The organism is Nonomuraea angiospora (genome assembly GCF_014873145.1).
Classification (GTDB): Bacteria; Actinomycetota; Actinomycetes; order Streptosporangiales; family Streptosporangiaceae; genus Nonomuraea; species Nonomuraea angiospora.
Window position 1 is genome coordinate 10,936,011 of the sequence record NZ_JADBEK010000001.1, and the last position, 461,373, is coordinate 11,397,383.

Sequence of the window (461,373 nt, forward strand, 5' to 3'; positions counted from 1 at the left end):
CGCAGTGCCTGGATGTCGACCGCGATCTGCGCCGCGGCGCTCGCCCACGGGCTGGCAGGCACCGGCGAGTTCGACCTCTGGCGCTCGCGCGCGCTGGAGATGGCCATGACGCGGGACGCGGCCTCCTCACCGGTCCTGGCCCCGTTCGCCGCCTTCGCCGACGCCAGGGTCGCCGTCCACACCGGCGCGTACTATGAGGCCGCCACCCTGGTCGAGCGCGCCTTCGCCCCCTTCAGGGTGCGCTGGTACGAGGCGTACGCGCGCGCCGCCGGAGCCGAGCTGGCGGTCGTCGCAGGCTTGCCCGAGGCGGCCGAACGGGTCGCCGCCGCCATGCCGTACGCCGAGCAGAACGACTGGGCGGCCGCCTGCCTGGCCCGTACCCGCGGGGTCCTGCACGGCGATCGCGACGCGCTGGCGGAGGCGGCCGAGCGATGGACGTCGATCGACGCGCGTTTCGAGCACGCCTGCACGCTGCGCCTGCTGTCCGGCTGAGAGCAGGAGACGATCCTCCGGCAGCCCTCACATCAGCTCGGGACCGGGCTGCCCGCGCACCCTCTGCCGATCCGGCCCGTCTCGAAGTAGCGCACCACGTCGGCGGCGCACTCGGGCACCCGGGTGGTGGACACGTGTACGTCGTCGGCGACCGTGTAGACGGTGCCGCCGATGGCGCGCCGCGTCTGCAGCGTCCAGTCGTAGACGGACATGAACTCGTGCAGGTGCCCCGCCAGCACCAGCGACCCGCCGCCCCGCTTCAACGTGGCCTGCTGCACCGGCAGCGGCCAGCCGGGACACATGACAGGCAGTCCCCAGGCCCGGCCGGTGGCCGGATGGCGCTTCACGAGCTGCTGGTAGGCGCGCCAGGCGGTGTCGAAACCGGCCCGGCTGCCGTCCTCGTTGCACGCGACGGCCAGGTTCATGGTCAGGTTCAGTGCCTCGGGCGCGCCGGGAACGGACGGTCCCATCATCGGCGCGCCGAGCACCTCCTTGACGGTGGGCGGGGCGGTGGTGCCCGTCGCCGTCCGCAGCTCGGCCAGCGCCTTGCCCGCGCGTACCCACTCGGTCGAGTTGCGCCGGGCGAGGTCGGCGACGGCCGAGCCGTCGATGGGCCGCTGCAGGTCGGTGTAGGTCTTGGGGCTCTTGTCGTACGCGCGGACCAGCTTCGCCACCTCCTCGCGCACCTCCCGGGCGGTGGCGCCGAGGCCGTAGGTCGGATCACGGCGGGCCAGCCAGGCGGCCATGCGCCCGAAGTCGCGCTCGGCCGCCGCCGCGCTGTCCTTGGCGTGCTCGTCAATACGGGTCCACGGCGGCGCCACGCTGTCCAGGAAGGCCCGTCCGGTGTGCCCCGGGAACAGGCTGCGGTACACCATGCCCAGATAGGTGCCCCAGGAGAAGCCGAGCAGGTTGAGGCTGCGCTCGCCCAGCGCGGTGCGTACCAGGTCCAGGTCCTTGGCCACGTTCTCGGTGGTGAGCTGTCCGAGGAAGGCGGGGTCGGAGCGTCCGCACCGCTGGTTGGCGGCGACCTGGGCGTCGTAGATCTTCCTGGCCGCCTCCTCGGTCAGCGCGCCGGGCTCCTGCGGGCCGTTCGGCGACAGGGGGCAGGCGACCTTGGTGCTGTAGCCGACGCCGCGCGGGTCGAAGCCGATGATGTCGTACCGCTCGTTGAGCCCGGCCATCTCCTCGTTCCTGAGCGCGGCCCGCAGGACCGGGTCCAGGTATCCGCTGTTGCCCGGCCCGCCCGGCAGGACGGCGACGGCGCCGAGCCGGTGGGACTCGTCCGTGGCGGCCAGCCGGGTCACCGCGAGGTCGATCTTCCGCCCGCCGGGGTCACGGTGGTTCAGGGGGACGCTGACCGTCCCGCACTCCAGGCGCTTCATCAGGGAGCGGAAGGCCGCGACCTTGTCCTGTGCCACGCCCAGGCTGCGGATCACCTCGTCGGAGTAGCCCGGGCAGGATTTCCACTGTACGGAGGTCGCGGTGGCGCCCGCCGCGGACGGATGGGCCACCAGTCCCGACAGCGTCAGGGCAAGTGCCAGTGCTGTCAGTGAAGTTCGGTACGTCATGTGGGCCAGTAGTAGATCAGCGGCTGTTTCCTCGGCGTTTCCGTGAGGATGGCCGCCGGGCTGCGCGCTCATCTGCTGGCCACGACTCACTCATGACGTTAGTAGCCCCTGATCCGGGGCACACCACTGCGGGCGGCGACGATGACCGGCGACGCGAGGCTGATGAGGTGGCTGTCGCGCTGGTCCGGATTCGCAGCAGACTCTAACAATTCCAGATTAGGGGTCCGTGTTGGCCATATGGCGCCTGACTTCGAGGCGCGTTTGCGAGCGGTTTCGTTCCGCGTGACCTGGCCGCCCAGTGATCCGGCAGTTCGGAAGGAAGCAGATGAGCGACACCCAGGACAACGCCCCCGCCAGCGCGCAGGGCGTGGACAAGAAGGCGGCGGCGGGCTGCCCGGTCGCGCATGACTCCGTGACCGCGCATGGCAGCGAGAGCGAGAACCCGGCGATCGGCTCGCCGACTCGCAAGCCCGGCGGTCGTCCGCGCACGAACCGGGACTGGTGGCCCAACCAGCTCGACCTCTCGGTGTTGCGCGCGCACTCGTCCAAGGGCAATCCCCTGGAAGACGGCTTCAGCTACGCCAAGGAGTTCGAGAAGCTCGACGTCGAGGCCCTCAAACAGGACATCACCGAGGTGCTCACCACCTCGCAGGACTGGTGGCCGGCCGACTTCGGCCATTACGGCGGCCTCATGATCCGGATGAGCTGGCACGCCGCGGGCACCTACCGCATCCACGACGGTCGCGGCGGGGCCGGCGACGGCGCTCAGCGGTTCGCCCCGCTCAACAGCTGGCCCGACAACGCCAACCTCGACAAGGCCCGCCGGCTGCTGTGGCCGGTCAAGCAGAAGTACGGCCAGAAGATCTCGTGGGCCGACCTGCTCGTGCTCGCCGGGAACGTCGCCCTGGAGTCGATGGGTTTCAAGACCTTCGGCTTCGGCTTCGGCCGCGAGGACGTCTGGGAGCCGGAGGAGATCTTCTGGGGTCCGGAGGACGCCTGGCTCGGCGACGAGCGCTACGTGACCGACACCGAGATGGTGCCGAACTTCGGCGCGACCGAGATGGGTCTCATCTACGTCAACCCGGAGGGTCCCCGCGGCAACGCCGACCCGGCCGCGGCGGCGCACTTCATCCGCGAGACGTTCGGACGGATGGCGATGAACGACGAGGAGACCGTCGCTCTCATCGCCGGCGGCCACACCTTCGGCAAGACCCACGGCGCCGGCACGGCGGACGACCACGTGGGGCCGGAGCCCGAGGCCGCGCCGCTGGAGGCGCAGGGCCTGGGCTGGCTGAGCAGCTACGGCACCGGCAAGGGCGGTGACACGATCACCAGCGGCCTGGAGGTGACGTGGACCGACCGGCCGACGCAGTGGAGCAACCGCTTCCTCGAGATCCTCTTCGGCAACGAGTGGGAGCTCACCACGAGCCCCGGCGGCGCGAAGCAGTGGGTCGCCAAGGACGCCGAGGCGATCATCCCGGACGCCCACGACCCGTCGAAGAAGCACAAGCCGACGATGCTCACGACCGACCTGGCGCTGCGCGTCGACCCGACGTACCAGAAGATCTCTCGCCGCTTCCTGGAGCACCCCGACGAGTTCGCGCTGGCCTTCGCCAAGGCCTGGTACAAGCTGCTGCACCGCGACATGGGGCCGGTCAGCCGCTTCCTCGGGCCCTGGGTCGCCGAGCCCCAGCTGTGGCAGGACCCGGTGCCGGCCGTCGACCACGAACTCGTGGGTGACGCCGACGTCGCCTCCCTCAAGGAGAAGGTCCTGGAGTCCGGCCTGACGACCGCCCAGCTGATCTCCACCGCCTGGGCCTCCGCCGCGAGCTTCCGGTCCACCGACAAGCGCGGCGGCGCCAACGGCGCCCGGCTCCGTCTGGAGCCGCAGCGCAGCTGGGAGGTCAACCAGCCCGAGCAGCTCGCGACGGTCCTGGACACCCTCGAGGGCATCCAGCGCGAGTTCAACGAGGCCGGCGGCGCGAAGATCTCGCTGGCCGACCTGATCGTGCTGGCCGGCTCGGCCGCCGTCGAGAAGGCGGCACACGAGGCCGGCGTGGCGGTGACGGTGCCGTTCCGCCCGGGCCGCACCGACGCCACTCAGGAGCAGACCGACGTCGAGTCCTTCCGGGTCCTCGAGCCGCGGGCCGACGGGTTCCGCAACTACGTGCATTCCGGCGGGAAGATCCAGCCGGAGGTGCTGCTCGTCGATCGGGCCTACATGCTCAACCTGACCCCGCCGGAAATGACCGTCCTCATCGGCGGCCTGCGTTCCCTCGGGGCCAACTTCGGCGGTACCCGGCACGGCGTCCTCACCGACCGGCCCGGCGTGCTCACCAACGACTTCTTCACCAACCTGCTCTCCCCGGGGACTCGGTGGAAGGCGTCGGAGTCCGAGGAGGGTGTGTACGAGATCCGCGACGTGGCCACCGACGAGGTGAAGTGGACCGCCACCGCGGTCGACCTCATCTTCGGCTCCAACTCCCAGCTACGGGCCCTCGCGGAGGTCTACGCCAGCCGGGACGCCCGCGACAAGTTCGTGGCCGATTTCGTCGCGGCCTGGACCAAGGTCATGGAGCTCGACCGGTTCGACCTCGCCTGACCCGTCTCGACCCGAAGAGCCCGGTCGAGCCATCGTGATCGACCGGGCTCGTCCGCCGGCGGCGGTTCAGTCGCCTCTCCCGCTCGCCGCTGATCCCACCGCCGCCCGGTCCGGCTCGGGCGGCTGCCAGTCGGCCGTCCACAGCCGTGCGCCGGAGCGGCGGTCGAGGCGGCGCAGGAACGACAGGACGCCCGCGGTGCCGGTGCTCCAGGTGTAGGCCGCCTTGTCGAGGTCGTTGCCGGGGAAGACCGGCTGCGCCGGCTCGCCGCCGGCCCGTACCAGCATCCGCTCGGCGATGTCCTCGGCGTGGCGCCAGTAGCCGTCGTCGCCCGTGACCATCGCCAGGTCGATCAGCGCTTCGCCGATGCCCGCCAGGCCGCAGCACTGAGAGACCACCCAGGCCTGCGGGGCGACGACCAGGCACGCCCGCGCGCCCCGCTCGGCCAGCTCCAGGTAGCGGTCCTCGCCGTACGCGCGGGCCGCGCGGGCCAGTGTGCCGGTGATGCCCGACATGCCCTGGCACCAGGAGGCCCCCATGGCCCGGGCGTCAGGGCCGTGCAACTCGCCGATCAGCGACTCGGCCTGGACGGCCAGCGCCGCCAGCCGCTCCCGGGCCGCCTCGCCCGCCGCCCGGTCGCCGGTGGCCTCGTGGTAGGAGAGCAGGAAGTCCGCGCAGCCCGCGTCGCCGTGGGCGTAGGCCGTGTCGACCGACACGCCGGAGCCGGGCTGGGCGGGTGCCACGGCGTCCTGCGACCGCGTGACCTCACCGGCGATCAGCAGCCGGGCGCACTCGGCGGCGATCCGCAGGTGCCGGGCGTCCGCGGGGTCGAGGGCGGCCAGGGCCAGATGGCCCGAGCCGATGCCTGCCACGCCGTGTGCCTGGTCGGCCCGCTGCGGGCCGTCGATGGTGACGGGGGCCGGGGCCGCCAGGTCCGGCGCGGCGCTCAGCCGGGCCGCGGCCAGGAACAGCGCGGTGCCGGTACGGCCGAAGTACAGCGAGGGCGGGAGCTTGGCGGGCGGCATCACGCGGGCCGTCCACCGGGCCAGGTCGGCGGCCACGGCCTTGGCCTCCGGGTGGTGCAGCAGCTCCATGCCGACCCCGGCACTGCCGCCGTAGACGTTGGTCACCGGCGGGCTCTCCCGGCGGGCGTCCTCGGGCGCGGCCATCAGCTGCTCGGCGAAGGCCGCGCACTCGCGCACGGTGTGGTCGAGCGCCTTGGACAGCAGTTCGCCGGTGAGCCTGGGCGGGGAGGGCAGCTTCCACCGTCTCGCCTGCGGCTGCTCGGTGGCGGGCCGCCCGTCGCCGAGGCCGGCGGGAACCGGTCCGGAAGCGGATCTGAGCTCGGCGGCGGCGGCAGTGCGGTCGGCGGGGTCGAGGCTCAGCAGCCCCGGCAGCAGGCCGAGGATGCCCGTCGTGACGCCCGGGAACATCCCCGCCAGGCACATGAGCGTGCGCTCGACGTTGCGCACCGGGTCCGCGCCGATCATGATCGGGTTCATCCCGGTGGCCGCGAAGAACAGGGTGGCGCCCAGCGAGAAGTAGTCGTCCGCGGGCACGGACTCACGGTCGGTGTGCTGGTCGGGAACGCTGTAGCCGCGGCTCCAGCCGGGCAGCTGCAGCCCGTCGTACCTGCTGTTGCCGAAGTCGATCAGGGTGCAGCGGCCGTCCTCGCCGAGCACGACGTTCTTGGGCGACAGGTCGCGGATGACGACGCCGCGCGCGTGGACCGCGTCGATCACCTCCAGCAGCCGGACGGCGAGCGTGCCGAGGTCGCGCTCGCCGGTGGCGGGCTCCCCGGTGAACAGGCCGTTCTCCGCGACGAATCGGTTGAGGTCGCGGCTGCCCGCGTCGGTCATGACGAGGAACTCGTCCTCGCCGTGCCGGAAGTGGTCGATCGGCTCCGGTACGCCTGCCACGCCCTTGAGCGCCTGCAGGACGCGCAGCTCGTTGCGGAGGTACATCCGCAGGTCCCAGCCCTCGACGTTCTCCCCGACGTACGCGCGGGCCTCCTTGACCACGACCCGCCGCCCGGTGGCGTCGGTGGCGCGGTAGACGTTTCCGCGCGGGCCACGCACGACGCCGGACGTCACGCGGTACCGGCCGCCGATGAGCCGCCCGCTGCCGCCGTCGGCGGCCTGCCCGGTTGTCTGCGCGGGCGGCAGCGTTCCCAGGGACGGCCGTTCATCAGGCTCCGACGGGCCGGTCCCGGCGGGCTCCGTGGGGCGGAACGGGTCGGTGGCCCAGGGCGGGCAGGTGAACTCGGGGCCGGCCGCGCCCGGCAGTTGCTCGCCGTCCGGCCCGATCACGATCAGCTCGAAGTCGCCGTTCTCGTCCACGCGGTACTGCGGGGCGAACGGGGCATACCTGTAGTACACCGGAGCGTCGGGGCGGACCCGCCGATCGCTGACGACGCGCGGGGCCGACAGCCCGGACAGGGCGTCGGCGAGGGCGTGGCCCAGCTCGACCACCGCGTCCTGCTCCGGGTAGACCGTCATGGCCTTGCCCACGGCTCCCGGGTCGACGTCGCCGGAGTTGAGCTCCATGAGCCTGTGGGTGGAGCGGGCGACCTTGAAGGCGCAGCCGGTGCCGGCCAGGATCGGCAACGCGCGCTCAAGAGTGTCGCCGAGGGTGCCGGGACGTGCGGAAATATGGATTTTCCAGCCCTGCAAAGGAATGTCGTGGTGAGGATCGTGAACGCTGATCCACGTGTCGTCCTCGTATATTTCCCTACCATTCGAATCTGCAAATTGGGTAAGGCGGTCGAGCACATTAAAGTCCACGGTCATCCCTCGATAACGGAGCGCATCTGCCTGATATGAGAAAAAGGCCATCAGAGCATCGCTGACGGCCTTTCCCCAGCGCATCTCGTCACCACGCTTCACCGCGTGGGATCAGGCGCTTCACACAATGGACGGGCAGCAGGGGAAGCTGCTGCAGACCGTGCGCTTGCAGGTGTTGACGCAGGCCTGGGGGCCGTGGAGCAGCTTGTTGAGCTCGCCTTCGAAGTCGACGGCGAGGTCTTCGTACTCCAGGACTCCGGCGTCGCGGGGCTCCAGTGCGAGGACCGACATAAGGGCTCCTTCCTTGGCCGCCTATGGGCGGCCGATGTAGGGATCCGAGCCTCGGGATGGCGCCGGTAGGCACCTTTCCCGTGCCCTGCCCGTGACCGGGAACCAGCTGGATGTTCCCCCGTCGCGAGCAAACGGAGGCATTATGTGCATATATCCGGAAGCATGTCCAGAGGTAGCCGTAACAGCCAAAAATGTGTTTACATGCGCCTTTACACCGGGAGTTCGATCTTCTAGATTGACGTGCGTGACAGGGGGATCTCCGGCGTGCCGGTCTCGGAACGGCGCCCTCGCGTGAGGCTCTGGCGGCGCCGACGCAGGACGAGCGTCCCGGACGACCGATCGGGGCTCGTGGCCCAGTACTGGGAGAGTCACGACGAACACCTGCTGACCGCCACCCTCGGCACGATCGCCCGCAGGCTGCCGTCCCTGGTGGCCGCCGCGCTGCGGATGGCGTGGCAGGCCAGTCCTCGCGACACGGCCGTGGCCCTGGCGGGCAACCTCGCGGCCGGCGTCTTCACGGTCTTCGGCCTGGTGGCCACCTCCGACGTGCTGGCCTCGCTGCTGGCCGCCGGTCCCACGCTCGACCGGGTATGGACCGCGCTGCCCTCGCTGCTGCTCGTGGCCGCCGCCACCGGGTTGCGCGGAGCGCTGCTGGCCGGCGCCGGATGGGCGCAGGCCCGGCTCAAACCGCTGGTCGAACGGCTGGCCGAGACCCGACTGTTCGAGCTGACCACCCGGGTGGAGCTGGCCGCGTTCGACGACCACGACTTCCACAACGCGATGCGGCGGGCCCGCGACAGCGGCGTGCCCGACACCGCCACCGTGGTGGAGACGACGATCGCCGTGGTCACCGGCGCGGTGGGCGTGCTGGCCTCGGCCGTGGCGCTCGGCCTGCTGCACCCGATCCTCATGCCGTTGCTGCTGGTCGCCGCCGTGCCGGCGGGATGGGCCGCGGTACGCATGGCGCGGCTGGGCTACCAGGCGTTCTACCGGCTGTCCGCCGCGCGGCGGCGCAAGTTCATGCTGTCGGACCTGATGGCCGAGCGGCAGCCCGCCGCCGAAGTGCGGGCGTTCACGCTCCGGGACTTCCTGCTCGGCCAGTACGCCAAGGTCGCCGACCTGGAGCAGGACGTTCAGCTCGACGTGGCACGGCGGCGGGCCGCGACCAAGGCGGGCGGCGACCTGCTGACCGGCGTGGCCACGGCGGGCGTGTACGTGGTGCTCGGCGTGCTGCTGGCCGGCGGCGTCATCCCGCTGTCGGTGGCCGGCGCGGCCGTGCTGGCGATCAGGACCGGGCAGATGTCGCTCACCGCCCTGATCCAGACCATGAACCGGCTCTACGAGGCGGGCCTCTACTTCGGCGACTACCTGGCCTTCTGCGAGTCCGCCCGGGAGCGCGTCCCCCCGCCGCCGGCGACCCCCGCCGAGCCGGCGCCGTTCCGCCTGCTGACGGCCGAGAACATCACGTTCACCTACCCCGGAGCCGACCGGCCCGCACTGTCGGGCGTCAGCGTGACGGTCGGCCGGGGCGAGGTCATCGCCCTGGTCGGCGAGAACGGCTCGGGCAAGACGACCCTGGCCAAGCTGCTGGCCGGGCTGTACCGGCCGCAGGAGGGCACGATCCGCTGGGACGGCGTGGACCTCGGCGCGTTCGACGGTGACGCGTTGCGGCGGCGGATCTCCGTGATCGCCCAGGATCACACGCGCTGGCCGCTCACCGTCCGCGAGAACATCGTCATGGGGCACCCCCTGGAGGAGGACCGGCTGGCCGCCGCCTCCGCCGCGGCGGGCGCCGACGAGGTGGTGGCGCGGCTGCCCGACGGCTACGACGCGCTGCTCGACCGCCGCTTCCGAGGCGGCCACGACCTGTCGGGCGGCCAGTGGCAGCGCATCGCCGTGGCACGCGGTTTCTACCGCGACGATGCCGCGCTGGTCATCTTCGACGAGCCGACCTCGGCCCTGGACGCCCGTGCCGAGCACGCCCTGTTCGAGCGGATCCGCGGCCACGCCGCCGACCGCACCATCGTGCTCATCACCCACCGGCTGGCCAGCGTCCGCTACGCCGACCGCATCTACGTGCTGGACGGCGGCGCGATCGCCGAGCAGGGCACGCACGCCGAACTGATGGAACGCGACGGCCTGTACGCCGGCCTGTACGAGCTGCAGGCCTCCGCCTACCACCAGCCGGTGCCATGATCGTCGCCGAGTCGGCGTACCTCGCCGTGACCGCGGCGCTGCTGGCCGCGGCGCTGGTCAAGCTGCGGGACGTGCCCGGCTTCGCCCGCTCGGTGGCGGGCTACCAGGTGCTGCCGGACAGCCTGGCCGGGCCGGCCGCGGTGGGCGTGCTCGTGGCCGAGCTGGCCGCCGGCGGGCTGCTGCTCGCTCCGGGCGGCCGGCGGTGGGGCGCCGTGGTGGCGGCGGTCCTGTTCGCCGCGTTCCTGGCGGCCATGGCCTCCGTGATGCGGCGCCGGATGTCCGTGGACTGCGGGTGCTTCGGCGGCCGTGACCTCGTCGGGGCCGGCACGCTGCTGCGTACCGGCCTGCTGCTGGTCCTCGCGGTGACGGCGGCTGTGACCGGGCCGGTCGCGTTCGCGCCCGTCCAGCTTCCGGTGGCGGCGGTCCTGCTCGGGCTGGCCTTCCTGCCCGCGCGGCTGCTGCGCGCGGAGAGAGCCACGTACGGACCGCGTCCCGGCACGCGCTTCGCTCTCAACGGCGGGCCGGAGCCGGCCGGCGACCGGACGATGTACGCGCTGGTCTCGCCGGAGTGCGGGCTGTGCAAGGCGATGCTGCCGGAGTTCGCCGCGGCGGCCGGCCGCCTGGAGGTCGCGCTGGTCAGCGCGGTGGAGGGATACGACGGCGCCGGGCTGCCCGTGGTCGTGGACCCGGAGGTCTTCGACCGCAACGACATCCCCTGGCCGCCGTACGTGGTGGTGACCGACCGCACCGGCACGGTCCTGTCGGCGGGCGGCGCGGCCGATCCGGCACAGCTGGAGCAGGTCCTTTCGCTCGCAGAAGCGGTCGCTCCCCGAGACGGCCGCTGACACCGCGGGGACGCCGGGTATCCAGTGGGCGATCTGCTTCCAACCGGCCCTGCGGATGCCAGCCCTTCGCGGGCTGCCCGTTACCAAGAAGGATCTTTACATAAGATCGTGACGCATGTGATGATCACTCCGTTTTGACACGTCTGTTCGAAAGGACTGAGTGAACACATCACGTACAGCGTCCGGCTTATCCGGCCGGACGCGCCGCCGCGCTGCCCTGATCGCGGCTCTGATCATGCCGCTCTCGCTGATGAGCGCCCCCGCGATCGCCCAGGGCCCCACGCCATCCCCCACGACGACGCCGAGCGCTCCCGCCACACCGACCGCCAAGGCGCTGGCGCAAGCCAAGAAGGACAAGCGGCGCGTCGAGATCGAGTCGATGCGCTCGGAGAGCGCCACCTTCTACGCCAACCCGGACGGCAAGACGGTCCGGATGGAGCTCAGCACCCAGCCGATCCGGGTCAAGAACGCAGACGGCAAGAACTTCACGCCGATCGACACCACCCTCGTCGAGGTGGACGGCACCATCAAGCCCAAGGCCGCGCAAGGCGACCTGGTCCTGTCCGCCGGCCGGGACAAGGCCCTGCTCAAGAGCCGGGCGGCCGACGCCACGGCGAAGATCGGCACGCCGTCCACGCTGCCCGAGCCCCGGCTGAAGGGCAACACCGCCACCTACCTCGACGCCTATGGCAAGGGCCGGGACCTGGTGGTGACCGCTAGCGCGACCGGCTTCCGCCAGCAGATCACCATCGCCGAACGGCCGACCGGGCCGATCTCCTTCCGGGTGCCGGTGGACCTGCCCCAGAGCCTGTCGTTCAAGACGAACGCCGCCGACCGGCCCATCATCGTGCGCAAGGACGGCAAGACGGTCACCGAAGTGCGGCCGACTCTGCTGCAGGACGCCAAGGCCGCCGACGCGGGCGCCCCACTGGATGCGGGCAAGTCCGGCAAGGCCGCCGTCAAGCTCGCCGAAGACGGCAAGACCCTGGTGTTCACGCCGGACGCCGCGTTCCTGGCCGACCCGGCGACGACGTACCCCGTGACGGTGAACGCCGTGGCGTCGGACTGGTACGAAGGCCACACCGGCGAGGTCTACAAGGGTGGCATGGACACCTGGATCAACGACTATGACTACCAGGACAGCTGGGACACCTTCCATCAGACCCAGATCGTGGTCGGTAAGTCCTACGCCAGTAGCATCGCCAAGCGCTGGCGCGGCTATCTGAAGTTCCCCGACATCCCCGCCGAGTTCGCGGGCAGAAAGGTGGAGAACGCCGACCTGCATCTGTGGAACTACCAGTCCAATGAGTGCGGGACCTCGGTAGGCTCCGGCATCACGGCGCGGCGGATCACCTCCTACTGGGAAGAGATGACGCTGCTCTGGGGCAGCCAGCCGTCCGTCACCAGCGTGGGCGCGGACACCGAGTACGGCGCCTACAGCGAAGACTGCACCGGCTCCATGAACTACGCCTGGAACCTGACCCACACCCTCAACGGGATCGTCCAGGAGTGGGTCAACGGCGCCACCAACTACGGCATCCAACTCACCGCCGGCAACGAGTCGGAGCTGCGGAACTGGCGGCGCTACACCTCCGAGGACGCCGGTGGCTGCATGACCACGCCACTGGAGGACTGCAAGTTCCAGCTCCACCCGCCCATCCTGACCGTGGACTTCGAGGAGAGGCCTGAACCGGTGCAGGAGGAGATCCTGATGCTCTCCCCGACACCTTTGACAGGCGCCCCTGCGCTTTACGAAGACGCGGTCGACCACTCGATCTATCAACCGACGCAACCCGAATCAGTGCAAATCACCGACGCGCTGGCCCAAGCCGTCGCCACCCAGCGTGATGGAGATGGTTACCTGGTGGACACGGGCAAACTCGACCTGGATGACGGGGGAGACGGGAGCGGTGAGGAGGACGTCACAGCACCGTCCGTGATTACTGTCGAGCCCAGCCACGGCGCTGTCGATGTGCCGCTTGATACCGCGGTCAAGGCGACATTCTCTGAGAAGGTCACAGATGCCAAGGTCGTTCTCAAGTCGGCCGGAGGGGCTCAGGTCGCGGGATCCTCGGCCCTGACCGATGAAGAGGTGCTGACTTTCACTCCGGCCGAACCCTTGGATCCAGGCGTCACTTACACAGCCACGATTTCCGGAGCGGTGGACGCATGGGAAAACACCATGCAGCCCTTCTCCTGGTCCTTCCGCACCGTCGACCTGGCAGCCGGGCGTTGGACGTTCGATGAAGGGGACGGCCGTACGGCTGCCGACTCCTCCGGGAATGATCACGACGCGAGCCTGAACGACACCGCGGCGTGGACCGCCGGAAAGAGCGGGAACGCGATCTCCAACGTGCCGTCGCAGGCGCGGATCACCGCGGCCCAGACGGCGGCCAAGCAGGGCAAGGCCGTCGAGGTCGCCGACGAGACGACCGCCACCGGCATCACCTACGCCCAGCCGGACGGGAAAACGTTCAAGACCGAGGTCACGGCCGGTCCGGTACGGACCAGGCAGGGCAGTGGATGGGTGCCGATCGACACCACCCTGGCCGAGCAGAGCGGCAGGCTGCGGCCCAAGGCCCTCGCCGAGGGCGCGGTCGTGGAGATCTCCGCGGGCGGTACGGATCCGTTCGTGAAGATGTCCGCCGACGGCAAGTCGTACGCGCTGCGCTGGCCGACACCGCTGCCCAAGCCGACGGTCAAGGGCAGTGTCGCCACCTACACCGACGCCGCGGGCGTGGGTGCCGACCTGGTGGTGACGGCGTTGCCGACCGGGTTCCGGCATGAGGTGGTGCTGCGCCAGCGGCCGTCGAAGCCGCTGGAGCTGCGTATCGGCGTAGATGACGAGGGCCTGACCCTGACCGAGAGCAAGGGCGGCCGGCTGCTCCTGAAAGGCAAGGACAAGAAGCTGGTCGCTTCGGCGGCGCGGCCGGTTGCGTGGGACGGCAGCGCCAAGGGACGGCTTCCGCTGGCCAAGGACGGCGAGGTCAGCACGGAGGTGGTCACCAAGGGTGGTCGTACGGAGTTGGTGCTCAAGCCGGAGCAGGCGTTCCTGACGGACGCCGGCACCGCCTACCCGGTGCGCGTGGCCTCGGCGGTGACGCTGCCGCTCGGCTCCGACCTTGATGTCACCACCAACGACACGGTCGATTCGCCCGCGTACCCGGACAACGGATACATCATGGCCGGCACCATGACGAGCGGGTTGAAGTCCCGAGTGCACCTGAGGTTCGACACCACGAGCCTGCGGGGCAGCACGGTGACCGACGCCAAGCTGTCGATGAACACCATCGACGCCCAAGCGTGCGGCCCCACCGCCGGCAACGGCGTCCAGGTCGCCCGCCTGACCGGCGCCTGGGACCAGGACAACCTGTACTGGGCCAACAAGCCCGCCCTCACCACCGAGGACGCCTCCTCCAACACCAAGGGCGTCAACCAGGACTGCGCCACCTGGCCCGACACCATGGACTGGAACGTCACCGGTATCGCCCAGGACTGGGCCGCCGGCGCCGCCGACCACGGCCTGGTGCTCAAGTCGCCCGGCGAGGCCAACGTCAACAACTACCGGCTGTTCACCGCGGCGGAGAACACCAACCCCGACGAGTACGGCAGCGGCCCGCCGAAGCTGACCGTCACCACCAGCGGACCGGCATCGCAACCGACCATCTCCGCACCGGCCATCACCCCGGCGCAGACCGTGGACGGCACCACCGTGACGACCTCGCTCACCCCGCAACTGGCCGCGACGGTCGCCGACCCCGCGCCGGGCAACCTCACTGGCGAGTTCGAGGTCGAGCACGACCCGGCCGCGACCGGGCAGGGCAGCGGCCAGATCTGGACCGGAGCTTCGCAGCCGGTCGCCTCCGGCGGCCAGGCCACGGTGAGCGTCCCCGCGGGCAAACTGGCCGACGGCTGGAAGATCCGCTGGCGGGCTCGCGCCGCCAACGCCGCTGCCTCCACCACCTCGGGGTGGTCGAACTGGCAGAGCGCCACGGTCGACGTACCGAACCCGACCGTCGGCGCCTTCCAGGTCACCCCCTCCCAGGTGGTCGGCGGCGGCATCGTGGCCACGAGCCTGACCCCGGCTCTGCGTGCCACGGTCACCGACCCGGCCGCACAGCCTGTACGGGCCGAGTTCGAACTCGGGCACGACCCGGCCGCGACCGGGCAGGGCACCGGCCAGATTTGGATCGGCGCTGTGGACAACGTCGCCTCCGGCACCCAGGCGTCCGCGACCGTGCCCGGCGGAAAGCTGACCGACGGGTGGAAGGTCCGCTGGCGAGTGCGGGCCGTCAACACCGCCACCACGGTCGGCTCACCATGGTCGGACTGGCAGGCTCTGACCGTCGACGTGCCGGATCCGGTCTCCGAACCGGCCGTCGGCGCGCTGCAAGTCACACCGTCCGAGCAGGTGGACGGCACCACCATCACACCTACGCGCACCCCGTCGCTGCTCGCCCAGGTGATCGACCCCGCCGGTAAGCCGCTGCGGGCCGAGACCGAGATCGAGCACGACCCGGCTGCGACAGGGCAGGGCAGCGGCCAGATCTGGACCGGCAGCGCCGACAACGTGCCGGCCGGCACTCAGGCGAGCATCGCCGTCCCGGCGGACACACTGTCGGACGGATGGAAGGTGCGCTGGCGGGCCCGCGCGGTCTCGGCCACCGCTGCCTCGGCCTGGTCGGACTGGCAGTCCTTCACCGTCAGCCTGCCCAAGCCCACCGCCACCGGCCTGACCATCACCCCGTCGAAGGTGGTGGACGGCGTGACGGTGACCGACACGCTAACCCCCGCGCTGAAGGCCACCCTCACCAACCCGACCGGCCAGGAATTGCGCGCCGAAGCCGAGATCGAGCACGACCCGGCCGCACCCAACGGCCAGGGCAGCGGCCAGATCTGGACCGGCAGCGTGGACAACGTCGCCTCCGGCACCCAGGCGAGCATTACCGTCCCAGCCGGCAAGCTGTCGGACGGGTGGAAGGTGCGCTGGCGGGCCCGCGCGGTCTCGGCCACCGCTGCCTCGGCCTGGTCGGACTGGCAGCAGGTGACGGTGGACGTCATCCAGGCCGGCGAGGAGCCCCTTGCCCAGACCGCCGGATCGGTGATCCACACCGACCAGAGCTTCACCGCCGCCGCCTGGTTGCGCTGGAGCGACAAGGACGGCGACTACACCGTCCTTCAGCAGAAGGGCACCCACCAGGCACCCTTCCGGCTCGGCAACACCCCGGACCACGGACTGGTGTTCACCTTCACCAGCGCCGACACCGCCGACGCGACGGTCGAGGGCGCGTTGTCAGACATCGAACCACCGGCCGACGAGTGGTTCCACCTGGCCGGTGTCTACGACGCCACGGCCAGGACCGCCTCGCTGTACCTCAACGGCAACCTGGTCAAGACCTCGCCAGTGAGCTTCCCGGCATGGAATGCGGACACCGCCATGACCCTGGGCACCAAGATGCTCGGCGGTCTTGACGACGTCCAGCTTTACCAGAGGCCCCTGTCCTCCGAAGAACTCACTGCCCTTGTCACCGGAGCATCAGCGAGGGCACCGATCGCCCAGCCGACGACGGAGTCCGCACCCAAGGCTGCGAGCTCTGCCACAGCCGCCTCCTCCTTCACCCCCGACCACCTGACGCTGGAGGACTGTTACAACACCCCGATCCAACCGAAGCACGCAGCGTTACTGGCACGCATTCAGGAACGCGTCTACGCCTCCTGCTGGTCGTCCTACGTGTCCTACACCGTCTACGAGTCGGATGAAGACGACGACGACCCGGACAGAACAAGGCGTAGAGCAGGTAACAGGTCCAAGAAGCTCGGCAGTGTCCTGGGCATGGCCATCGAGGAGATGCAGCAGGAGCTCTCTCCTGACGTCATCTTCCAGATGCGCGTCACTTGGGTTGTACACACCTACCTAGGTGATGCCTCGGGGAATGGGGTGGTCAATGGAGCAGGCACCGGCGTCACCCCCCAGACCATCAAGGTGTTCGCGCGCCTGGGCGAATTCGGACTCTATTCGGATGGACGACGGCTCACCGCCTACGATGACAAGCTGGAACAGGCCAAGATCGGGTTCAACGTCGAACTCGAGTCACAATCGGGAAGGCCGTGCCGAATTCAGTCAGGCAGCGAACAGATCAGGACGATAAAAGCCTGGCAGTCGAACAGTGACGCCGCCTTCGTGATCGACGCGGACACTGATGCGCAGCTCCAGAGTTCGGTCTGCACGATCAAACCCATGTGGAGCAACGTGTTCGGGTACCCCGTCACGGAAGGCCGGCTCTGGTCGCAGGAATATCTCGACGAGAAGGGGAAGCGCATCGGCGTGATCCGCAGGGGAGATGGCGCCGCCACCGGCAACCTGTACGCTCCCCACGTACGGTGCGACTGGAGGACATCCGGCAGGGAGGACGACCCCGCCAACGAAGTGGACGATCACACGGGCGGATGTGTGAACACTCGAGGGCACAGGGTCTTCGTCATGTCCAAATCCCAGAATGCCAACTTCCGGCAGGTCATCGACCACATCGAGACGGCGCTCAACACGGCCACGAACCCGAGGACGCATCCAGCGGTGCGTCCCAACGAGAAGCAGGATCCCCCGCTGCGAACCTTCGACGGAACCGAGCAGATCAAGAAGGTCCCGGGCAACTGGGCCGCCGATCTCGGCACTGTTCCAGGTGGCCCGCTCACCAGGAATTCGACCGCCGGCGCAAGGCTGAACCGCGATGTGTTCTCCGGTCGCAACTTCTCCTTCACGGCGGAAGGTAAATACTATCGGAGCAATTACTGCAGGTATTATTACGAGGACTTGTATGCCGACCCGGCGTACATCGCCAGAGTAGACCCGCGATGGAATGAGCTGCAGTGCGACGAGTACCCCTTCGCCTCGTCCCAGCAGGGCGCCGCGAGCGCCGCCTTCGACTATTCCCTTCGCGCCGTCGGAAGAGAACACAACCGGCTGCACGGTGTAGCCTTGAACAAGTTCTACAGCAAGTACCGAGTCGTGGACGTGGGCGACCCCTACTGGGTTCTGATCGTGTCCTGATCCCCACTGCCGACTGAACGGGACCAGATTCGCCGCCGCCCGACCGGGCGGCGGCGAATCGCATAACAAGAAGGTTTCCATGACAAATAACGTGAGCCCGTCCCCGATCGAGGATCAATGGGGGTTCCTGTCGTCGCACGGATTCTCGGCACGATTCGCCGGCACCTGGGTGGAAGGCGGTGATCCTGAGTCGGCCGCCCATATTCTCCGCGCCGACCCGGCCAGCAGACTTGATTGCGACTTCCAAACGGCCATGCAGTCGTACGACCCATACTCGTCCGAGGAGATGGTTTGGATAGGCGTACACGCTCCCGGATGGCTGCACATCATCAGCCTCAGTGGCGTCGGCATCGCCCCTGGCCCGCTCAGCGTGGACGGGCGACGACTCTTCTATCTGGAATACGATGACGGAGAAGGCGTCCACGGTCTCAGCTACTGGCGCGACGGCAAAGGGCGAGGGCAATACGGGCGAGATTCAAACACGCTGGGGGAGCTTGAATCACTGTTCGACACGCACCGTGTCGACACCACCGCGGCCCAGGACGACGAAAGCGAACTCAATTCCTACCTGCACTTTCTGGGGCTCGTCACCGGGAGATTCATCGATCAGGACTGGCTCATGTCCCCTCGAACGCTCTACCGTATTCCAGATGACGCGTGGAGTTGGTAAGGCTCCCGAAACGCCTCGAACGGTACTCGCCGCTCCAAGTGTGACTGAGCGCTTCAGCCGGCGGGAATCGCCCGCTGAACGCTCAGTCACCGCAGTTGATCGTTACGAGGCGCCGTCAGCCGGCTTCTAGAACGAAGAACAAGAAGCACAGGAACCTCGTGCGGGTGGGCTCGATCTCATGGAACTCCTCGGGGAACAGTTCGCGGGCTTCCGGCACGAACGGCGGTTCGCTGATGACGCTGATGCGAAAGCCCGCCGCGGTGAAGGCTTCGGTCATCGCGTGCAGCGGCCGGTCCCAGAACTTCATCTGGGCGGTCTGCCCACCCATGGTCCATTCGTCGGTTCGGCTGCGGGTCTCGAAGTACTTGGGCTTTTCCCCGGCCATGTGCTGAAAGAGAGCGATGGAGAAAGGATGGTCGACCGAGACGAGGAATCTGCCGCCAGGCCTCAGCACGCGTCGAAGCTCGGCCAGCGTCGGTCCCCAGTCTTCCAGGTAGTGCAGCACCAGCGACGCGATGACGTCGTCGAAGGCCTCGTCGGAGAAGGGCAGTGGGCCGGCCAGGTCGGCGACCCGCAGGGCGGCGTCGGTGCCCAGCCGCTGCCGGGCCTGCTCCAGCATCCCGGCGCTCGCGTCGATGCCGGTGACGATGGCGCCTCGATCGCGCAGCTCGGCGAACAGGGGGCCTGAGCCGCAGCCGGCGTCGAGGATGAGCCGGCCGGTCACGTCCCCGGCGAGTTCCAGCATCGCGGGACGCTCGTAGTACGCGTTCAGGAGGCTGGTCTCGTTCTCGGCCGTGTACCCCTCGGCGATCATCCACACCGGACATCCGTTGCGTACCGCCCAGGCCCGGCCGGGGACGTGCTTGACGTATCAAATGAACAATCTTTAAATTCACTCATGGGTCGCATCGCGGGCGTCACGGCCGCCGAGACGCGTGAGCGGTTGCTGAAGGCGGCCGCTGAGGTGTTCGCCGCCCGCGGGTACGACGGCACGCGCGTCGCCGACATCGCCGCCGCCGCAGGGGTGAGCAACGGCGCGCTCTACGCGCACTTCGGCTCCAAGGCCGAGCTGCTCGTCGCCGCCCTGCGCGCCCACGGGCGGCGGATCCTGGCCGGCCTGTTCGCCGCCGACCCCGACCGGTCGGCCGCGGAGCTGCTCCTGGTTCTCGGACGGCGGCTGCCGCGCCCCCGCGAGGCGCCCGGTTACCTCGTCGTCGAGGCGCTGGTCGCGGCCAGGCGGGACGAGGACGTCGCCCGGCCGATGCGTGACTACGTGGGGGAGCGGGCCGACTGGATCGCCGAGCTGGTACGCACGGGCCAGCGCGACGGGGAGCTGGACGCCGGGTTGTCACCGGAGGCGCTGGCCCACTTCTGCCTGCTGCTGGCGATGGGCAGCGCGCTCATCACGCCGGACCTGCACGCCGTCGACGACGCCGAGTGGTCGGCCCTGCTGACCCGCGTCGTGGCCGCCATCGCCCCACCGGACAGAGCGGAGAACCCGCAGTGAAAGTACAGATCGATCCCGGGCGCTGCCAGGGACACGGCCGCTGCTACGACCTGGCCCCTGGCCTGTTCGGCGAGGACGACGAGGGCTACGGGCAGGTCGTCGCCGACGGCGTCGTGCCGCCGGGGGAGGAGCCGGCGGCGCGCCTGGCGGTGGCCAACTGCCCGGAGCGGGCGATCGACCTCGTGGAGGAGGCGTGAGATGACCGTTGACGACCGTTTCAGCCAGGGCTTCTTGGACCCGGGAGACGACCCGCCCCTCGGCACGCGCAGCGAGATCGTCACCGGCCCGGTGTCCGACTGGGCGACCGACTTCTCCCACCTGGAGCCCGAGTGGGCCGCGGACCCGTACCCCATCCAGGACGAGCTGCGGCGGCGCTGCCCGATCGCGCACACCGACCGCTTCGGCGGCGGCTGGCTGCCGACGCGGCACGAGGACGTGGCGGCCATCGCGTACGACACCGAGCGCTTCTCCTCGCGCTCGATCATCATGAGCAACTTCCGGCCGCCCCGCGAGGTCGCGCCGATCGGCGGCTCGCCGCCGATCTCCTCCGACCCGCCGTTCCACCACGACGCGCGCAGGCTGCTGCTGCCGGCGTTCACCAAGACCGCCGTCGCCAGGCGGGAGGCGTCCACGCGGGCGCTCTGCCATGAGCTCATCGACGGGTTGGCCGGCCAGGACGTCGTGGACGCGGCCCGCGACTACGCCCAGCACATCCCGATGCGGGTCATCGCCGACATGCTCGGCTTCCCGCCCGAGGACGGGCCGCGCTTCCGCGAGTTCATCGAGAACGCGCTCGAAGGCGTGAACCGGCCGCCGGAGCAGCGCATGGAGGGGATGGAGCGGCTGTTCGACTACCTGCTCGTCCAGATCCGCGACCACGTGGACCGCCCGCGCGACGACCTGACGACCTACCTCGTCGACGCCGAGCTGTACGGGCGGAAGCTGGAGCCCTCGCACGTGGCGGGGACGATGGCGCTGCTGCTGATCGCCGGGATCGACACCACGTGGAGCGCGATCGGGGCGTCGCTGTGGCACCTGGCCAAGACGCCGCGCGACCGCGAGCGGCTGGTGGCCGAGCCCGGGCTGCTGCCGACCGCGATGGAGGAGCTCCTGCGGGCCTACGCGCCGGTCACCATGGCGCGGCTGGTCAAGGAGGACATGCGCTGGAACGGCGTCGACATGAAGGCCGACGACTGGGTCCTGCTGTCGTTCCCGGCGGCCAACCGCGACCCGGAGCAGTTCGACCGGGCCGGCGAGGTCGTCATCGACCGCGAGGTCAACCGGCACGCCGCCTTCGGCCTGGGCATCCACCGCTGCGTGGGCTCGCACCTGGCCCGCATGGAGCTGCGGATCGCCTTGGAGGTGTGGCTGGAGCGCATCCCCGTCTTCGGCCTCGACGATCCGGCGGCGGTCACCTGGGCCACGGGCCAGGTCCGCGGCCCGCGTACGCTCCCGCTCCGCATCGGCTGAGCGCCGATGGAGCCGCACGGGCCGGTGGCGGTGGACCCGCCACCAGCCCGGCAGCGGGAGATCACATCGTCGTGGTGAACGTGTGGGTCCCGGCGCCCACCTCCTGCGGGATGGCCCCCGGCAGGTCCACCTCGGCGACCGTCCCCGGCGGCACGGTCGCCGTGACCGTGAGCGTCTCGCCGTCCCGCTCCCACGAGACGGACGCCAGGCCGTACGGGGTGTCGAGCCGGGCCGAGGCGTGGGTGAGGTCGCCACCCGGCCGGGGCGCCACGCGCAGGCGGCGGTAGCCGGGGGCGGCCGGGGCGAGCCCGGCCACGGTGCGGTGCATCCAGTCGGCCACCGCGCCGAGCGCGTAGTGGTTGAAGGAGGTCATCTCACCGGGGTTGACCGAGCCATCGGGCAGCAGGCTGTCCCAGCGCTCCCAGATCGTCGTGGCGCCCATCGTCACCGGGTACAGCCAGGACGGGCAGTTGCGCTGGAGCAGCAGCCGGTACGCCGTGTCGTACGCCCCCACCGAGCAGAGCGCGTCGCAGATGAGCGGCGTGCCGACGAACCCGGTGCCGATGCGGTGGTCGTCCTGGTCCACCAGCTCGACCAGGCGCCGCCCGGCCCGCTCCCGCTGCTCGTCCCCGTCCAGCAGGTCGTAGGTCAGGGCCAGGGCGTAGGCGGTCTGGGTGTCGCACGCCAGCCGCCCCGACGGGGTGACGAACTCCCGGCGGAACGCCTCGCGCACCTCCCGCGCCAGGGCCGCGTAGTGCCCGGCGTCGGAGTCGTGCCCCAGCAGGGCCGCCGTCTCGGCCAGGACCGCGGCGGAGTGGGCGTGGTAGGCGGTGGCGACGAGCGCGTGGTCGGTACGGGCCTTGCCGGGGTTGTCCGGCGGCGCGGCCGGGTCCAGCCAGTCGCCGAACTGGAAACCCTCGTCCCAGAGGTGGTTCTCCCCGGCCAGCCCGGCCACCTGGTCCACCCACGCCTTCATGCTCGGGTACTGCCGGCGCAGCAGCCCGAGGTCGCCGAACCGCTGGTAGAGCGTCCACGGCACGAGCACCGCGGCATCGCCCCACGCGGCGGTCGGCGAGTTGCCGAACAGCAGCGGCACCCACGGCACGTAATGCGGCACGGTGCCCTCCTGGACCTGCTCGACGGCCAGGTCGGCGAGCCAGGACGCCAGCGGGCCCGCGCAGTCGAACAGGAAGGAGGCGGCCGGCGCGAAGACCTGGATGTCGCCGGTCCAGCCGAGCCGCTCGTCGCGCTGGGGGCAGTCGGTGGGCAGGTCGACGTAGTTGCCGCGCATGCTCCACACGACGTTGTCGTGCAGCCGGGACAGCAGCGGGTCCGAGCAGGTGAAGTCGCCGGTCCTGCGCATGTCGGTGTGGCAGACCACGGCCACGACGTCGGAGGCCGGGTCCAGCTCGCCGGGCCAGCCGTCGACCTGCGCGTAGCGGAAACCGTGGGTGGTGAAGCGCGGCTCCCACTCCTCCGGCTCGGCGTCGCCGCGCAGCGTGTACTGGTCGAGCGCGGCGGCGTCGCGCAGCGGGCGGATGGCCAGCGCGCCGTTCTCCAGGACCTCGGCGTGCCGGAGGGTGACGGTGTGCCCGGCCGGGCCCTGGACGCGGATGCGCAGGCGGCCGGCGATGTTCTGGCCGAAGTCGAGAATCGTCTCCCCGTCGGGCCCGGTCAGCACCTCCACCGGCGTCAGCGCCTCGACGCGCCGGACCGGCGGGCCGATCGGCGCGATGAGCAGGGCCGGGTCGTGCGGCAGGGAGTCGGCGGGCAGCCAGGCCGCGTCGTCGAAGCCGGGGGCCGACCAGCCGGACGGCAGCAGGCGGGCGTCGTACTTCTCGCCGTCGTACAGGCTGGCGGCGGTGACGGGCCCGCTCGCGCAGCGCCAGCTCCCGTCGGTGGCCAGCACGTCGGTGGTGCCGTCGGCGTAGGCGATCTCGAGCTGGGCGATGAGCGCGGTACGGTCGCCGTACAGGTCGCTCTTGCCGCCCCGGAAGCCGATCCGGCCCCGGTACCAGCCGTCGGCGAGGGTGGCGCCAATGGCGTTGGCGCCCTCGGTCAGCAGCTCGGTGACGTCGTGCGTGCGGTAGCGCAGGCGGTGGCCGTAGCTGGTCCAGCCGGGCGCGAGCACGTCGTCGCCCACGACCCGGCCGTTGATCTCGGTCTCGTGGACGCCGTGGGCGGTGACGTACAGGCGGGCCCGCTCGATCGGGCCGCGGACGGTGAAGTCGCGGCGCAGCAGCAGCGCGGGGCCGTCGGGGAGGCCCAGCAGCTCCAGCGGCGGCGCCGCCGCGCCGGCCGTCCAGTCGGCCGGCTCCAGCAGCCCGGCCTCCGCCCACGACCAGGGGCTCCAGTCGCTGACCGAGCCGTCGCGGCCGTGGACGCGCACCCGGGCGCCGCGCCGTTCGCGCGAGCCGAGTTCGCCGCCCGGCCAGGGCACGAGCACCGACTCCGCCGACTCGACCCGGCCGGTGGCCGTGCCGTCGCTGAGCTCGATCTCGTACGCCTGCTGCCGCCAGCCGGGAAGTTCGGTGGCGACGGTCCACGACAGACGCGGAGCGCTTTCGCCGATGCCGATGGGGTCGTGGTGGTGTTCGAAGACGGGCGCTTCGACATGCACGAGGGTCACGGGTCTCCTAGCCCTTGATGGCGCCGGCGGTCATGCCGGCGACGATCTTGCGGTTGAAGAAGATGAAGAGCAGCAGCGGTGGGATCGTGATGAGCACGATGTCCATGAAGAGCAGGTTCCACTGGGTGTTGTACTGGCTCTGGAAGTTGTAGAGGGTCACCTGCACGGTGGCGTTGTCGTCGCCGGGGGTGAAGTAGAGCGGGTTGACGAAGTCGTTGAAGATGGCCACCGAGGTGGTCAGGACCACGGTGATGGTGACGGGCCGCAGCAGCGGGAAGATCACCCGGAAGAACAGGCCGATCCCGGTGCAGCCGTCGATCTGGGCGGCCTCGTCCAGCTCGCGCGGGATGGCCGCGATGAACGCCCGGAACAGCAGCACCGAGTACGCCATGTGGAAGGCCACCTCGATGAGGATCAGCCCCGGCAGGGTCTTGAACAGGCCGAGCGCCTGCAGCAGCCAGATGGTGGGCACGATCGCGGGCGGGATGATCAGCCCGGTCAGCACCAGGAAGTTGGCCACCGACCCGAGCCGGCCCGTGCGGCGCTGCAGCACGAACGCCGCCATGGAGGCGAACACGACGATCAGCACGACCGACGCGACGGTCAGGACGGTGCTGTTGACGTAGGCGCGCAGCAGCACGTAGTCGCGGGCCTGGATCACGTCCATGAAGTTCTGCACGATCGGCCAGTTGGCCGGCCAGGCGAAGTCCAGGTCGGTGGCCTGCGTCTCGTCCTTGACGGCGGTCAGCAGCATGAGCGCGAACGGGATGAGGAAGATCACCCCGGCCAGCACCAGCGCGATCGCCTCGGCGCTGAGCCTTTTCAGTGCGGTCATGCGGCCACCTGCCTCTTGCCGAGGAAGTAGTTGAGCGGGACGACGATGGCGGTGACGACGACGAACAGCAGCACGTTGCCGGCGGTGGACAGGCCGAAGAAGCCGGCCTGGTACTGCTTGTAGATGATCGAGGCGATGGTGTCGCTGGTGAAGCCGGGTCCGCCGCGGGTCATCGTCCAGATGAGGTCGAAGGAGCGCAGGCCGCCGATGAACGACAGGATGATCACGGAGTACGTGGCGGGCCAGGACAGCGGGAGGGTGACGTGGCGGAAGCGGTGCCAGGCCCCGCCGCCGTCCACGGCCACGGCCTGGTAGTAGTCGCGGGGGATGGACAGGATGCCGGCGATGTAGATGACGGTGGCGATGCCGACGCCCTTCCACACGTCGACCAGGGCGACCGACAGCAGCGCCGTGCCGGCGTCGCCGAGCCAGTCGGGGCCGTCGATGCCGACCACGGCCAGGGCCTTGTTGACCAGGCCGGTGTCGGGCCTGAGCAGGGCGCTGAAGGTGATGCCGACCGCGACCGTGGAGACCAGGACGGGGAAGAACACCACCGAGCGCAGGAAGCCGCGCAGCCGCAGCTTGCTGGTGAGCAGCACGCCGAGGAGCAGGCCGAGGACCACCTTGAGACCGCTGGTGACGACGGCGTAGAACAGCGTGTTGGTGAAGCCGATGCGCAGGTTCTGCTCGGACAGGAAGTCGCGGAAGTTGTCCAGGCCGACGAAGGTGCTGTCGAACAGGGTCCAGCGGGTCAGCGCGAAGTAGAAGGCCATCACCGTCGGCACCAGGAAGATCACCAGGTAGACGACGGCGGCCGGCAGGTACAGCGCGTACGGGTAGGCCGACTTGCGCTTGGCCTGGCCGGCGGGCGGCCGCGTGAGTGCCGGGCCGGGCCCCGTGCGGGGCCCGGCGTCCTGCCTGGTCACCACCCCGCGAGCCCCAACTGCTTGGCCTGCTTCTCCACGTCCTTGTCGTACTGGGCGGCCCCCTCGGCGGCCGGCGTCAGCCCGGAGCCGACGGCGACGGTGATCTGCTCCAGCGACGGGCCCTTGACGGGGGAGAGGAACTCCAGCGCCGGCGAGGTGGCGCTCCTGTCGATGTACGCCTGCAGGTCCTTGGCCACCTGAACGGCGTCGTCCGGCAGCTTGGCGCCCGTGATGCGGTACGGCCCCGAGGGCTGCACGACCTTGCTGACCGCTTCGGTCGCGGCCGGCGAGGCGACGAAGGCCAGGAACTTCTTGGCCGCGTCCACGTTCTTGGTGGTCTTGGGGATGTAGACGCCGCCCGGCTCCCACAGGGTGGCGCCGTTCTTGGCCGGGTCGGTGCCGGGGACACCGAAGAAGCCGACGTCGGTGGCCGCCTGCGGCATCGTGTCCACCAGCGGCGGCACCTGGGCGCTGAGCATCGGGTAGTGCGCGCCCTTGCCCTCGACCAGCATCTTCATGCCCTGGTCGGCGGTCGCCGAGCCGAAGCCCTCGTTGAGGTAGCCCTTGGCCTTGACGTCGGCCAGGTGCTGGAATCCGGCCAGCGCCGCCGGCGTGGTGGCGAACTTGGCCTTGCCCGCGGTGTAGTCGGCGGCGAAGTTGGGGACCGCGGCCTGCACGTTGTAGTAGTCGCCGAGCACGAACAGCTGCGAGGTCCAGGTGTCCTTGAACGTCGAGATCACCGGCGCGATCCCGGCCGCCTTGATCTTCTCGTTGTTGGCCATGAACTCGTCCCAGGTCTTCGGGACCTGCAGGCCGAGCTTCTCGTAGACCTTGCGGTTGTAGAGGATGCCGCCGCCCAAGGCGGTGCCGGAGGGCACGCCGAACACGTGGTCGCCCTGGCTCACCACCGGCAGGAAGTCCTTCTGGACGTTCTGGATCGCCGGGTCGCCGGCCAGGTCCACCAGGGTCTGCGACGGGTTGAGCGCTTGCAGCAGCGACCCGGAGTTGTACGCGAACACATCCGTCATGTCGCCCGTCGAGAGCCTGGTCTTGACAATGTTGTCGCCCTCGCTGCCGGCCGGTCGCGTCTCCATCTCGATCTTGATCTTGGGATTGGCCTTCATGAAGGCTTCCGTCATGGCCTTGGCCGTGTCGACCGCGCCCTGGCCGTTGTCCACGAGGTATTTCAGGGTGACCGTGCCGTCGGCTGCCGGCTCGGCGCCCGAGCCCGAGCCCGAGCCGCAAGAGGTCAGGGCCGTCATCGTGAGAACGGCCAGAGCCGCTCCCAGCGTGCGGTGAGAGGTCTTCACAACGCCCCTCCGGGTCCGTTGAATCGTTTTAACGCCCCCCGATGCGAGTTAACGTAAGCGTTACAGGGCATGGCGTCAAGGCTCGATTTGAGGAACGGTCCCCAATCGTGATCGACGTCGAGTGGGTTGACCCGGGGATCTCCGATCTCTTGAATGGGTAACGTTATTCATCGCGGCACGGGCCTGGAGCTCGTACAATCGGGTCGCGTCGAGTCGAACGGGGTGCGTCACATGGTCACGCGCGACGGGCGGCGACGGGTGACGATCACCGATGTGGCGAGCCACGCCCGGGTCTCCACCACCGCCGTGTCGAAGGTGCTGCGCAACGCCTACGGGGTCAGCGAGGCGATGCGCGCCAAGGTGCAGGCCGCCATCGACGAGCTCGGCTACCGGCCGCAGGCCGCGGCCCGGGCGATGCGGGGGCGCACGTTCACGTTCGGCGTGGTGCTGCCGCACATCAGAAACCCGTTCTTCGCCGACATCCTCGACGGCTTCGACGAGCAGATCGCGGGCGCCGGCTACCAGGCCATCATCGTCCAGGGCAGCGGCAGGGACGCCGAGGCCGAGGTCAGCGCCATTGACGCCCTGGTGGACCGGCAGGTGGACGGCATCCTCGTCGTCGCCGCCGTCGTCGCCAGGGCCCGCCTGGAGGAGATGGCCAGGAACACGCCCACCGTCGTGCTCGGCCGCCACGACCGTTCGGCGGTCTACGACTCCGTGCTCGACGACGACGAGGCGGGGGCCGAGCTGGCCGTCGAGCATCTCATCTCGCTCGGCCACCGCCGCATCGCGCACATCACGCAGAAGGACGTCGGGGCCGTCCGCTCCGTGACGCTGCTGCACACCATCAGGGCCAGGACGTACGAGCGGGTGATGGCCGAGCACGGCCTGGCCGAGCACATCGCCCTGGCCGCCACCGCCTACACCGAGGAGGGCGGCCACCAGGGGACGTGCGAGCTGCTGGCCCGCACGCCCCGGCCCACCGCCATCTTCGCCGGCGCCGACCAGGCCGCGTTCGGCGCGCTCGCGGCCATCCACGAGGCCGGGCTGGCCGTCCCCGGCGACGTCTCCGTGGTCGGCTACGACAACGCGCGCGCGGCGGCCCTCTCCCACATCTCGCTGACGAGCGTGGACCAGGACGGGATCATCATGGGCAAGACGGCGGGGCGGCTGCTGCTGGAGCGGATCGAGGGCCGCACGACCGCGGTGCGCTTCTCCGTCACCCCCACCCTGGTGACCCGCCGCTCCAGCGCCCCGCCCGCCTGACGCGCGGGTGTCAGAAGGAGTACGGCCCGAAGCGACCCCAGGCCACGACGGCGGCCAGCGCGAGGAGCACCGCGTTGATGGCGATCCCCTGGTATTCCTTGCGGCGGGCGTGTACGACCGCGGCCCCGATCATGACGATGACCAGGCCGGCGGCGGCCAGCGGCGTCAGCACCGGGACGATGCCCAGCGCCGCGGGCAGGACGAGCCCGATGCCGGCCAGCACCTCCAGGGCGCCGATCCCCTTGACGGCGCCGGCGGAGAAGTCCTCCGTCCAGGCCAGGCCGGACGCGGCCAGCTTCTCCTTCGGCTGCGACAGCTTCATCAGGCCGGCCCCGGCGAAGGCCAGGGCGAGAAGGCCGGCGATGATCCACAAAACGACGTTCATCGGGAGTCCGATCGATGGCGGGATGACTTAAAGCTTCAACCGGAATCTACGCAGGGCGCACTTGAAGCGTCAAGCGTGAGGAGGCGCGTGATCACTTGATTCATCAAGTTAGAGTGGAGAGCATGGAGCACCCCCAGGAGCCGCGCTGGCTGACCGCCGAGGAGATGGAGAGCTGGCTGGCGCTGGTCAGCGTGCTGATCAAGTTGCCGGCCGCGCTGGACGCGCAGCTGCTGCGCGACGCCGGGATCAGCCACTTCGAGTATCAGGTGCTGGCGGGCCTGTCGATGACCCCCGAACGCACCATGCGCATGAGCGACCTGGCGGTAATCTCGGAGGGGTCGCTGTCCCGCCTGTCCCACGTCGTCAACCGGCTGGAGAAGCGCGGCTGGGTGCGCCGCGCGCCGGACCCGGAGGACGGCCGCTACACCCTGGCCATCCTCACCGGGGAGGGCTGGGACAAGGTCGTCGAGACCGCCCCCGGGCATGTCGAGGCCGTACGCGGCTTCGTCTTCGACGCCCTCACCAAGGCGCAGATCCGGCAGTTGCGCGAGATCGGCCGCCGCATCACCCACGCCATCGACCCCGGCGACGGCTGCCTCGACCGGCACCCGGCCACCGCGCGCCCCGAGCCCGACCCCGACCGGCACCCGGCCACTACACGCCCGGAGCCCGACCCCATCCCCGACCGGGAGCCTTCATGACGTCCATCCTCAACCCGGACATCCCCGCCGGGGCCTACGACGCGTTCCTGCCCGGGGCGCTGCCCCGGGCGCGGGCCCAGCGCCCCTGGACGCCCGCCGACGGCCCGCTCCCCGCTCTCTACCTCAGCCACGGGGCGCCCCCGCTCTTCGACGACGGGCCCTGGATCGGCGAGCTGTTCGCCTGGGCGCAGTCGCTACCCAAGCCCAGGAGCATCCTCATCGTCTCCGCCCACTGGGAGGCCGCGCCGCTGGCGCTGTCCGCGCCCGCCGCCGGCACCCCGCTGGTATACGACTTCGGCGGCTTCCACCCGCGCTACTACGCCATGACGTACGACACCCCCGACGCCGGCGCGCTCGCCCGGCGGGTGACCGCGATGATGCCCGACGGCGAGCCGGTCCACCAGCACCCCAGCCGGGGCCTCGACCACGGGGCGTGGGTGCCGCTGATGGCCATGTACCCGCTGGGCGACATCCCGGTGCTGCAGCTCAGCATGCCGACCCACGACCCGGGCCGGCTGCTGGAGCTCGGGGCGCGGCTGGCCCCGCTGCGGGAGGAGGGCGTGCTGGTGATCGGCTCGGGGTTCATGACGCACGGGCTCCCGTTCGTCACCCCGGAGATGCTCCACCGGGGCGTCGTCCCCGACTGGTCCGCCGACTTCGACGCCTGGGCGGCCGACGCCCTGGCCAGGGGTGACGTGGGGGAGCTGGCGGCGTTCCGGACCCGGGCGCCCGGCATGCCGTACGCCCATCCGACCGTCGACCACTACATCCCGCTGTTCGTCACGCTGGGGGCGAGCGGCCACGCGGAGCGGCCGGTGACGACGGTCATCGACGGCTACATGATCGGGTTCTCCAAGCGGTCCTTCCAGACGGTGGCGTAGCGCCGATACGTACGGCAAGAATCCAGAAAGTTTCGGTCAGCGTGACGGCGGCGCCGTGCTGGCCCGGACGATCAGTTCGGTGCCCAGCTCGACCCGGGTCTGCGCCAGTGGCTCGCCCTGCGCGAGCTTCATGAGCATGGTGGTGGCCGAGGCGGCCATCTCGGTGAGCGGCTGGCGGACCGTGGTCAGCGGCGGGACCGACCACTGCGCCGAGGGCAGATCGTCGAAGCCGACGACGCTCAGGTCACCGGGGACGCGCAGGCCCAGCTCGTAGGCGGCGCGATAGACGCCGACGGCCTGCCCGTCGTTGCAGGCGAAGATCGCGGTCGGCGGGTCGGGCAGGCGCAGCAGCCGGTGGGCCTGGGCCAGCCCGCCCTCGATGATGAAGTCGCCCGAGCCGATCAGCTCGGGGTCGACGGCCACCCCGGCCAGGTCGAGCGCGGTGCGGTAGCCGTCGAGGCGGGCCCGGCTGGACAGGGCCCAGTCGGGGCCGGTGATGACGGCGATGCGGCGATGGCCGAGGTCGAGCAGGTGGCGGGTGGCCGACAGCCCGCCGCTCCAGTTGCCCGCGCCGACCGAGGGGACGCCGGGCCCGGGGTCGCCCGACGGGTCCAGCAGGACGATGGGGATGTCGCGGGTGACGAGCTGGTCGCGCTGCTCCTCGGTCAGCCCGGAGAACACCGCGATCACGCCCGCCGGGCGGCGGCTCAGCACGCCCTCGATCCAGCCGTGCCCGGGGCCGGAGCGCTGCTGCATGTCGGAGATCACCACGGCCAGGTGATGCTCGCGGGCGACCTGGTCGACCCCCTTGATCATCTCGATCGGGTAGTCGCCGTCCAGAGCGTGGAACACCACCTCCACCAGGGCTGACGCGGTGACCCGCCGGCGCTGCCGGCGGTAGCCGTGACGGCGGATGAGGCCCTCGACGAGGGCGCGCGTGTCGGGGGCGACCTCGGAGCGGCCGTTGACCACCTTGGAGACGGTCGCGGTGGACACGCCGGCCAGCTCGGCGAGCTGCGTGATGGTCAGCGGCTGGGGCGTGGCGGACGGCTCCTCGGTGGCGGTCATGGCCGCAGTCTAACGAAAGGTTTTCGGAGTCTGAAACTGATTGTTTCGGCGATCTTACGAGGAGGTTCTTGACGGGTTTCGGGAATCAGACCTAGAGTCCCGGCTTAACGATCGGACCTTGGACCGAAACTTTCCGACGCGCTGGCGAACCCCCCATTCAAAGGAGCGTGGCATGCATCGACCTGTCTCCCAACGCGGCGCGACGGCAGCGCCCGCCTACTACGTCCTCGCCACAGCGCTCCGCCCCTGAGCGCCGGACCCCACCGAAAGAGACCGACGTGAAGCTCCGCAACGTAACCCCGGTCGTGCTCGCCGCGGCCCTCGCCCTGTCCACGGCCGCCTGCGGTGGCGGCGGAGGCGGCACCCCGTCCCAGCCGTCGGGCGGCGACAGCAAGTCGTTCGAGTTCTGGTCGTTCTCCGGGATCGACCAGAAAGCCGACGTCGACAGGTACCAGAAGCAGAACCCGGGCGTGCAGATCAAGCTCACCGAGGTGGGCAGCTCGGTCGAGACGGCACAGGCGCTCACCACGGCACTGGCCGGCGGCAAGGTGCCCGACCTCGTCCTCATCCAGGGCGACGACCTGCCCAAGTTCGTCCAGCAGCCCCAGAACTTCTACGACCTGCGCCAGCTCGGCGCCGACAAGATCAAGGGCGACTACCTCGACTGGGTGATGAGCGCGAGCACCGCCAAGGGCGGTGAGATCATCGGCATCCCGACGGACGTGGGCGGCATGGCCGTCGCCTACCGGGCCGACCTGTTCAAGGAGGCCGGGCTGCCGACCGACCGCGAGGAGGTGGGCAAGCTCTGGCCCACCTGGGACGCCTTCATCGAGACCGGCAAGAAGTACACCGCCAAGACCGGCAAGGCGTTCATGGACAACGCGGCCACCAGCGTCTTCTACCAGGCGGTCAACCAGGGGCCGCAGAAGTACTACGACCCCTCGGGAAACGTCGTCTACAGCACCAGCCCGCAGGTCAAGACGGCCTTCGACCTGTCGCTCAAGGCCGTGCAGGCCGGGATCACGGCCAAGCAGGGCACGTTCACCGAGGGCTGGACCGCGGGCATGGGCAAGGGCCAGTTCGCGGTGATCTCCGCGCCGTCGTGGATGCTGGGTTCGATCCGCAGGAACGCCCCCGACACCAAGGGCAAGTGGGACGTCGCCACCATCCCCGGCGGGGCGGGCAACTGGGGCGGCAGCTACCTGGCGATCCCCAAGGGCGCCAAGAACGCCAAGGCGGCCTGGGAGTACATCACCAAGACCCAGTCGCCGCAGGGCCAGCTGGCGCACTTCCTGGACGCCGGCTCGCTGCCCACGACCCCGTCGGTCTACAAGGACGCCCAGCTCATCGGGATGAAGGACGAGTTCTTCTCCGGCGCGCCGATCGGCGCGATCTACACGAACTCGCTGCTCGGGCTCAAGCCGTTCTACATCGGCCCGGACAGCTCCGCCATCGGCCAGGAACTGCAGAACGCGATCACCAACGTCGAGCAGGGCAAGGGCGACCCCGCCAAGGCGTGGGACACGGCGCTGGCCAACGTCAAGACGGCCATCGGCAAGTAGGATCAGCGTGACGACGAGCCTCAGCACGTCGCGGGCGGTGCAGACGCCGCCCGCGCTCACGACCCGGGTGCGGCAGAGCATCGGCGAGCGCATCGCCCCTTACTTCTACATCGCCCCGTTCTTCCTGATCTTCGCGGTCTTCGGCCTGGTTCCGCTGCTGTTCACGTTCTACGTGGCGCTGTTCGACTGGAACCCCATCGGCGAGCACGTCTTCATCGGCTTCGACAACTTCAGCCGCCTGCTCGCCGACGCCCGGTTCTGGAACGCGCTCAAGAACACGATCAGCATCTGGGTGCTGTCCACCGTCCCGCAACTGGTCCTGGCGCTGCTCCTGGCCCACCTGCTCAACCACGCGCGGCTGCGGCTGGCGGTGTTCTTCCGGATGTCGATGCTGGTGCCGTACATCACCTCGGTGGCGGCCACCACGATCGTCTTCGCCCAGATGTTCGACCGCGACTACGGCCTGCTCAACTGGCTGCTCGGGTTCGCCGGCGTGGAGCCCATCGACTTCAAGCAGTCGGTGTGGGGGAGCCACCTGCTGATCGCCGTGATGGTGACCTGGCGCTGGTTCGGCTACACGACCCTGCTCTACCTGGCCTCGCTGCAGGCGATCCCGCGCGCGATCTACGAGGCGGCGGCGGTGGACGGCGCGGGCGGCTGGAAGCAGTTCCGCCACATCTCGATCCCGTCGCTGCGTCCCGTTATCGTCTTCACGGTCGTGACCTCGACGATCGGCGGGCTGCAGATCTTCACCGAGCCGCTGCTGATCTCCCGGTCGCAGACCTGCGGGGCGATCCGGCAGTGCCAGACGCTCACGTTGTTCCTGTACGAGCAGGGCTTCGGCCAGTTCCAGTTCGGTTACGGCGCGGCCATCGGCGTGGCCCTGTTCGTCCTCGTCATCGTCGCCGCGACGGTCAACTACCTCCTGTCCACCCGCATCCGCCCGGAGCGATGATGAGCGCCAAGAGCAATCGGGTTCCTTGGTGGACCTACCTCCTGCTGGGGCTGGCCGCGTTCGCCTGCATCTTCCCGCTGTACTGGATGTTCGTGGTGGCCACGACCGACTCGGCGACCGCCACCCAGCTGCCGCCGAAGATCACGCCGGGCGGCAACTTCTTCCACCTGGCCGAGCTGGTGTTCACGACCGTGCCGTTCGTGCGCTCGATCGTCAACAGCCTGATCGTGGCCGGGACGATCGCCGTCGGGCACGCGGTGCTCTGCTCCCTGGCCGGGTTCGCCTTCGCCAAGCTGCGCTTCCCCGGCCGCAACGTGCTCTTCCTGATCGTCGTGCTCACCATGACCGTGCCCACGCAGCTCGCGGTCATCCCGCAGTACATGATCATCTCTTCCCTGGACTGGGTGGACACGTTGCAGGCCCTCATCGTGCCCGGCCTGGCCAGCGCGTTCGGCATCTTCTGGATGCGCCAGCACCTGTCCTCGACGATCAGCGACGAGATCCTCCAGGCGGCCCGGATCGACGGGGCGAACACCTGGCAGATCTTCTGGCGCATCGCGTTCCCGCTGGTGCGGCCGGCCGCGTTCGTGCTCGGGCTGCTCGGCTTCGTCACCTCGTGGAACGACTTCCTGTGGCCGTTCATCGTGCTGAAGTCGCCCGAGATGTACACCGCGCAGATCGCCATCAAGGCGCTGCAGAACAGCCTCGACGTCGACCTGGGCCTGGCCATGTCAGGCTCCTTCCTGGCCACCCTGCCGCTGCTGGTGCTGTTCGTGTTCGTCGGCAGGCGGATGGTGGCGGGGATCATGGACGGCGCCTTCAAGGGCTGAGAACTCACATTAAGGAAGTCATGACATTCGTGAATGAGCCGTGGCGTGACCGCGGCCGCCCGTCCGCCGAACGCGTCGAGGCCCTGCTGGCCGAGATGACGCTGGAGGAGAAGGTCGCGCAGCTCGGCTCCGTGTGGCTCCAGACCGACGACCCCGGCAACGTCGCGCCCCTGCAGGACCGCTTCGCCGCGGTGGAGGGCCTGGAGGAGCGGCTGCGCGACGGGGTCGGGCACCTCACCCGCGTGTACGGCACCGCGCCGCTGTCCGCGGCCGAGGGCGCGGCCCGGCTGCGGGAGCTGCAGGAGCGCGTGGTGACCTCGAACCGGCTCGGCGTGCCCGCGATCGCCCATGAGGAGTGTTTGACCGGGTTCGCGACGTTCGGGGCGACCGCGTACCCGACGCCGCTCGCCTGGGCGGCGACCTTCGACCCCGGTCTCGTCGAGCGCATGGCGGCGGCGATCGGCGCCGACCTGCGGGCCGCGGGCGTGCACCAGGGCCTGTCTCCGGTGCTGGACGTCGTACGCGACTATCGCTGGGGGCGGGTCGAGGAGACCCTGGGGGAGGACCCGCATCTGGTCGGCAAGATCGGCGCGGCCTACGTGCGCGGGCTGGAGGGCGCCGGGATCATCGCCACCCTGAAGCACTTCGCCGGCTACGCGGCCTCGCGCGCGGCCCGCAACCACGCGCCCGTCAGCATCGGCCCGCGCGAGCTGGCCGACGTGATCCTCCCGCCGTTCGAGGTCGCGCTGCGCGAGGGCGGCGCGCGTTCGGTGATGAACTCCTACACCGACCTGGACGGCGTCCCGGCCGCCGCCAGCGCGGACCTGCTGCGGCGGGTGCTGCGCGACGAGTGGGGGTTCGAGGGGACGGTGGTGTCGGACTACTGGTCCGTCCCGTTCCTCGCCTCCATGCACCGGGTGGCCGAGGACGTCGCGGCGGCGGGCGCGATCGCGCTGACGGCCGGGATCGACGTGGAGCTCCCCGACACCCGGGGGTACGGCCGCAACCTGGTCGAGCAGGTGAAGGCGGGCCACGTCGACGAGGCGCTCGTGGACGAGTCGGTACGCCGCGTGCTCCGGCAGAAGATCGACCTCGGCCTGCTGGACGGCGGCCCGCTCGTCCCGGACGGCGCCGAGGACGTGGACCTGGACAGCGCGCGCAACCGGGAGCTGGCCGCCGAGGTGGCGGAACGTTCCATCGTGCTGCTGTCCAACACCGGCCGGGCCCTGCCCGTCGACCCGCTCACGACCGGCAGGCTGGCGGTCATCGGGCCGTGCGCCGGCGACCCGCGTACCCTCATGGGCTGCTACTCCTTCCCCAACCACGTGCTCGACCGCTTCCCCGAGCGCGGCATGGGCCTGCCGGTCGCCTCGATCCTGGAGGGCCTGACGGCCGAGTTCCCCCACGCCGACGTGCGCCACTGCGTCGGAGCCGAGGTGTCGGGCGACGACGCGTCGGGGATCCCCGCGGCCGCCGAGGTCGCCGCTCAGGCCGACCTCGTGCTGCTGTTCGTGGGGGACCGGGCCGGGATGTTCGGCGGCGGCACGTCGGGCGAGGGCTGCGACGCGGCCGACCTGCGGCTGCCCGGCCGCCAGGCCGACCTGGTCGAGGCGGTCCTGGCCACCGGCACGCCGACCGTGCTGGTGGTGGTGTCGGGGCGGCCGTACGCGCTCGGCGCCTACCAGGACCGGGTGGCCGCCGCGGTCCAGGCGTTCTTCCCCGGGGTCGAGGGCGCGGCCGCGGTCGCCGGCGTGCTCAGCGGCCGGGTGAACCCGTCCGGGCGGCTGCCCGTGCAGATCCCGTACTCTCCGTCCGTGAACCCGTCCACCTACCTCCAGCCTCCTCTGGGGAGGAAGGCGGAGGGCATCACGGTGCTCGACCCGACCCCGGCCTTCCCCTTCGGGCACGGGCTGTCGTACGCGGCGATCACGTACGAGGCCATGCGGACCTCGCAGGCGGAGTACGGCACGGACGGCGCGGTCGACGTGCGGGTGAGCGTGCGCAACGACGGTGACCGGCGCGCCGAGGAGGTCGTGCAGCTCTACGCCACCGACCCGGTGGCCCAGGTCGCCCGGCCCGAGCAGTGGCTGGTCGGCTTCGCCCGCGTGCCCCTGGACGCGGGGGAGAGCCGCGAGGTGGTCTTCGAGGTGCCCGCCGAGGCGTTCTCGTTCACCGGGCTCGGCGGGCGGCGGCTCGTCGAACCGGGGGAGATCGTCCTGTCCTCCGGGCCGTCGGCCGCCGACCTGCCGCTGAGCGCGTCCATCCGGCTGGTCGTAAATGCCCGGAAGGAGGGCTGAACGTGCGTACGTACGACAACCCCGTCATCGCCGGGTTCCACCCGGACCCCAGCGTGTGCCGAGTCGGCGAGGACTACTACCTGGTGTGCTCCAGCTTCGAGTACTTCCCGGGCGTCCCGATCTTCCACAGCCGCGACCTCGTGCACTGGCGCCAGATCGGCAACGTCCTCGACCGGCCCTCGCAGCTGAACCTGCCGCCCGACGTCCCCGCCTCCGGCGGCATCTACGCGCCCGCCATCCGCCACCACGACGGGCGCTTCTACGTGATCACCACCAACGTGAGAGCCGGCGGCAACTTCATCGTCACCGCCGAACGCCCCGAAGGCCCCTGGTCCGACCCGGTCTGGATCGACCTGCCCGGCATCGACCCCGACCTGACCTGGGACGAGGACGGCGCCTGCTGGTGCGCCTTCTCCGGCACGCAGGTGGCGCGGATCGATCCGGCCGAGGGCAAGGTGCTGGAGGGGCCGTACCAGGTCTGGTCCGGCACCGGCGGGAAATATCCGGAAGCGCCGCACCTCTACCAGGTGGACGGCTGGTGGTACCTGCTCATGTCCGAGGGCGGCACCGAGCGCGGCCACGCCGTCTCGATCGCCCGCGCCCGCTCGCCGCGCGGCCCGTTCGAGCCCGGCCCGGTCAACCCCATCCTGACGCACCGCGGCACCGACCGGCCCATCCAGAGCACCGGCCACGCCGACCTCGTGCAGGCCGCCGACGGGACCTGGTGGATGGTCCTGCTCGGCACCCGGCCGCGCGGCTACACCCCCGAGTACCAGGTCCTCGGGCGCGAGACGTTCCTCACGCCCGTACGGTGGGAGGACGGCTGGCCGGTCGTGGGCCCCGTCGAGGAACGTCACCCGGCGCCCGCCGCCTGGCACCCCCTCCCGCCCGAGCCCTCCCGCGACGACTTCGACGAGCCCTCGCTACGGCCCTGCTGGATCTCACCGCGCGGCCGCCCGGACGGCTCCTGGTCGCTGACCGAGCGGCCCGGCCGGCTGACCCTGCACGCCACCGGCCCGACCCTCGACCGCCCCGGCCACACCTTCATCGGCCGCCGCCAGCAGCACCACGACTGCCGCGTCACCGCCCGCCTGGAGCCGGGCGCGGGCACGGCCGGGGTGTCGATCCGGATGGACGAGGCCCACCACTACGACCTGGAGGTCCAAGGGGGGATGGTGCGGGTCGTCGCCCGCATCGGCCCGCTCCGGCAGTGCCTGGCCGAGCGCCCGGTGCCGCCCGGACCGCTCACGCTCGCCCTCGACCTCCGCACCCGCGACCTCCTGCCGCCGTCCGTCATCTCGCCGACGGACGAGGCGGTGGGGGTGGACGGCCACGGGCCGGACACCATCGCCTTCTCGGCGGACGGGACGCTCCTGGCCGAGTTGGACGGGCGTTACCTGTCGACCGAGGTGGCCACGGGGTTCACGGGGCGGGTGATCGGGATGTATGCGACGGAGGGGAGCGCGAGCTTCGACTGGTTCGACTACCAGCCCACCACTCCCTGACCCCCGGCCGCCCGACCTCCGGGAGCAGCGGCTTCAGGGTGCGCTGGGTTGCGGAGGCGGGCGGCCACTTCTCCTCCCGGAGGCGGGCCGCCGCCTCCCCTCCAGGAGAAGCGCGAGGCGGGCGTGGGGCCTGGCCGCCCCCGCTCCCCGGAGGACCGCGACGTCGTATGGCGGGCTGACGGCTCCGCTCCCCGGAAGACGGCAACGCCGCACGGGCCTCTCCTCCCGAGGGCCGCAATCCCGTGCGGTGGTCTCTCCTCTCCTCCGGAGGGGCGGCAATCCGTGTGGTGGCCCTTCGCTCCCCCGAGGGACGGCAACCTGTGCGGCGGGCTCCTTCCTCTCTCCCCCGAGGGACGGCAACCTGTGCGGCGGGCTCCTTCCTCTCTCCCCCGAGGGACGGCAACCTGTGCGGCGGGCTCCTTCCTCTCTCCCCGAAGGACCGCAACCCCGTGCGGTGGGGCGGGCGTTTAAGGTGCTTCCCTTATTAAGGCAGTCGCCTTAGGGTTGAGGGCGACTCGTCAACGACAATGGGGGCGTCATGACCGAAACCATGCCCGATTACCCCTTCCCGCGCACGACGGCACTGGAGCCGCCGAAGGAGTGGGCCGAGCTGCAGGACCGCTGCCCCGTGGCCCACGTACGGCTGCCCAGCGGCGACGCCGCCACGCTGCTGACCCGCTACGACGACGTCCGCGCGCTGCTCACCGACACCAGCTTCCAGCGCGGAGGCGAGGGCGCGGCGCGGGTGTCCACGACGGAGGACGGCGGGATCTTCAGCCGCAGCAGCACCACGCGCATGCGGGAGGGCGAGGACCACCTGCGCTGGCGGCGGCTGCTCAGCAAGTCCTTCACCATCCGCAAGATGGAGTCCTGGCGCCCCCGGGTGCAGCAGATGACCGACGAGCTCATCGACGACCTGCTCAAGTCCGGCTCGCCCGCCAACCTGTCGCTCCAGCTGGGCCTGCCGCTGCCGGTGCGGGTCATCTGCGCCCTCGTCGGCGCCCCCAGCGAGGACCAGGACAAGTTCGCGCACTGGTCGCAGGTCATGCTGACGCTGACGCGCTACTCGCAGGAGGAGGTGGCGAAGACGTACGAGGAGTTCGGCGCGTACGTCTCCGCCCTGGTCGAGGAGAAGCGGACGGATCCCGGCGACGACCTGCTCAGCGAGCTGACCCAGATCACCGACAGCGAGGACGGCCGGCTCAGCCACGAAGAGCTGATCACCACCGTGATGGCGCTGCTGCTGGCCGGGCACGAGACCACGTCCAACATGATCGCCATCATGGCCGCGATGCTGCTGGCGGAGCCGGAGCGCTACCAGGCGGTCATCGACGACCCCGCGCTGATCCCCGGCACCGTCGAGGAGGTGCTGCGGCTGGACAGCACGCTGAGCGTGGTCGGCTTCCCCAGGGTCGCCACCCAGGACTCCGAGTTCGCCGGCACGGCGGTGCCCGCGGGCAGCACCGTGATCCCGTGCCGGCCCGCGGCCAACCGGGACCCGCGCAAGTTCGCCGAGCCGGACGCGTTCGACCCGCGCAGGGACAACGCCAACCAGCACCTGACGTTCGGCGCGGGCCCGCACTACTGCCTGGGCCAGCCGCTGGCCAGGCTGGAGCTGCAGGTCGTGCTCGGCACCCTCGCCCGCAGGCTGCCCACCCTGCGCCTGCGCGACAGCGCCGACGAGCTGCGGTTGCGCACCGGGCTGCTGTCGGGCGGGCTCCAGGACGTGTGGGTCACATGGTGAGCTCGCGATGACCGTCCAGGCGTCCGCGCGCGCGGTGACCGCCAGGAGCGCGATCATGCGCGCGGCGGAACGCCTGTACGCCACGGAGGGCTTCGCCGGGGTGTCGATCCGGCAGATCGGCGAAGCCGCCGGGCAGCGCAACAAGTCCGCGGTGCAGTATCACTTCACCTCCCGCGACGAACTCGTCAAGGCCATCCTGGCCGAGCACGCCGAGGCCATGGAGGTGCACCGGCTGGCGATGATGAGCCGGCTCGGCGAGCCCGGCGCGATGTCGCCGCGCGACCGGATCCGCTGCGTCGTCCTGCCCCACATCGAGCATCACATCGACCTGGGCGTTCCCTCCTGGTACGGCCGTTTCCTCGCCCAGGTCGTCGTCGAGCCCGCGCTGCGCGAGTACGCCGTCAGCGTCCACCTGGAGCGGCCGTCCCTGCGCCGCCTGTACGACGCCACTCGGGAGCCGGGCGAGCCCGACCCCGGCCGGACCGCACGGCGGGAGGCCATGACCCGCGTGCTCATCGTGCACATGTGCGCCGAACTGGAGCGCGATCTGGCCGCAGGCGACACCACCGCAGTGGGACGCGATCTGGCCGCAGGCGACGCCACTGCCGCGTCCGCCGCGACGGCGTGGCGGCGGCTGGGGGACGATCTGGTCACGGCCGTCTGCGGCCTTCTCGGCGCTCTGCGATCCGACCCGCGCTGACCACCGGGCGAGGATCGACCACGGGGCGAGGGCCGACCGCCGTCCAGAGCTGACCGCCGTCCAGGGGCCACCGGCCAAGGCCGGGCGGGGCGCTTGTCCGTGACTTGGACGCGGCTTGGCGCGCGGTCCAAGAAGTCGCGAAGTCCGCGACAAGCGCGCCTGCCTAACGTTGCTCCGTGGACGCCCGGCAGGGCATCCGGCCCCCCGCCGGGCGGCGGGGTGCTCATCCGTCTTCTCCCAGGAGGGGCCGCAGATGCCAGGCGAGACCTTCATCCTCACCGCGGACGGGAACGCGCGCCCCGAGCGGGTGACCGTGCTGCTCGAATCCCGCTGGGCCGAGATCGCCGACGGCCGGACGCCGCCGCGCGGCAACCCGTACCTCAGGGGCCTGATGTCCGCGCTGCTGTGGGCGGCGCTGGCCGTGCTCGGGTCGGTCATGTACGTGTACGGCTGGATGCTGTTCGGCGGCGGCGGCGCCTGAGAAGGCGCGCTGAGTTCGGCTCGTAATCAGCTAGTGTGCTAGGGAATCAATAGCACGCCCGGTTCCGGGTGGTACCGGGAGGGTAGGCTGGTGGCCATGGCCGAACACGTCTCCGAGACCGTCGCGACGGACGGGAGCCCGCATGGCATCTCGTGCGACGTGCAGTTCGTGGACGTGTTCAAGGTGCTCGGCAAGCGCTGGAACGGCATGATCCTCGTCGCGCTGATGGAGCGGCCCGCGCGGTTCGGTGAGCTGGCCAAGTCGATCTCGGGGATCACCGACGGCATCCTGTCCGATCGCCTGCGGGAGCTGATGGCGGCCAGGCTCGTCGAGCGCCAGCTGGCCGACGGCCCCGCCACGGCGGTCCTCTACCGGCTCACCCCCATCGGCGAGGACCTGCGCGGCGCCTTCCTCGAGCTGCACGCCTGGGCCGCCCGCAACAACATCCACGAGCAGTGCGCCTCCTGAGCGGCCGGCCTCACCTGCGGGCGAGGTCGATGAGCTCGGCGTAGAGGGCGAGCGTCTCGTCGATCCCCGGCTCGCTCTCGGGGGTGCGTCCCGAGGTGGCGAACAGGACGTGGTCCACACCGGTGCCCTCGAGCCCGGCCAGGTCGTCGGCGATCTGGCGCGGCGAGCCGCCCAGGAACGGCCGGTCGTCACCCATCGGCTCGGCGGTGATCGGCACGTTGGCCCTGGCGACCACGGTGACCGACTCCGGGTCGCGGCCGAACTCCTCGACCGCCGCGCGGAAGGCCTTGCCGAGGCCGAGCAGCGCGTCACGTGAGACGGCCACCGGATTGAGCCCGTCGGCGATGCGGGCGGCCCGCCGCACGCCGCCCGGCGTCATCGCGCCCAGCAGGATCGGCACCCGGGCCTGCACCGGCTTGGGGTTGATCTCAGACTCGGCGATCCGGGTGAACTTCCCGTCGTACGAGACGGGGTCCGGCCCCCAGCAGGCCCGCATGGCGGCGACGACCTCGTCCATGCCGGGCCCGATCCGGCTCATCGGCACCCCGGCCGCCTCGAACTCCTGCGGCATCCACCCCTGACCCAGCCCGGCGACGACCCGCCCGCCGCTGAACCGGTCGAGGGTGGCGAAGCGCTTGGCCAGGACGGCGGCCGGGTGCAGCAGGGCGTCGATGATGCTGGTGCCGAGCTTGACGCGTTCGGTGAGCGCGGCCACGTAGCTCAGCGTCTCCAGCGGCTCGTAGGCCAGCCGGTAGACCTCGGGCACGGGCTGCGGCTCCCCGCCGCCCATCGAGACGGGCGCGACGGGCCGCAGCAGCCGCTCGTAGGTCCACACGGAGTCGTACCCGAGCCGCTCCGCCTCGCGCGCGACGCGGGCGATGTTCTCCGGGCCGGCCAGCGGGCCCGACGTGGGCAGGGCGATACCTAGTTCCATGCCCGCAGCCTACTATGTTTTTCGTAGTTTGCTAGGTAGTGGTGAGTGAGCTGCGGGAGCTGTAGCGCTTTCATGTGTCGAGGGTGGCGTGTCATACTTTCCCTCCGAAATGTTCGAATCTTGACCGAAACTTTCTGGAGGCCGGATCTATGCCCGATGGGCACTGGGTCACCACGTGGACGGCGATGCCGCAGCTCACCGAGCCGGACAACCTCCCGCCCGCGCCGTACACGCAGGAGGACCTGGTCCTGGCCGACAGCACCTTAAGGCAGACCCTGCGGGTCTCGGCCGGCGGGCAGCGGTTCCGGCTGCGCCTGTCCAACGCGTTCGGCGGCGCGCCGCTGCCTGTCACCCGCGTCACCGTGGCGCTCCCGAGCGGCGGGCAGGCCGGGGTGAGCGCGGTCCGGCCGGAGACCGTCCGCCCGGTGACGTTCTCCGGCCGGCCCTCGGCGGTCGTGCCGGTCGGGGCGCAGGTCGTGTCCGATCCGTTCGACCTCACGCCGGCCGCGGGCACCGTACTGACCGTGACCCTCTACCTGGCCGACGGCCAGGCCTCCACCGCCGTCACCTCGCACCCCGGCTCCCGGACCACCTCCTACCTCGCGAGGGGCAACCAGGCCGGCGCGGCGGACCTCACCGGCGCCACCCCCGTCGACCACTGGTACTTCCTCAGCGGCCTCGAGGTCTGGGCCGAGCCCGGCACGGCGACGCTGGCCCTGGTCGGCGACTCGCTGACCGACGGCAGGGGCTCCACCACCAACCAGAACGACCGCTGGCCCGACCAGCTCTTCGACCGCCTGCGGGCCGGCCGCCACGCCACGCCCGTCGCCTTCGCCAACCAGGCGGCGGGCGGCAACCGGGTGCTCGACGACGGGCTCGGCCCCAGCGTCCTGGCCCGCCTCGACCGCGACGTGCTCGCGCAGAGCGGCGTGAAGTGGCTGATCCTCTTCGAGGGCGTCAACGACCTCGGCACCGCGGACGCCACCCAGGAGGCCCAGAAGAGGGTCGCCGACGAGCTGATCGCCGCCTACGACCAGATCATCGTGCGCGCTCACGCGCGGGACATCCGGGTGTACGGAGCCACGATCACGCCCTTCGGCGGCAGCTTCTACGACGACGCCCAGGGCTACCGCGAGGCGGCCCGGCAGACGGTCAACGACTGGATCCGCACGAGCGGCGCGTTCGACGCGGTGATCGACTTCGACCGGGCGCTGCGGGACCCGGCCGATCCGCGGCGGATGCTCCCGGCCTTCGACGTGGGCGACCACCTGCACCTGAACCCGACGGGCTACAAGGCGCTCGCGGACGCGGTGCCCGCGCGGCTGCTGCGCTGAGGGGCCGTCAGTCCCAGGGTTGCCGGTAGGACGGCCGGTAGGCGTGCAGGCGCAGGCGCAAAGTGAGGGTGACGGTGGTGCCGGCGGGCAGTTCCACCGTCAGGTGCGGGCCGTTCACCGGGGTCTCGGCGACCGAGCGCACCGGCTCGTGGTGGACGTACTCGGTGTCGTGGCCGGTCCAGCCCGGCTCGGCCGCCGTGGCCGTGACGCCGGCGATCTCGTGCTCCCCGAACGCCCCCGCCTGCACGACCAGCACCCGGTCGGCGGTGGCGGAGAGGTTGACGAGCGTGACCACCGTGGCCTCAGGCTCGATCGAGCTGACCAGCGCCGCCACCTGCTCGGGCACGCCGGGACGGCGGCGCTCGGCGTCGAAGTAGCGGACCCTGGCCTGCTGCAGGCCCCCGTTGTAGATGACCTGCGGCCCGCCCCACATGAGCTGCGTGAGGGCCTCGGTCACCACGGGGTTGACGTTCTGCCAGAGGTGGATGTCCGATTCGGGCAGGTCGCGGTCGGCGTTGGCGAGCAGCAGGGCGATGCGGCGGCGGGCCTGGGCGTGCGCGGCGGCGAGGATCCGCTCGGGGTAGCCGGGGTTGTCGCCGCACAGGTACGCGTACCAGGGCTCCTCGTGCCCGGCCTCCTCCTTGTCGCGGAACGGCCGCACCGTGGCCCAGTCGTAGCCGGTCGCGGCGCGCAGCGCGTCCAGGCGGGCGCGGTCCTCGGGGGCGCCGGTGTGGTGCCAGAGCGCGAGCGGCACCGAGGTCTGGACGGGGTTGTAGTCGAACCAGCCCTTGTCGCTGTGCCGGTAGGGGACCAGCAGGGTCGGCACGTCCACGTCGGAGCCGAGGTGGGCACGCCAGCGGCCCTGGTTGGCCGAGTCGCTCTGGCTGAACGGCAGCTTCACGCCCCTGGCGATGACCGCGTCCAGCAGCGACCTGACGAGGTCCAGGTAGCCGTCGTCGCGGGTGGCCAGGGCGGCGCTGAGGGCGCCGACGGCCGTCGCCTGGCCGATGCTGTACATGCCGTGCGGCCAGGTCCAGCCGTAGTGGCCGCCGTACCAGCGCCCGTCGAGCAGGCTGCCGACGACGCCGTCGAGGCCGACGTTGTCGGGGACGACGCCGCCGTTCTCCTCGGCCCGGCGCCGCCAGGCTCCGACGTACTCGCGCAGCCAGGCGGCGTACCGCTCGTCTCCCGAGACGAGGTAGGCGTTGCAGACCAGGCCGGCCACGCTGAGGTTGCCGACCGCGTCGCCCCGGCCGAGGCGGCGCTGCATCTCGGCGCCCAGGCGGGGGTCCTCGGCGAGCGGCGGCACGGGCGCGCCGTCGGGGACGAGCCAGTCCAGCGGGTAGCCGTACTGCGCGGCTTCCGCCGGAGTCCATGGATATGAGGGCGATTCGGACACCCCGTCCCGCGCGCCCCGGCTGCCGTTGTGCGGGGCCTTGATGATGCGGTGCGCCGGGTCGTAGTTGCCCTTGGCCGGGTCGAGGTAGAGGTCGGCGAACCTGGTCGCCCGCCCGGCCCAGGCCGCCGGGTCGGCGGCGGTCAGGAAGTACGTGAACAGCAGGCTCTCGCCCTGGTGGAACCAGTCGTAGCCGATCTCGAACTCGTCGGCGAACATGCCCAGCTCGGTCATCTGCCCGACGACGCCGTGCCAGTGCCGGGCGCTGGTGCCGAGCAGGTCGTCCGCGCCGCCCAGCAGGTAGAGCTGCGGCCAGTTGAAGAACGGCTCGAAGAAGTCGTCCGCCCCGTCGCGGGAGGACAGCCGGCCGGAGTACCGCAGCGAGCCGTCCGGCCTGGTGTAGCGGTCGGAGAACAGCCGCCATCCGCTGTCCAGCAGGTCGAGCAGGGCACGCTGGGCCAGCGCCCACGCCGGGGGGTCGAGGACGGGGACGCTGGCTTTCACGACGGTCATGGAACTCCTAGGAGAGGCGGTCATCCCTTGGTCGCGCCGGCGGTCAGCCCGGCGACCAGGAAGCGCTGGGAGAAGAGGAACACCAGCAGCACGGGAGCGATGGACAGCAGGGTCGCCAGGACGAGCTCGGGCGGCTGCACCTCGGCGTTGGCGCCGACGACGGGGTTGAACGTGGGGGTCGCGGCCAGCATCTGCGTGAGCCCGACCTGCATGGGGTAGTTGTCGCTGTCCGGCAGCATCACGTACGGCAGGAAGAAGTTGTTCCAGTTCGTCACGAAGCTGAAGAACGCGACCAGCGCGACCACCGGCTTGGCCAGCGGCAGCGCCACCCGCAGGAACGTCGCGCCCTCCCCGCACCCGTCCAGCCGCGCCGCGTCGAGCAGCTCGCCGGGGACGCTGGTGGAGAAGTAGATGTACGTCAGGTAGACGCCGAACGGGAAGAACGACATCGGCAGCACGACCGACGCCGCCTGGTTGACCAGGCCGACGTAGCTGAGCTCCAGGAAGATCGGCAGCACCAGCGCGGTCCCCGGCATGAGCATCACGACCAGCGTGACGATCAGCAGCAGCCGCCGGCCGGTGAAGCTCATGAGCGCCATCGCGTAGCCGGCGGGGATGCTGACCAGCAGGGTCAGCGCCACGGAGAACGCGGAGTACGCGACGGAATTGCCCATCCAGGTCAGCACGGCGCCGTCCTGGAAGGACATGAGGTGCTGCCAGTTGGTGACGAGCGAGCCGAGCGAGCCGGGCGACAGCGGGTTCCCGTGGATCAGGTCGGCCGGGCTCTTGGTCGAGGCGAGCAGCAGCCACAGCATGGGCAGGACGAAGAAGACCGCGAAGACCAGCAGGAACGCGCTTATGAGCACTTTCGCGACAGCCCGCGCGGGGTCAGTCCGTGTCAAAGAGACCTCCCCGAGCGACGAACAGCCCGGCGCAGCACAGCGCCACGATGAGTAGGTCGACGGCGATCGCCGCGGAGCCGTTGAAGTCGTTCTGGTTGAAGGCGTACAGGTACGCGAGCTGGTTGATCGAGTAGTCGTTGCCCACCACGCCGAAGCTGGCCTGGGAGACGAGCTGCGGCTCGACGAAGAGCTGCGTGCCCGCCGCCAGGGACAGGATCAGCATGTAGACGATCCACTTGCGCAGCATCGGCAGCTGCACCCGCAGCGCGATCTTCACCGGCCCGGCGCCGTCCACCCGGGCGGCCTCCATGATCTGGTGGGGGATCGTGTTCAGCGCGCCGTACATGACCACGATCCAGCCGCCCGCGCCGGTCCAGAACGCGATCAGGGTGAAGATCCACGGCAGGTGACCCGGCGAGATCACCTGCACGAAGGTCTCGCCCCAGAGCGCGCGGACGAGGTCGTCCACCGGGCTCACGGACGGGTCCAGCATGAACAGCCAGAGCAGCACGCTCGACGCGCCCGCCAGCGCGCCGGGGACGTAGTAGACGAACCGCAGCGCGGCCCGCGACCAGCCCGCGGTGAGCCGGTGGACCAGCAGCGCGAGCAGCAGGACCAGCACGGTCAGGGTGACCAGCCAGAGCACGAGGTAGGTGGCCACGTGCTCGACGGCGGCCAGGAACCGGAAGTCCTGCGCGGTCCTGACGAAGTTGTCGAAACCGGTGAAGACCCCGCGGGCGTCGGTGAAGGCGAGGTTGAGCGCGTACACCGTGGGCACGATGCCGAACGCGACCAGCAGTACCACGTACCCGGAGACGAAGACGTGCCCGGCGGAGAGCCGCAGTCTCGATCCGGTCACTTGGTGACCTGGTAGCCGAAGACCTGGGCCTGCTGCTCGATGGCCGTCTGCCACTCAGGCAGCAGCGACTCGACCGTCTTGCCGGCGGTCTGCCCGGGGATGACGGTCTTGGCCCAGACCGCCTCCTGGCTGAACTCGGGCGAGCCCCAGCCGGACCACACCTGCCCGGCCGCGGCCGAGATCGGGCCGGCCAGATCGCCGGCGTAGTAGCCGCTGTCCTGCTGCTTCTTGATCCACTTGGTCGCGGCGGGCGCGTACGCGGGATAGCCGGGGGAGAGCTCGACCTGGTACGCGTCGGCCGTGGCGACCCAGCCGATGAAGTCCTTGGCGGCGTCGAGGCGCGCGCTGTGCCGCGACAGCCACCAGGTGCCGCCGCCGACGTTGCCGGTCACCGGCGTGCTCTGGTCCGACCAGCGCAGGGCGTCGCCCACGGCCAGCTCGCCCTTCGGCGTCTTGAGCGTGCCCTGGAAGACCGCGCCGCCGTACCACGCCGGGCCGGGCAGCATGAGCACCTTGTCGCCCTGGCTCTTGGCGAACTCGGGGCCGAACAGGGACAGCATCGACATGGTCTTGTTCGCGACGAGCTTGTCCATCATCTTGGCGGCGCGCACGCACTTGGGGTCGGTGGCCTTGACGGTGATGGCCTTGGGTCCGGTGACCTGGTTGGCCGGGCACTCGCCGCCCCACATGTAGATCTCCGGCGCCCACGCGTCACCGGCCGTGCCGATGATGTAGCCGGGGTGCTCGGCGGCCACCTTCTCGCCCAGCGCCTGGTACTCCTCCCAGGTGGTGGGCAGCGTGTAGCCGAACTTGTCGAACAGCTTCTTGTTGTACCAGAGCACGACCTGGGCCAGGTCGTTGCGCAGGCAGTAGACCGTGCCGTCCACGGTGCACACGTCGAGCGCGCCCTTGGCGAAGCCGCTCAGCGTGGCGTCGTCGAGCAGGCCCTTGTTGAGCGGGGCGACGAACGCGTTGTCGCCCTGCGAGGCCCAGGACGCGGTGTTGTTGTCCGTGGTGAACACGACGTCCGGCCAGCCCTCGCCGGCCCGGTCGAACAGCTGCACCTTGGTCTTGAGCGTGTTGGAGCCGTTGGCGTTGCCGTCGTAGGTGACGATGTCCAGCTGCACGTCGGGGTGTGCCTTCTGGTACGCCTTCGCGGCGTCGAGCCGGGTGGAGTCCACCCACACCAGCAGCTTGCCGGCCTTCTGCTCGGCGGGGGCGAAGCCGTACTGCGACCCGGCGGAGCCGGTCGGCTTCGCCTGGGTCGGGGCGTTCGGGGGAGCGCAGGCCGCGACGGCGAGCAGGGCCGCTGCCGCGGTGACCGCCAGGTGGGTGCGTCGTCTCATGGGGCTTCCTTCGGACAAGGCGGCTTGAGGTACGTAAACGCCGTGTTTCCGGATATGACATCATACGTGTGACGTATTCACAATGCCCTACACTGAAGGGCGTTCAGGCGGACGGGAGGATGCGTTGACTCAGCACGCGACTACAGGGCCGTGGGATTCGCAGCCGCCCGAGCGGGCCGGCAAGCGGCCACCGCGCCGGGTCCGCGGGGCCAAACTGGGCACCACCGTGGTCGAGCAGCTGGTCGACGACATCGTGCGCGGGGCGCTGCCGCCCGGCACGGCGCTCCCGCCCGAGGCCGACCTCTGCGAGGAGTTCGGGGTCAGCCGGACCGTCATCCGCGAGTCGGTCAAGGTGATCCAGGAGAAGGGCCTGGTCAGGATCGAGCACGGCCGCGGCACCCAGGTCACCGACCCCCGGCAGTGGAACCTGCTCGACGACGTCGTGCTCACCGCCGTCATCGCGCACGACGAGAACGTGACGTTCCTGGACGAGCTGGTGTCCGTGCGCACCGCGCTGGAGGCCGAGATGGCCGCGGCCGCCGCCCTGGCGCGCACCCCCGGCGACGAGGAGCGCATCGGCGCCGAGCTGGCGGTCATGCGGGCCAACCTCGCCTCCACGCCCGACTTCGCCGCCGCCGACGTGCGCTTCCACGACATGATCATGGCCGCGTCGGGCAACCGGCTGGGGCGGGCCATCGTCAACAGCATCCACGACAAGGCCCGTACGAGCATGCTCTACCACGGCGAGTACAACGAGGCCGTGATGCGCCAGACGCTGGCCGAGCACCAGGCCATCAAGGACGCGATCGCGGCCGGCGACCCGGAGGGGGCGGCGGCCGCGATGCGCAGGCACATCACCGACTCCTGGAACCGCCGCCGCCCGTAACAAGTCCTGACGCCATAGATCCGCGGGTCCGGCTCCATCTGGACGGGTGAGACCAGAGGAGAGCCTTTGCACCCCGACCAGCAGCGAGATTTCACCGAGTTCGTCGCCCGGCTGCCGGAGAACACCCCCGAGCAGCTGCGGGTCGTCCGCGAGTGCATGCCCAACGGCGGTCCCGTCCACAACATGGACGGCAACCGGCGCCTGCCCGAGCAGGGCTCGGTCGAGGACTTCCGGGTGCTGGCCGAATACCGGGACAAGAAGGGCATGACCGCCCTGGTCGGCAGCCTCGCCGGCTTCGTCCTGTGCACCCCGACCACGCAGAAGGACATGGCGGAGCGGGCGATCTTCACCTACTGGGGGTTCAAGCCGCCCGGGGACCTGACCGGCTTCCAGGGGGATCTCCAGGCGGACGCGTACACCTCGCACACGCATTCGTACGCGACGGGGCCGCAGCGGATCCAGCACGACGACGCCTACCGGGTCGTCGTCGGCCGGGTCACCTCGGGCGTGCGCAGGACCAGGTGCTGGGGCGGCAGGAGGACGTGGCGTTCGGCCCCCTGGGGCGGGGGAGCGGCTACTGAGGTGGTCGGCAAAAAGTTCGTGCGGACGTCCGCGACACGCCGTAGCGAACCGCTCTTTGCTGCCATTAGTGGGCACTTTTCGACGTAACTCGACATAAGAGGTCCGTGTCGGGTTCAGGGAGGGTTGGAAGGGCCGGGCCGGAGGAGCGCTCATGTACCGTCTGCTGGGTGCCGTCGTCATCACCGCACTGGCCGTCATGGCGAGGCCCGCCCATGCCGCGCCGTGGGAGGTCGACAACATCGCGCATCGGGGCGGATCCGGGTACGCGCCCGAGAACACCATCGTGGCCTGCGAGGTGGCCAGGGCGCAGCGGGCCACCATGTGCGAGTACGACGTCCAGCAGACGAAGGACCGCCGGCTCATCCTGATGCACGACCAGACGCTGGCCCGCACCACCGACGTCGAGCAGGTCTTCCCCGGCCGGTCCCCCTGGAAGGTCTCCGACTTCACGCTCGCGGACATCCAGCGCCTGGACGCCGGCTCGTGGTTCTCCTCCCAGTTCCAGGGCGAGAAGGTGCCCACCCTGGAGCAGGGACTGCGGGAGATGAGCAGGAGCGGGGTCGGGATGCTGCTGGAGATCAAGCACGATCCGGCCAGCCCGGACATCGACGAACGGGTGGCCGCCGAGCTGAGGAAGTACCGATCCCTGTGGAAGGGCAAGCGGCTGGCCCTGCAGGCGTACAACTGGGAGTCGATGCGGAACCTGCACGAGATGATGCCCGACCTCCCCGTCGCCTTGATGGGCAAGCCGGACGCCTCCCGGCTGGAGGACCTGGCCGGGTTCGCCGCCGCGGTCACGGTGCCGCACAGCGGCCTCACCGCGGCCTACGTCAGGCAGGTCCACGAGCACGGCATGCGGGTCTACACGTGGACGACCGACCGGCGGGCCGTCATCCGCCGCCTCATGTCGTACGGCGTGGACGGCATCATGACCGGGCGGCCCGACCAGATCGACGCCGTCAAGCGCCGGGCGATGCGCGTGGTCATGAGGGCCGGCCGAGGCCGGCTATGAGGTCGTCGCCGGACGCCGCGAGCCGGTGCTCGATGACGGTCGCGCGTTGCCCGGCGCGGAGCGGCACGCCTCCGGTCCGCTGACGCCGCCCGCGCGGTGCCGCCTGCACGGCACCGTTCGCGATGCCGTCCGCATGGCGGCACCCGTCTGAAGCCGCTTGCACGGCTCTCCCGCACGACGCACGCGCCGGTCGAAGGCGGCGGACGCGGCCGGGGCGGGGGTCAGTGTTCGATGCTGGCGTTGAAGTGGGCCAGGCCCCGGGCGAACGCGGCCAGCTCCTCAGGGGTCCAGTCCTTCAGGACCGTGGCCAGGCCGTGCAGCCGGTACTCCCGCTCCCCGCCCACCCGCCGCACCCCCTCCTCGGTGATGCGGAGCTTGCGGGCCATCCCGCCCTCGGGGTCGGGGATGCGCTCGGCGAGCCCGTCGCGGAGCAGGACGGCGGTCTGCCGGTTGACGGTGGAGGTGTCGAGGCTGAACGCCTGCGCGAGCTGGCCGATCGACATCGGCCCCTCGGCCTCCAGCCGGCTGAGCAGGATGTAGCTGCTGCCGCGCTCCAGCCGGCGTTCCGAGGCGGGCGCGGCCGACGACGCCAGCTCCTTGTATCGGCCTATGAGCATGAGCTCGCGCTCGATGTCAACGATCTCCTCGCGCATGAATACCTCCCCACGGCGGTCAGAATATCCCTCTATATGGTGATGTGTAGGATACATACCATATGCATCGTGCATATAATTCTGCGAGATACGGGAGAACTCATGAGTTCAACGCGTGCCGCACCGTCCAGTGGAGCGATCATCAGCGTGCTGGCGGCGGCGGGCATCACGGTCTCGCTGATGCAGACCCTGATGGTGCCGCTGATCGCGACCCTGCCGATCCTCCTGCACACCACGGCCGCCAACGCCTTCTGGGCCATCACCGCGACCCTCCTGGCCGGCGCGGTCGCCATGCCCGTCTCGGGGCGCCTGGGAGACCTGTACGGCAAGCGCCGCGTCATGATCGTCAGCGCGGTCCTGCTGGCCGTCGGCTCCCTGGTGTGCGCCCCCGCCAACTCGCTGGCCCCCATGGTGATCGGCCGCGCGCTGCAGGGGTTCGGGATGGGCGTCATCCCGCTGGGCATCGCCATCATGCGCGACGTGCTGCCGCCGCAGCGGCTCGGCTCGGCCATCGGCCTGATGAGCTCCTCGCTCGGCGTGGGCGGAGCGCTCGGCCTGCCCGCCGCCGCGTTCGTCGCCCAGTACGTGAGCTGGCACGCGCTGTTCTGGGGAGCCGCCGCGCTCGGCGTGGTGATGAGCGTGCTGATCTTCATCATCGTGCCCGAGTCGCCGGTCAAGTCGCCGGGGCGCTTCGACTTCGTGGGAGCGGCGGGGCTGGCGGCCGGCCTGGTCCTGTTCCTGCTACCGGTCTCCAAGGGCAGCGACTGGGGCTGGACGAGCGCCATCACGCTCGGCATGTTCGCCGCCTCGGCGGTGATCCTGCTGCTGTGGGGCTGGTGGGAGCTGCGCGTGTCCGCTCCCCTGATCGACCTGCGCACCAGCGCGCGCCGCCAGGTGCTGCTGACGAACCTGGCCTCCATCGTCATCGGCTTCGGCATGTACGCGATGTCGCTGATCACGCCGCAGCTCCTGCAACTGCCCGAGGCCACCGGCTACGGCCTGGGCCGCTCGATGGTCGAGGCCGGGCTGTGGATGGCCCCGGCCGGGCTGGTCATGATGGCGATCTCGCCGGTGGCCGCCCGCCTGTCGGGGGCTCGCGGGCCCAAGACGTCCCTGCTGCTCGGGACGCTCGTCATCGCCTCCGGCTACCTCCTGGCCCTGGTCCTGATGGGGCACGCGTGGGGCGTCCTGATCTTCTCGGCCGTGGTCAGCGCCGGGATCGGCTTCGCGTACGCGGCCATGCCGTCCATCATCATGAGCGCCGTGCCGCGTACCGAGACGGCCGCCGCCAACGGGCTCAACAGCCTGATGCGCTCGATCGGCACGTCCTGTGCCAGTGCCGTGCTCGGGGCGGTCCTGGCCAACCTGACGATCACGTTCGGGTCCGTGACGCTGCCGTCCGAGGCGGGGTTCCGCGCCGGCTTCCTCATCGGCGGCGGGGTCGCCCTGGTGGCGGCGCTCATCGTCCTGACCATCCCCGGCCGCCGGGCCGCGCAGCCGCAGCCGGCCGGCCTGCCCGCCGACGCCGACCAGCAAGTCCGCACCAGTTGAGCCGCTGCTCCACCAGGGTGCCGGCACCCTGGTGGAGCAGTCCTACGCCGTGCCGCCCAGCCGGCCGCGGAGCAGGCGGGCGGCCTTGGCCATGTTCCAGCCCAGCACCGCCGTGACCACGCCGTCGAGCCGGTAGAGGGCGACGAAGCGGTTCTGCTCGGGGTCGCCCTCGACCACGCTCACCTCCGCCTCGGGCGACGGCAGCCCGTGGACCTGGAGCTTGACGTCGTACTGGTCGGTCCAGAAGTACGGGACGGGCGCGTAGGCCAGGTCCTCGCCCAGGATGTTGGCGGCCACGACCTGGGCCTGCTCGACGGCGTTGGTCCGGTTCTCCAGCCGCAGCCGCCGGCCGAGCCCCTCGTGCTGCCAGGAGGCCACGTCGCCCACCGCGTAGACGCCGCCGGCGGCGCGGCAGCGCGAGTCGCACTCCACGCCGTCGCGCAGGGTCAGCCCGCTGTCGCCGAGCCACCCGGTCGCGGGGCGGGAGCCGATCGCCACCACCACCGCGTCGGCGGGCAGCAGCTCGCCGGAGGCCAGGCGTACCCCCGTGACCCGGCCGCTCTCGGAGGCCAGGCCCTCGACCGCGACGCCGAGCCGCAGCCGGACGCCGTGCTCGGCGTGCTTCCTGGTGAGCAGCGCGGCGGCCGGGTCGCCGAGCTGGTCGGCCAGGACCGCGCGGCCCAGGCCGACGAGGGTGACGTCCAGGCCGAGCCCGCGCGCGGTGGCGGCCACCTCCGCCCCCAGCACGCCCTCGCCCACGACGACGAGACGCGGCCCTTCGAGCAGGCGGGCGCGGAGCGCGAGCGCGTCGTCCAGGGTGCGCAGCACGTGGACGCCCGCCAGCCCGTCCTGGCCGGGCAGCCGGGACGGGGTCAGCCCGGTGGCCAGCACGACGGCCTGCGCGCGCAGGGTCCGCCCGGAGGCGGCGGACACCTCCCGCGCCTCGGGGTCCAGCCGGACCGCGGGGTCGCCGAGAAGGAACGTCGCGCCCAGCTTGTCCAGCTCGGTCTCGGCCCGCAGGTGCGCCCGCTCGCTCTCCCACGTGCCGGCCAGCACCTGCTTGGACAGCGGCGGGCGATCGTAGGGCGGGTGCGGCTCGGCGCCCAGGACGGTCAGGCCACCCTGGTGGCCCTTGCGGCGCAGCGCCTCCGCGACGGCCAGGCCGCCGGCGGAGGCGCCCACGATCAGGACGTCCGTCAAGACCGCTCCAGGGCGATCGCGGAGGCCGGGGTCCGTGTCGACGGTGACGTTCATCAGAGGTCAGGCCGCCGACCAGCCGCCGTCGACCGGGACGATCGCCCCGTTGACGAACGAGGCGGCGTCCGAGGCGAGGAAGAGCGCGGCGTCGGCCATCTGCTCCGGCTGGGCCAGCCGCTCGCCGAGGGCGAGCACGGGGCCGAGCCGGGCGGCGCCGGTGGGGTCGAAGGACGCGTTCGTGGCGATGTTGGTCATGGTGGGGCCGGGCAGGATGGCGTTGCAGCGGATGCCGTCCTTGGCGTGCGCCCAGGCCACGCTGCGGGTCAGGCCGACCACGCCGTGCTTGGACGCGGTGTAGGCGGCGCCGGCCGCCCCGCCGCGGATGCCGGCCTCCGAGGCGGTGTTGACGATCGCGCCGGAGCCCTGGCGCAGCATGTGCGGCAGCACCGCGTGGGTGACCAGGAACGTGCCGGTCAGGTTCACCCGCAGGACCCGCTCCCACAGCTCGACCGGGATGTCGGCGGGCAGCGCCATCGTGTCCATGATCCCGGCGTTGTTGCACAGCACGTCGACGCGGCCGAACGCGCCGATCGCCGCCTCGGTCAGCGCGGCCACCGACGCCTCGTCGGAGATGTCGGCGGCGACCGCGACGGCCGCCTCGCCGATCTCCTCGGCGGTCCGCCCGGCCGACTCCTTGTCGATGTCGCAGGCCACGACGCGGGCGCCCGCCTTGGCGAACGCCACGGCCATCGCCCGCCCGATTCCGGACCCCGCACCTGTGATCAGGGCGACGCGATCGTCGAATGTGCTCAAGAGCCCGTCCTTTCGCCAGCCGTCATCCGGCCCCGTCAACAACCGGACAATGTCGTCCGGTTGTTACGATACCCGCTGTGCCGGAGTCACGTCGACCGAACAGAGGACCGAGCGCCGCGGCCGAGAACCGGGCGGCGTTGGTCGCGGCCGCCCGTGAGGTGTTCGCCAGCGCCGGATACAACGCGCCGCTGAGCTCGGTCGCCCGCGCCGCCGGGGTCGGGCAGGGCAGCCTCTACCGGCACTTCCCCGACCGGATCAGCCTGGCGATGGCCGTGTTCGAGGACGGCGTCACGGAGCTGGAGGCGCTGGCGGCCCGGCCCGGCACCACGCTCGACGACCTGCTGGCGCTGCTGACCGAGCAGGCCATCACCTCGACCGCGTTCATCGAGATGGTCAGCGCGCGGCCGAGCGAGCCCGATCCCCGCATCATCGACGTACGCGATCGCGTGTCGAGGGTCCTGGCGGGCGTGCTCGGCGACGCCCGGCGCGCGGGGCACGTCCGTGACGGCGTCTCGGCCGACGACCTGGTGCTGGTCGTCGGCATGCTCGCCGGGGTCCTGGCCAGGACCCCGGCGCCCGACCGGCGCGCCACCGCCGGCCGGGTGTGGGCGCTGCTGCGCGAGGGCATCGTGCCCTGAGGCGGTCCAGCGGTCACTGGCTGACCGCCCGCTTGTACAGGCGCGTGGCCAGCGGCACGAACACCACCAGGATCAGCACCGACCAGAACAGCGACACCCCCACCGCGTGCTGGAGCGGCCAGGCCCGCGGCTGCGTCGCGCCCGCGTTGCCGAACAGCTCGCGGGCGGCCTGGACGACGGTCGAGACGGGGTTCCACTCGGCGACGGCCCTGAGCGGCCCGGGCAGGCGGCCGGCGTCCACGAAGGCGTTGGACAGGAAGACCAGCGGCATCGACACGAGGGTGGCGATGTTGTTGAACACCTCGGGCGTGCGCAGGGCCAGCGCCACCGCCGCCGTCACCCACGAGAAGGCGTACGCGAAGAACAGCAGCAGCAGGAAGCCCAGCACGGCCTCCAGGGGCGAGGTGTGGATGCGCCAGCCGACGGCCAGTCCGACCAGCGCCATCACGACGATGCTGGTCACGTTCATGAGCGCGTCGCAGACGGTCTGGCCGACCAGCACCGCCGAGGGCGCCATCGGCAGCGTGCGGAACCGGTCGAAGATGCCCTTCTGCAGGTCCTGGGTGAGGGTGTAGCCGGTGATCTGCGCGCTGGTGACGATGGTCTGGACGAAGATGCCCGGGATCAGGTACTCGCGGTACGACAGGCCCGGCAGCTCGATCATGCTGCCGAAGACGTACGCGAACAGCAGCACGAACACGATCGGCAGGATGACCGCGCCGCCGAGCAGGTCCGGGGCTCGTCTGATCTTGAGCGCGTTGCGCTTGGTGATCGTCACGCCGTCGGCGAGCACGATCTGCAGGGCGTTCATCGGGCGGGCTCCTTCTCGGCGGTGACCTCGTGGCCGGTGAGGGTGAGGAAGACGTCGTCCAGGGTCGGGCGGCGCAGCCCGGCGTCGCGGATGGTGACGCGTTCGGCGGCCAGCAGGCCGAGCGCGGTGGTGAGCGCGGCGGTGCCGCCGGTGACCGGGACCGTCACGTGCAGCGCCGCGGGGTCGACGCGTACCTCGCCGAAGGAGGCCAGGGCGTGCCGCGCGGCGGCCAGGTCGCCGGCGCCGGCCACGGTCAGCTCGATCCGGTCGCCGCCGACCTGGTCCTTCAGCTCGTCGGCGGTGCCGAGCGCGATCACGTGGCCGTGGTCGACCACCGCGATCCGGTCGGCGAGGCGGTCGGCCTCCTCCAGGTACTGGGTGGTGAGCAGCACGGTGGTGCCGCCCGCCACGAGCTCGGAGATGACCTCCCACAGGCCCGCGCGGGCCCGGGGGTCCAGGCCGGTGGTGGGCTCGTCGAGGAAGAGCACGGGCGGGTCGGCCACCAGCGCGCCGGCCAGGTCGAGGCGGCGCCGCATGCCGCCGGAGTAGCCGCGCACCGGGCGGTCGGCCGCGCCGGTCAGGTCGAAGCGCTCCAGCAGCTCCCGGGCGCGCTGCTTGCTGCGCTTGGCGCCCAGGTGGTAGAGGCGGCTGACCATCTCCAGGTTCTCGGCGCCGGTCATGTGGTCGTCGACGGCCGCGTACTGGCCGGACGCGCCGATGCGCGAGCGCAGCAGGTCGGCCTGCGTGACGACGTCCAGGCCGGCGACGGTGGCGTGTCCGGCGTCCGGTCTCACCAGGGTGGTCAGGATCCGTACCGTGGTGGTCTTTCCCGCGCCGTTGGGGCCGAGCAGGCCGAACACCGTGCCCTCGGGGACGGACAGGTCCATCCCGTCGAGGGCGACGACGTCGCCGTACTTCTTGACCAGGCCCTCGGCGTGAATGGCGGGGGGCATCGCAGGATTTCTCCTTTTGTTGGGAGGTTAACCATGATTTATGGGCATGACGGGATGGCGGACGGTCGCCCGCCCGCTTCGATCAGCGGGGTTCAGATGTCGAGGTCCTCGACGGCGGGCCGCTCGGCCAGGTCGGCGATCAGGTCGTAGAACTCGTCAGGGATCTTGCCGCGCAGCTCCTCGACCGTGTCGAAGACGTCCAGCGTGGCCGCGCCCTGTACGAAGCCCCATCTCGTCTCGCCCAGCCCGAGGTAGCCGCGCCAGGTGCTCACCCAGTCGTCGGACTCCGAGCCGCTCACCCAGTCGGGCGAGCGGTCGACGTGCAGGACGAACTTGCCCTTGCGTGAGCGGTACACGCGGAACATCTCCACCCGCCCGCTGCGGCTGGTGCGGCCCCACTCGCCGAGCAGCACGCCGGAGAAGCGCTGCTTGCGCCCGGCGCCCTGGCCGACCTGCACGATGATCTCTTCGTAGCCCTCCTGGCGGCCCTCCTCCATCTCGACGTAGCGCCGCAGCGCCACGCTGATGGCGGTCGACAGCTTGCCGCCGGCGAGCTCCTGCGCCCGCTGGAAGATCGGCAGATCCTCGTCCGACACGTAGATCGTTTTGTTCGGCATCGTCTCACCCTCATCCCGTATACGTATGAGTCTACGTATACGGACGGCGGATGGCAACGCGCTTTCAGTCGCGGCCGTCGGCGGTCCCGTAGGAGGAGGCCCTGAAGAGGAAGGAGGCCCAGGAGCGGTAGGGCCGCCACGCCTCCGCCAGCTTCCGGTACGCGCTCGGCGGCGCGTCCTCCGCCAGGCCGTACGCCTCGCGCAGGATCGCGAACAGGCGCGGCTCGTCACCGGGGAACGCGTCCGGCGCGCCCGCGCCGCGGATCAGGATCAGCCCCGCGGAGAACGGCCCCACGCCGGGCAGCGCGCGCAGCTCGGCCAAAGCGTCCTGCGGGTCGAGCGCGCGCAGGTGCTCGGTGGTGAGCACGCCGTCGAGCGCCGCCCGCGCCAGTCCGCGCAGCCACTCCTCCTTCTGCGCCGGCAGCCCGAGACCCCCGGCCTCCAGCAGCGACACGGGCGGGGGGAACGCCGGGTACGCCTGCCCGCCGACGGTGACCTTCGCGCCGTACCGGTCGGCGATGCGCTGCTTGATCCGCGAGGCGATGAGCATCGACGAACGCTGCACGATCACCGCCCAGCACGCGGCCTCCCACGGGCTCCAGAAGCACACCGGCCGCAGGCCGGGGCTGCGCCGCTGCAGGTCGCCGAGCACCGGGTCGGCCTCGCCCAGCTTGGCGAAGCCGGCGCCGTCGACGTCGAGGGACAGGATCCGCGCCACCTCGCCCCGGATCCCCGGCCCGGCGGGCCGCGTCGTGGCCACGGCGACCCCGCCCGGCGCGCCCGTCACGGTGACGCCGATCGGCAGCCAGTCGGATTCGGCGCAGTAGGCGAAGCGCATCGCCCGCCCGTCGGAGGGCAGCGCGCTGGTGGCCGGCCAGTCCTCGAGGAAGCGCAGGGAGGCGTCGAAGTCGAACGGGCCCTCGGCGCTGATCGTGAATCCGTGCGTGGTCATGCGCGTATGGTAGGCGCCGGCTAGGACAACCCCCCGTCGATCACCTGGTCCGGCGCCTGGCCGATCGGGCGCGCGCGGCGAGGGCGCCGCCGCGTGACGGCGCCTGAGCGCGACCTGGATCTAGACCCGGAGCAGGCGGGCGCAGGCGGCCGCCGCCGCGTCGGCGTCACCGATCACGACGGCCCGGGCGAGAGCGGTCAGGCGCTCGGCCGAGACCCGGGCGTCGTCCAGCGGCGCGGCCTCCGAGAGCAGGTCGTCGAGGTCGGCCAGCAGGCTCGCCCCCGCCAGCCTGCGCACGCAGGGCCAGGTGTCGGAGAAGCGCACCGGGCGGCCGTCGGCGTCGAGCAGGGCGAGCCGGAGGCTGCGGTCGGGATGCGCCGCCGCGCTGCGCGCCAGCCCCGCCATGATCGCCTCGCGGGCCCGCGCGAGCTCCATCGGGTCGCGCCCGGCCAGCGATAACGCCGGATCAGGCGGCGACTCCCGCTGGGTCTCCTGGAGCGCAGGCGCGAGCACCACGGCGCCGTTGCCGTGCTGGACCTCGACCATGCCCTGGACCTCGAGCGCCACCAGGGCGCGGCTCAGGGTCGCCCGGCTGACGCCGAGCTCGGCGGCCAGGCGGCGCTCGGGGGGCAGGCGATCGCCGGGGGAGAGCCCCTGAGCCTCGATGAAGCGCGCGATGTGGTCGGCCAGCTGCACATAGAGGCGGGGACGCTCCATCCGCTCGGGGACCGCGGAGGTCTGCGGGCGCTTCTTGGTCACGGGGGACAGTCTATTGACATCCGGCGCAGTGGCGCAGAGGCTAGGCCAATCCGGAAATGCGCACGTAACCGGAGAGTCACCTGACCCGAGGAGTCGCCGATGTCGGCGGAAGTCGTTGCGTTGGTTGTATTGGTGTTGGTGTTCCTGATAGCCACGGTCCGGTCCATCAACATGGGGGCGCTGGCGCTCGTGGCGGCGTTCGTCGTGGGCACCGCCGTGTTCGGCGTGAAGGTGTCGGACGTCCTCGGCGGCTTCCCGGCCAACCTGTTCGTCATCCTGGTCGGGGTCACGTACCTGTTCGCGCTGGCCAGGAACAACGGCACCGTGGACTGGATCGTGCACCGGGCCGTGGTCGCGGTGCGCGGGCGGGTCGCCCTGATGCCGTGGGTGATGTTCGTGGTGTGCGCCGCGATCACGGCGATCGGCGCCGCCAGCCCCGCCGCGGTGGCCATCGTGGCCCCGGTGGCGATGGGCTTCGCCGCCCGTTACCGGATCAACCCGGTCATGATGGGCCTGATGGTGGTGCAGGGCGCCACCGGCGGCAGCTTCTCGCCGATCGGCATCTTCGGCGCGATCACCAACGGCGTCGTGGACAAGAGCCACCTTCCGGGCAGCCCGGCCGTGCTGTTCTTCAGCGCGTTGGGCGCCTGCGCGCTGATCAGCCTGATCGGCTTCCTCACTCTGGGCGGCACCAAGCTGCTGCAGCGCGACCGCGAGACGCCGAAGGAGCAGGTCGCCACCCTCGCGCGAACGGGCGCCGCCACCGGATCCGCGGGCGAGTCCACCGAAGACCCCGAGCCCGCCGACGACGCCCTGCCCCGCCTCGACGCGCAGCGAGCCCTCACCCTGGTCGGCCTGCTCGTGCTCGCCGTGGGCGCGCTCGTCTTCGACCTCGACATCGGCTTCCTCGCCCTGGCGGTGGCGGTCGCGCTCACCCTCATCTTCCCCTCCGCGGCCCGCGGCACCGTCGACAAGATCAGCTGGGGTACGGTGCTCCTCGTCGGCGGCATCGTCACCTACGTCTCCCTGCTGGAGGACCAGGGCACGGTGAAGTGGCTCGGCGACGGGGTCGCCCACGTCGGCGCCCCGCTCGTGGCCGCGTTCCTGATCTGCCTCATCGGCGCCGTGGTCTCCGCCTTCGCCTCGACGACCGGCATCCTCGGGGCGCTCATCCCGCTCGCCGTGCCGTTCCTGCAGACCGGTCAGGTCGGCGCCGTCGGCCTGGTCACGGCGCTGGCGATCTCCTCCTCGGTGGTCGACTGCAGCCCGTTCTCGACCAACGGCGCCCTGGTCGTCGCGAACGCGGACGTCTCCGAACGCGACAACGTCTTCAAGCGCCTGATGACCTGGGGCATGACCATCATGGTGGTCGCGCCGGTGCTGTGCTGGGTGATCCTCGTCGTGCCGGGGAGCCTGTCATGAGCGGCCCGCTCGCCGGTTACGTCGTCGTCGACCTGACCAGGGCGCTGGCCGGGCCGCACGCCGCGATGATGCTCGGCGACCTGGGCGCGCGGGTGATCAAGGTGGAGCAGCCCGGGAGCGGCGACGACACCCGGGGCTGGGGGCCGCCGTTCGCCGGCTCGGAGTCCACGTACTTCCTGTCGTGCAACCGCAACAAGCAGTCGATCGCCCTGGACCTGAAGGACGAGGACGGCCGGGTCACCCTCGAGGCCCTGATCCGCAAGGCGGACGTGCTGCTGGAGAACTTCCGCGCCGGCGTGCTCGACCGGCTCGGCTTCACCACCGCGCGCCTGCTGGAGCTCAACCCGCGGCTGGTCGTGCTGTCCATCACCGGGTTCGGCCACGACGGGCCGGAGGCCGGGCGGGCCGGCTACGACCAGATCGCGCAGGGCGAGGCCGGGCTGATGTCGCTCACCGGGTCCGGGCCCGACGACCCGCAGCGGGTCGGCGTGCCGATCGGCGACCTGCTGGCCGGCATGTACGGCGCGTACGGCGTGGTGTCCGCGCTGCTCGAACGCGAGCGGACCGGGCGCGGCCAGGTCGTGCGCACCTCGCTGCTGGCCGGGATCGTCGGGGTGCACGCCTTCCAGGGCACCCGCTGGACCGTGGCCGGCGAGGTCGGGCGCGCCCAGGGCAACCACCACCCGTCCATCGCCCCGTACGGGCTGTTCCGGTGCGGGGACGGGCACGTGCAGATCGCGGTGGGCAGCGAGGGGCTGTGGCAGCGCTTCTGCGCCGAGTTCGGCCTGGACCCGCGCGAGCCCGGCCTGGCGACGAACGCGGAGCGGGTGGCCGCGGGCCGGCGGCTGGTCGAGCTGATCGAAGCCGCCTTCGCCCCCTTCGGCGCGGACGACCTGCTGCGCCGGCTGGCCGCCGCGGGCGTGCCCGCCGGCCGGGTGCGCAGCCTGGACGAGGTGTACGACTGGCCGCAGACCAGGTCGCAGGGCCTGCTCATCGACGTCGAGCACGCGGCCATCGGCCAGGTCACGCTGCCCGGCCCGCCGCTGCGGTTCTTCGACCCGGCCGGGCCGGACGGCGAGGTCGAGACCACCCGGACCGACCACGCCGCGCCTCCCGTGCTCAACGCCGACGAGGAGGAGATCCGCTCGTGGCTGGCCGGATGACCGCGCTCGAACTCGTCGAGCTCGCGCTCGACGACGGCTCCTTCCGCAGCTGGGACCGGCCGCTCGGGCCGGTGGCCGACGCCGACGTGGCCGCCGCCAGAGACCGTACGGGCCTGGACGAGGCGGTGATCACGGGGGAGGGGCTGCTGCGCGGCCGCCGGGTGGCCGTCGTCGCCTGCGAGTTCGGCTTCCTCGCCGGATCGATCGGCGTCGCCGCCGCCGAACGCCTGGTGTCGGCCGTGGAGCGGGCGACCGCCGAGCGGCTGCCGCTGCTCGCCGCGCCCGCCTCGGGCGGCACGAGGATGCAGGAGGGCACGGTGGCGTTCCTGCAGATGGTGAAGATCTCGGCGGCGGTCACCCAGCACAAGGCCGCGGGGCTGCCGTACCTGGTCTACCTGCGCGACCCCACCCTCGGCGGCGTGCTCGCCTCGTGGGGCTCGCTCGGCCACGTCACGGCCGCCGAACCCGGCGCGATGATCGGCTTTCTCGGCCCGCGCGTCTACCGGTCCCTGTACGGCGAGCCGTTCCCGGAGGGCGTCCAGGTCGCCGAGAACCTGTACCGGCACGGCCTGGTCGACGCCGTGCTGCCGCCGCAGGAGCTGGCCGGGATCGCCGACCGCGCGCTGCGCATCCTGCTCGCGCCCCCGCCCGAGCCGTCCCCAGGCGGGACACCGACACCGGCGGAGCCGTCGCTGGGCGGGACGCCGGTGGCGCCGCACCGGGGCGGGACGTTCCCACCGGAGCCGCCGCCGGAGCCGCTGCCGGACGTGCCCGCGTGGGAGTCGATCACCCGCTCCAGGCGCGCCGACCGGCCCGGCGTCCGGCAGCTGCTCCGCTATGCCGCCTCCGACGTCCTGCCGCTGAACGGGACCGGCGAGGGGGAGCAGGACCCGGGGCTGTACCTGGCGCTGGCCCGCTTCGGCGGCGTCTCGTGCGTGCTGCTCGGCCAGGACCGGCGCACCCAGGCCGACGTGGGGCCGATGGGCCCGGCGGCCCTGCGCGCGGCCCGGCGCGGCTTCCGCCTGGCGCACGAGCTGAACCTGCCGCTCGTCACCGTCATCGACACCCCCGGCGCGGCGCTCAGCCCGGAGGCGGAGGAGGGCGGGCTGGCCGGCGAGATCGCCCGATGCCTGTCCGAGCTCGTGACCCTTGAGGCGCCAACGCTGTCGATCCTGCTGGGCCAGGGCTGCGGCGGGGGCGCGCTCGCGCTGATCCCGTGCGACCGGGTGCTCGTCGCCCAGCACGGCTGGCTGTCACCGTTGCCGCCCGAGGGGGCCAGCGCCATCGTGCACCGCGACGTCGAGCACGCCCCGGAGCTGGCGGCCGCGCAGGGCGTGCGCTCGGCCGACCTGGTCGCCGACGGCATCGCCGACCGGGTCGTCCCCGAGCACCCGGACGCGGCCGACGAGCCGGAGGCGTTCTGCCGCCGCGTCGGGCGCGAGCTGGAGCGGGAGCTCGCCGCGATGCTGCCGCGCCGCCGCCCCGACCTGCTCACCGAACGGCTCCGGCGCTACCGCGCCCTCGGCACCACCCGCGACCGCGCCCGGGCCGCCGGCTAGAAGCCCCGGCAGCTCATCGCGGCGTCGCCAGTGCAGCGCCCGTTCAGGCGTCCCTGCGCAGCGTGTCCCCGTGCGGTACTTGTTCAGGCGTCCCTGCGTAGTGCCCATTCGACGCCCGGACAGCGGTCCATGACGACGTCGAGACCGGCGCTGAGGGCGCGTTCGGCGGCCGCCTCGTCGATCACGCCGAGCGGCAACCAGATGGCCTTGGCCCCCGCCGCGATCGCCTCGTCCACCGACTCGCCCGCCAGCTCGGCGCGCCGGTACACCGCGACGACGTCCAGCGGGTCCGGCACCTCGGCCAGCGACGCGTAGCCGGGCTCGCCCAGCACGGTCTCGGCGGCCGGATGGACGGGAATGACCCGCTTGCCGCGGGCCTGGAGCAGCCGGGCCTGGTCGTAGGCCGTGCGCTCCGGGTTGTCGCTCAGGCCCACGAAGGCCCAGTGCCGCGCCCCGTGAAGCAGTCGCTTGATGACGTCGCCGTCGGCGAAGCGGTTTCCCATGCTCGGCACCAACACGGCGCGCCCGCCGGAACTTCCCGCGTTCATCTTCCGCTCAGCGGTTACGCCCGCCTCGGCGGCCGTGGACGGCAACGCCGCCACCCGCTGGTCGAGCGCCTTCGGCGACCCGCAGTGGCTGCGGGTCGACCTCGGCGGCACCGCCGCCATCAGCCAGGTGGTGCTCAGCTGGGAGGCCGCGTACGCCAGGGCGTTCCAGATCCAGACCTCCGCCGACGGCCTGACCTGGACCACCGTCTACGCGACCGGCACCGGCACCGGCGGGACGCAGACCCTGGCCGTGACCGGGAGCGGACGGTACGTACGGATGTACGGCACCGCCCGCGCCACGGCCTACGGCTACTCGCTGTTCGAGTTCCAGGTCTACGGCACGATGGGCGGCACCACGCCACCTCCCGGGGGCACGTGCTCAGCCGGGCTACCAGGGCACCCAGCAGAACCTGAGCTGGCTCGGCCCGCGCCTGGCGTCCTGGGGTTTCGTCGTCCTCAACGTCGACACCGACACGCTGTCCGACAGCCCCAACCAGCGGGGCACCCAGATCAGGGCGGCCGGCACCCAGCCGCTCAACCTCGGCAACGCCACCGGCAACCCGATCTCGGGCAAGCTGAACGGCGTGCTCGGCGCGGCGGGCCACTCGATGGGCGGCGGCGGCACGATGGTGGCGCTGCGCGACGACACCCGCTTCACCCCGTTCCTGTGCGGCAGCCCGCGTGACGCCGACCGGAACAACACCTCGCTGGTGACCCAGTGGACGGACACCTGCCCGTTCCGAACGCCGCGGCCGGGCACGGCTCCAGAGGGCCGTGCCCGGCGCGGGCTAATTGAGCGCCGAGTGGCGCCGGCCGTAGGCGAAGTAGATGATCAGCCCGATCACGAACCAGACGGCGAAGCGCAGCCAGGTCACCGGATTCAGGAACGTGATCAGCCAGATCGAGAAGAGCGCCCCGACGGCCGGCACCACCGGCATCCCGGGCATGCGGAACTGGCGCGGCAGGTCGGGCTGCCGGTAGCGCAGCACGATCACCGCCACGCACACGACCACGAACGCCAGCAGGATCCCGATGTTCGTCAGCTCGGCCGCCTCCCGGATGGGAAGGAACCCGGCGATCAACGCCGACGCGCCGCCCACGATCCAGGTGACCCGCGTGGGCACCCGGCGTACGGGGTGGAGCTTGGCGAACCACTGCGGCATCAGCCCGTCCCGGCTCATCGAGAACCAGACCCGGGTGACGCCGAGCATGAACGTGAACATGACCGTCAGGATGCCCACCACGGCCCCCGCCGCGATCAGGGACGCGAGCCCGGGCAGCCCGACGGAGGCGAACGCCGAGGAGAAGCCGCTCTCGGGATCGATCTCCCGGTAGTTCTGCATGCCGGTGAGCACGAGCGTGGCCAGCACGTACAGGACCATGGAGATGGCCAGCGAGTAGATGATCGCCTTCGGCATGTGCCGCTGCGCGTCCCGTGACTCCTCGGCCGCGGTGCTCATCGCGTCGTAGCCGAACACCGCGAAGAACACGGTGGCGGCGCCGGTGATCGCCCCGCTGACCCCGAACGGGAAGAACGGGATGTAGTTGTACGGGTTGATGTAGAAGAAGCCGACCACGATCACCAGCAGCACGACGGCGACCTTGATGCCCACCACGGACGTCTCGAACCTGGCCGCGGCGCGGATCCCGAGGTTCAGCAGGAAGGCGATGAACAGGCACAGGATCGCCGCGAACAGGTCCACCACGTGCCCCGCGCCGGTGCCGGGCGCGCCGAGCATCCAGGCGGGCAGCGTGAAGCCGAGCTGCTCCACGAGGAAGCCGAAGTAGCCGGAGATGCCGATGGCCACGACCGCGACGATGGCGGTGTACTCCAGCAGCAGGTCCCAGCCGATGCACCAGCCGACGATCTCCCCGAGGACCGCGTACCCGTAGGTGTAGGCGGACCCGGCCTTCGGGATGAGGCCCGCGAACTCGGCGTACGAGAACGCGGCGGCGGCGCTGGCGATCCCCGCGATGAGGAACGAGACGAGCACGGCCGGCCCCGCGGTCTGGTTGGCGACCGCGCCGGCCAGGGCGAAGATGCCCGCGCCGATGATGCCGCCCACGCCGATGGCGGTGAGCTGCCACAACCCGAGCGTCCTGGCCAGCTCGCCCTCGTGCTCGGTGGCGATGAGCTCCACCGGTTTGCGTCTGAAGACGCCTCCTGAACCGACCATGACGCCCCCGATGCGACTGTGTGCGTCCGTCCTGCCCACCACGGCCGTCCCTATGCGGGGGAGCCCTGACCTGCGGGATCACGGGTGCCGCGTCGGCGGTCGCGGCTCCTGCGCGGGCGCCGCGTGCCGCCCGTTCGCCAGGTGCTGCTGCAGCTCGATGTGCCGGAACTGGTAGTACGGCCCCTCCGTGCGCAGCAGGCCCAGCCGGTGGGCGTCGTCCAGGAAGTCCATCGCCCGCAGCGGCAGGCTCCCCCGGGTGGCCAGGCGGGGGATCGTCAGCTTGTAGGCCAGCCACGCATGGTGGCGGCCCAGGACGAGCCCGAACAGCAGCCCCAGCACCACGCCGACCAGGACCGACATGTCCGCGGGGATCCCCGAGTACAGCAGGACGCCCGCGGTGGCGAGCCCGACCACGAGCCCGCCGATGATCCGGATGGCGGTCAGGTTCCTGTCGGCCTGCCAGGTCGAGCGCGGGGATCTCGCCGTCAGGTCGGCGGTGGGGCTCTCGACCCAGCGGATCAGGCTGAGCAGGGCGACGAACCCGACGAAGGACAGCAGCCCGATCTGCGCCGAGGATCTCAGGGCGATGACCGGCTTCCCGCTCGCGTAGGCCATGAGCCAGCCGACGATGCCCCCCAGGGCCCCGACGATCAGCCCGTCCCTGAGGGCGGGAAGGAGCTCGGCGAGCCTGCCGCGCACGTGGAAGTCGGCGTGGCCCGGCGACTCGGTGAACCAGGAGCCGATCAGGGTCTCGGCGACGAGCGCGGAGAACAGGCCGGCCATCGCGCTGAAGAAGGGCGACTTCGTCAGCAGCCCGAAGGCCAGCCCGACGACCAGCCCGATCACGGCGGCGGCCCCGAACCGGACCGCGCGGCTGGAGGTGTAGCGGGCCAGGTGCCACCACGCCACGTCGCGCGGGTCCTCCTCGTTGCGCGCGAGCTGGCAGGACAGGTACGTCAGCCAGCGGTCCACCTGCTCCGGCGTCCAGGCGTGCTGCGGCCGGAAGGGCTGCGGCGGGCCGTCGGCGGGCGTACGCGTGCTCACCAGGGCGGGGATGAGCTGGTCGCACAGATGGTCGTGCAGCGTCGCCGCGCTGCCGTGACCGAGCGTCAGCAGCGGCGTCGGGTCCACCCGCGGCGCGATGTAGGTGGCGCGGACCAGCCAGAGCCCCAGAGACGTCGAGGTGACCTCGGACAGGGCGGGGGCGGTGCCCTTGCGCAGCTCGTCCAGGACGTGGGGCCAGACGGGGTGGGGCACCGGCGGCAGGCACGCCTCCAGATAGTCGGCCGACGCGGCGGGGGACATGGGCTGTGGCTCGATGACCGCCGCCGCCGTGAGGGCGTCGCCGATCTCCTGGACGGACTCGGCGAACTGCTCCGTACGGCAGGTGAGAATGAGCTGGTCGGTCTCGTACATCGACCGGTTCAGCGCGGTCAGCATGTCGGCGCGGGCGGTGTCGGGCAGCTCGTCCAGGCCGTCGATGACGGGCAGCACCTCGCCCCGGGCCACGAGCGTCTCCGGCATGTCCATGCCGAGGTCCTCCGCGCGCAGCGCCGGATAGTCCAGCGCCAGGCTCGCGGCCAGCCAGTCCTGCAGCCGCCCGTAAACGCGGTCGTCCCAGCGGGCGGCCGACAGCAGCACCGGCACGGGCTCCTCCGGCTCCCGCGTGCGCAGCAGTTCGAGGACGAGCTGCACGGCCAGGGTGGTCTTCCCGGTGCCCGGACCGCCCAGGATGACCAGCCGGCGGCAGCGCAGGGCGCGGAAGTTGCGTGCCATGTCCGCGATGTGCACGTCCAGGCCGGGGAAGGCCACGGTGCCCTTGGCGATGATCTCGGGACGGTCGGCGAGCTCGCGGCGCTCGGTCGAGTGCCAGGGCAGCGGCATGGGCTCGGGATCGCACAGCGAGCGCAGGACCGTCTCGTCACGCCACTGCTGGGTCACCAGCCCGGACAGGACGTCCTTGGCGGTGGCGACGTCGGCCGAGGTGGGGGCGGCGGTGGCCGCGCCCCGCTTGCGCCACCAGGTCAGGAACTGCACCAGGCCGTTGCCCAGCCCTATCGCGCCCGTCACCGCCGCGATGAGCTGAGCGGATCCGGCCGTTATCCCCCAGTCCTTCGGCAATCGGGTGGCGATGGTCAGGATCAGGGTGGCCAGGGCCAGGAGCAGAACGCCGAGCACCACCGACAGCTTGGCCTGGCGATTCTGCCAATATCGTGCGCCCATAAATCCAGTATGTGGGGATAAAGAGGCTGGTAATTCTCCACGTAAGGTCGATAAACCGGAAAAACCATTCACCTCATTGATGGAGGCCGCCAATCCTGTGGCATCGATTCGGAAACCCTCCCGGCCGCGGCGGCCAGCCCCCTGCGGCCGGGCAGGACGAGGTTGCCGTCGGTGACCAGCATGAACCGCTCCAGGTCCGGCACGATCACGTGGACCGCGGTGATCCCGCAGGGCAGGACGCGCACCATGCGGTGGTAGGCCGGGTGGCCCCGGGCGGCCAGCTTCGCGGTCACCTTCCGCAGCTGGGCGCCGGGAGCCCCGGCCGCCGCGCCGGCCTCGGGGAAGGGGACCACCCGCGCCTCGCGCAGGGCGCCGGTGAGGTCGAACCGCCCGCACGCGTGCAGCGCGGGGTGCGCCGCCAGCCCGGCGAGATCGCCGCGTGCGGCTCCGGAGCGCGCCGCCCGCCCGGTCAGACCGGAGTGCGGCAGGCCCTCGCCGAGCGTGCTCTGGACGAGCTCAGTGAGCGCCCGCCAGGCGGCGTACTCGGGGTCCAGCGAGGTGCCGCCGCCGCGCCGGTGCGGCCGGCGGGCGGTCGGAGCCGTGTACGCCAGCATCGTCGGCACGCCGAGGTCGCTGGTGATGTCCAGCAGGTGTACCGGTGACCCGGTCAGCTCCTCCGCCGTCGCGTACGCCCGCGCGAGGCCGTGCGGAAGCGTCCCCGGGTCGATCAGCCTGAGCCGGAAGCCGTCCCCGCCCAGGAAGGCCCGCACCAGCAGCAGCGACAGGGCGTCCCGCTCCACGGCCTCGTTGAGGGCGTGCAGCAGCGCCTCGGCGGCGGTGATGCCGACGGCCGAGCCGCTGTTGCAGCTGTAGCGCATCAGGTCGGCGTAGTCGCAGTCGTCCCCGGCCAGCTCACGCAGCGGGGCGGCGCCGGCCTCGGCGTACCAGGGGGCCGACAGGAACAGCGGCACCAGCGCGTCGGCCCGACGGCGGGGGAGGGGCGGCCCGTCGAGGGGGCGATAGCGCAGGCAGGCCATCCGCCGGCCGGGCGTTCCGGCCAGCAGCAGCGCGCAGGCGTCCCCGCGCAGCGGGCCCGTGGCGAGCGCGGCGGGCGAGACGGACCGCACGGCGGCGGGGTCGAACCCGGCCGGGCCGGTGAGATAGTGCTCGACGGCCTCGAACAGAGCGCCCACGCGGGCCTCGTCCGGGCGTCCTTTGCCCATCCCGCACGCGACCGGCGCGGGGTCCCCCGCGCCGCCGAGCAGGCGGCACCACCAGGCGGTCGGGTCGCGGCCGTCGCCCGCGTCCGCGAGCTCCGCCCGCAGGCCGAGCGCGGTCAGCGCCGCGGACGCCCGCCTCCCGGCCTCGTCCAGCGGCACCGCCCGTTCCGTCTCACAGAACGGCCGCCCCGCCCGTCGCGGGGATTTCGGAAATCGACGCGGCCTACCTTCTGCCATTGCCGGTCGTGGCGGACAGCAGCTCGCCCAGCCGGTCGAGTTCGGCCTGGGTCAGGTGCTGGGTCTCGCGATCCAGCGACTCGGTCACGATATAGTCCACGACATTTCCCATGAGCCTCCCCCTTTCATTCCGCCTTAATTGTAGCGCTTCCTCGGCAAAAGCCTAGAAAGGCTATTTGCGGACTTATTTACACTTTCTGGGGAATGGCGAGGGCCGGGGTGGGAAGCCTGGGAGTCTCAAGATCGTCACTCTGCGTGAGATGGCGGTCGTTACGGTCACGAACCGTGTGCTGACAAAGAGTCAACCCGCCATTCGTGATGTTTCTTCGCATCTGTACCTTGAAGTACATGTGCCCCATCGGCATAGTGGACGCACCACAGGCGTGCCAGTCGTGGCGGACATTCTCGGGGTAGTGCCGGTTCGCGACTGCCCGGCGGCGCATCATCCGGTGCGCGGAATTGGACATGATGGATGAGTTCGCCCCCGCCGATCCGTACCAAGCTGCTCAGGATTCTCCTGCTTCCGCTGGTCTCCATGGTCGCCCTGTGGGGGTTCATCGCCTATTCCAGCGTTGAGGAGATCGTCACCGTCTCCCAGGCGCAGGACCGCTGGGAGGGCATCGGTTCGCCGGTGCTGCAGCTGATCGTCGAGTTACAGCGGGAGCGCCAGCTCTCGGCGGAGGCGGTCCGCGGCACCGGCTCGTACGAGCCGCTGGCCGAGCAGCGGCGCGTCACCGACGGCAAGGCCAAGCGCCTGCGCGAGGTGATCAGCGCCCTCGACGTCGGGGCGGCGGAGGGGGACACCCCGGCCCAGGTGCAGGCGCTGCTGCAGGCGCTCGACGGGCTGCAGTCGCTGCGCGACTCCGCCGACGGCGGCGTTCTGGCCCCGCCGCTGACCATCATCGAGGCGTACAACAACCTGATCAGCGTCGCCAACGGGCAGTTCAGCGACCGCGACGCGCTCAGCGACGTCTCGTCCTACCAGGCGGTGCGCGGCATGGCGGCCTACAGCGCCGCGGCCGAGTATCTGGGCCGCGAGCACGCCGTGCTCACCACCACGATCGTGCACCACAAGATGACCCCCAGGGACCGGGCCTCGTTCGTCTCCGCGATGACCAGCCGCCGGCTCGTCTTCGCCAACGCCGAGCGCGACGTGGGCCCCGAACTGCGGGCCAACTACGACCGGCTGGTCGCCAGCGCGTCGTACAAGCGGCTGGTGGACGCGGAGGACCTGCTGTTCGGCTGGGACACCAGCGGCGGCGCGCCGCCCGTGGACCCCACCGTGTGGAAGCGGGACGCCGACGCCATCTTCGGCGCGATCAGCCGCGACACGCAGACGGAGCTGGCCCGCACCGCGCAGGAGGCGCAGTCCCAGAAGTCCGGCGCGTACTGGCGCATCGGCCTGGTCCTGCTGCTGGGCCTGGCCGCGGTGGTGGCGTCGGTGGCGCTGTCGTACCGGTTCGGCCGCTCGCTGATCACCGAGCTCAGCCGGCTGCAGGAGTCGGCCGTGGAGCTGGCCGAGCGGCGGCTGCCCCGGCTGGTCGAGCGGCTGCGCCGCGGCGACGACGTGGACCCGGCCACCGAGGCGCCCGGCCTCGACCGCGCCGACACCGCCGAGGTCGACCGGGTGGTGCACGCCTTCTCCGCCGTACGCCGCACGGCGGTCGAGGCGGCGGTGGGCCAGGCGACCCTGCGCAAGGGCGTCGGCCTGGTCTTCCTCAACCTGGCCCGGCGCAACCAGGCGCTGCTCCACCGCCAGCTCACGCTGCTCGACACCATGGAACGCCGCGTCGAGGAGCCGGAGGTCCTGGAGGACCTGTTCAAGCTCGACCACCTGACCACCCGCATGCGGCGGCACGCCGAGAACCTGATCATCCTGTCCGACTCCGCGCCCGCGCGGCGCTGGCGCGACCCGGTGCCGCTGTTCGACGTCGTACGCGCGGCGGGGCTGGAGGTCGAGGACTACACCCGCGTCACCGTCGTGCCGATGCCGAACGCCCCGTTGCTGGTCGGCCCCGCCGTCACCGACGTGATCCACCTGGTCGCCGAGCTGGTGGAGAACGCCACCGTCTTCTCCCCGCCCGACACGACCGTGCACATCCGCAGCATGACGGCGGCCAACGGCTTCGCGCTGGAGGTGGAGGACCGGGGCCTGGGGCTGAACCACGCCACCCTCGACGAGCTCAACTCCAAGCTGGCCGACCCGCCGGAGTTCGACCTGGCCGACAGCGACCGGCTCGGCCTGTTCGTGGTGTCCAGGCTCGCGGCCCGGCACGGGATCAAGGTCTCGCTGCGCCGCTCGCCGTACGACGGGACCACCGCGATCGTGCTGCTGCCGGCCTCCCTGCTCGTCAACCTCCAGCCCCCGGCCGTCGCGCCCGCCACCGACCGCGTCGCCGCGCACATCGCCAGGCCCATGCGCGCGCTCGGCACCGGGCCCGCCGAGCCCCGTCCCCGCGGGGTCGCCGTCGCCCCCGAGCCCCTGCCGCCCCTCGGGCCGGACGCGCCCGCGCGCGCCCCGGAACGCGGGACCTGGTTCGAGGCCGGGCCGCCCTCGACCCCGATCATCCAGGCCGGCCCCGTGACCGGGCCCGTGAACGGCTCCGCGAACGGGCTCACGGGTTCGCCTCTCGACGGGTCCCCGAACGGGCTCGCGGGCGGACCCGGGGACGGGCTCGCGGCCGGACTCGGGAACGGGCTTGCGGCCGGACTCGGGAACGGGCTTGCGAACGGAGCGGCGAACGGGCCTTCCGGCGGGCTCGTGGACGAGTTCCTGGAGGGGCTCGTGGACGGGCTCGCGGACGGGCCGGACAGCGGGCCCGCCACTGGACCGATCCGGATTCCGACGCCGGTCCCCGGCCCCGCCACCCCGCCCGGCCCGCCCGCCGGCTGGAGCGTCACGGTGCCGGCCGAGGAGGCCGACGATGACCTCGACGGGCTGCCCATGCGGGTGCCGCAGGCCAGCCTGGCTCCCCAGCTCCGCTCCGCCAGACGCGCGGACCGGCGCAGCACCTCGGCGCGCTCGCCGGAGGAGCTCGCACAACTCATGTCGTCCATGCAACGCGGCTGGCAGCAAGGCCGTCGCCAGGCGGAGCAGGGACAAGACGTGTGGAACCGAAAGGACGACCATCCCGATGCCCGACCCGAGAAGTGAACTGAGCTGGCTGCTGGACGACCTCACCCAGCGCGTCCCCGGCATCCGGCACGCCATCGTGCTGTCCGCCGACGGGCTGGCCATGGGCGGCTCCCGGAACCTGACCCGCGAGGACGCCGAGCACCTGTCCGCCATCTCCGCCGGCAGCCACAGCCTCGCCATGGGCGCCGGGCGGCACTTCGGCATGGGCGGCGTACGGCAGACGATCATCGAGATGGAGGACGGCTTCCTGTTCGTCACCGCGGCCGGCCAGGGCGCCCGGCTGGCCGTGCTCGCCACGGGCGACGCCGAGCTGGGCATGGTCACGTACGAGATGGCGCTCATGGTCAAGCGGGTCGGCGAGCACCTCTCCGCGCAGCCGAGGGGAGCGGCACCGGCACCCGCCTGGAACGGCGCAAGACAGTGACCGGGGAGGATCCCGGGCCGCTGCTCCGGCTCTTCGGGCTGACCGGGGGCCGGGCGCGGCCGCAGGGCGAGTCGTTCGACCTGGTGGCCATCGTCACGTCGGTCGCCGGCTCCTACGAGCCCGCGGAGCTGCTCCCGGAGCATCGCGCCGTGCTGTCGCTGTGCCAGAAGCCCACGCCGGTGGCCGATGTCGCGGCGCACCTCCGGCTGCCGCTCAACATCACCCGGGTCATGCTGAGCGATCTGCGGCGAGAGGGCCTTGTCACCATCGAGCGCCCGCGCCCCGCGGCGCAGACGATCGACGAACGCATCTACAGGGAAGTGCTGCATGGACTACGCAGCCTCTGAGCCGGGGACGACCGCGGTCGCCTCGGCCTTGGCCATCAAGATCCTCATCGCGGGCGGGTTCGGCGTCGGCAAGACCACCTTGGTCGGCACGATCAGCGAGATCCGGCCGCTGCACACCGAGGAGCTGCTGAGCGAGCGGGGCATCGGGGTGGACGACACCTCGGGCGTGGAGTCCAAGACCACCACCACGGTCGCGCTCGACTTCGGCCGCATCACCATCCGCGACGGGCTGTGGCTGTACCTGTTCGGCACCCCCGGGCAGGACCGCTTCTGGTTCATGTGGGACGAACTGGCCCTCGGCGCGCTCGGCGCCGTCGTGCTCGCCGACACGCGCCGCCTGGGCGACTGCTTCCCCGCGGTCGACTACTTCGAGCAGCGCGGCGTCCCGTTCGTGGTCGCCGTGAACTGCTTCGACGGGGCCCGCCGCCACGACCCGGCCAAGGTGCGGCGGGCGCTCGCGCTGAACGAGCGCATCCCGATCGTGCTGTGCGACGTCCGCGACCGCGCGTCGGTCAAGGAGGTGCTCACCACATTGGTGAAGTACGCGGTGGAAGGCGGATGAGCCAGGTTCAGGGGGCCGGCGTGAGGGGCGGGACGGCGTTGCGCGCCCGTTCCAGGGCCTGGTCGGGCCACCACTGGCCGGAGGCCGGGGTGACGACGCCGTACACCGGGTCGGCCGGCCCCGAGGTGCCCCGGGCGCACTGACCGTTGGAGAACCCCGGGCTGTTGAGCCAGAGGAACGCGTCGGCCAGCGGCTTCCCGGTGCCGGCGGACGGGCGGGCGCCCGCGCCTCTGCCGGGAGGATTGCACCACTCGTCCGGAACCGGGAAGCGCCCGGCGGGCGGTTGCCACTCGCCGGTCCCGTTCCGGCTCGTGTCGACGACGAAGTGCGGCAGGCCGGGCGCGTCGTCCGGCACGGCGGCCAGGGTCGCGTCGGCGCACGAGGCGCTCCGCGACGCCGCCCTCAGGTAGACGCACCTGGACAGCTTCGCGGCGTACGCGAGCGATCGGGCGGTCGGCCGGTAGCCGACGGCGTTGACGTAGAAGCCGTCGGCGCGCACCGCGCCCGCGTTGACCAGCCGGTCGGCGATCTGCGTGAACGCGGGCCAGCCCGCCAGCCCGCCGTCGAGGTAGACGGCGGTGCGGGCCAGGCCGGTCAGGGTCTCCACGGCGTAGGAAAGATCGGCGTACCGCTGGACGGCGGCGGACTCCCCGCCCTTCGGGCACTCGGGGCTGCCGGGCATGCGCGCCAGGCCGCTGGGCTCCAGGGCGACGACCGCGGGCCGGTTCCCGATGCCCTCGGCCACCGCGTCGATCCATGCCCGGTAGCCCGCGGTGTCGGGGGCGCCGCCGTTCCAGCAGTCGCGTCCCGGGATGTTGTTGGTGACGAACACGGGGACGGTTCGCCCGCGTTCGGCCTGGGCGACCGCCTCGCGAGCGGTGCGGGAGACGTCGGCGGGGGAGCCGCCGGCGAGCCAGATCGCCTGTGGGACCTGCGACAGCGCTCGCATGAGGGCGGCGTCGGCCGTCCTGCCCTGCGCCGACCACGTCCGCGCCTGCCGCGCCGCGTCGGTGTCCGGCTGCACGTAGAACCGCACGCCGTCCGCGCGCAGCGGGTTCTCGCCGGGGAGCTTGCGCCACAGCGTGCCCGCCTCCTTCGCGACGGCGGGGTTCACGGCCGGGTTCAGGGCCGGGGTCACAGCGGGGGGCGTCGTGGGCAGGCCAGGGAGCAGGTACGCGCCCGCCGCCGCCACGGCGAGCGCGGCCACCGCGCCGCCGGCCCACGCCCAGCGCCGGGACGCGCCCCGTCGCCGGCCCCTGTGCGCCGGGGCGCCGCGGCTCCGGTCCGGGGTGGTGCGGCTCCGGTCCGAGGCGGTGCGGCCCTTCTCCGTGGTGGGGCGGACCAGCTCCGTGGCGCGGTGGACCAGCTCCGGGGCGGCGTGGGCCTGCTCGGGGACGGCGTGGGTCCGGGCCGAGGCGGTGGTGGCCGGGCGCGGGCCTTTCGACTCGTACGGGAACCGGCCGCCCGCCCGGCGTCGTGGGAGGGGCCCGACCGGGGCGAAGTCGGGCGAGAGGCGGAGCGTGGCGCCCCCGCCGAGCGCGTCCACGAGCTCGGCGGCCGTCGGACGCGCCGCCGGGTCCTTGCTCAGCGCCCGCTCCACCAGCTGGCCGAGCACGCCGCCCAGCTCCGGGAGCACGGGCTCCTCGTGGACCACGCGGTAGAGCACGTCGTGCCCCGCCCCCGAGCCGAACGGCGGCCGCCCGCTCGCGGCGAAGGCCATGACACCGCCCCAGGCGAAGACGTCGGAGGCCGCCGAGGCCAGCCCGCGCACCTGCTCGGGCGACATGTACGCCGGCGTGCCCATCCTGGTGACGGAGAGGGTCGTGGAGTCGGCGACGAAGGCGAGGCCGAAGTCGATGACCTTCGGGCCGACGGGGGACAGCAGCACGTTCGACGGCTTGAGGTCGCGGTGGACGACGCCGGCCGCGTGGATGGCCCACAGCGCCACCGCCGTGCTCATGGCCAGCCCTTCGAGCTCCGAGCCCGACATCGGGCCCCGCTCCACGACCGCGCGGAACAGCGTCGGCCCCGGCACGTACTCGGTGACGACGTACGCCGTCTCGCCGTCCACGTCGGCCGTGAGCACGGGAGCCGTCGAGAACGGGGCGACCCGCTGCATGGTCGCGACCTCGCGGCGGAAGCGCCGCCGGAACTCCGGGTCGCCGGCCAGGTGCCGGTGGATCACCTTGATCGCCACGAGCCGCCGCGAACGGCTCTTCGCGAGGTAGACGATGCCCATCCCGCCGGAGCCGAGCCGGCGCACGATGCGGTGGCCGCCGATCCGCCGCGGGTCGTCGCCGGTCCGCCCGTCCACCGCCTCGCCGTGTTTGGTGCCGTACGCCATCGCCCGCCCATCCCGACCCAGACAGTCGACAGGAGGTACGGCCGGGGCGGCACCGGGGTTCAGGTGAACGCGAGCAGGACCTTGCTGGAGCGCCGGGCGTCGGCCGCCTCCTCGAAGGCCGCCACCGCCGCGCCGAGCCCGAAGACGGACGTGACAATGGGCGCGAACCGCCCGGCGTCCCGGCTCATGATCGACAACGCGGCCGGCATCTCGTGGTAGAAGCGGCTCGACCCTATCAGGGTCAGCTCGCGGGTGACCGCGAGGTGCAGCGGCGCGGTGACGCCGCCCGGGGGCAGGTGCCCCACGTTGACGAGGGTTCCGCCGGGGCGCAGCGCTTCTATGGCGGAGACGAGCCCGGCCTCGGAGCCGGAGGACTCGATCGCGACGTCGGCGGCGGGGATCGGCTCGCCGAGGTCCGCGCGTACGACGTGGGTCGCGCCCACCTGGAGCGCCAGCCGGAGGGGTTCGCCGAACACGTCGGTCGCCGTGACCGTGGCCGCCCCCGCGCAGGCGGCCAGCGCGGCGGAGAGCAGGCCGATGGGCCCCGCGCCGATCACCAGGACGTCGCGGCCCGCCACGCCGGAGCCCGGCCGGCGCAGGCCGTGCAGCGCCACCGAGGCGGGCTCGGCCAGCGCCGCCGTCCGCAGGTCGAGCCCGTCGGGGATCGGCACGAGGCGGTTCGCGGGCACGACGAGGCGCTCGGCGAACCCGCCGTCCGTGTGCGGCATCCGGGCGGCGCTGCCCAGATAGCGCAGCTCCGCGCAGAGGTTCTGCTCGTCGCGCAGGCAGGGGCCGCAGCGGCCGCACACCTGGGCGGGGTGTACGGCGACGCGCGCGCCCGCAGGCGGCCCCGAGCCGTCGGCGGCCGGCTCGGCGACGACCCCGACCACCTCGTGCCCCAGGACCATGGGGGCGCGCAGGACGGACTCGCCCACCCGTCCGCTCCTGTAGTAGTGCAGGTCGGAGCCGCAGATGCCGCCGTAGACGACCGTGACGACGGCTTCGTGCGGTCGCGGCGCCGGGGTGGTCCGGGTCTCGACCGCCAGGTGCCCGGGGCCGGTGACGACGAGGGCATTGGCCTCCATCAGGACCTCCCGAGAGGAACCGTCGCCTTTAGGCGACGGGGGAATCGGGAACGGGAGGGCTGCCAAGGCCCGAGCGTGCTCTGACTTGTCTGGTCTGTGCATCAGAGGTCTCCGTTCATCGCGTATGAGATGTGCGGCACTGTGATAATGATCGTGTGACTTGCCAGGTGCGCACCTTGCCCGGTACCGCGTACGACTTCGGCTACCCCGTGGTGTGGTGCCCGACGTACCGCCGCCTGGTTCTTGCGGGCGGGTGAAGATGCGCCTGGAGGATCTGGAGCGCGCCAAGGGCGATGGCTGTGCGTAGGTCGTTCAAGTTCCTGCTGCGCCCCACCAGCAAGCAGGCCGCCGCGCTCGCACAGTGCCTGGAAGACCACCGGGAGCTGTACAACGCGGCTCTCGAACACCGCCGTACGGCCTACCGCAAAGCTGGGGTGACGGTGCGCTACGGCGAGCAGGCCGCACACCAGGGTTCCCGCGGTTCAAGGGGCGGGGCTGGTTCGACACGGTTGAATGGCCCAAGGACGGCGACGGCTGCCGGTGGGACTCCCAGCCCCACCACCCGAGCGCGTCCTACGTGCGGTTGCAGGGCGTTGGGCATGTCCGGGTCCACCAGCACCGCCGTGTGTTAGGCACCGTCAAGACGATCAGCATCAAGCGGGAAGGCGCCCGCTGGTTCGTCGTGCTGTCGTGCGATGACGTGCCCGTACAAACCCTTCCCGCCGCGGGCGCGGTCGCGGCTATTGACATGGGCGTCGCCTCGCTGGCCACGACCAGCGACGGCGACCACATCGAAAACCAGCGCCACCTTGCCGCGTCCGCTGACCGTCTGGCGGCGGCCCAGCGGGACCTGGCCGGTAAGAAACGGGGATCCAAGCGGCGCCGTAAGGCCGTCGCACAGGTGGCGGCCCTGCACGCCAAGGTGCGGCGGCAACGCCTCGACTCGGCGCACAAGGCCGCGCTTGCGCTGGTGCGCGGCTACGACGTGATCGTGCACGAAGCGCTGAACGTCGCGGGCATGACCCGGCGTGCCGCGCCGAAACCGGACGGCGAAGGCGGCTACCTGCCCAACGGGGCGGCGGCCAAGTCCGGGCTCAACCGCAGCATCCTGGATGCGGGTTGGGGGGTGTTCCTGACGATCCTCGCGCACAAGGCTGAAAGCGCCGGTCGAGAACTGATCGCGGTGAGCCCCGCCAACACCTCCCGTACGTGCTCGCGCTGCGGGCACTGCGCGAGGGAGAACCGCCTCACCCAAGCCGTCTTCCGATGTACGGCGTGCGGGTTTTCCGCGCACGCCGATGTGAACGCGGCGATCAACATCTTGAGGGCAGGGCTTGCCCTTCGCGACGCTGCGCAAGCGGCTTAGCGAGAAGCCGCTCCCTTCAGGGAGCGGAGGAGTCACTCAGATCACCGCCGTCATGCCGCCGTCGACGTAGATGACCTGGCCGTTGACGAAGTCGGATGCCGGTGAGGCGAGCCAGATCGCGGGGCCGACGACGTCCTCGACGCGGCCCCAGCGCGCGGCGGGCGTGCGCCGCGTGATCCAGCGGCTGAAGTCGGGGTCGGCGACCAGGGACGCGTTCAGGTCGGTGTCGATGTAGCCGGGTGCCAGGCCGTTGACCTGGATACCGGCGGACGCCCATTCGGCGCACATCGCCCGGGTGAGCCCGCCGAGCCCGCTCTTCGCGGCCGCGTAGGGGGCGGTGGTGGCGCGTACCAGGTGGTTCTGGACCGAGCAGACGTTGATGATCTTCCCGCTGCCCCGGGGGAGCATGTGGCGCGCGAAGGCGCGGCCGACGAGGAAGCCGCTGGTGAGGTTGACGTCGACCACGCGTTTCCAGTCGTCGACCGGGAGCTCGGTGAGGGGGCCGCGGATCTGCACGCCGGCGTTGTTGACGAGGATGTCCGGGCAGCCGTACGCGGCGACGACGGCCTCGCAGGCCCGCTCGACCTGCGCCGGGTCGCTGACATCGAACGCTTGGACCTGGACGTCGCCGGGCGGGCGGCCGGGGGCGAGCTCCTCGCGCAGGGCCGCGGCCGCCGCCTCGAGGCGTGCCGTGTCGCGGCCGTTCAGCACGACGCGCGCCCCCGACAGCGCGTAGCCGCGCGCGATGGCCTGCCCGATGCCGCGACCCGAGCCGGTGACCAGGGCGAGCCTGCCTGTCAGGTCGAACGCCGGAACGCCTGGAGCGGTCTGGAGGGGCACGTCATCTCTCCCAAGCTGGTGCGGATCCGAGAACCTCCACGCGGGACGCGCGGACGAGCGCCGCGGCCCGCGCCGCCGCCGGGTCCATGGCCGCGATGGCCTCGACGACCTGCTCGTGCCCCGTGGCCATCATTACGAGAAATACTCATAAATATCAGAACTATGTGTATGAGTATGGGTTTTCTCTGCCTTGGCCGCATAAAAGCGTAACCGCAGGTCTATGGGGCACTTCTGCGTGATTCATAACCCTCCTACGCTGTCCCCCGTTCCACTTACGGCGAGGGGGATCACGTGCTCGGAATCGACACCTGCCTGGCGGAGGTCATGTCCATACCGGGGGCACTGGACGCCATGCTGCTCGACCACACCAGCGGCATGGCGGTGGCCTTCAGCAGCGCCTCGGGCGTGGACGCCGACCGGTCGGCCGCCGCGCTGACCGAGGCGCTGCGGGCCACGACCGACGGCCTCGCCCGCGCCTGCCCGGGTGAGGTCGTCCGCATCGACGACATGCTCGTCACGACGGACAAGGGCCACCATCTGCTCAGGCCGCTGGAGGCGGTCTTCGAGGGGCCGCTGGTCATCTACGTACGCCTTGACCTGGAACGATCCAACCTGGCCCTGGCCCGGCACCGCCTGCGGTCGGTCTCCAGCCAGCTGACGACGTGAGTCATGACCAGGTTCGACGCACTCCTGGGCGGGCTGGCGCGCGAGCGTTCGACGGGCGCGCTCCGGCTCGGGAGGAACGGCACGATCTTCCTCCACGACGGGCGCGTGACGTACATGGAGTGCGCCCAGACCCCGGGCGTCGAGCGCCTGCTCACGGCCAGGGGCCGGATGACGGAGGCGGCGCTGCGCGGGCTCCAGGCGGACGGCGGCTGCGCGCGGCTCCTCGAGGAGGGGGCGCTCACGCCCGGCGAGCTGCAGTTCGCGGTGCTGGGCGCGGTCCTGGACGCGGCCTTCTTCCTGCTGCCGATCAGCGGGACGCGGCCCAAGTTCCGGCCGGGGGAGCGGCACTGGCTGGGCGGGCAGTGGTTCTTCGACGTGGCGGGGCTGGTGCGGGAGTGCGCGCGGCGGCGGGCGCACCTCGCCGACATCTGGCCGTCCGCGGAGGTGGACACGCTGCCGGTACGACCGGTGCCGTGGCTGCCGGGGCACGGGGTCACGCTGACCCGGGTCCAGTGGGAGGTGATCGTCGGCGCCGACCAGAAGGCCACGCCGCTGGAGCTGTCCAAGCAGCTCGGGCGATCGGGCTACGCGGTGCTGCTCGCGGTCAGAAGGCTGGCGGCCGCAGGCCTGCTCACCCCACCCGACCCGTCCCACACCGCCTTACCCACTCCGGGCCGCACCGCTCCACCCGACGCGGGCCGCACCGCTTTGCCTGCTTCGGGCCGAGCCGCTCCGCCCGACGCGGGCCGCACCGCTTTGCCTGCTTCGGGCCGAACCATCCCGCCTGGTCCGGGCCGGGGCGCTGCCGCCGACAAGCGGCCCAGGCATGCCGACCCCGCCGACAAGCGGCCCAGGCATGCCGAGCCCGCAGATGCCGCAGAGGCCGCCGACGGGGGTGAAGCGCCTGGAGCCGGGCTGCCGAAGCGGGCTCGGCACCCCTACGAGCGGCCGCCCCACGATCCCGGGGCGGTGGCCCAGCCGCTCGGCCCGCCCGTGACGGGAGACCCGACCGATCTGGCGCTGCTGATGCGGCTCAAGAAGGCGCTCGAGGAGCTGGCGTGAGGTTCCCCGTACTCAGGAGGAGGCCACCGGTGGAGCTGCGGAAAGAGGTTCTGGAGGAAATGACGCTCCTGCGCGAACGCACGCCGGACGTGAGCGGCAGCGTCGCCTGCACCGTGGACGGCATGCAGATCGCCTGCGACCTCGAAGGAGACCGTGGCGAGCAGACCGCGGCGCTGTCGGCGGCGCTGCTCGCGATGAGCAGGCGGATGCTGACCATGACCGGCCACGGCGCTCTGGAAGAAACGCTCATCTCGGGCACCGCCGGCTTCGTGGCCTTCTACGCCGCCGGCCCCACCATCGTCCTCACAGTCCTGGCCAAGCCCGGCGCGAACGTCGGGCTGCTGCGGCTGGAGGGCAGGAAGACGGCCGCCGGAGTGGCCGCCGTCGCAGCACGTAGGCACTGAACGGTCCCCTGGCAGAAAGGGAGAAGACAATGGCCAGCATGGACGTCTCGCTCAAGGAGATGATGACGATCGACGGCGCCATCGGAGCGGCGATCGTCGATCACGGCAGCGGCATGGCGCTGGGCACCCTCGGCGGCTCCAAGGACCTCGACCTGCAGATCGCCGCCGCCGGCAACACGGAGGTGGTCAAGGCCAAGCTCCGCACGATGGACTCGCTCGGCCTCAAGGACAGCATCGAGGACATCCTCATCACGCTGGGTGGCCAGTACCACATCATCCGGCCGATCACGGGGCGCGGGGGGAAGGGGCTGTTCCTCTACCTGGCGCTCGACCGTGGACGCGCCAACCTGGCCATGTCCCGGCACCAGCTCCGGGGCATCGAGGAGAAACTGGAGGTCTGACCCCGACCCTCGAGGGGTGGCCCGCCCCGCTCAACAGCGGGCCACCCACCCTTCCCACCACACACCACCGCGCCGCACCGCACCGCGCCGCACCGCGCCGCACCGCTACGCCGGGCTGTGCCGCTACGCCGGGCCGCACCGGTACGCCGCACCGTGCCGCTATGCCGGGCCGTGCCATCGCGCGCTCTCCCATTGCGCGGCGTCCCATTGCGTCGTGGCCGGCAGTGGCGGTCAGCCGGTGAGGGGGATGGCGGTCGTGCGGACCACGAGGAGGGCGTGGCGACGGCCGCGAGCCGCAGCCAGGCACCGTATTGAAACGGGTTACAGTTCGTCCTTAGGCTGAGCGCATGATCCTGGACCGCTTCCAGATCGGCGGCGCCGCGGCCGTGGTCACCGGCGCGGGCCGGGGCATCGGCGCGGCCACCGCCGTCGCCCTCGCCCAGGCCGGCGCCGACGTCGCGATCTGCGCCCGTACCGAAGACCAGCTCCGCGCCATCGCCGAGCAGGTAGAACAGGCCGGGAGGCGGGTCCTCGTCGTCCCCGCCGACCTGACGCTCCCGGGCGCCGCCGAGGACCTGGCGGAGCGGGCCGCGGCCGCGTTCGGCCGCCTGGACGTGGTCGTCAACAACGTGGGCGGCGCGATGCCCCGCGCCTTCCTCGACACGAAACGGAAGCATCTCGAGAACGCGTTCCAGTTCAACGTCGGCGTGGCGCACGAGCTGACCAGGGCCGCCGTCCCGCACCTGCTGAAGGCGGGCGGCGGCGCGGTCGTGAACGTCTCCTCCGCAGTGGGCCGCGTGGCGGGCCGCGGCTACCTGGCCTACGGCACCGCCAAGGCGGCCCTGGCGCACTACACCCGGCTGGCCGCGCTCGACCTGGCCCCCGCCGTTCGGGTCAACGCGGTCGCCGTCGGCGCGGTCGCTACCTCCGCGCTCGACATCGTCATGAACGACGAGGGCCTGCGCGCCCAGATGGAGCAGGCCACGCCGCTGCGGCGGATCGGCGAGCCGGAGGACGTGGCGGCCGCCGTGCTCTACCTGGTCTCCCCGGCCGCCCGGTACGTGACGGGCAAGGTGCTCGAAGTGGACGGCGGGATCGACCGGCCCAACCTCGACCTCGGGCTGCCCGACCTGTCATGACTTGGTGAGGAGGGTGTGTGCGCGGCCGGGCGACGATCGCGACGGTCACGTGGGTGCCCTCCGCCGGCGGGCCCTGCGGATCCGGTCCCGCGACGGTTACATGGGTGCCCTCCGCCGGCGGGTCCTGCGGATCGGCCTCGCCACGGTCATGTTCGTGCCCTCCGCCGACGGGCATGCGGTGGGCTCTCGCAGACGGGCGTGCGGTGGACTTCCGGCGTCGAGGGCGGCCTGGTCCTCGCGGCCCGGAGCCGGGGTGGTGGCTTGCGGCTGGGGACTGCCACGCGCCCGTCGCGCTGGCGGGGGTCGGTGGCTGCCCTCCGCCCGTTGTACCGGCGGGGTCGGGGGTTGCCTTCCGTCCGTCGTGCCGGTCGTGCTGGCGGGGTCGGTGGCTGCCTTCCACCCGTTGTACCGGCGGGGTCGGGGGTTGCCTTCCGTCCGTCGTGCCGGTCGTGCCGGTGGGGTCGGTGGCTGCCTCCTGTCCGTCGCGCCGGCGAGGCGGGGGCTGCCCTCCGCCCGTCGTGCGGGCGGGGCCGGGGGATGGTTGTGTGGGTGGAGGTGTGGCGTTGAAGTTGACGAGGGCTAGGCGGCTGTGTCATCCTGAGGCGGGAGCGAGGTTGACAACAACATTAAATGTTGCCCTCCATGTCCCTTCTGGTTTATGCTGCCCTTCCGCGCTGCCTTTCGACGCCTCATGTCCCGGTGACTGCCGGGCGTCTCGGCATGCGCGCATTCAGTCCGCCGTCAGCTCCCGGAAGGACATCTGTTGGCAGCCTCGCGCAACGCCTCCGCCGTACCCGCTGGTCCCCGTCGCGTGTCATTCGCGCGCATCCAGGAGCCCCTCGAAGTTCCCGACCTTCTCGCTCTGCAGACCGAGTCGTTCGACTGGTTGCTCGGAAACGAGAGGTGGAAGGCCCGGGTAGAGGCGGCTCGCCAGGCCGGGCGCAGGGACGTCCCGACTCAGTCGGGCCTCGAAGAGATCTTCGAAGAGATCAGTCCGATCGAGGACTTCTCGGGGACCATGTCCTTGTCGTTCCGCGACCACCGATTCGAGCCGCCGAAGTACTCAGTAGATGAGTGCAAAGACAAGGACATGACCTTCTCCGCCCCGATGTTCGTGACGGCGGAGTTCATGAACAACGCCACCGGTGAGATCAAGAGCCAGACGGTGTTCATGGGCGATTTCCCGCTCATGACGCCGAAGGGCACGTTCATCATCAACGGCACCGAGCGGGTCGTGGTCTCGCAGCTGGTCCGTTCGCCCGGTGTCTACTTCGAACGCAATGTCGATAAGACGTCCGACAAGGATCTGTTCGGCTGCAGGGTCATCCCGTCGCGGGGTGCCTGGCTGGAGTTCGAGATCGACAAGCGCGACAGCGTCGGTGTGCGCATCGACCGCAAGCGCAAGCAGGCCGTCACGGTGCTGCTCAAGGCGCTGGGCTGGACCAGCGAGCGCATTCTCGAGAGGTTCGGCCAGTACGAGTCGATGCGGGCCACCCTGGAGAAGGACCACACGGCCGGCCAGGATGACGCGCTGCTGGACATCTACCGCAAGCTGCGGCCGGGCGAGCCGCCGACCAAGGAGTCGGCGCAGACCCTGCTGCAGAACCTCTATTTCAACCCCAAGCGGTACGACCTGGCCAAGGTCGGTCGTTACAAGGTCAACAAGAAGCTCGGCTCGGACACCGACATCAACGTCACCGTCCTGACCGAGGACGACATCGTGGCGATGGTCGAATACCTCGTGCGGCTGCACGCCGGTGAGGAGCAGGCGGACCGGCCGCTGGAGACCGACGACATCGACCACTTCGGCAACCGGCGGATCCGCAACGTCGGCGAGCTCATCCAGAACCAGGTCCGCCTGGGCCTGGCCCGCATGGAGCGCGTCGTGCGCGAGCGCATGACCACGCAGGACGTCGAGGCGATCACGCCGCAGACCCTGATCAACATCCGCCCGGTCGTGGCGTCCATGAAGGAGTTCTTCGGCACCTCGCAGCTGTCGCAGTTCATGGACCAGACCAACCCCCTGTCCGGCCTGACGCACAAGCGGCGGCTGAACGCCCTCGGCCCCGGCGGTCTGTCCCGCGAGCGGGCCGGCTTCGAGGTCCGTGACGTGCACCCGTCCCACTACGGCCGGATGTGCCCGATCGAGACCCCTGAAGGCCCCAACATCGGCCTCATCGGCTACCTCGCCTGTTTCGGCCGGCTCAACGCCTTCGGCTTCATCGAGACGCCTTACCGCAAGGTCGTCGACGGCAAGGTGACCGAGCAGATCGACTACCTCACCGCCGACGAGGAGGACCGCTACGTCAAGGCGCAGGCCAACACGGTGCTCAACGCGGACGGGTCGTTCGCCGAGTCGCGCGTCCTGGTCCGCACCAAGGGCGGCGAGACCGAGCTCATGCGGGCCGAGGAGGTCGACTACATCGACGTGTCGCCGCGCCAGATGGTGTCGGTGGCCACGGCCATGATCCCCTTCCTCGAGCACGACGACGCCAACCGCGCGCTCATGGGCGCGAACATGATGCGCCAGTCGGTGCCGCTGCTCAGGAGCGAGGCGCCGCTGGTCGGCACCGGCATGGAATACCGTGCCGCGACCGACGCCGCCGACGTCGTCAGCGCCGGGAAGGCGGGCGTGGTCGAGGAGGTCTCCGCCGACCACATCACGATCTCCAACGACGACGGCACGAGCACGACACATCGGCTGGCCACCTTCGACCGCTCCAACCAGGGCACGAGCTTCAACCAGAAGCCCATCGTCGCCGAGGGCGACCGGGTCGAGGTCAACCAGGTCATCGCCGACGGCCCCTGCACCGACAAGGGCGAGATGGCGCTGGGCAAGAACCTCCTGGTGGCGTTCATGCCGTGGGAGGGCCACAACTACGAAGACGCGATCATCATCTCGCAACGGCTGGTGCAGGACGACGTGCTGTCCTCGATCCACATCGAGGAGCACGAGGTCGACGCCCGCGACACCAAGCTGGGCCCCGAGGAGATCACCCGGGACATCCCGAACGTCTCCGAGGAGGTCCTGGCCGACCTCGACGAGCGCGGCATCATCCGCATCGGCGCCGACGTGACGAATGGCGACATCCTCGTCGGCAAGGTCACGCCCAAGGGCGAGACCGAGCTGACGCCGGAGGAGCGGCTGCTGCGCGCGATCTTCGGTGAGAAGGCCCGCGAAGTGCGTGACACCTCGCTGAAGGTGCCGCACGGCGAGCAGGGCAAGGTCATCGGCGTACGCGTGTTCTCCCGCGAGGAGGGCGACGAGCTGCCGCCGGGCGTCAACGAGCTGGTCCGCGTCTACGTGGCCCAGAAGCGTAAGATCACCGACGGCGACAAGCTGGCCGGCCGGCACGGCAACAAGGGCGTCATCTCCAAGATCCTGCCCGTGGAGGACATGCCGTTCCTGGAGGATGGCACGCCGGTCGACATCATCCTCAACCCGCTGGGCGTGCCCGGCCGGATGAACGTCGGCCAGGTGCTGGAGACCCATCTGGGGTGGATCGCCGCCCGCGGCTGGGACATCTCCGGCATCGAGGAGGCCTGGGCCGAGCGGCTGCGCGACAAGGGCTTCGAGAAGGTGGCCCCGCGCACCAACATGGCCACGCCGGTCTTCGACGGCGCCCACGAGGAGGAGATCGTCGGCCTGCTCGACAGCACGGTCCCCAACCGCGACGGCGATCGGCTGGTCCAGCGCAGCGGCAAGGCGCAGTTGTTCGACGGCCGCAGTGGCGAGCCGTTCCCCTACCCCATCGCGGTCGGCTACATCTACATCCTCAAGCTGCTGCACCTGGTCGACGACAAGATCCACGCGCGTTCGACGGGCCCGTACTCGATGATCACCCAGCAGCCGCTGGGTGGTAAGGCGCAGTTCGGCGGCCAGCGCTTCGGTGAGATGGAGGTGTGGGCCCTGGAGGCGTACGGCGCCGCCTTCGCCCTGCAGGAGCAGCTGACCATCAAGTCCGACGACGTCATCGGCCGGGTGAAGGTCTACGAGGCCATCGTCAAGGGCGAGAACATTCCCGAGCCGGGCATTCCGGAGTCCTTCAAGGTCCTCATCAAGGAGATGCAGTCGCTGTGCCTCAACGTCGAGGTGCTCTCCAGCGACGGCAGGTCCATCGAGATGCGCGACACCGACGAGGACGTCTTCCGCGCGGCGGAAGAGCTCGGCATCGACCTGTCCCGGCGTGAGCCGAGCAGCGTCGAGGAGATCTGAGCCCGACGGCGGTCCGTCTGGCGCGCCCTCCAGGGGGAGGCGCCGGACGGCTCAGGCCCGGACGGCTCAGGCCCGGACGGCTCAGGCCCGGACGGCTCAGGCCCGGACGGCTCAGGCCCGGACGGCTCAGGCGGCGGGCCGCTCAGGCGGTGGGCGGCGCGGGGAGTGCCTGTTCGGCCCAGATGCACTTGCCGTCGGCGGTGAAGCGGGTCCCCCAGCGTTGCGAGACGGCCGCGACGAGCTGGAGGCCGCGCCCGCCCTCGTCGGTCTCGCTGGCGCGGCGGATCCTCGGGGTGGTCTGGCTGCCGTCGGCGACCTCGCAGATGAGCGTACGGCTGCGCAGCAACCGCAGCCGGAGCGGGCCCTTGGCATGCCGGATGACGTTGCCGACCAGCTCGCTGGCCACGAGTTCGGTGGTCATGACGAGGTCGTCCAGGTGCCAGCGGGCGAGCTGGTCGCGTACGTGCTCGCGGGCCTCGCCGGCCGCGATCGGGTTGTCGGGAAGGGCCCAGGAGGCGACGTCCTCGGCCGGGAGCCGGTGGGTGCGGGCGATGAGCAGGGCGGCGTCGTCGGGAATCTGCTCGCCGGTCGGCAGCATGGCCTCGATGACGGACTCGCAGAGCCGGTCGAGGTCGCCGGCCGAGAGTCCGCGGCGCAGGCCGGTCAGCAGCCGGGTGAGCTCGGCCAGGCCGCTGTCGATGTCGCGGGCGGAGGACTCGATCAGCCCGTCGGTGTAGAACACGAGCAGGCTGTCCTCCGGCACGCGCAGCTCGTGCGTGCTGAGGGGCGGTGCGGCGGCGCCGAGGGGCGGATCGGGCGTCACGTCGAGGACGTGGACCGTGCCGTCGGGGTGGACCATGGCGGGCGGCGGATGCCCGGCGCTGACCAGGGCGCACTCGCCGCTCGTCGGGTCGTACACCGCGTACAGGCAGGTGACGTAGAAGTCGTCGCCGAGGTCGCAGACGAGGTCGTTGAGGTGGGCGAGCAGCTCTGCCGGCGGCAGTTCGAGGTCGGCCAGGGTGCGTACGGCGGTGCGCAGCCGCCCCATGGTGACGGCCTCGGTCAGGCCGTGGCCCATGACGTCGCCGATGACGAGGGCGACCCGGTCCGCGGACAGCGGGATGATGTCGTACCAGTCGCCGCCGACCGCCACGGTGCCGCCGGGCAGATAGCGGGCCGCGGCGGTGAGGCCGGGCAGGGACGGCAGGACGCGGGGGAGCAGGTGGCGCTGCAGCTCCTGGGCGCGGGTGTGCTCCAGGTCGTACATGCGGGCCCGGGCCAGGGCCTGGGCGATCAGCCCGCTGAGCGCGGTGAGCAGGGTGCGCTCCTCGCTGGTGAACTGGTGTGGCCGGTCGAAGGAGATCACGCAGTAGCCCATCGGCTGGTCGGGCACGCGCAGCGGGAGGATGGCCCAGCTGTCCATGCGCGAACCGGCCGTGCGGTCGGCGTCCGGCGGCTGCTCGGCCGTCGACGTGATGAAGATCGGCACGTGGGATCGGAGCACGTCGGCGTAGGCGGAGGGGACGAGGGCCGCCCGGTTCTGGAACTCGCCGAGGAGGTCGGTGGGGGCGCCGATCGACTCGACCAGGTGGAGGTGATCGCCCTCCCGGGTCAGTACGGCCAGCCCCGCGGCCCCGAACGGCGGCAGCACCTGCTCGGCGATGACCTGCATGACGTCGCGGAGCGTCACCGCGTCGCCGAGGGTGCGGGTCAGCTCCTGGATCCGCGCGGCCCGTTCGGCGGAGGCCTGTTCGGCGGCCTCGCGCTGCTCGTCCTGGATCCGCTTGTCGGTGACGTCGGCGAGGTAGAGCGTCAGCCCGTCGGGGACCGGCACCAGGCGTACGTGGTACCACCGGCCGTCGGTCGGCCAGCGCATGTCGAAGCTGGAGGGCACGCGTTCGGCGGCGGCCTGGCGGCACATCGCCCGCAGCTCCGGCGCGCGGGCCGAGGTCAGATCCCACAGCACCCGGCCGTTCAGGTCGCCGGAGCCGAGGAGACGCTCGGCGACGAGGTTGACGAACATGATCCGCCCGTCGCGGTCCACGGCGAGGAAGGCGTCGCTCATGTCGCGCAGCGCGCGGCCGGCCGACTCGCGGGCCACGCGGCTCTCGGTGGTGTCCCAGACCGTGCCGACCATGCGGACCGGCTCGCCCTGCTCGTCCAGCACCAGACGGCCCCGGGCGTGCATCCAGCCCGTGGTCCCGTCCGGGCGGCAGGCGCGGTACTCGACCTCGTAGATGGCCCGGGTGCGGATGGCCTCCTCGGTCGCGGCCATCACCCTGGGCAGGTCCTTGGGGTGGACGATGTTGGACCAGGTGTCGATGTGGTGCGGCCCGGTCGCGGGGTCGATGCCCAGCATGATCAGCGCCGGCTCGTCCCAGAAGAGCTCGCCGGTGCGGATGTTCCAGTCCCAGGACCCGATCTTGACGGCCTTCAGCGCCTTGCGCAGGCCGGAGTCGGCCGCGCGTTCCGGCCACCACGAGCCCTTCGTACCCGAGTCGGAGCCGGTCCTGGCCAGCCGCCTGGCCAGCCAGACGGCCAGCGACCGCAGGAACTCCCGCTGGTCACCGGTCGGCTCGACGGCTCCGTCGCAGAGCACGGACAGCACGCCGAACGGCGGGCCCGGGCCGCACAGCGGGACGACGGCCACCGTCGCGGGCCCTGCCCCGTCCAGGTCGGAGCGCGTGACGGGGCGGCAGGCGGGCGTCCCGTCACGCAGGACGCGCACGATCACGTCGCGGGTCCCGCTCCACGCCTCCTGCACCGCCGGGGGCAGCCCGGACGCGGCCACCAGCCGCGGCTCCCGGCTGCCGACCGGCCCCGCCCAGTGGATCATCCCGCCGAGCGCGTGCAGGTCGGCGACCGCCTGGTCCAGGGCGTACTCCAGCACCTCGATGTCGCTCAGACCGGCGCACACCGAGGTGAGCACGCGAAGGCGTTCGTCCCCCGAAGCCGCGACGGAGGAACTGTTCACCGCCATCCTCTCGCCCCCCAGCAGTCACGAGAGAAGTAGGCCACCAGCCCGATGCCGGACGCTTCTTTCACAGGGTAACGAAACGGCCGCCAAGGGCAGGCAAAGCGGGTCAGCGGGCCGCCGCGCCGGCGGCGGAGTACGCCTGCTGGAGGGCGGACAGGAACAGGTCGGCCGGCTGGGCGCCCGACACGCCCCAGGTGTTGTTGAGCACGAAGAACGGCACGCCATTCGAGCCGAGCCGCTGCGCCTCGCGGATGTCCGCGGCCACCTCGTCGGCGTACGCGTCACCGCCGACGACCCGCCGGACCTCCTCCTCGGGGAGCCCGACCTCGGTGCCCAGACGTACCAGGGTGTCGGGGTCGTCGACCGCCTCGCCCTCGACCAGGTACGCGCGCATCAGTCGCTCGTGCATCGGGCCGTCCAGGCCGTGTTCGGCGGCGAGCTGGCCGAGCCGGTGCGCGTCCAGGGTGTTCGCCGCCACCGCCCGGTCGAAGTCGTAGGCCAGGCCCTCGGCGGCGGCCAGCTCGGTGATCTGGCCGGTCATCTGCCGTACCTGGGCCGCCGACCCGCCCATCTTCTTGGCCAGCATGTCGTACACCGGCTCGCGGACGCCCTTGGGGTGCGACGGGTCGAGCTGGAAGCTGTGCCAGCGCACCTGGACCTGGTCGGCGTGCTCGAACCGGCCGATGGCCGTCTCCAGGCGCCGCTTGCCGATGTAGCACCACGGGCAGACGACGTCGGACCACACGTCGATCCGTACCAGCGCGCTCACAGGTAGCACACCCCGTCCGTGCACACCGGCGCGGTGTCCGTGCCGACGGGGATCAGCGTGGGGAGCCCGGCCGGCCGGGGGTCGGGCTGGTCGGCGCCGTCGATCGGCGCCGGCGTCTCGAAGGGGGACACAGACATGGTCACTTCCTAATAGTTACTTCTTGTGTGCAACCTAAGGATAGGTAACCGAAGAGGTCACTAGTAAGAAGGTACATTCATGTCAGTTACGCACATGCGTGTGCCCTGGGAAGGAGGCGCTCCGGTGTCAGGACCGTACCTGAACGTTCCGGTGCCCGTGCCCGCCGACGCTGACTGCCCCATCCGCGAGGTCCTCGACATCGTGGCCGACAAGTGGAGCGTGCTGATCGTCGTGCTGCTCGGGCAGCGGATCCACCGCTTCAGCGAGCTGCACCGCTCGATCGAGGGCATCAGCCAGCGCATGCTCACTCTGACCCTGCGCACCCTCGTGCGCGACGGCCTCGTGGCCCGGACCGCGTACGCGACGGTCCCGCCGCGCGTCGAGTACGAGCTGACCGAGCTCGGCCGCACCCTGCTCGAACCGCTGACCGCGCTCGACGCCTGGGCCCGCGAGCACCGCGACGACATCGTGGCCGCCCGCCGGCACCATGACGCCCCGGAGTCGGAGGCCGCCCGGCGGTGAACCCGGGGCCTCAAACCCGGCCGTACAGCTCCGCCGGGCGTACGGTGATGGCCGTCACGAGCAGGCCGTCGGCGGCGAGCCAGCGGCCGACGAAGCCGGTCAGCTCGCGCCCGAGCACGCGGGGGCCGGGGACGAGGAAGCGGGCCGTGAAGGTCCCCGTACGGGTGAGGGTGACGTGGGCCTGGTCGAAGCCCAGCCAGCGCCGCGTCAGCGGGAACCACGCCTTGTAGACCGCCTCCTTGGCGCAGAACAGCAGCCGGTCCCAGTGGACGCCGGGGCCGAGCCGCGCCAGCGCGGCGAGCTCCCGGTCGAGGGCGATGGCCGGCAGGACGCCGTCGGGGAGCGGTTCGTGGGGCTCGGCGTCGATGCCGACGGTCAGCGCGTCCAGGGAGACGGCGGCCGCCCGGTACCCGGCGCAGTGCGTGATCGCCCCGGCCACCCCCGGCGGCCAGCCGGGAGCGCCGCGCTCGCCGGGCAGGATGGGGGCCGGGGGCAGCCCGAGCCGGTCCAGGGCGCGGCGGGCGCAGTGGCGGGCCGTGGTGAACTCGCGGCGCCGCTTGTCCACCGCGCGCGCGATGACGGCCTCCTCCTCGGGGAAGAGGGTCGCGTCCGGCGGGTCCCCGAACGCCTCCTCGGCGGCCACCCACGGCGGCAGGATCTTCTCGATCATGGCACGGGCAGGATCTGGCGGAGCCGGCCGGGCGGGGTGGGTCGGGGCCGCCACTCACGCGGGTAGCCCAGGGAGACCTCCTCGAAGCGCACGCCGTCGTGCCAGGTGGTGCGGGGGATGTGGAGATGGCCGTAGACGGCCGCGCAGGCGTTGTAGCGCAGGTGCCAGTCGGCGGTGCGCTCGGTGCCGCACCAGATCGCGAACTCCGGATGGCGCAGGACCAGCGTCGGCTCCCTGACCAGCGGATAGTGGTTGACCAGCACCGTCGGGACGCCCGGCGGGAGCTCGGCCAGGCGGCGCTCGGTCTCGGCGACCCGGGCGGCGCACCAGGCGTCCCTGGAGGCGTGCGGGTCCGGGTGGAGGAGGAACTCGTCCGTGCAGACCACGTCCTTGGCGTACGCCAGGGCGAGGGCCTCTTCCTTCGTCTCGGCGTCGGGGGTGCGGAAGGTGTAGTCGTACAGGAGGAACAGCGGGACGATCACGGCAGGGCCGCCCGGACCCGTCCAGGTCGGGTACGGGTCCTCCGGCGTGACCACGCCCAGGCTGCGGCAGACCTTCACCAGGTGCTGGTAGCGCTCCTCCCCGCGCAGCTGGATCGGGTCGGAGGGATGTGTCCACATCTCGTGGTTGCCCGGCACCCACACCACCTTCGCGAAGCGGCGGCTGAGCAGGGTCAGGGCCCATTCGAGGCCGGAGACCTCCTCCGACACGTCCCCGGCCACCAGCAGCCAGTCCGAGGGGTCGCCGGGGTGGAGGTCCTCGAGGATGCGCCTGTTCTCGGCGTATCCGATGTGCAGATCGCTGATGGCCAGCAGCGCGGTCATGCGCGGATCGTCTCCAGGGACTTGAGGATCGTCTCGGCCACGGCGGCGTTGTGGTCGCGGACGAAGAAGTGCCCGCCGGACAGGACGTGCAGCTCGAAGCCGCCGCTGGTGTGCGCCTCCCACGCCTGCGCCTCGGCCAGGCTCGTCAGGGGGTCGGCGTCGCCGGTCAGCGCGACGATCGGGCACCCCACCGGCGCCCCGCTCGCGAACCGGTAGGTCTCGATCGCCCGGTAGTCGGCGCGGATCGTGGCCAGCACCATCGCCCGCAGCTCGGCGTCGTCCAGCACCGCCGCCTCGCTGCCGTTCAGCGCCTTCAGGTGCGCCACCAGCTCGTGGTCGTCGAGCAGGTGCAGCATGTCGTGGCGGACCCGGCTGGGCGCGCGCCGCCCCGACACGAACAGCGTCACAGGCCCGTGCTCGCCGAGGGCCAGGGCGGTCTCGAACGCGACGAGCGCCCCCATGCTGTGCCCGAAGAACGCCCGTGGCCGGCCGTCCCCGGGGCCCAGCACGTCGGCGATGCGACCGGCCAGCACCCGCAGGTCGCCGACAGGCGGCTCGTGGCGGCGCTCCTGCCTGCCGGGGTACTGGACGGCGACCAGCTCGGCGGAGGGCGCCAGCGCCGCCGCCAGGGGGTGGTAGAAACCGGCCGAACCTCCGGCGTGCGGGAAGCAGATCACCTGCGCGTCGCTGTGCGGCGACGGGTGGGAGCGGTGCAGCCAGGGATTGGTCCTCGTCACGGGGTCTCTCCTTAGGATCGGGGACTCAGTTCGGGGACGGGGCGTCGCGGAACTCGGCGGCGACAGAACGGACGTAGCGGCCGTAGCTGGACGCGGACAGCTCGCTGCCCAGCCGGTCGCAGGCCTCGGCGTCGATATAGCCCATCCGCAGCGCGATCTCCTCCACGCAGGCGATGCGCACCCCCTGCCGCTGCTCCAGCACCTGGACGTACTGGCTGGCCTGGAGGATGGACTCGGGGGTCCCGGCGTCCAGCCAGGCGAACCCGCGCCCGAGGTCGACGAGCCGGGCCTTGCCGCGCTCCAGATAGGTACGGTTCACGTCGGTGATCTCCAGCTCGCCCCGGGCGGACGGCTGCAGGTTCTTGGCGATGTCCACCACGTCGTTGTCGTAGAGGTACAGGCCGACGATCGCCCGGTTGGACCGGGGATTGGCGGGTTTCTCCTCGATGGAGATGAGCCGGCCGTCGCCGTCGGTCTCGCCGATCCCGTAGCGTTCGGGGTCGCTCACCGGATAGCCGAACAGCACGCAGCCGTCCACGTCGGACGTGCTCTGCTGGAGGATGTCGAAGAACGAGTGGCCGTGGAAGATGTTGTCGCCGAGCACGAGGGCCACCGAGTCGTCGCCGATGTGGTCGGCCCCGATGATGAAGGCGTCCGCCAGGCCGACCGGCTGGGCCTGCTCCGCGTAACTGATGTCGAGCCCCAGGTGCGACCCGTCGCGCAGCAGGCGGGTCAGTTGGGGCAGGTCCGTGGGGGTCGAGATGATCAGGATGTCGGTGATGTTCGCCAGCATGAGCGCTGACAGCGGGTAATAGATCATCGGCTTGTCGTTCACCGGGAGAAGCTGTTTCGAGACGGCCAGGGTCAGCGGGTAGAGCCGGGTCCCGTGACCGCCCGCCAGAATGATGCCCTTCATGTCTGATTCCTTCGATGAAACTCGTAGACGGAGATCGATCAGTGGGGGGTGAGTGTGATCCTGCTCGCGGCGTGCCGTTCCACCTGCGCGCGGCTGTAGAGAAGCGGGAAATACTCGCCCGACCTCCAGCGCTCCGCGAGATCCCGGTAGTGCGGGCTGCGCGGGTCGCCGGACTGGCCGGGCGCGTTCACGGCGCGGGAGTTGTCCCATCGGCCGACGTCCAGCACCATCTTGAACGAGGCCCCCGACGACTGCTGGAAGGTGGCCGGGCTGTAGGCGGAGGCGTCCACCGTGTACGCCGAGCCGCCCCGGGGGAAGGGGCCCACGTTCGCGCCGACGGGGCTCGTGAACGTGGTGTACTGCAGCGCCCCCCACCGCCACGTGCGCGGGTCGGCGCCGAGCCGCCCGGCGACCTCGCGGTAGGCGGCGGCCAGCGACGTGTCCAGCAGCTTGTCCCGCGCGGCCTTCCCGCCGGCGCCGAACCAGCGCTCGGGGTTCTCCAGCGCGTCGATCAGCAGGCGGGCGTCGAAGAACGGGATGGAGTCCGCCACCTCGGGCGGCAGCACGGCGCGGCGGAAGGCCGGCCCGAGATGGCGCGAGAACCACGGCTCGAACAGCGCCGCCTGCGCCGAGTCCGCGTCCGCGACCCCGTCGTAGGAGCGCAGCAGCCGCAGCGCCCGCGTGGTGTCCGGGTCCGCGCTCGTCAGGCCGTCGAGCAGGCGCGCGATCCGCCGCGCGGGCGTGGACACCTTGTCGGCCTGCAGGCGGATGGAGTCCTCGACCGTGCCGCGCGGGCTCGACGCGAGCACCTCGTCGATGCGCTGCCTGCGGTAGGGCGGGTCCCACTCGAACCCGATCTCGTCGGGGTGGCCCGCGGGGAGGTTGAACTCGTTCGCCGAGGCGACGAATCCCTGCCGCGGATTGTAGGAGCGGGGCAGGCGGGCGCCGTCGAGGAAGCCGTCCCACTCGTAGCGGCCGTCGCCGGGGACGGGCAGCAGGCCGTCGTAGCCGTCGCGCTTGGGGGTGAGGGCGCCGGGCACCCAGCCGATGTTGCCCGAGACGTCGGCGTAAATCTGGTTCTCGGGAGGGCCGCCCCAGGTGCGCATGGCCGCCGAGAACTCCGTGAAGTCGCGGGCCCCCATGTACGTCATGCTGCCGAAGTAGGGGGAGGTGCCGGGCTCCAGCCAGGTGGTGCGCACGGCGTAGGCGAGGTTGCGCTGCCGGTCGATCTTGATCACCGGGCCGTGCCTGGTGAAGGGGAGCTCCACCTCGACCGGCGCGGCGCCCGCGACCGGCACCCGCTCGGCCGTCGTCCTGAAGCGCTCCCAGCCGCCGCCGTAGCGGTACCTGCCCGGGTCGGCGGGGTCGAGCTCGTAGACGTAGAGGTCCTCCTGGTCGGCGCCGAAGATGGTCAGGCCGAACGCGACGGTGCCGTTGTGCCCCATCGAGATCCCGGGCAGCGCGGGCTCGCCGGCCCCGATGACGTCGAGCCCGGGGGCCGACAGATGGGCCATGTAGCGCAGCGAGGGCGCCGTCAGCGACCGGTGCGGGTCGCCGGCCAGGATGGGGCGGCCCGTGGCGGTGCGGCCCGGCGAGATCGCCCAGGCATTGCTGCCCTCGGCGTCAGCGGGGGAGGCCGGGGCCGGGCGTATCGCGCCGTTCTCGAAGACCACGCCGCGCGTGGCCAGCTCGTACGTCCGCAGCACGTCCATGGGCACGGCGCAGGGGTCGAGCCCCTTGGGCACGGCGGCGGCGCGCTCGGGCTCCAGCCGCCACAGCGCCGCGGACGCCTTGGCCCCGCCCGCGCAGACGACGAGCGAGCGGAGCACCTCGCTGTAGACGTTCTTGGAGATGCCGTGGCTCCTGATCCGCACCACGTCCTCCGGCCGCCACAGCGCGGGCGCGTACCCGAGCTGCCGGAACTCGGGCGGCAGCTGCTCCGGGTTCTCCGCGAGCCGGCGCACGTAGGCGTTGATGCCCTCGGTGAAGCGGGTCGCGGCCCGTTTCGCCCCCGGGCCGTAGCTCGCCCACTCCCGGTCCATGTCACCGCGGTAGAGGAACATCCGCGCCGCCTTGTCCTGCTCCACGTAGGAGGGGCCCAACACCGAGGAGAGCTCTCCCAGGCCGCGCCGCCGCCACAGGTCGATCTGGAACAGCCGGTCCCTGGCGGCGTTGAAGCCCTGGGCGAGGAAGAGGTCGTCGGTGTCGCGGGCGTAGATGTGCGGCACGCCCCACCGGTCCACGATCAGCTCGACCGGCTGCTTGAGACCGGGGACCCGCAGGGTCTCCGTGTCCTGCGGGCGGGCGGCGGCGGGCAGCGTCGTCAGCGCCAGGACGAGTCCGGCGGCCAGCGCCGTTCCGGCGCGCAGGCGGTTCCGCATGGCACAGTACCTTTCGTTCAACGCGGCTCGTAGGCCTTGAGGGGCTTCCACCAGTCGCGGTGCTCCAGATACCAGCACACCGTCTCCGCCAGCCCCTCGGTGAACGGGACGCGCGGCGCGTAGCCGAGCTCCTTCTGGATCTTGCTGATGTCCACGGAATAGCGGAAGTCGTGGCCCTTGCGGTCCGCCACCGGCCGGACCATGGACCAGTCCATGCCCATGATGTCCAGCACCCGCCTGGTCAGCGTCAGGTTGCTCAGCTCGGTCCCGCCGCCGATGTTGTAGACCTCCCCGGCGCGTCCGGACTCCGCGACCAGCGCGATGCCGTCGCAGTGGTCGTCCACGTGCAGCCAGTCCCGCACGTTCGCGCCGTCGCCGTAGAGGGGCACCGGCAGCCCGTCCGCCAGGTTGGTGACGAACAGCGGGATGACCTTCTCGGGGAACTGGTACGGGCCGTAGTTGTTGGAGCACCGGGTCACGCACACGTCCAGCCCGTGCGTCCGGTGGTAGGCCAGAGCGAGCAGGTCGGAGGACGCCTTCGACGCCGAGTACGGGGAGTTCGGGCCGAGCGGGTCGTCCTCCGAGAAGGAGCCCTCCGGCGTGGAGCCGTAGACCTCGTCCGTGGAGACGTGCACGAACCTGCCGACCCCGGCCTCCAGTGCGCACTGCAGCAGCGTGTGGGTGCCGAGCACGTTGGTCCGGACGAACTCCGCCGACCCCTCGATGGAGCGGTCGACATGCGACTCGGCGGCGAAATGGACGACCAGGTCCACCTTCTCCATGGCGTCCCGCACGAGCGGCACGCCGGCGATGTCCCCGTGGACGAACCGCAGCCGGGGGTCGTCGAGCACCTCCGCCAGATTCTCCAGGTTCCCCGCGTACGTCAGCTTGTCGAGCACCACGACCTCGGCCTCGGCCAGCGCCGGATAGTGCCCCTGGAACACCCTGTTGACGAAGTTCGACCCGATGAAACCGGCGCCACCCGTCACAAGAATGCGCATCCTCAGTCCTCTTCGTAGGCCCTGTCCGGTCCGCCCGGCGGCGACTTCCATGACAGGACGCGCGCGGCGGCGTCGGCCAGTGAATTCCGGATATTTAGGGGGGACCGGCGCCGGAAAAAGCTCTTCGGTCCCGCTGCCCCGTACATTTAGGGGCTGTTTAGGGGCTGACGGGACGGCACCCGGTCGTGCCTGCCGAAACCCGGTAGGGGTGGGGATAAGGGTTGGTGTGGGAGGGGTGCCCATGTACCGTTCTTGCTGATGAGACCGGCCCAATTCAGCGCCGTCTCGGAAATTACCGGAATCGGTCGCACCCGAGCCCACGGCTTGTGAGAGGTGGCGAACGTGCGAGAAAAGACCTCCTTTTCGGAATCAAATCTTTTTGAGGGCGGACGACGTTGCTGACTATCAGCCCCACCGGCTCCCCTGTCGTTCAGGAGGAGCGCGAGCGCGATTTCCGTGAACCCGCCGTCCGCCTGGCCCGGCTGCTGGACGCCGGCTCCGTCGTGCCGCTGCACGACAAGGACGCCAGCGGGGTGACCGCCGTGCGCGGGCGCGTCGCGGGAAGGGACGTGATCGCCTACTGCACCGACGCCCTCAACATGGGCGGCGCCATGGGCGCGGAGGGCTGCCGCTGGGTCGTGGCCGCCATCGACGCGGCCGTGCTCGAAGGCGTTCCCGTGATCGGCCTGTGGCACTCCGGCGGGGCCAGGCTGGCCGACGGCGTCGAGTCGATGGACGGCGTCGGCAAGGTGTTCCGGGCGATGACCCGGGCCTCCGGCCGGGTGCCCCAGATCTCGGTCGTCCTCGGGCCGGCCGCCGGAGCCGCCGCCTACGGGCCCGCGCTGACGGACGTCGTGATCATGTCGTCCGCCGCCCGCATGTTCGTGACCGGCCCCGACGTCGTACGCACCGTCACGGGCGAGCAGGTCGACATGGAGTCGCTCGGCGGCCCCGGCGCCCACGGCCGCAAGTCGGGCGTGGCCCACGTCGTCGTCGAGAACGAGGCGGAGGCGTACCAGACGGCACGGCGCTTCACCGAGCTCTTCAACGGGCCGCGCTCCTTCGACCCGGACCTGGTGAAGGACGGCGACGACCTCGGGACGCTGCTGCCGGAGAACCCGCGCCGCGCCTACGACGTGCGGCCCCTGGTCCGCGAGCTGCTCGACGACGGCGCGTTCGAGGAGCTGCAGCCGCGCTGGGCGGCCAACGTCGTCGTCGGACTCGGCCGGCTCGCCGGCGGGACCGTCGGCGTCATCGCCAACAACCCCCTGCGCAAGGGCGGCTGCCTCGACTCGCTGAGCGCCGAGAAGGCCTCGCGGTTCGTCCGCATGTGCGACGCGTTCGGCATCCCGCTGGTCGTGCTCGTGGACGTGCCCGGCTACCTGCCCGGCGTCGGCCAGGAGTGGGACGGCGTGATCCGGCGCGGGGCCAAGCTCCTGCACGCGTTCGCCGAGGCCGTCGTGCCCAGGGTCACCCTCGTCACGCGCAAGTCGTACGGCGGCGCGTACATCGCGATGAACTCCCGCTGCCTCGGGGCGACGGCGGTCTTCGCCTGGCCCCAGGCCGAGGTCGCGGTGATGAGCGCGGAGGCCGCCGTGGGAATCCTGCACCGCAAGCGGCTGGCCGCCGTCCCCGACGAGGACCGCGAGGCGCTGCGGCTGAGCCTCGTCGAGGAGCAGATCCGCACGGCCGGCGGCGTGGGCCGGGCCCTCGCGCTGGGCGTCGTGGACGAGGTGGTCGAGCCCGAGCACACCCGGCGGAGGATCGCCGAGGCCCTGGCCGCGACGCCGGCGCGGCGCGGCGACCACGGCAACATCCCCCTCTGACCGCGCCCGGTGGTACTGAAGGGAAAGGCGTACTGGCAGTGGCCAAGCAATTCACGGGAATCCTGGGAACCGGTTCCTACCTGCCCAAGGAAGAGGTCGCCAACGAGGAGGTGGCGGCCAAGGCCGGCGTGACCGCGGAATGGATCCAGCGCAAGACCCAGATCTCCGCCCGCCGCCACGCCGCTCCCGACGAGGCCACCTCCGACCTCGCCGTCCGGGCCGCCAGGAACGCGCTGAGCCAGGCCGGCGTCGACATCGGCCGGATCGGCTACATCATCGTGTCCACCTCGACCGGCGACTCGCCCCAGCCGCCGACCTCGTACCTGGTCCAGGACGCGCTCGGCGGGCGCGGCGCCGCCTGCTTCGACATCAACGTCGTCTGCAGCGGCTTCGTGTACGCGCTGGCGCTGGCCGACAGCCTCGTCGCGCTCCGCCCCGACACCTACGCGCTGGTGGTGGCCGCGGACGTGTACTCGCGCATCCTCGACGCCACCGACCGCCGCACGGCCGTGCTCTTCGGGGACGGCGCCGGCGCGGCCGTCGTCGGCCCGGTGCCGGAACGCTCCGGGATCATCGGCTTCGACCTGACCAGCGACGGCGCCGCCAGCCAGCTCATCAGGGTCGACGCCGGAGGCAGCAGGCTTCCCGCCTCCCACGAGACGGTCGAGGCCGGCGACCACTTCTTCCGCATGGACGGCCGCGGGGTCAGGAACTACGTGATGGAGCACGTGCCGCCCATCCTGGAGGGCCTGGTGAGCCGCGCCGGGTTCCGGCCGCACGAGGTCGACGTCTTCGTGCCGCACCAGGCCAACGGCGTCATGGTCACCGAACTGGTCGAACGCGCCGGCCTCACCGGCGCGCGCACCGCCCGGACGCTGGAGCGGTACGGAAACGTGGGCAGCGCCTCGGTCCCCGTGGCGCTCGACGAGGCGAACCGGTCGGGCCTCATCAAGGACGGCGATCTCGTCCTGCTCGCCGGGTTCGGCGGCGGCATGTCCATCGGGGCGTGCCTTCTTCACTGGTCGGCGCCGACGGTGCCGGTGTCACAGGAGGCGTGATGAGCGAGATGCGCAAGGTCGGCATCGTCGGGTGCGGCGTCATGGGCTCGGGCATCGCGGAGGCGTGCGCCCGCGCCGGGCTCGACGTGATCGTCGCCGTGTCCACGGAGGCGTCCCTCGCGCCCGCGCGGCGGCGTGTGACCGCGTGGCTCGACCGGGGCCTGCGCAGGGCCACGATCACCGAGGCCGAGCGGGACACGGCGCTGGCTCGCGTCTCCTTCGTCACGGACCTCGCCGAGCTCGGCGACCGGCAGATCGTCTTCGAGGCCGTCCCGGAGAGCGAGTCGATCAAGCTCGACGTGCTGGGCGCGCTGGACAAGATCCTCGACAACCCCGACGTGATCCTCGCGTCGAACACCTCGTCCATCCCGATCATCCGGCTGGCGCGGGCCACCAGCCGGCCCGCCCAGGTGATCGGGGTGCACTTCTTCAACCCCGTGCCCGCGCTCCCGCTGGTGGAGCTCATCGGGTCGCTGCTGACGGCGGACGAGACGTACGCGCGGGCGGAGTCGTTCGTCGCCGGGCCGCTCGGGAAACAGGTGATCAGGTCGCAGGACCGCGCCGGTTTCGTGGTCAACGCGCTGCTCATCCCGTTCCTGCTGTCGGCCGTGCGGATGGTGGAGAGCGGGTTCGCCCGCGCCGACGTCGTCGACCGGGGCATGGTGCTGGGCTGCTCCCACCCGATGGGCCCGCTGAAGCTGGCCGACCTGATCGGCCTGGACACGGTGGCCTCGATCGCGGAGGCCCTCTACGAGGAGTTCAAGGAGCCGCTCTACACGCCGCCGCCGCTCCTGCTGCGCATGGTCGAGGGCGGCCTGCTGGGAAAGAAGACCGGCCGCGGATTCTACGAATACGCGTAGCGGCCGGCGGACACCACAGAAAGGTTTTCGGACATGCAGATCCGCCAGCTCAGGGTGGACGGCGCGTTCCTGGTCGAGCCCAAGGTCTTCCACGACGACAGGGGCCTGTTCCTTGAGGCGTTCAGCCAGCCGGAGTTCCAGAAGGCGGTCGGCCACGAGCTCTCGGTCGCCCAGGTCAACTGCTCGGTGTCGCGGCGCGGGACCATCCGCGGCCTGCACGCCACCGCGCTGCCCGGCCAGGCGCGCTACATGACCTGCCCGCAGGGCGCCATCATCGACATCCTGGTCGACATCCGGGTCGGCTCGCCCACCTACGGCGAGCACGTCGCGGTCGAGCTGAGCGCGGAGAACCGCAACGCCCTCTACCTGGCCGAAGGGCTCGCCCACGGGTTCGCCCCGCTGACGGACCAGGCCACGGTCGTCTACCTGTGCTCCAGCACGTGGTCCCCCGACACGTCGATCCAGATCGACCCCCTGGACCCGGAGCTCGCCCTGCCCTGGCCGCCCAAGCGCGACCTGCTGTCGGAGAAGGACCTCGCCGCCCCGTCCCTGCGCGAGGCCGAGAAGCTCGGCCTGCTGCCGGACTACTCCGCCTGCCGCGCCCGCTACGCCGAACTCGAGGACCCCGCCCTCGTCGGCTGACGACGGGCGAGACAGGCAAGGAGCCACAGCCAATGATCCCGTTGTTCAAGGTGCCGATGTCCGACGAGGCGCCGGCCGCCGTCGCCGAGGTGGTCGGCAGCGGCCAGATCGGCCAGGGGGCCAAGGTCGCCGAGTTCGAGGAGGCGCTCGCCGCCAGGATCGGCAACCCCAGGGTGGCCACCGTCAACAGCGCCACCGCCGGGCTCCAGCTCGCGCTGCGCCTGGTCGCCGGCGACGACGACGGCCAGGGCGAGGTGCTGACCACGCCGCTGACCATGGAGGCCACCAACTGGGCGATCCTGGCCAACCGGCTGCGGATCAAGTGGGTGGACGTCGACCCGGCCACCCTCAACGTCGACCTCGACGACCTGGCCAGGAAGATCACACCCAGGACCCGCGCCATCATGGTCGTGCACTTCGCCGGATACCCGGTGGACCTCGACCGGCTGGCCGCGATCCTCGACGACGCCGAGGCCGCGTTCGGCTCCCGGATCACCGTGATCGAGGACTGCGCGCACGCCTGGGGCGCGACCTACCGCGGCGCGCCGATCGGCACCCACGGCAACATCTCCGTCTTCAGCTTCCAGGCCATCAAGCACCTCACCACCGGGGACGGCGGCGCGCTCGCGCTGCCCACCGACGAGCTGCACGAGCGGGCCAGGCTGCTGCGCTGGTTCGGCATCGACCGCAGCGCGGACCGGCTGCGCAACCCGCCCGACGTGCCCGAGTGGGGCTACAAGTTCCACATGACCGACATCAACGCCTCGATCGGGCTGGCCAACCTGACCAAGGCGGAGGAGGTGGTGGCCAGGCACCGCGACAACGCCGCCTTCTACGACCGGGAGCTGGCCGGCGTGCCCGGGCTGGAGCTGACCGAACGCTCCGGCGACCGCCAGTCCTCCTTCTGGATCTACCCGATGAAGGTGGACGACCGGGACGGGTTCCTCAAGCGCATGGACGCGGCCGGGATCATGGCCAGCAACGTGCACGAGCGCAACGACCTGCACACGTGCGTGCGCGAGTACGCCGCCCTGCTCCCCGGTCTGGAGCGGGTCGCCAAGCGCGTGGTGTGCGTACCGGTGGGCTGGTGGGTCACCGACGAGCAGCGCCGCCACATCGTGGACACCATCAAGGAGGGCTGGTGACCTCCGCACCGCGGACCGCGATCGTCTTCCCCGGGATGGGCCCGGTCCAGTTCGCCGACGTGGCCGACTTCATGCGGGGCGATCCCGCGGCGCGGCGGCTGATCGCCGCCGCGGACGACGTCCTCGGCTACTCGCTGGTGGACCGCTTCCAGGAGTCCCGGGACGACTACAGCGAGGCCGCCCAGGTGGCGTTCATGGTGAACTGCGTGGCCCTCGCGGACTGGGCCGAGCGGACCCTCGGCGTGGAGCCGTCGGTCTGCGCCGGCCCCAGCTTCGGCGGCAAGGCGGCCGCGGCGTACTCGGGCGCCCTGTCCTTCGAGGACGCCGTGCGCATGACGGCCGGGCTGGCCCGCTGCACCGACGACTACTTCGCCCACGAGCACCGGGACATCGTCACCCACTCCTTCGTGCGCACCCCGGAGCCCGCGCTGCGGGAGGTGCTGGCCGAGCTGGACGAGCGCGGCGAGTGGTACGACCTCTCCTGCTACATCGACCACGACTTCCACATGCTCTCCCTGGCGGAGCGGCAGGTGGAGTGGCTGCAACAGCGGGTACGCGCCATCGGCGGGCTCCCGCTGTACACGATGCGCCCCCCGATGCACTCGGCCGCCTTCCGGCCGCTGCGGCGGCGGGCCGAGGAGGAGGTCTTCGACGGCCTCCGGTTCGCCGACCCCAGGCTGCCGGTGGTGGACGACCACGACGGCGCCCTGCTGACGACCGGCGACGGCGTGCGGACGATGCTGCTCGACGGCTTCGTACGGCCCCTGCGCTGGCCGGAGGTGGTGGCGGCGCTGCGGCGGCTGGAGGTCGCCAGGGTGTGCGTCTCCGGCCCGGACAGCCTGTTCGGCCGGGTGGCGGTCACCAGGGAGAGCTTCGCGGTGACACCGGTGAACCCGAGGCTGGCGATGATGCCCCGCCCGGCCTCGGTGGCCTAGCCCGATGTGCGACGAGGCCACGGCTCACATGGTGATGAGCGCGTGGCCTCGTCGCGGGCGTCAGCCGGCGGTCTCGGAAATCCTGTTCAAGGTGTTCCACAGCACGGCGGGGGTCTGGAACGTCTCCGGGGTCAGCGCGTCGTCCCGGAACCGCACTCCGTACGCGTCCTCCAGCGCGCCCAGCAATTGCACGATGCCGAGCGAGTCGAGGCCGAACTCCAGCAGCGCGACATCCTCCCGGAGTTTCTCGTCGGCCGGGTGAAAAGGCAGGTGCTGGCGGAGGATCTCCTCGAAGCGGTTGTCCCACATGGCGTGCGGATTCCTTTCTCAATCGAATTATCTGGACTTGACGTTATAGCGCGGAAACCGCGATGTCCATGGATTCGACAAAAGAATCTGACAAACATATTCGGATCTGGTGTCCGGAATTATTGCGGCCGGAGGAAACAATGACCGGAGAATGCAGCCCCGCCCTCTATGAATTCTTTCTGCGCGGTCTGGCGAAGTCGCCCGGCCGGGCGGCGTTCCGGGCCGGCGCGGACACCTTGACCTACGACCAGGTCCACCGGCTGGCCCTGCTGTGGGGCGGCGCGCTGCTGCGTACGTCACCGACCGCCGTCGGGGTGCTCGCCGCCAAGGGGGCCGTCTCCTACGTCGGGATCCTCGCCGGCCTCTTCGCCGGGGTGACCGTCGTGCCGCTGCAGCCGGACTTCCCGGCCGCGCGCACCAGGCAGATGATCGAGGCGGCCGGGGTGTCGGCGCTCGTCGTCGACGAACGCGGGCGGAAGATCGCCGAGGAGCTGCTGGGCGAGGGCATGGACGTCGCCGTCCTCGCGCCCGAGGCCGACCCGATCGACCCCGGCCTCGCCCTCCCGCGGCCCCGGCCGGTCGAGGCCGGCGACATCGCGTACGTGCTGTTCACCTCGGGTTCCACCGGGACGCCCAAGGGCGTGCCGATCACCCACGGCAACACCGCCCACTATTTCCGGTTCCTGGCCGGTCGATATGACTTCACCAGTGACGACGTCTTCTCCCAGACGTTCGACCTGACCTTCGACTGCGCCATGTTCGACCTGTTCTGCGCCTGGGGCGCCGGGGCGACGTCCGTGGCCGTGCCGCCGCACGCCTACCGGAACCTGCCGCGCTTCCTCGCCGAGCAGGGGATCACGGTGTGGTTCTCCACCCCCAGCGCGATCTCGATGGTGCGGAGGACGGGCGGTCTCGGCGCCGCCGCCATGCCGTTCCTGCGCTGGAGCTTCTTCGCCGGAGAGGCGCTGAAGGTCGCGGACGCCACCGACTGGCAGCGGGCCGCCCCCGCCTCCGTCCTGGAGAACCTGTACGGCCCGACCGAGCTGACCATCACCATCGTCGGCCACCGCTGGTCCCAGGAGACCTCGCCCGGCCTCGGCGTCAACGGCCTGTCGCCGATCGGGTTCGTCAACGACGGCCACGACCACCTGCTGCTCGACGAGGAGGGACGGCCGGCCGACATCGAGGGCGAGCTCTGGATCACCGGCCCGCAGACCACCCCCGGATACCTCGACCCCGAGCAGGACCACGGCCGGTTCGTCGAGCGCGAGGGCCGCCTCTGGTACAACACCGGCGACCGGGTCCGGCGCGCGGCCAACGGCGAGCTCGTCTATCTAGGCCGGGGCGACGCCCAGGTCCAGGTGCAGGGCTGGCGCGTCGAGCTGGCCGAGATCGACCACGCCGTACGCGGCTGCGAGGGCGTCGAGGACGCGGTGACGGTGAGCACCACGGCCGACGACGCCACCGCGCTCGTCGTCTTCTACACCGGAACCCCCGCGCCGCCGGCCCGCTTCGCCGCCCAGCTCCGCAGGACGCTGCCGGCGGGCCTCATCCCCCGGCACTACCACCACCTGGACGAGCTGCCGCTGAACCCCAACCGCAAGGTCGACCGGGCCGGCCTGCGGGCCAGGGCCGCGGAACTGGCCTGAGCGCACGCTAGGGGCGGGGCTTCGTGCCCCGCATCCCGCGGCGCAGCGAGAAGATCATGTCCTCGCGCATCTTCTTCGTGATCTCGGCGTGCGCGATCACGGACGCGCCGTGGAAGGTCCCCGGATACAGCACGAGCTCCGTCGTGACCCCCGCCTGCACCAGGCGCTGGGCGTACTCGATGCCCTCGTCGCGCAGCGGGTCGAACTCGCACACCACCACCAGCGCCGGGGGCAGCCCGGTGAGGTCGCCGGCCCGCATGGGCGCCGCGTAGGGGGACACGTCCGGTCCGCCCGGAGCCGGGCCGTCCTTGAGGTAGTACCGCCACATGGCCTCGTTGTTGCGGCTGTTCCAGCTCGGTGTGTCGACGAAGTCCCGCATGGACCGCGTCGTCATCCGGTCGTCCAGCACCGGCACGTCCAGGAACTGGAAGCAGATCTCCGGGCCGCCGCGGTCGCGGGCGAGGAGGGAGACCGCCGCGGACAGGTTCCCGCCGGCGCTGTCACCGCCGACCGCGATCCGCCCGGGGTCCACGCCTAGCTCCCCGGCCGCGGAGTGTAACCAGGTCAGCGACGCGTACGTGTCCTCCAGCGCCCCGGGGAACGGGGTCTCGGGGGAGAGCCGGTAGTCGACCGACACCACGACGGCGCCGACCCGGTCGGCGATCTCCGTGCACCGGGCGTCGAACACCACTAAGTCGGAGGCGACGAACCCGCCCCCGTGCAGGTAGAGGAGCGCCGGCCGGGGCCGGTCCGCGGCGGGCGGGCGGTAGAGGCGTACCTTCACCGGGGGCGCGCCCTCGGGACCGGGGATCTCGCGATCGCTGATGTCCACGGGCCGGCCGGGCGTGTACTGCGGGAGCTTGTCGTGGAAGGCCTGCTCTTCCTCGGGGGTGAGGGTGATCTCCCGGTTGACGACCTGGGAGAGTTCGACGTCGGGGATCATCGACGCCCACGGCGCGAGCTCTGAGTCGAGGTTGTAGCGCATGAGATCATCCTCCGTGCCGGGGCGGCGCCGGGTCATCCGCCGAATGGCCGCCGCCGGGCGGGCCCGCCCGGCCGAACGGCGGTGTTCATTGCGCGGGTGGTCATTGCCCGGGTGGTCATTGCCCGGTGTTCATTGCGCGGTGGCGCCGCCGTCGATGGCCAGGGCCGCGCCGGTGATGAAGGCCGCGTCGTCGCTGAGGAGGAACGCGACGAGCGCGGCGATCTCCCCGGGTTGCGCCGCCCGTCCCGAGGGGTTGGGCACCCGGGTCTCCAGCGGCCCGTCCAGCGGCGCCCCCAGCAGGTTGCGCAGCAGCGGGGTGTCGACGTTGCCGGTGACCAGCGCGTTGACCCGTACGCCCCGCTCGGCGTTCTCCAGGGCGACGGCCCTCGTCAGCCCGACCACACCGTGCTTGGCGGCCACGTACGGCGCCGCGCCCGGGATCCCGGCGCAGCCGTAGGTGGAGGCGTTGGTCACGATCGAGCCCCCGCCGGCGGCCAGGATCGCCGGGACCTGGTGCTTGAGGCCGTAGAAGACACTGGTGAGGTTCTGCTCCAGGTCCGCCCGCCAATGTGCCTCGTCCACGTCGGACACCAGCCCGGTCCCGTTCACGCCGCCGACGTTGTTGAACGCCCCGTCCAGCCGGCCGAACTCCGTGACCGCCGAGCGCACCACCCGTTCGGCGTCGGCCTCCACCGTGACGTCGGCCGGGACGAACAGCGCCCGGCCGCCCTTCGCCTGGATGTCGGCCACCACCTGCGCGCCGACGTCCTCGCGCCGGGCCGCGATCACCACGGCGCCGCCGTCGGCGGCGACCCGCTCCGCGACGGCCTTGCCGATGCCGGAAGTCCCTCCTGTGATCACGACGACCTTGGAAGCCAGGTCAGCAGCCACGTCTCATCCTCCGCAAGCTAGTTGTCCGACGGTTCGCGGAACCGGTTGATCTGGTCGATGTGGCGGGCGCGGAACTCGGGGTCGTCGACGCCGAGGCCGGGGCGCGGCGCCAGGCACAGGACCCCGACCTTGCCGCTGTGGGCGTTCGCGTGGACGCGGCGGGTCGCCACCCCGACCTCGTCGAGGTCGTAGACGGCGGACAGGGTGGGGTGGATCGCCCCCTTGGCGATGAGCCGGTTGGCCTCCCAGGCCTCCCGGTAGTTCGCGAAGTGGGTGCCGACGATCCGCTTCAGCGCCATCCACAGGTAGCGGTTGTCGTACTGGTGCTGGTAGCCGGAGGTGGAGGCGCAGGTGACGATCGTGCCGCCGCGGCGGGCCACGTACACGCTCGCGCCCATGGTCTCCCGGCCCGGGTGCTCGAAGACCACGTCGGGGTCGTCGCCGCCGGTCAGCTCCCGGATCCGCGCCCCGAACCGCTTCCACTCCTTGGGGTCGGGGGTCTCCGGGTCCTTCCAGAACCGGAAGCCCTCCTCGGCCCGGTTGATCACCAGCTCCGCGCCCTGGGCCCGGACCAGCTCGGCCTTGTGGTCGCTGGAGACGACGCACACCGGGATCGCCCCGGCGCGCAGGACGAGCTGGGTGGCGTACGAGCCGAGCCCGCCCGCGGCTCCCCAGATGAGCACCACGTCGCCGACCTTGATCTGCGCGCCGTTGCGCGAGATGAGCTGGCGGTAGGCCGTGGAGTGCACCAGGCCGGAGGACGCCGCCTCCTCCCAGGTCAGGTGGGCGGGCTTGGGCATGAGCTGGTTGGCCTTGACCAGGCTGAGCTGCGCGAGCCCGCCGTAGTTGGTCTCGTACCCCCAGATGCGCTGGTCGGGGTCGAGCATGCTGTCGTCGTGGCCGTCGGCCGAGGAGAGCTCGACCGACAGGCAGTGCGCCACGACCTTGTCCCCGGCCTGCCAGCGGTGGACGCCGGCGCCGGTCTTCAGCACGACGCCGGACATGTCCGAACCGAGCACGTGGAAGGGCTGGTCGTGGATCCCGGCCGACGGGACCGCCTTCGCGTAGCGCTTCAGGAAGCCGAACGTGTGCATCGGCTCGAAGATGGCGCTCCACACCGTGTTGTAGTTGATGCTGCTCGCCATCACCGCGACGAGCACCTCGCCGGGGCCGGGCTCCGGCGTGGGGACGTCGGACAGGGTCAGCGACTTCGCGGGATCGCGGTTCTCGGCCGGGATGGCGCCGAACATGTCCACGTCGTCGTGGAGCACGACCGCCGCCCGGTAGCTCTCCGGGATCCGGAGGTTCCTGAGCTGCTCGGCGTCGTACTGCTCGGACAGGAGGACGTCTGTGATTTCCTTCATCGATGCTCCTTGGCGGGAGTTCGAGCGGGTTGGGGGTCAAGGGCCGGCGACAGGACGCGCGGCCCGCCGGGTCAGGACGCGCCGAGCTGGTCGTCCAGCGCGGCGAAGAGCTCCTCGTCGGAAAGGTCGTCGAGGTCCCGGCCGGCCTCCTCCGCCGCGCCGTTCACCCCTTCGGCCGCGTGCAGGATGGCCCGGAACCGGTCGCTGATCTGCGCCCGGTCCCCGGCGGACAGCGCCTGCTCCCGTAGCAGCCGCTCCATCTCGTCGAGCTGGGCGAAGATCGAGCCCGACGGCGTCTCGGGCGCGAGCCTGTCCTGGACGAACCGGGCGAGGGCGATCGGGGTGGGATAGTCGAAGACCAGAGTGGCCGGGAGCTTCAGGCCGGTCGCCCGGCCCAGCCGGTTGCGCAGCTCCACCGCGGTCAGCGAGTCGAACCCGAGCTCGTTGAACGCGCGGTCCGGCTGGACCGGGTCGTCCGAGGTGTGCCCCAGTACCGCCGCGGCCTCCGCGCGTACCAGGGACACCACCAGGCGCTCCCGCTTGGCGGGCGGCAGCTCCGCGAGCCGCGCCGCGAACGCCGTACCGTCGTCGTCGCTCCCGGTGGCGGCCGGCGCTTCGAGCGCCCGCGTGAACTCGGGAACGGCGCTCACCAGGGGACGCGGCCGCGCCAGCGCGAAGGCGGGCGCGAAGCGCTCCCAGTCGATGTCGGTCACCACCAGGTGGCCCTCGCCGCTGCCGACCAGCTGGCCGATGGCCATCGCCGCGGCGTCGGGCGCCATCGGCCGCAGGCCGCTCCTGCCCAGCTGCTCCCCGGCGTCCTCCATCATCCCGCCGCCACCCCAGCCGCCCCAGGCGATCGAGGAGCCCGCGAGCCCGCGCAGCCGCCGGCGCTGCGCCAGCCCGTCGAGGAACGCGTTGGCGGCGGCGTAGGAGGCCTGCCCGCTCGATCCCCACACGGCCGCGCCGGAGGAGAACATCACGAACGCCTCCAGCGGCCGGTCACCCAGGAGCTCGTCCAGGTTGATCGCCCCGATGACCTTGGACCGGGCGTAGCCGGCGAAGTCCTCCAGCGTGGTGTCGGCCACGAGCACGTCGTCGTGCCCGACCCCGGCGGCGTGCATCACCGCCGTCAGGCCGGGGATCGACTCCAGCAGGTCCCGTACCGCCGCGCGGTCGGCCACGTCGCAGGCGGCCACCGTGACCTCGGCGCCCAGCGCCGTCAGCTCCGCCTCCAGCTCCGCGACGCCGTCGGCACCGCGGCCACGGCGGCTGACCAGCACCAGGTGGCCGGCGCCCTCCCGGGCGAGCCACCGCGCCACGTTCGCTCCGACCCCGCTGGTGCCGCCGGTGACCAGCACCGTTCCGCTCGGCTTCCAGCTCGGTGCGCGGTCCGCGCCGCCGTTCGGGGAGCGCACCATGCGGCGCGCCCGTACGACGCCCGAGCGGATCGCCACCTGGTCCTCGCCGCTCGCGCCCGAGAGCACCCCCTGGAGCAGCGCGAGGTCGTCGGCTCCCGGGGCGGGGGGAAGATCGACGATGCCGCCCCAGGTGTCGGGGTGGTCCACCGCGAGAACCGCGCCGAGCCCCCAGAGCGCGGTCTGGAACGGACTGACGCCCTCCGCGGCCCCGCCTCCGCCGGCCTCGCCTCCGCCGGCCGCGTCTCTGGCGGCCTCTTCTCCGCCGGCCGCGTCTCTGGCGGCCGCGTCTCCGGTGGCCCTGCCTTCGGCGCCCCTGTTTTCGGCGGCTCTGTCGTCCAGGGCGACCGCGCCGGACGTGGTCAGCCACAGGGGCGCGCTCACCTCCGCGTCGGCCAGCGCCTGCACCAACGTGACGGTCGCCGCGGCGCCCCGGGACAGCGTCGGGTGCTCCTCGTGCGGCTCGTCGTCGAGCGGCAGGAGACAGAGCACGCCGGTCAGTCCAGGCCGGGCCTGCGCGCGTATGGCTTCAGCGAGCGCGGTGCGGTCCTCGCCGCCGACGACCAGCGGATGCACCCGGGCGGCCCGCGCGGACAGACCGTCCAAAACGTCCCGGACGATCCGCGGATCGCCGCCCGCGGCGGGCACGGCCACCAGCCACGCCGTACCGGTGATCCCCGCCGCGCTCGGCGCGCTCACGCCGCGCCACACCAGCTTGTAACGCCAGTCGTCGAGTACGGACCGCTTGCGCTCCGCGTCCCGCAGGGACGACAGGGCGGGAAGCACGGTCCGCAGGGCGTCCGCGTCCACCTTCAACCGGGTGGCCAGCGCCTCCGTCTCCTCCGACTCCAACGCCTTCCAGAAACCGTCGTCCCGGGGGCCTTCCGACCCGTGCCCGTGGGCCGGCGGCTCCAGCCAGTAGTGGTGGTGTTGGAAGGGGTAGGTGGGCAGGTCGGTGGTGGTGGCGTTGGGGAGGAGGTGGTGCCAGTTGGGGGTGGTGGTGGTGTTGTGGGTGTGGGTGGTGGCGATGGCGGCCAGGAGGGTGTCGGGTTCGGGGTGGTTTTTGCGGAGGGTGGGGGTGAAGTGGCTGGTGGTGTGGGTTGCGGGGATGTTGTGGGGGGCGATGGCGGACAGGGTGGTGTCGGGTCCGATTTCGAGGTAGGTGGTGACGCCGGTGTGGTGGAGGTGGGTGATGGTGTTGGCGAATTGGACGGGTTGGCGGGCGTGGTGGGCCCAGTGGGTGGGGGTGAGGGTGTGGGTGGGGGTGGCGGTGGTGTTGGTGATGAGGGGGGTGTGGGCGGGGTGGTGGGTGAGGGTGTGGGCGAGGGTGTTGAGGGGGGTGAGGATGGGGTCGAGGAGGGGGGAGTGGAAGGCGTGGGAGACGGTGAGGGGGCGGGTTTTGCGGCCGAGGTTGGTGAAGTGGTTGGTGATGTGTTGGACGTCTTCGGTGTTGCCGGAGATGACGGTGCTGGTGGGGGAGTTGATGGCGGCGATGGCGGTGTGGGGGGTGAGGTGGGGGGTGATTTCTTCGGGGGTGGCGTTGATGGCGGTCATGGCGCCGCTTTGGGGGAGGGTTTGCATGAGGTGGGCGCGTTGGGTGATGAGGGTGGCGGCGTCGGTGAGGGTGAGGATGCCGGCGGTGTGGGCGGCGGTGATTTCGCCGAGGGAGTGTCCGGCGAGGTAGTGGGGGTGGATGTCGAGGCTGGCGAGGAGGTGGGTGAGGGCGGTTTGGAGGGCGAAGAGGGCGGGTTGGGTGTAGGTGGTTTGGTTGAGGAGGTGGGCTTGGGGGGTGTGGGGTTGGGCCCACATGATGTCGCGGAGGGGGTGTTCGAGGTGGGGGTCGAGGGCGTCGAGGGTGTTGTTGAGGGCGGTGGCGAAGGTGGGGAAGGTTTCGTAGAGTTGGCGGCCCATGCCGGGGTGTTGGGCGCCTTGTCCGGAGTAGAGGAATGCGGTTTTGCCGGGTCGGGCGCGTCCGGTGATGATGTTGACGCCCCTGCCCACGCCGTTGCCGTTGCCGTTGCTGTTGCCGTTGGGGGTGTCCGGGCGGGTGGGGGTGCCGGCTGGGTTGGCGGACGCGGCTCCGTTGTCGGCTGCGGTCGCGGATTCGGTTGCGGCGTTTGAGCCGTTAGCGCCGTTGGTGGTGGTGCCGGTGCCGTCATGAGCGCCGGTGCCGGTGCCGGTGCCGTCATGAGTGCCGTTGCCGTTGCCGTTGGCGGTCGCGATGGCGGTGCTGATGTCGGTGCCATTGGTCGCGCCAGCACCCGAGCCGTCGCTGTCGTCGCCCGCGCCCGCGTCACCGTTGCTGTTGCCGGTGCCGTTGCTCTTAGCGACGCCGTTGCCAGTGCCAAGACCCGTGCTGTCGGCTGTGTTTGTGCCGGTGAGGTGGTCGAGGGCGTGGTGGAGGTCGTCGGTGTTGCGGGCCAGGATGACGGCGCGGTGTTCGAGGTGGGCGCGTGTGGTGGCGGTCGATAGGGCGATGTCGTGCAGTGGCAGGTCGGGGTGGGTGGTGAGGTGGCCGGCCAGGCGGGCGGCCTGAGCGGCCAGGCTCGTCTGGTCACGGGCGGACAGGGCTACCGGGACCAGGGGCAGGGACGGCGGGGCTTCAGCGCCCGCCCTGGTGCCAGCGCCCGCCCTGGTGCCTGCGCCTGTGCCCGTGTCTGTGCTGACGACGGCGAGGTGGGGGGCTTGTTCGAGGATGAGGTGGGCGTTGGTGCCGCTGATGCCGAAGGAGGAGATGGCGGCGCGGCGTGGTTTGTCGGCGTTGTGGGGCCAGTTCTGGGGGTTTTGGAGGAGGCGGATCTGGCCTTGTTCCCAGTCGACGTGGGTGGTGGGGGTGGTGATGTGCAGAGTCTGCGGAAGAAGTCCTTCGCGCGCGGCCAGGACCATCTTGATCACACCCGCCACCCCGGAAGCGGCCTGCGAATGCCCGAAGTTGGACTTGACCGACCCCAGCCACAGCGGGTCCGCCGGGTCCCGATCGCGCCCGTAGGTGGCCAGCAGAGCCTGTGCCTCGATGGGGTCGCCGAGTTTGGTGCCGGTGCCGTGCGCTTCGACCGCGTCGATGTCACCCGGGGCCAGACCGGCGTTGGCCAGCGCCTGACGGATCACCCGCTCCTGGGAAGGACCGTTGGGGGCCGACAGGCCGTTGCTGGCGCCGTCCTGGTTCACCGCCGACCCACGGATCACACCCAGAACCTGATGGCCGTTGGCCTGCGCCTCCGACAACCGCTCCAGCAGCAGGATGCCCACGCCTTCGGAGAAGACGGTGCCGTCGGCCTCGTCGGAGAACGCCTTGCACCGGCCGTCCCGCGCCAGACCACGCTGACGGCTGAAGTCCACCAGGAGCTCAGGTGTCGCCATGACCGTCACGCCGCCCGCGAGTGCCAGCGCGCTTTCACCTCTGCGCAGGGACTCGCAGGCCAGATGGATGGCAACGAGGGAGGAGGAGCAAGCGGTGTCCACCGTCAACGCCGGGCCTTCGAGCCCGAGGTTGTAGGCCACCCGCCCCGACATGACCGAGCCGGCGTTTCCGGTCTGCAGGTATCCCTCGATCTCCTCGGGGTACGGTCCAGGCCCTGAGCCATAACCGGTCTGAGTTCCGCCGATGAAGACGCCGGTCGGGGTGCCACGGAGCGTGTCCGGGTCGATCCCCGCCCGTTCCAGAACCTCCCACGACGTCTCCAGCAGCAACCGCTGCTGCGGATCGATCGCGATCGCCTCACGCGGACTGATCCCGAAGAACGCCGCGTCGAACCCGGCCGCGTCCTTCAGGAACCCGCCCTCCCGCAGATACGTGGTCCCCACATGATCCGGGTCCGGGTCATACAACGCCTCCAGGTCCCAGCCCCGATCCTCAGGGAACGACGAGATACCCGAACGGCCCTGCACCAGCATCTCCCACAGATCCTCCGGAGAGTTCACCCCGCCGGGGTAGCGGCAGCTCATCGCCACGATCGCGATCGGCTCCCCGACCCCGGCGGAGGTGGACGCGGCCCGGACCGGCGCGGCCGGGGAGGCCGCGTTGTTGCCGGTGACGCGCTGGAGGAGGTGCGCTGCCAGGGCGGTCGGGGTGGGGTGATCGAACACCAGCGTCGCGGGCAGTTTCATGCCGGCGGCCCGGCTCAGCCGGTTACGCAACTCGACAGAAGTCAGGGAGTCGAAGCCCAGGTCCTTGAACGGACGTCCCGCCTGGATCGCCTCGCCGGAGGCATGCCCTAGGACCGCTGCCGCTTCGGCGCACACCAGGGACACCAGCACGTGCTCCTGCTCGGCCGCCGGAAGACCGGCCAGACGGCGTTCCAGCGCCGACCCGCCATCCGAGACAGGCTCGGTGCGGGCAGTGCGACGCGCGGGCGTGCGAGCCAGCCCACGCAGAATCGCCGGTACGCCGTCGTGGCGGTTGCTGAGGGTGTGGGTGTTGATGGGGAGGGGGAGGAGGTGGGGTTGGGGTGTGGTCAGGGCGGTGTCGAGGAGTTGGTTGCCTTGGGTGGTGGTGATCTGGTGGTAGCCGGCTTGTTCGATGCGGGTGATGTCGGTGGTGGTGAGGTGGGCGCTCATGCCGCTGGGTTGGTGCCAGAGTCCCCAGGCGAGGGCTTGGGCGGGTAGGCCGGTGGTGTGGCGGTGGATGGCGAGTGCGTCGAGGAAGGCGTTGGCGGCGGAGTAGTTGCCTTGCCCGGCGCTGTCGAGGGTGCCGGCTGAGGAGGAGTAGAGCACGAACGCTGCCAGGTCCAGGTGGCGGGTGGCGTGGTGGAGGTGCCAGGCGGCGTCTGCCTTCGGCCTCAGTACCCGGTCGATCTTGTCGGGGGTGAGGGAGGTGACCACGCCGTCATCCAGGACTCCGGCGGTGTGGAAGACAGCGGTGAGCGGGTGCTCGGCGGAAACCTGGTCGAGCAGACCCGCCACCTGCTCGGAGTCGGCCAGGTCGCAGGCCGCGATGTCGACGGTCGCGCCGGCTGCTTCCAGGTCGGTGCGGAGTTGGTCGGCGTCGGGGGCCTGGTCTCCTCGGCGGGAGGCCAGCAGCAGGTGCTTGACCTGGTGTTCGGTGGCGAGGTGGCGGGCCAGGATGGCGCCCAGGCCGCCGGTGCCGCCGGTGATCAGCACGGTGCCGTCGGGGTCCAGGCTGCGCGGCATCGTGAGGATGATCTTGCCGGTGTGGCGGGCTTGGGCCATGTGACGGAACGCCTGGCGGGCCTGCTGAACCGGCCAGCACCGCACGGGGAGAGCGGCCAGTTCCTGGTTGGCGAACAAGTCCAGTTGTTCGGCGAGCATTTGGCCGATCCGGTCGTAGCCGGCGTCCATGAGGTCGAAGCTGCGATACCGCACTTGCGGATGAGTTTCCGCCACCTGAGCGGGATCGCGGCGGTCGGTCTTGCCCATCTCGATGAACCGGCCACCCTCAGCAAGCAGATCCAACGATGCGTCGGTGAAAGGCCCGGCCAGCGAGTTGAGCACCACATCCATCCCCGCCCCGCCCATCACCGCAGCGAAGGCATCGGCGAAATCCAGGTCACGGGAAGAAGCGATGTGATCGTCAGGCACGCCCAGCGCCCGCAGCAGATGCTGCTTGGCGGGCGAGGCGGTGGCGAAGACTTCCGCGCCCAGGTGCCGGGCGATCTGGATGGCGGCCATGCCGACCCCGCCCGCGCCGGAGTGGATCAGCACCCGCTCACCACGCGCGAGCCCGGCCAGGTCGACCAGCCCGTACCAGGCGGTCGCGAACGCCACCGTCACCCCGGCACCCTGGGCGAACGACCAGCCCGCAGGCAAGGCGACCAGCAACCGCTGATCGACGACCACCCGAGGACCGAACGCGGCCTCACCCAGGCCCATCACCCGATCCCCGACCCGAACCCCTTCCACCCCGGGCCCGACCTCGGACACCACACCGGCGAACTCGCCGCCGATCGGCTCGCCCTGCTCGGGCACCATGCCCAACGCCACGACCACATCACGGAAGTTCAACCCGGCCGCGCGGACGTCCACGCGGACTTCACCAGCAGCCAGCTCCCGGTCAGCCTCCGGCGCCGGGATCAACGCCAGCTCTTCCAGGGATCCCTTGGCCGGGCAGTCCAGCCGCCAGGCTTGCGGCCCGTCAGGCGTCGCGAGATCACCAGAGGTGTCCGCGCGGGCCAGACGGGGCACCAGCACCCGGCCGGCCCGCACCGCCAGCTGCGGCTCGTCCTCCACGCCCAGCAGCGAGGCCAGCGCGGTGAGCGACTCGGCCGCGTCGTCGAGGTCGACCAGCAGGATCCGGCCGGGGTTCTCGGCCTGGGCAGAGCGCACCAGCCCCGACACCGCCGCACCGACCAAAGCACCACCGGTCTCAGTACCGGTCTTGGTGCCGGTTGTCACCGCGCCGCTGGTGACCAGCACCAGCCGTGTCTCGGCCAGCCGCTCATCAGCCAGCCAGCCGCCCAGAACCCCCACAACCCGATCCAGCTCCGGCCTCAGCCGGTCCTGACCAGAAGCCGTCGGCAGGCGCAGCACCACCGCAGCGGGCAGAGGCTGGCCGGACGCGACCGCATCACCCACCGCCGCCACATCCACGAACTCCCCGACGCCACCACCAGCAGCCTGGATAGCCGCGGCCAGAGCAGGCCACCGCTCACCCACCACCGCCACATCCCCGGCCACAGAACCGGCCGGCTCACCCGGCAGCGGCACCCACTGCACGCGATGCAGCGCATCATGCCCAGGCTGCGGACGCGACGACAGTCCGCCGGCCGGAAGCGGGCGCGAGATCAGGCTGGCGATGATGGCTACCGGCGCGCCGGTGGTGTCGGTGATGTGGATGCTGGTGGCGCCGCCCTCGGCCGGAAGGACGTGGACGCGCAGCTGCTGAGCGCCGGAAGCCAGGAGCTCCACCCCGTTCCAGGCGAACGGGAGCACGACGCCGTCAGCCTGCTCGATGAGGCCCGTGGCGTGCAGGGCGGCGTCCAGCAGCGCCGGGTGGATGCCGTACTGGTCTGCTTCGGCGGCCTCTCGCTCGTCGAGCTCCACCTCGGCGAACACCTCGGCGTCGCGGATCCAGGCCCGCTTGAGTCCCTGGAAGGCCGGACCGTACCCGTATCCGGAGGCGGCCAGCGTCTCGTAGTGGCCGGACACGTCCACCGCCTGGGCCCCCGCAGGCGGCCACTGCCCATCGGCAGGGCCCGCGGTGCCGGTCGTCTCGGTGAGGGTGCCGGCAGCATGACGCGTCCAAGGCCGTCGACCGGTACGGGCGTGAATCGCCACCTCGCGGCGGCCGTCCTCACCGGCGGAGGACACCGCCACCTGGAGCTGGACCGCTTCGTCGCCCTCGATGACCAGCGGCGCCTCAAGCGTCAGCTCCTCCAGCACGGGGCAGCCGACCTCGTCGCCCGCCCGCACGGCCAGCTCGACGAACCCGGTGCCGGGGAAGATCACGGTCTGTCCCACGCCATGATCGGAGAGCCAGGGATGTGTGGCGGTCGAGATCCGGCCGGTCAGCACCAGCCTGCCCTGGTCGGGCAGCTCCACCGCAGCCCCGAGCAGCGGGTGGTCCACCCGGGACTGGCCCAGCCCACCCGCGTCCGACACACCGGTCGTGGCGGGCTCCAGCCAGTAACGCCGATGCTGGAACGCATACGTAGGCAGCTCAACGCCTGTGCCGGGCGCGGTCAGAAGCCGTTCCCAGTCCACGGCGACACCGGCGGTGAACGCCTCGGCCACCGAGCGCACGAACCGATCCGGGCCGCCCTCGCCCCGGCGCAGCGAGCCCACCGCAACGCCTGGCGAGGCCGCCGCGTCCAGGATGTCCTGCACCGCCATCGTCAACACCGGATGCGGGCTCACCTCCACGAACGCGGTGCGGCCATCGGCCAGCAACGCCCGCACCGCGCCCTGGAAGTCCACCGGCCGGCGCGCATTGGAGAACCAGTACTCCGCCCCCAGCTCCGAACCCGCCAGCACCCCACCCGTCACCGTCGAATACACCGGCACCCGCCCCGCCCCAGGCGTGATCGGGCCCAGCATCTCCAGCAACTGCTCACGCAACGGCTCGACCATCTGCGAATGCGAGGCCACCGTGGTCGCGATCACCCGCGCCCGCACCCCCTCACCACGCAGACGCTCGACCAGCTCTCCAGCGCCTGGGTCGGCCCCGCCACCGCACACGAAGCGGGCCCGTTGTCCGCGCTCACCTCCAACCCCGCGCCCAGCGAGGCGATACGCTCCCGCACCACCTCAGCAGGCAACCCCACAGCGGCGATCGCGCCGCGTCCCCACAACTCGGCGGCGAACAACCGGCTGCGCAACACCACCACCCGCACCGCGTCGGCCAGCGACAACACCCCCGCCACGCAGGCTGCCGCCACCTCACCCTGCGAGTGGCCCACCACCGCGGTCGGGCGGACGCCGATGGACTCCCACAGCTCGGCCAGCGCGACCCCGACCGCGAACGCGACCGGCTGCAGCCTCTCGATGGACTGCAGACTCTCGGCATCGGCCAGCACCTGGGCCGGGTCCCAGTCCACCCACCGCCGGATCTCGGCGAAGCACTCCTCCAACCGGGCGGCGAACACCGGCGACGCCTGCGCCAGCTCCACCCCCATCCCGGCCCACTGCGCCCCCTGACCGGGGAACACCAGCACCGCATCCCGCCGCCCCGACGCCGGACCCGACACCGAGCCGGCCACCACCCCGGCACCGGGCTCCCCCGCCGCCAGCGACTGCAGCCCGCTCAGCAACTCCTCCCGGTCGGCGCCCATGACGACGGCGCGCTCCTCGAACACCGGCCGCGTGCGCACCAGCGACAGCCCGACCTCGCCGATCGGCAACTCCGGCCGCGCCACGACATACTCGGCCAACCGCGACGCCTGAGCGCGCAACGCCTCCTCACCGCGCCCCGACAGCACCCACGGCACCACACCCGACACCACAGGAGCGTCCCCGGGTGCCTCCAGCTGCGGCTCGGGAGCCTGCTCCACGATCACGTGCGCGTTCGTCCCGCTCACCCCGAACGACGACACACCCGCCCGCCGCGGCCGCCCGTCCGGCTCCGGCCACTCCCGCGCCTGCTCCAGCAGCCGAACCTGACCCTGCTCCCAATCGACATGCGCCGTAGGAGCGGACACATGCAGCGTCCGCGGCAACAACCCGTGCCGCATCGCCAGCACCATCTTGATCACACCGGCCACTCCGGCGGCGGCCTGCGTGTGGCCGATGTTCGACTTCACCGACCCCAGCCACAACGGCTGCTCAGGGTCACGGTCCCGCCCATACGTGGCCAGCAGCGCGTGCGCCTCGATCGGGTCGCCGAGCGCGGTCCCCGTGCCGTGCGCCTCGACGGCGTCCACCTCGGCACCCGACAACCCGGCGTTCGCCAGCGCCTGACGGATCACGCGCTCCTGCGAGGGGCCGTTCGGAGCCGTCAGCCCATTACTGGCGCCGTCCTGATTGACCGCCGACCCGCGGATCACCCCCAGCACCCGATGACCTGCGGCCACCGCGTCCGACAACCGCTCCAGCACCAGCACCCCGACGCCCTCGGACAGGACGGTGCCGTCGGCCTCGTCGGAGAACGCCTTGCACCGGTCATCCCGCGCCAGGCCGCGCTGGTGGCTGAAGTCCACGAGAAGCTCCGGCGTGGCCATGATCGTCACGCCGCCGGCGAGCGCGAGCGTGCTCTCGCCGGCGCGCAGCGACTGGCAGGCCATGTGGATGGCCACGAGCGAGGAGGAGCACGCGGTGTCCACGGTCACCGCGGGCCCCTCCAGGCCCAGCGTGTACGCCACCCGGCCGGAGATGACGGAGCTGGAGTTGCCCGTCCCCAGGTAACCCTCGCTGCCCTCGGGCAGGGCGCCTGGTGCAGCCGGGGGCCGTAGTCCTGCGGTTCGGCGCCGATGAAGACGCCGGTCCGGCTCTGGTGCAGGGTCTGGGGGTTGATGCCGGCCCGTTCGACGGCCTCCCAGCAGGTCTCCAGGATCAGCCGCTGCTGCGGGTCCATCGCCACGGCCTCGCGCGGGCTGATCCCGAAGAACGCCGCGTCGAACTCCGCGGCGTCGTGCAGGAAGTGGCCCACCCGCGCATAGGTGGTGTTGCCGGCGTCGGGGTCGTCGTCGAAGAGCCGGTCGAGGTCCCATCCCCGGTCGGTCGGGAACCCGGTCACGGTCTCCCGGCCCTCGGTGATCAGCTCCCACAGCTGCTCGGGCGTGGCCACGCCGCCGGGGTAGCGGCAGGCCATGCCGACGATCGCGATGGGCTCGTCGGAGCCGACGGCGGCCGTGATCTCGGCGGTTCGCCGTTCGCCGAGCCCGAGCGCCTCGGTGAGCAGGTAGTCGGCGAGAACGGCCGGCGTCGGGTAGTCGAAGGCGATGCCGATCGGGAGTTCGACGCCGAGCTCGGCGGCGAGCCGGTCGTGCAGTTCGACCGCCGCGAGGGAGTCGAGCCCCATGTCCTTGAAGGTCTGCTCGGGGGAGACCGTCTCCAGCAGCCCGGGCAGTACGGCGCTCATCACGTCGAGCGTCGTCCGGCCCACCAGTTCGATCAGGGACGCCCGGCGTTCCGCCATGGAGAGGTCAGCCAGTCGCAGGGTGAAGGCCGTCGCTCGTCCGGCCCTCGTGGTCGGGGTGCCGCTGGCTTCGAATTCGCTGTTTCCGGACTGGCTCATCTGTTCGACTCTCCATATGAACCGCAGTGATCCTGTCCGCGGCGGTTGAGCCGGGACAGCCGACGATGGATACCTGCAGGGCAGGTGGGTGGTGCTACTCGTACATGCGGACGAACAGCACGTGGGACGAGGAGACGACCCGGTCGCCGCGCATGACGACCTCGGTGGGCGCCGGGCGGCCCAGGAACATGAGCAGGCTCGCCGTCATGCCGTAGGCCCCCGCGTTCGGGACGGTCACGACGTCCCCGGGGCGGAGATCGGGTATGGGGACGTTGCGGCCGAGGATGTCGCCCGGGGTGCAGAGGGGGCCGACGAGGCTGGCCCGCTCCAAGGGCTCCACGGGCTCCGAGGACTCGAACTGGATGGAGACCGGCAGCAGCCGGCCGAGCCCGGACATGCCGCCCAGCGTGTTGATCCCGGCGTCCAGGATGACGAACCGGCCGCCGCGGCTCTCCTTGACGTTGGTGACGGTGCACACGAGCCGGCCGCAGTCGCCGACCAGGTACCGCCCGGACTCGCAGGCGACCTGCGGGCTGCCGGTGCGCCAGCCCGCGAAGTGCGAGTCGAGGACCTCCTCGAGCGCCGCGCGCAGCCCGCCGTAGACGGGGCGTTCGCCGGGGGAGAGGTACGGGGAGGCGAAGCCGCCGCCGATGTCCAGCAGCTCCGGCTCCAGGCCCGTCGAGTCGCGGACCTCGGCCGCCGCGGTGATCGTGTGCTTGAACTCGGCGATCAGGGATTCCTCGTCCTTGGCGTTGCTCAGCGAGAACAGGTGCATCCCCGACAGCCGGGTGCCGGGCACCGACCGGAGCTCCGGCATGAGCTCGGGGAGCGTCTCGCTGTCGAAGCCGAACTGGGAGGGAGCCCCCGTCATGCGGATGCTGGTGGTGGCCCCCGAGGCGGTGCTGTTCACCCGCAGGAGGCAGTCGGCGACCGCGTCCTGTCCCAAGGCGGCCTGCCCGATCCGGCGCAGGTCGTTGACCGACTCGACGGAGAAACGGCGGACGCCGGCCTCCAGGGCGGCCTCCACCTCCTCGGTCGTCTTGCCGGGCCCGGTGTAGAGGATGTCGAGCGGGTCGAAGCCCGCCTGCAGAGCCGCGGCGAGCTCGCCCGTGGAGCTGATCTCGGCCTTGCACGCCGAGCCGCCGCGCTCCCGCAGCGCCTCGGCGATCTCCGGATGGGGGTTGGCCTTGAACGAGAAATAGACGACCGTCCCCTCGGGCAGCGAGGTGCGGAGGTCGTCATAAGCCGCGACGGCACGTTCGAGGTCGTAGACGTACAGCGGCGATCCGTAGCGCGCGGCGAGCTCGGCGTCGCTCTTCACGATATCGGTGGCGTCGTTCAAGATTTCTCTCCTTGGGCGAGGGCATCAAGAGCGGCGGCCCAAGTCAGGCCAGGCCGGCGAGAAATTCGAGCAGGACCCGCCGGAAGAGCTCCGGCTCCTCCAGGTGCGGCGAATGGCTGGAATCCTCGAAGACCTTTCCGCGGGCCCCGGGAATGAGCTCGAGGAAAGGCCGGACCGACTCCTGGGTCACCTCGTCGTGCCGGCCCGAGATCACCAACGTGGGCACGTCGATGCCGGGCAGGAGGTCCATGACGTCCCAGTCCTTCAGGCTGCCGATCACGTGGAATTCGCACGGCCCGTTCATGGCGTGGTAGACGGTCGGATTGCTGAGCGTGTCCATGAACGTGGCCTTGAATTCGCGCGGCCACGGCTGCGTACGGATCACGTGCCGGTTGTAGAAGACCATCATCGCGTCGAAGTATTCGCGGGTGTCCGTCGTCCCGGCCGCCTCGTGGGCGAGCAGCGTCTCGTTCACCCCGCTCGGCAGCAGGTCGCGCAGGATCTTCAGCTCTTTACGCCATTCCGGGTACGAGGCCGGCGAGTTCGCGATGACCAGGCCGCGCAGCCCGGACGGCCGCCCGGACGCGTGTTTGGCGGCCAGCAGACCGCCCCAGGAATGGCCGAAGAGAACGTAGTCGCCGGCGATGCCCAGGCGGTTCAGCAGATTGCCCAGCTCGGCGTCGAACAGCTCCGGCGTCCAGAATCCCGGGTCCACGTCGTCGAGGTGCGAGGAACCGCCGTTCCCGAGCTGGTCGTAATGGACGACCGGCCATCCGGCGTCGGCGAGCTCCGCCATGGGGAGCAGATAGTCATGGGTGCCGCCGGGCCCGCCGTGCAGGGCCACGACCGCCGGTTTCCCCTTTCCCGGGGTGCCGGTCACCCGGTACCAGGTCACGTGGTCGCCGAACGGCAGGGTTCCCCTGGCGCTGGGGGCTCGGGCCAAGTCAACCACCTCATCACGCTCGGCGCGGAGACGGCGCCCCACGCCCGGGTCCATTCATCGAAATGCCGCCCAATGCGCAGGTGAGCGGCCCTGCCGACGCTAGGTGAAGGCCGATCGAGGGCGGACCCCTATCCGACCCGTGCGTATCCCCTATAGGGCGGGATTCCGTTCCCCGGACCCGCCGGGAAACCCCGGCATCCGTATACCGTTCGGTTGCGAACATTCACCCCGAATGGCGACCGCCGGGCGCGGCGTCGCTTTTTCCGAGCCCGAGTGAACGCAAAATCAGAGCCGAGGTCGACCAGATGAAGCACCTGCTGTTACGCCTTTCCGAACTCGACGCCCACGCGGGTGACGAGCTCAGGGTGATCAGCTTCTTCGACGTGCTCCTGCAGAACGGCACCGATCTGGACCGGCTCCTGCTGGAGGCCGCGCGGCTCGCGGAATGCCCCGTAGGGGTGAGCGTTCCCGGTCTGGGGGTGCATCGGCGGGTGAGCGCCGGCGGCGGCGCGCTCGACGGGCCCGCCGACCCGGGTGCCAAGAGGCACGAGCTCGTGAACGGCGGCGAGGTGTGGATCGAGCGGCGCGGCCAGGCGTACCCGATCGACGCCATGCTCCTCGAACGGTTCGCCATCGCCTGCGCCGCCGTCCTGGGCAGGCGGGAGCCCGCCCCGGCGTTCGGCGACCCCGCGCTCGTCGAACTCGTCCTCGGCACGGCCGTCGACGAGGCCGGCCGCTCCCGGGCGCTGAAGCTCCTCGGGCTGAGGCCGGATCGTCCCGTGCAGGTGTTCGCCGTCGCCGGTGACGCCTCCGGGCTCGGCGGCAGGGTGGCCCGTCTCGGGCAGGTGTACGGGGTCATCGTCTCCGGCCCGCCCTGGCCCGACGCTCACGCGAGCACGAGCTCGGCGGTCGGGGTGAGCCCGCGCGTTCCGCCCGCGAGCGCCGCCCGGGCCTGGCACATGGCGCGTACGGCACTGCGCTTCGCCGGCCCGGGCGAGCTGTGGGGCAGGGTCGTCCACTGGGACCGGCTGGGCGGCTTCGCCCTCCTCGCCGAGCACCTGCCGTACGAGGCCATCGGCGCTTCCCCGGACGTCGCCGCACTGGAGCGCCTGGCGCAAGGGGCCAACGGGGACTCCGTCCTGGCGACGCTGGACGTCTTCGCGGCCAGCGACTCCATCCGCCAGACCGCCTCCCGGCTCTACATCCACCGCAGCTCCGTCGCCGCCCGGCTGGCCCGGGCCGAGAGCGAGCTCGGCTTCCCCGTGCAGCCGGCCGAGGGCCGCGCCCGCCTGGCCCTCGCACTCACGCTGCGACGGCTCGGCGAGCACCCCAGTACGGCGGAAGCCCCCAGGGGGGCCTGAGGGGTGATCTAGGGGTCGGTGCCTCTCACGTGGCTGATTACTGTCTCGTGAGAGTCGATGGGGCTCTGGCGGCCCTGCTCACGACATCCACCTGTGAGCGGGAGGGCGCATTGCGCGCCGCCGCCCGGCCGACCTTGTACCTGCCGGAAGGATGCGGAATGCGCGTCGTTGTCACCCAACTCGCGGCCAGCGCTCATCTCAACCTCGTGGTGCCGCTCGGCTGGGCGCTCAAGGCCGCGGGCCACGACGTCGTCATCGCGGCCCAACCCGACATCATGCCCCTGGTGCAGCAGACGGGACTGATGGGCGTCGCCGTCGGCGACGAGGCGAGATACGCCGAGCGCGTCGCGGCGATGGCACCCGAGGAGACCATCTACGGGTCCGGATACTCCATCACGGAGATCCGGCCCGAGGTCCTCACCTACGAGTACGTGCGCGACTGCCTCGCGGCCTTCGCCTCCCCGATGGCGCTGGACGTGAACACCGACGAGTCCGTCTTCGACGGCATGGTCGACTTCTGCCGCTCGTGGCGCCCTGACCTGGTCATCTGGGACAGCATGACGTACACGGGACCGGTGGCGGCGGCGGCCTGCGGCGCCGCGCACGCCCGGACGACCATCGGCCGCGACCACTGGGGCCGCTTACGCGAGCTGTTCCTGCGCCTGCGGGCCGAGCGCCCCGAGGCCGCCGGCGAGGACCCGGTGCGCGACTGGCTCACCGCCAAACTGGAGAAGTACGGCTGCGAGTACGACGACGACCTCGTCCTCGGCCAGACGACCATCGACTCGCTCCCGTCCTGGCTGCGCCTGCCGGCGGACTACGACTACCTGCCCGTGCGCTACGTCGCGTACAACGGCCCCGGGACCATCCCCGACTGGCTGCGGGCGGAGCCGGAGCGGCCGCGGGTCTGCGTCACCCTGGGCAACTCCTACCAGGAGGTGTGGGCCGGCCGCGCGAAGCTGGGCTACCCCGACCTGTTCGAGGCCGTCGCCGACCTGGACATCGAGGTCGTCGCCCTGCTGGGCCCCGCTTCCGTCCCCGCCGGGGCCACGGTCCCCGACAACGTCCGGATCCCCGGGTTCGTGCCGCTGGACCCGCTGCTCAAGAGCTGCTCGGCGATCGTCCACCACGCGGGGACGGGCAGCACCCTGACGGCGCTGCTCAACGGCGTCCCGCAGCTCATCATCCCGCACGCGCTGCACGACGAGGACCAGGTCGCGGACGCCATCGAAGCGCACGGCGTGGGCGTGCACCTCCCGCCGGACCGGTTCTCGGCCGAAACGCTGCGCACCGAGCTGCAGCGGATCCTGAACGACTCCACCTTCACCGAGCGCGCACAGAAGACCAGTCAGGAGATACGGGAGACCCCGACCCCGCACGACCTGGTCAAGGACCTGGAAGAGCACGTGCTCCGCCACCGGCGGACAGCCGGCTAGACCGCGCAGGCTCACGTCCGTCCCGTTCCGCCTCACTACCTCAAGGCTGGTTGAGAATCCCATGGCCACTGACGACAAGTTCCGGGACTACCTCAAGCGTGCTACCGCCGACCTTCAGCGCACCCGCCGGCGGCTGCGCGAGGTCGAGGCGAAGGATCGTGAGCCGATCGCGATCGTGGCGATGAGCTGCCGCTACCCCGGCGGGGTGAACTCGCCGGAGGACCTGTGGAACATGCTGGTGGAGGCCCGCTCGGGCATCTCCTCCTTCCCCGGCGACCGCGGCTGGGACCTCGAGACGCTCTACGACGAGGACCACACGGCCAGCGGCACGACGTACGCGCGGGACGGCGGTTTCCTCGAAGGGGCGGGCGACTTCGACGCCGGCTTCTTCGGGATCAGCCCGCGCGAGGCCCTGGTGATGGACCCGCAGCAGCGGCACGTGCTGGAGGTCGCCTGGGAGGCGCTGGAACGGGCCGCGATCGACCCCGGCACGCTGCGCGGCACCCCCACCGGCGTCTTCGTCGGCGGTACGCAAACCGGCTACGTCTCGGGGCTCGGGCCGTTCCCCGAGGGCGTCGAGGGGTACGTGCAGACCGGCAACACCAGCTCCGTCATCTCCGGCCGAGTGGCCTACAGCCTGGGCCTGGAGGGCCCCGCGGTCACGGTCGACACCGCCTGCTCCTCCTCGCTCGTCGCCATCCACCTGGCCTGCCAGTCGCTGCGCAGCGGGGAGAGCACGCTCGCGCTCGCGGGCGGCGTGACCGTGATGCCGACCCCCGAGCTGATGGTGGACTTCAGCCGGCAGCAGGGGCTGGCCCGTGACGGCAGGTGCAAGGCCTTCTCCGACGACGCCGACGGCACCGTGTTCGCCGAGGGCGTCGGCATGCTGCTGCTGGAGCGCCTGTCCGACGCGCGGGCCAACGGCCACCAGGTCCTGGCGGTCATCCGCGGCACCGCGGTCAACCAGGATGGGGCCAGCAACGGCCTTACCGCGCCCAACGGCCCTTCGCAGGAGCGGGTGATCCGCCAGGCGCTGACCAACGCCGGGGTGACGGCCGCCGAGGTGGACGTGGTCGAGGCGCACGGCACGGGCACCACGCTCGGCGACCCGATCGAGGCGCAGGCGCTGCTGGCGACGTACGGGCGGGACCGTGACCCGGCGCAGCCGCTGTGGCTGGGGTCGGTGAAGTCGAACATCGGCCACACCCAGGCCGCCGCGGGCGTCGCCGGCGTGATCAAGATGGTCATGGCCACCCGCGAGGGCCTCCTGCCGCAGACCCTGTACGTGTCCGCCCCGTCCAGTCACGTCGACTGGGAGGAGGGCCAGGTCCGGCTGCTGGAGCAGACGCGGGACTGGCCGCAGCCGGACGGCCGGCCGCGGCGGGCGGGTGTGTCGTCGTTCGGCGTGAGCGGGACGAACGCGCACGTGATCGTGGAGCAGGCCGAGGAGCCGCAGCCGCGGCCGGACGCGCCCGAGAGTGCTCCGGCGGTGTCGGGTGCGGTGCCGTGGGTGCTGTCGGGGCGCGGTGAGGAGGCGTTGCGCGCTCAGGCGTCGCGGCTGGCCGACCATGTCGAGGCCCGGCCGGAGACGTCCGCGGAGGACATCGCGCTGTCGCTGGTGCGTGCCCGCGCGGCCTTCGAGGACCGTGCCGTGGTGGTGGGCGCGGACCGGGAGGAGCTGCTGAGCGGCCTGCGTGCCCTGGCGGCCGGCGAGTCCGTCCCCGGGGTGGTCTCCGGTACGGCGTCGGGGCAGCGGGAAGCGGTGCTGGTGTTCCCCGGTCAGGGGGCGCAGTGGGCCGGGATGGGCGTGGAGCTGGCGCAGGCGTCGCCGGTGTTCGCCGCCCGGCTGGCCGAATGCGGGCAGGCGCTGAGCGAGTTCGTCGACTGGGACCTGCTCGCCGTGCTGCGCGGTGAGGACGGAGCTCCGACCCTGGACCGGGTCGACGTCGTCCAGCCCGCCACCTGGGCGGTCATGGTTTCCCTGGCGGCATTGTGGGAGTCGGTAGGGGTCCGTCCGGCCGCGGTGATCGGGCATTCGCAGGGCGAGGTGGCCGCGGCGTGCGTGGCCGGGGCGCTGTCGCTGCGGGACGCGGCCCGCGTGGTCGCCCAGCGCGGCAAGGTCATCCGCAGAGAGCTCGCCGGGACGGGCGGCATGCTGGCCGTGCTGCTGCCGTACGAGGAGCTGGTACGGCGGCTCGAACCGTGGAGCGACCGGCTCTCGGTGGCCGCCGTGAACGGCCCGTCCTCCGTCGTCGTGTCCGGCGGGGCCGCCGACCTGGAGGAGTTCTTCGCGGCGATCACCGGTGAGGGCGTCCAGGCTCGGAAGATCGCGGTGGACTACGCCTCGCACTCCGCCCAGGTGGAGGGGCTGCGCGAGACCGTCCTCGCCGAACTGGCCGGGCTCGAACCCCGCTCCGCCGACGTGCCGTTCTACTCCACGGTCGTGGCGGAGCCGCTGGACACCGTGCGGCTGGGGGCCGACTACTGGTACACCAACCTGCGCCAGCGCGTGCGCTTCGAGGACGCCGTACGAGTCGCGATTCGCGACGGCCACGACTTCTTCCTCGAGGTGAGCCCGCATCCGGTGCTGACGATGGCGGTGCAGGACATCCTGGACGCCACCGCCTCGTCGGGGGTCGCCGCGGCATCGCTGCGCCGGGGCGAGGGCGGGCCGGGGCGGTTCGTGCGCTCGGCGGGCGAGGCGTTCGCCGCCGGGGTGGGGGTGGACTGGCTACGGCTCCTGCCCGGCACCGCCGTGGGTGCTGAGTTGCCCACGTATGCGTTCCAGCACCGGCGTTACTGGCTGGAGCCTGGCGTGGCGGGGGTGGCGGACGCGGGCGGGCTGGGCCTGACCCGGGTGGACCACCCGCTGCTGGGCGCGGCTGTTGAGCTGCCGGATCAGGGCGGGCTGGTGCTGACCGGCCGGATCTCGACCGCCACGCATCCCTGGCTGGCCGATCACGGGGTGGGGGAGACGGTGGTCTTCCCCGGCACCGGGTTCGTGGAGCTGGTGGTGCGGGCGGGTGACGAGGTCGGCTGCCCGGTGGTGGAGGAGCTGACGCTTGAGGCGCCGCTGGTCATCGATGGGGATGAGCCGGTCCAGCTTCAGGTGGCGGTGTCCTCTGCTGGTGAGGACGGTCGGCGTGAGGTGGCGGTGCATGCCCGTACCGGTCAGCGATCCTGGACGCGTCACGCCGCAGGAACCCTCACTGCAACAAGCAGCCTCCCGAGCCCTGCCGACGAGCAGTGGCCGCCGGCGGGGGCAGACGCAGTGGACGTGTCCAGCCACTACGAGACGCTGGCCAGCACCGGATATGGATACGGTCCGGCCTTCCAAGGTCTCAAGCGGGCCTGGATCCGGGACAACGAGGTGTTCGCCGAGGTGGAGCTCGACGAGCGGGAGGCCGCCGAGGCGGGTGGTTACGGCATCCATCCGGCTCTGCTGGATGCCGCGCTGCATGCCACCGGTCTGATCGAGGAGGCTGAGGGGGTCGCGCTGCCGTTCGCCTGGAACGGGGTGGAGCTGCTCGCTTCCGGGGCTCAGCAGGTGCGCGTTCATGTCCTTCCTGCTGAGGGCGGTGCTTCCAGCATCCGGATCGCCGATGGCACCGGCGCGCCGGTCGCGGTCGTCACGAGCTTGATCTCGCGTCCGCTGCCCGCGGATGGGCTGTCGTCGTCGCGTCCGCAGCCTGGGCATGATGCCCTGCATCGCGTGCAGTGGGTGCCGCTGCCGGGTGAGCCGGCCGGCTCTGTGGCCGGGGATGTGGCGGTGGTGGGTGAGCGGTGGCCTGCTCTGGCCGCGGCTGTCCAGGCTGCTGGTGGTGGCGTCGCGGAGTACGCGGATGTGGCGGCGGTGGGTGATGCGGTCGCGTCCGGGCGGGATCTTCCCGCTGCGGTGGTGCTGCGCCTGCCGACGGCTTCTGGCCAGGACAGGCTTTTGGACGGTTTACGGCCGGAGCTGGATCGGGTCGTAGGTGTGCTGGGCGGCTGGCTGGCTGATGAGCGGCTGGCCGAGACACGGCTGGTGCTGGTCACCAGCGGCGCGGTGACGACCGGCGCCGAGACCGGTACTGAGACCGGTGGTGCTTTGGTCGGTGCGGCGGTGTCGGGGCTGGTGCGCTCTGCCCAGGCCGAGAACCCCGGCCGGATCCTGCTGGTCGACCTCGACGACGCGGCCGAGTCGCTCACCGCGCTGGCCTCGCTGCTGGGTGTGGAGGACGAGCCGCAGCTGGCGGTGCGGGCCGGCCGGGTGCTGGTGCCCCGTCTGGCGCGCGCGGACACCTCTGGTGATCTCGCGACGCCTGACGGGCCGCAAGCCTGGCGGCTGGACTGCCCGGCCAAGGGGTCCCTGGAAGAGCTGGCTTTGGTTCCGGCGCCGGAGGCCGATCGGGAGCTGGCTGCTGGTGAAGTCCGCGTGGACGTCCGTGCGGCCGGTCTGAACTTCCGTGATGTGGTCGTGGCGTTGGGCATGGTGCCCGAGCAGGGCGAGCCGATCGGCGGCGAGTTCGCCGGTGTGGTGTCCGAGGTCGGGCCCGGGGTGGAAGGGGTTCGGGTCGGGGATCGGGTGATGGGCCTGGGTGAGGCCGCGTTCGGTCCTCGGGTGGTCGCTGATCGCCGCATGATGACGAGGATGCCGCAGGGGTGGAGTTTCGCCCGCGCGGCCTCGGTCCCGGGAGCGTTCGCGACCGCCTGGTACGGGCTGGTCGATCTGGCCGGGCTCTCGCGCGGCGAGCGGGTGCTGATCCACTCCGGCGCGGGCGGCGTGGGCATGGCCGCGATCCAGATCGCCCGGCACCTGGGCGCGGAGGTGTTCGCCACCGCCTCGCCCGCCAAGCAGCACCTGCTGCGGGCGCTGGGCGTGCCCGAGGGCCACATCGCCTCCTCCCGCGACCTGGACTTCGCCGACGCCTTCGCCGCGGTCACCGGGGGCGAGGGATGGACGTGGTGCTCAACTCGCTGGCCGGGCCGTTCACCGACGCCTCACTCGATCTCCTCACCCCTGGCGGCAGGTTCATCGAGATGGGCAAGACCGACCGCCGCGACCCGACCGACGTCGCGGGCACCCACCCCCACGTCCGGTATCGCAGCTTCGACCTGATGGACGCCGGGCACGAGCGGATCGGGCAGATGCTGGGCGAGCTGCTGGACCTGTTCGCCGGCCAGGAGCTGGACGGTCTGCCCGTGCGGTGCTGGCCCGTGCAGCAGGCCCGGCAAGCGTTCCGGCACATGGCCCAGGCCCGCCACACCGGCAAGATCATCCTGACCATGCCACGCGCGCTGGACCTTGACGGCACGGTGTTGATCACAGGTGGCACCGGCGGCCTGGGCGCGATCCTGGCCCGCCACCTCGCCACCGAGCACCAGGTCAAGCACCTGCTGCTGGCCTCCCGCCGAGGAGACCAGGCCCCCGACGCCGACCAGCTCCGCACCGACCTGGAAGCAGCCGGCGCGACCGTCGACATCGCGGCCTGCGACCTGTCCGATCCCGGACAAGTCAGCAACCTCCTTGACCGGGTTCCCGCCGAGCACCCGCTCACCGCGGTCTTCCACACCGCCGGAGTACTCGACGACGGCGTGGTCACCTCCCTCACCGCCGACAAGATCGACCGGGTGCTGAGGCCGAAGGCGGACGCCGCCTGGCACCTCCACCAGGCCACCCAGCACCTGGACCTGGCCGCGTTCGTGCTCTACTCCTCCTCAGCCGGCACCCTCGACAGCGCCGGGCAGGGCAACTACTCCGCCGCCAACGCTTTCCTGGACGCACTGGCGATCCACCGTCACACCACCGGCCTGCCCGCGCAATCCCTGGCCTGGGGCCTGTGGCACCAACCCAGCGGCATGAGCGCCCACCTCACCACCACCGACATCACCCGCATCGAACAAGCCGGCTACCACCAAATCACCACCACCCAAGGCAACCAACTCCTCGACACCGCCCTGGCCTTTCCCCAACCCCACCTCCTCCCCCTCCCCATCAACACCCACACCCTCAGCAACCGCCACGACGGCGTACCGGCCATCCTGCGCGGGCTCGTCCGGGCTCCCGCCCGCCGCACCGCCCAGGCCGGGCAGGTCGCGGCCGACGGGTCGGCGGTGCAGCGGCGGCTGGCGGGGCTGTCGCCGGCCGAGCAGGTCGAGGAGCTGACCCTGGTGGTGCGCGAGTGCGCGGCGAAGGTGATCGGCTACAGCGAGCCGGAGGCGATCCGGGCGGAGCAGAACTTCCTCGAAGCGGGCTTCGACTCGCTGACCGCGATGGAGCTGCGCAACGTACTGAACAAGGCGACCGGCGTGCGGATGCCGGCGACGGCGGTCTTCGACTACGGCACCGCCGCGGCGCTGGCCCGGCACCTCGCGGAGGAGATCGCGATCGACAACGGCGCCGGCTGGGACTCCGGAGCGGCCGAGCCGGACGGGGGTGGGTCGCTCAGCTCGCTGGTGCGCGCCGCGGCTCCCGCCGGGAAGCTGCAGGAGGGGCTGGACCTGCTGGAGGCCGCGGCGCGGCTGCGGCCGGTGTTCCGGACGCTGGACGAGCTGGACCGCGCGTACCCGCCGCTGGCCCTGGCCTCGGGGCCGGCGCGGCCGAAGCTGTTCTGCTTCAGCACGCCGATGGCGCTGGGCGGCGCGGCCCAGTTCGCCCGGCTGGCGGGGCACTTCCAGGGGGTACGCGACCTGTACGCGCTTCAGGTGCCCGGATACGCCCCGGACGACAGCCTTCCGGACAACGCGGACGTCGTGGTGCGCATGTGGGCGGAATCCATCCGGGAGACGGCCGGCGACGACCCGTTCGTGGTGATGGGCTACTGCGGCGGCGGCAACTTCGCGCACGCGGCCGTCTCGTACCTGGAGCGGAACGGGGTGCGCCCGGAGGGCCTCGTCCTGCTGGACACGTTCCTGCCGGACAGCGACGTCATCGACGAGCTCGGCGGTCAGATGCTGGAGGGGATGTTCGACCGGGCGGAGGTGTACGGGCCCTTCAGCGACACGAGGATGACGGCCATGGGGCGCTACTACCGGCTCTTCAGGGAGACGGTGGTGGAGGACATCGAAACCCCCGTGCTCTTCCTCAGACCGGACACCCCGCTGCCCTCCGGCCCCGACGGCGAGCGGTCCAGGGAAGGCAACTGGCGGGCGTCCTGGCACTTGAAGCACGACCTGTGCGAGGTCCGCGGCGACCACCTCACGATGCTGGAGGGCGAGGCGGGGTCCATCGCGCAGGCCGTCGAGGAATGGCTGAAGCCGTCCGACAGGCGTTCAGCCGGCGCGTGAGCGGCGAACCACGCAGATGCCGAGGAGCAGCCCGACCGGGGCGCGGAGGGCTCCGTCAGTGATCCTCGGCAGAGGGCTGACCAGAGCGGGGCCACCGGTGAGGGGGAGTGGGCGACTCCCCCTCCAGGAACCGGGCGATGCCGTCCAGCAGGCGCTGGAGGCTGAACTCGAAGATCTCCTCCAGGTCCGTGAGGACCTCGGGGCTGTTGCGCAGCGCGGCCTGGCGCGGATAGCGGTCGGGGCCGAGTTCCTCGAGGATCGCGGGCACCTTCACGGATCGCCACTGGCTGAGCGAGATCCCGCCGCCGCGCCGTTCGGACGCGATCTCGCTCACCCGCAGCAGGGCGAGCCCCTGCGCGATGCCGCTCACGCCCAGGTAGATCCGATGGGTCATGACGGGGTCCAGGCCGAGGCCGTCGAACGCGCCCAGGCCGCGCTCGAAGCGGGCGAGGAGACTGGGAACGAGCGGCGGCTTGACCGTCGCGATGACCTCGAGGACCCACGGGTACGTCGAGTAGAGAGCCCACTCCCACCGGGCGGCGGCCTCCAGCTCGGCCCGCCAGCCCCGGGGCGTGTGGGGTCCGGTGTCCCCGCTTTCGCTGAACACCGCCTCGACCATGAGGTCGATCAGCGCGTCCTTCCCGTCGATGTAGTTGTACAGCGACATCACCTTGACGCCGAGCACGTTCGCGACGTGCCGCATCGACATGCTCTCCAGGCCCTCGGCGTTGGCGATCCGGATGGCGGTCCACACGATCCGCTCCCGGGACAGGCCGGCGTCGGTCCGCTGGGAATCGGCCCGCGCGCCGGTGGCGGGCCGCGCGGAGCGGGGAGGCGAAGGCTGCTCGTCCTTGTTCTCCCGCCAGGCTCCCTGGCCGGTCCGCGCGTCGAGGCGGGCCCGGTAGGCGCGGGCCTGGCACGAGCGCGAGCAGTAGCGGGGCTTGCGCCCGCGGGGAGGGGCCGTGAGCTCTTTCCCGCACTGTACACACGTCAGCATGGTCGCCTGATTTCATCACGATCTTCCATTGTGATGAAATTATATCACGCGGCTTATGTGACGAAAAAAGAGGTGGGGTGTTGTGACGAAAATATTCTTCATGAATAGGCGTCAGTCAGGAGATATCCGTGAGCAGGCAGGACATGCAGTGCCGACATGTCGAGGTAGTCAACATTTGCTTGACAGGGCCCTTCGGTAAGGTGACATATGGTGTACTGTAAATGTTACGTACACAGTATGAGAGGGGTGTGAATGGATATCGCCGAAAGAGGCGCCAAGGCGGGGTGGAGGGAGTGGACCGGCCTGGCGATCCTCATGCTGCCCGTGCTGCTCATCTCCATCACGGTGACGGTGCTGTTCTTCGCGCTCCCGTCACTGACCGCCGAGCTGGAACCGAGCGGCACGCAGCAGCTGTGGATCGTCGACATCTATGCCTTCCTGCTGGCCGGGCTGCTCATCCCGATGGGCAATCTGGGTGACCGGATCGGCCGCCGGCGGCTGCTCCTGGTGGGCGCGGTGGTGTTCGGCCTCACGTCGGCCATCGCGGCGTACGCGCCCACTGCCGAGCTGCTCATCGCGGCGCGCGGGCTGCAGGGGGCCGCGGCGGCGACGCTGATGCCGCCGACCCTCGCCCTCATCCGGGTGATGTTCACCGACGGCCGCCAGCTCCACATGGCCATCGCCATCTGGGCCGCGATCTTCACCCTCGGCAGCGTGGCCGGGCCGATCGTCGGCGGGTGGCTGCTGGAGAGCTTCTGGTGGGGAGCGGTCTTCCTGATCAGCGTGCCGATCATGATCTTGTTACTCGCGCTCGGCCCGCTCCTGCCGGAGTACCGTGACCCCAATCCCGGGAAGTTCGACATCCTCAGCGCGGTCCTCGTCCTGCTCGCCGCCCTGCCGATCGTCTACGCGGTGAAGATGGTCGCCGAGCAGAACTTCTCCCTGACGATGTGGATCAGCGCCGTGATCGGGCTGCTGTTCCTGACCCTGTTCCTGCAGAGGCAGCGCAAGCTGCCCGACCCCATGCTGGACCTGGCGCTCTTCCGCCGGCACGCGTTCACCGTGTCCCTGATCACCGCCACCCTCGCGGTGTTCGCCCTCGTCGGGACGTTCTATTTCATCACGCAATACCTGATGTCGGTCCTCGGGATGCGGCCGATCGTGGCCGGGCTGATGACCGTGCCGACGGCCGTCAGCTCGGCGGCCGGCTCGGTGCTCGGGGCGACGCTCACCCGGTGGTTCCGGCCCGGCACGATCATGGGTTCCGGCATGGTCTTCGGGGCGATCGGCTTCCTGCTGATCTCCCAGCTGAGCACGGACGTCAACCTGCCGCTGCTGTTCAGCGGGCTGTTCCTGCTGGGCTGGGGGATCGGGTCGGTGCAGGCGCTGGCCTCCACCATGGTGGTCGCCACGGCGCCGCCGGAGAAGGCGGGATCCGCCTCGGGGCTGTTCGAGTCCTCCACCGAGTTCGGGCAGGCGCTAGGGGCCGCCATCCTCGGCAGCATAGGGGTGGCCGTCTATCGCAGCACCCTCGCCGCGCAGCTGCCGCCCGGCGTCCCGCCAGAGGACGCCGCGGTGGCCCACGAGACCCTCGGTGGCGCGCTGTCGGTCGCGGCCGAGCTCCCCCAGGCGGTGGGCGCGGCCCTGGCCTCCGTGGCCCGCGACGCCTATGTAGACGGAATGCAGATCGCCGCTTTCGCCGGCGCGGTCATCATGCTAGTAATGGGGATTCTCGCGTTCATCAAGCTGCGTGAGGCGCAAAATCCCTCCTGATGCATCCGCTTCCGCATACGGAAGACCCAACCAGGAAAGGGGGGATAGCCCCATTGAGTACGTGAGAGAATCCGGGCACTCTTCGAGGTATAGACAAGAGTCTTCGCGAGACGAACGCGATTGATCCTCGGTGCGTTCACGTCGGCGGGCACCGGTGCGGTGCCACGGCCGCGGACCACCCTTATTTTCGGAGGGAAGTCGGAGACATGTACGACCAGAGCAGTCATACCTTTTTGAATGTGACGGGCTATGGCGTGACGCATGCAGCCGACTATCCGGCCGACGACTTCCGGGAGAATGGCCGCGACGACTATCGGACGACCGTCGAGCAGACCGCCGCATTTCTCGCCGCCGAGGCGGGGATCGACGGTTCGAGCACGGTGCTGGAGGTGGGCGACGACTGCGAATGCCTGCTGGTCTACCTGGCCCAGTGGTTCGGCTGCCGGGGCGAGGGGATCTTCGAGAGCGAGGAGTACGTCAGGTTCGCCCAGGACCTGTGCACGAACCAGCGGCAGCGACTGGACGTCGGCTTCCGGCGGGCGTCGGTGCTGCGGCTCCCGTACGAGCCCGGCAGCTTCACCCACGTCGTCAGCCACGGCGCGCTGCACAAGGCGCCGGACCTGCCGCGCAGTTATGCGGAGATCCGCCGCGTGCTGCGCAGCGGCGGCATCTTCGCTTTCAGTGATTTCTACCGGCCGCGGACGAGGATCGGCGAGCGCACCCGGACCGAGGTCTACGACAAGTTCGGGTGGAACGACGGCTACACGCTCCTCGAATACCATTCCGCGCTGGAGGAGGCCGGCTTCGAAATCAGTTCGGTGGTCAATGTGACCGGCTTCCTCAGGCGGACGTTCGAGGGAAACGCGGAGGCGGCCCGGGCGCGCGCCGGACAGATGGCCGACGCCGAGGCCCGGGACAAAATGCTGGCCTTCTCCGCGTCATGCGAAGAAGTGCAGGCCGCCATCGACCGGAGGGAGGTCGGCTGGGCCATCGTCGTCGTCCGCAAACGGGACGCACCCGAAGGAGAAATGCCGCCTGACGCGTGAAACCGGCCGTCACCCCGGAACGGACGCCGAGCCGGGAAGGTGCCGGGAATTCTCCGCGACGAGCACGTTTCCGTTCGACGAGCCGAGCTCTTTCGAGGAGAACAAACGCGGAAGGTCGTTCCGGCCGTTCACCCCGAGTTTGCGATATATGCGGGTGAGGTGCTGCTCCACCGTACTGATGGTGATATGAGCTCTCGTCGCTATCTCCCGGTTCGTGTAGCCGAGCGCCGCCATCGAGGCGACCCGATATTCGGCGGGGCTCAGGGCGTTCTGGTCGTTCCCGGCGGCCATCACGCCGAATTCGCTGTCGAAGGCGTTCGCCACCGACCTGCGCAGCGGCTCGGCATGGCAACGCTGGCCGACCCGGTCGGCCTGCTGGCCGATGAGCCGGGCCTTGTCCGTCTCGCCCAGGGCGGCCAGGGAGTGGCTGAGACGTGCCAGCGCGTGCGCCAGCTCCATCTTGTGGCCGGAGTCCTGGAGCATGTCGACGGCCTTGCGCAGCAGCGGCGGCCTGCGTCCGACCTCCTCGGCGGAGGCCAGCACCATCAGCGCGAACCCCCGGATCCGGGGGCTGTGGCCGTGCGGCGTGGCGTGGTGCAGCTCGAGGAACTTCCGGGCGCGGGCGTTGTTCTTCAGCACGACCGAGACTCCGGCCGCCCCGAGGCGCCAGGGGACCAGCAGCGGCGTGTCGACCTCCCAGGAGCGCATCAGCGTGCCGCACTTCAGGAAGTCGCTGAGGCCCGCGTGCGCCTGGCCGACCGACGTCCTGTAGTGGCCCCGCGCGAACAGGTAGTGCAGCCCGTACCGGGTCTGGTAAACGGTTTCAGGCAGGGGATGACGGAGGTACTGCTCGGCCTTCTGATACTCGCCCATCTCGGTGTGGGCCTCGATGAGGCTGGCCAGCGGCAGCGCCGCGAGCACGCCCAGGCTCCTGGGCGGCAGGATGCGCAGGGAGAGCTCGCCCCACTCGACGGCCTCCAGCATCTCTCCCTTGTGCTCGGCGATGTGCGCGCGGAAGGCCGCGAGCACGGCCAGCCACGTGGGTGAGGCACGCCGCTCCGCCAGCGCGTACAGGTTCTCGACCAGGGAGGCCGCCTCGTGGGTGCGGTCCGAATAGACGAAGCAGAACAGGGCCGCCTCGACCAGCTCGATGTTGCAGCCTTCGAGCTGCACCGAGTGCAGGACCTTCTCCGCCGTCCTCAGGGCCGCCTCGGTCTCGCCGTCGCGCAGGTTGGCGGCGAGCGCGGAGATCGTGCGCGCGTACGAATGGGCCGGATGCCGTTCGCTGCCCTCGCGTAAGGGGGTGGGCTTGTGCGTCCCGCGCAACCGGTGCAGGACCGGGGGGTGCGTGCTGGCCAGCCAGTGGTCGGCCGCCAGGCGCCACGCGTGGGCTCCGCCCGCCTCCGGGCCCTCGCCCTGCTCGGCCTGCTCCAGCAGCGCGAACATCTCCTCGGCCTCGTCGTACTGGCCATGCCAGAGCATGCACGTGAGCAGCCAGTGCACGTCCCTGGCGGGCAGCCGGCCGTCCCGCGCGGCCTGCACGAGCATGGGCAGGTACATGGTGGCGGTGGAGGGGTTGATCCGCCAGGTGGCCTTGGCCAGCGCCAGGGTGACCTGGATCCGCTCGTCAGGGCCGGAGCACAGGTCCGCCGCGTACCGGAGATAGCGCACGGCGAGCTCGTACTCGTCGGTGGCCAGCGCCTGATCGGCGGCCTCCCGCAGGACGTCCAGGGCCCAGGGCTCGTGCTTGGTGCTGGCGGCGACCAGGTGGTCGGCGATCACCGTGGGCTGTACGCCGGTCGCGTGCAGCAACTGGGCGGCGCGCCCGTAGAGCTCTTTGAGGAGCTCCGGCTCCATGGAGTCCAGGACGGCCTCCCTGGCGGCGGGGTGGCGGAAGCCGTCCAGGCCCAGCAGGCCGATCTCCGCCAGCCATTCCAGGGTGCGGACCACGGCCGGCTGCTTGATGTGCAGCATCTCGGCCAGCAGCGGGGGAGAGGCCGACGCGTCCAGCACGGCGGCGGCGCGCAGGATCCGCAGGGGTGTGCTGCCGATGCGGTTCAGCAGCGTGCGGACGGATCCGGAGAAGCCGTCGTCGACCACCAGGCCGGTCCCGTCGCCGCCCGCGTTCTGCCGGTCCTCGATCAGCGAGCGCACCAGGAGCGCGTTTCCGCCGCTGACCTGGTGGATCGCCTCCGCCAGCGGATCGTCCGGCTCGGTCCCGAGCCGCATCTGCGCGATCCGGGAAATGGTGCCCGACGAGTACGGCGCCACTTTGATGCGGCGGCACTGCGGATGGTGCATGAGGTCGCTCTGAATTCTGAGCGGCACCCCGTCCGGCCCTTCGTTGACCGTGAAAACCATGAAGACGTTCGCGGCATGGAGCCGGTTTATGAAATGCAGGAGAATATCCAGCGACACCGAATCCGCGTATTGCACGTCCTCGATCGTTATCAATACCGCGCCGCGCCGCGCGTGGTTGGTGATGATCTCCCACAGGCCGTGCGTGACGCCGATCCAATTGAGGTCCTCCGGCCGGATCCCGCGCGGTCCCGCGTTGAATACGGCCTCCTGCAGCAACTTCAATGCGGGCGGCATCTCGCCCAGCGCGGCACTCAGGCTCTGCGAAACCTGGTGGATGACGCCCAGTGAGATGTTCTGCTCGTTCCGTAGGCAGATGGCGCTCAGATGAGTGGCGCCCGACCGCACCGCCGAATCGGCGAAGGCGTGCAGCACCCGGCTCTTGTCGAACCCTGGAGGGCCGGTTATCATCGCAATTCTTCCCCAGCCATGCTCACTCTCCGCGAGCATGGTATTGAGGAGGGTGATTTCTGATTCGCGTTCGGCGAACTGCATCGACTCTCCTTCACCTGTTTGGTCGTAGAGGAAGCTCAATCAGCAAGCGGACCGGGAGCAGTCCAGGGATCTTCGGTTGCCGACTTCGTCACGTTCGAGCCGAGGTTTTCGGCGTGGCGCGGAAGACGCCCGGCCCCTCCCGCCCGCGGGCGATGAAGGCGTCACCGGCCGCCCGGAGGCGGCGCGGTGGCCGTGCTTCGGCGTGGTGGCGGGTGGCGGCGGTCTGCCGAGCCACGACCGCAGGTCCTCGCGTGAGCCGGCCCCGGACCGGGACGGCTCGATGTTCGCGCAGCTCGAAGCGGCCGTCCGGTGGTCCCGGGCGGAGCCTGTCCGCCTCCGCCCGCCGGGTCCGGGTGACCGGCGTCCGAGGCGCGAGGTGGTGTCCGCGCCCGAGCCGCGCGGTACGGCCGGAGCCCCGCCCGGCGTGCGGCCCGCCGCTCCCGAAAAACGGCCGGCGCGCACGACACGGCCGCCACCGCCGGCGGCCGAGCCGGTGCGGTGGTCCGGCAGCTGGGCGGCGGCCACCGGCGGGCGGTCGCCATGGGTGAGAACGGAAAGGATTCCCTGCCCCCTTCGAAGTCGATGACCCGCGGCCACGCTACGACCGGACGGCAGAACGCCATCCGGCGGCGCGGCCGCCCGGCAGGGAAAACAAGCCCGGCGACGCGGGGACGGGTTTCCCGTGGTTCACCGCGATTTCACTGACAATGCGATAAAGATTGAGTGCGGCAGCGCCATTCGCGCTCTCGCCGACGCCCGTGAATTCCTGTAACATGTGCGGCCACGTCTCCATCATGCGTATCAGCGGCTTGCGTAGCCGGTGTGCTGCGAAAACACACCGCCCGGCAGACCTTGCACCCCGACCGAATCGCAAACGGGCGCCCAAACCGTCACGGTAATGTTATGCGCTGGTCGGAGTCAAGGAAAGGCCACCTTGACGGCACCGCTCCGGACAGGCGTGGATCACTGTAGTCCGGAATGCCAATAGCCGTAAACCGGGGGCCGCATGATTCTCCGCCGCAACGGTGCTCAACTGGGGCGATGAAGCCCATCTCTTTTCGGGCGGCCGTTTACTGGAACGTACCAAACGGGGTGGCGGAAATCCGCCCCGAGCGCTCCTCTTGCGACGTTGTCGCATCTGGAATCTCCGGAGACCCCCGCAGGTGAACAGTCCCTCCTGCCCCCAGGTTTGTGAACATTGCACAGAATTCCAAGATCATTTATGGCGTGAGTTGGCAGCGCCCCTACGGTGCCCGCCGAGCGGGCCCGCCGCCCTGGTCGCGGAGCCGGGAGGGCCGGCGGGGGCCCGCAGGGGTCCGCAGGGGTCTGCAGGGGTCTGGGGGCCTACGCGGCACGCCGGACCCCTAGATAGGGGGGGTGTAGGGGGTCAGCTCGCCGGGGCCCGCGCGTAGCTTCGGAATCGGCCTGGCCGGCTTCCGGTTGCACGCGCATGCGTCCCGGCTGCCGGAGAATTCCTTTCCCCGGCTAGAGGCGGGAGGCACATATTGAACGGGTTGATTTCCACGGCGTATTCTCCGCGGCCGCGGCTCATTCACGAACTGCTGGACGAGGCGGCCGCCATGAATCCGGACGGGATCGCGGTGCGCGACGCCCGCGGCGGCTGGAGCTATCGGCGGGTCGTCGAGCTCAGCCGCGCTTTCGCCGCCTGGCTGGCGGCCACGGGCGTCGAACCCGGCGACCGGATCATCGTGCAGCTGCCCAACCTGCGCGAGACCGTCCCCATCCTCTACGGCGCGTCGCGGCACGGTGTCGTCTTCGTGCCCCTGAACCCCGGGATGAAGGCGTACCACCTGCGGTCCGTGATGGCGGACTCCGAGCCCAAGCTGGTCATCGGGGCCGGCGAGGCGCTGCGGGAGGCCGCCGACGTGCCCGTCCACGGGATCGACGAGCTCTGGAGGGAAGTGGAGGCGTTCGCCGGGCGCCCCGTCCCGGGCGGGCCGGCCGAGGTCCGGCCGCAGGACGTCGCGGTCCTCATGTACACCTCCGGCAGCACGGCGGCGCCCAAGGCGGTGGTGGGCCCGCACGCGCAGGTGACGTTCGCGGCGTCGGCCATCAACGCCGTGCTCGGCTACCGTCCGGGGGACGTCGTCTTCTGCCGGTCGCCGATGTCCTTCGACTACGGCCTCTACCAGATCTTCCTGTCCGCCCTCGGCCAGGCGGAGCTGGTGCTGGCGGGTGAGGGCTCCGACCTGGCGCTGCTGAGCCAACTGCAGGAGTGCGGCGCGACCGTCGTGCCGATCGTGCCCTCGCTGGGCGCCATGCTCACGACCCTGGGCAGGCGGGCCCCCGGCTCGGTGCCCACCGTGCGGATGTTCACCAGCACCGGCGCCGCGCTGCCGGCCTCGACCATCGAGGGCCTGCGCGAGTGCTTCCCTGGCGCCCGGGTGGTGCGGATGTACGGGGTCACCGAGTGCAAACGGGTCACCATCATGGAGCCGGAGCTGGAACGGGAACGCCCCGACTCGGTCGGCCGCCCCCTGCCCGGCACCCGCGTGCTGATCCTCGGCGACGACGGCTCGCCGCTGCCCGCCGGCGAGACCGGGGAGATCGTGGTGGCCGGGCCCAACGTGATGGCTGGATACTGGCGCGCCCCCGAACTGACCGCCCGCGTCTACCGCCGCGACGCGGCCACCGGTGAGACCCGCCTGCACACCGGCGACTACGGTTTCCTCGACGAGGACGGTTACCTCTACTTCGAGGGCCGGCGCGACGACATGTTCAAGCGCAAGGGCACCCGGATGAGCACCATCGAGATCGAGGCCGCCGCGATGGACATCCCGGGCGTCCGGGCCGCCGCGGTGCTGCCGCCGGGCGAGCGGCACGATCTCGCGATCATCGTCGAGGGCGACCTCGCCTCGCACGTCGTCCTGCGCGAGCTGGCGCAGCGCCTGGAGCCCGCGAAGGTGCCCGCGATCTGCCGCGTCCTGCCGTTCTTCCCGCTCACCCTCAACGGCAAGAACGAGCGCAAGGACCTCGTACGGTTCCTGGAGGAGACGCCCTGAGCTCTCCCGCGATCCCGGGCCGGCTCGGGCTGGGCTTGAGCCGGGTTCGGCTCGGGATCGGGGCGCGCTCGGGCCTGGGGAAGGCTTTGCCTCCTGCCGGGAGACGCCGCGGGCCGCTCCCGCTAGCGTGGGAAGTGCTCATGCGCCGTACTGGCGTTTCCCGGGAGCCCACGTCGACGCTCCGTCAGCCCGCATCAGCCGGGCGCGCCACCTCACGGAGTGATCTTTGATGCTCGAACGCCTGCTCGTCGCCGCCACTCTGGTGGCGCCCGCGCTCATCGGCTCGCTCTCGCTCTCCGCCCCATCGACCGGTACGGCCGTCGCCGCCACGGTGGCGCAGGCCCCGGCCGCGATCCCGCCCGCTCCGGTCCCTCCGGATGACGACGAGTAGGAGGTCCGCCGCCGCGCCGGCATCCGTCGCCCCGTGAGGCACCCCCTCGCGGGGCGATCCCGTGCGCGGGCCAGTGGTTGTGCGGAGTTTGTGTACGACGTAAGCTTACGTGGTACACAAACTTCGGGAGGTCACCCTGACCACGATCGCCATCGCGCTCCCTCTCCTCTGGCTGGCCTGGCTGGCCCTGACCGAGTGGGTGCCCATGTTCCCGCTCAACGACCTGAGGCCCGGCAACCTGCGGCCACGGCTGCTCGCCGCGGCGATCAACTACCCGTTCCCGCTGCTCATCGCCGCCGGCATCGCCCTGCACCGTCCATGGTCGCTGATCGCCGCGTCGGCGTTATGCGGGCTGATCCTGGTGGGACACCTGACCAGCTGGTGGCTGCCGTACTTCGGGCTGAGCTCCGAAGCCCAGAGGCAGGTCTACGAGCGCGACTACGCCCGCACCCTCAAGATCCTGCCCGCGGCCGGGCACGCGGTCGTCCCCGACGTCCAGCACCTGGTCGTCGGCCTGCTCAGCGTGGCCATGCTCGGCACCACGCTGGCTGTCACACTGGCCGCATGAGCACCACGCCACGACGCGGCCGGGGCGGGCGGCCGCCCCAGCTGACCACCGAGCAGATCGTCACCGCGGCCATCGCCCTCCTCGACGAGGAGGGCCTGGACGCGGTGACCATGCGGGGCATCGGCGCCCGCCTCGGTGTGGCCGCGATGTCGCTGTACCGGCACGTGCCCAATCGCGACGCCATTCTGGCCGCGATCGTCAATCGCCTGTTCGCCACCGCGCTCGCCGGGTTCGACCCCGGCCCGACGTGGGCGCAGGCGGTGACGCGGTTCGCCGTGGCGTACCGGCGCATGCTGCTCGCCCACCCGCACGCCGTGCCGCTGCTGGCGACGTACCCGGTCGACGTCGAAAGCGCCCTGCCACTGCTGGCGGGTTTGCTCGACCGCTTCACCGCCGCCGGCATCGAGCAGGACGAGTCCCTGATCGTCATCCAGTCCGTCGGCGTCTACGTGCTCGGGCACGCCCTGGCCCAGGTGGGCACGCCGCCCGGCTCCGACGCCCCCGCTCCTCCACCCGACCCCGCCGCCCTCGGCTTCTACGAACGGTGGTTCACCACGGGGCTGGAAGCCATCGTCACGGGCTTCCAGCAGCGGCTCCTTCCCCGGTAAGGGGGGCGGCTGCGACGGGCGGACGTCCCTGGGCACGCCGTACGACCTCTGAGGCTCCGGGTCAGAAGGCGTTGACGAGGACGACGTAGGCCGCGGTGCCGATCCCGACGCTCAGGATCGTCCGGCGGCCGAACGCGAGATGCACCCCCGCCGTGACCGCGACCGCGAGCAGCGCGTACAGCGTCGCGCGCGGCTCTGCGGCGATGGTGCCGTGCAGGGCGGTCACAGCGAGGATGGCGAGGATGCCAACCGGCATCCACACCGAGAGCCGCCGCACGATCGCCGAGCCGCGCAGCGTGCGCAGCAGCGCGAAGGGGACGGCGCGCAGCGCGAGCGTGATGGCGAAGACGATCGCGAGGACGGCGACGAGGTAGGCGGTGCTAGGCATCGGCGGCCTCCGGAGCGGATCGGCGGGCGGTGCGCGCGTGCCGGACCAGCAGCAGCGCCACGTACAGCAGCAGCGCGGTGAACATGGCGACCCCCGGGGTGAGGACGAGCGCGACGTGGCCGCCTACGAGACCTTCCTCAGCACGTACGTCATGACCATCCCGCGGATCAGGAACGTCACCTCGCACTTCACGATGAAGAACGTCAAACCGGCCCCCTAACCCTCGGCGTTCAGAAGGACGCCTGGTCCAGCCGGGCGAACTGCTCGTCGGTCAGCGTGAGACCCGCCGCCGCGACGTTCTCCTCCAGGTGCGCCACGGAGGTCGTGCCGGGGATGGGGAACATGGCCGGCGAGCGGCGCAGCAGCCAGGCCAGGGCGGTCTGGGCCGGGGTCGCCCCGAGCTCGGCCGCCACGGTGGCCACGGGGCCGCCGGCCTTGGCGTGGTCGCCGACGGCGATCGGGAAGAACGGGACGAACGCGATCCCGTGCTCGCCCGCGTGGTCCACGACCTTCTCGTGGGTGCGGTCGGCGAGGTTGTAGAGGTTCTGGACGGCGGCGACGGGGGCGATCCCGCACGCCTCCTCCAGCTGGTCCACCGTCACCTCCGACAGGCCGATGTGGCGGATCTTGCCCTCCTCCCGCAGCTGTGCCAGGGCGCCGATCTGGTCGGCGAGCGGGACCTGGGGGTCGACGCGGTGCAGGTAGTACAGGTCGATCACGTCCCGGCGCAGGCGGCGCAGGCTCAGCTCGGCCTGCTGGCGCAGGTACTCGGGGCGTCCCAGCGGGATCCACTCCTCGACGCTCGGCCGGGCCACGCCGCCCTTGGTGGCGATCACGACGTCGTCGGCGTAGGGGTGCAGGGCTTCGGCGACGAGCTCCTCGTTCGCGCCCAGCGCGTAGGCGTCGGCGGTGTCGATGTGCCGCACGCCGAGCTCGACCGCGCGGCGCAGCACGGCCAGGGCGCCCTGCCGGTCGGCGGGCGCCGCCCAGATCGTGCCGTCGGCCGCCAGCCGCATGGCGCCGTAACCGATGCTGCCCACTTCCAAGTCGCCAATTTTCATGATTTCTCCCTAAAGGTTGAGCGTTCAAGTGAGGACGCTACACCCCGAAGGTTGAGAGTTCAAGCTAGGATGGGCGGCGTGGAGACACGGTGGCTCGGCGACGACGAGCAGCGGACCTGGCGGGCATATCTGTGGACGACCCGGCTGCTCGGCGACGCCCTCGACCGGCAGCTGCAGCACGACGCCGGGATGCCGTACACGTACTACATGATCTTGGCGACGCTCTCGGAGGTCCCCGGGCGGCGCATGTCGATGACCGACCTGGCCGCGCAGGTCTACTCCTCGCTCAGCCGCCTGTCCCACGCGGTGGCGCGGCTGGAGGAGCGCGGCTGGGTGCGGCGCTCGCCGCACCCGGACAACCGGCGGGTGACCGTGGCGGAGCTGACCGACGACGGCTTCGCCGCGCTCGCGCAGGCGGCGCCCGCGCACGTGGAGGAGGTGCGCAGGCGCCTGTTCGACCCGCTCAGCGGCGAGCAGGTGGCCCAGCTGCACGACATCCTGCGGGCGCTGTGGAAAGGGCTCGACCCCGAGGCGGGCGGGGCCTACCCCGGGGTCTTCGGCCCCGAGGCGTAGAGACCCGAGGCGTGGATCAGCGCTGGATCAGCGCGCCATGGGGGCCTGGAGCAGGCGTTCCTCCTCGGTCGTCCGCTCGTCGTACGCGGTGCGGGCGTCGGAGATCTCCCGCTGGTGCTCCTCGGTCCACACGACCAGCGACTTGATCACCTCGTGCAGCGAGAAGCCGAGCGCGGTCAGCTCGTACTCCACCCGCGGCGGCACCACCGGATAGACGGTGCGGGTCACGAGCCCGTCGCGCTCGAGCTGGCGCAGCGTCACCGTGAGCATGCGCTGGCTGACGCCGTCGATGGCGCGGCGCAGCTCGGAGAAGCGCATCGTACGGCGGTCGAGCAGGGCGATGACCAGCAGCGACCACTTGTCGGCGACGCGGTCGAGGATCTTCCGCACGTCGCAGTCGGCCCGGGTGTCCCACTGGACGACCTGGTCGTCCATGGTTCCCGTGCAGTAACCGAGTGCCTTTGAAGTGCCGTCTTCCATTACTTCCCCATGGTCACGCAAGATTCCTTTGTTACGAAAAAGAACCATAGGAGTCGTTCCTGTGTCCACAACCACGCACTCTTCTTCTTCGCCGTCGTTGCGCATGACCCCCAAGGCCTGGGGGATGCTGTTCGTCCTGTGCGGCGCGATCTTCCTCGAGGGGATCAACGTCGCGATGCTCAACGTGGCCCTGCCCGCCATCCGGGCCGACCTCGGCCTGTCCACGGGCGAGCTGCAGTGGGTGATCAGCTCCTACGTGCTGGGCTACGGCGGGTTCATGCTGGTCGGAGGCCGGGCGGCCGACCTGTTCGGCCGCCGCCGGATGTTCCTGGCCTGGCTGGCGGTCTTCCTCGTCGTCTCGGCCCTGGGCGGGCTGGCCGCCGAGGGCTGGATGCTCATCGCCGCCCGTTTCGTGGCGGGCGTCGCCGCCGCGGTCATGACCCCCGCCGGGTTGTCCATCATCACCACGAGCTTCGAGGAGGGGCCGCGGCGCAACCAGGCGCTCCTGGTGTACTCCGGCACCGCCGCCGGCGGCTTCTCCCTCGGGCTGGTGCTCGGCGGCCTGCTCGCCGCCGTGGACTGGCGCTGGGTGCTGTTCGCGCCGGCGGTGCTGGCGCTGATCATCCTGGTCCTGGCGGTGCCGCTGATCCCCGCCGGTCCCGTGGAACGTTCCGAGGAGCGGAGGCTGGACGTCGCGGGCGCGGTGACCATCACCGCCGCCATCATGCTGCTGGTGCTCGGCGTCGAGCGCGCCGCCCACGTGGGCGCCGGGTGGACCGCCGGCGCGCTGGTGGCCGGGCTGGCCCTGGTCGCGCTCTTCCTCGTGATCGAACGCCGCTCCGCCGCGCCACTGGTGCGGCTGGGCATCTTCCGCTCCGCGCCGCTCGTCCGCGCCAACCTCGCGGGGCTGCTGTTCTCCGGGGCCTTCTTCGGCTTCCAGTTCATCGCCGTCCTGTATCTCCAGGAGGTGCGGGGCTGGAGCTCGCTGCAGACCAGCCTGGCCATGCTCGCGGTAGGCGCGGACGCCGTCCTCGCGCCGACCCTGACCCCGCGGCTGGTCAACCGCTTCGGCAACGCGAAAGTCATCCTGGCCGGGCTGCTGGCCGCCGTGCTCTCGTACGTGTTGTTCCTGCCCATCGGCATGGACACCGTCTACCTGGCGATGTTCCCCACCATGATCATCCTCGGGGTGGCGTTCGCCCTCGCGTACGGCCCGCTCACCATCGTCGCCACCGACGGCGTGGACGAGAGCGAGCAGGGCCTGGCCGGAGGGCTGCTCTACACCTCCTTCCAGTTCGGCGCGGCGCTCGGGCTGGCGGCCAGCACCACGGTGATCGTGGCCGTGGCGGACGCGGGGGACCTGCTCGGCGCCTACCGCACCGCGCTCGCCGTGCCGATCGCCGCCGCGGTCCTGGCCGTCGTGGTCAGCGCCTTCGGCCTGCGGAAGGGGGCCGCCCGATGACGTCCTTCGCGGAGATCGAGGCCGAGTTCAACACCATCGTCGGCGCCACCGTGTACGCCACCATGGTCACCGTGGACGCCCGCAACCGGCCGCGCACCCGGGTGCTCATCCCGATCTGGGAGAACGTGGACGGGCGGCCGCTGGGCTGGCTGGCGACCTACCGGACCCCGGTCAAGGCGGCCCACCTGGCAGGCAACCCGCACACCTCGTTCTCCTACTGGAAGCCCGGCAACAACTCGGTCGCCGTCGACGCCGTGGCGAGCTGGGCGGACGGCCTGGACGTGCGGCGGCGCGTGTGGGACCTCTACCGCGCCACCAGCCCCCGGGGCGCCGGGTACGACCTGGGCGGCTTCTGGCGCTCGCCCGCCGACCCCAAGCTGCACGTCCTGCGCCTCGACCCCTTCCGCGTCCAGGTCATCCGCGGCATGGATCTGCGCAGCCGCATCTGGACGGCCGGCTGAGCGGGCGGCGGGTCAGGCGTGGCTGATGATCACTTTGCCGAAGCCGCCGCCTGACCCGCAGTAGGCGAGGGCGTCGGGGACCTGCTCGAACGGGAACACCCGGTCGATCACCGGGCGCAGCCGGTGCGCCTCGACGGCCCGGTTCAGCTCGAGGAAATGGGCCCGGCTGCCGGTGGCGATCCGGCGCAGCACCGAACCGGCCATGAACAGGGTGGCGGGGTCGACGGGTGCGGCCCCTTCGGCGCCGGACAGCCAGTAGCCGACGAAGGCGACCTCGCCGCCGGCCGCGACGGAGCGCAGCGACTGCTCCAGCGGCCCCGTCGCGTCGACGACGCGATCGGCTCCCCGGCCGTCGGTGAGCGCGTGGACCTCCTTCCACCAGACCGGGTTCTGCCGGTAGTCGATCACCTCGTCCGCCCCGAGCGCCCTCAGCCGCTCGGCCTTGGCCGGGCCGGACGTGGTCACGATCACTCTGGCTCCGGCCAGCTTGGCGAAGAGCAGGACGAACAGCGACACGGCGCCCGACCCGAGGGTCAGCACGGTCTCGCCGGCGTGCGGGGCGCCGCCGGAGGTCAGGGAGTTCCAGGCGGTCACCGCCGCCAGCGGCAGCGCCGCGGCCTCCTCGTACGACAGGTGCTCGGGCAGGCGCACGACGCCGTCCTCGCTCAGCAGCGCGTACTCCGTCAGCACGCCGTCGATCATGGTGCCGAGCTGGGCGGCGTCCTCGCGCCGGAACGGGCCGTCCAGCCAGCGCGGGAAGACGGTGGCCGCCACCCGGTCACCCGGCGCGACCCGGGTGACGTCCGCGCCGACCGCCACGACCTCTCCCACTCCCTCGCAGCCGGGCACCACGCCGGGGGTGATCGGCAGCGGATAGTCTCCGGACAGCACCCGCAGGTCGCGGAAGCCGAGGGAGTTCGCGCGGATCCTGACCACGACCTGCCCGCGCCCCGGTTCTGGCTCGTCGCGGTCGTGCAGCGTCAGCCCGGCGAGGCCGCGTCCGGGCACGAGGCGGTAGCTCTTCATCTGATGTCCTTTCAAGCTCCGTATGAGTGGGCACGATCGTGCGGGGCGGCCCTGGCGGCCGGCAATTCCCCGGAGGGAATCGCGGGCCCGCACGGCGACCGGATAGAACAGAGCGGTGAGCACCACCATCAGGGAGAACGGCGTCGGCACGGAGCTGAGACGCTGGCGCGGGCTTCGCCGGGTCAGCCAGCTCGAACTGGCCACGCTGGCCGGCACGACCCAGCGCCATCTGAGCTTCATCGAGAGCGGCCGTTCCCGGCCGGGGCGCGCGATCGTGATCCGGCTGGCCGAGTCGCTCGGCCTGTCGCTGCGGGAGCGCAACGACCTGCTCACCGCGGCCGGCTATGCGCCGGTGTTCGCCGAGTCGGGCCTGGAGGAGTCGGCGCTGCGGCCGGTCCGGGCCGCCATCGAGCAGATCCTGCACGGCCACCTGCCGTATCCGGCCCTCGTCATCGCACCGTACGGCCGGGTGGTGGCGGCGAACGACGCCATCGAGGTGTTCACCGAGGGCGCGGCGCCCGAGCTGCTCGAACCGCCGGTCAACATGCTGCGGCTCATGCTCCATCCGGACGGGATGGCCCCGAGGGTGCGCAACCTGGCCGAATGGGGCCGGCACATCATCGAGAACCTTCGTGCCAGGGCCCGCAGGAGCCCGGACCCGCGCCTGGACGACTTCGCCGCCGAACTGGCCGGCTACGTCCCCCAGGCGCCGGTCGGGCCCGAGCATCTCGGTTTCTCCGTGCCGATGAGGCTGGCCTCGGCGGACGGGGAGCTGCGCCTCATCACCACGCTGACCTCGTTCGCGACGGCGACCGACGTCACGCTCGCCGAGCTGCACCTGGAAGCGTTCCTGCCCGCCGACCAGGCCACCACCGAACTGCTCCGGCGCCGGGCCGAGCGCTGAGCGGCGGGGTCAGCTCACGGAGAGGCGGTCGACGTTGGGGCCTCCGTTCGACGTGGTGGCGGTGGCTCTGATCTTGTTCACCCCCTGGGCCAGGTCGGCGGTCAGGGTGACGGTCTGCCAGGTGGTCCAGGCGCCGGTGCCGGTGAAGTCGCGGGTGACCGAGGTGCCGTTGACCGCGATGGCCATCGGCCGGCTGGCCGTGGTGCCGTTGGCGAAGCGGAGCTCCAGGGTGGCCGGCCCGGCCGTCGCGGCGTTCACCGTCCACTCGACATAGCTGCCCGTCACGTTGTCGTAGTTCACGAACCCCGTGCCGGTGTAGCCCGCGTGGTTGGACTCCACCACGCCCTGCGAGATCGTCGCGTCCTCCGCCTGGTAGGCGGCGGGGCCGCTGCCGGTGGTCTCGGTGACGGCGTTCGACGGTGCCGAGGAGTTGCCCGCCGCGTCATGGGCCCTGACCGTGAACGTGTACGAGGTGCCGGCCGCCAGGCCGGAGACCGTGGCGCCGGTGCCGGTGACCGTCGTGGCCAGGGCGCTGCCGTTGGAGACGTCGTAGCCGGTGACGCCGACGTTGTCGGTGGCGGCGTCCCAGGCCAGCGAGACGCTGGAGGAGGTCTTGCCGGTGACGCGCAGGTTGCCGGGCACGGACGGGTTCTGGGTGTCGGGCGGCCCGGTCGGGACGGTGAGGGTCGCGGTGTTCCACCCGGCCACCCGCACGCTCGGCGAGCCGGTCAGGTCGGAGGCCCGGTACGTGGCGGTGAGGGTCCTGGACTCCCCGGGCCAGAGGCTGATCGCGTTGTCCGACCACTGGATCGGCAGCACGGGCTTGCCCGCCGCGTCCACCACGTCGGCGTCGAGCATGAAGGCGGGGACGGCGCCGGTGCCGGTGTTCTTGACCGTCACGGTGACCCTGCCGTCGGAGGGCGTGGAGGCGGTGGCGGTGATCGGGGTCTGGGCCAGGCCGTTGAGGCCGGTCAGGTTGGCGTAGCGGGAGGTCGGGACGTAGTACCAGTCGTTGTTCGCCCAGTCGATCACGTCGTCCGGGGTGGACAGGGCGTAGACGTTGCGGTCGATCTCCTGGCCGTCGCGCAGCAGCGTCAGCCGTACCAGGTAGGTCGTGGACAGGCCGCTGACGGCCGGCACGGTCACCGCGGTCGCCTTGCCCCCGTCGGCGGCGACGCTGACCGTCGCGGTGTTGCTGTACTTGGCGGATCCGTCCATGTTGAACACGTCCGTCTTGACGGTCAGGCCCGAGGCGGCCGAGACGCCGGAGTTGACCACGACGACGGACTTGTTGTCGTAGGAGTACTGCACGTGCAGCGGCTTGTTGGCCTCGCGGGCGCCCCAGTAGGAGCCGCCCTGGTCCAGGTAGTAGTCGAAGAGCTGCCAGTGGAGGGAGGACCAGCCGCTGTTGAGCATCCAGTAGACGACGCCGGTGGACGGGTTGCTCGAGTCGGTGAAGTTGCGGCCGTAGGCCTCGAACTGCGCTCGTACCGCCTCGTACTGGGCGAGCTGCGCCTTCTTCATGTAGTCCGTCAGCCCGGACGGTGCGCCGTACCGGCCTCTGAGGGCGTTGTGGTAGATGGTCAGGTCGTCGAAGGTGCTCGACGGCGAGCGGTGATACTGCGTCGCGCCCGGGCTCTGCCAGAGCGAGTCGATCTGCGCGGAGGTCATCATCCGCTTGAGCGAGTCGAGCGTCGGGACGTCGGGGCCGGCGCTGGTCTCGGAGTTGAAACCGAACGCGCCGCCTTCGCGCTTGTTGTACCAGTAGCTGGGCGGCACCCAGTCGTACGGGCCGGGCATCTTCATGCCCGAGTTGCCCAGTTGCGGGCTGGACTTGTCGGAGGCCACGGACACGATCGGGAGCTGCCACTCGGCCGCGGTGAGGGCGTCGAGGTAGTTGGTCTCCTTCTGGGCGGGCGGCGGGTTGTCCGAGCCGATCAGGAACGAGATCACGCTGGGGTGGTTGCGCAACCGGGTGGCCTCCGCCTGCATGGACGCCTTGGCGATCGGATAGTCGGAGCTGCTGAAGGAGCCTTCCCACTTGTCGCAGCACTCCCAGCCGGGCAGGGTCAGGATGCCGTATTTGTCGGCCAGGTCGTAGAGCTCGTCGGTGTCCAGGTGGCCTTCGACGCGGATCGTGTTGAGGCCGAGGTCCTTGACGTAGCGGATCTTGTCTTCCAGGTAGGCCAGGTTCTTGCGGAGGAAGATGTCGGGGGACCAGCCGCCGCCCCTGATCAGGATCGGCTTCCCGTTGATCTTGTAGTAGCGGCGGCCACTGGCGTTCTTGCCCGACTCGACCTTGCGTACGCCGAAGCGCTGGGTCAGCGTGTCGCTCTGCACGCCGCCGGTCGTCGCCGTGAGGTTCAGGTCGTAGAGCGGCTGGGCGCCCATCGTGTGCGGCCACCACACCTGCGGGTCGGCCAGCGTCTGGTTGAACGTGATCCGCTTGGTCTGGTTCGCGGCCAGGGCGACGTCCTGCGAGAACTCGAGCGGGCCGATCGTCCCCTTGACGGTGGCGTTCACGGCGCCGCCGGTGGCGTTGCGGACGTCGACCTTGATGGTGAGGTCGGCGCGGTCGAGCGCCGGCACCGCGAGGTTCGTGATCACGTGCGCGTCGCGCAGCGAGACGTCGGCGCTGCGGCGGATCAGGACGTCGCGGAAGATGCCCATGTTGTCGTCGCGCGGCAGCTGCACCCAGTCGATCCAGCCGATCGTGAGGTGGTTGTCGGGGTTGTTCGGGTTGACGCGGAAGGCCACCGAGTTGACGCCCGGGTGCACCAGGGCGGTGACGTCCCGTTCGTTGCGGGTGTAGGCGCCGGCCACCTGGGCGGCGGTGGCGACCTGGGTGCCGTTCACCCACACGTCGGCGCTGGAGATCACGCCGCTGACGTCGAGGAAGGTCCGCAGCCCGGACTCGTCGCCGAGGGTGAAGTCGGAGCGGTACCACCACGGCACGTCGAAGTCCGCGGCCGGGATCGACTGCATGTTCGTGGAGTAGAACGGGTCCGGGTAGACGTTGTTCTGCAGCAGGCCGGCGAGCACGGTCGAGCGGGGGCCGACGGGATACCAGCCGGTGGCCGCGTAACCGGGCGTGGAGATCGCGGCCCCGGAGTCGGACACCTTCGCCGAGGACTGGATCTTGTATCCCGTCAGGGTGGTCGTCGCCGGTACGGCCTGCGCGGCGGCGGGCGGCGCCACGCCCGCGGCGTTCACCAGCAGCGCACAGGCCGATAACAGGATGAGGATGAGCCGAGAGCGCGCCATGGGGGTCCCTCTCCAGGCTGGTCTATTCGTTAATAAACCTTCTTAACAAATAAACCGGATCCCGTAAATGGAGAATTCTCGGGAAGGCGAGGGCCGCCGCGGGCAAGAAGGGGTGTCTATCTCATTCGGGAGTCCTTGAGTGATCACTGCCCCTGACGCGTTCGAAGCGGTCTTCGACGCGCACTACGAGGAGATCCGCCGCTACCTCGGCCGCCGGGTCGGCCTCGACGTGGCCGAGGACCTCGCGGCCGAGACCTTTCTGATCGCCTTCGATCAGCGCGAGGCGTTCGATCCGTCGTTCGGCGAGATCAGGCCGTGGTTGTACGGCATCGCGACCAACCTGATCGGGCGGCACCGGCGTACGGAGGTGCGCCGCTACCGCGCGCTGGCGAGAACCGGGCCGCCGCCCGACGACGACGGGCTCCACGACCGGTTGATCGACCGGCTCGCCGCCGAGGTGACGGTCGGGCGGCTGGCCAAGGCGCTCACCAAGCTCTCGGCCGGCGAACGTGACGTGGTGCTGCTGGTGGCGTACGGCGGGCTGGACTACGCCGGGGTGGCCGCCGCGCTGAGGGTCGCCGAGGGAACGGTCGCCTCGCGGCTGAGCAGGGCCAGGACCAAGCTGCGTGCTGCGCTGGGGGTGGAGGTGTGATGAAGGAGTTCGAGTTCATCGACCGGGTGATGCCGGATGTGCCGCCGCTCTCGCCGGCGCAGCTCGCCGCGGCGCGGGCCCGGCTCACCGAAGCCACCGCCGCCCGCCCCACTGCCCGCCCCACTGCCCGCCCCACCGCTCGGGCCGCCGCCCGTCCCACCGGTCGGCCTACCGGTCGGACCACTGGCCCCGTGGTGGGGCGGGGCCGCGGGCGGCGTCCGGTGGCGCACGGCTGGCGGGGGATCGCGCTCGCGGCGATGGCCGTGGTGCTCGTGATCGGCGCGGTCGTCCTCCTGGTGCCCCCGCAGGGCCGGGAACCGGTCGCCGCCACCCCCGCACAGCTCCTGGACGCGGCGGCCGGCAAGCTGGCGGCGCAGCCCCAGGGCAGCGGCCGCTACTGGTGGCTGGAGACCGAGGAGGTCCGCCGGACGAAGGGCGGGGAGGGCTTCCTCGTCGAGGAGCGCGGTAAGGACGTGCTGGTCCTCGGGCGGGACGGCGACGGCTACACCTGGTACGAGGCCGTCTCGGCCAGGCCCTACGGCGCCGAGGCGGTCGAGGCGTGGAAGCGGGCGGGCTCCCCGGAGCTCTGTCCCGCCCGGGACTGCGACCCCAACCTGCGCTTCTACCCGCAGCGCACGCTGGAGAAGTATCTGACTCTGGCGCCGGGGTGGCAGCCGACCCTGGACGAGCTGCTCGCGCTTCCCCACGAGGCGAACGCGCTCAGGACCGAGCTCCTGAGGCACCTCTCGCTCGGCTACGACAAGGGTCCGGACGACTGGGTGCGGGAAACGGGGCTCCGGCTCGTCAAGGATGTCCCGGCGACCCCGGGCACCCGGGCAGCGGCCTACCGCATGCTGGCCGCCCTGCCCGGGGCCCGCGTGCTCGACGACGTACGCGATCCGGCGGGCCGCCGAGGCGTGACCCTGCAGCTGCGCGTCAACGACGCCGTCCGCGTCCAGCTCGTCATCGACCCGGGGAGCGGCGAGCTGTGGGCGTCCCAGATGGTGGCGCCCATACGCGGACTTCCGCAGGGCGCCGCGGCGGTGGCCACGATCGTCGTGCGGGCGGCGTGGAGCGACGCCCGGCCGGTGCCGCCGTCCGGCTGCTCGGACTGCCGAGGCCGGTACTGAGGCCGGGCCGTCCGCCTCTCGGCCGGCGGCGTCGAACCGATCTTCGGCGCCGTACGTCAAGAGGGCATGACAGCACGCGTTCTCGCCCTGCTCGCCCTCGTGGCAGGGCTGGTCATGTTCACCGGCGGCACGGCGTCCGCCTGCCAGTGCGTGGAACGGGGCCCGCAGGATCAGATGGAGAGCGCGGTCGCCGTGTTCGCCGGCACGGTGACGCGGGTCGGCGTGAGCCCGGACGAGAGCGGCGGAGGGCACGTCATCGCCGTCCTCCGCGCCGACCACGTCTACAAGGGGCAGGCGCGGGAGTGGTTCCAGGTCTCCACCCGTAGCCAAGGGCCGGCCTGCGGGTACGACTTCGCCGCGGGCTCCCGCCACCTGGTGTTCGCCGGCGGGCGTGACGAGGCGCTGACCACGTCCAGCTGCTCGGGCAACGCGTCGCTGCCGGCCGGCGACCGGCCGCTGCGGCGGGACGACGGCAACGGGCTCACCCGTGAGCTGATCGCCGCCCTGGGCACCCCCACCCGGGTCCGCCACACCGGCGCCGCCGAGCCCACCATCGCCGAGCCCACCATCGCCGGGTCGACTGCGGCGGGGTCGACTGCGGCGGGGTCGACTGCGGCGGGGTCGACTGCGGCCGGGTCGACTGCGGCCGGGTCGACTGCGGCCGGGTCGACTGCCGCCGGGTCCGCCGCTGCCAAGTCCGCCGCCACCGAGTCCGCCGGTCCCGACGGGGGCACCGGCGTGCTGGTGGCCGCCCTGGTGGCGGTGGGCGTCGTGGCGCTGGCGGCGGGAGCCGGGTGGGCGTACCGCAGGCGCTCCTCCTCCTGACCGGCGCCGACCTGTCAGGTCAGGGTCGGTACGGCGCCGCACTCGGCCCGCTCGACCGTGACACCCGGCAGGCCCCTGACCCATCGCCAGGTGATCTCGCCGAGCCGCGCGGCCTGCGGGGGAGTGCGGCCCAGCCCGACGGCGTAGCGGGTCGACCGAGGACCGCTCTCGAACGGGCGCGGCCAGGCGTGGACGTCCCGCATCCCGTCCTCCTCCAGGGCGGCGAGCAGGTCCAGCATCCGTCCTCTGACGCGGCCGAGCGTCGCGTCGAGCTCCTCGGGGCGGTCGGAGCGCACGCTCAGCACCGCCCAGGCCGCGTGGCGCCGATGGAGAGGCGGCGGCGCGAGCAGGTCGGCGGAGCGGCCGCTCTCGACGAGCTCCCATGCCTGGTAGAGCTCCTGGGTGAGCAGGTCCAGGCCGCCGGGGGTGACCTGGCGCGCGCAGTTGCGTACGGGGGCGCTGGGCGTCATCACCGCGATCGGGGCCGGCTGGGGCGAGGTGGGGCCGAGGGCGACCGGGTCTCGCCAGTTCCAGGCGGCCCACGTACTGAAGAAGCGGCTCAGCAGGTCGTCGGCGGGCAGGTCGCCGCTCTCGCGTACGGTGTGCGCGGCCATGACCGCCCAGGCCAGGCCGGGCAGTCCGCCGAACGGGGCCGAGTCCAGCCCGCGTGCCCGCGCCCACGCCTTCACCCGCCGGGCGAGCAGGGCGAAACGGGCGTGGTGCCCGCCGACGGCGGCGCGGATCGCGTCCGCGTCGCTGACCGCGCTCAAGGCGATCGCGGCCGCCTCGCCCAGCTCGGCGCGGCGGGCCGGCGCCTGCTCCGGGGGCAGCGATCCGGTGGGGACCACGGTCAGGTCCACTTCCAGCCCGCCCGTACGGAAGCGCAGGCCCGGCACCCGCGCGCCGATCACCTGGCGCATCCGGTCGAGACCGGGCAGCGCGGCCCGCACCCGGGCTTCGACCTCGGCCATGTCCGTTTCACCGGGGGGCGCGGTTTGCGCCCGGGCTTCGATCTCGGCCGTGTCCGGTTTGCCGGGCAGCCCGGCCCGCATCCGGGCCTGGACCTCGGCCGTGTCCGTTTCGCCGGGCAGCGCGGCCACCAGGTCCAGGTCCGCGCCGGGGAGTTCGCAGCCCATGCGCCGGGAGCCGGCGACGGACACGACGCCCGGCCGCAGCGCCTCCGCCAGCCGCCGGGTCACCTGATCGGCCGAGGTATCGCGCTGCTCCCTTCCGCCGGTCACCTGATCGGCCGAGGCGTCGCGAGGCTCCTTTCCACCGGCCGTGGGCTCGGCGATCCAGTGGATCTCGCCCGTGCCCAGGGTGACCCGCGCCCGGGGACGCATGGGCTCGTCCGCGCGGCGCGACAGCAGCACCAGCTCTCCCACCTGCGCCGTCATCCCGGCCAGGCGGATCGGGTCGTCCGTACGGCCGAGCGTCAGGTGCGGGGTGAAGCCTTCGGGGCGTCCCTCGCAGCGGGGGAAGCGCCGTTCGAGCGCGCGACGCAGGCGGGCCCAGGGCGCCGGGTCGCCGGCGGCGGGGTCGAGCCAGGCCGTCGAGTGGTCGCGGTGCCGGAACGTACGCACCCCTTCCAGCCTGGCGGCGAACGGCGCGACCTCGGCGGCCGCCGCGGCCACCAGGGACGCCGCCGCCTCGAACTCCGACTCCGGCACGAAGCCGAAGAGCAGGTTGACGTGCGGCGGCCAACGGTCGATCTGCGGATCGTGCGCGCGGCGGACGGCCTGGATCGGCGGCCACAGCTCCCGCGGCGGTACCCACGCCACCGCCGTCCGCGCCGTCGGCGGCACGTCGAGCACTCCACCGGGCGCCTCACCGGTAGCGTCGAGCACTCCACCGGGTGCCTCACCGGTAGCGTCGAGCACTCCACCGGGTGCCTCACCGGTAGCGTCGAGCACTCCACCGGGTGCCTCACCGGTGGCGCAGAACACTCCACCGGGCGCCTCACCGGTGGCGCCGAGCACCCCGCCGGGCGCCTCGCCGGTGGCGAGCATGCCGCCGGGCTTCCCACCGGTGCCGGCGAGCACCCTGCCGGTCCTTTCGCGGGGTTCGTCGCCGGTGACGTCCAGGACCGCCTCCACCCCGTAGTGGTCGGAGATGTAGAGCCCCTCGGGGGTGGGCGTGTCGCCGCGCAGGGCCGCCGAGATCACCCGAGGCCGGCCGCGCAGCAGGATCCGGTCCAGGCGCGAGGCCCGGCCGGACAGGGAGGAGAGCGCCGCCAGCGGGTTGGCGTCCGGGTCGAAGGTGGGGGTCTGGTCGGGTCCGTGCGCCTCCGTCCAGGCGTCGCGCAGGCCGAGCGCGGACGCGGGGGTGTCCGTGCCGTCGTTGAAGTCGCCCAGCAGGATCACGTCGCCGTCCACGCCGGCCAGCCCCTCGGCGATCCTGGCCAGCTCCGCCCGCCGCCTGTCCGCGCCGTCGGCGGAATGGTCGCTGGTCAGGTGGGTGGCGGCCACGACGAGGACGCCGGAGGCGGTGTCCACGGCGATGGCGGCCACCGACTTGTGCGGGCCGAGCTCGTGCCGGGCCGCCTCCCGTACGGGCAGCCGGCTGAGCAGCAGCAGGCCGCTGTCGTCGACGTCCGGGCCGTACGGGTCGGCGCCGAGGGTGTAGCCGGCGCGTACCCAGGGGGCGGCCAGCAGCATCGACACCAGCGCGGGCTCGACCTCCTGCAGGGCGATCACGTCGGCGTCGGCCTCCTGCAGGGCCGCGAGGAGCAGGGGACGGCGCCGGGCGGTGTCGAGGCGATCGCTGTCGTAGCGGTCCCACAGCGTGTTCCACGTCAGCACGCGCGGAGCCGGGATCCCGGAGCGCCCGCGTCCCGTGGCGGGCCGCCATCCGCCCGCCGGATCCCAGGCGTGCGGGGTCCTGGCCGTGAAGGACGGCGGCCGCAGGCGGCGCGGGTCGCGGGCCCGGCCGGCCTCGCTGGTGTCGACGCGGTCCAGGCCCGTGGCGCGGTCCCAGACCAGCTCGCCGTCCGCCTCGACGAACAGCACCCGGTGCCACGGGATGTCGCCGCCCGGGGTGAAGGCGGGCAGCGCGACGCGCTTGGGGTCGGCGTTGCGCTGGCCGACTCCGAAGACGAACCGGGACGGGTCGAACCGCGGGTCCCAGCGGATCCGGTGGTAGATCTCCTCGCTGGTACGCATCACGCCTCCAAGGTTCCGTCCACGTCGTCGACCGTGCCGCGCGCCCCGACGTACCAGGTGCGGTGGGCCTGTCCGGGGTACGGCGGGACGAACCGGCGCGCCTGCGCGGCCAGCACGTGCGAGGGCACCGGATGGGCGCGGCGGGTGTTGCGCCGGTGCAGCTCGTCCTCCTCCACCAGCACGACCGCGTGCGTGGTCAGCGCGTCGCGGCGGCGCGCCACGGCGTGGACGAGGGAACGCTGGTGCTGGTTGAGCGAGGTGGCGTCCCACACCACGGTGCCGCCGACGGCCAGGGCGGCGTCGAGCCGGTCCAACCCCTCGCCGAGCACCTCCCGGTTGGCCCGCTGGTCCGCCCGCGAGCCGCGGGCCTGGCGCAGGTCGTCCAGCGACAGGTACGCGTCGATCCCCGGCAGGCCCGCCGCGAACGTGCTCTTCCCGCTGCCGGACGGCCCGACCAGCTGCACCAGCCCGGGGAACGGCCTGGAGCGCCACCGCCAGGTCGCAGCCACGGCCTCCTCGACCGTCGCGATGCGTCCCCTGGCCCAGGAGTCGCGGGCCTCCGCCCAGCACCGGTCGGCCGCCTGCGGGCCGAGTCCGGCCAGGGCCTCGCGCAGGCCGGCGCGTAACGGCTCCAGCGGCTCCGGGCCGAGCAGCCCGGCGTCCTCGGCGTGCAGGGCCGACCATTCGACCTGCTCGCGGGCCTGAACGCTCTCCTCGTCCGCGCGTCCGGCCAGCACGGCCGCCGCGACGGCGTGCAGCACGCCCAGGTCGGCGGCCAGCGCCATGCGCCCCAGCCCGGCCCGCCGCTCCTCGTCCGGGTACGGGCGATGCAGCGCACCGTGCAGCCCGGCCAGATCCGCGACCCGCCGCGCCGCCCGCATGCCCAGCGGCCCCGCCAGCCGCGCCGCCAGCCCGGCCCGCGGCACGGCGCGCGCCACCACGGCCAGCACCCCTGCCAGCCGGGCATCCCCACACCGGCCGATCGCATCCACCCGCGCCGCCACTTCGGCCACCGCCTCATGAGCCGTCGCCGCCTCGTGAGCCGTCGCGACCTCGGCCGCCGCCTCCGGAGCCGCCGCCACGTCGGCCGCCGCCTCCGGAGCCGCCGCCACCTCGGCCGCAGCCTCCTGGGTCACTCCTTCGGCTCCGGGCAGGTCCAGCGCGGCCAGCAGGGCGTTCGTGTCGGGGTCCGCGCCCGAGCGCACCGCCCACAGCGCCGCGGCCGGGCCCAGGCCGTTCGGCACGACGGTGGCGTGCATCCAGTGCGTGTCCGTCCGCACGTGCCGCGGCCGCACCCACTTGGCCACCCGCCCCGCGAACTCCTCCCGCCCGAATCCCCCGGCGGCCCGCACCACGTAGCCCTCCTGCCGGTCCAGGTCCAGCCGCAACCCCCGCAGCGCCCGCTCGTCGAAGACGCCGCGCCACAGCACCGGCGGCACCGGGATCCCGAGCCCGCGCAGGAAGGCGACCGTGTGGTCCCAGTCGAGGCACCGATCGCCGTCCCAGACCGAGAACCCGTAGAACCAGCTCTCCAGCCCCTGGTACGCGATGGAGTGCCGGGCGTACATGCTCTCCCCGCACACGCGCCACCCCGCGGGGATCCGCCCGCCGATCCGCCCCTGCAGCCCCTTCACCCACGCGCGGGACGGATGGTGGGCCGAGTCCAGCGACCTGGCGTGCATCCCGTCGGCGTAGAGGGTGGTGTTCTCCCCGTCGAGCTTCTCGGTGACCACGACCTCGCGCCCGCGCAGCCCGGACAGGTCGCCCGCGCGCACGTCGTCCGGGGTCGCGCCGGGCGACCAGGGCAGGTGAGGGGTACGCGGATAGTGCACGCGCATGATCCCTCCCCCCGGCTCGGCCGGAGTCACTGTACAAGCGGCAAGAAACCCGACTCCATCGAATAAACCGTCGTTTCGGAAGCCAGGAGAAACTTTCATCGGCGGACCTCATCGACCGACCAGGCGAAATGACTCCCTGGGGTCGTGGCAACTGACACGCTTCATTGACACCCCATCAAAGTCACGCCGATACTTTCGCTACAACTCCGATAATTTCGGAACCGTCGCGAGGAGGAAGCACATGCTCATCGGCCGTGCCTGCGCCCTGGTCGTGGCGCTGGTCGTCGCCATCGTGATGCCGCCCGGCATCGCCAACGCGGCCCCCATAACCTCCAACCAGACCGGCACCAACAACGGCTACTTCTATTCGTTCTGGACCGACAGTGCCGGGTCGGTGTCCATGAACCTGGGATCCGGCGGCAATTACAGCACCTCATGGAGCAACACCGGCAATTTCGTCGCCGGTAAGGGCTGGAACCCCGGCGGGCGCAGGACCGTGAACTACTCGGGCAGCTTCAATCCGTCCGGCAACGCCTATCTGGCCCTCTACGGCTGGACGAGAAATCCGCTCGTGGAGTATTACGTCGTCGACAACTGGGGCACCTACCGGCCCACGGGCACGTACAAGGGCACGGTGACCAGCGACGGCGGCACGTACGACATCTACCAGACGACGCGGTACAACGCCCCCTCCATCGAAGGCACCAGAACCTTCAACCAGTACTGGAGCGTCCGGCAGTCGAAGAAGACGGGCGGAACCATCACCGCCGGCAACCACTTCGACGCCTGGGCCCGCTACGGCATGAGCCTGGGCAGCCACGACTACATGATCCTCGCGACCGAGGGATACCAGAGCAGCGGAAACTCCAACATCACGGTGGACGCCTCCTCCGGAGGAGGCGGCGGCGGTGGCAACCCCGGCGGCGGCTGCACCGCGTCGCTGTCCGCGGGACAGCAGTGGAGCGACCGCTACAACCTCAATGTCGCCGTCAGCGGCTCCAGCAACTGGACCGTGACGATGAACGTGCCGTCCCCGGCGAAGATCATCGCCACCTGGAACATCGCCGCCAGTTACCCCAGCGCCCAGGTGCTGACCGCCAAGCCCAACGGCAACGGCAACGGCAACAACTGGGGCGTGACGATCCAGCACAACGGCAACCAGACCTGGCCGACGGTCTCCTGCGGCGCCGGCTGACCGCCGGAAAGATCTTTCCGCGCCTGTCCCTCTCGACCATGAATGCCCGCTGGGTCACAATCGGCGCTGGTGCCACAAGCACGCTACAGAGCCACCACAGGCAAGGAGCGGGTCATGGTAGACGCGACCTTTGCAATCTTGGGCCCGGTGCGGGTGAGCTGGGCAGATGGCCGGCAGGCGCATCTCAGTGGCAAGCCGCGCGCCGTCCTCGCCAGCCTGCTGCTCAACGTCAACACGCTGGTGTCCAGGGAACGGCTGGTGGAGGCACTGTGGGAGAACCCTCCTGCCTCCGCCATCCCCAACCTGCAGACCTACATCGGCCAGCTCCGCAAGAGCCTGTCGCTCGGCGCGCGGCTGCTCACCAGGGAGACGGGCTACACCTTCGAGGCGCGCGCCGAGGAGGTGGACCTCCTGCAGTTCGAACAGGGGATCCGGCTGGCGCGGAAGGAGGCCGAAGCGGGTGACGTCCGCGCCGCCGTCGCCCAGTTCGAGAGGGCCCTGGGGATGTGGCGGGGCAAGCCCGCCGAAGGCACCAAGCTCTCCGGCCACATGCTCGCCCGCGTGACCGAGCTGGAAGAGCGGCTGGCCGTGGTCAGGCTGGACTGGGCCGAAGCGAAACTCGCCCTCGGCCGGCCCGCGGAGGTGATCGAGGACCTCCGCGCGTTCGTCGCCGACCAGCCGCTGCGCGAGCGCGCGTGGCGGCTGCTCATGCTCGCGCACTCGCGGGCGGGGCAGCGGGACAAGGCGCTGGAGGCCTTCCAGCGCGCCCGCTCGGTGCTCACCGACGAGCTGGGCCTGGAGCCCGGCGAGGAGCTCCAGCAGTTGCAGGCCGCCATCCTGGCCGGCACCACGCCCGTGAGCGGGCCCGCACCATGGACGCCGGTCTGCCGGCTCCCCTCGGACGTCAAGCATTTCAGCGGCAGGGAAGCCGAGCTGTTCGAGCTGGACGGGCTCCTCCCGCTCCCGGACGAGGCCCCGCCGCGCACCGCCACGACCTGCGTGATCACCGGCACCGGCGGGGTCGGAAAGACCGCGCTCGCCGCGCACTGGGCCCACACGGCACGCGACCGCTTCCCCGACGGCCAGCTCTATGTGGACCTGCGGGGGTTCAGCCCCGGCGCGACGCCCATGTCGCCGTCGGAGGCGGTGCGGATCCTGCTGGGGTTCCTCCACGTGCCGCACCACCGGATGCCCTCCGCCTTCGGCGAGCAGATCGGGCTCTACCGGAGCCTGCTGGCCGGCCGGCGGGTGCTCGTCCTCCTGGACAACGCCCGCGAACCGGACCAGGTGCGCCCCCTGCTGCCCCCGTCTCCGGAGGCCCTCACCCTGGTGACCAGCCGGACCGCGCTCACCGGCCTGATCGCGGCCGAGGGCGCCCACCTGCTGCGGCTCGCGCCGCTCTCCGACGCGCAGGCCGGCCAGCTGCTGAGACGCCGCCTGGGCCAGGACCGCATGGCGGCCGAACGCGAGGCGGTGGACGACATCATCAAGACGTGCGCGGGGTTGCCGCTGGCGCTCGGGATCGTCGCCGCGCGGGCCATCATCAACGCCGGGCTCCCCCTCACCGCGCTGGCGGACGAGCTCCAGGCCGAGCCCACCCGGCTGGACGCCCTGCAGACCGACGAGCTCAGCACCGACCTGCGGGAGGTCTTCGGCTCCTCCTATCGCGTGCTGGCTCCCGAGGCGGCCGAGACCTTCGCCCACCTGGGGCTCGTGCCGGGCCCGGACGCGAGCGTGCTCGCCGTCGCCGGCCTCATCGGCCGCCCCGTGGCGCACACCCGTACGCTGCTGCGCACCCTGGAAACCGCCCATCTGGTGGATCAGCACGTTCCCGGCCGGTACCGGATGCACGACCTCGTCCGCCTCTACGCCATCGACCGCGCCCGCCTCGACCTGAGCGCGCAGGCCCGTGCCGATGGCGTGCGCCGCCTCGTGGACTTCTACCTGCACACCTCGTACGCCGCCGACCGCCTGCTCTCCCCGCGCCGGCGCAACGCCATCCGGATGGAGCCGCCGGCTCCAGGCTCCCTGACGGAAGCCCTGGCGGACGTGGCGGCGGCCCAGGCGTGGTTCAAGGCCGAGCACGCCTGCCTGCTCGCCGCCCAGCGGCTGGCGGCCGAGCACGATCTCCATGACCCCGTGTGGCAGCTGGCCTGGACGCTCGACACCTTCCACCTGGGCCACAACCTGCTCCAGAACTGTGTCTCGGCCTGGCGCCTGGCGTCCGGCGCCGTCGAGCACCTGACCGATCCGGCCGCCCATGCCCTGGTCCACCAGCTGCTCGGCCGCGCCTGCACCCGGGCGGGGCTGCACGCGGAGTCGCTGTCCCATTTCGCCGAGGCCCTCGCCCGGTACGAGCAGCTCGGAGACGTCGCCGGGCAGGCCTATGTCCGCCATACGCTCGCGCTGGCGTGGGGCCACCGGGGCGAGCCCGCGCGGGCGCTGGTCCAGCTGGAGCACGCCCTGCGGCTGTACCAGGACATCGACGACGCCATGGGGGAGGCCAACGCGCTCAACTCCCTGGGGTGGGCCACCGCGATGGTCGGCGACTTCACCAGGGCCCAGGAGCACTGCGAGCGGGCGCTGGCCCTGCTCCGCAGCCACGGCGACCGCAACGGCGAGGCGGCCACCCTCGACAGTCTCGGCTACATCGCCCACCACACCGGGCGTCACGCCCGGGCCCTCGACTACTACCGCGAGGCCCTGACGTTGCGGCGGGAGACCGGCAACGTCAGCCAGGAGGCCGACACGCTCCTCCACCTCGGCGACACCCACCACGCCCTCGGCCAGGACGACGAGGCCGCCCGGACCTGGGGCCAGGCCCTGGCCATCTACCAGGACCAGCACCGCACCGAGCAGTCGAAGCAGGTGCGGGAGCGGCTCGAGGCCCTGGGAGCGAGATCCTCCTAGAGGGCGGGCGGGGCCGGCTGGAGGGGCTGTTCGGTCCAGATGCACTTGCCGGAGTCGGTGTAGCGGGTGCCCCAGCGGTGGGAGATCGCGGAGACGAGCTGGAGCCCGCGGCCGCCCTCGTCGGTGTCGGCGGCGCGGCGGATGCGGGGCGTGGTCAGGCTGCCGTCGGAGACCTCGCAGGTGAGCACGGCGCTGCGGAGCAGGCGCAGGTGGATGGGGCCCTTGGCGTGGCGGACGACGTTGCCGACCAGCTCGCTGGCCAGCAGCTCGGTGGTCATCGACAGGTCGTCCAGGTGCCAGGCGCTGAGCTGGGCGCGGACGTGTTCGCGGGCCTCGCCGGCGGCCTTGGGGTGTTCGGGCAGCGGCCAGGTGGCCATGTCGTCCTTCGGCAGCGCATGGGTGCGGACGACCAGCAGGGCGGCGTCGTCGGCGGTGCCCTGCCGGCCGGGCAGCAGGGTGGCGGTGAGGCTGTCGCACAGGGATTCCAGGCATTCGGCGCAGTGCAGCGGGGCCGCTTCCCGGTCCTGGTGCCGGCACGCCGCCACCGGCGGGATCCCGGGGACCGCGTCGCCCAGCGCCTTGGCGAGATCGGCGATGCCCTGGTCGATGTCGAGGGTGGCGGATTCGACCAGGCCGTCGGTGTACAGCACCAGCAGGCTGCCTTCGGGCAGCTCCATCCGCACGGTGTCGAAGGGCGGGGTGGCGGCGCCGAGGGGCGAGTTCGGATCGGCGTCGGGGAAGTGGACGGCGCCGTCGGGGTGGACGACGGCGGGCGGCGGATGGCCGGCGCGGGTGACCACGCAGGAGCGGGTGGTGGCGTCGTAGACCAGGTACAGGCAGGTGGCGTAGAAGTCGTCGCCGAGGTCGCTGACCACCTCGTTGAGGTGGGTGAGCAGCTCGTCGGGAGGCAGCTCCAGGTCGGCCAGGGTGCGGACCGCCGTACGCAGGCGGCCCATGGTGGCCGCCTCGGCCACGCCGTGCCCCATGACGTCGCCGATGACGATGGCGACCCGGTCCGCCGACAGCGGGATGACGTCGTACCAGTCGCCGCCCACCTCCATGTCCTTGCCGGCGGGCAGGTAGCGGGCCGCGGCGGTGACCGCGGGCACGCTGGGCAGCCCGCGGGGGAGCAGCCCGCGCTGCAGCTCCTGGGCGCGCGCGTGCTCCCGGTCGTACAGGCGGGCCCGTTCCATGGCCTGGGCGATCAGCCCGCTGAGCGTGGTCAGCAGGTTGCGCTCCTCGCCTGTGAACTGGCGCGGCTCGGCGAAGGAGACGACACAGCTGCCGACGGGGCGTCCCGAGGCGATCATCGGCAGGAAGGCCCACGCCTTCTTGCCGCCCGCCGCCGGCAGGTCGGCCGTCTCGGGGTAGCGCTCGATGTACTCCTCGACCGAGTTGATGAACAGAGGCGTGCGCTCCCGCAGGGTTTGAGAGATCGGGAGCCCCGCGGTGGCGGGGATCCGGGTCACCCGGTCGACGAACTCCTGCGAGTACCCGGTGAACCCGACCGGCCGCAGGTGGTCGCCCTCCAGGAAGGTGAGCATGAGACCGGCGGCGTCGAACGCCGGCAGGATGTGCTCGGCGGAGGCGTCGAAGACGTCCCGCACGGTGACCGCCTCGGCCAGCGCCCTGGTCAGCTGCCTGATGCGGGCGGAGCGCCCCTGGGCCGCGCGTTCGGTGTGACCCGTCTGCTGCTCGGCGACCGCCTCGAGGTCGTCATGGGTCTTGGTGATGTCCCACAGCGTGCCGACCATGCGCGCCGGCTCGCCGTTCTCGTCGACCAGCAACCGGCCGCGGGCCCGTACCCAGACGTTCGTCCCGTCCGGGCGGCGCACCCGGTACTCGGTGCTGTACATCCTGCCCGCGCGGATCGCCTCGTCGATGTCGGTCAGCACCCACGGCAGATCCTCGGGGTGGACCAGGGCCATCCAGGTCTCGATGCGTCCGTCGAAGGTGCCCGGCTCGATGCCGAGCAGCGTCAGCATCGCGTCGTTCCAGATGGCGTCCCCCGTCCGGATGTCCCAGTCCCACGTGCCGATGGTCTCCAGGTGCCGCGGCAGGTGCGAGCCGGCCGACCGGCCCCGCCCGCCCATGGGTCCCGCGCCGGGCGGTGGCGCGGAGGACCGGCCCAGGCGCTCGCCCACCCATCGGCTCAGCAGGTCGAGGAAGGCTCGTTGACCGGGCGAGAGCTCGTGCGAGGAGGCCGTCACGATCGACAGCGCGCCGAGCGGCCCGCCGGGGCCGAGCAGCGGGACGGCCGTCATCGCCGTGCCGACCGGCCAGGACCGCGCCTCGTCCGTGGCGGAGCCCTGCTGGGGGATGCCGGCGGCGACGTTGGCCATGGGGACCCGGACGGACGCGGCGGTCCGGAACGCGCGTGCCGGGGCGAGCGGGCCGTTGCCGTCGACGCGCTCCCACGCGCGGGTGAGCACGGGGGGTAGCCCGCTGGTTACGGCGAGACGCAGCCCGCCGCCGTGACCGGGGCTGCCGAGGTGCGCCATCCCGCCCAGCCCGGCAAGGTCGGCCACCGCCTGCTCGAGCGCGAACCGCAGGAGCTCGATCCCCCACAGATCGTCGTCGACCTCCGCGAGCAGCCGTCTTCGCTCCTCGGAAACCTGGCCCGCCGACCCGGTCCGCGGACCCTGCGCACGCTGTTCGCCCATCCCATCCCCTTACCACGTCGCCGGGGTCATCAGCGTTGATTTGGGGGAAAACTGTTCTTATTGGGGTATATGTCCTGAGTATAACTACCCAGAACGCACGACTCCTTGAGGTGCGGGGCGCCCCGCGGCATGCGAGCATCCAGACGGGGTCGCGACCCCCGGATGATGAGCCGGTCTCTGGAGGGCTGAGGGAAGCGTGCTGCGAGTCGAGTTCGGCGTGCTGGGGGAGATCTGCGCCTGGGCCGGCGGCCAGGCGATCGAGCTGGGGCCGGCCAGGCAGCGGAGCGTGCTGGCGGCGCTGCTGGTGAAGGTCAACCAGCCGGTGTCCCTCGACCAGCTGACCGACTGCGTGTGGGGGGAGGATCCGCCCCGGCGGCCGGCCGCGACCCTGCAGAGCTACCTGTCCCGGCTGCGTACGTCCCTGCCGGCGGCCTGGGACGGCGGCATCCGCCGCAGCGGCGGCGGCTACCTGCTGCGGGCCGACGAGAGCGCGGTGGACCTGCACCGCTTCCACGACCTGCGCGACCGGGCCCGCGCGAGCGACGACGCCACCGCCGAACGCCTGTACGAGCAGGCGCTGGACCTGTGGCGCGGCGAGCCCTTCGCCGACCTGGACACCTCGTGGGCGCGGGCGCAGCGGCACGTCCTGCAGGGCGAGCGGCTGGCCGCGCGCCTGGCCTACCACGACGTACGGCTGCGCCGCGGCGGCCACGCCGCCCTCCTCGGCACCCTGGAGTCCCTGGCGGCCGAACACCCGCTGGACGAGCGGCCGGCCGCCCAGCTGATCCTCGCCCTGTACCGCAGCGGCCGCCAGGGCGAGGCCTTCCAGCAGTACGAGCGGATCCGCAAGCGGCTGGCCGCCGACCTCGGCGTGGACCCCGGCCCTGACCTGCGGCTCCTGCACCACCAGATGCTCACCGCCGCGGTGGCGCCCGCCCCCGCCGAACCCGCCCCGGCGCCTCCCGCCCCTGGGCCCCCACCCGCCCGGGCCGTGGTGCCGCGACAGCTGCCCGCGCCGCCGCCGGTGTTCGTCGGACGCCCGCGCGAGCTGGCCACCCTGGACGACGCGCTGACCGGCGACGGCGGGGACCGGGTGGCGATGATCTCCGCCATCGGCGGGTACGGCGGCATCGGCAAGACCTGGCTGGCCCTGTACTGGGCGCACCACCACGTGGACCGCTTCCCGGACGGGCAGATCTACCTGGACCTGCGCGGATTCGACGCCGCGAACGCGCCCATGCCGGTGGAGACGGCCCTGCGCCTGCTGATCGGCGCGCTCGGCGCGGATCCCGCCGCCGTCCCGCGGCGGCCGGAGGAGCAGACCGCGCTCTACCGCAGCCTGACGGCCCGCAAACGCCTGCTGATCGTGCTCGACAACGCCCGCGACAGCGCCCAGGTCGTCCCGCTGCTGCCGGGCACGCCCTCCTGCACCGTGCTGGTCACCAGCCGTAACCAGCTCCCCGGGCTGATCGCCGGCCACGACGCCCGCCACGTGCCGCTGGACGTGCTCGACGCCGCCGAAGCCCGCCGGCTGCTGCTGCACCACCTGGGGCCCGAGCGGGTCGACGCCGAGCCGGAGGCCGTGGCCGCCCTGGTCGAGCGCTGCGCAGGGCTGCCGCTGGCGCTGAGCATCATCGCGGCCCGCGCCCTGATGAGCCCGTGGCTGCCGCTCGCGTCCCTGGCCGAGGAGCTGCGCGCGGAGTCCACCCGGCTCGACGCGCTGGACGCCGGCGAGCTGTCGGCCGACCTGCGGACCGTGTTCGCCGCGTCGTACCGCGCGCTGGAGCCGGAGGCGGCCCGGCTGTTCCGATTATTGGCCCTGCACCCCGGACCGGACCTCCCGCCGCCCGCCGCGGCCAGCCTCATGGGCACGGACGCCCGGCGGCCCATGGCCGGGCTGGTCCGCGCGCACCTGGTCACCGAGCACGCCCCCGGCCGCTTCGCCGTCCACGACCTGCTGCGCGACTACGCGGCCGAACGGGCGTACGCCGAGGACAGCGAGGCCGAGCGCGACGCGGCGCTGCGCCGCCTGCTCGACCACTACCTGCACACCGCCCACGCGGCGGCCCTGCTGTTCTACCCGAACCGGCGGGCGATCCAGCTGACCGAACCCCTCGCCCCCGGCGCCGTCCCGGTCGTCCCGCGCGATCACCAGCAGGCCGCCGGCTGGCTCGCCGCCGAGAGCCAGGCGCTGCTGTGGGCGGTCAGGCGGGCCGCCGACGCCGGGCTGGCCACGCACGCCTGGCAGCTGGCCTGGTCGCTGGCCGACTACCTCAACCGCCAGGGGCGCTGGCAGGACATCCTCACCACGCAGCAGGCCGCCCTGGAGGCCGCCCGGGACCAGGGCGACCTCGTCGGACAGTGCCGGGCGCACCAGACCATCGCCCGCACCCACCTGCGGCTCGGCCGCTACGACGACGCCCGCGTCCAGCTCGATCACGCGCTCGACCTGTCCACCCGGCTCGGCGACCTGGCCCTCCAGGCCCGCGCGAACCACAGCCTCACCATGGTGTTCAGCGCTCAGGAACGCCACGGCGAGGCCCTGGTCCACGCCCAGCGGGCGCTCGAACTGTACCGGGACCTGGGCGACAAGAGCAGCACCGCCGACATCCTCAACTCCGTCGGCTGGGAGCACGCCGAACTCGGGCACCACCGCGAGGCCATCGACCACTGCGAGCAGGCCGTCGCCCTGTACGAGTCGCTCGGCGACCCGTACGGCCAGGCGGCCGCCCTGGACAGCCTGGGCTACGCCCACCACCGCGCCGGCGACCACGACCGGGCCGCCGGCCGCTACCGGCACGCGCTGCGGCTGTTCCGGGAGGTGGGGGACCGCGTGGAGGAGGCGGTGTGCCTGGTCAACCTCGGCGACACCCACCGCTCCGCCGGTGACGAGGCGGCCGCCCGCCGGGAGTGGCGGGCCGCGCTGGACATCCTCGACGAGCTCGACCGGCCCGGCGACGATCCGGTACGGAGCAGGCTCGCCGCCCGCCTCGGCGACCGCTGACGGCTCAGGCCCGCCGCCGGCCTCGGCCTTCACCGGGGACCGCTGACAGCCCAGGCCGGGACCGGATCACCCGCTCACGGTGGACGTCCTCAGCTTCGGGTCGGCGGCGATCTCGGCCTCGGTGAAACGCTCGGTGACCCACTGGCCGCGCGAGAACAGGACCGTCTGGTCGGTGTGGTGCGGCGAGCTGGGGTCGGCCGAGAGCGAATAGGTGAGGATGGTCCGCGTACGCGGCCCGGCGGGGGTGAGCTCGACGGCCATCATGAAGGTCGAGCCGGTGTCCACCTCCGGGTAGCGCCCGTCCGTGCCGAGGATGCCGCGCATGCGTACCCTGTCGAAACAGCCCTCCCCTTCGGTGCAGCCGGGGATCGGGACCGAGTGGTAGCGCTGCGCCTGGCCCGGGGTGAGCGTCAGAGGGAGGTCGCCGGCCCGGAAGGCGGCCACGGCGTCGGCCAGGGCCAGCCGCACCACCGGGTCGTCGCTCTTGAGACCCCGGGGGGTGGCCAGCGGGCGCGCGGGATCGAACGGCACCCGCCACGGGCTGAAGACGGGCTCTCCCGGCTCGGTGGGCCGCCCCAGCCGCTCGAAGAACTCGCGCCACAGGATGGCCCCCTGGCCGTCCAGGGTGGCCCGCCCGTTCCACTTGAGCAGCGTCCGGCAGGCCTCGCGCACGTCCACCCGCTTGCCGCCGGACGCGGTCAGGGTGCTGTCACGGCACAGCTTCGGCAGGTCCGGGCGCATGAGCTCGAAGGTGTGGTTGCGCTTGCCCTGCACGGTGGCCTGCAGCGTCTCCAGGGTGAAGCCGGGGGCGCCGAGCCCGTCGGAGCCGGACAGCCGCTGGGCGATCATGTCCAGGCTGACGCGGGGGCGCGGCTCCAGCTCGGTACGCGCCTTGCCGAACGCGAGCGGATAGCCGGTCAGCGGCGCCGACGGGTTCGTCATCCAGAAGGTGTTGTTGGAGTTGGCCACGTAGTCGGCGCGGGTCAGCCTCGGCCGGCCGCCCGGCCCGAATATGCCGGGCACGACGGCGTCGCGGTCCTCGCCCCACAGGCAGGCGGAGGTCGAGCCGTCCAGGACGTACTCCTCCAGGCCCGGGATGGGGGAGGGCTTGCCGCACCGCTCAGCCTGGGCGTCGGTGACATGGGGGACCATCGAGGTGTCGGCGAAGTAGGCGCTCCCGCCGACGTCGGTGGCGAGCGTGTGGACGAACGGCATGCCCTGGTAGGTGCTCTGGGCGGCGCGCAGCTGGGTGAGGTTCCGCGCCCTGCCCATCGCCAGCCACTCGTCGGCCGCGCGCAGGTTGTCGGCGTTGGCGTCGGCCAGCGCGTAGGCGACCTTGCCGCTCTGCCCGGCGGCCAGCACCGGGCCGTAGCGCGAGGTGTAGAGCGTGTGGTCCACGACGGTGCCGTCCTGCAGGGTGACCTGCACCTCCTGGCGGCCCATCGGCTCGGTCCGGCCGTCCACCCGATAGCTGGCGCGGTCCGCGAGGTCGAGCCGGTAGAGGGTGAAGCGCTGGGCGTGGGAGACCGTGTGGGTCCAGGCCATGGTCGCGTTGTGACCGATCTGGACGACGGGCGTGCCGTACAGGCTGCCGCCGGAGACGTCGAGCACGCCGGGGATGGTCAGCTGCACCTGGTAGAAGCGGCGGATCCCGTTCCAGGGGAAGTGCGGGTCGGCCAGCACCATGCCGTGGCCGTCGCGGGTCGCCCGGCGGCCGAGCGCCCAGGCGTTGCTGCCCGCGGCGGGCCTGCGCTCCGGCCCCTCTGATTCGGACTCGGCCTCGGCCTTCCCGACGACGTACTCCTTCATCCCGGCGATGCCGACCATCCGGCTGAGGTCGAGCAGGTTGTTCCACATGTCGGTCGCGGTGATGGGGCCGACCCAGGCCTTGCCCCGGCAGGTGGGATCCGGCAGGTTCGCCACGCCGGTCCGCTCCAGATAGCGGTTGTACCCGGCGACGTAGCCGTCCACGAGCCGGCGCAGCTCCTCGCTCGGGCCCAGCGGCGATCGCCGGGCCAGCAGCCGGGGCACCACGCCGGAGTCGGCGACGCTCTTGTAGTAGACGTCGCTGACCAGGTTGGCGACCGGGCGGACCGGGTCGTCGGACTTCGCCTGCGGGCCGAAGTAGCGGGACCGCTCGCCCCGCAGCGTCACCACCCAGGAGGCCAGCACGCAGAGGTTGTCCTGGGCGAAGGCGTAGCCGTACCCGAATCCGAGTCCGCCGTAGTCCTTGGCGGAGATGTGGGGGATGCCGTACTCGGTGCGCCGGATCTCGGCCGAGTAGCGGCCGTCGTCCGCCAGGGCCGGCGCGTCGGTGCGCGCCACCACCAGGACGGCGGCGACCAGGGCCGGCGCGATCAGCGCGGCCGATCTCAGCTTCATCGCAACTCCTATTCGAAACGCGCGTTGTCGGGCGCGGTCATGCGTCTGAGCAGCGGGAGGGCGGTGAGGATCACCAGGAGGGAGGCGGCCAGGCCGCCGCCGAGGCAGGCGAAGTAGACGGGCCCGGGCATCGCCGGCGAGGCGCCCTTCATCGCGAGCTGGCCGATGGCCGGCTCGGCCACGGCGAAGCCGGCGCCGGCGGCGAGCACGGCGGCCAGGACGAGCGGCAGCGCCGACTCCAGCAGCACCACCGTGGCCAGGGTCCGCGCGGGCGTGCCGGCCAGCCGCAGCAGCGTGAACGGCTGCCTGCGCTCCACCAGGCCGCCGCCGACCGCCACCACGAGGCTGCAGCCGCCCGCGACCAGGGTGAGCGCGACCATGGCCAGCGCGATGCTCTCCGCGCGGGTGTAGAGGTCGGCCCTGACCTGGGCGATCTCGGCGAAGGTCATCGGCGCTTGCGCGGAGTGGCCGGCCACCAGGGTACGCAGCCGCTCCAGCGTGGCCCCGTCGCCCGTACGGATCATGACGGCCATCAGATCGAGCCCGTCGGCGGAGGCGGCCTCGCTGGCCGGTCCGGCCAGCGGGAGGAGCTTGTCGACGGTGAGGGGGTTGTCGGCGCCGACGACGCGGTCGAACCGGCCCAGCACGGCCCGCGCGCCCTCGGGGCACCGGCCGAGCATGGGGAAATGGGCCAGGTCGGAGCACTCGACGACGGAGGTCGCGGGCGGCGAGCCGTCGGGCGGCGGGCGCAGGCTCTCCAGATCCGCCCTGGCGTAGATCGGCAGCACGTCCACGCCGGGCCGGGCACGGACCTGGGCGAGCAGGTCCGCCGCCGCCCGCGGCGACAGGCTCGCGATGCCCGGCCGCCAGAGCGTGGCGCCCAGCACGTCGTTGAGCGTGCCGCCGGCCACGGCCCGCTGGCCCGCGACCACCGTGGGCACGACGGCCGCGATCGCCGTACCGATGAACACCGCCAGCACCAGCCCGCTCACCGACCTGAACGCGGTCTTCGGGTCGGCGGCCAGGCGCTGGGCGGCCAGCAGCGTCGCCGCGCCACGGGTCAGCCGGGCGGCCAGGCGCGCGCCGAGCATCGTCAGCCACGGCCCGGCCAGCACGAGCCCCACCATGACGAGCGCGATCCCCGCGTTGGCCAGCAGGGTGTCGGGTTTGCCGTCCTTGAACGCCGGGCCCGCGAACAGCCCCAGCCCGGCGAGCAGCGGGATCACCCGCCACGCCCTCGGTGGCGGCGGGGCGGACTTCCTGGCCACGCCGAGCGGCGAGATCCGCACCCGGCGCAGCGACCACAGGGCGGCGCCCGCCGCGACGAGGGGCACGCAGGCGATCACGGCCGCGTACTGCCAGGGGCTCGGGACGGCCAGCTCGGGGAAGAAGCGCGAACCGGTGATCCGGATCCCGGCCACGGCCGGCCGTACCAGCTGGAAGAGCACGACGCCGGCCAGCGCGCCGAGCAGCGCGCCCAGCGCGGCGTCCACCGCGGCCAGGATGTTGATCTGCCGGGAGGTGGCGCCGACCAGCCGGATCGCCGCGAAGCGCGTCTCGCGGCGGGCGGCGGCCAGCCGGGTGGCAGTGCCCACCAGCACCAGCACCGGGACGATCAGCCCGACGGCGGCGATGCCGAACCCGAACCGGTAGACGTCCGCGCTCTGGTCGACCGCCGGCTCGGTCGCGACCGTGTCGACCTGCCGGGTGCCGGTCATGGCGGCGACCTGCTGCGGCGTTCCGCCCACCACGATGACCAGCTCGTCGGGCCCGGACAGCGCGGCCCGGCCGATCAGGCCCGCCCGCGTCCCGGGGAAGCGGGCGGCGAGTTGCTCGCGCGGCGCCGAGTCCAGCAGCCCGGCCAGCGCGGGCGAGGCGTAGTACTGGCCGGGGCCGGGCATGCGGGACAGGCCGGGGATGACCGGCGCCCGGTCGCCGAGCGCGGCGGCGTCGAGCCTGGTGATGGTCCGGCCCGCGTAGAAGTCCTCGCGCAGGTTCCACAGGGCGCCGCCGGTGGCGCCCAGGGCCCAGCCGCTGGGCGCGGTGCCGCGCGTGCACTCCCAGCAGGGCCGCTCGCCGGTGGCCTGGAAGGCGTTGAACAGCGACAACGTCGCCAGCAGCACCCCGACGCCGGCCGCCACCCCGGCCACGATCAGCGCCAGCCGGGCCGCCGTCTCCCTGCCGCTGCGCAGCGACAGCCGCAGTCCCAGCAGGATCACCGCAGGACCCCGGCGTACGGGTCGGTCACCTTGCCGTCGCGCACCACGACCTCGCGGTCGGCGCAGGCGGCCACCCGGGCGTCGTGCGTCACCACGATCACGGTGGCGCCCTCCTCGCGGGCCAGGCCGACCAGCAGGTCCATCACGTGCTCGCCCGTGAGCGAGTCGAGCGCGCCGGTCGGCTCGTCGGCGAAGACGACACGCGGCCCCGTCACCAGCGCCCGCGCGATGGCCACCCGCTGCGCCTGCCCGCCCGACAGCTCCCCGGTACGCCGGCCACCCAGCCCGGCCAGCTCCAGCCGCTCCAGCCAGGACGCGGCCCGCGCGTATGCCTGCTTGCGCCGGGTACGGCCGAGCAGCAGCGGCAGCGCCACGTTGTCGGCCACCGTCAGCTCGGGCACGAGCTGGCCGAACTGGAAGACGAACCCGAAGGCGGTGCGCCGCAGCTCGCTGCGGCGGCCGTCGTCCAGCGTGTCGAGCCGCCGCCCGTCGAACCAGACCTCGCCGGTGTCCGGGGTGAAGATCCCCGCCAGGCAGTGCAGCAGCGTCGACTTGCCGGAACCGCTGGGCCCCATGATGGCCAGGACCTCGCCCGCGGCCACCGACAGGCCGGCCTCCCGCAGCGCGGGCGTGCTGCCGAAGGAGCGGCTGATGCCCTCGGCCCGCAGCAGCGCGTTGACGATCATCGTTCGCGCACCGTTTCCGCCAGCGCCCCCAGCCTGGCCTGGGTGACGTCGATCCAGCGCAGGTCGGCCTCCAGCCGGAACAGGGCATGGTCGGCGAGGAGCGTGTCGATCAGCGCGCCGCCGCGCTTGACCTCCGACAGCTCCCGCATGCGCCGCAGATGCGTGGCCCGCTGGGCGTCGAGGTAGCCCGCCGCGTCGCGGCCCAGCATCAGCGCCAGCACGACCTTCGTGAACAGCACCGTCTGCAGGTACGGCTCGGCCGCGACCGGCTCGGCCAGCCACCTCTCGACCTCGCTCCGGCCGACCGGGGTGATGGCATAGCGCTTGCGGTCCGGGCCGTCGCCCGGCTCGCTCTGCCCGGCGGCGATCTTGCCGTCCCTGGCCAGGCGGGCGAGCGTGGAGTACACCTGGCCGAACGGCAGGGACTTGCCCCCGCCGAAGTAGGTGTCGTAGTCGCGTTTCAGGTCGTAACCATGGCTCGGCTCCCGCTCCAGGAGGCCGAGCAGCGCAAGGGGAACGCTCATGCCCGGAGACTATACTCTGAGGGTATATCCGCGAGGTATAAATGCCCGAGCCCGCCGGATAGTCGGCCCCGCCGCCGGTTCTAGAGCCGGATGCTGATCTGCGCGCCGTGCTCCCGGAATCCGAGCGCGCGGGCGACGCGCCGCGACGGCTCCGGACGTGCCCGCCACTGCGGCAGCAGCCCGATCGCCAGCGCGTCGGCGACCGCCGCGGAGGCCGCCAGGCGGGCCAGCCCCCGGCCGCGGCACGGCGGCGCGGTCAGCACGCTCACGTGCGCGGCCGTGTCCAGCCAGGGGCGGAAGCCGGCGGCGGCGATGACGTCCCCGCCCTCGCGGACGGCGTACGCGGCCGAGGCGATCTCCGCCAGGCCGGACTCGTCCGCCTCCTCCTCCGGCACCGAGGCCAGCAGGGCCCGGATCGCCGGGTGATCGGCCGGCAGGCGTTCGACCTCGGCGACGGGCGGGGCTGCGACGAAGTCACCGGCGTCGAGGTAGGCCAGCGTCGCCGGGCCCAGGACGTCCAGGACCGGCAGGCGCGCCGGGAGCCGGGCCAGGCCGGCGTCGCCGAGGCCCGGCAGGGCGTTCCGCACCGGCCCGGCCAGGCCGGCGCTGGGCACGGTGACCAGGATCGCCCCGCCCAGCGCGACGGCGCCCGTCCATCCCGGCGGGCACAACGACGACCCGGGCGACACCACGACCTTCACGTCCCCGCTCGCGGGAAACGTGACGGGCGTGCCTGCCAGGGCCGCCCACAGGTCACGCGCCCGGTCCAGCGCACTCCTCGGCATCCTCCGATGATCGCTACCGCGGGCCCTCGGGGCCAACTCGGGTGCCGCCGAAGAGCGCCGCGTGGCCGGCGACGAAGCTCTTGACGCTGGTCGCCGGACGGCCGGTGACGGTCTCGACGTCGTGGGTCAGGCGGGCGTAGCGGCCCCGCGCGTGCAGCCGCGCCATGGTGGTGATGTGCTCGGCCAGGTGGTCGGGCAGCTTCGCCCTGCGGAGGTCCCGCTCGATCCACTCCTTCAGCGGCATGTCCACGTACGTGATGCGCCGCCCGAGGGCCTCGGAGTACTCCGCAGCTATGGCGTTCATGTCCTGCGAGCGCGGGCCGGTGAGCTCGTACACCTTCCCGACGTGCGGCGACGGGGCGGCCAGGACGGTCGCGACGACCTCCGCCACGTCGCCCGCCGCGACCGGAGAGGTCCGCGCGCCCCCGAACGGCAGGCGGATCTCGTCCCGCTCGGCTATGGAGGCGGCGGCGAAGAGGGTGAAGAAGGGGTGTTCGAGGAAGACCGTGGGCCGGACGACGACCAGCGGCAGCCCGGACCAGGTGAGCGCCTGTTCGGCGAGCCAGTGCAGGCGCTGCTGGCGTGACTCCTCCGTGCTCGTGGTCGTCATCCCGGAGACGGTCATCTGCGAGAGGTTGACGAACGCCCCGATGCCGGTGGTCCGGCGGGCCACGGTCGCCATGGTGACCGCGGCCTCCAGGTACGACGGCGAGACGCTCATGCTGAAGAACACCCGGCCGACGCCGCTCAGGGCGGGCACCACGTCGGCGGCGCGCGTCATGTCGGCGACGACGACCTCGGCGCCCGTGGCCCGCAGCGCCTCGGCGCGCTCGTCCTCGCGATGGACCAGCGCCCGGACCGGGAGCCCCTGCCGCCGCAGCGTCTCCACGACGGTCCGGCCGACCGCTCCGACGCTGCCGGCGGCGCCCGTGACGAGAATCGGCCTGTCCTGGGGCATCGGTCACCTCCCGGACCCCACCCCAGCAGACTCGCGACGGCTCCTCCACCGGGACGCCCGGCGAATGGCGATGTCGTTAATCCGGGACCATCAAGATTTCGCCAGTGGTGCTGAGCTCAGGAGGGATCGACGTCGGCGATGGCGACGGAGAAGACGACCCGTTCCTCCTCGCCCTCGGTGAGCCCCCACAGCTCGCCGGTGGCGTACCACTGGGACAGGTCCTCGGGCCGGTACGCCCAGCTCGTGTGGGCGCTGATCGTCCGGGGCGTGCCGGCGACGTTCACCGTGGCGAAGCGTCTCCTCGGGTCGGGGCCGGGGTGCGAGCCGGCCGCCATGTTGAGGTAGAGGAGGTCGCCGTCGGACTGGACGCCCTGCACGTCGCTGATGGCGTCGGCGGGGTCGGCCGGGACGGTGGACACCCAGGCCTGCACGGGCGCGTTGACGAGCCGGTAGTCGCCGTCCGGGGGCGGCTGGAACCGGTAGCGGACCAGTTTGGTGCCGGCCGGGGAGCCGGTGGAGCCGCTGGAGGCCTTGTAGGTGCCGGTGATCAGGCTGGCGCCGCCGGAGCTGTGGCGGTCGAGGGAGACGTAGTCCAGGCGGATCGGGGTGATGTAGTGGCGCACCTCGGGGATGACGTACTTGTAGTCGCCGCCGCTTCCGTCCCGCTTGCGGTAGATCTTGCGGGTGTCGAACACCCGGATGGTGTTGTACGTGGAGTCGGGGCCGGAGTAGCCGTTCCAGTTGGTGCTGGAGGTCATGAACAGGTAGGGGCCGTACCAGGCCAGGCCGCCGCCGTGGCCGTAGACGCGCCGCAGTTTCCCCTGGCTGTCGACCCAGACGGGCAGGACGTTGCGGTAGCGGCGGTCGTCGAGGTCGACCACCGACAGGTTCACGGAGTTGTAGCGGTAGTCGGGGTTGTCCGGGTCGGGGGAGTTGAGCCAGACCCAGCTGGTGATGAGCGCCCGGTGGTCACTGCCGATCGGGGTGCCGCCGAGCTGGGCCTCGCCCGAGGTGGCCAGCCCCTGCGGCACCCAGGGGGAGTGCGGGAGGTCCTCCTTGTCGCCCTGGGCGGCGGCGTTCCAGCAGAACCAGGAGCGGACCGGCACCCGCGGCAGGTAGGCCGCCCGGGCGGCGCAGGCGGGGTCCTCGTTGCCGGGCAGCGCGACGCGGTCGGTTCCGCTGAGTGCCCCGCCGATGCCCACCTGCTCGTACTCCGCCGTGAGCGGCACGGTGTACGGGTCGGACCTCGCGCGCAGGTCGAGGCCCGTCAAGCTGAGAGGTTGGAGCGGCGCCGTGGCCGTCGCCAGGGCCGACGCGGCGCCGGGCCACAGCGCCGGTGCGGCCAGGACGCACGCGGCACCTATCCGTACGAGCCAGGTCAAAGGGGTGGTCATGCACCGTAGTGTGATCACTTCCGGGGCCACAGACAAGATCGCGTTCTCACGTGAACAGCTGGCCGCCGTTGACGTCGATGGTGGCGCCGGTGATGGCCTTGGCGTGGTCGGAGGCGAGGTAGAGGACGGCGCGGGCCACGTCCTCCTCGGTGGCGACGCGGCGCAGCGCCATCGCCGAGACGTCGCGGGCGAGGATCTCCTCGAACGTCACGCCTTCCGCCGCGGCCCGCGTGCGCATCCAGTCGTCGAGCACGTCGCCGGCGATCCAGCCGGGGGCGACGCAGTTGACCCGCACCCCGTACGGGCCGAGCTCGTCGGCGAGGCAGTGGGACAGCAGGTGCGCGGCGGCCTTGCCGGCGGCGTAGTCGCTGCGCCCCGCGTAGCCCTGGCGGGAGGACATGGAGGTGAGGTTGACGATCGAGCCGGAGCCCTGGGCCACCATGTGCGGCGCGATGAACCTGCAGGCCAGCAGGGTGCCGTAGCCGCCCGTCTCGACGGCCGCGCGCCAGGTCTCGAGGTCGCCGTCGGACATGTCGAGCACGTTCCTGCGGTGCGACCCGGGGAAGGCGGCGTTGACCAGCACGTCCACCCGGCCGAACCGGTCGATCACGGTGCCGGCGAGCCGCCGTACGTCCCTCGTCCTGGTCACGTCGGCGGGCACGGCCAGCGCGCCCGGCACCTCGGCGGCGATCCGCTCGACGGTGGCCGCGGTGCGGGCGGCCACGACCACCCTGGCGCCCTCCTCGCCCAGCAGGCGCGCCAGGGTCCGCCCCAGCCCCGGGCCCGCCCCGGTGACGACCGCGACCTTGCCATCGAGCAGCACGCCCTGACTCTACCAAGCGTTTGCTCAAGGCCGTGCGAGCCGGGCCCTCAGCGCCATCGCCGGGCGGCGGCCCCCGGCTGGGTGCCCGGCCACGTCCCCACCGGGGGGCTGCACGCGGCGGCTCGGGGAGCCGCCGCGTTCCCTCACTGGGTGAGCGTCCATCCGTTGATGTAGCCCTTGTCGCCGGAGGTGACGTCTTCGACCCGGAGTTTCCAGCTGCCGCTGGCCGGTGAGGTGCCGGCGTTGACGTGATAGGTCTCGTTCAGGACGTCGGCGTCGTCCTTGGGCGCCGGGGCCCGTAGCGGGTAGACCTTGCCGTCCGGGGCGACCAGGTCGAGCTTGAGGTCGCCGCGCCAGGTGTGGTTGATCTCGACGTAGACGGTCACGTTGGAGGGGGCGTTGCCGGGGAGCCAGCCGACCACGATCCGGGACTCCGCGCTGCCGGGGTCGGGGATGGGCACGTCGTCCCAGGCGCCGAAGCAGGGCAGCCGGATGGTCCAGCTGTCGATGTAGCCGGTGTCGAGCCATTCGACGTCCTGGGCGCGCAGCTTCCAGGTGCCCTTCACCGGGGAGGCGCTGGCGTTGACGTGATAGGTCTCGTGGATGATGTCGGCGCTGTCGTTGGGGGCGGGCGCCCGCAGCGGGTAGACCTTCCCGTCCGGGGCGATCAGGTCGGCCTTCACCTCGCCGCGCCAGGTGTGGTGGATGTCGATGTAGACCTCGATGTTGGCGGGTGCGCTGCCGATGAGGTCGTTGACCACGATCTTCGACTCCACGTAGCCGTGGTCGGGGATGGCGTAGTCGGTGCCGTTGGTGTAGTTGGGCAGCGGCCAGGGGTCCGCGTCGGGGTCCGGGGTGGGGTTGGTGCTGCCGAGGACGGCGGTGTCGAGCTGGATGCGGGGGGTGGTGGCGCCGGTGTAGGCGATGACCTTGCCGGTGCTCTTCAGGGCGGTCACCAGCTGCGAGACGGCGGTGGTGGGCTGGGCCTGGCGCATCACGGCCAGGGCGCCGGTGACGTGCGGGGCGGCCATGGAGGTGCCGCTCATGGAGGCGTACTTGTTGCCGGGGATGGAGGAGACGATGTCGGTGCCCGGGGCGAACAGGTCCAGCAGGGCACCCCGGTTGCTGAACGTGGACGGGGTGTCCGTGTCGGTGGTGCTGCCGACGGCGACGGCCGAGGAGACGCAGGCCGGCGCGCTGATGCCGTCGCCGTAGCCGTTGTTGCCGGAGGCGATGACGGTGGCCACGCCGGCCGCCAGGAGGGCGTCGATGGCGGGTTTGCGGGGGTCGGTGTCGCAGGCGGCGGTGTAGCGGCCGCTGCCGAGGCTGAGGTTGGCGGCCACGATGGGGGTGCCGCCCTCCTGCAGTTCCAGGACCTTCTCCAGGCCGGCGATCTGGGCGCTGGTGAAACTGAGCACGCACGGGGCCGCGCCGGCGCCGCAGAAGTCCTCGGAGGTGAACTTGCTGAAGACCTGGATGGCGACGAGTTCGGCGCCGGGGGCGACGCCGGCGGGCGGGGCTCCGGTGACGTTCTGGCCGTTGCCGATGGCGATGCCGGCCACGTGGGTGCCGTGGTCGCAGTCGAGGGCGGCGTCGGCGCAGGGGCCGGTGTCGGTGTCGGCCGCGCCGGGCCCTTCCTGCTCGGCGTTGCCGTCGGGGCACAGGCTGGTGGCCGAGTAGTCGGCGTCGACGGGGGAGAAGCAGGCCTCGTCGAGGACGCGGCTGCCCAGGAAGGGGTGGTTGACGGCGACGCCGGTGTCCAGGACGGCGACGACGCTGCCGGCGCCGGTCATGCCCGCGGCGCGGGTGCGGTCCCCGCCGATCAGGGGGATGCTCTGGGCCAGCACCGGGGGTACGGGCTTGTCCTCGGTGACGCTGACCACGTTGGGGAGCTTGGACAGCCGGTCCACGGCCGCCGCGTCCACGCGCAGGGTGACCAGGGGGAAGCGGGAGGAGGTCTGCAGGACCTGGCCGTTGCTCGCGGCGTCGGGCAGGTCGGTCCGGGACTTGGTGACCACGTTCACGCGGAGTTTGCCGCCGGCGGCCAGCTTGGTGCGCAGCTCGGGCTCCACCGTCGGCGCCGCCGCAGTGGTCTGCTGGGTGGTCTGCTGGGTGGCCTGCTGTTTCAGAGTCGCCGAGGCCGCGTGGGCCGGCGCGCTCACGAGCGCCGTGGCCGCCAATGCCACGATGACGCAAGATAAGACTCGAAATTTCATGACATATCGCGCCTTACGTGAAGAGTTCCATGGTGACGACGCCGACATGAGGGGGTGGCCGGACGGCGGATCGATCCCGCCGTCCGGCCCGTGGGGTCACAGCGGGTGGTTACGTCGCGTTCGCGCCGTTCTTGGGGTTGCCCTTGACCCGGACGGCGGCCCAATAGACGAGGGCGATCCGCCTGCAGGCGCCGCGCACCAGGATGAAGTAGCCGCCGCACACCTTGTCGCGCAGCGTGATGTAGAACCTGTTGTCCACGTCGGCCTTGCGGCTGCGGTCGAGGTAGTACTTGTACTTCTTGTACGTGTTGCCGATCAGCCCGTACCCGTAGTCGTGCGAGTCACAGGCCGGCCGGTAGTCGAAGCCGCTGGGGCGGTCCGGAGCCTGCGTGCAGTGGTCGTGGTTGATGCCCATGACCTTGAAGCCGCTGGCGGTCCGCTTCCAGCTCGGGCTGTGCCAGCCGTAGTGCGCGGCGTAGGCGAGGCAGCCGATCTTGGTCCACCACATCCAGTCCTTGGCCGTGGGGCAGTACTTCGGATAGGCCTGCGTGCCGTCGATGCCGCCCGGGGTGAAGTCGCCCGGCGGCGGCTCCGGGGTCACGGGGCTGGGGATCCCGCCCGAGCCCTCGATCGGCGTGTCGGCGGCCGGCCGGTCGGCGTCGGTGGAGGTCACCTGGGGGACCGCGCTGCCCGCCGGGAAGCTCAGCTGCCATGCGCCGTTGCTGCGCGAGTCGATCGACGTCAGGCGGCCGATCTCGTCATAGGCGTAGGTCGCCTGGGTGGTGCCGTCGCTGAGATCGGTCACCGTGCGCAGCAGGCCGGACAGGTCGTACGCGTAGTGGGCCGCCGTCTGCGGCGCCTCGGTGCCGAGGGTGACCGTGATCTCCTTGAGCCGGCCCGCGAAGTCGCCGAGCGAGGAGGTGCCGGCCGTGGTCGACGTGGCGTAGGTGAACGCGAGAGTGGTCTCGGGGGCTTCGGCCCCGGCCGGTTCCTTGATGGTGCTGACGCGGCCCTGGGTGTCGTAACCGACCGTCGACTTGCCGTACGCGGTGGTGCCGACGCTGGTCACGCGCCAGGTGTCGGTGCTCGGCAGGCCCGCCGGCTGCGCCCAGGTGTAGGTGAACTTGAGGTCGGCCGCGCTGACGGGGTTGCCGCTGGAGTCGGTGAAGGTGTCGTCACCGGCGTCCTGGGCGGCCGGGTCCACCGCGATCGCCTCGGACATCGTGGTACGCATCGCCCCGGTGGTCGCGTCCCACTTGGTCGTCTCGGTGAGCTTGGCGCCGGTGGCGTCCTCGTAGGTGTTGATGCCGCCGCCGCCCGGCAGCGAGACGCTGCTCTTCAGGTCGTAGCGGGCCGAACCCCCTTCTTCCAGGTCCGTGACGACGACGGCGCCGTTCTGGACCTCCAGCTTCCGGTTGATCGCCCCGCCGAGGAACTCCCCCTGCCAGCCCGGCCCGAAGACGGCCAGCTCGGGGCGGGTGGCGGGGGCCGACTGCGGTCGAGCCAGATCACCGTTGGCGGCGGCCACGCCGTGCCGGCGGCCGATCGCGGCGAAGGACACGTCCGATTCGGCGATCTTGAAGGTCGAGGAGTCGGCGAAGTACTGACCGGGGCCGACCTCCTGAACCTCGGCCGGGGGCGGCTCGGCGACGACGGAAGCGGAGGCCTCGGGAGAGAGGAAGGGGATCAGCACCGTCGAAAGGGCGACGGCGGTCGTTAATCGGCGCAATTGGGCCTCCCGAGTGCGCGGGCGAGTGATTTGATCACCTGGACAGTAGATGATCTGAATTCACTCCACAAGGGTCTGGACAGCCATTCGGATCGGTGCTCAAATCGCGTTCGGAGTAGCACCTTCCGCGCCCTTCCGTAGCGGTGACGCGTTCGACGAACGCGCATTTCCGGACACCGCTGGCGCTCGCGTAGGCCCAGGTCAAGCTGGCCTTTCTGGCAAATTTACGACGCCCTTATCAGGTCTCTGATGAAGATCGGATGATGCTCTGCGAAATTTATATGGCGATAATGTAGTGATTTTATGGCGGTCCCGCCGACCATTACTCGCGGGGGATTGTCGTGCCATTGCCCGAGGCGGTCGGGGTTTGTTGAAATCGATGTGCGTATGGGCCGGCGCCCCGAAGATCGCGATCAGGAGGAGGGTGCCGCTCCGTCCCTGGCGTCGCCGCAGCCCTCAGGCGCTACGAGGCGGTGGCCTCGTGGAAGAAGGCGCGGGCGGCGAAGCCGATCCACTCGGGACGTTCCCAGGTGGTCCAGCGGGCGCGGGCGGCCTGGTCGATCGCCGCCGCGGTCTCCTCCTCGGAGGCGCCGGCGGCGCGCAGGCGGGCGGCCTCGGCGCGGACGTAGGCGAGGTAGTCGCGGACGTCGTGGAGCAGGGAGGCGTCCGTCACCTCGCCGTGGCCGGGGACGACGACCTCGGGGGAGAGGGCGATGAGCCGTTCGAGGACGTCGATCCAGCGGGAGCCGTCGACATCGACGTCATGGGGCGGCAGGTACGGGGTGATCGGGAAGATGCGGGTCTCGAAGAGGTCGCCGCCGAAGAGGACGCGGTCGTCGACGAGGACGATCTGGTCGGAGGCGGTGTGCGCCGGACCGGCGGTGCGCAGGACCGCGGTCCGGCCGCCGAGGTCGAGCTCCGCCTCGCCGTCGTAGACGAGGTCGGGCTCGACGAGGGTGACGTCCTGGAGCTCGGCCGCGACGGCGGGGCTCAGCCCCTTGAACATGTCGAGGTAGGCCGCGCCCTTGCGGCGCAGCTCGGCGCGCTGGGCGGCGTTGTAGACGATCGTCGCGGCGCCCTGGAAGGCCTGCGCGCCGAAGCCGTGCTCGGGGTGGAAGTGGGTGACGGTCAGGTACAGGCGCCGGTCGCCGGCCAGGAGGCGGGCCTGTTCCAGGACGTGGGCGCCGTTGCGGGGTCCTATGCCGGTGTCGATCACCAGCGCGGCCCGCTCGCCCACGACGATGCCCACGTTGGGGACGAGCTCGACGCGGCCGTCAGGGATGACGTACACGCCGTCGGCCACCTCGACCGGCTCGCCCCGCACGATCGGCGGCGGGCTCTGCCGGACGTCCGGCACGACACTCTGTCCGGCGGATGGCGAAGATGCGGTGGGGCACATGACCCACTCCAATCTGAACAGTGTTGAGATGGCTTTTCGCGCAGCGTAACACGGATCTGATCGGTGTTAAGATCGGCTCATGGCTAAGGGGCGTTACCACCACGGCGACCTGCGCGCGGCACTCCTGGACGCCGCCGAGGAGCTCGTACGCGAGCGCGGGGCCGACGGCTGGTCGCTACGCGAGGCCTCCGCCCGGGTCGGCGTCAGCCCCAGCGCCGCCTATCACCACTTCGCCTCGCGCGACGCGCTCGTCCGCGCCCTGTCCGAACGGATCCTCTCCCGCCTCGGCGACCGCCTGGCAGACGCCTGCGACCGAGCCGCCGGCGAGAGCGCCGACCCGAGCGCCCGCGAACGGGTCGCCGACCCGGGCGCCTCTGGACGGGCCGCCGGTGAGGACGCCGACCCGGGTGCCCGCGACCGAGCCGGCGACCCCCACCGGCGCCTGATCGCCCTCGGTCACGGCTACCTGCGCTGGGCGGTCGAGGACCCCGCCGTGGCCCGCCTGGTCTTCGGGGCCGGCGCCACCGGCCCGGACTCCCGGGTCTCGCCCCACCCGCACGACGTCCTGACGGCCGAGCTCGACCGCCTCGCCGACCTGGGCGCCCTCCCCGCGGCGTCGCGTCCGGGGGCCGAGTTCGTCGTCTGGGCGCCCATCCACGGCCTCGCGGTCCTGCTCATCGACGGCCTGATCCGCGTCGACGACGCCCGGGCCTTCGACCTCCAGGCCGAACGCGTCATCCGCGCCACCCTCAACGGCCTGTGCCACGAGCCCGCCCCCGCCGAGGGCTGGCCCGCCGTCCACACCACGCACACCGACCGCCGCCGGTCACACCTTGGCCAGGAAGGCGAACAGGTTGGCCCGGGTGCGGGCGACCTTCTCCGGCAGGCTGAGTGACTCGTCGATGGCCCCGTCGCCCGCGGCCTTCTTCTTGCCGCGTACGTACAGGGAGCAGTCGAGGTCGGTGCACAGATACTGCCCGACCGAGTTGCCCTGACGGCCGGCCTCGCCGGTGCGGCGCGCGGTCATCAGCGCGACGCCGCCGCTGGTGTGCATGGTCAGGCACAGCGAGCACATGCTGCGTGAGGTGAAGCCGCGCGACGCGCCGGACGTCACCCGGAGCGCGATCCCGACGAGCGAGCCGTCGCGTTCGGCCACCAGGTAGGCGCGTTCGGGCGCGCCCGGATCTCGCCACCCGAGGAAGTCGAGGTCCTCCCAGGGGCTCTGCGTGTAGTCCTTGGGCAGGCTGAGGCGCTGGGTCTCACCCTTGGAGCAGTTGATGAACGATGTGCGGATGTCCCGCTCGGTGACTGGTCTCATGGGCGGCGAGGCTAGCTCTCCTTAAGGGTATTATGCAAATACTTAAAGGGTGTAAGAAGGGTGGGCGCATGGCACGGGCGGGCGTGACGCCGGAGCGGCTGACCAGCGCGGCGGCCGACCTGGCCGACGAGATCGGCTTCCAGAACGTGACCGTCTCGGCGCTCGCGCGCGGGTTCGGGGTCAAGCCCGCGGCTCTGTACGCGCACGTCAAGGACGCGCAGGACCTGCGGTTCAGGGTGCGGGAGCTGGCCATGGGGGAGCTCGCCGACAGGGTCGCCGCCGCGCTGGCCGGCCGGGCGGGCAAGGAGGCGCTGGTGGCCTTCGCCAACGCCTACCGGGACTACGCGAAGGAGCACCCGGGCAGGTACGCCGCGACGCAGCTCGAACTCGACCCGGAGGTGGCCGCCACCCGCGCGGCGGGCCGGCACGCGGAGCTGGCCCGGGCGCTCCTGCGCGGCTACGGGCTGTCGGAGCCCGACCAGACGGACGCGATCCGGCTGCTGGGCGGCGCTTTCCACGGATACGTGACCCTGGAGACGACTGGCCGGTTCGCCACCACCCCGCGCAGCTCGGACGTGTCGTGGTCCAGGGCCCTGGACGCGCTGGACGTCCTGCTCAGAAACTGGCCGGAGCCTGAACCTCTGTAGCAAGCCTGTGGCGGATATGTAGCTCCTGCGCCGAGTGTCATGCGAAGGAGCAGCCGCCGTAAGGAGGGCGAGAAAAGTGGCCGAAAGCGCCTTCCTCATCGCCTTGGTGGTGCTGGCCGGCACCGTCATCCTGCGGCGGAACGTGGGGCGGTATCTGTCCCGGCGGCGTCGTCGTCCGCCCCCCGTCATGCCCGTGTCCGTGCCGCCCTGCTGCGACCCGGCCACCGCCCGCCGCCGCCTGCGCGGACGTCGGCCGGCCAGATGCGCGTACGAACGGGTGCACCGGCACGCCTGAAACCCGACTGCTCCGGGCGTCGATGAACGCCGACCTCTTCCCGGCGGCCAGGACGAGGGCTGGAAGGCGGGCTGGGTGACCGGCAATGCGAGCGCTGCTCTTAGAGTTCGGCCCCCACCGGGGGCGCGTCGTCGAAGTCCTTGTCCAGGGCGTCGGTCCACGAGGGCTTCGTCTCCTCGTACCCCTTGGCGTGCAGCCGGTAGAGCGTGGCGTACAGGCCGTCCAGGGCCATGAGCTCCGCGTGGCTGCCCAGCTCCCGGATCGTGCCGCCGTCGAGGACCACGATGAGGTCGGCGGTGCGCACGGTCGCGAACCTGTGCGAGACGAAGACCGTGATCGTGCCGTTCTCCGTCTGGCCGGCGGCGATCTGGAAGCGCCGGAAGATCTCGTACTCGCTCGCCGGGTCGAGGCTGGCGGCCGGCTCGTCGAGGACGCGGAGGATCGGCGCGTCCCGCATCATCGACCGGGTCAGCGCGACCTTCTGCCACTGCCCGCCCGACAGGTCGGTGCCGCCCGGGAACGTGGGGCCGAGCTGGGTCCGCAGGCCATGGGGGAGCAGGCCGGGCAGGGCGGAGGCGCCCGCGCGGTCGAGGGCGTCCGTGACGGCGGGCTCGTCGTCGATGCGGGGCAGGTCGCCGATGCCGGCCGACTCCTGCAGCACGAACTCCAGGCGGCAGAAGTCCTGGAAGCAGGCCGTCACCCGGTCGCGCCAGGCCTGGACGTCGTAGCCGGCCAGGTCGCTCCCGCCGTACGTGATCCGGCCCGCGGTGGGGTCGTACAGCCGGCACAGCAGCTTGACCAGCGTCGTCTTCCCCGCGCCGTTCTCGCCCACGACGGCCACGGTGCGGCCGGCGGGAAGCCGCAGCGACACGTCCCGCAGCACCGGCCGGGCGGCGTCCGGATAGCTGAAGGAGACGTTCTCCAGAACGAGGTCGGAGCCGGCGGCGGGCGAAGGGGCGCCGGCCTCCCGCGGCCGGATGCGCGCTCTGGCGTGGTCGTCCAGCCACAGGTAGTAGCCCATGGCGCGCAGCGTCTTCTGCATCCAGGAGAGCATCTGGATCAGCCCGGAGACGCTGCCGGTCAGCTGGCCGCCCAGCGCGATGGTGAGGACGACGTCGCCGGGGCTCGCCTGGCCGCTTACCGCTGCCGTGACGACGAGGTAGAGCGCGCCGGCGAAGCCCGCGCCGAAGATCAGCCAGCCGATGGAGGTCCACATGGCCGTACGGGCCTCCGCCTGCCGCCGGGGCCTGTCGACCTGCTCCCACAGGGCGCGGTGGCGACCGGCGATCTCCTCCTGCAGGCCGAAGACCCGCAGCTCCTTGGCCGCGGTCGGCGAGCAGGCGGTCGTGAACAGCCCCTGCCGCAGCCGCGCCGGCGCCACGGTCGTCTCCTCCGCCCTGGCCATGGCCTGCTCGCCGCGCCGTACGGCGAGCACCGTGGGGAGGGCCAGGAGCAGCAGGAGGAGGAACTCCGGCCGGACGCTCATCAGCAGCGCGACGGTGGAGCCGAAGGCGACGAGCGCCCGCAGGTTCTCCACCAGGGCCCCGAAGGCCGAGCCGAGCGAGGTGCGGTGGCTGCGCAGCAGTTCGAGCTGGTCCTGATAGGGCGGGTACTCGTGGTGGTCCAGGTGCGGCAGGCCGCTGGTCATCGCCATGACGCGCTGGTCGAGCAGGAGCCCGACCCGCTGCTGCAGCCGGATGCGCAGGTCCGCGGCGACCGTGCCCGCGAGCTGCCCGGCGACGAGCGCGCCCGCCAGGATGAGGGCGGCGGTCAGCATGCCGGGCAGGTCCGCCGCGACCGCGGAGTTCACCATGCGCTGCAGGCCGACCGCCGTCACAGCGGCGACCGCGCCGACCACGGGCGCGAGCCCGAGGACGAGGGCGGCCCGGGGGGCGTCGGCCTTGAAGGCGGCCCCGATCAGCAGGGCCATGGCCCGGACGGCGACGCGCGGGGACGTTCGGTCAGACATGGCGGGCCTCCCTGAACGGCGCGCTCTGCAGGGTGAACAGGTGGGCGTAACGCCCGTCGAGCGCCATCAGCTCCTCGTGCGAGCCGTACTCGATGACCTCGCCGCCGTCGATCACGCAGATCCGGTCCGCCAGCCGTACCGTGGCGAACCGGTGGGACACCAGGATCGTGGTGAGCCCGCGGGTGATCTCGAGGAAGTGCTGGTAGATCTCGGCCTCGGCACGCACGTCGAGGTTGGCGGTGGGCTCGTCGAGGACGAGCACGCGGGCGCCGTGCTCGACCGCGAACAGCGCGCGGGCCAGCGCGACGCGCTGCCACTGGCCGCCGGACAGGTCGGTGCCGCCCTCGAACCTGCGGCTGAGCGGGGTGTCCCACCCGGCCGCGAGCCTGGGCAGGAAGTCGTTGAGGCCGGACAGCTTGGCGGCACGGTCGAACGCGCCGTTGGAGCGGTCGGCGTCGAGCCGCCCGAATCCGACGTTGTCCCGTAGGGACAGCTCGTAGCGGACGAAGTCCTGGAAGACGATCGCCAGCTGGCGGCGCCAGGCGAGCGGGTCGAGGGTACGCAGGTCCACGCCGTCGACCGTGATCCGGCCGGAGACGGGGTCGTAGAGCCGGGCCAGCAACTTGATCAGCGTGCTCTTGCCCGCGCCGTTCATCCCGACGATCGCCAGTGACGAACCGGCCGGGATGCTCAGGTCCAGGCCCTTCAGGACCGGACGGTCGGGGTAGCCGAACCGTACGTCCTCGAACCGGATCTCCTGCGCGGGCAGCCGCTCGTCCGGCGCGGTGGTGCCCGGCCGGCTGAGCTCGGCTTCCACCCCGAGCCGGCCGACCGCCAGGGCGTGCGGCACGGTGGCGCTCGCCTGGGCGAGCATCCACTGGATGTCGCCGATCCAGCCCAGCGCGCCCATGGCCGCGACGGCCTGCAGGGCGACGGTGATCGACTCCACGTCGAGCCGCCCGCCCGGCACGGCGAAGGCCAGGTACGCGAACACGGCGGCATGCGAGAGCGCCAGCAGGACCGGGCCCGCCGTCCTGCTGAGCAGCCGGCCGGACCCGGCCAGCGTGTCCATGCCGGCGAGCCAGGCCCGGGTGAAGCGGTCGTGCAGCCAGTACTGGAAGCCGAAGACCCTGACCTCCTTGGCCGCGGCGTCGCCGATCGCCAGATCCCGGGCGTAGCCGGCCTGCCGGAGCGCGGGCATCGCCCCTTCCTCGGCGTCCACGGCCTTTTTGACCTCGCGCAGCCGCCATCGGGACAGCGTGATCCAGGCGGCGGCCAGCGGCAGCGGCAGCCACCATTCGACGGTGGCGAGCAGGATCGCCGCGGCGAGCCCGTTCAACCGGCTGGTCACGAGCCTCGTGAGCGACGTCACGGCCTCGCCGGGCGGATAGCCCGTCGCCAGTCCCTGCGCGAGCTGGATGCGGTCGGCGACGTCGGGATCGCTGAGGTGACCGATGCCGACCGGCCGGAGCGCCCCTTCGAGGGTCGTCTGGCCGAGCGTCGCGTTGAGCCGTCGCGCCAGCTCGCCGGAGATCAGCCCCGGGACGGGCGTGATGGCCAGCCGCGCCACGAAGACGGCGATGAAGAGGGCCAGATGCGGCGCGAGGCCCGTGTCACCGGACGCACGGCCTGCCACGTCTCCTACGACGGTGGCGCCGGCCAGCATGAATCCGGTGGACAGCAGGGCCTGCAGCAGCACGACGGCGGTCAGGGCGGCGGTCAGCGGGAGCGAGACGCGCGGCAGGAGGCGGATCACCTCCAGCACGCCGCTCGTGCGGCGACCGGGGGTCACCTCAGTCCCAGTGAGGCCAGCCATCGCCGGTCACCTCCGCTCCTCGTCAGCAGCGCGGACAGCACCCCGGGTGCGCCCATCAGTAATGACCAGCCGGTCTCCGCGAGCGCGGCGGGCTCGTCGAGGCGGCCCATGAGGTGGTCCGTCAGGTGATCCGCGAGTTTCGCCGCCTCCGGCAGCCCGGCGCACCGGGCGAAGGAGTCGAACACGAGCATCAGTCCGGCGGCCCCGTGGCAGATGCCCAGGTCGTCCAGATAAAGGTCATCGTCGTACGCCGCCAGGAACGATCGCGCCGACTCGAGGGCGAAGGCGGCCAGGTCGTCGTCGCCGAGCACGCGTGCGGCTTCCCACAGTGTCCAGGCGTTGCCGGGACAGCCGTAGCACCACGCCTGCCGCCGCCCGTCTCCCTTGGGCGCGCGATGGCCGTCCAGCCGGGTGGTCCCGAACGGCCAGGTGATCACACCTCTGTCGTCTACGTAGGATTCGGCCACCAGCCGGCCCGAGAGCCGGCGCAGCAGGTCGTTCAGCTCCTCACTCAGCCCGTCGGCGTCGGCGGCGGCGCGCAGGGCGGTCACGATGCCGGGCAGCCCGTGGGCCAGGCCCAGATTGATGCGGTCGACGTTCCAGCCGCGCAGCTTCTCGCCCTGGTACTGGCCCACCCGCAACCTGGACAGTGCCTCGTCCTCGCAGAGCAGCGCCAGCCGGGCGATCAGCGGTGCCCGGCCTGCGGCGTCGATGCCGGGATCGATGGCGAACGCCACGAGGACACCCGCCGGGCCCACGATGAGGTCGTAGTCCTCCCATCCGACGTTCGTGGTCCGCCAGCGCGGGGCGGCCACGTACTCGATGAGCCTGGCCCGCTGTTTCGCCAGCGGCTCGTTCAGCCGCGGCCACGCCGTGGCGGCGATCCGCAGGCCGAACATCCTGGACGACGCGCCGCCGCCGAAAAGGCCCGGGTGGTAGTGAGGGCTGCGGAAGTCGCGCAGCCACGTGACCACGGCGCGGGAGGCGGCTGACTCGTCGGGCGGACGAGTCTGACCGGCGGCCAGCGCGGCGAGGACGGCCGGTCCGGAGTCCGGCCTGTTCTGCGCCGGCTCGGCCGGCACGGCGTATTCCCGAAGGAGTGTCTCGGCGACCGCCTGCACGGCGGCTCGTTCGAGCACGTGGGTCGATGTCACGACGATGCCCTTTCAGCGGATGCCGGCTCACATGTGGATCGCCAAGGACGCCGCCTGTTCGCGGCGCCCCTGGCGATCGCGGTTCAGCAGGTCCCGGTGCACATTCCGCTGCACGGGTCGGTGAACGCGGGGTCCGAAATGCTGTGGACCTCGAGCTCGTCGACCAGTTCCTCGACGTCGTCCTGGGGCTCGGGGATGTCCTGGGGCTCGGGGGCGGTGTTCTCGGACATGGCTGGCGCACCTTTCTGTCTTGTCTTGACGGGGTGTTTCGGCATCCGGCCGGTCACGTCGTTCCGGCCGAAGTCTGGGCTGCGGCGGCCGCCAGCGCTGTGGGCGGCACCGCGTGGGGCAGTCGAACGGCGACCTCCGCGGCCACGCGCTCGGTACCGTGGTCCGACACGCTCAGCTCGTCGGCCGCGGGCAACATCTCCGTGACGGTGAGCTCGTCGTCGGTCGCGAGCTCCTTGAGGGCCTGCTCGAACACCCGGACCGCCCGCAGGCTTTCCAGGTCGCAGGCCAGCGGCCGGTATCCGGACGGGCCGGCGACGAACACCCACCGGGGCAGCCCGAGCCGGTCCCGCAGCCTGCTGAGCGTCCGGAGCCCGGCCAGGTCCCCGCCTCCGGCGAGGTCCAGCCGATCGGCGGGGATCCGCCACTGGGCGGCGGAGACCACCAGCGATCCGGCCACGGTGATCCGGGGGACGAAGGACCGTCCGGGGAAGGCGGTGAGCGAGCAGCGCAACCGGCGGTAGCGGGGGGCATGCTGCTGGGAGTCGGCGCACAGGATCCGGGTCAGCACGCTCCACGGAGTCAGGGGGCTGCGCGTCGCATGGGTGCAGATCCGTACGGGCCCTCCGGCGTGGGAGATCACGACCCGATCCGCCTCACGATGCGCGGTGAGCTCTCCCAGCGGCAGGTACCGCGCCGCCCGCCACGTCGTGCCGTAATGGCCGGGGTCGGGATCGCCGGTCCAGAGGGAGGTGTATCTCGGCCTGCGGATCGCGTTGGCGGCCTGCGGTACCAGCGGCGGAATCAGCAGCTCCACCGACGGAATGCCACTGATTCGGTCGAGCTCGGCGAGAAACGTCCGGTAGGCGTCGGCGGCCGGCACCGTCCCGTGCAGCCGCTGCAGCGTCTCGACGAAGCGCGCGTCGAGGACCGCGGCCGGGCCGGCGTTGTCCAGCACCCACCCGCCGCCGGGGAGCGGGCGGACCACGCAGTCGACCGGCCAGGTGATCGGGGCGTCCGGTGCCCCGACGGCGTCGAGCATCGCGGGGGTGATGTCGATGACGGGCGCGGCATCAGGCGACGCGGCCATCAGGTCCAGGAGCCGCGCGTAGCCGGAGCCGGGGCGGTGCGCCGGGGGCCAGGCGTTCTGCGGGAGAGCGTGGCGAGTCAGCTCTCCCTCCTCGGTCCGGGCCGCCAGCTCCTCGGCGAACACGTCCATGACGGGGCGCGGTCGCGGGCCTATCCGTTCCCGCAGCCTGTCCTCCGGCCTGGGCTCGTCCTCGCCGATCAGCAGGCCGAGCCTGCGGTACTGCTCGAAGGCCCGCTGCAAGCCCGCCAGGTCGGCGGTGAAGGCGCCGTCGGCACGGCGGTACACGTCGACGAACCCGGCACCGGCGTCGGAGGCGGTCGATCCGGAGGTCTTCTCCCATCGGCCGCGCCGCTGCCTCAGCGGCGCCGAGACCTCCAGCACGCCGAGCCGGACGAGCTTGCCGACGAGCCCCGGAGGCGAGCCCGGCTCCAGCGCGGACACCGGCCGGACGCCGGATCGCAGGGTCTCGACGATGCGGTCGAGCGCGGGGCTCCGCCGCAGCCGATAGGCGCGCAGGCTGGGCGTGGCGGCGTCCGGATCGACCGTCCAGACCGCGAGGCGGTCGCCCTCCACCCGGTGCAGCGGGGTCATCGACAGCGCGAGATCCGGGCCCAGCCGGTCCGCGGCCGACGCGGCCAGCTCCGCCCTCCTGGCGTGTACGTTCTCCGTCCACTCGACGGCGACCTGGCCGTTCACCGAGAGCCCGGAGGAGCGTTCGGCCACGGGCACGAGTGACACCTGGCCCAGCCAGGTCCGCGGCGTGGTCTTGGCCGCGCCCCGGGCGATCATCCGCCAGAGGTAGTCGCTGCGCCTGCGCAGCTTCTTGGAGGTCCACGGCTCGCCTTGGGCCAGCCGCCGCTCGATGTCCGCGAGCGCGTCGGAGGTCAGGCAGGCCAGGCCGCCGGGCACCGAGCCGAGCAGGTGCCACGGCGCCGCCAGCAGGCGGTCGTGCTCCTTCTCGACCTGGGCCCCCGCCTGCTCCTCCAGTCGCAGGAGCTCGGCGGACAGCGCGGTCACGCGGTCCAGGTGGGCGCTCAGGGCCGGGGTCGCCACGATCTCGCGCAGGCGGCGGGCCTGGTCGGCGGTGAGGGCCTGTCCCTGGTGCAGGCGGCGCCGTGCGGCGAGGACCGCCCGCCGGGCCGCGGCCGGCAGCTCCGGCCTCGGCACCACTTCGTCCCCGAGGCGTCCGGCGAGGGCGGACGCCTCCCGGAGGTGGTCGTCGTGGACCTGGTTCAGCGCGCGTACGCACGCGAACAGGTCGGGGGAGGAGGCCGCCAGCCAGAGCCGGATGGGCAGCCCCGCGGTGCGGAGCACGGCGGATTCGCTCATGGTGGTCACCGCGCGTCACCCTCTTCCCGGGCCAGCAGCGCCTCGGCGATCAGCGCCTGCCGCGCCGCCGGCAGGTTCGCCCGGTTCCAGTGGAAGATGACCAGGTACGACGCCACCGCGCGCGGCCCCATGGCGGCCGATCCGCTCTCGAAGTAGTCGCGGAACCAGCGCTCGCCCTCCTGCCGGACGACCTGCCGGTAGTCCTCGGCGAGGTCCGCCGTCTCGGGGGACAGCTTGGCGGCCAGCGCGGCGGGCGACGGCCAGACCTCCCGCAGCGCCGCGGCCAGCCGCGCGAGCCGCGGATCCGCGACGGCGGCCGCGGGGAGGGGGCGGTGCCGTCGCACCCGTTCCCAGACCCCGAGGTCCTCCCAGCCCACGATCTGCAGCGCGCCGAACAGCGAGCGGAGCAGCAGCAGCGACATCGCCCACGAGGGGCCGGGGCCGTGCCCGGCCAGGCGGAGCCGGTGGTAGTCGAGCCAGGCCAGCGAGTCGGCGGTGAAGACCCGGTGGACGCTGCGCATCGACTCCGGCCCGCCGAACAGGTACGTCTCCGGCTCGTACACGCCGGGACGCCAGTCGCTGAGCACGCCGTCCTGCCGCCAGGCGGTCAGCCGGTCGCGCAGCAGCGGGTCGAGCTCGGGCGAAGCCGGCCGGAAGCGGACGCGCAGGCCGGGGGGCTTGTGCATGAAGAAGAAGTCGTGGGCCAGGCCGTCGCGGACGGCCTGCCGGGCGGTCACGGCCAGCCCCGCGTAGAGGTCGCCGGACCGCTCACGGACCGGCGTGAGGCCGAACTGGAGCCAGCGCTCCGCCGTGTCCTCCAGGACCGACCCTGGCAGTGCCTCGGATTCCGCCGACCACTTCATTCGCCCACCTCCTCGGTGCCTTCTCAACGATCGTCGGACAGGGGGTTCAGAGTCGGTTCATAGTCGGCTCATACGAGCGCGGCGATCGTGCGCAGGGCTCTGACGTCGCGTTTCACCTCGGCGTCCGCGCGGGCGAGGCCGGCGACCCGCTCGGCGAGCCCGCGGTCCCGGCAGCGGACCGCCAGCCGCAGCGACACGAGCAGGGGCGTGATGCGGGCGCCCGCGCCGTGTACCCCGTCGAGCCGGGCGCCGGCGCGGGCCACGTGCCCGGCCGCCGCGTCCGGGCGGCCCTCGCGGAGCGCGGCGGCCGCGGCGGCCTGCTCGGTCAGGACCTCGACGTCCCAGCTGTCGGCGCTCTGCGCGCCGGACGGGCTCTGGTCGGGCGGGCCTGGGTCGGGCGGGCCTGGGTCGGGCGGGCCTGGGTCGAGCGGGCCTGGGGCGGGCGGGCCTGGGGCGGGCGGGCCGTCCCCGTTCTGCGCGGCGCGCGGGCCTGCGCCGGGCGGGCCGTACCCGCTGAACGTCGCGTGCCAGAGCCTGGCCGACTGCGCGCCCGCGCTGAACCCGATCGCGTCGAACCGCCGGATGGCGCGCTCCAGGGCCTGCCCGGCGCCGCCGTGGTCGCCGTGCCGTTCCGCGAGGGTCGCGCGGAACATGTCGAGCCCGGCCAGGCCGGGCTGGTGCCCGATCCCGGCCAGGATGGACCGGCCCTCGTCGAGCAGGTTCGTGGCGGCGGCCGAGTCGCACGTCATGTCCGAGAGCAGGGCCGCCGGGCAGCCGACGGCCGCGCGTACCGTATGGGCGTCCTTCAGCTCGGCGTGCAGCTGCGCGCAGATCGCCGTGGCCGCCGGGGCGGGGGTGTCGCCGTAGGCGAGGCAGAGCGCCAGGTTCCCGTAGATCTCGGTGGCGCCGAAGCACCAGCGCGCCCGCCGCGCGTGGCCGAACGCCTCGTGCAGCACGCCTTCGGCCGTCACGTAGTCGCCGTCCTCCATGTGCCCGATGCCTTCGAGCAGCAGCACCCTGGCGTACGCCGCCGGGTCGTCGGCCCGGTGGGCCAGCTCGCGCGCCTGGCCGATCAGGGACCGGTGCCATTGCCCGGTCATCGTGGAGCGGGCCACCGCCTCGTTGAGGGTGAGCTGTACCGCGGCCGCCAGGTTGCCGCCGGTGTCCCAGCGCTTCCTGGCCTCCGCGATCCGGGCCAGGGTCTCGTCGGCCCTGCCGGCGGCGGCCGTGGCGTACGTCTCGACGGCCGCGATCTCGAGTTCGAGGCCGGGCAGGCCGGAGTCGAGCCGGCTGACCTGGCTCGCCGTCTGCAGCGCCATCGACAGGTCGCCGCGCGAGACCTCGAACTGGGCGGAGGCGCACAGGGCACGCGCCGCGCGGGCGGCGGCGCGCCGCTCCTCCGGTCCGCCCGGGCGCAGTTCGAGCCAGGCGGCGTGCGCGCGCCCGGCGTGCAGGGCGCACAGCTCGATCTCCGAGGGATGGCGGTCGACGCGGGCCTCGGCCAGGTCCGCGACCTGGGCGTGCACGTGGGCGCGGTCGGCGAGCGGCAGCCTGCCGTACGCGACCTCGGCGACGACCGGCGACTCGACCTCCAGCTCGCCGGCCGAGCCCGCCCGGGTGACCAGCAGCCCGTCGCCGAGCAGCTGGCCGAGCGTCTCGTCGAAGGTCTGGTCGAGCGGCGGGTCCAGGGCCGCGGCGACCTTCTCCAGGTCCCCGGCGACGCAGCCGTCCCCGAGCGCGCCGGCGATGGCGAGCAGCCGCTGGGCGTCCACGCCCAGCTGGTCGAGGCGGGCGCCCACCGCCGCCTCCGCGCTGGGCGCGATGAGATCGGTCCGGCCCTCGGCGTCCATCTGCAGGTGGGCGAGCTGTTCGAGGTAGAGGGGGTTGCCGGCGCTGCGCCGGGCGAGGTCGTCGCTCGGCGGGAGCGGCCCGAGCCGGGCGGCGACGGTGGCCGCCAGCTCCCGGGTGTCCGCCGGACCGAGGGGCGGGACGCGCAGCGTGGCCACCGGCCCCCGGGTCAGCGGCGGCTCGTCCACCCGGCCGCTGAGCATCAGCACGGCCCGTACGTCCAGGTCCGGATCGTCGAGGCCGTCCGCGAACTCGCGCACCGCCGGGGACATCCACTGGCAGTCGTCGAGGACGAGGACGACCGGACGCCGCTCGGCGGCCTCGCGCAGCAGCTCCCGCAGCGTCCAGAAGATCTCCTCCTTGCCCTGGGGTCCCTGCCCCCTCGGCACGTCTCCCCCCAGGGCCTCGGCCAGCTGGTAGAGGGGCCAGTAGCCCAGCCGCGGGCCGTCGCGCCGGCAGCGCAGGGTCAGGAACCGGGCGTCCGGCGCCATCCGCCGCGCCGCCTCGGCCACCAGCCGGGACTTCCCGATGCCGGGCTCGCCGGCCAGCACCACGGCGGGGACGCCCGGCCGCCGCAGACCGGCCCGCAGCGTGGTGACGAGCTCGTCCAGCTCGGAACGGCGATCCACCAGCGGCGTGCGCGCCTCGCCGGCGTGCCCTTCCGCGGCGGCGGCGAGCTGCCAGGCCCGCAGAGGCCGGCTGAAGCCCTTGGCCGCGATCGGCTCGATGGGCCGGGTGGGCACGGCTCCCCGTACGAGCAGCCAGGTCCGCACGTCCATGACGACGCCGTCGGCCGGCGCGGCGGCCTGGAGCCGGGCGGCGCGGTTCATGACCTCGCCGATCGCGAACGAGGAGTCCCGCTCGGAGAGGGCGACCTGCCCCGAGGCGATCCCGAAGCGGACCGAGAAGTCCACTCCTCGCGTACGGCGCAGCTCGGCGGCCTGGCGCGCGATCCGCTCCAGGGAGACCCGGGCACACTCCACCGCGCGGAGCGCGTCGTCCTCGTGGGTGGCCTCCACCCCGAAGACGGCGACCACGGCGTCCCCGATGAACTTCTCCACCCGGCCGCCCTGCTCGGTCGCCGCCCGGCTCACGTCGGCGAAGTACGTGGCCAGGGTGCCCTGCCAGACCTCGGGGCTGAGGCCGCGCGCGAGCTCCGTCGAGCCGGCCACGTCACCGAAGAGCACGGTCACGAACCGCAGGGTGGTGCGGGGGGCGGACGCGGGGGACAGGGCGCCGCCGCACGACATGCAGAAGCGGGCGGTGGAGGGGTTCTCACCGCCGCATTGGGCGCAGGGTCGCATCACCGGTCACCAGCACCAGCCGCCGCTCGCGTACGCATGCGCTTCGACGTCCGCGGCGTCCTCCATGCGCGCCTTGATGGAGACGAGCACCTGGAGTTCCTCGTCGCTGAGCGACTGCAGTACCGCGATCTGCTCGCCTGACGCGGTCGTCAGGTCGAAGCCGGCGGCTTCCAATTGGTCGATGGTCGCCATGACCTCTCCTTTCCTGCGGCGTTCGCGCGCAGTTGGACGGCGTCGACGAGCTGCGCCAGGCCGTATGCCGTGTTGAGTGCGCTCAGCCCGATCAGCGACTCCGCCTCGGGGGTGAGCGGGAGCCTGTCGATCGCGCGCCACAGCTCCTCGCGGTGCTCGCCGTCCACGACGGCGTGGGTCACCAGCGTGCGGAACGCGTCCAGTGGCAGGCCCGTGCGCCGGGAGAGCAGGGGCGCCAGATCGGGAGGGGGCGGGTAGCCCTCCAGGACGGCGACGTGCCCGAGCAGCGCCACCGGGTGGGCGTGTCTGATCCAGTAGTACTGGCTGCCGACCACCGCGGCGACGCAGGGCGGCGGCGGGTCCGTGAACAGGGTCTCGGCGTCGCCCCCCGCGCGGGCGTAGTCGTTCACCACGTCCTGGTCGTGGCCGTACTCCTCGTGTACGTGGCCGGCGAGGTAGACGGCGACGCCCCGCGCGATCTCGTCGTCGCGCGCCAGGCACGCCGTGGTGGCGTCGAGGATGAGCGGTACGGTCGCGCGCAGCATGCCGTGCAGGGCCCTGAGCCATTCCAGGTAGAGCTCGCGCGGAGCGGGATGCCGCCACATCCGCTCCGTCCTGGCCAGCAGCGCCGGCATGACGAGGTCGATCTTGGCCATCAGGCGCAGGCTGGTGGTCATGTCCCGCCTCCCCGGCCCATGAGGGCGGTCAGCAACCGGGACCCGTCGTCCCCGGCGGTCTCGTGCAGGCGCCAGCACAGGCCGCAGACGTCCGGGTAGCGGGCGCCGGCGAGCGCGGCGAACGGCGGCAGCCGTACCAGGTCGTCCGGCCGGACCGAGCCGACGGCGCGCAGCAGCGGGTCGTCGCGGAAGGCGGCCAGCGCGGCGCGCACCTCGGCCGCGCCGGTCGCCCGCCGGCGCAGCCCGCGAGGGCCGCCGCCCGTGATGACGCTCTCGTTGCAGCAGCCCGTGATCACGCCGTCGTAGCGGACGGTCGGCGAGGCGGTCAGCGGGCACGGGCCCAGCTCGGCGACGCCGTAGCGGCGCCCGATCGCGAAGACGCCGCCGCCCCGGCCCGCCCGCAGCGGGGTGATCAGCGTGATCTCCGCGCGCCCGGACCAGTCGTCCCCCAGCGTGTCGCGGAGGACCTCCTCGGCGAACGGCACCGCGCCGGGCTCGTCCAGGAGCTGGAGGACGAGGTGGCAGCCCGCCCGCGCCGCGTGCGCGGCGGCGCGGCAGAACCGCCGCCGGTCGACGGCGGCCCGGTGGAAGCTGTCCGTGCTCAGGATCACGGTCGAGGACCGTTCCAGCACCCGCGTGATCCACCGCGGGCATCGGGGCCCCGACGCCCAGTGGCCGCTGGTGAAGAGCACGACGTCCTTGCCCGCGTCCGCGAACGCGTCCACGGCCAGGACCAGCCCGCGACGCTCGGCGAACGGCTCGCCGCCCGAGATCGCGACGGCCTCGATGCTGGGTTCGGCGCAGATCCCCGCCAGGATGTCGGCGAAGAGGCGGTGGTCGGTGATGCGCGGGCCGGCCGGGAGCGCGGCGACGGAGCAGTGCGCGCACCCGACCGGGCAGCGATCGGTGAGGTAGAGCAGCACGGTGCGGCCACGCGTACGCCGCAGCCGCTCGATGTCCGCCAACCTCAACCGGCGCGTCACCGCTCCCGACCCTCCCAGCCGAGCGTCACCAGCTCGCTGTAGCGCGCGATGCCGTGACGGCGGGCGAAACCGTACGGGCCGTGCCGCTCCAGGAGACCGCGTACGGCGCCCTCCATCGCCGGACCGGCCGGCGAGTCGAGATACCCGGCGACCCGTTCGCCCAGCCCGCGGTCCCGGTGCAAGGTGACGCAGACGTCGCAGTAGCCGGGGGCGGCGGCGTCCGATCCGAACCGCGCCTTCGCGTAGCGCGGCCCGAACATCCGGACGGCCCGCGCCAGCGGCCGCTCCAGGTGGCGCCGGCGCAGCACCGGCCAGGGATCCTGGTCGGCGTGCCCGAGCACCAGGTGCGGCGGGCGGGCGGCGGCGGCGAGGTCGTCGTTGCAGCAGGTGAGGACCGTCCCGTCGTAGGTGACCAGCGGCCAGGCCGCCATCTCGCACGGCGCGGGCGTCGCGTGCGGGGTTTCCGGGCCTGCGCGCGGGCCGTCCAGGGCTTTCGCGCGCCCGACCCGCCGGAGCGGCACCACGAGCATGGGCACCTCGTCGGCGAACTCCTCCCGCACCTCGCGCACCAGGTCCGCGACGTAGGGGTCCGCGCCGCCGTCCCCGGTGATCTGCACGCTCACCCGCGGCCCCCAGGAGCGGATCTCGTGCAGCACCCGGAAGGCCGCGCGCCTGCCCACCTCCCGCTCGTGGAAGCGGTCGAGGCTGACCGCGAAGTGATCGACCGCCGAGATGGCCGCCCGCAGGGCGGCCGGCACCGCGTGCCCGTCCCGGGCGAAGTAGAGCCCGGACAGCAGGTACGACCTCGTCCCCGAGAGCCGCGCCGAGTCGGCGAGGTCGCGCACCAGCCGCGGACGCAGGAGCGCCTCACCCCCGGACATGGCGATGAACTCCGGACGCTCCTGCCTGGTGAAGGACGCGACCAGCCGCCGGAAAGGCCGTTCCGCGTGCTCCGCGCCGTCCATGGCGGACTCCGTCGAGCAGTGCGCGCACGACAGCGGGCAGCGGCGGGTGAGGGCGAGGAAGACGCCCGCGGCGGGCACGGCGCGCAGCACCGCCATCTCGGCCAGGTGCATCAGGTCACCCCGTGGCCCGTGGTGGCGGTGACGAACTTGCTCAGCGCGTTGAGCAGCTCGTCCACCGCGGCGTCGGTGGCCTCCGTACGGCTGAGCGCGATCTCCAGCCGGCTCCAGGGCGTCAGGCCCTCCCTGGCGCTCCGGGTCAGCGAGCGGGCGGCGGCCATGAGCGTGAGCGTGATCGCCGTCTGGGCGGCCAGCTCGGTGAACAGGTCGATGGCCGCCATCTCCCCGAACCGCTGCAGCGCCGGGTCGAGCACCTCCATCACGCCGATCGTGCGGTCCTCGAGCTCCAGCGGGGCCGCCATCAGGATTTTCGGCACGTACCCGGTGCTCTGCGCGAACTCCCGGTCGAAGCGCGGATCCTCCTGGACCTCGCTGAGCAGCACGGTCTCGCCGGTCTGGAACACCCACCCGGCGACGCCGCGCCCGGTCGGGATGGCCACTCCGAGCAGCCGGTCCTCGCCCTCGCCTGACGACGCCTCGAACACCAGGCGGTCGCGCTCCTCGTCGTACAGGAACACCGACGCGGCCGACGCCGAGAACGTCAGCCGGGCCAGCCGCACGGCCGACCTCAGCAACTCGTCGTGCTCGGTGGGGCGCAGCAGCCGCCCCAGCGAGGAGGTCAGGGAATCAGGGATGCCCACGCCCATGGTGGCCTCCTCATGTCCGGTTGTTCGCGACGGCCGCCAGCACGTGCTTGAGCTGGCCGGTGGCAAGTCCGGGGTGGCGCTGCAGTACGCGCGCGCACAGCCCGGTGATGTGCGGTGTGGCGAAGCTGTTGCCGGTCAGGCGGGAGGTTCCGCCGCCTGGCAGCGGCACCTCCACCCCGATCCCGCGCGCGAAGAACTCGGCAGGGGGCTCCGGGTTGCACTCGATGTGCTCGGCGAGCGGCAAGGTGTGCGAACCCACCGAGATCACGCTGGGGAAGTGCCAGGGATAGCTGCGCACCGGCCGGTTGTGGGCGGAGGCCACGATGGTGACCCCGGCGAAGAACGCCCTGTCGACGAGGTCGTGCAGGGCCTCCTTGTGCTCGGCGCGACGGGTCGACAGGCTCAGGTTGACCAGGGAGAAGCGCTGCTCGATGGCCCACTCCAGCGCCGCCAGCAGCACCTCGCCGCGGCCCTGCAACCCGCTGCCGAGCACGCGGACGCTGGTCAGCTCGCAGTCCGGGGCCATGGTCCGGATGACGCCGGCGCAGGCCGTGCCGTGGCCCGCCTGGTCGCCGACCTCGTCGGGCACGACGTCCAGGCCGTCAGCCGTCACCGCGAGCGGGGTGATCGGCCTGGTGAAGGTCGGGTGGGACGCGTCGATCCCGCTGTCGATCAGGCAGATCCGCACGCCGGAGCCGGTCGCCGACCCCCAGGCCCACTCACGGGTGATCGCGCAGGGCAGCGCCAGCCGGGCCGAGTCCATGACCGCGCCCCGTGAGGCGTGCGCCAGCCGAAAGGTCCGCGGCGGCGCCTCCGCGACAGCCGGAAAATCAGCCATTGCCCACCCTCAGCGTCATTGTTCTGGCTCCGAGTAAATAGTGGGAGAGGGCGTTCATAGTTACTTCAGAGTCCGATCAAAGCGCCGTCGGAGACTGATTTCGAGGGCTTGAGAAACCCCAACGCCTGACAGACCATGAGAGCGAAATCCAAACCGGAGTGTGACTCATGTTGGAGTTCCGCTTGCTCGGCGCCGTCGAAGCCTACTCGGACGGGCAGCGCGTCGGACTCGGCCCACGCAAACAGCGCCTGACATTCGCGGTTCTGGCTCTGGAGGCGAACCATCCCGTCACGGTGGAGCGGCTGGTCGAGCTGAACTGGCCGGGGTCCCGCCCGCGTACGGCACAGCACGCGATCCGGGTGTCGGTCTCCCAGCTCCGCTCGATCCTGGCCCGCGCCGACCCCGCCCAGTCCGAGGCCACGCTGACGGCACAGGGCGCGGGGTACGTCCTGCGCACCGACCCGGACCGGATCGACGCCCATCGCTTCCGCGGCCTGGTGCAGCGGGCCCGGGCGGAACCCGACGACGAGCGCCGGGTGGCACTGCTCGACCAGGGCCTCGGCCTGTGGCGCGGCCCCGTGCTGGCCGGGACGGCGCCGCCAGAGACCCAGGAGCGCCTGGGCAGCGGCCTGGAGGAGTCGCGGCTGGTGGCGCTGGAGGACAGGATCGACGCCGGGTTACGGCTGGGCCGCCACCGCCAGCTGCTGGACGAGCTGACCGAGCTGACCCGATGCCATCCGTTCCGCGAGCGGCTGACCTGCCAGCTGATGATCGCCCTGTACCGCAGCGGGCAGACGCACACGGCCCTGGAGGAGGCCAGGAGAGCCCGCCGCCGCCTGGCCGACGAGCTGGGCATCGACCCCAGCCTCGAACTCCAGCGGCTGGAGGTGGCCATCCTGCGCAACGACCCGGTGCTGCTGCCGCAGCCCGATCGCGTCCTGGCGGCCGGCCCCGCGCCGCCCGCGGTGCCGGCGCAGCTGCCGCGCTCCGTCTCCGACTTCACCGGCCGGGCCGGGCAGCTCAGGTGGCTGGACGAGCACATTCAGGACCACACGAGCACGCCGGTCACGATCGCCATCACCGGCGCCGCCGGGGTCGGCAAGACCGCCCTGGCCCTGTACTGGGCGCACCGGATCCGCGATCGTTTCCCCGACGGCCAGCTCTACGTCGACCTGCGCGGCTTCGCCCCCGGGCCGCCGATGCGGCCGGAGCAGGCGCTGGCCCGCCTGCTGCGCTCCCTCGGGGTCGCCCCCGAGCACGTGCCCGCGGACGCGGACGAGGCGGCCGCCCTGTACCGGACCCTGCTGGCCAGCAAACGCGTCCTCGTCCTGCTCGACAACGCGGCGACGCCGGAGCAGGTCCGCCCGCTGCTCCCCGGCGCCACCGACTGCCTGGCCCTGGTGACCAGCCGGGACCGGCTGAGCGGCCTGGTCGCCCTCGACGGCGCCAGGCCGCTCCCGCTGGCCGTGCTGGACCCGGTCGAGGCGCGGACCCTGCTGGCCCGGATCCTCGGCGCCGACCGCGTTCGGCAGGAGGCGGACGCCGCCGCCAGGCTGGCGCTGCTGTGCGACTACCTGCCGCTCGCGCTGCGGATCGCCGCGATCAACCTGTCCCGCCAGCCGACGCGCGCCATCATCGACGGCGTCACCGAGCTGGCCGGAAGCGATCGCCTGAACGCCCTGCAGGTCGACGGGGACGGCCGGGCCGCCGTGCGGGCGGCGTTCGACCTGTCGTACGCCGCCCTCCACGAGCCGGACCAGCGCCTCTTCCGGCTGCTGGGCGTGAGCCCGTGCCCCGACCTCACCCCGCAGGCCGCCGCGGCGCTGGCCGCCGCCCCGGTCGACCAGGTGCGGCGGGCCCTGGACCGCCTGGAGCGCACGCACCTGATCCTGCAGACCGCTCCCGGCCGGTACGGGTTCCACGACCTGATCAGGCTCTACGCCCGTGACAGCGCGAACGGGGCCGAGCGGACGAGCGCGCTCGCCCGCCTGTTCGACTTCTATCTCAGGGTCGCCGACGAGGCCAAACGCCTGCTCTACCCGCAGGCCCTGCAACTGGCGGGACCGCCGCGGCAGCTGTCCCCGCTGACGTTCGAGGAGCCGGCGAGCGCGCTGGCGTGGCTCGACGCGGAGCGCTCCGGCCTCATCGCGGCCATCACGTACGCGGCCGCGCACGGCCCCAGGGAGGTGGCCTGGCGGCTGGCCGACACGCTGCGCGGCTACCTGTCGCTGCGGCGCGACCCCAACGAATGGCAGACCGTCGCCGAGGCCGCGCGCTCGGCCGCCGGCCTCGACGGGGACCTCACCGCCCAGGCCGCCACCGAGCTCAACATGGCGCAGGTCTACCAGAGCCGGGGCATGCACCCGCAGTCGCTGAGCCACTACGCCCAGGCGCTGAAGCTGGCCCAGCGCGCCGGGTGGCGCGAGTGCGAGTGCGCGGTGCTCAACAACCTCGGCAACGTCCACTGGAAGCTGGGCTCCCTGCAGGAGGCCGCCGACCACTACAGCCAGGCCATCACCATCGCCCGGCAGACGGGCCAGCGCACCATCCACGCCACCAGCCTGGCCAACCTCAGCATGGTCTACCGCAGCCAGGGGCAACTGGCGCGGGCGGCCGAGCTCCAGCACGAGGCCCTGGCGCGTTACCAGCAGGCCGCCTACCGCAACGGCGAGGCGATCGCGCTGGAGAACATGGGCGAGATCTACCACGATCTCGGGGAGCTCGACCGCGCGCTGGACTACCTCGACCGTGCCCTGCCCATCTTCCGCCAGTCGGGCAACCGCTACGGCGAGGTCCTCGTCCTGAACGCGCTGGCCGCCGTCCACCGTGACGCCGGCCGCTACGACGACGCCCTCGAACTCGCCGACCGCGCGGTGGAGCTGTCCGTCGCGATCGGCGACCGCCGGGCCGAGGCCGACACGCTCAACACCCGCGCCACCGTACGCACCCATCTCGGACGCCCGGAGCAGGCCGCCGAGGAGCACGGCAGAGCGCTGGACATCGCCCGCGAGGTCGGCAACCCGCAGCCCCGGCTGGAGTCCCTCATCGGGCTGGCCGGCGCGCACTGCCACCTGGGGAACCTGGAGCAGGCGTCCGCCCACGGCCACGAGGCGCTCAACGACGCGCGCCGCTGGGGGTTCCGCCAGATCGAGGAGCAGGCGCTCAGCGCCCTGGCGGCCATCCGGCTCCGCGCCGACGACCGGGAAATCAGCGCGGCATTGTCCGTCGATTCAGAATGAATAATTCGCCATATTTCGGTAGGCTGGCTTATTGCCTGACGGGTCGCTGGCATTTACCTTGGAAATATGAGGAAAGCAGCGATTTCCACACACGGTGTGCACGACGACACCAGCAATTCTCACGACTGCGTCGACCTACCTCGACGCTGAATTCCAACCGCGGGTAAATGTATCGTTAAACTTTCCGCCCCATGTGTGCCGGAAAGAATTGTCCGCCGCCGGCGATATCTCGCCCGGCGGGGCGGCGGGCGACCCGCGCGGATCCGCCGCACCCCGGCGGGCCGCTGATCAGCGCCTCGACGGTCACGGCACGAACCACCCGTGGTCCGATCCCCCCGATCCGTCCGTCCTCCCCGCGACTCCACGACCCCACGACCGCGTCCGGCGCGAGCCGGGGCGAGGGCGGGACACGGCGGCCGGGCCGACGGCGGCAGCGCCCCCGGAAATCACCGACGGAAACACGGCCGCGGCACGCCGCCGCCCATTCTGTATACCGGGCCCCGCAGGTCCGCCGTGGCGGCCTGAGCGGCGCCGGTCTTCCTATACCGGTCGCCGCCCATAAGCACGGCGCCGTGCCGGGCCTCGAAGCGGTTTACGCGGGTACGATCGAGCCGCTCCACGTGATGACGGCGGCACGGTAGACCTCCGACAGCTCGCCGTCGAAGTACGGAGACAGGCTCGTGTCGTAACGAAGATCGCCGTCGGTGTCGGCGACGCTGACGGTGATGCCGTTGAGGACGCCGAGGCGGGTGCTCTTGTCATAGCGGAGCAGCCAGGAGGAGCCCAGGGCGCCTTCGCCGGTGAACGGGGAGCCGACGGCGGCGAACTCCTCGGCCTTCAGGCTGGGGACCGCGGCGGCGGTCGTGCGGCCGCTGGACGATTCGAGGCTCTCGCCCGTGTAGGGCTGCTTGCCGTCGGGGTGGGAGCCGGCCGGGTAGCCGAAGACGTCGGCCGAGGAGCCCGGCGGCTGGTTCCAGGCCAGGCCCTGCCCGCCGACGCTGTCGACCAGCCTTCCGGCGTCGGTCAGCTCGCCCGGCGCGGGGGAGACGACGCCGTTGTAGACGTTGACGAAGGCGTAGTCGCGGTCGTAGTCGCCGTAGACGGGGAAGTCGTAGTGGGTGAACGCCTGCTTCCCGACGTAGAGGCCCCACGGGGCGGTGCCGTCGGAGTAGCCGGGAACGAAGACCCACTTGCCGAGGGTGGCGTCGGAGCGCTGGGTGTCGTACACGCAGTGAGCGGCCGTGGCGACGATGTTGCGGTACTGCGACTGCACGGCGGTGCCCGTGCACCAGTGGGGCAGGCCGTCGGCGCCGAGGAAGAACACCTTGCCGAAGGTGGTGTTCCCCTTGCCGGGGATGGCCGGCGGGGTCGGCGCGACAATGCCGGGCTTGGTGTCGATGGGCACCTCGCCCCTGGGGCTCACATCGTCGACGGCCGTCTGGACGCTGTACGGAGTGGCACTCCTCAGGTTGGCGCCCCCGTCGCCGAGCCAGAACGTCGCGGCCTCGACGGCGGCCGCTTGAGAGGCCAGAGGGTCGGTCCGCACGCTGGCGGCCCCGGCCGGCGAGGCCACGAGACCCGACCCCAGCAAGCCGACGAGTAAGACAACTGACATTCGCTTCATCTCGCAAACCTTCCGATAGATCAATGATTTTCGGGCGAACATTCGAACACAGGATCGCTACCGAGGGTAGACGTTAGCTGTCCGCCGCGTGATGATCAACCCTTTAAGCCCGCAGCAGGTCGTGATCCGGTTGGGACGGCGCGGGAGTGGAAAGCACACGACTGTACGCCGCCGCCACGGAGACAGGTGACCCATGCACGCACCCGGACCCACGCCATGAGGCTCGCCGGCGCCCACGTCCTCGTCACCGGGGCCTCCTCGGGCATCGGGGCGGCCACCGCCCGGGCGCTGGCGGGCGCCGGCGCGCGCCTGACGCTGGCCGGGCGCGACCGCGAGCGGCTGGCGGCCGTCGCCTCGGCCACCGGCGGGCGCGTGCTGGTGTGCGACGTCGCCACCCGCGCCGAGGAGCTGGCCGAGCGGAGCGGCCACGTCGACGTCCTGGTGAACAACGCCGGCGTGGGGTGGGCGGGGCCGTTCGTGCGGATGCCGGCCGGCAGCGTCGAGGAACTGCTGGCCGTCAACCTCGCCGCGCCGATCGAGCTCACGCGGCTGCTGCTGCCGGGGATGACGGCGGCGGGCCGCGGGCACCTCGTGTTCGTGGCCTCCATCGCCGGGGCGGTGGGCGTGGCCCAGGAGGCGGTGTACTCGGCGACGAAGGCGGGGCTGATGGCCTTCGCGGAGGGCCTGCGCCATGAGCTGCACCACGTGCCGGGCGTCGGCGTGTCCGTCCTGCTGCCCGGGGTGGTGGACACCCCCTTCTTCGTACGGCGCGGCGCCCCGTACACGCGCGGCTGGCCGGCGCCGGTCGCGCCGGAGCGGGTGGCGCGGGCGATCGTGGCGGCGATCAGGGATGGCCGGCCGGAGTCGTTCGTGCCGGGCTGGCTGCGGGTGCCGGCCAGGCTGCGCGGCGCGGCGCCCGGCGCGTTCCGGGCGCTCGCGCGGCGCTTCGGGCGCATGGAGAGGTCAGCCGCTCCTGATGGCGCGCAGTGACTCCTTCAGCGACCCGATCGTGGCCAGGACGGCCGTCGGCTCGTATCCGCAGTGCGCCATGCAGTTGTCGCACCGGGGGTCGCGGCCCCGGCCGTAGGCCGTCCAGTCGGTGTCCTCGATCAGCTCGCGGTAGGTCCGCGCGTACCCGTCGGCCATCAGGTAGCACGGCCGCTGCCAGCCGAACAGCGAGTACGACGGGATGGCCCAGGCGGTGCACGGCAGCTCGATCCGGCCCTCCAGGAAGTCCAGGAACAGCGGCGAGTGGTTGAACCGCCAGCGCCTGCGCCGACCGCCGGCGAAGGCCTCGCGGAACAGCGCGCGCGTCTCCCGCACGCCCATGAACCGGTCCTGCACGGGCGCCTTCTCGTACGCGTACGCCGGCGAGATCATCATCTGGTCGACGGCGAGCTCGTCGTTGAGGTAGTCGAGCACCTCGATGACGGTTCGCGGGCTGTCCGTGGAGAAGAACGTCGTGTTGGTGGTGACCCGGAAGCCGCGCCGCCGGCACTCGCGCACGGCGGCGACCGCCTCGTCGAAGACGCCCTCCTTGCACACCGAGGCGTCGTGGCGCTCGCGCACCCCGTCGATGTGCACGGTCCAGGCGAAGTATCGCGAGGGCTCGAACTCGTCGATCTTCTTGGGGATCAGCAGCGCGTTCGTGCACAGGAACACGTACTTCTTCATGCCGACGAGCCGGCGGACCAGCTCGCCGATCTGCGGGTGCATGAGCGGCTCCCCGCCGGCGATGGACACCATCGGGGCGCCGCACTCCTCGATGGCGGCGACGGCCTGCTCCACCGGCATGCGCTGCTTCAGCACGTCGGCCGGATGCTGGATCTTGCCGCAGCCGGCGCATTTGAGGTTGCAGGCGAACAGCGGCTCCAGCTCCACCAGCAGCGGGAACTTGGTCCGTCCCCGCAGCCGCTGGCGCAGGATGTAGCCGCCGACGCGCAGGCTTTGGCGGAGCGGGATGGTCATGACAGCACTTCCTTGGGTAGCACCGCCGCCCAGCGCACCAGGGCGGGGCCGAGGGCGGCGAGCGTGCGACGGGCGGCGACGCCGCGGGTGAGCGTGGCCAGGCTCAGCAGCGGCGCCTCGGGCGTGTCGACGATGACCCGCACGGCGGCCAGCGGGCGTCCCGCGGCGGCGCGGGCCAGCGGGCCGGTCTCCATGTCCACGGCGTACGCGCCCTCCGCGGCCAGGCGGTGCCGCTCCGCGCCGCGGACCAGGCGATCGGCGGTGACCAGCGGCCCGATCGAGGCGGGCAGGCCGGCCTCGGCCAGCTCGCCGGCGAGGAGGGGCGCGGACGGGCAGGGATGGACGCGTCCCCTGAACCGGACCTCGCTCGCCACCAGGACGTCGCCGGGCCGCAGGTTCCGGCCGGCGGCCCCGCCGAAGCCGACCACGGCCACCGCCTCCCGCCAGGCCAGGCCCGCGGCCGCGCGGGCCGCCCGGCGCGGGCCGACCCCGGTGACGACGACCCTGGCCAGGTGGGCCGGCAGGCCGCGCCTGATCGCGCGGGCCTCGATCCCGAGCGCGGCGCAGACCAGCAGCGCCGTCATGACAGCTCCCTGTCGCGGCGCAGGTAGCGCCCGAGGGCGCTGATCGGGAAGACGAGCCGGTAGAGGTGGTAGTTGATGTAGAAGTCGCCGGGGAAACCCGTGCCCGTGAAGTACGGCTCGTCCCAGGTGCCGTCGGGCCGCTGCCGCTCGACCAGCCAGCGCACCCCCCTTTCCACCGCCGGGGAGCGTTCGCCGGCGGCGAGCAGGGCCAGCAGCGCCCAGGCGGTCTGCGAGGCGGTCGAGGCCCCGCGGCCGATCCAGCCCGGGTCGCGGTAGGAACGCAGGTCCTCGCCCCAGCCGCCGTCGTCGTTCTGGTGGCGTTCCAGCCAGGCGACGGCCCGGCGTACGGAGGAATGCCCGGGACGGACCCCCGCGGCGACGAGGGCGGGCACGGCGGCACCGGTGCCGTAGACGTGGTTCGCGCCCCAGCGGCCGAACCACGATCCGTCCTCCTCCTGCGCCTTGAGCAGCCAGATCACGGCCCTGCGCAGGACGGGGGAGCCGGGCCGCTCCTTGGCCAGGGCCTCGACGACGTGCGCGGTGACGTCGGCGGACGGCGGGTCGATCACCGCGCCGAAGTCGCAGAAGGGCAGCTTGGTGCAGAGCGGGCGGTCGTTGTCGGCGTCGAACGCCGCGAAGCCGCCGTCGGCGCTCGCCATGCCGGCCATCCAGCGGACCCCGCGCTCGATCGCCGGCCGCACGCCGGGGCGGTCCAGCCGGCGCAGCGCGAGCACCACCTCCGCCGTGTCGTCGATGTCGGGATAGCCGTCGTTGTCGAACTCGAACGCCCAGCCGCCGGGCGGCAGGCCGGGCCGGCGCACCGCCCAGTCTCCCGTCCTCGTGACCTCCTCGCGCAGCAGCCAGTCGGCGGCCCCGGTGACGGCCGGATGGTCGGCGGGGGTGCCCGCGTCGAGCAGCGCGTTGATCGCCAGCGCCGTGTCCCATACGGGGGACTGGCACGCCTCCAACCGGCGCCCCTTCTCGTCGCGGACGGTGAACCGGTCGAGCCCCCCGATCGCCCTGCGCATCACCGGGTGGTCCAGGTCGTAGCCGGATAGGTGGAGCGCGATGATCGAGTACACCCACGGCGGCTGGATCCCGCCCCAGGAGCCGTCGGCCTCCTGGCGGGCGACGACCCAGTCGACGGCGCGCCTCAGCGCGGCCCGCCGCAGGGCCCGCGACGGGCGCCGCTCGTACCGGTGCAACACCCGGTCCAGCGCGCCGAACGCCGCCTCCCAGCCCCCGCCCGCCGCGCGGCGCGGCGCCCGGCCGGTGCGCAGCTCGGGCAGCTCGAACGGGAGCCCGCGCACCGGCCGGTACGCGGTCACGACGGTCAGGGGCACGATCGTCTGCCTGGCCCAGCAGGCCCAGTCGTAGACGTTGAGCGGGAACCACGAAGGCAGGAAGATCATCTCGGGGGGCATGACCGGCAGGTCCCGCCACGGCCACTCCCCGAACAGGGCCAGCCAGATCCGGGTGAACACCCGGCTGGCCTCGATCCCGCCCATGGCCCGGACCTGCTGCGAGGCGGCCCGCATGTGCTCCGCGCCGGGCGGATCGCCCGCGAGCCGCAGCGCGGTGTACGCCTCGATCGTGGTGGACAGCTCCGCGGGCCCCTCGTGGAAGTTGGCCCACGTGCCGTCGGCCCGCTGCTCGGAGCGGATCCACCGGGCGGCCTCGGCCGTGTCCTCCTCGGTGCGGATGCCGAGGAACTGCCGCAGCAGCAGATCCTCCGCGTCCATGCTCACGTTCGTCTGCAGCTCGCCCTTCCACCAGCCCTCCGGGGACCGCAGGCCGATCAGGTGGTCGCAGGCGGCCCGGAGGGCGTGCCCGGCGTCGGTGAGCAGGCTCGGGGTCGTCTCGAGGGTGGTCATGTCAGTGGTCCCTGGATGTGATGAATCGGGCGATGTGTAGGAATTCGGCGCGTACGTCCGCGGGCATGTCCACGGCGTCGAGGCACCGGGTCGCGGCGTCGAAGCGCCGCCCGGCCTCCAGTTCGGCCCACGCCCGCCCGCCGGCCTGCTCGACCAGGCCGGCGGCCTCGCGCAGGTCGGCCTCCGTCAGCTCCCCGGGCCTGGCCAGCAGCCCCGCCAGGCGGCCTCCGGCCTCCGTACCGCTGGTGAGCGCGGCGACCACGGGCAGGCTCTTCTTGCGGACCCGCAGGTCGGCCAGCACCGGCTTGCCCGTCACCTCGGGCCGCCCCCAGATGCCGAGCAGGTCGTCGGTCAGCTGGAAGGCCAGCCCGGCCTCGGTGCCGAACGCCTCCAGAGCGCCGGCCAGCGAGGCCGGACCCTCCGCCGCCATGACGCCGATCGAGCAGGCGCAGGCGAGCAACGAGGCGGTCTTGTGCCGCGACATCAGCAGGCACTCCTCCCGCGTCACGTCGTCGCGGTCCTGGAACTCCAGATCCAGGGCCTGGCCCGCGATGAGCGAGAGCGTGGCGTCATTGAGCGCGCGGGCGGCCGCCGCGCAGCCGGGGGTGCCCTGTTTCAGCAGCAGTTCCAGGGCCAGGGCGAACAGCGCGTTGCCGCAGAGGATCGCCTGGGCGCGCCCGAAGACCGTCCAGGCGGCCGGATGGTGCCGGCGCACCGGGTCGTCGTCCATGACGTCGTCGTGCAGGAGGGAGAACGCGTGCACCAGCTCCACCGCGGCGGCGGCGGGCAGGCACCGTTCGACGTCCGCTCCCGCGGCCCGGGCCGACAGCACCGCGAGCGTGGGCCGCAGCGCCTTGCCACCGGCCGCGCGGGGCCGGCCGTCGCCGTCGGTCCAGCCGAAGTGGTAGCGGGCGACGCGGGCGATGCGCGGGTCGAGGTGGCCGACGGCCTCGCGCAGCACCGGCTCGACGAGCTCGCGGGCGGCCTCCGCCGGCGGCAGGGTCAGGGTCATGACACGCTCTCCTGATCTCGTACATGGTGTCTGACCAGGCGTGCGGCGTGCAGTCCGCTGCGCACGGCGCCCTCCATCGTGTCCGGCCAGCCGGTGTCGGTCCAGGCGCCGGCGAGATAGAGGCCGGGCCACCGGGTGGCGCTGCCCGGCCGGAGCGCCCCGCTGCCGGGGCCCTGGCGGAACGTCGCGCGCCGTTCCCTGGTGACGAAGAAGTCGGTCATCCTGGCCTCGCGCGCGGCCGGGAACACCGAGCGCAGCGCCGGGACGAAGGTCTCGCGGAGCTCCGCGGTCGGCCGGTCGATCCACGTGTCCGCGACCGACACCGAGACCGTCAGGTACTGCCCCTCGCCGAGCCCGGCGACGCGGGTCTTGTCGAACACCCACTGCACGGGCGAGCCGGTGACCGCGACGAACGGCGCCCGCATGACGGGCCGGTCGTAGACCGCGTGGACGTTGATGATGGGGCTCGCGTCCAGTCTGCTCCATCCGTCCCGGCCGGGCGCGGCCTCTACGGGGACCAGCTTCGCGGCCTGCTCGTGGCGCGTCGCCACGACGACCGCCGACGCCCGGACCCGGACGCCGTCCACGACGACGGCCGGACCCGGCTCGATGGCCGTGACCTTCGCCGACAGGCGCACCGCGCCGCCGCACCGCGCGATGGCGGCCCTGGCGGCGCTGTCGTGCAGCTCGCCGAGCGGCACCAGGGGGATGCCCAGGTCAGCGGCGTCGGGACGGCCGAGCAGCGCGGTCTTGAACACCTTCACCGCCGGGCCGAGCGCGGCCTCTTCGACCCCCGTGTTCAGGGCCGCGACCGCGAGCAGGTCCCAGAGCGCCTGCCGCACCGGGTCCCGCTGGCCGTGCGCCGCCAGCCAGCTCCCGAACGTCACCGTGTCGAGAGCCGGATCGGCCGGGTCGAGCCTGCTCAGCGCGAGCGAGCCGCGCAGGGCCTGGAGCCGGTCGCCCGGCCCGAGCAGGCGGTATCGCGCGAGCGCGGGCACGAAGTGGAGCGGGCCGGGCAGCGCGGCGCGGCGCAGCCGCCCCGACCGGCCCGCCGCGCCGAGCACCCGCACGTCGAAGCGGCGCTGCAGGTCGATGAGCGCGCTGCCGCCGAGCCGTTCCAGGAGCCCCCGGTACGCCGTGCAGCAGCGCAGGAAGACGTGCTGGCCGTTGTCCACGGTCAGCCCGCCGCGCCGGAAGGAGTAGGTGGCGCCGCCCAGCCTCGGGCGGGCCTCGTACAGCGTCACGGGGCAGCCGGCCTCCGCGAGGGCGAGGGCGGCCGTGATGCCGGCCAGGCCGCCGCCGACCACCGCCACCGGCGCGATCGTCATCACAGGGGCAGCCCTCTCATGCCGACGGCAGTCGTCGCAGGCCCGCGTCGGGCCGGCTCATGGTCATGAGGACACGCGCCCACGCCCCGAGCAGGCGTGTGCGGCGTGGCCGGACGGCGCGGCCCAGGACGTCGTAGCGGGCGCCTCTCAGCGCGGCCAGCGTCGCGTGGCCGCCCGCGACGTAGCCCGCGACCGCCGTACGGGCGAAGCCGGACAACGTGGCGACGATCGCCTCCCCTTCGGTCAGCATCGTCCCGGCGCGTGCGGCCTGCACGGCCACCACCTCGCGCAGCCGCGGTGAGGTGGCCGCCGCCGCGAGGTCGCCGACCGGGCAGCCCGCCCGGCGCAGGTCCTCCTGCGGCAGGTAGACGCGGCCGCGCCGGTGGTCCTCGCCGACGTCCTGGCAGTGCTCGATGATCTGCAACGCCGAGCACACCTTGTCGGACAGCGCCAACCGGGGGCCGCTGACCTCGCCGAACACGTGCAGGACGAGATGGCCGACCGGGTTGGCCGACAGCTCGCAGTAGCCCAGGAGCCCGTCGAAGGTCTCGTAGCGGGTGACCGTCTGGTCGCGCCGGTTGGCCTCGATCAGGCGGCGGAACGGCTCGGCCGGGATCGAGCACTCCTGGACGGTACGGGCCAGCGCGCGGACCGGGCGGAGCAGTGGCGGGTGGCCGTCGTACAGCCGGGCGAGGTCGGCCTCGACCTCGTCCAGCAGTCTCAGGCGGTCGCCGGGGCGTTCCTCGTCGCCGATGTCGTCCACCGTGCGCGCGAAGCCGTACAGAGCCATGAGGTGGTCGCGGTGCCGGCGCGGCAGCAGCCGGGAGGCCACCGGGAAGTTCTCCCGGCGCGCCTTTTCCGCCGGCTCCCGCGAATGGCATCTCTCTGACCGCACGACAGGGAAATTATCCGGCGTCGGGGAACGCAAACATGACGGCATTCTGTTGTCCGGCTATTTGCTCGGAATTTACTCCCGGGGCCGGGCCTGGAAAACGCCGTTTGATTTCCTGGGAAAAGGGGGAGTGGCCGTTATGGAAAGGCGATGCCGTGCTCGCGCAGCGGGCCCACGCGCAGGCCCATGACCCGGCAGCGCTCCAGGAGCGCGGGCAGGGCGTCGAGCGCCGGTCGCCAGGAGCCGGGAACGGAGGCGTGGTCGGAGTCATGGAGCAGGACGGTCGCCCCGCCGCGCAGCCCGGCCGCCACGGTGGCCAGTACCGAGCCGGGCGTGGCCGCGGCCTCCCAGTCCCGGCCCCAGACGGTCCACAACACGGGGCGCAACCCGCGCAGGCGGGCGGCGAGCAGCGCCTCCAGGCTGAGCGCGCCGTAGGGCGGCCGGTACCACGTCGCGCGCCCGCCGACCGCCCGTACCAGGTCGGCGGTCCGGCCGATCTCGGCCGTCAGCCGTCCCGGCGGGGCGAGCAGGGGGTTGCCGTGCCGCCAGCCGTGCACGGCCAGTTCGTGACCCTCGGCCACGATGCGGCGGCCCAGCCACTCGTGGCGTTCGAGCAGCTCGCCGAGGACGAAGAAGGTCGCGTGACAGCCGAGCCGCCCCAGCTCGTCCAGGAAGTGGGGGGTCGAGCCGGGATGGGGCCCGTCGTCGAAGGTGAGCGCCACGTGGCCGGGGTCGCCGACGCCGGCGATGGAGGGCAGCCGCCGGCGGACCGGCGGCAGCCAGGTCACGGCGGGACCCGCGTGCAGCAGCGCCAGGCAGGCGAGCCCGAGCGGCAGCGCGGCGCGGCCGATCGGGGGACATGAGATGTCCAGGCTGGTCCTCATTCTCAGCGCGCCGATGGGCAGCGCCCATGACCGGGTCGCCGCCGAGCTGGCCGCCCGGCTCGCGGCCGAGAATGCCGATTCAGAGATCATCGATGTCCTCCAGCTGCTCCCATTCGGGCTGGGATCGGCGCTGCGCCGCGGATATCGCTGGATGATCCTGCGGGCCCCCTGGCTCTATGACGTCATCTACCAGGTCTTCTTCGTCGGCAAACGGGCCGCGGGCACCTCGCCGCTCACGGTGCTGGCCCTGCCCGCCCTGCGCCGGCTCGTCGCCGCCCGGTCGCCCGACGAGGTCGTCTCGACCTTCCACCTGGGGGCCCAGATCGCGGGGCTGCTGCGCGAGCGCGGCGGGCTGCCCTGCCCGAGCACGGTGCTGATCGTCGAGTTCACGGTGCACCGGCTGTGGCTGCACCCCGGCAACGACCGGTATCTGTGCCCGAATCCCGACATCGTCGGGGAGATCGCCGCTCGGAGCGGCCGTCCGGCGCTCTGCTGCGCTCCGGTCGTGCGCCCGGAGTTCGCGCGGGCGGTGGCCGATCCCGGGGGAGTGGCCGGCCGCGTCGGCGTGGACCCCGGCGACCGGCTCGTGCTGGTGTCGACCGGTTCGTGGGGCGTGGGGGACGTCGTCGAGACCGCGCGCACCCTGGCGGAATCGGGGCGGTACACGCCGCTCGTCCTGTGCGGGAACAACGCCGAGCTGCGGCGCCGCCTGCGGGCCGCCGGGCTGGGCCCGGCGCTGGGGTGGCGCGACGACGTGCCCGAGCTCATGGCGGCCACGTACGCCCTGGTCGACAACGGCTCCGGCCTGACCTGCCACGAGGCCTTCGCCGCCGGGCTGCCGGTCGTCATCCACCGGCCCATCGGCGGCCACGGCGTCGCCGGCGCGCGGGCGATGGCGGAGGCCGGGGTGAGCCTGCACACCGGCACCGCGTCCGAGCTGCTGGCGGCGCTGGACCTGCTCGAGGACCCGCGATCGTGCAAGCGCCAGGTGGACAGGGCGTACGCGCTGTCCTCCTCGATGCCGGTCCAGGCGGGCCTCGTCACCGCGCCGAGGGGGTCACGCTCCGACCCTAGATGAGCGGCGAACGGGCCAGCGCGATGACCCCGTAGACCAGGAGCCCGGCGCCCGCCGCCTCCATCACCAGCCACGGCCCGGCGCGGATCGGCTCGCCGTACATCAGCGCGCCGTACAGGATGCCCGCCAGGGGGTCGCTGATGGTCAACGCCGGCTGGGCGACGACGAGGGTGCCGCTGTGCAGGGCGTTCTGCAGGAGGAACAGGCTGCACAGGCCCGCGGCCAGCATCGCGTACAGGGGCCAGGACACCGGCAGCGCGCGAGGGTCGTCCGCCAGGATCATCGTGCACTTCTTGATGAGCGTGGCCGTGAAGGCGAAGCCGATGCCCGCGGCCACGCCCAGCATGGCGGCCCGCGGGGAACCCCTGGTCAGGGAGCCCACCGTCACCAGCGCGGCGATCGTGGCCGAGGTCGCGACGGCGGCGATGATCCATTCGGCCGTGTCCGGGGTCCACCGCCCCGGGCCGGGGACCGCCGCGGCGAGGAACATCCCGAGGCCGGCCGACAACGCGCCGATGGCCAGCCACGACCTCCTGTCCAGAACCGTGCCGAGCGCCCAGGAAATCATGATCATGGTGAACGGGAGCTCGATCACCAGGGCCGGCTGGACCAGGGCGATGCCTCCCTTCGACAGCGCCGCCGCCTGGAAGAGGAAGCCCCCGATCATCGCCACGATCCCCCACCGCCACAGCGGGTTGGCGATCAGCGCCCGGATCAGGCCGAACCGCAGTCCCAGCTCCTGCGGCAGCGGACGCGCCGCTCGCCGCTGCAGGACCGACGTGGCGGCGTTGCACAGCGCGGCGAGCACAGCCAGCAGCGCGGCAGCGATCAACTCCCACGCCTCGCGAGGGCACGCACCGCGACCATGGACTTCTCCCTCGTCGTCAGCGACATCCGGGAGGCCAGCGCCCGGGCGGGATCTGCGGCGATGCGGTCGAGCAGGCACCGGTAGATGCCGGCCATGGTCGCCGTGCAGGCGGCGCTGCGCGCGTCCAGCATGGGCAGCAGGCGCATCCCGGTGGCGAACCAGTCGCGGGCCCGGTCCGCCTCGAACCTGACGAGCGCGGCCAGCCGCTCCGGCGGGTCGCTGAAGCGGCCGTACGCGTCCACGTCGAGCGTGCAGCCGAACCGTTCGAGGTCCTGGGCGGGCAGGTAGACGCGCTTGGCCATGCGGTCCTCGCGCAGGTCGCGCAGGATGTTGGTGATCTGCAGGGCCACGCCGAGCGCGTCCGCGAGCGGCGTGGCCGCCTCCATGTCCTCCGCGTCCTCCGCGCCGAACACGCCCAGCGAGAGCCGCCCGATCGAGCCGGCCACGCACCGGCAGTAGCCGACCAGGTCGTCGAACGTCGCGTACGTGCTCCCGCGCACGTCGGCGGAGCAGCCGTCGACCAGGTCCCCGAACGCCGCGAGCGGGATCGGATAGCGGCGGGCGGCCTCGAACAGCGCCACCAGCACGAGGTCGTGCCGCGCGGGAGCGGTCCCGTCGAGCATCCCGCGGATCGCGGACAGGCGGGCCAGTCGCCGCCCGGCGGGCCCGTCGCCGTCGGCGATGTCGTCGATCCTGCGGGCCAGCGCGTAGACGGCGCTCAGCGCGCGCCGCTTGGGGGCGGGCAGCAACCGCAGGCCGAACGAGAAGTTACGGGCCTGACTGCGCATGATCTGCTCGCAGTGCCGGTACGCGTCGTCGACGCACACCGCCCCGGCCCCGTCATGAGCAGAGGCGCAATCATGCCGTCGCCACAGATTCGCGGCGCGGGCGAACATCATGGCCGCGACGGCCGTTCGCGTCGTTTCCCCCAAGACATGAGAGATGGCTGTCCGTTATGTCGCGGCGATAAACTCGGGCACCGTCCCGATGGCGCGCTGCCGGTAATTGCCGGACGAATTGTTTACGTCCCGATGAACTATTCCGCCGGCCCGGACAATGGCCCGGGAATTTCGCGGCGCGCGTTTGGCGCGGGCGTGCGGGGTAGGGCTGGACGGGGTGAGCACCATCGAGCGGGTCGCGGCGAGCGCCTACCGGATACCGACCGATCAGCCCGAGGGCGACGGCACCCTGGCCTGGCGGGCGACCACGCTGGTGGTCGTCACGGTGACGGCCGGCGACACGACCGGCACGGGCTGGACCTACGCCCCCGCAGCCACGGCGTCCCTCGTGAGCGAGCTGCTCAACGAGACGCTCACGGGGGCCGACGCGCTCGGCATCCCCGCCCTGTCGGCCGCCATGAACCGGCAGGTCCGCAATGCCGGCCGGCCCGGCGTCGCCGGATACGCGCTCTCCGCGGTGGACGTCGCGCTGTGGGATCTGAAGGCGCGGCTGCTCGGCGTCCCGCTCGTGCGCCTGTTCGGCGCGGCGCGCGAGGAGGTCCCGCTGTACGGCTCGGGCGGATTCACGACGTATGACGACGAAGCCACCACGGCCCAGCTCGCCGGCTGGGTGCACGGCCAGGGCATCGCCCGGGTGAAGATCAAGATCGGCGAGTCCTCCGGCACGTGCCCCGAGCGCGACCTGCACCGCGTGGCGCTGGCCCGCCGCGTCATCGGCGAGCGGGCCGAGCTGTACGTCGACGCCAACGGCGCTTACACGGCCAAGCAGGCCGTCCGGGTGGCCGAGCGGATGCGCGAGCACGAGGTGACCTGGTTCGAGGAGCCGGTCTCCTCCGACGACCTGGCCGGGCTGCGGCTGGTCCGCGAGCACAGCGCCGCCGACGTGACCGCCGGGGAGTACGGCTGCGACCCGCCCTACTTCACCCGCATGTGCCAGGCCCAGGCCGTGGACTGCCTCCAGGTCGACGCCACCCGCTGCGGCGGCTACACCGGCTGGTTCGCCGCCACCGCCGTCGCCGCCGGGCACCACCTGCAGGTCTCCGCCCACTGCGCGCCCAACCTGCACCTGCCGGCCGCGGCCGCCACCGTCAACCTGCGCCACATCGAGTGGTTCCACGACCACCAGCGCATCGAGTCCACCCTGTTCGACGGGGCCGCGGACCCCACCGGCGGCCGGGCGCGCCCGCAGACCGGCACCCCCGGCCACGGCCTGACCCTGCGCACCGGCACCGCACAGAGTTACCGCGTCGCCTGACGGGTCAGAAGGCCACGCCGCAGCGCAGGATGACGTTGGCGTACGGGTGCGCCTCGCCGGTGCGCACCACCAGCCTGCTGGCGGCGGACAGCTCCTTGAGCCGTTCGTGCGGCACGTACGCCAGCGCCGGCAGCCGCTCGCCGAGCAGCGCGTCGCAGCCGGGGTTGCCCGCCCGGACCTCCTCGGCCGCCGTGGCGCCCTCGACGACGATCTCGGCGAGGATGCCGTCGAGCACGTCGGCGAACGACGGGATGCCCGCCACGAACGCCAGGTCCACCACCTCCACCCCCGCCGGCAGTGGCATGCCGCTGTCGCAGATGAGCAGCTCGTCGGTGTGCCCGAGCCGCGCCAGTGCGCCCGCCAGGGCCGCGTTGATGACGCCGCCGCGCTTCACAGCTCCTCCACCTCCGCCAACGTCGGGTACGAATCCTGCGCCCCCGGCCTGCGCACGGCCGCCGCGCCCACCCGGGCGGCGAACGCCGCGGCCTCCGTGAGCGGCTCGCCCGCGGCCAGCCGCCAGGCCAGCGCCCCCGTGAACGCGTCGCCGGCCCCCGTGGTGTCCACGGCCGCCACGCGGGGACTGGGCACCGCCTGGACCACGCCGTCCTCGGCCACCACGGCCCCGTCGGCGCCCAGCGTGATGACGACCGAGCGGGGGCCGCGCGCCAGCAGCTCCCTGGCCTGCCGCTCCGGCTCGCCGGGCGCGCCGAGCAGCAGGGCCGCCTCGTGCTCGTTGACCACCAGCGGATCGCACAGCGCCAGCAGCTCGTCCGGCACCGCGACGGCCGGCGACAGGTTGAGCACCGCGCGCCGGGCCAGCCGGGCCGCGGCGAGCACCGCCGGCAGCGGGATCTCCAGCTGCAGGGACACGACCGGGGCCGAGCGCAGCAGCGGCGCCGCGTCCAGCACGTCGCCCTCGGTGAGCCGGGCGTTGGCGCCGGGGGCGACGATGATGCTGTTGTCGCCCCGCGGCCCGACGGCGATCATGGCGATGCCGCTGGCGGCCGCCGTGTCGCGCAGGTGGCCGAGGTCCACGCCGTCGCGTTCCAGCGACTCGCGCAGCAGCCGCCCGTGCCCGTCGGCGCCGACCCGGCCGAGCAGCGCCACCCGCGCGCCGAGCCGGGCGGCGGCCACGGCCTGGTTGGCGCCCTTGCCCCCGGGATGGACGGCCGGCTGCGAGCCGAGCACGGTCTCGCCGGGCGCGGGATGCCGTTCGACCTGGACGACCAGGTCGGCGTTGGCCGACCCTACGACCACGACGTCGTGTTCGCCCACGGAGCTCATGCCCCGGTGAACTCGGACAGGTTGTCCTTGGCGGCGACCTTCACCGGCACGTTGGCGGTGGCCTCCAGCTGCTCGCTCTTGACGGCCTTGACCGCGTTCTGGACGGACTGCCGGCCGAGCAGGGCCGGCTGCTGGGCGATGCTGGCCGCCAGCGTGCCGGCCTCGATCGCCTTCAGGCCGTCGGGGGTGCCGTCGAAGCCGACCACCTTGACGCCCTTGCCGGCCTTGGCGCCGAGCGCCTTGATCGCGCCGAGCGCCATCTCGTCGTTCTCGGCGAACACGCCGGTGACGCCGGGGTGCGACTGCAGCAGGTTCGTCATGACGTCCAGGCCCTTGGCGCGGTCGAAGTCGGCCGGCTGCTGGGCGACGACCTTGATGCCGGGGAACGCCTTGATGCCGTCGGCGAAGCCCTGGCCGCGGTCGCGCGAGGCGGAGGTGCCGGGCACGCCCTGGAGGACGACGACCTCGCCCTTCTCGCCGATCTCCTTGGCGAGCCGCTCCGCGGCCAGCTTGCCGCCGGCCACGTTGTCGGAGGCGACGGTCTGGGCGACCTTGCCCCCGTTGACGCCGCGGTCCACGGCGATCACGGGGATGTTGGAACGTTCCGCCACCTTGACCGCCGGCGCGGCGGCGTCGGAGTCGACCGGGTTGATGATGATCGCCTTCATGCTCTGGCTGGTGAAGTTCTGCACCTCGTTGACCTGCTGGGAGGCGTCGTTCTGGGCGTCGGTGACGGTCAGCGTGACGCCCAGCTTCTTGGCCTCGGCCTCGGCCCCGGCGCGCAGCTGCACGAAGTAGGGGTTGTTCAGGGTGGAGATCGACATGCCGATCTTGACGTCGCCGCCGGAGGCGGCCCCCGCCGAGCCTGCGGAGGACGTGCCGGACGAGCCGCAGGCGGTCAGGCCGAGGGTCAGTGCGGCGCCCGCCGCTACGAGGGCGTGGATGCGCATGGGGTGGTACCTCAATCTCTTTCTTACGGGGTTTGCGGTGATGTCAGCGGCCGCTTCGGCGGCGCAGGGTGTCGAGCAGGACGGCCAGGGCGATCACGACGCCGATCACGACCTGCTGCCAGAAGGCCGACACCGACAGCAGGTTCAGCCCGTTGCGCAGGACGGCCAGGATGAGCGCGCCGACCAGCGTGCCGAGCGCCCTGCCCTTGCCGCCCGACAGGCTCGCCCCGCCGATGACCACGGCGGCGATCGCGTCCAGCTCGTAGCCGGAGGCGGCCTGCGGCTGGGCCGAGGCCAGCCGGCTGGCCAGGACGACGCCGGCCACCGCGGCGAACGCGCCGGACAGCGCGTAGGTGACGAGCTTCTGCCTGCTGACGGCGATGCCGGACAGCCGGGCGGCCTCCTCGTTGCCGCCGATGGCGTACATCGCCCGGCCGGAGTAGGTGCGGTTGAGCACGACGGCGGCGACCACGCCCATGAGCGCCATCACCAGCACGGGCACCGGCAGGTAGCCGCCGACGGTGTCGCCCAGGTGGGAGACCGCCTCCGGCATCTCGATGGGGCTGCCCTGGGAGACCACCAGGGCCAGGCCGCGCGCCACGCCCAGCATGGCGAGCGTGGCGATGAACGGCGGCAGCTTGCCGTACGCGACGAGCGCGGCGTTGACCAGCCCGCAGCCGATGCCGACGGCGAGCGCGACGAGCGTGGCCAGCGGCCAGGGCAGCCCGCTGTCGGCGGCCGTCCAGGCCAGCGTGATCGCCGACAGGGCGGCCACGGCGCCGACGGACAGGTCGATCCCGCCGGTGATGATGACGAACGTCGAGCCGAACGCGAGGATCGCGGTGACCGCCGCCTGGACGCCCACGTTCAGCAGGTTCGTCACGGTCAGGAAGTCGCCGGACAGCAGCGACAGGGCCACGACGAGCACGACGAGCGCCGCGACCGAGCCGTTCTCGGCCAGCAGGGTCCTGGCCGTCGGCCGTACGGCCAGCACGTTAGTGGACACGAGCATCCTCCACCTCGGTGACGGCCAGCGCCATCACGGAGTCCTGGTTCGCGTCGGCGGCCTCCAGCTCGCCGACGAGCCTGCCTCTGGCCATGACGAGGATGCGGTCGCTCATCCCGAGGATCTCGGGCAGATCGCTGGAGATCATGAGGACCGCGTGGCCGGAGGCGGTGAGCGAATTGATCAACTGGTAGATCTCGACCTTGGCGCCGACGTCGATGCCGCGCGTCGGCTCGTCGAGAATGAGCACGCTGGCGTCGGCGAGCAGCCACTTGCCGATCACGATCTTCTGCTGGTTGCCGCCCGACAGGGTGCGCACCTCCTGGCCGAGGTGGCTCATCCGCACGCCGAGCTGGTCGGCCACCCGCGCGGCGGCCTGGCGCTGCCCGGCGCGGTCGACGAATCCGCCGTGGCTGGCGCCGCGCAGGGTGACCAGGCCCAGGTTCTCGGCGATGTCGGCGCCCAGGACGAGCCCCTGGCCCTTGCGGTCCTCGGGGACCAGGCCGAGCCCGGCCTCCATGGCGGCGCGCACGTCGCCGGGGGGCAGCCGCCGGCCGCGTACGAGCACCTCGCCCGAGTCGGGGGCGTCGGCGCCGAACACCGCCCGGGCCACCTCGGTGCGGCCCGCGCCGACCAGCCCGGCCAGGCCGACGACCTCGCCGGCCCGCACCTCGAAGGACACGCCGGAGAACGCGCCGGCCCGGCCCAGGTCGCGCACCTGCAGCAGCGGCTCGCCGGCCGCAGTGGCCTGGCGCGGGTATTGCTGGTCGATGGGCCGGCCCACCATGAGCCGGATCAGCTCCTCCTCGGGCGTGCCGGCCGGCACCTGGGCCACGGAGCGGCCGTCGCGCAGCACGGTCACCCGGTCGCCGATCTGGGCGATCTCCTCCAGGTGGTGGGTGATGAACACGACCGCGACGCCCCGCTCGCGCAGCTGCCCGACCAGGTCGAACAGGCGCCCCACCTCGCTGGTGGTGAGCACGGCGGTGGGCTCGTCCATGATGAGGACGCGGGCGTTCAGCGCGAGCGCCTTGGCGATCTCGACCATCTGCATCTGCGCGATGCCCAGGTCGGCGACGCGGGTGCGCGGGTCGACGCCGACGCCCACCAGGTCGAGCATGCCGCGGGCCTGCTCGTGCATGCGCCGCGTGTCCACGAACCCGAAGCGGCGGGGCGGCCGGCCCAGGGCGAGGTTCTCGCCCACGGTCAGCTGGGGGACCAGGTTGAACTCCTGGTAGATCGTGGCGATGCCGAGCCGCTGGGCGTCGGAGGCGTTGCGGATGGCGACCGGTTCGCCGTCGACGAGGATGCGGCCGCTGTCGGGCTGGTAGGCGCCGGACAGCATCTTGATGAGCGTGCTCTTGCCGGCGCCGTTCTCGCCGAGCAGGACGTGCACCTCGCCCGCGCGCAGGTCGAAGTCGACGCCGTCGAGCGCCACCACGCCGGGGAACCTCTTGCCGAGCCCCTCGACCCGCAGGATCTCGCGTGCCTGGCTCACGAGCGGCCCTCCTTCCTCGTGTCCGTCTCGCCGCAGGACTCGCGCGCCACGAGCCTGGCGGGCAGCACCACCGACTCGGCGGCCCGGCCGCTCAGCGCGTCGAGGATCACCCGGACCGCGCGCCGGCCCAGCTCGGCGGTGGGCTGTCCGATCGCGGTGATGCGGGGATGGACGTGGTTGAACCACGGCACGTCGTCGAACGAGGCCAGCGCGACGTCGCGGGGGATTTCCAGGCCGCGCTCGCTGATCGCGTCGAGCGCGCCGAGTGCCATGAGGTTGTCGCCCAGGAAGATCGCCTGCGGCGGTTCGGGCAGGTCGAGCAGTTCGGCGGTGATCCGCTGGCCGCTGCCGGCGCGGAAGTCCCCGACGCGTACGTACTCCTTCGGGACCTCCAGGCCGTGCTCGGCCGCCGCCCGCAGGAAGGCCTCGGTCCGCTCGCGCCCGGTGGACAGGGTGCTCGGCCCGGAGACGAACGCGATCCGCCGGTGCCCGAGGGCGCGCAGGTGGGCGACCAGCTCGGCGATGGCGGTGCTGCCGTCGGCCCGCACCGAGGGCACCTCCACGCCGCTCAGCGTGCGGTCGAGGAAGACCAGCGGCCGCTCTCCCCGGCTGACCTCCTCCACCAGGGGCGTCACCTCGGCGGTGGGGCAGATCAGCAGCCCGTCGACCCGCCGTTCGAGCAGGGTGCGCACGTAGTGGTCCTGCTGGTCGGCGCGCTCGTCGGCGTTGCCGATGATCACGGTGTAGCCGGCCTCGCGGGCCTCGTCCTCCACGGCCCGCGCCAGCTCGGCGAAGAACGGGTTGAGGATGTCGCCGATGATCAGCCCGAGCGTCCTGGTGGCCTCGGTGCGCAGCGACCGGGCGACGGCGTTGGGCCGGTAGTTGAGCGCGGCCATCGCGTCGTGGACCCGGTTGCGCGTCTCCTCGGTGACGGAGGGGTTGTCGTTCAGCACCCGGGAGACCGTCGCGACGGAGACGCCCGCCTGCGCGGCGACATCTTTGATACGAGCCACCTGACCTCCATGTAATCGGTTACATGAGGGTATGTAATCGGTTACATGATTGTGAATCGATAGGCTCTGTGATTCAGGTCACATTCTCGAAAGGTGCCAGATGCCGAGTTCCGCTCCCCATGACGTCCCCCGCCCGGAATACCCCCGCCCGCAGCTCGTCCGGGAGGACTGGCTCAACCTCAACGGACCGTGGCAGTTCGAGATCGACGCCGCGGACTCCGGCCTGGAGCGCGGCCTGCGCGAGCGCGAGCTCTCCGGGACGATCACCGTGCCCTTCGCGCCGGAGTCGGAGCTGTCCGGCCTCGGGCACACCGACTTCATGGAGGCGGTGTGGTACCGCCGCACCGTGACGATCCCGGCCGCCTGGGCGGGCCGCCGGACGCTGCTGCACTTCGGCGCCGTGGACCACGACGCCACGGTATGGGTCAACGGCGTCGAGGTGGCCCGCCACCGCGGCGGCTTCTCCCCGTTCACGGCCGACCTGTCGGCCGTGGCGCGCCCCGGTGAGGAGGCCACGATCGTGGTACGCGCCCGCGACTCCCGGCACGGCCTCCAGGCGCGCGGCAAGCAGTCCACCAGGTACCGGAACTTCGAGTGCCTCTACACCCGCACCACGGGGATCTGGCAGACGGTGTGGCTGGAGCCCGTCCCTGACGTACACCTGCGCCGCCCGCGCATCACCCCATGACGTGGCGGCCTCCTCCTTCGGCGTCGTCGTCCCGCTGTCCGGCAACCGCCCCGGCAGCGCGGTCCGCGTGACCGTCTCCGACGGTGACGGCGTCGTCGCCACCGAGACCGTCCGCGCCGACGTGGACCTCGCCCCCTCCGTACGCCTGCGGCTGCCCGCGGACCGGACCCGCCTGTGGGAGCCGGGCGACGGCTTCCTCTACGGCGTCAGGATCGAGCTGCTCGACGCCGCGGGCGCCGTCACGGACGCCGCCGGCAGCTACGCCGGGTTACGCTCGATCGCGATCGACGGCAAGCGCGTGCTCATCAACGGCCGCCCCGTCTTCCAGCGGCTCGTGCTCGACCAGGGCTACTACCCCGACGGCCTCATGACCGCCCCCACCGACGCCGCGCTCCTGCGGGACATCGAGCTGTCGCTGGCCGCGGGCTTCAACGGCGCGCGCCTGCACCAGAAGGTGTTCGAGGAGCGCTTCCTCTACCACGCCGACCGGCTGGGCTACCTGGTGTGGGGCGAGTTCGGCGACTGGGGCGCCTCCACCGGGCACGAGCAGCGGCCGACCGCCTCCTTCGTCACGCAGTGGCTGGAGGTCCTCGAACGGGACGTCTCCCACCCGTCGATCATCGGCTGGTGCCCGCTCAACGAGACCACCCAGGAGATCCACGACCACGTCACCCAGCTCGACGACGTCACGCGCGGGATGTTCCTGGCCACGAAACTCGCCGACCCCACCCGCCCGGTCATCGACGCCTCGGGCTACAGCCACCGCGTACGGGAGAGCGACATCTACGACTCGCACAACTACGAGCAGGAGCCCGTCGCGTTCGCCGAACAGCTGAGCGGACTGGGCAAGGACGAGCCGTTCGTCAACGGCGCGCCCGATCGGCCGATCTCCGTCCCCTACCGCGGGCAGCCGTACCTCGTCAGCGAGTACGGCGGCATCTGGTGGAACCCGGAGCTCGCCGGGACCGAGCAGGACGCGGACCGCGAGAGCTCATGGGGCTACGGGCAGCGGGTGCGGGACGAGGAGGAGTTCCACACCCGCTTCGCCGGCCTGACCGGGACGCTGCTGGACGACCCGGACATGTTCGGCTACTGCTACACGCAGCTGACCGACGTGTTCCAGGAGGAGAACGGCATCTACCGCTTCGACCGGACGGCCAAGCTCGACGTCGATCGCGTCCGCGCGGTCCAGTCCCGGCCGGCCGCCTCCGAACGGCGCCCATGACCTCGATGCCGGCGTCACGGTGAAGCGGCGGTGAGCCGGGCGTGCAGGCGGCGGGCCTGGCGGACCAGCCCCGACTCGCGGGTCCGTCCCGCCGGCTCGGCCACCGCCGCCGGCTCGCCCCGCGCGTCCGCCCACTCGGCGACCTCCGCCGCGAAGCCGAGCATCCGCGTGTGCGCGCTCGTCGCCTTCTCTCCGGGCCCGGGCAGGTAGGCGGGCAGCAGGCCGGTCATCACCCGCCAGACCTCCCGATGGGCGCCGCTCCCGGCCGCCTCCTGGAGCACGGCGAGTGCGACGGCCGGGGCCTCGTACCCGCCGCGCGCGTGACCCCGGCGTGGCGGCCAAGGCCATGATGACGACGAGCAACAGAGGGAGCGGCGGCGACCGGGGACGTTGATCGGCGCACCAGGCCTCCTTCACGGGTGATTTGATCACCTGGACATTAAGTGCTCACAAAGCGTCCGACAAGGGCCTGGACAGGGGTTCTGTACGGTGCTCAAATCGCATACGGAGCTGCATCTCCTATGCCTGGGAGAGGTGGAGTCCGCCCAGGTAGGAGGCGTGGAGAATGGTGCACAGAGAATTTTGCGAGGCGCTCCACCGGCTTTTGTCGCGGCTTTATGGCGGCCCTGTGGCGGTCGCCTGGATAATTTCCGCAACGTCATTCGCCGAGGCGTTCGCCGGCCCGGTTCCAGAGCCTTGTGAGGTGCCCCGGAGGGCGGGAGGGCGCGGGCCGCCTTTTGTGGGGTTCCCACAACGCAGCAGGTTCGCCATGAGCGATGCGGGCCATTGGTGTAGCGGGCGGCGATCGAGCAGGGTGTAGAAAGGTGCAGGCGGCGCTCCGGGACCCGGGCGTCGCCTTTGTGCGTGAGTAAGGGGAGGCTCAGCCGGTGTTCAGTCGTGTCGCCATCGTCAACCGTGGAGAGGCAGCGATGCGGCTCATCCACGCCGTCCGGGACCTCTGCGCGGAGACCGGGGCGCGGATCGAGACGGTGGCGCTCTACACCGACGCCGACCGCACCGCGACCTTCGTCCGCGAAGCGGACCTCGCCTATCCGCTGGGCCCCGCCTCCGCGCGCCCGTACCTCGACCACGCCGTCCTGGAGCGGGCGCTGGTGGAGAGCGGCGCCGACGCGGCGTGGGTCGGCTGGGGGTTCGTCGCCGAGGACCCGGCGTTCGCCGAGCTGTGCGAGAAGATCGGCGTCACCTTCGTCGGGCCGAGCGCGGAGGCGATGCGCAAGCTGGGCGACAAGATCGGCGCCAAGCTCATCGCCGAGGAGGTCGGCGTCCCCGTCGCGCCGTGGAGCCGCGGCGAGGTCGCCACCCTGGAGGACGCGCTGCGTGCCGGCGACGAGATCGGCTACCCGCTGATGCTCAAGGCGACCGCGGGCGGCGGCGGTCGCGGCATCCGCATGGTCGCCTCGAAGGAGGACCTGGCCGACGCCTACGAGCGCACCAGCCAGGAGGCGCTGCGCGCGTTCGGCTCCGGCGTGGTCTTCCTGGAGCGGCTGGTCACCGGCGCCCGCCACGTCGAGGTCCAGGTCATCGCCGACGGGCAGGGCACCGCGTGGGCGCTGGGCGTGCGGGACTGCTCGGTGCAGCGGCGCAACCAGAAGATCATCGAGGAGTCCGCCTCGCCCGTGCTGGGGGCCGAGCAGACGGCCGAGCTGAAGGCGTCGGCCGAGCGGCTCGCCGTGGCGGTCGGCTACTGCGGCGCCTGCACCGTCGAGTTCCTCTACCACCCCGGCGAGAAGCTGTTCGCCTTCCTCGAGGTCAACACCCGGCTGCAGGTCGAGCACCCGATCACCGAGATCACCACCGGCACCGACCTGGTCCGGCTGCAGCTGCACGTGGCCGGCGGCGGCAGGCTCGAAGGCCCCCAGCCGGGCGAGGCCGGCCACGCCGTCGAGGCCCGGCTCAACGCCGAGGACCCCGACCGCGACTTCGCGCCCGCCCCGGGCCGCATCGCCCGCCTGGTGCTGCCCACCGGCCCCGGCATCCGCGTCGACACCGGCGTCAGCGAGGGCGACACCATCCCGGCCGACTTCGACTCGATGATCGCGAAGATCATCGCCTACGGCCGCGACCGCGAGCAGGCGCTGGGCCGGCTGCGCCGCGCGATGGCCGACACCACGGTGATCATCGAGGGCGGCGCCACCAACAAGAGTTTCGTGCTCGACCTGCTCGACCAGCCCGAGGTGATCGACGCCAGCGCCGACACCGGCTGGATCGACCGCGTACGCGCCAAGGGCCGCCTGGTCAGCCACCGGCACTCCGCGATCGCCCTGGCCGCCGCCGCGATCGAGGCCTACCAGGACGAGGAGGAGGTCGGCCGCCGGAGGCTGCTGTCCACCGCGCACGGCGGCCGCCCGCAGGTCCAGCACGACTCGGGCCGCCCGCTGGACCTCAAGCTCCGCGGCGTCGGCTACCGGGTGAGCGTGGCCCGGGTCGGGCACCGGCGCTTCCGCGTCGGGATCTCCGGCGGCGGCGACGTGCACCCGGCGGACGTCGAGGTGGAGCGGTTCGACGAGCACAGCGGCCAGATCGTGGTCAACGGCCGCCGGTTCCGGGTGGTGTCGGCCACGCACGGGCCGATCCATCTGGTCGAGGTCGACGGCGTGACGCACCGCATCAGCCGCGACGAGGGCGGCGTCGTCCGCTCTCCCGCGCCGGCCCTGGTGGTCGCCACGCCGTTGTCGGTGGGCGACGAGGTCGAGCCGGGCGCGCCGATCCTGGTGCTGGAGAGCATGAAGATGGAGACGGTGCTGCGCGCGCCGTTCCGCGCCCGCGTCCGTGAGTGCCCCGTGTCGGTGGGCAGCCAGGTCGAGACCGGCGCGCCGCTGATACGCCTGGAGCCCCTCGCCGACGAGGGCCCCGAAGAGGAGGCCGCGGGCACCGTCGAGATCGACCTGCCCGCCGTGCCGTCGGACGGGTCCGCGGCCGACCGCGTCGAGCGCGGCCTGCAGGACCTGCGCGGCCTGCTGCTCGGCTTCGACGGCGACCCCGACGACCGCAAGCGGGTGCTGGCGGCCTACCTGGACGCCCGCGCCGAGCTGGGCAGGCAGCCGATCGAGGGCGAGCTCGACCTGCTCACCGTGTTCGCCGACCTGGCCGAGCTGAGCCGCAACAAGCCGGGCGGCGCGCTCGACGTCGAGCCGGGCAACCCCGTGCACAGCCCGCGCGAGTTCTTCCACAGCTACCTGCAGAGCCTCGACGTCGAGCGCGCCGGCGTCACCCAGAGCTTCCAGGCCAAGCTCACCAGGGTCCTGGCCCACTACGGCGTCCGCGACCTCGACCGCACGCCGGAGCTGGAGGCCGCGGTCTTCCGGATCTTCCTGGCCCAGCAGCAGATGAGCGCCGGCGTCGCGATCGTGTCGGAGCTGCTGCGCCAGTGGCTGGCCGGCGCGCCGCCGTTCGAGCCGCTCAGCGAGCGCGCCGGGCTCGGCCTGGAGCACCTGATCGAGGCCACGCAGGTGCGCTTCCCCACGGTGTCCGACCTGGCCCGCGGCGTGGTGTTCCGCTGGTTCGCCCAGCCGCTGCTGCGCCGCAACCGCGCAAAGGTCTACGCCGCCGTACGCGACGACCTGCGCTACCTGGACGCCGACCCCGGCGCGCCGGACCGCGCCGAGCGGATCCAGTCCATGGTGGCCAGCTCCGAGCCGCTGGTCCGGCTGATCGGCCAGCGGATCGGCCGGTCCGGGCTGGATCACGCGCCGCTGCTGGAGGTGCTGACCCGCCGCTACTACGGCAACCGGGGGCTGTCCGAGGTCACCGCGCGCGAGGTGGCGGGCTGCCCGTTCGTCAGCGCCGAGCGCACCGGCGCGGACGGCGTGACCCGCGTGGTCACCACCGCGGTCGACATCGCCACCCTGCCCGCCGCCATCGGCGCCCTCGGCACGTTCGCCACCGATCCTGCCACCGACGCCGCCACCGGCGCCGCCACCGATCCTGCCACCGGCGCCGCCACCGACGGCGTCACCGACAACGCGGCCAACGGGGGGCTGGTCGCCGACCTCTACGTCACCTGGGAGGACCAGCCGGACGACGACGCGATGGCGGCGCGCATCGGCCAGCTCCTCGCCGAGCACTCGCGGCCCGCGGGCGTCAGCCGGGTCACCACCACCGTCGTCGGCACCAGCGGCGCCGTGATGCACCACCACTTCACCTTCCGCCCCGACGGGCCCGGCTTCGCCGAGGACCGGCTGATCCGCGGCCTGCACCCGCAGATCGCCGAGCGCCTGCAGCTGCAGCGGCTGCGCGAGTTCGACCTCACCCGGCTGCCGTCCGCCGACGAGGAGATCTACCTGTTCAAGGCCGTGGCGCGGAGCAACCCGGCCGACGAGCGGCTCATCGCGATGGGCCAGGTCCGCGACCTGACGCCGCTGCGCGAGGCCGACGGCCGGCTCATCGCGCTGCCCGCCGTGGAGGACGCGCTCACCGCGGGCCTCGACGCGATCCGCAACATCCAGGCGCAGCGCCCCCAGAACAAGCGCTTCGACACCAACCGGATCATGATGTACGTCTGGCCGTCGACCGAGCTGTCCACCGACGAGCTCAACATGCTGGTCCAGCGCATCCTGCCGACCACCGCGGGCGCCGGGCTGGAGGAGGTCCAGTTCGTGGCCCGCCAGCGCAACGCCGCCGGCGAGCTGGCCGAGGTCGCCGTGCGGATCACGCTCGACCCGGGCCACGGCGCGAGCCTGGACGTCGGCAAGCCGTCGACGGAGCCGGTCCAGCCGCTGGACGACTACCGCCAGAAGGTGCTGCGCGCGGCCCGGCGCGGAAACGTCTACCCGTACGAGCTGACCGGCCTGCTCGCCGGGCCGGAGGGCCGCTTCGTCGAGCACGACCTCGACGACGACGGCGCGCTCGTGCCGGTCGACCGGCCCAAGGGGAAGAACTCCGCGGCGATCGTGGCGGGCGTCGTCACGACGCCGACCGAGCGGCACCCCGAAGGCGTCACCCGCGTGGTCCTGCTCGGCGACCCGACGAAGGCGCTGGGCGCGCTGTCGGAGCCCGAGTGCTCGCGCGTGATCGCCGCCCTCGACCTCGCCGAGCGGATGCGGGTCCCGCTGGAGTGGTACGCGCTCTCGGCGGGCGCGCGGATCTCGATGACCTCGGGCACCGAGAACATGGACTGGGTCGCGGCGGCGCTCAAGCGGATCGTCACGTTCACCCAGGACGGCGGCGAGATCAACATCGTGGTCGCCGGGATCACCGTCGGCGCCCAGCCGTACTGGAACGCCGAGGCGACGATGCTCATGCACACCAAGGGCATCCTGGTGATGACGCCGGACTCGGCGATGGTGCTCACCGGCAAGCAGTCACTCGACTTCTCCGGCGGCGTGTCGGCCGAGGACAACTTCGGCATCGGCGGTTACGACCGCGTCATGGGGCCCAACGGCCAGGCGCAATACTGGGCGCCCAACCTGCCGGCCGCCCGCGACGTGCTCATGGCGCACTACGACCACACCTACGTCGTGCCCGGCGAGACGGCGCCGCGGCGGGCCCACACCAACGATCCGGCCGACCGTGACATCACCGAGTTCCCGCACACGATCGAGGGCAGCGACTTCACCACCGTCGGTCAGATCTTCTCCGCCGAGCACAACCCCGACCGCAAGAAGCCGTTCGACATCCGCACGGTGATGCGCGCCGTGTCCGACCAGGACCACCCGGTGCTGGAGCGCTGGGCGGGCATGGCCGACGCGGAGACGTCCGCGGTGCAGGACGCGCACATCGGCGGCCGGCCGGTCTGCCTGATCGGCATCGAGTCGCGCTCGGTGCCGCGGCGCGGCTTCCCGCCCACCGACGGCCCCGACACCTACACCGCGGGCACGCTGTTCCCGCGCTCGTCGAAGAAGACCGCGCGGGCGATCAACTCCGCGTCCGGCAACCGGCCGCTGGTGGTGCTGGCCAACCTGTCCGGGTTCGACGGCTCGCCGGAGTCGATGCGCAAGCTCCAGCTGGAGTACGGCGCGGAGATCGGCCGGGCGATCGTCAACTTCGACGGGCCGATCGTGTTCTGCGTGATCTCGCGCTACCACGGCGGCGCGTTCGTGGTGTTCTCCAAGGCGCTCAACCCGAACATGACCGTGCTGGCGCTGGAAGGCTCGTTCGCCTCGGTGCTCGGCGGCGCCCCGGCCGCGGCCGTGGTGTTCTCCGGCGAGGTGAACAACCGCACCGCCACCGACCCGCGGGTGACCGAGCTGCAGACGCGGGTCTCGGCGGCCAGCGGCGCCGAGCGGGCGGTGCTCAACGCCCAGCTCGCCGAGGTGCAGGCCGCCGTCCGGGCGGAGAAGCTCGGCGAGGTCGCCGCGGAGTTCGACCGGGTGCACAGCATCCAGCGCGCGGTCGAGGTCGGCTCGGTCGACGCGATCATCAGCGCCGCCGAGCTGCGGCCGCGGATCATCGAGGCCATCGAGCGCGCGATGGCCTGACCCTCACCCGGCCCCGTCAGCGGGGGTCACGGCGCAGCGGATGATCGGACGGGACCTCGACCAGCACGATGCGGTGCCCGTCGGGGTCCTCGATCCACAGCTCGATGAGGCCCCACGGCTCCTGCCGCGCCTCACGCGCCACCGTGACCCCCGCCTCGCGGAGCCGTTTCTCCTCCTGCGCCACGTCGCGTACCTGCAGCCACAGCGACAGCGCTGAGCAGGCCCCGTCGTCGGAGTGCCCGGAGATCTCCAGGAACCCCTGGCCGAGGAAGAAGACCACGCCCGGGTGGTCGGCGGGGCCGAACTCGCGATAGACGGCCAGGCCGAGCGTCTCGCGGTAGAAGCCGAGGCTCCGCGCGAGATCCTTCGGACGCAGCAGCACTCGATTGCTCAGCACCTCCATTCCCGACCTGTTCCCCGTCGGACCGGTGGAAACGCGGCGTCACGATGTGAGCGACGTCACCCGCCAGGCCGGTCGTCGGCACGGCGCCGCGCGGCTGCGTCGCCGGTCCTGCCATGAGACGGCCGGTTCTTTCACGCGGTGCTCCGATGCCATGGCGTCTTTGGGCGGGGACCTCGTTGAGGGCGACCTCTTTGGGGGGACCTCTTTGGGCGGGGACCTCTTTGGGCGGGAGTGCCCGGTGGATGTGGCACCATCGAATCGGCACCGCGGCGCGCGGCCACCGGCCGCCGGCGGCGCGGGGCGGGTCGCTCGCGCTGCTCCGGGCAGACGGGGCCAGCACGGTGGAGGCCGGAAAGCGAAGGACATGAATCGGGCACCAGGCATGGTGGACGTGGCACGCGAGGCGGGCGTGTCGCACGTCACCGTCTCCCGCGTCCTCAACGACCACCCCTCCGTCCGCCCGGAGACCCGGGCTCGCGTCGAGGCCGCCATCGAGAAGCTCGGCTATCGCCGCAACAGCGTCGCCCGCGCGCTCAAGAGCCGCCGTTCCTCGACGATCGGGGTGGTGCTCGCCGGAGCCGAGCTGTACGAGCTGCCGCGCATCCTGCGGGGCGTGCAGACGGCGGCGCAGCGGGCCGGCTACTGGGTCAATCTGGCCAGCTGGCAGGGCGGCACCACCAGAGACCTGGCCGAGACCCTGCAGCGGCTCACCGACCAGGCGGTCGAGGCCGTCGCGGTCATCGCCGACCGGCCCATGGTGATGGACGCCCTGGCCGACATCGTGACCGGCGTGCCGATTTCCGTGGTCATGTCCGGCAACGTGCCCAATCCGGACGTCGGCTTCGTCGAGCTCGATCAGGAGCTGGGCGCGCGGCTCGCCGTACGGCACCTGGTGGAGCTGGGGCACCGCCACATCGTCCACCTGACCGGCGCGCTGCGCACCTTCGACGCCCGAGCCCGCGTCGAGGGCTGGCGGGCCGCGCTGGAGGAGTCGCCGGAGGCCGGCGGCGAGTTCTTCGAGGGCGACTTCACCGGCAACAGCGGCTACCGGCTGGCCCACTACCTCGTCACCCGCCACACCGGCGAGCTTCCGACGGCGATCTTCGCCGGCAACGACCAGATGGCCATGGGGGTGCTGGCGGCCTTCGCCGAGCTCGGCGTGAAGGTGCCCGGCGACGTCTCGCTCGTCGGGTTCGACGACATCGCGGGAGCGGCCTATCAGGTGCCCGCGCTGACCACGGTCCGCCAGGACTTCGTCGCTCTCGGCGCGCGCTCCATCGAGCAGGTGCTGCGCATGATGCAGGGCGAGCCGGCCTCGTGCGAGCGGATCGCTCCCGAGCTCGTGATCCGGCGCAGCACGGCGCCGCCCAGGCCGCCCCGCTAGCCGCCGCTAGCCGGCCGTTTCGGCGGGGTCGGGCTGGTACTCGAACCAGTGGACCCGCGCCCGTCCGTCGCCCGCGTGGCCGTTGCCGGTGGCGTACAGGCCCAGATAGACCCCGACGAAACCGCCCGCGCGCTCGGTGCTGAAGAAGGACCGTTCGATCGTGGCCAGGCTGATCCACTGCGCCGCCGTGAGGTCCCTGACGCGGAAGGTGTAGCCGGCTTCGTCTCCGTCGACCGCCAGCAGCACCTCGCCGGTCGAGACCGGGACCGAGGCCCGGCGGGTGCTCGTGCCCGCCTCCCGGACCGTCAGCACGGCCTGCGCCTGGCCTTCGCCGTCCACGGTGAGGGCGAGCGTGGCGTGGTGGTCCTGGTGCTGGAAGACGGCCAGGCCGGCCTCCTCTGACGGGCGCGCCGCGGCGAAGCCGATCCGGGTCCGCGCGCCGAAGCGGACGTGCTGCTGGCGCCGGCCGAGGAAGGCCGGCACGCCGGTGGAGCTGAGGGCCTCGGGGGCGAGGTCGAGGTCGAGCCCGGACCCGTCGGCCGTGGGCCTGACGCGGTCGCCGACGGGACCGCGCAGGCTGTTCCACTCCAGGCCGCCGAAATGCGCCCGCCCGGCCGGTACGGCGGCGTCGCCGTCCGAGGGTCCGAAGTGCGCCCGCCCGGCCGGTACGGCGGTGTCGCCCTCCGAGGGTCCAAAGAGCGCCCGCCCGGCCGGCACGGCGGTGTCGCCGTCCGATGGTCCGGACTCGTCGTGCGCTTGCCCGGGCTCGGCGTCCGGTCGTGCGGAGGCGATCGACGGGAGCCGCTCCGACAGCCGCACGGCCCCCGACTCGGGGGCGAAGACGGGCCCGTGGGCGGTCCAGGTCACGGGCACCAGAAAGACCTCCCTGCCCAGCGTGTGGGTGCCCGCGATCGGCCGTACGCCGAGCGTCACCGCCCACCACTCGCCGACGGGGGTGTCCACCAGGTCGGCGTGGCCGACGTTGTGGATGGGCTCGCCCGGGCCGCGGTGCCGGTGGGTCAGCAGGGGACTGCGCGGGTCGGTGACGTAGGGCCCGGTGACGGTGTCGGAGCGCGCCGCGGTGACGCTGTGGTTGCTCTCGGTGCCGCCCTCCGCGGCGATCAGGTGGTAGACCCCGTTGCGCTTGTACAGGTGCGGCGCCTCCACCCAAGCCCCGCGCACCGCGCCCTGCCACAGCACGTGAGTGGGGCCGACGAGCTTGAGCCGGTCCAGGTCCAGCTCGCGCATCCACAACTCGCCGGGACCGCCCTGGACCGCGTCCCGGCAGGCGGTGAGCCAGCACCGGCCGTCGTCGTCGAAGAACAGCGACGGGTCGATGCCCTCGGCCTCCAGCGGCACGGGGTCCGACCACGGCCCGGCGGGGTCGGACGCGGTCACGACGAAGGTGAGGCTGCCCTGCCGGTTCACGGCCAGCGTGGAGACCACGTAGAAGGTGCCGTCGTGGTGGCGGATGGTCGGTGCCCAGATGCCGTCGGAGACGTCCAGGCCCTCCAGCGGGAGCAGCCCGGGCCGGTCCAGCACATGCGTGAGCTGACGCCAGCGCACCAGGTCACGGCTGTGGAAAAGGGGGAGGCCGGGGAAGTAGGCGAAGGACGAGGTGACAAGGTAGAAGTCCTCGCCGACCCGGCAGATCGACGCGTCCGGATAGCACCCGGGCAGGACCGGGTTGCGGAAAGCAGGCACGGGGGGCTCCGAGAGATCTCACAAAGAGGGGGCTTGACAGGATGACAACGTTAACATCAGGTTAGATCCCAACGCACGACCTGGCATTCCCGTCCAGGCGCACCACCCCTTGCCCAGGAGACCGTCATGACCCCACCGACCCCGCCCCGACCCCGCCGACACCGCAGGAAGCTGGGCGCCGCGTCGCTGGCCCTCGCTCTGGCGGCGTCGCTGGCCGCCTGCTCGTCCGCCGACACCCCCTCCCCGAGCACGGCGGCGAGCGCGAGCGGGCCGGTCACGCTGCAGGTCTGGACCTGGAACTTGAAGGGCGGCGACCCGGAGGCCGAGGCGATCATCGCCAAGTACCACCAGGAGAACCCCAACGTCACGATCAAGCTGTCGGAGGTCGGCGGAACCTCCGACACCGCCTCCAAGCTGCTGGCCGCCGACAAGGCCGGCGACACCCCCGACGTCGTGCAGCTGGAGTACCGCGCCGTGCCGGCCATGGTGGTCTCCGGAGCCGTGAAGGACATCACCGCCGACGTGGCATCCGCCAAGTCGGGCATCGACCCCAACATCTGGGCCCTGACCACCTTCAACAACCAGGTCTACGGCGTGCCCCAGGACATCGGGCCGATGGCGCTCACCTACCGCAAGGACCTGTTCGACAAGTACGGCGTCAAGGTCCCCACCACCTGGGCCGAGTACGCCAAGGCCGCCGAGCAGATCCACAAGAAGGACCCCGACGCCTACATCGCCAGCTTCGCCGCCAACCAGCTCGAGTTCTTCGCCGCCCAGGCCACCCAGGCCGGTGCCCAGTGGTGGAGCACCGACGGCAACGCCTGGAAGGTCGGCATCGACAGCGAGCCGTCCCTGAAGACCGCCGACTTCTGGGAGGACCTCGTGAAGCGGGACCTGGTGAAGGTCGAGCCGCTGCTCACGCCGGAGTGGAACGCCCAGGTCAACAAGGGCAAGATCCTGAGCTGGGCCGCCGGTGCCTGGGCGCCCAGCGTCATCTACTCGGTGGCGCCCGACACCGCCGGCAAGTGGGAGTCCGCGCCGCTGCCGCAGTGGACGCCCGGCAACCCCGCCGTCCCGTTCCTGGGCGGATCCGCCTACCTGGTGCCGGCCAAGTCGAAGCACGCCAAGGAGGCCGCGGCCTTCGCCGCCTGGCTGGGCGCCTCCGACGAGGGCTCCAAGCTGCAGCTCACGCTCGACATCTACCCCGGTGGGAACGCCGGGCGCCAGGCGACGCTGACCCACGAGCCGCCTAAGCTGATGCCGCAGCAGAAGGACTTCTACCAGGTCACCGACCAGGTGATCAAGAACACCACCATCCCGGTGACCTGGGGACCCAACGTGAACATCGCCCAGAGCGCCTTCGGCGACGCGCTCAACAAGGCCGCGCTCGACAAGACCTCCTTCCGCGCGGTGTACCAGGCCACGCAGCAGGCCGTCGTCGCCGACCTGCAGAAGTCCGGCTACACCGTCACCAAGTAAGACGCCGAGGGCCCGGCCGGGCCCTCGGTTCGACCCCTCTCTGGACGTCTCATGCCCGCCAGCTCCGCCGGGCGACGCCTGCGTATCCGCGCCGTCGCCACCCCGTGGATGTTCGCCACGCCCGCGATCGTCCTGTTCACCCTGTTCCTGATCGTCCCGATCGGCTACGCCGTCTACCTGAGCTTCCGCGGCTTCCGCATCGAAGGCGGCGGCGCGTTCGGGCGGCGGGTGGAAGCCTTCATCGGATTCGACAACTACGCCGCCGCGCTCTCCGACCCCGAATACGTCGCCGGGCTCGGGCGAGTCCTGCTCTACGGCGTCATCGCCATCCCCAGCGTGCTGGGCCTGGCCCTGCTGTTCGCGCTGCTGCTCGACACCCCCAGGGTGCGGGCGCGCGGCTTCACGCGCACCGCGATCTTCCTGCCGTACGCGGTGCCCGGCGTGATCGCCAGCCTCCTGTGGGGCTTCCTGTACCTGCCCAGCACCAGCCCGATCACCTACATCGCCAGGCAGCTGAACGCCGGGCCGCTGGACTTCTTCGGCTTCCCCGCCCTGTACTTCTCGCTGGCCAACATCGCGCTGTGGTCCGGCGTCGGCTTCAACATGATCATCATCTTCACGTCGCTGCGCGCCATCCCCACCTCCGTCTACGAGGCGGCCCGCATCGACGGGGCGAGCGAGTGGCAGATCGCCTGGCGCATCAAGATCCCGCTGGTCGCCCCCGCGCTCGTGCTCACCGGCCTGTTCTCCGTGATCGGCACTCTGCAGCTCTACAGCGAACCGGCCACGCTGCGGCCGATGACGACCACGATCAGCTTCACCTGGGTGCCGCTGATGAAGATCTACCAGGAGGCGTTCACGAACGACAACCTCGGCGGGGCCGCGGCCGCCTCCGTGGTGCTGGCCGTGGGCATCCTGGTCATCTCGCTGCTGCTGCTGCGGTTCTTCCAGCGCCGGACCTTCGGAGACAACGTATGACCGCCGTACCCCGCACCGGAGACCGCCAGTTCCACCACCAACGCCGCCGCCGCCCGGCGGCGGCGCGGCGGCCACGCCTCCCGCTGATCGTGCTGCTGCTCGGCGCGCTGTACTGCCTGACCCCGGTGGCCTGGGTGGTCATCGCCGCCTCCAAGACGTCGCGCGAGCTGTTCACCACCTTCTCCTTCGCCCCCGGCACCGGCCTCCTCGAGAACCTCGCCAACCTCAGCGCCTACGGCGGCGGCCAGTTCTGGAAGTGGGGGCTCAACTCGCTGCTCTACGCCGGCGTCGGCGCGATCCTGTCGACGCTGGTGTCGGCCATGGCCGGCTACGCCCTGGCCAAGTTCCGCTTCCGGGGGCGCGAGGCCCTGTTCTCCGTGATCCTGGCCGGCGTGCTCGTGCCCGGCATCGTGCTGGCCGTCCCCCAGTATCTGCTGATGGCCGCCGTCGGCCTGGCCGGGACCCACTGGTCGGTGCTGCTGCCGGTCATCATCAACCCGTTCGGCATCTTCCTGTGCCGGGTCTTCGCCGCCGCCTCGGTGCCGGAGAGCACGCTGGAGGCGGCGCGCCTGGACGGCGCCGGGGAGACCCGGATCTTCGGCACCATCGTGCTGCCCATGATGGTGCAGGGGCTGGTCACGGTGTTCCTGCTGCAGTTCGTCGGCATCTGGAACAACTTCCTGCTGCCCTTCATCATGCTCTCCGATCAGGACAAATATCCGATCACCCTGGGCCTGTACACGTTCCTGGGCAAAGGCGCGGGCGATGGGGACCTGTACTCGCTGGTCATCATGGGCTCGGCCGTCTCCGTCATCCCGCTGATCGCCCTCGTCCTGGTGCTGCAGCGGTTCTGGCGCGCCGACCTGCTGGCCGGCGGATTGAAGGGATGACCCACCGATGAAGTTCACCGACGGGCTCTGGCAGCTGCGCCCCGGCGTCACCGCGCTGTACGCGGCCGAGGCGTACGACATCGCCACCGAGGAGGGCGCGTTCACCGTGACCGCGCCCACCACCGTCATCCACCGCCGCGGCGACACCCTCAACCGGCCGGTCCTCTCGCTGAGGCTGTCGTCGCCGCTGGCGAACGTGATCCGCGTCCGCATCGAGCACCACGCGAGCGACGGCCGCGGCTTCGACCTCGTCGGCGCCGAGGACGGCCACGGCATCGTCAAGACGGACGGCGCGACGACGCTCACCAGCGGCGAGCTGAGCGCGACCATGGCACCCGGAGCCCCCTGGAACCTGTCGTTCCACGCCGGCGGCCGCCCGCTGACCTCCAGCGGGCACAAGTCCATCGGCCACTTCCGGCTCGCCGACGAAGCGCAGGTCGATCCGCCGCCGGTCGGCGGCGCCCGCGCCTCCGTCCACCTCGCCCAGCAGCTCGCGCTGGACGTGGGCGAGGTGGTCTACGGGCTGGGGGAGCGCTTCGGGCCGCTGGTCAAGAACGGCCAGACGGTGGAGATCTGGAACGCCGACGGCGGGACCTCCTCGGAGCAGGCCTACAAGAACGTGCCGTTCTACCTCACCAACCGCGGATACGGCGTCTTCGTGAACCACCCGGGGCACGTCTCGTACGAGATCGGGTCGGAGACGGTGCAACGCGTGCAGTTCTCGGTCGCGGGGGAGAGCCTCGAATACTTCGTGATCTACGGGCCCACCCCGAAGCAGATCCTGGAACGCTACACCGCCCTCACCGGCCGCCCCGCGCGCCTGCCCGCCTGGTCCTACGGCCTGTGGCTGTCGACCTCGTTCACCACCGACTACGACGAGCGGACGGTGACCTCGTTCATCGACGGCATGGCCGAGCGCGACCTGCCGCTGTCGGTCTTCCACTTCGACTGCTTCTGGATGCGCGAGTTCAACTGGTGCGACTTCCAGTGGGACCCGCGGGTCTTCCCCGACCCCGAGGGCATGCTGGCCCGGCTGCACGCCAAGGACCTGCGCGTCTGCGTGTGGATCAACCCCTACATCGCCCAGCGCTCACCGCTGTTCGCCGAGGCCGCCGCGCAGGGCTTCCTGCTGAAGCGCCCGGACGGGTCGGTCTGGCAATGGGACCTGTGGCAGGCCGGCATGGGGCTCGTCGACTTCACCAACCCGGAGGCGACGCGCTGGTTCCAGTCGAAGCTGCGCGCGCTGCAGGACCAGGGGGTCGACGCGTTCAAGACCGACTTCGGGGAGCGCATCCCGCTCGACGTCGCCTACTTCGACGGCTCCTCGCCCGAACGCATGCACAACCTCTACACCCACCTCTACAACACGGCGGTGTTCGAGGTGCTCGAAGAGCGGCGCGGCCGGGGCGAGGCGGTGCTGTTCGCACGGTCGGCGACCGCGGGCGGCCAGCGGCTGCCGGTCCACTGGGGCGGCGACTCGGGATCGACGTACGGGTCCATGGCGGAGACCCTGCGCGGCGGCCTGTCGCTCGCGTTCTCCGGCTTCTCCTTCTGGAGCCACGACATCGGCGGCTTCGAGGGCACCCCCGACCCCGGCGTCTTCAAGCGCTGGGTCGCCTTCGGGCTCATGTCCTCCCACTCGCGGCTGCACGGCTCCACCTCCTACCGCGTTCCGTGGGCCTTCGACGAGGAGGCCGTGGCGGTGACCCGGCTGTTCACGAAGCTCAAGCTGCGCCTGATGCCGTACCTGCACCAGGCGGGCCTCGAGGCGCACGAGAGCGGGACGCCCCTGATGCGGCCCATGGCGATGGAGTTCCCCGGCGACCGCAACGCCGCCCACCTCGACACCCAGTACATGCTCGGCCCGGACCTGCTCGTCGCGCCCGTCTTCACCCCCGACGGGACGGTGGAGCTCTACCTGCCCGACGGCACGTGGACGAACCACCTGACGGGGGAGCGCGTCGAGGGCGGGCGCTGGCGCACCGAGCGGCACGGCTTCACCTCGATGCCGATCTACGTGCGCGAAGGCGCCGTCCTGCCCATCGGGGCCAGGGACGACCGGCCGGACTACGACTACCTCGACGGCCTGACCCTGCGCGTCCACCCGGGACCGGACGGCGAGACCACCCTCACCGTCACCGATCACGCCTCCGGCGAGCCCGCCCGGTTCACCGTCACCCGCTCCGGCGGCGAGGTCCGGGTCTCCTCCACCCTCGCCTCCGGCTGGACGTACGAACTCGCCTGACGGCGCGGTCAGCGGACGGGCAGGAGCAACCGCCGACGGGTGCCGCGGGTCGCGGAAGACCTGCTGGTCGGCGGTGCGGAGGGTGGTGGCGCCGGCGCGGGGCTCGCCGGTGCCCGGGGTTGCGGTTGTAGCGGCGGAAGCCGCCGGTGATGGTGTGGATCCACGGCGGCGCCTACGAGCACGGGTTCTCCGGCAGCCCCGGCTACGACGCCCGGCACCTCGCCCGCGACGGCGACGTGGTCTTCGTGTCGCTGAACTACCGCCTCGGCGAGTCGGCCGGCGCCGGGTCCATCGCCGCGCTGATGGTCATGCCGAGCGCGGCGGGCCTGTTCCGGCGGGCCGTCTGGCAGAGCCTGCCGGGCACGTACTTCTCCGACGCCCTGGCCCGGGACGTCGCGGCGGCCATCGCCGCCGAGGCGGGCCTGCGTCCGACGGCCGCGGACCTGTCGGGCGTGGACCCGCGGGAGCTGCCGGCGATCGTGCCGGCCGCGCCCTGGCAGGCGCTGGCGGCCGGCACGTCCGCCGAGGAGCTCTACGAGCTCGTGCAGACCGACTGGCTGTTCCGCATGCCGACGCTGCGCCTGGCCGAGGCGCAGGCGGCCGGGGCGGCAGGGCCTACCTGTACGAGCCGGCCTGGCAGTCCCCGGGCAACGGCGGGGTCATGCGCGCCTGCCACGGCCTGGACGGCCCGCTGCTGTTCGGCACCTACGACGCCCACCTGGGCCCGGCGGCCATCGGCCCCGAGCACACCGTCGAGGCGCGCGAGCTGACGGCCCAGATCCGCACGGCCTGGACGTCCTTCGCGACCTCGGGCGAGCCGGGCTGGCCCGCCTACGACTCCGGGCAGCGCCTGACCCGGATCTTCGACACGCCGCCGTCGGTCGCGGCGTACCCCGAGGAGGCCTCGCGCCGCCTCTGGCAGGACCACGTCTTCGACGCGCTTCCCCTGCTGGGTCGAATCGATTCGACGCAACCATGAGCGCCGGAACGTCTCCCGCTCAGTCGCGCGGCCGGGCGGGCCCGGTGGTGGCGCGCAGCGAGATGGGCGGGGCCAGCAGCAGGTGGCGCTGCGGGGTGCCGGGGTCGGCGACGCGCTGGATGAGCAGCTCCACGGCGCGGGCGCCCAGCTCGTCGGCCGGGACGTCGGCGGCGGTGAGCGGCGGGTGCAGGCTCTCGGCCCAGCGCTGGGCCGCGACCCCGGCGATGGAGAAGTCGCCGGGCACGCTCAGGCCCGCTTCGGCCAGCCCCCGGTACATGCCGGACACCGCCGCCTCGTTGATGGTGGCGACGGCGGTCAGCCCCGGGTGCTCGGCGAGGAGCTGCTGCAGGCACGCCTGCCCGGCCTGGGCGTCGTCGGCGCAGCAGACCCGCACGCCGCGCAGGCCGCGCTCGGCGATGGCGCGGTCGAAGCCGGCCTGCGCCCGGTGGCCGGGGCCGTAGCCGGCCGCGACCAGTTCGGCGCTGCGGTTGATCAGCGCTAGCCGCCGGTGGCCGAGATCGGCCAGGTGGTGGACGCACCTGGCGATCAGCGTCTCGTAGTCGATGTCCACCCAGGACATGCCCTCCGGGTGCCGGGTGCGGCCGATGCCGACGAACGGCAGGCCGAGCCCCTGCAGCCGGGCGACCCGGTCGTCCTCCAGCCGGATCTCCATGAGGATGACGCCGTCCACGCGCCGGCCGGTGACGACGCGCTCGAAGGAGCGCTCGTGCTCGCCGCCGGAAGGCGACAGCAGGACGTCCAGGTCGGCGCGGGCGGCGGCGTCGACCACGCTGGCCACGAAGCCGAGCTGCATGTCGGTCAGGCGCTGGCTGGCCGGCGGGATGACCAGGCCGATCGTCCGGGTGCGGCCCTCCTTCAGCGCCCTGGCCGAGGCGTTGGGCCGGTAGCCCAGCTCGTCGATGACCGTCAGGATGCGGCGCTTGGTCTCCTCCGACACCGGGCGCTTGCCGGTGAGCGCGTACGAGACGGTGCTGCGCGACACGCCCGCCCGCTTGGCGATCTCTCCGATGTTCACCCGTGCTCCTCGCCCGATGCCGCCGGTCGGCGACCATCGTAGGTCGAACCGGTTCATGTGGCGCTCATCGGCCCCAGAGCCGCCAGGTCTGGTTGAGCGGGCCGGCCTGGCCGGCAGGGTTGCAGGTCCACTGGTGGACAGGGGCCTTGGGCGCGGTCGAGATGGTGCTGACGTCGACGCACTTGCCGCTGTGGCGGGCGACGAGCTGGTGGTCGTGGGGATCGTTGCCCGCGTAGGTGACCCTGCGCAGGGTGAACTGCTGGTTCTGCGCGCCGCCGGCGCACGTCCACTGGAGCACCGCCGCGCCGTCGGCCGTGGAGGACCCGCTCACGTCGAGGCACTTGCCGCTCTGCTGGTTGACCAGCGTGTAGGTGTTCGCCACGCCGGCGACCGGCCGGAAGTTCCACAGCTGCTGGTCGCCGCCCTCGCAGTAGAACTGCTGCTGCACGTTGCCGTCGGCCGTGCCGAGGTCGGTGTTGTCCAGGCACTGCTGGGAGTGCTGCGCGACGGCGACGGACTGGAAGCCGCCGTCCGACGGCGGCAGCAGGGTGATGGTGAACGTGTCGTCGGCGTTGGTGTGCGGCAGGTTCACCGTGGCGGCGTTGCCGGACAGCGTCAGGACCGTGTCCTGAACGGTGATCGGCCCCTGGACCGCGCCTCCGCCGTTGAACGGGATGCGCTGCACGACCGCGCGGACCTGGTTGTTCTGCACGATGCCGCTGGTGGCGTCGAGCCGCCGCAGGCCGACGGCGACGTTGCCGGTCGTCCCGCCGCCGCCCACGAGGACCTTGGCCGCGCCGGTCGTCCTGGTGGCGAAGGCGTCGTACGCCGGGCTCGGGGTCGTCGAGACGATCTGGCCGGTCTGGGAGCCGTAGAAGCGGTAGACCCACCATTCGCCCTTGGGCAGGTGCTGGCCCGCGCTGTTGCGGACGAGCAGGTTCGCCAGGTCGTTGTGCAGGTTGCCGGCGCTCGCCCAGTTCGCGCGCAGCCCGTCGGCGCCCGCCCGCTCCAGCCGGGCGATGTACCACGCGCCGTCTCCCGGGTTCTGCTCGTTGGAGGCGGCGTACTCGTTGATCTGGTACGGCCGCGGATGCGGGATGCCGCGCGCGTCGAGCGTGGCGTTGGCGGCCGCCACGTTGGCCACCGGGTCGCCGGGGAGGGAGTGCCAGCTGACGATGTCGGGGACGACGTTGTTCGCGCGGACGAAGTCGAGGTAGGCGTTCCAGAAGGCGTGCGTGGTGGAGGGCACGCAGGCGCAGCTGGGGCCGACGATCAGGTGGCCGGGGAAGGCGGCGCGGATGCGCTGGTAGCTGCGGCGCCACAGCTCGAAGTACTGGGCCTGCGGGCGGTTCCAGAACAGGGACAGGTTGGGCTCGTTCCAGATGTCCCACTGCACGGTGATCCCGGCGGCCCGAACGTCGTTGATCAGGCGGGTGAGGAAGGCGTCGTAGTCGGACCAGTCGCCGTTGTCGCCGGGGAAGCGCGAGATCGGATAGCCGTCGGCGCCCCACAGGTCGTGCGGGAGGATGATGAACTGGCCGCCGAGCGCGATCGTCCGGCGGGCCTGGGCCAGCGTCGCGTTCCACCTGCGGTCGTAGGCGCCCGACACCCAGCCGCCGGGCGAGCCGAGCTGCGCGCCGCCGGCCCGCATGTACCGGAACTTCACGTCGCGGAAGAAGTGGTCCGCCGGTCCTGACGCGTTCTCCGTCATGCCGTAGATCCAGCCGGACGCGCGGTAGGCCGGGGCGCCGCCGGCCACGGAGAAGTCGACGCTGATGGATTCGTCCGCGGCCTGCGCCGGCGCCGGGACGGCCTGGAGGGTGGCGGCGATGAGCATCGCGGCCAGTGCGCGACGTGCGGTGATCGTCATCTTGGGTGGCTCCTTCGAGAGTTGGGGGGAAGGGAAGGACCACGAGGGGGAATCGGTTCGGCGTACAGATGTGCAGGCACGGCAAAGGTGCACCGGGAGCGTTAGCGAATCGATTCGATCGGATCGTAGATCTCGCCCGGAGACGTGTCAACGGCGCCGGGCGAGGCGGTTCAGGCCGGGGTGCGGTTCACCAGGACGCGGCCGAGGACGACCGTGACGGTCCCGGCCAGGACGACGGAGAGCAGGCCGACGCGCAGGCTGGTGAGGTCGGCGACGAACCCGACGAGGGGAGGCGACAGCAGGAACCCCCCGCGCAGCAGCCAGCTGACGATGGTCAGGCCGGCGCCGGCGGGCAGCCCGGGCAGTTCGTCGGCGGTGTGCATGGCGGCCGGGACGAGCGTGGCGACGCCGAGCCCGGCGAGGGCGAAGCCGGCCAGCGCGGCCGGAACCGACGGCATGGCGAGGGCGGCGCCCATGCCGATCGCGGCCAGCGCCCCTCCGGCCCGCACGACGGTGCGCTGCCCGAAGCGGTCCACGACGCGGTCGCCGCTGAGGCGGCCGACGGTCATGGCGACCTGGAGGGCCACGACGGCCAGACCGGCGGTGGCGGCGTCGGTGCGCAGGTCGCCGCTCAGGTAGAGCGCGCCCCAGGACGCGCCGGCGTCCTCGACCAGGGTGCCGCACGCGGCCAGCACGCCGAGCGCGGCGAGCATCCGTACGGCGGCGCCGGTGAACGAGCGCCGCCCCGCACGGCGGGAGGGGTCGCCGTCCTGGGCCTCGGCAGGGCGTTCGGCATCTTCCGGGCCGGGGAGCAGGAACCGGTAGGCGACGAGGGCGGTCACGCTGAACAGCGTCGCCGAGATGCCCAGGTGGACCGCGAGGGGGATGTCGAGGCCGGCGGCGGCCGAGCCCATCAGGCCGCCCAGGACCGCGCCGACGCTCCACACGCCGTGCAGCGAATTGACGATGGACCGGCCGTAAAGACGCTGCACCCGCAGGCCGTGGGCGTTCTGCGCGACGTCGACGATCGCGTCGAGGGCCCCCACGACGAACAGCACGCCGCCGAAGGCCACCCAGTTCGGCACAAAGGGGATGAACAGCGTGGCGACAGTGGTCACCACGATCCCCATCGACGCCACGCGCGCGGAGCGGAAGCGGCGGATGGCGGCGCCGGCGAGCAGCCCGGCCAGCAGCGCGCCGACCGGGTGCGCGGCCAGCGCGGTGCCGAAGACGGCGTTGCTCAGGCCGAGCTCGGCCTTGATCTGCGGGTAGCGCGGGACGATGTTGAAGAACACGGCGCCGTTGGTGAGGAACAGCGCGGCGACGGCGGCGCGGGCCAGGCGGGCCTGGCGAGTGGGCGTGGTGAGGGGGGCAGCGGGCATCGGCTTTCCGATCGCGTAGGCGCGGAGGAGGGGATCAGCGCAGGTACCGGTGGATGGCGTGGCGGATCTGCCCGGGCGTCATCGGGTCGGTCGACAGGGCGCTGTGCAGCACGAGCCCTTCGATGAGCGCGTCGAGCTCCCGGGCGGTGGTGGCGTCGAAGTGGCGTTCCAGCGCCCGGCGGCTGCGCGCCATCCAGGCCTGGGTGACGGTCCGCAGGGCCGGGTTGCGGGCCGCGGCCACGTACAGCTCGACGGTGAGGACGAGGTCGTGCCGCGAGCCGAGCAGGTCGTCCGACACCAGCGTGATGACGGCCTCGACCGCCGCGTCACGGTCCGGGGCGGCGCTCAGGCGCTCGTCGAAGACGCGGGCCACCGAGTCGGCGTGCCGGGTGAACGCCTCGGCGAGCACCTCGTCCAGTGACGTGAAGTGGTAGGTCATCGAGCCCAGCGGCACGTCGGCGGCGCGGGCGATCTCCCGGTGCGTCGTCCCGGCGACGCCGCGCTCGGCGATGACGGTGAGTGCCGCGTCGATCAGCCGGTCCCGCCGCCCGGGGTCGTGCCGGCGAGGCCGCCGCGGGGCGGCGGGGCCGCTCACGGCGTGCCTGGCTCGATCGTGCGGATCACGCGGGCGGGATTGCCCACCGCCACGACGTTCGCCGGGAGATCCCGGGTGACCACCGCGCCGGCGCCGACCACGGTGTTCTCCCCGATCGTGACCCCGCCCAGGACGATCGCCCCGCTGCCCAGCCACACGTTGTCGCCGATGGTGATCGGCTCGGCGGCCTCCCACTTCGCGCGGCGGAGCTCCGGGTCGAGCGGGTGCGTCGGCGTCATGAGCTGCACGTAGGAGCCGATCTGCACGTCGTCGCCGATGACGATCGGCGCGACGTCCAGGGCGACGAGCCCGAAGTTGGCGAACGTTCGCGCGCCGATCCTGAGGTGGCTGCCGTAGTCGACCCGCAGCGGCGGCCGGATCTCCGTGCCCTCGCCGATCGCGCCCAGCAGCTCGGTGAGCAGCCGGCGCCGCTCCCGCGGATCGCGGGCCGGCGTCGCGTTGAACGCCTCCATCAGGTCCGCCGCGCGCAGCATGTGCTCGGCCAGCTCCGGATCGTCGGCGATGTAGAGGTCGCCGGCGAGCATCCGTTCGCGCATCGGGCGGTCAGCAAAGTCGGACATCATACGTACAAGCGTACACATCGGATGTACGTGCGTACATATCAGCCCATATCGCGACGCCCCTCGCCGCCGGCCTCAGTCGGTGGGCTCGGCGTCAGGGCGAACGTCCTCGCCCTCCTCGACTGCCTCGTGCCGCTCCTGCTCGACCTTCTCCTCGGGATCGAGCGGCGGCTCGACGGGTTCCGCCGGTATCGGCCGTCGCGTCTCCCGGACTTCGACTCCGGCCCGTGCGGCGATGGTGTCGCTCTCTCCGTTGACGCGGCCGGCTGCGGCCGGCAGGTCCGCGGGCATCTCGTCCTGTCCGTTCATGACCCGCCTCTGCCCGAACCTTGACGTCCAAACCACCGAGCACCGGACGGCGGCGGGAGCCCATTCCCGGAAGGGCTGCCGCCGCCGTCGGTCGATCTATTTCTTGAAGGCGTCCTTCGCCTTCTCCTTCGCCTGTCGCAGATTGGCCTTGGCCTTCTCTGCCCTGCCCTTGGCCTGCAGAGACTCGTTGTCGGTGAGATCGCCGGCGCGCTCCTTGGCCATGCCCTTGATCTCCTCGGCCTTGCCCTTGGCCTTTTCCTTCCGGGACATATTCATCTCCTCCTGTGCGTACGGATGTAAACGCTTTTCCGCTATTCAGGAACGGGTTCTTCCACTGCCCGGATGGCGGGCGAATACACGCTTCGCCCGCCCGCGCCGTCGTACGAAGCGGCCTGCGCGGCGAAATCGGACCTCCATCTCGGACCGGAATCGGTCCTGTCCCCCCGTCCGATCCGCCAGCAGCATGGTCAACGCACCCGATGCCCCTGAGAGAGGAAGAGATCGTGGGACGGACCATCGCGGACATGTCGCCCTTGAGCCCGGCGAGGCAGCGACTGATCTCCTGGAACGGCGCCACCACGTCGGCGGGCGGTGAGCGCTGATGCCGACGGCGATCCTGCTCGCCCTGGCCGCCGCCGCCCTGTACGGCGCCTCGGACTTTCTCGGCGGGCTGCTGTCGCGCCGCAGCCACTACGCGCTGGTCGGGCTCGTCGGCCAGTCCGCCGCCGCGATCGGCGGCCTGGCCGCCGCGCTCGCCGTCAGCGCCCGCCCCGATGCGGGTGCGGTCGGATGGGGGATCGGCGCCGGGCTCGGCGGGGCGGTCGGCACGCTGGCTCTCTACCGCGGGCTGTCCAGGGGGCGGATGAACGTGGCCGGGCCGCTGTCGGCCGTCGGCGCGGCCGGTCTGCCCATCCCGGTCGACCTGCTGTCCGGCGGCGAGTTCACCTCGCTCGCGGTGGTCGGCGTCGGCCTGGCCATCCCCGGGATCTGGCTGGTCGCCGCGCAGCCGGGCCGGGGCGGCGGCGGTGGGGTGGTCGAGGGGTTGCTGGCCGGGCTCGGGTTCGCCGCCCTGTTCGTCTGCCTCGACCGGGCCGGGGACACCGCGGGCCTGTGGCCGGTGGCCGCGAGCCAGCTGTCCGCCGTCGCCGTCCTGGCCGCCTTCGTGCTGGCCGGCCGCCGGGGTGCGACCTTCGCGTTGGCCGGCCGTCGGGGTGCGACCTTCGCGTTGGCCGGCCGTCGGGGTGCGACCTTCGTGCAGGCCGGTCGCCGGGATGCGGGCCGAACCGGCGAAGTCGAGCAGCCGGCCGGAGCGGCGCGGGTGCCGTGGGCGGCGGTGTGGCCGGGCGTCCTGGGCGTCTGCTCGACCGTGCTGTATGCGCTGTCCACCCGCGGGGCGACGCTCACCGTCTCGGCCGTGATCACCTCGCTCTACCCCGCCTTCACCGTCGCCCTGGCCGCCCTGGTGCTGCGGGAGCGGACCAGCCTGGCGCACGCGGCGGGGCTGCTGCTGTGCGCGGCCTCCGTCGGCGCTTTCGCCGCCGGCTGAGCCCTGCTCAGGCTGTGACAGGTGAGCATGGCGAACGCGACGCCTCGCTACGCTGCGACGGGTGAGCATGGTGAACTCGACCCTGGCGCACGATCTGCTGGTGGAGCTCGACCGGACCGGCGCCACGCCGCTGCACCGGCAGATCGAGACGGTGTTGCGCGACGGCATCCGCACGGGCCGCCTGCGCCACGGCGCGTCGCTCCCCTCCTCGCGCCGGCTCGCCACCGAGATCGGCGTCTCGCGCGGCGTCGTGGTCGAGGCCTACAACCAGCTCCTCGCCGAGGGATACCTCACCAGCACGCCTGGCTCCTACACGCGGGTGGCCGCCGTACCCGGCCAGGCCGCCGCCGCGACCCCGCCGCCGCAGGGCGCCGGCCCGTACATCGACTTCGGGTACGGCCGCATCGACCCGGCCAGCTTCCCCCGCGCCGCCTGGCTGCGCTCGCTCAGGCGGGTGCTGACCGACGCGCCGCACAGCCGGCTCAACTACCTCGACGGGTACGGCCTGCCCGAGCTGCGCACTGCCGTGGCCGACTACCTCAACCGCGTCCGCGGCACTTCCGCCGACCCGTCCCAGGTGCTCATCACCAGCGGATACGGGCAGGCGGCCGCGCTGGTCATCAGTGTGCTCGCCGGCCGCGGCGCGCGCCGGATCGCCGTGGAGGACCCGTCGACCGACGACATCCGGCTGCTCGCGGGCCTGCACGGGCTCGACGTCGTCCCCCTGCCGGTGACCGGCGAGGGCATCGAGCCGGCCGCTCTGGAGCGGGCGGACGCCGATCTGGTCGTCCTCACCCCGTCGCACCAGTGGCCGCTCGGCGGCGTGCTGCCGGCCAGGACGCGTACGGAGGTGGTCCGGTGGGCGCGGGCCCGCGGCGCGCTCGTCCTGGAGGACGACTACGACGCCGAATACCGCTATGACCGCGCCCCCATCGGAGCCATGCAGGGCCTCGCCGCCGACGTGGTGCTCTACGCCGGCTCCCTCAGCAAGATCCTCGCCCCCGGGCTCCGCCTGGGCTGGCTCGTGGTGCCGGCGCACCTGGCCGCCGCGGTCGCCGAGGCCAAGCTGCTCGCCGATCGCGGCTCACCGGCCATCGAACAGCTCGCCCTGGCCGACTTCCTCGTACGCGGCGAGCTCGACCGGCACCTGCGCCGGATGCGCCCCGTCTACCGGCGCCGCCGCGACGTCCTGCTCGCCCGGCTCGCCGAGTCTCTTCCCGGCTTCCGGCCCACCGGGGTGGCGGCCGGGCTGCACCTCGTGGTCTGGCTCCCGGACGGCATGGGGGAGGACGACGTGGTGGCCGCCGCCGCCGATCACGGCGTACGCGTCGCCGGCGTCGGGCCGTACCGGCTGGCCGGGCCGGGACGCCAGGGACTGATCCTCGGCTACGGCGACCTGACCGAAGGCCGGATCGCCGAAGGGGTGGAGGCGCTGGCGGCCGCGGTGCGCGGCCTCGGCGGGACCTATGCGGAGGCTGATGATCGTGGAGCTGCGTGACATCGAGATCTTCCTGACGCTCGCCGAGGAGTTGCATTTCAGCCGCACCGCCGAGCGCCTGCACATCACCCAGGCCCGGGTCAGCCAGGCGATCAAGAAGCAGGAGCGCAGCATCGGCGCCGCGTTGTTCGAGCGCTCCAGCCGGCAGGTCCGCCTGACGCCGCTCGGCGAGCAGCTGCACCGGGACCTGAGCGCCGGATACCGGTAGATCCTGCGGGGGATCGACGACGCGAGGGAGGCGGCCCGCGGCGTCCGCGGCACGCTGACCTTGGGCACCGTCGGGCCGCACTCCCTGGCCTTCGGTGACATCATCGGCCTGTTCGAGGCCCGGAACCCCGGCGTCCGGCTGCAGCACCGCGAGATCCAGCCCCCCTCCCCGCTGGATCTCATCCGCTCCGGCGAGGTCGACGTGGCGGTGTTGTGGCTGCCGATGGGTGAACCCGGCCTCACCGCGGGCCCCGTCGTGAGCACGTCGCCGGTGCTGCTGATGGTCTCCGCCACCCACCCCTACGCCGGACGGGACTCGATCTGCCTGGAAGACCTCGGCGACTGCGCCGTGGTGCAGGGCCAGAGGATCCCGCAGGACATGGAGGAGACCTTCAACCCCTACCGCACCCCCGCGGGCCGGCCCGTGCGCCGCGGCCCCAAGGTCTCCACCTGGCAGGAAGCCCTCACCGCCGTCGCCTCCGGCCGGGCCGTCGCCGGGGTCACGGTCGACGTCGCCGACTTCTATCCCTGGCCCAGCCTGGCCTTCGTGCCCATCCGCGACGCCCCGCCCTGCCAGTGGGCCCTGGTGTGGCGTACGGCGGCGGACAACCCGTTGATCCACGCCTTCGCCCGGGCGGCCACCGACATCGCCGCGGCGACGGGCGACCCATCGGTCTCTTGACGAGCCCGATGGGGTGGTCGACACTCCCGGAATATGGGCCCGGAAAGAAGCACGACGCCTTCGATCGTAAATGTTAGCGCTACCAATCCGCGCCCACCTGCCCCCCACCTGACGAAGAGGACCAATGTCAGCAATGGTGCCCAGGCGCGAGGCGCTTCGGCTGGCGGCGTTAGCGGCCGCCGCCCCGTCCGCGCTCGCTTTGGCGACGTCCACCGGCACGGCCCGGGCCGTGGCCCGCACGATGGTCCCTCTGCCGCAGAACGACCCCCCGGTGCCGGGCGGCTGGATCGTGAAGCCGTTCGCCAACAGCCAGGTCAGGCTGGGCACGAGCCTGTTCACCGCCAACCGGGATCGGATCCTGACCTTCCTGCGGGCCTACCCGGCCGACCGGATGCTGGCCAATTTCCGGGCCAACGCCGGTCTGGACACGCTGGGCGCGCAACCGCCCGGCGGCTGGGACGACGCGACCGGCAATCTGCGCGGTCACTACAGCGGGCACTTCCTCAGCGCCCTCGCCCTGGCCTACGCGGGCTCCGGCGACGCCTTCTACAAGAACAAGGTCGACTACATGGTCACCGCGCTGGGGGAGTGCCAGAACGCGCTGGCCGCGAAGGTCGGGCAACCCGGCGGGCCGAGCCACCCCGGCTTCCTGGCCGCCTACCCCGAGACGCAGTTCATCCAGCTGGAGCAGTACGCGACCTATCCCACGATCTGGGCGCCGTACTACACCTGCCACATGATCATGAGAGGGCTGCTCGACGCCTACCAGTACGCCGGCAACGAGCAGGCGCTCGAGATCGTGCTGAAGATGGGCGACTGGGTCCACAGCAGGCTGGGCCACCTCCCGCGGGCCCAGCTCGACCGCATGTGGGGCATCTACATCGCCGGCGAGTACAACGGCATGAACATCGTGATGGCCGACCTGTACGCCCTCACCGGCAAGGCGGAGTACCTCGCGACGGCCACGTGCTTCGACAACTCCGCCCTGCTCGCGGCCACCGCCGACGGGCAGGACACCCTCAACCGGAAACACGCCAACCAGCACATCCCCCAGTTCATCGGATACCTGTCCGTCTTCGACCAGAACCAGGAACGCCGCTACTTCGACGCGGCCGTGAACTTCTGGGACATGGTCGTCCCGCACCGCGTCTTCACCGACGGCGGCCTGGCCGGCCCGGCCGACAACGGCGAGCTCTTCGGAGCGCGCGACGTCATCGTCGGAACGCTGGGCACCAACAACGCCGAGACCTGCTGCAACTACAACATGCTCAAGCTGAGCCGCGCCCTGTTCTTCCACACCGCCGACCCGAAGTACATGCAGTACTACGAGCGGGCGCTCTACGGCCAGATCCTCGCCTCCCGCCGCAACACCGACAGCACCACCAATCCGCTGCTGACCTACTTCATCCCGATGCGGCCGGGTGCGGCGCGCACGTACGGCAACCTCGGCACCTGCTGCGGCGGCACCGGGCTGGAGAGCCACACCAAGTTCCAGGACTCGATCTACTTCCGGTCCGCCGACGACTCGACGCTCTACGTGAACCTCTACCTGGCCTCGGAGCTCGACTGGGCGGAGAAGGGCTTCGTGATCAAGCAGGTCACGAACTACCCGGCCGACCCCGCGGGGGTGACGACGCTGACGTTCACGGGCAACGGCCGGCTGGTGGTGAAGCTGCGGGTGCCGTACTGGGTGGAGAAGGGCTTCACGGTCCTGGTCAACGCGACCGACCAGCGGCTCGACGCCAAGCCAGGCGAGTACGTCACGCTCGACCGGCAGTGGCGCAGCGGCGACACCGTGAGGATCACGATGCCGTTCTCGCTGCGGATCGAGAAGGCGCTGGACAGCCCGACCACCCAGAGCATCGCGTACGGGCCGGTGCCGATGGTCGCCAAGAGCGACCAGACGACCTTCCGCCAGTTCTCCTTCTACAAGGACTTCACCCTGTCCGGGGACCTCGCGCGCGCCGTCACGTCCACCGGGCCGATGAGCTTCACGGCGAACGGCCTGCCGCTGGTCCCCCTCTACCTCAACAACACCGACCGCTACCACGCCTACTTCCGGCGCGTCGAGCCGACCGTCGTCTTCGGCAGGATCGACTCCGGCGTGCCCAACCGCGAGCGGGCGGACTCGGTGACGTTCCTGGACGCGGTCTGGAAGAACGCGCCCTTCGCGAACCAGGGACAGTTCGTCTCCACCGTGACCCGCACCGCGGAGGAGTGGGTCGCGGCCGGCCTGATGACCTCGGCCCAGAAGGACACGGTGGTCTCCACGGCCACCCGGGCCAGGCTCCCCAGCCGGTGATCGCGAGCATCAGTCATGGGCGTGCCCGGCGTGTGCGACGATCTCGCGCGCGATCTCCACGGGGACGGCGGCCGGCGCCATGTGGCCGACGCCGTCGAGGACCAGCAGGCGCGCCCCCGGTATGCCCGCCGCGTAGACCTCCTGGGTCTCGGGAGGGGTGGCGATGTCGGCCGAGCCTCCGATCACCAGGGTCGGGGCGGCCACGCTGCCGAGGTCGGGGCGCACGTCCGCGGCCGCGAGCATCTCGCAGGCGCGGGCGTACTGTCCGGTGTCGTTGGCGAGGAGCATGTCGCCGTAGCGCCGGACGACGTCCGGGTGCCCGGCCGCGAACTCGGGGGTGAACCAGCGCTTGACGACGGTGTCGTGAATCACCGCGAGCCCTCCGTCGCGGACGGCCCGCGCGCGTTCGAGCCAGGGATCCCGAGGGAGCACCGGCGCGGAGCACATGATCGTCACACTGCGTACGCGGTGGGGGTGCCGGGCCGCCGCCCGTGCGGCGACCATCCCGCCGAGGGAGGTGCCGGCCAGGTGCGCGCGTTCGAGCCCGAGCCCGTCGAGCACGTCGATGAGATCGTCCACGAGGTCGCCGAGCCAGAAGGGACCGTCGGGAGCGTCCTCGGCGCCGTAGCCGCGCTGTTCGTAGCAGACGACGTCGAAGCGGGTGCGCAGCACCGGCACGAGGCCGTCCCACATGGACGAGGTCGTGCCGAGCGAGTTGACGAGGACGAGCGGGCCGGCCGGGTCGTGGGCGGCGCACGGTTCCAGGCGCGCGGAGCGGGCCGTCGCGCTAGTCAACGCGGATCACCTCGACGGCTCCCACCTCGATGTCGATCACGAGTGCGTCCGAGTCCTTCCCGACTTCGCAGGCGCCCCCGGACAGCGATGTGACCACGGGCCGATCGCCGGCCACGCGATGCGGGACGCGCAGCCGGCCGCGGATCGGAACGGGGTCGACGAGCCGCTCCGGCCGGCCGCCCGAATGGTTGATGAGGTGAATGACGAGGGTGTCGCCGGACCGCCCGACCACGACCTCCACGCTCGTCGCGAACTCGGCCGAGAGGAGCCAAGCGTCGCCGAGCCGGTCGGCGACGGTGCCGGCGATGAAGCCGGCGACACTGCTCAGCCCGCTGACCCGCTGGGTGGTGCCGGCGGTCCACGGCAGCAGGGTGATCCGGCCGCGGCCGTGGGGCACGCTCACCCGGAGCGGATGGGACGTGAAGCGTTCGTTGCCGTACGTCAGCTCGGGCGGGCCGAAGGGCGCCTGCTCCGAGAGCAGCCAGCCGTCGTGCTCGCCGCCTGCGACGCCCCAGAAGGTGCCGAGCAGCGGCAGCCGGTCACCGAACCGGCCGTCCGGCCGGGCGCCGAACCGCCCGCCGAGCTCGCGGGTGCCCTGGAGCACGCGGGTCACGGCGAGCCCGCCCGGCGGCGTCCCGAGCGTGGTGGGGTCACCGGTGAGGACGAGCTCGCCGCCGGCGTCGGCGAACCCCAGGAGCGCCGCGGCCAGCTCGGGTGTGGTGATCGCGTCGCCCGGGACCGCGACGACCGCGTATCGGTCGAGCGCCCGCCGCTCCACGAGTTCGCGCGCGTACTCCGCACCGAGGACGTCGAACGGGATGTGGTGCTGCTGGAGGGACTCGAAGATGCCGCGGTACTCGGTGAAGTCCGAGCGGTGCTGCATCGACGCCAGGGCGGTGCCGCCTGGCGGGCGGACGACCGCGACCGTGGCGCACGGCCGCAGGCCGGCGTAGAGGTCGTGGTTGTCGCGGTAGATCTTGAGCACGGGCGTCGAGCGCGCGAACGCGGAGAAGTGCTCGGTCGTGGGCTTGCCGATGACGACGGCCGAGGGGCGCGCGGCCCGGGCGAGCGCCTGCGCGAAGTAGCGCGCGTACTGCGCGGGCTGCTCACCGATGAGGCGGTAGGGCAGGCCGACGTTCTGGGCGGAGTGCACCAGCGCCGGGACGTGCGGATGGGCCGTCTTGTGCGCGCTGGCGAGCTCGCCGGGCGTGTGCTCCCACCAGGGCTGGTCCGCCTTGATCGGGCTGTTCGTCTCCAGGAACACCATGTCGACCGGGGCGTCCGCGAGAAAGAGCGCGATCCCGGGGCGACGGCTCTTGACGAGCCGCGAGTACCGTTCGGCCAGCGCGCGGAGGTGCCGGCCGTTGAGCACGGTCAGAGTGGCGTGATTGTCGTGCTGGAAGCCCGTGGGATATTCCAGATCGGGGTACGCGTCACGGAACGCGGCCGTGCAGCGGTCGCAATGGCACGTGCCATAGAGGTCCATGGTGTAGGACGCGACGGGGAACTGCATCCAGTTGAAGAACACGCCGTCGACGTCGTAGCGGTCGACGAAGTCGGCGAGGATCTCGGGCACGCGTTCTTCGTAGTAGTCGCTGCGCGGGCAGATGTTGGTCAGCCCGTCGGCCTCGCACATCTCGCCGGCCGCGGTGAGAAACGCCCACTCGGGCCGCGCCCGTACGAACCGGCTCGGCAGCCGGGAGAAGTCGAACCGCGCCACCAGCCGCATCCCCCGCCGGCGGCAGTCGGCGAGCGCGTCCGCGATCAGGTCACCCGAGGCCCGCCGCCCCAGCGCGGGGCTCATCTCCTGGTCGTCGCCCGTGACCGGGTAGAAGTAGGCGATGCCTCCGGCGTTGAGCAGCCACACGTCGAAGCCGAGCTGCTCGATGAGCCGGGTCGCGGCGTCGGTGTCCAGGTCGCCGTCGGGGATGCGGATGTTCGACTGGAACAGCTGGAAGGGTTTCTGCCACCACTGGGTCATTTGATTCCCGTCGTTGCGATGCCTGAGATGAAGTACCTCTGGAGGAACAGGAAGACCAGCACGATCGGCATGATCGTCAGCACGGATCCGGCGAGCATGCCCCCGTAGTTGATCGTGCCGTCGCCTTGGGAGAGGAAGGCGAGCGCGACGGGGAGCGTGTAGAGGTCCTTGGACTGTGCGACGACCAGCGGCCAGAGCAGGTTGTTCCAGCTGGACATGAAGGTCAGGATCCCGATCGTGGCCAGGGCCGGTCCGCAGAGCGGCAGCACGATGCGGAAGAAGATCCGGAACTCCCCGGCGCCGTCGATGCGCGCGGCTTCCAGCAGCTCGTCGGGGATGTCGAGGAGGAACTGCCGGAGGAGGAAGACCCCGCCCGCCCCGACCAGGAACGGTACGATCATCCCCCCGTAGTTGTTGGCGAGGCCGAGGCCGTTGACGGTGATGAACAGCGGCACGAACATCACCACGCCCGGCACCATGATCGTGATGAGCACCGCCGCCAGCACGAGGCGCTTCCCGGGGAAGTCCAGCTTGGCGAGCGCGTAGCCGACCATCGAGCAGAGCAGGACGTTGCCGGCGATGCTGCACAGGGCGATCACGACGCTGTTGAAGAAGTAGCGGTAGAAGTCCTGGCCGCCGAGCAGGTTGGCGTAGTTCTCGAGCGTCGGGTCTCTCGGGAAGATCGTCGGCAGCAGCACCTCGATGCCCGGCTTGAAAGAGCCGATGATGGTCCAGATCAGCGGGAAGAGCGTCACCAGCGCCGCCAGGGCGAGGAACCCGTAGATCGAGGCGGCGCGCGCGATCCGCCCGCCCTGCGGGGTGGTCGTGTGCGGGGTCATGTGCGCCTCCGGAAGATGCGGAACTGGATCAGCGCAAGGATCGCGATCGCCACGAAGAGGACGTAGCTCGCCGCCGAGGCGACCCCGTACTTCCCGAACCCGAACAGGTCGTACACGTACAGCGAGGCCGTCGACGTGGCGTCGAGCGGGCCGCCCCGGGTGAGCACGAACGGCTCCTCGAAGACCTGCACGAAGGCGACACTGAGGATCACGCCGGCCAGCAGGAGGATCGGCATGAGCATCGGCACGGTGATCGAGATGAACTTCCGCCACGTTCCCGCGCCGTCGACGGTCGCCGCCTCGTAGAGCGGGGACGGGATCCCCTGCAACCCGGCGAGGAAGAGCACCATGATCAGGCCGGTCATCCGCCACACGCCGAGCAGGATCACGACGGGCATCGCCCAGAACGAGTCCTGCAGGTAGTTGGGGCCGTCGATGCCGAAGATCGACAGGACGGAGTTGACGACCCCCTCGTCGGCGAAGATGAACTTCCACACGACGGCCACCGCGACCGTCGAGGTGACGACCGGCACGTACAGTGCCGTCCGGAAGAAGCCCTTGAGCCGGGTGATGCCGTTATTGAGGGCGACGGCGAGCACGAGGGCGCAGGCGATCGTGAGGGGAGTGGCCGCGAGGACGAACACGCCGGTGTTCACCAGCGACTTGACGAATCTCGGGTCGGCGAACAGGGCCTGGACGTTGGCGAGCCCGACGAAGTCGACGGCGAAGGGCGAGCGAAGGTCGCGGCTGGTCATGTCGGTGAAGCTCATCGCCATCGACGCGAGGATCGGGCCGAGCTGGAACACGAGGAACACGGCCAGGAAGGGCGCGACCATGACCAGGCCGGCGATGGCCTGGGGCCGGCGCTTGGCGTCGAACCAGCCGGGCCGGCGCCGGACACTCGGGGACAGGGGCATGTCGTCAGCCGATCCCGATCGACGCGGCCCGCTGCTGGAGCTGCGTGGCGGCCTGCTCCGGGGTGATCTTCCCGCGTGCGAGCTGCTCGCCGTACTCGGACATGGCCTTGCGGATCTCGGTCCAGGTGACGATCGGCGGTGTCGCGCGCGCCGTCTGGAGGGCCTTGCGGAAGGTCGTGAGCGCCGGGTCGGCGGACAACGGCTCGTTCTGCCAGGCGGCCGTGGCGGCCGGCAGGACGCCGGCTGTCGTGTAGAACTTGGCCTGGACCTTCGGCTGCGTGAGGTAGCGGATGAACTTCCAGGCGCCGGCCGCGTTCGGCGCCTCCTTGAACACCGACAGTCCCGACCCGCCGAGGTAGGAGTCGTTGTTGTCCGAGCCGGCGGGGAGCGCGGCCACGCCGATGAGGTCCGGGTCCGTCCCGTTGGCCTTGGCGGTCTGGCGTAGGTAGCCGTAGAAGAACGAGCCGGAGGTGGCCGCGCCGACGTCTCCCTTGACGACGTCGGTCTCGGTCTCGCCCGGCTGGGTCGGGGCGTAGTCGGTCGTCGCCGCCCCCGAGGTGAAGAGCTTCTGGTACGTCGTGAACGCCGTGATCACCTGGGGGGTGTCGAAGGTGAACGCGTCGCCCTTCAGGACCGAACCGCCCTCCTGGTAGATCAGCGGCAGCAGGAGCTGCCACGAGTCCTCGGGCGTGAACGGCGCCGCGTAGCCGACCTTGACGCCCCGCGACTTGAGCGCCTTGCCGAAGCCGAGGACGTCGCCCCAGGTCGCCGGCGGCTTGACGCCCGCGGCCTTGACGAGGTCGGTGCGGTAGTACAGACCTTGCACCGTGACGTACCACGGCACGGCGTAGCGGGTGCCGTTGACGGTGCCGGCCTCGACGGCGCCCGGGAAGAACTGGGCGTCGTCCATGACGCCCGCGGGGACGGGCGCGAGCCCTCCCGTCGACACCAGCGTGGGCAGCGCCGTGCTGGGCTGCACGATGTCGGGGACGTTGCCGGTGGCGACCGCGGTGTCCACCTTGCGGGGCAGCTCCGCGTTCGGCACGGGCGTGATGACGACGTCCGTGCCGGGGTTCGCCGCCTCGAAGTCGGTGGCGATCGCCTCGAGCGCCTCCCCTTCGTTGGCGAAGGCCCACACCTGGATCTTCCCCGTGGCCGGTGAGCTGTCGACGGTCGTCGGCGCGGACCCCTGGCCGCCGACGTCGGCCGGGCGACCGCAGCCGGTGGCGAGGGCGAACAGGGGGGCGAGGGCGAGGGCGATGGCGCGGGGCGCGCGCCGGCGGATCTTCATGCGCGCATACCTCTCTTCTCTGGTGACCAGTCGCTCAGGTGAACGATGCCGACGAACGTATGACAGGTAACTTTGTATGTCAATGTTGCAATCGGGATGCCCCCCGTGCTGAGGGCGGCATGCTACGACCAGCGAAGATGCGGATTCCCTGCTGCTTGGGCGGGGTGAGATATGGAGGCGCGCGGCGGACATCCCGGTCGCGCGGCGGGACCGTGGGGTCGTGTACCGCCCAGGGCTACGACCGGCACGACGGCGAGGCGGCCTGCCGCGTCGAGGCCGAGGTGATCAGCACGTCAGGGGGACTTCTGCCGGCCTGCGCGGCTCGCCGCGAATGGAGTTCGGCGGCGGTGTCGCGGGGGCCGTCCGTCGGGACCTGACCGGCGTGGCCGATGCGGCCAGGCCGGTCCCGGGATCGGCGGGGTCGTCAGTCGCGAGCGCGGAGGCGATACAGCGCGGAGTGGTCCGCGTCGCCCAGTCCGATGAAGCCGGCAGTCGGCTGGGTCATCTGAGACACGTGACTCTCAGGTGCGGACGGCGGGTCAGTCGTTCGAGACATGCGCGAGCAGGCGCTGCCGCGCGGCGACGAGGTGCGCGCGCGACCGCTCGACGGCGGCGTCGGGGTCGCCGGACCGGATCGCGTCGAGGATCGCGGCGTGCTCCTCCGGGATCGAGGCCCGGGAGGTCGCCTTGTGCGCCGAGTATCGGCCCATGGTCAGCTCGATCTCGCCGACGATCAGCTCGTACATGCGGACCAGCCGGCGGCTGCCCGTCCCCGCGACCAGCGACCGGTGGTAGGCGATGTCGGCCGCCACGATGTGCTCGTACGAGCCGCGTTCGGTGGCCAGCTCGATGTCGCCCTGGGCCTGCTCGGCCTCCGCCGGGACCTTCCCGCCGGCGGCGAGGATCTGCACGGAGGCGCTCTCGATCGCTATGCGGCTGGTGAAGAGGTCCTCGATGTCGGAGGTGCCGAGCGTCGGCACGACCGCCGACTTGTGCGTGGAGCGCTGGAGCAGCCCCACCACGACCAGGCGCTCGACGCACGCCTTGGCGGTGGGACGGGCGACACCGTATTCGGTGGACAGCCGCGCCTCGGTCACCTTCTCGCCGGGGCCGAGCTCTTCGTTGATGATCCGCCGGCGCACCGACTCGTACAGGGCGTCCGTGATCGAAGCGGGACCCAACGCGAATTCCGGCGGGACGGTCACGTTGCTATGCTCCCATATCTCAAGGCCGACAAATTGTATGGCAAATGTACCAGGATGACAGGGATGAGTTTGAGATACCGGGGAGCGCCGCTGGCGGCGAACGTGTCGATCCTGTTCACCGAGCATCCGTACCGCGAGCGGTTCGCCGCCGCCGCTGCGGCGGGGTTCGGCGAGGTCGAGTCGTGGTGGCCGTTCGGCACGCCCGACCCCGGCCCGGCCGAGGTCGACGACCTTCTCGCCGCGATCCGCCACGCGGGCGTGCGTCTCGTCGCGCTGAACTTCTGGGCCGGGGACATGCCCGCGGGGGAGCGCGGCGTCGCGACCGACCCCCAGCGGTCCGAGGAGCTGCGCCGCAACCTCCCGGCCCTGCGCGCCATCGCGCAGGAGACGGGGTGCGCCCGGTTCAACCTGCTCGTCGGCCGGCTCGCGCCGGAGACGGACCGCGACGCCCAGATCGAGCACGCGGTCCGGGCCGTCGCCGCGGCGGCGCGCGAGCTGGCCGGCACCGGCACGGTCCTCCTAGAACCGCTCAGCGGTCTGCCCGAGGGAGCGTTCCCGCTCATCACGGACCTGGACGTCGCGGCGTTCCGCGAGCGCGTCGGCGAGGAGAACGTCGCGCTGCTGTTCGACGTCTACCACCTCGGCGCGAACGGTGTGGACGTGGTCGCCGCCGCCGAGCGCTCGTCCGGCGCGGTCGGCCACGTCCAGCTCGCCGACGCGCCCGGCCGCGGCGCGCCCGGCACCGGCGCGCTCCCCATCGCCGAGGCGGTGGACATCCTGATCGGCCACGGCTACGCGGGTCCGATCGGCTGCGAGTACGTTCCGGGCCGGCCGACCGCCGACACGCTCGGCTGGGTCGATCGCTGATCCCTGAGCCGGTCAGGCGGGGACGGCGCGGGCGATGCAGATGCGGGCCTGCAGCCGGGGGCCGGCCTCGTAGAACATGTACTCGACCCCGCCCTGGGTGCCGAACGACGGCGCGGCCACGCGGCCGTTGTCCGAGGCGATCGGGGAGTGGAAGACCCCGAGGTGGGTCTCCTTGTCGAAGGCGTTGCCGACCTCGGTGACGCGCATCTTGCCGTCGTTGCCGTGGTAGGCGACGTACGTGGTGCCGTTCCGCTTGACCAGGGTCGGGCCCGAGATGTCGGTCACGCCGTCGGGTTCGGGGTTGACCAGCGGTTCCGGGTGGAACTGCCAGCCGTCCCAGCCGTTGGGGGACCAGCCGTAGAAGAGGCGGCGGCCGTTCTTCACGCCCATGAAGACCATGACGTACTTGTTGCCGCGGCCCGGAAGGGAATGCTCGAAGACCCGGGCGTAGGAGGTCTCGGAGGTGCCGGGCACCAGGCGGGTGCTCAGGATCGGGGTCTCGTCGGTGAAGGTGACGCCGTCGGTGGAGCGGGCCACGCGGGTGGTGAAGTTCTCGCCGTGGAAGTAGCAGAAGAACTGCCTCGTGGAGGCGTCCCAGGTGACGTGCGGCGAGGACACGTGGCTGACCGTGGTGGTCGGCAGGTTCCTGTCGATGATCGGGTTGCCGATGTAGTCGTGGAACGGGCCTTCCAGGGTGTCGCCGAAGGCCACGCAGATGCCGCCGGGATTCTCGTGAGGGGCGTAGTAGAGGTAGTAGCGCGAGCGCGGGTTGCCGAGCTTGTCGTACACCCCTCTGATGCACGGGAAGATGAACTCCCCGGTGCGGTTGTAGTGCAGGGGAAGGGCGAGAGCGTCCCGCACGTAACGGAACACCGGCAGACCCGCCGGCTGGGCGGCGCTCGCCGCGGTGGCGGGCGGGGCGACGAGGCCGGCGGTGGTCGCGGCGCCCAGAGCGGCGGCGCCGCGTAACACGCCGCGTCGCGTGAGCGGACGTGAGTCCCGGCCTGATTGATGGATGGTCAACATGCCCTCCGATCCTGGTCGCGACAGGCGAGGGCGCCGGGCGGCCGGTCATGCCCCGGCTCGCCGTCACCCTCGGCGTCACCGTATGTTGTCACGCCCGCAGGGCGGCAAACCACTGCTAATACGGATTACCCAGCGATTATCTCTTGACGTCTTCCTTCGGGCGGTCCCAGAATGACCGAACTAATACGCATTACCGAAACGACGGGTGATACGCACGGTGACGGCTTCAGGGCGGCGGCTGACGCAGCAGGACATCGCGCGCATGGCTGGAGTGAGCCAGACGACGGTGTCCCTGGTGCTCAACGGAAGGGCCGAGGGCGAGGTGCGGATCTCGCCCGAAACCCGCGATCGGGTGCTTCAGGTGATCAGGGAGACCGGGTACGTGGCCGACCCCGCGGCGCGCCGGCTCGTCGAACGGCGCAACCGCATCTACGGCGTGTTCACCTACGAGCCCGTCTTCCCCGCGGAGAGCGCCGACTTCTACCACCCGTTCCTGGTCGGGATCGAGGAGTGCGTCGAGGAGGCGGGCTGCGACCTGCTGCTGTTCACCAGCGCCAAGGTGCAGGGGGAGCGGCGGCGGATCTTCAGCGCGGAGAGCCGGATCCGGCTGGCCGACGGATGCGTCCTGCTCGGCCGGACGATCGACCGGGAGGACCTGTCCAGGCTGCTGTCCGAGGGCATTCCGTTCGTCTCGGTCGGCCGCCGCGACGACGCGGGCGGGCCGGTGCCGTACGTCGGCGCGGACTACCCGCCGGCGGTGCGCGCGCTGGTCGAGCGGGCGGCGGCGCTCGGGCACCGGCGGATGGCCTACGTCGGGGCGGGACAGGGCCCGGAGTCCTACGCCGACCGGCTGCGCGGTTTCACCGAGGGCGTGGCCGCGACCGGAGTCGAAGGGCTGCACCTGACCACCGCGGACGGGCTGTTCGACTGCGGCGCGAGCGTGGTGTTCGCCGAGGAGCTGGCCGACGGCGTGGCCATCGCCGAGGCCGCCAAGGCCCGCGGGCTGGACGTGCCGCGCGACCTGTCCATCGTCGCGCTGGGCGCGCCCACCAGGCCGGTGTCGACCGACATCGACTTCGCCGGGTTCCGCATCCCCCGGCGGGAGATGGGCCGCAGGGCCGTCGAACTGCTCACCCAGGTGCTGGAACGCGGCGGCGTCCCGCAGGAACTGCTGGTGTGCGAGCTGGTCGAGGGATCGACGCTGGCACCCGTACATGAGGAGAGGTAAACCCCCACGTGGTTGAGATATCGGCAGACGCGCTCGTCGTCGGCGGCGGGCTGGGCGGCGTCGCCGCCGCGCTGGCCCTGCTGCGGGCCGGGCGATCGGTGGTGCTCACCGAGGAGTACGACTGGCTGGGCGGCCAGCTCACCAGCCAGGCGGTGCCGCCGGACGAGCACACCTGGGTGGAGCGGTTCGGCGTCACGGCGAGCTACCGCGCGCTGCGCGACGGCATCCGGCGCTACTACCGCGACCATTACCCGCTGACCGAGCGGGCGCGGGCGTGGCCGGAGCTGAACCCGGGCGCCGGGCACGTCAGCAAGTTGTGCCACGAGCCCAGGGTCGCGGTCGCGGTCATCGAGGCCATGCTGGCCCCGTACCGGGGGTCGGGCAGGCTGCGCGTGCTGCAGCCGTACCGGCCGGTCGGGGCCGAGGTGGACGGCGATCGCGTCACGGCCGTGCGGCTCGCGCACCGCGACGGGGGCGAGGAGATCACCGCGGTGGCGCCGTACGTGCTGGACGCCACCGAGACCGGCGAGCTGCTGCCGCTGACCGGCACCGAGTACGTGACCGGCTTCGAGTCGCAGGCCGACACCGGCGAGCCGAGCGCCCCGGCGGCGGCGCAGCCGATGAACATGCAGGCCGTGTCCGTGTGCTTCGCGATCGACCACGTGGACGGCGACCACACCGTCGACAGGCCCGCCTCGTACGACTTCTGGCGCGCCTACCAGCCGCCCTTCTGGGGCGACCGGCTGCTGTCGTGGCGCTGCCCGAGCCCGCGGACGCTGGAGATCGTGGAGCGTTCCTTCACCCCGAACCCGGGTGACGACCCCCGCCTGGTGGCGGCCGACCAGCGGGTCAACCCGGGCGACGGCAACCTGTGGACGTTCCGCAGGATCGCCGCCCGCGACAACTTCCTGCCCGGCGCGTACGACAGCGACATCACGCTGGTCAACTGGCCGATGATCGACTACCTGGAGGGGCCGGTCATCGACGTGCCGGACGCCGACCGGCACCTGGCGGCGGCCCGCGAGCTGTCGATGTCGGTGCTGTACTGGCTGCAGACCGAGGCCCCGCGCCACGACGGCGGCACCGGCTACCCGGGCCTGCGGCTGCGCGGCGACGTCACCGGCAGCGCCGACGGGCTCGCCCAGGCCCCCTACATCAGGGAGTCCCGGCGCGTCCGGGCCCTGACCACCGTCACCGAACAGGACCTGTCCGTGGCGGTACGCGGCGACAAGGGCGCCGTCTCCTATCACGACTCCGTGGGCGTGGGCATGTACCGCATCGACCTGCACCCCTCGACCGGCGGCGACAACTACATCGACGTCGCCTGCTCCCCGTTCGAGATCCCTCTCGGGGCGCTGATCCCGCAGCGGATGAGCAACCTGCTGCCCGCCTGCAAGAACATCGGCACCACCCACATCACCAACGGCGCCTACCGCCTGCACCCGGTGGAGTGGAACGTCGGCGAGGCGGCCGGCGCGCTCGCCGCCTTCTGCCTGGACCGCGCCACCACGCCGCACGCCGTGCGCGCGGACGGCCGGCTCCTGGCCGACTACCAGCACCGGCTCGTCAGCGACGGCGTGGAACTGCGCTGGCCCGACGTCACCGGCTACTGACGCCAGAAGGAGTACCCCATGAAAGCACCCCTGGCAGCCCTCGCGCTGGCCGCCCTCCTGACGGTCACCGCCTGCGGCGGCGGTGAGGCGCCGGCCGCGAAGGGCCCGCAGCCGCTGCGCATGTCGATCTGGACCTCCAACGAGGCCCACCTGAAGCTGTTCAAGGAGATCGCCGCCGAATACCGCAAGTTCCACCCGCAGGTCGGCGAGATCACCTTCGACCCGATCCCGTTCGAGAACTACACCACCACGCTGACCACGCAGATCGCCGGCGGCAACGCCCCCGACCTGGCCTGGATCCTCGAGAACTCCGCCCCCGACTTCGTCGGCTCCGGCGCCCTCGTCCCGCTCAAGAGCAAGGTCGAGAACGCGGCCGAGCTGGTCCCCGCCGCCACCCGGCTGTGGGAGCGCGACGGCGAGCTGTACGCCTACCCGTTCTCCACCTCGCCCTTCGGCGTCTTCGTCAACACCGACCTGGTCAAGGCCGCGGGCCAGAAGGCACCGCGCGAGCTGATCAAGGCCGGCCAGTGGGACTGGGAGCACGCCAACGAGATCAACAAGGCCGTGGCGGCGAAGGGCAAGAACGGCCTGACCATCCTCAACTTCGACTACAAGGCCTGGGACAACCTCGCCACCGTCTGGCAGGGCTGGGGCGCCAAGGCGTGGAGCGACGACGGCGGCACGTGCCAGTTCAACGCGCCCGAGATGGTCGAAGCCATGACGTTCATGCACAAGGCGATCTTCACCGACAAGTCCATGCCGGGGCCGGGCACCGCCGTCGACTTCTTCTCCGGCGACACCGCGATGGCCGTCGCCCAGATCTCCCGCGCCGCCATGCTGAAGGACGCGACGTTCAAGTGGGACCTGGTGCCGCTGCCCGCCGGGCCCAAGGGCGAGTACGCGGTCATCGGCCAGGCCGGGATCGGCGTGCTGAAGAAGTCGCCGAGGGCCGAGCAGGCCGCCGACTTCCTCGCCTACTTCACCAACTCCGCCAACTCCGCCAAGCTCGCCGCGTACTTCCCGCCCGCGCGCACCTCCCTGCTGACCGCCGACACGATGGCCAAGACCAGCCCCATGCTGAACGGCGACCAGCTCCAGAAAGTGGTGATCGACGGCATCCAGAAGGGCGTGGTCAAGCCCAGCCACAAGGGGCAGGCCGAGCTCGCCCAGACCGCCAGGGCCGCACTCGACCCGCTGTGGAAGCCGGACGCCGACGTCAAGGCGGTGCTGGACGGCGTGTGCGCGAAGATCCAGCCGCTGCTGGGCGGATGACGTGGCGGTGACGGATCTCAGCAACCGGGTGGCCGAGCGCGCCGCCACCCGGCCCCGCCACTTCTGGACCATCCCCCGGCGCGACGCCCTCGTCGGTTACCTGCTCATCTCGCCGCAGCTCGCCGGAAGCGTGCTGTTCGTCCTGCTGCCGCTCGGCCTGGTCGTCTACTACAGCCTCCAGGAGTGGAACGTGCTGGCCGGCACGTTCGAGTTCGTCGGGGGCCAGAACTACGCCAAGCTGCTCGCCGACCCGAACATGGGGCAGGTGCTGACCAGCACCGCGCTCTTCTCGATCGGCCTGGTCGTGCTCAACCTGGCCCTCGCCCTCACCCTGGCGATCCTGCTCGACCAGCGGCTGCGCGGCACCACGTTCTTTCGCACGCTGTTCTTCTCGCCGGTGCTGGTGTCGCTGGTCGCCTGGACCATCGTCTGGCAGTTCCTGCTCCAGCAGGACGGCGGCGTCAACGGCCTGCTCGGCGCGGCGGGCGTGGACGGCCCCAACTGGCTGCGCGGCGAGACCACCGCCCTGCTGTCGGTCGTCGTCGTCCAGGTCGTCAAGAACGTGGGGCTCAACATGGTCCTGTTCCTGGCCGCGCTCCAAGGCGTGCCGCGCCAGCTGTACGAGGCGGCGCAGCTCGACGGCGCCGGCGCCTGGACCCGGTTCCTGCGCATCACGGTGCCCCTGATCAGCCCGACGATCCTGCTCACCTCGATCATCACCGTGGTCGGGTCGCTGCAGGTGTTCGCCCAGATCGCCGTGCTCACCCAGGGCGGGCCCGGCATGTCCACCACCGTCCTCGTCTACTACCTGTACCAGCAGGCCTTCCAGTTCCGGCACCTCGGCTACGGCGCCACCCTGTCGGTCCTGCTGTTCCTGATCGTCGCGGCGCTGACGTTGCTGCAGTGGCGGCTGCGCCGGAAGTGGGTCTTCCATGAGTCGTAGGGTCAAGCTCGCGTTGTACGCGCTGCTGTGCGTGTTGTGCGTGCCGTTCGTCTTCCCGACCTGGTGGATGGTCACCTCGTCGGTGAAGCCGATCAGCGACATCTTCGCCTTCCCGCCCGCGCTGGTGCCCTCCAGGTTCGACTTCTCCACCTACAGCAGGGTCTTCGAGCTGCAGCCGTTCGGGCAGCAGTACCTCAACAGCCTCTACATCGCCGCGGTGGTGACCGTCGGCACGATGGCGGTGGCCGCGATGGCCGGCTACGCCTTCGCCCGCATCCGCTTCCCCGGCCAGAACGTGCTCTTCCTGGTCGTGCTCGTCGGCCTGCTGATCCCCAGCGAGGTGACGATCGTCCCGCTGTTCCAGATGTTCCACGCGGCGGGGATGACCGACACGCACTGGCCGCTGATCCTGGTGCCGATCCTGGGCGCGCCCAGCGTGCTGGCGACGTTCATCATGCGGCAGTTCTTCATCACGCTGCCGGACGAGCTGGAGGAGGCCGCCAGGGTCGACGGGCTCGGCCGCTTCGGCACCTTCTACCGGGTGGTGCTGCCGCTGGCCAGGCCGGCGCTCGGAGCCGTCGCCATCTTCACGTTCCTGCACTCCTGGAACCTCTATCTCGAACCCATCGTGTTCCTGTCGACCCCGTCGAAGTTCACCCTGCCGCAGGCGCTCACCCAGTTCGTCGACGCCTACGGCTCGCCCCTGTGGAACGTGCAGCTGTCCGCCGCCACGATGACCGCCCTGCCCATCCTGGTCGTCTTCGTGCTGGCCCAGCGGCAGTTCATCGAGGGGCTCGCGCACACCGGTCTGAAAGGCTGACCATGCTCTCCCGCCGCACCCTCCTCCGCGCCGCCGCCCTGCTCCCGGCCGTCCCCGTGCTCGCGCCCGGCACCGCCTCCGCCGCCACCATCCCTTCCCTGCCGCCGGCCCTGGACCGCAGGTCGTTCGCCCCCCACGAGCAGCGCTTCGCGCCGTACCTGGCCACCCTCGCGCCCATGGTCAACGACATGGACGCCGGCGGCTTCTTCGCCGGCGGCTGGTGGCGTACGCCGGCGGCGGCGTACAACGCGCGGGTGCAGGAGCACGTCTTCACGCTGGCCTGGTTCCACGCCAACGCCCGCCCGTGGAACCCGTACAAGGGGGACGCGAACCTGCTGGCCGCGCTCGACGCGGCCCTCGGCCACTACCTGTCGCTCCAGCACCCCGACGGCTCCTTCCCCGAGTACAGCCGCGACCAGCACGGCCTGGCCCCCACCGGGTTCGGCATCGGCTACCTGGCCAAGACCCTGCGCATCCTGCGCGAGTCCGGGGCGCTGCCCGCGCGGCAGGCGCAGCTCACCGCCGCGTTGCGGACGGCCATGACGTGGTTCCTGGACGGCGGCAACCGGGTCGTCTGGCAAGATCGCCTCACCTGGGCGAACCAGACCACCTCCGGCCTGGCAGGGGCCACGCACGCGCTTCAGCTCGACCCCGACCCCGCGCTCGCCGCCCGCCTGACCGAGGCGTTCGCCCGGCTTCCCGCGCTCGGCCAGAGCCCCGCCGGCTTCTTCTACGAGGAGGGCGGCCACGACATGAACTACAACTTCGAGGTCATGCTCCCCGAGCTGGCCGACGCCTACCTCCACAGCCGGGACCCGCACCTGGTGGACCTGGCCCGCGCGTTCACCGGCTTCCTGTCCTACAACCTGCTGCGCGAGCCCGACGGCGCCGGCTACCTGGTCAACGTCGCCCCCTCCACCCGCACCAGCACCCGCTGGTACGACGAGGTCCGGCCCGACCCCGACAGGACCGCGCTCAACTGGACGTTCACCCGCCAGGTGCCGCTGCTGTCGGCGTTCATGACCGCCCGCGAGGACCTGGCCGAGGCCCGCGCCGCCTGGGCGGCCTCCACCGAGCCGGTGACGCCGCTCGCCAAGCAGGACACCTCGCCCCGCATCCTCACCCACGCCCTGTACGGCGAGCGCTTCCCCAGCAGGCGGGAGCGCGCCGCCGCCATCGCGGACCTGCCCTACCTGCGCTCGGACGACTTCGCCGAGCTGCGCAGGGACGGCGCCCAGGACTTCCTGTACGTCCGCAAGCCCGGCCTGTACCTGGGCGGCTACTTCGGCACGCGCGCCTCCCGCAGCCGTACCGGCCTGACCTTCCTGTGGCACCCCGACGCCGGCACGATCATCTGCGGGCTCAACGACAACAACTACGCCTGCTGGTCCACCGTCTTCCCCGGCCAGGCGCCCGACTCCAACGGCTCCCTGCCCGCCACCTACTTCCACGGCGCCCCCGGCGGCCGGGAGTGGACCGGCGGCCGGGCCCCCGCGGCCCTCGGCATCCGCTACGGCAACGCGAACGTCACCACGGACGTCCTCGTCACCCGCCGGACGATCCGGCGCACCGTGACGGCGAACGCCGCCGCCACCGAGCAGATCCCCTTCGTCCTCCACCCCACGGACGTGCTCACCTTCACCGACGGCACCCCGGCCGCGTTCGGCGGCACGACCACCGCCACCGCCGACGGCCTCGACCTCCGCCGCGGCCGCACCACGATCCGCCTGCGCTGGGGCACCCCCCTGCAGGCGACCCTGGCGGCCGGCACCGTGCGCTACTTCCGCGACGGCGCCCGCCGCTTCCACGCCCTCCGCATCCCTCACCAGGGCAGGTTCGAGCTCACGATCATCATGGGCTGACGCCACCGACGGGCCCCACCCGGCGGCGCCGGTCCCCGGCCCGCGGGTGGTGAGCCGCCCCGGTCATGGGCTCGCCTCGTCCGCGTACCGGCTCAGGCGGCGCGCGGCCGTCTCCAGGTCGGCGGCGGCCGCCGCGCAGGCGGCGAGGTGAGCGGTCACCGACGCGTGCAGCCAAGACGGTGCCCCGCCGCCGGACTCCAGCCCTGCCTCGATCGCGCGCAGGCGCTCGGCGCAGGCGGCGAGGGCGCGGGCGTCCGAACGCAGGACCTCGGCGTGGGCGATGATCGCGGCGATCTCGTCGGACATGGCTCCTCCGTCAGAGCGGCGGCACCGGGACGGCGGCGTCCCGGAGCGTCTGGCGGGTGGGGGCCGACAGGCACAGCAGCGGGCGGGCGCCGTCGAGCCCCAGCTCGCGGAGCCGGTCGGCCAGCGGGTGAGCCGACCCCGGCTCGACGACCAGCCGCAGCGACGGCGCCGCGTGCAGCCGGGCCCGCCCGCGGGTCCGTACGCAGGACCGCAGCACGGCACCGGCCTCGCCGGTGTAGCCGACCAGCCCGGGATCGCTCAGGGGCAGTCCCGGGCCGAGCCGCCCGCGCAGGGTGAGGATCTGGCCGGCGCCGACGTGGGCGGCCCGGGCGCCGAGCCGGAGCTCCAGGGGCGTCAGGTACGTCTCGCCGCCCCACAGCCGCGGGCCGAGGGCGCGAACGATCGTGGTGTCGACCGCGGAGCCGACGAGGAAGCTGCCGGAACGGCGCACGTCCGCCGCCCGCAGCAGGTCGGGCCAGACGGGACAACGAGGGCCTCGACGCGACGGGCCGGGCACGACGACGCCGACATGCAGCTCCCCGTATCCGCCCGCACTGGTGTGCCGGTTCGAGGCGGCGTGCACGGCGACCAGCGCACGGCCCGCCACCCGCACGGCGGGGCCGAGCCCCGTGCCCTCCAGCAGGCGGGCCGCCACCGCCGGGTGCGCGGTGAAGTACACCGTGAGCGCGCTGCCGTCGCGGCACCTGATCGGGAGTTCGGCGGTTCCCCCTGGACCGTCCACGGTGCGGGTGGGCACGGTCAGGAAGGGGAACTCCTCCGGGTCGGGCGGGCGGTCGAACAGCAGGTACGCCTGGGAACGCACGACCTGCCCCCGGAAGGGCGTGAGCCGCTCGTCGATGACCTCGCGAGCCTCGGGCAGATCGTCGGTGAGGTTGGCGAGGTAGTGCTCGATGCTGTGGCAGAGCGGGAACAGGTGGGTGGAATCGCCGTAATTGACCACGTACCAGTCGGGGTGCAGGTCGAAGCAGGTGCCGGCGCCCTGCCCGTCGAGGGTGGGGATGATGTCGTGCTGGTTGGTGACGCTGGCCACCCAGGTGCGCGGGTCGGCGGGGCGTTTGAAGTCGACGGGCGAGCCGACGGCGACGGCGTGGGTGACCGTGTGACGGGCGCAGAACTCGGGGTCCTGCGCCAGGTTCATGATCGCCGCCCCGCCCGCGCTGTGCCCGACGAGCGCCAGCTCGGCGCCCGGAGGCGGCCCGTAGTCGGCGACGGCCTCGGCCAGGGCGCGGCTGTAGGGGCTGCTCGCCAGGACGGCGCTGCTGAACGCGCCGAGCAGGTCCTGGGGCGACTGGCCGTCGGGACGTCCCACCCGCATGCCCGGCGCCTGAAGGACGTGGCGGATCACACCGTCGGGTCCTTCGACGCTCTGGATGAGGGCCCGCCCGGTGGTGCCGATCGTGCTGATGTTGCCCAGGAAGCCGAGCAGCGACCCCCGCGAGCACAGCCGGGCCGACTCGGCCGCGCTCAGCTCGATCCGGCGCGCGGCGCCTTCCCCGGTGTCGAGGACGGCGATGGCCCGGTTGCTCATGCCGGTGATCGGATCGGCGGTGGCGAAGCCCTTTCCCGTGGCGATGAGCCAGGCGGCGGCGTCGTTGAGCGGGTTCTCGTCCAGCAGCGCGCGCAGCGCGAGCACCTCGCCGAAGACCGGGGCGAGCTGGCTGAGCGCGCGCACCGCGCCACGGTCCTTGAGCAGGGCGCGCAGGGCCCGGACGGCCTCCAGGTCGCGGTCGGCGGCGGCCGCGTCGATGAGCCGGGCGAGCATGGGGTCGTCGGTCAGCTCGGGGTGCGCGAGCGCCACGGCTGCCACGCGCAGGCGCAGCGACGTGGCCAGCACGCGTACGGCCAGGCTCTCGGCCCCCAGCATGGCGCCGGCCTTGGCGGCCACGCCGGCCAGCCGGCCGCCGGTGAACGCGCACCCGAGGCCCTGACCGTTCGTCGTGGCCCGTAGCAGCGCGCGGTAGGCGGGCCGGGCCGCCGAGGGCGCGTGCGGCAGGGCGCGCAGCAGCGCGTCGTCGGTGAGCGCGGCCGTGGCGTGCGCCGCCGCGCCCTGGATCGTGAGCGCGATGTCCACCAGCTCGCGGGCCGCGGCGCGCAGCGGCCCGGCGGCCGGGTCCTTGTCCCCGGTCATGGCCGGGGCCGCCGGGACATGCTGACGAGGCGGGGGGCCGGGTCCTCCGGGGTGTTGCGGCGCAGCACGTCCGACAGCGTGCGCGTGGCCGCGATGACCCGCGCGCCCGCCGGGGAGAACGTGGCGGCGTTGAAGATCCGCGGTGCCAGCAGCGGGTTGGTGAGCGCCTGGGAGAAGGCGTCGATAGCGATGATCTTGGTCAGCAGCGGAGGCAGGATCGCGGCGGGGGATCCGGGCTCCTCGGCGAACAGCCCGACGTACAGGTCGACGTCGTCCACGTCGCGGTAGAGCTCGCGCAGCGCGCCGCTGACCCGCCGGTCGCCGGAGATCTGCTCGAAGGCACGCACTCGTGGGAAGCGGCAGTGCTCGCGGTAGCTGTTGTACGGGGCCAGGTCGAGGGCCCGGGAGTCGGCGATGCTGGACACGTCGATCTCGCGCAGGACGGGGTCGGTGTTGAACAGGCTGATGCGGCCGGCCCGCTGGCGGGAGGCCTCCTCGAACAGCCGCCCGAGGCCGGGGCCGGGGATCAGCGCGCTGCCGAAGAAGGTGTGGGCCATCGGCAGGTCGCGCCCGCCCACCGACAGGTGGGACGGGATCAGGCTGTGCCAGCGGTAGACGAGGTTGAACTCCACCGAGGCCCAGTTCTGCCGGTGCCAGGGCGCGTGGTCCAGCAGCGCCGACAGCCGCGGGTCCAGGGTGAACCGGAAGTGGTAGGGGGTGATGTGGTTGATGTACTCCTCGACGACCAGCTTGATCAGCAGCACGATGAGGATGTTGCGGGCCGTCTGGAACAGCCGCTCGTCGTCCCAGTGCGGGTGTTCCCGTGCGAGCAGCCGCGCCACCCTGTTGTGCTCGCGCAGGAACAGCACCGTGAGCATGGTGAAGCCGATCTGGCCGTTGCCCCGGTCGCTGCCGGTGGCGAACAGCGTGTCGCGCTGCGCGTCGGAGAGCCGGTCGAAGCGGACGACGCTCAGCGGGGCGAACTCCGGCTTGATCTTGCCGTTCTCGCACAGGTGGGGCGGGAACTCGCCGCCGTTGATGAGCTGGCTCTTGAGCAGCCCGCCGTCGAAGGCGCGCAGCGCGGCCGTCGCCGCCTCGTGGAGGCCGTACACCTGGTTCAGGTCGATGTGATGGTTGGAGCTGTTCTTGCGCGGGTCGCGCGGGACGTTGGTGTCGCCGCGCAGGAAACCGTCGGTGAACCATTGGGCGAAGTACGCGAAGAGCACCGTGGAGCGCGGGCAGGGGATCATGGACTCGCCGCGGGTGAACAGGTCGGCGGCGCTCTCGGGAGTGGGACGGTGGTCCTCGGCGACGGGGATCGGGGGCAGGTGCCTGCCGCTGTAGGTGCGGTCGGTCAAGGAGGCCCACGAGGTGTAGTCGGCCATGGTGCTCAACGGCTCGGGGCGCGGCGGCATCTCGCGGATCGCATGGTCGATCAGCGTGGCGTTGATCCGGCGCCGCACCGGCCGGCTCCTCTGCACGAGGTCCCAGAACGGCCGGCCGTGGGTCAGGGCCAGGAACCTGAGCCGGTTGGCGAGGCCGTCCGTGGCGATGCTGCGCGCGCGTGCTCGGCTCCCCGCCATCGTCAGCCTTCCCGCCCGGCGCCGCCGGGCCTTTCGGTGGTGACCCGCTCTTCGGTGCCGAGCCCCAGGGTGAACGTGTCGGGGAAGATCCCGAGTGTCCGCTCGACGCGGCCCGCCGGTGGCGGGAGCGGACGCACGCCGGGACGCAGCAGCAGGCGGCGTACGGTCTCGGCGATCACCACGTCGGCCACGTGCACGCCGAGGCAGGCGTGATGACCGGAGCCGAAGAACAGCTGATGGTGGCGAGGCCGGTCGAGGCGGAACTCCTCGGGCTCCGGCACCACGGCCGCGTCGAACATGGCGGAGGCCGGCGCCGCGAGCACGAACGTGCCCGCGGGGATGACCGTGCTGCGCGGGGTGCCGCCGGCCAGGACGTGGTCGCGCTCGCACAGCCGGGGAAGCAGCTTGAAGAACGGGCTGAACCGCAGCGCCTCCCAGACGTACGGATCGAACCGTCCGGGGTCCGCGGCGACGGCCGCGGCCTCCGCGAGCACCCGCGGGCGCAGCAGGAGCTGCTCGACCGCCTCGGCCATGGCCCCCGGCGCGCTCTCCACGAAGCCCAGCGGCAGCCCGGCCATGTTGATCACGATGCGGTCGTCGGTCACGCCGGCCCCATCGGGCAGGCGGGAGCTGACGAGGCGGGAAAAGACGTCGTCGGGGAGATCGCGGCCGGCCCGCAGCGTGGCCCGGTGCTCGGCGAGGCGGTCTCGCAGGTATCCGACCAGCTCGGTGCCCGCTCTGACGGACGCGGCCTGGATCTGCGGATCCCCGAGGAAGTTGGCGAAGCCGTCGGCGACGATGGCCCGGGTCCACCGGCCCAGGGTCTGCGGATCGGGGCCGGGAACGCCGAAATAGCGCGCGCACACGCCGAGGGCGACCGGGCGGAACAGCCCGTTGACCGCTTCGAGGCGCCCTTCGGGCCAGGCGGCGTCGAGCAGCTCGTCGGCGAGGCGGCCGGTCAGCTCGCGCACGTCGGCCGCGTCCCGCGGGTCGAGCATGAGCTGCATCAGGCCCTTTTCCCGCCAGTTCATCGGCGTGGCGTCCCTGCCCAGCATGAACGGGGCGCCCAGCGCGGCGTCGAGGCGCGGACCGAAGGCGCGTACCGAGAAGACCTGCTCGTGGGAGAGCACCTCGATGACGTCGGCGAAGCGGGTCACGACCGTGAAGGCGGGCGTGACGAAGACGGGGCGCCGCTCGCGCAGCTCGGCGAACAGGCTCCGCCAGTCGGTACGCATCCACTCCCGGACCAGGCCGAACGCGGACATCGGGTCCCTGGCCAGCGCCTCGTCATATCTCTCCAGATGGCCGCCCGTGGTCGCCTGGTCGACAGCACCCATTCCGTGGCCCTTCCGCCCGATGCCGGAGCGCACAACGATGATCACGTTGCGCAATCACAATCTAGGGATGCGTCACACCTTTCCTTCATGACAACCGAGTGCATTGTTTTGCTTCCACACGGTAATTACTCCGTCACTGTCAGGACATTGCCGCAGTCCATGGGCGTGGCCGTTGAATAAGGAGCCTGATCGTCCCGCACCGCTTCATGGGAGGAACCGTGACCTCACCCATGCCGCAGCCGGCCACGGCGGAGACGGTGACGGTCACCACCGGCCGCCGCACCGCCTATCTGGTCGTCCTGGTCGTCCTGCCCGTGTTGCTGCTGGCCCTCGCGGTGCCGGCCGCGTGGGGCTGGGGCATCGGCCCCCGCGACCTGGTCATCGCGGTCGCGATGTACCTGGTGAGCATCTTCGGGATCGCCATCGGCTACCACCGCCTCTTCACCCACCGCGCCTTCAAGGCCAACCGGGCGCTTCGGATCGCGCTCATGCTGGCCGGCGGCATGGCCGTCGAGGGCCCCCTCACGCTGTGGGCCGCCGAGCACCGCCGCCACCACAAGTACGCCGACCGCGACGGCGACCCGCACTCGCCGTGGCGCTACGGCGACAGCGGCCTGGCCCTGCTACGCGGCATGCTGCACGCCCACATCGGCTGGTTCTACACGGCCCACCACCGCTCCAGCCGCCGGCACTGGGTGCCGGACCTGCTGGCCGACCCGGACGTGCGCCGCTTCGACGCCGCCTACCCGGCGGTCGTCCTCATGTCGTTCGCGCTCCCGGCCGCCGCCGGCGGGCTCTGGTCGATGTCGTGGCCGGGCGCGTGGAGCGCGCTCCTGTGGGGCGGTCTGGTCCGCTACGCCGTGGTGCACCACGTCACCTGGTCGGTGAACTCGGTCGCCCACACCTTCGGCGACCGCCCGTTCCGCACCAGGGACCGTTCGTCCAACGTGTGGTGGGTGGCGATGCTGACGCTCGGCGAAGGCTGGCACAACTGGCACCACGTGGAGCCGACCTGCGCCCGGCACGGCGTGCTCAGGGGCCAGTTCGACCCCAGCGCGCGGCTGATCCGCTGGTTCGAGCGGGCGGGCTGGGCCCACGGCGTACGCTGGCCGAGCCCCGACCGTCTGACGACCCACCGCACCGACCGGCGATGAGACGTCTTGCCTCTCTCAGAGGAAGACGCGAGCGATGTCGAGCCACTTCTGCGCGTCCTCGCCGACCGCCGTGAGGTCGGTCTGGGCTCGGGACCTGCGGTGGGTGACTCGGAGGCAGAAGTCGAGGGCACTGCCCCGAACCCGTTGCCCGGCGTCTTCCGGGCCCCATGCCCAGGTCTGACCCTCGGGGCCGGTCAGCTCGACCCGGAACGGCTCTGCCGGAACAGGCAGTTGGGCAGCGTAGAACGACAGCTCTCGCCCTACCACTCCCAGCGAGGCCACATGCTGGAGCCGGCTCGTCGGGCGGCGTGAGACGCCCAGCGCATCGAAGACGTCCTGCCCGTGAGCCCACGTCTCCATCAGCCGAAGCGGCACCATGAGCGCTGCGGTCAACTGCGAGCCGTACCACGGAAAGCCGTGCTCCAGCGGAAGGTCACGTAGCTCCGCCGCGACCTCGGCTCGGCCGGCGCGCCACTGTTCCAGCAGCTCCGAGCGCGGTCTGGCCGCTCCCTCGGCGGCGTCGAGATCGGCGTACCGGCTGCCTTCGGCTTCCGCCCGCTTCAGCACGGCGTCGAACGTCTCCGGGGTCCGTATGGCGATGAGCACGTTCGCATCGGCCGAAGCGAGATGAGCGATCTGGTGGGCGATCGTCCACCCCTCCGCCGGTGTGGGCTTCGACCAGTCGGCGTGCGCTGATACCAGGGCGTCGAGCTCGTCCCCTTCGGCCACCAGGTCGGGCAGAGCGCGGTCGAGCTCTATGCGGGACAGGTCGAGGCCGTAGTTCAACATCGGTGTCACCTTCACGGATTGACGGCAAAGTTGATCTAGTGTGGTCAGCCTATCCGCGGTTGATCGCGGTGATCCTCACGCCCGGGGCGCGACTCCGCTGCTGAGGGCGTCGAACAGGCGCTCCAGGCGGGCGCGGTGGTCGTCCGCGACGGTGTCGGCCGGTTCTCCGGCGACCAGGCGCCGGGCGGTCTCCACCAGCACCGCGGTGTAGCCGGCGATGAAGAAGGCGGCGAGCAGCGGGGCGTCGCCGTCGAAGGCCGGGTCGTGTTCGAGCTCGCCGGCGAGGGTCTGCTGGAGGTCGGAGGCGATCTCCCTGGCGCGGGAGACCAGCGCGGGCGAGGCCGCGACGGTCCGGAAGAAGGGGACGGACCCGTCCTTGAGGCCGGACAGGGCGTGCCGCTCCTCGAGGAGACGGAACGCCATGTCGCGCAGGGACCGGAGCACTCCGGCGTCCGGGGCGCGGTCGCGTACCGCTGAGCGCAGGAGCCCGACGGCGTCGACCTCGCGGTCCAGCAGCAGGTCCTCCTTGCGCGGGAAGTGCTTGAAGACCGTCACGGCCGAGACCCCGGCCTCCCGCGCGACCTCGGTGACCGTGACCGTGTCGAATCCGCGCTCGAGGAACAGCCGGGTCGCGACCTCCGAGATCTTCGCACGCGTCTGCGGGCCGCCTCGCGGTCCGGTCCTGGGCATCCCGGCCTCACTTTCTTGTGTAACTTAATTTAGTCGCATAACCTAGTGGCATGTCCTTGCAACAGACCACTGTCATTGTCGCCACAGCGGGGATCGCGACGTGAAGAAAGCCCTACGGCCTGGTCGCACTCCCCGCTCGCTACGGGAGGCGTGGGTCGCGTTGGCGGGGCTGTCGACGGTGTTCCTCTTCGAGATGCTGGACAACTCGATCCTGAACGTCGCGCTGCCCGTGATCGGACGTGAGCTGCACGCCTCCACGACCGCGTTGCAGTGGGTGACGGGCGCCTACGCGGTCGTGTTCGGCGGGTTGATGCTCGCCTTCGGCGCGATCGCCGACCGGTTCGGCCGACGGCGGATCATGCTGATCGGCCTGGTCCTGCTCGGCGTGGCGAGCCTGGCGACCGCCGTGGTCACCACCGCCGGGCAGCTGATCGCCGTCCGGGCGGCGATGGGGGTCGCCGCGGCGATGACGACCCCGGGATCGATGGCGCTGGCGTTCCGGCTGTTCGACGAGGACGGCCTGCGCGTGCGCGCGCTGACCCTCATCTCGACCGTCGGCCTGGTCGGGCTCGCGATCGGCCCGACGACGGGCGGCCTGGTGCTGGCGATCGTGCCCTGGCAGGTCCTGCTGCTGCTGAACGTGCCGGTCGCCGGGCTCGCGTTCCTCGGCGTGCGTTCCGGCGTCGCCGCCGACGACCCGGACGGCCTCCACCGCGACCCCCTCGACGTTCCCGGGATGCTGCTGGGCACGGCGACGATCGTGCTCGCGCTCTTCGCGCCGACGCTGTTCGTGGACGAGGGCGCCGGCTCGTGGGCGCCCTGGGCGGTCACCGCCGCGGCCGCCGTGACGGCGACCTGCTTCGTCCTGCGCGAGCGCCTGGCCCGCCATCCGCTGCTCGACCTGAAGCTCCTCGCCCTCCCTCTGGTCTCCAGCGGCCTGGCCCACAAGGCCGCCGCCGGGCTGGCGACCGCCGGGCTCGGTTACCTGGTGACGCTGCAGTTGCAGCTCGACTGGGGCTGGACGCCCGCGCTGGCCGCCGTCGGGATGCTGCCGCAGGTCGTCGTCCTCATCGCGGGCAGCACGTTCGTCAACCCGTTCGTGCAGCGCGTCGGCCTGGACCGGGCGGCCTGGAGCAGCGCCGCGGCGGTCGTGTCCGGCCTCGCCGTCTACGGCCTGCTCGGCCGGTTCGGCTACCTGTGGGTCGCGGTCGCGCTCGTGCTCGTGGCGGCCGGGATGCGCGTGGTCGGCGTCGTCGCCGGGCTCAACGTGGTTCGCGGCCTGCCCGCGAACCGGACCACCATGGGCACCGCGCTCGTCGACACCGCCACCGAGGTCACCTCCGGCACCGGCATCGCCATCACCGGCACGATCCTCGCCACCCTGTTCACCGGCGACCTCGCCACCTCCCACTGGAGCCCGCAGCAGACCGGCGAGTTCCACCAGGCCGTCACCACCGCGGGCCTCACCCTCACCGTCGTCGCGGCGGCCCTCGTCGGCTGGGGGATCGCCCGCACCCGGCACTTCGCAGAGCCGAGCAGCCCTTCGTTCCCTTGACGGGGCCCCGATCGCCCGCGACTCTGACAGCGGCGATCAGAATCTCCTGACTGTAATGCCAAGAAACCTCTTCTCCGCGGCTCCGGAATGGCTTATACCCGTGAGTACGGATGATCGGAGGTCCCCATGCGGCTGCTCGGCCGGCTCTTCCTGGTGTTCACCGCGACCGCGGCCTGCCTGCCCGCGGCCGGTGCGGGGCCGGCGGCAGCCGCCGTGGCCCCCACGGCCGTGATCCGCGCGGACTTCCCCGATCCGGACGTCATCCAGGTCGGCTCCACCTTCTACGCCTACTCCACCAGCAGCTCGGCCGGGCGCATCCAGGTGGCCGGCGCCTCGTCCGCCACCGGCCCGTGGACCGTGCGCGGGGACGCGCTGCCGGCGAAACCGTCCTGGGCGGGGACCGGCGGGTTCTGGGCACCCGACGTCTCCCGGCTTCCCGACGGCCGCTACCTGATGTACTTCACCGGCCCCAGCACCGCCACCGGGCGCATGTGCATCGGCGCCGCCACCTCGGCGAACCCCCTCGGCCCCTTCCAGCCGACCAGCGGTTCACCGCTCGTCTGCAACGCGGGCGAGGGCGGCGACATCGACCCGTCGAGCTTCGTCGACACCGACGGCAAGCGGTACCTGCTCTACAAGAACGACGGCAACGCCGTCGGCCGGCCCACCGTGCTGTGGCTGCAGCAGGTCGGCGCGGACGGCGTCACCTTCGTCGGCGGCCGCACCGAGCTCATCCGCAACGACCGGCCCGAGGAGGCCGGGGTGATCGAGGCTCCCGTGCTCGTCAAGCGGTCCTCCCGGTACGTGCTCTTCTACTCGGCCGGCTCCTACGCGGGCAACAGCTATTTCACCAGCTACGCCGTGTCCTCGTCGCTGACCGGGCCCTACACCAAGGCGTACCGGCCGCTGATGACGACGGCCACCTTCGACGGCGCGGTTCAGGGCCCCGGCGGGACCGACGTGCTCGGGAGCCGCGTCTTCTTCCACGGCTGGGTGGGCAACGCGCGCCACATGTACACCGCGGAGCTGGGCTGGGCCGACGACTACCCGGTCGTGCGCGGCAGCCGGGTGCGATACGAGGCCGAGCGCGGCACGCTCAACCACGCCGAGGTCCGTACCGGCGCGGCCGGGGCATCGCAGGGGGCCGTCGTCGCCAAGATCGACTATGCGGACAGCTGGGTCGACGTCCGGGTGTTCGCGCCGGTCGCCGGGGCCTACACCGCGTACGTGACCTATGCCGCCGGGTACGGCGACGCGCAGCACCTGGTGACGGTGAACGGCGGCACGCGGTTCACGCTGAGCTATCCCGACCGCGGCTGGGACAACTGGACGCAGGTGCCGGCCCAGCTCACGCTGAACGCCGGGTGGAACACCCTGCGCCTGCAGTATCAGACGCGTTGGGCGGAGCTGGACCACATCGAGATCGCCTGATCCACGAGCCTGCCGCGAGCCGATGGCGATGGGCGAACCTTCGGCTCCCTGGCGGCGCACCAGCTGCTGACTGGCCGTTCTCCCGTCATGGGGAACGGCCAGCGATGCCTACTGGGGATCCGGACCGGCTTCAGGGGTGCCTTCGGCGGTTTCCGGCGTGATCAGCTCTACCTCGTTCTCCGCCAGCGCGTCCAGAAGATCGGGCGGCGGGGTGGAGTCCGTGACGAGGTAGTCGGCGCCCCCGAGCTCCGACACCTGGGCGAAGAGCCGGCGCCCGAACTTGGAGGAGTCGGCCAGGATCGCCACGCGCGCCGACCGAGAGATCATCTCTCGCATCATCGCCGCCTCGGAGAGGTTGCTCGTCGTGTAGCCGGCCGCCGAAACGGCGCCGACCCCGATCAACGCCAGATCGCAGCTGATGTCCAGCTCGCTTCCGTCGGATGCCCGGAAGCTGACGGGGCCGATGGTGGCCAGCGTGAGAGTGCGGACCGCGCCGCCGAAGACGTACACGTCGCGGACGGCGGAGGGCTGCAGCGCGGGGGGCACGAGCAGACTGTTCGTCACCACCGTCAGGTCCCGGTGGTTGCGCAGGTTACGGGCGACGGCAAGAGTGGTCGTACCGCCGTTGATCATGATGATCGATCCATCCTTGACCAGCGACGCGGCGAGTACCGCGATCTTCTCCTTCTCGCCTTCCTCCATCTTGAGCCGCACGTCAACGGCACGGTCGACCCGAGATAGAGTGGCCTGACTGACCGCTCCGCCATAGGTGCGGACCAGGACACCGTCGGCGCTGAGCTGGTCCAGGTCTCGACGGATCGTGTCGATGGAGACGCCGAAGCGCTCTGCGAGTGCGCTGACCGTGACCTGCCCGGCCTCCGCGACGTATGCCGCCAGCTGGGCCTTGCGTCCTGCGGGTAGACGACGCTGCCGGTCCTCTTCGTCAAGGGTCACTGACCCTCCCATCTCTGCGGTAGTTGCGCTAGCGATCAACGCAACAGAGGGGTGATACAGGACTAGAACTGCAGACTACCGCAAAAAGCTGCCACTTTCAGGCGAGCTGCCGCCGAATGCGGGTGTCGGGGCGCTGGAAACCTCGCACCGCAGCACGTCTCTTCCGCTGTATGCCGAACTGTGCGGTTCCTAGCGGGTTTTTGCGTTACTAGGGCTTGTGGGGTGGCGTCACGCGTTGTTAATGTGGCGGAAATCGGCAAAGACCGGTAACACCTGTACAGCAAGGAGGTCGCGATGACCGGAGGCAGCACCCGGTTGCAGGGCCGGACGAGGCGACTACTCGGGGTGGTGGCGGTGGCGATGATCGGCGCCACGGCCGTGGGGTGCGGTTCCGGCTCGGGGTCGAGCGCGGAATCGAGCGGCGACGGGACCGTCACTCTGGAGTTCGCGCAGTGGTGGGCGCCGGAGCTGCCGGCGGGATCGTTCGACAAGCTTATGTCCGAATTCACGGCACAGAACCCGAACATCAAGGTCAAGCTGTTGAGTGGTCCGTACGCGTCCACCAAGCAGCAGCTGGTGTCCGGGGCGGCGTCGAGGACGCTGCCCGACGTCGTGGGACTCGACGGCGCATGGGTGAGCGACTTCGCCAAGCAGGGCGCCATCGCTGACCTGTCCGAGCTCATGACAGCCGCGAAGTACGACTCCAGCCAGCTCGCGAGCCAGATTCAGATCAAGGGGAAGACCTACATGATCCCCGTGGTCAACTTCGTCTACCCCCTGTTCGTCAACAACGATCTGCTCTCGAAGGCGGGCATCAAGAAGCCTCCGAGCACGCGCACGGAGTTCTTGGAAGCGGCCAAGAAGATCACCGCGCTCGGCGGCAACGTCAAGGGCTGGGCCCTGCCACTCGACACCGCCGTCCCCAACGGCGTCCAGAATGACGTGATGTCCTGGTTGTGGGCATCGGGTGGCAGCATGCTCACCAAGGACGGGAAGCCCGACCTGACCGGCCAGGGCGTCAAGAGCACCGTGGACTACGTCAAGAGCCTGAACGACGCGGGCGTCATCGCGCCCGGAGCGCTGACCATGAAAGAGCAGGACAAGGTGGAGAAGTTCTCCACCGGTCAGGTCGGCATGATGATCGATTCCCTGGCTCACATCACGCTGATCAAGAAGAACGATCCGAAGCTGGACTTCACGGTGGTGCCGATCCCGGCCGAGGACGGTTACACCGGCAAGCGCGGCATCCCGTACGCGTCCTGGGGCATCGGCGTCGCCGAGTCCTCGGAGCACAAGGCCGAGGCGTTCAAGCTGGTCCAGTTCTTGATGAACAAGCAGGCGAACGCGCAGCTGAGCACGTTGGCGAACGGCTTCCCCGGCAACAAGACGGCCGAGCCGGACTTCAGCACGAGCGACCCGCTGTTCAAGACGGCCTTCGACATCTACAAGGCGGGCTATCCCGCCAACGAGTTCGTCGGATTGCCGAAGTCCGAAGACCTCATGCGCAGCTTCGATGAGCAGCTGCAGCTCGCGCTCACCGGCAAGCAGAGTGTCGACGAGGCCCTCAACAAGGCGCAACAGGCCTGGGCCCCGGTGCTCTGACCTTCCGTACTTCGTGGGCCGCGCCGACCGTGCGGCGCGGCCCCGAAACAAGGAGACATCGATGGAAACCGCGAAACTCGATCCCGCGGCCTCCCCGGGAGCCGCAAAATCGGCATCGGAATCCTCTGCGGGCCGGCGGAGAAGGACGCGGCCTTTTCCCGTGCAGCGCGTTGTCCCGTACGGCTATCTCTCGCCGACGCTCATCCTGATCTTTGTGCTGATGATTATCCCCATCGCGATGGTGGTCAGCTATTCGTTCAAGGACAACGTGATCGTCGAGCAGAATCCGGTCTTCGCCGGCCTCGCCAACTACACCACGGTGCTCACCGATCCCGACTTCCTGGCCGCGCTGAAGAACACGTTCGTCTTCATCACCGTGAGCACCGTCGCGCACCTCGGCCTGGGGCTGGCCTTCGCGACGATGCTCAACACGCCGTTGCTGGGCGGAGTGACGAAAGCCATCTTCCGCATCGTCTACATCCTGCCCTGGCTGTTCACGGTCGCCGTGATCGCGGTCATCTGGCGGCTCATGCTGGACCCGTCGGGGGTGGTCAACTACATCCTGACCACGATCGGCGTGATGCGCGAGCAGGTGAGCTGGCTCTCCGAGCCGAACACGGCGCTCTGGGCATTGACGTTCATCAACATCTGGGCCGGCTTCCCCTTCTTCATGATCAGCATCCTCGCGGGGTTGCAGGGGATCTCGCCCATCCTGTACGAGGCGGCCTCCGTGGACGGCGCAAGCACGTTCCGCCAGTTCCGCAACGTGACGATCCCACAGCTGAAACCGGTGCTCCTCAGCATGGCCGTGCTCGACCTCATCTGGACCTCCCAGCAGTTCGCCCTCATCTGGATGACCACCGGCGGTGGCCCGCTGAACGCCACCGAAATGCTCAGCACCTACACCTACAAGCAGGCCTTCAGCAGTTACGAGTTCGCCACCGCGTCCGCCGCCGCCGTCATAGTCCTGCTGCTCACGATGGTTCTGGCCTTCTTCTACGTTCGCCTGCAAAAGGAGAGGTGATCACCCGTGCTCACCCGCAAAAGGCGGCGCCTCGGCGCGAAGATCGCCGTGCTCGCAGGCCTGTGCGTCGGCGCGGCCTTCGCCGGCCTGCCGGTCGTGTGGATGCTGTCGACGTCGTTCAAGACCAACGGGGAGGTCTTCCAGGTTCCGCCGCGGCTGATCACCGAGAACTTCTCGTTCGACGCCTACGCGGCGATCCTGGGCGACGGCACCCAGTTGAGGTTTTTCATCAACAGTTACATCGTCGCATTGTCGGTGACGGTGCTGACATTGTTCGTGGCGATCCTCGCGGCGTACGGATTCAGCCGCTACAACTTCCCGCTGAAGCGATCCGTCAACGCCGTGATCGTCACCGTTCAGGCCGTGCCGCCGATCACCCTCGTCATTCCTTACTTCGGTCTCGTGGTGGCACTCGGCCTGTACAACACTTATCCGGGGCTGATCCTCACCCATATGGTGTTCACGCTGCCCTATGCGATTATCATGATGACCGCATACTTCAACACCCTGCCCCGCGAATTGGATGAATCCGTCAAGGTGGACGGGGCGTCGAGCTGGACGGCTCTCTGGCGCATCCTGGTGCCCATCTCGGTTCCCGGGCTGGTCGCCGTCGGCGTCTACACCTTCATGATCTCCTGGAACGAATACCTGTTCGCGCTGACCCTCACGCGTACCGACGACATGCGAACGGTTCCCATCGGCATCCAGCTCCTGATGGGCCAGCACTCCTACGAGTGGAACCAGATGATGGCCATGAGCATTCTGGGGTCCATCCCGGTGCTCGTGCTGTTCCTCCTCTTCCAGCGGCGGTTCATCGGCGGCCTGACCTCCGGCGCGGTCAAGGCCTGACCCGTCATCCCCATTTCGAGCGACAATCTTCCAACCAGAAGGAGAAATACAGCAATGCTGACGACCGGCAAGGTGCTCCTGGCCGTGGCGAACGAAAAAAACTTCGCCGTGCCCGCCTTCAACATCAGTGACTACGCCATGTTCAACGGCATCGTGGACATCAGCGAAGAGAAGAACGCGCCGCTTTTCGTCGGGATCCACCCCGACGAGGTGCGGCACATCGGAGTGGACGTGATCGCCGCGATGACCCAGCGAGCCCATCGCTCGTCCGTGCCGATCGCGATTCACTGGGACCACGGCGCGACCTACCAGGAGATGCTGACCGCGATCCGGATCGGCTTCACCTCGGTGATGATCGACGCCTCGATGAAGTCCTTCGAGGACAACATCGCGATCTCCAAGAAGGTCACTGAGACCGCGCACGCGGTCGGCCTGTCGGTCGAGGCGGAGCTGGGAACGATCGGCAAGACCGACAGCGAGGCCGAGGACGGCAGCGACGCGATCATCTACACCGACCCGGCGGACGCCGTGACCTTCGTGCGGGAGACAGGGGTCGACAGTCTCGCCGTGGCCATCGGCACCTATCACGGCCTCTACCCGAAGTCCCTGAAGCCGGAGCTGAAGCTCGACCTGCTGAAGGAGATCAAGGATCGGGTCCAGATCCCGCTCGTGCTGCACGGCGGCTCGGGCAACCCCGACGACGAGATCGCGCAGTCGGTCAAGCTCGGCATCAACAAGATCAATATCTCCAGTGACATCAAGGCGGCCTACCACATGAAGATGCGCGAAGTCCTGGCCGATGAGAGCCTGCGCGAGCCCAACTCCATCCAGCCGCCGTGCATCGAGGCGATGAAGGTGGTGGCCGGGCAGAAGATCGACCTCTTCGAGGCGACCGGCAAGGCATCTCTCTACTGACATGACCAGCCATGTAGTCCTGGGCTTGGGGGGATGCGTCGACTACGAACTCAAGCTGTCCTCGCCGATCCTGGAGCAACTGATCGGCGAGTATCAGATCCACGATGCCGAGCTGACCTCATCGGTCACCGTGACCGACGAGCGCGAACTGGTCATCTCAATTCTCACCTACCTCAAAAAGGGCGGAGGAGGCGAGCACTTCGTCGCCTCCTCCGAATGCCTGAACGCATTCGCGGGGCGGTTCCCCAAACGAACGACTCTGGGCGGGACCTCCGTTCGGGCGGCGATGGAGATGAGCCGGCTCGGCGTGCCGTCCACCCTGCACCTGGTCAGCCTCAACGACATCGTCCGCCGCCTGCTGCCGGCAAGCTGCGACTACATCTGCAGCGGCGACCAGGACACCCTCTATCCGCACCTGATCGTGCAGTACGACCAGGGCATGCGGGTGCGAGCAGGTGACATCGACATCCGTGCGCCGTTTCCGAACAGACTGATCTACGTCAACGACCCGGCGAACGAGTCCATGCTGCTGAGCGACGAGCTGGGCTCGTTGCTTCGCGACGCACGGGTCTTTCTGATCTCGGGATTCAACGCGATACGGGACCAGCCCACACTTGACCGCCGCCTTTCCGCGCTGAGAAGCCACATGCGACAACTTCCGGCCGAGGCGGTCGTCTACTACGAGGACGCCGGATTCCACGAGCCGGGCCTCAGCCAACGGGTCCGCGACGCGCTTCTGGAAGTCATCGACGTTTACGGACTGAACGAGGACGAGATGCAGTCGCACCTTGGCTACCCCGTCGACCTGCTCTCCGTGACAGAGGTGGCCCGCGCCCTCGAATCGCTGCAGGCCCTCATCCCCGTGGCGACTTTGGTCGTGCATACCAAGTACTGGTCGGCGGCATTCGGCGAGAGAGCCGGCGAGTACGCGGAGCCATTGAACGAGGGCATCGTGATCGCCAGCACCCGCTACTGCCACGGCGACGAGTACACGAACCACCACTACGAACTCATGCAGAACCGGCCGAGGCGAACGGAGTCGGTGGAGTTCGCCGCGGCTCTGGAAGGCCGAATGGGCGGGGTCGTTCGCTGCCTGCCCGGCTTCGATCTCGACGTTGCCGCGCCCACGACCATCGGGCTCGGCGACGCGTTCGTCGGCGGGTTCCTCGCCGCGGTCTCCCGGGGCCGGTCATGAGAGGGATGTGAACCATCGCCCCGCCGCGTTCCAGCGCTCGACGATCGGGAACCCGGATCGCCCGGCAAGGGGGGCGATGTCGTCGATCGAGACGGTCGCCCAGGTGAACCAGTCGCCCGTAAGCCCGGCCTGGCGCGGCCGTACGGTGTGGATCCCGCTCTGTGAACCCGGCGGCGAGAGTTTGGCGATCATCGTTCCTCCCGGCCTGACCAGCTCGCGCAGGCGCCGGAGGAGGGCCGCCGGGTCGCCGCCGATGCCGATGTTGCCGTCGGCCAGGAGCGCCTCGGCCCACCGCCCGGTTCCCGGAAGGGGGTCGAAGACGCACCTGCGCAGCACCAGGCCAGAGCCGGCGCTCGGCGGAGAGCGACCGCATTCGGCCGTCGGCATATTCGATGGCCACGTCTCCGCCTTTGAGGCTTTCTTCGTAGAAAGCGCCGATCACGCGACTTTCCCATAGTGATGGGCGACGTTCATGCCGTCACATTACCCAGACAGATCAGCGTCGATCCTTACGAAGCTGTTACAGGCGCGGGGCTGCGACTGTCCGGCAAAAACGCGTCCATCACGCCCTCAGCGGAAAAGCCAAGACCTGGCGGAGCGGGACAGGCCGCATGCCCTGTCAGGGACGAAGGGGCCGGGGGCCCAAACCGCGGGATCGGCCAGGAAACGGTATTTCCACCGACCCGCACTGGTCATTTCTCGGAACGACGTCATCCTTTCGTAAGAGAAGGGGGGCTGTTGTCGCGTTAGCGTCGGCCCATGGAGATCGACGTGGTTCTGCCCTGCCTGAATGAGGAGGCGGCCCTGCCCTGGGTGCTCGGGCGGATGCCGCCCGGCTTCCGCCCGATCGTGGTCGACAACGGTTCGACCGACGGATCCGCGAGGGTCGCGGCGGAGTGCGGCGCGACGGTGGTCGCTGAGCCACGGCCCGGCTTCGGCGCCGCGTGCCACGCGGGGCTGACGGCCGCGACGGCGGACGTGGTGTGCTTCATGGACGCCGACGCGTCCCTCGACCCCTTGCAGTTGCCGCGCGTCGCCGGGCCGGTCGGGGCAGGTGAGGCCGATCTGGTCCTCGGCCGACGCGTCCTCGGACCGGGCGCCTCCTGGCCGGTGCACGCCCGGCTCGGCAACGCCGTGCTGGCTCGCGAGCTGCGCCGCCGTACCGGTGCCGACCTGCACGACCTGGGACCGATGCGGGCGTGCGGACGTGCCGCCCTGCTGGCCTTGGAGCTGGCGGACCGGCGGTTCGGCTACCCCCTGGAGATGGTGCTGCGCGCCGGTGCGGCCGGCTGGCGGATCGCCGAGGTCGAGGTGGACTATCTGGCCCGTACGGGGAGGTCGAAGGTGACCGGTACGGTGCGCGGCACGCTACGGACGATCGGTGACATGCGCCGGGTCATGGCCGGGCACGGCGGTATGACGTGAGTTCGCACGGTAGCGACGGCGCGCAACTCCTGGTGATCGCCAAGGAGCCCGTACCGGGCAAGGTGAAGACCCGCCTGACCCCGCCCTGCACTCCGCGCGAGGCCGCGGCACTGGCCGGCGCCGCGCTGGAGGACACGTTGCGGACGGTCGCCCGGGTTCCGGTGGCCCGTCGCGTGATCGCTCTCGACGGAGCTCCCGGGGCGTGGCTGCCCGCCGGGTTCACGGTCGTACCGCAGCGCGGCGACGGACTGGACGAACGGCTCGCCGCCGCCTTCGACGACGCCCACCGGTTGTCGCCCACCCCGATAGTGCTCATCGGCATGGACACCCCGCAGGTGTCCGCCGGCCTGCTGGCCGGCGCAGTGTCGTCGCTCGCCGCCCACGACGCGGTGTTCGGGCCCGCGACGGACGGTGGGTTCTGGCTTCTCGGGCTGCGCGCCCCCGACCCCGATCTGCTGCTCGGCGTGCCGATGTCCGAGCCGACCACAGGAGAGATCCAGCTGAACAGACTGATAGAGGCCGGACTGAGCGTCGCCCGCCTGCCCTGCCTGACCGATGTGGACACCATGGAGGACGCGGTCGAGGTGGCGGCGCAGGCGCCCCACTCGCGCTTCGCCGCCGCGCTCGCCGGAACGGCGGCGTTGTCATGACCCCTTCTCGTGAGGCGAAGGTGCTGGTCACCGGCGCGGCCGGGTTCATCGGGAGCCATGTGGCGCAGGCGCTGGAGGCGGCCGGACACGAGGTGGTCCGCCTCGACCTCAGGACCGGCGACGACGTGCGCGACGCCGCCACGCTCGACCGGTTGATGGCAGGGGCCGACGTCGTCGTGCACCAGGCGGCCAAGGTCGGGCTCGGCGTGAATGTGGCCGACCTGCCGGACTACGCCTCGGTCAACGTGTACGGCACGGCCGTGCTGCTCGCCGCGATGGCCCGGCACGAGGTCGGGCGGCTGGTGCTGGCCTCCTCGATGGTGGTCTACGGAGAGGGCGCCTACGACTGTCCGAGGCACGGCCGGGTACGGCCCGCGCCGCGTTCCGCCGCCGCCCTGGCACGGGGGCTCTTCGAGCCTCGTTGCCCCCGGTGCGACTCGGAGGTGGGCTACGCCACGATCGATGAGGACGCGCCGGCGGATCCCCGCAACGCGTACGCGACCAGCAAGCTGGCGCAGGAGCACCTGGCCGCCAACTGGGCGCGCGAGACCGGCGGCACGGCCGTCGCGTTGCGGTACCACAACGTGTACGGGCCCAGGATGCCCCGGGACACGCCCTACTCCGGGGTGGCGGCGATCTTCCGGTCCGCGCTGGAGGCCGGTCGAGCACCCAGGGTGTTCGAGGACGGCGGGCAGTTGCGGGATTTCGTCCACGTCCGCGACGTCGCCCGCGCGAACGTCGCCGCGCTCTCCGGCGGCCGGCCGGGCCTGCTGGCCGCGTACAACATCGCCAGCGGGGAGCCGCGCACGGTCGGTGACCTGGCCGCGGCACTGGCCGCGCAGCGTGGCGGGCCGGAGCCGGTGACGACGGGGGAGTACCGGCTGGGCGATGTCCGTCACATCGTGGCCGCTCCGCACAAGGCGCGTGCGGAGCTCGGCTTCCACGCCCGGATCGGCTTCGACGAGGGGATGAAGGAGTTCGCCACCGCACCCCTGGCCTGGCCGGCGTGACCTGCCGCGCGGCGGGCACGGTCGTCCTGCTGGCCGCCCTTGCCGGCACGCTCGCGCTGGCGATCGGCGCGGACACCGTTCCCGCGGATCGCCACGGCCTGTTCTGGCCGTACCTGCTCGCGTGGGCGTTCTTCTGCGCGGCGGCGTGGGCCGTGCGCGGGCTGCCGGCGCGTCAGGCGAGGTGCCTGGTGATCGCCGGCGGGATCGCCGTGACCGCCACCGGTCTCCTCTCGCCGCCCGCCACCAGCACCGACTCCTACCGCTACGCCTGGGACGGACGGGTGCAGGCCGCGGGCGTCTCGCCCTACGATCACGCTCCGGCCGAGGCGGCGCTGGCGCCGCTGCGCGACCCCTGGCTCTTCCCCCGCGGCGCCGGCTGCGAGGGGCCCGATCGCTATCCGATCCCCTCAGGAGACTCGGGTACGTCGTGCACGCGGATCAACCGCCCCGGCGTGCACACGATCTATCCGCCGATGGCGGAGGCGTACTTCCTCCTGGTCCACGGACTCTCGCCCGAAGGGGCACGGCACAAGCCGCTGCAGGTCGGCGGCGCGCTCCTGGCGTGCGCGACCTCGGCCGTGCTGCTGATCGCGCTCAGCCGCCGGCCCGGCACCCGGGACGACGCTCCGGCCTACGCCGCCTGCTACGCGTGGTGTCCCGCCGTCCCGCTCGAACTGGTGAACAACGCCCACGTCGACGCGCTCGGCATCCTGCTCGCCGTCCTCGCCCTGACCACGGTGAACAGGCACAGGGTCCTCGGCGGCGCGCTGCTCGGCGCGGCGACCGCCGTCAAGCTGCTGCCCGCCGCCGCCGTACCCGGAGCGCTCTCCGGGATCCTGGCGTCAGGAGGAAAGCCGCCGGCGCGCCGGATGCTCGATGCCCTGGCCGTCCTCGGCCCCGCCGCTCTGGTCGTGGCGCTCGCCTATCTGCCGTACGTGCTCGCCTCGCGCGGCTCCGTACTCGGATACTTCTTCGGTTACCTGACCGAGGAGGGTTACGAGGATGCCGGCAGCGGGGACCGGTACGCGCTGCTGCGGCTGGTCCTTCCCGGCTCGTGGGCGTTCCCCGCGGCCCTCGTCATCCTCGGGATCACGATCTTCCACGTGCTCCGCCACGGTGACGCGGACCGGCCGTGGCGAGGCGCCCTGCTGGTGACCGGGGTCGGGTTCCTCGTGTTCACGCCCGGCTATTCCTGGTACGCCGTCCTGGTCGTCGCGCTGGTCGCCCTCGACGGCCGGTGGGAGTGGCTCGGCGTCCCGCTGGCGAGCGGCGTGGCGTACATGGGCACCGTCGCCGGCTCCGGGACCATCGCCTACGCCCTTGCCGCGCTGGCGGTGGCCGCCGGGCTCGTCGTACGCGCGGTCCGTCCCTCGTCCGGCAGCGCGTACGGACATTGCCGAATGGGGGCCCGGGCGTGGCTTTGGAAAGACCGTTTCCGGTAAGGAGACCGGACAGCCGACATGGGATTTCGGGGGGATCGGTGCCGGATGCGTCGCGTGGGCGCGATCGAGAGGTCAAGCCCGGCAGGAAGGGCCGCCTGGCCGCGCGCCTCAGGGGGTGGAGCGGGCCGCCCGGGCCGTTCCGGCCGGAGTTCTGGCGCAGCCCGCTCCGCGGCCCCTGGCTGACCTCGGTGCTCGGACTGATCCTGCTGGCCGGGATCACCGTCGTCGCGCTCACCGGGCTGGTGTCGTACGCCGCCTACGAGCCTCGGCTGCCGGGCAACGACACCACCCCCGGCAGGGGCCTGCTCGGCTTCTACCTGTTCGACTGGCCCACGGACCCGGTCTGGTTGTACCGGGTCACCCAGGGCGCGCACGTCGTCGGCGGGCTGACACTGGTGCCGATACTGCTGGCCAAGCTGTGGTCGGTCATCCCCAAGCTGTTCGCCTGGCCGCCCGCCCGCTCGGTCGCGGAGGCCGTCGAGCGGGCCAGCCTGCTGCTCCTGGTCGGCGGCGCGATATTCCAGTTCGTGACCGGCATCCTCAACATCCAGCTCTTCTACGTCTTCCCGTTCTCCTTCTACCCGGCCCACTTCTACGGCGCGTGGATCTTCCTGGCCGCCTTCGTCGTACACGTCGTCATCAAGCTGCCCCGCGTCGTCCGCACCCTGCGGACGTACGGCCTGCGCGACTACCTCCGCACCTCTGTGGCGGACACCCGCCCGGAGCCGCCGGACCCCGATGGCCTGGTCGCCACCGACCCGGCGCCCCCCACGATGTCCAGGCGCGGCCTGCTGGCCTTCGCCGGTGGCGGCTCGCTGGTCATGTTCGGCCTGTCCGTCGGCCAGTGCGTCGACGGGCCGTTGCGCCGTACCGCGCTGCTCGCTCCCCACGGGCGCCTCTACGGTACGGGTCCCAACGACTTCCAGGTCAACAAGACAGCGGCGAGCCTCGGCGTCACCCCGGCCCGGACCGGCGAGTCCTGGCGGCTGGCACTCGTCGGACCACACCGGACGGAACTGTCCCGCGCGGACCTGCTGGCGATGCCGCTGCACACCTACGCCCTGCCGATCGCCTGCGTGGAAGGCTGGTCGACCGTCCAGACCTGGACCGGCGTACGGCTGGCCGACCTCGCCCGCCTCGCCGGGATCCGGACCGGCTCGACGGGTGTCACCGCCAGGTCGCTGCAACGCGGGGGCTATTTCGGTCAGGCCTCGCTCAGCGCCGCACAGGTCGCCGACCCGCGCTCGCTGCTGGCGCTGCGGGTCAACGGCGCCGACCTGTCCCTCGACCACGGATACCCGGCGCGGGTCATCGTCCCCAACGCTCCCGGGGTGCACAACACGAAGTGGGTGCGCGAGCTCGACTTCACCCAGGAGCGATCTTGAACGGCCGGTGGGCGAGGGCCTACGGCGCCCCTTCGTGGCACCTGCTCGTCCTCGCCCTCTGTTTCCTGGTCGCCGGTTACGCCGCCACCCGGGTGGTCGACGTGGGGATCTGGCCCGGCTTTCTGGTGTGGTTCGTGGGGGCGATCGTCCTCCACGACCTGGTGCTGTTCCCTCTTTACTCCGCCGCCGACTTCGCCGCCCGGTCCGCCACCGCGCGTACCCCTCGCCGTGGTCGTACGGCTGCCCGGCGTCGGCGCCGGCCGGCGCCGATCAATTACCTGCGCGTGCCGGCCGCCTTCTCGGGTCTGCTGCTGCTGGTGTGGTCCCCCCTCATCCTGCGCGGTGCCGAGCCCAACTACAGGGCGGCGGTCGGCTTGAGCACCATCCCTTATCTCAACCGATGGATTCTGGTCACCCTGGTGCTCTTCGCCGCCTCAGCACTGCTCTACGTGCTGCGACGCCTGGCCGCGGGGTGGGCCGGCCGTTGAGCGCCCGGCCGATCGGCGACTACGCGATGCTGTCGGACTGCCGGTCCGCGGCGGCCTGATCGCCCGTGGCGGCGCCGACGTGCTCACCCTGTCCAGCCCGGTGGAATTCCGGATCAGCGGCTCGGTCGCGGACGCCGCTCTCACCCTGCGCGCCGGACAGAGCGTCGGCCTGGCCCTGCAGGCGGGTCAGGCCTGGGCGCCCGACCCGCCGCGCCGTACCTCCTGGGCCGTCTCGCGCCGGATCCGCGACACTGTCGCGGGATGGCGCTCCTGGTCACGCGGGCACGCCGGCTACGAGGGCCCCTGGCGCCGGCAGGTCAACCACAGCGGCCGGGTTCTGCGCGCGATGACCTACGCCCCGACGGGCCGAGCAGGGCGTGGACGTGGACGTGGACGCGTTCCTCACCGGGCTCGCAAGCGCGGGGCTGCTCAACCGTCCCGAACGGCCGCCGAACCGGTGGGACCGGATTCGGCCACACCACGTGGCCTGGCTCTTCTCCAGGCCCGCGCACGCCGTGCTGATCCTGCTGACCGCCTGTGCCGTCGCCGCCGCCATCGCCGACCCTGGCATCCTGCCGAGCCTGTCCGCCCTGGTGTGGTCCGACAGCCTCACGTTCACTGTCGCGTTCGCGGCCGGCACGTGGCTCCTCGTCCTGGTGCACGAACTCGGCCACATCTCCGCAGCCAGGTCCCTGGGCGTGCGGGCGGAGCTGTCGCTCGGGACTCGCCTGCAGTTCCTCGTCGTGCAGACCAGGATCACCGGCATCTGGGCGGTCCCCAGGCGGGCGCGCTACCGCGCGTACCTGGCGGGCATGCGGGTCGACTGGTTCCTCGCCTGCGCCGCGACGTGCACGCTGTACATCGTCGAACTTCCCCTCGTACGGCTGGTCCTGGTCATCTGCCTGTCGCAGATCGCCTGGCTGCTCTACCTGAGCCTGCTCGGCCGCCGCTTGATCAGGTCACGCAGACCTGACAGGCCTGCCGGGTAGCGGACAGGAATCTCACCTGCCGCATGGTGAACGCGCGGCCGGGGCTCGAACCCGGAAACCATGGATTAAAAGGACGCCGGCATCGGCCCTGCAGTACTCTCTCAGCGTTTGATCTTGAGGGTAGGTGCGAGCTCCGGCTACAGCGGCGACTGCCGGCGGTCGAGTGCGCCCAAGGCTGGCCGAAACCTGGAGGAGAACAGGCATGCGAAGAACCTGGCCGGTGGCGCTGGTGGCCCTCGCCACGGTCGTCATGGGCGGCGCGACGCCGGCGAGTGGCGAGTCGGTCGATCGGGGAACCGCTTCGACGAAGGCAACGGCAACGGCGGCGGTCTGCGGCAGCTCGTCGCTGAACGGCCCGACCACACCGCCCGCCGGCGCGGTCGTCGTCCCCGCGGGCGACAACAGCGGCGTGAACTTACGCCAGGCGAACACCACGTACTACTTCGAGACCGGCACGCACACGCTGGGCACCGACAAGTACGCCCAGATCATGCCCGGCAACGGCGCGACGTTCATCGGCGCGCCCGGCGCGGTACTGGACGGGCAGCGGCTGAACCTGTTCGCGTTCACCCAGCAGGCGACCGGCGTCACGATCCGGTACCTGACCATCACCGGATTCGTCGCGCCACGCGATCAGGGTGTGGTCAACCACGACTCCGGCGACGGCTGGGTCGTGGAGCACAACACGATCCGCGACAACTCCGGCGCGGCGCTGATGGCCGGGGCCACGAACAAGATCCGTGGCAACTGCCTCAAGGACAACGGGCAGTACGGCCTGAACGCGTACAAGGCCGGCAACACCATCACCGGCCTGGTGGTGGCGGACAACGAGTTCACCGGCAACAACACCGAGGACTGGGAGCACCAGGTCCCTGGGTGCGGATGCACCGGCGGCATGAAGTTCTGGGCGGTGAACGGCGCCGACGTGACCGGCAACTGGGTCCACGGCAACCACGGGCCGGGCGTCTGGGCGGACACCAACAACAACGACTTCCTCATCGAGAACAACCTCATTGAGGACAACGACTCGCTCGCGATCTTCTACGAGATCAGCTACAACGTCGTGATCAGGAACAACACCATCCGCCGCAACGCCTGGGCCTCCGGCGCCGAGCGGGCAACGAAGGGCGACCCGTTCCCCGAAGCGGCGATCTACCTGTCCGAGGCGGATGGTGAGCCCCGCTTGAACGCGCGGACCAGCAAGATCGAGATCACCGGCAACCTGCTCCAGAACAACTGGGGCGGGATCACCGCGTGGGCGAACGCCGACCGGTTCTGCAACAGCCCGGCCTCGACGACCGGCGACTGCACGCTGATCGTCGGACCGACCAACACCTCACAGTGCTCGGCTCCTGCCATCGCGAGCGAGCCGCTCTACACCAACTGCCGCTGGTGGACGAAGAACGTCGACGTCCACCACAACACGTTCGCCTTCGACCCCAGTGCAGTCAACGGCGGCTGCCCGACGCAGTACTGCGGGCACATGGCCCTGCTGTCCAACTGGGGCACGTACCCGGACTGGTCCCCGTACAAGGGCGCCGTGATCCAGCAGTCGATCGTCCACGACTCGCACAACTCCTGGCACGACAACACCTACACCGGACCGTGGCAGTTCAGGGTCACCGACATGGGCAATCGCATCGTGCCCGGGCTGTGGGTCGGCCCCCAGTACGGCCAGGACGCCGGCAGCACGTTCGACGGCGGCACGCCCGTCCCGCCGGCGATCGCCGAGCAGGACTTCGAGTCCGGCTCGACCGTCTCGCCCTACGCCCCGTGGTACGGGGCCACTGTGGCGCACCAGACCGGCGGCGCGCATGGCGGCACCGGCTCGCTGCAGATGACCAGCGCCCAGGCGTCCGGCAGCGCGGTGGCGCTTGACAACTTCCCCGGATACAGCGGTGTGGTCGCCGGTACGAGCTACCAGGTGTCGCTGTGGTACCGGGAGGCCGTGGCGACCATGCCCGCCGTCACGTGGAACGTGCGGTGGCGCGACGAGTCCGGCACGGTGCTGCGTACCGACGCCATCTCCCTGGCCCGGAAGACCGCCTGGACCGAAGCGGCCGGCACGTTCACCGCGCCCGCGGGCACGACCCGCGTCGACTGGACCTTTGTCTGGAACGCGAGCATCGCCGGACCCGCGTTCCAGATCGATGATGTGGCGATCCGTCCCGGGAAGCTCACGTAAAAGACCTGAATGAACGTGAGCCCGGTGACGGCGCTCCGCCCGTCTTCCTGGCACGATACGCGCGAAAGAGCGGCTGCAACACGAACCCCGTGTTGCAGCCGCTCTGTTTGGGAGCATCAACCCCCGAGAAGGCGCGTGAAGCCCCCGGCGAGTGATGCCGTGGCCGCCGAACATCCGCCGTCTTTCCCCCGTATGTCAGCGGCGGCGTCAGGACGGTGACGGCCCGGTATCAGCGCGGTTGGCGATGCTCTGGACATCGAAAGAAACGCCGCGCAAGGAGCACATCATGCAGAAGTTCGACACCCCCGCCGCGATCTCCGCCGTCCTGGACATCCCCTCGGGACGCCTGCAGTTCATCGCCGCCGACCAGACCGACACCACGGTCGAGGTCCGGCCCACGAACGCCTCCAAGAGCCGCGACGTGAAGGCGGCCGAGCAGACCACGGTCGCCTACGCCGACGGCGTCCTGCGGATCGAGACGTCCGCGGCCAGGAACCAGTACCTCGGCCCGTCCGGATCCATCGACGTGACCGTCAAGCTGCCCGCCGGCTCCCGCGTCGAGGCGAAGAGCGCCAGTGCCGAGCTCCGGACCTCCGGCCGCCTCGGCGACGTCGCCTTCGAGGGCGCGTACCGCCAGATCACGCTCGAGGAGACCGCGAGCCTGCGCCTCACCGCGACCGACGGCGACGTCGAGGTCGGCCGCCTCGGCGGCCCCGCCGAGATCAGCACCGCCCGCGGCGACATCCGCATCGCCGAGGCCACCGGCGGCAAGGTCGTGCTCCGTACCCAGTCCGGCGACATCTCGATCGCCGCCGCCGCCGGCGTCTCGGCCGCCCTGGACGCCGGAACCACCCACGGCCGCGTCACCAACTCCCTCAAGAACGACGGCACCGCCGAACTCGACGTCCACGCCACCACCTCCAACGGCGACATCACCGCCCGCAGCCTGTGACCCACAGCCCGGAAAGCGACGCAGCTTTCGAGCTGCACAAGACGCGCACTATCGCGAAACGAGGAATAGCCATGAGTAACAGGGTCCGGAGGTCGCGGGCTTTCCGGCGCGCGGCGGTCACGATGCTGGCGGCCGCGCTGCTGGCCGGGGCGGCCACACCCGCGCTGGCCACGACGGGTGCGGCCGGCCGTGTGGGCCTGTCGAAGGCCGCAGCCGGGCAGGATCGCCCGGAGCTGCAGAAGGCCGTCCAGGCGTTCGTCGATGCAGGTTTCCTCGGAGTGCAGGTACGCGTGCACGATGAGCGGGGCGAGTGGGCCGGCAGCGCCGGGGCGCGCAAGCTGGGCGCGAGCGCGAAGCCGCCCCTGGACGGGCGGTTCTGGGTGGGCAGCGTCACCAAGACCTTCGTCGCGACCGTGGTGTTGCAGCTGGTGGCCGAGGGCGAGATCGGGCTGGACGCCCCGGTGGCCGGCTACCTGCCCGAGCTCGGGCTGGACCGGCGGATCACGGTGCGGATGCTGCTGCAGCACACCAGTGGCCTGTTCAACTACACCGGCGACCTCGACCCCGACGGGACGTGGGTGCCGGGGCTCCCCGCGACGGGCAAGGAGTGGCTGGACAACCGGTTCCGCTCTTACCGGCCGGAGGAACTGGTGCGGTTCGCGTTGTCCAAGCCGGCGCGGTTCGAGCCGGGAACGGGCTGGAGCTACTCCAACACCAACTACACGCTGGCCAGGCTGCTGATCGAGAAGGTGGCCGGCCGCTCGTTCGACGCGGAGTTGAAGCGGCGGATCGTGGGGCCGCTCGACCTGAAGGGCACCGTGGTGCCGGGCGACCGGACGCGGCTGCCCGGGCCGTACGCCCACGGCTACTACCGCTACCAGGACGCCGGCGAGTGGAAGGTGGTCGACGTCTCCCGCCAGAACCTCTCCCTGCTGGCCGGCGCCGGTGACATGATCTCGACCACCCAGGATCTCCACACGTTCTTCTCCGCATTGAACGGCGGCAGGCTCCTGCCGGCCAAGCTGCTGGCCGAGATGCGCGAGCCGCACCCGGAGAGCGACGCCCTCTACGGCCGCTACGGCCTCGGGCTGTTCGTGAAGGACCTGGGCCCGGCCTGCGGCACCGTTCTCAACCACAACGGCAGCCCTCCGGCGGGCTACGGCGCGCTGATGTACAGCACGCCCGACGGCGGCAGGACCCTGACCGCCTCGCTGACCGCCGGGGACGCCGCAGTCGACATCGCCAAGGATTATCCGAAGCTGCTGGACGGGCTCGTCAGGGCGGCGTTCTGCGACGGGCAGGCCGGGGTCAGCTGACACCGCGGCCGCCCGCATGCGATGCCATTCGGCCCTCCGCGCGCTACGGCGAGCGGAGGGCCTTCGCGGCAGGACGTTTTGTCGTTTTCCAGCCGCATCTTGGTGGGTTGCGCCCGACATCGCATGGCCGCCTCTCGTCGGGACGTTATGACCGATCAACGGATGCCGCGTACAGTGGACATCAAGCGGTGACTTGTCGGGCGCGTGACTTACGTGCCCATGACGATTTCTCTCGCACTGCGGATCGGACACCCGGTATGACCGTCCTGACGGGAAACCTGGTCCATCACCCCAACCACAGCGTGCTGACCCTGCGCGGCGAACTGGACGCCTCCTCCCCGGATCTGATCACGCTCGCCGTCGACACGGTGATCGACACTGGTCGGCAACGCCTCACAGTGGACGTCGCCGACCTGACCTTCTGCGACTCTCAAGGGCTCCGGGCACTGCTCCACGCCGAACGGAAACTCACCGCCGCCGGCGGTGCCATGGAACTGGTCCACGTTCACGGCCTGCTGGGCCGCGTCCTGGGCGTCACCGGTCTGGCGAAGGCCTTCACCATCACGCCCAGCACCGTGTAGCGAGCCGCCCTCGAGTCCGGCGGCGCCGGCGCGACCTACGGCCCGGTGATCCGGGTGGTGAGCGGGAGGCCGGTGACGCTGAAGCCGGCGTGAACGGTGAACTCGCCGGGCTCGGTCTTCCACTCCCGCGACAGATACACCTGCACCACCTGCTTGCCCGCCCGCTTCCCGGTGTTGCGCACGGTCAGGCTGACCTCGTCCGAGGTGGCGGTCAGGCCGGTCGCATCCCAGCTCGTGTAACCCAGCCCGTGTCCGAACGGGTACGCGGGTTCGGCAGCCCAGCAGCACGGCGGCCACCTCATCGCGCCAGGGCATGAGCACGGGCGCACCCGCGTTGACCACGACGACCTCCCCGGCCGTGAGCTCGACCAGGGCCGAGGCGTGCGGCGGGAGCCGCCCAGCCTGGCGAGGTCGGACGAGCGGCGGTTCTCGCTCAGCAGCTCGCGACCGGAGTCGGCCTGACCTCCGAGATCAGGAGTTGATCGACGCCATCGCCTAGTTGCGGTAGCGGTAGAGGATCCGGCCGCGGGTCAGGTCGTACGGGCTGAGCTCCACCAGCACCCGGTCGAAGGGGAGGATCTTGATGTAGTTCTTGCGGATCTTCCCGCTGATGTGGGCCAGCACCTTGTGCCCGTTCTCCAGCTCCACCCTGAAGGTGGCGTTGCGCAGGCACTCGGTGACGGTGCCTTCCATTTCTATGCCGTTCGCTGTCCTAGCCATGTCGTTCACTTCCTTCCAGCGCCAGTTCCAGATTGCTGCCCGTACGGCGGGCACCTATGGCATCGAACAGTGCCATGGCCGCCGTGTTGGACTCGTTCACCTCGGCCGACACCGCCTCGATCCCGCGGCGGTGCAGGTCATCCAGTACGCGGGCGAGCAGCGCCCGCCCGATCCCGCGGCGCCGGTGGCCGGACCGTACCGCGACCAGTCCGATCCGCGGCTGCCTGGTGACCGCCGCCAGCCGGACGTACCCCACGTATTCGCCGGCCTCCGCCGCCACCGTGTACCTCGACAGGTCCGGCGCGGCCGGGCGGGGCAGCACCTCGGCCGGCATCTCCCGCCAGCCTACGGCGGCCTCGACCTCGTCGCGGATCACGCGGTCCAGGGCCCGCAGCGGGCCCTCCTCCGCCGGCCCGATCGTCACCCCCGGCGGCGGGAGCGCCGGGCCGAGCCCCGTGAGGCCCGGGTCGGTCGGCACGAGGCACTCCCACTCGCGCCGCCGCGCCGTGAACCCGGCCCGTTCCCAATGCGCGGCCAGGTCGAGGTCGTCCTCGCCGACCAGCGTGTACAGCGGCCTCGGCAGCTCCGCCAGCATGGCGCCGGCGAGCCGGTCGAAGACGGCGCAGTGCCAGGCGTCGATGCTGACGAACATCCGCCCGTCGGGCCTGCCTGAGATGTCGCCGCGGCCGACCACCTGGTCGTCCTCCACGGCGTGCCACGAGCCGTCGGCGACGCGTTCGATCGTCACGGCCTGCCCGTCGCTGCGGGCGGTGAGATGCACAGATTCCATACGGTGTTGCCTTCCGGGATTGCCTGTTGCGGCGCTCCCAGGCGACACCTACGTCAATCGCCTGACCGTGACGACGGGGGGAGCACCCACATCGATACAGCGTTCATGGGTCTCACCTCCTCGCGTGCTTGTCACGGTTCGCGAAAACCTATCAGCAGGTACGCGAGTTCGTCCAACTGTTTTCCAGCACGGTGCCGGGCTGATGGGTGTCAGCCCGGCACCGTCCCGTTTCAGCCCTGCGGCTCTTCCGCCGGGCAACTGGCGCCCTGCGCGGGCACGGTCAGCGAGATCAGGTAGTTGTCCATCGCTTCCGTGGTGCACTGGGTCATGCCGTAGATGCCGTGGCCCCAGCCCTCGTAGGTGAGCAGCGTGGCCTTGGTGCCGAGCTGGCGGGCCACGTTGGCCGACCACTCGTACGGTGTGTCGGGGTCGTGCTTGGAGGTGCCCACCAGCAGCGGCGTGCTCCCGGTGTACCGCAGCCGGTGCTGCGGGTTGTTGACCGGGACCTGGTGGCCCTGGCAGAGCGGCATGTCGCCCATCGGCATCGGGTTGTAGCGCAGGTCGGGCGCCACCGCGTTGGAGGCGCGCATCACCTCGGCGTACTCGTCGTAGTCGCGCAGCGACAGGTTCCAGTCCTGGCAGAGGATCGCGGTCGGCAGCTCGGCGAACTCACCGCCCACGGGCCCGTTGCCGGGCGGGTTGCCCATGTCGTCCGGCACCGGCCCGCCGGCCAGGGCGAGCAGCACCTTGGCCTCCTGCCGCCAGGCCGGCGCCTCGTTGAGCACCACGCCGAGCCACAGCAGGTTGTGCGCGCTCACCGGGCGGTCGGTGAAGCCCGGCCAGTACAGCTCGCCGCGGTCCGCCTTCTCCAGCAGGCCCTTCCACAGCGCCTTGACGTCGCGGCCGTGCAGGACGCAGTCGGTGTCCCGCTCGCACCAGGCGACGAACTCGTCGAAGCTGTCCTGGACGGTGGCCGCCTCGGTCACCTGGAACGCCTTGACGTTCAGGCTGTGGTCCATGTTGCTGTCCAGCACCATGGCCCGGATCCGGTTCGGGTACATCTCGGCGTACATCTGCTGGGCCAGCGTGCCGTACGACACGCCGTACGAGGTCAGCTTGCTCTCGCCGAGCGCGGCCCGGATGGCGTCCATGTCGCGCGCCACGTTGGCCGAGTCGAGGTGGTCGTACAGGGGGCCGGTCTGCTTACGGCAGTCGGCGTGCAGCTTCGCGTCGAAGGCCACCCACTTGTCGTAGTCGGCCTGGCTGGTCATCACCGGGTACGGCATCTCGTTGTACACCGACGCCGTGCAGGTCGTCGAGCCGCTGCGAGCCACGCCCCGGGGGTCGTAGCCGACGATGTCGAACCGCCGCTGAATGTCCTCACTGAACCCGGACGGCCGCAGGATGTCGTTCACCCCGGAGTTGCCGGGCCCACCCGGGTTGGTCAGCAAGGATCCGATCCGCGCGGACGGATCGGTGGCCTTACGCCGCGCCAGCGCCAGCTTCACGGTGGCCCCGTACGGCTTGGACCAGTCGATCGGCACGGCCAGCGTGCCGCACTCGACGGTGGGCTCCTCCTCACACGGCCCCCAGGTGATGCCGCGCTTCCCTTCGTCGTCCGCGGCGGTGGCCGCCTGGGGCGCCGATAACGGTAAAACCGTCGCCAACATCATGATGGCGGTGGCAAGCATGGGTATTTTTCGTTGCATAATGCTCCAAATCGTAGATCGACTGGGCAGGCCGCGGGCGCGAGTGAGTGTAGGGCGGTCCACTTCCGGTCCACTTCCGCCGGCCTTCCAGCCCCCGGTCCAACACCCGTTCGAGGCATGTCGGGCGCCTGACGGGTAGGGGACCAGGTCAGCTGCGCCGCAGCTCAGGGGTCACGAAGGTATCCCCTGCGGCGCTGTCTGCGAGGGGGTGAGATGGCGAGGACCGTCGGTGTGGAAGAGGAATTCCTGCTGCTGGACGCGGGCTCCGCGGAGCCCGCCGCGCTGGCGGGGAAGGTCCTCAGCGTGGCCGGTGAGCATCCGTGGCGGCGTAGCGGCGGCGGCTTGCACAGGGAGCTGTTCCAGACGCAGGTCGAGGCGGCCACCGGGACGTGCACGACGCTCGCCGAACTGCGCGGCCACTTGCACGGCGCCCGCGTTCTGCTGGCGGCCGTCGCTCGCGACGAGGGGCTGGAGCTGGTGTCGGCGGGTACGCCGATGCTGGCCGGTGCTGCGCCGGCCTTGTCGGAGGGCGAGCGGTTCAGGCGGATCGGGGAGATGTACGGAGGTGTGATCGCCGACTACCAGAGCTGCGGTTGCCACGTACACGTCGGCGTGGCCGATCGTGAGACGGCCGTCGCCGTGATGAACCACCTGCGCCCCTGGCTGCCCACGCTGCTGGCACTGTCGGCCAACTCGCCGTTCGACCGGGGGCGCGACACCGGGTACGCGAGCTGGCGGATGGTGCAGCAGTCCCGCTTCCCCGGTTCCGGGGTGCCGCCGTGGTTCGACTCGGCCGCCGCATATGAGCGGCAGGTGGATCGCCTGGTCGACTGCGGCGTACTGGTGGACGAGGCGATGTCGTTCTGGCTGGCCAGGCCGGGCGTCGGGTTGCCGACCGTGGAGGTGCGCGCCGCCGACGCGGCCGGCACGACCGACGAGGCGGTGCTGCAAGCGGCGCTGACCAGGGGCCTGGTCAGCACGGCGGAGGCCGCTCTGCGGGCGGGGCGGGAGGCGCCGAGGGCGCACGAGCAGGTGTGCGCCGCGGCGGTGTGGAACGCGGCGCGCCATGGGTTGGACGGGCCGGGGGTCGACGTGTTCGAGGAGCGCGCCGTGCCCGCCGTACAGCTGCTTGACCGGCTTGTCGGGCACGTGAGCGGCGCCCTGGCCGACAGCGGCGACCTGGCCGAGGTCGAGGATCTGGTGGCCCGGGTACGGCGGATGGGCACGGGCGCCGAGCGGCAGCGCCGCGCCGCCATGAGAGGGCCGAGGGCGGTGCTGGAGATGCTGAGCAGTCAGACCGTGTGGGAGCAGCCGCCGCGGACGTACAGGGAGAGCGCATGAAAGAGCCGAAACTACCCCGAGCCCGTGGGCCGCTGTCGGCAGGGGTGATTTCGACGCTGACCTGCGGAGAACCGGCGCCGCGGGTGGGCAGGGCCGACCCTCTCGGGGAAGATCTGCAGCTCGCGCTGTATCTCTGCTACGAGCTGCACTATCGCGGGTTCGCCGAAGTCAGTGGCGAGCGGGAGTGGGACCCCGAACTGTTGCGGATGCGCGGCGAGCTGGAGGAGCTGTTCCTGGCGGCGCTCAAGGGCGCGACCGCCGGGGGAGACGACGTGATCGCGGTGCTGGAGGAGCTGCTGGTCGAGCCGATCGACGCGCGGGGGGTGTCGCACCATCTGCGCGACGATGGCGAGTTGTGGCAGGTGCGGGAGTACATCGTCCACCGGTCGATCTACCACCTCAAGGAGGCCGACCCGCACGCCTGGGCCATTCCCCGGCTGCAGGGCAGGGCGAAGGCCGCGCTGGTGGCGGTGGAGTTCGACGAGTTCGGCGGCGGGCGGGCCGAGCGCATGCACGCCCAGTTGTTCGCCGACCTGATGGACGAGCTCGGTCTCGACTCCTCCTACGGGGCCTACCTGGAGGTGGCGCCCGCCGAGATGCTGGCGGTCGTGAACATGATGTCGCTGTTCGGCCTGCATCGCAGCCTGCGCGGAGCACTGGTCGGGCACTTCGCGGCGGCCGAGATCACCACCGCGCCCAGCGCCAGGCGGATGGCGCAGGGCTTGACCCGGCTGGGCGTCGATCCGCTGTTCTTCACCGAGCACATCGAGGCCGACGCCGTCCACGAGCAGGTGCTGCGACGTGACGTCATCGGTGACCTGCTGCATCGGGAGCCCGGGCTGGCAGCCGACGTGGTCTTCGGCGTGCAGGCGACGGACTGGCTGGAGGGGCGGTTCGGCGAGCTGGTGCTGGGCCGTTGGCAGTCAGGCCGCAGTTCGCTGCTGTTTCCGGTATCCGATTTACGGTAGGTGGTGGCGATGTTTCTGCTGAGACCGCCAGGCGTTTACCGGCCACAAGGGGATACGGCGCTGCTGGCCGCCGCGTTCCGGCTGATCCGACTCCCGCGGGGAGCCAGGGTGCTCGACGTGGGCACCGGAACCGGCGCGATGGCCGTGGTCGCCGCGCAGCGGGACGGCGTCCGGGTGACCGCCGTCGATCGGTCGCTGCGCGCGGTGCTGGCCGCCAGGTTCAACACGCTGATCCGGGGGCTCAAGGTACGGGTGGTGCACGGCGACCTGTTCGCGCCGCTGGGCGCGGAGGTGTTCGACCTCATCGTGACGAATCCTCCTTACGTACCGGGCAATGCCGTGCCGCCGCCCGCCCACGGCAGGGAGCGGGCCTGGGACGCGGGGCTGGACGGGCGCAGGATTCTCGACCGCATCTGCGCGCTGGCACCCGCGTACCTGGCGGACGGCGGATCGCTGCTGATGGTGCATTCGGCGCTCAGTGATGTCGAGGCGTCGTTGCGCCGGCTTGGCGCGGCCGGGCTGACCGCGTCGGTGGTGGCCAGGCAACGGGAGCGTTTCGGGCCTGTCATGCGGGCGAGAGAGGAGAGCCTCAGGGCCCAGGGGCTGCTGCAACCGGGGCACGACGACGAGGAACTGGTGGTCATCCGTGCAGACAAATCCGAATCCGCCACGGGGCGGCAAGCAGCCTGAGGCGCGCAGGGTCACGATGGTGCCCGGTGGGCCGATGCTGGTCGAGGGCCCGGTCGAGGTCCTTCTGGAAGACGGCTCGGTGGTCACGTCCGACCGGTTCATGGTGGCGTTGTGCGTCTGCAGGCGCAGCCGCAGGTTTCCGTTCTGCGACACCAGCCATCGACGCCGCACCAGCCTCGGGACCGAGGCGCCCTCGGCTCAGCGCGCGTCCGCCGACCCGCCGCCACCCCCACGGCGGCGACCGCCGGATCAGCACTCATGACGGGAGGTCTTCGAGCGTTGCCGCGGGTTGCGTGATGCGTTCGAGCCATCGCCGCAGAAGGGCGGTCTCGGCCGGTTCGAGGGCCTCGGTTCCGGTGAGTTCGAGTTGCGCGTGCAGGCGAAGTGCGGTGGCGTGCAGGGGGTCGGCGTCGTCGTGAGCGGTTGTTTCTGTGAGTACGTGCGAGAACACGGCGTCGCGCATGCGGTGGGACAGCGCGGGGTCGTCGAACAGGGCCGGTCTGGCGATGTGGTCAAGGGCGGTGCCGACGTTCGCCGCCAGGATGAGCTGGGCGGCGGTCTGCGGCTCGACCCTCAACGCGCCCGCCGCCGCGCATCGTGTGAGCGCCGCCACCAGCAGGTCCATCACGCGATCTCGCGCCATTGAGCGCGACCACGGCCGTGGAGTGAACATGAGCTGGTAGAGGGCCGGGTTCTGTTTCGCGAACGCCATGTGGCCGTCCCAGCCGGCGTGCAGATCGGCGACCGGGTCGTGGGTCTGCTCCTGAGCGGCTTTCAGCGCGGCGTACCGCTCGTAGCCGTGGTCGGCGACGGCGTCGAGAAGTCCGCGCTTGTCGCCGAACAGCCGGTAGAGCACGGGCTGGCTCACGCCGACCGCCTCGCAGACCGCGCGCGTGGCGATCTCATGGTCGGCGGACGTCGCCAGTTGCCGCTCCGCGGCTTCGATCATCGCCTCGCGGAGCGGCTCCGTCTCTGTCATGTAATCAATGCTACCGCTAGCCGATAGCGGCGATACGAGGCTGTGCTATGGTCGTTTCGTACCACTGATACGTCTAACTCGTATCGACGATATGATCAAGGAGTTCGCATGGGTGATCAGCGTGTCGCTGTGGTCAGCGGCGGTTCCCGCGGGATAGGCAAGGCGATCGCGGTGGCGTTGGCAGCACGGGGTTGCGCGGTCGCGGTGGGGTTCCAGGGGGCGGCCTCAGCCGCGGCGCAGGTGGTCGAGACGATCACGGCGTCCGGTGGCCGGGCGATCCCGGTTCAGGCTGACGTCGCGGACGAGGACGCCGTCGCGGCGATGTTCGACACGGTGGAGAAGTCCTTCGGCGGGGTCGACGTGGTCGTCAACTCGGCGGGGCGGATGTCGCTGTCCCCGATCGCCGACCTCGACCTGGACGACCTGGACGCCCTGCACCGTACCAATATCCGCGGCGCCTTCGTCATGGCACGCGAGGCCGCGCGTCGCGTGCGCGCCGGCGGCGCGATCGTCACCCTTTCGACCTCCGTGGTCGGTCTGCAGTTCCCGAACTACGGGGCGTACGCCGCCAGCAAGGGGGCCGTCGAGGCGATGACGCTCGTGCTCGCCCGCGAGTTGCGAGGGCGGGACATCACGGTCAACGCGGTCGCGCCCGGCCCGACCGCCACCGAGCTGTTCCTCGACGGCAAGGACGAGGCCACCGTCGAGCGACTCGCCAAGCAGCCGCCGCTGGAGCGGCTCGGCACCCCCGAGGACATCGCCGAGGTCGTCGCCTTCCTGGCCGGCCCGGCGGGGCGCTGGGTCAACGGGCAGGTCGTACGGGCGAACGGCGGGATCATCTGACGACCGCCGCGCGCCGGGCCATCGTCGGCACCGGGGCCTCCAGCGGCTTCGGCCGGCTCACGGCCGCGCAGGCATCGCGGACCTCCTGTCACCTGCCGCCTCACTCTGAATCCCCGATCCGAAAGGAAACCGACATGCCGTTCGCCAACCTCAAGGTGCCCGCCGACACCCTGACCCCCGAGTCCAAGAAGAAGCTCATCGACGCCGTCACCGACGCCTACGCCGACGTCTACGGAGAACGAGCCCGCGCCACCACCCTGGTCCTCGTGGAGGAGGTTCCGGACGGCGGCTGGGGCCTGGGCGGCAACGTCCTCACCGCCGAAATGCTCGGCCGGAGCTGACCCGCGTCCCCTCGGCTCGCCGGGTCGCGGGACCGGCGAGCCGAGGGCGACGCTGCCTCAGAGCGCGGTCACCCGGTCGAGCGCGGGAGGAGCGACCGTCTCGTTGGCCTGGAAGTAGGCGCGGAAGGCCTCGTAGTCGCGCGAGCCCCGCACCGGGTCGGTGAAGCCGCTCAGCGCGCCGAATCCGTCAGCGCCGATCAGGGTGTACGCGAGCGCGGCCACCCGGTAGGTCCGCCCGGCATCCAGGGGAGCGCCGCCGATCAGCACCTTGGAGGGGTCGACCCGGTCACCCACCGGCCGCGAGGCGTCATAGGCGTACCGGACGCCGGCGGAGACGGCCAGCGGGCTGAACCGCACCGTGCCGTCGGCCTGCGTCTGCCACTGCTGCTCGAGCGCCTGCTCGAGCTGCTGCCCGGTGAGGGAGACGGTGAGCACGGGGTTCGCGTAGCCGTACGTGGCCCAGGCCTCTCCGAACAGGACGGTCCCGTCGGCGTCGGCGGGGTTGGTGCCCTTGGCGAAGCGCAGATCGCCGCGCAGGCTGTTGGAGCCCTTCAGCGGGGCCGTGGCCACCAGTGCCAGGTCTACGGGTCCGCCGGCGTTCCGTACGGCGTCCGCGTACTCCGCGTCGGCGACGAGGTTGCCCAGCGTGCTCTCGCCGTCGGCGGCGCGGGTCCGGGTGATGTCACCGCTGATCTTGCCGACCGGGCGCGCGTACGTCCGGGTGCCGCGGGTCTTCCAGTAGTCGACGAGCCGCGCCATCGCGGGGTCGGGCGTGACGTCGCGGGTGACCGGGTGGTTCACCGAGGTGGTGGCGGAGCGGATGACGTCACCCGTGCTCGGGTCGATCTTGAGGTTCATCTCGTTGATCAGGCGTCCGTGGTTGGCCGCCTCCACCACCGGCCGGGGGTTGCCCGCCGGGTCCGGGATCATGCAGTTGTCGAACAGCGCGTGCCAGTGCCCGGTGACGATCGCGTCGATGTCGGGGGAGGCCTGCCTGGCGAAGTCGAAGACCGGCCCCGAGGGGTTGCTGTTGCAGCGGTCGTAGACGTCTCCCGCGGTCCCGCCCTCGTGCACGTTGGCCACGATCGCCTCGACACCCCGGCGCTTCAGCTCGGCCGCGTACCTGTTCGCGGTCTCCACCAGCGGCAGGTTGTCCAGCTCCGGCTGGTAGGACGTCGAACCGGTGACCGTGGTCGGGGTCGTCAGGTTGATGAACCCGATCCGGACGTTCTTGCCGCCGCGGACCTTCACCGTCTTGATGACGTACGGCTTGAGGATCGGCTTGGTGGAGCCCTTGCGGGTGATGTTCGCGGAGGAGATCGTGTAGTGCGCGCCACTGAACCGGCGGCCGGTGGAGTCCGTGAAGCAACTGTCCACGTCGACCACGCCGAAGCAGCGGCCCTTGCCCATGTGGTCGCGCAGGAACTCCAGTGACCGGTCGAGCTCGTGGTTGCCGACCGCGGAGAACTCCACGCCGATCGCGTTGAGGAACTCGATCGTGGGCTCGTCCTGGTGGTAGGCCACTTCGGTGGGCCAGCCGCTGAAGTCGTCTCCGGTCGTGAAAGTGATCGAGTTCTCGTGACCCTGCCGCAGGTTCTTCAGGTGCGTGGCGATGTACGGGGCGCCGCCCACCACGATGCTCTTGCCCTCGGCGTCCTTCACGGTGCCGTTCGCGGCGTCGTTCTGCGGCGTCAGATAGCCGTGGAAGTCGGTGATGGACAGAAGTTGTACGTCCACGGGAGATCCCGCGGCTTCGGCGGCGCCGGCCGGCAGGAGCGTGACGGCCGAGATGGCCATCGCGGCCGAGGCCGTAGCCCAGCGCCGGAAGCTGCTTTGCTTCATTTTACCTACGCTTGCTCTCGCTTTACTGATCGGCGGCATTAGATCAGCGCCGAATGACAGCCGGCGAGCCGGTTATGGCCGGGCAGGTGAAGAACCGGGAAAGCGGGATGGCGGATCGGGGCCGCCGATCTCGTCGTCGTCGCTGCGGGCGATCAAGGGCTGGCTGCTGCCGCAGGAGGCGCACTGCTCGGAGTGATCCAGCACCCGGACGTTGCAGGCCGGGCCTAGTGGCCGGGCTTTTGAGAAGGGGTTGCATCTTGCCCGTCGCCGCGTAACGTCCCGAGCAGCGACCCTCGCCACGGGAGGAGAGATCGGCATGTCCGACGATGAGGCCCAGCGCGTTTTCCAGGTGGTCGACTCGTTCGACCCCGGCGAGTTCGTGCAGTTGCTGGCGGAGGACGCCAGGATGGTGTTCGGCAATGCCGAGCCCATGGTGGGACGCGACGCCATCGCCGAGGGGCTGCGGATATTCTTCGCGACCATCGCGGGCCTCGCCCACAGGGTCGTCAGAACGTGGCAGGTCGACGCCGACACCATTGCCGAGACCGAGGTGACATACCGGCGCCTCGACGGCAAGGACGTCAGCGTCGTGGCCGTGTCGATCTGGCGTACCCGCGACGACGGTCTGATCTCGGACTACCGCGTCTTCGTCGACCTGGCGCCGGTCTATGCGGTGTAGAGCCACGTCTACTGCGGCGTCGTACCGGTGAGGTCGCCTGTTCAACTGTCGCGAATTGATCGGCGACGACAGGGGCGGCGGCCGCGGGAATGCCGATCTTTCGCAGGAGCGCTGGGGTGCGTGCTGCCCCCGTCATTCCGACGACGTCGACGAGCGCGGTGAACGGCGGCCTACGACGTGTTCTCGTGGACGGGCATGGGCCCCGAGCGGCACGGCTCGTTCTACGAGAAGATGCACGACTTCTACGCCGGATTCCACGCCATCGATCGCCCCCGATGCGAAACCCAGCCTCGTTCCTGCACTTCCAGATGCGGACCTTGTTGAGGGAGGAGGACGACGACCCGTTCTACCGGCTGCTCACCAACAGCGACACCTGGCCGTGGACCCTCGACGAGGACCTGTTCGCCGCTCTCAACGTCGGTGGCGAGGCCTGGCCACGCCCGCGTGACGGCCTGGTCCACTGGCGGCCGCTGCATGAGGACCATCTCGCACCGATCGCCCTGCTGGCCGATCCCCGGGCCGCCCGCCTGATCACGCCGGAGCGCGGACGCGAACTTCTGGCCACGAGACGGGGCTGAGCGACACGCTTCGAGAGCTGATCAGCCGACGACCACGTCCAGGAAGATCGGCTTCTTGGCGGACAGCAACTGGGTCCCGGCCTCGTCGGTCATCTTCCAGTAGATCTTGCATCTGCCGGGGGAGTCCGATGCGCGGACGCGTACCGCGATGTCGACGGGCTCGCCCGGCTGGACCGGATGTATCTCGACCCGTTTGGGGGCGCGGCACGGGGTGTCGTTCAGCCGGGTGAGATAGCGTCCCCGCCACGGGATGGTGCCGGTGTTCCTGATCCGCCAGATCTTCGTGAACTCCGCCCCCGTTTTCACCTTCGTGCCGTCCGGATGGGTGACGTCCCGTTCGAAGGCGGAATCGTCGTAGGGGGAGGCGGCCCGCGCCGGGGTGTTCGGCGCGCTGGGCTCGTCCTTTCCGGAGAGCGGGGCGAGCCAGGAGAAGAGGGCGGCACCGGTCGCGGCAGCGGCGGTCGCGACCGCCGCGATCATGGCCGGCCTCCTGGCGAGGGGAGGTCGGGTTCGGCGTTCGGGATGCTCCGCCATACGGGCCTCTGTCTCGATGTGCCCGGCACGGGCCTCAGCGGGTCCGGCGCGGGTCTCGTCGTGACCCGTACGGCCCTCGGCGGGTCCGGCGCGGGTCTCGTCGTGACCCGTACGGTCCTCGGTGGTCTCGCTACGTGCGGCGGCGCTCGCGGCCCGCTCCCAGTGGGCTCGCCACTCGCGCCGAGCCTCCTCGGCGTCCTGATTCAACCGGTCGACGGCGAGGACCCGGACGAACTCCCACGTCGTCTCCCAGGTCGGCAGGACCTGCCCCCGGGCGGCGGCTGCCAGCGAGGACTTCGAGGCCGCCGCGCCCATACGGGTCGACATCTCCGCGAAGGACGGGTCGCCCGCCTCCGCCTTGAGCTCCCACAGGCGGTACGCGAGGGCGGCCACCGGGCCCGCGGCCGGTTCAGGCCGGACCGGCTTTCGCCCGGGCCGCGCTACCCTGCCCGTCCACTGCGGATCAGGCTCGTCTCCCTGCGATCCTGACGTCCCCGGTAATTCCGGCATCTTCACCTGCCCTGTCCGGCACCGTCAACCGGCCGTGCCGACGACCCCGGCATGGCCTGTGACACCTGAGAGCAAATGAGATTACCTGAATTGTCCGAATAAGTCCGGAATTCTGCGGGTTACCTGGACGCCCTGGTCATTCCCCCGCGCATGCCCGGAAGCCGTACCCCGCCGCGAAGGATCGCAATGCCTTCTCGTTCTCGTCCGGTTCCAAGGACTGTTCCACCGCCTTCTTCGCCTCTCCCTTCCTGCCCGCGCGCATCGCCGCCTCCGCGCGTCCGCTGAGTTCGCGCAGGCTCGCGGCCAGCGCCCTGGCGGGCACGAAGAACCTGTTCCGCACTTGCGGGACGTCATCACTGGGCGGCGCGATCGCTTCTATCGCGGCGATGGTGCCGGTCATCGACTCCGACGCGCGGCGCAGCTCGTCCACCTCCTCGCGCAGGTTCGCAGGTGGCTCCTCGCGGAGGTCCGACTGCCGGGACGCTTCCTCGCACACCGCGTCCACGGCGGCGATGTATTGCCTTTTGACGTCCTCGTACGGTTCCTCCTCCGCCACCGAGACCGTCGCCCACAGCACGAAGGCAAGGGCCAGCACGACCCCGTCGACGATCATGCGCCACGCCTGGACATGCCTTCTCTCACGCGATCTCATCCGCCGCTCACTCCTTCGGAAGAAAACGCCCTTGGCGCTCTCGCGAGCGCCAAGGGCCGAAGTCCGGCCGAGCTACGTCCCCGTCCTAGCTCGAAATCAACACCGGATCCGGCGCTCCTGCGACCGCTTGTGCAGGGTGGCCACTTCGCTGCCACGCAGGACCGAGTAGAGATGCACCTTCGTCTGGTTGCGGTAGAGCTGGCTACCGCCGGAGCACCTCCACGAAGGGGTCGTCGTCACGGTGAACGCCGCCCTTCCCTTCTTCACCTCCGAGGTGGCCTTCGTCCGCCAGAAACCGAGCCCGCGATACTGCTGGAGGCTCGTCTTGACCACGGCCCGGCGGCCCCACTCGCCCTTCTCGCAGTGGACCTGCCTGCTGGTCGTGATGTAGGCGCCGGTCCTGTACGGGGTCTTTATCCGCTGCCAGCCCTTGCAGCGGTCGTGGTACCCGATCCCCAGATAGGACTTCGCCGACCAGCCCGGCGCCAGGGCGGCCGAGCTGTCCGAGACGGCGGTGACGCCCAGCCCCGCCTGTGCCGACGCGGACGACCCCGCCATGAGCCCGGCCGTCAGCCCGACGACGAGAGCCGCTCCGGTAATCCCTTTTCGTCCGATCATCGGATCTCCTTTCAAAGAAATCCTCTGCACTTTCCGACTCGGGAGTCCCCGATCAACCGCGCACAGCGATTCATTGGAATAGCCGAACACCTGCCAATGGCGTCGGCACCGGACACTGGCGCCGGGAACGGCACCACTCTGACCGCCGATGCCCGGCACCGGCAAGCGATCCGCCCCGTCCAGTCGTCCAAACATTGTCCAGAGCTATTAGGACAATCGAATCCGCAGGTCAGGAAGTTGCGGCAGGGATTCAACGCACCGGCGGAATCTTTCCCGGCTCCGCCCGATCAGCGCCCACACCGAACGGGGTGTCGCAGCAATTGCGGCATCCAACAATTCGCAGGACGGCAAGGCGCCGGTTGCCACCCGGAATCGATCGCAGGCAGTGGACACCAACGGGTGCGTCCCCGCTCGGCCTGCCTGGCGCGCGTCGCATCGGCCGTGTGCGGCAGGCCGAGACCCAGCAGGCCGAGCAGGTACGGCTCAGCCACCACGCCGCTCGCACCGTCCCCGCCGCCCGGCTCGGCGAGCGCCCCGCCCAGGACGCGCGCGCGTCGATCCGCGTGGACGACGATCATCCACTCTTCGCCTTCGTCGCCGTCGAAGGCCGCGCCACCCTGATCGAGGATCTGCTGACCGTGCGGCAGCGAGCCACCCGGTGACCGGCCCCGCTCCGCGCTGTCGGCGCGGCCGTCCTGACCCCATCAGCGCAGGGTGGCCAGCGTGTCGAGGGGGTTGTCCAGGAGGTTGGCGAAGGCGAGTTCGGCGGCACCGGCGAGCGTGGTGTCGTCGCCGAGGGCCGTCACGGCCAGGCGGACACGTTCGCGCGACACCGGCAGGACATGCGCGTCGATCCGGGCACGGACGCGTGACGCGGCGCCCGGGTAGACATCGCGGAGCATCCCGCCGAAGACCACGAGCGCCGGGTTGAACAGGTTGATGAGGTTGACGACGCCGACACCGAGCCAGTCGCCGATGCGGTCGAGGGCGTCCCGTGCGCGGGCGTCGCCGCTCCCGGCGAGGGCGACGACTGCGCGGATGCCGTCGCGTCCGACGAGTTCGCCGGACCGTCCCGCGTAGTCGAGCAGCGCCTCCTCTCCCACTTCGGCCTCCAGACAGCCGCGCGACCCGCACAGGCAGGGCCGTCCGTCGAACGGGTTGACCAGCATGTGCCCGAGTTCGCAGCCGTAGCCTCCGTCTCCGTCCAGGAGTTTGCCGCCGACGATGATCCCGCCGCCGACGCCGACGTCCCCGTGCAGGTAGATGAGGTTGTCGACGTCGCATCCCGCGCCGCGTACGTGCTCGGCGATCGCTCCCAGGTGTGCCTCGTTGCCGACCTCGACGGGAAGCCCGAGACCGAGCCCGGCGGCGAGCTCCGCGCCGAACGCCTGGTCCACCCAGCCGAGATGCGGTCCGTACCGGACCGTGCCGTCGGCGCGCCTGATCAACCCGCAGTACGACGCGCCCACACCCACGCACAACGCGCCCGGACCGGCCCCGACGACCAGTTCGCGGCCGAAGGCGGCGAGGACGCCTACGACGTCCTCCAGATCGACCCCGGCGCGGGTGCGCACGGCCTCGCGGCGCTCGAGGACCCGGCCGCCGAGCCCGACACGGGCCGCGAGCAGCCGGTCCACGGCGACGTCGAACGCGAGCCCGTACAGCGTCCCCTGCTCGGGCATGACGACGATGGACGGCCGCCCGGCGCGACCCCGCCCGATGGGGACGCCCTCGCGGACCAGCCCGGCGGCGGCGAGTTCGGCGGTCAGGTCCATGATGGTGCTGCGGTTGAGGCCCATCCGGCGGCCGAGCGCGGCCCGTGACACGGCCCCTTCCTTATGGACGCGCCGCAGCACCTCACTCAGGTTCCGCTGCCGCATCTGCTCCTGTGTCCGCGCGCCCGCCGCCGATCCCGTCATCCCCGCCAGCCTAGGCCGGGGTCGGTACTTGTGAACAGCAGGACAGCCATGAGCGCTCCCCACTGGAAACAAGCGTTCCGATACATCCGCGCTTGAACCGCGGGAAAGGCGTGCGATCGATCGACGCCAACCCGACACCCCAACAAGATCACCGACCTGCGGTTCGTCGTCCCGGTCAAGACGATCAACGCCGGCGGCCGGCTCGAAGTCTGCTCCACCATCCGCTCCAGCAGCACGAAGCAGGCACCGGAGTAGTGGAACTCCGCCCTGGACGAGCGTGGTCTTCGGGAAGTTGTCGGCACCGTTCATGACCTGGAGCAGCGTGGGCACGGTCGCGTCCAGGCCGTAGCCCGCAGCCTGCGGCGTCGAAGCCGGAACAGCCGTCGGCAGGAGACGCGGAGCGGCGGCCGACGACGCCTGCCCGGTGGGGCAGGACGCGCTCGATGGCGGGCACGGCCGTGGAGGAGTCACCCAACCCCTCAATGACGGCTCCTCCAACGGGCCAGCCACGCCGCGTGCTGACGCATGCGTGTGAGGTCGTCGGGAAAGCAGCTCTCCCAGCCCTCATCCAAACGCATCCAGGCCACGGGCTGCCCGGGCTCCGCGACGAACGGAGTCGCCGCATCGACAACCGCGGCATACGACAGCCCGAGAGTGACAGAGAGCTTCGGGTGGTAGGAGCGAACTGCAACCGCTGCCGGCTCGTCCATCAGTTCCACTCGAAGGCCGGTCTCCTCGAAGAGTTCCCGGGCCGCACCCTCACGCGGCAGCTCTCCGAACTCGACTTTCCCGCCTGGCGGCACCCAGCCTCGCCGACGATGCTTCACCAACAGGACCTGGGCGAGATCCTCGTCAAAGACCCAGACCTCGGCTCCGAGCGGCTCCATCGGGCCTTGCTCAGCAACGGCCAGCCACTGGCGAGCCTCGTCGAACTCGGCCACAGCCCGACCGGCATCGACAGCTGCCGCCTCGAGAACCCGCTTGTCGATCACGTTCCGAACCATCCGGCCAAGATACGGTGACGCACTGACAACGAATCGTAAGGGCTCATCGTGTCCGGCCGAACACCTGGCCGCCGGCCCCGATCGCAACATAACGTCCCTCACATGACAGAAAAGATCATCTTGCTCTGACTGTGAGAACCGGCCTGCGACCCAAGATGACAATCGGATCTGGTGCGCCAGCACCGCGAGCGCACGCCCGCCACCGACGCCGCCGCATCGGGGTTGGAGGGCTGGCGGCTCATCCAGGCGCTGCGCGAGCAGGACCAGCACCGCTACCAGCTGATCGCCCCGGACGGCCGCACCGCCGGCACCCACGCCATCGCGGCCGTCGCCGAAACCATCGCCAGCACCGGCCCTCCGGCCTCCACCCGGGGGTCGCCGCCCAGGTGGCGCCGGGCCCGTTCGACCAGGTCCTCGTCCCCCCCGGGATGCCCGAGCAGTTCCTCGATCCGCTCCCGTTCATGCTCGACCAGCGCGCGGAGCCGACCGGGCGCGCCGGCGGCGATCTGCGGGCGGTACGGGCATGCCACCGCGTCTCGGGTACACCTGCGTGGTTACCGGCGTGCCCGCGCCGCGGCGTCCCGGACCGCGTGGTCCGGGCCCGTCTCCGCCAGCTCGTCCAGCACCTCCAATGCCTCCGCGGTGCCGATCCGGGCGATGGCGTCGACCGCCTTGACCGCGCGGGCCCTGGTGCCCCGCGCTACCCAGCCGGGGATCAGGGCGGCCAGGTCGCGGGCCGTCCGGCCGTCGCCGAGCCGTCCCAGCGCGGGCAGCGCCCAGGCGTCGCCGTGCAGGAACAGCGCCCAGCCCAGGTCGGCCAGCGAGCGCCGGTCGCAGGCGTCGCGGACCGCGTCCAGCGGCTCGTCCGGCTTCCTGGCCAGCGCGACGAGCCTCCTGGTCGCGGCGGCGGGCAGGGCCCGGCCGCCGCCCTTGAGCAGCACCTGTGGCAGGACATCGGGATCGGCGTACGCTGGCAGCCGGGGCGCCCGGCCCGGCGCGGTCAGCACCGCCGGGACGTCCTCGCCGGGCGCGTCCGGGACCCGCGGCGCCGGGTCCGGCCCGGGCAGTTCGGGATGCGCCTTGAGGTGCATGCGGAGCAGCCCGGCGGCGAGGAGCGCCGACGTCGAGTCGCTCGCGGCCACCGTGGACAGCACCCGTACCGCCCGTACGGGGAAGCGCTCCATCGCTGCGAGCAGGTACTCACGCGCGAACTCCCGCTCGTACCGCTCCAGCAGCAGCTTGAACGCCTCGTCGCTCGGAATCAGGGAGATCAGCTCCACGAACTGCTCCCGCCACGGCTTGTAGATTCTGAGCCGGTCCCAGGCGTCGACCAGGACCGGGGCGGCCGCCGGGCCCAAGCCATCGGCCATCGTGGCGCGCATCCCGTACGTGAACGCGTCGAAGTCGGAGTCCTCCAGTCTCCAGCCGAGCAGTTCGAGGTGCCGCGGCGTGCCCACCGACGCCCACAGCCGTTCGCGGTAGAAGGCGTTCGAGCCCCACTCGGCGGACGGCGGGTCGGCGCAGCACTCGTCCACCCAGTCGTGCCGGGTGGGCACCAGGTAGGAGACGACGAGCCGCCGGGAGCGGGTGCCGCGGTGCGCGGCCAGCCGTTCCACCGCCCGCCGGTACTCCTCCTCGGGGCAGAAGGCCAGCAGGCCCCGGACCCGGCGCAGGCTCACCGAGTCGACCTGCCGAAGGGAGTCCAGCGGGCGCAGGTCTTTCGTCGAGGAGGCGATGCCGCTCAGTTCGGCGAGCGCGCAGGCGGCGAAGGCGAGCCCGCGGGAGGCGATCCACCCGTCGGTGAAGGTTCGCGGCGTCTCGTTCCCGTTCTGCGCGCGGTCGACGATCGATGCGATCGCCGCCGCCCCGGCGGGGTCGTCAGCGCCGCCGAGGTACGCCCGCGCATGCGCGACCAGGGCCGGGTCGCTCACAGCCGCCGACAGCACCGCCTCGATGTGGCCGCGGTGCTCCTCGGCCAGCTTCGCCGCCACGTCCGCGGCGCCGGGATCGACGGTGTCGCCGGGCGCGACCTCACCCAGCGCCCGGTCGGAGACGCCCGGTTCCGCTGGGAGCGCGCCGCCCCGCCGGGGGTGCAGATCTCGGCGCAGGGGCTCGGAGAGGACCAGGACGTCCTCGGCCGGGGGGAAGTGATCATCCATGGCGGATCACCATAGGGGAACGGGGCGACATTCCCCCGAGTCCGGCAGATACCGCAGGTCGTGCTTCACTTCGCGGACGGTCCGAGCCGGCTCGCGGGCGAACGGAACGGCGCGGTCGCCAACGAACGGCAGCTGTGGTCGGTGCTGATCGATTATGCCGATCACTACAACGGGCGTCGCCCGCACCAGTTCCGCCGGCAGTTGTCACCCGATCATGACGAGCGGACCGGTTTCGGCTCGAACTACTGTCGGACACATCCTCACCTCCGTCCGGCCGGGCACCGCGCCACCGCAGTGCTGCACCCAAGACGGGGCCCGCCTCGTGACAGGCGGCGCACCGCTTCGGCACCGCCCGGCGTATGCCCGCGAAGATCGTGCGGGAAGCCGCTTGGCCTCACCCCTTGAGCCGGGGAGAGGTGTCCTGCACCCTGAGCGTCTCTCGACGTCGTGAAGTCAGCGGCCTGTATCCGGACAGACGCCTCACCTGACAAGGTGCCCATCGAGGCGTTCGAGACCTCCTTCGGGGTCCTCGGCCCACACCTGCTGCACCCCAGCGCCCTGGCCGCGACGTTGACGCCGATGGCCGCCGACGACAGCCTCCCGCCGATGATGCGAGATGCCGCCCACATCGCCGCCGGCATCCTGTGGAGCGACTCCGGCGGTTGGTAGCCCTGCCAAGGCGCCGTCCCTGCACCAGGGTGCGGCCACTTTCGGCGACGGTGAGCATCCGAGCTCGATCTGCGCCGCCCGGACCGGGCCGGCCGCCAGCGGTTTCAGCTCGCGCAGGTGCTCTTCTCATAAAATGGGTACGTCGGGAAACGCCCGCTCAACGGAGTCGCCCTCTGGCTTCGCGCGGGACGAGCCGATCGATCTGGGGAGGTGCTGTCATGGCCGTGCACATCACCTATCGCCGAGTTTATGAGGAGACCCCACCGGGCGACGGCAAGCGGGTGCTCGTCGACCGGGTCTGGCCGCGGGGTATGCGTAAGCAGGACGCTCACCTGGACGAGTGGCTGCGTGACGTCGCCCCGTCCAGCGAACTGCGCCGGTGGTACGGCCACGAGCCGAGCCGCTTCGCCGAGTTCCGCCGCCGCTACCTTGCTGAGCTGCGTGATGCCGGACATCGGGAGGCGGCCCGACACCTGCGTGACCTCGCGGCCCATGACGATCTCACGCTGCTGACCGCCACCAAGGACGTGGACCACAGCCAGGCCGCGGTCCTCGCAGAGTGGCTGACCGGCCGCGGGCGATCCGAGTGATGACCGCGACGCCTCGGGCCATCGGTTGGTTCGGCATGCCGGCCGGATCGTCGCGGGATGAGGAATCATCCGGGCGGGCCGCATCTCGGGCCGTTCGGCTTCGATGAGAATCGCGGCCACCACGTGGCCCGCGCCGAACGGCAACTGACCACCGCCCGAGCAATGTGCGTTCAAATATGGCTTCACCCGCTTGCTCCTGGTGTGTCGTGGAGCAGCTCAGGGGAACGTCGTTCCTGGTGGGGGTGCAGCAGGGCTGAGAGGTCGCATGGCTTGAGGTTCCTCTTGGCCTGGGAATGAGTATCGCGACACCTGGCGGATGAGGCCGGTCGGCGAGGCGTGCCGGACCGCGCGGGCCGAGGGCGGGTGGCGACGCCAGGCGTAGTTCCCTTTCATAGGAAGACGCCTTGCGGGAAGGGGAGGGGTGATGCGCCCAGGCATGAGATGCATCTGAGGCCCACCCCGCGCAGGGGCTGGGGCCGGCAGCGGCAGATGCTTGGAGGGGTGTTGCTGCAGGACGTCTCTGAGTGGGCGGTCGCTCTCATCAGCCGCCCCGGATCTCGTGACTCTCCCGGCGCGGCGAGGGACCGCCTTGGTGATGACCGGGCGCAGATCGACCGCGACATATCATGATCGCGCCGCTGTCCGTTGTCCTGCCCGCCCTCACCGTGCTGTGGGGGCTGCGCGGCGCATCCGGTTACCTCACCATCGCGGCGCTGGTGCTGCTGGAGAATTTCGGCATCCCGGTACCAGGCGAGACCGCGCTCATCGCCGGCGCGGCCTATGCCGGCCATGGCCACCTCAACATCGTGGCCGTCGCCGTCGTGGCGTTCATCGCTGCGGTGATCGGCGACAACATCGGCTATGCCATCGGTCGTTCCGCCGGCCGCCGCCTGGTCACCCGCTACGGCCGCTACCTGCTCCTGCCCCCCGCCCGCTTCGCGCGAGCCGAACAGTTCGTCACCCGGCACGGCCCCGAGATCATCATCGCGGCCCGGTTCATAGAAGGGCTGCGTCAGCTCAACGGCATCATCGCCGGCACCACCGCCATGCCCTGGCGTCGCTTCCTTGCCTACAACGTTCTCGGCGCCGCCCTTTGGGTCGCCGTATGGGCAGCCCTCGGCAACTACGCCGGCCACCACCTGGCCACCATCGAAAAGAACCTGCGCCAGTATCAGTGGTACGCCATCGCGGCACTCGCCCTGCTCGCCGGTGCCTACGCCGGCCTCCATATCCTTCGCAGACGACGAAATGCGCACCACGAACCTCCGCGGACCTGAAGACAAGCCGCAAAGGCGATCAGCAGCGCCGCCGGACAATCGGCTGACCTCCGACCAGCACTATTAGCCGTTTGAGGCTTACTCGGTCTGCCCCCAGCTGTCGTCGATCGACAGCCGCAGGCCGACTGCCAGGCGGCGAGAATCGGCCCACCCGCTACGCCACCGCCGCCAGTAGACCGACCGCAGCTAGGCGGTCACCGGCCGCCAGCGTCTGACTACCCTGGGACGGCACTTCCGTCCCAGGGCAGTTTCGCTTCGCGACAGCGCATGTCCGCCTAGCCCTGACACCATGCCGGTGTACGTGGCCCGGCTCTGATCGTCCGGACCGCCCTGAGAGCTGATTTCGCAGGCTCGGCGCCCAGGCGCGAGCTCTCACGCCGGCGAACTGTGCCGTAGCATCCGCCGAATTCCCAACGCTTATTGGATGTAGCTGATGAGGAAGGGAAGCTGCTGGTTTCCGTCCTCCAGGGTGCCGATCGATCCGTTGGGATGGAGCACGACGTTGCCCTCGCTGTAGCTGTCACCCCTCCATGAGTAGATCCACGCCGGGCCGTTGAGGTATTTGGCGGCACTGTCGCGCCACGAGGCGTTGGGGATGTCGGCCAGCTGGTGCCCGTTTCCCCGGGAGGCGGCGAAGGAGTAGGCCTCGTTGCGTGTCTTTTTCATTCCCGGTCCGTACCAGTACAGGCGGTAGGTGCCCTGGACGGTCTCCTCGCCGTCGGCGCCGCTGGCGGAATTGGGAATCTCTATTAGCTGGTCGGTCATCGCTGCTCCACCTCTCGCTTGGGGAGGGCGGCGGAACGCCGCCCACCCAATGTTACTCAAAGCTATATATCCATCACTTAGGGTAGCTAAACGGACATGGTCATCCCGCGGGGCTGTCCTGACTCGGTCGAAGTGATGCCCGACGTGGCGAGCCCATTCGCCCGCGCCCTGAACACCGCCCGCCGCGCTCTTCCTGAGGGCCCTGAGCGCGCCGCGATCCGTCACGCCCTGGACGACCTCACCGACCGGCACCTGCCGCCTGCCGCCTGCCGACGCGGAGCGCATCGCAGGCGCCCAGCTCGACAGCGAGATCGAGACAGGGCGGGCCCCCGAAGTGACCGCCTGGTGCCGCCCGAACCCCTGGCCCGCGCGGCCCGGGGTTCCACTTTTTCAAGGCCGTTCGAGGCGCCGCGGCGACTCGCTGTCGGCCGTGGCGGCAAGCGCGTCAAAGCAGCGTCAGCGCCTTGGCCACGCCCGGGTCGCGCCCGGTGGCCAGGTCGAGGGCGGTCATGGGGGCGTAGTGGTCGACCGGGACGCCGATCGTGTCGATGATTTCGCGGGCGGGCCCGAGGTGCCGGACCTTGGGCAAGAGCAGGACGCTGCCATCGTCGAGGAGGTATCCGTCGCTGGGGCCGGAGACCGCCCCGGCGGTGCGGGTCCCGATGAGGGTGCCCAGGCCGTTGTCCTTGACGGCCGCGCTGAAGTCCTCGCAGGCCGAGGCGCATCCGCGGTCGGTGAGGACGATCAGGCGCGAGCCGAGCAGCGGGACGCTGTCGTCGGTCCGGTTGGGCACGCAGTCGCCCTTGAGCGGGCAGAAGTAGCTGGTGACCTTGCCGTGCGCGAACGCGCCGAGCAGTCGCGTCACCTCGCGAGGCGACCCGCCGCCGTTGCCGCGCAGATCCAGGACCACCGCCTTCGGCTTACCCTGCAGCTTGGCGATGACCTGGTCGGCGGCGCCTTCGTAGAATCCGGGCAGTTGGACGTATGCGACGCCGTTGGCGAGCTTCTTTGACGTCACCGCCGGAGGCTGCCGCGTGATGGGGCCCTCTCTGAGCTCGACGGTGCGGGTCTGTCCCGTTGTGGGGCGCTTGAGCGTGAGCGTCACCGTGCCGGCGGTGAAGGCTTGGACGATGCTCTGGTTCACGGTGTCCCCGATGAACGGCCGTATGCCGTTGGCCTTGACGATGATGTCGCCGGGCCTGACGTCGGCCTTGGCGGCGGGGCTGCCGGGCAGGACGCGGGTGATGAACAACGGCGGCTTGGCCGCCGGGTCGAGTTGCGGGCCCTGCTGGGCCGACACGCCCACGATGCCCGTCCCGGTCGGCCCGCCTTCCGGTGGGGGAGTCGGCCTGACCGCGCGGGCGTGGTTGTCGTGCAGTCCGGCGACCATCGCGGTGATCGCGGCGCGCAGCGCGGGTACGTCACCGGCGGCGAGGACCTTCGCGAAGGCGGCCCAGTCGGTGTCGCGGTTCCCGGTCAGTTCGGGCAGTTGGAGGCCGGGCCGATCGGCGCCGCGCCGCATCAGGTCCTGGGTATAGGCGGCGAAGGCGCTCTTCAGCAGCGCCTTCGAATCCATGGCCGGACCGTTGTAGTAGTTGTCCAGCACGCAGAAGTACGCCTGCCGGAGCGTGTTCACCGAGGTCGGCGGCGCCGACTCCGGCGGTGGCCCGGTGAGGGCGGTGCAGCGCTCGGCAGGCGCGGACGCGGGGGCGGACAGGGAACAGGCCGTCATCAAGATGGCGGCGCAGAGGGATTTGATCATGCCGCCAGCGTGGCTGGAAGCCGGTTGCGCGGCTGTGAACGGATCCGTTAACGCCGCTGTTACCCAGGTTCGGGTACGAACATCGCTATGCGGGTTCTGGTGGCCGAAGACGAACGAGACCTGGCCGATCTCGTGGCGGTGGGGTTGCGTCGCCACGCCATGGCCGTCGACGTGGTGTACGACGGGGTCGCCGCGTCGGAGCGGCTGGCGGTGACCGATTACGACGTTCTCGTACTGGACCGGGATCTTCCCGAGATGCACGGCGACCTCGTGTGCCGTGAGCTGGTGGCGCGCGGAAGCCGTACGCGGATCCTGATGATGACGGCGGCCGCGGCGGTGCCGGAGCGGGTGGCCGGCCTCGGGATGGGGGCCGACGACTACCTGCCCAAGCCGTTCGACTACGCCGAGCTGGTCGCGCGGGTGCAGGCGCTGGGGCGGCGCAGCCAGGCGCAGGTGCCGCCGGTGCTGACGCGGCACGGGATCGTGGTCGATACCCACCGGCTGCAGGCGTCTCGGGATGGGCGGCATTTGCATCTGTCGCTCAAGGAGTTCGCCGTCCTGGAGGTGCTGATGAGGGCGGACGGCGCGGTTGTGAGCTCTGAACGGCTGCTCGAAGAGGCATGGGACGAGAACGTCGACCCGTTCACGACGGTGGTGCGGGTCGTGGTCAGCCGCTTACGCGCCAAGCTGGGCGATCCGCCCTGCATCCAGACGGTTCCCGGCGCGGGTTACGTACTGTGACGACGGTCCGGGTACGGCTCACCCTGATCTACTCCGGATTGTTCTTGCTGACCTCGACCGTGCTGCTGGTCACGGTCAACCTGCTGCTGCGCCACGCGCTGGACAGGAGGATCGGGCGGCTGGGGCCGGCCCCGGTGGCGCCGGCGGCGCCGGGCCTGTCGGGCCACCAGCCGCCGACACTGCCTGATCTGGTGAACGAGGTGATCGACTACCAGTGGGGGGTGACCGTGGCGACGGTCGGAATCCTGACACTGGTGTCAGTGATCGTCGGCTGGCTGGTCGCCGGACGGATCCTGCGGCCCGTCCACCGGATCACCGCCACGGCGCAGCGGCTTTCCATGTCGACCTTGCACGAACGCATCGCGCTCGTCGGGCCGAAGGACGAGCTGAAGGAACTGGCCGATACGTTTGACGCGATGCTCGACCGTCTCCAACGCTCCGTCGAGGGGCAGCGGCGGTTCATCGCGAACGCGTCCCACGAGCTACGGACCCCGTTGGCCGTCCAGCGAGCGGCGATCGAGATCGGCCTTCCTGAAGACGTCGGCGAGATCCGCGACAAGCTCCTGTTCCACAACCACCGCACTGAGAGCCTCATCAACGCCCTGCTGGTCCTGGCCCAGGCGGAGCACGGCCTTGAGAAGAGGACACCGGTGGCCCTGGACGAAGTGGTGCTGCTCGCCCTGGCCGAAAACGTCTCGGACGAGGTCACCGTGACGACGCGGATCGAACCGTTGGTCGTCGATGGGGATCCGATCCTGCTGAGCCGGCTCGTCACGAACCTCGTCGACAACGCGACCCGCTACAACCATCCCGGCGGAACCGTCGAGGTAACGCTCTCCCACGGAGTTTTGACAGTCCGTAACACCGGCCCGCACGTGCCCCAGGAAAGTCTCGGCGATCTCTTCGAGCCCTTCCGGCGGCTGCAAACGACCCGCGGACAGGGCGCCGGGCTGGGGTTGTCGATCGCCGCGTCGATCGCGAAGGCTCACGGGGCCGACATACGAGCGAGCCCCAACCCCGGGGGCGGGTTGGAGCTCGTCGTGATTTTCGCGGGAACTGAGGATGCGGTTCCTGCCACGGACGGCAGTAGCCAGTGCTGACCCTGAGCGCGAAAGAGTGACCTGCTGACCTGCGGTACGGCATGTTGATCCAGACGGTTTCGGCTGAAGTCGTTCAGGTCTCCTTGTCAGTGAGCCGGCGTGCGGTGCCGCATCAGTCCGGAGTCATGAGGTATCGCTATTGTCCGCGGTCGGTGGTCCGCTCAACGCCCTTGTGCACCCGCACCGTGCGGTCGATGAGCTCGCGCAGCGCGCTCTCGTCGACGTCGTCGAGCCGTTTCAGGTAGAGGCATCCTTTTCCGGTCTTGTGCGGACCGAGCCGGGCGAGCACTGACGCGTGCCGCTCCTCGAAGCCACCCACCAAATAGACGACGAGATGCTGCTTGCGCGGCGAGAAGCCCGCCAAGGGCCAGTCACCCGTGCGCCCACTCGCGTAGGTGTAGCGGTAGCTGCCGAAGCCGACGATGCTGGGGCCCCACATCACCGCAGGCTCACCGGTCACCTCACGCAGAATCGTGCCGAGGCGCTCCGCGTCGGCCCGCCTGCGTTCGTCAGAGACTGCGGCCAGGAAATCGTCCACGCTGGCATCAGTCGGGACCGTCACCGGCTGTTTTGGGGTCGCCATGCCGTCATGTTCCCACGCCAGTACGACAAATGGTGGTGGGCACAGTGGGAACCCCGATCCGGGCCGTCGCGAAACTCAGTACCACGGGCAAACGCCCTTGCACCTGCCGACAATTACATCCGCCCAGGTAATGGCCTTGTGAGGCGTGCGCGATCTCTAGCGCCAGGAGGAAGAGCGTGCGGCGTGATGATCGGCGGTGCTCCTTCGTCTGGCGTATCTCGCCGTTTGGGCGCCCCGGGCGTGGGCAAGACCCAGTCGGCCCGCTACTCCCCAGGGGACCAACTCGCCGGCCACCTCGACGGCACCCGCCCCGCCGGCTCCAACGGAGATGCCCCGGCCGGGCAGATTCTGGCCGCCCGGGGCCTGTAGACCCCCAAGGTCCACAACACCCCGCACACCTGTGCGATCGGCTCGGCTGAAACGTCGAACTCATGCTCAACCCCGGCCGCGGCGTCGACGAACACGACAGGCTTAACACCAGCACTCACGCCGAACTTCTCATAGTGGACAAATCCGACAGGCTGAAAGTCGGGGCACTGGAACAACTGCGCGACCACCACGACCGCACCGTAATCGGCCTCATCCTGATCGGCATGCCCGGCATCGAAAAGCGCCTCGCCCGCTACCCCCGGCTCTACTCCCGCGTCGGGTTCGTAGCAGCCCCAGAAACGAGAAGGCGGTCGTCATCGTCAGGCAGGCCAAGCGCAGCAGCACGATCGACCATCATGCCGTGCGCGCGTGCGACCGGAGCGCAAGAGAGCGCATCACCTCCATGCCCGCGCGGGTGGATATTCGCGCCCGGAGCGCTATCGGTCTCGCGCCCGGAGCGCTATCGGTCTCGCGCCCGGAGCGCTATCGGTCTCGCGCCCGGAGGCTGGCCTGATCGGCGGCGGTACGGCCGGCCGTCCAGCCCTCCCGGTCCCAGGACGTGCGGACCGCATGCGAGACCAGGTTCGGGAACATGCGCTCGACCGCCTGCTCCACCTCCTGTTCGCGGGCCGCCAGCACCGGCACCAGGTCGGTGCCCCGGCTGGCGCTCTCCTGGGAGACCGCGGCCGCTGTCGCCTCGGCGAGCCGCTCCCCGATCCTGGAAGCGAACGCCGACAGGAACGACTGGCGGAACGCCTTGTTCCTCGACCGGCCGGTGCCGTGCTTCCTGGTGCCCGAGTTCACCAGCGCGGTCTGCGCCTGTACCAGCAGTGAGGTGAACAACATCTCCACCCAGGACAGGTCCGCCCCGAACCCCAGCACGGTGGCGAACCCCAGCTCCTTCGACCAGATCACCCGGCACCTGTTGGCCTCGGCGACGAGGTTGAGCAGCACGGCCTTGGGCTGCTCGTACGGCGCGTCGATGCCGACCCGGATGCCCGCCGGGGCCTTACCTCCGCCTGGTTGCGCGTCCAGCATCGCCGCGTCGATGCTGTACTTCGCCATCAAGGTCTGCGCCGCCGACATGAACGTCTCCGCTTCCGCCTCGTACGCCGTCGACTCCGCCTTGGCGAGCAGCGCCCGCACCCGCGTGAGCGTCTTCTCGCTGACCGCGTGCGGGCGTGCCCGGACCGTACGGCGAGCGGCCCCGGGCGGCGGGCTCAACGACTCCAGCCGGGGCAGCCCGGTCAGCAACTCCAGCAGTTCCAGCACACCGGAGACGGTCACCAGACGGCCGGCCCCGTCGCGCGCCTGCCGCGCCGCCAGGTAGCCGCCCTTCCACCACACCGCGGCCTCCAGGCCGGCGAGTTGGTCGCGCCAGCGCTCATCCACCGTGGCCGGCGCATAGGCCCGCATCTCCCAGGCGATGAGGTCGGCCGCCGCCCGCCCGTGCCAGTCGGTCAGCCGCCTGGCCGCGATCCTGACCACGTCGGCGGGCTGCCAGCCGTTCCGCCACAACCCCGAGATCGCACGGGTCACGACCTCCACCAGCACGCGATCGGCGTCGTCCCGGTCGGCCAGGAAGGCGGCGGCGGAGTCGAAGGACGCCTGATCCTCGCGGGCGAGCGCCTCCATCGCCGCGCCGATCAGCTCATTGGCCTTACTCACACATGCCGTCCATTTTGATGAAAGTCCGCCAGAACTCTACCGTGACGGAGCCCCATCCCCTGCTCACCGGTGTGGAGGAAGGCGGCGAGGTCCTGACCGGCCCTGTGGGGCCCAAGAACTCGTATCACTCTCAGCGCAGAACAACTATTCGACCCATTCCCGCAGTACCCGGCGGGTGACCTGGTCGAGCGGCTGATGATCCGTTTGCAGATGGCGTTCATGATTTGAGCAACCGAATCGGCGCGCAGATCGCCCCGCCTATGGGCGTGGGCCCCGGCTGCTCCAGGTCGCCGCGTACCTGGGGCAGCCGGGGCCCGGGAACAACTTTCCGAGGTCGGCACGCTTTCTGGGTGCTACAGCAGTCGTTCGCCTCGGGCGGCTGCTTCTTCGCGGGTCGCGGTGAGGAATGTTTGGCGAAGTTGTCGTTGTCGTGCGTTCTCGGCATTTGCGGGGCGGGGTGTTGGGGCTCGGCGTGGTGCTGGTAGAGGCGCCAGCAGGTGTGGATGCCGTGGAGCAGGTTGTTGAGAGGTCGGGGGCGGGCCGGGCGGGATCCAGCGAAGTGAGGGGCAGGTAGACGCTGTCGGGGCTGAGATCGATTCCTGCTCGGTGTGCGTCTTGGCGCTGGTGATGTCGGTGAGGCTTTCGACGGCGAGGGGTTTGTCGTACTGCTCGGCGCTGGCGACCACGCCGCCGCCGTGTCCTGCATGGACGGGCTCGACCCGCAGGACGCGCTGCCCCCGCTGACCGCGTACTTCGCCATGCGCGTGGGCCGGCTGCCGCTCCTGCCCTACTTCGCGCCCGGCGACCAGGGGCTGGAGTGGACGGCCGAGGAGATGGCGCTCACGCGCTCGGCCCTGCTGCTGAGCAACCACGGCCCGATCGTCGCCGGGGTCACCCTCGGGGCGACAATCCGGCCGCGCGGTAGATGGCGTCGATGACCGACATGTTCGCGACGGAGTCGGCGGGCGGGGTGAGGTTGCCCACGCCGGTGCGCACGGCCGACTCGAAGGCCCGCAACTGGCAGGTGTACGTGGCCTCGCCGGGGACCTTCTCGCGCCGGCTGACGCCGTCCACCGTGTACGCCAGCCGGTGGAAGAACTGCGGCGCGACGAAGTTGCTCACCCGCATCTCCCCGCGCGTGCCGCGCACCCGTACGCCGATCTTGAGCAGCATCCCCGACCACATCGACGAGTGCACCCGCCCGGAGGCCCCCGAGGGGAAGCGCAGGGCGGCGCTCATGGCGCGGTCGACGCCCGGCGAGCGCTCCAGCGCCCGCGCCTCGACGACCGCCGGCTCGCCACCGCCCAGCAGCCTGGCCACATGCACGGCGTACGACCCGGCGTCCATCATCGACCCGCCCCCCAGCTCCAGCGAGTAGCGAATGTCGGAGAAGCGCGGCAGCGGGAAGCACATCCACGCCTCCACCAGGCGCAGCTCGCCCAGCTCCGCCACGATCTTCCGCATGCGCTCGGCCAGCGGGTGGTAGCGGTAGTGGAACGCCTCCATCACCACCGTGCCGCTCTTCTCCGCAGCCGCGGCCACCTCGCGCGCCTCGGCCTCGTTAGAGGTGAACGGCTTCTCGCACAGCACGTGCTTGCCCGCCTCCAGCGCCCGGATCGTCCAGGGGGCGTGCAGGGCGTTGGGCAGCGGGTTGTAGATCGCGTCGAGCGTCCGATCGGCGATCAGCTCGTCGTATGAGGCGTGGACCCTGGGGATGCCGTGCTTGGCGGCGAACGCCTCGGCCCTCGACCGGTCACGGGCGGCAACAGCGGCGACCTCGACTCCCGGCACGAGGCGGCCGGGATTGACCAGGGCGGCCGGCGCGATCCGCGCGGCCCCCAGAACTCCGATGCGCAGCATAGGTCGATCGTAAGTCCTCGTCCACGATCGTGATCGTGCTGCCGGAAACCGGGCAACCATCGGATGTGTCGGCTTGGACCGGCCAGCTCACCCCGGCCGGCGGGTCGTACCTCGAGGGCACGGTGAAGGGCGCGGCAGTCCCGAGGGCGGCCGGCACACGCTCGCCCACAGCATCACGTTCCTGCCGGCCGCGATGGGAGTCGTGGACGTACCGGGAGCGATGGTCGAGCCGGTCATCGCGGCGGTCGCGAACCTGCTGGGCCGCCAGGAGGACAAGCTGGGCAAATGGCCGCTCTGACCGCCCACGGGCGGTGCGGTGAGCGGGCGGTGAGCGGCCGGTGAGCCGTCGGCGCCATCGTCATCCATCGCCGGATCCACCGCGGACCGGCCATGGAATGAGGAGTGGACATGAACGTTCTGGCAGGCAAGACCGCGCTGGTGACGGGTGGATCGCGCGGCATCGGCCGGGCGGTCGCGCTGCGGCTGGCCGCCGACGGCGCCGAGGTCGCCGTCCACTACGGTGGCAACGACGAGGCCGCCAAGGAGACCGTGGCCCGCATCGAGGAGGCGGGCGGCCGGGCGTTCGCCATCCGGGCGCGGTTCGGCGACGTCTCCGCGACGGACCAACTGTTCGAGGGCCTGACCGCCGGGCTGGCCGGACGCGGGCTGGACATCCTGGTCAACAACGCGGGCATCGCCTTGGTCAACCCGATCTCGCAGGTCACCCCCGAGGAGCTGGACCGCCTGCTGACGATCAACGTCACCACGCCGTTCTTCGTCATCCAGCGGGCGCTGCCGCTGCTGAACGACGGCGGCCGCATCATCAACATGGGCTCGACGGCCAGCCGGTTCGCCGTCACCATGCAGATCGGCTACACCATCAGCAAGGCCGCCCTGGAGTCGATGGCCCCGACGCTGGCCAACGAGCTCGGCCGGCGCGGCATCACGGTGAACACCGTCGCGCCCGGCGCGGTGCGTACCGACATGACCGCCGGCTACAGCTCCATCCCCGAGGTGGTCGCCGAGCTGGAGGCGATCACCGCGCTCGGGCGGCTCGGCGAGCCCGAGGACGTCGCCGACGTCGTCGGCTTCCTGGCGGGGCCGCAAGGGCGGTGGGTGACCGGGCAGACGATCGACGTGTCCGGCGGGACCTACCTCGGCCCGATCGCGATGGCATGATTCTCGCCGGTGAATAATCACCGGCATGCGGTTTGCGATCCTGGGGGAGACTCGGGCGTGGCGTGACGACGGGGCGGAGGTTCCGCTCGGCGGTCCGGCCCGCCGCGCGCTGCTGGCCCTGCTGCTGGTCCGCCCCGGTGAGGTCGTGCCGGCCGACCGGCTGGCCGACGAGATCGACCCCGGCGGGGCGCTGTCGGCGCACGCGCTGCAGTCCCAGGTGTCCCGGCTGCGGACGGCGCTGGGCTCGGCGTCCCTGATCGAGCGGGCCGGGGCGAGTTACCGGATCGTGGTCGACGACGATGACGTGGACGCCTGCCGGTTCGAGCGGCTGGCGCAGGAGGGCCGGGCCGCGCTGCGCGACGGCGACGCCGAGCGGGCGGTCACGCTGCTGCGCGAGGCGCTGGGGCTGTGGCGGGGGCCGGCGCTGGCCGGCCTGGCCGAGAGCCGCACCGCCCAGGCCGCCGCCGTACGGCTGGAGGAGCGCCGGCTCGGAGCCCTCGAGGACCGGATCGAGGGCGAGCTGCGGCTCGGCGAGCATCGCGCGGCCGTGGCGGAGCTCCGCGAACTGGTCGGCCGGCACCCGCTCAGGGAACGGCTGGCGGGGCTGCTGATGCGGGCGCTGTCCGCCGAAGGCGGGCAGGCCGAGGCGCTGGTGGTGTTCGAGCAGACCAGGCGGCACCTGGCCGACGAGCTCGGCGCCGATCCCTCGGCCGAACTGGTCGCGCTCCACCGCGAGCTGCTGAGCGCCGACCCCTCGCCGTCGCCCGCCGCACCGCCCGCCCAGCTGACGTCCTTCGTCGGCCGCGCCGGGGAAGTGGCCGAGCTCGTCGAGCTGCTGCGCGTGGCCCGGCTCGTCACGCTGGCCGGTCCCGGCGGGGTCGGCAAGACCCGGCTGTCGGTCGAGGTGGCCGCCGCCGCGGCCGACGACGTGTGCTTCGTGGAGCTGGCGCCGCTGCGTGACGGCGGCGCGCTGGCACAGGTGCTGCTGGGCGCGCTGGGCCTGCGCGAGAACGGGCTCCACCTGGGGAACGGCGGGCAGCAGTCGGTCGATCGGCTGATCGGGGCGCTGTCGGACCGGCTCCTCCTGCTCGTCCTGGACAACTGCGAGCACCTGGTCGAAGAGGCCGCCACGCTGGTGGCGCGGCTGCTGGCGGCCTGCCCGCGGCTGCGCGTCCTCGCGACGAGCAGGGAGCCGCTCGGCATCATCGGCGAGCACCTCTGGCAGGTGCGGCCGCTCCACGACGAGGCGGCGGCGCGGCTGTTCAGCGATCGGGCCCGAGCCGTGCGGCGCGGCTTCGCGGCCGACGCCCGGACGGTGGGGCGGATCTGCGCGGCCCTCGACAATCTGCCGCTGGCCATCGAGCTGGCGGCGGCGCGGCTGCGTACGCTGCACATCGACGACCTCGCGGGACGGCTCGACGACCGGCTCGCCGTCGCGGCCCGCGGCAGCCGCACGGCCGACGAGCGGCATCGGACGCTGCGCTCGGTGGTGGCGTGGAGCTGGGAGCTGCTGTCCGAGGCCGAGCAGCGGGCCGCGCGGTGGTTCACGGTCTTCGCCGGGGGCGCGACGGCCGAGTCCGCGCTGGCGGTGTGCGGCACCGACGGCGAGACACTGGAGTCGCTGGCCGACAAGTCGCTGCTGGAGGTCTCGGGCGGCCGCTACCGCATGCTGGAGACGATCCGCGCGTACGGCGCCGAACGGCTCGACGCGGCCGGCGAACGCGAGCAGGCCCGCCGCGCCCACGCCCGGCACGTCCTGGAGCTGGTGCGGACGGCGGACCCGCATCTCCGGCGGGCCGAACAGCTGGAATGGCTGGCGGTCCTGGCGGCCGAGCACGCCGACCTGCTGGCGGCGGTGCGCTGGGCGGTCGAGGCGCCGGAGGCGGAGACGGCCCTGGAACTGCTCGCCTCGGCCTCGACGTACCTGTGGATCCGCGGCGCCGCCGCCTCGGTGGCGCCCCAGGCGATTGCTCTGCTGGCCTCCTTGGATGCGCTGGACTCGGCGGGCTCTGTGGACTCCGCGGGCTTGGGGGGCTCTGCGGAATCGGCGGACTCCGCGGGCTTCGCGGACTCTGGAGGCTCCGTGGACTCCGGGGGTGACGCGCTGCCGGACCGGCTCGGCGAGGAGTACGCGGCGTGCGTCCTGCTGGCGGCGTCCGGCGAGGCCGGGCGGCCGGTGTGGCAGCGGCACCGGGCCCAGGCCGAGAAGGCGCTGACCGCCGCCTGGTCAGGTGTCGAACCGGGCCGCTATCCGGCCGTCCTGCTGCCGTGGATGATGCGGAACGCGAGCGAGGCCGAGCCGCGCGGCGCGTTCGCGCTCGTCTCATCCCAGCGCGACCGCCCAGAGCCGTGGGTACGGGCGGTCGCCGAGTACGTGTGGGGGTTCGGGCTCCTCGGTGAAGGCGGCAACGCGGCGGCGGAGCGCGGCTTCGGCGCGGCGGCCGAGGGTTTCCGCTCGCTCGGGGACCGGTGGGGCACCGCGCTGGCGCTGGACATGCTCGCGAGCCTGGCGGCCGCGCGCGGCGATCGCGCGACGGCCATCTCGCTCACCGACGAGGCGCTCACTCTCACCGAGCAGCTCGGCGTGCTGGAGGACGCCGCCGACCTGCTGGTCAACCGGGGCGATCACGTCGCCGGCGACGACGCGGCGGTGGCCCGCGCCGACTACGCGAAGGCCGCCGACCTCGCCCGCCGCGCCGGCAGCGCCACCAGCCTGGCGGCAGCGCTCCGCGGGCTCGGTGACATCGCCCTGCTGGAGCAGGACCTGACCGAGGCGGAGCGCCTGTACGCGGAGGCTCTTGACCGGATCGACCCGTACTGGATCAAAGGCCTCGGCAACCGGGTGCGCGCGCTCGCCGGGCTCGGCCGCGTCGCCGAGGCGCGCGGCGACCGCGTCGCGGCCCGGTCGCGATACCAGGAGATCGCCGAGTCGGCGGCCGTGATCGGCGCCTCCACTCAGGACGCGCTGCGCCTGATGGGCCTGCCGGAAAGCCTCGTCGAGACGGTGATCACGCTGCGGTGACTTCCGCCGGGGCGGCGATCGGAGATGGGTGTAGCTCTTTCGTAGTGGCCGACTGAATCAGGCGCTGTCCGCTAGCCACGCGCGGGGCGACGGCGCAGGTGGTAGGCATAGGCCAGGGCGAGCACTATCGGGCCCCACAGTGCGATCGGGCTGATGCATGCCATTGCCAGCGCCTGCCACCAGCCGTTCTCATATGCCGTGCGGTTGAAGACGCCGACCCAGGCGAGCACCATCCAGACCGAGATCGCGGTCAAAAGGAGCCCACCGATCACGGCAGGGACAACCGCCGCCATGGGCGGCACACGTCTGCCGCCGATGACTGGAATCCAGTTCGGGACCACCTCGCCCCAGCCGCGCACCAGACCGGTGCTGAGCAGCGCCACCAACTCAGTGATCACACTGAGCCCGAAGACGTAGGGGATAGTGATCCACAACGGCGACACAGGCGCGTCGTTGAGTTGCCCCATGTCGAAGTGGAAAGCAAACGGCAACCTCCACAGGCACGAAGGGAGTAGCAACCAAGGAAGCGCGTAGGCGACACGGAGCGCCCAGCGTGGGACGGGCTGTTCGGTGTCACTGGTGGCTGGGGGCGCGTGCAGCAGTTTGACAGCCATGGCTGCAGTCTCTCCGGGCGTCGAGGATGAGTGATCACCTGTGGGAGTGAAACGCCTCCCCCACACGAGCTACCTCCTTCCGACGCGGGCCCGCTTGTTCCCGCACCGCATCCGCGCCATGTATCTCGACGGGGTGATCAATCAGGTCCTCGGGTTCCCCGACCAGCAACTGCGGATGTTCACCAAGTCCACCACCTGGTGTGCGGCCACCCCTGCCTGCGCCCTGCGCGGTCAGGACGCCGCGGCGGTCTGGCGCAAGCTCACCCAGGATGCCGACCGCAACCCGATCCCGGTCACGTCCTCCCAGTTCGGCAAGGGGAAGCTCACCGGCTGGCACCTGAGAGCTTTCGGCTTCATGGGCGACCCGGGGCCGGGCAACTCAGGCTGGCCGGCCTCCGCCGAGGCGGTCGCCAAGGCGTCCCGCCCGCTGCCGTCCCGCGGCCTGCCCTGCCCCGCCGAATGATCCTCCGCGTTCTACGTGGCGGGGGCGGGGATGCTGGCGGTGACCGTGAAGCCTCCCTTGCCGTCGTCTCCCGCGCTGAAGGTGCCGCCGAGCAGGGTCACTCTGCGGTTGAGCCCGGTCAGGCCCATCCCTGAGCCGGCGCCGGTCAGGGCGGGGTCGGCGCTCTGTCGAGGCGCCGCGTTGCGCACCTCGACGTCGGCCCGGTCGCCTGGATAGACGACGGTGACGGTTACCGGCGCTCCGGGGGCGTGCTTGCGGGCGTTGGTGAGTGACTCCTGCACCACCCGGTAGACGGCGCGGGCCACGACCGCGGGCACCGTGCCGGGATCGCCCTCGACGTTCAGGGCCGCGTCATCGGCGGCGGCCAGCGCGGCCAGGTCGCCGTCGGTGTCGTCGTCGGGACGCCCGGCGGGCAGCGGCCGGGCCCCTGTGGTGACCACACGCATGAGGTCGCGCAGCTCGGTGAGAGTACGCGTGCCGACCCGCCGGATCCGCTCCGCCGCCGCGCGGGCGTCGTCGTCGCCCGTGGTGACGCGGAGCGCGTCGGCGTGCAGGACGATCTCGGTGACGTGGTGGGTGACGATGTCGTGCAGGTCAGCGGCCAGGCGCTGCCGTTCGGCGGTCTCGGCCCGCTCGGCGAGCAGCCGGCGCTCCGAGTCGGCCAGCTCGGCCCGCTTGCGCAGCGATCGCACCAGCTCATACCGGGCCCTCAGGTACAGAGCGACCAGCGCGGGCAGTGCGGTGGACGACAGCGCCATGTACAGGTTCCCCCACGAAGGAGACCAGATCGGGATCGCCGGCAGCGCCAGGACGGCTGCGAAGGCGAACGCCTGCTGCCACGGCAGCAGGGTGACCAGGAATGACACGACGACCGGGGTTGCCGCGGGCGTCACAGCCTCCGGCGTCAGGCCGGCACCGAGGGCGAGCACCGTCGTGACCACTACGGCCAGTGCTCCCACCGTCCGCGGGAGGCGGACCACCAACGTCAAGGACGCGTCGAGCAGGAGGTTCAGGAGGAGCTCGGCGAGCGTGCCGGGGCCGCGGGTGTGCACGTTCGCGGTGTACAGGGCGATCTGAACGACGGCGAGCAGCGCGGCCGCGCCGATGGCGGCCATGAGCATCATCCTTCGATCGCGGACGATGAGCTCCGGCCAACGGGACAGTGTGTGCACAGCGGGTACCTCGGAAGGCCGCCGTGGTGTCGCCCGTGGCGGCTGGTTGTCGCGGGTCGTGTTCAGCCGGGCCCGTCAAGGAGTCCGGCCTGGTGGGCGAGCAGGGCCGCTTGCGTTCGGTGGGTGAGGGCGAGCTTGACCAGGAGGCGGGAGACGTAGCTGCGGACGGTCGTCTCCGACAGGAACAGCCGCCTCGCGATCTCCGGATTGGTGAGCCCCTCGCCGAGGCAGACCAGCACCTCGCGTTCGCGCTCCGCCAGCTTCGCCACCCGCGACCGCGCAGTGTCGCGCCGCTCGTCGCCTCTGGACGACTGCGCGACCAGTCTGCGCGCCGCGCTCGGCGACATCACGACGTTTCCATCGACAGCCACCTTGATCAGGTTGATCAGGTCCTCGGCCGGGGTGGCCTTCACCAGAAAGCCCCCGGCCCCGGCCTCCAGGGCACGCAGCACGTGCCCGTCGGACTCAAACGTCGTGAGCGCGATGACCGTGGGCGGCGCGGTCAGCGCCGTGATCTCCCTCGTCGCGATGATCCCGTCCACGCCAGGCATCCTGAGGTCCATCAGGACCACGTCGGGCCGGTTGCGCAGGACCTCCTCGACCGCCTCGGCGCCGTCTCGCGCCTCGCCGACCACCTCGATCTCCATGCTGGAGCCGAGGATCGTCTTGAGGTGTCGGCGGACCATCGGGTCGTCGTCGGCAAGCAGAACCCTGATCACGCCTGCACAGTCTGTCACAGCGCGCCCGTTCATCATGCTGCGCGGTGCTGCCCGGCCCGCGCGGGGTCAGGCAGCATGGCGTGATCAGCCGGCGAGTTCCTTCCAGAAACCGCATCGATGCTGGCCGCGGACGTCGGCCGGACCGATGCCGCCCTGGCTTGCGGGCTTCAGGCTGAGGACGCTCTGGCCGGACGGTGTGAACTCGGGCCAGGCGGGTGCGCCGGCGGCCTGCGGCTTGCCGGTGTGGGCGAAGGACGTCCAGTAGCCGATCATCTGCTCCGCCAGCCGCCACTGCTCCGGCATGAGTCCCTCCCATGGCCGGCCGTCCAGGTCGAACAGGTACGGCAGGTCGCTGGCGTGATGAGCGCCCAGCGGGAATTCCGAGGGGAGCTCGAAGACGTTCGGGGCCTTGGCGTCGGCGAACTCATAGGCGTACACCGTGGTGCGGGCGGCCATCGCCTCGTCGCCCTCCAAGGTCGGGCAGGCCCATGCGCGGTCACTGCTCACCGTCGCCCAGGCCAGGCCGGGCGAGGAGAAGCCGGTCAGCGGATATTCCCGCAGCACCTTGCCGGCCTGCTCGCCGAACGCGTTCTTCATCAACGTCGGGTAGTTCTCGGCGGTCACCGGAATCCCGGCCTGCGCGGCACCGGCGACGAAGCTGGTGCCCTCGCTCTTGGTGCCGCCGGAGATCACCGGCACGCGCAGGAACTTGCCCGTGCGTAGCGCCTGCGCCGGTTCGAGCGGCAGCAGTGGCGTGCCGTGGGCGAGGGCGTTGCCGAAACTCTCGTTGACCTTCACCAGCTCGGAGACCGGCTTGGCCCGCAGGCACTCCAGCTCCTTGCCCGCCGCGCAGCCGAGCTGCCTGGCCGCGGCCAGGCCGATGTCCTGGCTGGCCTTCAGCGAAGGGGACGGCGTTAGCGGCGGAATGTCCGGAATCGGGAGGTAGGTGCCGGTCGGAAAGCTGAGCGTGCACGTCCCCGACTGGATGACGGCCTTGTCGATCAGACCGCGCGTGGCCGGGGAGGTGAGCAGCGCGCAGGTGCTGATCCCGCCGGCTGACTGGCCGAACAACGTCACGTTGCCAGGGTCACCACCGAAGGCCGCGGCGTTGCGCCGCACCCACTTCAAGGCTTCGAGCTGGTCGGCCAGGCCGAACGTGCCCGAGCCCGGCAGTCCAGGAAGCGCGAGGTAGCCGAACGCCCCGAGCCGGTAGTTGGGCGTCACCACGATCACCTCGCCCTGGTCGGCCATCCGCCGGGCGTTGTACATGCTGCCGTAGCCGTCGAGAAAGCCGCCCCCGTACAGCCACACCATCACCGGCAGCCGCTTGCGCGACGACCTGGCCGGAGCGGTGACATCGAGGAACAGGCAGTCCTCCCCACCGATCTGCTCACCCTTGTCCACCTGCGTGCACGGACGGCCGGGCTTGGTGGCGTCGGCCACTCCCCGCCAGGGTGCGACCCGTACCGGGTTCTTCCATCGCAGCTCTCCCACGGGCGGCTGCGCGTAGCGGATCCCCGAGTACGTCCTGACCGTGCCGTCGTCCGAGCCTTGGATCCGGCCCGAGTCCAGCTGCACGATCGGCGGCTTCGGCGCCTCCTGGGCGGCGGCCTGCGTGACACACGCGGTCATGGCGAGACAGCCGCCAGCGACCAAGGCGGCCAACCGCCGGATCGACGGCCCCGCCTGTGACGTTTTTCCCATCATGCGGCCAGCTTCATCCCGGCCGCGGGCTTGCCGCCACGGGTAAGAGTCGCGGGCCGGCGATCGGTTGTTGCACATCGGCCTGACCGAAGTTCCGGGCGCCGAAGGTGATGCCGACCGGGACCAGCGCGCCACCGCCAGGCGCGGCCGGCAGGCGGCGGGCCACCGGCACGCCACTGTCGATGCTCCCCATCAGGCCCGCAAGCCAGGCACAGAATGGGAAAATGTCCGGGTCCCCGGGGCGGGTACGACGGTGACCTGACTCACCCCGGAGGGGAACGCGTTTTCCGGTGCCGGCAAACGAAGGTCCGGGACGTCAACGGCCCCGGCGGGTCCATCCTGCGAGCGGCGGTCCTCGACTCCGATCGTCGTGTCGGAACCGTGCCCCGTGTGCACGACCGTCTCGGGGGGCGAGGTCAGCAGCCGGTTCCGGATGGAGGTGATGATGACCTCGAAGGTCGAGAACGACCGGCGTCGCACCGGGCCCTCCCTGGAAGAGGGTGTCGCCAGTGAACACGGCGCCGAGGTCGGGCACGTGAAAGCAGCAGGGCGCCGGGGGAGTGGTCAGGGGCGTGCAGCGGTGATGGTTGTGACATCGTGTGGGGCGTTGAAAACGACGCACACGTCGTCGTCGCCAAGCACTCAGACGTTGTTGCCGACGTCAGAGGTCAGAGGGTCCAGGCTGAAGGTGCCCGAGGTGACGGCGTGGTCGACCTCACCGGAGCACACCGAGCGCAGCGCCTCACCGTGGTGCATAGCCGGAGCGCCGAACGGGCCGGTTCAGGAGAAGGACGGCGCCAGAAAAGGATGACTTAGGAGGCGGACGGCTCGATCTCCCCCGCGAAGACGATGATCTGGTCGATGAGGCTCCGCCGCAGATGGACGACGTCCGTTCCCGTCAGGCGGGGACCTCCATCCGGCGTGGTGAAGACCCACTGGTAGCGGGCCCACTCGTCAGGCATGTCTACCGCCGAGCAGCGCACCATCGTGCCGGTCCCCGCCGGGTGGCGCCGGATGTCCAGCACGAACCGCTCGACCGCCTCGATCCCTTCGCTGCGGCCCAACGGCCCCCAGAAGACCACGTCCGAGGTCAGGGCCTGGGAGAGCAGCGCAGTCACATAGCTGTCGTCCGAGGCGTTGAACGCGGAGATGAACATGTCGATCGCGGACCGCGCGGTCTCTTCCTGCATATGCCAGTAATACCAGTCGCCTCGCGAAACGCGGTCGGCCCGTGAGCCGTCTCCCGATCACGGTGAACCATCCCGGTCACAGCACCGGCTCGGCGAAGACCTCGTGCTGCCGCCAGCACAGGCGGGCTGCCAGGCTGGGTAGCACAATGTCGGAGGCGATCAGCGCGGCGTAGTCGAGGACTCCGTTGGCGCGGGCCACCAGATCGTGGTGGCCCGTACCGGCGGGCTCGACGGTCAGCGTGGTGAGGTCAGGAGCAGCCCCACCATCATCCCGGCCGGGCCGCCGCCGACGATGGCGCAGGCGGTGGTCTCACTCATCGCGGGCTCCGACGTCGTCGACGGCCACGGCGTGCAGGAACGCCTCGGCGAAGACCGCGCAGGTCTCCTCCGTGCCGGGCAGATCGAGGCCGGGGATCTCCCCGGTCGCCGGGCGCGTCATGAAATGGATCAGGACCGGGCCGATCATCTGCTGCATCAGCAGGGGCACCGGCAAGGTGCGGATACGACCTGCGGTCATCTCGTTGGCGAGCCATTGGCCCAGCCCGGCGAGCATGCGGGGGATAAAGTACCGGCGCAGCGCCTGCAGGGTGGGATCGTGGGGACGGGCCAGCACCTCGGCGAGCATGGCGGGCAGGACCCGTGGCTCCCGGTTGAGCGCTTCGACCAGCAGCCGGTAGATGGTGGGCACCGTCTCGGCCAGGCCGGCGTGCGGGGCGGAGATCACCTTCTCCAGGTCGAGGATCGGGCCGTAGGTTTCGAAGATCACGCGGAGTAGTTCGTCTCGGCCGCCGAAGGCGGCGTACAAGCTGTGCACCGAGCACTGCGCGGAGGCGGCGACGAGCTCCAGAGTGAACGCGGCCAGGCCGTGCTCCCCGATCAGGTGTGCGCCGGCCTCGATCGCGCGTTCGCGTACCGAGCGTTGCCCGCCGGGGTTCACGCCGGCGGCGCGGACCGCCTCGTCCAGTGCCTGGCGGGAGCCGCCCAGCCGGCGCAGCAGGGTGCTGCGGGAGACGCCGGCCTCCTTGGCGATGGCCAGGACGGGCACGTCGGCCACGTCCTTGCCCAGGCGTTCGGCGGCGCGCAAGGCGGCTCGCACCACCTCGTCTGGAACGCGGCGGCTGGTCTCCGGCACCTCACGCCTCCTTCAGCGCTAAGCATTGACACACGAGTAAATGTAGCATGTAGTCTTGTTTCATATCAGGGTGAGTTTGACAATGAGGCAGCGACCCCAGCGGAAGGCGTCGTTGCGCTCGACATCCCGTGGTCGCTGTCCCTCTCACGCCTGCGAGATCACCGGTCGGCAGCACCTCATCTGGATCCATGACTGGGAGGTTCTTTCATGACCCCTGCGCCCCCGTCCGCACCGCGAGCCTTGATCGTCGGGCTCGGCATCAGCGGCATCGCCACCGCGATCGCCCTGCACAAGGCCGGTTGGACCCCGGTCATCATTGAGAAGGCCCCCGCCCGGCGCGGCGGCGGCTATTTCATCGGTATGTTCGGCTCTGGCCGGGCCGCGGCCGGCAGGCTCGGCATCCTGAAGAATCTGCACAATCGCAAGCCCATCCCGAGCGTGAGCTACGAGGTCGACCGTGCAGGTCGTCGCCGGCCGGGCATCGGGTTCGCTGATATACCGGAAGGCCCGTGGATGGTGTTGCGCGGCGACGTCGAACGGGCGGCCTTCGACGCGTTGCCCGAGGATGTCGAGGTCCACTACGCCACCGTGCCCGACGCGATCGAGCAGGACGCCGACGGCGTGACGGTGACCCTGCGCAACACCGCGGACGAATCGACGCGCCTGGAACGCTTCGACCTGGTCGTCGGGGCCGACGGGCTTCGTTCCACGGTGCGCACGCTGGCCTTCGGTCCGCCGGGGAAGTATCTGCACCGGCTCAACTGCATGATCGCTGCATTCGCACTGGCCGAGGATCTACCCGGGCTCGCGCGCGGCGAGGGGGCCATCCTGGCTGAGCCCGGTCGGTCGTTCTGGGTTTTCCCCTTCGCCGACCGCCCCTCCACCGTGCTGTTCTCCTACTACACCGACGATGTCGACGCCGAGTTCACCAAGCCGGTCGCCGAGCGCATCCGCGAGGTCTATGGCCCCGAGCCGCTGGGGGAGATGATGGAAGCCGCCGTGCAGGTGCTGGAGTCCGGCGATGAGTACCTCTTCGACTCCGTCGAACAAGCTCGCCTCGACCGCTGGCACCGCGGGCGGGTCGTTCTGGTTGGCGATGCCGCCTGGTGCGTCACCCTGTACGCCGGCATGGGCGCTACCAGCGGCATCGCCGGCGCCGATCTCCTCGGCGCCATGCTCCAGCGTTACCCCGGCGACCTGGAGCGGGCCTTGACCGCCTGGGAACAGAAGCTACGTCCCTACGTCGACGCCTATCAGAAGAGCGGCGTCAGCAACCGGCTGTTCTTCACGCCCGCCACTCGCGCCGAGCAGATCCGCCGCACCCTGATGATGCGGCTGCGGCGGGTGATCAACAGCAGCGCAAGGCTGAGCCGGCTCGTGGCCAGAAGCAAGCAGATGCGCTTGCGCAACGAAGACCTGGCCGCCGCCTGACCCATCGCGCGATCTCAGAGGGCGTTTGATCTGAGTAGCTTGCGACGTATGTCCTCGTAGATGCCTTGCCGGGTGGAGGTGGTCTCGTCCGTTATGCGCTTGGTGGGGTTGTCGATCGATGCGAGGTGGATCATGGCTTGGGAGCTGGCGGGCAGGGTTTCATTGGGGGTGATGCCCAGGGGGGCACAGGTGTCGGCCCATAGGCGTGAGAGGTAGCAGCTGCCGTTGTCGGTCAGGACGCGCTCGATGCGCACGCCGGCGGTGGCGAACCAGGCGGTGGCCCGGCGTAGGAAGGCGCCGGCGGTGTCCTTGGTCTCGTCGGTCAGGATTTCGGTGTAGGCCAGCCGGGAGTGATCGTCGATGGCGGTGTGCAGGAAGGCATGCCCCAGACGGGGGTTGCCGTAGCCGTTTCGGGTGGTGATGGTCATGGCCTGGCGGTTTCGTCGCCCGGCCGGGCGGCCCAGGACGCGGTGGCCGCCGCCGTCGGGGATGTTGCCGAAACGGACCAGGACGCGGTGCACGGTGGAGGCGGGCAGGCCGAGCCGGGCCGCTATCCGGGCGGGCCCCAGCCGGTGGGTGATGCGGAGCTTGCAGATGCGCCGCTCGGTGCGTTGCGAGGTGCTGCGGTCCAGCTCCTACTTCCCCGACTGGCTGCTGGAACGGCGGCGGCGGGCCGAGCAGGCGCTGATCAGCGGTCGTGGTGTACCACCGGAGCGCAACACCGGCGGCGCGCAGGTAGCGCTTCTGCCGGCGGGCGTCCAGGATGCGGGGCGCGAAGCTCGGGGATGTCGTCGCGGCACACCACGGCGGGGCCGAGCCCGAGCTGGGTGACGACGTGTTCCAGAACGGTGAGGTGGGCGTCGACGGTGTCGGTGGTGCGAGCAGGCCAGGAAGGTCCGGGCCCGGGAGTGGTAGGCGCGGCGGGTTTCGCCGTCCAGCGGCCCCGTGCCGGGGCCGCGGCGTAGGCGGCGTGGACCGCGGTGTAGGTCTCCGGCACCGCTTGGTGGCGCCGTCCCCATGGCCCTCGCGATATCAGATCACCGTTCCGAGCCGTCTGTTATGTGACGCTTAGTGCTCGTTCGGACACTAAACGCGTCCGGCTGTGGTTTAGGGCGTTTTCCGCGGGTAGCGGCCTGGGGGCCGCCCGTGGGGAGGGCGGCTTCTGCGAGGGGGAGATAGTCATGAAGGCAGTGGTGTACGAGGGGCCACGGCAGGTCAGTGTCAAGGATGTGCCGGACGCGCGGATCGAGCGGCCGACCGACGTCCTGGTGCGGATCACGTCCGCGAACATCTGCGGCTCGGACCTGCACATGTACGAGGGCCGAACCGACTTCGAGCCCGGCCGCTGGTTCGGACACGAGAACCTGGGTCAGGTGGTCGAGATCGGCACCGGGGTCGACAAGGTCCAGGTGGGCGACTGGGTCGTCGTGCCGTTCAACATCTCGTGCGGGCACTGCAAGAACTGCGAACGTCAGCTGACGAACTACTGCCTGACCGCCCAGCCTGAGCCGAAAATGGCCGGCGCCGCCTACGGCTTCGCCGACATGGGCCCGTACGGCGGCGGGCAGGCCGAGCTGTTGCGCGTGCCCTGGGGCGACTTCAACTGTCTACGGCTGGGCGAGGACGCCGAGCAGCGCCAGACCGACTACGTGATGCTCGCCGACATCTTCCCGACCGGCTACCACGCCACCGAGATGGCCGGCGTGCAGCCCGGCGACCAGACGGTCATCTACGGCGCGGGCCCGGTCGGGCTGATGGCCGCCCTCTCGGCGACCATCCGAGGGGCGAGCAAGGTGATGATCGTCGATCGGCATCCCGACCGGCTGCGACTGGCCGAATCGATCGGCGCGATCGCCATCGACGACTCGAAGGTCGACCCGGTACAGGCCGTTCTGGACGAGACGATGGGGCTGGGCGCGGACAACGGCTGCGAGTGCGTCGGCTGTCAGGCGCACGAGCCCGACGGCCACGAGCAGCCCAACCTGACGATGAACCGGCTGGTCGCCTCGGTACGCTTCACCGGGAAGATCGGCAATGTCGGCGTCTTCGTGCCCCAGGGCCCCGGGGCCGGCGACGAGCTGGCCAAGCAAGGCAAACTCGCCTTCGACTACGGCATGTTCTGGTTCAAGGGCCAGCACATCGGCACCGGCCAGGCCCCGGTCAAGAAGTACAACCGGCAGCTGCGCGACCTGATCGCCGCAGGCAAGGCCGAACCGTCCTTCATCGTCAGCCACGAGCTGCCCCTCGACCGCGCGCCGGAGGCCTACGAGCACTTCGACAAGCGAGACGAGGGCTGGACGAAGGCCGTCCTGCACCCGGCGATGGCGGGGGCGGGTGCCTGACATGGCTGGAGAGCTGAACGGACGCCGGATCGCCATCCTCGCGGCCGACGGGGTGGAACGAGTCGAGCTGGAGCGGCCGCGGCAAGCGCTGGACGACGCCGGCGCCCGCACCGTCGTGGTCTCCATCACCAGCGGCGAAATCCAGGCGCGCGACCACGACCTCGAAGACGCCGGCACCTTCACGGTGGACCGGCTGGTCGGCGAGGTGTCGGTCGACGACTACGAGGCGCTGCTCCTGCCGGGCGGGACGGTGAACCCGGACAAGTTGCGAATGGAACCCGCTGCGGTGCGGTTCGTCCGGGACTTCGTCCAGTCGGGCAAGCCGGTCGCTTCGATCTGCCACGGCCCGTGGAACTTCGTCGAGGCCGACGTCGCGCGGGGCCGCCGGCTGACCTCGTGGCCGAGCGTGCGCACCGACCTGCGCAACGCCGGGGCCGACGTGGTCGACGAGCCGGTCGTCACCGACGGCAACATCACCACGAGCCGGTCGCCCGACGACCTGCCGGCCTTCTGCGAGCGCATCGTGCAGGAGTTCGCCAAAGGCCCGCAGGCCACCGCCGCTACACGTCGGGCGTGACCTCGCCGACCACGAACGTGCGTCCGTCGCTGTCCGCGCCGGCCCTGCTCCCCGAATGGGACCTGGTGGGGGCGGGTGCCCGCGTGCGCGCTGCGAGGCTGGGAGCCGGCCCATGTCCAGGCGCTTGAGGATGCGCCACACGCCCGACTTGCCGATGGTGACGTCGTGGTACCGCTTCAGGCACATCGCGATCTCCTCGGGTCCGCAGATAGATGAGCTTCACCCGGCGATCTCGACGTGGGTGGCGCTCGGGCCGGTCCTGGGCCGCTTGGCCTCACGATCGAGCGGCGGGCTGGGCTGAGACATGAAGATTTGGGTCGGAGACCCAGAGGTCAACGATGATCGTCAGTTTCGGAACCACCGCAGCCTGCTCGGGCGCCGTCGCACACCGTCTGGCGTCGTCCGGCCGTCAGCAGATCGGGTGCGGGATGCGAAGCCCGTCATGGACGGCCATTCAGGCGATATGCACCTTTCATCCCTTGATCTGCTGGTGTCATCCGTTTTGTCAGGGGCAAGAGGCGGAGGACGCGGGGGGCGACAGCAGACCGGGGGCCGCCTGCAGCGTACGCACATACCACCACAACCTGCGTTAGGACACATGATGACCGACAGATTCGCCCGTGCGCTCGGGTGGACCAGCCTCGCGCTGGGCGCGGCGCACCTGGCGGCACCACGGGCCGTGACCCGCCTGTGCGGCGTCGACGACGCGCCCGGGGCCACGACCGTCGCCAGGCTCGTCGGCGGGCGCGAACTCCTGCACGCCGCGCTGCTGCTCGGCGCCAAGAACCCCGCCCAGTGGGCGTGGAGCAGGGTCGCCGGCGACACGATGGACCTCGGCGTCCTGGGCAGGGCCGCCGCCAACCGCACCGGCGCCCGCCGCGCCCGCGCGCTGGCCGCGCTCGGCGCCGTCGCCGGGATCACCGCCCTGGACGCCGTCTGCGCCCGGCGCGGCAGCGCCAAGACCAAGGGCCCGCTGCAGGTGCGCGCCTCCATCATCATCAACAAGCCGCGCGAGGAGGTCTACCACTTCTGGCGGGACCTGGAGAACCTGCCCTCCTTCATGGTCCACCTGGACTCGGTGCGTACCATCAACCAGCGCCGCTCCCGCTGGAAGGTCAAGGGCCCGTTCGCCGACCTGGAGCGGGAGGCCGAGATCATCGACGAGCGGGCCGGCGACCTGATCGCCTGGCGGTCCGTGCCCGGCACCGGCGTCTCCACCGCCGGCCTGGTCAGCTTCACTGACGGCCCCGGCGGGCGCGGCACCGTCGTGGACGTCTCCCTGGAGTACGGCGCGCCCGGCCGCAAACTCGCCGCCGCCGTCGCCCGCATCTTCGGCGAGCACCCCAAGCAGCAGGTCCGCGACGACCTGCGCCGCTTCAAGCAGGTCATGGAGACCGGCGAGGTGGTCCGCTCCGAGGGCAGCCCCGAGGGCCACCGCGCCCTGCGCCAACTCCACCAGCGTCCCGCACAACCGATCGGAGGACGGGCATGAAAGCCAATGTGTGGGCGGGCCGCAACCGCCTGGAGATCCAAGACGTTCCCGACCCGCAGATCCTCAACGCCCGTGACGCGATCGTCCGCGTCACCTCGACCGCGATCTGCGGCTCCGACCTGCACCTCGTGGACGGCTACATCCCGACCGTCAAGAAGGGGGACGTGCTCGGCCACGAGTTCATGGGCGAGGTCGTCGAGGTCGGCCCCGGCGTGCGCAACCTGCACGTCGCCGACCGCGTCGTGGTGCCGTTCCCGATCGCCTGCGGCGCCTGCTTCGCCTGCCAGGACGGCCTGTACTCGGTGTGCGAGAACTCCAACCCCAACGCCGGGATGGCCGAGAAGCTGATGGGCCACGCGCCCGCCGGCATCTTCGGCTACTCCCACATGCTGGGCGGCTTCCCCGGCGGGCAGGCCGAGTACGTGCGCGTCCCGTTCGCCGACGTCGGCCCCATCAAGATCGAGGACGACCTGCCCGACGAGAAGGTGCTGTTCCTGTCCGACATCTTCCCCACCGGCTTCATGGGCGCGGAGATGTGCGACATCAAGCCGGGCCAGACGATCGCGATCTGGGGCGCGGGTCCGGTCGGGCAGCTCGCCGCGGCCAGCGCGTTCCTGCTCGGCGCCGACCGGGTCATCGTCATCGACCGCTTCCCCTACCGGCTGCGGCGGGTCCAGCGGACCGGCGCCGAGGTCCTCAACTACGAGGAGGTGAACGTGCTGGAGGCGCTGCGCGACATGACCGGCGGGCGCGGCCCGGACGCCTGCATCGACGCCGTCGGCATGGAGGCACACCACCCGACCCCGGCCATCTACGCCTACGATCGCACCAAGCAGGCCGCCCGGATGGAGACCGAGCGCCCGTACGTGCTGCGCGAGGCCATCATGGCCTGCCGCAACGGCGGCGTGGTCTCCGTCATCGGCGTCTACGGCGGATTCGTCGACAAATTCCCGATGGGCACCGTCATGAACCGGTCCCTGACCATCCGCACCGGCCAGTGCCACGTGCAACGCTACATCGAGCCGCTGCTGGACCGGATCCGCGCGGGCGAGATCGACCCGAGCTTCGTCATCTCGCACCGGATGCCGCTCAGCGAGGCGCCGCGCGGGTTCGAGCTGTTCAAGCACAAGCAGGACGAGTGCAACAAGGTGGTCCTCACTCCGTAGCACCTGCCTTCGCGGCCCAGAGCCGGTTCCACTCAATTTCCGCGGTGGACCGCTGGTGCGCCCCGGCTTGAGTGAAGTGGGACTTCTGGATTCTTGTGCCGCTTGATGAGGGGAAAGTGGCATGGGGCGGGGCTACCCGCCGGAGTTCCGGCGCAAGGGTCCTGGACCTGCTCGAAGCAGGGCGCGCGGCCATCGAGCTGACCCGAGATCTGGGCATCAGCACGCGGACGATCTACACCTGGCGGCGCCAGAACCGCATTGACCCCGGGCTGGAGCCGGGCCTGACCAGCGGCGAGAAGGCCGAGTCGGCGCCGCAAAACGACGCATCGCCGAGCTGGAGACCGAGCTGCAGGCCACCCCGACGGGCCCTGCCCTGATCACAGACCACCTACGATGTGCCTCCCGGTGAGGACGATAAGCCACAGCATGGCACCGTGGCCCGCAGCCACCGCCCGTGCCGCCCGAACCGGCCTGCAGCCTCGTTCGCGATCCCATGCGCCATTCATCCCTTCGCGCGATGGGCGGCCTTTACCCCCTCGACGACCCCATGCGCTCCGGCCCAGGCGGCGACTTCGGCCGAGTGGTCAGACGTTCTGTTGTTCTGCGAGCCGGTCGCGCTGACGCTGGCCGTAGGCCGCTTTGCGAACGGTCCCGTCGTCCTCGAGCCCGGAGCCGAAGGCGCCGCCCACCATCGCGCTGGAGGTCAGGAACCAGGCCAGCGCCAGGTAGTCGGTGACGCCCGGTCGATGGTTCAGCGTCTTCGAGAGCGGGGCGGGGGCCAGCACAAGCGCGCCGACCCCGGTGAGAACCACGAACAGCACCGCGTAAAGGCAGAGCACGCCCAGTGTGATGGTGATCAGGGTGACGGTGTTGTAGAGGCGGGCGCGAGCCTTGGGCACCCTGCCGCCGGGACGCTCCCACAACTCGTGGTCGACGATGATCCATGCGGCGAGAGCGAGGATGGACAGCACCATGATCAGCGACTGCCGCCAGGTGTCCAGCGCGGTGGAGAGCTGCCAGGCGGTGTCGTTGATCACGCCGAACGCGGCGGTGGCGAACACCCCCGCCAGCGCCCGTGACAACGAGGTGAACAGCCGCCATGGGCGGTTGGCCCGCACCATGCCGGCGAGCAGGCGCGCCCGCCCGCGCAGGCCGGGCATGACGTAGCGATCGGGGACGACCCGGCCGGGCTCGGTGTCTCCTTCCACCCTACGGCCGATCGCAGGGAGGCGGTCACGGCCGGTGGGCGGGAGGACCAGCAGGCCGACGACGTCAAGCACGGCCTCCAAGGTCCGACCGGCCAGGTGAAAGGTGCCAAGGGCGGGCAACGACAGCAGGGCGACGCGGTCGCCGGTGCTGACCTCCGCGCTCACCGCGTCCAGGCCCAGCCGGCGAGGGAGGTCGGTGAGGAATATCCCGACGTCCCAGCCGGACTCGGGCAGGTGCGGACGGACAGCGGTGAGCATGGCTGAGATGTCGACCTGCTCTTCCGCCGCCAGGGGAGCGGTGTGCGCGCACACCTGCCAGTCGAAGCCCGGGCCGAGCCGCTCCCGCAACCGGCCGGGTAGGTCGCGCGCCACCCTCACAGCCAGCTCGGTGGGCAGGTCAGGATCGGCGACCAGGGCGATACGCATGTCCGGGCCCTACCCCGAGCGGATCGCCCTGATCAGGGGTTACTGGCCCAGGCTGGTGACGAGGTTGATGGCCACGGCCAGGATGCCGGTGCTGAAGAAGTAGGACAGCAGGGCGTGCGCGAGGGCTACCTTGCGGATGTGCGTGCTGACCACACGGTTGTCGGTGACGCCGAAGGTCACGCCGATCGTGAACGCGAGGTAGGCGAAGTCGCTGTACGCCGGCGGATCCTCCTGCCCGAAGTCGATGCCGCCGTCCTCGTCCACGTAGTAGAGCCTGGCGTACTTGAAGGCGAACACCGTGTTCACCAGGCCCCACGACACGACGACCGTCACCACGCTCAGGATGACCAGGGCCGTCGTCAGCGGGGTGTGACTGGCGGCGCGGACCAGGGCGAGCGCGACCGCCCCCAGGCTGGCCACCGCGCCGATCAGCACGCCGGTGTCGGTGGAGCGAGCGTCGCCCTCCTCTTCGGCCAACCGCTTGGTGTCATGGTGATCCTTGGGCCAGCTGATCAGCCACACCCAGACCAGGCCCACCGTCGCGGCCACACCCCAGCCGAGCAGCGGCGACAACTCCGGGACCCCCAGCCACCAGGCGCCGGCCGCCATGACGACCCCGGCCCCCAGCGATGTCAGCACGCGCCTCACCGACATGACGCGCTTGCCCGCGCGTCCCCCGGGCCCAGACCTCACCGCTCCAACATCCCAACGAGCCCCCGCAGCCAAGGTACCCCGGCCGATGTAGTCGCCAATCGGAGTTCAGGCCGGCGATCAGGGCAGGATCGAGGTCAAATCCTTCGGCATGGTGGACTTCACGTCCTCGCACTCGCCAGCGGCAATGTGCTTCCTGAGCGCTTGCAAAACCTTCTTGACCAGGTCCTCCTCGCTCTCCTGGAGGTCGAAGGCCAGCTCGCCGCAGACGCGGTGAAGGAGCTCCTCGCGATCGGCCTTGACCGGCACGGTGCTCGGCCGTCAGCCGTCGTAATAGACCCCGCGGATCACCCCTTCCTTACATCCTCGGGCATGCCTCGGCTCAAGGCTCGGCGCGGCGGACGGTAGATCACATCCCCCAGCCGGGTAGCGGTCCTCCGCGGGTGTGAAAGATCTTGGCGGGCTTGGGATTCACCGTTCCCTGTCGTGGCAGGCGGCCCATGGGGGGACAGCATGCGGGGACGCGATCGGGAGTGGCGTCACGTCGATGGCCTGCTGCGGGTGTTGCGGCGAGGTGCGGGCGGGACGCTGCTGGTGGACGGAGAACCCGGATCGGGGAAGAGCCGGCTGCTGGCCGAAGCCGTCGCCGAGGCGTCCGAGCGCGGCATCTGGGTTGTCCACTGCCGGGTGGAGGAGCTGGGCGAGGTCGCCCCGTGCGGCATGTTGCTGGAGGCCCTCGATCTGCGCTCTGAGCCGGCAGCGGGCGACGCCGCCGCCCGTTTCGGTCCGCCGGTCCTGGAGCGGCTGCGGGCAGGGTTCGAGCAGCTGGCCACGTCACCGGTGCTGGCCGCGCTCGACGACCTGCAACGGGCGGACCCGGTGACGCTGAGGACGTTGCACAGCCTGCACGACCGGCTGGCCAACTGGCCCATCGGCTGGATGATGAGCCGCTCGACAGTGCCGGACAGGGGCCAGGCCGTGTCGCTGTTCGACATCCTGGAGCGGGAGGGGGCCGACAGGGTGACGCTCGCGCCGCTGTCACCGGACGCGGTCGCGGCGCTGACGCAGGACACGCTCGGGCGGTCGCCGGACCCGGCGACGCGGGCGCTGGCGGCGGCCGCCGGAGGCAATCCGCTGCTGATCACCGAGCTGTTCGCGGGGCTGCGCGAGGAAGGGCTGCTGGGGGACGCGGCGCGGGCCCGCGTGCCCGACCGGCTGCGGATGGTGGTGCGGCGCTGGATCGACACGCTGAGTGCGGAGGCCAGGAGCCTGATGGAGACGATCGCAGTGCTGGGCCGTTCGTTGTCGCTGGAGCACGCCGCGTCGTTGCTGGACACCACGCCCGCCGCGCTGCTCCCGATGACGGAGGAGGCCACGGCCGCGGGCATCCTCCTCGTGACCGAGCACGGCCTCACCTTCCGTCACGAACTCGTCGGGGACGTCGTCGCCGCGGGCATCCCCTCATCGGTGCGGCAGACCCTGCGCGACCAGTCTTGCGTTCTCATGGGCTCTGAGCGGCCGGGGTCGGCCGGCCTGCTCACCGGCCCGGCCTCCTCCGACATAGACGCGGCGGTCGCCAGTGGCCGGCTGGACGAGGCCGAGCAGATGGTGCGTGGCCGCCTCGCCGAGCACGGCTCCGTGTACGGGGTGGCCGAACTGCGCTGCCTGCTCGCGGACACCATGTACCTGACGGGCCGGGGTGAGGAGGCGATCCGCGAGGCCGAGACGGTGCTGGCGGTGCCGGGCCTCCCCCGCCACGTACGCGAGCGGGCGACCCTCGTGCATCTGTACGCCACGGTGCGCCTGCGGGAGGACGCCGGCTCGCGGTCGTTCGCGCATGAGGTCATCGACGGAACGGATCGATACGGTCCCGCAGCCAGGACCGCCGCGCTGGTCGCCCTGGCCACCGCCGAGCGGCACGAGGGCAGGCTCACGGCCGCGCTGGACCTGGCGGAGAGCGCCGGGCGGCTGGCCGCCGCCGACGCGCCCGAGGACCGCCGCTACGAGGCCTGCCTGGCCACCGTCGCCGTGCTCGTCGACATCCACCGGCTGGACGAGGCACGGACGATGCTCCGCCTGGCACGCAAGGACATGTTCGGCCACGGTCATCTGGCCTGGGCGGCGGACGCCTCGGCGCTGGAGGCCCGCCTGGAGCTGCTCGCGGGCCGTTTCGATGACGCGGTCACCCAGGCGAACAGAGCCCTGGACCTGGCCGGTGCGCTCATCACGCCGCTGTCGGCTGCGGCGGCCCGCGCCGTGCTCGCCGCAGTCGCGCTGCGGCGAGGCGACCTGCAGGGGGTGGCGCATCACGTCGCGGAACAGCCCGGGGGCACGGCCGAGGCTCGCTTCCGGCACGCCTTGCTGTCCGCGCAGCTCGCGGAGGCACGAGACGGGCCGCGCAGCGCTATGCTCCTGCTCGCAGAGCTGCCCCGCCCGCTGCTGCTCAGCATGGAGCCCGCCGCCGGCCCCTGGATGGTCCGGCTCGCCCTGGCCGCCGGCGACCGGGCGGCGGCCGAGCACGTGGTGGCCGCCGCCGAGGCCCTCGGCCGGGCCAACCATGAGTTTCCCACGCTTGCCGCCGCCGCGGCGCATGCCAGGGGCCTGCTCGACGGGGATCGCGACGCGCTGGCCCTGGCCGCCGGGCGGACCGAGGACGTGTGGGCGCGGGCCTCCGCCGAGGAGGATCTCGGCATGCTGCTCTTTACCGCCGGGCAGCGCGTGGCGGCGGCCGAGAGCCTGAACCGCGCCTTGGGCCTGTATCACGACATCGGCGCCCTGCGGGACTCCGCGCGCATCCGCCAGAGACTGCGCGGAATGGGGGTACGCCACCGCCACTGGAGCTACGCCGAACGCCCGGTCTCCGGCTGGGACAGCCTGACCGAGACCGAGCACGCCATCTCGTTGCGTGCGGCGGACGGATGCACCAACCCGCAGATAGCCGAACAGATGTTCATCAGTGTGCACACGGTCGCGTTCCACCTGAAGCACGTCTTCCGCAAGCTGAGCATCAGATCCCGGGTCGAGCTCGCGCGGCTCGCGGCGGAGCAGTCGAGGGACGCCTCGCCCGGCGGCGGCCGCGGCGCACGGGTCGGGCGGAGTCGCGGCGATGACTACTCAGCTGGGGGATGTGCCCGCGAGACGCCTGGGCCAGGTTCGGAAGTGTAGGTCGTCACATTTTTCGGCCTATTCAGGAACCCATCCAGGAGGTTCAGATGGCGCTGCTCGCAGTACGTCGCAGGGGCGGCGAGATGTTCCCCGCCCGCGAGATCGAAGACGCCTACGACAGGCTGGGACAGCTCATGAACGTGGCTCTGGGCGAGGCTCTGGGCGCTCTTCCCGGCGATGGCGGCATGGGGGCCTGGGTGCCCATGGCGGACGTGTCGGAGACTGAAGACTCCTACGTCGTGGAGATCGATGTCCCCGGAGCGCGCAAGGACCAGATCGACGTCCAGCTGTCCGAGCGCGAGCTGATCGTCACCGGGCAGGTCGAGGAGCAGGAACGTCAGCGCCGGCACCGCAAGATGCGCAGGTCCGGCCAGTTCGAGCTGCGCACGACGCTCCCGGGAGACGTCGACGCCAACCGCGTGGAGGCTCACCTGTCCGACGGTGTGCTGACCATCACCGTGCCCAAGGCGGAGGCCGCCAAGCCCAAGCACATCGAGGTTTCCGCCTGAGGCGGGGAGAGGAGGAGTCGTGCCCGTCGCGTCGTCAGGCCCCGCCACCACCAACCGGGAACCGATCGGGAGCTACCGCAGCTACGAGGAGGCGCAGAAAGTCGTCGATTACCTGGCCGACCATGGATTCCCCGTGCAGGGGACGTTGATCGTCGGCGCCGGGCTGCGCTCGGTCGAGCGGGTTCTCGCGCGGATGACCCCTCTGCGCGCGGCCGGATGGGGCGCGGCCGCCGGAGCCTGGTTCGGGCTGCTCATCGGTCTGTTCCTGTTGATTTTCTCGATCACGGCCGCGGCAGCGTTGCCTCTGGTGCTCTGGGGGCTGGTGTGGGGCGCGGTGGCGGGAGCGATCTTCGGGCTGGTCTCGCACGCCATCCAGGGCGGCCGGCGGGACTTCGTCTCCGAGAGCACCCTCGTGGCCGACAAGTACGAGGTTCTCGTCGATTCGGAACACGTGGCCAGGGCCCATGAGCTGCTCCGGGCGATGAGCGGATAGCAGTACGAGGGAGCGAGTAATGGCGAAAGCAGTCGGCATCGATCTCGGCACCACGAACTCGGTGATCGCCGCCACGATAGACGGCCATCCCACGGTGCTGCCCAACGCGGAGGGCTCGCGTACGACGCCGTCCGTGGTGGCCTTCACCGATCAGGGCGAACGGCTGGTAGGCCAGATGGCCCGCCGCCAGGCCATACTGAACCCGAAGGGAACGATCTATTCCTCGAAACGATTCATCGGCCGCCGCTTCGACGAGGTCAAGAGCGAGATCCACGCGGTCTCCTTCGACGTGGTCGAGGGACCCCAGGGAGCCGTGCGCTTCCAGGTCGGCGACAGGCAGTACGCGCCGGAGGAGGTCTCCGGCCTCGTCCTGCGGAAGCTGGCCGCCGACGCGGCGAAATACCTCGGTGAGAAGGTGACCGAGGCGGTCATCACCGTTCCGGCGTACTTCAATGACGCCCAGCGCCAGGCGACCAAGGACGCGGGGCGGATCGCGGGGCTCGAGGTCCTGCGGATCATCAACGAGCCGACGGCGGCGGCGCTCGCGTACGGGCTGGACAAGAAGACGAACGAGACGGTGCTGGTCTTCGACCTGGGCGGCGGCACCTTCGACGTCAGCATCCTGGACATCGGCGAAGGCGTGGTCGAGGTCCGCGCCACCTCCGGCGACGGTCACCTCGGCGGCGACGACTTCGACCGCAGGATCGTCGACCACCTGGCCGACGAGTTCCAGCGGGACCAGGGCATCGACCTGCGCAACGACCCGCAGGCCCTGCAGCGACTCTTCGAGGCGGCCGAGAAGGCCAAGGTGGAGCTCTCGGAGGTCACCCAGACCACGATCAGCCTGCCGTTCATCACGGCGGACGCCTCGGGGCCGAAGCACCTCAACACCACGCTCATGCGCTCCACGTTCGAGCAGATCACCGCCGACCTGGTCGAGCGTTGCATCGCCCCCGTCAAGCAGGCGATGGAGGACGCGAAGCTCAGGCCCGTGGACGTCGACGAAGTGATCCTCGTCGGCGGGGCGACCCGGATGCCCGCCGTGCAGAATCTCGTGCGCCGGCTCACCGAGGGCAAGGAGCCCAACATGACGGTGAACCCGGACGAGGTCGTCGCGATCGGCGCGGCTGTCCAGGCGGGGATCATCAAGGGCGAGGTGCAGGACGTCGTCCTGCTCGACGTCACGCCTCTGTCGCTGGGCGTCGAGACGCTCGGCGGGCTCATGACCAAGGTGATCGAGCGCAACACGACCATTCCCGCGCGCCGTACCGAGGTCTTCAGCACGGCCGAGGACAACCAGACCGCCGTCGACATCGTCGTACTGCAGGGCGAGCGTGAGCGCGCCGCCGACAACCGGGTGCTCGGGCGCTTCCGGCTGGAGAACATCCGGCCCGCGCCGCGGGGGGTGCCGCAGATCGAGGTCACCTTCGACATCGACGCCAACGGCATACTCAACGTCTCGGCACGGGACAAGGACACCGGCGCCGAGCAGCGGATCACCATCAGCGAGAGCTCCAACCTGGACAAGTCGGAGATCGAGCGGATGGTCGCCGACGCCGAGCGGCACCGTACGGAGGACGTCAGGCTCCGCGAGACCATCGACGCGCGCAACGAGCTGGACTCGGTCGCGTACCAGGTGGAGCGCCGGCTGGAGGAGCTGGGCGACGCGGTTCCCGTGCACGAGAAGGCGAGGGCCGAGCAGCTCGTGGAGGAGGCCCGGCAGGCGATCAAGGAAGAGGCGCCGATCGACCGGCTGCGCACACTCAGCGGCGAGCTGCAGCAGGTCTATCACAGCCTCGGAGCCGCCGCGGGCGGCGGTCCCAGCGTGCCGCCGCAGGACAGGACGGAAGGTGTCCCGGGCGGTGAGGAGGACGTGATCGACGCCGAGTTCACGACGTCGGAGCCCGAGTGACATGAACGAGCACACACCCCAGGCCCAGGCCGGCGCGCAGGGTGAGGAAGCCATCTCGCCCGCGGAGACCGACGCGAAGCTCGCGGAGCTGGAGGACCGCTGGCTGCGTGCCGTCGCCGACCTGGACAACCTGCGCAAGCGCATCGCCCGCGACGCCGAGCGGATCAGGGCGGAGGAACGGGCGAGGGTGGCGGCCGAGTGGCTGCCCATCCTGGACAACCTGGAGCTCGCGCTGAGCCACGCAGGCGACGGCGGCGCGGACGCGGTACTCGACGGGATACGGGCCGTGCGTGACCAGGCGGTCGCCCTCCTGGCCAAGCTCGGCTACCCCCGCCATGACGAGGTGGACGTACCCTTCGATCCCGCCCGCCACGAGGCGGTGGCCACCGTCGAGCGGGCCGATGCCGACCCGGGCACTGTGGTGGAGGTGTTCCGTCCCGGCTACGGCGATGCCGAGCGGCAGCTCAGGCCGGCGATCGTGGCCGTCGCGAAGAAGGTGGAGTGATGGCCCCACGGCGCGACTACTACGAGGTGCTCGGCGTGGGCAGGAACGCCGACGCCGACGAGATCCAGCGGGCCTACCGCAAGCTCGTGCGCGCCTATCACCCTGATGTCAACAAGGATCCCGGCGCCGAGGACAAGTTCAAGGAGATCTCGGAGGCGTACTCCGTGCTCTCCGATCCCGAGACGCGCCGCCGCTACGACGCGTTCGGGCACGATTTCCGCCAGGTGCCGCCCGACGTGGACCCCGCCGAGTGGGCTCGCGCCCGTGCGGGCGCCGGCGCGCGGGCCGGCGCGGGCGGCCAGTGGCGCCAGGCCCGGCCCGGGGACTTCGGCTTCGGCGAGGGAGTCGACCTGGAGGACCTGCTCGGCGGCATGTTCGGCGGCCGGGGCAGACGGCACTGGGGCCCCGTGCCCGGTGCCGACCAGGAGGCGGAGCTGACGCTCTCCGTCGAGGAGGCCTACCACGGCGGGCGGCGCACCATCACGCTACCCGGCGGGAGGCGACTGGAGGTCAACATCCCACCCGGGGTCACCAACGGTCAGCGGATCAGGCTGGGCGGCCAGGGCGGGCATGGAAGCGACGGAGCGCCGGCCGGCGACCTCCTCCTGATCACGCGAATCGCCCCCCATCCCCGCTACCGCGTGGAGGGCCGCGACATCCACGCTTCGCTGCCTCTCGCTCCGTGGGAGGCGGCGCTGGGCGCCGCGGTCGCGGTGGACACCCCGGGCGGCGAGGCGAAGGTGAAGGTGCCGCCGGGCACGTCCTCGGGCCGCCGCCTGCGGTTGAAGGGCCGCGGTATGCCAAATCCGCGCGGAGCGCCCGGCGACTTCTTCGCCGAGGTCCGGATCATGGTGCCGGCCAGGCTCACGGACGAGGAGCGGCGCCTGTTCGAGCAGCTCGCCGCCGTCTCTCGCTTCGACCCGAGGGGGCGTTCATGACGTACGCGATCGTCCGCCCGATCCGACTCGACCTGGACTCCTACGCGCGGGCCACGGGCCTGCACCCGCAGGCCGTGCGCCGGCTGGTGACGCTCGGCCTGCTGGAGCCGACCAGGGACGCCAGGGGGGAGTTGTGCTTCGCCCCCTCCCAGGTGGCAACCGCGGCCCGGATCCAGCGGCTGCACGAGGGATTGTCCATCAACTACGCCGCGATCGGCGTGGTGATCGACCTCCTCGACCGGATCGAGGAGCTGGAGGCCGCCCTGCGCGGCCTCTCACGACGCTAGGGGGCTGGAGTGGACCCGAACAGGATGACGCAGAAGTCGCAGGAAGCCCTGCACGACGCCCAGACCAAGGCCCTGCGCTTCGGTCACACCGAGGTCGACGGCGAGCATCTCCTGATGGCCCTGCTCGACCAGCCAGAAGGTCTGGCACCCAGGCTGGTGGAGCAGGCCGGAGCCGATCCGCGGCGCCTGCACGCCGACCTGGAGGCCGAGTTGTCGCGGCGGCCCAAGGTCAGCGGGCCGGGCGCCGCGCCGGGCCAGGTGTTCGTCACCCAGCGCCTGTCGCGGCTGATCGACGCCGCCGACCGGGAGGCGAGACGGCTGAAGGACGAGTACATCTCTGTCGAGCACCTGCTGCTGGCCCTGATCGAGGAAGGACCCACGACCGTGTCCGGTCGGCTGCTGCACGAGCAGGGGCTGACCAGGGACCGGTTCCTGGAGGCGCTCACCTCCGTACGCGGTCACCAGCGCGTCACCTCGGCCATGCCCGAGGTCGCGTACGAGGCGCTGGAGAAGTACGGACGCGACCTGGTCGCCGACGCTCGGGCGGACAAGCTCGACCCGGTGATCGGCCGCGACACGGAGATCCGGCGGGTGATCCAGATCCTCTCCCGCAAGACCAAGAACAACCCGGTGCTGATCGGCGACCCCGGCGTCGGCAAGACGGCCGTCGTCGAAGGGCTCGCCCAGCGCATCGCCAATGGCGACGTCCCCGAGGGGCTGCACGACAAGACCGTCTTCAACCTGGACATGGGCGCGCTCGTGGCGGGCGCCAAGTACCGCGGGGAGTTCGAGGAGCGCCTCAAGGCCGTGCTGAACGAGGTGAAGGCGGCGGAGGGCCGAATCCTGCTGTTCGTGGACGAGATGCACACGGTGGTGGGAGCCGGGGCGACCGAGGGAGCCATGGACGCGGGCAACATGCTCAAGCCGATGCTGGCCCGCGGCGAGCTGCACATGATCGGCGCGACCACGGTCGAGGAGTATCGCCTGCACATCGAGAAGGACGCCGCCCTGGAGCGCAGGTTCCAGCCGGTGCTGATCGACGAGCCCTCGGTCGAGGACACCATCTCGATCCTGCGCGGCCTGCGCGAGCGGCTGGAGGTCTTCCACGGCGTGAAGATCCAGGACAGTGCTCTCGTCGCCGCGGTGACGCTGAGCCACCGCTACATCTCCGACCGGTTCCTGCCCGACAAGGCGATCGACCTGGTCGACGAGGCGTGCGCGATGATCAGGACCGAGATCGACTCCATGCCGGCCGAGCTGGACGCCCTCACCAGGCGGGTGCGGCGGCTGGAGATCGAGGAGGCCGCCCTGGAGAAGGAGGAGGACCCGGCCAGCCGGGCCAGGCTCGCCGAGTTGCGCACGGAGCTCTCCGCCCTGCGTTCCGAGGCCGACGCGATGCGGGCGCAGTGGGAGGCCGAGCGCTCGGCCCTGCGCAAGGTCCAGAGCCTGCGGCAGGAGATCGAGCACGTACGGCGGGAGGCCGAGCAGGCCGAACGCGACTACGACCTCAACCGTGCCGCCGAGCTTCGCCACGGCAAGCTCCCCGAGCTGGAGCGCCGGCTGCGCGCCGAGGAGGAGCGGCTGAGCAGCCGGCAGCACGGGCAGCGGCTGCTGCGCGAGGTGGTGACCGAGAACGAGATCGCGGACATCGTCTCGCGCTGGACCGGCATTCCCGTGTCCCGGCTGCAGGAGGCCGAGCGGGACAAGCTGCTCAAGCTCGACCAGATCCTGCACGAGCGGGTCGTCGGGCAGGAGGAGGCCGTGCGACTGGTGGCCGACGCCATCATCCGCGCCCGCTCCGGCATCAAGGATCCCCGTCGCCCCATCGGGTCGTTCCTCTTCCTCGGGCCGACCGGGGTCGGCAAGACCGAGCTGGCCAGGTCACTCGCGGCGGCCCTGTTCGACACCGAGGACAACATGGTCCGCATCGACATGAGCGAGTACCAGGAACGCCACACGGTCAGCCGCCTCGTCGGTGCCCCTCCCGGCTACGTCGGCTACGAGGAGGGCGGGCAGCTCACGGAGGCGGTGCGGCGCAAGCCGTACTCGGTGGTGTTGTTCGACGAGATCGAGAAGGCCCACGCGGACGTCTTCAACACGCTGCTGCAGGTCCTCGACGACGGCCGGCTGACCGACGCGCAGGGCCGCACGGTCAACTTCCGCAACACCGTGATCATCATGACCTCGAACATCGGCTCGCACCACCTGCTCGACGGGATCACCCCCGACGGCGAGATCAAGCCCGAGGCCCACGACGGGGTGATGGCGGAACTGCGCCGGCACTTCCGCCCCGAGTTCCTCAACAGGATCGACGACGTCGTGCTGTTCAAGCCGCTGACCGAGGCGGAGATCGAGCGGATCGTCGAGCTGATGTTCAACGACATCAGGCAGCGCCTGGCCGAGCGGCGGCTCACGCTGGAGGTCACCGAGGACGCGCGCAAGCTCATCGCCAACCAGGGGTACGACCCCGTCTACGGCGCCAGGCCGCTGCGCCGCTTCATCGCCCGCGAGGTCGAGACCAGGATCGGCCGCGCCCTGCTGGCCGGCGACGTCCCCGACGGCTCGACCATCACGGTCGGCGCCGACAAGGGGGAACTCAACGTCACCTTCCACTCGCCGAGGAGCTGACATGCACACCGTCGTGACCTGCGTGAACTGCGGGAGGCAGAACAGGGTTCCGGCCGCGGCCGAGGGCCGGCCCCGCTGCGGGAACTGTCACCAGCCGCTGCCGTGGATCGCCGACGCCGGCGACGACACCTTCGCGGAGGTCGCGGAACGGGTGCACCTCCCCGTACTCGTCGACTTCTGGGCGCAGTGGTGCGCGCCGTGCCGGGCGGTCACGCCCGCGCTCGAACAACTCGCCCACGAGATGGCCGGACGGGTGAAGCTCGTCAAGGTCGATGTGGACCGGGCCCCGGCCCTCTCGCAGCGCTTCACGATCACGGCCGTCCCGACGCTCATGATGCTCAACGAAGGCCGCGTCGTGGCACAACGCGCGGGCGGGGCCCCGCCGGCCCAGCTCCGCGAATGGGTCGAGGGGACGTTGAGGACACCGTCATGATGGAGTCGGCGGCCTCCCTGTCCGAGACACCGGACCTGCATGGGGCCTATCCCCGTCTGGACGAGCGGCGCGTCGCCGAGCTGTCGAAATGCGGCGAGCGCAGAACCGTGTCGCCCGGCGACGTGCTCTACCGGGAGGGTGAGCAGGCCCGGGAGTTCATCGTGATCCTGCGGGGCAAGGTGGCCACGGTCGAGGGGTACGGCGGCGAGGAGGAGCGGACGATCGCCGTCCACGGCCCCGGACGCTTTCTCGGCGAGCTCGGCCTCCTCACCGGCCAGGCCGGATTCCTGACCGCCGTCGTGCGGGAGCCCGGCGAGATCCTCGCTGTTCCGGCTGACCAGGTGCGCACGATGGTGGCCGGTGACCCGGCGTTCGGAGACCTCGTCCTGCGGGCCTACCTGACCCGCCGCACCATGCTGATCGGGATGGACGCCGGGTTCCGCATCATCGGCTCCCGCTATTCTCCCGACGCCCGCCGGTTGCGCGAGTTCGCCGCCCGCAACAGGCTCCCGCACCGATGGATCGACCTGGAGGAGGATGAGGAGACGGATGCGCTCCTCCGCCACCTCGGCATCTCCCCGCAGGAGACCCCGGTCGTGATCTGGCGCGGAGACCAGGTGCTGCGCAACCCGTCCGTCGCCACGCTGGCGAAGACCATCGGCCTGCCGGCGCCCCGGCCGGCCGACGGCGTGTGCGACCTGATCGTCGTGGGCGCGGGCCCCGCCGGCCTGGCCGCGAGCGTGTACGGGGCCTCGGAGGGCCTGACCACGGTCGTGCTTGACGCGATCGCCGCGGGCGGCCAGGCGAGCACCTCCTCCCGCATCGACAACTACCTCGGCTTCCCGTCGGGCATCTCGGGCGCCGAGCTCGCCGAGCGGGCCGTCATCCAGGCGGCCAAGTTCGGCGCCCGGCTGACCGTCCCGGCCGAGGCGAGCGGGCTGGAGGCGGACGACGGCCACTACACCGTCCACGTCGCTGAAGGGCCTGTCGTACGGGGCCACGCCGTACTGATCGCCACCGGCGCCCGTTACCGCAAACTCGACGTCCCCGATCTGGAGAAGTACGAAGGGTGCGGCGTGTACTACGCGGCGACGCCGTTCGAGCTGCGCATGTGCCGCCAGGCGCCGGTGGTCATTGTCGGCGGCGGCAACTCCGCGGGCCAGGCGGCACTGTACCTGTCCAGGAACGCCTCGTCGGTGCGCCTGCTCGTCCGCAGCGGCGACCTCGGCGGGAGCATGTCCCGCTACCTCGCCGATGCGATCACCAGGACTCCCGGCATCGAAATCATGTTCCACACCGAAGTACGCGAGCTCCTCGGCGACAGTTCTCTGCGGGCCGTGCGCGCCCAGAACAACCAGACCGGGCAGTTCATCGAGATCGAGACCAACGCGATGTTCGTCTTCATCGGCGCGGATCCGCACACTGGATGGCTGGAGGGCGCCGTCCCGCTGGACGACCGGGGCTTCGTCATCACGGGCGTGGGCTCGTCGTCACACTGGGAGGCCCTGCCCCTGGAGACCGGGCGGCCGGGCATCTTCGCCGTGGGCGACGTCCGCAGCGGATCGACCAAACGGGTCGCGTCCGCCGTCGGGGAGGGCGCCATGGCGGTACGCCTGCTGCACGAAAGGTTCAACAAGACAGGGAATCGACAGGAAGGACGGTGATCCGGATGCCAGTGATCGCGGTTTCCAGGTTCGAGCACTTCTTCCGCGCCGCCGCGGGGCTAGACGTGGACAAATCCGATCTCAAGCGCTACAGCGACTTCATCAACCGGAAGCTGTACGACATGCTCGTCGTCGCCGAGGCCGCGGCGAAGTCGAACAGGCGCGACATCATCGAGTTCTGGGACCTGCCCATCACCAAGGGACTGCAGGAGAGCATGCACGACTTCCAGGACCTGGACGAGGAACTGGATCTGGCATCGATCCTGGCGGACCTCGCGGCGCTGCCTCCGCTGGATCTGTCGCTCAGCGAAGAAGCCGAGGCCCGGCTACCGGCTGTGGCGGGTGGGCTCTCCGTGGCGCTCGCCAGGGCGATCAGAACCATAGAGCCTGACCGCAAGAACCCGGCGAGCAAGGAGTGGACACGCACGATCCGTGTCTTCGACCTGCTGCTATGACGAGATTCGGCGCGTTGCTGGTGTCTCTGCTCGCCACGCGATCGGATGGTGGCTGCTCGGGCACAGGCAGGCCTGGCCCACCCCGCAGGGAGGATGAACACGTCTGATCATCCTGGTGGGGTGGTGGCTCGGTGGCAGCATCGGAATCCAGATCGCCGTCCTGGTCGCGCTCGTCAGCAACGGCGTCGCCTACTTTCTTCTCCGACGGCTGGCTCGCGCTGCACCAGATGGTCCACGAACTGTCGGAGGAGGCGCACCAACCCATGCCCCGGCTGTACGTTTCGCCGGTCCTCGGGCACGAGCTGTCGCACGTCTACAACCGCGACATTCTGATCTCCTCCGTGGCGGGGCCCTGGCCACGATGGTCACCTACCTGGCCTCGTACTCAACCTTTCAACCCCTGCTCTACCAGGTGGCTACGGCCGGGATGAGCAAAGACCTACGCCGCTAAGTAGGGTGCTGCCCGAGAAGCGGCGCGTGGAGCTGGCGCATCCCGAGATTCGTCCCGACCAGACGAGCGTGACGCTCATGGAGCGCTTCGACTTCGTGCTGGCGCCGTACAAGCCGCGGCTGCGAAATGCGATCTCACTCTCGGCCGGACCGCCACCTCGTTCAGGCGCCGGGGCAGCCTCCTGACCGACCTGGCCGCCATCGGCCTTCAGCGCCGCGACCTGGACCGGTTTCTGCAGTACGCCGGCGACGCCGTGGACCTGGCCGACCAGACCCAATCCGCGGGTTACGTGGGCAGGAAACTGCACGACGTACAAAAGCAACTTCAGCCCCTTCTGTCCGACAGCCGGGTGGTTCATGCAGACCGCGACGGATAAGCAGGACCGTACCTTTCGCGAGGCATGGATCGCGGGAGTGAACAAGCATTACCCGGGCGAACCCAAGCTCTCCTACGTCACCCCGTGGGAGGACACCCCATGAATGGGAACGCCAGGCAGTCGCCGCTGTATGCGCTCAAGTGCGTGCTTTCGTCGAGGTTAGCGCCGGCAGCACTGCCAAGCTGACACAACCACAAGCATATCGACGATCCCAAGCCGTCCTATGTAGCCGACCGGGATGCCCTTCCCGAATGGCAGCGAGGACCGACGCCGACATCTTCGAACACCTCGAAAACGATGTATCGCTAACAAGCTGATTATTCTGTCATTATTGGCGACCTTGCAGGCGGCAAAGACATTCAGCGCCGGACGCCCATGCGGTGCCGCCAGGCGAGGGCGATCCAGGCCGCGAGGGCGACGAGCGCCACGAGGACGATGATGCCGATCTTGAGGGGAGTCCCCATCGCGCCTTGGTCGTCCATCACGGTCGCCGGCGCGGCGGCCTGGTTCCGCTCGGGCGCCGTCGCCTGGCCCGTCGCCTGGCCCGTCGTCTGGCCCGTTGCGGGGGCGAACTGGTCCTGCTCGCCGAGCCCGAGGCGTGGTCCAGGGCCGCTGACCCGTCCGCCGGCAGCGAACGATTCGAGGCGACGGAGGTCAAGGATCTGCTGCTCCGCCTGACACTGCGCTGATCTCATGGAGAAGATCGCGCGTGGGGACGGCCGACGCCCCGGCTCACGTCCGTCCGGCAGTCTCTCGTCGGCATGGGCCGGATGGCCGTCAAGACCGTGTTCGGCATGGCGGACGGCGTCCAGCCCGCCTCGCGGCACCTGCAGCTGGCGACGACTCTCAGCGTCTGCGACTCGACGGAGCCCGCCTCGTCGCACTGATACGCCCAGCGTTCCAGCTGGTCCAATTCGTGATGTTCGGTCGGCCGAAAAGGTCTTGTATCGGCAATCGTTATCGCTTACGTTGACGCTGCAAACGTAACCGATAACGATTGCAACTAGTGAGGGCTGCATGGCCGTGGGCGGCACGCCGGTAACGATGAGCGATGTCGCGCGATTAGCGGGCGTCTCGACGGCGACCGTGTCGCGAGTGGTCAACGGCCGTTACGGCGTCAGCGCGAGCACCATCGCACAGGTCCGCTCGGCCATCGAGCACCTCGGCTACGAGTCGAGCCTGGTGGCCACCAGCCTGCGGCGCAGCCGCACCAACGTCCTCGGCCTGGTGAGCCACAGCTTCCAGTCCTACACGGCCGAAGTGCTCAAGGGCGTGATGGAGGCGCTGACCCAGTCGGGCTTCGACCTGATCATCTACGCCAACAGCGACCTCTACGGAACGTACTCCGAGGGCTGGGAGCGGCGGCATCTCGCCCGCCTGTCTGGCACGCTCACCGACGGCTGCATCGTGATCACGCCCTCGGGCGACATGCGGAGCAACACCCCGGTCGTGGCCATCGATCCGGCGCGGGACTCGACGGTGCCGTCGGTGACGGCGGACAACCTCGCGGGGAGCACCGCGGTCGTCGAGCATCTGCTCGCCCTGGGGCATCGGCGGATCGCATTCATCGCGGGCAGGTCCAATCTGGAGGCCGCATGGTTGCGCGAAGAGGGATACCGCAGAGCACTGGCCGCAGCCGGGGTGCCGGTAGACCCCACGTTGATCGCCAGGGGCGACTTCAACCCCGAGTCCGCGGTCCCGCTCGCACGGGCGCTGATGGACAGGGAGGACCGTCCGACGGCGATCTTCGCGGCGAGCGACGGGATGGCCCTGAAGGCCCTGGACGTCGCGCAGGAACTGGGGCTAAGCGTTCCCGGCGACCTGTCGCTGGCCGGGTTCGACAACATACCGGAGTCGGCGCTGAGCGATCCGGGGCTGACCACGGTGGACCAGTCGGTGTACCGGCTCGGGTTCGAGGCCGCCCGCATGCTGAGGTCGCTGGTGAACGGTAACTGGGAGGGCCCACACCAGATAGTGCTTCCCATCCGCTTGGTGGTACGCGGCTCCACCGCGGCACCCAGAACGCCCTGAAAGCGGGGCATCACACACAGTGTGATGAGCGGCACATCTGAACGCTCGAGCCACCGAGCGTTCAGATGCAAACCCCTTACCCATGGAGGTACGTGCACACAGAAACCCGCAGCACATTCACCAGTGAGTCAGGTCGGCCAGGCGGGTGCCATCCGCAGCCAACCATCAAGGGAGTTAAACATGCGTTCATTAGCCTATCACGGCAGCTCGCGGCCTATTGGCGTACGCCGATTCGCGGTGGCGATCGCCGCCGGAGCCATGCTGATCGCGGCAGTGCTGCTCGCGCCACGGCCGGCGGCGGCGGACACGCCATGGCTCAGCGTCTCCGAGGACGGCTACGCGTCGTTCACCGTTCCGGTGGCCTCCGTCGAGGCAGCCGTGGGCCAGGTGTCCGGGGTCCTCATCGAGGGGAACTTCGGGCCCTCCTTCACCTGGGCGGAGTTCGGCCTTACCCGCCGGGGCACCGCCTTTTCCGGGGTCCTCGGCCCGCTCAAGCCGGGGCTGTACACCTACCAGGTCACGGGCGATGACACCAAGGGTCTCAAGGACCCGACGAACGGTACGAGCGTCGCGTCCAAGCCGCTCCTGAGCACCTTCTTCGTGGCGGGCGACTCGGTGCGCCTGCTCGCGGACGTGCCTCAAGGGCAGGGCGGCAAGGTCGAGACCCTCACATATCGGACCAAGGGTCAGGAGCGGTCGGCGCTGGTGTGGTTGCCGCCGGCGTACTCGGGCAAGGGCCCCAACGCCTACCCGGTGTTGTTCCTGCAGTCCGCCACCGGTGTGAGCGCCACCGACTGGCTCGACCTCGGTCGCGCCAAGCAGATCCTCGACAACCTGTCGGCTCAGCGGTCCATGGAGCCGATGGTGGTCGTGATCAGCGACGGTGACGCGGCGGCCGGCGACAAGGAGCTCCAGAAGGCCGTCACGGAGCGCTACCGGGTGCACCGCGGCGCGGCGCACCAGGCGATCGCCGGGGTGGCCGAGGGTGGGACGCAGGCGCTACGTGCCGCACTGTCCCATCCGGCTCAGTTCGCCTACGCCGGCTCGTTCTCGGGTCTGCTGACGGACGGCGTCGGCCGGCCGGACACGCACGCGATCAAGCTGCTGCGCCTGTACACCGGGAACGTGACGGATCCCGCGTACAACGCGACCAACCGGCTGACGAAGGCGCTGGACCGCGCCCGGATCACGTACGAGTTCGACGGGGTCAATCCCGACGCCGGGGCGAACTGGAACGCCTGGCAGGAGAACCTCATCGACTTCGTGCCGCGGCTGTTCCGCAGGGTGTCGGACCATGGCCCGAGCGCCGGTCACGGGCGGCTGAAGGGCGAGTTCAACCCGCCGGCCCCCGGCACCACGCCGACGCCGTTCGTGAGCGAGGACCGCTTCGTCACCTTCGAGACCACGACCGACTTCAAGGACGCCCAACGCGTCAAGGTGTGGGCGAACTTGGCTCCCAACGGCAGCTGGCTGCGTGTCCGGCTGTCGCGCGAGGGCGACCGGTGGCGGGCGACCGTGGGTCCGCTCGACCCGTGGTTCTACTACTACCGGCTGATGGTGGACGGCGTCTCGGTCAAGGACGTGTCGAACCCGACGAAGGTGACCTCCGAGCCGACCTGGAGCACCTTCCTCGTCAACGGCGAGAGGTCGCGGCTGCTCTCCGACGTGCCCGCCGGCCAGGGCGGAAAGGTGGAGAGCCTGACGTACCGGAGCACCGTCGCGAACCAGGACCGGACCGCGCTGGTCTGGACCCCGCCGGGATACGACCCGAACCGCGCGGAGCCGTACCCCGTCTTCTACCTCCAGCACGGTAGCGGCCAGAGCTACACCGACTGGGTGGAGATGGGCCGCGCCAAGCAGATCCTCGACCACCGGTTCCTCGACGGGGACCTGGTGCCGATGGTGGTGGTGATGGGCAACGGCAACGTGTCCGACTTCACCAAGGAACTGCTGGAGAACATCGTTCCGGCGGCCCGTGCCCGGTATCACATCTCCAGCGACCCGTCGCGGCAGGCTCTCGCCGGCCTCTCGATGGGAGGTGGGCAGACGCTCACGCTGCTCAAGGCGCGCCCGGGTCAGTTCGCGTACGTCGCGGCGTTCTCGGCCGGGTTCGGCAGCGGCGCCGGCGTCGACGCGCAGGCGATCAACAACGGGACCAAGCTGTTGCGCCTGTACGTCGGCGACCAGACCGACTTCGTCTACCCGTCGTTCATGACGTCCCTGACCACGTTGAACAACCTCGGCATCCGCTACGAGTTCGACGGGGTCACCCCGGGGCCGCACGGCTGGGACGTGTGGCAGAAGAACCTCATCGACCTGGCACCGCGCCTGTTCAAGCGCTGACGGAAGCCCGGCCCGGGCGACATATCGCACCCGGGGCGATGTTAGCGCTCACAAGAGAATCGACACGGGGGCGGGGCACGGGTGGCGTCACCTGTTCCCCGTCCCGTTCGATCACTCTCCTACAGCGATCCCCAAGGGAAACAAGCCAATGAAGAAAAACAGGATCATCGCGGCGGCCCTGCTCGCCGCCACCTCCGCGCTCGCCGCCTGCTCCTCCGGCCAGCAGGCCGGCACCGCGAGCAACCCGAGCGGAAACGCCGTCGCCAGCAACTGCACGAACACGATCCCCAAGAAGAACCTGCCGGTCGTGACGATGTGGGGCTGGTACCCCAACATGCAACTCGTCGTCGACAACTTCAACAAGCAGAACGGTGAGGTGCAGGTCTGCTGGACCAACGTCGGCCAGGGCAGCGACGAGTACGACAAGTTCCAGACGGCCATCTCGGCGGGAACCGGGGCGCCCGACGTCATCATGATCGAGATGGACCGGATCCCGACCTTCCAGATCCAGAAGTCGCTCGTCGACATCAAGCAGTACGGTTATGACCGCGTCAAGGCCGACTACAGCGAGGGCGCGTGGAAGGACGTCTCCGTCGGTCAGGCGGTCTATGGCGTGCCGGTCGACGGTGGTCCGATGGCGATGATCTACCGGAAGGACCTCTTCGAGAAGTACGACATCAAGCCGCCGAAGACCTGGGACGAGTACGAGCAGGCCGCGCAGAAGATGAAGGACGCGGGCGGCCCGCACTTCGGCGACTTCGCCGCGAACGTCTCAGCCCTCACGATGGCACTGCAGATACAGAAGGGCGCGTCTCCGTTCGCCTACGACCCGGCGCAGCCGGAAAAGGTCGGCGTCAAGCTGAACGACCAGGGCTCCAAGGACGTGCTCGACTACTGGGCGCGCCTGGCGAAGAAGGGGCTGGTCGGGACACAGGACCAGTTCACCCCCGAGTACATCTCCGGCGTCATCAACGGTAAATACGCCACGTACATCTCGGCGGCGTGGGCGCCCGGCTACCTCACCGGTGCCGGTGTCGGCAAGGGCGAGGACACCGGCAAGTTCGCGGTGGCGCCGCTCCCGCAGTGGGATCCCGCCAACCCGGTGCAGGTGAACTGGGGCGGGTCTGCCTTCTCCGTGACGAGCCAGGCGAAGAACCCCGAACTCGCGGCGAAGGTGGCGTACAGCCTGTACGCCGACAAGGAGTCGCTCACCGACGGCTGGACCAACCAGATCATCTTCCCGCTGAACCTCAAGGCGCTCAACTCCCCCGAGTTCGTGAACCTGAAGGTGGCGTTCTTCGACGGCCAGCAGGCGAACAAGGAGGTCTACGTGCCCGCGGCGAACGCCTACAAGGGCATGACCTACAGCCCGTTCGGCCAGTACTACTTCGACGCCTTGACGAAGCAGGTCAGCGCACTCATCGAGGGCTCCGTCACCGGTGCGCAGGCCGCCGACCGGCTGCAGGAAGACGTGGTGAAGTACGCCAAAGAGCAAGGTTTCACCGTTCAGTGACGAGCAGGGTGGGGCCGCGCCGTCTGAGGCCGGCCGGCCCGCCCGCTGTTTCCCCGCATCGACTTCCCGGAGCCCAAGATGTCCCTCCTGCTAGAAGAGGGTGTGTCCAGCACCCAAGAGAAGACACACAAGATCCGCGGTAAGGTGCGCCTCCGTGAGCATCTGATGGGGTGGCTCTTCGTCGGGCCATTCGGGATCGTCTTCCTGGCGTTGCTCATCGCGCCGCTCGGGTACGCGCTGTATCTGAGTCTTTTCCAGAAGAAGCTGATCGGCGGCACCAGCTTCGTCTTTCTCGACAACTACGTGAAGGCGTTCACCGACCCCAGCTTCCTCTCGGGGTCGTGGTTCGTCATCCGCTTCTCGCTGGTGTCCATCCCGCTGCAGATCATCGTCGCGCTCGCGATGGCGTTGATCCTGGACGCCGTGACCTCCCTGTTCACCCGCTTCTCGCGTCTCATGATCTTCCTTCCCTACGCGATTCCCACAGTCATCGGGGCGGTCATGTGGGGATTCCTCTACAGCAAGAGTTTCGGGCCGCTCACCGACGTCTTCGGCTGGTTCGGCACCACGCCGCCTGATTTCCTGAGCACCAACCTGATCTTCTACGGCCTGGTCAACGTCGTCACCTGGCAGTGGGCCGGTTACTACATGATCATCCTGTACGCGGCGCTCCAGGGCATCGACCCGGCGCTCTACGAGGCCGCCCGCATGGACGGCGCCGGCAAGTGGCAGATCGCGCTGCGGATCAAGATCCCGTTGATCACCCCCGCGCTGGTCCTGATCCTGGTCTTCTCGCTCATCGGCACCTTGCAGTTCTTCAACGAACCGCAAATCCTGCGCTCCCTCGCGGCCGGCACGATCGGTCCTGACTTCACCCCCAACATGTACGCGTACCAGCAGGCGTTCGCACTCGCGAACTTCAACTACGGATCGGCGATCTCCTTCGCTCTCGGCGGGATCGTGTTCGTCGGCGTCTACGTCTTCCTGTTCTTCACTCGCAAGCGGAGGAGCTTTCTGTGATGAGTGACCGCTCCCTGGCGGGCGCCCGCCGCCGGCCGTCACGCCACCTCCCGCTGCAGGTGCTCCTCGGCTTTCTGGTCGTGTATTTCCTGGTGCCGTTCTGGTGGGTCATCGTGAACAGCTCCAAGGACGCCCCCGGACTGTTCGGGGGCGGCAACACGTTGTGGTTCGCCGACCACGTCGACTATCTCGGCAACCTGCGGCAGTTGTTCACCTACGACAATGGCATCTACGGCAGGTGGATCCTCAACTCCACCCTGTACGCCATCGCGGGCGGGGCCGGGGCCACGATTTTGTCCGTCATGGCCGGCTACGGATTCGCCAAATACCGCTTCGCCGCCAGGCGTTTCTCCTTCGCCCTCGTGCTCGGCGCGTTGATGGTGCCCGCGACGGCCTTGGTGATTCCTACCTTCATGATGTTCTCGCAACTGGGGTTGACCAACACGATCTGGGCGGTGATCCTGCCCTCACTGCTCAACCCGTTCGGCGTTTATCTGATGCACGTATATGCGCGTGACGCGGTCCCCGACGAGATCCTGGACGCGGCGCGGGCCGACGGGGCGGGGGAGATCCGGACGTTCGTCCAGGTCGCCTTTCCGCTGATGCGGCCGGCGGTAGTCACGGTGCTGCTCCTGTCCGCCGTGGCCTCCTGGAACAACTACTTCCTGCCCCTCGCCATGCTCTCCGACAACCGTCTCTTCCCCGTCACCGTCGGGCTCGGCATGTGGCAGGGCATCGCCTCGGCCAACAACGCGGGCAGCACGTCCCTCTGGAGCCTCATCATCCTGGGCGCGCTCGTGTCGGTCATCCCGCTCGTCATCGCCTTCTTCACGCTCCAGCGACACTGGCGCGGCGGCCTGTCCGTCGGCGGCCTGAGATAGGGCCTCAGAACAGGGATGGCTCGTAGACCAGGTGTCCGGTGACCTGGGGTGCGGCACGAGTTCGAGGCGGAGCCCGGGCAGCCCGTCCGCGTGCAGCGGGCGGGCCCAGGATGAGGACGTTCCAGCCGTGCAGCCGGTGCGGGTCGATGTGGTGCACCTGGAGGGCGACGGCCGCCCCTGAGGCGAAGGACGTCCCGTCGGCGAGGTCGGCGAGGTCGGCGTGGGCGGCGTGCAGTGACCGCAGGGTCACCGTGTGGGGCGCACCGCGTAGCCGACGGGGAGCAGCGTGTCGTCGAAGGTGATCCGGCCCGAGCCGCGCTGCCCGATCAGGCGCAGGCATTCCGCGCGGCCGAGGTCCTCGCGCTCCGGGCTATCAGCGCATCAGCGGTGAACCGGCCGGAGCCGGCCTTCGGATACCGCCCAGCACCGTGCGCGACATCCTCAAAAGAGCCGGGCTCGATTCCGCGCCACGTCGCACCGGACCGAGTTGGAGTCAGTTCCTCAAAGCGCGGGCCAAGGGCATCTGGGCGGGTGACCTGTTCCACGTCGACGCTGTTCTCCTCAAGCGGCTCTACGTTCTGTTCGTCATCGAGGACGCCATCCGCGTAGTTCACGGCGCGGGCGGCCGCCGTACCACTAACCGGATCCTTCGCTCGCGGCATGCGACCTCGTGTCGCACCTTGTCATAGCGGGCGGCGCAAAGCCCGCCGCGATCGCCGGAGCGCCGGTCGCGTATCCTCGCCACACGCGGCGATCCGTTCGTCGTCGCGGGCAGTGTCAGCTCCCAATGCCTGTGAGCTCACCAGGTCACCCGTAGCGAGTTCAAGCCGAACACGACGCTGAAGGCCAGGTAGTCCACCTGCTCGTACTGGTCGGCCAGGGCGAGGGCGGGGAACCGCTTGAGCAGCGCGGGGAAGGCGAGGCGCATCTCCATCCGCGCCAGCGGCGCCCCGAGACAGTGGTGCACGCCGTGGCCGAACGCGACATGACCGGCGGCTTCCCGGGTGACGTCGAGCCGGTCCGGGTCGCCGATGAAGGCAGGGTCGCGGTTGGCGGCGGGAAGCGAACAGATCACCAGCGCGCCCGCGGGGATGACCTGCCCGGCGATCTCCACTTCGGTCGTGGTGGTGCGGGGCGGAGGCGACTGCGAGATGGACAGCCACCGCAGCAGCTCCTCGACGGCGGGCTCGATCCGCGCCGGGTCCTCGCGGATCATCGCCATCTGGTCCGGGTGCCGCAGCAGGGCCAGGGTGCCCAGGCCGAGCATGTGCGCGGTGGTCTCGTGCCCGGCCAGCAGCAACTGCCCGGCGACACCGGTCAGCTCGTCGGCGCTGAGATCGTCGCCGTGCTCACGCACCAGCATGCCCAGCAGGTCCTGGCCGGGGTCGGCCTGCGCGCGGGCGACCAGGCCGGCCATGTAGGCGCGATCCTCCCTCCGCACCGCGTTCAGTTCCTCAGGTGACAAGGAGGTGCCCAGCAGGCGCGTAGAGCGATCCTGGAACTCGGCGCGGTCGGCGTAGGGCACGCCCAGCAACTCGCAGATCACCAGGGACGGCACCGGCAGGGCGAAGTGCGCCATCAGATCGGCCGGCTTGCCCGCCCGTTCCAGGTCGTCCAGGGCTGTCTGGACAATCTCGGCGATCCGCGGTTCGAGCCTGCGCATCCGCCGTACCGTGAACTCCGGAGTGAGCAGCCGGCGCAGCCGGGTGTGCTCGGGCGGATCAACCCCGATCAGTTGCCCGGCGCGCAGCCTGGCCACCTCGTCGGGGTCCAACGCGCCGGTTCCGCGGAGCGGGGTCAGGGCGCTGCTGAACTGGACCGGATCCGACAGCACCCGGCGGACGTCCTCGTGGCGGCAGACCAGGTACGCGGGCAGGCCCCAGGGCGTCTCCACCTGGACCACGCCCTCGCCGTCGCGGGCCCGGGACAGTTCCTCGGCCGGGTCGAATCCGTTCCGCCGCTGCTGCAACGGCAGTTCCTTCGCTTGCTCCATCGTCCGTCCATCCGTTCTGTGATTGATTCTCAACGTCTTCGCGCGGTGTGAGCTGAGGCCCCTGCCGCCCATGGCCGGAGCCTGTCCGGGTTACGGACCGCCCGGATCCGCGTGATCCGTTCCCTCGCGATCTCGAACGCGTACACCGTCGCGATCACACCCCCGCGCGGCGCCACCAAACCGGGCCGGCCGTCGACCGTCCGCTTCGCCGACCGCGAACCGTCCAGCCGCCCGGCGGGTGGCCGACGCGGTCACCCGCTGATCCACTCGTTGCGGCTGGGCAGCGGCTCGGGAACCCGCTTCGCCCACGTAGCGCTCCCCGCCGGGGGCGGGCTGTCCGGACATCGGGCCGTGGTGGAGCAGGAATCGGTCACCCCTGGCCTCGTCAGCCGGGCCGAACGCCGCACCCAACGCCGCGGACTGCGGCCCTGGCAGCCTCCTGTGCAGGTGCAGCACGGGAGCGAGCACCACGCGTGCGTCACGGCCATGTCTGGCCATGCTGCCCATGGCCGCTCCATGAGGAGGTACGGGGTAGTGCTCATATCGGGTTGACGAATGAGCACCCGCTGGAGGGACAGCCTCGTGCAGATGAGTTCGGAGGCGACGGCGGTGATGTCCGCGGGCTGAGCCGTGTCACACGCTGCGGTGGTCGCTCGTCCTAGCACCAGAGCGAACAAGCACACGAAAGGGACACGACATGATGAACGGCTACAGCAGGCCGGCCAGGATCTTCGTCCAGGCGGCCGTGGTGGTCGGCGCGCTGACGATGCTGGTCTTCGGCGTGTGGATGCGCATCGACCCGGCGGGCTTCGCGGTCTTCGCCCGGTTCCCCAATCACGTGCACTTCCTGCACGACGCCGGGGTCTTCCAGATCGGCATCGGGCTGATGATGCTGAGCGCGCTGGTGTGGCATGACGTGCTGTCGATCGTGCTGGTCGGGTTCTTCGTCACCAACACGCTGCACGCGGTGAACCACGCGGCCGATCTGGACCTCGGCGGCAGCCCGGACAACTGGTGGCAGCTCGGTCTCGTCTCGCTGCTGGCGCTGGCCGGCCTCGTGGTGCACCGCAGGCAGCTCAGCCGCCGGTCACGGGCTCACGTGTAGCCGGGTCAGGACCAGCCCGCTCCAGCGGAGCTCAACCTCGAAGACGCCGGGAATGTCCGTGTCGATGCTCAGCGTCGCCGGTCGCCCGACGGCGAGCTGCGCCCCGCGGTCGTAGCCGTGCACGTCCAGCGTGTCGGCGAGGACGGCGGCGCCCCGCCGGCGGATCACGCGCTCGCCGGGCGCACGTGCCGCAGGCCGTCCCGGCAACTCGGATACTCCGGCCGCCAGCCCAGCTCCCGCTTGGCCTTCTCGTTGGACAGCCGGATCCGGGTGCCCGCCATGAGCGCGTACATGTAGGGCGCCGGCCGCAGCAGCCAGCTCGGCACGGTGATCGGCGCCGGCGCCCCAGCCGCCTCCGCCACGGCGGCGACGAAGTCCGCGAACGTCACCGGGGTGTCGTCTACGACGTTGTACGCCTGCCCGGCCCGCCCACGGTCGAGGGCCGCGACCGTGGCCGCCGCCGCGTCGGCGATGTGGATGGGCGAGGTGACCCCGGACGGCCTCGGCGCCGGCAGCATGCGCTTCGAGGCCATCGCCATCAGCCTGCGGGTGCCCGGCTCGGGGCCGTAGAAGAGCCCGTAGCGCAGCGCGATGCCGTCGACCCCAGGCGTGCCGAACGCCAGCCGCTCGTTGGCCCGCATCGAGCGCAGGTGCCGCTCGAAGGCGCCGCGGCCGGTCGGCGCGAACGGGTGGTCCTCGGTCAGCTCCGCCTCGCCGTGATCGCGGTAGCCGTAGCCGAGGAAGAACGACTGCGTGACGAACCGGTACGCGCCGACCAGCTCGGCCGCCCGCAGCAGGTTCGCCGTCCCCTGCTCGCGCAGGTCGTCGGTGGCGTGCAGGTCCCGGTGCCGCAGCGGCGTGCCGGTGATCGCGGTCGCCTGGTGGAGCACCGCGTCGGCGCGGTGTCCGCGCAACGCGTCCAGCAGCCGCCGCTCGTCCATCACGTCGACCACCCGCGTCTCGACGCCGGCGTCCTCCAGCAGGCGCGCCTTGCCGGGGGAACGGGTCAGGCCAAGCACCGAATGGCCGGCGGCGAGCAGTCTCGGCACGAGTTCGCCGCCGAGGGTGCCCGTCGCTCCCGCGAGCACGACCTTCATGTGCGGTCTCCTTCTGGCTGGTGGTGTGTCATCGAGCACGTTCCCTTCTCGCGGCCACGGCCGGAGTGCCTGCCGCTCAACGATCAGACGCTGGAGCGCCGCGCACTGTGACACGGTGTGTCGCCGCGGTCGACCAGTTCCGCAAAGTGCGCAGGCTGCGTGCGGACTGCATCGGCCCGTGGCTGCCGGAACCGCTGTGGACCGAGGAGAGCGCCGACGGCCGGGAGGAGCGCTGTGGTCGTGCGGAGCCGGTCAGGCGACGCGGTGGCCGACTACCTGAGGACAATCCTGGTCGCCTGAACCGGGACGAGCCGCTTGGAGCCCGCTACCGGAATGCGGGCGAGCGGCCCGCGTCGGCCCGCCCAGGTCACGACGGGCCGGGCGTTGGTGTTGAGAAGGGCGATGACCGACTCTTCGGTGACCAGGATGTCGTGTGAATCTCGGGCGTCGGTGTCCCCTCGGGGTGGGCTCGTTCGTCGTTGGGGTGACAGCGAACACGGCAGAGGAGATCATCATGGAAGCGCGACTCAACACCTCCGAGAACCCGGTCACGAGCAAGCTGGCGAAGTACATCATCTCCGCGAGCAAGGTCGTGCACGACTCCGCTTTGCCCGCGGTGACGCAGGAGTTGGTGGCCTTGCGTGTGAGCCAGATCAACGGCTGCGCCGCCTGCGTCGACATGCACACCAAGGACGCCGCGCACGCGGGGGAAACGTCGGTGCGGCTCAACCTGGTCGCGGTGTGGCGGGAGGCGACGGTCTTCACCGAGGCCGAGCGGGCCGCCCTGGAGCTGGCCGAGCAGGGCACGCGCATCGCGGACGCGGCCGGAGGTGTCCCCGACGAGGTCTGGGCGAACGCCGCCAAGCACTACGACGAGGCCCAACTCGGCGCCCTGCTGTCCCACATCGCCCTCATGAACACCTGGAACCGTCTGAACGTCATCACCCAGCAGCCCCCCATGGCTGACTACCAGCCGGGACAGTGGGGATAGCGGGCCGGGTGGGTGGTTGGGGTTCCTACGCGCACCTCTGAGGAGGGAGATCATGGACGTGTCTGACCATGGTGGCCGCCGGGCTCTGGTTGTCGGATTGGGCATCAGTGGGATCGCTGCGGCGTTGCGGCTGCGGCAGATCGGGTGGACGCCGGTCATCGTCGAGCGGAGTGCCGCGCGGCGGTCCGGTGGATACTTCATCGCGTTGTTCGGTGCCGGGCGGGCCGCCGCCGAGCGCCTGGGCATCCTCGATGGACTGGTCGACCGGGATCCGGACGGTGCCAGCTACGACATCGACCGGACCGGGAGGCGGCGGCCCGGGTTCAGCTTCAAGGACTTTCCCGGCCGCCCGTGGATGATGATGCGGGGAGACGTGGAGGAGGCCGGGTTCGCCGCGTTGCCGTCCGACGTCGAGATCCGGTACGCCACCGTACCGACCAGAATCGAGCAGGACGCCGAGGGGGTCGACGTGACGCTGGCCACCACCGGCGGGATGTCGGCCACCGAGCGTTTCGATCTGGTCGTCGGCGCGGACGGGCTGCGGTCCACGGTGCGGCAACTGGTGTTCGGGCCCGACGAGAAGTATCGGCGGCGGATGAACTGCATGGCGGTCGCTTACCAGCTGCCCCGTGCGCTCCCCGCTCACGAGCAGACCGACTGCGTCATCCTCATGGAGCCCGGACGGTCGATGTGGACCTTTCCGGTCAAGGACCAGCCGCCTACCGTGTTGCTGAACTACCTCACCGACGATGTGGAGGCCGAGTTCACCGGGCCGAAGGCTGACAGGGTGCGTGAGGCGTTCGGTCCAGAGCCGACGGGGCGGATTCTGGGCGCGGCGCTGGACGCGCTGGAGTCGGCCGAGCACGTGCTGTTCGACTCCGTCGAGCAGGTGCACATGGACCGCTGGCATCGCGGCCGGGTGGTGCTCGTGGGTGACGCGGCCTGGTGCGTGACCCTGTACGCGGGGATGGGCGCCTCGACCGGGATGGCCGGGGCCGATCTGCTGGGCACCCTGCTGGCCCGCCATCCCCGCAGCGTGTCCAGGGCCCTGGCGCAGTGGGAGTGGCACCTGCGCCCGGCTATCGGCGACCTCCAGGGCAACGGGATGCAGATGCGCAGCCTGTTCGTCCCGGCCAACCGGGTGGAACTGGTGCGGCGCAGGGCGCTGACGCGGATGCTCAAGATGCCGGTGATCTCCCGGTTGTTCGTGCCGTGGCAGCGCAAGGTGACGTCGATGAAGGAGATGGATTTCGCCCATCCCGACTTCGCCCACCCCGGTCCCGCGCGTCCGGCCCCGGCGCCCGCCTGAATATGCGCGGTGGTGTCACTTGCGCGGCCTCTCGTTCGTCGTACTGGTGTAAGCCCCTGTCCTGGAGGTTGCGATGCAGTACGCCCTGCTGATCTACGCCGAGCCCGGCTACCTGGAGACGTCGTCGGATGAGGAGCGTGCGGCGGCGTACGCCGAGTATTTCGCGATGGCCGACGACGACCGCTACGTCAGTGCCGCGCAGTTGCAGGCCGCGGAGATGGCGACCTGCGTGCGGCTGTCCGGCGGCCGGACGCTGACGACCGACGGCCCGTTCGCCGACACCAAAGAGGTGCTGGGCGGCTTCTGCCTGATCGAGGCCGCTGACCTGGACGGAGCGCTCGAATTGGCGGCGCGCGTTCCGGCCCTGCGGTTCGGCGGCACCGTGGAGGTCAGGCCGGTGGTGCGGCTCTGAGCGTGCTGGAGGAGGTGTTCCGCGACGAGTGGGGCCGGGTGCTGGCCTCGCTGGTCGGATTCCTCGGTGACTTCGACCGGGCTGAGGAGGCGGCGCAGGAGGCGTTCGCCATCGCGGCGGAGCGCTGGCCGGCTTCAGGCGTGCCGGACACTCCGGGCGCGTGGCTGGTGACGACGGCCCGGAACTGGGCGATCGACCGGATCCGACGGGAGCGCACCCTGGCCCAGAAGGTCCACCTGCTGCCGGCGCCGGAGGCCATCGTGGACGAGTTCGACGACACGCTGATCAAGGACGAGCGGCTTGAGCTGATCTTCGCCTGCTGTCATCCGGCGCTGCCGCTGGAGGGGCAGGTGGCGCTCACGCTGCGTGCCCTCGGTGGCCTCCAGACCGTGGAGATCGCCCGAGCGTTCATGGTCTCGGAGGAGACCATGAAGCGGCGCCTGACCCGTGCGAAGGCCAAGATCAAGGCGACCGGGATCCCGTTCGCGGTCCCGGGCGCGCGTCTGCTGCCCGAACGGCTCGACGCGGTGCTGGCGGTCATCTACCTGATCTACAACGAGGGCTACAGCGGCCGGATCGATCTCGGCGCCGAAGCCATCCGGCTGGGGCAGGTGCTGGCCGAGCTGATGCCGCGGGAGCCGGAGGCGCTCGGGCTACTGGCGCTGATGATGATTCACCACGCGCGGCGGCGGGCCCGGTTCTCCGGTGATGATCTCGTACTGCTCGACGATCAGGATCGGTCGTTGTGGGACCTGCGGCAGATCGCGGCGGGGCGGGCGGTGCTGGATCGGGCGATGGCGCTGCGCGGGCGCGGCGCGTACGTCGTGCAGGCCGCCATCGCCTCGCTCCAGGCGCGTGAGCGCATCGACTGGCCGCAGGTCGCCGAGCTGTACCGGCGGCTGGCCGACCTGACCGGCTCGGCGGTGGTCGAGCTCAACCGTGCCGTGGCGGTCGCCCAGGCCGGCGATCCCGCCGCGGCCTTGCGTGCCGTCGATGACCTCGACCTGGACGGCTACCTGTATTTCCACTCGACGCGGGGGGAGTTGCTGCGGCGGCTGGGCCGTGACGCCGAGGCCCGGACGGCCTACCGGCGCGCCCTTGCGCTGGCCGCCTCAACCCCCGAGCGGCGATTCCTGACCCGGCGCCTCGAACAGCTCTGAGCCGGCTGTCCCCCCGGCGGCCGCTCGTTCGTCGCCTGGATATGAGCGACAACCCTCCCGGCCTTCCGCCCGAGCGGCAGCGAAATGCCCCGAACTTCGACGGCAACAGGTGAGACGCCTTTATGAACGTGTTCTTGTGGATCGCGCAGGCGATCCTTGCCGCCATGTTCGCCATGTCCGGCCTGGAGAAACTCGTCCGGCCCAAGGACAAGCTGGCCGGCAAGTATCCGTGGACGCAAACGTTCTCCCAGACGGCCGTGCGGTCCATCGGCGTGATGGAGCTGCTGGGCACGATCGGGCTGATCGTGCCGGCCGCCACCGGGATCGCACCCGTCCTGACGCCGATCGCCGCGACTGGGCTGGCGATCATGATGATCCTGGCCGGGGCCCTGCACATCCGCAGGAAGGAGCCGTCCGGGCTGATGACCACCGCCGTCCTGCTCGTGCTCTGCGCGCTCGTCGCCTGGGGGCGGTTCGGCCTCTACGGCTGGTGACCGTGGGCCGGACCACCACTCGTACGTACGTCTCGATCTGAGGAGCGATCACATGACCACCATCGAAGCCGTGAACAACAAGGCGGCGCTCCGGCGCTTCCACGAAGCCGTCAGCACCGGCGACGCGGAGATCATCTCCAAGACGATCGACGAGGTCGTCCACCCGGATGTGCTGATCCGCACGCCTTTGCCCATCGCCACGACGGGGACGCAGGCGATGAAAGAGGTGCTGGCGGTGCTCCATCGGGCCTTTCCCGACATCAACGTGCACATCGAGGACGTGATCGCCGAGGGGGACAAGGTGGTCACCAGGAACACGGTCACCGGGACCCACCAGGGCGAGTACATGGGCATCGCGCCGACCGGCAGGTCCATCACGTACAAGGAGATCCTGATCGCCCGCTTCGCCGAAGGGCGGATCGCCGAGACCTGGGCGGTCGTGGACGTTCTCTCGCAGATGCGGCAGCTCGGGGTGTTCCCGGCCCCGTAGCCCACCCCCCACTGGCCAGCCGTTCGCGAGGCGAGGGCTCGGCCTGGATGATCTGTCCCGCCCGGCGTGGCCGGCGCCGAGCCGCGGTGACGCCGGCGGCCCACCCGCGGAACGCTTCCGCCGGCAACCGGTCGCCGCGAGCAACGGCTTGCCCTACGACAGCCTGGAGGACTCCGTCGCCCGCGGCTCGGCGCTGATCGGCAGCCCCGCGCAGATCACCGACAAGCTGCTCGCCCTGCACGCCGGCTTCGGCAACGATCTGTTCGGCGTCGGCTTCGAGGGCTTCTTCTTCACCGACGCCGCCACCACGCGGGGCCACCTGGAGCGCTTCTTCGCCGAGGTGGTGCCGGTCATTCGCGCCGAGCTGCGCTGACCTGCGGGCTCAGGCCCGCCACGGCGAGCCGGAACAGCCGCTCCGCCCGGGCGGCGGGATCGGGATGGTGCTCGGTCGCGAGGACGATGCCGACGATCAACGCGATCAGGTCGGCGACGGTGACGCCTTCCGCCACCACGCCATCTCGCACGGCGCGGCGCAGCAGCGGATCGCCCGCCTTCTCCATCATCGCCGAGCAGGTGTTCTCATGCACCGAGCCGGGCTCGGCCCCCTCGTAGGACAGCGCCGCCGCCAGCTCTCGCGCCGCGACGCAGTAGGCGACGACGTCACCGAGCCAGCTCAGGAGCGCCACGCGGCCGTCGCCCGTCAACCTCATCGAAGGCGCGAAGGCCGCGGGAGTGCCGCAGTTCGTGCACACATCCACCAGCGGCGCCGGCCGCCACACCGAGACCCCTGGCCGGGAGGTGGTGGCGGCCCCGCTGAACGCCAAGGCCGCGATCGAGGAGCGTGCCCGTACGGCCGGCTTTCCCCACTGGACGATCCTCAAGCCGGCCTTCTTCATGGACAACTTCCTGCCATCCATGGCGCTCCTCTCCCGCGCGCTGGGCACGCCCCTGGCCGCGCCGGACATGACCGAGGAGCAGGCACTCGCCGCCGGCACGCCGGCGATGGGCAGCTCCCACGAGTGGCTGAACGTGGCCGGCCAGCCAGCCCGGCCCCAGTACGCCAGGGACCTCGGCCTTCGGCTGACCAGCTTCGAGGAATGGGCGTGGCAGCACCTGCGGCCCGCGGCATGACCCACTGAGCGACAGTCCAGTGCCCGCCCGGTCCGGCTCTCGCCACCGCATGACACTGGTCCTGTCACGACTCCTCACGGGCGGCGGCGCCTACCGCGCCGCCGTCATCGACGGCGGACAGGCGAGGATGCGGAGCGCCTCGGCGATCTCATCGGGTTCGGCCACCCGGCCGGGTGGCCGAGCACCGGCGGGGTCATGTCCGCATGACGGACGCGAGGAGCGCCAGCTTGTCGGCGCTGTCGGTGCCGGGGTCAGGGTGGAGGACGACGAGCGTCTGACCTGTCGCCCCGCTGACGCCCAGTCTCTCCCGGTTCAGCCACAGGCCACCGACCTGGGGGTGGTCGATGTGCTTGGGTGTGCCTTCGCACGTGTTCACGTCGTGGCGGGCCCAGAGCCTGCTGAAGTGAGGGCTGGCGAGGGAGAGCTCGCCGACGAGTTCGATGAATCGGGGGTCGTCCGTGTCGGTGCCGACGGACTCGCGGAAGCCGGCGACCATGCCCTGCGCGGCGTCCTCCCAGTCCGGGTAGAGGGCCTGCTCGGCGGGGTCGAGGAACACGTCCTGCAGGCGGTTGCCCCCCGCCACGAGTCGCGGCGACAGAGCGGTCGCCAGCGCGTTGGCGGTGAGGACGTCGAAGTAGCGGCCCTCCACGTACGCGGGGAGCGGGAGCGTGACGACGAGCTTGGCGACGCCCGGAGGGACGGTCTCCTTCCGGGGGCGCCGCCGTCGCCGCCGGGGTTTTCCCGCCCCGAGGCGTAGCAGGTAGGCCGTCGCGTCGTCGTCGAGTTGCAGCACGCGGGCGAGGGACTCGAGGACCTGCGCGGAGGGGTTGCGGTCGCGGCCCTGCTCCAGGCGCAGGTAGTAGTCGGCGCTGATGCCGGCGAGCATCGCGACCTCCTCCCGGCGCAGGCCCGGCACGCGCCGTACGCCAACGGAGGGGATGCCGGCCTGTGCAGGAGTGACGAGCTCCCGGCGGGCGCGTACGTAATCGCCCAGAAGGTTGGATTCGTCGCTCATGTTCCCACGGTAATTCACGCACCTTCGTGCGTGCCTGGTCCCCTGACCCCCAGGAGCGCGGGGGCTCTGGCTCCGCCAGCGGGTGAGCGGAAACCTCATTCCCGGCACGAACACCGGCGAAACCGGCCGGTGGTCTTCCGCGACCAAGGAGCTACACCATGTCGACATATTTGCTGGTACACGGGGCCTGGCACAGCGGGGAATGCTGGGAGCGGGTGGTCCCGTTGCTGGCCTCGGCCGGGCATCGGGTGGTCGCGCCGTCGCTGACCGGCTACGGCGACAAGGCGCATCTGCTCGGCCCCGACGTGGGCCTGGACACGCACGTCGACGACATCGTCAGGCTGATCACCGAGGAGGACCTCACCGACGTGATCCTGGTGGGCCACAGCTACGCCGGGCTGGTCATCTCCGCCGCTGCCAACCGGGTCCCGGATGGGATCGCCCATCTGGTCTATCTCGACGCGATGGTCCCCGAGGACGGCGAGAGCGCGGTGGACGTGCATCCCATGACCCGGGCCCTCATCGACCGCGCCGCGGAGTCCGGGATCGGCTGGCGGATCCCGCCGATGCCCGAGCTGCCGCCGCCTCTGGGCCTGTTCGGGGTCACCGACCCGGCGGACGCGGCGTGGCTGCGGGCGATGTTGTCGGATCAGCCGGTGCTCTGCCTCGTCCAACCGGTCCGGCTGGACAACCCGGCCGTGCGCACCATACCCCGGACTCACATTCACTGCGTCGCCGGCGTACCGGAGGGCATCGAGCGGCGGCCCGTTCCGGCGATTCAGCCCAATGGCAGCCCGGCGCAGGTGTGGGAACTGCAGACGGGACACGACTGCATGATCACCATGCCGGCCGAGCTCACCGAACTGCTGCTCAAGCTCGGCTGACTCGGGGGTCCGCTGGAACGGGATCCGGCGTTGCCGAGGTTTCGCTGATCGGCGAGCCGCCGCTCTTCCTTTGCCGAAGTAGGTGTCCTCGATGGTGACGCTGCTGTGCAGGCCCCAGCTGATGGTCCTTGCCGGGCGCAGCAGGATCAGCGGCCGGTCGCCGTCGATCGCCTCGGCGTTTCCGCGGATCTCCACACCGCGCGGCCGCCATGGCGGCAGCACGTCGTCGATGACCAGTGCGGCGCGGCCGTTGCGCGCGATGTCACGGAACTTCCTGGAGCGGGCGAGATTGCGCCCGCCGATCTCGATGAGCGTGCCGGTCTCGTCGAGGGACCAGCCGACGGGTACGACGTGCGGCATGCCGTTGGCGCCGACGGTGGCCAGGCGCCCCAGCAGCCGCTCGCCGCGCAGGTAGGCCAGCTCGCGTTCGCTGAAGATGCTCATGCCGGCACCGTCCGCAGGACGCGCACGGCGTACGGTGAGACCGCGACCCCGAGGACCGCCACGCCTCCCGCCAGCCAAAACAGGATGGTGAAGGCCGAGTCGGGCACGGCCACGGCCCGCCCGCCGCTGCCGGAGGCGATCACGGCGGCGGCGAGCTGGCTGCCGACGACACCGCCGACGGTGCGGGCGATGTTGTTGAGCCCGTTCGCGGTGCCGGTCCTGGCCGGTGGCACGATGTCGGCGATCAGCTTGGGCAGCGCCCCCATGACGAGCCCGGACCCTGTGCCGACCATCCCGTAGAACACCAGATGATGCCAGTACGCGCCGTGCGCGATGGCGATCAGCGCCGATCCCGCGGCCATCGCCAGGAACCCGATCGCCAGCGGCCAGCGGGAGCTGAACGCCTCCGAGATCCGGCCGACCGCCATGCCTGCCGGGATGATGGCCAGCATGCCGGGCAGCATCAGCAGGCCGGCGACCGTGACCGAGGCGCCGAAGCCGGCCCCGTCCGGGCCGGGCTGTTGCTGGGCGAACAGCGGGATCGCCACGTAGAAGAAGTACGACCCCGCGCCGAACAGCAGCGCGGCCAGGTGCGTGGCCAGCATCGGCCGGTCGGTCAGCTCTGCGACGTCGATGAGTGCGTCACTCCTGCGCCGCTCCAGGACCAGCAGGGCGGCCGCGAGCAGCGCCCCGAGCGCGAACAGGCCGAGCACCGGTGCCGAGGACCACCCCCACGAAGGGCCCTGGGTGAGGGCGAGCAGCACCGCGACCAGGCTGAGGCCGAGCAGCAGCGAGCCCGGCACGTCGAGCCCGCCGGAGGCGGCGCGCTCGCCGCGAGGTACCCATCGCGCGACCATGCCCAGGCTGATCAGCGCCAGCAGCGCGCCGAGGACGAACAGGTAGCGCCACGACAGCCGGTCGGCGAGCAGTCCGCCGACCACCAGCCCGGCTCCGGCCCCCGCGCCGACGATGCCGGACACCAGGCCCATCGCGGACGCCAGTCGTTGTCTGGGCAGCGCCTCGCGCAGGATCGCCATCGACAGCGGCACCACCGCCAGCGCCGCGCCCTGCACGACGCGGGCGGCGATGAGCTGGGCGATGTCCTGGGCGAGCGCGGCGCCGGCCATGCCGACGGCGTACGCGGCGAGCACGCCGACCATCACGCGGCGCTTGCCGTACAGGTCGCCGAGCCGTCCGAGCAGCGGGGTGAGCACCGCGCTGGACAGCAGGAACGCGCTGAGGATCCAGGCCGACCAGGCCGGTGTGGTGCGCAGTTCGCGGGTGAGCAGGCCGAGTGCGGGAACGACGACCGTCTGCATCAGGGAGTAGCCGAAGACCGTCGTGACGAGCGCCGTCACGATCTGCCGGGGGGTTGTCGGCATGGTCTCACCTCCAGAGTTAATTAGCACAACGAACAGTTCGTAGTGCTAACAACATAGTTTGGACTACGAACTGTTCGCAACTACACTCGGCGGCAGGAGGTGTGGATGGAGAGCGCGACGGACGCCGGGGCGCGGCCCGGGCCGGGCTTCGCCGCGACGCTGGTGCGGATGTCGCACCTGGTGCAGCACGTCTTCGCCGACGTCAGCCGCGAGCGGGACATCACCCCGCAGCAGGCGCAACTGCTTTGCGTGCTGACGAGCGGCGACGGGATCGGGATGACGGACCTCAGCAGGCTCCTGCACCTGGAGAAGCCGAGCCTCACCGGGCTGGTGGACCGGGCGGAGCGGCGCGGCCTGGTCCGCCGCGTGCGCGACGACGCCGACCGGCGCGCGTGCCGGGTCGAGTTGACGTCCGAGGGTGAGGATCTAGCCGTGCGGGTGCACGGAGAGATCGTCAGCAGGCTGGAGGCGCTGGCCGCGGACCTGCCGGGGGAGGACAGGCTGCGGGTCGCCGACACCTTGACCATCCTGCTCGCGCAGACCTGCTAGAGAGCGCTTCTCCGGGCAGGTCACAAGCTGGCCTGGCAAGGGCCCGCCTGACGGCGCGTTGGGAGCTGGAGCACTGCGCCTGCCGATGATGTCATCCGGCCAGGTCATGGCCTTGCCGGGGATCGCTTGGCGCGCGTGATGCCCAGCTACTCGGAGTGCGGCATGATGATCGTCTGCGCTCTTTCGCCTGGCCTGTCTCGCCGTGAGATTCGCCCCCGAGGACCGTGCCCTCCTCGCCGCCCTGCTGGCGGCACTGCCGCGCAAGGTCCTGCGCCGGCTGCGGCTCCTCGTTCGCCCGGACACCGTTTTGCGCCGGCACCGCGATCTGATGAGACGGCGTCATGCCCGTACCTGCCGGCCGAAGCGGCCGGGGCGCCCGCCCACGGTCCGCTCCGTCCGTGCGCTCATCCGGCACCTGAGCGGGCGTCCAGCACCTGGCCTGACTTCCTGCGTTCGCAAGCTGAGGTGCTGCCGGTCTGCGACTCCGGTATTTCGTACGACGAGGCCGTCGGTGCGGAGCCGGCGTAGCTGCAGCGAGACCGTCGACATGTCGATGTGCAGGCGCTCGGCGATGTCGGAGACGCGCATGGGCTCGGCGACGTCGAAGTGCTCCAGCAGGCGCAGCTCGCTGCCGGGCAGATCGCACCCCGAGCGACGCGCCACCTCGGCCCGACGGAAATCCCTATTGACCATATCGGAATTGCGGGTAAGGGTAAGAGGACCGGTAGAGGGAGGCCCGATGAGCATCACCGACGAGCTGGTCGCCAACGCCGAGCGCTATGCCGAGTCCTTCCGGCATGGGGCGCTGGCCCTGCCGCCTGCCAAGCGGGTGGCCGTGGTGGCCTGTATGGACGCGCGGCTCAACGTCTACGGCCTGCTCGGGCTGGGAGAAGGGGACGCGCACGTCATCCGCAACGCGGGCGGCGTCATCACGGCGGGCGAGCGCCGCAGCCTGGCCATCAGCCAGCGGCTGCTGGGCACTCGCGAGATCGTCCTGATCCATCACACCGACTGCGGCATGCTCACCTTCACCGACGACGGCTTCAAGCGGGACGTCTACGACGACATCGGCATCAAGCCCGACTGGGCCGCCGAGGCGTTCACCGACCTGGAGGAGGACGTGATCCAGTCCATCCGGCGCATCCGGGCGGACCCGTTCATCCCGCACAAGGACGCGATCCGGGGGTTCGTCTACGACGTCAGGACCGGGCGGCTCGGCGAGGTCAAGCCGTAGCCGCACCCGCCATGAGCTCCGGTCCCGGTCGGTGAACGTATTCGAGCGCACGGCACGGCCTCGCCGTGGCCGCCACTCTGCACGATGAGATCGCCGTGCTCGATCGGGCTGCCTACGTGCCGCGCTGGCCAGGGGTCCAACTCCGTCTCTCCGAGATGGCCGACCGGGTCCGCTGTAGAGCCGCCACTATGACGTCTCCATGGGTTGACATCCGAGTATTCCTACCTGAATAGTGGGTTGGAGTTCGCCATGAAGGAGCACCCATGAGGGAATTCCCCCGTCCCTTCAACCGGCCCGCCCTTCCGGGGGCCACCGATTTGACCAGGCGGGTCCTGCTCGCCGGGACAGGAGGGGGAGCCCTCTCGCTTCTGCTGGCCGCCTGCGGCGCAGGCGGCGGGGCCCCGTTGACCGGCGCGGACAGCGGGGCCCCGCAGGCCGGCGCGGGCGCCAACGCCGCGGCGTCCGCGCCACCCCGGCGCGGCGGGACCCTGCGCGCGGGCTCCCCTCCACCGCCGACCGCCGTGGACCCCGTCACCATGTACGACGGCTCGGCCATCGCCATCGTCCAGCTCGTCGCCGACTACCTGATCTGGCTCGACCGGGACTTCACGCTGAAGCCGCGGCTGGCCGAGAAGTGGGAGTCCGAGGACGGTGGCAAGCGGTGGGTGTTCACGCTGCGCAAGGGCGTCACCTTCTCCGACGGCACGCCGCTCGACGCGGAGATCGTCAAGGCGAGCTTCGACCGGCTGCTCGACCCGAAGTCCAAGTCCGCCGCGCTGTCCGCCTTCGATACGGTGCTGGCGAAGGGCGGGGTGGGCGTGCGCGACGCCGCCACGGTCGTCTTCACGCTCGAACGGGCCTTCTCCGACTTCCCGTATCTGGTTTCGGCGGGCAACTACAACGCGGTGATCCTGAAGAAGGACTACGCGGGCGACTTCACGAAGAAGCCGATCGGCACCGGGCCGTTCCTGCTGGAGTCGTACGACGCGTCGTCGGGGGCCACGTTCACCCGCAACCCGAAGTACTGGGAGCCGGGTAAACCGTACCTCGACGGAGTGAAGATCACCTTCTACGCCGACGACCAGGCTGACCTGCTGGCGCTGCAGAGCGGTGAGATCGATGCGCAGATCCTCAGCCGCCCGCAGCTCGTCGGCCCGCTCAAGGGGCTCGGTGACATCACCGTGGACCAGGTCCAGGGCACCGGTCTGACCGCGTTCACGCTGCGCACGGACCGGCCGCCGTTCGACCGCAAGGAGGCGCGACAGGCGGTCGCGTACGCGCTGGACCGGCCCGGCGTGAACGCCACCATCTACGACGGCATCGGGGCTCTGGGCAACGACCACCTGTTCGCCCCGCTGTTCCCGGCCGCGCCGGACGGCATCGCCCAGCGCGCCAAGGACCCGGCCAAGGTCGCCGAGCTGCTCGGCGGGCAGCCGCTGAAGTTCACCCTGACCTATGACCCGCCCAGCAAGGACTACGCGCTCACCGTCCAGAACCAGCTCAAGCAGGCCGGCATCCAGGTCGAGCTGGACCAGCGCACCTCGGCCGACTTCTACGGGGGCGACCAGGAGAAGGACACCCCGTGGCTGTTCTCCACCGCGAACCTCGTCGGCTGGGCCGGCCGCGCCACCCCCAGCCAGTTCATCATCCCCATGGTCAAGGGCGGCGGCGTGTGGAACGGCTCCAAGTACGCCAACCCCGCCCTCGATGCGGCCGCCGACGCCTACGACGCCGCCCAGACCCCCGGCGAACGGGCGGCCCAGGCCGAGATCATCGCCAAGGCCCTGCACGAGGACATCCCGGTGATCGTGGCCGTGTGGAGCGGGACCGTCCGCGCCTACAACGGCAGGAAGTTCACCGGCATCCAGGCTCACCCCTCCAGCTACGTCGACTTCAGCTCGGTCTCGCAGGTCGTGTGATGCGCTTCCTGCTGCGCCGGCTGGTGGCCGTGCCGCTGACCCTGCTCGGGGTGTCGGTTCTGGTGTTCGTCACGACCGAGCTGGTGCCGGGAGACGTCGCCCGTACAATCCTGGGCCGCGAGGCGAGCGCGGAGTCCGTCGCCCGCCTGCGCTCCCAGCTCGGCCTGGACGCACCCCTGCCCGAGCGGTACGCGGACTGGCTGGGCGGCTTCCTCACCGGCCGCTGGGGCGAGTCCTACACGCTCGGCGTGCCGGTCCGCGACCTCGTGCTCGACCGCCTCGCGGCCTCGATGCTGCTGGCGGCGCTGGCGTTCGCCCTGCTCGTGCCGGTCGCCGTCGGCCTCGGGCTGGTCGCGGGCGTCAACCACGACCGGCCCCTGGACCGCCTGGTCAGCGTGAGCGGGCTGGCGTTGGGGGCGACGCCCGAGTTCGTGACCGGGGTGGTGCTGCTGGTGGTGTTCGCGGTGCGGCTGCGCTGGTTCCCTTCCTCGGCGCAGGCGCCGGACGGCTCCTCCCTGCTCGTCCGGCTGGGCCATCTGGCGCTGCCGGCGCTCTCACTGGTGCTGCTGTGCACCGGATACGTCGCCCGGCACGTCCGCGCCGGCGCCGTGGTCGCGATTGAGAGCGCGTACGCGGGCGCCGCCGAACTGCGCGGCCTCACCCGGTGGCAGGTGGTGCGGCGGCACGTGCTGCGCAACTCCACCATTGCGGCCACCAGTGCGCTGGGCGTGCAGCTGCAGTTCCTGCTCGGCGGGCTGGTCACGGTGGAGCTGCTGTTCAACCATCCGGGGATCGGGGCGCTGCTGCTGTCGTCCGCGGTGGACAAGGACCTGCCGACCCTCCAGGCCACGGCCATGGTGCTGGGGCTGCTCTACATGGTGATCGTGCTGGCCGCCGACGTGGCGTACCGGGTGCTCGATCCGCGCATCCGGCTGGGGGCGGCGTCGTGACGGCCATCGCACTGCCGTTCACGCGGCGGCACAGGCACCGGACCGCTCTGGGCATCGGCGCGGGGATCGTCCTCGCATGGGCGGTCGTGGCGGTGCTCTGGCCACAGCTCGTGCCGTACGAGCCGGACCTGCAGGACCCGGCTGCCCGCTTCCTGCCGCCGGGCGGCGCGCACTGGCTGGGCACCGACCAGTTCGGCAGGGACACCTTCTCGCGGCTGCTCGCGGGCGCCCGGCCGGTGCTCCTGGTCGCGCCGGCGGCCACCGTGCTGGCGGTCGTGGCCGGAACCCTGGTGGGGCTGGCGGCCGGCACCTACGGCGGGCTGCTGGACGAGATCGTCATGCGGGTCCTCGACGCCGTCGTCGTGTTCCCCTCGATCATCGCGACCGTGCTGGTCGTGGCGCTGGCCGGGCGGTCGGTCACGGTCATGGTGCTGGTCATCGCCGCGTCGTTCGTGCCGATCGTGGCGCGCAGCGTGCGCGCCGCCACGCTGGTGGAGCGGGAGAAGTCCTACGTGGAGGCGGCCCGGCTGCGCGGCGAGCGGTCCTGGGGCCTGACGGTGCGCGAGATCCTGCCGAACGTCGCCCCGACGGTGCTCGTGGAGGCCACGTCCCGCTTCGGCGACGCGATCTTCGCCGCGGCCACGTTGTCGTTCCTCGGTCTCGGGCAGCCGCCGGGCTCGCCCGACTGGGGGGCGTCGGTGTCGGACAACCGACTGTGGCTGCAGCTCGCGCCGTGGACGGTGCTCGGCCCCGCGCTGGCCATCGCCTCGCTCGTGGTCGGGATCGCGCTGGTCGCGGACGCGCTACGCGGGCGCTGGGAGGCGTCATGACCGGGCTCAGGATCGAGGATCTGTCCGTCGCCTACGCGGGGAAGGCGGCGGTGCGCGGGGTGTCGTTCACGGTGGCGCCCGGCCAGACGTACGGGCTCGTGGGGGAGTCGGGGTGCGGCAAGACGACCGTGGGCCGGGCGCTCGGAGGCCAGGTCGCGCGTGGCGGAGCGATCACCTCGGGCCGGATCGTCGTGGACGGCGTGGACGTGCTCGGGCTGCCGCCCGCGGGCCTGCGGCGCTGGCGGGCGGCGGCGCTGGCCGTCGTGCACCAGGAGGCGAGCGCCTCGCTCGACCCGACCATGCGGGTGGGCACGCAGCTCACCCAGGCGCTGCGGGCGCGCGGTCGCGACCGCCGGGAGGTCCCCGAATTGCTGGAACGGGTGCGCCTGCCTGATCCCCGCGCGATCGCCCGCCGGTATCCGCACCAGTTGTCGGGCGGGCAGCAGCAGCGGGTGGTCATCGCCGCGGCCCTCGCCGCCCGCCCCCGGCTGCTCGTCCTCGACGAGCCGACGACCGGGCTGGACGCGACGGTCGAGCGGGAGATCCTGGAGCTGATCGGCGAGCTGCGGGCCGAGCTCGCCGCGGCGGTGGTGCTGATCAGCCACGACCTGGATCTCGTCGGACGACTGTGCGACCGCGTCGGGGTCCTGTACGCGGGCCGCCTGGTTGAGGAGGGACCGGCTGCGACGGTCCTCCGGGAGCCCGCGCACCCGTACCCGGCGGCGCTGCTGGCCGGTACGCCCCGGCTGGGCCGTACCCGGCGCACCCACCCGCTGACCCCCATCCCCGGCCATCCGCCCGTCCCGGGAGAGGAGCTCGCGGGCTGCTCGTTCGCCCCCCGCTGCCCCCGGGCGGACGCGTTGTGCCACGCCACCGCCCCGGCACCGTCCGCGGTGGCGGTGGCGGTGGCGGTGGCGGTGGCCGGTGTGCCTGTGCCGCCCGTCGCCTCGGGCGTGGCGGCTCTCCACCAGGTGAGCTGCCACCACCCGGGCCAGGCCCGGCGACCGGAACCGCGACCGCAGCCCCCGCAGAGGCAGCCCGCGGAGACGGAACCTACGGAGACGGAGCCCGCCGTGCCGGAGCGCGGGCCGCTGCTGGAGATCCGGGGACTGACGCGCCGGTACGGCAGGACCGTGGCCGTGGACGGTGCCGATCTGGTGATCCGGAGGGGTGAGGTCGTCGGGCTGGTCGGCGAGTCGGGCAGCGGCAAGACCACGCTCGCCAGGGCGGTCGCCGGGCTGGCAGGACGCGGACCGGGGACGATCACGTTGCACGGACGTCCCCTCCATCCCTCGGTGACCCGCCGGGACCCCGGGCAGCGGCGCGCCGTACAGATGGTCTTCCAGAACCCCTACGCCTCCCTCAACCCGAGCCACACCGTCCGCGTCATCCTGGCCAAGGCGGCCCGCAGCCTCGGCGGCACACGAGACCCGGCGGACCTGGCGAGGGAGGCGGGCCTCGACGCGTACATCCTTGACGCCCGCCCCGACCGCCTGTCCGGCGGCCAGCGCCAGCGGGCCGCCATCGCCCGCGCCTTCGCCGGCGAACCCGACCTGGTGGTGTGCGACGAGCCCGTGTCCGCCCTGGATGTCAGCGTGCAGGCCGGCGTGCTGCGGCTGCTCGACGACCGGCAGCGGGCCGGCGGCACGTCGTACCTGTTCATCTCGCACGACCTGGCCGTCGTCGGCTACCTCGCCGACCGGATCGCGGTGATGTACCAGGGCCGGATCGTCGAGCAGGGACCGGCCGGGCAGGTCCTGCACGGCCCGCACCACCCCTACACGGCGCTGCTCGTCGGCAGCCGCCGGCCTGGAGCCCCGGGCCGGGTGAGCGCCACCGGATGCCCGTTCGCCGGCACCTGCCCCAGCCGCGTCGGCGGACTGTGCGACACGAGCGCGCCACCGGCGCGCGACCTCGGACAGGGGCACGTCGTCCGCTGTCACCTCGATCCCGAGCGGCTCCCACGTCGAGCCGGGAACAGCACGTCACCATAACCGCTCTCCGGAAGGAAGCACCATGTCCGACCACGAGTTCGCCGGTCTGCCCGGCCCCGTGCAGCGCCGATGGGTCACCGTCTCCACCGGCGACCACGTGAGCGGCGTCGCCTGGGGGCCGGGACCGCCGGAAGTCGTCCTGCTGCACGCCGCCGGCGGCAGCGCCCGCGACTGGGACGGCCCGCTGGCTGGGCTCGGCCGTCCCGCGCTGGCCCTCGACCTGCCGGGCCACGGTCGCTCCAGCCGCCACAGCGCCGTCTACGCGCCCCGCAGACTGGTGCTGCCCATCGCCGAGGCGATCAGATCGTTCGCCCCGAAGGCCAAGGCGGTGGCCGGGACCGGGCTCGGCGCGCTCGCCGCCGCCGCGCTGGCCGCCCGGCACCCGCACCTCGTCCCCGCCCTCATTCTCATCGGAACCCTCCCCGGGCATCCCGCTCCCTCGGACGACGCCGAGTACCTCTGGCAGGGGCTCGCCCGGCTCGCCGCCGGGGGAGCACCCGTCACGGTCGTCCGGGGCAGCCTGAGCGACGCCGCCGTGGCCGAGCTGAGCGAGCGCGTGCCGTCCGCCCGGCTCGTCGCCTCGGAGGAACACAGCCCCGCTCCCGACGGACCACCACCCACCGCGGCCGGGCTCACGCCCGCCCGGCTCGCCGACCTCCTGCTGACCGGCCCGACCACGAGGAGCAGCTCATGACCGCCCAGATCCCCCTCATCGACCTCGAACTCGCCCTCAGCGACGACGCCCCGCCCGAACTGCTCGACGCCGCCCGCGAGGCGGCCGAGCAGATCGGGATCATCCAGGTGACCAACCACGGAGTCCCCGACGAGCTCATCGACGGCTTCCACGACTCCATCGGCCGCGTTCTGGCCTTGCCCCGCGAGGACAAGGCCGAGCTGGCCAGCCCCACCGGCCACCCTTACCGCGGCTGGCGGCAGTGGCCGGACGACTTCGGCCGCCTGGAGCTGGAACGCTTCATCATCGGCCAGTTCGGCAGCGTCGAGGAGGCGAAAGCGGCCGGGCTCGGCGACGAGCACGCGCAGCTCTACGCCCACCCCAACGTCTGGCCACCGCAGGAGCCGGGCCTGAAGGACCTGGCCGCGCGCTACCACGACGCCTCGGTCGGCGTGGCCGAGAAGGTGCTCACCCTGTACGCGCGCCTGCTCGGCGTCCCCGCCGGCACCTTCCCCACCTCCGGACGCCCCTACTACACGAGCTTCGTCGTCAACGACTACCCGACCTGGACCTATGACGACGGCGGCGACACCGACCAGGACAAGCTGCTCCTGCTGGAGCACGCCGACGGCTCCGCGCTCACGGTGCTGCACCAGCGTGGCGACTACGCCGGGTTGCAGGGCCGCGGCCCCGACGGCGAGTGGATCCCGGTCCCCATCGTGCCCGGCGCCCTGCAGGTGTTCTCCGGTCACATACTCACCAAGTGGACGAACGGCCGCCTGTCCGCGGGTACGCACCGGGTGGTCGCGGGTGGTTCGGTCACCAGGCGTTCGACCGGCGTGTTCTGGCATCCCAGCCTGGACACCGTGATCGAGCCGCTGGCCCCGTTCGTCGGCCCCGAGGGCTCCGACTACGAGCCCGTGCTGCTGTGGGACCAGGCCAAGCGGCAGGTCGAGGAGTATCTGGAGGTGTTCGGCCGGCCGGACCAGGTCGCGGCGTGGCGCGAGGGCCGCCCGTACGTGGCCGAGCTGGCGGAGACCTGACATGCCCGGGGACTTCCGCTGGGAGCCGAGCGAGCGCTGGGTGCGCGGTCTGCGCGACGGCGTCGTCGTTGTGGACAGCCGCGCCCCCGTGCTCGTGTGGGAGCCGGGCCGGCCGGTGCCCGGGTACGCCTTCCCCGCTCGTGACGTGCGTACCGACCTGCTGCGCGACGCCGGGGAGCCGCCGGGCGTCCGCTACGACCTCGCGGTCGGGGACGCGCTCGTACGCGATGCCGCCTGGCGGTATCCGGAGCTTCCCGACCACATCGCGTTCGCGTGGTTCCGGCATCCGGACGTGGTGCTCGACCACTGGTACGAGGAGGAAGAGGAGATCTTCGTGCACCCGCGCGACCCGTACAAGCGGGTGGACCCGATCCCCAGCTCCCGGCATGTCGTCGTCGAGATCGGCGGGCAGGTGGTCGCGGACACCCGTCACGCGGTGCTGCTGTTCGAGACAGGTCTGCCGACCCGCTACTACATCCCGCCGGATGACGTGCGGTTCGACCTGCTGGAGCCGACCGGGACGCACACCCGCTGCCCGTACAAGGGGGTGGCCTCCTACTGGGCGTTCAAGGGCGGAGGCGCGCCGCCCGACGTCGCCTGGGCCTACCCCGACCCCATCCCGGCCGCCGCGCCGATCAAGGGGCACGTGGCCTTCTACAACGAGGCAGTGGACATCGTCGTCGACGGCGTCGCGCAGGAACGTCCCGTCACCTTCTTCAGCGCAGGACTGACGAGCCGCCCTGCGGATCTCCCATGAGGAGGGAGTCATGACCGATCTGGATCTCATCGCAGACGTCCTGGTGGCCGGCGGCGGGCCGGCCGGCGCCTGGGCCGCCGTCAAGGCAGCCGAGTCGGGCGCCGACGTCGTCCTGGTCGACAAGGGCTACCTGGGCACGAGCGGTGCTACTGCTGCCGCCGGCACCGGAGTCTGGTACGTCGATCCCGACCCGGCCTCCCGCGAGGCGGCGATGGCCTCCCGGGAGGCCCTGGGCGGGTACCTCGCCGATCGCGCCTGGATGGCCCGGGTCCTGGACCAGACGTACGCGAACATGAACGAGCTGGCCGAGGTGAGCCGCTACCCCTTCCCGGTGGGTGAGGACGGCGGGCAGATCCGGCGCGGCCTGCAGGGCCCGGAGTACATGCGCCGCATGCGCATCCGCGCGCGCCGCTCGGGGGTGCGCGTGCTCGACCACAGCCCTGTCACCGAACTGCTGGTGGACGCGGACGGCGCGGTCGCGGGCGCGGCCGGCCACCGCAGGCAGCACGACCGCTCCTACCGGGTGCGCGCGGGCGCGGTGGTGCTGGCCACCGGCGGCTGCGCCTTCCTCAGCAAGGCGCTCGGCTGCGACGTCAACACCGGCGACGGCGCCCTGTTCGCGGCGGAGACCGGGGCCGAGCTGTCCGGCATGGAGTTCTCCAACGCCTACGCCATCGCCCCCGAGTTCACCTCCGTGACCAAGACCGCCTTCTACTCCTACGCCACCTTCTACCATGCCGACGGCAGCGTCCTGGAGGGCGCGGGCAGCACGCGCGGCCGGTCGGTGATCGCGCGGGCGCTGCTGTCCGAGCGCGTCTTCTGCCGCCTCGACCAGGCGGGGGAGGGGATCAGGCAGGCGATGCGGCTGGCTCAGCCCAACTTCTTCCTGCCCTTCGACCGGCAGGGGATCGACCCGTTCACCGAGCTTTTCCCCGTCACGCTCCTAGCGGAGGGGACCGTACGCGGGACCGGCGGGATCCGCCTGACCGGCCACGACTGCGCCACCTCCGTCGCGGGCCTGTACGCCGCCGGCGACGCCGCCACCAGGGAGCCGATCTGCGGGGGCTTCACCGGCGGCGGCAGCCACAATGCGGCCTGGGCGATGTCGTCCGGCACCTGGGCAGGGCAGGCCGCGGCCCTTCACGCCCGCGCTCTGGGCGCCCGGGCGGCCACGCGGGCCGTGCGCGGGGCGGGCGGCGCCGGATTGCGGCCGGCCGGCGGCGACCCGGCCGGGCATCGCGAGATCATCGAGGCGGTCCAGGCCGAGGTGCTGCCGTACGAGAAGAACTACCTGCGCCACGGCGACCGGCTCGCGCCCGCGCTGGCCGCGCTCGACGAGACCTGGAAGCGGGCCAGGCAGGGCCTGCGCGCCGACGGCCCCGACGTCGTGCGCGCCCGCTCGGCCGTCGCGATGGCGGCCCACGCCCGATGGATGTACGCCAGCGCGCTGGCCAGGACCGAGAGCCGCGGCATGCACAAGCGTTCCGACCACCCCGGCTCCGATCCCGCCCAGCACCACCGGCTGATCTCCGGCGGGCTCGACGAGGTCTGGGTGCTGCCGGAGACCGGGTGGTCGCTGGCGGTGGCGTCGTGATCGAGATCGTGCTGCGCGACCGGTGTATCGCCTGCGACAAGTGCGTCGAGGCCTGTCCGACGGACGTGTTCGTACGCGGGGACGACGGGGTGCCGCTGATCGCGCGGCAGGGCGATTGCCAGACGTGCTTCATGTGCGAGGCGTACTGCCCGGTGGACGCCCTCTACGTGGCCCCGGCCGCGCACCCGCTCCCGGAGCCGCCCGATGTGACGGAACTGGCCGAGCGCGGGCTGCTGGGCGGATACCGCCGGCAGATCGGCTGGGGACACGGGCGCACCCCGGGCGCCCGGCGGGCGATCGGGCCGGTGCTGCCCTCGACGTCGCAGGCGATCATCTCGTGATGGGGAAGCGCCGGTCGTGCTCGTCATCCGGCTTGCGGGCCGGCTCACAGGCGAAACCGGCCCCCGGACGAATCCTGATCGCGCCGGCAACGCTCATGCGCCGAGCTCGATCACGATCTTGCCGCGCGCGTGGCCGCTCTCCACCGTGCGCAACGCCTGGGGTGCCTGCGCGAGGGGGAAGGTCTGGGTGACGAACGGCCGTAGCACCCCCTCCACGGCCAGGTTCGCAACCGCGTCGAGCACCGTCCGGTCACGGACCCGCTGGACCGGTGAGCCGCCGAGCCGCGCGACCGTCTCCCGGTCGGCCGCGGTGATCAGCTTCGACCGATCCGCCAGTACGCCGGCCACCTCCTCCAGCGCGCTGCCGCCGACCAGGTCGGAAGATGGCGGCGGAGGGCGTGCGGGCGGGCCTGCCGTCGCTGCCGGCCGCCAAGGAGGCCGACCTCGGCGGCTTCGGCGCGCTGCGCGACTCGGAGCGGCTGACGGCCAACCTGCACCGCGCCTATGCCGAACAGCTCGGCGGTGCCCCTGGCATCCCGCTGGACGTGCTGGACATCTTCCAGGAGATGGTCGCCTTCCACGGCGGGCCGCTAACCTGCCACGCCTGACGATCGCCCCGATACCTGGGATCAGCCGGGGGTCGAGCCTTCATGGAGGACGCCCGGAAAAGGCGGGATCGGCCGCGCCCGGCCGGCGTGACCGTGAGGCCGCAGGCCGGGCGGCAGGAGTCGCGCCGGAGCGGCGAGGACGGCCCGTCCACCGCCTCCGGCAGGCGGGGACGGGCCGTTCCCTTCAGCGGGGGGACGACGGCCCGAACGGCCGGTCGCCGCGCAGCGTGATGCGGTGCATGACCCGGTGGGCGGTGCCGTAGTCGCGGTTGGCGTAGTGGGATGTGCTGCGGTTGTCCCACATGGCCACGTCGCCGAGGCGCCAGCGGTGGCGGATGATGTGCTCCGGCTTGGTCAGGTGGGCGTAGAGCAGGTCGAGGATGTGGCGGCTCTCGGCCTCCGAGACGCCGACGATGTGCGAGGTGAAGCCGGGGTTGACGAAGAGGCCCTTGCGCCCGGTCTCGGGGTGGACGCGGACGACGGGGTGCTCCACCGGGTCCAGCCGGGTGACGACCTCGCCCTCCCAGACGCTGCCCTTGCCGCCGCGCCGCTGGGCCAGGTAGTAGCCGAACTCGCGGTTGCCGTCGTGCACCGCGGTGAGCTGGTCGGCCAGTTCCCGTACGGGTGCGGCCAGTGAGTCGTAGGCGAGCTGGCTGTCGGCCCAGCTGGTGTCCCCGCCGGTGGGAGGCAGCACCACGGCGCGCAGGATCGAGCCGAGCGGCGGGCGCGGCATGAAGGTGACGTCGGTGTGCCAGACGTCGGCGAAGCCGTTGTCGGCGCTGTCGAGCGCGTAGATCTCCGGGTGCGCCTCGTCCACGCCGCCGACGACGGGGTGGGAGGCGGTCAACTCGCCGAGGCGGCGGCCCAGGGCGACCTGGCCGTCCTCGTCGAGGCTCTGCCCGGAGAAGAACAGTGCCTTCCACTCGACGACGGCGGCTCGTACCGCGGCCAGCTCCTCGTCGTCGGCGGTCGCCAGGTCGAGCCCTTCTATCCGGGCGCCGAAGTGCGGTCCGAGCGGGCGCAGGGTGAGCGTGGCGGCCAGGGGTGTGGACATGTGCGCTCCTGTTCTGTGGTGGTCATCCGGCGGCCTCGCGGACGGCGTGGCTGACGGTGGCACGCAGGGCCGTGTACTCGGGGAGGGCGCGGAGTTCGTCGGGCTCCAGGCCGGTGCGGGGCAGGGGGATGTCGAGGTCGAGGGCGATCTGGCCGGGCCTGCTGGTGAGCACGACGACGCGGCTGCCGAGGAAGACGGCCTCTTCGACGCTGTGGGTGACGAACACGGAGGTGCGGCCCGTCTGCTCGCTGACCCGGCGCAGGTCCTCCTGCAGCCGCTCGCGGGTGAGCGCGTCCAGGGCCGCGAACGGCTCGTCGAGCAGCAGCAGCGGATCGTCGCCCGCCAGCGCCCTGGCGATGGCCACGCGCTGCTGCTGACCGCCGGACAGCTGCCAGGTCCGGCGGCGGGCCACGTCGTGCAGGCCGACCCGTTCCAGGAGCTCCGGCACCCGGCGGGCGCGCTCCTCGCGGGGGACGCCGGCGTAGCGCAGGGCCAGCTCCACGTTGCCGCCCACGCTTTTCCAGGGGAACAGCCGGGGCTGCTGGAACACGATCCCGGCGCCGGTGCCGGGCACCGGCGCAGCTCCGGCGGTACGGACGACGCCGGCGCTGGGCCGCTCGAAGCCGGCGATCAGGCGCAGCAGCGTGCTCTTGCCGCAGCCGGACGCTCCGACGATCACGAGGAACGAGCCGCGGGGGACGTCGAGCGAGATCGGGCCGAGCGCGGTCACGATGTCCGTGCCCGTCCCGTACACGTGCACGACATCCTTCACGTGGACGGCGGTCTGCGTGCCGGTCTCAAGGGGTGAGGACATCGGGCAGCCCCTTGTTGTAGATGGCGTTCCGCACGGTCGCCAGGTCGGGTACGGCTTCGATCTTCTGCAGGTCCTTGAGGAACTGCGCGGCGCTGACGAGGTTCTCGGCCAGGGCGCCGGGCCGCTCGGGGGTGCCGAGCCACTCGGGGGAGGCCAGGTCGGCGGGCTTGAGGAAGACGCCCTGGGTGAGCTGGTCCTCGGCGTCCTCCTTGGTGAGGTTGAGCTCGGTGGCGACGGCGGCGGCGGCCTCGGCGCGGTTGTCGGCGATGAGCTGCAGGGCCCTCGCCTCGGCCTTGCGCCAGGCGTCCACCGCCTCTGGATGCGCCTTGAGGAACGCGGTGGACACCACCCCGAGGTCCAGCGTGGGCTTGCCGGCCGTGGCCAGTTCCCGGCTGGCGATCAGGACCTTGCCGTTCTTCTTCAGCTCCTTCAGGGTGGGCAGCCAGGTGTAGGCGGCGTCGATGTCGCCGCGCGTCCAGGAGGCGAGGATGTCCTGCGGTTCGAGGTCGACGATGGTCAGCTCCGACTCGCGCACGCCCGCCTGGCCGAGCGCGGCCAGCAGGCTGTAATGGGAGGTCGAGGCGAACGACGTGGCGACCTTCTTGCCGCGCAGGCCCTCGATCGCCGACACGCCGCTGTCGTTCCTGACGACCAGGGCCTCGTTGTCACCTGCCACGTCGAGCACGAACGCCACCTGGTACGGGATGTTCAGCGGGGCCGACAGCCCGCGGGCCACCGGGCTGGAGCCGATGGCGGCGATGTCCACGCTGCCGGCCACGAAGGCGGTGTTGATGCTGGCGCCCGAGTCGAACTTCGTCCACTGGATCTGGTAACCGGGCAGCGCCTCCTCCAGCCACCTCTTGTTCTTGACGATGAGGTCGCCGCTGGGGAAGGCCTGGTAGGCGAGGCGGATGCGGTTGGCCGCCGCGCCGCCACCGCCTCCCCGGGACGCGGTGCCGTCACCGCAGGCGGCCAGGACCGCGATCAACACGAAAGACAGCAGGAATCTCAGACGCATGGCGGCTTCCTCACGAGGGACGTGCGGCGGGTCACGAGCGGCCCCGCCAGGGGATGAGCCGCTTCTCCGCGACCCGCAGCAGACCGTCGATGAGCAGGCCTGACAGTCCGATGGCCAGCAGCCCCAGCACCACGACGTCGGTCTGCAGGTAACGCTGGGCGTCCCGGACCATGCCGCCGATGCCGGGCACGCCGTTGACCGTCTCGGCGGCGACCACGGACGAGTACGCGATGCCGACGGCCAGGCGGACGCCGGTGAAGATCTCCGGCAGCGCGTTGGGCAGCACCACGTCCCGGATGACGTCCCGCCGCGAGGCGCCCAGTGCCCTGGCCGCCTCGACCAGGTGGGACGGCGCGCCGTGCACGGCGGCGGCGGTGGCCACCGCGACCGGTGGCAGCGCCGCGATCGCCAGCAGCCACAGCTTGGGCGTCTCGTCGATGCCGAACCAGATGATGAGCAGGCTGAAGTACGCCAGCGGCGGCAGCGCCCGTACGAAGGTGACCACCGGCTCGGCCACGACGCGGATCCACGGCACGGTGCCGAGCACGACGCCCACGACGAGCCCGCCGGCCACACCGATCGCGGATCCGATGAGGATGCGCCGCAGGCTGATGCCCAGGTGCTCGACGAGCAGGCTGCCGCTGTAACCGCGGATGCCGTCGTGCGTCGTGGACAACCGCAGGAACTGCTCCCACACGGCGCCGGGGGAGGGGATGAAGGAGGGATTGGCCGCCGCGGCCGCGGCGAGCTGCCACAGGCCGAGGAGCGCGGCCCCGGCGAGCACGCGCACCATGATCCTGCGGGTCGCCGGCCGCCATCGCCGGGTGACGGACGCCGGTCCGCCGTCGGGAACGGCGGTCGAGGGGGCGGCCGTCGAGGTGGGCGAGGTCACCGCCTCGGACACCTGGTCGGGGGGCTCATGACCACGAAGCTACGGCGACGCTCGCCTAAAGTCAACATTTCCTACTAGCTATATCGGATATACGTCTGATCCCCGACCCCAGCCCGTCACCGGAGCGGTGGCCAGGATCCGCTGATCGTCGGATCCTGGCCGGGCCGCCGTGCGCGCTCAGAACCCGATCGGCTCACGCACGAGCACGACCGTGGCCCGCTCCGGCAGGGCCTCGCGCTTCCCGGTATCAGCCAGCGCATGCTGACCGCCACCCTGCGCCTGCTCGAACGCGATGGGCTGGTCACGCGCAGCGTCTACGCCGAGGTGCCGCCTCGCGTCGACTACGAGCTGACGCCGCTCGGCCGCACGTTGCTCGAGCGCGTCTGGGGACTGGTCGACTGGGCCGTGGAGCACCACGACGACATCGAAGGCGCCCGCGGCCGCTACGATGCCCGGCGCCCGCCCGAAGAGCGGCTCGGCCTGGCCCAGGGCTCGCTGCCCCTCGCCCGAGATCCCGGGTGACGAGCGGCGTCAGGCGACCGCGCGCAGCGGGACCGCGTTCACCTCGTCGGCCAGCTCGCGAAGCCGGGGCCGTAGCTCCTCGGCCAGCGGGGTGATCTGCGTGTCCAGCACGAACAGCCCCCGCGTCACGTGCCGCGCCCCCAGCACGCTGAGCACCGGCCGCAGGGCGTAGTCCACCGCCAGCAGATGCGCCTGCGTGCCCCCGGTGGCGATGGGCACCACGGTCTTGCCGGCGAACGCCTTCTGCGGCAGCCCGTCGAGGAAGGCCTTGACCAGGCCGGTGTAGGCGGCCTTGTAGATGGGCGTGGCCAGGACGATCACGTCGGCTTCGGCCACGGAGCGCTCCGCCGCCACGATGTCCGGATGGTCGCGGCCGAGCAGGAGCGGCTCGGCGGGCAGGTCGCGTAGGTGGAGCAGGGAGACCGCGCCGTCCAGGAGCTCGGCCACGTGGTCGAGGAGTCGTCCGGTGCGGGAGGTCGCGGAGGGGCTGCCCGAAATCAGGAGCACGGGGGTCATGACGGAGATCCCTTTCAGAACAGGCCGTTCAGCGGCGGCTGCGTACCGGTGAGGTGGTAGGCGCCGACCACGGCGGCCTTCCAGGCGCGGGGGTTGTGGTTGGCGACGGTCCTGGCGTTGCGCCAGTGCCGGTCGAGGTTGTGGCGGCGCGCGACCGCGGAGCCGCCGCCCACGTCGAACAGCAGCTCGGCGGCCTTCAGCGCCGACTCCGCTGCGACGAACTGCGCCTGGGCCACCTCGACGGCCGCGTCTGTGAGCAGGCCAGGCTCCAGGTCGCCGCCCCAGGCCCGGTCGATCGTGACGGCGGCCCGCAGGACCGCGGATTCGGCGGCGTAGGCGCGGGCGGCGATCTCGCCGACGGCGTGGCGCACGTACGGGTCGTCCACGGAGCGGGCGGCCCCGCTGTGCTGGATCGGGCGGGAGCGCTCGCGGGTGAAGGCGACGGCGTCGGTCAGGGCGCCCCGCGCGATCCCGGCGAGCACAGCGGCCAGGTAGAGCTGCATGAACGCGCTGACGGGGGAGCGGGCGCCGTTCCCGGGACGTTCGGCGATCTCCTCCTGCAGGACCTTGACCCCGTTCAGCCGGGTCGTGCCGCTGGCCGTGAGCCGCTGCCCGATCCCGTCGAAGTCGTCGAGCAGTTCCAACCCCTCCCGGTCGCGCGGCAGCGTGAAGAACACCCGCTCGCCGGAGTCGTCCACGGCGGACGCGCTGACCCAGTCCGCGTACAGCGCGCCTGTGCTGTAGTACTTGCTGCCGTTCACGACGCCGTCGCGGTCGATGCGGGTGCGCACCTCCCCGCTGGCGCCGCCGATCTCCCAGCCCGCGTTGCCGAACACGTCCCCGGCCAGGAAGCGCGGGAACCAGCGTTCGCGTTCCTGCTCGGAGGCGGTGAGCAGGTGCTCGACCCGGCCGAAGCCGGGGCGGAGCGCCTGGGCGATGTTGGAGTCGGCGGCGGCCAGGGAGATGAGGAAGTCGAACACCTCGGCCACGCTGGAGCCGCCTCCGCCGTACGAGGAGGGAATGCGGAAGGTGAGCAGGCCCGCGGCGGCCAGGGCGCGGATTTCACCCCGCGGGAGCTCGCGGGCGAGCTCCCGCTGCCCGGCCCCGGCCGCCAGCTCGGGAAGCAGCTCGGCGGCGCGCCGCCGCAGCTCCGTCAGCGTGCTCACTGCGCTCCCGCCGTGGCGAACGGGATCGAGGCCGGTTCGGCGGACGCCGGCTCCGCGGGATGCCGCCACAGGCCGCGCTCGCGCAGTATGGGAAGGACGCCTTCGCCGAACCAGTACGCCTCCTCCAGGTGTGGATAACCGGACAGCACGAACTCGGTGAGCCCGAGCCGGTGGTACTCCTCGATGCGGTCGGCGACCTCGGCGTGGCTGCCGACCAGCGCCGTGCCCGCCCCGCCGCGCACCAGGCCGACGCCCGCCCACAGGTTCGGGTAGATCTCCAGGTCGTCGCGCCTGCCGCCGTGCAGGGCGAGCATGCGCTTCTGCCCCTCGGACTCGCTGCGGCCCAGGCCGGCCTGCACCTTCTCCAGAGTCGCCTGGTCGATGCCGTCGAGCAGTCTGCGTGCCTGCGCCCACGCCTGCTCGCTGGTGTCGCGGGTGATGACGTGCAGCCTGATGCCGTGCCTGAGCGTGCGGCCCTCGGCGGCGGCCAGCCCGTTCACCCACGCGATCTTCCGGGCCACGGCGTCCGGCGGCTCGCCCCAGGTGAGGTAGGCGTCCACGTGCCGCGCGGCCACCCGGCCCGCGGCGGGAGAGGAGCCGCCGAAGTACACGTCGGGCACCGGATCGGGCAGCCGGTTGAGCCGGGCGTCCTCGACCTGGAGATGATCACCGGACAGGCTCACCGTCTCGCCCCGCCACAGCGCCCGTACCACCTGCAGGAACTCGTCGGTACGCGCGTAGCGGGCGTCCTTGTCCAGGAAGTCGCCGTACGCGCGCTGCTCGTGGCTCTCCCCGCCCGTCACCACGTTCAGCAGCAGCCGCCCCCGCGAGTGCCACTGGAAGGTGGCCGCCATCTGCGCGGCCAGCGTGGGGGAGACCAGCCCGGGGCGGAAGGCCACCAGGAACTTCAGCCGCTCGGTGGTGTCGGCCAGCATCGCGGTGGTCAGCCACGCGTCCTCGCACCACGCGCCGGTGGGCGTCAGCGCGCCGACGAAGCCGACCTGTTCGGCCGCGTGCACGATCTGGCGCAGGTAGGACAGGGTCGCGGGGCGGGCGCCGGACGCCGCGCCCGCCGGGAGCCCGTGGCCACCGCCCACGACGTCGCGGCTGTCGCCGTACGTGGGCAGGAACCAGTGGAACGTCAAAGTCATCGTCTCTCCTAGAGCAGGCCGTGCCGGGGCGGAAGCTGGCCGTTGAGCGCGTGGCGGCCGATGTGCTGGAGCTTCCAGCGAGCCGGGTCGTGCAGGGTATGGGTGCGAGCGTTGCGCCAGTGGCGGTGCAGGTTGAGCCTGTCGAGGCTGGACCGGGTGCCGCCCAGCTCGAAGATCGCGCCGCCCAGCTCCACCGCCACCGGGTCGGCGAACGCCTTGGCCGCGGCCACGGCGATGGAGGCGGCGGCGGCCGTCTCGTCGGTCAGGTCGTCCCGGGCGGCGTCCACGGCCTGTGCGGCCCGGTCGAGCAGTGCCTCGGCGGCGCGTACCTTGACGACAAGCTCGCCGGCTCGCTGGATGACGAGCGGATCGTCGGCCGCGCGGTCCTGACCGCTCTCGAACCACGGCCTGGCCTTGGTCCGGACGAACTCCAGCGCCTCCTCCAGGGCTCCGCCTGCGATGCCCACGTCGATCGCGGCGTGCAGGAGCTGGGCGTACGCCCCGTGGAGCTGCGGACCGGTGAACGTGAGGTGGTGCGGCACCACCCGGTCCTCGGGCACGCGCACGTCCTCCAGCCGGACCGTGCCGCTGGCGGTGGTGCGCTGGCCCATGCCGTCCCAGTCGTCCACGACGGTCAGGCCGGGGGCGTCTCGCGGCACATACGCCACGTGCAGCGTCCGGTCCTCCCGCCGTGCCAGCACCGGGATCCAGTGCGCGAACAGCGCGCCCGTGCTGTAGTGCTTGATGCCGTTCAGCAGGAAGCCCCCTGCGGGGGCGGTGGTCAGCGAGGTCCGGTAGTCCTGGACGTGCTTGGTGCCCGCCTCGGACTGCGCGTTGCCGAAGCGTCTGCCGTCCAGCACCTCGCCGAAGAAGAACTTGCGCTGCGTGTCCGTGCCCTGCTGCCGCAGGACGTTGACGTAGACGAAGTGGCTGTGCGGGATCTGCGCGAGGTTCGGGTCGGCCGCGGCCAGCAGCCGGAACACCTCGGCGAGGGTGCGCGCGCTCACGTCGGCACCGCCGTACGCGCGCGGCACGGTGATGGCGAGCAGACCGCTGGCCGACAGCCTGTCGAGCTCGGGCTCCGGCAGGCGGCGTTCGGCGTCGCGGGCCGACGCCTCCGCCGCGAACCCGGCGGCGAGCTCGCGCGCCGCCGCAAGCGCCTCGGCGTCGCCGGCGATCACGTGGGTCATGTGTTTCGTCCGTTCTGCGTGTTACGTTATGGTTCACCGTAATCCCTGCAATGCAGGTAGGCAATACCTGTTTAAGGACCCCCATGCTGACCCGCTTCACAATGCTGCTCGTCACGGCCCTGCTGGTGGCCGGTTGCGGCGCTGACGCCACGCCGCAACCGGTCGTCGGCGACGCCGGCCCGAAGTCCGGAGGCACGCTCGTGCTCGGGGAGAACGCCGACGAGCCCGCCTGCCTCGACCCCCACCAGCTGTCCACCACGAACACCACGGTCGTGGGCCGCCCGATCTTCGACTCCCTGCTGTGGCAGGACGCCGAGGGCAATCTGAAGCCCTGGCTGGCCTCCGCCTGGAAGATCTCCGACGACGGCCTGACCTACACCTTCACTCTCCGGAACGGCGTGACGTTCCACGACGGGTCGGCCTGGAACGCCGAGGCGCTGAAGCTCAACCTGGAGCACATGCGCGACCCGGCGACCAAGTCGCCGCTGGCCGCCTCGTACATCGCGCCGTACAAGGACGCGAAGGTCGTGGACGAGCACACCTTGGAAGTGCGTCTGAGCTCGCCGTACTCGGCGTTCCTGAACGTGCTCGCGCAGTCGTACCTGGCCATGATCTCGCCCAAGCAGCTCAAGGAGGACCCGGCGAGCACCTGCGAGCACCCGATCGGCTCCGGACCGTTCGTCTTCGGCGAGTGGGCCAAGGGGCAGAGCATCACCTACCGCAAGAATCCCCGCTACGCGTGGGGGCCGACCGGCCGCACGGGTCCCGCGTACCTGGACGGTCTGGAGATCCGCTTCCTGGCCGAGGACGCGACCCGCTACAACGCGCTGCTCGCCGGCGAGGTCAATGTGATCGACAACACCCCGCCGGCCAGCGTCGAGGACGTCAAAGCCAACCCCGACCTCGCCTTCACCACCATCGACCGGCCGGGACACCCGTTCTCGGTCTGGCTCAACACCGGCCGCGCCCCGTTCGGCGACCAGAAGGTACGCCAGGCGCTCACGCTGGCCGTGGACCGCAAGGCCATCATCGACAGCGTCTCCTTCGGACAGTGGAGTGTGGCCACGGGCTTCGTCACCCCCTCCACCCCCGACCACGCCCAGGGCGGGCAGATCGCCTACGACCCGGCCAGGGCGAACGAGCTGCTGGACGAGGCGGGCTGGACGCAGAAGGACAAGGACGGCATCCGCCTCAAGGACGGCAAACGCCTGACCGCCGTCGCCCTCGACACGGGCGTGAACCCGCAGAACACACAGATCCTGGTCCAGGCCCAGGCCGCCGCCGCCAAGGCGGGCATCGAAATCAGGATCGAGAACGTCACGGCGCAGATCTCGTCCGACCGCACGGCCAAGGGCGACTTCGACGTGTCCGTCGGCATCTGGACCACGAACACCGCCGACGTGCTGTGGATCCAGTACTCCTCCAAGAACATCACCACCGCCGAGCGGCGCGGCCAGAACACCACCAGGCTCTCCGACGATGACCTCGACAAGCTGCTCGAAGAGGCCAGGGCCAGCATCGACCCCGCCCAGCGGGCCGGAATCTACGGCAGGGCGCAGGCCCGGCTGCTCGAACTGGCGCCCGCCGTCCCGCTCTACAACAGGCCCAGCCTCGTCTCCTCGCAGAAACGGGTGCACGGCCTGACGTGGGACTACGCCTACGGCGCCGTCACCTTCCACGACGCATGGGTGAGCTGACACATGACCAAGACCCCTCTCGCCGTCCTCACCCTCGCGCTGCTGCTCGCCGGATGCGGCAGCGCGGCCGGGACCTCGGGCGGCACCACGAACACCCCCAAGTCCGGCGGCACCCTGATCCTGGGCGAGAACGGGCAGGAACCGCCCTGCCTCGACCCGCACGGCAACGCCAGCTCCGACGGCCCGGTGAGCACGGTCCCGGTGGCCGACTCGCTGGTGTGGTTCGACGCGGACGGGACGATCCAGCCGTGGCTGGCGGACAGCTGGGAGATCTCCAACGACGGCAGGACCTATACGTTCAAGCTCCGCCAGGGCGTGAAATTTCATGACGGGGCGGTCTGGAACGCCGAGGCCCTCAAGGTCAACTTCGAGCACATGCGCGACCCGGCGACCAAGTCACCGCTGGCCGCCTCGTACATCGCGCCCTACAAGGACGCGAAGATCGTGGACGACTACACGCTCGAAGTGCACCTGAGCTCGCCGTACCGGCCCTTCCTCGACATCCTCGCCCAGGGCTACCTCGGCATGATCTCCCCCAAGCAGATCAAGGAGTCACCGCAGACCATCTGCGAGCACCCGATCGGCTCCGGCCCGTTCGTCTTCGACAAGTGGACCAAGGGCGAGAGCATCACCTACCACCGCAACCCCGACTACAAGTGGGGCCCGAAGAGCGCCAGGCATACCGGCCCCGCCTACCTGGAGAAGCTGGAGATCCGCTTCCTCGCCGAGGACGCCACCCGCTACAACGCGCTGGCCGCCGGCGAGGTGCACGCCATCGACTTCACCCCGCCGCAGAACGTCGAGGACGTCAAGGCCAACCCCGATCTCGGCTTCCTCACCGCGATCCGGCCCGGCCACCCGATGTCGTTCTGGCTGAACACCTCCCGCCCGCCGTTCGACGACGTCCGGGTGCGCCAGGCGCTGCTGGCCGCCGTGGACCGCGAGTCCGTCATCCAGGGCATCTCCTTCGGCCAGTACCAGGTGGCCCAGGGCTTCGTCACCTCCTCCACGCCCGGCTACGCCCAGGGCCTGACCGGCACCATCGCCTACGACCCGGCCAAGGCGAACAAGCTGCTCGACGAGGCCGGCTGGACGGCCAGGGACAAGGACGGCATCCGGCTCAAGGACGGCAAGCGGCTGACCGCCTACTTCCCGATCGCGGCGAACTTCCCGGCCCAGCGCATGCAGATTGCCGTGCAGACGCAGGCCGCGGCCAGGAAGATCGGCCTGGACATCCAGATCCAGACGCCGCCCGAGCAGGAGCTCACGGACCGCTCGACCAAGGGCGACTACGACCTGTCCTCGGGCCTGTGGGCCACGAACACGGCCGACGTGCTGTGGATCCAGTACTCCTCCAAGAACATCACCACCGCCGAGCGACGCGGCCAGAACGTCGCCCGCCTGTCCGACTCCAAGCTCGACGACCTTCTGGAGAAGGCGAGAGGCACCGAGGACCCGACCGAGCTGTACAACCAGGCGCAGGCCAGGCTGCTCGAACTCGTCCCCGCCATCCCCTTCTACGACGACCCGCGCCCGGTCGCCTACCAGAAGAAGGTCCGCGACCTGGCCTTCACGCCCGCCTACCCGTCGCCGTACTTCTACGACACCTGGCTGGACGAATGAAGACCCTGAAGTTCATCGGATGGCGCCTGCTGGCCGGGGTCGGCGTGTTGTGGGGTGCGGCGACCCTGACCTTCCTGGTGGTGCACTTCACCCCCGGCGACCCGGCCGAGGCCGTCGTCGGGGGTGAAGGCGCCGCCCCCACCCCGGAGGTGCTCGCCCAGGTCAGGGCCGAGTACGGGCTCGACCGCCCCTGGTACGAGCAGTACGCCGCCCACCTGTGGCGCATCGCGCACGGCGACTTCGGCACCTCCTACCGCCTGCACACCCCGGTCACCCGGGCCATCGGCGAGCAGGCCGCCGCCACCGTGGAGCTGGCCGTGGCCGCCGCCGTCACCGGGCTGCTCCTGGCCATCGCGGTCGCGCTGGCCACCGCCGGGCGCCGCCGGTGGCGCGGTCTGGCCTCGGCGGCGGAGCTGGTGGCGGCCTCGACGCCGACGTTCTGGCTGGGCATCGTGCTGCTGACCGTCTTCTCCTTCGGTCTGGGACTGTTCCCCTCGACCGGCGGCCAGGGCCCGGCCTCGCTGGTGCTGCCCGCGCTGTGCCTGGCGTTGCCGATCGCGGGCGTGCTGGGCCACGTGCTGCGCGAGGCGCTGGAGGAGGTGCTGGACGAACCCTTCATCGTCAGCGCCCGCGCCCGCGGCCTGGGCGACACCGCCGTACGGCTGCGTCACGCGCTCCGGCACGCCCTGACCCCGCTGATCACGATGACCGGCTTCTGGTTGGGCGCGCTGCTCGGCGGCGCCGTCGTCACCGAGACGCTCTTCACCCGCCAGGGCATCGGCCGTCTGCTCGTCTCGGCCGTGAACGCCAAGGACCTGCCGCTCGTGCTCGGCGTGGTGCTGCTGTCCGCGCTGGTCTACGTCCTGGTCAACCTCTTGGTCGACCTGCTCTACCTGGTCATCGACCCCCGCCTCAAGGAGACAGCGTGAACCGGGTCGGCGTGTGGCTCGCCGCGGCAGTCCTGGCCGTGCTGGTCCTGGCCGCGCTCGCGCCGGGCCTGTTCACCGGCCAGGACCCGCTCGCCGTGGACAGCGGCGCCACCCTCCAGGCCCCCAGCGCCGCGCACCTGCTCGGCACCGACGAGAACGGCCGCGACGTGCTGGCCCGCGTCGTGCACGGCACGCGCGCCTCGCTGCTGCTCGGCTTCGGCGCGATCGCCGTCGCCCTGGTCTTCGGCGGGCTGCTCGGCCTGGCCGCCGGGCTGGGCAACCGGCTCGTCGAGAACGTCATCATGCGCCTGTCCGACGTCGGCATGGCCTTCCCCGAGCTGCTGCTGGCCCTCGTCGTCATCACCGTGGCGGGCGGCGGCACCGCCAACGCCATCCTCGCCATCGGCGTGGCCAACATCCCCTCCTACGCTCGCCTCGTCCGCGCCCAGACGCTGGCCATCCGCCGGGCGAGCTACGTCGAGGCGGCGTACGCGCTGGGACTGCCAGGGCCACGCGTGATCCTGCGCCACGTGCTGCCGAACGCCGTCAAGCCGGTGCTGATCCTGGCCACCATCGGTGTCGGCACCGCCCTGGTGGCCGGCTCCGCGCTGAGCTTCCTGGGGCTCGGCACGCCGCCTCCGGAGCCCGAGTGGGGCTCCATGCTGTCCACCGCCCGCAACTTCATCTCGCGGGCCTGGTGGTACGGCGTCTTCCCCGGCCTGGCGATCACGCTGACGGTGATCAGCGTGACCGTGGTCGGCCGGGCACTCAGATTGCGATCGGAAGGGAGGACCGGGTGAGCCTGGTCAAGGTGGACGACCTGCGCGTCGCCTTCGGCGCGACACCGGTCGTGCACGGGGTGTCGTTCGAGATCGCGGCGGGGGAGTGCCTGGCCCTGGTCGGGGAGTCCGGCTCCGGCAAGAGCGTCACCGCACGCACCCTGGTCGGCCTCACCGGAGGCGGCGCTCGCGTCGCCGCCGGCGAGCTGACCTTCGACGGACAGGACCTCACCCGCCTGCGCGAGCGCGGCTGGCGGCGCCTGCGCGGCGGCCGGATCGGCTTCGTGCTCCAGGACGCCCTGGTCTCGCTGGACCCGCTGCGCAAGGTCGGCAAGGAGATCGAGGAGGTCCTGACCACCCACACCGGCCTGTCCGGCGCGCGCCGCCGGGCCCGGGTGGTGGAGTTGCTGACCGCCGTCGGCGTACCGGAGCCCGAGCTGCGCGCCGGGCAGCTCCCGTACGAGCTGTCCGGCGGGCTGCGGCAGCGCGCGCTGATCGCCGCCGCGCTGGCCGCCGACCCCGAGCTCGTCATCGCGGACGAGCCCACCACGGCCCTGGACGTCACGATCCAGGCGCAGGTGCTGGACCTGCTGGCCGGGATCAAAGCCGAGGGCAGGTCGCTGCTCGTGATCAGCCACGACCTGGCCGTGGTGGCCCGGCTGGCCGACCGGGTGGCCGTCATGAAGGACGGAGTGATCGTCGAGCAGGGGCCGACCGGCGAGGTGCTCACCCGTCCTGCTCACGAGTACACCCGGCGCCTGTTGCGGGCGATCCCGGCCGAGCACACCAAGGGCACCCGCCTGTCCAGCACCGCCCCCGCGGGCCCGCGCCCCGCCCCCGGCGAGGTCGTGGTGCGGGCCGACAGCGTCGGCAAGTCATTCGGCGGCCGGGTCGCGGTGCAGGGGGTGTCGTTCGAACTGCGCGCGGGCGAGACCCTGGGGATCGTCGGCGAGTCGGGCTCGGGCAAGACCACCACCGCCCGCATCGCCCTCGGGCTCACCAGGCCCGACACCGGCACGGTCGAGGTGCACGGCCGCCCCTGGACCGGACACGACCCGGGCCTGCGCCGCGATGTCCAGGTTGTCTACCAGGACACCCTGGCCTCCTTCGACCCCCGCTACACCGTTGCCAAGGTGCTCGCCGAGGCCCTGGCTGTGGCGGGCGTGCCGCGCGAGCGCCGCCGCGCCCGCTCCGTCGAGCTGCTGGAACTGGTGGGGCTCGGCGAGGAGCACCTGGCGCGCCGGCCGCTGAAGCTGTCCGGCGGGCAGCGGCAGCGCGTGGCCATCGCGCGGGCCCTGGCCCCGTCGCCGTCGGTGATCGTGTGCGACGAGCCGGTCTCGGCGCTCGACGTGTCGGTGCAGGCGCAGGTCCTCGACCTGCTGGAGGACGTGCAGCGGGAGACGGGCGTGGCCTACCTGTTCATCTCCCACGACCTGGGCGTGGTCCACCACCTGTGCGACCGGGTGCTGGTCATGAAGGACGGGAGCGTGGTCGAGGAAGGGCCGGTCGGGACGGTCTTCCGCGGGCCCGCGCACCCGTACACGAAGGAACTTGTGGCGGCGATCCCGAGACTGGCGGTGGCGTGACATGGCACATGTGATCAAAACCGACGAGGAGGCGATCGCGGTCGCCCGCGAGCTGGCCGCGAGCTTCGCGGCAGGCGCGGCGCGGCGTGACGCCGAGCGCGTCCTGCCCGTGGCCGAGATCGAGGCGCTGTCGGACAGCGGGCTGCTCGGCATCACCGTCCCCGCCGAGCACGGCGGCGCCGGGGTGCGCACCGCCACGCTCGGCTCCATCATCAGGGAGCTGTCGGCCGCCGACGCCAGCATCGGGCAGATCCCCCAGAACCACTTCTGGTACCTCGACTCGCTGCGCGAGCACGGCACCCCCGGCCAGCAGGCGTTCTTCTACGCCGAGGTCCTCGCCGGGCGCCGCCTCGGCAACGCCGCGGTGGACGCCCGCGGCCCCGACGGCGAACGCGAGCGCGCCACCCTGCGCCCGCACGACGGCGGCTACCTCGTCTCCGGCCGGAAGATCTACTCGACCGGGGCGCTGTTCGCCCACTGGATCCCGGTGACCGCGCTCGACGAGGACTCGCACAGTGTGGCGTTCGTGCCCCGCGACACCCCCGGCCTCACGGTCGTGGACGACTGGGACGGCTTCGGCCAGCGCACCACGGCCAGCGGCACCGTCCTGCTGGAGGACGTGTTCGTGCCCGCCGACCGCGTCATGCCGGTGCGTCGCGACGACGTCAGCACGTTTCGCAGCTTCGGCCTGCTCATCCACGCCGCCATCGACACGGGCATCGCGGAGGGCACGCTCGCCGACGCCGCCGCCTTCCTGCGCGGGTACGTCAAGGGCGGCTGGCCAGGCGCCCAGGCGGAGAAGGTGGTCGAGGACCCGGTCGTCGTGCAGCTCTTCGGCGAGCTGGCCGTGCTGACCAGGGCCGCCCGCGCGCTGCTGGAGAGTGCCGGCGACGCCGTGGACCGGGCCAGATCGGCCCCGCCCGAAGAGCTGCCCGCGCTCGCGGCGGAGGCGGCCGTCGCGATGGCCGCCGCCCGCGCGCAGGCCGACCGCGCCGCCAACCGGGTGAGCGCCGAGTGGTTCGAGCTGGCCGGGGCCAGCGCCGCTCGGCTCCCGCTCGGCCTGGACCGGCACTGGCGCAACGCCCGTACCCACACCGTCCACGACCCGCGGCGCGCCAAGGTGCACGACGTCGGCGACTACCACCTCAACGGCATCGCCCCCAGGAGCTTTCCTAGATGAGCGGCATCATCCACTTCAACCTGTTCGAGATGAACTGCGTCGGCCACATCCAGCACGGCCTGTGGACCCACCCCGCCAACAACCGCCACCGCTACACCGACCTGGAGTACTGGACGGACCTGGCCAGGCTGCTGGAGCGCGGCCTGTTCGACGCCGTTTTCCTGGCCGACGTCGTGGGCGCCTATGACCGCTACCGCGGTGGCCCCGAGACCGCCATCCGGGAGGCCGTGCAGATCCCCGCCAACGACCCGCTGCTTGTGGTGCCCGCCATGGCCGCCGTTACCGAGCACCTGGGGTTCGCGGTGACGTTCTCGACCACGTACGAGCCGCCGTTCGCGCATGCCCGCCGCATGTCCACCCTCGACCACCTCACCAAGGGCCGCGTCGCCTGGAACGTCGTCACCTCCTACCTGCGCGGCGCCGCCCGTAACTTCGGGCTCGACGACGAGATCGAGCACGACCTGCGCTACGAGATCGCCGAGGAGTACCTGGAGGTGCTCTACAAGCTGTGGGAGGGCAGCTGGGAGGACGACGCCGTGGTCCGCGACCGGGAGCGGCACGTCTACACCGATCCCGCCAAGGTGCACGCCATCGACCACGTGGGCAAGCACTTCAGGGTGGCCGGGCCGCACCTGTCGGAGCCGTCGCCGCAGCGCACGCCCGTCCTCTACCAGGCGGGCAACTCCGACCGGGGCAAGGACTTCGCGGCCAGGCACGCCGAGGCCGTCTTCACCGGCGCCGCGTCCCTCGAGGCGCTGCGCGACGACATCGCCGACACCCGCCGCCGCGCTGCGGCGTACGGCCGCGATCCCTCACACATCACGTTCTTCCCCAGCGCGTCGGTGATCGTGGCGCACACGCAGCAGGAGGTGGACGCCAAGATCGCCGACCTGCAGCGGCACATCCGCCCCGAAGGCTTCCTCGCGCAGCGGGGCAGCGGCATCGACCTGGCCGCCTACGACCCGGACGAGCTCATCGACGACATCGTGGCCCGGGGCGGCGACTTCACCGAGCGGGCCGTGCGCCCGCTGGCCGGCCGTGGCCTGCGGGTGCGCGACGTGCTCGACTCCGTGGGCCGCATCGGGCAGGGCGGCCCGTTCTTCGTCGCCGGCACGCCCGAGCGGGTCGCGGACGAGATCGAACGCTGGGCCGACGAGACCGGCGCGACCGGGTTCAACCTCATGCAGTACCTGTCACCGGGCACCGCCGAGGACTTCATCGAGCTGGTCGTGCCCGAGCTGCAGCGCAGGGGCCGCTACCGGACCTCCTACGAGGACTCGACGCTGCGCGAGCGGCTGCTCGGCCCGGGCGTCCACCGGTTGCCCGCCACCCATCCGGGGGCCGCCCACCGCCGAGGTTGACGGGCCGGGGCTGTCGGGGCGGACCGCCGTACTCGGCGATCCGCGCGCCTGCTCGTTGATCACCCGAACTGGCACCAGAATCGCCGCCGCCGGCAAGCCCACCGTCGGCTTCAGCACCGGAGGCTCGCCCCCCCCGCTGGCGTCCCCGGCCACCGACGACCCGCCGGCATCGCCGGGCTGCGCGTGTCTGTCGGCTCCGGCACCAACCCAGGATCACTGCCCGGGCGGGGTGTCGGTCGCGACCGCTCCCTTGACCCCGACGCAACGTCCGGGTCTTTCCTGGTCGCATGTCTCCCAAACGGTACTTGGTCGTCGCCGCCTATCTCGCCTCGCATCTGCTGAGCCTGCTCGGCAACGGCCTCGCGGCGGTGGCGCTGCCGCTGATCGTGCTGCAGACGACCGGCAGCCCGTTGGGCACGGCGGCGCTGGCGGCCGCGACGGCGGTCCCGACCGTGCTGGTCGGACTGCTCGGCGGGGTGGTGATCGACCGGATCAACCGGCGGACGGCCTCGGTGGTCTCCGACGTCATCTCCGCTGTCTCGGTCGCCGCGCTGCCCCTGGTCGATCTGTTGTGGGGCCTGGACCTGGTGTGGTTCATCGTGCTGGGCATCCTGGGCTCGTTCGGGGACGTGCCCGGGATGACGGCCCGTGAGGTGCTGGTCCCGATGGTGGCTCGCCACGCTGTGCTCGACCTGACGCGGCTGGTCGGTCTGCGCCAGACCGTGACCTCTGCCGCCCTGGTGGTCGGCCCGGCGGCGGCCGGCGTGCTGCTCGCCACCTTCGACGCCACTTCCGTACTGTGGGTCACTGCGGCAACCTCGGCGGTCGCGGCGCTGCTGACGCGAACACTGCCGCGCCGGCTCGGTGAGGTCGAGGCCAACGGGTCGCCTCGCCGGTCGATGCTGCGTGAACTCGGAGAGTCGAACCGCGCGAACTGCCGACCGTGCTGCTGGTGCATGGCGGACCGTGGTACCGCGACAGCTGGTGCTACGACCCAGAGGTGCAGCTCCTGGCCAACCGCGGCTACGCGGTGCTACAGGTCGACTTCCGGGGCTCCACCGGTTACGGCAAGGCCCACGCAGGGTGGACGGCTTGCCGCGATACTTGGCCACCGGCCACCGGCCACCGGCCGGTGCCGGAGTAGGGCGCCGTGTCGGGGACGGCATCGCCGGCATGCCGCTGATCATCAGGGATGGTGCCGCGCGATTGCCGCTGGTGGTGACCGCCCAGGCCAGAGTGCCCGTGCCGCGGCCTAAAACCTTGTTCAGCCGCCTTCAGGCTCGCTTCAGCTTGCACTCGTGAGAGTGAAGCCCCATGACCAACTCCCGAGTGTTGCTCGCGATCGCTACGGCCATCTTGGCGACCCTCTCGGGCTGCGCCTCGTCCGGCGGGATCGAGGCGGCTGCGACGCCCTCCGCGGATCCCGCCAACCAGCAGCGCCAGGCCCAGACTCAGCTGGCCACCTGCATGAAGGGCAAGGGATTCACCTACCACCCAGTCGTGTCCATGCCGGAGTTACCGGACGCCGTCAAGCAGGAGATGTCCGGCGATTATCCCGCAATGAAGAAATATCGAAGCAAGTACGGTTTCGGGTTCGCCGCCTCCGTCATCTACCCGAACGACGGTGTCGGCCGGATGGCCCGCCGGATAGGTGAGGGTGACACCGGGGACGACCCCAACGCCAAGGTCATCGCCGGGCTGTCGAAAGCGCAGCAGGACGCGTACTTCCAGGCCATGGAGGCCTGCAACCTGGAGATGATCAACAAGGCCACCGGCAAGAAGCTCAAGTCGATGCAGGAGGCGGCTGAGGCCCAGAGCGAGATGATGAAGCAGATCATCAGCCGCGAGATCGACGGGGATCCCAAGCTGGTGGAGCTGGCGAGCGCGTTCGCCGACTGCCTGAAGGGCAAGGGCTACAAGGTCACCTCGCAGCGTCCCTCCGACATCGCGCGCAGCACCGAGAGCACGTTCATGACGGAGTTCGGCAAGCTCGGCGGGAAGCAGCCGCCGACGGCGGACGAGGCGCGGCCCATGTTGCAGCGCGAGATCAAGGCGGCCCTGGACGACCTGGAGTGCGGCAAGGACTTCTACGCCGCCTACCGCCCCAAGGCGAACGAGGTCTACAAGCGCGCCGAACTCCTGCCCGGCCTGGGCATGACCGTCGCGGTCAAGGGGTGACGTGCGCAGGTCAAGAGTGCTCGCCCTGGTCATGGCGGGGGTGCTGGTGATCGCCGGGGTGGGGTGGGCGGTCGGCTCGCGGCTGCGTTCGCCGGCCGACGAGGCGTCCGCGCGCCGCGCGCCCAAGCCCTCCCTGGTCACGGCGCCGGCCGAGCGGCGCAAGCTCACCAGTACCGTCACGGTCAGTGGCACTCTCACGTACGGATCGCCGCTGCCGGTCACGCTTGCCGGCACGGTCGGCGGGAGCGGCATCGCCACCGGTGCGGGCGGCACGCCGCAGCGCGTCACCACGGCGCCCAGACCCGGCCCGATCCGTGCGGGACAGGTGCTGATGCAGGTCAACGGGCGGCCGGTGTTCGCGCTGGAGGGCAAGAAGCCGATGTACCGGCCGCTCGTGCCGGGCACCGAGGGCGACGACGTCAAGCAACTCCAGCGCGCGTTGCGGGTGAAGGGGACGGGCGTCTTCGACGCGGCCACGATGGCGGCGGTCAAGCGCTGGTACGCCAAGCGCGGCTACAAGGCCCAGGAACCCGACCTGGAATCACGCAAAACGCTGCAGCAGCTGCAGCAGGCCGTACGGTCCGCCCAGGAGACCCTGGCCGCCGATCGCAAGGCCCTGGACGAGGGGCTGGACGTGCGGCCGCTGCGACTGCGCCGCGACAACGCCCGCCGCGACCTGCGCTCCGCCCAGGAGGCGTTGAAGGAGGCTCCGGAGATCACGCCGGAGCAGGACACCCAGCTGGCCGCGCTGCGGCGTGCCGTACGAGCCGCCGAGGAGCAGTCCCTCGCGGCCGAGCAGGCGCTGGCGGAGGCCAGGAAACCGGTCCCCACCCCCACCTCGACAACGACGCCCGCGCCCGCGCCCACGTCCAGCCCGGTGGACACGAGCCTGCTGGAGATGAAGGCGGCCAACGCCCGGCAGGATCTCGACGACGCCCAGCAGGCGGTGACCGCGTACGAGGAGCAGGTCCGGATCGAGCGGGGCAAACGGCTGGAGGAGCTGCGCAAGGCCGTGCGCACCGCGAAGGAGGCCGAGGCCACCGCCGCCCAGGAGCTCAGCCGGGCCAGGAAGGTCTCGCCGCTGCGGATGAAGGTCGCTCACAGCAAGGCCAACCTGGCCGACGCCAACACCGTGCTGGCCGAGTACCGCAAGACGTACGGCGTGAGCGTGCCGGCCGGGGAGATCGTCTTCCTGCCGGCCCTGCCCGCCCGCATCGACAAGGCGGAGGTCAAGCCTGGCGACACCATCGAGGGCAAGGTCGCCACCGTGACCAGCTCCGCCTTCGCGGTCACCGGGTCGGTCGACGCCAAGGAGGCCAAGCTGCTGCGCCCGGGCCAAGAAGCCGACATGGAGACCATGGATGGCACCCAGTTGCCCGCCACACTCACCGCAACCGGTGAGGAGGCCCGCCTGACGCCGGCGGAGAGCGGGGAAGGCGAGAAAGACGACGGGTCGGACACCGGCTCGGTGCCCATTCTGCTCACGCCTGGCTCGGCCAAGGGGCTCAAGTCGCTGGTCGGCTCGCCGATGACGGTGCGGATCTCGGTCGGTTCGACCGAGGGCGAGGTGCTGGCCGTGCCGGTGTCCGCCGTGGTCACCTCCGCCGACGGTCAGCCGCGGGTCCGGGTGGCGCTGGACGGTGACCGTATCCGCGAGGTCGAGGTCCGGACCGGGCTGACCGCCGATGGGGACGTGGAGGTCACTCCAATGCGGGCGGGCGAGCTCAAGGAGGGCGACCGGGTCGTGGTGAGCGATGCCTGAGCCCGTCATCGAACTGACCGCCGTCTCCCGCGAGTTTCCGGCGGACCCGCCGGTGCGCGCGCTGGCCGAGGCGGACCTGCGCGTCGACCCCGGCGATTACGTGGCCATCATCGGACCGTCCGGCTCCGGCAAGTCCACCCTCCTCAACATCCTGGGACTGCTGGACCGGCCGACCTCCGGCTCCTACCGGCTGGACGGCGTCGAGACCACGACGCTGCGCGACGGCGCGCGGACCCGGCTGCGCGGCACCCGCATCGGCTTCGTCTTCCAGTCCTTCCACCTGCTGTCCCATCGGACGGTCGTGGAGAACGTGATGCTCGCCGAGGTGTACGGGCAGCATCCGCGCGCCGGCCGGCGGGCACGTGCCGAGCAAGCGCTTGATCAGGTAGGCATGAGCCATCGCGTCGGCTTCGTCCCCGACCGGCTGTCGGGCGGCGAGCGCCAGCGTGTGGCCATCGCCCGAGCGCTGATGGCCCGGCCCGCCCTGCTGCTGTGCGACGAGCCGACCGGCAACCTCGACAGCCGCAACACCGCGGCCATCCTCGACCTGTTCGACGCCCTGCGCGCCGACGGCCTCACCGTCTTGGTGATCACGCACGAGGACGAGGTGAGCGCCAGGGCCAAACGCCGGGTGCGCATCGGCGACGGCGTCCTCACCGAGCAGGGGTGAGCATGGATCTCCGCGACCTGTGGGCTGAGTCTCTCGCCGGGATGCTCGCCCGCCCGATGCGCTCTGCCCTGACCACCCTCGGCACCGTTCTGGGCATCACCACGCTGGTGGTCACCCTGGGCATCGCGGCGACCGCGGGCAACCAGATCGTCGGCCGCTTCGACGAGCTGCTGGCCACCAGCATCACCGTCGAGGTGCCGCGTGGCGGCCACAACCCCCTGGTCACCTGGGAGGCGGCCAAGGAGCTGCGGCGCCTGCGCGGCGTGACGTCGGCGACCGCGCTGGCGCAGAGCGACGCGAGCTCCAACCTCGTCGTGACCGCCAACAACCTGCTCGACCCGACCCGGGTGACCGGGCAGACCCTCGCGGTCGTCGCGGCCACCCCCGACCTGCCGGAGACCACCCGCGGCCGGATGGCGGCCGGGCGGTTCTACGACGCCGGCCACGTGGCCCGCCGCGATCGGGTGGTCGTGCTGGGGGAGCAGGCCGCCGAGATGCTCGGGATCACCAGCCTGGAGCACTCGCCGGCGGTGTTCATCAAGGACCGGGCCTACACGGTCATCGGCATCATCAGCGGCCTGAGGCGCGAGCAGATCCTGGCCAGCGCGGTGCTCGTCCCGCCTGCCCTGGGTCCCGATTTCGGTTTGAAGGACGTCACCCGCGTCCTGGTCGCCACTCAGCTGGGCGCCGCCGAGCTCATCGCCCGCCAGGCGCCGCTCGCGCTCAGCCCCGACCGCAGCGGGGAACTGCAGGTGATCGCCCCACCCAGTGCCAAGCGGGTGCGGGACGGTGCCCAGGACGACGTCAACGGCCTCTTCCTCGTCCTCGGTCTGGTCTCCCTGGTCGTCGGGGCGGTGGGCATCGCGAACGTCACCCTTGTCACGGTCATGGAGCGGGTCGCCGAGATAGGCCTGCGCCGTGCGCTGGGCGCGGCCCGCCGGCACATCGCCGCCCAGTTTCTGTTGGAGTCCAGCCTGACCGGGCTGACCGGCGGGGTGATCGGAGCCAGCCTGGGGATGGTGACCGTGGTCGCGGTGGCGGCCGTACGCCAGTGGACCCCGGTCCTCGACCTACGGCTGGCGCTGGCCGCGCCGGTGGCGGGTGCGTTGGTGGGGCTCCTGGCGGGCCTGTATCCGGCGCTGCGAGCCGCTCGCATGGAGCCGGTCGACGCACTGCGATGACCGTTCTTGGGGGGGCTCGGCAGACTTGCCAGAAGCGAGGTCACCATCTCATTCCCCGCTGAGGCCAGCCCCACCGGGATCGCCATCCGAAGCCTCGTCAACGGCGCCAGGCCTGACACAGAGGGTCGCGCCGACGCCACCCGGCCCGGCCGCAGCAAGGGCAAGAGCCGCGCAATCCAAACCCGCATGGTCGTGGCCTGCAATCGCCTTGCAAGCCGATCACCGGGCACACGTCCGAGTGTCACATTCCGATTGTCAGAGCGCCCTTCTGACTCTGGCTGCGGTCTTCCCCCGGAATCACCTCGGGTGAGCCCCGCCCTGATTCGTGGCGATTTCGACGACAACCCGTGCGCCTTGAACGTCGGCACCGCCTGGCTGGTCGACGGCGTCCTGCCGAAGCGGGACGTCGTCTGCGAGGCGTCCACTCCGATCGCGAACTGACCTCGACAGCCGTACGGCCGGGACGCGGTTCTGCGTCCCGGCCGTACCCGATGGCGACGGCTTGGGTCACTGTCCTCTCCTATTTCGGCCGTCGAGCACGATCACCGGTCCGATCTCCCACTGCTTCACGAGTCACGGGAGGGCGATTTCGCTGTCCGTGAGTCGCTTTGGGCTCTGGCGACCTTGACTGTGCCGTAGGGGCATGGGGTGGAATGCCCCGGTGCAGAAAAACCTCGGATGGAGCACTCGTGAGGTGGCCGAGCTCGCGGGCACGACGCTGAAGACTGTCCGGCATTACCACGACATCGGGCTGTTGGAGGAGCCGGTGGCCGGGATGCTGATGGCCGCGGCTCCGCTCGGGACGCTGGCCGGTGTGACGGTCTTCGCCAGGTATGTGTCTTCGCGTGCACGGCTGACCCTGCTGGGACCGCTGGCCATTCTGACCAGCGTGCCTCTGGTGTTCGCAGCCTTCGAACCGGGGGTGGCCGGTTCTGTCGTGCTCTGGACGTTGATCGGGGTGTTCTCCGCCTACCAGGTCACGGCCAACGCCGAGTTCGTCAGGGCGGTGCCGGACCACCGCCGCCGCCAGGCGGTCGGGCTGGCCGGATCCGGGGTGATCCCGGCCCAGGGGCTCGGGATCGCCGCGGGCGGCCTGCTGGCCGAGCTCTCGGATCCGGCCACCGCCATCGCGATCGTCGGAGTGGCCGGCATACTCGCGGCGGTGCCGATCGCCGTCGCCTGGCGGACCATGACCCGCTGACCTGTACCTCCTCCGCGGGCCTACCCGATCTCCGATCTTTACTGCTCGGCGGTGTAGACGATCTCCACCCGGCGGTTGAGTGCCCGGTTCTTCGCGTTGGGCTTGTTGCCGACGATGTTGGGCACCCGGGGTTCGGCCTCGCCGTGGCCGACGGCCTCGAAGGTGATGGAGCGTCCGGCGACCAGTCCGGCGAGCGTGCCGCGCACGGCCTCCGCACGGCGCTGTGACAGGCGCAGGTTGTAGGCGTCGGTGCCCTGGTCGTCGGTGTGACCGGCGATCTTGACGGTGTCTCCGGCAGAGTCCGTACTGATCTGCTCGGCGACCTTCGCCAGCCGGTCCCTGACCTTCGCCGTGATGTCGGACTTGTCGAGGGCGAAGAGGACGTCGCTGGTCAGCGTGACGGTGACGATCCTGTCGTCACGGGTCTCGCTCTCGGTGGCGTCCAGAGACTCCACAGTGAGCCGGATGCTCTCGACAGCCTGCCTGATGTCCTCCACGGGGAACGTTCCGCCGACCGGATCGGGTGTTCCGGTGGCGAGCATCATGACGACCGCGAGGCCCAGGAAGCGCTCAGGAGATCGGTACATCGGTAATGATCCCGAACTGCGGGATTTCGATGTGGACCTTGGTCACTTCGGGGGGCGGGGCGGCGAACATCGCGTAGAAGGGATAGCTCCTGCCCTCCTCGATGGGCTTGCCGCCGCTGGTCTCGGAGCACAGGCAACTCTTCGTACCGGTACGGCCGGGCCGGTAGCGCTTGGCGTTGCCGGTGTCCACCAGGGAAATGCCTCCGACCGTGTAGTCGAGGGGGCCCTGTCCCAGGTCGTGGCCGATCCGCCAGGCCGGCCCGTCCTCGTGGGTGAGGGTGAAGTTCAAGGTGGTGGTCTTGCCCTCGCGACGGAGTTGGGTGATGACCAGGGTCATCTGGCGGCCGTCAAGGCCGAACTTCCGGGATGCGACCGGTTCCTGTGGCGCCGGTGAGGCGCTGGTCCCGGACGGCTCCGCCGAGGAGCCGGTCGCAGACGGCTGCGGCGGCGCGCTCGGGGCGACTTCGGGCGCGGCACCGGCAGGGGCCCGTTCCGCCTGCGCGCCGGTTTGGCGCTCCGCGCCGCCGCTTTCGCTGGGCAGGCCCGTCCCCGCGCACGCGGACAACGCGAGCGCGAGAGCGGGCATCGCGGCCACGATGGTCTTTCTCATCAAAGAAGATCCTCATTGCTCGTCCGGCGGTCTTGAACCGGCAGGGGGCGATGCCATCGTTTCGGCCGGTGGCCGCGCCGGCCATGGGGTTATCCCTACTCCTGCCGTACGCGGAGCGGCTTTCCTGACCATAGGGTTGACGACGATCTATCAGCTCATGGAAGGCCAGTGGCGGATGCGGGTGATGGTCGCCGACGACTCGCTGCTGTTTCGCGAAGGGCTCGCGCGGCTGCTCACCGAGCGCGGATTCGACGTCATGGGTCAGGCCGGCGACGCCGCCTGGCTCGCCAGTCTCGTACGCAAGGACCCGCCCGACGTGGTCGTGGTGGACATCCGCATGCCGCCCACGTACACCGCCGAGGGGCTCACCGTGGCGCGCGAGCTGCGTGCCGAGCACCCCGGCCTCGGTGTGCTGATCCTTTCGCAGTACGTCGAGACGCACTACGCCGCCCAGCTCTTCGAGGAGGTCGAATCCTGCGGTGGAGGGGGCGCGGGTTATCTGCTGAAAGACCGGGTCACCCGGTTGGGTGACCTGGAGAGCGGTGTCCGGCGCGTCGGAGCGGGCGGCCTGGTCCTCGATCCCTCGGTGGTGGACCGGCTGCTGCGGCGACGGCGTACGCGAGATCCGCTCGGCGAGCTGACCGACCGGGAGCGCGAGGTCCTGGGCCTGATGGCCGAGGGGCGTACCAACACGGCCATCGCCAAGGCGATGAGCGTCACCGTCAAGACGATCGAGGCGCACGTACGCAACATCTTCGACCGGCTCGACCTGGCACTCACGGAGGACGACAATCGCCGGGTTCTCGCGGTTCTCGCGTATCTGCGCCGCTGATGCCTCCCGGGCTGAACGTGGTCGTTGGTTCGCGTTCCACGAGTGCTGGGGGTCCCGGACGATCCCGTTGACCCTCCCCCTCGGCGGTCAACGGGATCGGGCGCTCAACTCGGAGGCTGCGCGCCGGCCAAGGGGACGGTCGAAATCCTGAACGGGGTCACCGGCGGCAGGCCCTCGCGCCAGCGGTTGTACTGACTGTTCACGACCAGGGCATGCCGAGCGGTGAGGGCGATGGCGCTCGGGTGCAGGAAGCCGCCGGGCGGATCGTACCTGGCGCTGTAGCGGCCCCGCGACAGGTCGTTGGCCATCGTCAGCACGGTGACCTGAGGGCGGGCGCCTTCGTAGTAGCTGCCCTGCACCACGTACAGCAGGTCGCCGCGTAGCGCCAGGCCGTCGCCGTTACGCAGCGGGTGACCGCCGAGATCGACCTGCACGGCCTGGCGGGTGTGCCGGTCGATTCGCCACAGTTGCCCGGTGTTGCTGTTGACGGTGAGCAGGTGACGGCCGGCGGTGAGGATGCCGTTGAGGTTGACCGCGCCGTCCACCCAGTCGATGGGCGACGCGGCCACGTCCAGCCAGTGCTCGATCCGCCAACGGCCGCCCTCGCGGGCCACTCGGTAGATGACCGGCACATACGAGTCCGTGGCGTAGGCGAGACCGTCGTCGGCCACGGTGATCTCGTTGAGGAAGCCGCTGACGGCGCCGTTCATGGTGGCCAGCAGACGGCGGGTGCGGGTGTCGTAGACGCGCAGGGTGTGGGTGTCGGCGCCGCCGACGTAAAGCCGGCCGTCGCGATCGAGCGTCATCCCGGAGGTGACGCGACGGCTGTCCTGCTCCTTGGGCGACCACACCTCGGCCTCCGGTCGGGTCAGGTGCCCGCGGTAGAGGGCGCCGTCCTCGGCACTGCCCACGTAGAAGTGCCCGGTACGACGGTCATAGGCCATGCCGGTGGGGAAGGCCCGCTCGCCGGGGATGACGTACCCCTCGGCAAGCGGCTCCACCGATCCGGCGGAGGCCCGCCCGGCCGGTATGGTAGCGGCCAGTGTCATCCCGGCGACCCCGGCCACGACCGACCGCCGGGACGGAACGATCCCGCTCATCGCCCGTCCTCCTGATCGGCCAGCAGCGGTGTCCGGACGGTGGGCAGAACGACTTGGCCGGTCACGAACTCGCTCCACAACCCGAAGTCCAGCACGTCGCCCGGCTTGGCACTGGTCTCGGCGAAACCGACCGTACGGCCCTGATGCTGCCGCGTCGCGCCGAAGGAGAGCTGGAACCGCGTGGTCCCCGGGCGGTCCTGCGGCGGCACGGACGTGGGCGGCAGGATCTCGTCCAGCGCCCACCGGTAGTCCTTCCGGTACGGATCCGCGACCCGTTCCAAGGTCTGCTCCAGGATCACCCCGGAGGCGGGCAGCACCACCAGGACCCCAGGAAGCCGCCCGATCCGCGTGTTGAAGGCCAGTACCTCCTGCGACTGCCCGTCCGCCGACTCGCCGAGGCCACCGCCGATCCGCGCCCCCGCCGGGCACGCTCGCGCCCCCTGCTTCTCGATCACCGCACGCGCGCAGGTGGGAAAGGCGCCGGGATTGAAGCTCACCGAACGGTCGAAAAGGAACACGAACCGCCGGGCCCCGGCCGGAACCTGCCCCGTCTCGGCCCGGCTCCGCCGATCGAAGGCCAGCGTCACACTCCGGCCGGCACCGCGGGTCGCCGTAACCGACAACGCGTCTATGTTCCTCGTGCCCTCGACGTCGGGCTCGTACGGGCGCTGCGGCCCGCCGGGCGCGGGGTCGGGCGGGGCGGCGCTCGCGTTCGCGGCGGACGCGAGCATGGACAAGGCGGCCAACGCGGCGGCCGCGGTCATGAAAATTCTCAATTTCACCACACTCCAAGAGGTCAGAACCGGCCAGAACGCTCTGATCATCGTCGTGGCCCGCTGGACCCCTTTCCAGAGGGTTAACCCTGATCTCGCAATCGTCCAGGTGATGCGACGGGCAGGACCGCTGCGATCCGAGTGCCCTGCCCGGGCGGACTCTCGACGGCGAACCGGCCGCCCAGCACGGTGACCCGATCGGCAAGACCACGCAGGCCGTGCCCGCCAGGGTCGGCGCCGCCCACGCCGTCGTCGCTCACCGTCAGGCGCAACTCGTCGCCGGTGTCATCGAGCGCGACGACGGCCTCGCTCGCCCGAGCGTGCTTGCAGGCGTTCGCGATGGCCTCGGAGACGACGAAGTACGCGGTCTCCTCGACGCGGGGCGGCAGCCGGCGGGCGGGGAGGCCGGTCAGCACGACCGGCAAGGCGGCGCGTTCGGCCAGTGACCGCAGCGCCGGGCCGAGCCCCGAGGCGGACAGAATGGCGGGATGGATGCCGTGGGCCAGCTCGCGCAGCTCTTCGAGGGCCGCGTCCAGCTCGGTCATCGCCCGGTCCAGAGCCGCGCTCGCCTCCGGGGGTCCGGTGAACCGGGTCTGGGCGAGGCTGAGTGACAGGCTCAGGTTGACCAGGCGCTGCTGCGCGCCATCGTGCAGATCACGCTCGACGCTGCGGCGCCCGGCGTCCATGGCCTCGATGGCCCTGACCCTGGCGTCCTCGACTTCGCGGTGCAGCCGTGCGTTTTCTGCGGCCAGCGTTCGCACACGCCGCAGCCGGGCTCGGGCGGTCAAGATCAGGGTCTCCGCGGGCCACGTCACGCACACGGGGAGCAGCAGGACCAGGCCGGGGACGGGATCGAACGGCGTCCCCGCGAGGAGTTCGCCTCCCAGCCAGCCGAGCAGCCCGACCGCGAGGCTAGCAAGGGTGAAGGGGAACACCCTGCCCCCATGCTGCGACCAGATCATCAGCCCCAGCACCACGTAGATCCAACTCGCCCATATCGGCCAGGGCACCCGGGTCAGGTCCCACAACCCACCGGCACGCTCGTCACCTGCCCATCCGGCTACGGCCAGGTGACCCGCGGTGGTGAGTGCGGCCGTCGCCAGGACGCCGTTCCTGGTCCGGCGCTCCACGAGTTCCTCCACCGGCGGTCGCCTCATCGCTCCTCCCCTCCGACACGTCATCGTGTCCCCCATCACCGGCCGGCGCGCCCACCTCTCCCGAGCGGACGCGAACTGAGTCTGGCAATGGCGGTTGATGGGACGGCTATGGATCCGCTATGGAACGCGAACCACGGGTTCCGGCCACGCCGAAACCCCGGTAATCGTTTCGCTCATAGGATGGAAACGATCCCCCGGCCGCGCTTCTCGCCGACCAAGCGGAGTTGACGATCTCTTCCACCGAGTACGAAACACACGTGAAGTTCCTCATGCTCGGCGAACTGCGGATGCTGGTCGGTGGCGTACCGGCTGCCCTTGGTCCACCCAAGCAGCAGGCGCTGCTGGCCCTGCTGCTCCTGCGCCGCAACCGGCCGGTGTCCATGAGCCGGATCATCGCCGGCATCTGGGGGTCGACGCCGCCCGCCACCGCGCGTGCCCAGGTCCATGCCCATGTCGCGGGTCTGCGCGGGCTGTTGAAGGCGACCGGCGCCGGAGGCGATCTCCTGAACACCGTCCCCGCCGGATACCTCTTGCGACCGCCGCCCAACAGCGTCGACCTGGACGTGTTCGACGACCAGGTCGACTCGGCCAGGCAGCTCCTGGACGGCGGCAGGTCCGGCGACGCCATCACCACGCTGCGCGAGGCCCTGCGCCTGTGGCGGGGAACAGGGCTGGACGGCCTGCGGGCCGCGTTCACCGCCGAGACGGCCGAGCAGCTCGGCCACCGGCGCTTGGCCGCGTTCGAACTGCTCGCCGACGCCTACCAGGCCGCACACCGCGACGCCGAACTGATCCCCGAGCTGGACGAACTGTCCGCCGCGCATCCCCTGCACGAAGGGGTGCGCCACCGGCTGATGCTGGCGTTGCACCGCAACGGCCGCACCGCCGACGCGCTGCGCGTCTACCGGGAGGGCTGGCACGTCACCACCCGCGAGCTCGGCATCGAGCCTGGCATCCGCCTGCGCGAGCTGGAGACAGCCATCCTGCAGGGCGAGCAGCCCGGCCGGCCCACTGGAGCGGTGGCCCGGACGGCCCCGCAGATCGGCTGCCGGCTTCCCTCCGACGTGCCGGCCTTCGTCGGACGCGCCCAGGAACGTGCCCGCGTGCTGTCGTGGCTCGGCACCCCATGCGAACGCCCCGCCGCCGTCGTGGTGAGCGGGCCGCCCGGTGCCGGGAAAACCGCCTTCGCCGTGCACGTGGGTCGGGCGGCCCGCGCGCACTACCCCGATGGGCAGCTCTTCCTGCAGATGCGCGGCTCCTCGGACAGTCCCGTCCCGGTTGCCGATGCCGTCGCCACCCTGCTACGCGGGCTCGGCTTCGCCGGCGCGGCCGTTCCGGAACAGGAGGCCGAGCGGCTGGCCCTGTACCGGGCGGTGCTGGCCGAGCGGCGGGTGCTGATCGTGCTGGATGACGTGGCCGGTGCCGCCGAGGTACGGGGATTGTTGCCCGGGTCGCCGGGTAGCGCCCTGCTAATGACCAGCCGCGGCGCGCTCGCCGGGATCGACGCCGACCGGGTGCGGCTGGGGCCGCTGTCCTCCGGGGAGGCGGTGAGCCTGCTCGCCTCGGCGGTCGGTGACGATCGGGTGGCCGCCGACCCCGGCTCCGCCGCGCGGATCGTCCGCCGCTGCGGATACCTGCCGCTGGCCGTCCGCATCGCCGCTGCCCGCCTGACCGGCAACAGTCAGCGCCGCCTGGCCGAGCTGAACGCCGCACTGCGCGACCAGCGCCGTCGCCTCGATGAGCTCGCCGCCGAGGATCTGGAGGTCAGGACCGTGCTCGCCTCCGCCGACCAGTGCCTGTCAGCGCCTGCCCGGGAGGCGTACCGGCTGCTCAGCATGTTGCTACCCGCGCATGATCTGGCCGGTTGGACGGTCGCCGCCGTGCTGGACGCCCCGACGTCGTGCGCGGAGCGGATCGTGGACGAGCTGGCCGGGATGAACGTACTGCTCCCAGCTGGAGAGGGCCGCTACCGGCTGCACGACCTGGTCCGTCTCTATGGCAGGGAGCGTGCCCTGGTGGACGTGCCGGCCGGGCGGCGGCGGGCCGCTGCAGAACGCCTGCGCGGTGCGTACCTGGACCTGGTCATGCGGGCGGAGCGGGAGTTCGGCGTCGGGTTTGTCGGCCCTACCCCGCACCGCGCTGTCGCGTGGAGCCTGCCCGAGCCGTTGGCTCGCAAGCTCGTGGCCGACCCGGTGGCCTGGTTCGAGGCGGAACGCGTGCCGCTCGGCACCATGGTGGACGGGGCGGCACGGTCGGGCGCGACCGGCACCGCCGCACGGCTGGCCGTTCCGCTCGCGATCTTCTACGAGTCTCGTGCGTACTTCGATGATTGGCGCGCCACGCATGAACGCGTGCTGGAGGCCGCCCGGCAGGCGGGCGACGATGAGGCCGCGATGGCGATGCTGCGCAACCTCGGCGAACTGCACACCATTCAGGACCGCTACGCCGCCGCCGTCGCCTGTTTTGAGGAGGCGCTCGCCCACGCCCGGCGCCTGCGCGATCTCAAGTACCAGGCGGCCGCCCTGTCCGGCCTCGGCCACCTGCATCGGCTGACCGGCGACAACCCCCGGGCGACCAGTTGCTTCGCACAAGCCGAGCGGCTGTGCGCGCACTTGGGCAACGTTCCCGGCCAGGTGTATGCCATGTACGGTGTGGGCGTCGTGCACCTGCAGCATCGCCGCTGGGCCGAGGCCCGCGCGCAGTTCACGACCTGCCTGCGCCTCAGCCGCCGCGCCGGATACCTGCCCGGCGAGGCGCAGGCCCTACGCTGCCTGGGCAAGGCCGACCAGGGCGACGGACGCTACGCCAGCGCCGAACGGCACTTCCGGAAAGCCGAGAAGGCCGGCCGGCGACTCGGTGATCGGCTGGTCGAGGCCTACGCCGTCCAATGGCTGGGCTTCCTGCGTATCCGGCTCGGCGATCCCGCCGAGGGAGCCCGGCTGCTCCACGGGTGCCTGGAGGTCTACCGCGACTGCGGGCAACGATTCGGCCAGGCCATGGCACAGGCCGGCCTCGCCGACGCGGCCATGGCCACCGGGCAGACCGGAACCGCGCGCCACTACCTGATCCAGGCACAGCGAATCTGGGAACGCATCGGCTCGCCGTACTGGACGGAACGCGCCCGCTCCGCCCTTGCCACCCTCGACGAACGAGGCCCGCACGATCCCGCGTTCACCTGACTTTCCGGGCGATCGTCGCCTGCGCGTCCGATCACCGGATGATGCTCGTTCAGAAGATGAGCGCGATCTTTCCGGTCAGCCTTCCCCGCTGAAAGTGCTCGTGCGCGGCTTTCGCGTTGTGTACCGGGTACTGCGCGCCGAGCCGGATCTTCAGTCGCCCGCCGTCAATGGCAGCGGCGAGTCCGGCGAGTCCGCGGCCGTCTTCGCGTACCTGGCTGACCGTGGTCTTCACGCGACGATGCGACAGGTCGGGTACGGGCCCGGCTTGCGTGGCGATCGAGGCGTACCTGCCGCCATCGGCCACAGCGTCGATGACGAAAGCGCCGAAGGTGTCGAAGACGGCGTCGTAACCGGCCGCCCGCAGAGTGGCCGGATCGGTCGTGGCGTGGGAGAGGCGGTTCGGGTCGGTCCAGTCGAGGGCGTGGAGGTACTGGACGGCGTGGTCCAGGTCGTCGAGGTCGATGCCGCCCCAGTCGCAGTAGATGAGCTTTTGGTGGGCGGCGCCGTAGCCGGTGGATCCGGCGAAGTTGAGGGCCAGGATGGCGATGCCCTGATGGAGAAGATGCTGGTAGAGACCCGAGCGGGCGTAGAGGGGGCGTTCCTGGGATTCCGGACCGCCGTGGATGGACAGCAGGACCGGGTGAGGGCCGGGGCCGTCCGGGCGGTAGAGCAGAGCGTGGACGTCGCGTCCATCGCGAGCCGGGTAAGTGATCAGCTCGGGGGCGACGGGGTCGATGACGTGCAGTGCCGGAGGGCGGGTGTCGGTGAGGTAGCGGAACTCGTGGCGGGCCAGGTTCAGGACCGCTATTTCCGCCGTGTGCGGTGCCAAAACGCGGATACTGTTCCTGAGCTGGGCGTTCGTAGAGCGATCAGGCTGTTCTGCGGTACTCGTTGATCAGTCCTGTGGCGGTCCTTCGGCGGTGAACCCGGGAGGACATGTCGATCACCTGGCTGGGGTCGTGCAATGGAGGACGGAGGGAACGGCCCTGATGCGGGCGATGATGGTTGAAATGGCGTTCGTACTCGGTCAGGACCTTACTCAGGTGCCGCTGGCCATGGATGAGCAGGTGGTTGAGGCACTCGCGGCGTAGCGTTCCCACGAACCGTTCAGCGAACGCGTTGGCCCCTGGCGATCGGACGGGCGTCTTGATGACCCTTACACCAGCGGCGGTGAACACCTCATCGAACGAGCGGGAGAACTTGCCGTCACGGTCCCGGATGAGAAACCTGAAGGTGCCGGCGCGCTCGCCCAGGTCTATCAGCAGGTTCCGGGCTTGCTGGGTGGTCCATGCGCCGGTCGGGTTGGAGGTGAGGCCCAGCAGGTGCACGCGGCGTGTCTCGATCTCCATGGCGAAGAAGAGGTACAGGCGTTTGAGGAACACGGTGTCGATGTGCAGGAAGTCGTAGGCCAGGATGCCGGAGGCTTGGGAGGTGAGGAACTGTCGCCAGGTCGGTGAGGTCTGGCGTGGTGCTGGGCCGAGGCTGGCCGCGGTGAGGATGCGGCGGATGGTGCCTTCTCCGATCTGATGGCCGAGGCCGAGCAGTTCGCCCTGGATCCGCCGGTGCCCCCATCGCGGGTTCTCTCTGGCCAGCCGGATCACCAGCTCACGCAGTTCATCCGGGATCGTCGGACGCCCGGTCGCGTTCGGGTAGGTCCAGCGTCGGCTGACCAGTCGGCGGTGCCAGGCCAACAAGGTGCTCGGCGTCACGATCCGATGGAGGCGAAGCCGAGTGGGCAGCAGTCGTGCCAGTGCGGCAAGCAGAGCGCGGTGCGTAGAAACACGAGTGCCGAGGATAGAAGGTCGGGCCAGATGTCATGGACGATTTTTTTGGCACCGCACACGGCTCAGCAGGCCCGCAATCTCCTGGTGGACCTTGGCGAGCGGGCAGGGTCGTTCCGTTTTCTCATCGGCGATCGGGACGCCAAGTTCGCAGCGGTCTTCGATGAGGTGTTGGCTGCCGTAGGCATCGCGGTGCTGAAGACTCCGCCGCGGACACCGAGGGCGAACTGCTATGCCGAGCGCTGGATCCGTACAGCGCGAGCCGAGCGCACCGACCGCATGCTGATCTACGGCGAACGTCACCTGCGCTCGACCCTGAACGAGTACATCGATCACTACAACGCGCATCGACCGCATCAAGCTCGTGGACAACGACCACCCGATCACGATCAGCATGGCGCGGTGCCGGTGGAAGGCCGGATCGAACAGGACGAGATACTCGGCGGATTGATCAACGAGTACCGCCGAGCCGCACAGCCCGGCCGCAAGATCGCCGCGAGAAGCAGCGGATCTTTTATCTGCTGGTCACCAACGGCTTGGCGGGCAAGAAGAGCCGGCCTGGACAAGGCTTGACCGCACATAAGACCAGCGCTGACCAGCGACGTCGTGCAGAGCGTCTGGCTCGATCTTCTGGTGACCGTCGCTGGGGTCTGAACTGACGGTGGCGGTCTAAATGATCTACCGTGATACACGGTTCGTACACAAGAGCAACCACCGAGTAGTCATGGGTAGGCGAAGTGCGCCCTCTTGCCAGGATGCCTTGTAGCCGCTTCGAAAGCGATGCGAAGCCTGCTTGACGTGCGCGGATGTGGTTCTCGGCAGGCGCAGTGCCGGGCCAGGTGCACGTTGTCGATCGTCACGGACTGGGTGCCGAACGCGTTGGAGAGTTGGATGCGCGCGGACGTGCCGCCGATGCTCGTGTGCACGATCTGGCGGATCGTCTGCTGGTTGAAGGAGGCGTCGCCCTGCTGCGGGGCCGCCGCCCAGGTGCCGGTCCACGGCACCTCGGCCGCCGACACGGGGGATTGGTCGGTGAACGGGCGGTCATCGCGAGGAGCATGCCGAAAACCGCCATAAGGGACAGGCCGCATCTCAAGGGTCCTTCCTCAGACGGAAGCGAGGTCGAAGGATTCCCAGGGCCCGACGGCGTCGCGGTTGGCGATGAGTGCCGCGGCGCCCGCGTTGTCGGCGCAGACGTACTTGCCGTTGGCCTGGGCTTTGAGGCTGATGGTGCCGTCGGAGTTGCTGACGAGCTGGAAGGTCTCCCAGCCTCCGATGGTGTCGCGGTTGGCGATCAGTGCTGAGGCTCCGGCGTTGTCGGCGCAGACGTATTTGCCGTTGGCCCTGGCCTGGAGGGCGATATTGCCGTTGCCGAGGTCGATGCGATCGAACTGTTCCCAGCCGCCGACGGCCGTGCGGTTGGCGATCAAGGGCTGGGCGCCGGCGTTCTCCGCGGTCACGTACATGTTGTTCGCGCGCGAGCGCAGGCTGATCGCGGTGGAGGGGGGCGTGCCGACAACGGGCTGGGTCGGGCGTACGGAGGTGAGCGCGATCTGGCCCTTGAGCATCCGGCCGCCGTCGCCGGTGAGCCGCAGGTAGTAGTCCGACGAGCAGACCGTGCCGTCCTCGTCCAGGCCGAGCAGGCCGGAGCCGGCCGGGATCATCGAGGCGTTCTCCGCGGTCTTGGCGATCTGGTTGCCCTCGTTGAACTCGTCGAACATCGAGATGTAGATGCCCTGGGCGCCCAGGCGGACCATGTTGTAGAACTGCCGCCACATGAAGTCGCCGTGCGCCCGCTGTCGCCCCTTGACATCGCCCGGCAGCACACAGGGCTGGTAGTCGATGCCGTGGGAGTCGCAGTACGCCTGGTCGGGGGTGTTGATGTTGGTGTAGAACGAGTCCGTGTCGGCGATCTTGCCGATCCTGCCGACCATCCAGGGCGAGAGCATGTTCAGGGCGTTGAAGACGTTGATGAAGCCCGGCCGGCAGTCGTTGATGCCCTGGCGCCAGTAGGTGGGCACGCCGCCTATCACGTAGCAGCCCTGGGCCTTGAACCAGTTGACCACGTCGAGGCAGGCCGCCGCGTCGGATGGATGCTTGTCCTCGGTGAAGCCGAATCCCCAGACGCACACGACGGGCTTGCCGTTCTGCTTGGCGTACATCGGGGATGCGGTCAGTGCGGACATCTTGGCGGTCCAGTCGGTCTTGATCTCGGGCTGGAAGTTCGTCCAGCCGGACACGTCGTACATGATGTAGAACTTGCGGCCGTTGGCCTCGGCGGCGCCGCGGACCTTGGTCGCCATCGCGTCGCGGGTCGCGCCCTCGCCGCCGTTCGGGTTGAAGCGCTGGAGCGCGGCGGTGTCGATGTTGTTCTCCCGCATCCAGCGGAAGTGCGTGTCGACGGTCTGCTGGTCATAGGAGGAGAACAGGGTCGCGGGCTGCCCGTTGCCGAGGTTGCCGTAGGCGGTCCTGTAGGTACGGGTGTACTCCCGCATGTCGGGCCAGGCCACGATGGTGGTGTTGGTCGGCGAGGGCGGCTGGGAGTTGTTCTGGCTCCAGTGCCACCAGGCGTTGATGGGGGCGCCGTCGCCGATGCAGGCGAACCAGCCCTGATAGCCCACCGTGATCTTGCCGACCACGTCGCCGGGCGGGCTGGCCGCCGCGGCGGGCCTGGCCCCGACGGCGGCCAGCGCGGATCCGGCGACCGCGGACGTGATGAAGGTGCGGCGCGAAACGTGCATGCGATGCTCCCGAGTCGATGTGCGCCGCGGGCCGCCTCGGCGACGGCCGGAGGCGGCCCACAGCGTCAGTTGGTGATGAGGTCGAAGGATTCCCAGGGGCCGATGGCGTCGCGGTTGGCGATGAGTGCCGCGGCGCCCGCGTTGTCGGCGCAGACGTATTTGCCGTTGGCCTGGGCTTTGAGGCTGATGGTGCCGTCGGGGTTGTTGATCTGCTGGAAGGTCTCCCAGGGGCCCACGGCGTCGCGGTTGGCGATCAGCGGTTGCGCTCCGGCGCTTTCGGCGGTGACGTACTTGCCGTTGGCCCTGGCCTTGAGGGCGATGTTGCCGCTGCCGAGGTCCACGCGGTCGAACTGCTCCCAGCCGCCGATCGCCGTACGGTTGGCGATCAGGGGCTGGGCACCGGCGTTGTCCGCGGTCACGTACATGTTGTTGGCGCGCGAGCGCAGGCTGATCGTGCCGGGCGGCGCTGACCCGGTCGGGAGGCCCAGGGTGGAGGCGGTGCCGCTCAGGGACTTCACGCCCTGGTTGGCGGCGCCGGTGAGCCGGGTGGTGGCGTACGAGCTGAGCGGCTTCGCGGTGCGCTCCACCACGTAGACGGACCCGGCGGCGGTGGCGAAGCCGATCTCCGCGCTCGAGCTCGTCGTGATGGTCGCGTTGTCGGAGGTACGGCGGACGCGGACCTGTTGGGTGCCCCACGGGTTGACCACGGTGGCCTGCTTGCCGTACGCGCTCTTCAGCCCGACGTACTTGACCTCGCCGGCCTCCCGCTCGGAGCTGACCAGGAAACCGTCCTTGGCCAGCAGAGTGAACTTGCCGACGAACGAGGAGTCGGCCGGCACGCCGGGGAACACCCGGATCTTGCCGTTGTAGCTCTGCATGAGCGACTCGTTGAGCGCCGTGAGGTGCACGCCGAGGTACTCGAAGACGCCGTTGGTGTTGTTCGTCATGCCGTTGGGATAGTTCTGGTACTTCTGCAGCATGGTCTTCATGCCGTTGTACGCCTGGTCGCCGAGGCCGAGCCGGGCGGCCTGCACGGCGTCGTTGGACCACACGTTGCCGTAGGGGAAGGGCCGCTGGTTCCAGGTGTTGACCGCGGTCTGGTAGTCGGGGAAGCCGATCCCGGTCAGGTCGTACGGCCAGATCAGCTCGGCGGAGACGTTCTCGTTGTTCCTGGTCTGTGAGATCGGCGGCTGGTGCGGCTGGTAGGCGCCGTTCGAGACCACGTAGGGCACCAGGTGGTCCAGCACGTTCTGCCACGTGGACCGCAGCCCCGCGTCCACCCCGAGTTGCTCGCTGACCTGGATCGTCAGGGGGAAGATGCTGCGCACGGCGGCCAGGTCGGTGATCGCGTTGCGGACGTTCCAGTACGTCTCGTGCGAGTTGGAGTTGGCCATGTAATAGGTGTTCGTGGCCGCATCGTGGGAGAGCATGGCCGAGTAGAACTTCGCCGTCTCGCGCATGAACGGGTAGGCCACGTCGCGCAGGTAGTTCGCGTCGTTGGTGTACCGGTACCGCAGGTACATGCTGTAGGCGGCCTCGTAGCCGGTCGAAAGGATGTTCTTGGTGTAGTCGCTGTTGACGGTGCCGCGCGCGTTGCCGTCCCAGCCCATGGTCTCCGGCACCCACAGACCGTCCACGTTGTACCGCGTCTGGGTGTACGACTTCAGGGTGTTGTAGTTCCGGGCGTACAGGTTGTTGTGCCTGTCGATGAGGTCGGGGTGGTTGGAGGCGAGGAAGGACAGGTAGACGTCGCGTTGGTTCCAGTACCAGTACGCGTTGCTCCACTTCGTGTTGTCCTGGGTCGCCCTGAAGACGCCGTTGATGAAGTGGGACGGGTAGCTGCCGTAGCCGCCCGCGGCGATCATGTACGTGGACAGGTAGTAGACGTTCTCCATGTAGTCCGCGTCGCCGGAGAGACCTGCATACTGGACGAACGACTTGGCCCAGAAGGAGTGCCACCAGTTGCGGTAGTTGGTGAACGTGGTCGCGTATCCGGTGGACTTCACGGCGGCGAGCTGGTTGCGGGCCTGCGCCACCGAGTCGCGGTTGGGGGCGTTGACCCGGCCGGCCGCGGTGAACCAGATGGTGTAGCTGGAGGTGGGCGTGATGGTGAGCCGTACCGTGCGGGAGTCGACGACCTGGGTGGAGTAGCTCGCGCCCTCGACCGTGGCGGCCAGCGTGTAACCGAACCCGTTGGCGTCGCTCTGCCCCCGGCTCAGGCCGGCCGCGCTCGCGTCGGCGAAGGTGGAGACGGTCTTCCAGGTGTTCAGGTCGGGCACGTCGCCGCTGTTCGAGAGGTTCGCCGTGTCCCACATGCTCAGGGTCAGGGCCACGCTGGAGACACCGCTGCGGCTGTCGTCCACGTGGATGCCCATCACCTCGGAGTTCGGCGACCCCATGACGGTGACAGTGCGGTTGGAGTCGTACTTGGTGGTGAGGGTGCCGTCGTACAGGGACAGCCGCTGCTGGAAGGTCGTGTAGCCGGTGTCCATGCCCGGGGTGGTGGCCAGGTTGACCAGCCCTGCCGCGAACGCGGACTGCTGGGACAGGTCCACTCCCGAGGTCTGCATCGTCAGCCCGTTCTGACTCCAGACCATCGCTCCGGTACGGCCGTTGCCCACGGTCATGCCGTACAGCGGGTTGGTGTTGGGCCTGTTGTAGACGATGTCGTGCTTGGACAGGTAGTTCGCGTAGTCGACGTCGAGCGCTCCCGTGGACTGGTCGAACGCGGCGTCGGCCGGCGAGGCCAGTGCGGGAGTCGCGGACAGCAACGCGCCGACGAGCGCCAGCAGAGGGAGGGACCGTAACAACCTCTTCACCATGCTCACCTGTGGGGGTTAGGACGTGGCATGTCACGCGCAGTCAACAGTGGCCGGAGGTCAGCTGGATGCCGCGAACTGGCCGACCCAGTACGCGGTGCGGTCCAGGTAGGCGGTCTGGGCGGAGGCGCCGGTGCGTCCGTAGGCTCCCTCGTAGCTCTGGTAGCCCGTCCGCGTGGCCGCGGGCTCGATCACGCTGCCCTCGTGCCACTCGTTGAAGGACGTGATGGACACCCAGGTGGGCTTGGTCTGCAGGGCGTTGGACCATTCCTTGTCGTAGGTGGCTCCGTTGTCCCGGGAGAGGGTGGGAGTGGTGTTGCCCGGCACCGCGCGGTCGTCGAGGTAGCCGGGGCCCACGGACGGGGCCCACACGAGCCCGTGCTGGCGGGCGTAGTCGGCGGCCTGCTGCCAGCCGGGCGCGGTGGCGCCGGCGATCGCGTCGTAGGTGTACATGCCGTTGAAGTTCGCGATCTTCGTGGTGTCGGTGGTCTGGGCCAGGACGACGTTGCTCTGGTTGACCTGGCTCAGGGCGGACCATTCGGTGATGCGCAGGCTCTCGAAGACGTAGAAGGCGTTGCGGAAGGCCGGGTGCGAGCCGTAGGTCTGGTTGATGTAGCGGATGTCGTCCACGGTGGAGGCGGCGGTCCGTCCGGAGTACGGCTCCAGGTGCCAGGCCACCTTGAGCCCTTCCTTCGCCGCCGCGTCCATGACCCCTCTGGCGAGGTTGTCCTCGTAGCTGCCGCGGCCCCACCAGCTGAGCACCAGCACCCCGGCGCCCGACTGCTTGATCCACTTCATGTGCTGGGCCACCGTGCCGGCGAAGTCGCCGGAGTCGTACGCGCCCAGCGCGGGGTAGAAGTCCGCGCCGATGTCGTCGGGCGGGGTGTGCCCGCCCTGCGGCCAGTGCCGCCAGCCGCCGCTGACCTGTGGCGAGCCGTACCAGGGGTAGTAGAAGACGTGCACCTTGTCCGACAGCGCCGTGCCGCCGGTGGTCGAGCTCTCCAGGGTGAGGGTGTCGACGTCGAACAGGTTGCCGCTGCCGCCGGCGAAGACCAGGAAGAGCGGTCCGGTGGCGGAGCCGGTCAGCGTGGTCGAGACGTTCTGGAAGGTCTCCCAGCCGCCGGTGGACGGTACGGAGACCGAGCCGAGCAGGGTGCCGGTGGCCGACCCCGAGCGCACCTGGATCGTGCCGCCCGCCCCGCCTGAGGAGATGCGGGCGCTGAACCGGGTGGCGCCCGCGGTGCTGACCTGGGAGTAGCCCGCCCAGTCGCCGTTGTCGACGTAGCCGAGCGTCTTGCCGCCGCTGGCCGGCGTGTGGGTCGCGACCTGCACGCCGGAGTTGGAGGTGTAGGACTCGCCCTCGACGGTGACGGGTCCGCCGCCGTTCAGCTCCTTGATCCGGATGTTGCGGAAGGCTGCCTGGTCGGCGGCGCTGTGGTTCTGGATGCCGACGTAGCCCTGGCGCAGCGAGCGCCGCGGGTCGGTGTTGGTGAAGTCGTTGATCTTCACGCCGTTCAGGAAGACCTGCAGGCGCTCGCCCTCCACGAGCAGCTCGTAGGTGTTCCACGCGCCGGGCGGGTTCAGCGCCGCGTCGCGGGCTGCCTGGTCGGCGGCTTTGAAGCCGTAGATCGCCCCGGTCGTGCGGTCCGGGGTGTCGGTGGCGTCGATCTGCACCTCGTAGCCGTTGTCGATGGCCGACTGCGGATCGGAGGAGGCCGGGAAGCCGACGAAGACCCCGGAGTTGCTGTCGCCGGTCAGCTTCCAGTCCAGCTTCAGCGAGTAGGAGCCGAGCTCCTTGGCGCTGTACCACAGCAGGCCCATCCCGCCCTGCGAGCTCAGGGTGGCGTCGGCGTTGGCGAAGCTGCCCGGGCCGGCCTGTGACCAGCCGCTGGTGGAGCCGTTGTACAGCGTGGTGTAGCCGGTCTCCGGCCGGCAGTCCGCCTTGGCGACCCCGGCCGCGTACCTGATGCCGCCGAGGAGCTCGTTACGGAAGGCGGGATCGGCGTACGACTCGATGGTGTGGCCGAGGCCGGTGTAGAACGCGCGCCCCTGGCCCTGCGGGTGGCACCACGTGATGGGGTGGTCGCCCATGTCGCCGCCGGTGTAGCTGCTTTCGTCGAGGCTCTGCAGCACGCGTACCGAAGGGCGGGGGTTGGTGCGGTAGTTGTACCACTCGTCGGTCCGCGTCCAGGTCGGGCCGAGGTGGGCGGTCGCGGGGTGCGCGCGGTTCTCGGTGCGCACGGTGGCCTGCTGGATGGCGGGGTGGCCCTTGAACCAGGCGCCGGCCAGCTTCTCGTAGTACGGCCAGTCGTATTCGGTGTCGGCGGCGGCGTGGACGCCCAGGTAACCGCCGCCCGAGTCGACATAGGTCTGGAAGGCCGCCTGCTGGGTGTCGTTGAGCACGTCGCCCGTGGTGTTGAGGAAGACGACGGCCTTGTAGCCGGCCAGGTTGGCGCCGGTGAAGGCGCCGCCGTCCTCGGTGGCGGTCACGGTGAAGTTGTTCGCCGTGCCGAGCTCGCGGATGGCCTGGATGCCGGCCGGGATCGAGTCGTGGCGGAACCCGGCGGTCTTGGAGAAGACCAGCACCTGGTAGGCCGGGTCCGCGGGGGCGGCGGTCAGGCTCGCCGCCACGAGCGCGAGGCTCAGGAGTTTGTGGAGCATCGCCTTCCCCTACCTGTTGATCGTCAAGGTGTCGATGTCGAAGAGGTAGCCGCTGCCGCCGGTGAAGACCAGGAAGAGCGGTCCGGTGGCGGAGCCGGTCAGCGTGGTGGACACGTTCTGGAAGGTCTCCCAGCCGCCGGTGGACGGCACGGAGACCGAGCCGAGCAGGGTGCCGGTGGCCGAGCCCGAACGCACCTGGATCGTGCCGCCCGCTCCGGCCGACGAGACGCGGGCGGAGAAGGTCTTGGCGCCTGCCGTGGCGACGTTCGAGTAGCCCGCCCAGTCGCCGTTCTCGATGAAGCCGAGCGTCTGGCCGCCGCTGGCCGGCGTGTGGGCCGCGGCCTGCACCCCCGAGCCGGAGGTGTAGGACTCGCCCTCGACCGTGGTGCTCGGCGCCGATCCGGTGGTGAAGGTGAAGGCGTCCACGTCGAACAGGTTGCCCTGCCCCGACACGCCCTTGAAGACCAGGAACAGCTTCGTCGTGCCGCCGGGCGCGTTGCTCAGATTGGCGGAGACGTCGGTGAAGGTGTCCCAGCCTCCGGTGTTGGCCACGGTGAGCGTGCCCAGCAGTGTGCCGGTCGAGGAGCCGGCTCGCACCTCGATCGTGCCGCCAGGGCCGCCGGAGGAGACCCGGGCGGTGATCCTGGTAGCTCCGGCCGGCATGTAGGGCTCGAAGGAGATCCAGTCGCCGTTGTCGGTGAAGCCGACCGTCGCTCCGCCCTCGGCCCCGCCGTGATTGGCGACCTGGATGCCCTGCTGGGCGCCGAAGTGCTCGGCCTGGCGGTGCACCGGCTGCAGCGTGCGCACGCTGTGGCCGGTCAGGCCGCCCTTGTCGGTGTACTCGGCGTCGAAGACGCCGTAGAGGTTGGCGGCCGCGTCGTGCTCGCCGTCGGTCGGGATGATGATCGAGCCCTCGCAGCCGTTCTTGGAGGTGATCGCGTGGGTGTGGTTGTCGTGTCCCAGCAGGTACGTCACCTTGACGCCGGCGCAGTCCACGGTGCCGTCCTCAGGGTCGGTGACGGTGACCTTGAAGGGCACGGCCTGGCCGTAGGAGAAGAGCTGTCCGTCGGCCGGGGTGGTCAGCGTCACGGTGGGCGCGGTGTTGCCGACCGTGATCACCAGGCTGGCGGTCCCGGTCAGGCCCTGCGGGTCACGTACGGTCAGGGTCGGCCGGTAGGTGCCGTTGGCGCTGTAGGTGTGCGACGGGTTCGCCTGCGTGGAGGTGGCGCCGTCGCCGAAGTCCCACGAGTAGGTGAGCGCGCCGCCCTCGGGGTCGGAGCTGCCGGCCGAGGAGAAGGCCACGGTCAGCGGCGCCTTGCCGGAGGTCTTGTCGGCGGCGGCCTTGGCGACGGGGTTGCGGTTGGCGCCGCCGAGGTACTCGATCCGGTAGAGCGCCTGGTTGCCGCTGCCCGTGCCGTAGTCCAGCACGTACAGGGCGCCGTCGGGGCCGAACTCCGAGTCGATGATCTGCGTGCCGTCCCACGGGAAGTCCTCGATCACGCCGGGGGTGCCGTCGCTCTTGACCTCGATCGCCTTGATCCACTGGCGGCCGTACTCCATGGCGAAGTAGCGGCCGTCGAGCGACTGCGGGAACTTGACCGACGAGGTCGAGCTCGCGTCGTAGCGGTAGACGTCGCCGCCCATGGGTGACTCGGAGCCGCCGCCGAACTCGGGCGGCGAGCCGGCGTCGCCGCCGTACCTGATCCAGCTGGGCTTGGCGGCCGGCAGCGTGGCGAGGCCGGTATTGCGGAAGGAGTTGTTGGCCGGGCCGCCCGCGCAGTTGTACTTGGCTGCGGAGGGGCCGCTCGGGAAGGTGTACTCGTTGTAGGTCTCGGCGGTGGTGTTGGTGCCGGTGCAGTACGGCCAGCCGTAGTTGCCCGGGGCGGTGATCCGGTCGAACTCCACCTGCCCGCTGGGGCCCCGGTTGGCGTCGGCGGCACCCGCGTCGGGGCCGTAGTCGCCCAGGTAGACCGTGCCCGTCTGCTTGTCGACCGACATGCGGAAGGGGTTGCGGAAGCCCATGGCGTAGATCTCCGGCCGGGTCCTGGCCGTGCCGGGCGGGAAGAGGTTGCCCGCCGGGATGGTGTAGGTCCCGTCCGGCTGCGGCTTGATGCGCAGCAGCTTGCCCCGCAGGTCGTTGGTGTTGCCCGAGGAGCGCTGGGCGTCGAACTGCGGGTTGCGGTCGGTGCGCTCGTCCAGCGGCGAGAAGCCGCTGGACTCGAAGGGGTTGGTGTCGTCGCCGGTGGTCAGGTAGAGGTTGCCGGCGGCGTCGAAGTCGATGTCGCCGCCCACGTGGCAGCACTGGCCGCGGTCGTTGGGCACCTCGAGCACGACCTTCTCGCCCGCCAGGTCGAGGGTGTTGTCGGCCTTCAGGGTGAAGCGCGACAGGTTCAGGTGGCCCTTCCAGGGCGCGAAGTCGGCCTCGGTACCGGTCACCGGGGCGTCCCCGGCCGGAGTGCTCAGCGTGGGGGAGTAGTACAGGTAGACGAAGCGGTTCGTGGCGAAGCCGGGATCGACGGCGATGCCCTGCAGCCCCTCCTCGTCGTGGGTGTACACACTGAGCTTGCCCGCCACCTTGGTCGCGCCGGAGGCGTCGGTGTGGCGCACCGTGCCGTCGCGGGCGGTGTGCAGCACCGACCTGTCGGGCAGGACCGCGAGCGACATGGGCTCGCCCAGTTCGGCCGGCCCGAGGGCGAGCTGGACCTGCTGGTAGTCACCGGGTGGGATGTCCATCGCCGCCGCGCTGGTGAGCACCAGCGACGCCGCGACGAGGAGCTTGGACCACGCAGACATGGGGGGTTCCTTTCCTGACCGGGGGGACGTCAGGGAGGTTGGAGGGCGCCTGCTCACACTACGCTTGACGTTTTGTGAAGACTTATCCCGACATTATGCGGCTGTCAAGCCACCTCAACGTTCAGTGAGTGAACGGTGACTTGCGACGAACATCTGCAAATTTTCAACTAAATCGCGTAATTCTGCTTCATAAAAACTTACAGTCGCTATACCTATCTTGACACCGGCGCCGCTTCCCGGCATGCTGCGCATCACAAATCGATTTGCATGGTGTGGGGAGCACATGACCGACTTTCCACGGCGGGTGCTGGTGACGGGGGCGGCAGGAAGCGTTGGCCTGGCCACCCTCGATCTCCTCGCGCGCCATCAGGTGGCGGCGACCGGGCTGGACCTGCGCGACCCCGGCGGCCTGCCCGCCGATCGCATGGTGGTGGGCAGCGCGGGGGATCCGGAGGTGGTCAGGCGGGCGCTGGACGGCGTGGACGCCGTGATCCACCTCGCCGCGCTCCCGGCGCCCGTGCTCGGCACGCCGGAGGAGGTGTTCTGCGGCAACACCAGGGCCACGTTCGTGGTGCTGGAGGAGGCCGGCCGGGCGGGAGTGCGGCGCGCCGCCATCGCCAGCAGCATGTCGGCCCTGGGCCTGGCCTGGGCTGACAGAGTGCTTCACCCGGCCTACGTGCCCGTCGACGAGCAGATCCCGCTGCAGGTCGAGGACCCGTACGGGCTGTCCAAGCAGGCCGACGAGCTCACGGCGGCGATGATGAGCCGCAGGCACGGCATGACCACCGTCGCGCTGCGCTTCCCCCGGCTGGGCGGTCCGGAGGACAAGCTCCAGCACACCGCTGAGGAGTGGGCCGTCGACCGGGCCGCCGGCGCCAAGGAGCTGTGGAGCTACCTGGACGTGCGGGACGCCGCCTGGGCTGCCTGGCTGGCGGTCACGCGGCCGATCGAGGGCCACCACGTGGTGACCGTCGCCGCGCCCAACACGCTGATGTCCGATCCGACCGAGGAGCTGCTGGACGTGTTCCACCCCGACAGCGAGCGGCGGGCGCCGCTGCCCGACCGCACCGTGCCGCTCGACCTGCGCGCCGCCGAGCGGGTGCTCGGCTTCACCGCGAGGCACGTGCTGCCATGACGAGCCCCATGCGAGAGACCCAGGCACCCTGGCCCGCCCGCGACCGGCTCCGCATCACGCGGGTCCGCCCCATCGTCACCGCGCCCGAGGGGCCGCCGCTGGTCGTGGTGAAGGTCGAGACCAGCGAGCCCGGCCTGTACGGACTGGGCTGCGCCACCTTCACCCAGCGCTGCCACGCCGTGGCCGCCGCCGTCGAGCAGCACGTGGCGCCCATGCTCGTGGGCCGCCACCCGGCCGACATCGAGGACATCACCCGGATGATCCACCTGTCGTCGTACTGGCGCGACGGGCCGGTCCTGAACAACGCGCTGTCCGGCGTGGACATGGCGCTGTGGGACATCGCCGGCAAGCGTGCCGGCATGCCGGTGTACGAGCTGCTCGGAGGCCGGGTCCGGGCCGCGGCCGACACCTATCTGCACGCGGGCGGGGCCACGGTCGAGGAGACCCTCGAGCAGGCCCGGACGATCCTGGCCGCGGGCTACCGCAACGTCCGGCTCCAGACCGGGGCGCCCGGCCTGGGGCACTACGGCGCCCCCGGCACGCCGGGCGGCTACCCCGGGCAGCCGTACCCGGACGGCTGGGACGTCCAGCGGTACCTGCGTGACACCCCCAAGCTGTTCGAACGTGCCCGGGAGGAGCTCGGGGAGGAGCCGGGCCTCATGCACGACGTACACTCCAGGCTCACTCCCAAGCAGGCGATCGGGCTGGCGCGGGCGCTGGAGCCGTACCGGCTGTTCTTCCTGGAGGACCCCATCGCGCCGGAGTTCTACGACCGCCTTCCGGAGGTGCGGCAGGCGGCGCCGATGCCGATCGCGGCGGGCGAGCAGCTCGGCTCCGTCACCGACGCGGCCCGGGTGGTCAAGCTGGGCGGCGTGGACCTGCTCCGCCTGCACGTCTCCTCGATCGGCGGTCTCACTCCGGCGCGCAAGCTGGTGGCGATGTGCGAGCTGACGGGCGTCGGCACGGCGTGGCACGCGCCCGCGGACGTCTCGCCGGTCGGGGCGGCGGCCAACCTCGCGCTCGACGTGACCACGGCGGCCTTCCAGATCCAGGAGGGGCACGTCTACCCCGACGCGGTCCTGGAGACGTTCCCCGGCACGATCAACCCGAGCCAGGGCTATCTCTACCCACATGACGCTCCCGGCTGGGGCGTCGACCTGGACGAGAAACAGGCGGCGAAGCACCCGCCGGTCACCCACCAGCACGAGCGGTGGGCAGCCCGGGTGCGCAGGCCCGACGGAGGGCTGGAGGCGCCCTGACGTAAAGATTCAGCGACTGAAAGGATTATGCCGATGTAATATCTCCGCATGCCCACCCAGCAGCCCCCTGCCAGGCGCGAACGCAAGAAGGCCGAGACCCGGCGCGCCATCGCGGACGCGGCCCTGCGCCTGTTCGCCTTGCGCGGGTTCGACGCGGTGACGGTCAACGAGGTCGCCGAGGCGGCGGACGTGTCGGCCAAGACCGTGTTCAACCACTTCCCGGTCAAGGAGCAGCTCTTCTTCGAGCACGAGCCGCTGCTGGCGGGCGACCCGGCCGAGATGGTGCGGCAGCGCGGACCGGGCGGGCGGGTGCCGGTCGAGCTGGGCCGGCTCCTGCGTGCCGAGCCGGTCGGCGACCTGGCGCTCTTCGGCCGGATCTATCGCGGGAGCGAGACCCTGCGCGCCTACGGCCGCGAGCTGTTCGCGGCGCGCGAGCACGCGCTGGCCGAGGCGCTGGCGGGGGAGAGGGGCGGCCTGCGGCCGCGGATCCTGGCGGCCTCCGCGCTCGGGCCCCTGCGGCAGGTGTGGGAGTCCATCCTGCTGGAGGCCGCCGAGCGGATGCCCCCCGGCGAGGCCGTCGCGCGGGGTGTGCGCACGCTGGAGGAGGCGTACGCCGTGCTGGGCGGCGCGTTCGAGACCTTCCTGCACCGCCAGGCCCCGGCGCCGCACCACGCTCCGCCGATCCCCGAGGAGCAGCCGCGCGCGATCCGCGGTGAGCGGCCGAGCATCAGGCGGGTCGCCGACCTCGCGGGGGTGAGCGCGACGACCGTGTCCCACACGCTCAACGGCCGCCGTCCCGTGTCGGAGGAGACGCGGCGGCGCGTGCTGCGGGCCATCGATGAGCTCGGCTACCGGCCCAACGTCCTGGCCCGCGGCCTGCGCACCAGCCGCAGCCAGACGATCGGCCTGATCATCCCCGACATCACCAACCCGTTCTACCCGGCGCTGGCCCGCGGCCTGCAGGACGTGCTCGGCCCGGCGGGTTACGACCAGATCATCAGCAACACCGATGGCGTCCGGCGCACCGAGCAGGCCGCGATCGAGCACATGATCGCCCGCCAGGTCGACGGCCTGGCCTTCGCCGTGTTCCACACCCACGCCGAGGACCTGCTGCCGGCCATCGAGGCCGGCATCCCGGTGGTCCGGCTGGGCGGCAGGCTGGTCCAGCGCGGCGTGGACCTGGTGCACAGCGACGACGAGGGCGGCGCGGCCGAGGCCACCCGCTACCTGCTCGGCTGCGGCTACCGCAGGATCGCCTTCGTGTGCGGCCCGGCCGCCGAGGGTCCGGCCGCCGAGCGCGTGGCCGGCTACCGCGCGGCGCTCGCCGACGCCGGTGTGGCACCGGACCAGGCCCTCGTGGCGCACACCCACTTCAGCCGCGCGGGCGGCGCGGAGGGCGTCGCACGGCTGCTGGAGCTCGCCGAGCCGCCCGACGCCGTGCTGTGCGCGAACGACGTCATGGCCATCGGGGCCCTGGATGTGGCGGCGCAGCGGGGTCTGCGCGTTCCCGGGGACCTGGCCGTGATGGGCTTCGACGACATCGACGCGGCCGGCATGGTCTCGCCCGGCCTGACCACCATGGCCAACCCGGCGCGCGAGATCGGCCAGGCCACGGCCGTGCGGCTGCTCGATCGGCTGCGCGACGCCATCGACGAGCCGTCCACCGAGCTGGTCGTCCCGGCACGCCTCGTACGCCGTCAATCCGCCTGAGGACTGAAGGCGGACTCTTGACACCACATCCGTTACGTGTAGATTTCGGGAACATCTTAACGATTTGCGCGCGCAGCCGATCCCACGGAGCATCCTTCATCCCCGAGAGGACGCCATGATCGCAAAACGTCGGAATCTCGCTCTCGTCCTCATCCTGGCGGCCCTGGCGTGGCTGCCTCAGGTCACACCGGCCACAGCGGCGAAGCTGTCGAGGAACGTGCACCTGTTCTACTACCCGTGGTACGACACGCCCGCCGGTGGCGGCGAGTGGCGTCATTGGCAGCAGGGCGACCACACCCCGCCCGAGGACGTCGGCGCCGATCTCTACCCTGCCCTGGGCGCCTACGACTCCGGCGACTCCCGGGTCCTGGCCCAGCACATGAAGTGGATCGGGCGGACCGGCGCCGGTGTGATCGTCTACAGCTGGTGGGGCCAGGGCAGCTACGAGGACGGCCTCGCCAGGCGCGTCATGGACGCCGCGGCCAAGCGGGGCATCAAGGTCGCCTGGCACCTGGAGCCTTACGAGGGCCGCACGGCCGCCTCGACCGTCGAGGACATCCGCTACCTGCACCAGCGGTACGGCTCGCACCCGGCTTTCGACAACGTCTTCTACGTGTTCTGGAGCCTGCAGGTCGCCGACTGGTCCGCTCTGGAGGCGGTGAACAAGGACAACGTCATCCTCGCCCAGACCACCGACACCACCAAGATCGAGCACTTCAACGGCATGTACACCTATGACGGCATCGCCGGGGCCACCGCGCCGGGCTGGAAGCAGGCCGGCGAGTACGCCAAGGCCCACGGGCTGATCTGGGCACCCTCGGTCGCGCCCGGCTACATCGACGACCGCGCCGTGCCCGGGAACACCACGCCGACGGTCGCCCGCGCCGACGGCGCCGCCTACGACAGGCAGTGGAGCAACGCCCTGGACCCGGCCATCGGCGGCTCTCCGACCTGGGTATCCGTCACCTCCTTCAACGAGTGGCACGAGGGCTCGGTCATCGAGCCGGCCGACGGCACCCCGCCGTCCGGCCCCGGTTACCAGACCTTCCAGGGCGCCTACGGCAAGCAGGGCAAGACCGCCGAGACGGCCTACCTGGACCGCACGCGGTACTGGGTCGAGAAGTTCGAGAGCGTGCGCTAGCCGTACGGGAAGGAAGACCGATGACAACGGTGGGCAAGCGGGTGCTCGGCCTGGCCGCAGCGCTCGTGATGGGACTCGCGGCCTGCTCGAGCGGAGGCGGCGGAGGCGGCGGGCAGGGGCAAGCCGGGCAGTCGTTGCGGATGTGGACGTTCAAGAAGTCGCACGCCGACGCGTTGAACAAGGCGGCGGCGCAGTTCAAGGCCAAGACGGGCATCAGCGTCACGGTCGAGGCGGTCACCCCCGACGACGTGTTCGTCAGCAAGGTCCAGAGCGCCGCGCAGACCAACGGCCTGCCGGACGTCCTGGAGGTGCACGCGTCCGGCGAGGACTTCGAGATGGGCTCGTCGGGCCTGCTGCAGGACCTGGCGGCCGACGTCACCGGCGACTGGAAACAGCGCCTGCTGCCCTCCACGCGGGAGAGCGGCGTGCTGACCCAGAAGAAGATCGACTCGGTGGCCGCCGACTCGCCCATCAAGAACGGCAAGGCCGGGCAGCGCTTCTCCGTGCCGTTCACGGCGGGGGCCTTCGGCATCGTCTATGCCAACAAGGACAAGCTCCGGGCGGCCGGGCTCGATCCGGACACCCCGCCGAAGTCGTGGGAGGAGTTCCTGAAGGCGCTGGAGGCCACGACCGGTAAGAGCCAGGGCGGGCTGTCGCTGGGGCTGAAGATCTCCCAGACCGGCTTCAACTGGATCTATCAGCCGCTGGCCTTCGCCTACCTCGGCAAGGAGCGTTTCCACGCGCTGTTCGGCAAGGGCACCACGCAGGGCTTCGCCTCGCCGGACGGCGTCAAGACGCTGGAGACGTACGCCAAGCTGACGCCGTACTGGATGCCCGGCACCGCGACGCTCGGCATCGACGAGGCCGACATCGCCTTCGCGCAGGGCAAGTCGGCCTTCGACGTGGGCGGCACCTTCACGCTGGCCTTCCTCGCGCAGAACGGGTTGAGCCCCGACAAGGTGCTCGCCTTCCCCATCCCGCCGTCGGCCGAGGGCACGCACAAGCAGATCTCGATGGCGCCGCTGGCGCTGACCGGGCTCGGCGTGACGGCCACGACGCAGAACCGCGAGGCGGCGGTCAAGTGGATCGACTGGGTGACCTCGCCCGAGGGCGCGGGCATGGTCGCCAAGGAGTCGCTCGACCTGCCCTCCACCGACCTGGGCACGCAGGCCGAGGCCCTGCTCGGCAAGGACCTGGCCGCGCTGCAGAAGTACTTCACCGGGCCGCCGGAGAGCACCTACGAAGCCGCTGACGACAGCTTCTTCCCCTCCGACTGGGACCAGGTCAAGCCCGGTGACCTCACCGTACGGCTGACGCCGCTGAAGGAGCTCGACCCGCAGCAGGCGGGCACGGAGCTGGACAAGGTCGTGGCGTCGATGTGGAAGTCCACCAAGTGAGCACGACCACCGTCGAACTCCCCGCGCAGCGGCTGCGCGAGCAGCCGCCCGCGCGGGCGCGGGCGGCGCGCTGGCGGCGCCGGCTGGTCGGATGGGCCTTCGTCGCGCCCGCGGTCGCGCTGTTCCTGCTGATGGGCGCCTACACGATCGCCAGCGGGTTCCTGCTGAGCTTCGCCAAGTGGAACGGCTTCACCCCCACATGGCGCTGGGTCGGGCTCGGCAACTACGCCGACCTGCTGTACAAGGACCCGTCGCTCGCCGCCGACCTGCGCCGGGCCGCGGGGAACACGGCGCAGGTCATGGTCGCTACGCCGCTGCTGACCGTGGCCGTCTCCCTGCCGCTCGCGGTGATGCTGAACTCCGTCACCCGTCTGCGCGCCGTTCTCCGGTCCGTCTACTTCCTGCCGTACGTGACCAGCGGCATCGCCGTCTACTACGCCTGGCGTTACGTGCTGGCGCCCGACGGCGCGATCAACCTGCTGCTCGGCTCGCTGGGCCTGGGCAGTCTGCGGCAGCTGCAGGGATTCCTCGGCAACCCGGACACCGCGCTCCCGACGCTGATCGTCGTCCTGGTGTGGTCGAGCGTGCCGGTGGCCACGCTGCTCTACCTCAGCGGGCTGCAGGCCATCGACCGCGGCATCATCGAGGCCGCGCACATCGACGGCGCCGGCTCCTGGCATGTGCTGCGGCGCATCATCTGGCCGCTGCTACGGCCCATCACCGTGGCCATCGTGCTGCTCGGCGTCCGCGACGCGCTGCACGGCTTCCAGATCTTCCTGATCACGACCAACGGCGGGCCCGGCGGGCACACCGACGTGCTGGGGCTGATGGCGTACCGGCTGGCGTTCATGAAGGGCCTGGCGCCCTCGCTCGGCCACGCCAGCGCGCTGGGCTGGCTGCTGTTCGCCGGAGCCGTCCTGCTGACCCTGGCCAACGCGCGGCTCCTCCGGCGGGTCCAATGAAGCGTTTCGCCTACGCCGGGCTGATCGCCTACGCCCTGATCAGCGTGTATCCGTTCCTGTGGATGGTGACGGGCGCCTTCAAAACACGAGGCGAGATCCTCGAAGGCAACCTGCTGCCGCGCGAGCCCACGCTCGACACCCTCATCGCCACGTGGAGCCGCCTGCACTTCCTGGACTACTTCCTCAACAGCCTCAAGGTCACGGCGATGACGGTGATCGGCGTGCTGGTGGTCTACAGCCTGGCCTCCTACGCCTTCGCCGTCCTGGACTTCCCTGGCCGCCGGTTCCTGTACTGGTTCTTCGTGGCGCTGCTGTTCGTGCCGGGCATCACGGTACTGCTGCCGGTGGTGATCCTGGAGAAGAACCTCGGGCTGCTGGGCGGCCACCTGGGGCTGGTGCTGCCCTTCGTCAACGGCACCGCGCCGCTGACAGTGCTGCTGCTGACCAACAGCTACAGTTCCATCCTCCGTGAACTGCGCGAGGCCGCCAGGTCGGACGGCGCGGGCGAAGCGCGGATCTTCTGGTCGGTGTATCTGCCGCTCGCCAAACCGGCGCACATCACCGTCGCCGTACTGACGGCGGTGCCGACGTGGAACGAGTACGTGCTGACGCGGGTGTCGCTCTCCAACCGGTCGCTGTTCACACTGCCGCTGGGGCTCGAGTCGCTCATTTCCAGCGACGTGCCGAGCTACAACGAGGTCATGGCCGCCTCTCTGATCATCGTGCTCCCGGTGATCGCGCTCTTCCTGCTCCTGCAGCGGTACTTCATCAACGGGTTGGTGGGGGCGATCAAGGGCTGATGCTTCATCACTTGGTGTCGCGCGCACCACGGGACGCCCGCGGCGTGGCGGGTGTCCCTGCCGATAATGTCATCCGTGCAGGTCATCGGGCTTCCCTGACCGCGACCGACATGCGCCGGCTCTGGCGTTCGGAAGGGGCAGGGCAACGGCAGGATGATTACTTGTGCTTCTTCGCCTGGCCTACCTGGCCGTCACGAACGTCTTTGCCGCGCTGAGGTTGTTGCCGCTGGTCGATCGGGACAAGGACGTCGAGATTCTTGCCTTGCGTCACCAGATCACCGTTCTTGAACGGCAGTGCTCGACGACCTCGAAATCCCCACCGCCCGAAGACGGAACCAACCGAAAGGAACCAGCTCTTGAGCAGCAAGCCCAGCGTCCTGTTCGTCTGCGTGCACAACGCCGGCCGCTCCCAGATGGCGGCCGGCTGGCTCACCCACCTGGCGGGGGACCGGATCGAGGTCCGCT

Annotated in this window: 394 protein-coding genes, 12 pseudogenes and 1 riboswitch (2 of these 407 running past the window's edge); of the genes and pseudogenes, 216 read left to right on the plus strand and 190 right to left on the minus strand. The window is 71.2% G+C overall.

The window, feature by feature from the left end; translation table 11 throughout:
• Positions 1-492, plus strand: partial view of an ATP-binding protein gene (locus H4W80_RS50260; protein WP_192791544.1) — the 3' portion only. It extends 2,160 nt beyond the left edge of the window; the window shows 492 of its 2,652 coding nt (coding positions 2,161-2,652); the start codon falls outside the window, past its left edge; the stop codon is at positions 490-492.
• A gap of 32 nt (positions 493-524) precedes the next feature.
• Here H4W80_RS50260 and H4W80_RS50265 read toward each other — a convergent pair whose 3' ends face one another.
• Positions 525-2,060 (minus strand): alpha/beta fold hydrolase, encoded by a 1,536-nt coding sequence (locus H4W80_RS50265; RefSeq protein WP_192791545.1) that lies wholly within the window; start codon positions 2,058-2,060, stop codon positions 525-527.
• 325 nt (positions 2,061-2,385) lie between these two features.
• On the opposite strand from H4W80_RS50265, the gene katG reads away from it, so the two are divergent.
• Complete coding sequence (gene katG / locus H4W80_RS50270; protein ID WP_192791546.1) at positions 2,386-4,662, plus strand: catalase/peroxidase HPI; 2,277 nt, start codon at positions 2,386-2,388, stop codon at positions 4,660-4,662.
• Positions 4,663-4,728: 66 nt separating this feature from the next.
• Here the strand turns inward: katG and lanL are convergent, their stop codons facing one another.
• Complete coding sequence (lanL, locus tag H4W80_RS50275) at positions 4,729-7,527, minus strand: class IV lanthionine synthetase LanL (RefSeq protein WP_318787648.1); 2,799 nt, start codon at positions 7,525-7,527, stop codon at positions 4,729-4,731.
• A 36-nt stretch (positions 7,528-7,563) separates the two neighbouring features.
• Positions 7,564-7,734, minus strand: coding sequence for an SflA family class IV lanthipeptide (locus H4W80_RS50280; protein WP_165974944.1), 171 nt, complete (start codon positions 7,732-7,734; stop codon positions 7,564-7,566).
• Positions 7,735-8,025: 291 nt separating this feature from the next.
• Here H4W80_RS50280 and H4W80_RS50285 point away from each other — a divergent pair, with 291 nt between their 5' ends.
• From H4W80_RS50285 to H4W80_RS50300, 4 genes are all read left to right on the plus strand, one after another.
• Positions 8,026-9,930, plus strand: a complete 1,905-nt coding sequence (locus tag H4W80_RS50285) for an ABC transporter ATP-binding protein (RefSeq protein WP_318787434.1) — start codon at positions 8,026-8,028, stop codon at positions 9,928-9,930.
• Positions 9,927-10,775 carry a MauE/DoxX family redox-associated membrane protein gene (locus H4W80_RS50290; protein WP_192791547.1) on the plus strand — a complete coding sequence of 283 codons (849 nt, stop codon included), beginning with the start codon at positions 9,927-9,929 and terminating at the stop codon, positions 10,773-10,775. Before H4W80_RS50285 ends, H4W80_RS50290 begins: the two co-directional genes overlap by 4 nt.
• Positions 10,776-11,010: 235 nt before the next feature.
• The gene (locus H4W80_RS50295) at positions 11,011-17,823 is read left to right on the plus strand and encodes a DNRLRE domain-containing protein (protein ID WP_225964113.1); all 6,813 of its coding nucleotides are present in this window, start codon (positions 11,011-11,013) and stop codon (positions 17,821-17,823) included.
• A 79-nt stretch (positions 17,824-17,902) separates the two neighbouring features.
• A complete protein-coding gene (locus H4W80_RS50300; protein ID WP_192791549.1) occupies positions 17,903-18,493 on the plus strand; it encodes a hypothetical protein in 591 nt (196 codons plus the stop codon).
• Between the two features lie 115 nt (positions 18,494-18,608).
• Here H4W80_RS50300 and H4W80_RS50305 read toward each other — a convergent pair whose 3' ends face one another.
• Positions 18,609-19,307 carry a class I SAM-dependent methyltransferase gene (locus H4W80_RS50305; protein WP_192794221.1) on the minus strand — a complete coding sequence of 233 codons (699 nt, stop codon included), beginning with the start codon at positions 19,305-19,307 and terminating at the stop codon, positions 18,609-18,611.
• Positions 19,308-19,391: 84 nt separating this feature from the next.
• Between H4W80_RS50305 and H4W80_RS50310 the strand changes: the two genes are divergently transcribed.
• Genes H4W80_RS50310 through H4W80_RS50320 form a run of 3 tightly spaced genes read left to right on the plus strand, consistent with a single transcriptional unit; the run spans position 19,392 to position 21,470 of the window.
• Entirely contained in the window at positions 19,392-20,000 is a 609-nt protein-coding gene (locus H4W80_RS50310; RefSeq protein ID WP_192791550.1) for a TetR/AcrR family transcriptional regulator, read from the plus strand.
• On the plus strand, positions 19,997-20,197 hold the full coding sequence (locus H4W80_RS50315) for a ferredoxin (protein WP_192791551.1): 201 nt from the start codon (positions 19,997-19,999) through the stop codon (positions 20,195-20,197). The genes H4W80_RS50310 and H4W80_RS50315 overlap by 4 nt, the downstream gene beginning before the upstream one ends.
• 1 nt (position 20,198) lies before the next feature.
• Complete coding sequence (locus H4W80_RS50320) at positions 20,199-21,470, plus strand: cytochrome P450 (protein ID WP_192791552.1); 1,272 nt, start codon at positions 20,199-20,201, stop codon at positions 21,468-21,470.
• Positions 21,471-21,531: 61 nt separating this feature from the next.
• On the opposite strand, the gene H4W80_RS50325 is transcribed toward H4W80_RS50320, so the two are convergent.
• The 4 genes from H4W80_RS50325 to H4W80_RS50340 are packed head-to-tail and all read right to left on the minus strand — an operon-like array spanning position 21,532 to position 27,170.
• The gene (locus H4W80_RS50325; protein ID WP_318787435.1) at positions 21,532-24,099 is read right to left on the minus strand and encodes a family 78 glycoside hydrolase catalytic domain; all 2,568 of its coding nucleotides are present in this window, start codon (positions 24,097-24,099) and stop codon (positions 21,532-21,534) included.
• A gap of 7 nt (positions 24,100-24,106) precedes the next feature.
• Positions 24,107-24,934, minus strand: a complete 828-nt coding sequence (locus tag H4W80_RS50330) for a carbohydrate ABC transporter permease (protein WP_192791553.1) — start codon at positions 24,932-24,934, stop codon at positions 24,107-24,109.
• The gene (locus H4W80_RS50335; protein ID WP_318786804.1) at positions 24,931-25,860 is read right to left on the minus strand and encodes a carbohydrate ABC transporter permease; all 930 of its coding nucleotides are present in this window, start codon (positions 25,858-25,860) and stop codon (positions 24,931-24,933) included. Before H4W80_RS50335 ends, H4W80_RS50330 begins: the two co-directional genes overlap by 4 nt.
• A complete protein-coding gene (locus H4W80_RS50340) occupies positions 25,857-27,170 on the minus strand; it encodes an ABC transporter substrate-binding protein (protein WP_318787436.1) in 1,314 nt (437 codons plus the stop codon). The genes H4W80_RS50335 and H4W80_RS50340 overlap by 4 nt, the downstream gene beginning before the upstream one ends.
• A gap of 231 nt (positions 27,171-27,401) precedes the next feature.
• On the opposite strand from H4W80_RS50340, the gene H4W80_RS50345 reads away from it, so the two are divergent.
• Entirely contained in the window at positions 27,402-28,436 is a 1,035-nt protein-coding gene (locus H4W80_RS50345; protein ID WP_192791554.1) for a LacI family DNA-binding transcriptional regulator, read from the plus strand.
• A gap of 10 nt (positions 28,437-28,446) precedes the next feature.
• On the opposite strand, the gene H4W80_RS50350 is transcribed toward H4W80_RS50345, so the two are convergent.
• A complete protein-coding gene (locus H4W80_RS50350; protein ID WP_192791555.1) occupies positions 28,447-28,821 on the minus strand; it encodes a DoxX family protein in 375 nt (124 codons plus the stop codon).
• Positions 28,822-28,943: 122 nt separating this feature from the next.
• Here H4W80_RS50350 and H4W80_RS50355 point away from each other — a divergent pair, with 122 nt between their 5' ends.
• Positions 28,944-29,522 (plus strand): MarR family winged helix-turn-helix transcriptional regulator, encoded by a 579-nt coding sequence (locus tag H4W80_RS50355; RefSeq protein WP_192791556.1) that lies wholly within the window; start codon positions 28,944-28,946, stop codon positions 29,520-29,522.
• Positions 29,519-30,403: a dioxygenase family protein gene (locus H4W80_RS50360; RefSeq protein ID WP_192791557.1), complete on the plus strand. Its 885-nt coding sequence runs from the start codon at positions 29,519-29,521 to the stop codon at positions 30,401-30,403. The genes H4W80_RS50355 and H4W80_RS50360 overlap by 4 nt, the downstream gene beginning before the upstream one ends.
• Positions 30,404-30,439: 36 nt before the next feature.
• Here H4W80_RS50360 and H4W80_RS50365 read toward each other — a convergent pair whose 3' ends face one another.
• Complete coding sequence (locus tag H4W80_RS50365) at positions 30,440-31,471, minus strand: LacI family DNA-binding transcriptional regulator (RefSeq protein WP_192791558.1); 1,032 nt, start codon at positions 31,469-31,471, stop codon at positions 30,440-30,442.
• A gap of 278 nt (positions 31,472-31,749) precedes the next feature.
• Here H4W80_RS50365 and H4W80_RS50370 point away from each other — a divergent pair, with 278 nt between their 5' ends.
• The 9 genes from H4W80_RS50370 to H4W80_RS50410 all read left to right on the plus strand — a co-directional run bounded on the left by H4W80_RS50370 (position 31,750) and on the right by H4W80_RS50410 (position 42,013).
• A complete protein-coding gene (locus H4W80_RS50370) occupies positions 31,750-33,033 on the plus strand; it encodes an ABC transporter substrate-binding protein (RefSeq protein ID WP_192791559.1) in 1,284 nt (427 codons plus the stop codon).
• A gap of 7 nt (positions 33,034-33,040) precedes the next feature.
• Positions 33,041-33,988 (plus strand): carbohydrate ABC transporter permease, encoded by a 948-nt coding sequence (locus H4W80_RS50375; protein ID WP_318787437.1) that lies wholly within the window; start codon positions 33,041-33,043, stop codon positions 33,986-33,988.
• Complete coding sequence (locus tag H4W80_RS50380; RefSeq protein WP_225964114.1) at positions 33,985-34,818, plus strand: carbohydrate ABC transporter permease; 834 nt, start codon at positions 33,985-33,987, stop codon at positions 34,816-34,818. Before H4W80_RS50375 ends, H4W80_RS50380 begins: the two co-directional genes overlap by 4 nt.
• 20 nt (positions 34,819-34,838) lie before the next feature.
• Entirely contained in the window at positions 34,839-37,115 is a 2,277-nt protein-coding gene (locus H4W80_RS50385) for a glycoside hydrolase family 3 N-terminal domain-containing protein (RefSeq protein WP_192791560.1), read from the plus strand.
• Between the two features lie 2 nt (positions 37,116-37,117).
• Positions 37,118-38,620 (plus strand): glycoside hydrolase family 43 protein, encoded by a 1,503-nt coding sequence (locus tag H4W80_RS50390; protein ID WP_192791561.1) that lies wholly within the window; start codon positions 37,118-37,120, stop codon positions 38,618-38,620.
• Between the two features lie 538 nt (positions 38,621-39,158).
• Entirely contained in the window at positions 39,159-40,364 is a 1,206-nt protein-coding gene (locus H4W80_RS50395) for a cytochrome P450 (protein WP_192791562.1), read from the plus strand.
• Positions 40,365-40,371: 7 nt separating this feature from the next.
• A complete protein-coding gene (locus tag H4W80_RS50400; protein WP_192791563.1) occupies positions 40,372-41,064 on the plus strand; it encodes a TetR/AcrR family transcriptional regulator in 693 nt (230 codons plus the stop codon).
• 253 nt (positions 41,065-41,317) lie between these two features.
• On the plus strand, positions 41,318-41,545 hold the full coding sequence (locus tag H4W80_RS50405; protein ID WP_192791564.1) for a hypothetical protein: 228 nt from the start codon (positions 41,318-41,320) through the stop codon (positions 41,543-41,545).
• A 96-nt stretch (positions 41,546-41,641) separates the two neighbouring features.
• Complete coding sequence (locus H4W80_RS50410) at positions 41,642-42,013, plus strand: winged helix-turn-helix transcriptional regulator (RefSeq protein ID WP_192791565.1); 372 nt, start codon at positions 41,642-41,644, stop codon at positions 42,011-42,013.
• 10 nt (positions 42,014-42,023) lie between these two features.
• Here H4W80_RS50410 and H4W80_RS50415 read toward each other — a convergent pair whose 3' ends face one another.
• Positions 42,024-42,947, minus strand: coding sequence for a TIGR03619 family F420-dependent LLM class oxidoreductase (locus tag H4W80_RS50415; protein WP_192791566.1), 924 nt, complete (start codon positions 42,945-42,947; stop codon positions 42,024-42,026).
• Positions 42,948-43,096: 149 nt separating this feature from the next.
• Between H4W80_RS50415 and H4W80_RS50420 the strand changes: the two genes are divergently transcribed.
• On the plus strand, positions 43,097-44,281 hold the full coding sequence (locus H4W80_RS50420; protein ID WP_192791567.1) for an SGNH/GDSL hydrolase family protein: 1,185 nt from the start codon (positions 43,097-43,099) through the stop codon (positions 44,279-44,281).
• Positions 44,282-44,288: 7 nt separating this feature from the next.
• Here the strand turns inward: H4W80_RS50420 and H4W80_RS50425 are convergent, their stop codons facing one another.
• Genes H4W80_RS50425 through H4W80_RS50440 form a run of 4 tightly spaced genes read right to left on the minus strand, consistent with a single transcriptional unit; the run spans position 44,289 to position 49,297 of the window.
• On the minus strand, positions 44,289-46,190 hold the full coding sequence (locus tag H4W80_RS50425; RefSeq protein ID WP_192791568.1) for a DUF8034 domain-containing protein: 1,902 nt from the start codon (positions 46,188-46,190) through the stop codon (positions 44,289-44,291).
• Positions 46,191-46,210: 20 nt separating this feature from the next.
• Positions 46,211-47,092 carry a carbohydrate ABC transporter permease gene (locus H4W80_RS50430; RefSeq protein ID WP_225964115.1) on the minus strand — a complete coding sequence of 294 codons (882 nt, stop codon included), beginning with the start codon at positions 47,090-47,092 and terminating at the stop codon, positions 46,211-46,213.
• The gene (locus tag H4W80_RS50435) at positions 47,079-47,951 is read right to left on the minus strand and encodes a carbohydrate ABC transporter permease (protein ID WP_192791569.1); all 873 of its coding nucleotides are present in this window, start codon (positions 47,949-47,951) and stop codon (positions 47,079-47,081) included. The genes H4W80_RS50430 and H4W80_RS50435 overlap by 14 nt, the downstream gene beginning before the upstream one ends.
• The gene (locus H4W80_RS50440) at positions 47,948-49,297 is read right to left on the minus strand and encodes an ABC transporter substrate-binding protein (RefSeq protein ID WP_192791570.1); all 1,350 of its coding nucleotides are present in this window, start codon (positions 49,295-49,297) and stop codon (positions 47,948-47,950) included. The genes H4W80_RS50435 and H4W80_RS50440 overlap by 4 nt, the downstream gene beginning before the upstream one ends.
• Positions 49,298-49,421: 124 nt before the next feature.
• On the opposite strand from H4W80_RS50440, the gene H4W80_RS50445 reads away from it, so the two are divergent.
• The 3 genes from H4W80_RS50445 (at position 49,422) to H4W80_RS50455 (ending at position 51,777) form a co-directional block, all read left to right on the plus strand.
• Positions 49,422-50,183 (plus strand): FadR/GntR family transcriptional regulator, encoded by a 762-nt coding sequence (locus H4W80_RS50445; RefSeq protein ID WP_192791571.1) that lies wholly within the window; start codon positions 49,422-49,424, stop codon positions 50,181-50,183.
• A 66-nt stretch (positions 50,184-50,249) separates the two neighbouring features.
• Entirely contained in the window at positions 50,250-50,852 is a 603-nt protein-coding gene (locus H4W80_RS50450; protein ID WP_192791572.1) for a hypothetical protein, read from the plus strand.
• 64 nt (positions 50,853-50,916) lie between these two features.
• Positions 50,917-51,777: a glycerophosphodiester phosphodiesterase gene (locus H4W80_RS50455; RefSeq protein WP_192791573.1), complete on the plus strand. Its 861-nt coding sequence runs from the start codon at positions 50,917-50,919 to the stop codon at positions 51,775-51,777.
• Between the two features lie 221 nt (positions 51,778-51,998).
• Here the strand turns inward: H4W80_RS50455 and H4W80_RS50460 are convergent, their stop codons facing one another.
• Complete coding sequence (locus H4W80_RS50460; RefSeq protein ID WP_192791574.1) at positions 51,999-52,430, minus strand: MarR family winged helix-turn-helix transcriptional regulator; 432 nt, start codon at positions 52,428-52,430, stop codon at positions 51,999-52,001.
• A 102-nt stretch (positions 52,431-52,532) separates the two neighbouring features.
• On the opposite strand from H4W80_RS50460, the gene H4W80_RS50465 reads away from it, so the two are divergent.
• Positions 52,533-53,981 carry an MFS transporter gene (locus H4W80_RS50465; RefSeq protein WP_192791575.1) on the plus strand — a complete coding sequence of 483 codons (1,449 nt, stop codon included), beginning with the start codon at positions 52,533-52,535 and terminating at the stop codon, positions 53,979-53,981.
• 42 nt (positions 53,982-54,023) lie between these two features.
• Here the strand turns inward: H4W80_RS50465 and H4W80_RS50470 are convergent, their stop codons facing one another.
• On the minus strand, positions 54,024-55,181 hold the full coding sequence (locus H4W80_RS50470) for an NAD(P)/FAD-dependent oxidoreductase (protein ID WP_225964116.1): 1,158 nt from the start codon (positions 55,179-55,181) through the stop codon (positions 54,024-54,026).
• A gap of 60 nt (positions 55,182-55,241) precedes the next feature.
• Entirely contained in the window at positions 55,242-55,991 is a 750-nt protein-coding gene (locus tag H4W80_RS50475; protein WP_192791577.1) for an SDR family NAD(P)-dependent oxidoreductase, read from the minus strand.
• Positions 55,992-56,068: 77 nt separating this feature from the next.
• On the opposite strand from H4W80_RS50475, the gene H4W80_RS50480 reads away from it, so the two are divergent.
• Entirely contained in the window at positions 56,069-56,629 is a 561-nt protein-coding gene (locus H4W80_RS50480; protein WP_192791578.1) for a TetR family transcriptional regulator, read from the plus strand.
• A gap of 13 nt (positions 56,630-56,642) precedes the next feature.
• On the opposite strand, the gene H4W80_RS50485 is transcribed toward H4W80_RS50480, so the two are convergent.
• The 5 genes from H4W80_RS50485 to H4W80_RS50505 all read right to left on the minus strand — a co-directional run bounded on the left by H4W80_RS50485 (position 56,643) and on the right by H4W80_RS50505 (position 60,721).
• Entirely contained in the window at positions 56,643-57,440 is a 798-nt protein-coding gene (locus tag H4W80_RS50485; protein WP_192791579.1) for an ABC transporter permease, read from the minus strand.
• A complete protein-coding gene (locus tag H4W80_RS50490) occupies positions 57,437-58,393 on the minus strand; it encodes an ATP-binding cassette domain-containing protein (RefSeq protein WP_192791580.1) in 957 nt (318 codons plus the stop codon). Before H4W80_RS50490 ends, H4W80_RS50485 begins: the two co-directional genes overlap by 4 nt.
• Positions 58,394-58,485: 92 nt before the next feature.
• Positions 58,486-59,010 carry an EXLDI protein gene (locus H4W80_RS50495; RefSeq protein ID WP_185072484.1) on the minus strand — a complete coding sequence of 175 codons (525 nt, stop codon included), beginning with the start codon at positions 59,008-59,010 and terminating at the stop codon, positions 58,486-58,488.
• Positions 59,011-59,074: 64 nt separating this feature from the next.
• Positions 59,075-59,962 (minus strand): DNA-3-methyladenine glycosylase family protein, encoded by an 888-nt coding sequence (locus H4W80_RS50500; protein WP_192791581.1) that lies wholly within the window; start codon positions 59,960-59,962, stop codon positions 59,075-59,077.
• A gap of 120 nt (positions 59,963-60,082) precedes the next feature.
• The gene (locus H4W80_RS50505; RefSeq protein WP_318787438.1) at positions 60,083-60,721 is read right to left on the minus strand and encodes a FadR/GntR family transcriptional regulator; all 639 of its coding nucleotides are present in this window, start codon (positions 60,719-60,721) and stop codon (positions 60,083-60,085) included.
• 99 nt (positions 60,722-60,820) lie between these two features.
• Between H4W80_RS50505 and H4W80_RS50510 the strand changes: the two genes are divergently transcribed.
• From H4W80_RS50510 to H4W80_RS50520, 3 genes are read left to right on the plus strand one after another with little or no spacing between them, the layout of a single operon-like run.
• A complete protein-coding gene (locus H4W80_RS50510) occupies positions 60,821-62,143 on the plus strand; it encodes an SLC13 family permease (protein WP_192791582.1) in 1,323 nt (440 codons plus the stop codon).
• Positions 62,140-63,306, plus strand: coding sequence for a CaiB/BaiF CoA transferase family protein (locus H4W80_RS50515; RefSeq protein WP_192791583.1), 1,167 nt, complete (start codon positions 62,140-62,142; stop codon positions 63,304-63,306). The genes H4W80_RS50510 and H4W80_RS50515 overlap by 4 nt, the downstream gene beginning before the upstream one ends.
• Positions 63,291-64,865: a carboxyl transferase domain-containing protein gene (locus H4W80_RS50520; protein WP_318787439.1), complete on the plus strand. Its 1,575-nt coding sequence runs from the start codon at positions 63,291-63,293 to the stop codon at positions 64,863-64,865. Before H4W80_RS50515 ends, H4W80_RS50520 begins: the two co-directional genes overlap by 16 nt.
• A gap of 83 nt (positions 64,866-64,948) precedes the next feature.
• On the opposite strand, the gene H4W80_RS50525 is transcribed toward H4W80_RS50520, so the two are convergent.
• Entirely contained in the window at positions 64,949-65,413 is a 465-nt protein-coding gene (locus H4W80_RS50525; RefSeq protein WP_318787440.1) for a CoA-binding protein, read from the minus strand.
• Between H4W80_RS50525 and H4W80_RS64100 the strand changes: the two are divergent.
• Both H4W80_RS64100 and H4W80_RS64940 read left to right on the plus strand, forming a co-directional pair.
• Positions 65,367-65,675 (plus strand): annotated as a pseudogene (locus tag H4W80_RS64100) (discoidin domain-containing protein); the annotation flags it as partial. The gene H4W80_RS50525 and the pseudogene H4W80_RS64100 sit on opposite strands and share 47 nt — an antisense overlap.
• A gap of 169 nt (positions 65,676-65,844) precedes the next feature.
• Positions 65,845-66,060, plus strand: a pseudogene (locus H4W80_RS64940) (poly(ethylene terephthalate) hydrolase family protein); the annotation flags it as partial.
• Positions 66,061-66,201: 141 nt separating this feature from the next.
• Here the strand turns inward: H4W80_RS64940 and H4W80_RS50535 are convergent.
• From H4W80_RS50535 to H4W80_RS63135, 4 genes are all read right to left on the minus strand, one after another.
• A complete protein-coding gene (locus H4W80_RS50535; protein WP_192791586.1) occupies positions 66,202-67,590 on the minus strand; it encodes an amino acid permease in 1,389 nt (462 codons plus the stop codon).
• Between the two features lie 78 nt (positions 67,591-67,668).
• Positions 67,669-69,813 (minus strand): NACHT domain-containing protein, encoded by a 2,145-nt coding sequence (locus tag H4W80_RS50540; protein ID WP_192791587.1) that lies wholly within the window; start codon positions 69,811-69,813, stop codon positions 67,669-67,671.
• Positions 69,814-69,881: 68 nt separating this feature from the next.
• Entirely contained in the window at positions 69,882-71,192 is a 1,311-nt protein-coding gene (locus tag H4W80_RS50545; protein WP_192791588.1) for a YcaO-like family protein, read from the minus strand.
• Positions 71,193-71,256: 64 nt separating this feature from the next.
• A complete protein-coding gene (locus tag H4W80_RS63135; protein ID WP_264086031.1) occupies positions 71,257-71,382 on the minus strand; it encodes a hypothetical protein in 126 nt (41 codons plus the stop codon).
• 360 nt (positions 71,383-71,742) lie between these two features.
• Here H4W80_RS63135 and H4W80_RS50550 point away from each other — a divergent pair, with 360 nt between their 5' ends.
• From H4W80_RS50550 to H4W80_RS50565, 4 genes are read left to right on the plus strand one after another with little or no spacing between them, the layout of a single operon-like run.
• The gene (locus H4W80_RS50550; RefSeq protein WP_192791589.1) at positions 71,743-74,424 is read left to right on the plus strand and encodes a sensor histidine kinase; all 2,682 of its coding nucleotides are present in this window, start codon (positions 71,743-71,745) and stop codon (positions 74,422-74,424) included.
• Complete coding sequence (locus H4W80_RS50555; RefSeq protein WP_185072493.1) at positions 74,405-74,830, plus strand: roadblock/LC7 domain-containing protein; 426 nt, start codon at positions 74,405-74,407, stop codon at positions 74,828-74,830. The genes H4W80_RS50550 and H4W80_RS50555 overlap by 20 nt, the downstream gene beginning before the upstream one ends.
• Positions 74,827-75,177, plus strand: coding sequence for a DUF742 domain-containing protein (locus tag H4W80_RS50560; protein ID WP_318787441.1), 351 nt, complete (start codon positions 74,827-74,829; stop codon positions 75,175-75,177). Before H4W80_RS50555 ends, H4W80_RS50560 begins: the two co-directional genes overlap by 4 nt.
• Positions 75,158-75,739, plus strand: a complete 582-nt coding sequence (locus H4W80_RS50565) for a GTP-binding protein (RefSeq protein WP_192791590.1) — start codon at positions 75,158-75,160, stop codon at positions 75,737-75,739. Before H4W80_RS50560 ends, H4W80_RS50565 begins: the two co-directional genes overlap by 20 nt.
• A gap of 7 nt (positions 75,740-75,746) precedes the next feature.
• On the opposite strand, the gene H4W80_RS50570 is transcribed toward H4W80_RS50565, so the two are convergent.
• Positions 75,747-78,083, minus strand: a complete 2,337-nt coding sequence (locus H4W80_RS50570; protein WP_192791591.1) for a glycoside hydrolase family 6 protein — start codon at positions 78,081-78,083, stop codon at positions 75,747-75,749.
• Between the two features lie 59 nt (positions 78,084-78,142).
• A complete protein-coding gene (locus tag H4W80_RS50575) occupies positions 78,143-79,168 on the minus strand; it encodes an alcohol dehydrogenase catalytic domain-containing protein (RefSeq protein WP_192791592.1) in 1,026 nt (341 codons plus the stop codon).
• Positions 79,169-79,461: 293 nt separating this feature from the next.
• Between H4W80_RS50575 and H4W80_RS64110 the strand changes: the two are divergent.
• Positions 79,462-79,536 (plus strand): annotated as a pseudogene (locus tag H4W80_RS64110) (helix-turn-helix domain-containing protein); the annotation flags it as partial.
• Positions 79,530-80,534 (plus strand): RNA-guided endonuclease InsQ/TnpB family protein, encoded by a 1,005-nt coding sequence (locus tag H4W80_RS50580; protein ID WP_318787442.1) that lies wholly within the window; start codon positions 79,530-79,532, stop codon positions 80,532-80,534. The pseudogene H4W80_RS64110 and the gene H4W80_RS50580, both read left to right, overlap by 7 nt.
• Before the next feature lie 36 nt (positions 80,535-80,570).
• Here the strand turns inward: H4W80_RS50580 and H4W80_RS50585 are convergent, their stop codons facing one another.
• On the minus strand, positions 80,571-81,374 hold the full coding sequence (locus H4W80_RS50585) for an SDR family oxidoreductase (RefSeq protein WP_192791593.1): 804 nt from the start codon (positions 81,372-81,374) through the stop codon (positions 80,571-80,573).
• Position 81,375: 1 nt separating this feature from the next.
• The gene (locus H4W80_RS63140) at positions 81,376-81,507 is read right to left on the minus strand and encodes a hypothetical protein (RefSeq protein ID WP_264086032.1); all 132 of its coding nucleotides are present in this window, start codon (positions 81,505-81,507) and stop codon (positions 81,376-81,378) included.
• A 158-nt stretch (positions 81,508-81,665) separates the two neighbouring features.
• Here H4W80_RS63140 and H4W80_RS50590 point away from each other — a divergent pair, with 158 nt between their 5' ends.
• The 6 genes from H4W80_RS50590 to rpoB all read left to right on the plus strand — a co-directional run bounded on the left by H4W80_RS50590 (position 81,666) and on the right by rpoB (position 89,262).
• The gene (locus H4W80_RS50590; protein ID WP_192791594.1) at positions 81,666-82,040 is read left to right on the plus strand and encodes a roadblock/LC7 domain-containing protein; all 375 of its coding nucleotides are present in this window, start codon (positions 81,666-81,668) and stop codon (positions 82,038-82,040) included.
• A gap of 3 nt (positions 82,041-82,043) precedes the next feature.
• Positions 82,044-83,102, plus strand: a complete 1,059-nt coding sequence (locus H4W80_RS50595) for a hypothetical protein (protein WP_192791595.1) — start codon at positions 82,044-82,046, stop codon at positions 83,100-83,102.
• A gap of 29 nt (positions 83,103-83,131) precedes the next feature.
• A complete protein-coding gene (locus H4W80_RS50600; protein WP_192791596.1) occupies positions 83,132-83,506 on the plus strand; it encodes a roadblock/LC7 domain-containing protein in 375 nt (124 codons plus the stop codon).
• 29 nt (positions 83,507-83,535) lie between these two features.
• Positions 83,536-83,907, plus strand: coding sequence for a hypothetical protein (locus H4W80_RS50605; protein WP_192791597.1), 372 nt, complete (start codon positions 83,536-83,538; stop codon positions 83,905-83,907).
• Between the two features lie 347 nt (positions 83,908-84,254).
• Positions 84,255-85,046, plus strand: a complete 792-nt coding sequence (locus tag H4W80_RS50610; protein ID WP_192791598.1) for an SDR family oxidoreductase — start codon at positions 84,255-84,257, stop codon at positions 85,044-85,046.
• A gap of 763 nt (positions 85,047-85,809) precedes the next feature.
• Positions 85,810-89,262, plus strand: a complete 3,453-nt coding sequence (gene rpoB / locus H4W80_RS50615) for a DNA-directed RNA polymerase subunit beta (RefSeq protein WP_192791599.1) — start codon at positions 85,810-85,812, stop codon at positions 89,260-89,262.
• Between the two features lie 142 nt (positions 89,263-89,404).
• On the opposite strand, the gene H4W80_RS50620 is transcribed toward rpoB, so the two are convergent.
• From H4W80_RS50620 to H4W80_RS50630, 3 genes are all read right to left on the minus strand, one after another.
• Entirely contained in the window at positions 89,405-92,236 is a 2,832-nt protein-coding gene (locus H4W80_RS50620) for a SpoIIE family protein phosphatase (protein ID WP_318787443.1), read from the minus strand.
• Between the two features lie 109 nt (positions 92,237-92,345).
• A complete protein-coding gene (locus H4W80_RS50625) occupies positions 92,346-93,008 on the minus strand; it encodes a DsbA family oxidoreductase (protein ID WP_318787444.1) in 663 nt (220 codons plus the stop codon).
• The gene (locus H4W80_RS50630) at positions 93,005-93,145 is read right to left on the minus strand and encodes a hypothetical protein (protein WP_192791600.1); all 141 of its coding nucleotides are present in this window, start codon (positions 93,143-93,145) and stop codon (positions 93,005-93,007) included. The genes H4W80_RS50625 and H4W80_RS50630 overlap by 4 nt, the downstream gene beginning before the upstream one ends.
• Before the next feature lie 124 nt (positions 93,146-93,269).
• Here H4W80_RS50630 and H4W80_RS50635 point away from each other — a divergent pair, with 124 nt between their 5' ends.
• Entirely contained in the window at positions 93,270-93,668 is a 399-nt protein-coding gene (locus H4W80_RS50635; protein WP_318787445.1) for a winged helix-turn-helix transcriptional regulator, read from the plus strand.
• Between the two features lie 10 nt (positions 93,669-93,678).
• Here the strand turns inward: H4W80_RS50635 and H4W80_RS50640 are convergent, their stop codons facing one another.
• From H4W80_RS50640 to rfbB, 6 genes are read right to left on the minus strand one after another with little or no spacing between them, the layout of a single operon-like run.
• A complete protein-coding gene (locus H4W80_RS50640; RefSeq protein ID WP_192791602.1) occupies positions 93,679-94,338 on the minus strand; it encodes a 4'-phosphopantetheinyl transferase family protein in 660 nt (219 codons plus the stop codon).
• Positions 94,335-95,162 carry a metallophosphoesterase family protein gene (locus H4W80_RS50645; RefSeq protein WP_192791603.1) on the minus strand — a complete coding sequence of 276 codons (828 nt, stop codon included), beginning with the start codon at positions 95,160-95,162 and terminating at the stop codon, positions 94,335-94,337. The genes H4W80_RS50640 and H4W80_RS50645 overlap by 4 nt, the downstream gene beginning before the upstream one ends.
• Positions 95,159-95,899 carry a thioesterase II family protein gene (locus tag H4W80_RS50650; RefSeq protein ID WP_192791604.1) on the minus strand — a complete coding sequence of 247 codons (741 nt, stop codon included), beginning with the start codon at positions 95,897-95,899 and terminating at the stop codon, positions 95,159-95,161. The genes H4W80_RS50645 and H4W80_RS50650 overlap by 4 nt, the downstream gene beginning before the upstream one ends.
• A 25-nt stretch (positions 95,900-95,924) precedes the next feature.
• Complete coding sequence (gene rfbA, locus H4W80_RS50655) at positions 95,925-96,815, minus strand: glucose-1-phosphate thymidylyltransferase RfbA (RefSeq protein WP_192791605.1); 891 nt, start codon at positions 96,813-96,815, stop codon at positions 95,925-95,927.
• Positions 96,816-96,853: 38 nt separating this feature from the next.
• A complete protein-coding gene (locus H4W80_RS50660) occupies positions 96,854-99,196 on the minus strand; it encodes a penicillin acylase family protein (protein ID WP_192791606.1) in 2,343 nt (780 codons plus the stop codon).
• A 17-nt stretch (positions 99,197-99,213) separates the two neighbouring features.
• Entirely contained in the window at positions 99,214-100,197 is a 984-nt protein-coding gene (rfbB, locus tag H4W80_RS50665; RefSeq protein ID WP_192791607.1) for a dTDP-glucose 4,6-dehydratase, read from the minus strand.
• A gap of 398 nt (positions 100,198-100,595) precedes the next feature.
• On the opposite strand from rfbB, the gene H4W80_RS50670 reads away from it, so the two are divergent.
• The 6 genes from H4W80_RS50670 to H4W80_RS50695 are packed head-to-tail and all read left to right on the plus strand — an operon-like array spanning position 100,596 to position 106,663.
• Positions 100,596-102,023: an acyl-CoA carboxylase subunit beta gene (locus H4W80_RS50670; protein ID WP_225966153.1), complete on the plus strand. Its 1,428-nt coding sequence runs from the start codon at positions 100,596-100,598 to the stop codon at positions 102,021-102,023.
• A gap of 38 nt (positions 102,024-102,061) precedes the next feature.
• Positions 102,062-103,081: a 3-oxoacyl-ACP synthase III family protein gene (locus H4W80_RS50675; protein WP_192791609.1), complete on the plus strand. Its 1,020-nt coding sequence runs from the start codon at positions 102,062-102,064 to the stop codon at positions 103,079-103,081.
• Positions 103,081-103,941 (plus strand): 3-hydroxybutyryl-CoA dehydrogenase, encoded by an 861-nt coding sequence (locus tag H4W80_RS50680; protein WP_192791610.1) that lies wholly within the window; start codon positions 103,081-103,083, stop codon positions 103,939-103,941. Before H4W80_RS50675 ends, H4W80_RS50680 begins: the two co-directional genes overlap by 1 nt.
• A 33-nt stretch (positions 103,942-103,974) precedes the next feature.
• Positions 103,975-104,583, plus strand: a complete 609-nt coding sequence (gene rfbC / locus H4W80_RS50685; protein WP_192791611.1) for a dTDP-4-dehydrorhamnose 3,5-epimerase — start codon at positions 103,975-103,977, stop codon at positions 104,581-104,583.
• Between the two features lie 32 nt (positions 104,584-104,615).
• Positions 104,616-105,728: a DegT/DnrJ/EryC1/StrS family aminotransferase gene (locus tag H4W80_RS50690; RefSeq protein ID WP_192791612.1), complete on the plus strand. Its 1,113-nt coding sequence runs from the start codon at positions 104,616-104,618 to the stop codon at positions 105,726-105,728.
• On the plus strand, positions 105,725-106,663 hold the full coding sequence (locus tag H4W80_RS50695; protein WP_225964119.1) for an ACP S-malonyltransferase: 939 nt from the start codon (positions 105,725-105,727) through the stop codon (positions 106,661-106,663). Before H4W80_RS50690 ends, H4W80_RS50695 begins: the two co-directional genes overlap by 4 nt.
• A gap of 60 nt (positions 106,664-106,723) precedes the next feature.
• Here the strand turns inward: H4W80_RS50695 and H4W80_RS50700 are convergent, their stop codons facing one another.
• Positions 106,724-106,972, minus strand: coding sequence for a phosphopantetheine-binding protein (locus H4W80_RS50700; RefSeq protein WP_192791613.1), 249 nt, complete (start codon positions 106,970-106,972; stop codon positions 106,724-106,726).
• 140 nt (positions 106,973-107,112) lie between these two features.
• Here H4W80_RS50700 and H4W80_RS50705 point away from each other — a divergent pair, with 140 nt between their 5' ends.
• The gene (locus H4W80_RS50705) at positions 107,113-108,621 is read left to right on the plus strand and encodes an AMP-binding protein (protein WP_192791614.1); all 1,509 of its coding nucleotides are present in this window, start codon (positions 107,113-107,115) and stop codon (positions 108,619-108,621) included.
• Between the two features lie 7 nt (positions 108,622-108,628).
• On the opposite strand, the gene H4W80_RS50710 is transcribed toward H4W80_RS50705, so the two are convergent.
• From H4W80_RS50710 to H4W80_RS50745, 8 genes and pseudogenes are all read right to left on the minus strand, one after another.
• The gene (locus H4W80_RS50710; RefSeq protein ID WP_225964120.1) at positions 108,629-109,642 is read right to left on the minus strand and encodes an alpha/beta hydrolase; all 1,014 of its coding nucleotides are present in this window, start codon (positions 109,640-109,642) and stop codon (positions 108,629-108,631) included.
• Between the two features lie 93 nt (positions 109,643-109,735).
• On the minus strand, positions 109,736-110,497 hold the full coding sequence (locus H4W80_RS50715) for an SDR family NAD(P)-dependent oxidoreductase (RefSeq protein ID WP_192791615.1): 762 nt from the start codon (positions 110,495-110,497) through the stop codon (positions 109,736-109,738).
• A gap of 17 nt (positions 110,498-110,514) precedes the next feature.
• Positions 110,515-111,861 (minus strand): crotonyl-CoA carboxylase/reductase, encoded by a 1,347-nt coding sequence (gene ccrA / locus H4W80_RS50720; protein ID WP_192791616.1) that lies wholly within the window; start codon positions 111,859-111,861, stop codon positions 110,515-110,517.
• Between the two features lie 71 nt (positions 111,862-111,932).
• Positions 111,933-121,016: an SDR family NAD(P)-dependent oxidoreductase gene (locus tag H4W80_RS64945; RefSeq protein ID WP_475717320.1), complete on the minus strand. Its 9,084-nt coding sequence runs from the start codon at positions 121,014-121,016 to the stop codon at positions 111,933-111,935.
• Positions 120,996-123,028 (minus strand): annotated as a pseudogene (locus H4W80_RS64950) (type I polyketide synthase); the annotation flags it as partial. The gene H4W80_RS64945 and the pseudogene H4W80_RS64950, both read right to left, overlap by 21 nt.
• Positions 122,992-123,903, minus strand: a complete 912-nt coding sequence (locus H4W80_RS63150) for an acyl carrier protein (protein WP_192791618.1) — start codon at positions 123,901-123,903, stop codon at positions 122,992-122,994. The pseudogene H4W80_RS64950 and the gene H4W80_RS63150, both read right to left, overlap by 37 nt.
• A 94-nt stretch (positions 123,904-123,997) precedes the next feature.
• Positions 123,998-125,245 carry a type III PLP-dependent enzyme domain-containing protein gene (locus H4W80_RS50740; protein ID WP_225964121.1) on the minus strand — a complete coding sequence of 416 codons (1,248 nt, stop codon included), beginning with the start codon at positions 125,243-125,245 and terminating at the stop codon, positions 123,998-124,000.
• Between the two features lie 43 nt (positions 125,246-125,288).
• The gene (locus H4W80_RS50745; protein ID WP_192791619.1) at positions 125,289-126,188 is read right to left on the minus strand and encodes a proline iminopeptidase-family hydrolase; all 900 of its coding nucleotides are present in this window, start codon (positions 126,186-126,188) and stop codon (positions 125,289-125,291) included.
• Between the two features lie 305 nt (positions 126,189-126,493).
• On the opposite strand from H4W80_RS50745, the gene H4W80_RS50750 reads away from it, so the two are divergent.
• From H4W80_RS50750 to H4W80_RS63155, 4 genes and pseudogenes are all read left to right on the plus strand, one after another.
• On the plus strand, positions 126,494-127,549 hold the full coding sequence (locus H4W80_RS50750) for a helix-turn-helix domain-containing protein (RefSeq protein ID WP_192791620.1): 1,056 nt from the start codon (positions 126,494-126,496) through the stop codon (positions 127,547-127,549).
• Between the two features lie 158 nt (positions 127,550-127,707).
• On the plus strand, positions 127,708-128,985 hold the full coding sequence (locus H4W80_RS50755; RefSeq protein WP_192791621.1) for an activator-dependent family glycosyltransferase: 1,278 nt from the start codon (positions 127,708-127,710) through the stop codon (positions 128,983-128,985).
• Positions 128,986-129,046: 61 nt separating this feature from the next.
• Positions 129,047-133,543 (plus strand): annotated as a pseudogene (locus H4W80_RS50760) (type I polyketide synthase); the annotation flags it as partial.
• A gap of 377 nt (positions 133,544-133,920) precedes the next feature.
• Complete coding sequence (locus H4W80_RS63155; protein ID WP_264086033.1) at positions 133,921-136,251, plus strand: SDR family NAD(P)-dependent oxidoreductase; 2,331 nt, start codon at positions 133,921-133,923, stop codon at positions 136,249-136,251.
• Between the two features lie 55 nt (positions 136,252-136,306).
• Here the strand turns inward: H4W80_RS63155 and H4W80_RS50765 are convergent, their stop codons facing one another.
• Positions 136,307-137,248 (minus strand): TetR/AcrR family transcriptional regulator C-terminal domain-containing protein, encoded by a 942-nt coding sequence (locus H4W80_RS50765; RefSeq protein ID WP_192791623.1) that lies wholly within the window; start codon positions 137,246-137,248, stop codon positions 136,307-136,309.
• 252 nt (positions 137,249-137,500) lie between these two features.
• Here H4W80_RS50765 and H4W80_RS50770 point away from each other — a divergent pair, with 252 nt between their 5' ends.
• Both H4W80_RS50770 and H4W80_RS50775 read left to right on the plus strand, forming a co-directional pair.
• Entirely contained in the window at positions 137,501-139,021 is a 1,521-nt protein-coding gene (locus H4W80_RS50770; protein ID WP_192791624.1) for an MFS transporter, read from the plus strand.
• Positions 139,022-139,227: 206 nt separating this feature from the next.
• Positions 139,228-140,067 (plus strand): class I SAM-dependent methyltransferase, encoded by an 840-nt coding sequence (locus tag H4W80_RS50775; RefSeq protein ID WP_192791625.1) that lies wholly within the window; start codon positions 139,228-139,230, stop codon positions 140,065-140,067.
• A gap of 9 nt (positions 140,068-140,076) precedes the next feature.
• On the opposite strand, the gene H4W80_RS50780 is transcribed toward H4W80_RS50775, so the two are convergent.
• Positions 140,077-142,920 (minus strand): helix-turn-helix transcriptional regulator, encoded by a 2,844-nt coding sequence (locus H4W80_RS50780; RefSeq protein ID WP_192791626.1) that lies wholly within the window; start codon positions 142,918-142,920, stop codon positions 140,077-140,079.
• 598 nt (positions 142,921-143,518) lie between these two features.
• The gene (locus tag H4W80_RS50785) at positions 143,519-143,695 is read right to left on the minus strand and encodes a hypothetical protein (RefSeq protein ID WP_192791627.1); all 177 of its coding nucleotides are present in this window, start codon (positions 143,693-143,695) and stop codon (positions 143,519-143,521) included.
• A 739-nt stretch (positions 143,696-144,434) separates the two neighbouring features.
• Between H4W80_RS50785 and H4W80_RS50790 the strand changes: the two genes are divergently transcribed.
• From H4W80_RS50790 to H4W80_RS50805, 4 genes are all read left to right on the plus strand, one after another.
• The gene (locus H4W80_RS50790) at positions 144,435-145,943 is read left to right on the plus strand and encodes an AMP-binding protein (RefSeq protein WP_225964122.1); all 1,509 of its coding nucleotides are present in this window, start codon (positions 144,435-144,437) and stop codon (positions 145,941-145,943) included.
• Positions 145,944-146,172: 229 nt separating this feature from the next.
• On the plus strand, positions 146,173-146,334 hold the full coding sequence (locus H4W80_RS50795; RefSeq protein ID WP_192791628.1) for a hypothetical protein: 162 nt from the start codon (positions 146,173-146,175) through the stop codon (positions 146,332-146,334).
• Between the two features lie 109 nt (positions 146,335-146,443).
• Entirely contained in the window at positions 146,444-146,902 is a 459-nt protein-coding gene (locus H4W80_RS50800; protein WP_192791629.1) for a hypothetical protein, read from the plus strand.
• Positions 146,899-147,510 (plus strand): TetR/AcrR family transcriptional regulator, encoded by a 612-nt coding sequence (locus H4W80_RS50805; RefSeq protein WP_192791630.1) that lies wholly within the window; start codon positions 146,899-146,901, stop codon positions 147,508-147,510. Before H4W80_RS50800 ends, H4W80_RS50805 begins: the two co-directional genes overlap by 4 nt.
• Before the next feature lie 61 nt (positions 147,511-147,571).
• Here the strand turns inward: H4W80_RS50805 and H4W80_RS50810 are convergent, their stop codons facing one another.
• A complete protein-coding gene (locus tag H4W80_RS50810) occupies positions 147,572-147,898 on the minus strand; it encodes a branched-chain amino acid transporter permease (RefSeq protein WP_192791631.1) in 327 nt (108 codons plus the stop codon).
• A 37-nt stretch (positions 147,899-147,935) separates the two neighbouring features.
• Between H4W80_RS50810 and H4W80_RS61970 the strand changes: the two genes are divergently transcribed.
• Entirely contained in the window at positions 147,936-148,118 is a 183-nt protein-coding gene (locus H4W80_RS61970) for an Lrp/AsnC ligand binding domain-containing protein (RefSeq protein WP_225964123.1), read from the plus strand.
• Between the two features lie 10 nt (positions 148,119-148,128).
• On the opposite strand, the gene H4W80_RS50820 is transcribed toward H4W80_RS61970, so the two are convergent.
• Complete coding sequence (locus H4W80_RS50820) at positions 148,129-148,959, minus strand: aldo/keto reductase (protein WP_192791632.1); 831 nt, start codon at positions 148,957-148,959, stop codon at positions 148,129-148,131.
• Between the two features lie 78 nt (positions 148,960-149,037).
• On the opposite strand from H4W80_RS50820, the gene H4W80_RS50825 reads away from it, so the two are divergent.
• Complete coding sequence (locus H4W80_RS50825; RefSeq protein WP_318787447.1) at positions 149,038-149,532, plus strand: MarR family winged helix-turn-helix transcriptional regulator; 495 nt, start codon at positions 149,038-149,040, stop codon at positions 149,530-149,532.
• A 27-nt stretch (positions 149,533-149,559) separates the two neighbouring features.
• Here the strand turns inward: H4W80_RS50825 and H4W80_RS50830 are convergent, their stop codons facing one another.
• A complete protein-coding gene (locus tag H4W80_RS50830) occupies positions 149,560-149,967 on the minus strand; it encodes a winged helix-turn-helix transcriptional regulator (RefSeq protein WP_225964124.1) in 408 nt (135 codons plus the stop codon).
• 106 nt (positions 149,968-150,073) lie between these two features.
• Between H4W80_RS50830 and H4W80_RS50835 the strand changes: the two genes are divergently transcribed.
• Positions 150,074-151,474 (plus strand): MFS transporter, encoded by a 1,401-nt coding sequence (locus H4W80_RS50835; RefSeq protein WP_318787448.1) that lies wholly within the window; start codon positions 150,074-150,076, stop codon positions 151,472-151,474.
• Positions 151,471-151,935 carry a pyridoxamine 5'-phosphate oxidase family protein gene (locus H4W80_RS50840; RefSeq protein ID WP_192791634.1) on the plus strand — a complete coding sequence of 155 codons (465 nt, stop codon included), beginning with the start codon at positions 151,471-151,473 and terminating at the stop codon, positions 151,933-151,935. The genes H4W80_RS50835 and H4W80_RS50840 overlap by 4 nt, the downstream gene beginning before the upstream one ends.
• A 12-nt stretch (positions 151,936-151,947) precedes the next feature.
• Here the strand turns inward: H4W80_RS50840 and H4W80_RS50845 are convergent, their stop codons facing one another.
• Positions 151,948-152,961: a zinc-dependent alcohol dehydrogenase family protein gene (locus H4W80_RS50845; protein WP_192791635.1), complete on the minus strand. Its 1,014-nt coding sequence runs from the start codon at positions 152,959-152,961 to the stop codon at positions 151,948-151,950.
• Between the two features lie 115 nt (positions 152,962-153,076).
• Here H4W80_RS50845 and H4W80_RS50850 point away from each other — a divergent pair, with 115 nt between their 5' ends.
• The gene (locus H4W80_RS50850) at positions 153,077-153,865 is read left to right on the plus strand and encodes a helix-turn-helix domain-containing protein (RefSeq protein WP_192791636.1); all 789 of its coding nucleotides are present in this window, start codon (positions 153,077-153,079) and stop codon (positions 153,863-153,865) included.
• A gap of 9 nt (positions 153,866-153,874) precedes the next feature.
• Here the strand turns inward: H4W80_RS50850 and H4W80_RS50855 are convergent, their stop codons facing one another.
• The gene (locus H4W80_RS50855; RefSeq protein ID WP_378525825.1) at positions 153,875-157,078 is read right to left on the minus strand and encodes a glycosyl hydrolase 2 galactose-binding domain-containing protein; all 3,204 of its coding nucleotides are present in this window, start codon (positions 157,076-157,078) and stop codon (positions 153,875-153,877) included.
• On the opposite strand from H4W80_RS50855, the gene H4W80_RS64840 reads away from it, so the two are divergent.
• The 4 genes from H4W80_RS64840 to H4W80_RS50870 all read left to right on the plus strand — a co-directional run bounded on the left by H4W80_RS64840 (position 157,020) and on the right by H4W80_RS50870 (position 159,736).
• Entirely contained in the window at positions 157,020-157,175 is a 156-nt protein-coding gene (locus H4W80_RS64840) for a SipW-dependent-type signal peptide-containing protein (protein WP_378525826.1), read from the plus strand. The two genes, H4W80_RS50855 and H4W80_RS64840, sit on opposite strands and share 59 nt — an antisense overlap.
• 93 nt (positions 157,176-157,268) lie before the next feature.
• Positions 157,269-157,781 carry an RNA polymerase sigma factor gene (locus H4W80_RS50860; RefSeq protein WP_192791638.1) on the plus strand — a complete coding sequence of 171 codons (513 nt, stop codon included), beginning with the start codon at positions 157,269-157,271 and terminating at the stop codon, positions 157,779-157,781.
• Positions 157,781-158,911 (plus strand): hypothetical protein, encoded by a 1,131-nt coding sequence (locus tag H4W80_RS50865; RefSeq protein ID WP_192791639.1) that lies wholly within the window; start codon positions 157,781-157,783, stop codon positions 158,909-158,911. Before H4W80_RS50860 ends, H4W80_RS50865 begins: the two co-directional genes overlap by 1 nt.
• A gap of 66 nt (positions 158,912-158,977) precedes the next feature.
• Positions 158,978-159,736, plus strand: a complete 759-nt coding sequence (locus tag H4W80_RS50870) for a hypothetical protein (protein ID WP_192791640.1) — start codon at positions 158,978-158,980, stop codon at positions 159,734-159,736.
• A gap of 14 nt (positions 159,737-159,750) precedes the next feature.
• On the opposite strand, the gene H4W80_RS50875 is transcribed toward H4W80_RS50870, so the two are convergent.
• Positions 159,751-162,897 (minus strand): poly(A) polymerase, encoded by a 3,147-nt coding sequence (locus H4W80_RS50875; protein WP_192791641.1) that lies wholly within the window; start codon positions 162,895-162,897, stop codon positions 159,751-159,753.
• Positions 162,897-164,735 (minus strand): RNA ligase family protein, encoded by a 1,839-nt coding sequence (locus tag H4W80_RS63160; protein WP_192791642.1) that lies wholly within the window; start codon positions 164,733-164,735, stop codon positions 162,897-162,899. The genes H4W80_RS50875 and H4W80_RS63160 overlap by 1 nt, the downstream gene beginning before the upstream one ends.
• 241 nt (positions 164,736-164,976) lie before the next feature.
• Between H4W80_RS63160 and H4W80_RS50885 the strand changes: the two genes are divergently transcribed.
• Entirely contained in the window at positions 164,977-165,930 is a 954-nt protein-coding gene (locus H4W80_RS50885) for a glycoside hydrolase family 11 protein (protein ID WP_225964126.1), read from the plus strand.
• Positions 165,931-166,083: 153 nt separating this feature from the next.
• Entirely contained in the window at positions 166,084-168,840 is a 2,757-nt protein-coding gene (locus H4W80_RS50890) for an AfsR/SARP family transcriptional regulator (RefSeq protein ID WP_192791643.1), read from the plus strand.
• Here H4W80_RS50890 and H4W80_RS50895 read toward each other — a convergent pair.
• Positions 168,837-171,503, minus strand: coding sequence for a SpoIIE family protein phosphatase (locus H4W80_RS50895; protein WP_192791644.1), 2,667 nt, complete (start codon positions 171,501-171,503; stop codon positions 168,837-168,839). The two genes, H4W80_RS50890 and H4W80_RS50895, sit on opposite strands and share 4 nt — an antisense overlap.
• A 196-nt stretch (positions 171,504-171,699) precedes the next feature.
• Here H4W80_RS50895 and H4W80_RS50900 point away from each other — a divergent pair, with 196 nt between their 5' ends.
• Positions 171,700-174,507 carry an AfsR/SARP family transcriptional regulator gene (locus H4W80_RS50900; RefSeq protein WP_318787449.1) on the plus strand — a complete coding sequence of 936 codons (2,808 nt, stop codon included), beginning with the start codon at positions 171,700-171,702 and terminating at the stop codon, positions 174,505-174,507.
• A gap of 66 nt (positions 174,508-174,573) precedes the next feature.
• On the opposite strand, the gene H4W80_RS50905 is transcribed toward H4W80_RS50900, so the two are convergent.
• The 11 genes from H4W80_RS50905 to H4W80_RS50955 all read right to left on the minus strand — a co-directional run bounded on the left by H4W80_RS50905 (position 174,574) and on the right by H4W80_RS50955 (position 189,580).
• A complete protein-coding gene (locus H4W80_RS50905) occupies positions 174,574-176,889 on the minus strand; it encodes a penicillin acylase family protein (RefSeq protein ID WP_192791645.1) in 2,316 nt (771 codons plus the stop codon).
• A gap of 8 nt (positions 176,890-176,897) precedes the next feature.
• Positions 176,898-179,108: an FtsX-like permease family protein gene (locus H4W80_RS50910; RefSeq protein ID WP_192791646.1), complete on the minus strand. Its 2,211-nt coding sequence runs from the start codon at positions 179,106-179,108 to the stop codon at positions 176,898-176,900.
• A complete protein-coding gene (locus tag H4W80_RS50915; RefSeq protein ID WP_192791647.1) occupies positions 179,105-179,794 on the minus strand; it encodes an ABC transporter ATP-binding protein in 690 nt (229 codons plus the stop codon). The genes H4W80_RS50910 and H4W80_RS50915 overlap by 4 nt, the downstream gene beginning before the upstream one ends.
• On the minus strand, positions 179,791-180,318 hold the full coding sequence (locus tag H4W80_RS50920; protein ID WP_192791648.1) for a PadR family transcriptional regulator: 528 nt from the start codon (positions 180,316-180,318) through the stop codon (positions 179,791-179,793). The genes H4W80_RS50915 and H4W80_RS50920 overlap by 4 nt, the downstream gene beginning before the upstream one ends.
• A gap of 80 nt (positions 180,319-180,398) precedes the next feature.
• Positions 180,399-181,103 (minus strand): GNAT family N-acetyltransferase, encoded by a 705-nt coding sequence (locus H4W80_RS50925; RefSeq protein ID WP_192791649.1) that lies wholly within the window; start codon positions 181,101-181,103, stop codon positions 180,399-180,401.
• Between the two features lie 13 nt (positions 181,104-181,116).
• Complete coding sequence (locus tag H4W80_RS50930) at positions 181,117-182,061, minus strand: NmrA family NAD(P)-binding protein (RefSeq protein WP_192791650.1); 945 nt, start codon at positions 182,059-182,061, stop codon at positions 181,117-181,119.
• A gap of 116 nt (positions 182,062-182,177) precedes the next feature.
• The gene (locus tag H4W80_RS50935) at positions 182,178-183,455 is read right to left on the minus strand and encodes a hypothetical protein (protein ID WP_192791651.1); all 1,278 of its coding nucleotides are present in this window, start codon (positions 183,453-183,455) and stop codon (positions 182,178-182,180) included.
• 46 nt (positions 183,456-183,501) lie between these two features.
• Entirely contained in the window at positions 183,502-184,278 is a 777-nt protein-coding gene (locus tag H4W80_RS50940; RefSeq protein ID WP_192791652.1) for an SDR family oxidoreductase, read from the minus strand.
• A gap of 143 nt (positions 184,279-184,421) precedes the next feature.
• On the minus strand, positions 184,422-186,464 hold the full coding sequence (locus tag H4W80_RS50945) for a S8 family serine peptidase (protein WP_318787450.1): 2,043 nt from the start codon (positions 186,462-186,464) through the stop codon (positions 184,422-184,424).
• Between the two features lie 139 nt (positions 186,465-186,603).
• Positions 186,604-188,223 carry a phospholipase A2 gene (locus tag H4W80_RS50950; RefSeq protein ID WP_192791654.1) on the minus strand — a complete coding sequence of 540 codons (1,620 nt, stop codon included), beginning with the start codon at positions 188,221-188,223 and terminating at the stop codon, positions 186,604-186,606.
• Between the two features lie 463 nt (positions 188,224-188,686).
• Positions 188,687-189,580 carry an MBL fold metallo-hydrolase gene (locus tag H4W80_RS50955; RefSeq protein WP_318787451.1) on the minus strand — a complete coding sequence of 298 codons (894 nt, stop codon included), beginning with the start codon at positions 189,578-189,580 and terminating at the stop codon, positions 188,687-188,689.
• Between the two features lie 121 nt (positions 189,581-189,701).
• Between H4W80_RS50955 and H4W80_RS50960 the strand changes: the two genes are divergently transcribed.
• Complete coding sequence (locus tag H4W80_RS50960; protein WP_192791656.1) at positions 189,702-190,517, plus strand: TetR/AcrR family transcriptional regulator; 816 nt, start codon at positions 189,702-189,704, stop codon at positions 190,515-190,517.
• Here H4W80_RS50960 and H4W80_RS50965 read toward each other — a convergent pair.
• Positions 190,449-190,940: an FBP domain-containing protein gene (locus H4W80_RS50965; RefSeq protein WP_192791657.1), complete on the minus strand. Its 492-nt coding sequence runs from the start codon at positions 190,938-190,940 to the stop codon at positions 190,449-190,451. The two genes, H4W80_RS50960 and H4W80_RS50965, sit on opposite strands and share 69 nt — an antisense overlap.
• Before the next feature lie 68 nt (positions 190,941-191,008).
• Between H4W80_RS50965 and H4W80_RS50970 the strand changes: the two genes are divergently transcribed.
• Entirely contained in the window at positions 191,009-191,587 is a 579-nt protein-coding gene (locus H4W80_RS50970; protein WP_192791658.1) for a TetR/AcrR family transcriptional regulator, read from the plus strand.
• A 76-nt stretch (positions 191,588-191,663) separates the two neighbouring features.
• Positions 191,664-191,882, plus strand: coding sequence for a hypothetical protein (locus tag H4W80_RS50975; RefSeq protein WP_192791659.1), 219 nt, complete (start codon positions 191,664-191,666; stop codon positions 191,880-191,882).
• Positions 191,883-191,982: 100 nt separating this feature from the next.
• Here the strand turns inward: H4W80_RS50975 and H4W80_RS50980 are convergent, their stop codons facing one another.
• From H4W80_RS50980 to H4W80_RS51040, 13 genes are all read right to left on the minus strand, one after another.
• The gene (locus H4W80_RS50980) at positions 191,983-193,851 is read right to left on the minus strand and encodes an ABC transporter ATP-binding protein (protein ID WP_192791660.1); all 1,869 of its coding nucleotides are present in this window, start codon (positions 193,849-193,851) and stop codon (positions 191,983-191,985) included.
• Positions 193,844-195,667 (minus strand): ABC transporter ATP-binding protein, encoded by a 1,824-nt coding sequence (locus tag H4W80_RS50985; protein ID WP_192791661.1) that lies wholly within the window; start codon positions 195,665-195,667, stop codon positions 193,844-193,846. Before H4W80_RS50985 ends, H4W80_RS50980 begins: the two co-directional genes overlap by 8 nt.
• Positions 195,640-196,821, minus strand: coding sequence for a lanthionine synthetase LanC family protein (locus H4W80_RS50990; protein ID WP_192791662.1), 1,182 nt, complete (start codon positions 196,819-196,821; stop codon positions 195,640-195,642). Before H4W80_RS50990 ends, H4W80_RS50985 begins: the two co-directional genes overlap by 28 nt.
• Before the next feature lie 83 nt (positions 196,822-196,904).
• A complete protein-coding gene (locus H4W80_RS50995) occupies positions 196,905-197,051 on the minus strand; it encodes a hypothetical protein (RefSeq protein WP_192791663.1) in 147 nt (48 codons plus the stop codon).
• A gap of 53 nt (positions 197,052-197,104) precedes the next feature.
• The gene (locus H4W80_RS51000) at positions 197,105-199,468 is read right to left on the minus strand and encodes a lantibiotic dehydratase (protein WP_192791664.1); all 2,364 of its coding nucleotides are present in this window, start codon (positions 199,466-199,468) and stop codon (positions 197,105-197,107) included.
• Between the two features lie 5 nt (positions 199,469-199,473).
• Complete coding sequence (locus H4W80_RS51005) at positions 199,474-200,331, minus strand: thiopeptide-type bacteriocin biosynthesis protein (RefSeq protein ID WP_192791665.1); 858 nt, start codon at positions 200,329-200,331, stop codon at positions 199,474-199,476.
• A gap of 68 nt (positions 200,332-200,399) precedes the next feature.
• Positions 200,400-203,372, minus strand: coding sequence for an adenylate/guanylate cyclase domain-containing protein (locus H4W80_RS51010; protein ID WP_192791666.1), 2,973 nt, complete (start codon positions 203,370-203,372; stop codon positions 200,400-200,402).
• A 117-nt stretch (positions 203,373-203,489) separates the two neighbouring features.
• On the minus strand, positions 203,490-203,675 hold the full coding sequence (locus tag H4W80_RS51015) for an aroma-sacti cluster domain-containing protein (protein WP_192791667.1): 186 nt from the start codon (positions 203,673-203,675) through the stop codon (positions 203,490-203,492).
• Positions 203,633-204,352, minus strand: coding sequence for an iron-containing redox enzyme family protein (locus tag H4W80_RS51020; RefSeq protein WP_192791668.1), 720 nt, complete (start codon positions 204,350-204,352; stop codon positions 203,633-203,635). The genes H4W80_RS51015 and H4W80_RS51020 overlap by 43 nt, the downstream gene beginning before the upstream one ends.
• Positions 204,349-205,335, minus strand: coding sequence for a hypothetical protein (locus tag H4W80_RS51025; RefSeq protein WP_192791669.1), 987 nt, complete (start codon positions 205,333-205,335; stop codon positions 204,349-204,351). The genes H4W80_RS51020 and H4W80_RS51025 overlap by 4 nt, the downstream gene beginning before the upstream one ends.
• Entirely contained in the window at positions 205,332-206,411 is a 1,080-nt protein-coding gene (locus tag H4W80_RS51030) for a radical SAM protein (RefSeq protein WP_192791670.1), read from the minus strand. Before H4W80_RS51030 ends, H4W80_RS51025 begins: the two co-directional genes overlap by 4 nt.
• On the minus strand, positions 206,411-207,064 hold the full coding sequence (locus H4W80_RS51035) for a GAF domain-containing protein (RefSeq protein ID WP_192791671.1): 654 nt from the start codon (positions 207,062-207,064) through the stop codon (positions 206,411-206,413). Before H4W80_RS51035 ends, H4W80_RS51030 begins: the two co-directional genes overlap by 1 nt.
• Positions 207,065-207,074: 10 nt before the next feature.
• Positions 207,075-207,902: a S8 family serine peptidase gene (locus H4W80_RS51040; protein WP_225964128.1), complete on the minus strand. Its 828-nt coding sequence runs from the start codon at positions 207,900-207,902 to the stop codon at positions 207,075-207,077.
• A 167-nt stretch (positions 207,903-208,069) separates the two neighbouring features.
• Here H4W80_RS51040 and H4W80_RS51045 point away from each other — a divergent pair, with 167 nt between their 5' ends.
• Positions 208,070-211,141 carry an AfsR/SARP family transcriptional regulator gene (locus H4W80_RS51045; protein ID WP_192791672.1) on the plus strand — a complete coding sequence of 1,024 codons (3,072 nt, stop codon included), beginning with the start codon at positions 208,070-208,072 and terminating at the stop codon, positions 211,139-211,141.
• A gap of 592 nt (positions 211,142-211,733) precedes the next feature.
• Here the strand turns inward: H4W80_RS51045 and H4W80_RS51050 are convergent.
• Positions 211,734-212,756 carry a trypsin-like serine peptidase gene (locus H4W80_RS51050; protein WP_225964129.1) on the minus strand — a complete coding sequence of 341 codons (1,023 nt, stop codon included), beginning with the start codon at positions 212,754-212,756 and terminating at the stop codon, positions 211,734-211,736.
• A gap of 195 nt (positions 212,757-212,951) precedes the next feature.
• Here H4W80_RS51050 and H4W80_RS51055 point away from each other — a divergent pair, with 195 nt between their 5' ends.
• Entirely contained in the window at positions 212,952-213,755 is an 804-nt protein-coding gene (locus H4W80_RS51055; RefSeq protein ID WP_318787452.1) for an SDR family NAD(P)-dependent oxidoreductase, read from the plus strand.
• On the opposite strand, the gene hpnH is transcribed toward H4W80_RS51055, so the two are convergent.
• The 7 genes from hpnH to H4W80_RS51090 all read right to left on the minus strand — a co-directional run bounded on the left by hpnH (position 213,729) and on the right by H4W80_RS51090 (position 221,307).
• Positions 213,729-214,733, minus strand: a complete 1,005-nt coding sequence (gene hpnH, locus H4W80_RS51060; protein WP_192791674.1) for an adenosyl-hopene transferase HpnH — start codon at positions 214,731-214,733, stop codon at positions 213,729-213,731. The genes H4W80_RS51055 and hpnH overlap by 27 nt on opposite strands.
• Positions 214,730-215,317 (minus strand): phosphorylase family protein, encoded by a 588-nt coding sequence (locus H4W80_RS51065; RefSeq protein ID WP_192791675.1) that lies wholly within the window; start codon positions 215,315-215,317, stop codon positions 214,730-214,732. The genes hpnH and H4W80_RS51065 overlap by 4 nt, the downstream gene beginning before the upstream one ends.
• Positions 215,314-217,191, minus strand: coding sequence for a squalene--hopene cyclase (gene shc / locus H4W80_RS51070; protein WP_192791676.1), 1,878 nt, complete (start codon positions 217,189-217,191; stop codon positions 215,314-215,316). The genes H4W80_RS51065 and shc overlap by 4 nt, the downstream gene beginning before the upstream one ends.
• A gap of 1 nt (position 217,192) precedes the next feature.
• Positions 217,193-218,203, minus strand: coding sequence for a polyprenyl synthetase family protein (locus H4W80_RS51075; protein ID WP_192791677.1), 1,011 nt, complete (start codon positions 218,201-218,203; stop codon positions 217,193-217,195).
• A complete protein-coding gene (gene hpnE, locus H4W80_RS51080) occupies positions 218,200-219,531 on the minus strand; it encodes a hydroxysqualene dehydroxylase HpnE (RefSeq protein WP_192791678.1) in 1,332 nt (443 codons plus the stop codon). The genes H4W80_RS51075 and hpnE overlap by 4 nt, the downstream gene beginning before the upstream one ends.
• 16 nt (positions 219,532-219,547) lie before the next feature.
• Positions 219,548-220,426 carry a squalene synthase HpnC gene (gene hpnC / locus H4W80_RS51085; RefSeq protein ID WP_318787453.1) on the minus strand — a complete coding sequence of 293 codons (879 nt, stop codon included), beginning with the start codon at positions 220,424-220,426 and terminating at the stop codon, positions 219,548-219,550.
• Positions 220,427-220,560: 134 nt separating this feature from the next.
• A complete protein-coding gene (locus H4W80_RS51090; RefSeq protein WP_225964130.1) occupies positions 220,561-221,307 on the minus strand; it encodes a polysaccharide deacetylase family protein in 747 nt (248 codons plus the stop codon).
• Between H4W80_RS51090 and H4W80_RS51095 the strand changes: the two genes are divergently transcribed.
• On the plus strand, positions 221,288-222,385 hold the full coding sequence (locus H4W80_RS51095) for an MGDG synthase family glycosyltransferase (RefSeq protein WP_192791681.1): 1,098 nt from the start codon (positions 221,288-221,290) through the stop codon (positions 222,383-222,385). The two genes, H4W80_RS51090 and H4W80_RS51095, sit on opposite strands and share 20 nt — an antisense overlap.
• Here H4W80_RS51095 and H4W80_RS51100 read toward each other — a convergent pair.
• A complete protein-coding gene (locus tag H4W80_RS51100; protein WP_192791682.1) occupies positions 222,378-223,214 on the minus strand; it encodes a DMT family transporter in 837 nt (278 codons plus the stop codon). The genes H4W80_RS51095 and H4W80_RS51100 overlap by 8 nt on opposite strands.
• Positions 223,211-224,077, minus strand: a complete 867-nt coding sequence (locus tag H4W80_RS51105) for a phytoene/squalene synthase family protein (protein ID WP_318787454.1) — start codon at positions 224,075-224,077, stop codon at positions 223,211-223,213. The genes H4W80_RS51100 and H4W80_RS51105 overlap by 4 nt, the downstream gene beginning before the upstream one ends.
• 289 nt (positions 224,078-224,366) lie before the next feature.
• Between H4W80_RS51105 and H4W80_RS51110 the strand changes: the two genes are divergently transcribed.
• A complete protein-coding gene (locus H4W80_RS51110) occupies positions 224,367-225,464 on the plus strand; it encodes an enolase C-terminal domain-like protein (RefSeq protein WP_318787455.1) in 1,098 nt (365 codons plus the stop codon).
• 4 nt (positions 225,465-225,468) lie between these two features.
• Here H4W80_RS51110 and rbsD read toward each other — a convergent pair whose 3' ends face one another.
• From rbsD to H4W80_RS51140, 6 genes are read right to left on the minus strand one after another with little or no spacing between them, the layout of a single operon-like run.
• Positions 225,469-225,858 (minus strand): D-ribose pyranase, encoded by a 390-nt coding sequence (rbsD, locus tag H4W80_RS51115; protein ID WP_192791684.1) that lies wholly within the window; start codon positions 225,856-225,858, stop codon positions 225,469-225,471.
• A complete protein-coding gene (locus H4W80_RS51120) occupies positions 225,855-226,739 on the minus strand; it encodes a ribokinase (RefSeq protein ID WP_318787456.1) in 885 nt (294 codons plus the stop codon). The genes rbsD and H4W80_RS51120 overlap by 4 nt, the downstream gene beginning before the upstream one ends.
• Before the next feature lie 5 nt (positions 226,740-226,744).
• On the minus strand, positions 226,745-227,698 hold the full coding sequence (locus H4W80_RS64845; RefSeq protein ID WP_192791686.1) for a D-ribose ABC transporter substrate-binding protein: 954 nt from the start codon (positions 227,696-227,698) through the stop codon (positions 226,745-226,747).
• 43 nt (positions 227,699-227,741) lie between these two features.
• Positions 227,742-228,710 carry an ABC transporter permease gene (locus H4W80_RS64850; protein ID WP_192791687.1) on the minus strand — a complete coding sequence of 323 codons (969 nt, stop codon included), beginning with the start codon at positions 228,708-228,710 and terminating at the stop codon, positions 227,742-227,744.
• Positions 228,694-230,202: a sugar ABC transporter ATP-binding protein gene (locus H4W80_RS51135; protein ID WP_192791688.1), complete on the minus strand. Its 1,509-nt coding sequence runs from the start codon at positions 230,200-230,202 to the stop codon at positions 228,694-228,696. The genes H4W80_RS64850 and H4W80_RS51135 overlap by 17 nt, the downstream gene beginning before the upstream one ends.
• Positions 230,199-231,215: a LacI family DNA-binding transcriptional regulator gene (locus H4W80_RS51140; RefSeq protein WP_192791689.1), complete on the minus strand. Its 1,017-nt coding sequence runs from the start codon at positions 231,213-231,215 to the stop codon at positions 230,199-230,201. Before H4W80_RS51140 ends, H4W80_RS51135 begins: the two co-directional genes overlap by 4 nt.
• Positions 231,216-231,315: 100 nt before the next feature.
• On the opposite strand from H4W80_RS51140, the gene H4W80_RS61995 reads away from it, so the two are divergent.
• A complete protein-coding gene (locus H4W80_RS61995) occupies positions 231,316-231,903 on the plus strand; it encodes a sugar-binding domain-containing protein (protein ID WP_225964131.1) in 588 nt (195 codons plus the stop codon).
• A 1-nt stretch (position 231,904) separates the two neighbouring features.
• Positions 231,905-233,128, plus strand: a complete 1,224-nt coding sequence (locus H4W80_RS51145; RefSeq protein ID WP_225964132.1) for a glycoside hydrolase family 2 protein — start codon at positions 231,905-231,907, stop codon at positions 233,126-233,128.
• Between the two features lie 14 nt (positions 233,129-233,142).
• On the opposite strand, the gene H4W80_RS51150 is transcribed toward H4W80_RS51145, so the two are convergent.
• Positions 233,143-233,409, minus strand: a complete 267-nt coding sequence (locus tag H4W80_RS51150; RefSeq protein ID WP_192791690.1) for a hypothetical protein — start codon at positions 233,407-233,409, stop codon at positions 233,143-233,145.
• Between the two features lie 606 nt (positions 233,410-234,015).
• On the opposite strand from H4W80_RS51150, the gene H4W80_RS51155 reads away from it, so the two are divergent.
• Positions 234,016-239,565, plus strand: coding sequence for an ATP-binding protein (locus H4W80_RS51155; RefSeq protein WP_192791691.1), 5,550 nt, complete (start codon positions 234,016-234,018; stop codon positions 239,563-239,565).
• A 16-nt stretch (positions 239,566-239,581) separates the two neighbouring features.
• Here H4W80_RS51155 and H4W80_RS51160 read toward each other — a convergent pair whose 3' ends face one another.
• Entirely contained in the window at positions 239,582-239,968 is a 387-nt protein-coding gene (locus H4W80_RS51160; protein WP_192791692.1) for a VOC family protein, read from the minus strand.
• 364 nt (positions 239,969-240,332) lie between these two features.
• Here H4W80_RS51160 and H4W80_RS51165 point away from each other — a divergent pair, with 364 nt between their 5' ends.
• Positions 240,333-241,352 carry a LacI family DNA-binding transcriptional regulator gene (locus tag H4W80_RS51165; RefSeq protein ID WP_192791693.1) on the plus strand — a complete coding sequence of 340 codons (1,020 nt, stop codon included), beginning with the start codon at positions 240,333-240,335 and terminating at the stop codon, positions 241,350-241,352.
• A gap of 6 nt (positions 241,353-241,358) precedes the next feature.
• Here the strand turns inward: H4W80_RS51165 and H4W80_RS64115 are convergent, their stop codons facing one another.
• On the minus strand, positions 241,359-243,056 hold the full coding sequence (locus tag H4W80_RS64115; protein WP_192791694.1) for a glycoside hydrolase family 43 protein: 1,698 nt from the start codon (positions 243,054-243,056) through the stop codon (positions 241,359-241,361).
• 126 nt (positions 243,057-243,182) lie between these two features.
• Here H4W80_RS64115 and H4W80_RS51175 point away from each other — a divergent pair, with 126 nt between their 5' ends.
• The 6 genes from H4W80_RS51175 to H4W80_RS62000 all read left to right on the plus strand — a co-directional run bounded on the left by H4W80_RS51175 (position 243,183) and on the right by H4W80_RS62000 (position 249,627).
• Positions 243,183-244,535 carry an ABC transporter substrate-binding protein gene (locus H4W80_RS51175; RefSeq protein ID WP_192791695.1) on the plus strand — a complete coding sequence of 451 codons (1,353 nt, stop codon included), beginning with the start codon at positions 243,183-243,185 and terminating at the stop codon, positions 244,533-244,535.
• A 51-nt stretch (positions 244,536-244,586) separates the two neighbouring features.
• Complete coding sequence (locus tag H4W80_RS51180) at positions 244,587-245,513, plus strand: carbohydrate ABC transporter permease (RefSeq protein ID WP_192791696.1); 927 nt, start codon at positions 244,587-244,589, stop codon at positions 245,511-245,513.
• Positions 245,510-246,403: a carbohydrate ABC transporter permease gene (locus tag H4W80_RS51185; protein WP_192791697.1), complete on the plus strand. Its 894-nt coding sequence runs from the start codon at positions 245,510-245,512 to the stop codon at positions 246,401-246,403. The genes H4W80_RS51180 and H4W80_RS51185 overlap by 4 nt, the downstream gene beginning before the upstream one ends.
• A 7-nt stretch (positions 246,404-246,410) precedes the next feature.
• Entirely contained in the window at positions 246,411-248,648 is a 2,238-nt protein-coding gene (gene yicI, locus H4W80_RS51190; RefSeq protein WP_192791698.1) for an alpha-xylosidase, read from the plus strand.
• 149 nt (positions 248,649-248,797) lie between these two features.
• Positions 248,798-249,418, plus strand: coding sequence for a carboxylesterase family protein (locus H4W80_RS51195; protein WP_225966174.1), 621 nt, complete (start codon positions 248,798-248,800; stop codon positions 249,416-249,418).
• Entirely contained in the window at positions 249,310-249,627 is a 318-nt protein-coding gene (locus H4W80_RS62000) for a hypothetical protein (RefSeq protein WP_225964134.1), read from the plus strand. Before H4W80_RS51195 ends, H4W80_RS62000 begins: the two co-directional genes overlap by 109 nt.
• A gap of 19 nt (positions 249,628-249,646) precedes the next feature.
• Here H4W80_RS62000 and H4W80_RS51200 read toward each other — a convergent pair whose 3' ends face one another.
• The 7 genes from H4W80_RS51200 to H4W80_RS51230 form a co-directional block, all read right to left on the minus strand.
• Positions 249,647-250,663: a LacI family DNA-binding transcriptional regulator gene (locus H4W80_RS51200; RefSeq protein ID WP_192791699.1), complete on the minus strand. Its 1,017-nt coding sequence runs from the start codon at positions 250,661-250,663 to the stop codon at positions 249,647-249,649.
• A gap of 64 nt (positions 250,664-250,727) precedes the next feature.
• A complete protein-coding gene (locus H4W80_RS51205; protein WP_192791700.1) occupies positions 250,728-252,533 on the minus strand; it encodes an RICIN domain-containing protein in 1,806 nt (601 codons plus the stop codon).
• A gap of 170 nt (positions 252,534-252,703) precedes the next feature.
• Positions 252,704-253,915 carry an MFS transporter gene (locus H4W80_RS51210; protein WP_192791701.1) on the minus strand — a complete coding sequence of 404 codons (1,212 nt, stop codon included), beginning with the start codon at positions 253,913-253,915 and terminating at the stop codon, positions 252,704-252,706.
• Positions 253,916-253,949: 34 nt separating this feature from the next.
• On the minus strand, positions 253,950-254,510 hold the full coding sequence (locus H4W80_RS51215; protein WP_192791702.1) for a TetR/AcrR family transcriptional regulator: 561 nt from the start codon (positions 254,508-254,510) through the stop codon (positions 253,950-253,952).
• Positions 254,507-255,094, minus strand: a complete 588-nt coding sequence (locus tag H4W80_RS51220) for a sugar O-acetyltransferase (RefSeq protein ID WP_225964136.1) — start codon at positions 255,092-255,094, stop codon at positions 254,507-254,509. Before H4W80_RS51220 ends, H4W80_RS51215 begins: the two co-directional genes overlap by 4 nt.
• A 72-nt stretch (positions 255,095-255,166) precedes the next feature.
• Positions 255,167-255,400 carry a hypothetical protein gene (locus H4W80_RS51225; RefSeq protein ID WP_192791703.1) on the minus strand — a complete coding sequence of 78 codons (234 nt, stop codon included), beginning with the start codon at positions 255,398-255,400 and terminating at the stop codon, positions 255,167-255,169.
• A 96-nt stretch (positions 255,401-255,496) separates the two neighbouring features.
• Positions 255,497-255,670 carry a CsbD family protein gene (locus H4W80_RS51230; protein ID WP_192791704.1) on the minus strand — a complete coding sequence of 58 codons (174 nt, stop codon included), beginning with the start codon at positions 255,668-255,670 and terminating at the stop codon, positions 255,497-255,499.
• A gap of 331 nt (positions 255,671-256,001) precedes the next feature.
• Between H4W80_RS51230 and H4W80_RS51235 the strand changes: the two genes are divergently transcribed.
• The 5 genes from H4W80_RS51235 (at position 256,002) to H4W80_RS51250 (ending at position 261,635) form a co-directional block, all read left to right on the plus strand.
• Positions 256,002-256,946 carry an EamA family transporter gene (locus H4W80_RS51235; protein WP_192791705.1) on the plus strand — a complete coding sequence of 315 codons (945 nt, stop codon included), beginning with the start codon at positions 256,002-256,004 and terminating at the stop codon, positions 256,944-256,946.
• A 67-nt stretch (positions 256,947-257,013) separates the two neighbouring features.
• The gene (gene pdxR / locus H4W80_RS51240; protein ID WP_192794244.1) at positions 257,014-258,444 is read left to right on the plus strand and encodes a MocR-like pyridoxine biosynthesis transcription factor PdxR; all 1,431 of its coding nucleotides are present in this window, start codon (positions 257,014-257,016) and stop codon (positions 258,442-258,444) included.
• Positions 258,425-258,652, plus strand: coding sequence for a helix-turn-helix domain-containing protein (locus H4W80_RS62005; protein ID WP_225964137.1), 228 nt, complete (start codon positions 258,425-258,427; stop codon positions 258,650-258,652). Before pdxR ends, H4W80_RS62005 begins: the two co-directional genes overlap by 20 nt.
• A 12-nt stretch (positions 258,653-258,664) precedes the next feature.
• Complete coding sequence (locus tag H4W80_RS51245) at positions 258,665-259,333, plus strand: LysR family substrate-binding domain-containing protein (RefSeq protein WP_318787650.1); 669 nt, start codon at positions 258,665-258,667, stop codon at positions 259,331-259,333.
• A gap of 124 nt (positions 259,334-259,457) precedes the next feature.
• Complete coding sequence (locus H4W80_RS51250; protein ID WP_192791706.1) at positions 259,458-261,635, plus strand: glycoside hydrolase family 127 protein; 2,178 nt, start codon at positions 259,458-259,460, stop codon at positions 261,633-261,635.
• A gap of 9 nt (positions 261,636-261,644) precedes the next feature.
• On the opposite strand, the gene H4W80_RS51255 is transcribed toward H4W80_RS51250, so the two are convergent.
• From H4W80_RS51255 to H4W80_RS51280, 6 genes are all read right to left on the minus strand, one after another.
• Positions 261,645-262,430: an alpha/beta fold hydrolase gene (locus tag H4W80_RS51255; RefSeq protein ID WP_192791707.1), complete on the minus strand. Its 786-nt coding sequence runs from the start codon at positions 262,428-262,430 to the stop codon at positions 261,645-261,647.
• Complete coding sequence (locus H4W80_RS51260) at positions 262,423-264,411, minus strand: alpha-amylase family protein (protein ID WP_192791708.1); 1,989 nt, start codon at positions 264,409-264,411, stop codon at positions 262,423-262,425. The genes H4W80_RS51255 and H4W80_RS51260 overlap by 8 nt, the downstream gene beginning before the upstream one ends.
• Entirely contained in the window at positions 264,408-265,250 is an 843-nt protein-coding gene (locus H4W80_RS51265; protein ID WP_192791709.1) for a carbohydrate ABC transporter permease, read from the minus strand. The genes H4W80_RS51260 and H4W80_RS51265 overlap by 4 nt, the downstream gene beginning before the upstream one ends.
• Entirely contained in the window at positions 265,247-266,167 is a 921-nt protein-coding gene (locus H4W80_RS51270; RefSeq protein WP_192791710.1) for a carbohydrate ABC transporter permease, read from the minus strand. The genes H4W80_RS51265 and H4W80_RS51270 overlap by 4 nt, the downstream gene beginning before the upstream one ends.
• Before the next feature lie 4 nt (positions 266,168-266,171).
• Entirely contained in the window at positions 266,172-267,458 is a 1,287-nt protein-coding gene (locus tag H4W80_RS51275; protein WP_192791711.1) for an extracellular solute-binding protein, read from the minus strand.
• Positions 267,459-267,997: 539 nt separating this feature from the next.
• Entirely contained in the window at positions 267,998-268,663 is a 666-nt protein-coding gene (locus H4W80_RS51280; protein ID WP_318787457.1) for a GntR family transcriptional regulator, read from the minus strand.
• Between the two features lie 63 nt (positions 268,664-268,726).
• Here H4W80_RS51280 and H4W80_RS51285 point away from each other — a divergent pair, with 63 nt between their 5' ends.
• The gene (locus H4W80_RS51285) at positions 268,727-269,530 is read left to right on the plus strand and encodes a TIM barrel protein (protein ID WP_192791713.1); all 804 of its coding nucleotides are present in this window, start codon (positions 268,727-268,729) and stop codon (positions 269,528-269,530) included.
• 12 nt (positions 269,531-269,542) lie between these two features.
• Here H4W80_RS51285 and H4W80_RS51290 read toward each other — a convergent pair whose 3' ends face one another.
• On the minus strand, positions 269,543-270,502 hold the full coding sequence (locus tag H4W80_RS51290) for a glycoside hydrolase family protein (protein ID WP_318787458.1): 960 nt from the start codon (positions 270,500-270,502) through the stop codon (positions 269,543-269,545).
• A gap of 271 nt (positions 270,503-270,773) precedes the next feature.
• On the opposite strand from H4W80_RS51290, the gene H4W80_RS51295 reads away from it, so the two are divergent.
• Genes H4W80_RS51295 through H4W80_RS51320 form a run of 6 tightly spaced genes read left to right on the plus strand, consistent with a single transcriptional unit; the run spans position 270,774 to position 278,294 of the window.
• Entirely contained in the window at positions 270,774-271,784 is a 1,011-nt protein-coding gene (locus H4W80_RS51295; protein WP_318787459.1) for a LacI family DNA-binding transcriptional regulator, read from the plus strand.
• Between the two features lie 8 nt (positions 271,785-271,792).
• Entirely contained in the window at positions 271,793-273,397 is a 1,605-nt protein-coding gene (locus tag H4W80_RS51300) for an FAD-dependent oxidoreductase (protein ID WP_318787460.1), read from the plus strand.
• An 18-nt stretch (positions 273,398-273,415) separates the two neighbouring features.
• Entirely contained in the window at positions 273,416-274,669 is a 1,254-nt protein-coding gene (locus tag H4W80_RS51305) for an ABC transporter substrate-binding protein (RefSeq protein ID WP_192791715.1), read from the plus strand.
• 7 nt (positions 274,670-274,676) lie between these two features.
• Positions 274,677-275,612, plus strand: coding sequence for a carbohydrate ABC transporter permease (locus H4W80_RS51310; protein WP_318787461.1), 936 nt, complete (start codon positions 274,677-274,679; stop codon positions 275,610-275,612).
• A complete protein-coding gene (locus tag H4W80_RS51315) occupies positions 275,602-276,432 on the plus strand; it encodes a carbohydrate ABC transporter permease (protein ID WP_192791716.1) in 831 nt (276 codons plus the stop codon). Before H4W80_RS51310 ends, H4W80_RS51315 begins: the two co-directional genes overlap by 11 nt.
• A gap of 2 nt (positions 276,433-276,434) precedes the next feature.
• On the plus strand, positions 276,435-278,294 hold the full coding sequence (locus tag H4W80_RS51320) for a hypothetical protein (protein WP_225964138.1): 1,860 nt from the start codon (positions 276,435-276,437) through the stop codon (positions 278,292-278,294).
• 63 nt (positions 278,295-278,357) lie between these two features.
• On the opposite strand, the gene H4W80_RS51325 is transcribed toward H4W80_RS51320, so the two are convergent.
• From H4W80_RS51325 to H4W80_RS51340, 4 genes are read right to left on the minus strand one after another with little or no spacing between them, the layout of a single operon-like run.
• Positions 278,358-278,600, minus strand: coding sequence for a hypothetical protein (locus H4W80_RS51325; protein ID WP_192791717.1), 243 nt, complete (start codon positions 278,598-278,600; stop codon positions 278,358-278,360).
• A gap of 10 nt (positions 278,601-278,610) precedes the next feature.
• Positions 278,611-280,749, minus strand: a complete 2,139-nt coding sequence (locus H4W80_RS51330; protein ID WP_192791718.1) for an alpha/beta hydrolase family protein — start codon at positions 280,747-280,749, stop codon at positions 278,611-278,613.
• Positions 280,746-282,332, minus strand: a complete 1,587-nt coding sequence (locus H4W80_RS51335) for a peroxidase family protein (RefSeq protein ID WP_192791719.1) — start codon at positions 282,330-282,332, stop codon at positions 280,746-280,748. The genes H4W80_RS51330 and H4W80_RS51335 overlap by 4 nt, the downstream gene beginning before the upstream one ends.
• 2 nt (positions 282,333-282,334) lie before the next feature.
• Positions 282,335-283,714 carry a cytochrome P450 gene (locus H4W80_RS51340; RefSeq protein ID WP_318787462.1) on the minus strand — a complete coding sequence of 460 codons (1,380 nt, stop codon included), beginning with the start codon at positions 283,712-283,714 and terminating at the stop codon, positions 282,335-282,337.
• A 173-nt stretch (positions 283,715-283,887) separates the two neighbouring features.
• Between H4W80_RS51340 and H4W80_RS51345 the strand changes: the two genes are divergently transcribed.
• Positions 283,888-284,823, plus strand: a complete 936-nt coding sequence (locus H4W80_RS51345) for an acyl-CoA desaturase (protein WP_318787463.1) — start codon at positions 283,888-283,890, stop codon at positions 284,821-284,823.
• Between the two features lie 15 nt (positions 284,824-284,838).
• On the opposite strand, the gene H4W80_RS51350 is transcribed toward H4W80_RS51345, so the two are convergent.
• Entirely contained in the window at positions 284,839-285,612 is a 774-nt protein-coding gene (locus H4W80_RS51350; protein WP_192791721.1) for a TIGR03084 family metal-binding protein, read from the minus strand.
• Between the two features lie 75 nt (positions 285,613-285,687).
• Positions 285,688-286,302: a TetR/AcrR family transcriptional regulator gene (locus tag H4W80_RS51355; RefSeq protein ID WP_192791722.1), complete on the minus strand. Its 615-nt coding sequence runs from the start codon at positions 286,300-286,302 to the stop codon at positions 285,688-285,690.
• Between the two features lie 100 nt (positions 286,303-286,402).
• On the opposite strand from H4W80_RS51355, the gene H4W80_RS51360 reads away from it, so the two are divergent.
• Together H4W80_RS51360 and H4W80_RS51365 are read left to right on the plus strand one after the other, a co-directional pair.
• Complete coding sequence (locus tag H4W80_RS51360) at positions 286,403-287,857, plus strand: MFS transporter (RefSeq protein ID WP_318787464.1); 1,455 nt, start codon at positions 286,403-286,405, stop codon at positions 287,855-287,857.
• A 126-nt stretch (positions 287,858-287,983) separates the two neighbouring features.
• Complete coding sequence (locus H4W80_RS51365; RefSeq protein ID WP_192791723.1) at positions 287,984-289,288, plus strand: family 43 glycosylhydrolase; 1,305 nt, start codon at positions 287,984-287,986, stop codon at positions 289,286-289,288.
• A 108-nt stretch (positions 289,289-289,396) separates the two neighbouring features.
• Here the strand turns inward: H4W80_RS51365 and H4W80_RS51370 are convergent, their stop codons facing one another.
• Positions 289,397-290,242 carry a DeoR/GlpR family DNA-binding transcription regulator gene (locus H4W80_RS51370; RefSeq protein WP_318787465.1) on the minus strand — a complete coding sequence of 282 codons (846 nt, stop codon included), beginning with the start codon at positions 290,240-290,242 and terminating at the stop codon, positions 289,397-289,399.
• Between the two features lie 294 nt (positions 290,243-290,536).
• Here H4W80_RS51370 and H4W80_RS51375 point away from each other — a divergent pair, with 294 nt between their 5' ends.
• From H4W80_RS51375 to H4W80_RS51395, 5 genes are read left to right on the plus strand one after another with little or no spacing between them, the layout of a single operon-like run.
• Positions 290,537-291,844 (plus strand): ABC transporter substrate-binding protein, encoded by a 1,308-nt coding sequence (locus H4W80_RS51375; protein WP_192791725.1) that lies wholly within the window; start codon positions 290,537-290,539, stop codon positions 291,842-291,844.
• 13 nt (positions 291,845-291,857) lie between these two features.
• Positions 291,858-292,868 carry a carbohydrate ABC transporter permease gene (locus H4W80_RS64120; RefSeq protein WP_318787466.1) on the plus strand — a complete coding sequence of 337 codons (1,011 nt, stop codon included), beginning with the start codon at positions 291,858-291,860 and terminating at the stop codon, positions 292,866-292,868.
• Between the two features lie 6 nt (positions 292,869-292,874).
• Positions 292,875-293,717, plus strand: a complete 843-nt coding sequence (locus tag H4W80_RS51385; protein WP_192791726.1) for a carbohydrate ABC transporter permease — start codon at positions 292,875-292,877, stop codon at positions 293,715-293,717.
• A 54-nt stretch (positions 293,718-293,771) separates the two neighbouring features.
• Positions 293,772-294,632, plus strand: a complete 861-nt coding sequence (locus tag H4W80_RS51390; RefSeq protein WP_192791727.1) for a ketose-bisphosphate aldolase — start codon at positions 293,772-293,774, stop codon at positions 294,630-294,632.
• Between the two features lies 1 nt (position 294,633).
• Complete coding sequence (locus H4W80_RS51395; protein WP_192791728.1) at positions 294,634-295,827, plus strand: ADP-dependent glucokinase/phosphofructokinase; 1,194 nt, start codon at positions 294,634-294,636, stop codon at positions 295,825-295,827.
• On the opposite strand, the gene H4W80_RS51400 is transcribed toward H4W80_RS51395, so the two are convergent.
• Positions 295,822-296,163 carry a hypothetical protein gene (locus H4W80_RS51400; RefSeq protein ID WP_192791729.1) on the minus strand — a complete coding sequence of 114 codons (342 nt, stop codon included), beginning with the start codon at positions 296,161-296,163 and terminating at the stop codon, positions 295,822-295,824. The two genes, H4W80_RS51395 and H4W80_RS51400, sit on opposite strands and share 6 nt — an antisense overlap.
• Before the next feature lie 423 nt (positions 296,164-296,586).
• Here H4W80_RS51400 and H4W80_RS51405 point away from each other — a divergent pair, with 423 nt between their 5' ends.
• From H4W80_RS51405 to H4W80_RS51455, 11 genes are all read left to right on the plus strand, one after another.
• A complete protein-coding gene (locus H4W80_RS51405) occupies positions 296,587-297,252 on the plus strand; it encodes a glycosyltransferase family 2 protein (RefSeq protein WP_192791730.1) in 666 nt (221 codons plus the stop codon).
• On the plus strand, positions 297,249-297,902 hold the full coding sequence (locus H4W80_RS51410) for a TIGR04282 family arsenosugar biosynthesis glycosyltransferase (protein WP_192791731.1): 654 nt from the start codon (positions 297,249-297,251) through the stop codon (positions 297,900-297,902). Before H4W80_RS51405 ends, H4W80_RS51410 begins: the two co-directional genes overlap by 4 nt.
• Positions 297,899-298,912: an NAD-dependent epimerase/dehydratase family protein gene (locus H4W80_RS51415; RefSeq protein ID WP_192791732.1), complete on the plus strand. Its 1,014-nt coding sequence runs from the start codon at positions 297,899-297,901 to the stop codon at positions 298,910-298,912. Before H4W80_RS51410 ends, H4W80_RS51415 begins: the two co-directional genes overlap by 4 nt.
• The gene (locus H4W80_RS51420) at positions 298,909-300,354 is read left to right on the plus strand and encodes a glycosyltransferase family 87 protein (protein WP_192791733.1); all 1,446 of its coding nucleotides are present in this window, start codon (positions 298,909-298,911) and stop codon (positions 300,352-300,354) included. The genes H4W80_RS51415 and H4W80_RS51420 overlap by 4 nt, the downstream gene beginning before the upstream one ends.
• 38 nt (positions 300,355-300,392) lie before the next feature.
• Positions 300,393-301,739: a molybdopterin-dependent oxidoreductase gene (locus tag H4W80_RS51425; protein WP_192791734.1), complete on the plus strand. Its 1,347-nt coding sequence runs from the start codon at positions 300,393-300,395 to the stop codon at positions 301,737-301,739.
• Complete coding sequence (locus H4W80_RS51430; protein ID WP_192791735.1) at positions 301,736-302,227, plus strand: hypothetical protein; 492 nt, start codon at positions 301,736-301,738, stop codon at positions 302,225-302,227. Before H4W80_RS51425 ends, H4W80_RS51430 begins: the two co-directional genes overlap by 4 nt.
• 377 nt (positions 302,228-302,604) lie before the next feature.
• Positions 302,605-303,216: a hypothetical protein gene (locus H4W80_RS51435; protein WP_192791736.1), complete on the plus strand. Its 612-nt coding sequence runs from the start codon at positions 302,605-302,607 to the stop codon at positions 303,214-303,216.
• A 202-nt stretch (positions 303,217-303,418) separates the two neighbouring features.
• Positions 303,419-305,401: a right-handed parallel beta-helix repeat-containing protein gene (locus H4W80_RS51440; RefSeq protein ID WP_192791737.1), complete on the plus strand. Its 1,983-nt coding sequence runs from the start codon at positions 303,419-303,421 to the stop codon at positions 305,399-305,401.
• Positions 305,402-305,687: 286 nt separating this feature from the next.
• Positions 305,688-306,353 carry a DUF4097 family beta strand repeat-containing protein gene (locus H4W80_RS51445; protein ID WP_192791738.1) on the plus strand — a complete coding sequence of 222 codons (666 nt, stop codon included), beginning with the start codon at positions 305,688-305,690 and terminating at the stop codon, positions 306,351-306,353.
• A 71-nt stretch (positions 306,354-306,424) separates the two neighbouring features.
• Complete coding sequence (locus H4W80_RS51450) at positions 306,425-307,669, plus strand: serine hydrolase domain-containing protein (protein WP_192791739.1); 1,245 nt, start codon at positions 306,425-306,427, stop codon at positions 307,667-307,669.
• A 257-nt stretch (positions 307,670-307,926) separates the two neighbouring features.
• Positions 307,927-308,250 (plus strand): STAS domain-containing protein, encoded by a 324-nt coding sequence (locus H4W80_RS51455; protein ID WP_192791740.1) that lies wholly within the window; start codon positions 307,927-307,929, stop codon positions 308,248-308,250.
• A gap of 35 nt (positions 308,251-308,285) precedes the next feature.
• Here the strand turns inward: H4W80_RS51455 and H4W80_RS51460 are convergent, their stop codons facing one another.
• The 4 genes from H4W80_RS51460 to H4W80_RS51475 form a co-directional block, all read right to left on the minus strand.
• The gene (locus H4W80_RS51460) at positions 308,286-308,552 is read right to left on the minus strand and encodes a hypothetical protein (RefSeq protein WP_192791741.1); all 267 of its coding nucleotides are present in this window, start codon (positions 308,550-308,552) and stop codon (positions 308,286-308,288) included.
• A gap of 193 nt (positions 308,553-308,745) precedes the next feature.
• Positions 308,746-308,970 (minus strand): translation initiation factor IF-1, encoded by a 225-nt coding sequence (gene infA, locus H4W80_RS51465; protein WP_192791742.1) that lies wholly within the window; start codon positions 308,968-308,970, stop codon positions 308,746-308,748.
• Complete coding sequence (locus H4W80_RS51470; RefSeq protein WP_192791743.1) at positions 308,963-309,760, minus strand: GNAT family N-acetyltransferase; 798 nt, start codon at positions 309,758-309,760, stop codon at positions 308,963-308,965. Before H4W80_RS51470 ends, infA begins: the two co-directional genes overlap by 8 nt.
• Positions 309,761-309,990: 230 nt before the next feature.
• Entirely contained in the window at positions 309,991-311,451 is a 1,461-nt protein-coding gene (locus H4W80_RS51475; RefSeq protein ID WP_192791744.1) for an alpha/beta fold hydrolase, read from the minus strand.
• 231 nt (positions 311,452-311,682) lie between these two features.
• Between H4W80_RS51475 and H4W80_RS51480 the strand changes: the two genes are divergently transcribed.
• Genes H4W80_RS51480 through H4W80_RS64855 form a run of 4 tightly spaced genes read left to right on the plus strand, consistent with a single transcriptional unit; the run spans position 311,683 to position 314,730 of the window.
• Positions 311,683-312,810 (plus strand): carboxylate-amine ligase, encoded by a 1,128-nt coding sequence (locus tag H4W80_RS51480; RefSeq protein WP_192791745.1) that lies wholly within the window; start codon positions 311,683-311,685, stop codon positions 312,808-312,810.
• Complete coding sequence (locus H4W80_RS51485) at positions 312,807-313,778, plus strand: iron-containing redox enzyme family protein (RefSeq protein ID WP_192791746.1); 972 nt, start codon at positions 312,807-312,809, stop codon at positions 313,776-313,778. Before H4W80_RS51480 ends, H4W80_RS51485 begins: the two co-directional genes overlap by 4 nt.
• A gap of 9 nt (positions 313,779-313,787) precedes the next feature.
• Positions 313,788-314,468 (plus strand): HemK2/MTQ2 family protein methyltransferase, encoded by a 681-nt coding sequence (locus tag H4W80_RS51490; protein ID WP_192791747.1) that lies wholly within the window; start codon positions 313,788-313,790, stop codon positions 314,466-314,468.
• 34 nt (positions 314,469-314,502) lie between these two features.
• Positions 314,503-314,730, plus strand: coding sequence for a CDGSH iron-sulfur domain-containing protein (locus H4W80_RS64855; RefSeq protein WP_378525834.1), 228 nt, complete (start codon positions 314,503-314,505; stop codon positions 314,728-314,730).
• Here the strand turns inward: H4W80_RS64855 and H4W80_RS51500 are convergent.
• The gene (locus H4W80_RS51500) at positions 314,725-315,447 is read right to left on the minus strand and encodes a TetR/AcrR family transcriptional regulator (RefSeq protein ID WP_192791748.1); all 723 of its coding nucleotides are present in this window, start codon (positions 315,445-315,447) and stop codon (positions 314,725-314,727) included. The two genes, H4W80_RS64855 and H4W80_RS51500, sit on opposite strands and share 6 nt — an antisense overlap.
• 108 nt (positions 315,448-315,555) lie before the next feature.
• Between H4W80_RS51500 and H4W80_RS51505 the strand changes: the two genes are divergently transcribed.
• Together H4W80_RS51505 and H4W80_RS51510 are read left to right on the plus strand one after the other, a co-directional pair.
• Positions 315,556-316,290, plus strand: a complete 735-nt coding sequence (locus H4W80_RS51505; RefSeq protein ID WP_192791749.1) for an SDR family oxidoreductase — start codon at positions 315,556-315,558, stop codon at positions 316,288-316,290.
• A gap of 134 nt (positions 316,291-316,424) precedes the next feature.
• Complete coding sequence (locus H4W80_RS51510; RefSeq protein ID WP_192791750.1) at positions 316,425-316,631, plus strand: 4-oxalocrotonate tautomerase family protein; 207 nt, start codon at positions 316,425-316,427, stop codon at positions 316,629-316,631.
• Between the two features lie 57 nt (positions 316,632-316,688).
• On the opposite strand, the gene H4W80_RS51515 is transcribed toward H4W80_RS51510, so the two are convergent.
• Positions 316,689-318,368 (minus strand): bifunctional metallophosphatase/5'-nucleotidase, encoded by a 1,680-nt coding sequence (locus tag H4W80_RS51515; protein WP_318787467.1) that lies wholly within the window; start codon positions 318,366-318,368, stop codon positions 316,689-316,691.
• 40 nt (positions 318,369-318,408) lie between these two features.
• Between H4W80_RS51515 and H4W80_RS51520 the strand changes: the two genes are divergently transcribed.
• The 3 genes from H4W80_RS51520 (at position 318,409) to H4W80_RS51530 (ending at position 319,730) form a co-directional block, all read left to right on the plus strand.
• Positions 318,409-318,669 carry a hypothetical protein gene (locus H4W80_RS51520; protein ID WP_192794457.1) on the plus strand — a complete coding sequence of 87 codons (261 nt, stop codon included), beginning with the start codon at positions 318,409-318,411 and terminating at the stop codon, positions 318,667-318,669.
• A gap of 120 nt (positions 318,670-318,789) precedes the next feature.
• Complete coding sequence (locus tag H4W80_RS51525) at positions 318,790-319,152, plus strand: nuclear transport factor 2 family protein (RefSeq protein ID WP_192791752.1); 363 nt, start codon at positions 318,790-318,792, stop codon at positions 319,150-319,152.
• 275 nt (positions 319,153-319,427) lie between these two features.
• Entirely contained in the window at positions 319,428-319,730 is a 303-nt protein-coding gene (locus H4W80_RS51530; RefSeq protein ID WP_192791753.1) for a hypothetical protein, read from the plus strand.
• A gap of 21 nt (positions 319,731-319,751) precedes the next feature.
• On the opposite strand, the gene H4W80_RS64125 is transcribed toward H4W80_RS51530, so the two are convergent.
• The 3 genes from H4W80_RS64125 to H4W80_RS51545 all read right to left on the minus strand — a co-directional run bounded on the left by H4W80_RS64125 (position 319,752) and on the right by H4W80_RS51545 (position 322,044).
• Positions 319,752-320,657, minus strand: coding sequence for an NBR1-Ig-like domain-containing protein (locus H4W80_RS64125; RefSeq protein ID WP_192791754.1), 906 nt, complete (start codon positions 320,655-320,657; stop codon positions 319,752-319,754).
• Between the two features lie 253 nt (positions 320,658-320,910).
• A complete protein-coding gene (locus H4W80_RS51540; protein ID WP_192791755.1) occupies positions 320,911-321,387 on the minus strand; it encodes a hypothetical protein in 477 nt (158 codons plus the stop codon).
• A gap of 135 nt (positions 321,388-321,522) precedes the next feature.
• Positions 321,523-322,044, minus strand: coding sequence for a hypothetical protein (locus H4W80_RS51545; RefSeq protein ID WP_192791756.1), 522 nt, complete (start codon positions 322,042-322,044; stop codon positions 321,523-321,525).
• Positions 322,045-322,487: 443 nt separating this feature from the next.
• Between H4W80_RS51545 and H4W80_RS51550 the strand changes: the two genes are divergently transcribed.
• The gene (locus H4W80_RS51550) at positions 322,488-322,706 is read left to right on the plus strand and encodes a hypothetical protein (protein WP_192791757.1); all 219 of its coding nucleotides are present in this window, start codon (positions 322,488-322,490) and stop codon (positions 322,704-322,706) included.
• 42 nt (positions 322,707-322,748) lie between these two features.
• On the opposite strand, the gene H4W80_RS51555 is transcribed toward H4W80_RS51550, so the two are convergent.
• The 4 genes from H4W80_RS51555 to H4W80_RS51570 all read right to left on the minus strand — a co-directional run bounded on the left by H4W80_RS51555 (position 322,749) and on the right by H4W80_RS51570 (position 327,126).
• Positions 322,749-323,963: an ROK family transcriptional regulator gene (locus tag H4W80_RS51555; protein ID WP_192791758.1), complete on the minus strand. Its 1,215-nt coding sequence runs from the start codon at positions 323,961-323,963 to the stop codon at positions 322,749-322,751.
• 479 nt (positions 323,964-324,442) lie between these two features.
• Entirely contained in the window at positions 324,443-324,955 is a 513-nt protein-coding gene (locus H4W80_RS63175; protein ID WP_318787468.1) for an NUDIX hydrolase, read from the minus strand.
• Positions 324,956-325,239: 284 nt separating this feature from the next.
• Complete coding sequence (locus tag H4W80_RS51565; protein ID WP_192791760.1) at positions 325,240-325,497, minus strand: hypothetical protein; 258 nt, start codon at positions 325,495-325,497, stop codon at positions 325,240-325,242.
• A gap of 24 nt (positions 325,498-325,521) precedes the next feature.
• Positions 325,522-327,126, minus strand: coding sequence for a hypothetical protein (locus H4W80_RS51570; protein WP_192791761.1), 1,605 nt, complete (start codon positions 327,124-327,126; stop codon positions 325,522-325,524).
• A 320-nt stretch (positions 327,127-327,446) separates the two neighbouring features.
• Positions 327,447-327,625: riboswitch (M-box (ykoK) riboswitch) on the minus strand.
• Between H4W80_RS51570 and H4W80_RS51575 the strand changes: the two genes are divergently transcribed.
• From H4W80_RS51575 to H4W80_RS51585, 3 genes are all read left to right on the plus strand, one after another.
• The gene (locus H4W80_RS51575) at positions 327,619-327,795 is read left to right on the plus strand and encodes a YaeP family protein (RefSeq protein WP_192791762.1); all 177 of its coding nucleotides are present in this window, start codon (positions 327,619-327,621) and stop codon (positions 327,793-327,795) included. (Overlaps the previous riboswitch by 7 nt.)
• Before the next feature lie 218 nt (positions 327,796-328,013).
• Complete coding sequence (locus H4W80_RS51580; RefSeq protein ID WP_192791763.1) at positions 328,014-328,385, plus strand: DUF488 domain-containing protein; 372 nt, start codon at positions 328,014-328,016, stop codon at positions 328,383-328,385.
• Between the two features lie 626 nt (positions 328,386-329,011).
• Entirely contained in the window at positions 329,012-329,662 is a 651-nt protein-coding gene (locus H4W80_RS51585) for a DedA family protein (RefSeq protein WP_192791764.1), read from the plus strand.
• A gap of 417 nt (positions 329,663-330,079) precedes the next feature.
• Here H4W80_RS51585 and H4W80_RS51590 read toward each other — a convergent pair whose 3' ends face one another.
• The gene (locus tag H4W80_RS51590; RefSeq protein WP_192791765.1) at positions 330,080-330,427 is read right to left on the minus strand and encodes a hypothetical protein; all 348 of its coding nucleotides are present in this window, start codon (positions 330,425-330,427) and stop codon (positions 330,080-330,082) included.
• A gap of 445 nt (positions 330,428-330,872) precedes the next feature.
• On the minus strand, positions 330,873-332,189 hold the full coding sequence (locus tag H4W80_RS51595; protein WP_192791766.1) for a S41 family peptidase: 1,317 nt from the start codon (positions 332,187-332,189) through the stop codon (positions 330,873-330,875).
• Positions 332,190-332,276: 87 nt separating this feature from the next.
• Between H4W80_RS51595 and H4W80_RS51600 the strand changes: the two genes are divergently transcribed.
• Together H4W80_RS51600 and H4W80_RS51605 are read left to right on the plus strand one after the other, a co-directional pair.
• Positions 332,277-332,930 carry a response regulator transcription factor gene (locus H4W80_RS51600; protein ID WP_192791767.1) on the plus strand — a complete coding sequence of 218 codons (654 nt, stop codon included), beginning with the start codon at positions 332,277-332,279 and terminating at the stop codon, positions 332,928-332,930.
• Positions 332,927-334,030 carry a sensor histidine kinase gene (locus tag H4W80_RS51605; RefSeq protein WP_192791768.1) on the plus strand — a complete coding sequence of 368 codons (1,104 nt, stop codon included), beginning with the start codon at positions 332,927-332,929 and terminating at the stop codon, positions 334,028-334,030. Before H4W80_RS51600 ends, H4W80_RS51605 begins: the two co-directional genes overlap by 4 nt.
• Before the next feature lie 136 nt (positions 334,031-334,166).
• Here the strand turns inward: H4W80_RS51605 and H4W80_RS51610 are convergent, their stop codons facing one another.
• Positions 334,167-334,613 carry a DUF1801 domain-containing protein gene (locus H4W80_RS51610; protein ID WP_192791769.1) on the minus strand — a complete coding sequence of 149 codons (447 nt, stop codon included), beginning with the start codon at positions 334,611-334,613 and terminating at the stop codon, positions 334,167-334,169.
• A 240-nt stretch (positions 334,614-334,853) separates the two neighbouring features.
• Here H4W80_RS51610 and H4W80_RS63180 point away from each other — a divergent pair, with 240 nt between their 5' ends.
• Together H4W80_RS63180 and H4W80_RS51615 are read left to right on the plus strand one after the other, a co-directional pair.
• Positions 334,854-334,982: a hypothetical protein gene (locus H4W80_RS63180; RefSeq protein WP_264086034.1), complete on the plus strand. Its 129-nt coding sequence runs from the start codon at positions 334,854-334,856 to the stop codon at positions 334,980-334,982.
• A 62-nt stretch (positions 334,983-335,044) separates the two neighbouring features.
• A pseudogene (locus H4W80_RS51615) lies at positions 335,045-335,218 on the plus strand (AAA family ATPase); the annotation flags it as partial.
• Positions 335,219-335,465: 247 nt separating this feature from the next.
• Here the strand turns inward: H4W80_RS51615 and H4W80_RS51620 are convergent.
• Positions 335,466-336,650 (minus strand): DUF2786 domain-containing protein, encoded by a 1,185-nt coding sequence (locus tag H4W80_RS51620; RefSeq protein WP_318787469.1) that lies wholly within the window; start codon positions 336,648-336,650, stop codon positions 335,466-335,468.
• 704 nt (positions 336,651-337,354) lie between these two features.
• On the opposite strand from H4W80_RS51620, the gene H4W80_RS51625 reads away from it, so the two are divergent.
• Complete coding sequence (locus tag H4W80_RS51625) at positions 337,355-337,588, plus strand: class II aldolase/adducin family protein (RefSeq protein WP_192791770.1); 234 nt, start codon at positions 337,355-337,357, stop codon at positions 337,586-337,588.
• Here H4W80_RS51625 and H4W80_RS51630 read toward each other — a convergent pair.
• Positions 337,542-338,510: a Gfo/Idh/MocA family protein gene (locus H4W80_RS51630; RefSeq protein ID WP_192791771.1), complete on the minus strand. Its 969-nt coding sequence runs from the start codon at positions 338,508-338,510 to the stop codon at positions 337,542-337,544. The genes H4W80_RS51625 and H4W80_RS51630 overlap by 47 nt on opposite strands.
• A gap of 73 nt (positions 338,511-338,583) precedes the next feature.
• Here H4W80_RS51630 and H4W80_RS51635 point away from each other — a divergent pair, with 73 nt between their 5' ends.
• The 3 genes from H4W80_RS51635 (at position 338,584) to H4W80_RS51645 (ending at position 342,711) form a co-directional block, all read left to right on the plus strand.
• Positions 338,584-338,808, plus strand: a complete 225-nt coding sequence (locus H4W80_RS51635) for a hypothetical protein (RefSeq protein WP_192794458.1) — start codon at positions 338,584-338,586, stop codon at positions 338,806-338,808.
• Between the two features lie 110 nt (positions 338,809-338,918).
• Complete coding sequence (locus H4W80_RS51640) at positions 338,919-339,689, plus strand: SDR family oxidoreductase (RefSeq protein ID WP_192791772.1); 771 nt, start codon at positions 338,919-338,921, stop codon at positions 339,687-339,689.
• Between the two features lie 25 nt (positions 339,690-339,714).
• Positions 339,715-342,711: an ATP-binding protein gene (locus tag H4W80_RS51645; protein ID WP_192791773.1), complete on the plus strand. Its 2,997-nt coding sequence runs from the start codon at positions 339,715-339,717 to the stop codon at positions 342,709-342,711.
• Positions 342,712-342,782: 71 nt separating this feature from the next.
• Here H4W80_RS51645 and H4W80_RS51650 read toward each other — a convergent pair whose 3' ends face one another.
• Complete coding sequence (locus H4W80_RS51650; protein WP_192791774.1) at positions 342,783-343,325, minus strand: hypothetical protein; 543 nt, start codon at positions 343,323-343,325, stop codon at positions 342,783-342,785.
• A 46-nt stretch (positions 343,326-343,371) separates the two neighbouring features.
• Here H4W80_RS51650 and H4W80_RS51655 point away from each other — a divergent pair, with 46 nt between their 5' ends.
• Positions 343,372-343,788 (plus strand): hypothetical protein, encoded by a 417-nt coding sequence (locus tag H4W80_RS51655; protein WP_192791775.1) that lies wholly within the window; start codon positions 343,372-343,374, stop codon positions 343,786-343,788.
• An 11-nt stretch (positions 343,789-343,799) separates the two neighbouring features.
• On the opposite strand, the gene H4W80_RS51660 is transcribed toward H4W80_RS51655, so the two are convergent.
• The 7 genes and pseudogenes from H4W80_RS51660 to H4W80_RS51685 all read right to left on the minus strand — a co-directional run bounded on the left by H4W80_RS51660 (position 343,800) and on the right by H4W80_RS51685 (position 349,705).
• Complete coding sequence (locus H4W80_RS51660) at positions 343,800-344,903, minus strand: sensor histidine kinase (protein WP_192791776.1); 1,104 nt, start codon at positions 344,901-344,903, stop codon at positions 343,800-343,802.
• A 119-nt stretch (positions 344,904-345,022) separates the two neighbouring features.
• Positions 345,023-345,679 (minus strand): response regulator, encoded by a 657-nt coding sequence (locus tag H4W80_RS51665; protein WP_192791777.1) that lies wholly within the window; start codon positions 345,677-345,679, stop codon positions 345,023-345,025.
• Positions 345,680-345,763: 84 nt separating this feature from the next.
• The gene (locus H4W80_RS51670; protein ID WP_192791778.1) at positions 345,764-347,311 is read right to left on the minus strand and encodes a carboxylesterase/lipase family protein; all 1,548 of its coding nucleotides are present in this window, start codon (positions 347,309-347,311) and stop codon (positions 345,764-345,766) included.
• Between the two features lie 388 nt (positions 347,312-347,699).
• Positions 347,700-347,961: pseudogene (locus H4W80_RS64860) on the minus strand (MBL fold metallo-hydrolase); the annotation flags it as partial.
• 234 nt (positions 347,962-348,195) lie between these two features.
• A complete protein-coding gene (locus H4W80_RS51680; RefSeq protein ID WP_192791779.1) occupies positions 348,196-348,573 on the minus strand; it encodes a nuclear transport factor 2 family protein in 378 nt (125 codons plus the stop codon).
• 76 nt (positions 348,574-348,649) lie between these two features.
• Positions 348,650-348,772 carry a hypothetical protein gene (locus H4W80_RS63185; protein WP_264086035.1) on the minus strand — a complete coding sequence of 41 codons (123 nt, stop codon included), beginning with the start codon at positions 348,770-348,772 and terminating at the stop codon, positions 348,650-348,652.
• 111 nt (positions 348,773-348,883) lie between these two features.
• Positions 348,884-349,705 carry a TetR/AcrR family transcriptional regulator gene (locus H4W80_RS51685; protein WP_318787470.1) on the minus strand — a complete coding sequence of 274 codons (822 nt, stop codon included), beginning with the start codon at positions 349,703-349,705 and terminating at the stop codon, positions 348,884-348,886.
• A gap of 240 nt (positions 349,706-349,945) precedes the next feature.
• On the opposite strand from H4W80_RS51685, the gene H4W80_RS51690 reads away from it, so the two are divergent.
• Positions 349,946-351,136, plus strand: a complete 1,191-nt coding sequence (locus H4W80_RS51690; RefSeq protein ID WP_225964140.1) for an FAD-dependent monooxygenase — start codon at positions 349,946-349,948, stop codon at positions 351,134-351,136.
• A 173-nt stretch (positions 351,137-351,309) separates the two neighbouring features.
• Here H4W80_RS51690 and H4W80_RS62030 read toward each other — a convergent pair.
• A pseudogene (locus H4W80_RS62030) lies at positions 351,310-351,756 on the minus strand (DDE-type integrase/transposase/recombinase); the annotation flags it as partial.
• A 561-nt stretch (positions 351,757-352,317) separates the two neighbouring features.
• On the opposite strand from H4W80_RS62030, the gene H4W80_RS51700 reads away from it, so the two are divergent.
• From H4W80_RS51700 to H4W80_RS51720, 5 genes are all read left to right on the plus strand, one after another.
• Positions 352,318-353,478 carry a glutathione-independent formaldehyde dehydrogenase gene (locus H4W80_RS51700; protein WP_192791782.1) on the plus strand — a complete coding sequence of 387 codons (1,161 nt, stop codon included), beginning with the start codon at positions 352,318-352,320 and terminating at the stop codon, positions 353,476-353,478.
• Between the two features lies 1 nt (position 353,479).
• Positions 353,480-354,055, plus strand: a complete 576-nt coding sequence (locus tag H4W80_RS51705) for a type 1 glutamine amidotransferase domain-containing protein (RefSeq protein ID WP_192791783.1) — start codon at positions 353,480-353,482, stop codon at positions 354,053-354,055.
• 112 nt (positions 354,056-354,167) lie between these two features.
• Entirely contained in the window at positions 354,168-354,356 is a 189-nt protein-coding gene (locus tag H4W80_RS51710) for a hypothetical protein (protein WP_192791784.1), read from the plus strand.
• Between the two features lie 297 nt (positions 354,357-354,653).
• Positions 354,654-355,547, plus strand: coding sequence for an SRPBCC family protein (locus H4W80_RS51715; RefSeq protein WP_192791785.1), 894 nt, complete (start codon positions 354,654-354,656; stop codon positions 355,545-355,547).
• Positions 355,544-356,713 (plus strand): zinc-dependent alcohol dehydrogenase, encoded by a 1,170-nt coding sequence (locus H4W80_RS51720; protein ID WP_192791786.1) that lies wholly within the window; start codon positions 355,544-355,546, stop codon positions 356,711-356,713. Before H4W80_RS51715 ends, H4W80_RS51720 begins: the two co-directional genes overlap by 4 nt.
• A gap of 584 nt (positions 356,714-357,297) precedes the next feature.
• Here the strand turns inward: H4W80_RS51720 and H4W80_RS51730 are convergent.
• The 3 genes from H4W80_RS51730 to H4W80_RS51740 all read right to left on the minus strand — a co-directional run bounded on the left by H4W80_RS51730 (position 357,298) and on the right by H4W80_RS51740 (position 359,307).
• Positions 357,298-358,347, minus strand: a complete 1,050-nt coding sequence (locus tag H4W80_RS51730; protein ID WP_192791788.1) for a hypothetical protein — start codon at positions 358,345-358,347, stop codon at positions 357,298-357,300.
• A gap of 39 nt (positions 358,348-358,386) precedes the next feature.
• Positions 358,387-358,986: a DUF1345 domain-containing protein gene (locus H4W80_RS51735; protein ID WP_318787471.1), complete on the minus strand. Its 600-nt coding sequence runs from the start codon at positions 358,984-358,986 to the stop codon at positions 358,387-358,389.
• A 132-nt stretch (positions 358,987-359,118) separates the two neighbouring features.
• Entirely contained in the window at positions 359,119-359,307 is a 189-nt protein-coding gene (locus H4W80_RS51740; RefSeq protein ID WP_192791790.1) for a DUF2267 domain-containing protein, read from the minus strand.
• A gap of 204 nt (positions 359,308-359,511) precedes the next feature.
• On the opposite strand from H4W80_RS51740, the gene H4W80_RS51745 reads away from it, so the two are divergent.
• Genes H4W80_RS51745 through H4W80_RS51795 form a run of 11 tightly spaced genes read left to right on the plus strand, consistent with a single transcriptional unit; the run spans position 359,512 to position 371,987 of the window.
• Entirely contained in the window at positions 359,512-362,163 is a 2,652-nt protein-coding gene (locus H4W80_RS51745; RefSeq protein WP_192791791.1) for an AAA family ATPase, read from the plus strand.
• Positions 362,164-362,210: 47 nt separating this feature from the next.
• Positions 362,211-362,672 carry an Hsp20/alpha crystallin family protein gene (locus H4W80_RS51750; protein WP_192791792.1) on the plus strand — a complete coding sequence of 154 codons (462 nt, stop codon included), beginning with the start codon at positions 362,211-362,213 and terminating at the stop codon, positions 362,670-362,672.
• A 19-nt stretch (positions 362,673-362,691) separates the two neighbouring features.
• A complete protein-coding gene (locus tag H4W80_RS51755) occupies positions 362,692-363,165 on the plus strand; it encodes a YflT domain-containing protein (RefSeq protein WP_192791793.1) in 474 nt (157 codons plus the stop codon).
• A gap of 19 nt (positions 363,166-363,184) precedes the next feature.
• Complete coding sequence (gene dnaK, locus H4W80_RS51760; protein ID WP_192791794.1) at positions 363,185-365,077, plus strand: molecular chaperone DnaK; 1,893 nt, start codon at positions 363,185-363,187, stop codon at positions 365,075-365,077.
• A 1-nt stretch (position 365,078) separates the two neighbouring features.
• Entirely contained in the window at positions 365,079-365,582 is a 504-nt protein-coding gene (locus tag H4W80_RS51765; protein ID WP_192791795.1) for a nucleotide exchange factor GrpE, read from the plus strand.
• A complete protein-coding gene (locus H4W80_RS51770) occupies positions 365,582-366,520 on the plus strand; it encodes a DnaJ C-terminal domain-containing protein (RefSeq protein WP_192791796.1) in 939 nt (312 codons plus the stop codon). Before H4W80_RS51765 ends, H4W80_RS51770 begins: the two co-directional genes overlap by 1 nt.
• On the plus strand, positions 366,517-366,807 hold the full coding sequence (locus tag H4W80_RS51775; protein WP_192791797.1) for a chaperone modulator CbpM: 291 nt from the start codon (positions 366,517-366,519) through the stop codon (positions 366,805-366,807). The genes H4W80_RS51770 and H4W80_RS51775 overlap by 4 nt, the downstream gene beginning before the upstream one ends.
• A gap of 24 nt (positions 366,808-366,831) precedes the next feature.
• Entirely contained in the window at positions 366,832-369,435 is a 2,604-nt protein-coding gene (clpB, locus tag H4W80_RS51780; RefSeq protein WP_225966194.1) for an ATP-dependent chaperone ClpB, read from the plus strand.
• A 1-nt stretch (position 369,436) separates the two neighbouring features.
• Positions 369,437-369,868 carry a thioredoxin gene (trxA, locus tag H4W80_RS51785; protein ID WP_192791799.1) on the plus strand — a complete coding sequence of 144 codons (432 nt, stop codon included), beginning with the start codon at positions 369,437-369,439 and terminating at the stop codon, positions 369,866-369,868.
• On the plus strand, positions 369,865-371,532 hold the full coding sequence (locus tag H4W80_RS51790; protein ID WP_225964141.1) for an FAD-dependent oxidoreductase: 1,668 nt from the start codon (positions 369,865-369,867) through the stop codon (positions 371,530-371,532). The genes trxA and H4W80_RS51790 overlap by 4 nt, the downstream gene beginning before the upstream one ends.
• Before the next feature lie 5 nt (positions 371,533-371,537).
• Positions 371,538-371,987 (plus strand): DUF1931 family protein, encoded by a 450-nt coding sequence (locus H4W80_RS51795; RefSeq protein ID WP_192791800.1) that lies wholly within the window; start codon positions 371,538-371,540, stop codon positions 371,985-371,987.
• Positions 371,988-372,403: 416 nt separating this feature from the next.
• Here the strand turns inward: H4W80_RS51795 and H4W80_RS51800 are convergent, their stop codons facing one another.
• Positions 372,404-372,760, minus strand: a complete 357-nt coding sequence (locus H4W80_RS51800) for a hypothetical protein (protein ID WP_192791801.1) — start codon at positions 372,758-372,760, stop codon at positions 372,404-372,406.
• Positions 372,761-373,173: 413 nt separating this feature from the next.
• The gene (locus H4W80_RS51805) at positions 373,174-373,509 is read right to left on the minus strand and encodes a hypothetical protein (protein ID WP_192791802.1); all 336 of its coding nucleotides are present in this window, start codon (positions 373,507-373,509) and stop codon (positions 373,174-373,176) included.
• A 349-nt stretch (positions 373,510-373,858) separates the two neighbouring features.
• Between H4W80_RS51805 and H4W80_RS51815 the strand changes: the two genes are divergently transcribed.
• From H4W80_RS51815 to H4W80_RS51835, 5 genes are all read left to right on the plus strand, one after another.
• Positions 373,859-374,845 (plus strand): LacI family DNA-binding transcriptional regulator, encoded by a 987-nt coding sequence (locus tag H4W80_RS51815; protein WP_192791803.1) that lies wholly within the window; start codon positions 373,859-373,861, stop codon positions 374,843-374,845.
• A gap of 180 nt (positions 374,846-375,025) precedes the next feature.
• Positions 375,026-377,188, plus strand: a complete 2,163-nt coding sequence (locus tag H4W80_RS51820; protein ID WP_192791804.1) for an alpha/beta hydrolase — start codon at positions 375,026-375,028, stop codon at positions 377,186-377,188.
• 148 nt (positions 377,189-377,336) lie between these two features.
• Positions 377,337-378,701: an ABC transporter substrate-binding protein gene (locus H4W80_RS51825; RefSeq protein WP_192791805.1), complete on the plus strand. Its 1,365-nt coding sequence runs from the start codon at positions 377,337-377,339 to the stop codon at positions 378,699-378,701.
• A gap of 165 nt (positions 378,702-378,866) precedes the next feature.
• Entirely contained in the window at positions 378,867-379,721 is an 855-nt protein-coding gene (locus H4W80_RS51830) for a carbohydrate ABC transporter permease (RefSeq protein WP_225964142.1), read from the plus strand.
• The gene (locus H4W80_RS51835) at positions 379,721-380,602 is read left to right on the plus strand and encodes a carbohydrate ABC transporter permease (protein WP_192791807.1); all 882 of its coding nucleotides are present in this window, start codon (positions 379,721-379,723) and stop codon (positions 380,600-380,602) included. Before H4W80_RS51830 ends, H4W80_RS51835 begins: the two co-directional genes overlap by 1 nt.
• A gap of 4 nt (positions 380,603-380,606) precedes the next feature.
• On the opposite strand, the gene H4W80_RS51840 is transcribed toward H4W80_RS51835, so the two are convergent.
• Positions 380,607-380,852, minus strand: coding sequence for a hypothetical protein (locus tag H4W80_RS51840; RefSeq protein WP_192791808.1), 246 nt, complete (start codon positions 380,850-380,852; stop codon positions 380,607-380,609).
• A 178-nt stretch (positions 380,853-381,030) separates the two neighbouring features.
• On the opposite strand from H4W80_RS51840, the gene H4W80_RS51845 reads away from it, so the two are divergent.
• Positions 381,031-381,291 (plus strand): hypothetical protein, encoded by a 261-nt coding sequence (locus H4W80_RS51845; RefSeq protein WP_192791809.1) that lies wholly within the window; start codon positions 381,031-381,033, stop codon positions 381,289-381,291.
• Positions 381,292-381,401: 110 nt separating this feature from the next.
• Here the strand turns inward: H4W80_RS51845 and H4W80_RS51850 are convergent, their stop codons facing one another.
• Positions 381,402-382,595 (minus strand): cytochrome P450, encoded by a 1,194-nt coding sequence (locus H4W80_RS51850; RefSeq protein WP_192791810.1) that lies wholly within the window; start codon positions 382,593-382,595, stop codon positions 381,402-381,404.
• Positions 382,596-383,292: 697 nt separating this feature from the next.
• Here H4W80_RS51850 and H4W80_RS51855 point away from each other — a divergent pair.
• Positions 383,293-383,700 carry a hypothetical protein gene (locus H4W80_RS51855; RefSeq protein WP_225964143.1) on the plus strand — a complete coding sequence of 136 codons (408 nt, stop codon included), beginning with the start codon at positions 383,293-383,295 and terminating at the stop codon, positions 383,698-383,700.
• On the opposite strand, the gene H4W80_RS51860 is transcribed toward H4W80_RS51855, so the two are convergent.
• Positions 383,683-383,868: a hypothetical protein gene (locus H4W80_RS51860; protein WP_192791811.1), complete on the minus strand. Its 186-nt coding sequence runs from the start codon at positions 383,866-383,868 to the stop codon at positions 383,683-383,685. The genes H4W80_RS51855 and H4W80_RS51860 overlap by 18 nt on opposite strands.
• On the minus strand, positions 383,865-384,797 hold the full coding sequence (locus tag H4W80_RS51865) for an NAD-dependent epimerase/dehydratase family protein (RefSeq protein ID WP_192791812.1): 933 nt from the start codon (positions 384,795-384,797) through the stop codon (positions 383,865-383,867). Before H4W80_RS51865 ends, H4W80_RS51860 begins: the two co-directional genes overlap by 4 nt.
• A gap of 514 nt (positions 384,798-385,311) precedes the next feature.
• On the opposite strand from H4W80_RS51865, the gene H4W80_RS51870 reads away from it, so the two are divergent.
• The 7 genes from H4W80_RS51870 to H4W80_RS51900 all read left to right on the plus strand — a co-directional run bounded on the left by H4W80_RS51870 (position 385,312) and on the right by H4W80_RS51900 (position 390,026).
• Positions 385,312-385,788 carry a carboxymuconolactone decarboxylase family protein gene (locus H4W80_RS51870; protein WP_192791813.1) on the plus strand — a complete coding sequence of 159 codons (477 nt, stop codon included), beginning with the start codon at positions 385,312-385,314 and terminating at the stop codon, positions 385,786-385,788.
• A 52-nt stretch (positions 385,789-385,840) separates the two neighbouring features.
• Positions 385,841-387,097 carry an FAD-dependent monooxygenase gene (locus H4W80_RS51875; RefSeq protein ID WP_192791814.1) on the plus strand — a complete coding sequence of 419 codons (1,257 nt, stop codon included), beginning with the start codon at positions 385,841-385,843 and terminating at the stop codon, positions 387,095-387,097.
• A gap of 73 nt (positions 387,098-387,170) precedes the next feature.
• Positions 387,171-387,509 (plus strand): YciI family protein, encoded by a 339-nt coding sequence (locus tag H4W80_RS51880; protein ID WP_192791815.1) that lies wholly within the window; start codon positions 387,171-387,173, stop codon positions 387,507-387,509.
• 2 nt (positions 387,510-387,511) lie between these two features.
• A complete protein-coding gene (locus tag H4W80_RS51885) occupies positions 387,512-388,669 on the plus strand; it encodes an RNA polymerase sigma factor (RefSeq protein WP_192791816.1) in 1,158 nt (385 codons plus the stop codon).
• Between the two features lie 122 nt (positions 388,670-388,791).
• On the plus strand, positions 388,792-389,163 hold the full coding sequence (locus tag H4W80_RS51890) for a DoxX family protein (protein ID WP_192791817.1): 372 nt from the start codon (positions 388,792-388,794) through the stop codon (positions 389,161-389,163).
• A gap of 52 nt (positions 389,164-389,215) precedes the next feature.
• The gene (locus tag H4W80_RS51895; protein WP_192791818.1) at positions 389,216-389,653 is read left to right on the plus strand and encodes an ester cyclase; all 438 of its coding nucleotides are present in this window, start codon (positions 389,216-389,218) and stop codon (positions 389,651-389,653) included.
• Between the two features lie 148 nt (positions 389,654-389,801).
• Positions 389,802-390,026 carry a hypothetical protein gene (locus H4W80_RS51900; protein ID WP_192791819.1) on the plus strand — a complete coding sequence of 75 codons (225 nt, stop codon included), beginning with the start codon at positions 389,802-389,804 and terminating at the stop codon, positions 390,024-390,026.
• Here H4W80_RS51900 and H4W80_RS51905 read toward each other — a convergent pair.
• Positions 390,004-390,363, minus strand: a complete 360-nt coding sequence (locus H4W80_RS51905) for an SbtR family transcriptional regulator (protein ID WP_225964144.1) — start codon at positions 390,361-390,363, stop codon at positions 390,004-390,006. The two genes, H4W80_RS51900 and H4W80_RS51905, sit on opposite strands and share 23 nt — an antisense overlap.
• Positions 390,364-390,397: 34 nt before the next feature.
• Here H4W80_RS51905 and H4W80_RS51910 point away from each other — a divergent pair, with 34 nt between their 5' ends.
• Positions 390,398-390,784: an SDR family oxidoreductase gene (locus H4W80_RS51910; RefSeq protein WP_318787472.1), complete on the plus strand. Its 387-nt coding sequence runs from the start codon at positions 390,398-390,400 to the stop codon at positions 390,782-390,784.
• A 193-nt stretch (positions 390,785-390,977) separates the two neighbouring features.
• Here H4W80_RS51910 and H4W80_RS51915 read toward each other — a convergent pair whose 3' ends face one another.
• Positions 390,978-391,799, minus strand: coding sequence for a helix-turn-helix domain-containing protein (locus H4W80_RS51915; RefSeq protein WP_192791820.1), 822 nt, complete (start codon positions 391,797-391,799; stop codon positions 390,978-390,980).
• 158 nt (positions 391,800-391,957) lie between these two features.
• Here H4W80_RS51915 and H4W80_RS51920 point away from each other — a divergent pair, with 158 nt between their 5' ends.
• Positions 391,958-392,683 carry an alpha/beta fold hydrolase gene (locus H4W80_RS51920; protein WP_192791821.1) on the plus strand — a complete coding sequence of 242 codons (726 nt, stop codon included), beginning with the start codon at positions 391,958-391,960 and terminating at the stop codon, positions 392,681-392,683.
• A 168-nt stretch (positions 392,684-392,851) separates the two neighbouring features.
• Here H4W80_RS51920 and H4W80_RS51925 read toward each other — a convergent pair.
• Together H4W80_RS51925 and H4W80_RS51930 are read right to left on the minus strand one after the other, a co-directional pair.
• Positions 392,852-393,127: pseudogene (locus H4W80_RS51925) on the minus strand (PPOX class F420-dependent oxidoreductase); the annotation flags it as partial.
• Positions 393,124-394,509, minus strand: a complete 1,386-nt coding sequence (locus H4W80_RS51930; RefSeq protein ID WP_192791822.1) for an MFS transporter — start codon at positions 394,507-394,509, stop codon at positions 393,124-393,126. The pseudogene H4W80_RS51925 and the gene H4W80_RS51930, both read right to left, overlap by 4 nt.
• A 105-nt stretch (positions 394,510-394,614) precedes the next feature.
• Here H4W80_RS51930 and H4W80_RS51935 point away from each other — a divergent pair, with 105 nt between their 5' ends.
• Positions 394,615-395,058, plus strand: a complete 444-nt coding sequence (locus H4W80_RS51935; RefSeq protein ID WP_192791823.1) for a MarR family winged helix-turn-helix transcriptional regulator — start codon at positions 394,615-394,617, stop codon at positions 395,056-395,058.
• Positions 395,059-395,397: 339 nt separating this feature from the next.
• Here H4W80_RS51935 and H4W80_RS51940 read toward each other — a convergent pair whose 3' ends face one another.
• A complete protein-coding gene (locus tag H4W80_RS51940) occupies positions 395,398-395,721 on the minus strand; it encodes a MarR family transcriptional regulator (RefSeq protein ID WP_318787473.1) in 324 nt (107 codons plus the stop codon).
• 76 nt (positions 395,722-395,797) lie between these two features.
• Here H4W80_RS51940 and H4W80_RS51945 point away from each other — a divergent pair, with 76 nt between their 5' ends.
• From H4W80_RS51945 to H4W80_RS51990, 10 genes are all read left to right on the plus strand, one after another.
• The gene (locus H4W80_RS51945; RefSeq protein ID WP_192791824.1) at positions 395,798-396,292 is read left to right on the plus strand and encodes a beta-class carbonic anhydrase; all 495 of its coding nucleotides are present in this window, start codon (positions 395,798-395,800) and stop codon (positions 396,290-396,292) included.
• 263 nt (positions 396,293-396,555) lie between these two features.
• A complete protein-coding gene (locus tag H4W80_RS51950) occupies positions 396,556-398,211 on the plus strand; it encodes an ABC transporter substrate-binding protein (RefSeq protein ID WP_192791825.1) in 1,656 nt (551 codons plus the stop codon).
• Positions 398,211-399,161, plus strand: a complete 951-nt coding sequence (locus H4W80_RS51955; RefSeq protein ID WP_225964146.1) for an ABC transporter permease — start codon at positions 398,211-398,213, stop codon at positions 399,159-399,161. The genes H4W80_RS51950 and H4W80_RS51955 overlap by 1 nt, the downstream gene beginning before the upstream one ends.
• Entirely contained in the window at positions 399,158-399,991 is an 834-nt protein-coding gene (locus H4W80_RS62035; protein ID WP_185076209.1) for an ABC transporter permease, read from the plus strand. The genes H4W80_RS51955 and H4W80_RS62035 overlap by 4 nt, the downstream gene beginning before the upstream one ends.
• Positions 399,988-401,985, plus strand: a complete 1,998-nt coding sequence (locus H4W80_RS51965) for a dipeptide ABC transporter ATP-binding protein (RefSeq protein WP_192791827.1) — start codon at positions 399,988-399,990, stop codon at positions 401,983-401,985. The genes H4W80_RS62035 and H4W80_RS51965 overlap by 4 nt, the downstream gene beginning before the upstream one ends.
• Before the next feature lie 22 nt (positions 401,986-402,007).
• The gene (locus tag H4W80_RS51970) at positions 402,008-402,679 is read left to right on the plus strand and encodes an alpha/beta fold hydrolase (protein ID WP_192791828.1); all 672 of its coding nucleotides are present in this window, start codon (positions 402,008-402,010) and stop codon (positions 402,677-402,679) included.
• Complete coding sequence (locus tag H4W80_RS51975; RefSeq protein ID WP_192791829.1) at positions 402,676-403,701, plus strand: isopenicillin N synthase family oxygenase; 1,026 nt, start codon at positions 402,676-402,678, stop codon at positions 403,699-403,701. The genes H4W80_RS51970 and H4W80_RS51975 overlap by 4 nt, the downstream gene beginning before the upstream one ends.
• Before the next feature lies 1 nt (position 403,702).
• Positions 403,703-404,458 carry a DUF427 domain-containing protein gene (locus H4W80_RS51980; protein ID WP_192791830.1) on the plus strand — a complete coding sequence of 252 codons (756 nt, stop codon included), beginning with the start codon at positions 403,703-403,705 and terminating at the stop codon, positions 404,456-404,458.
• Between the two features lie 10 nt (positions 404,459-404,468).
• On the plus strand, positions 404,469-406,052 hold the full coding sequence (locus tag H4W80_RS51985; protein WP_192791831.1) for an FAD-dependent oxidoreductase: 1,584 nt from the start codon (positions 404,469-404,471) through the stop codon (positions 406,050-406,052).
• Positions 406,049-406,393, plus strand: a complete 345-nt coding sequence (locus H4W80_RS51990; protein WP_192791832.1) for a 4Fe-4S binding protein — start codon at positions 406,049-406,051, stop codon at positions 406,391-406,393. Before H4W80_RS51985 ends, H4W80_RS51990 begins: the two co-directional genes overlap by 4 nt.
• A gap of 93 nt (positions 406,394-406,486) precedes the next feature.
• On the opposite strand, the gene H4W80_RS51995 is transcribed toward H4W80_RS51990, so the two are convergent.
• A complete protein-coding gene (locus H4W80_RS51995; RefSeq protein WP_192794259.1) occupies positions 406,487-406,768 on the minus strand; it encodes a zinc-binding dehydrogenase in 282 nt (93 codons plus the stop codon).
• 8 nt (positions 406,769-406,776) lie between these two features.
• Between H4W80_RS51995 and H4W80_RS52000 the strand changes: the two genes are divergently transcribed.
• Positions 406,777-407,001 (plus strand): hypothetical protein, encoded by a 225-nt coding sequence (locus H4W80_RS52000; protein WP_192791833.1) that lies wholly within the window; start codon positions 406,777-406,779, stop codon positions 406,999-407,001.
• 184 nt (positions 407,002-407,185) lie between these two features.
• On the opposite strand, the gene H4W80_RS52005 is transcribed toward H4W80_RS52000, so the two are convergent.
• From H4W80_RS52005 to H4W80_RS52020, 4 genes are read right to left on the minus strand one after another with little or no spacing between them, the layout of a single operon-like run.
• A complete protein-coding gene (locus H4W80_RS52005) occupies positions 407,186-408,055 on the minus strand; it encodes a TauD/TfdA dioxygenase family protein (protein WP_192791834.1) in 870 nt (289 codons plus the stop codon).
• A gap of 22 nt (positions 408,056-408,077) precedes the next feature.
• Entirely contained in the window at positions 408,078-408,869 is a 792-nt protein-coding gene (locus H4W80_RS52010; protein WP_192791835.1) for an ABC transporter ATP-binding protein, read from the minus strand.
• On the minus strand, positions 408,853-409,887 hold the full coding sequence (locus H4W80_RS52015; RefSeq protein WP_192791836.1) for a taurine ABC transporter substrate-binding protein: 1,035 nt from the start codon (positions 409,885-409,887) through the stop codon (positions 408,853-408,855). Before H4W80_RS52015 ends, H4W80_RS52010 begins: the two co-directional genes overlap by 17 nt.
• A 31-nt stretch (positions 409,888-409,918) precedes the next feature.
• Positions 409,919-410,779, minus strand: coding sequence for an ABC transporter permease (locus tag H4W80_RS52020; protein ID WP_318787474.1), 861 nt, complete (start codon positions 410,777-410,779; stop codon positions 409,919-409,921).
• Positions 410,780-411,025: 246 nt separating this feature from the next.
• On the opposite strand from H4W80_RS52020, the gene H4W80_RS52025 reads away from it, so the two are divergent.
• Entirely contained in the window at positions 411,026-411,301 is a 276-nt protein-coding gene (locus tag H4W80_RS52025) for a winged helix-turn-helix transcriptional regulator (RefSeq protein WP_318787651.1), read from the plus strand.
• 9 nt (positions 411,302-411,310) lie between these two features.
• Here H4W80_RS52025 and ssuE read toward each other — a convergent pair whose 3' ends face one another.
• The 4 genes from ssuE to H4W80_RS52045 are packed head-to-tail and all read right to left on the minus strand — an operon-like array spanning position 411,311 to position 415,324.
• Entirely contained in the window at positions 411,311-411,817 is a 507-nt protein-coding gene (gene ssuE / locus H4W80_RS52030; protein WP_185076164.1) for an NADPH-dependent FMN reductase, read from the minus strand.
• Positions 411,818-411,831: 14 nt separating this feature from the next.
• Entirely contained in the window at positions 411,832-412,983 is a 1,152-nt protein-coding gene (locus H4W80_RS52035; protein ID WP_192791838.1) for an acyl-CoA dehydrogenase family protein, read from the minus strand.
• Positions 412,980-414,134 (minus strand): LLM class flavin-dependent oxidoreductase, encoded by a 1,155-nt coding sequence (locus tag H4W80_RS52040; protein WP_192791839.1) that lies wholly within the window; start codon positions 414,132-414,134, stop codon positions 412,980-412,982. The genes H4W80_RS52035 and H4W80_RS52040 overlap by 4 nt, the downstream gene beginning before the upstream one ends.
• A gap of 8 nt (positions 414,135-414,142) precedes the next feature.
• Positions 414,143-415,324 carry an SfnB family sulfur acquisition oxidoreductase gene (locus H4W80_RS52045; RefSeq protein WP_192791840.1) on the minus strand — a complete coding sequence of 394 codons (1,182 nt, stop codon included), beginning with the start codon at positions 415,322-415,324 and terminating at the stop codon, positions 414,143-414,145.
• Between the two features lie 83 nt (positions 415,325-415,407).
• On the opposite strand from H4W80_RS52045, the gene H4W80_RS52050 reads away from it, so the two are divergent.
• From H4W80_RS52050 to H4W80_RS64295, 15 genes and pseudogenes are all read left to right on the plus strand, one after another.
• Complete coding sequence (locus tag H4W80_RS52050) at positions 415,408-417,021, plus strand: ABC transporter substrate-binding protein (RefSeq protein ID WP_192791841.1); 1,614 nt, start codon at positions 415,408-415,410, stop codon at positions 417,019-417,021.
• 3 nt (positions 417,022-417,024) lie between these two features.
• A complete protein-coding gene (locus H4W80_RS52055) occupies positions 417,025-418,644 on the plus strand; it encodes an ABC transporter substrate-binding protein (protein WP_192791842.1) in 1,620 nt (539 codons plus the stop codon).
• Positions 418,641-419,573, plus strand: coding sequence for an ABC transporter permease (locus H4W80_RS52060; RefSeq protein ID WP_192791843.1), 933 nt, complete (start codon positions 418,641-418,643; stop codon positions 419,571-419,573). Before H4W80_RS52055 ends, H4W80_RS52060 begins: the two co-directional genes overlap by 4 nt.
• Positions 419,570-420,373 (plus strand): ABC transporter permease, encoded by an 804-nt coding sequence (locus tag H4W80_RS52065; RefSeq protein WP_192791844.1) that lies wholly within the window; start codon positions 419,570-419,572, stop codon positions 420,371-420,373. Before H4W80_RS52060 ends, H4W80_RS52065 begins: the two co-directional genes overlap by 4 nt.
• A complete protein-coding gene (locus H4W80_RS52070) occupies positions 420,370-421,938 on the plus strand; it encodes a dipeptide ABC transporter ATP-binding protein (RefSeq protein WP_192791845.1) in 1,569 nt (522 codons plus the stop codon). The genes H4W80_RS52065 and H4W80_RS52070 overlap by 4 nt, the downstream gene beginning before the upstream one ends.
• A gap of 1 nt (position 421,939) precedes the next feature.
• Positions 421,940-423,118, plus strand: a complete 1,179-nt coding sequence (locus H4W80_RS52075) for an SfnB family sulfur acquisition oxidoreductase (protein WP_192791846.1) — start codon at positions 421,940-421,942, stop codon at positions 423,116-423,118.
• On the plus strand, positions 423,115-424,479 hold the full coding sequence (locus H4W80_RS52080; protein ID WP_192791847.1) for an LLM class flavin-dependent oxidoreductase: 1,365 nt from the start codon (positions 423,115-423,117) through the stop codon (positions 424,477-424,479). Before H4W80_RS52075 ends, H4W80_RS52080 begins: the two co-directional genes overlap by 4 nt.
• Before the next feature lie 287 nt (positions 424,480-424,766).
• Positions 424,767-425,339: pseudogene (locus H4W80_RS52085) on the plus strand (MFS transporter); the annotation flags it as partial.
• 59 nt (positions 425,340-425,398) lie between these two features.
• Positions 425,399-425,557 (plus strand): annotated as a pseudogene (locus tag H4W80_RS52090) (alpha/beta hydrolase family protein); the annotation flags it as partial.
• Positions 425,558-425,793: 236 nt separating this feature from the next.
• Positions 425,794-426,657: a hypothetical protein gene (locus H4W80_RS52095; RefSeq protein ID WP_192791848.1), complete on the plus strand. Its 864-nt coding sequence runs from the start codon at positions 425,794-425,796 to the stop codon at positions 426,655-426,657.
• A gap of 1 nt (position 426,658) precedes the next feature.
• The gene (locus H4W80_RS52100) at positions 426,659-428,419 is read left to right on the plus strand and encodes a peptidoglycan-binding domain-containing protein (protein ID WP_192791849.1); all 1,761 of its coding nucleotides are present in this window, start codon (positions 426,659-426,661) and stop codon (positions 428,417-428,419) included.
• Positions 428,412-429,089: an ABC transporter ATP-binding protein gene (locus H4W80_RS52105; RefSeq protein ID WP_192791850.1), complete on the plus strand. Its 678-nt coding sequence runs from the start codon at positions 428,412-428,414 to the stop codon at positions 429,087-429,089. Before H4W80_RS52100 ends, H4W80_RS52105 begins: the two co-directional genes overlap by 8 nt.
• 2 nt (positions 429,090-429,091) lie before the next feature.
• Entirely contained in the window at positions 429,092-430,270 is a 1,179-nt protein-coding gene (locus H4W80_RS52110; RefSeq protein WP_192791851.1) for an ABC transporter permease, read from the plus strand.
• 306 nt (positions 430,271-430,576) lie between these two features.
• Complete coding sequence (locus H4W80_RS63190; protein ID WP_264086036.1) at positions 430,577-430,711, plus strand: hypothetical protein; 135 nt, start codon at positions 430,577-430,579, stop codon at positions 430,709-430,711.
• Between the two features lie 202 nt (positions 430,712-430,913).
• The gene (locus tag H4W80_RS64295) at positions 430,914-431,471 is read left to right on the plus strand and encodes an MFS transporter (RefSeq protein WP_378525849.1); all 558 of its coding nucleotides are present in this window, start codon (positions 430,914-430,916) and stop codon (positions 431,469-431,471) included.
• Positions 431,472-431,509: 38 nt separating this feature from the next.
• On the opposite strand, the gene H4W80_RS52120 is transcribed toward H4W80_RS64295, so the two are convergent.
• Together H4W80_RS52120 and H4W80_RS52125 are read right to left on the minus strand one after the other, a co-directional pair.
• Positions 431,510-432,058, minus strand: a complete 549-nt coding sequence (locus H4W80_RS52120) for an OmpA family protein (RefSeq protein ID WP_225964147.1) — start codon at positions 432,056-432,058, stop codon at positions 431,510-431,512.
• Positions 432,042-432,668 carry a hypothetical protein gene (locus H4W80_RS52125; protein WP_192791853.1) on the minus strand — a complete coding sequence of 209 codons (627 nt, stop codon included), beginning with the start codon at positions 432,666-432,668 and terminating at the stop codon, positions 432,042-432,044. The genes H4W80_RS52120 and H4W80_RS52125 overlap by 17 nt, the downstream gene beginning before the upstream one ends.
• 136 nt (positions 432,669-432,804) lie before the next feature.
• On the opposite strand from H4W80_RS52125, the gene H4W80_RS52130 reads away from it, so the two are divergent.
• Complete coding sequence (locus tag H4W80_RS52130; RefSeq protein ID WP_318787475.1) at positions 432,805-433,500, plus strand: response regulator transcription factor; 696 nt, start codon at positions 432,805-432,807, stop codon at positions 433,498-433,500.
• Positions 433,501-433,604: 104 nt separating this feature from the next.
• On the opposite strand, the gene H4W80_RS52135 is transcribed toward H4W80_RS52130, so the two are convergent.
• The 3 genes from H4W80_RS52135 to H4W80_RS52145 form a co-directional block, all read right to left on the minus strand.
• Positions 433,605-434,600: an SMP-30/gluconolactonase/LRE family protein gene (locus H4W80_RS52135; protein WP_192791854.1), complete on the minus strand. Its 996-nt coding sequence runs from the start codon at positions 434,598-434,600 to the stop codon at positions 433,605-433,607.
• The gene (locus H4W80_RS52140; protein ID WP_192791855.1) at positions 434,597-435,364 is read right to left on the minus strand and encodes a hypothetical protein; all 768 of its coding nucleotides are present in this window, start codon (positions 435,362-435,364) and stop codon (positions 434,597-434,599) included. Before H4W80_RS52140 ends, H4W80_RS52135 begins: the two co-directional genes overlap by 4 nt.
• Positions 435,365-435,456: 92 nt before the next feature.
• Positions 435,457-436,530, minus strand: a complete 1,074-nt coding sequence (locus H4W80_RS52145; protein ID WP_192791856.1) for a sensor histidine kinase — start codon at positions 436,528-436,530, stop codon at positions 435,457-435,459.
• Between the two features lie 257 nt (positions 436,531-436,787).
• Between H4W80_RS52145 and H4W80_RS52150 the strand changes: the two genes are divergently transcribed.
• A complete protein-coding gene (locus tag H4W80_RS52150; RefSeq protein ID WP_192791857.1) occupies positions 436,788-439,709 on the plus strand; it encodes an AfsR/SARP family transcriptional regulator in 2,922 nt (973 codons plus the stop codon).
• A gap of 49 nt (positions 439,710-439,758) precedes the next feature.
• Here the strand turns inward: H4W80_RS52150 and H4W80_RS62045 are convergent, their stop codons facing one another.
• On the minus strand, positions 439,759-440,538 hold the full coding sequence (locus H4W80_RS62045; protein WP_225964148.1) for a zinc-binding dehydrogenase: 780 nt from the start codon (positions 440,536-440,538) through the stop codon (positions 439,759-439,761).
• Between the two features lie 40 nt (positions 440,539-440,578).
• Positions 440,579-441,418, minus strand: coding sequence for an integrase core domain-containing protein (locus H4W80_RS52160; RefSeq protein ID WP_318787476.1), 840 nt, complete (start codon positions 441,416-441,418; stop codon positions 440,579-440,581).
• A 102-nt stretch (positions 441,419-441,520) separates the two neighbouring features.
• Here H4W80_RS52160 and H4W80_RS52165 point away from each other — a divergent pair, with 102 nt between their 5' ends.
• On the plus strand, positions 441,521-442,063 hold the full coding sequence (locus tag H4W80_RS52165; RefSeq protein WP_225964149.1) for an integrase core domain-containing protein: 543 nt from the start codon (positions 441,521-441,523) through the stop codon (positions 442,061-442,063).
• A 149-nt stretch (positions 442,064-442,212) separates the two neighbouring features.
• Here H4W80_RS52165 and H4W80_RS52170 read toward each other — a convergent pair whose 3' ends face one another.
• The 5 genes from H4W80_RS52170 to H4W80_RS62055 form a co-directional block, all read right to left on the minus strand.
• Positions 442,213-442,509 (minus strand): hypothetical protein, encoded by a 297-nt coding sequence (locus H4W80_RS52170; protein WP_192791858.1) that lies wholly within the window; start codon positions 442,507-442,509, stop codon positions 442,213-442,215.
• A gap of 87 nt (positions 442,510-442,596) precedes the next feature.
• Positions 442,597-444,231 (minus strand): lectin, encoded by a 1,635-nt coding sequence (locus H4W80_RS52175; RefSeq protein WP_192791859.1) that lies wholly within the window; start codon positions 444,229-444,231, stop codon positions 442,597-442,599.
• A gap of 65 nt (positions 444,232-444,296) precedes the next feature.
• Positions 444,297-447,053 carry a glycosyl hydrolase family 95 catalytic domain-containing protein gene (locus H4W80_RS52180; RefSeq protein WP_192794265.1) on the minus strand — a complete coding sequence of 919 codons (2,757 nt, stop codon included), beginning with the start codon at positions 447,051-447,053 and terminating at the stop codon, positions 444,297-444,299.
• 57 nt (positions 447,054-447,110) lie between these two features.
• A complete protein-coding gene (locus H4W80_RS62050) occupies positions 447,111-449,711 on the minus strand; it encodes a ThuA domain-containing protein (protein ID WP_225964151.1) in 2,601 nt (866 codons plus the stop codon).
• 9 nt (positions 449,712-449,720) lie between these two features.
• Positions 449,721-452,504 (minus strand): carbohydrate-binding protein, encoded by a 2,784-nt coding sequence (locus H4W80_RS62055; RefSeq protein ID WP_225964152.1) that lies wholly within the window; start codon positions 452,502-452,504, stop codon positions 449,721-449,723.
• 283 nt (positions 452,505-452,787) lie between these two features.
• Between H4W80_RS62055 and H4W80_RS52190 the strand changes: the two genes are divergently transcribed.
• The 7 genes from H4W80_RS52190 (at position 452,788) to H4W80_RS52220 (ending at position 460,908) form a co-directional block, all read left to right on the plus strand.
• The gene (locus tag H4W80_RS52190; RefSeq protein WP_192791860.1) at positions 452,788-453,639 is read left to right on the plus strand and encodes an NAD-dependent epimerase/dehydratase family protein; all 852 of its coding nucleotides are present in this window, start codon (positions 452,788-452,790) and stop codon (positions 453,637-453,639) included.
• 8 nt (positions 453,640-453,647) lie between these two features.
• Positions 453,648-454,898, plus strand: a complete 1,251-nt coding sequence (locus H4W80_RS52195; protein ID WP_192791861.1) for an enolase C-terminal domain-like protein — start codon at positions 453,648-453,650, stop codon at positions 454,896-454,898.
• Positions 454,899-454,946: 48 nt separating this feature from the next.
• A complete protein-coding gene (locus tag H4W80_RS52200) occupies positions 454,947-456,608 on the plus strand; it encodes a substrate-binding domain-containing protein (protein WP_192791862.1) in 1,662 nt (553 codons plus the stop codon).
• Positions 456,609-456,723: 115 nt separating this feature from the next.
• A complete protein-coding gene (locus H4W80_RS52205; protein WP_192791863.1) occupies positions 456,724-457,749 on the plus strand; it encodes a glycoside hydrolase family 99 protein in 1,026 nt (341 codons plus the stop codon).
• Positions 457,750-457,769: 20 nt separating this feature from the next.
• Positions 457,770-459,146 carry an ABC transporter substrate-binding protein gene (locus tag H4W80_RS52210; protein ID WP_192791864.1) on the plus strand — a complete coding sequence of 459 codons (1,377 nt, stop codon included), beginning with the start codon at positions 457,770-457,772 and terminating at the stop codon, positions 459,144-459,146.
• A complete protein-coding gene (locus H4W80_RS64130; protein ID WP_318787477.1) occupies positions 459,143-460,108 on the plus strand; it encodes a carbohydrate ABC transporter permease in 966 nt (321 codons plus the stop codon). Before H4W80_RS52210 ends, H4W80_RS64130 begins: the two co-directional genes overlap by 4 nt.
• The gene (locus H4W80_RS52220) at positions 460,105-460,908 is read left to right on the plus strand and encodes a carbohydrate ABC transporter permease (RefSeq protein WP_192791865.1); all 804 of its coding nucleotides are present in this window, start codon (positions 460,105-460,107) and stop codon (positions 460,906-460,908) included. The genes H4W80_RS64130 and H4W80_RS52220 overlap by 4 nt, the downstream gene beginning before the upstream one ends.
• Positions 460,909-461,065: 157 nt before the next feature.
• Here H4W80_RS52220 and H4W80_RS52225 read toward each other — a convergent pair whose 3' ends face one another.
• Positions 461,066-461,275 (minus strand): hypothetical protein, encoded by a 210-nt coding sequence (locus H4W80_RS52225; protein WP_192791866.1) that lies wholly within the window; start codon positions 461,273-461,275, stop codon positions 461,066-461,068.
• Positions 461,276-461,321: 46 nt separating this feature from the next.
• On the opposite strand from H4W80_RS52225, the pseudogene H4W80_RS52230 reads away from it, so the two are divergent.
• A pseudogene (locus H4W80_RS52230) lies at positions 461,322-461,373 on the plus strand (arsenate reductase ArsC) (it continues 295 nt past the right edge of the window).

Excerpts from the sequence above, each read along its gene's own strand:
- ccrA (WP_192791616.1), bottom strand. The coding sequence starts at position 111,861 with ATGAAGGAAATCACAGACGTCCTCCTGTCCGAGCAGTACGACGCCGAG.
- H4W80_RS51510 (WP_192791750.1), top strand. The coding sequence starts at position 316,425 with ATGCCGTTCGCCAACCTCAAGGTGCCCGCCGACACCCTGACCCCCGAG.
- H4W80_RS52195 (WP_192791861.1), top strand. The coding sequence starts at position 453,648 with ATGCGAGAGACCCAGGCACCCTGGCCCGCCCGCGACCGGCTCCGCATC.
- H4W80_RS51595 (WP_192791766.1), bottom strand. The coding sequence starts at position 332,189 with ATGATCAAATCCCTCTGCGCCGCCATCTTGATGACGGCCTGTTCCCTG.
- H4W80_RS51540 (WP_192791755.1), bottom strand. The coding sequence starts at position 321,387 with ATGATCGTCGACGGGGTCGTGCTGGCCCTTGCCTTCGTGCTGTGGGCG.
- H4W80_RS51485 (WP_192791746.1), top strand. The coding sequence starts at position 312,807 with ATGAAAGAGCCGAAACTACCCCGAGCCCGTGGGCCGCTGTCGGCAGGG.
- H4W80_RS62055 (WP_225964152.1), bottom strand. The coding sequence starts at position 452,504 with ATGTCTGCGTGGTCCAAGCTCCTCGTCGCGGCGTCGCTGGTGCTCACC.
- H4W80_RS64855 (WP_378525834.1), top strand. The coding sequence starts at position 314,503 with ATGCTGGTCGAGGGCCCGGTCGAGGTCCTTCTGGAAGACGGCTCGGTG.
- H4W80_RS64845 (WP_192791686.1), bottom strand. The coding sequence starts at position 227,698 with ATGCGCATCCACGCCCTCGTAGCGGCGGGCGCCGCACTGACCCTCGGC.
- H4W80_RS50415 (WP_192791566.1), bottom strand. The coding sequence starts at position 42,947 with ATGGAACTAGGTATCGCCCTGCCCACGTCGGGCCCGCTGGCCGGCCCG.
- H4W80_RS50460 (WP_192791574.1), bottom strand. The coding sequence starts at position 52,430 with ATGCGCGAGGAGATCGTTGACATCGAGCGCGAGCTCATGCTCATAGGC.
- H4W80_RS51500 (WP_192791748.1), bottom strand. The coding sequence starts at position 315,447 with ATGACAGAGACGGAGCCGCTCCGCGAGGCGATGATCGAAGCCGCGGAG.
- H4W80_RS51260 (WP_192791708.1), bottom strand. The coding sequence starts at position 264,411 with ATGACCCAGTGGTGGCAGAAACCCTTCCAGCTGTTCCAGTCGAACATC.
- H4W80_RS50915 (WP_192791647.1), bottom strand. The coding sequence starts at position 179,794 with ATGATCGTCAACGCGCTGCTGCGGGCCGAGGGCATCAGCCGCTCCTTC.
- H4W80_RS50795 (WP_192791628.1), top strand. The coding sequence starts at position 146,173 with ATGCTCGAACGCCTGCTCGTCGCCGCCACTCTGGTGGCGCCCGCGCTC.
- H4W80_RS50830 (WP_225964124.1), bottom strand. The coding sequence starts at position 149,967 with ATGGACGACCAGGTCGTCCAGTGGGACACCCGGGCCGACTGCGACGTG.
- H4W80_RS50365 (WP_192791558.1), bottom strand. The coding sequence starts at position 31,471 with ATGACCGCCACCGAGGAGCCGTCCGCCACGCCCCAGCCGCTGACCATC.
- shc (WP_192791676.1), bottom strand. The coding sequence starts at position 217,191 with ATGACCACCCTCGAGACGACCCCGAGCCTGCTCACCGACGCCGGGCAC.
- H4W80_RS51445 (WP_192791738.1), top strand. The coding sequence starts at position 305,688 with ATGCAGAAGTTCGACACCCCCGCCGCGATCTCCGCCGTCCTGGACATC.
- H4W80_RS52140 (WP_192791855.1), bottom strand. The coding sequence starts at position 435,364 with ATGACCGCGGCCGCCGCGTTGGCCGCCTTGTCCATGCTCGCGTCCGCC.
- H4W80_RS51890 (WP_192791817.1), top strand. The coding sequence starts at position 388,792 with ATGAACGTGTTCTTGTGGATCGCGCAGGCGATCCTTGCCGCCATGTTC.
- H4W80_RS50525 (WP_318787440.1), bottom strand. The coding sequence starts at position 65,413 with ATGAACGCGGGAAGTTCCGGCGGGCGCGCCGTGTTGGTGCCGAGCATG.
- katG (WP_192791546.1), top strand. The coding sequence starts at position 2,386 with ATGAGCGACACCCAGGACAACGCCCCCGCCAGCGCGCAGGGCGTGGAC.
- H4W80_RS50770 (WP_192791624.1), top strand. The coding sequence starts at position 137,501 with ATGGATATCGCCGAAAGAGGCGCCAAGGCGGGGTGGAGGGAGTGGACC.
- H4W80_RS50310 (WP_192791550.1), top strand. The coding sequence starts at position 19,392 with ATGGGTCGCATCGCGGGCGTCACGGCCGCCGAGACGCGTGAGCGGTTG.
- H4W80_RS51905 (WP_225964144.1), bottom strand. The coding sequence starts at position 390,363 with ATGAGGTTGACGGGCGACGGCCGCGTGGCGCTCCTGAGCTGGCTCGGT.
- H4W80_RS62000 (WP_225964134.1), top strand. The coding sequence starts at position 249,310 with ATGCGCGCCTGCCACGGCCTGGACGGCCCGCTGCTGTTCGGCACCTAC.
- H4W80_RS50995 (WP_192791663.1), bottom strand. The coding sequence starts at position 197,051 with ATGTCCGAGAACACCGCCCCCGAGCCCCAGGACATCCCCGAGCCCCAG.
- H4W80_RS51945 (WP_192791824.1), top strand. The coding sequence starts at position 395,798 with ATGAGCATCACCGACGAGCTGGTCGCCAACGCCGAGCGCTATGCCGAG.
- H4W80_RS51475 (WP_192791744.1), bottom strand. The coding sequence starts at position 311,451 with ATGCTTGCCACCGCCATCATGATGTTGGCGACGGTTTTACCGTTATCG.
- H4W80_RS51405 (WP_192791730.1), top strand. The coding sequence starts at position 296,587 with ATGGAGATCGACGTGGTTCTGCCCTGCCTGAATGAGGAGGCGGCCCTG.
- rfbC (WP_192791611.1), top strand. The coding sequence starts at position 103,975 with ATGCAGATCCGCCAGCTCAGGGTGGACGGCGCGTTCCTGGTCGAGCCC.
- H4W80_RS50440 (WP_192791570.1), bottom strand. The coding sequence starts at position 49,297 with ATGAGACGACGCACCCACCTGGCGGTCACCGCGGCAGCGGCCCTGCTC.
- H4W80_RS51270 (WP_192791710.1), bottom strand. The coding sequence starts at position 266,167 with ATGCCCCTGTCCCCGAGTGTCCGGCGCCGGCCCGGCTGGTTCGACGCC.
- H4W80_RS50805 (WP_192791630.1), top strand. The coding sequence starts at position 146,899 with ATGAGCACCACGCCACGACGCGGCCGGGGCGGGCGGCCGCCCCAGCTG.
- H4W80_RS50905 (WP_192791645.1), bottom strand. The coding sequence starts at position 176,889 with ATGAAGCTGAGATCGGCCGCGCTGATCGCGCCGGCCCTGGTCGCCGCC.
- H4W80_RS51275 (WP_192791711.1), bottom strand. The coding sequence starts at position 267,458 with ATGAAGATCCGCCGGCGCGCGCCCCGCGCCATCGCCCTCGCCCTCGCC.
- H4W80_RS51440 (WP_192791737.1), top strand. The coding sequence starts at position 303,419 with ATGCGAAGAACCTGGCCGGTGGCGCTGGTGGCCCTCGCCACGGTCGTC.
- H4W80_RS51395 (WP_192791728.1), top strand. The coding sequence starts at position 294,634 with ATGACCAGCCATGTAGTCCTGGGCTTGGGGGGATGCGTCGACTACGAA.
- H4W80_RS51915 (WP_192791820.1), bottom strand. The coding sequence starts at position 391,799 with ATGAGCGACGAATCCAACCTTCTGGGCGATTACGTACGCGCCCGCCGG.
- H4W80_RS50610 (WP_192791598.1), top strand. The coding sequence starts at position 84,255 with ATGATCCTGGACCGCTTCCAGATCGGCGGCGCCGCGGCCGTGGTCACC.
- H4W80_RS51205 (WP_192791700.1), bottom strand. The coding sequence starts at position 252,533 with ATGACGATCACCGCACGTCGCGCACTGGCCGCGATGCTCATCGCCGCC.
- H4W80_RS51590 (WP_192791765.1), bottom strand. The coding sequence starts at position 330,427 with ATGACCGACCAGCTAATAGAGATTCCCAATTCCGCCAGCGGCGCCGAC.
- H4W80_RS51730 (WP_192791788.1), bottom strand. The coding sequence starts at position 358,347 with ATGCGTATCGCCCTGGTCGCCGATCCTGACCTGCCCACCGAGCTGGCT.
- H4W80_RS51045 (WP_192791672.1), top strand. The coding sequence starts at position 208,070 with ATGTTGGAGTTCCGCTTGCTCGGCGCCGTCGAAGCCTACTCGGACGGG.
- H4W80_RS51185 (WP_192791697.1), top strand. The coding sequence starts at position 245,510 with ATGACCGCCGTACCCCGCACCGGAGACCGCCAGTTCCACCACCAACGC.
- H4W80_RS51160 (WP_192791692.1), bottom strand. The coding sequence starts at position 239,968 with ATGGAGGTGCTGAGCAATCGAGTGCTGCTGCGTCCGAAGGATCTCGCG.
- H4W80_RS52050 (WP_192791841.1), top strand. The coding sequence starts at position 415,408 with ATGCTGACCCGCTTCACAATGCTGCTCGTCACGGCCCTGCTGGTGGCC.
- H4W80_RS50555 (WP_185072493.1), top strand. The coding sequence starts at position 74,405 with ATGCCCGACCCGAGAAGTGAACTGAGCTGGCTGCTGGACGACCTCACC.
- H4W80_RS50350 (WP_192791555.1), bottom strand. The coding sequence starts at position 28,821 with ATGAACGTCGTTTTGTGGATCATCGCCGGCCTTCTCGCCCTGGCCTTC.
- H4W80_RS51015 (WP_192791667.1), bottom strand. The coding sequence starts at position 203,675 with ATGGCGACCATCGACCAATTGGAAGCCGCCGGCTTCGACCTGACGACC.
- lanL (WP_318787648.1), bottom strand. The coding sequence starts at position 7,527 with ATGCGCTGGGGAAAGGCCGTCAGCGATGCTCTGATGGCCTTTTTCTCA.
- H4W80_RS51235 (WP_192791705.1), top strand. The coding sequence starts at position 256,002 with ATGCCGACGGCGATCCTGCTCGCCCTGGCCGCCGCCGCCCTGTACGGC.
- H4W80_RS50810 (WP_192791631.1), bottom strand. The coding sequence starts at position 147,898 with ATGCCTAGCACCGCCTACCTCGTCGCCGTCCTCGCGATCGTCTTCGCC.
- H4W80_RS50295 (WP_225964113.1), top strand. The coding sequence starts at position 11,011 with ATGCCGCTCTCGCTGATGAGCGCCCCCGCGATCGCCCAGGGCCCCACG.
- H4W80_RS50920 (WP_192791648.1), bottom strand. The coding sequence starts at position 180,318 with ATGAGCGTTCCCCTTGCGCTGCTCGGCCTCCTGGAGCGGGAGCCGAGC.
- H4W80_RS51965 (WP_192791827.1), top strand. The coding sequence starts at position 399,988 with ATGACCGGGCTCAGGATCGAGGATCTGTCCGTCGCCTACGCGGGGAAG.
- H4W80_RS51750 (WP_192791792.1), top strand. The coding sequence starts at position 362,211 with ATGGCGCTGCTCGCAGTACGTCGCAGGGGCGGCGAGATGTTCCCCGCC.
- H4W80_RS51650 (WP_192791774.1), bottom strand. The coding sequence starts at position 343,325 with ATGGCTGTCAAACTGCTGCACGCGCCCCCAGCCACCAGTGACACCGAA.
- H4W80_RS50980 (WP_192791660.1), bottom strand. The coding sequence starts at position 193,851 with ATGTCTGACCGAACGTCCCCGCGCGTCGCCGTCCGGGCCATGGCCCTG.
- H4W80_RS62005 (WP_225964137.1), top strand. The coding sequence starts at position 258,425 with ATGATCGTGGAGCTGCGTGACATCGAGATCTTCCTGACGCTCGCCGAG.
- H4W80_RS51645 (WP_192791773.1), top strand. The coding sequence starts at position 339,715 with ATGCGGTTTGCGATCCTGGGGGAGACTCGGGCGTGGCGTGACGACGGG.
- H4W80_RS51180 (WP_192791696.1), top strand. The coding sequence starts at position 244,587 with ATGCCCGCCAGCTCCGCCGGGCGACGCCTGCGTATCCGCGCCGTCGCC.
- H4W80_RS50690 (WP_192791612.1), top strand. The coding sequence starts at position 104,616 with ATGATCCCGTTGTTCAAGGTGCCGATGTCCGACGAGGCGCCGGCCGCC.
- H4W80_RS50700 (WP_192791613.1), bottom strand. The coding sequence starts at position 106,972 with ATGTGGGACAACCGCTTCGAGGAGATCCTCCGCCAGCACCTGCCTTTT.
- H4W80_RS50265 (WP_192791545.1), bottom strand. The coding sequence starts at position 2,060 with ATGACGTACCGAACTTCACTGACAGCACTGGCACTTGCCCTGACGCTG.
- H4W80_RS51950 (WP_192791825.1), top strand. The coding sequence starts at position 396,556 with ATGAGGGAATTCCCCCGTCCCTTCAACCGGCCCGCCCTTCCGGGGGCC.
- H4W80_RS51625 (WP_192791770.1), top strand. The coding sequence starts at position 337,355 with ATGGACGGGCTCGACCCGCAGGACGCGCTGCCCCCGCTGACCGCGTAC.
- H4W80_RS51455 (WP_192791740.1), top strand. The coding sequence starts at position 307,927 with ATGACCGTCCTGACGGGAAACCTGGTCCATCACCCCAACCACAGCGTG.
- H4W80_RS50750 (WP_192791620.1), top strand. The coding sequence starts at position 126,494 with ATGAAGCACCTGCTGTTACGCCTTTCCGAACTCGACGCCCACGCGGGT.
- H4W80_RS51745 (WP_192791791.1), top strand. The coding sequence starts at position 359,512 with ATGCGGGGACGCGATCGGGAGTGGCGTCACGTCGATGGCCTGCTGCGG.
- H4W80_RS50985 (WP_192791661.1), bottom strand. The coding sequence starts at position 195,667 with ATGGCTGGCCTCACTGGGACTGAGGTGACCCCCGGTCGCCGCACGAGC.
- H4W80_RS50290 (WP_192791547.1), top strand. The coding sequence starts at position 9,927 with ATGATCGTCGCCGAGTCGGCGTACCTCGCCGTGACCGCGGCGCTGCTG.
- H4W80_RS51970 (WP_192791828.1), top strand. The coding sequence starts at position 402,008 with ATGTCCGACCACGAGTTCGCCGGTCTGCCCGGCCCCGTGCAGCGCCGA.
- H4W80_RS51390 (WP_192791727.1), top strand. The coding sequence starts at position 293,772 with ATGCTGACGACCGGCAAGGTGCTCCTGGCCGTGGCGAACGAAAAAAAC.
- H4W80_RS50420 (WP_192791567.1), top strand. The coding sequence starts at position 43,097 with ATGCCCGATGGGCACTGGGTCACCACGTGGACGGCGATGCCGCAGCTC.
- H4W80_RS50935 (WP_192791651.1), bottom strand. The coding sequence starts at position 183,455 with ATGACCACCCCTTTGACCTGGCTCGTACGGATAGGTGCCGCGTGCGTC.
- H4W80_RS51090 (WP_225964130.1), bottom strand. The coding sequence starts at position 221,307 with ATGAGGACCAGCCTGGACATCTCATGTCCCCCGATCGGCCGCGCCGCG.
- H4W80_RS52205 (WP_192791863.1), top strand. The coding sequence starts at position 456,724 with ATGATCGCAAAACGTCGGAATCTCGCTCTCGTCCTCATCCTGGCGGCC.
- H4W80_RS51765 (WP_192791795.1), top strand. The coding sequence starts at position 365,079 with ATGAACGAGCACACACCCCAGGCCCAGGCCGGCGCGCAGGGTGAGGAA.
- H4W80_RS52135 (WP_192791854.1), bottom strand. The coding sequence starts at position 434,600 with ATGAGCGGGATCGTTCCGTCCCGGCGGTCGGTCGTGGCCGGGGTCGCC.
- H4W80_RS51480 (WP_192791745.1), top strand. The coding sequence starts at position 311,683 with ATGGCGAGGACCGTCGGTGTGGAAGAGGAATTCCTGCTGCTGGACGCG.
- H4W80_RS52190 (WP_192791860.1), top strand. The coding sequence starts at position 452,788 with ATGACCGACTTTCCACGGCGGGTGCTGGTGACGGGGGCGGCAGGAAGC.
- H4W80_RS50320 (WP_192791552.1), top strand. The coding sequence starts at position 20,199 with ATGACCGTTGACGACCGTTTCAGCCAGGGCTTCTTGGACCCGGGAGAC.
- H4W80_RS50485 (WP_192791579.1), bottom strand. The coding sequence starts at position 57,440 with ATGAACGCCCTGCAGATCGTGCTCGCCGACGGCGTGACGATCACCAAG.
- H4W80_RS52175 (WP_192791859.1), bottom strand. The coding sequence starts at position 444,231 with ATGCACGTTTCGCGCCGCACCTTCATCACGTCCGCGGTCGCCGGATCC.
- H4W80_RS51935 (WP_192791823.1), top strand. The coding sequence starts at position 394,615 with ATGGAGAGCGCGACGGACGCCGGGGCGCGGCCCGGGCCGGGCTTCGCC.
- H4W80_RS51850 (WP_192791810.1), bottom strand. The coding sequence starts at position 382,595 with ATGGAGCAAGCGAAGGAACTGCCGTTGCAGCAGCGGCGGAACGGATTC.
- H4W80_RS52105 (WP_192791850.1), top strand. The coding sequence starts at position 428,412 with ATGCCTGAGCCCGTCATCGAACTGACCGCCGTCTCCCGCGAGTTTCCG.
- H4W80_RS51375 (WP_192791725.1), top strand. The coding sequence starts at position 290,537 with ATGACCGGAGGCAGCACCCGGTTGCAGGGCCGGACGAGGCGACTACTC.
- H4W80_RS52005 (WP_192791834.1), bottom strand. The coding sequence starts at position 408,055 with ATGTCCACACCCCTGGCCGCCACGCTCACCCTGCGCCCGCTCGGACCG.
- ssuE (WP_185076164.1), bottom strand. The coding sequence starts at position 411,817 with ATGACCCCCGTGCTCCTGATTTCGGGCAGCCCCTCCGCGACCTCCCGC.
- H4W80_RS51505 (WP_192791749.1), top strand. The coding sequence starts at position 315,556 with ATGGGTGATCAGCGTGTCGCTGTGGTCAGCGGCGGTTCCCGCGGGATA.
- H4W80_RS50385 (WP_192791560.1), top strand. The coding sequence starts at position 34,839 with ATGACATTCGTGAATGAGCCGTGGCGTGACCGCGGCCGCCCGTCCGCC.
- infA (WP_192791742.1), bottom strand. The coding sequence starts at position 308,970 with ATGGCTAGGACAGCGAACGGCATAGAAATGGAAGGCACCGTCACCGAG.
- H4W80_RS51020 (WP_192791668.1), bottom strand. The coding sequence starts at position 204,352 with ATGACCACCAGCCTGCGCCTGATGGCCAAGATCGACCTCGTCATGCCG.
- H4W80_RS50875 (WP_192791641.1), bottom strand. The coding sequence starts at position 162,897 with ATGCGTACCAGCGAGGAGATCTACCACCGGATCCGCTGGGACCCGCGG.
- H4W80_RS50640 (WP_192791602.1), bottom strand. The coding sequence starts at position 94,338 with ATGATCGAGAAGATCCTGCCGCCGTGGGTGGCCGCCGAGGAGGCGTTC.
- H4W80_RS50465 (WP_192791575.1), top strand. The coding sequence starts at position 52,533 with ATGAGTTCAACGCGTGCCGCACCGTCCAGTGGAGCGATCATCAGCGTG.
- H4W80_RS51525 (WP_192791752.1), top strand. The coding sequence starts at position 318,790 with ATGTCCGACGATGAGGCCCAGCGCGTTTTCCAGGTGGTCGACTCGTTC.
- H4W80_RS62050 (WP_225964151.1), bottom strand. The coding sequence starts at position 449,711 with ATGCTCCACAAACTCCTGAGCCTCGCGCTCGTGGCGGCGAGCCTGACC.
- H4W80_RS52040 (WP_192791839.1), bottom strand. The coding sequence starts at position 414,134 with ATGACTTTGACGTTCCACTGGTTCCTGCCCACGTACGGCGACAGCCGC.
- H4W80_RS51930 (WP_192791822.1), bottom strand. The coding sequence starts at position 394,509 with ATGCCGACAACCCCCCGGCAGATCGTGACGGCGCTCGTCACGACGGTC.
- H4W80_RS51985 (WP_192791831.1), top strand. The coding sequence starts at position 404,469 with ATGACCGATCTGGATCTCATCGCAGACGTCCTGGTGGCCGGCGGCGGG.
- H4W80_RS51305 (WP_192791715.1), top strand. The coding sequence starts at position 273,416 with ATGAAAGCACCCCTGGCAGCCCTCGCGCTGGCCGCCCTCCTGACGGTC.
- H4W80_RS50360 (WP_192791557.1), top strand. The coding sequence starts at position 29,519 with ATGACGTCCATCCTCAACCCGGACATCCCCGCCGGGGCCTACGACGCG.
- H4W80_RS51670 (WP_192791778.1), bottom strand. The coding sequence starts at position 347,311 with ATGACCGCGTGTGTCACGCAGGCCGCCGCCCAGGAGGCGCCGAAGCCG.
- H4W80_RS51220 (WP_225964136.1), bottom strand. The coding sequence starts at position 255,094 with ATGATGTCCGACTTTGCTGACCGCCCGATGCGCGAACGGATGCTCGCC.
- H4W80_RS52165 (WP_225964149.1), top strand. The coding sequence starts at position 441,521 with ATGTCATGGACGATTTTTTTGGCACCGCACACGGCTCAGCAGGCCCGC.
- clpB (WP_225966194.1), top strand. The coding sequence starts at position 366,832 with ATGACGCAGAAGTCGCAGGAAGCCCTGCACGACGCCCAGACCAAGGCC.
- H4W80_RS51470 (WP_192791743.1), bottom strand. The coding sequence starts at position 309,760 with ATGGAATCTGTGCATCTCACCGCCCGCAGCGACGGGCAGGCCGTGACG.
- H4W80_RS51880 (WP_192791815.1), top strand. The coding sequence starts at position 387,171 with ATGCAGTACGCCCTGCTGATCTACGCCGAGCCCGGCTACCTGGAGACG.
- dnaK (WP_192791794.1), top strand. The coding sequence starts at position 363,185 with ATGGCGAAAGCAGTCGGCATCGATCTCGGCACCACGAACTCGGTGATC.
- H4W80_RS50775 (WP_192791625.1), top strand. The coding sequence starts at position 139,228 with ATGTACGACCAGAGCAGTCATACCTTTTTGAATGTGACGGGCTATGGC.
- yicI (WP_192791698.1), top strand. The coding sequence starts at position 246,411 with ATGAAGTTCACCGACGGGCTCTGGCAGCTGCGCCCCGGCGTCACCGCG.
- H4W80_RS51600 (WP_192791767.1), top strand. The coding sequence starts at position 332,277 with ATGCGGGTTCTGGTGGCCGAAGACGAACGAGACCTGGCCGATCTCGTG.
- H4W80_RS52010 (WP_192791835.1), bottom strand. The coding sequence starts at position 408,869 with ATGTCCTCACCCCTTGAGACCGGCACGCAGACCGCCGTCCACGTGAAG.
- H4W80_RS51355 (WP_192791722.1), bottom strand. The coding sequence starts at position 286,302 with ATGCCCAGGACCGGACCGCGAGGCGGCCCGCAGACGCGTGCGAAGATC.
- H4W80_RS64295 (WP_378525849.1), top strand. The coding sequence starts at position 430,914 with ATGGGGTGGAATGCCCCGGTGCAGAAAAACCTCGGATGGAGCACTCGT.
- H4W80_RS52125 (WP_192791853.1), bottom strand. The coding sequence starts at position 432,668 with ATGAGAAAGACCATCGTGGCCGCGATGCCCGCTCTCGCGCTCGCGTTG.
- H4W80_RS50865 (WP_192791639.1), top strand. The coding sequence starts at position 157,781 with ATGAAGGAGTTCGAGTTCATCGACCGGGTGATGCCGGATGTGCCGCCG.
- H4W80_RS51570 (WP_192791761.1), bottom strand. The coding sequence starts at position 327,126 with ATGGATGATCACTTCCCCCCGGCCGAGGACGTCCTGGTCCTCTCCGAG.
- H4W80_RS50510 (WP_192791582.1), top strand. The coding sequence starts at position 60,821 with ATGTCGGCGGAAGTCGTTGCGTTGGTTGTATTGGTGTTGGTGTTCCTG.
- H4W80_RS51035 (WP_192791671.1), bottom strand. The coding sequence starts at position 207,064 with ATGGGCGTGGGCATCCCTGATTCCCTGACCTCCTCGCTGGGGCGGCTG.
- H4W80_RS50780 (WP_192791626.1), bottom strand. The coding sequence starts at position 142,920 with ATGCAGTTCGCCGAACGCGAATCAGAAATCACCCTCCTCAATACCATG.
- H4W80_RS50490 (WP_192791580.1), bottom strand. The coding sequence starts at position 58,393 with ATGCCCCCCGCCATTCACGCCGAGGGCCTGGTCAAGAAGTACGGCGAC.
- H4W80_RS51700 (WP_192791782.1), top strand. The coding sequence starts at position 352,318 with ATGAAGGCAGTGGTGTACGAGGGGCCACGGCAGGTCAGTGTCAAGGAT.
- H4W80_RS51835 (WP_192791807.1), top strand. The coding sequence starts at position 379,721 with ATGAGTGACCGCTCCCTGGCGGGCGCCCGCCGCCGGCCGTCACGCCAC.
- H4W80_RS51050 (WP_225964129.1), bottom strand. The coding sequence starts at position 212,756 with ATGTCAGTTGTCTTACTCGTCGGCTTGCTGGGGTCGGGTCTCGTGGCC.
- H4W80_RS51875 (WP_192791814.1), top strand. The coding sequence starts at position 385,841 with ATGGACGTGTCTGACCATGGTGGCCGCCGGGCTCTGGTTGTCGGATTG.
- H4W80_RS52145 (WP_192791856.1), bottom strand. The coding sequence starts at position 436,530 with ATGAGGCGACCGCCGGTGGAGGAACTCGTGGAGCGCCGGACCAGGAAC.
- H4W80_RS50785 (WP_192791627.1), bottom strand. The coding sequence starts at position 143,695 with ATGTTACAGGAATTCACGGGCGTCGGCGAGAGCGCGAATGGCGCTGCC.
- H4W80_RS50425 (WP_192791568.1), bottom strand. The coding sequence starts at position 46,190 with ATGACCGTCGTGAAAGCCAGCGTCCCCGTCCTCGACCCCCCGGCGTGG.
- H4W80_RS51660 (WP_192791776.1), bottom strand. The coding sequence starts at position 344,903 with ATGGCCGCCATCGGCGCGGCCGCGCTGCTCGCCGTCGTTCAGATCGCC.
- H4W80_RS50550 (WP_192791589.1), top strand. The coding sequence starts at position 71,743 with ATGAGTTCGCCCCCGCCGATCCGTACCAAGCTGCTCAGGATTCTCCTG.
- H4W80_RS51250 (WP_192791706.1), top strand. The coding sequence starts at position 259,458 with ATGTCAGCAATGGTGCCCAGGCGCGAGGCGCTTCGGCTGGCGGCGTTA.
- H4W80_RS50645 (WP_192791603.1), bottom strand. The coding sequence starts at position 95,162 with ATGACCGCGCTGCTGGCCATCAGCGATCTGCACATCGGATACGCCGAG.
- H4W80_RS50410 (WP_192791565.1), top strand. The coding sequence starts at position 41,642 with ATGGCCGAACACGTCTCCGAGACCGTCGCGACGGACGGGAGCCCGCAT.
- H4W80_RS50755 (WP_192791621.1), top strand. The coding sequence starts at position 127,708 with ATGCGCGTCGTTGTCACCCAACTCGCGGCCAGCGCTCATCTCAACCTC.
- H4W80_RS51335 (WP_192791719.1), bottom strand. The coding sequence starts at position 282,332 with ATGGCGGGGAGCCGAGCACGCGCGCGCAGCATCGCCACGGACGGCCTC.
- H4W80_RS51720 (WP_192791786.1), top strand. The coding sequence starts at position 355,544 with ATGAAAGCCAATGTGTGGGCGGGCCGCAACCGCCTGGAGATCCAAGAC.
- hpnH (WP_192791674.1), bottom strand. The coding sequence starts at position 214,733 with ATGACCATCCCGCTCCGCCAAAGCCTGCGCGTCGGCGGCTACATCCTG.
- H4W80_RS50870 (WP_192791640.1), top strand. The coding sequence starts at position 158,978 with ATGACAGCACGCGTTCTCGCCCTGCTCGCCCTCGTGGCAGGGCTGGTC.
- H4W80_RS51955 (WP_225964146.1), top strand. The coding sequence starts at position 398,211 with ATGCGCTTCCTGCTGCGCCGGCTGGTGGCCGTGCCGCTGACCCTGCTC.
- hpnE (WP_192791678.1), bottom strand. The coding sequence starts at position 219,531 with ATGACGATCGCGCCGGTGGCGGTGGTCGGCGGCGGCCTGGCCGGCATC.
- H4W80_RS51030 (WP_192791670.1), bottom strand. The coding sequence starts at position 206,411 with ATGCACCTGGCCGAGATGGCGGTGCTGCGCGCCGTGCCCGCCGCGGGC.
- H4W80_RS50930 (WP_192791650.1), bottom strand. The coding sequence starts at position 182,061 with ATGCCCCAGGACAGGCCGATTCTCGTCACGGGCGCCGCCGGCAGCGTC.
- H4W80_RS50355 (WP_192791556.1), top strand. The coding sequence starts at position 28,944 with ATGGAGCACCCCCAGGAGCCGCGCTGGCTGACCGCCGAGGAGATGGAG.
- H4W80_RS50345 (WP_192791554.1), top strand. The coding sequence starts at position 27,402 with ATGGTCACGCGCGACGGGCGGCGACGGGTGACGATCACCGATGTGGCG.
- H4W80_RS50820 (WP_192791632.1), bottom strand. The coding sequence starts at position 148,959 with ATGAAAATTGGCGACTTGGAAGTGGGCAGCATCGGTTACGGCGCCATG.
- H4W80_RS51040 (WP_225964128.1), bottom strand. The coding sequence starts at position 207,902 with ATGGCTGATTTTCCGGCTGTCGCGGAGGCGCCGCCGCGGACCTTTCGG.
- H4W80_RS61995 (WP_225964131.1), top strand. The coding sequence starts at position 231,316 with ATGCCGAGTTCCGCTCCCCATGACGTCCCCCGCCCGGAATACCCCCGC.
- H4W80_RS51265 (WP_192791709.1), bottom strand. The coding sequence starts at position 265,250 with ATGACCCCGCACACGACCACCCCGCAGGGCGGGCGGATCGCGCGCGCC.
- rfbB (WP_192791607.1), bottom strand. The coding sequence starts at position 100,197 with ATGCGCATTCTTGTGACGGGTGGCGCCGGTTTCATCGGGTCGAACTTC.
- H4W80_RS50500 (WP_192791581.1), bottom strand. The coding sequence starts at position 59,962 with ATGACCACGCACGGATTCACGATCAGCGCCGAGGGCCCGTTCGACTTC.
- H4W80_RS51580 (WP_192791763.1), top strand. The coding sequence starts at position 328,014 with ATGGCCGTGCACATCACCTATCGCCGAGTTTATGAGGAGACCCCACCG.
- H4W80_RS50595 (WP_192791595.1), top strand. The coding sequence starts at position 82,044 with ATGACCAGGTTCGACGCACTCCTGGGCGGGCTGGCGCGCGAGCGTTCG.
- H4W80_RS51855 (WP_225964143.1), top strand. The coding sequence starts at position 383,293 with ATGATGAACGGCTACAGCAGGCCGGCCAGGATCTTCGTCCAGGCGGCC.
- H4W80_RS51005 (WP_192791665.1), bottom strand. The coding sequence starts at position 200,331 with ATGAAGTGGTCGGCGGAATCCGAGGCACTGCCAGGGTCGGTCCTGGAG.
- H4W80_RS63135 (WP_264086031.1), bottom strand. The coding sequence starts at position 71,382 with ATGGGAAATGTCGTGGACTATATCGTGACCGAGTCGCTGGATCGCGAG.
- H4W80_RS52055 (WP_192791842.1), top strand. The coding sequence starts at position 417,025 with ATGACCAAGACCCCTCTCGCCGTCCTCACCCTCGCGCTGCTGCTCGCC.
- H4W80_RS50710 (WP_225964120.1), bottom strand. The coding sequence starts at position 109,642 with ATGACCCGGCGCCGCCCCGGCACGGAGGATGATCTCATGCGCTACAAC.
- H4W80_RS50405 (WP_192791564.1), top strand. The coding sequence starts at position 41,318 with ATGCCAGGCGAGACCTTCATCCTCACCGCGGACGGGAACGCGCGCCCC.
- H4W80_RS50400 (WP_192791563.1), top strand. The coding sequence starts at position 40,372 with ATGACCGTCCAGGCGTCCGCGCGCGCGGTGACCGCCAGGAGCGCGATC.
- H4W80_RS64850 (WP_192791687.1), bottom strand. The coding sequence starts at position 228,710 with ATGCTCGTGTCCACTAACGTGCTGGCCGTACGGCCGACGGCCAGGACC.
- pdxR (WP_192794244.1), top strand. The coding sequence starts at position 257,014 with ATGGTGAACTCGACCCTGGCGCACGATCTGCTGGTGGAGCTCGACCGG.
- H4W80_RS52120 (WP_225964147.1), bottom strand. The coding sequence starts at position 432,058 with ATGTACCGATCTCCTGAGCGCTTCCTGGGCCTCGCGGTCGTCATGATG.
- H4W80_RS50305 (WP_192794221.1), bottom strand. The coding sequence starts at position 19,307 with ATGATCGCCGAGGGGTACACGGCCGAGAACGAGACCAGCCTCCTGAAC.
- H4W80_RS51065 (WP_192791675.1), bottom strand. The coding sequence starts at position 215,317 with ATGACGGCGCTGCTGGTCTGCGCCGCGCTCGGGATCGAGGCCCGCGCG.
- H4W80_RS52220 (WP_192791865.1), top strand. The coding sequence starts at position 460,105 with ATGAAGCGTTTCGCCTACGCCGGGCTGATCGCCTACGCCCTGATCAGC.
- H4W80_RS52080 (WP_192791847.1), top strand. The coding sequence starts at position 423,115 with ATGAGCGGCATCATCCACTTCAACCTGTTCGAGATGAACTGCGTCGGC.
- H4W80_RS52095 (WP_192791848.1), top strand. The coding sequence starts at position 425,794 with ATGACCAACTCCCGAGTGTTGCTCGCGATCGCTACGGCCATCTTGGCG.
- H4W80_RS51165 (WP_192791693.1), top strand. The coding sequence starts at position 240,333 with ATGAATCGGGCACCAGGCATGGTGGACGTGGCACGCGAGGCGGGCGTG.
- H4W80_RS51705 (WP_192791783.1), top strand. The coding sequence starts at position 353,480 with ATGGCTGGAGAGCTGAACGGACGCCGGATCGCCATCCTCGCGGCCGAC.
- H4W80_RS50885 (WP_225964126.1), top strand. The coding sequence starts at position 164,977 with ATGCTCATCGGCCGTGCCTGCGCCCTGGTCGTGGCGCTGGTCGTCGCC.
- H4W80_RS51610 (WP_192791769.1), bottom strand. The coding sequence starts at position 334,613 with ATGGCGACCCCAAAACAGCCGGTGACGGTCCCGACTGATGCCAGCGTG.
- H4W80_RS51975 (WP_192791829.1), top strand. The coding sequence starts at position 402,676 with ATGACCGCCCAGATCCCCCTCATCGACCTCGAACTCGCCCTCAGCGAC.
- H4W80_RS51210 (WP_192791701.1), bottom strand. The coding sequence starts at position 253,915 with ATGCCCGCTGCCCCCCTCACCACGCCCACTCGCCAGGCCCGCCTGGCC.
- H4W80_RS51530 (WP_192791753.1), top strand. The coding sequence starts at position 319,428 with ATGCGAAACCCAGCCTCGTTCCTGCACTTCCAGATGCGGACCTTGTTG.
- H4W80_RS50845 (WP_192791635.1), bottom strand. The coding sequence starts at position 152,961 with ATGAAGAGCTACCGCCTCGTGCCCGGACGCGGCCTCGCCGGGCTGACG.
- H4W80_RS51895 (WP_192791818.1), top strand. The coding sequence starts at position 389,216 with ATGACCACCATCGAAGCCGTGAACAACAAGGCGGCGCTCCGGCGCTTC.
- H4W80_RS51805 (WP_192791802.1), bottom strand. The coding sequence starts at position 373,509 with ATGAGATCAGCGCAGTGTCAGGCGGAGCAGCAGATCCTTGACCTCCGT.
- H4W80_RS51820 (WP_192791804.1), top strand. The coding sequence starts at position 375,026 with ATGCGTTCATTAGCCTATCACGGCAGCTCGCGGCCTATTGGCGTACGC.
- H4W80_RS51285 (WP_192791713.1), top strand. The coding sequence starts at position 268,727 with ATGAGTTTGAGATACCGGGGAGCGCCGCTGGCGGCGAACGTGTCGATC.
- H4W80_RS51450 (WP_192791739.1), top strand. The coding sequence starts at position 306,425 with ATGAGTAACAGGGTCCGGAGGTCGCGGGCTTTCCGGCGCGCGGCGGTC.
- rfbA (WP_192791605.1), bottom strand. The coding sequence starts at position 96,815 with ATGAAGGGCATCATTCTGGCGGGCGGTCACGGGACCCGGCTCTACCCG.
- H4W80_RS50895 (WP_192791644.1), bottom strand. The coding sequence starts at position 171,503 with ATGGGCGAACAGCGTGCGCAGGGTCCGCGGACCGGGTCGGCGGGCCAG.
- H4W80_RS50300 (WP_192791549.1), top strand. The coding sequence starts at position 17,903 with ATGACAAATAACGTGAGCCCGTCCCCGATCGAGGATCAATGGGGGTTC.
- H4W80_RS51330 (WP_192791718.1), bottom strand. The coding sequence starts at position 280,749 with ATGACCGGGGACAAGGACCCGGCCGCCGGGCCGCTGCGCGCCGCGGCC.
- H4W80_RS52075 (WP_192791846.1), top strand. The coding sequence starts at position 421,940 with ATGGCACATGTGATCAAAACCGACGAGGAGGCGATCGCGGTCGCCCGC.
- H4W80_RS51460 (WP_192791741.1), bottom strand. The coding sequence starts at position 308,552 with ATGAGGTGGCCGCCGTGCTGCTGGGCTGCCGAACCCGCGTACCCGTTC.
- H4W80_RS50970 (WP_192791658.1), top strand. The coding sequence starts at position 191,009 with ATGGCACGGGCGGGCGTGACGCCGGAGCGGCTGACCAGCGCGGCGGCC.
- H4W80_RS52180 (WP_192794265.1), bottom strand. The coding sequence starts at position 447,053 with ATGGTGAAGAGGTTGTTACGGTCCCTCCCTCTGCTGGCGCTCGTCGGC.
- H4W80_RS50965 (WP_192791657.1), bottom strand. The coding sequence starts at position 190,940 with ATGAGACCAGTCACCGAGCGGGACATCCGCACATCGTTCATCAACTGC.
- H4W80_RS51825 (WP_192791805.1), top strand. The coding sequence starts at position 377,337 with ATGAAGAAAAACAGGATCATCGCGGCGGCCCTGCTCGCCGCCACCTCC.
- H4W80_RS51870 (WP_192791813.1), top strand. The coding sequence starts at position 385,312 with ATGGAAGCGCGACTCAACACCTCCGAGAACCCGGTCACGAGCAAGCTG.
- H4W80_RS51775 (WP_192791797.1), top strand. The coding sequence starts at position 366,517 with ATGACGTACGCGATCGTCCGCCCGATCCGACTCGACCTGGACTCCTAC.
- H4W80_RS51715 (WP_192791785.1), top strand. The coding sequence starts at position 354,654 with ATGATGACCGACAGATTCGCCCGTGCGCTCGGGTGGACCAGCCTCGCG.
- H4W80_RS51680 (WP_192791779.1), bottom strand. The coding sequence starts at position 348,573 with ATGCAGGAAGAGACCGCGCGGTCCGCGATCGACATGTTCATCTCCGCG.
- H4W80_RS51095 (WP_192791681.1), top strand. The coding sequence starts at position 221,288 with ATGTCCAGGCTGGTCCTCATTCTCAGCGCGCCGATGGGCAGCGCCCAT.
- H4W80_RS52015 (WP_192791836.1), bottom strand. The coding sequence starts at position 409,887 with ATGCGTCTGAGATTCCTGCTGTCTTTCGTGTTGATCGCGGTCCTGGCC.
- H4W80_RS51545 (WP_192791756.1), bottom strand. The coding sequence starts at position 322,044 with ATGATCGGACGAAAAGGGATTACCGGAGCGGCTCTCGTCGTCGGGCTG.
- H4W80_RS50630 (WP_192791600.1), bottom strand. The coding sequence starts at position 93,145 with ATGTCTGTGTCCCCCTTCGAGACGCCGGCGCCGATCGACGGCGCCGAC.
- H4W80_RS50840 (WP_192791634.1), top strand. The coding sequence starts at position 151,471 with ATGACGTCCTTCGCGGAGATCGAGGCCGAGTTCAACACCATCGTCGGC.
- H4W80_RS51225 (WP_192791703.1), bottom strand. The coding sequence starts at position 255,400 with ATGAACGGACAGGACGAGATGCCCGCGGACCTGCCGGCCGCAGCCGGC.
- trxA (WP_192791799.1), top strand. The coding sequence starts at position 369,437 with ATGCACACCGTCGTGACCTGCGTGAACTGCGGGAGGCAGAACAGGGTT.
- H4W80_RS52000 (WP_192791833.1), top strand. The coding sequence starts at position 406,777 with ATGGCGGCGGAGGGCGTGCGGGCGGGCCTGCCGTCGCTGCCGGCCGCC.
- H4W80_RS50925 (WP_192791649.1), bottom strand. The coding sequence starts at position 181,103 with ATGCCGAGGAGTGCGCTGGACCGGGCGCGTGACCTGTGGGCGGCCCTG.
- H4W80_RS50280 (WP_165974944.1), bottom strand. The coding sequence starts at position 7,734 with ATGTCGGTCCTCGCACTGGAGCCCCGCGACGCCGGAGTCCTGGAGTAC.
- H4W80_RS50565 (WP_192791590.1), top strand. The coding sequence starts at position 75,158 with ATGGACTACGCAGCCTCTGAGCCGGGGACGACCGCGGTCGCCTCGGCC.
- H4W80_RS52210 (WP_192791864.1), top strand. The coding sequence starts at position 457,770 with ATGACAACGGTGGGCAAGCGGGTGCTCGGCCTGGCCGCAGCGCTCGTG.
- H4W80_RS51830 (WP_225964142.1), top strand. The coding sequence starts at position 378,867 with ATGGGGTGGCTCTTCGTCGGGCCATTCGGGATCGTCTTCCTGGCGTTG.
- H4W80_RS51415 (WP_192791732.1), top strand. The coding sequence starts at position 297,899 with ATGACCCCTTCTCGTGAGGCGAAGGTGCTGGTCACCGGCGCGGCCGGG.
- H4W80_RS63155 (WP_264086033.1), top strand. The coding sequence starts at position 133,921 with ATGGACGTGGTGCTCAACTCGCTGGCCGGGCCGTTCACCGACGCCTCA.
- H4W80_RS50765 (WP_192791623.1), bottom strand. The coding sequence starts at position 137,248 with ATGCTGACGTGTGTACAGTGCGGGAAAGAGCTCACGGCCCCTCCCCGC.
- H4W80_RS51175 (WP_192791695.1), top strand. The coding sequence starts at position 243,183 with ATGACCCCACCGACCCCGCCCCGACCCCGCCGACACCGCAGGAAGCTG.
- H4W80_RS51000 (WP_192791664.1), bottom strand. The coding sequence starts at position 199,468 with ATGAGCGAATCCGCCGTGCTCCGCACCGCGGGGCTGCCCATCCGGCTC.
- H4W80_RS51555 (WP_192791758.1), bottom strand. The coding sequence starts at position 323,963 with ATGACGGGATCGGCGGCGGGCGCGCGGACACAGGAGCAGATGCGGCAG.
- H4W80_RS50605 (WP_192791597.1), top strand. The coding sequence starts at position 83,536 with ATGGCCAGCATGGACGTCTCGCTCAAGGAGATGATGACGATCGACGGC.
- H4W80_RS51865 (WP_192791812.1), bottom strand. The coding sequence starts at position 384,797 with ATGAAGGTCGTGCTCGCGGGAGCGACGGGCACCCTCGGCGGCGAACTC.
- H4W80_RS51320 (WP_225964138.1), top strand. The coding sequence starts at position 276,435 with ATGCTCTCCCGCCGCACCCTCCTCCGCGCCGCCGCCCTGCTCCCGGCC.
- H4W80_RS51980 (WP_192791830.1), top strand. The coding sequence starts at position 403,703 with ATGCCCGGGGACTTCCGCTGGGAGCCGAGCGAGCGCTGGGTGCGCGGT.
- H4W80_RS51795 (WP_192791800.1), top strand. The coding sequence starts at position 371,538 with ATGCCAGTGATCGCGGTTTCCAGGTTCGAGCACTTCTTCCGCGCCGCC.
- H4W80_RS50495 (WP_185072484.1), bottom strand. The coding sequence starts at position 59,010 with ATGCCGAACAAAACGATCTACGTGTCGGACGAGGATCTGCCGATCTTC.
- H4W80_RS50455 (WP_192791573.1), top strand. The coding sequence starts at position 50,917 with ATGTACCGTCTGCTGGGTGCCGTCGTCATCACCGCACTGGCCGTCATG.
- H4W80_RS51230 (WP_192791704.1), bottom strand. The coding sequence starts at position 255,670 with ATGTCCCGGAAGGAAAAGGCCAAGGGCAAGGCCGAGGAGATCAAGGGC.
- H4W80_RS50535 (WP_192791586.1), bottom strand. The coding sequence starts at position 67,590 with ATGGTCGGTTCAGGAGGCGTCTTCAGACGCAAACCGGTGGAGCTCATC.
- H4W80_RS50680 (WP_192791610.1), top strand. The coding sequence starts at position 103,081 with ATGAGCGAGATGCGCAAGGTCGGCATCGTCGGGTGCGGCGTCATGGGC.
- H4W80_RS52060 (WP_192791843.1), top strand. The coding sequence starts at position 418,641 with ATGAAGACCCTGAAGTTCATCGGATGGCGCCTGCTGGCCGGGGTCGGC.
- H4W80_RS51630 (WP_192791771.1), bottom strand. The coding sequence starts at position 338,510 with ATGCTGCGCATCGGAGTTCTGGGGGCCGCGCGGATCGCGCCGGCCGCC.
- H4W80_RS50960 (WP_192791656.1), top strand. The coding sequence starts at position 189,702 with ATGGCTAAGGGGCGTTACCACCACGGCGACCTGCGCGCGGCACTCCTG.
- H4W80_RS50705 (WP_192791614.1), top strand. The coding sequence starts at position 107,113 with ATGACCGGAGAATGCAGCCCCGCCCTCTATGAATTCTTTCTGCGCGGT.
- H4W80_RS51920 (WP_192791821.1), top strand. The coding sequence starts at position 391,958 with ATGTCGACATATTTGCTGGTACACGGGGCCTGGCACAGCGGGGAATGC.
- H4W80_RS51325 (WP_192791717.1), bottom strand. The coding sequence starts at position 278,600 with ATGTCCGACGAGATCGCCGCGATCATCGCCCACGCCGAGGTCCTGCGT.
- H4W80_RS51770 (WP_192791796.1), top strand. The coding sequence starts at position 365,582 with ATGGCCCCACGGCGCGACTACTACGAGGTGCTCGGCGTGGGCAGGAAC.
- H4W80_RS52110 (WP_192791851.1), top strand. The coding sequence starts at position 429,092 with ATGGATCTCCGCGACCTGTGGGCTGAGTCTCTCGCCGGGATGCTCGCC.
- H4W80_RS51490 (WP_192791747.1), top strand. The coding sequence starts at position 313,788 with ATGTTTCTGCTGAGACCGCCAGGCGTTTACCGGCCACAAGGGGATACG.
- H4W80_RS51710 (WP_192791784.1), top strand. The coding sequence starts at position 354,168 with ATGTCCAGGCGCTTGAGGATGCGCCACACGCCCGACTTGCCGATGGTG.
- H4W80_RS63160 (WP_192791642.1), bottom strand. The coding sequence starts at position 164,735 with ATGCGCGTGCACTATCCGCGTACCCCTCACCTGCCCTGGTCGCCCGGC.
- H4W80_RS51815 (WP_192791803.1), top strand. The coding sequence starts at position 373,859 with ATGAGCGATGTCGCGCGATTAGCGGGCGTCTCGACGGCGACCGTGTCG.
- H4W80_RS50330 (WP_192791553.1), bottom strand. The coding sequence starts at position 24,934 with ATGACCGCACTGAAAAGGCTCAGCGCCGAGGCGATCGCGCTGGTGCTG.
- H4W80_RS50395 (WP_192791562.1), top strand. The coding sequence starts at position 39,159 with ATGACCGAAACCATGCCCGATTACCCCTTCCCGCGCACGACGGCACTG.
- H4W80_RS63140 (WP_264086032.1), bottom strand. The coding sequence starts at position 81,507 with ATGATGGCCACGGGGCACGAGCAGGTCGTCGAGGCCATCGCGGCCATG.
- H4W80_RS52045 (WP_192791840.1), bottom strand. The coding sequence starts at position 415,324 with ATGACCCACGTGATCGCCGGCGACGCCGAGGCGCTTGCGGCGGCGCGC.
- H4W80_RS52200 (WP_192791862.1), top strand. The coding sequence starts at position 454,947 with ATGCCCACCCAGCAGCCCCCTGCCAGGCGCGAACGCAAGAAGGCCGAG.
- H4W80_RS50515 (WP_192791583.1), top strand. The coding sequence starts at position 62,140 with ATGAGCGGCCCGCTCGCCGGTTACGTCGTCGTCGACCTGACCAGGGCG.
- H4W80_RS51350 (WP_192791721.1), bottom strand. The coding sequence starts at position 285,612 with ATGTTGAACTACGGCCTCGACCTGTCCCGCATAGAGCTCGACCGCGCT.
- H4W80_RS50570 (WP_192791591.1), bottom strand. The coding sequence starts at position 78,083 with ATGGCGTACGGCACCAAACACGGCGAGGCGGTGGACGGGCGGACCGGC.
- H4W80_RS51195 (WP_225966174.1), top strand. The coding sequence starts at position 248,798 with ATGGTGTGGATCCACGGCGGCGCCTACGAGCACGGGTTCTCCGGCAGC.
- H4W80_RS50540 (WP_192791587.1), bottom strand. The coding sequence starts at position 69,813 with ATGGGCGCACGATATTGGCAGAATCGCCAGGCCAAGCTGTCGGTGGTG.
- H4W80_RS50575 (WP_192791592.1), bottom strand. The coding sequence starts at position 79,168 with ATGGAGGCCAATGCCCTCGTCGTCACCGGCCCCGGGCACCTGGCGGTC.
- H4W80_RS51315 (WP_192791716.1), top strand. The coding sequence starts at position 275,602 with ATGAGTCGTAGGGTCAAGCTCGCGTTGTACGCGCTGCTGTGCGTGTTG.
- H4W80_RS51075 (WP_192791677.1), bottom strand. The coding sequence starts at position 218,203 with ATGACCCTGACCCTGCCGCCGGCGGAGGCCGCCCGCGAGCTCGTCGAG.
- H4W80_RS50380 (WP_225964114.1), top strand. The coding sequence starts at position 33,985 with ATGATGAGCGCCAAGAGCAATCGGGTTCCTTGGTGGACCTACCTCCTG.
- H4W80_RS63150 (WP_192791618.1), bottom strand. The coding sequence starts at position 123,903 with ATGAGCCAGTCCGGAAACAGCGAATTCGAAGCCAGCGGCACCCCGACC.
- H4W80_RS51365 (WP_192791723.1), top strand. The coding sequence starts at position 287,984 with ATGCGGCTGCTCGGCCGGCTCTTCCTGGTGTTCACCGCGACCGCGGCC.
- H4W80_RS51640 (WP_192791772.1), top strand. The coding sequence starts at position 338,919 with ATGAACGTTCTGGCAGGCAAGACCGCGCTGGTGACGGGTGGATCGCGC.
- H4W80_RS51585 (WP_192791764.1), top strand. The coding sequence starts at position 329,012 with ATGATCGCGCCGCTGTCCGTTGTCCTGCCCGCCCTCACCGTGCTGTGG.
- H4W80_RS51790 (WP_225964141.1), top strand. The coding sequence starts at position 369,865 with ATGATGGAGTCGGCGGCCTCCCTGTCCGAGACACCGGACCTGCATGGG.
- H4W80_RS50660 (WP_192791606.1), bottom strand. The coding sequence starts at position 99,196 with ATGCGGAACCGCCTGCGCGCCGGAACGGCGCTGGCCGCCGGACTCGTC.